Origin of the sequence: Streptomyces spinoverrucosus (assembly GCF_015712165.1) — a bacterium.
Lineage (GTDB): Bacteria > Actinomycetota > Actinomycetes > Streptomycetales > Streptomycetaceae > Streptomyces > Streptomyces spinoverrucosus_A.
This window is the reverse complement of record NZ_JADPZX010000001.1, coordinates 3,202,335-3,661,607: the sequence shown is the minus strand read 5'-3', so window position 1 is coordinate 3,661,607 and position 459,273 is coordinate 3,202,335. Positions and strand designations below refer to the sequence as shown.

409 protein-coding genes, 5 tRNA genes, 7 pseudogenes and 3 riboswitches (1 of these 424 cut by a window edge) are annotated in these 459,273 nt (G+C 70.3%); of the genes and pseudogenes, 274 read left to right on the top strand and 147 right to left on the bottom strand.

Translation table 11 applies throughout. The features are described from left to right. The 3 genes from I2W78_RS16420 to I2W78_RS16410 all read right to left on the bottom strand — a co-directional run. Positions 1–977, bottom strand: the 5' portion of a protein-coding gene (locus I2W78_RS16420) for a DUF5667 domain-containing protein (RefSeq protein WP_196460700.1). It extends 265 nt beyond the left edge of the window; the window shows 977 of its 1,242 coding nt (coding positions 1–977); the start codon lies at positions 975–977; its stop codon lies beyond the left edge, outside the window. A gap of 236 nt (positions 978–1,213) precedes the next feature. Next, positions 1,214–1,984, bottom strand: a complete 771-nt coding sequence (locus tag I2W78_RS16415) for an ECF subfamily RNA polymerase sigma factor, BldN family (RefSeq protein ID WP_196460699.1) — start codon at positions 1,982–1,984, stop codon at positions 1,214–1,216. A gap of 625 nt (positions 1,985–2,609) precedes the next feature. Next, a complete protein-coding gene (locus I2W78_RS16410; RefSeq protein WP_196460698.1) occupies positions 2,610–3,530 on the bottom strand; it encodes an HAD family hydrolase in 921 nt (306 codons plus the stop codon). A 106-nt stretch (positions 3,531–3,636) separates the two neighbouring features. Between I2W78_RS16410 and I2W78_RS16405 the strand changes: the two genes are divergently transcribed. The 5 genes from I2W78_RS16405 (at position 3,637) to I2W78_RS16385 (ending at position 9,333) form a co-directional block, all read left to right on the top strand. Beyond that, a complete protein-coding gene (locus I2W78_RS16405) occupies positions 3,637–3,924 on the top strand; it encodes a glutaredoxin family protein (protein ID WP_196460697.1) in 288 nt (95 codons plus the stop codon). A gap of 279 nt (positions 3,925–4,203) precedes the next feature. Next, positions 4,204–4,968, top strand: coding sequence for a redox-sensing transcriptional repressor Rex (locus I2W78_RS16400; RefSeq protein ID WP_196460696.1), 765 nt, complete (start codon positions 4,204–4,206; stop codon positions 4,966–4,968). After that, positions 4,965–6,674: a glutamyl-tRNA reductase gene (locus tag I2W78_RS16395; protein ID WP_196460695.1), complete on the top strand. Its 1,710-nt coding sequence runs from the start codon at positions 4,965–4,967 to the stop codon at positions 6,672–6,674. The genes I2W78_RS16400 and I2W78_RS16395 overlap by 4 nt, the downstream gene beginning before the upstream one ends. After that, positions 6,671–7,630 (top strand): hydroxymethylbilane synthase, encoded by a 960-nt coding sequence (gene hemC / locus I2W78_RS16390; protein ID WP_196460693.1) that lies wholly within the window; start codon positions 6,671–6,673, stop codon positions 7,628–7,630. Before I2W78_RS16395 ends, hemC begins: the two co-directional genes overlap by 4 nt. Next, a complete protein-coding gene (locus tag I2W78_RS16385; protein WP_196460691.1) occupies positions 7,627–9,333 on the top strand; it encodes a bifunctional uroporphyrinogen-III C-methyltransferase/uroporphyrinogen-III synthase in 1,707 nt (568 codons plus the stop codon). Before hemC ends, I2W78_RS16385 begins: the two co-directional genes overlap by 4 nt. A 5-nt stretch (positions 9,334–9,338) precedes the next feature. Here I2W78_RS16385 and I2W78_RS16380 read toward each other — a convergent pair whose 3' ends face one another. Continuing rightward, positions 9,339–10,736, bottom strand: coding sequence for an FAD-binding oxidoreductase (locus tag I2W78_RS16380; RefSeq protein ID WP_196460689.1), 1,398 nt, complete (start codon positions 10,734–10,736; stop codon positions 9,339–9,341). Between the two features lie 254 nt (positions 10,737–10,990). On the opposite strand from I2W78_RS16380, the gene hemB reads away from it, so the two are divergent. Further along, positions 10,991–11,983 carry a porphobilinogen synthase gene (gene hemB / locus I2W78_RS16375; RefSeq protein ID WP_196460687.1) on the top strand — a complete coding sequence of 331 codons (993 nt, stop codon included), beginning with the start codon at positions 10,991–10,993 and terminating at the stop codon, positions 11,981–11,983. Positions 11,984–12,224: 241 nt separating this feature from the next. Here hemB and I2W78_RS16370 read toward each other — a convergent pair whose 3' ends face one another. Beyond that, positions 12,225–15,359, bottom strand: a complete 3,135-nt coding sequence (locus tag I2W78_RS16370) for a DNRLRE domain-containing protein (protein WP_307783702.1) — start codon at positions 15,357–15,359, stop codon at positions 12,225–12,227. A 553-nt stretch (positions 15,360–15,912) separates the two neighbouring features. Here I2W78_RS16370 and I2W78_RS16365 point away from each other — a divergent pair. The 6 genes and pseudogenes from I2W78_RS16365 (at position 15,913) to I2W78_RS41670 (ending at position 25,791) form a co-directional block, all read left to right on the top strand. After that, positions 15,913–23,709 (top strand): ricin-type beta-trefoil lectin domain protein, encoded by a 7,797-nt coding sequence (locus I2W78_RS16365; RefSeq protein WP_230886268.1) that lies wholly within the window; start codon positions 15,913–15,915, stop codon positions 23,707–23,709. An 80-nt stretch (positions 23,710–23,789) separates the two neighbouring features. Next, complete coding sequence (locus I2W78_RS16360) at positions 23,790–24,353, top strand: hypothetical protein (RefSeq protein ID WP_196460684.1); 564 nt, start codon at positions 23,790–23,792, stop codon at positions 24,351–24,353. A 69-nt stretch (positions 24,354–24,422) separates the two neighbouring features. Then, positions 24,423–24,680: a hypothetical protein gene (locus tag I2W78_RS16355; protein WP_196460683.1), complete on the top strand. Its 258-nt coding sequence runs from the start codon at positions 24,423–24,425 to the stop codon at positions 24,678–24,680. A 72-nt stretch (positions 24,681–24,752) separates the two neighbouring features. Then, positions 24,753–24,945: pseudogene (locus I2W78_RS41850) on the top strand (polymorphic toxin-type HINT domain-containing protein); the annotation flags it as partial. A gap of 335 nt (positions 24,946–25,280) precedes the next feature. After that, positions 25,281–25,661, top strand: a complete 381-nt coding sequence (locus I2W78_RS40470) for a hypothetical protein (RefSeq protein WP_230885471.1) — start codon at positions 25,281–25,283, stop codon at positions 25,659–25,661. Further along, positions 25,588–25,791, top strand: coding sequence for a hypothetical protein (locus I2W78_RS41670; protein WP_374222673.1), 204 nt, complete (start codon positions 25,588–25,590; stop codon positions 25,789–25,791). The genes I2W78_RS40470 and I2W78_RS41670 overlap by 74 nt, the downstream gene beginning before the upstream one ends. A 149-nt stretch (positions 25,792–25,940) precedes the next feature. On the opposite strand, the gene I2W78_RS16340 is transcribed toward I2W78_RS41670, so the two are convergent. The 5 genes from I2W78_RS16340 to I2W78_RS16320 form a co-directional block, all read right to left on the bottom strand. Continuing rightward, the gene (locus I2W78_RS16340) at positions 25,941–27,416 is read right to left on the bottom strand and encodes a glutamate--cysteine ligase (RefSeq protein WP_196460680.1); all 1,476 of its coding nucleotides are present in this window, start codon (positions 27,414–27,416) and stop codon (positions 25,941–25,943) included. 65 nt (positions 27,417–27,481) lie between these two features. Then, on the bottom strand, positions 27,482–27,736 hold the full coding sequence (locus I2W78_RS16335; protein WP_196460679.1) for an EF-hand domain-containing protein: 255 nt from the start codon (positions 27,734–27,736) through the stop codon (positions 27,482–27,484). A gap of 27 nt (positions 27,737–27,763) precedes the next feature. Beyond that, a complete protein-coding gene (locus tag I2W78_RS16330) occupies positions 27,764–28,522 on the bottom strand; it encodes a DUF4253 domain-containing protein (RefSeq protein WP_196460677.1) in 759 nt (252 codons plus the stop codon). 3 nt (positions 28,523–28,525) lie between these two features. After that, positions 28,526–28,774 (bottom strand): DUF397 domain-containing protein, encoded by a 249-nt coding sequence (locus I2W78_RS16325; RefSeq protein ID WP_196460675.1) that lies wholly within the window; start codon positions 28,772–28,774, stop codon positions 28,526–28,528. Continuing rightward, complete coding sequence (locus I2W78_RS16320) at positions 28,771–29,556, bottom strand: DUF5753 domain-containing protein (RefSeq protein ID WP_230885470.1); 786 nt, start codon at positions 29,554–29,556, stop codon at positions 28,771–28,773. Before I2W78_RS16320 ends, I2W78_RS16325 begins: the two co-directional genes overlap by 4 nt. Before the next feature lie 152 nt (positions 29,557–29,708). Here I2W78_RS16320 and I2W78_RS16315 point away from each other — a divergent pair, with 152 nt between their 5' ends. After that, positions 29,709–30,113, top strand: coding sequence for an ATP-binding protein (locus I2W78_RS16315; RefSeq protein ID WP_196460671.1), 405 nt, complete (start codon positions 29,709–29,711; stop codon positions 30,111–30,113). Between the two features lie 62 nt (positions 30,114–30,175). Here I2W78_RS16315 and argS read toward each other — a convergent pair whose 3' ends face one another. Further along, positions 30,176–31,945 carry an arginine--tRNA ligase gene (gene argS / locus I2W78_RS16310; protein WP_196460669.1) on the bottom strand — a complete coding sequence of 590 codons (1,770 nt, stop codon included), beginning with the start codon at positions 31,943–31,945 and terminating at the stop codon, positions 30,176–30,178. Positions 31,946–32,220: 275 nt separating this feature from the next. Between argS and lysS the strand changes: the two genes are divergently transcribed. Then, entirely contained in the window at positions 32,221–33,963 is a 1,743-nt protein-coding gene (gene lysS, locus I2W78_RS16305; RefSeq protein ID WP_196460667.1) for a lysine--tRNA ligase, read from the top strand. Positions 33,964–34,012: 49 nt separating this feature from the next. Here the strand turns inward: lysS and I2W78_RS16300 are convergent, their stop codons facing one another. The 3 genes from I2W78_RS16300 to I2W78_RS16290 form a co-directional block, all read right to left on the bottom strand. Next, positions 34,013–35,293 carry a DUF2637 domain-containing protein gene (locus I2W78_RS16300; RefSeq protein ID WP_230885469.1) on the bottom strand — a complete coding sequence of 427 codons (1,281 nt, stop codon included), beginning with the start codon at positions 35,291–35,293 and terminating at the stop codon, positions 34,013–34,015. Positions 35,294–35,460: 167 nt separating this feature from the next. Beyond that, positions 35,461–36,288 (bottom strand): DUF3558 family protein, encoded by an 828-nt coding sequence (locus I2W78_RS16295; RefSeq protein WP_196460663.1) that lies wholly within the window; start codon positions 36,286–36,288, stop codon positions 35,461–35,463. Positions 36,289–36,397: 109 nt separating this feature from the next. Continuing rightward, positions 36,398–37,252 carry a DUF3558 domain-containing protein gene (locus tag I2W78_RS16290; protein WP_196460661.1) on the bottom strand — a complete coding sequence of 285 codons (855 nt, stop codon included), beginning with the start codon at positions 37,250–37,252 and terminating at the stop codon, positions 36,398–36,400. Positions 37,253–37,421: 169 nt separating this feature from the next. On the opposite strand from I2W78_RS16290, the gene I2W78_RS16285 reads away from it, so the two are divergent. Next, a complete protein-coding gene (locus tag I2W78_RS16285) occupies positions 37,422–38,615 on the top strand; it encodes an RtcB family protein (protein WP_196460659.1) in 1,194 nt (397 codons plus the stop codon). Positions 38,616–38,658: 43 nt separating this feature from the next. Here I2W78_RS16285 and I2W78_RS16280 read toward each other — a convergent pair whose 3' ends face one another. The 3 genes from I2W78_RS16280 to I2W78_RS16270 form a co-directional block, all read right to left on the bottom strand. Continuing rightward, positions 38,659–39,459 carry an LAGLIDADG family homing endonuclease gene (locus tag I2W78_RS16280; RefSeq protein ID WP_196460657.1) on the bottom strand — a complete coding sequence of 267 codons (801 nt, stop codon included), beginning with the start codon at positions 39,457–39,459 and terminating at the stop codon, positions 38,659–38,661. A 175-nt stretch (positions 39,460–39,634) separates the two neighbouring features. After that, entirely contained in the window at positions 39,635–40,399 is a 765-nt protein-coding gene (locus I2W78_RS16275) for an SDR family NAD(P)-dependent oxidoreductase (protein WP_196460655.1), read from the bottom strand. A gap of 360 nt (positions 40,400–40,759) precedes the next feature. Beyond that, positions 40,760–41,095, bottom strand: a complete 336-nt coding sequence (locus I2W78_RS16270; protein ID WP_196460653.1) for a YnfA family protein — start codon at positions 41,093–41,095, stop codon at positions 40,760–40,762. A 98-nt stretch (positions 41,096–41,193) separates the two neighbouring features. Here I2W78_RS16270 and I2W78_RS16265 point away from each other — a divergent pair, with 98 nt between their 5' ends. The 4 genes from I2W78_RS16265 (at position 41,194) to I2W78_RS16250 (ending at position 45,098) form a co-directional block, all read left to right on the top strand. Beyond that, positions 41,194–42,279, top strand: a complete 1,086-nt coding sequence (locus I2W78_RS16265) for an LLM class flavin-dependent oxidoreductase (RefSeq protein WP_196460651.1) — start codon at positions 41,194–41,196, stop codon at positions 42,277–42,279. Then, entirely contained in the window at positions 42,276–42,866 is a 591-nt protein-coding gene (locus I2W78_RS16260; protein WP_196460649.1) for an FMN reductase, read from the top strand. Before I2W78_RS16265 ends, I2W78_RS16260 begins: the two co-directional genes overlap by 4 nt. Before the next feature lie 73 nt (positions 42,867–42,939). Continuing rightward, entirely contained in the window at positions 42,940–43,653 is a 714-nt protein-coding gene (locus I2W78_RS16255; RefSeq protein WP_196460647.1) for a response regulator transcription factor, read from the top strand. Continuing rightward, a complete protein-coding gene (locus I2W78_RS16250) occupies positions 43,653–45,098 on the top strand; it encodes a sensor histidine kinase (RefSeq protein WP_374222672.1) in 1,446 nt (481 codons plus the stop codon). The genes I2W78_RS16255 and I2W78_RS16250 overlap by 1 nt, the downstream gene beginning before the upstream one ends. 36 nt (positions 45,099–45,134) lie before the next feature. Here I2W78_RS16250 and I2W78_RS16245 read toward each other — a convergent pair whose 3' ends face one another. Continuing rightward, positions 45,135–45,521, bottom strand: coding sequence for a hypothetical protein (locus I2W78_RS16245; RefSeq protein WP_196460645.1), 387 nt, complete (start codon positions 45,519–45,521; stop codon positions 45,135–45,137). A 174-nt stretch (positions 45,522–45,695) separates the two neighbouring features. Further along, a complete protein-coding gene (locus I2W78_RS16240) occupies positions 45,696–46,292 on the bottom strand; it encodes a response regulator transcription factor (RefSeq protein WP_230885468.1) in 597 nt (198 codons plus the stop codon). 680 nt (positions 46,293–46,972) lie between these two features. On the opposite strand from I2W78_RS16240, the gene I2W78_RS16235 reads away from it, so the two are divergent. From I2W78_RS16235 to I2W78_RS16225, 3 genes are all read left to right on the top strand, one after another. After that, on the top strand, positions 46,973–49,525 hold the full coding sequence (locus tag I2W78_RS16235; protein WP_196460643.1) for a trypsin-like serine protease: 2,553 nt from the start codon (positions 46,973–46,975) through the stop codon (positions 49,523–49,525). Positions 49,526–49,665: 140 nt separating this feature from the next. Beyond that, positions 49,666–50,694 (top strand): permease, encoded by a 1,029-nt coding sequence (locus tag I2W78_RS16230; RefSeq protein WP_196460641.1) that lies wholly within the window; start codon positions 49,666–49,668, stop codon positions 50,692–50,694. Further along, positions 50,691–51,425: a TIGR03943 family putative permease subunit gene (locus I2W78_RS16225; protein WP_196460639.1), complete on the top strand. Its 735-nt coding sequence runs from the start codon at positions 50,691–50,693 to the stop codon at positions 51,423–51,425. Before I2W78_RS16230 ends, I2W78_RS16225 begins: the two co-directional genes overlap by 4 nt. 63 nt (positions 51,426–51,488) lie before the next feature. Here I2W78_RS16225 and I2W78_RS16220 read toward each other — a convergent pair whose 3' ends face one another. Continuing rightward, on the bottom strand, positions 51,489–52,103 hold the full coding sequence (locus I2W78_RS16220; RefSeq protein WP_196460637.1) for a hypothetical protein: 615 nt from the start codon (positions 52,101–52,103) through the stop codon (positions 51,489–51,491). Between the two features lie 327 nt (positions 52,104–52,430). On the opposite strand from I2W78_RS16220, the gene hemL reads away from it, so the two are divergent. The 8 genes from hemL to I2W78_RS16180 all read left to right on the top strand — a co-directional run bounded on the left by hemL (position 52,431) and on the right by I2W78_RS16180 (position 60,570). Next, a complete protein-coding gene (gene hemL / locus I2W78_RS16215; protein WP_196460635.1) occupies positions 52,431–53,747 on the top strand; it encodes a glutamate-1-semialdehyde 2,1-aminomutase in 1,317 nt (438 codons plus the stop codon). Further along, a complete protein-coding gene (locus I2W78_RS16210) occupies positions 53,744–54,424 on the top strand; it encodes a histidine phosphatase family protein (RefSeq protein WP_196460634.1) in 681 nt (226 codons plus the stop codon). The genes hemL and I2W78_RS16210 overlap by 4 nt, the downstream gene beginning before the upstream one ends. A 144-nt stretch (positions 54,425–54,568) precedes the next feature. Then, complete coding sequence (locus tag I2W78_RS16205; RefSeq protein WP_196460632.1) at positions 54,569–55,846, top strand: polysaccharide deacetylase family protein; 1,278 nt, start codon at positions 54,569–54,571, stop codon at positions 55,844–55,846. A 66-nt stretch (positions 55,847–55,912) separates the two neighbouring features. Then, on the top strand, positions 55,913–56,518 hold the full coding sequence (locus I2W78_RS16200; protein ID WP_196460630.1) for a TlpA family protein disulfide reductase: 606 nt from the start codon (positions 55,913–55,915) through the stop codon (positions 56,516–56,518). Position 56,519: 1 nt separating this feature from the next. After that, on the top strand, positions 56,520–57,290 hold the full coding sequence (locus I2W78_RS16195; RefSeq protein WP_196460628.1) for a cytochrome c biogenesis CcdA family protein: 771 nt from the start codon (positions 56,520–56,522) through the stop codon (positions 57,288–57,290). Positions 57,291–57,293: 3 nt separating this feature from the next. Then, a complete protein-coding gene (resB, locus tag I2W78_RS16190) occupies positions 57,294–59,015 on the top strand; it encodes a cytochrome c biogenesis protein ResB (RefSeq protein ID WP_196460626.1) in 1,722 nt (573 codons plus the stop codon). Then, a complete protein-coding gene (gene ccsB / locus I2W78_RS16185) occupies positions 59,012–60,088 on the top strand; it encodes a c-type cytochrome biogenesis protein CcsB (RefSeq protein ID WP_196460624.1) in 1,077 nt (358 codons plus the stop codon). Before resB ends, ccsB begins: the two co-directional genes overlap by 4 nt. A 62-nt stretch (positions 60,089–60,150) precedes the next feature. Further along, positions 60,151–60,570 (top strand): SRPBCC family protein, encoded by a 420-nt coding sequence (locus I2W78_RS16180; RefSeq protein WP_196460622.1) that lies wholly within the window; start codon positions 60,151–60,153, stop codon positions 60,568–60,570. Between the two features lie 71 nt (positions 60,571–60,641). On the opposite strand, the gene I2W78_RS16175 is transcribed toward I2W78_RS16180, so the two are convergent. Genes I2W78_RS16175 through I2W78_RS16165 form a run of 3 tightly spaced genes read right to left on the bottom strand, consistent with a single transcriptional unit; the run spans position 60,642 to position 63,220 of the window. Further along, a complete protein-coding gene (locus tag I2W78_RS16175; protein ID WP_196460620.1) occupies positions 60,642–61,628 on the bottom strand; it encodes an isopenicillin N synthase family dioxygenase in 987 nt (328 codons plus the stop codon). A gap of 56 nt (positions 61,629–61,684) precedes the next feature. After that, the gene (locus tag I2W78_RS16170) at positions 61,685–62,437 is read right to left on the bottom strand and encodes a hypothetical protein (protein ID WP_196460618.1); all 753 of its coding nucleotides are present in this window, start codon (positions 62,435–62,437) and stop codon (positions 61,685–61,687) included. 36 nt (positions 62,438–62,473) lie between these two features. Further along, positions 62,474–63,220 (bottom strand): MerR family transcriptional regulator, encoded by a 747-nt coding sequence (locus I2W78_RS16165; RefSeq protein ID WP_196460616.1) that lies wholly within the window; start codon positions 63,218–63,220, stop codon positions 62,474–62,476. A 92-nt stretch (positions 63,221–63,312) separates the two neighbouring features. Between I2W78_RS16165 and uvrA the strand changes: the two genes are divergently transcribed. After that, positions 63,313–65,760: an excinuclease ABC subunit UvrA gene (gene uvrA / locus I2W78_RS16160; protein WP_196460614.1), complete on the top strand. Its 2,448-nt coding sequence runs from the start codon at positions 63,313–63,315 to the stop codon at positions 65,758–65,760. 4 nt (positions 65,761–65,764) lie between these two features. Here the strand turns inward: uvrA and I2W78_RS16155 are convergent, their stop codons facing one another. After that, positions 65,765–66,067, bottom strand: a complete 303-nt coding sequence (locus tag I2W78_RS16155) for a PLD nuclease N-terminal domain-containing protein (protein WP_196460612.1) — start codon at positions 66,065–66,067, stop codon at positions 65,765–65,767. 89 nt (positions 66,068–66,156) lie between these two features. Here I2W78_RS16155 and I2W78_RS16150 point away from each other — a divergent pair, with 89 nt between their 5' ends. The 11 genes from I2W78_RS16150 to I2W78_RS16100 all read left to right on the top strand — a co-directional run bounded on the left by I2W78_RS16150 (position 66,157) and on the right by I2W78_RS16100 (position 75,448). Continuing rightward, positions 66,157–67,608 carry a menaquinone biosynthesis decarboxylase gene (locus tag I2W78_RS16150; protein ID WP_196460611.1) on the top strand — a complete coding sequence of 484 codons (1,452 nt, stop codon included), beginning with the start codon at positions 66,157–66,159 and terminating at the stop codon, positions 67,606–67,608. Continuing rightward, positions 67,605–68,507 carry a menaquinone biosynthesis prenyltransferase MqnP gene (gene mqnP / locus I2W78_RS16145; protein WP_196460610.1) on the top strand — a complete coding sequence of 301 codons (903 nt, stop codon included), beginning with the start codon at positions 67,605–67,607 and terminating at the stop codon, positions 68,505–68,507. The genes I2W78_RS16150 and mqnP overlap by 4 nt, the downstream gene beginning before the upstream one ends. A gap of 13 nt (positions 68,508–68,520) precedes the next feature. After that, positions 68,521–69,069: a Uma2 family endonuclease gene (locus I2W78_RS16140; RefSeq protein ID WP_196460609.1), complete on the top strand. Its 549-nt coding sequence runs from the start codon at positions 68,521–68,523 to the stop codon at positions 69,067–69,069. A 31-nt stretch (positions 69,070–69,100) separates the two neighbouring features. Further along, entirely contained in the window at positions 69,101–69,775 is a 675-nt protein-coding gene (locus I2W78_RS16135) for a UbiX family flavin prenyltransferase (protein WP_196460608.1), read from the top strand. 58 nt (positions 69,776–69,833) lie between these two features. Further along, a complete protein-coding gene (locus I2W78_RS16130; RefSeq protein WP_059251851.1) occupies positions 69,834–70,289 on the top strand; it encodes an Lrp/AsnC family transcriptional regulator in 456 nt (151 codons plus the stop codon). A gap of 86 nt (positions 70,290–70,375) precedes the next feature. Then, positions 70,376–71,539 (top strand): aminofutalosine synthase MqnE, encoded by a 1,164-nt coding sequence (gene mqnE / locus I2W78_RS16125; protein ID WP_196460607.1) that lies wholly within the window; start codon positions 70,376–70,378, stop codon positions 71,537–71,539. A gap of 91 nt (positions 71,540–71,630) precedes the next feature. Continuing rightward, complete coding sequence (locus I2W78_RS16120) at positions 71,631–72,278, top strand: UdgX family uracil-DNA binding protein (protein ID WP_196460606.1); 648 nt, start codon at positions 71,631–71,633, stop codon at positions 72,276–72,278. 16 nt (positions 72,279–72,294) lie between these two features. Further along, positions 72,295–72,819, top strand: a complete 525-nt coding sequence (locus I2W78_RS16115) for a GNAT family N-acetyltransferase (protein ID WP_196460604.1) — start codon at positions 72,295–72,297, stop codon at positions 72,817–72,819. A 90-nt stretch (positions 72,820–72,909) separates the two neighbouring features. Continuing rightward, positions 72,910–73,209, top strand: coding sequence for a DUF4229 domain-containing protein (locus I2W78_RS16110; RefSeq protein ID WP_196460602.1), 300 nt, complete (start codon positions 72,910–72,912; stop codon positions 73,207–73,209). Positions 73,210–73,446: 237 nt separating this feature from the next. Further along, entirely contained in the window at positions 73,447–74,757 is a 1,311-nt protein-coding gene (locus I2W78_RS16105) for a dicarboxylate/amino acid:cation symporter (RefSeq protein WP_196460600.1), read from the top strand. Positions 74,758–74,803: 46 nt separating this feature from the next. Then, complete coding sequence (locus I2W78_RS16100; protein ID WP_196460598.1) at positions 74,804–75,448, top strand: TetR/AcrR family transcriptional regulator; 645 nt, start codon at positions 74,804–74,806, stop codon at positions 75,446–75,448. Here the strand turns inward: I2W78_RS16100 and I2W78_RS40465 are convergent. Then, complete coding sequence (locus I2W78_RS40465) at positions 75,431–76,543, bottom strand: MaoC/PaaZ C-terminal domain-containing protein (RefSeq protein ID WP_445330155.1); 1,113 nt, start codon at positions 76,541–76,543, stop codon at positions 75,431–75,433. The genes I2W78_RS16100 and I2W78_RS40465 overlap by 18 nt on opposite strands. A gap of 187 nt (positions 76,544–76,730) precedes the next feature. Between I2W78_RS40465 and I2W78_RS16085 the strand changes: the two genes are divergently transcribed. Beyond that, positions 76,731–78,680 carry an AMP-dependent synthetase/ligase gene (locus I2W78_RS16085; protein ID WP_196460596.1) on the top strand — a complete coding sequence of 650 codons (1,950 nt, stop codon included), beginning with the start codon at positions 76,731–76,733 and terminating at the stop codon, positions 78,678–78,680. Positions 78,681–78,951: 271 nt separating this feature from the next. Then, positions 78,952–79,734 (top strand): 23S ribosomal RNA methyltransferase Erm, encoded by a 783-nt coding sequence (gene erm, locus I2W78_RS16080; protein WP_196460594.1) that lies wholly within the window; start codon positions 78,952–78,954, stop codon positions 79,732–79,734. A 12-nt stretch (positions 79,735–79,746) separates the two neighbouring features. Here the strand turns inward: erm and I2W78_RS16075 are convergent, their stop codons facing one another. Beyond that, complete coding sequence (locus I2W78_RS16075) at positions 79,747–80,400, bottom strand: class I SAM-dependent methyltransferase (protein ID WP_196460592.1); 654 nt, start codon at positions 80,398–80,400, stop codon at positions 79,747–79,749. A 212-nt stretch (positions 80,401–80,612) separates the two neighbouring features. Further along, positions 80,613–80,816 (bottom strand): cold-shock protein, encoded by a 204-nt coding sequence (locus I2W78_RS16070; protein WP_004984723.1) that lies wholly within the window; start codon positions 80,814–80,816, stop codon positions 80,613–80,615. Positions 80,817–81,113: 297 nt separating this feature from the next. Between I2W78_RS16070 and I2W78_RS16065 the strand changes: the two genes are divergently transcribed. From I2W78_RS16065 to I2W78_RS16035, 7 genes are all read left to right on the top strand, one after another. After that, positions 81,114–81,962: a menaquinone biosynthetic enzyme MqnA/MqnD family protein gene (locus I2W78_RS16065; RefSeq protein WP_196460590.1), complete on the top strand. Its 849-nt coding sequence runs from the start codon at positions 81,114–81,116 to the stop codon at positions 81,960–81,962. 1,111 nt (positions 81,963–83,073) lie between these two features. Next, positions 83,074–84,858: a serine/threonine-protein kinase gene (locus I2W78_RS16060; RefSeq protein WP_196464583.1), complete on the top strand. Its 1,785-nt coding sequence runs from the start codon at positions 83,074–83,076 to the stop codon at positions 84,856–84,858. A gap of 49 nt (positions 84,859–84,907) precedes the next feature. Beyond that, the gene (locus I2W78_RS16055; protein WP_196464584.1) at positions 84,908–85,612 is read left to right on the top strand and encodes a prepilin peptidase; all 705 of its coding nucleotides are present in this window, start codon (positions 84,908–84,910) and stop codon (positions 85,610–85,612) included. Between the two features lie 59 nt (positions 85,613–85,671). Next, on the top strand, positions 85,672–86,361 hold the full coding sequence (locus I2W78_RS16050; RefSeq protein WP_196460588.1) for a hypothetical protein: 690 nt from the start codon (positions 85,672–85,674) through the stop codon (positions 86,359–86,361). A gap of 562 nt (positions 86,362–86,923) precedes the next feature. Further along, on the top strand, positions 86,924–87,175 hold the full coding sequence (locus I2W78_RS16045; protein WP_196460586.1) for a hypothetical protein: 252 nt from the start codon (positions 86,924–86,926) through the stop codon (positions 87,173–87,175). Positions 87,176–87,275: 100 nt separating this feature from the next. Continuing rightward, positions 87,276–88,475, top strand: a complete 1,200-nt coding sequence (gene mqnC, locus I2W78_RS16040; protein ID WP_196460584.1) for a cyclic dehypoxanthinyl futalosine synthase — start codon at positions 87,276–87,278, stop codon at positions 88,473–88,475. A 1-nt stretch (position 88,476) separates the two neighbouring features. Continuing rightward, positions 88,477–89,079 carry a hypothetical protein gene (locus tag I2W78_RS16035; RefSeq protein WP_196460582.1) on the top strand — a complete coding sequence of 201 codons (603 nt, stop codon included), beginning with the start codon at positions 88,477–88,479 and terminating at the stop codon, positions 89,077–89,079. A 3-nt stretch (positions 89,080–89,082) separates the two neighbouring features. Here the strand turns inward: I2W78_RS16035 and I2W78_RS16030 are convergent, their stop codons facing one another. Continuing rightward, positions 89,083–90,084, bottom strand: coding sequence for a chitinase (locus I2W78_RS16030; RefSeq protein ID WP_196460581.1), 1,002 nt, complete (start codon positions 90,082–90,084; stop codon positions 89,083–89,085). Positions 90,085–90,278: 194 nt separating this feature from the next. Between I2W78_RS16030 and I2W78_RS16025 the strand changes: the two genes are divergently transcribed. The 4 genes from I2W78_RS16025 to I2W78_RS16010 are packed head-to-tail and all read left to right on the top strand — an operon-like array spanning position 90,279 to position 94,723. Continuing rightward, positions 90,279–90,644: a hypothetical protein gene (locus I2W78_RS16025; protein WP_196460580.1), complete on the top strand. Its 366-nt coding sequence runs from the start codon at positions 90,279–90,281 to the stop codon at positions 90,642–90,644. Between the two features lie 16 nt (positions 90,645–90,660). Beyond that, positions 90,661–92,949, top strand: a complete 2,289-nt coding sequence (locus tag I2W78_RS16020) for a bifunctional polysaccharide deacetylase/glycosyltransferase family 2 protein (protein WP_196460579.1) — start codon at positions 90,661–90,663, stop codon at positions 92,947–92,949. Further along, positions 92,949–94,007: an acyltransferase family protein gene (locus tag I2W78_RS16015; protein WP_196460578.1), complete on the top strand. Its 1,059-nt coding sequence runs from the start codon at positions 92,949–92,951 to the stop codon at positions 94,005–94,007. Before I2W78_RS16020 ends, I2W78_RS16015 begins: the two co-directional genes overlap by 1 nt. Positions 94,008–94,030: 23 nt before the next feature. Beyond that, complete coding sequence (locus tag I2W78_RS16010; protein WP_196460577.1) at positions 94,031–94,723, top strand: demethylmenaquinone methyltransferase; 693 nt, start codon at positions 94,031–94,033, stop codon at positions 94,721–94,723. A 48-nt stretch (positions 94,724–94,771) separates the two neighbouring features. On the opposite strand, the gene I2W78_RS16005 is transcribed toward I2W78_RS16010, so the two are convergent. Together I2W78_RS16005 and I2W78_RS16000 are read right to left on the bottom strand one after the other, a co-directional pair. Next, on the bottom strand, positions 94,772–95,083 hold the full coding sequence (locus I2W78_RS16005) for a PASTA domain-containing protein (RefSeq protein ID WP_196464582.1): 312 nt from the start codon (positions 95,081–95,083) through the stop codon (positions 94,772–94,774). 159 nt (positions 95,084–95,242) lie between these two features. Beyond that, on the bottom strand, positions 95,243–95,749 hold the full coding sequence (locus I2W78_RS16000) for a GNAT family N-acetyltransferase (protein WP_196460576.1): 507 nt from the start codon (positions 95,747–95,749) through the stop codon (positions 95,243–95,245). Positions 95,750–95,846: 97 nt separating this feature from the next. Here I2W78_RS16000 and I2W78_RS15995 point away from each other — a divergent pair, with 97 nt between their 5' ends. Both I2W78_RS15995 and I2W78_RS15990 read left to right on the top strand, forming a co-directional pair. Then, positions 95,847–97,133: a geranylgeranyl reductase family protein gene (locus tag I2W78_RS15995; protein ID WP_196460574.1), complete on the top strand. Its 1,287-nt coding sequence runs from the start codon at positions 95,847–95,849 to the stop codon at positions 97,131–97,133. A 177-nt stretch (positions 97,134–97,310) separates the two neighbouring features. Then, the gene (locus I2W78_RS15990) at positions 97,311–98,999 is read left to right on the top strand and encodes a hypothetical protein (RefSeq protein ID WP_196460572.1); all 1,689 of its coding nucleotides are present in this window, start codon (positions 97,311–97,313) and stop codon (positions 98,997–98,999) included. A 130-nt stretch (positions 99,000–99,129) separates the two neighbouring features. On the opposite strand, the gene I2W78_RS15985 is transcribed toward I2W78_RS15990, so the two are convergent. Then, on the bottom strand, positions 99,130–99,972 hold the full coding sequence (locus I2W78_RS15985; protein WP_196460570.1) for a C40 family peptidase: 843 nt from the start codon (positions 99,970–99,972) through the stop codon (positions 99,130–99,132). A gap of 714 nt (positions 99,973–100,686) precedes the next feature. On the opposite strand from I2W78_RS15985, the gene I2W78_RS15980 reads away from it, so the two are divergent. The 15 genes from I2W78_RS15980 to recQ all read left to right on the top strand — a co-directional run bounded on the left by I2W78_RS15980 (position 100,687) and on the right by recQ (position 118,823). Next, complete coding sequence (locus I2W78_RS15980; protein ID WP_196460568.1) at positions 100,687–101,046, top strand: NADH-quinone oxidoreductase subunit A; 360 nt, start codon at positions 100,687–100,689, stop codon at positions 101,044–101,046. Positions 101,047–101,059: 13 nt separating this feature from the next. Next, a complete protein-coding gene (locus tag I2W78_RS15975) occupies positions 101,060–101,614 on the top strand; it encodes a NuoB/complex I 20 kDa subunit family protein (RefSeq protein WP_023547484.1) in 555 nt (184 codons plus the stop codon). Next, positions 101,611–102,366 (top strand): NADH-quinone oxidoreductase subunit C, encoded by a 756-nt coding sequence (locus I2W78_RS15970; protein ID WP_196460566.1) that lies wholly within the window; start codon positions 101,611–101,613, stop codon positions 102,364–102,366. The genes I2W78_RS15975 and I2W78_RS15970 overlap by 4 nt, the downstream gene beginning before the upstream one ends. After that, entirely contained in the window at positions 102,363–103,685 is a 1,323-nt protein-coding gene (locus I2W78_RS15965) for an NADH-quinone oxidoreductase subunit D (protein ID WP_196460564.1), read from the top strand. Before I2W78_RS15970 ends, I2W78_RS15965 begins: the two co-directional genes overlap by 4 nt. Further along, on the top strand, positions 103,682–104,554 hold the full coding sequence (gene nuoE / locus I2W78_RS15960) for an NADH-quinone oxidoreductase subunit NuoE (protein ID WP_196460562.1): 873 nt from the start codon (positions 103,682–103,684) through the stop codon (positions 104,552–104,554). Before I2W78_RS15965 ends, nuoE begins: the two co-directional genes overlap by 4 nt. Further along, positions 104,554–105,903 carry an NADH-quinone oxidoreductase subunit NuoF gene (nuoF, locus tag I2W78_RS15955; protein ID WP_230885465.1) on the top strand — a complete coding sequence of 450 codons (1,350 nt, stop codon included), beginning with the start codon at positions 104,554–104,556 and terminating at the stop codon, positions 105,901–105,903. The genes nuoE and nuoF overlap by 1 nt, the downstream gene beginning before the upstream one ends. Then, complete coding sequence (locus I2W78_RS15950) at positions 105,900–108,404, top strand: NADH-quinone oxidoreductase subunit G (protein ID WP_196460558.1); 2,505 nt, start codon at positions 105,900–105,902, stop codon at positions 108,402–108,404. Before nuoF ends, I2W78_RS15950 begins: the two co-directional genes overlap by 4 nt. Next, positions 108,401–109,777, top strand: a complete 1,377-nt coding sequence (gene nuoH / locus I2W78_RS15945) for an NADH-quinone oxidoreductase subunit NuoH (protein ID WP_196460556.1) — start codon at positions 108,401–108,403, stop codon at positions 109,775–109,777. The genes I2W78_RS15950 and nuoH overlap by 4 nt, the downstream gene beginning before the upstream one ends. Further along, the gene (gene nuoI / locus I2W78_RS15940) at positions 109,770–110,372 is read left to right on the top strand and encodes an NADH-quinone oxidoreductase subunit NuoI (RefSeq protein WP_196460554.1); all 603 of its coding nucleotides are present in this window, start codon (positions 109,770–109,772) and stop codon (positions 110,370–110,372) included. The genes nuoH and nuoI overlap by 8 nt, the downstream gene beginning before the upstream one ends. Continuing rightward, entirely contained in the window at positions 110,369–111,211 is an 843-nt protein-coding gene (locus tag I2W78_RS15935; protein ID WP_196460552.1) for an NADH-quinone oxidoreductase subunit J, read from the top strand. The genes nuoI and I2W78_RS15935 overlap by 4 nt, the downstream gene beginning before the upstream one ends. Continuing rightward, a complete protein-coding gene (gene nuoK / locus I2W78_RS15930; RefSeq protein WP_141309549.1) occupies positions 111,208–111,507 on the top strand; it encodes an NADH-quinone oxidoreductase subunit NuoK in 300 nt (99 codons plus the stop codon). Before I2W78_RS15935 ends, nuoK (I2W78_RS15930) begins: the two co-directional genes overlap by 4 nt. Positions 111,508–111,519: 12 nt before the next feature. Next, a complete protein-coding gene (gene nuoL / locus I2W78_RS15925) occupies positions 111,520–113,433 on the top strand; it encodes an NADH-quinone oxidoreductase subunit L (protein WP_196460551.1) in 1,914 nt (637 codons plus the stop codon). Between the two features lie 5 nt (positions 113,434–113,438). Next, positions 113,439–115,010, top strand: a complete 1,572-nt coding sequence (locus tag I2W78_RS15920; RefSeq protein ID WP_196460550.1) for an NADH-quinone oxidoreductase subunit M — start codon at positions 113,439–113,441, stop codon at positions 115,008–115,010. Then, the gene (gene nuoN, locus I2W78_RS15915) at positions 115,007–116,656 is read left to right on the top strand and encodes an NADH-quinone oxidoreductase subunit NuoN (RefSeq protein WP_196460549.1); all 1,650 of its coding nucleotides are present in this window, start codon (positions 115,007–115,009) and stop codon (positions 116,654–116,656) included. Before I2W78_RS15920 ends, nuoN begins: the two co-directional genes overlap by 4 nt. A gap of 190 nt (positions 116,657–116,846) precedes the next feature. Continuing rightward, complete coding sequence (recQ, locus tag I2W78_RS15910; protein WP_196460548.1) at positions 116,847–118,823, top strand: DNA helicase RecQ; 1,977 nt, start codon at positions 116,847–116,849, stop codon at positions 118,821–118,823. Positions 118,824–118,941: 118 nt separating this feature from the next. On the opposite strand, the gene I2W78_RS15905 is transcribed toward recQ, so the two are convergent. Next, positions 118,942–119,880 carry a M56 family metallopeptidase gene (locus I2W78_RS15905; RefSeq protein WP_196460547.1) on the bottom strand — a complete coding sequence of 313 codons (939 nt, stop codon included), beginning with the start codon at positions 119,878–119,880 and terminating at the stop codon, positions 118,942–118,944. A 245-nt stretch (positions 119,881–120,125) separates the two neighbouring features. Then, complete coding sequence (gene fahA, locus I2W78_RS15900; RefSeq protein ID WP_196460545.1) at positions 120,126–121,337, bottom strand: fumarylacetoacetase; 1,212 nt, start codon at positions 121,335–121,337, stop codon at positions 120,126–120,128. Between the two features lie 162 nt (positions 121,338–121,499). Here fahA and I2W78_RS15895 point away from each other — a divergent pair, with 162 nt between their 5' ends. After that, the gene (locus I2W78_RS15895; protein WP_196460543.1) at positions 121,500–121,961 is read left to right on the top strand and encodes a carboxymuconolactone decarboxylase family protein; all 462 of its coding nucleotides are present in this window, start codon (positions 121,500–121,502) and stop codon (positions 121,959–121,961) included. Positions 121,962–122,026: 65 nt separating this feature from the next. After that, positions 122,027–122,914 carry an HAD family hydrolase gene (locus I2W78_RS15890; protein ID WP_196460541.1) on the top strand — a complete coding sequence of 296 codons (888 nt, stop codon included), beginning with the start codon at positions 122,027–122,029 and terminating at the stop codon, positions 122,912–122,914. Here the strand turns inward: I2W78_RS15890 and I2W78_RS15885 are convergent. The 3 genes from I2W78_RS15885 to I2W78_RS15875 form a co-directional block, all read right to left on the bottom strand. Next, the gene (locus I2W78_RS15885) at positions 122,878–123,366 is read right to left on the bottom strand and encodes a transglycosylase SLT domain-containing protein (RefSeq protein WP_196460539.1); all 489 of its coding nucleotides are present in this window, start codon (positions 123,364–123,366) and stop codon (positions 122,878–122,880) included. The two genes, I2W78_RS15890 and I2W78_RS15885, sit on opposite strands and share 37 nt — an antisense overlap. Before the next feature lie 5 nt (positions 123,367–123,371). Beyond that, positions 123,372–123,552, bottom strand: a riboswitch (cyclic di-AMP (ydaO/yuaA leader). A 277-nt stretch (positions 123,553–123,829) separates the two neighbouring features. Continuing rightward, positions 123,830–125,824, bottom strand: a complete 1,995-nt coding sequence (locus tag I2W78_RS15880; protein WP_196460538.1) for a CocE/NonD family hydrolase — start codon at positions 125,822–125,824, stop codon at positions 123,830–123,832. Between the two features lie 22 nt (positions 125,825–125,846). Continuing rightward, complete coding sequence (locus tag I2W78_RS15875; protein WP_196460536.1) at positions 125,847–127,346, bottom strand: peptide MFS transporter; 1,500 nt, start codon at positions 127,344–127,346, stop codon at positions 125,847–125,849. 207 nt (positions 127,347–127,553) lie between these two features. Here I2W78_RS15875 and I2W78_RS15870 point away from each other — a divergent pair, with 207 nt between their 5' ends. From I2W78_RS15870 to I2W78_RS15855, 4 genes are all read left to right on the top strand, one after another. Continuing rightward, complete coding sequence (locus I2W78_RS15870) at positions 127,554–128,564, top strand: polyprenyl synthetase family protein (protein WP_196460535.1); 1,011 nt, start codon at positions 127,554–127,556, stop codon at positions 128,562–128,564. A gap of 259 nt (positions 128,565–128,823) precedes the next feature. Then, positions 128,824–130,041 carry a LolA family protein gene (locus tag I2W78_RS15865; protein WP_196460534.1) on the top strand — a complete coding sequence of 406 codons (1,218 nt, stop codon included), beginning with the start codon at positions 128,824–128,826 and terminating at the stop codon, positions 130,039–130,041. 58 nt (positions 130,042–130,099) lie between these two features. Then, positions 130,100–131,074, top strand: coding sequence for an ABC transporter ATP-binding protein (locus tag I2W78_RS15860; protein WP_196460533.1), 975 nt, complete (start codon positions 130,100–130,102; stop codon positions 131,072–131,074). Further along, on the top strand, positions 131,061–131,942 hold the full coding sequence (locus I2W78_RS15855; protein ID WP_196460532.1) for an ABC transporter permease: 882 nt from the start codon (positions 131,061–131,063) through the stop codon (positions 131,940–131,942). The genes I2W78_RS15860 and I2W78_RS15855 overlap by 14 nt, the downstream gene beginning before the upstream one ends. A gap of 37 nt (positions 131,943–131,979) precedes the next feature. On the opposite strand, the gene I2W78_RS15850 is transcribed toward I2W78_RS15855, so the two are convergent. After that, positions 131,980–132,564: a flavodoxin family protein gene (locus I2W78_RS15850; protein WP_196460531.1), complete on the bottom strand. Its 585-nt coding sequence runs from the start codon at positions 132,562–132,564 to the stop codon at positions 131,980–131,982. An 82-nt stretch (positions 132,565–132,646) separates the two neighbouring features. Continuing rightward, positions 132,647–133,150, bottom strand: a complete 504-nt coding sequence (locus I2W78_RS15845) for a DUF6668 family protein (RefSeq protein ID WP_196460530.1) — start codon at positions 133,148–133,150, stop codon at positions 132,647–132,649. 192 nt (positions 133,151–133,342) lie between these two features. Here I2W78_RS15845 and I2W78_RS15840 point away from each other — a divergent pair, with 192 nt between their 5' ends. After that, the gene (locus tag I2W78_RS15840) at positions 133,343–134,494 is read left to right on the top strand and encodes a tetratricopeptide repeat protein (protein WP_196460529.1); all 1,152 of its coding nucleotides are present in this window, start codon (positions 133,343–133,345) and stop codon (positions 134,492–134,494) included. Between the two features lie 60 nt (positions 134,495–134,554). Here the strand turns inward: I2W78_RS15840 and I2W78_RS15835 are convergent, their stop codons facing one another. Next, positions 134,555–135,025: a VOC family protein gene (locus I2W78_RS15835; RefSeq protein ID WP_196460528.1), complete on the bottom strand. Its 471-nt coding sequence runs from the start codon at positions 135,023–135,025 to the stop codon at positions 134,555–134,557. A 39-nt stretch (positions 135,026–135,064) separates the two neighbouring features. Continuing rightward, positions 135,065–135,535, bottom strand: coding sequence for a winged helix-turn-helix transcriptional regulator (locus tag I2W78_RS15830; RefSeq protein ID WP_196460526.1), 471 nt, complete (start codon positions 135,533–135,535; stop codon positions 135,065–135,067). Here I2W78_RS15830 and I2W78_RS15825 point away from each other — a divergent pair. Continuing rightward, a pseudogene (locus I2W78_RS15825) lies at positions 135,534–136,802 on the top strand (MFS transporter); the annotation flags it as partial. The gene I2W78_RS15830 and the pseudogene I2W78_RS15825 overlap by 2 nt on opposite strands. A gap of 80 nt (positions 136,803–136,882) precedes the next feature. Here the strand turns inward: I2W78_RS15825 and rarD are convergent. Both rarD and I2W78_RS15815 read right to left on the bottom strand, forming a co-directional pair. After that, positions 136,883–137,899 (bottom strand): EamA family transporter RarD, encoded by a 1,017-nt coding sequence (gene rarD, locus I2W78_RS15820; protein ID WP_196460524.1) that lies wholly within the window; start codon positions 137,897–137,899, stop codon positions 136,883–136,885. 110 nt (positions 137,900–138,009) lie between these two features. After that, the gene (locus tag I2W78_RS15815; protein ID WP_196460522.1) at positions 138,010–138,864 is read right to left on the bottom strand and encodes an SDR family oxidoreductase; all 855 of its coding nucleotides are present in this window, start codon (positions 138,862–138,864) and stop codon (positions 138,010–138,012) included. A 100-nt stretch (positions 138,865–138,964) separates the two neighbouring features. Between I2W78_RS15815 and I2W78_RS15810 the strand changes: the two genes are divergently transcribed. After that, the gene (locus I2W78_RS15810) at positions 138,965–139,345 is read left to right on the top strand and encodes a winged helix-turn-helix transcriptional regulator (protein WP_196460520.1); all 381 of its coding nucleotides are present in this window, start codon (positions 138,965–138,967) and stop codon (positions 139,343–139,345) included. 125 nt (positions 139,346–139,470) lie between these two features. On the opposite strand, the gene I2W78_RS15805 is transcribed toward I2W78_RS15810, so the two are convergent. The 5 genes from I2W78_RS15805 to I2W78_RS15785 all read right to left on the bottom strand — a co-directional run bounded on the left by I2W78_RS15805 (position 139,471) and on the right by I2W78_RS15785 (position 146,460). Beyond that, positions 139,471–140,550, bottom strand: a complete 1,080-nt coding sequence (locus I2W78_RS15805; protein WP_196460518.1) for a 2-oxoacid:ferredoxin oxidoreductase subunit beta — start codon at positions 140,548–140,550, stop codon at positions 139,471–139,473. Next, a complete protein-coding gene (locus tag I2W78_RS15800; protein ID WP_196460516.1) occupies positions 140,543–142,471 on the bottom strand; it encodes a 2-oxoacid:acceptor oxidoreductase subunit alpha in 1,929 nt (642 codons plus the stop codon). The genes I2W78_RS15805 and I2W78_RS15800 overlap by 8 nt, the downstream gene beginning before the upstream one ends. Before the next feature lie 198 nt (positions 142,472–142,669). After that, positions 142,670–143,329, bottom strand: a complete 660-nt coding sequence (locus I2W78_RS15795) for a response regulator transcription factor (protein WP_307783967.1) — start codon at positions 143,327–143,329, stop codon at positions 142,670–142,672. Positions 143,330–143,685: 356 nt separating this feature from the next. After that, positions 143,686–145,050, bottom strand: coding sequence for a sensor histidine kinase (locus I2W78_RS15790; protein ID WP_196460514.1), 1,365 nt, complete (start codon positions 145,048–145,050; stop codon positions 143,686–143,688). Between the two features lie 219 nt (positions 145,051–145,269). Beyond that, positions 145,270–146,460, bottom strand: coding sequence for a sensor histidine kinase (locus I2W78_RS15785; protein ID WP_196460512.1), 1,191 nt, complete (start codon positions 146,458–146,460; stop codon positions 145,270–145,272). A gap of 335 nt (positions 146,461–146,795) precedes the next feature. Here I2W78_RS15785 and I2W78_RS15780 point away from each other — a divergent pair, with 335 nt between their 5' ends. The 14 genes from I2W78_RS15780 to I2W78_RS15715 all read left to right on the top strand — a co-directional run bounded on the left by I2W78_RS15780 (position 146,796) and on the right by I2W78_RS15715 (position 159,936). Beyond that, positions 146,796–147,203: an NADH-quinone oxidoreductase subunit A gene (locus I2W78_RS15780; protein ID WP_196460510.1), complete on the top strand. Its 408-nt coding sequence runs from the start codon at positions 146,796–146,798 to the stop codon at positions 147,201–147,203. After that, positions 147,194–147,862, top strand: a complete 669-nt coding sequence (locus I2W78_RS15775) for an NADH-quinone oxidoreductase subunit B (RefSeq protein WP_230885463.1) — start codon at positions 147,194–147,196, stop codon at positions 147,860–147,862. The genes I2W78_RS15780 and I2W78_RS15775 overlap by 10 nt, the downstream gene beginning before the upstream one ends. Then, on the top strand, positions 147,859–149,340 hold the full coding sequence (locus I2W78_RS15770) for an NADH-quinone oxidoreductase subunit C (RefSeq protein WP_196460508.1): 1,482 nt from the start codon (positions 147,859–147,861) through the stop codon (positions 149,338–149,340). Before I2W78_RS15775 ends, I2W78_RS15770 begins: the two co-directional genes overlap by 4 nt. Further along, positions 149,337–150,305: a complex I subunit 1/NuoH family protein gene (locus tag I2W78_RS15765; RefSeq protein ID WP_196460506.1), complete on the top strand. Its 969-nt coding sequence runs from the start codon at positions 149,337–149,339 to the stop codon at positions 150,303–150,305. The genes I2W78_RS15770 and I2W78_RS15765 overlap by 4 nt, the downstream gene beginning before the upstream one ends. Positions 150,306–150,307: 2 nt before the next feature. Then, positions 150,308–151,069, top strand: a complete 762-nt coding sequence (locus tag I2W78_RS15760) for a NuoI/complex I 23 kDa subunit family protein (protein ID WP_196460504.1) — start codon at positions 150,308–150,310, stop codon at positions 151,067–151,069. After that, complete coding sequence (locus I2W78_RS15755) at positions 151,066–151,677, top strand: NADH-quinone oxidoreductase subunit J family protein (RefSeq protein WP_196460502.1); 612 nt, start codon at positions 151,066–151,068, stop codon at positions 151,675–151,677. The genes I2W78_RS15760 and I2W78_RS15755 overlap by 4 nt, the downstream gene beginning before the upstream one ends. After that, a complete protein-coding gene (nuoK, locus tag I2W78_RS15750; protein ID WP_196460500.1) occupies positions 151,677–152,069 on the top strand; it encodes an NADH-quinone oxidoreductase subunit NuoK in 393 nt (130 codons plus the stop codon). The genes I2W78_RS15755 and nuoK (I2W78_RS15750) overlap by 1 nt, the downstream gene beginning before the upstream one ends. Next, the gene (locus I2W78_RS15745; protein ID WP_196460498.1) at positions 152,066–154,060 is read left to right on the top strand and encodes an NADH-quinone oxidoreductase subunit 5 family protein; all 1,995 of its coding nucleotides are present in this window, start codon (positions 152,066–152,068) and stop codon (positions 154,058–154,060) included. The genes nuoK (I2W78_RS15750) and I2W78_RS15745 overlap by 4 nt, the downstream gene beginning before the upstream one ends. 6 nt (positions 154,061–154,066) lie before the next feature. After that, a complete protein-coding gene (locus tag I2W78_RS15740) occupies positions 154,067–155,641 on the top strand; it encodes a complex I subunit 4 family protein (protein WP_196460496.1) in 1,575 nt (524 codons plus the stop codon). Then, positions 155,638–157,161 (top strand): NADH-quinone oxidoreductase subunit N, encoded by a 1,524-nt coding sequence (locus tag I2W78_RS15735; protein WP_196460494.1) that lies wholly within the window; start codon positions 155,638–155,640, stop codon positions 157,159–157,161. The genes I2W78_RS15740 and I2W78_RS15735 overlap by 4 nt, the downstream gene beginning before the upstream one ends. Before the next feature lie 228 nt (positions 157,162–157,389). Beyond that, entirely contained in the window at positions 157,390–158,253 is an 864-nt protein-coding gene (gene htpX / locus I2W78_RS15730) for a zinc metalloprotease HtpX (RefSeq protein ID WP_196460492.1), read from the top strand. After that, positions 158,250–158,645: a YccF domain-containing protein gene (locus I2W78_RS15725; RefSeq protein ID WP_196460491.1), complete on the top strand. Its 396-nt coding sequence runs from the start codon at positions 158,250–158,252 to the stop codon at positions 158,643–158,645. Before htpX ends, I2W78_RS15725 begins: the two co-directional genes overlap by 4 nt. 86 nt (positions 158,646–158,731) lie before the next feature. Continuing rightward, entirely contained in the window at positions 158,732–159,298 is a 567-nt protein-coding gene (locus tag I2W78_RS15720; protein ID WP_196460489.1) for an SMI1/KNR4 family protein, read from the top strand. A 371-nt stretch (positions 159,299–159,669) separates the two neighbouring features. After that, the gene (locus I2W78_RS15715) at positions 159,670–159,936 is read left to right on the top strand and encodes a GlsB/YeaQ/YmgE family stress response membrane protein (RefSeq protein WP_196460487.1); all 267 of its coding nucleotides are present in this window, start codon (positions 159,670–159,672) and stop codon (positions 159,934–159,936) included. A gap of 124 nt (positions 159,937–160,060) precedes the next feature. On the opposite strand, the gene I2W78_RS15710 is transcribed toward I2W78_RS15715, so the two are convergent. Next, positions 160,061–160,549 carry a YajQ family cyclic di-GMP-binding protein gene (locus I2W78_RS15710; RefSeq protein ID WP_196460485.1) on the bottom strand — a complete coding sequence of 163 codons (489 nt, stop codon included), beginning with the start codon at positions 160,547–160,549 and terminating at the stop codon, positions 160,061–160,063. 224 nt (positions 160,550–160,773) lie between these two features. Here I2W78_RS15710 and I2W78_RS15705 point away from each other — a divergent pair. The 9 genes and pseudogenes from I2W78_RS15705 (at position 160,774) to I2W78_RS15660 (ending at position 168,539) form a co-directional block, all read left to right on the top strand. Then, positions 160,774–160,855, top strand: a tRNA-Tyr gene (locus tag I2W78_RS15705). Between the two features lie 612 nt (positions 160,856–161,467). Then, a pseudogene (locus I2W78_RS15695) lies at positions 161,468–161,584 on the top strand (IS481 family transposase); the annotation flags it as partial. A gap of 375 nt (positions 161,585–161,959) precedes the next feature. After that, complete coding sequence (locus I2W78_RS15690; RefSeq protein WP_196460104.1) at positions 161,960–163,204, top strand: IS110 family transposase; 1,245 nt, start codon at positions 161,960–161,962, stop codon at positions 163,202–163,204. A gap of 493 nt (positions 163,205–163,697) precedes the next feature. After that, positions 163,698–164,546, top strand: a complete 849-nt coding sequence (gene mobF, locus I2W78_RS41665) for a MobF family relaxase (RefSeq protein ID WP_374222671.1) — start codon at positions 163,698–163,700, stop codon at positions 164,544–164,546. Next, positions 164,443–164,829: a hypothetical protein gene (locus tag I2W78_RS15680; protein ID WP_196464843.1), complete on the top strand. Its 387-nt coding sequence runs from the start codon at positions 164,443–164,445 to the stop codon at positions 164,827–164,829. The genes mobF and I2W78_RS15680 overlap by 104 nt, the downstream gene beginning before the upstream one ends. A gap of 435 nt (positions 164,830–165,264) precedes the next feature. Continuing rightward, entirely contained in the window at positions 165,265–165,960 is a 696-nt protein-coding gene (locus tag I2W78_RS15675; protein ID WP_196460479.1) for a hypothetical protein, read from the top strand. A 670-nt stretch (positions 165,961–166,630) separates the two neighbouring features. After that, positions 166,631–166,740, top strand: a tRNA-Arg gene (locus I2W78_RS15670). 270 nt (positions 166,741–167,010) lie between these two features. After that, positions 167,011–168,081 (top strand): hypothetical protein, encoded by a 1,071-nt coding sequence (locus I2W78_RS15665; RefSeq protein ID WP_196460477.1) that lies wholly within the window; start codon positions 167,011–167,013, stop codon positions 168,079–168,081. 236 nt (positions 168,082–168,317) lie between these two features. Next, complete coding sequence (locus tag I2W78_RS15660) at positions 168,318–168,539, top strand: hypothetical protein (RefSeq protein ID WP_196460475.1); 222 nt, start codon at positions 168,318–168,320, stop codon at positions 168,537–168,539. Positions 168,540–168,594: 55 nt separating this feature from the next. On the opposite strand, the gene I2W78_RS15655 is transcribed toward I2W78_RS15660, so the two are convergent. After that, a complete protein-coding gene (locus I2W78_RS15655; protein WP_196460473.1) occupies positions 168,595–169,251 on the bottom strand; it encodes an NAD(P)H-binding protein in 657 nt (218 codons plus the stop codon). A gap of 100 nt (positions 169,252–169,351) precedes the next feature. Further along, complete coding sequence (locus I2W78_RS15650) at positions 169,352–170,647, bottom strand: amidohydrolase family protein (RefSeq protein WP_196460472.1); 1,296 nt, start codon at positions 170,645–170,647, stop codon at positions 169,352–169,354. A 279-nt stretch (positions 170,648–170,926) separates the two neighbouring features. Here I2W78_RS15650 and I2W78_RS15645 point away from each other — a divergent pair. The 6 genes from I2W78_RS15645 to I2W78_RS15620 all read left to right on the top strand — a co-directional run bounded on the left by I2W78_RS15645 (position 170,927) and on the right by I2W78_RS15620 (position 173,622). Further along, positions 170,927–170,999, top strand: a tRNA-Thr gene (locus tag I2W78_RS15645). Between the two features lie 46 nt (positions 171,000–171,045). Then, positions 171,046–171,118, top strand: a tRNA-Met gene (locus I2W78_RS15640). 89 nt (positions 171,119–171,207) lie between these two features. Next, on the top strand, positions 171,208–171,372 hold the full coding sequence (gene rpmG / locus I2W78_RS15635; protein ID WP_003948671.1) for a 50S ribosomal protein L33: 165 nt from the start codon (positions 171,208–171,210) through the stop codon (positions 171,370–171,372). A gap of 188 nt (positions 171,373–171,560) precedes the next feature. Next, a complete protein-coding gene (locus tag I2W78_RS15630) occupies positions 171,561–172,013 on the top strand; it encodes a MaoC family dehydratase N-terminal domain-containing protein (protein WP_196460470.1) in 453 nt (150 codons plus the stop codon). 4 nt (positions 172,014–172,017) lie between these two features. Beyond that, on the top strand, positions 172,018–172,446 hold the full coding sequence (locus I2W78_RS15625) for a MaoC family dehydratase (RefSeq protein ID WP_196460468.1): 429 nt from the start codon (positions 172,018–172,020) through the stop codon (positions 172,444–172,446). Positions 172,447–172,566: 120 nt separating this feature from the next. After that, entirely contained in the window at positions 172,567–173,622 is a 1,056-nt protein-coding gene (locus tag I2W78_RS15620; RefSeq protein WP_196460466.1) for a UDP-N-acetylmuramate dehydrogenase, read from the top strand. Positions 173,623–173,876: 254 nt separating this feature from the next. On the opposite strand, the gene I2W78_RS15615 is transcribed toward I2W78_RS15620, so the two are convergent. Next, complete coding sequence (locus I2W78_RS15615) at positions 173,877–174,932, bottom strand: adenosine deaminase (RefSeq protein WP_196460464.1); 1,056 nt, start codon at positions 174,930–174,932, stop codon at positions 173,877–173,879. 126 nt (positions 174,933–175,058) lie between these two features. Continuing rightward, positions 175,059–176,285 carry a pyridoxal phosphate-dependent aminotransferase gene (locus I2W78_RS15610; RefSeq protein ID WP_196460463.1) on the bottom strand — a complete coding sequence of 409 codons (1,227 nt, stop codon included), beginning with the start codon at positions 176,283–176,285 and terminating at the stop codon, positions 175,059–175,061. A 294-nt stretch (positions 176,286–176,579) separates the two neighbouring features. On the opposite strand from I2W78_RS15610, the gene I2W78_RS15605 reads away from it, so the two are divergent. The 10 genes and pseudogenes from I2W78_RS15605 (at position 176,580) to I2W78_RS15560 (ending at position 189,870) form a co-directional block, all read left to right on the top strand. Continuing rightward, positions 176,580–176,652: transfer RNA gene (locus I2W78_RS15605), tRNA-Trp, on the top strand. A gap of 105 nt (positions 176,653–176,757) precedes the next feature. Further along, positions 176,758–177,045, top strand: a complete 288-nt coding sequence (gene secE, locus I2W78_RS15600) for a preprotein translocase subunit SecE (protein WP_196460462.1) — start codon at positions 176,758–176,760, stop codon at positions 177,043–177,045. Positions 177,046–177,123: 78 nt separating this feature from the next. Further along, positions 177,124–177,933 (top strand): transcription termination/antitermination protein NusG, encoded by an 810-nt coding sequence (nusG, locus tag I2W78_RS15595; RefSeq protein WP_196460461.1) that lies wholly within the window; start codon positions 177,124–177,126, stop codon positions 177,931–177,933. Between the two features lie 168 nt (positions 177,934–178,101). Next, positions 178,102–178,536: a 50S ribosomal protein L11 gene (gene rplK / locus I2W78_RS15590; RefSeq protein WP_006130605.1), complete on the top strand. Its 435-nt coding sequence runs from the start codon at positions 178,102–178,104 to the stop codon at positions 178,534–178,536. Between the two features lie 77 nt (positions 178,537–178,613). Continuing rightward, a complete protein-coding gene (gene rplA, locus I2W78_RS15585) occupies positions 178,614–179,339 on the top strand; it encodes a 50S ribosomal protein L1 (protein ID WP_196460460.1) in 726 nt (241 codons plus the stop codon). Positions 179,340–179,482: 143 nt separating this feature from the next. Continuing rightward, positions 179,483–180,413, top strand: a pseudogene (locus tag I2W78_RS15580) (hypothetical protein). A 312-nt stretch (positions 180,414–180,725) separates the two neighbouring features. Further along, positions 180,726–181,256 carry a 50S ribosomal protein L10 gene (rplJ, locus tag I2W78_RS15575; protein WP_196460459.1) on the top strand — a complete coding sequence of 177 codons (531 nt, stop codon included), beginning with the start codon at positions 180,726–180,728 and terminating at the stop codon, positions 181,254–181,256. A gap of 121 nt (positions 181,257–181,377) precedes the next feature. Then, a complete protein-coding gene (gene rplL / locus I2W78_RS15570; RefSeq protein ID WP_196464579.1) occupies positions 181,378–181,764 on the top strand; it encodes a 50S ribosomal protein L7/L12 in 387 nt (128 codons plus the stop codon). Between the two features lie 622 nt (positions 181,765–182,386). Continuing rightward, on the top strand, positions 182,387–185,872 hold the full coding sequence (rpoB, locus tag I2W78_RS15565) for a DNA-directed RNA polymerase subunit beta (protein WP_196460458.1): 3,486 nt from the start codon (positions 182,387–182,389) through the stop codon (positions 185,870–185,872). A gap of 98 nt (positions 185,873–185,970) precedes the next feature. Continuing rightward, positions 185,971–189,870 (top strand): DNA-directed RNA polymerase subunit beta', encoded by a 3,900-nt coding sequence (locus I2W78_RS15560; RefSeq protein ID WP_196460457.1) that lies wholly within the window; start codon positions 185,971–185,973, stop codon positions 189,868–189,870. A gap of 65 nt (positions 189,871–189,935) precedes the next feature. On the opposite strand, the gene I2W78_RS15555 is transcribed toward I2W78_RS15560, so the two are convergent. The 13 genes from I2W78_RS15555 to I2W78_RS15495 form a co-directional block, all read right to left on the bottom strand. Continuing rightward, the gene (locus I2W78_RS15555; protein WP_196460456.1) at positions 189,936–190,199 is read right to left on the bottom strand and encodes a hypothetical protein; all 264 of its coding nucleotides are present in this window, start codon (positions 190,197–190,199) and stop codon (positions 189,936–189,938) included. After that, a complete protein-coding gene (locus I2W78_RS15550) occupies positions 190,186–190,428 on the bottom strand; it encodes a hypothetical protein (protein ID WP_196460454.1) in 243 nt (80 codons plus the stop codon). Before I2W78_RS15550 ends, I2W78_RS15555 begins: the two co-directional genes overlap by 14 nt. An 11-nt stretch (positions 190,429–190,439) precedes the next feature. Beyond that, positions 190,440–191,300 carry a peptidoglycan-binding protein gene (locus tag I2W78_RS15545; protein ID WP_196460452.1) on the bottom strand — a complete coding sequence of 287 codons (861 nt, stop codon included), beginning with the start codon at positions 191,298–191,300 and terminating at the stop codon, positions 190,440–190,442. A 77-nt stretch (positions 191,301–191,377) separates the two neighbouring features. Beyond that, positions 191,378–191,779 carry an ATP-binding protein gene (locus I2W78_RS15540; RefSeq protein WP_196460450.1) on the bottom strand — a complete coding sequence of 134 codons (402 nt, stop codon included), beginning with the start codon at positions 191,777–191,779 and terminating at the stop codon, positions 191,378–191,380. 22 nt (positions 191,780–191,801) lie between these two features. Further along, a complete protein-coding gene (locus tag I2W78_RS15535; RefSeq protein WP_196460448.1) occupies positions 191,802–192,521 on the bottom strand; it encodes a hypothetical protein in 720 nt (239 codons plus the stop codon). Next, positions 192,521–193,624 (bottom strand): hypothetical protein, encoded by a 1,104-nt coding sequence (locus tag I2W78_RS15530; RefSeq protein WP_196460446.1) that lies wholly within the window; start codon positions 193,622–193,624, stop codon positions 192,521–192,523. The genes I2W78_RS15535 and I2W78_RS15530 overlap by 1 nt, the downstream gene beginning before the upstream one ends. Before the next feature lie 30 nt (positions 193,625–193,654). Then, positions 193,655–194,668 carry a hypothetical protein gene (locus tag I2W78_RS15525; RefSeq protein ID WP_196460444.1) on the bottom strand — a complete coding sequence of 338 codons (1,014 nt, stop codon included), beginning with the start codon at positions 194,666–194,668 and terminating at the stop codon, positions 193,655–193,657. 28 nt (positions 194,669–194,696) lie between these two features. Next, on the bottom strand, positions 194,697–195,764 hold the full coding sequence (locus I2W78_RS15520; protein WP_196460442.1) for a hypothetical protein: 1,068 nt from the start codon (positions 195,762–195,764) through the stop codon (positions 194,697–194,699). Between the two features lie 26 nt (positions 195,765–195,790). After that, a complete protein-coding gene (locus I2W78_RS15515) occupies positions 195,791–197,008 on the bottom strand; it encodes a hypothetical protein (protein ID WP_196460440.1) in 1,218 nt (405 codons plus the stop codon). Positions 197,009–197,048: 40 nt separating this feature from the next. Continuing rightward, positions 197,049–197,969 (bottom strand): phage distal tail protein, encoded by a 921-nt coding sequence (locus tag I2W78_RS15510; protein WP_196460438.1) that lies wholly within the window; start codon positions 197,967–197,969, stop codon positions 197,049–197,051. A gap of 23 nt (positions 197,970–197,992) precedes the next feature. Beyond that, on the bottom strand, positions 197,993–199,237 hold the full coding sequence (locus I2W78_RS15505) for a tape-measure protein (RefSeq protein WP_196460436.1): 1,245 nt from the start codon (positions 199,235–199,237) through the stop codon (positions 197,993–197,995). Further along, positions 199,234–200,439, bottom strand: a complete 1,206-nt coding sequence (locus tag I2W78_RS15500) for a phage tail protein (protein ID WP_196460434.1) — start codon at positions 200,437–200,439, stop codon at positions 199,234–199,236. Before I2W78_RS15500 ends, I2W78_RS15505 begins: the two co-directional genes overlap by 4 nt. Before the next feature lie 59 nt (positions 200,440–200,498). Beyond that, on the bottom strand, positions 200,499–201,209 hold the full coding sequence (locus tag I2W78_RS15495) for a hypothetical protein (protein ID WP_196460432.1): 711 nt from the start codon (positions 201,207–201,209) through the stop codon (positions 200,499–200,501). Between the two features lie 128 nt (positions 201,210–201,337). Here I2W78_RS15495 and I2W78_RS15490 point away from each other — a divergent pair, with 128 nt between their 5' ends. Further along, positions 201,338–202,186, top strand: a complete 849-nt coding sequence (locus tag I2W78_RS15490) for a hypothetical protein (protein ID WP_196460430.1) — start codon at positions 201,338–201,340, stop codon at positions 202,184–202,186. A gap of 109 nt (positions 202,187–202,295) precedes the next feature. On the opposite strand, the gene I2W78_RS15485 is transcribed toward I2W78_RS15490, so the two are convergent. Further along, positions 202,296–202,508, bottom strand: a complete 213-nt coding sequence (locus I2W78_RS15485; RefSeq protein ID WP_196460428.1) for a hypothetical protein — start codon at positions 202,506–202,508, stop codon at positions 202,296–202,298. A 360-nt stretch (positions 202,509–202,868) separates the two neighbouring features. Here I2W78_RS15485 and I2W78_RS15480 point away from each other — a divergent pair, with 360 nt between their 5' ends. Then, on the top strand, positions 202,869–203,711 hold the full coding sequence (locus I2W78_RS15480) for a hypothetical protein (protein ID WP_196460426.1): 843 nt from the start codon (positions 202,869–202,871) through the stop codon (positions 203,709–203,711). 49 nt (positions 203,712–203,760) lie between these two features. On the opposite strand, the gene I2W78_RS15475 is transcribed toward I2W78_RS15480, so the two are convergent. The 5 genes from I2W78_RS15475 to I2W78_RS15455 form a co-directional block, all read right to left on the bottom strand. After that, positions 203,761–204,078, bottom strand: a complete 318-nt coding sequence (locus I2W78_RS15475; protein ID WP_307783701.1) for a hypothetical protein — start codon at positions 204,076–204,078, stop codon at positions 203,761–203,763. 116 nt (positions 204,079–204,194) lie between these two features. Further along, positions 204,195–204,485 carry a hypothetical protein gene (locus tag I2W78_RS15470; RefSeq protein WP_196460424.1) on the bottom strand — a complete coding sequence of 97 codons (291 nt, stop codon included), beginning with the start codon at positions 204,483–204,485 and terminating at the stop codon, positions 204,195–204,197. Between the two features lie 82 nt (positions 204,486–204,567). Then, the gene (locus tag I2W78_RS15465; protein WP_196460422.1) at positions 204,568–205,167 is read right to left on the bottom strand and encodes a phage tail tube protein; all 600 of its coding nucleotides are present in this window, start codon (positions 205,165–205,167) and stop codon (positions 204,568–204,570) included. A 127-nt stretch (positions 205,168–205,294) separates the two neighbouring features. After that, a complete protein-coding gene (locus I2W78_RS15460; RefSeq protein ID WP_196460420.1) occupies positions 205,295–205,711 on the bottom strand; it encodes a hypothetical protein in 417 nt (138 codons plus the stop codon). Positions 205,712–206,038: 327 nt separating this feature from the next. Further along, on the bottom strand, positions 206,039–206,557 hold the full coding sequence (locus I2W78_RS15455) for a helix-turn-helix domain-containing protein (protein ID WP_230885461.1): 519 nt from the start codon (positions 206,555–206,557) through the stop codon (positions 206,039–206,041). A gap of 241 nt (positions 206,558–206,798) precedes the next feature. Here I2W78_RS15455 and I2W78_RS15450 point away from each other — a divergent pair, with 241 nt between their 5' ends. Continuing rightward, on the top strand, positions 206,799–207,419 hold the full coding sequence (locus tag I2W78_RS15450; RefSeq protein ID WP_196464577.1) for a hypothetical protein: 621 nt from the start codon (positions 206,799–206,801) through the stop codon (positions 207,417–207,419). Next, a complete protein-coding gene (locus I2W78_RS15445) occupies positions 207,416–207,685 on the top strand; it encodes a hypothetical protein (protein WP_374222670.1) in 270 nt (89 codons plus the stop codon). Before I2W78_RS15450 ends, I2W78_RS15445 begins: the two co-directional genes overlap by 4 nt. On the opposite strand, the gene I2W78_RS15440 is transcribed toward I2W78_RS15445, so the two are convergent. Then, positions 207,655–208,935, bottom strand: a complete 1,281-nt coding sequence (locus I2W78_RS15440) for a glycosyltransferase family 39 protein (protein ID WP_196460418.1) — start codon at positions 208,933–208,935, stop codon at positions 207,655–207,657. The genes I2W78_RS15445 and I2W78_RS15440 overlap by 31 nt on opposite strands. A gap of 419 nt (positions 208,936–209,354) precedes the next feature. Here I2W78_RS15440 and rpsL point away from each other — a divergent pair, with 419 nt between their 5' ends. From rpsL to I2W78_RS15410, 6 genes are all read left to right on the top strand, one after another. After that, the gene (gene rpsL / locus I2W78_RS15435; protein WP_003948652.1) at positions 209,355–209,726 is read left to right on the top strand and encodes a 30S ribosomal protein S12; all 372 of its coding nucleotides are present in this window, start codon (positions 209,355–209,357) and stop codon (positions 209,724–209,726) included. A gap of 2 nt (positions 209,727–209,728) precedes the next feature. Then, positions 209,729–210,199, top strand: a complete 471-nt coding sequence (gene rpsG / locus I2W78_RS15430; protein WP_009330725.1) for a 30S ribosomal protein S7 — start codon at positions 209,729–209,731, stop codon at positions 210,197–210,199. Positions 210,200–210,238: 39 nt separating this feature from the next. Further along, positions 210,239–212,365 (top strand): elongation factor G, encoded by a 2,127-nt coding sequence (gene fusA, locus I2W78_RS15425; RefSeq protein ID WP_196460416.1) that lies wholly within the window; start codon positions 210,239–210,241, stop codon positions 212,363–212,365. A 156-nt stretch (positions 212,366–212,521) separates the two neighbouring features. Further along, positions 212,522–213,715, top strand: coding sequence for an elongation factor Tu (gene tuf, locus I2W78_RS15420; protein WP_196460414.1), 1,194 nt, complete (start codon positions 212,522–212,524; stop codon positions 213,713–213,715). 334 nt (positions 213,716–214,049) lie between these two features. Continuing rightward, complete coding sequence (locus I2W78_RS15415) at positions 214,050–215,195, top strand: acyltransferase family protein (RefSeq protein WP_196460413.1); 1,146 nt, start codon at positions 214,050–214,052, stop codon at positions 215,193–215,195. A gap of 296 nt (positions 215,196–215,491) precedes the next feature. Continuing rightward, positions 215,492–216,379: a hypothetical protein gene (locus tag I2W78_RS15410; RefSeq protein WP_307783700.1), complete on the top strand. Its 888-nt coding sequence runs from the start codon at positions 215,492–215,494 to the stop codon at positions 216,377–216,379. 168 nt (positions 216,380–216,547) lie between these two features. On the opposite strand, the pseudogene I2W78_RS15405 reads toward I2W78_RS15410, so the two are convergent. Continuing rightward, positions 216,548–216,967 (bottom strand): annotated as a pseudogene (locus I2W78_RS15405) (ATP-binding protein); the annotation flags it as partial. Positions 216,968–217,121: 154 nt separating this feature from the next. On the opposite strand from I2W78_RS15405, the gene I2W78_RS15400 reads away from it, so the two are divergent. After that, positions 217,122–218,000: a helix-turn-helix domain-containing protein gene (locus I2W78_RS15400; protein WP_196460412.1), complete on the top strand. Its 879-nt coding sequence runs from the start codon at positions 217,122–217,124 to the stop codon at positions 217,998–218,000. Continuing rightward, positions 217,997–218,209, top strand: coding sequence for a DUF397 domain-containing protein (locus I2W78_RS15395; RefSeq protein WP_196460411.1), 213 nt, complete (start codon positions 217,997–217,999; stop codon positions 218,207–218,209). Before I2W78_RS15400 ends, I2W78_RS15395 begins: the two co-directional genes overlap by 4 nt. A gap of 8 nt (positions 218,210–218,217) precedes the next feature. Here I2W78_RS15395 and I2W78_RS15390 read toward each other — a convergent pair whose 3' ends face one another. Then, positions 218,218–218,502, bottom strand: coding sequence for an FG-GAP repeat protein (locus I2W78_RS15390; protein ID WP_196460410.1), 285 nt, complete (start codon positions 218,500–218,502; stop codon positions 218,218–218,220). A gap of 46 nt (positions 218,503–218,548) precedes the next feature. Here I2W78_RS15390 and I2W78_RS15385 point away from each other — a divergent pair, with 46 nt between their 5' ends. The 6 genes from I2W78_RS15385 (at position 218,549) to I2W78_RS15360 (ending at position 225,638) form a co-directional block, all read left to right on the top strand. Continuing rightward, on the top strand, positions 218,549–221,113 hold the full coding sequence (locus I2W78_RS15385; RefSeq protein ID WP_196460409.1) for an RHS repeat protein: 2,565 nt from the start codon (positions 218,549–218,551) through the stop codon (positions 221,111–221,113). Further along, positions 221,110–221,247, top strand: a complete 138-nt coding sequence (locus tag I2W78_RS15380) for a hypothetical protein (protein ID WP_196460407.1) — start codon at positions 221,110–221,112, stop codon at positions 221,245–221,247. Before I2W78_RS15385 ends, I2W78_RS15380 begins: the two co-directional genes overlap by 4 nt. Before the next feature lie 8 nt (positions 221,248–221,255). Next, positions 221,256–223,454: an RHS repeat-associated core domain-containing protein gene (locus tag I2W78_RS15375; protein ID WP_196460405.1), complete on the top strand. Its 2,199-nt coding sequence runs from the start codon at positions 221,256–221,258 to the stop codon at positions 223,452–223,454. Beyond that, positions 223,451–224,035 carry an SMI1/KNR4 family protein gene (locus I2W78_RS15370; RefSeq protein ID WP_171114332.1) on the top strand — a complete coding sequence of 195 codons (585 nt, stop codon included), beginning with the start codon at positions 223,451–223,453 and terminating at the stop codon, positions 224,033–224,035. The genes I2W78_RS15375 and I2W78_RS15370 overlap by 4 nt, the downstream gene beginning before the upstream one ends. A 34-nt stretch (positions 224,036–224,069) precedes the next feature. Next, positions 224,070–225,308 (top strand): hypothetical protein, encoded by a 1,239-nt coding sequence (locus tag I2W78_RS15365; RefSeq protein WP_196460403.1) that lies wholly within the window; start codon positions 224,070–224,072, stop codon positions 225,306–225,308. Positions 225,309–225,404: 96 nt separating this feature from the next. After that, positions 225,405–225,638, top strand: a complete 234-nt coding sequence (locus I2W78_RS15360) for a hypothetical protein (protein WP_171114334.1) — start codon at positions 225,405–225,407, stop codon at positions 225,636–225,638. Between the two features lie 80 nt (positions 225,639–225,718). Here the strand turns inward: I2W78_RS15360 and I2W78_RS15355 are convergent. The 3 genes and pseudogenes from I2W78_RS15355 to I2W78_RS15345 all read right to left on the bottom strand — a co-directional run bounded on the left by I2W78_RS15355 (position 225,719) and on the right by I2W78_RS15345 (position 229,745). Then, positions 225,719–227,039 (bottom strand): annotated as a pseudogene (locus tag I2W78_RS15355) (carbohydrate-binding protein). Positions 227,040–227,202: 163 nt separating this feature from the next. Continuing rightward, positions 227,203–227,964 (bottom strand): LysR family transcriptional regulator, encoded by a 762-nt coding sequence (locus tag I2W78_RS15350; protein ID WP_196464576.1) that lies wholly within the window; start codon positions 227,962–227,964, stop codon positions 227,203–227,205. Between the two features lie 44 nt (positions 227,965–228,008). After that, entirely contained in the window at positions 228,009–229,745 is a 1,737-nt protein-coding gene (locus tag I2W78_RS15345; protein ID WP_196460401.1) for an NlpC/P60 family protein, read from the bottom strand. A 206-nt stretch (positions 229,746–229,951) separates the two neighbouring features. Between I2W78_RS15345 and I2W78_RS15340 the strand changes: the two genes are divergently transcribed. Continuing rightward, the gene (locus I2W78_RS15340) at positions 229,952–230,668 is read left to right on the top strand and encodes a YoaK family protein (RefSeq protein WP_196460399.1); all 717 of its coding nucleotides are present in this window, start codon (positions 229,952–229,954) and stop codon (positions 230,666–230,668) included. A gap of 58 nt (positions 230,669–230,726) precedes the next feature. Here the strand turns inward: I2W78_RS15340 and I2W78_RS15335 are convergent, their stop codons facing one another. Then, entirely contained in the window at positions 230,727–231,404 is a 678-nt protein-coding gene (locus tag I2W78_RS15335; protein ID WP_196460397.1) for a response regulator transcription factor, read from the bottom strand. Beyond that, positions 231,401–232,651 carry a sensor histidine kinase gene (locus I2W78_RS41395; protein ID WP_196460395.1) on the bottom strand — a complete coding sequence of 417 codons (1,251 nt, stop codon included), beginning with the start codon at positions 232,649–232,651 and terminating at the stop codon, positions 231,401–231,403. Before I2W78_RS41395 ends, I2W78_RS15335 begins: the two co-directional genes overlap by 4 nt. Before the next feature lie 329 nt (positions 232,652–232,980). On the opposite strand from I2W78_RS41395, the gene I2W78_RS15325 reads away from it, so the two are divergent. The 32 genes from I2W78_RS15325 (at position 232,981) to truA (ending at position 252,931) form a co-directional block, all read left to right on the top strand. Continuing rightward, positions 232,981–235,149, top strand: a complete 2,169-nt coding sequence (locus I2W78_RS15325; protein WP_196460393.1) for an MMPL family transporter — start codon at positions 232,981–232,983, stop codon at positions 235,147–235,149. Between the two features lie 389 nt (positions 235,150–235,538). Continuing rightward, complete coding sequence (gene rpsJ / locus I2W78_RS15320) at positions 235,539–235,847, top strand: 30S ribosomal protein S10 (RefSeq protein ID WP_003948644.1); 309 nt, start codon at positions 235,539–235,541, stop codon at positions 235,845–235,847. Positions 235,848–235,864: 17 nt separating this feature from the next. Beyond that, the gene (rplC, locus tag I2W78_RS15315; RefSeq protein ID WP_014674369.1) at positions 235,865–236,509 is read left to right on the top strand and encodes a 50S ribosomal protein L3; all 645 of its coding nucleotides are present in this window, start codon (positions 235,865–235,867) and stop codon (positions 236,507–236,509) included. 8 nt (positions 236,510–236,517) lie between these two features. Then, positions 236,518–237,174 (top strand): 50S ribosomal protein L4, encoded by a 657-nt coding sequence (gene rplD / locus I2W78_RS15310; protein ID WP_196460391.1) that lies wholly within the window; start codon positions 236,518–236,520, stop codon positions 237,172–237,174. Beyond that, the gene (gene rplW, locus I2W78_RS15305) at positions 237,174–237,593 is read left to right on the top strand and encodes a 50S ribosomal protein L23 (protein ID WP_196460389.1); all 420 of its coding nucleotides are present in this window, start codon (positions 237,174–237,176) and stop codon (positions 237,591–237,593) included. The genes rplD and rplW overlap by 1 nt, the downstream gene beginning before the upstream one ends. A 38-nt stretch (positions 237,594–237,631) precedes the next feature. Beyond that, complete coding sequence (gene rplB, locus I2W78_RS15300; protein ID WP_196460387.1) at positions 237,632–238,468, top strand: 50S ribosomal protein L2; 837 nt, start codon at positions 237,632–237,634, stop codon at positions 238,466–238,468. A 12-nt stretch (positions 238,469–238,480) separates the two neighbouring features. Continuing rightward, a complete protein-coding gene (gene rpsS, locus I2W78_RS15295; RefSeq protein WP_053759516.1) occupies positions 238,481–238,762 on the top strand; it encodes a 30S ribosomal protein S19 in 282 nt (93 codons plus the stop codon). Positions 238,763–238,805: 43 nt separating this feature from the next. After that, complete coding sequence (gene rplV / locus I2W78_RS15290; RefSeq protein WP_019329637.1) at positions 238,806–239,153, top strand: 50S ribosomal protein L22; 348 nt, start codon at positions 238,806–238,808, stop codon at positions 239,151–239,153. Then, entirely contained in the window at positions 239,153–239,980 is an 828-nt protein-coding gene (gene rpsC / locus I2W78_RS15285) for a 30S ribosomal protein S3 (protein ID WP_196460385.1), read from the top strand. Before rplV ends, rpsC begins: the two co-directional genes overlap by 1 nt. Before the next feature lie 5 nt (positions 239,981–239,985). Further along, on the top strand, positions 239,986–240,405 hold the full coding sequence (gene rplP / locus I2W78_RS15280; RefSeq protein ID WP_029380975.1) for a 50S ribosomal protein L16: 420 nt from the start codon (positions 239,986–239,988) through the stop codon (positions 240,403–240,405). Continuing rightward, positions 240,405–240,629, top strand: a complete 225-nt coding sequence (gene rpmC, locus I2W78_RS15275) for a 50S ribosomal protein L29 (RefSeq protein WP_007494763.1) — start codon at positions 240,405–240,407, stop codon at positions 240,627–240,629. Before rplP ends, rpmC begins: the two co-directional genes overlap by 1 nt. Continuing rightward, positions 240,629–240,913, top strand: a complete 285-nt coding sequence (gene rpsQ, locus I2W78_RS15270) for a 30S ribosomal protein S17 (RefSeq protein WP_018543912.1) — start codon at positions 240,629–240,631, stop codon at positions 240,911–240,913. Before rpmC ends, rpsQ begins: the two co-directional genes overlap by 1 nt. A 132-nt stretch (positions 240,914–241,045) precedes the next feature. Further along, positions 241,046–241,414 (top strand): 50S ribosomal protein L14, encoded by a 369-nt coding sequence (rplN, locus tag I2W78_RS15265; protein ID WP_003998823.1) that lies wholly within the window; start codon positions 241,046–241,048, stop codon positions 241,412–241,414. 2 nt (positions 241,415–241,416) lie between these two features. After that, on the top strand, positions 241,417–241,740 hold the full coding sequence (gene rplX, locus I2W78_RS15260; protein ID WP_196460383.1) for a 50S ribosomal protein L24: 324 nt from the start codon (positions 241,417–241,419) through the stop codon (positions 241,738–241,740). Continuing rightward, the gene (gene rplE / locus I2W78_RS15255; protein WP_196460381.1) at positions 241,740–242,297 is read left to right on the top strand and encodes a 50S ribosomal protein L5; all 558 of its coding nucleotides are present in this window, start codon (positions 241,740–241,742) and stop codon (positions 242,295–242,297) included. The genes rplX and rplE overlap by 1 nt, the downstream gene beginning before the upstream one ends. Positions 242,298–242,302: 5 nt before the next feature. Next, positions 242,303–242,488, top strand: coding sequence for a type Z 30S ribosomal protein S14 (locus I2W78_RS15250; protein ID WP_003948630.1), 186 nt, complete (start codon positions 242,303–242,305; stop codon positions 242,486–242,488). Positions 242,489–242,701: 213 nt separating this feature from the next. Next, positions 242,702–243,100 (top strand): 30S ribosomal protein S8, encoded by a 399-nt coding sequence (gene rpsH, locus I2W78_RS15245; protein WP_129799270.1) that lies wholly within the window; start codon positions 242,702–242,704, stop codon positions 243,098–243,100. Between the two features lie 24 nt (positions 243,101–243,124). Beyond that, entirely contained in the window at positions 243,125–243,664 is a 540-nt protein-coding gene (gene rplF, locus I2W78_RS15240; protein ID WP_196460379.1) for a 50S ribosomal protein L6, read from the top strand. Between the two features lie 3 nt (positions 243,665–243,667). Then, positions 243,668–244,051, top strand: a complete 384-nt coding sequence (rplR, locus tag I2W78_RS15235) for a 50S ribosomal protein L18 (RefSeq protein WP_055632352.1) — start codon at positions 243,668–243,670, stop codon at positions 244,049–244,051. Between the two features lie 38 nt (positions 244,052–244,089). Then, on the top strand, positions 244,090–244,695 hold the full coding sequence (gene rpsE, locus I2W78_RS15230) for a 30S ribosomal protein S5 (protein WP_009190144.1): 606 nt from the start codon (positions 244,090–244,092) through the stop codon (positions 244,693–244,695). 2 nt (positions 244,696–244,697) lie between these two features. Then, positions 244,698–244,880 (top strand): 50S ribosomal protein L30, encoded by a 183-nt coding sequence (gene rpmD, locus I2W78_RS15225; protein ID WP_003974250.1) that lies wholly within the window; start codon positions 244,698–244,700, stop codon positions 244,878–244,880. Between the two features lie 2 nt (positions 244,881–244,882). Next, positions 244,883–245,338: a 50S ribosomal protein L15 gene (rplO, locus tag I2W78_RS15220; protein WP_014674382.1), complete on the top strand. Its 456-nt coding sequence runs from the start codon at positions 244,883–244,885 to the stop codon at positions 245,336–245,338. 243 nt (positions 245,339–245,581) lie between these two features. Beyond that, positions 245,582–246,895, top strand: coding sequence for a preprotein translocase subunit SecY (gene secY / locus I2W78_RS15215; RefSeq protein WP_196460377.1), 1,314 nt, complete (start codon positions 245,582–245,584; stop codon positions 246,893–246,895). Then, positions 246,895–247,554, top strand: a complete 660-nt coding sequence (locus I2W78_RS15210; protein ID WP_196460363.1) for an adenylate kinase — start codon at positions 246,895–246,897, stop codon at positions 247,552–247,554. The genes secY and I2W78_RS15210 overlap by 1 nt, the downstream gene beginning before the upstream one ends. Before the next feature lie 133 nt (positions 247,555–247,687). After that, positions 247,688–248,524 carry a type I methionyl aminopeptidase gene (gene map, locus I2W78_RS15205; protein ID WP_196460361.1) on the top strand — a complete coding sequence of 279 codons (837 nt, stop codon included), beginning with the start codon at positions 247,688–247,690 and terminating at the stop codon, positions 248,522–248,524. Positions 248,525–248,666: 142 nt separating this feature from the next. Continuing rightward, positions 248,667–248,888 carry a translation initiation factor IF-1 gene (gene infA / locus I2W78_RS15200; RefSeq protein WP_003948620.1) on the top strand — a complete coding sequence of 74 codons (222 nt, stop codon included), beginning with the start codon at positions 248,667–248,669 and terminating at the stop codon, positions 248,886–248,888. Positions 248,889–248,959: 71 nt separating this feature from the next. Next, entirely contained in the window at positions 248,960–249,073 is a 114-nt protein-coding gene (rpmJ, locus tag I2W78_RS15195) for a 50S ribosomal protein L36 (RefSeq protein WP_003974245.1), read from the top strand. Positions 249,074–249,265: 192 nt separating this feature from the next. Next, the gene (gene rpsM, locus I2W78_RS15190) at positions 249,266–249,646 is read left to right on the top strand and encodes a 30S ribosomal protein S13 (protein ID WP_037858429.1); all 381 of its coding nucleotides are present in this window, start codon (positions 249,266–249,268) and stop codon (positions 249,644–249,646) included. 64 nt (positions 249,647–249,710) lie between these two features. Beyond that, on the top strand, positions 249,711–250,115 hold the full coding sequence (gene rpsK, locus I2W78_RS15185; protein WP_003956432.1) for a 30S ribosomal protein S11: 405 nt from the start codon (positions 249,711–249,713) through the stop codon (positions 250,113–250,115). A gap of 117 nt (positions 250,116–250,232) precedes the next feature. Beyond that, a complete protein-coding gene (locus I2W78_RS15180; protein WP_003966937.1) occupies positions 250,233–251,255 on the top strand; it encodes a DNA-directed RNA polymerase subunit alpha in 1,023 nt (340 codons plus the stop codon). 166 nt (positions 251,256–251,421) lie between these two features. Next, positions 251,422–251,931 (top strand): 50S ribosomal protein L17, encoded by a 510-nt coding sequence (gene rplQ, locus I2W78_RS15175; protein WP_196460359.1) that lies wholly within the window; start codon positions 251,422–251,424, stop codon positions 251,929–251,931. Positions 251,932–252,073: 142 nt separating this feature from the next. Further along, entirely contained in the window at positions 252,074–252,931 is an 858-nt protein-coding gene (gene truA, locus I2W78_RS15170) for a tRNA pseudouridine(38-40) synthase TruA (protein ID WP_196460357.1), read from the top strand. 6 nt (positions 252,932–252,937) lie between these two features. Here truA and I2W78_RS15165 read toward each other — a convergent pair whose 3' ends face one another. Further along, positions 252,938–253,822: a hypothetical protein gene (locus I2W78_RS15165; protein ID WP_196460355.1), complete on the bottom strand. Its 885-nt coding sequence runs from the start codon at positions 253,820–253,822 to the stop codon at positions 252,938–252,940. 74 nt (positions 253,823–253,896) lie between these two features. Between I2W78_RS15165 and I2W78_RS15160 the strand changes: the two genes are divergently transcribed. From I2W78_RS15160 to glmM, 4 genes are all read left to right on the top strand, one after another. Then, positions 253,897–254,145 (top strand): hypothetical protein, encoded by a 249-nt coding sequence (locus I2W78_RS15160; RefSeq protein WP_196460353.1) that lies wholly within the window; start codon positions 253,897–253,899, stop codon positions 254,143–254,145. 311 nt (positions 254,146–254,456) lie between these two features. Beyond that, entirely contained in the window at positions 254,457–254,900 is a 444-nt protein-coding gene (gene rplM, locus I2W78_RS15155) for a 50S ribosomal protein L13 (RefSeq protein ID WP_196460351.1), read from the top strand. Between the two features lie 42 nt (positions 254,901–254,942). Then, positions 254,943–255,455, top strand: coding sequence for a 30S ribosomal protein S9 (gene rpsI / locus I2W78_RS15150; RefSeq protein ID WP_129799256.1), 513 nt, complete (start codon positions 254,943–254,945; stop codon positions 255,453–255,455). 206 nt (positions 255,456–255,661) lie between these two features. Beyond that, complete coding sequence (glmM, locus tag I2W78_RS15145; protein ID WP_196460349.1) at positions 255,662–257,020, top strand: phosphoglucosamine mutase; 1,359 nt, start codon at positions 255,662–255,664, stop codon at positions 257,018–257,020. A 136-nt stretch (positions 257,021–257,156) separates the two neighbouring features. On the opposite strand, the gene I2W78_RS15140 is transcribed toward glmM, so the two are convergent. The 3 genes from I2W78_RS15140 to I2W78_RS15130 form a co-directional block, all read right to left on the bottom strand. Continuing rightward, positions 257,157–258,098, bottom strand: a complete 942-nt coding sequence (locus I2W78_RS15140) for a DUF389 domain-containing protein (protein WP_196460347.1) — start codon at positions 258,096–258,098, stop codon at positions 257,157–257,159. 33 nt (positions 258,099–258,131) lie between these two features. Next, the gene (gene coaA, locus I2W78_RS15135; protein ID WP_196460345.1) at positions 258,132–259,118 is read right to left on the bottom strand and encodes a type I pantothenate kinase; all 987 of its coding nucleotides are present in this window, start codon (positions 259,116–259,118) and stop codon (positions 258,132–258,134) included. A 160-nt stretch (positions 259,119–259,278) separates the two neighbouring features. After that, positions 259,279–259,914: a hypothetical protein gene (locus I2W78_RS15130; protein ID WP_196460343.1), complete on the bottom strand. Its 636-nt coding sequence runs from the start codon at positions 259,912–259,914 to the stop codon at positions 259,279–259,281. Between the two features lie 162 nt (positions 259,915–260,076). Between I2W78_RS15130 and glmS the strand changes: the two genes are divergently transcribed. Then, the gene (glmS, locus tag I2W78_RS15125; protein ID WP_196460341.1) at positions 260,077–261,924 is read left to right on the top strand and encodes a glutamine--fructose-6-phosphate transaminase (isomerizing); all 1,848 of its coding nucleotides are present in this window, start codon (positions 260,077–260,079) and stop codon (positions 261,922–261,924) included. Here the strand turns inward: glmS and I2W78_RS15120 are convergent. Then, positions 261,885–262,109: a DUF397 domain-containing protein gene (locus I2W78_RS15120; protein ID WP_196460339.1), complete on the bottom strand. Its 225-nt coding sequence runs from the start codon at positions 262,107–262,109 to the stop codon at positions 261,885–261,887. The genes glmS and I2W78_RS15120 overlap by 40 nt on opposite strands. Positions 262,110–262,117: 8 nt before the next feature. Continuing rightward, positions 262,118–262,414: pseudogene (locus tag I2W78_RS15115) on the bottom strand (Scr1 family TA system antitoxin-like transcriptional regulator); the annotation flags it as partial. Here I2W78_RS15115 and I2W78_RS15110 point away from each other — a divergent pair. The 3 genes from I2W78_RS15110 to I2W78_RS15100 are packed head-to-tail and all read left to right on the top strand — an operon-like array spanning position 262,364 to position 263,570. Then, on the top strand, positions 262,364–262,660 hold the full coding sequence (locus I2W78_RS15110) for a hypothetical protein (RefSeq protein WP_196460337.1): 297 nt from the start codon (positions 262,364–262,366) through the stop codon (positions 262,658–262,660). The pseudogene I2W78_RS15115 and the gene I2W78_RS15110 overlap by 51 nt on opposite strands. After that, positions 262,657–263,175 carry a hypothetical protein gene (locus I2W78_RS15105; RefSeq protein WP_196460335.1) on the top strand — a complete coding sequence of 173 codons (519 nt, stop codon included), beginning with the start codon at positions 262,657–262,659 and terminating at the stop codon, positions 263,173–263,175. Before I2W78_RS15110 ends, I2W78_RS15105 begins: the two co-directional genes overlap by 4 nt. A 23-nt stretch (positions 263,176–263,198) precedes the next feature. Beyond that, a complete protein-coding gene (locus tag I2W78_RS15100; RefSeq protein ID WP_196460333.1) occupies positions 263,199–263,570 on the top strand; it encodes a holo-ACP synthase in 372 nt (123 codons plus the stop codon). Between the two features lie 23 nt (positions 263,571–263,593). On the opposite strand, the gene I2W78_RS15095 is transcribed toward I2W78_RS15100, so the two are convergent. Continuing rightward, entirely contained in the window at positions 263,594–264,460 is an 867-nt protein-coding gene (locus I2W78_RS15095) for a hypothetical protein (protein ID WP_374222669.1), read from the bottom strand. A gap of 478 nt (positions 264,461–264,938) precedes the next feature. Here I2W78_RS15095 and I2W78_RS15090 point away from each other — a divergent pair, with 478 nt between their 5' ends. The 6 genes from I2W78_RS15090 to I2W78_RS15065 all read left to right on the top strand — a co-directional run bounded on the left by I2W78_RS15090 (position 264,939) and on the right by I2W78_RS15065 (position 271,018). After that, entirely contained in the window at positions 264,939–266,411 is a 1,473-nt protein-coding gene (locus tag I2W78_RS15090) for an NAD(P)H-hydrate dehydratase (protein ID WP_196460329.1), read from the top strand. 226 nt (positions 266,412–266,637) lie between these two features. Next, the gene (locus tag I2W78_RS15085; protein WP_196460327.1) at positions 266,638–267,543 is read left to right on the top strand and encodes a L,D-transpeptidase family protein; all 906 of its coding nucleotides are present in this window, start codon (positions 266,638–266,640) and stop codon (positions 267,541–267,543) included. Positions 267,544–267,612: 69 nt separating this feature from the next. Next, positions 267,613–268,836 carry an alanine racemase gene (alr, locus tag I2W78_RS15080; RefSeq protein WP_196460325.1) on the top strand — a complete coding sequence of 408 codons (1,224 nt, stop codon included), beginning with the start codon at positions 267,613–267,615 and terminating at the stop codon, positions 268,834–268,836. 127 nt (positions 268,837–268,963) lie between these two features. After that, a complete protein-coding gene (locus tag I2W78_RS15075; protein WP_196460323.1) occupies positions 268,964–270,214 on the top strand; it encodes an alpha/beta fold hydrolase in 1,251 nt (416 codons plus the stop codon). Next, positions 270,180–270,692 carry a tRNA (adenosine(37)-N6)-threonylcarbamoyltransferase complex ATPase subunit type 1 TsaE gene (gene tsaE, locus I2W78_RS15070; RefSeq protein ID WP_196460321.1) on the top strand — a complete coding sequence of 171 codons (513 nt, stop codon included), beginning with the start codon at positions 270,180–270,182 and terminating at the stop codon, positions 270,690–270,692. The genes I2W78_RS15075 and tsaE overlap by 35 nt, the downstream gene beginning before the upstream one ends. 158 nt (positions 270,693–270,850) lie before the next feature. Further along, on the top strand, positions 270,851–271,018 hold the full coding sequence (locus tag I2W78_RS15065) for a hypothetical protein (RefSeq protein ID WP_196460319.1): 168 nt from the start codon (positions 270,851–270,853) through the stop codon (positions 271,016–271,018). Between the two features lie 198 nt (positions 271,019–271,216). On the opposite strand, the gene I2W78_RS15060 is transcribed toward I2W78_RS15065, so the two are convergent. After that, on the bottom strand, positions 271,217–271,777 hold the full coding sequence (locus I2W78_RS15060) for a hypothetical protein (RefSeq protein WP_196460317.1): 561 nt from the start codon (positions 271,775–271,777) through the stop codon (positions 271,217–271,219). 176 nt (positions 271,778–271,953) lie between these two features. Here I2W78_RS15060 and tsaB point away from each other — a divergent pair, with 176 nt between their 5' ends. From tsaB to I2W78_RS15040, 4 genes are read left to right on the top strand one after another with little or no spacing between them, the layout of a single operon-like run. After that, entirely contained in the window at positions 271,954–272,607 is a 654-nt protein-coding gene (gene tsaB, locus I2W78_RS15055; RefSeq protein WP_196460315.1) for a tRNA (adenosine(37)-N6)-threonylcarbamoyltransferase complex dimerization subunit type 1 TsaB, read from the top strand. Then, positions 272,604–273,113, top strand: a complete 510-nt coding sequence (gene rimI / locus I2W78_RS15050) for a ribosomal protein S18-alanine N-acetyltransferase (RefSeq protein ID WP_307783699.1) — start codon at positions 272,604–272,606, stop codon at positions 273,111–273,113. Before tsaB ends, rimI begins: the two co-directional genes overlap by 4 nt. Further along, positions 273,106–274,197 carry a tRNA (adenosine(37)-N6)-threonylcarbamoyltransferase complex transferase subunit TsaD gene (gene tsaD, locus I2W78_RS15045; protein ID WP_196460313.1) on the top strand — a complete coding sequence of 364 codons (1,092 nt, stop codon included), beginning with the start codon at positions 273,106–273,108 and terminating at the stop codon, positions 274,195–274,197. Before rimI ends, tsaD begins: the two co-directional genes overlap by 8 nt. Continuing rightward, entirely contained in the window at positions 274,194–274,451 is a 258-nt protein-coding gene (locus I2W78_RS15040; RefSeq protein WP_196460311.1) for a hypothetical protein, read from the top strand. Before tsaD ends, I2W78_RS15040 begins: the two co-directional genes overlap by 4 nt. An 8-nt stretch (positions 274,452–274,459) precedes the next feature. Here the strand turns inward: I2W78_RS15040 and I2W78_RS15035 are convergent, their stop codons facing one another. From I2W78_RS15035 to I2W78_RS15020, 4 genes are read right to left on the bottom strand one after another with little or no spacing between them, the layout of a single operon-like run. Continuing rightward, positions 274,460–276,769 (bottom strand): beta-xylosidase/alpha-l-arabinosidase, encoded by a 2,310-nt coding sequence (locus I2W78_RS15035; RefSeq protein ID WP_196460309.1) that lies wholly within the window; start codon positions 276,767–276,769, stop codon positions 274,460–274,462. Positions 276,770–276,794: 25 nt separating this feature from the next. Then, a complete protein-coding gene (locus I2W78_RS15030) occupies positions 276,795–277,700 on the bottom strand; it encodes a carbohydrate ABC transporter permease (protein ID WP_196460307.1) in 906 nt (301 codons plus the stop codon). A gap of 8 nt (positions 277,701–277,708) precedes the next feature. Beyond that, positions 277,709–278,593 carry a carbohydrate ABC transporter permease gene (locus tag I2W78_RS15025; RefSeq protein ID WP_307783698.1) on the bottom strand — a complete coding sequence of 295 codons (885 nt, stop codon included), beginning with the start codon at positions 278,591–278,593 and terminating at the stop codon, positions 277,709–277,711. Further along, entirely contained in the window at positions 278,590–279,930 is a 1,341-nt protein-coding gene (locus I2W78_RS15020; protein ID WP_196460305.1) for an ABC transporter substrate-binding protein, read from the bottom strand. Before I2W78_RS15020 ends, I2W78_RS15025 begins: the two co-directional genes overlap by 4 nt. Before the next feature lie 163 nt (positions 279,931–280,093). On the opposite strand from I2W78_RS15020, the gene I2W78_RS15015 reads away from it, so the two are divergent. From I2W78_RS15015 to I2W78_RS14990, 6 genes are all read left to right on the top strand, one after another. Then, a complete protein-coding gene (locus I2W78_RS15015) occupies positions 280,094–281,152 on the top strand; it encodes a LacI family DNA-binding transcriptional regulator (protein ID WP_196460303.1) in 1,059 nt (352 codons plus the stop codon). A 107-nt stretch (positions 281,153–281,259) separates the two neighbouring features. Then, entirely contained in the window at positions 281,260–282,621 is a 1,362-nt protein-coding gene (locus I2W78_RS15010; protein ID WP_196460301.1) for an endo-1,4-beta-xylanase, read from the top strand. Positions 282,622–282,694: 73 nt separating this feature from the next. Next, the gene (locus I2W78_RS15005) at positions 282,695–283,753 is read left to right on the top strand and encodes an LCP family protein (RefSeq protein ID WP_307783697.1); all 1,059 of its coding nucleotides are present in this window, start codon (positions 282,695–282,697) and stop codon (positions 283,751–283,753) included. Positions 283,754–283,822: 69 nt separating this feature from the next. Beyond that, positions 283,823–287,140 (top strand): WD40 repeat domain-containing protein, encoded by a 3,318-nt coding sequence (locus I2W78_RS15000; protein WP_196460299.1) that lies wholly within the window; start codon positions 283,823–283,825, stop codon positions 287,138–287,140. A gap of 145 nt (positions 287,141–287,285) precedes the next feature. After that, positions 287,286–287,642, top strand: a complete 357-nt coding sequence (locus I2W78_RS14995; protein WP_196460297.1) for a YciI family protein — start codon at positions 287,286–287,288, stop codon at positions 287,640–287,642. Between the two features lie 55 nt (positions 287,643–287,697). Further along, the gene (locus I2W78_RS14990) at positions 287,698–288,957 is read left to right on the top strand and encodes an RNA polymerase sigma factor (RefSeq protein WP_196460295.1); all 1,260 of its coding nucleotides are present in this window, start codon (positions 287,698–287,700) and stop codon (positions 288,955–288,957) included. A 3-nt stretch (positions 288,958–288,960) separates the two neighbouring features. Here I2W78_RS14990 and I2W78_RS14985 read toward each other — a convergent pair whose 3' ends face one another. Then, positions 288,961–290,124 (bottom strand): THUMP-like domain-containing protein, encoded by a 1,164-nt coding sequence (locus I2W78_RS14985; RefSeq protein WP_307783696.1) that lies wholly within the window; start codon positions 290,122–290,124, stop codon positions 288,961–288,963. Positions 290,125–290,214: 90 nt separating this feature from the next. Between I2W78_RS14985 and I2W78_RS14980 the strand changes: the two genes are divergently transcribed. From I2W78_RS14980 to groL, 4 genes are all read left to right on the top strand, one after another. Continuing rightward, positions 290,215–291,135, top strand: a complete 921-nt coding sequence (locus tag I2W78_RS14980) for a polysaccharide deacetylase family protein (protein ID WP_196460291.1) — start codon at positions 290,215–290,217, stop codon at positions 291,133–291,135. Next, the gene (locus tag I2W78_RS14975; protein WP_196460289.1) at positions 291,132–291,932 is read left to right on the top strand and encodes a polysaccharide deacetylase family protein; all 801 of its coding nucleotides are present in this window, start codon (positions 291,132–291,134) and stop codon (positions 291,930–291,932) included. Before I2W78_RS14980 ends, I2W78_RS14975 begins: the two co-directional genes overlap by 4 nt. 255 nt (positions 291,933–292,187) lie before the next feature. After that, positions 292,188–292,496, top strand: a complete 309-nt coding sequence (gene groES / locus I2W78_RS14970; RefSeq protein ID WP_132856129.1) for a co-chaperone GroES — start codon at positions 292,188–292,190, stop codon at positions 292,494–292,496. A 118-nt stretch (positions 292,497–292,614) separates the two neighbouring features. Beyond that, positions 292,615–294,243, top strand: a complete 1,629-nt coding sequence (gene groL, locus I2W78_RS14965) for a chaperonin GroEL (protein WP_196460287.1) — start codon at positions 292,615–292,617, stop codon at positions 294,241–294,243. Between the two features lie 93 nt (positions 294,244–294,336). On the opposite strand, the gene I2W78_RS14960 is transcribed toward groL, so the two are convergent. Continuing rightward, entirely contained in the window at positions 294,337–295,044 is a 708-nt protein-coding gene (locus I2W78_RS14960) for an ester cyclase (protein WP_196460285.1), read from the bottom strand. Between the two features lie 122 nt (positions 295,045–295,166). Here I2W78_RS14960 and I2W78_RS14955 point away from each other — a divergent pair, with 122 nt between their 5' ends. Continuing rightward, positions 295,167–298,634 (top strand): tetratricopeptide repeat protein, encoded by a 3,468-nt coding sequence (locus I2W78_RS14955; RefSeq protein WP_196460283.1) that lies wholly within the window; start codon positions 295,167–295,169, stop codon positions 298,632–298,634. On the opposite strand, the gene I2W78_RS14950 is transcribed toward I2W78_RS14955, so the two are convergent. The 3 genes from I2W78_RS14950 to I2W78_RS14940 all read right to left on the bottom strand — a co-directional run bounded on the left by I2W78_RS14950 (position 298,628) and on the right by I2W78_RS14940 (position 301,957). Beyond that, positions 298,628–299,401, bottom strand: coding sequence for an SDR family NAD(P)-dependent oxidoreductase (locus I2W78_RS14950; RefSeq protein WP_196460281.1), 774 nt, complete (start codon positions 299,399–299,401; stop codon positions 298,628–298,630). The genes I2W78_RS14955 and I2W78_RS14950 overlap by 7 nt on opposite strands. Positions 299,402–299,560: 159 nt before the next feature. Next, complete coding sequence (locus tag I2W78_RS41390) at positions 299,561–300,898, bottom strand: multicopper oxidase family protein (protein ID WP_307783695.1); 1,338 nt, start codon at positions 300,896–300,898, stop codon at positions 299,561–299,563. Positions 300,899–301,288: 390 nt separating this feature from the next. Then, entirely contained in the window at positions 301,289–301,957 is a 669-nt protein-coding gene (locus I2W78_RS14940) for an MOSC domain-containing protein (RefSeq protein WP_196460279.1), read from the bottom strand. A gap of 79 nt (positions 301,958–302,036) precedes the next feature. On the opposite strand from I2W78_RS14940, the gene I2W78_RS14935 reads away from it, so the two are divergent. Next, complete coding sequence (locus I2W78_RS14935) at positions 302,037–302,933, top strand: LysR family transcriptional regulator (RefSeq protein WP_196460277.1); 897 nt, start codon at positions 302,037–302,039, stop codon at positions 302,931–302,933. A 120-nt stretch (positions 302,934–303,053) separates the two neighbouring features. Here the strand turns inward: I2W78_RS14935 and I2W78_RS14930 are convergent, their stop codons facing one another. After that, complete coding sequence (locus I2W78_RS14930; protein ID WP_196460275.1) at positions 303,054–303,383, bottom strand: WhiB family transcriptional regulator; 330 nt, start codon at positions 303,381–303,383, stop codon at positions 303,054–303,056. A 381-nt stretch (positions 303,384–303,764) separates the two neighbouring features. Between I2W78_RS14930 and I2W78_RS14925 the strand changes: the two genes are divergently transcribed. From I2W78_RS14925 to I2W78_RS14905, 5 genes are all read left to right on the top strand, one after another. Next, entirely contained in the window at positions 303,765–304,376 is a 612-nt protein-coding gene (locus I2W78_RS14925; RefSeq protein WP_003948568.1) for a response regulator transcription factor, read from the top strand. 972 nt (positions 304,377–305,348) lie between these two features. Further along, complete coding sequence (locus I2W78_RS14920; RefSeq protein ID WP_196460273.1) at positions 305,349–305,936, top strand: sigma-70 family RNA polymerase sigma factor; 588 nt, start codon at positions 305,349–305,351, stop codon at positions 305,934–305,936. A 145-nt stretch (positions 305,937–306,081) separates the two neighbouring features. Beyond that, positions 306,082–307,584: an IMP dehydrogenase gene (gene guaB / locus I2W78_RS14915; protein ID WP_196460271.1), complete on the top strand. Its 1,503-nt coding sequence runs from the start codon at positions 306,082–306,084 to the stop codon at positions 307,582–307,584. A 115-nt stretch (positions 307,585–307,699) separates the two neighbouring features. Continuing rightward, positions 307,700–308,824: a GuaB3 family IMP dehydrogenase-related protein gene (locus I2W78_RS14910; RefSeq protein WP_196460269.1), complete on the top strand. Its 1,125-nt coding sequence runs from the start codon at positions 307,700–307,702 to the stop codon at positions 308,822–308,824. Positions 308,825–308,900: 76 nt separating this feature from the next. Further along, positions 308,901–310,115: an IS30 family transposase gene (locus tag I2W78_RS14905; protein WP_230885458.1), complete on the top strand. Its 1,215-nt coding sequence runs from the start codon at positions 308,901–308,903 to the stop codon at positions 310,113–310,115. Positions 310,116–310,186: 71 nt separating this feature from the next. Here the strand turns inward: I2W78_RS14905 and I2W78_RS14900 are convergent, their stop codons facing one another. Both I2W78_RS14900 and I2W78_RS14895 read right to left on the bottom strand, forming a co-directional pair. Continuing rightward, positions 310,187–310,678, bottom strand: a complete 492-nt coding sequence (locus tag I2W78_RS14900; RefSeq protein ID WP_196460267.1) for a hypothetical protein — start codon at positions 310,676–310,678, stop codon at positions 310,187–310,189. Between the two features lie 124 nt (positions 310,679–310,802). Then, positions 310,803–312,011: a nucleotide sugar dehydrogenase gene (locus I2W78_RS14895; protein WP_196460265.1), complete on the bottom strand. Its 1,209-nt coding sequence runs from the start codon at positions 312,009–312,011 to the stop codon at positions 310,803–310,805. Between the two features lie 296 nt (positions 312,012–312,307). On the opposite strand from I2W78_RS14895, the gene I2W78_RS14890 reads away from it, so the two are divergent. From I2W78_RS14890 to I2W78_RS14850, 9 genes are all read left to right on the top strand, one after another. After that, on the top strand, positions 312,308–314,014 hold the full coding sequence (locus I2W78_RS14890; protein ID WP_196460263.1) for a glycerol-3-phosphate dehydrogenase/oxidase: 1,707 nt from the start codon (positions 312,308–312,310) through the stop codon (positions 314,012–314,014). An 85-nt stretch (positions 314,015–314,099) separates the two neighbouring features. After that, positions 314,100–316,091: a serine/threonine-protein kinase gene (locus I2W78_RS14885; protein WP_196464571.1), complete on the top strand. Its 1,992-nt coding sequence runs from the start codon at positions 314,100–314,102 to the stop codon at positions 316,089–316,091. Between the two features lie 183 nt (positions 316,092–316,274). Beyond that, entirely contained in the window at positions 316,275–319,106 is a 2,832-nt protein-coding gene (locus tag I2W78_RS14880) for a protein kinase (RefSeq protein WP_196460261.1), read from the top strand. Between the two features lie 153 nt (positions 319,107–319,259). After that, entirely contained in the window at positions 319,260–320,852 is a 1,593-nt protein-coding gene (locus tag I2W78_RS14875) for a serine/threonine-protein kinase (protein ID WP_196464570.1), read from the top strand. A 78-nt stretch (positions 320,853–320,930) separates the two neighbouring features. Next, entirely contained in the window at positions 320,931–321,983 is a 1,053-nt protein-coding gene (locus I2W78_RS14870) for a serine/threonine-protein kinase (protein WP_196460258.1), read from the top strand. A gap of 88 nt (positions 321,984–322,071) precedes the next feature. Continuing rightward, positions 322,072–323,859: a protein kinase domain-containing protein gene (locus tag I2W78_RS14865; protein WP_196460256.1), complete on the top strand. Its 1,788-nt coding sequence runs from the start codon at positions 322,072–322,074 to the stop codon at positions 323,857–323,859. A gap of 43 nt (positions 323,860–323,902) precedes the next feature. Beyond that, entirely contained in the window at positions 323,903–326,278 is a 2,376-nt protein-coding gene (locus tag I2W78_RS40440; RefSeq protein WP_230885457.1) for a serine/threonine-protein kinase, read from the top strand. A gap of 104 nt (positions 326,279–326,382) precedes the next feature. Beyond that, positions 326,383–328,008 carry a succinic semialdehyde dehydrogenase gene (locus tag I2W78_RS14855; RefSeq protein WP_196460255.1) on the top strand — a complete coding sequence of 542 codons (1,626 nt, stop codon included), beginning with the start codon at positions 326,383–326,385 and terminating at the stop codon, positions 328,006–328,008. 80 nt (positions 328,009–328,088) lie between these two features. Beyond that, positions 328,089–329,867 (top strand): GMC oxidoreductase, encoded by a 1,779-nt coding sequence (locus I2W78_RS14850; protein ID WP_196460253.1) that lies wholly within the window; start codon positions 328,089–328,091, stop codon positions 329,865–329,867. An 87-nt stretch (positions 329,868–329,954) separates the two neighbouring features. Here I2W78_RS14850 and I2W78_RS14845 read toward each other — a convergent pair whose 3' ends face one another. From I2W78_RS14845 to I2W78_RS14825, 5 genes are all read right to left on the bottom strand, one after another. Beyond that, a complete protein-coding gene (locus I2W78_RS14845; protein ID WP_230885456.1) occupies positions 329,955–330,953 on the bottom strand; it encodes an LAETG motif-containing sortase-dependent surface protein in 999 nt (332 codons plus the stop codon). Between the two features lie 216 nt (positions 330,954–331,169). After that, positions 331,170–332,189, bottom strand: coding sequence for a hypothetical protein (locus I2W78_RS14840; RefSeq protein ID WP_230885455.1), 1,020 nt, complete (start codon positions 332,187–332,189; stop codon positions 331,170–331,172). A 163-nt stretch (positions 332,190–332,352) separates the two neighbouring features. Beyond that, positions 332,353–333,396 carry a hypothetical protein gene (locus I2W78_RS14835; RefSeq protein ID WP_196460248.1) on the bottom strand — a complete coding sequence of 348 codons (1,044 nt, stop codon included), beginning with the start codon at positions 333,394–333,396 and terminating at the stop codon, positions 332,353–332,355. A 27-nt stretch (positions 333,397–333,423) separates the two neighbouring features. Next, the gene (locus tag I2W78_RS14830) at positions 333,424–334,041 is read right to left on the bottom strand and encodes a hypothetical protein (RefSeq protein WP_230885454.1); all 618 of its coding nucleotides are present in this window, start codon (positions 334,039–334,041) and stop codon (positions 333,424–333,426) included. 695 nt (positions 334,042–334,736) lie between these two features. Continuing rightward, entirely contained in the window at positions 334,737–335,081 is a 345-nt protein-coding gene (locus I2W78_RS14825) for a chorismate mutase (protein WP_307783965.1), read from the bottom strand. A gap of 387 nt (positions 335,082–335,468) precedes the next feature. On the opposite strand from I2W78_RS14825, the gene guaA reads away from it, so the two are divergent. Then, on the top strand, positions 335,469–337,043 hold the full coding sequence (guaA, locus tag I2W78_RS14820) for a glutamine-hydrolyzing GMP synthase (RefSeq protein WP_196460244.1): 1,575 nt from the start codon (positions 335,469–335,471) through the stop codon (positions 337,041–337,043). A 16-nt stretch (positions 337,044–337,059) separates the two neighbouring features. On the opposite strand, the gene I2W78_RS14815 is transcribed toward guaA, so the two are convergent. Further along, positions 337,060–337,533 (bottom strand): pyridoxamine 5'-phosphate oxidase family protein, encoded by a 474-nt coding sequence (locus tag I2W78_RS14815; RefSeq protein ID WP_196460242.1) that lies wholly within the window; start codon positions 337,531–337,533, stop codon positions 337,060–337,062. Positions 337,534–337,676: 143 nt separating this feature from the next. On the opposite strand from I2W78_RS14815, the gene I2W78_RS14810 reads away from it, so the two are divergent. Further along, positions 337,677–338,471 (top strand): class II aldolase/adducin family protein, encoded by a 795-nt coding sequence (locus I2W78_RS14810; RefSeq protein WP_196460240.1) that lies wholly within the window; start codon positions 337,677–337,679, stop codon positions 338,469–338,471. Between the two features lie 50 nt (positions 338,472–338,521). Here the strand turns inward: I2W78_RS14810 and I2W78_RS14805 are convergent, their stop codons facing one another. Then, entirely contained in the window at positions 338,522–339,418 is an 897-nt protein-coding gene (locus I2W78_RS14805) for a DUF4429 domain-containing protein (protein WP_196460238.1), read from the bottom strand. Between the two features lie 216 nt (positions 339,419–339,634). Between I2W78_RS14805 and I2W78_RS14800 the strand changes: the two genes are divergently transcribed. Then, positions 339,635–340,930: a hypothetical protein gene (locus I2W78_RS14800; protein ID WP_196460236.1), complete on the top strand. Its 1,296-nt coding sequence runs from the start codon at positions 339,635–339,637 to the stop codon at positions 340,928–340,930. Between the two features lie 217 nt (positions 340,931–341,147). After that, entirely contained in the window at positions 341,148–341,681 is a 534-nt protein-coding gene (locus tag I2W78_RS14795; protein WP_196460234.1) for a DoxX family membrane protein, read from the top strand. A gap of 602 nt (positions 341,682–342,283) precedes the next feature. Here the strand turns inward: I2W78_RS14795 and I2W78_RS14790 are convergent. Together I2W78_RS14790 and I2W78_RS14785 are read right to left on the bottom strand one after the other, a co-directional pair. Beyond that, the gene (locus I2W78_RS14790; protein ID WP_196460232.1) at positions 342,284–342,508 is read right to left on the bottom strand and encodes a hypothetical protein; all 225 of its coding nucleotides are present in this window, start codon (positions 342,506–342,508) and stop codon (positions 342,284–342,286) included. Continuing rightward, on the bottom strand, positions 342,495–344,021 hold the full coding sequence (locus I2W78_RS14785) for a PspC domain-containing protein (RefSeq protein ID WP_230885453.1): 1,527 nt from the start codon (positions 344,019–344,021) through the stop codon (positions 342,495–342,497). The genes I2W78_RS14790 and I2W78_RS14785 overlap by 14 nt, the downstream gene beginning before the upstream one ends. A 179-nt stretch (positions 344,022–344,200) precedes the next feature. On the opposite strand from I2W78_RS14785, the gene I2W78_RS14780 reads away from it, so the two are divergent. The 6 genes from I2W78_RS14780 (at position 344,201) to I2W78_RS14755 (ending at position 352,347) form a co-directional block, all read left to right on the top strand. Then, positions 344,201–345,499 (top strand): ATP-binding protein, encoded by a 1,299-nt coding sequence (locus I2W78_RS14780; RefSeq protein ID WP_196460230.1) that lies wholly within the window; start codon positions 344,201–344,203, stop codon positions 345,497–345,499. Further along, positions 345,496–346,242, top strand: coding sequence for a LuxR C-terminal-related transcriptional regulator (locus I2W78_RS14775; RefSeq protein WP_196460228.1), 747 nt, complete (start codon positions 345,496–345,498; stop codon positions 346,240–346,242). The genes I2W78_RS14780 and I2W78_RS14775 overlap by 4 nt, the downstream gene beginning before the upstream one ends. A 61-nt stretch (positions 346,243–346,303) precedes the next feature. After that, positions 346,304–347,563 (top strand): AAA family ATPase, encoded by a 1,260-nt coding sequence (locus I2W78_RS14770; RefSeq protein ID WP_196460226.1) that lies wholly within the window; start codon positions 346,304–346,306, stop codon positions 347,561–347,563. Then, positions 347,563–348,276, top strand: coding sequence for an RloB family protein (locus I2W78_RS14765; protein WP_196460224.1), 714 nt, complete (start codon positions 347,563–347,565; stop codon positions 348,274–348,276). The genes I2W78_RS14770 and I2W78_RS14765 overlap by 1 nt, the downstream gene beginning before the upstream one ends. Before the next feature lie 143 nt (positions 348,277–348,419). Beyond that, positions 348,420–351,191: a type I restriction-modification system subunit M gene (locus I2W78_RS14760; RefSeq protein WP_196460222.1), complete on the top strand. Its 2,772-nt coding sequence runs from the start codon at positions 348,420–348,422 to the stop codon at positions 351,189–351,191. A 118-nt stretch (positions 351,192–351,309) separates the two neighbouring features. Next, positions 351,310–352,347 (top strand): restriction endonuclease subunit S, encoded by a 1,038-nt coding sequence (locus tag I2W78_RS14755; RefSeq protein WP_196460220.1) that lies wholly within the window; start codon positions 351,310–351,312, stop codon positions 352,345–352,347. Here I2W78_RS14755 and I2W78_RS14750 read toward each other — a convergent pair. Then, positions 352,333–352,776, bottom strand: a complete 444-nt coding sequence (locus I2W78_RS14750) for an ATP-binding protein (RefSeq protein WP_196460218.1) — start codon at positions 352,774–352,776, stop codon at positions 352,333–352,335. The genes I2W78_RS14755 and I2W78_RS14750 overlap by 15 nt on opposite strands. A 130-nt stretch (positions 352,777–352,906) precedes the next feature. On the opposite strand from I2W78_RS14750, the gene I2W78_RS14745 reads away from it, so the two are divergent. The 5 genes from I2W78_RS14745 to I2W78_RS14725 all read left to right on the top strand — a co-directional run bounded on the left by I2W78_RS14745 (position 352,907) and on the right by I2W78_RS14725 (position 359,785). Continuing rightward, on the top strand, positions 352,907–353,725 hold the full coding sequence (locus tag I2W78_RS14745) for a helix-turn-helix domain-containing protein (protein ID WP_307783694.1): 819 nt from the start codon (positions 352,907–352,909) through the stop codon (positions 353,723–353,725). Continuing rightward, on the top strand, positions 353,722–353,970 hold the full coding sequence (locus I2W78_RS14740; RefSeq protein WP_196460216.1) for a DUF397 domain-containing protein: 249 nt from the start codon (positions 353,722–353,724) through the stop codon (positions 353,968–353,970). Before I2W78_RS14745 ends, I2W78_RS14740 begins: the two co-directional genes overlap by 4 nt. Positions 353,971–354,254: 284 nt before the next feature. Continuing rightward, a complete protein-coding gene (locus I2W78_RS14735) occupies positions 354,255–355,220 on the top strand; it encodes a MarR family transcriptional regulator (RefSeq protein ID WP_196460214.1) in 966 nt (321 codons plus the stop codon). Positions 355,221–355,337: 117 nt separating this feature from the next. Beyond that, a complete protein-coding gene (locus I2W78_RS14730) occupies positions 355,338–359,003 on the top strand; it encodes a type I restriction endonuclease subunit R (RefSeq protein ID WP_196460212.1) in 3,666 nt (1,221 codons plus the stop codon). Positions 359,004–359,008: 5 nt separating this feature from the next. Further along, complete coding sequence (locus tag I2W78_RS14725) at positions 359,009–359,785, top strand: M48 family metallopeptidase (RefSeq protein WP_307783693.1); 777 nt, start codon at positions 359,009–359,011, stop codon at positions 359,783–359,785. Positions 359,786–359,839: 54 nt separating this feature from the next. Here I2W78_RS14725 and I2W78_RS14720 read toward each other — a convergent pair whose 3' ends face one another. Continuing rightward, entirely contained in the window at positions 359,840–360,904 is a 1,065-nt protein-coding gene (locus I2W78_RS14720; RefSeq protein WP_196460210.1) for a C40 family peptidase, read from the bottom strand. 453 nt (positions 360,905–361,357) lie between these two features. On the opposite strand from I2W78_RS14720, the gene I2W78_RS14715 reads away from it, so the two are divergent. After that, on the top strand, positions 361,358–361,711 hold the full coding sequence (locus tag I2W78_RS14715) for a hypothetical protein (protein WP_196460208.1): 354 nt from the start codon (positions 361,358–361,360) through the stop codon (positions 361,709–361,711). A 78-nt stretch (positions 361,712–361,789) separates the two neighbouring features. Here the strand turns inward: I2W78_RS14715 and I2W78_RS14710 are convergent, their stop codons facing one another. Continuing rightward, positions 361,790–362,971 (bottom strand): C40 family peptidase, encoded by a 1,182-nt coding sequence (locus I2W78_RS14710; protein WP_196460206.1) that lies wholly within the window; start codon positions 362,969–362,971, stop codon positions 361,790–361,792. A gap of 8 nt (positions 362,972–362,979) precedes the next feature. After that, positions 362,980–363,150, bottom strand: a riboswitch (cyclic di-AMP (ydaO/yuaA leader). 475 nt (positions 363,151–363,625) lie between these two features. Between I2W78_RS14710 and pcrA the strand changes: the two genes are divergently transcribed. Then, positions 363,626–366,100: a DNA helicase PcrA gene (gene pcrA, locus I2W78_RS14705; protein ID WP_196460204.1), complete on the top strand. Its 2,475-nt coding sequence runs from the start codon at positions 363,626–363,628 to the stop codon at positions 366,098–366,100. A 66-nt stretch (positions 366,101–366,166) separates the two neighbouring features. On the opposite strand, the gene I2W78_RS14700 is transcribed toward pcrA, so the two are convergent. Together I2W78_RS14700 and I2W78_RS14695 are read right to left on the bottom strand one after the other, a co-directional pair. Then, the gene (locus I2W78_RS14700; protein ID WP_196460202.1) at positions 366,167–367,897 is read right to left on the bottom strand and encodes a M23 family metallopeptidase; all 1,731 of its coding nucleotides are present in this window, start codon (positions 367,895–367,897) and stop codon (positions 366,167–366,169) included. Between the two features lie 186 nt (positions 367,898–368,083). After that, entirely contained in the window at positions 368,084–368,977 is an 894-nt protein-coding gene (locus I2W78_RS14695) for an esterase/lipase family protein (RefSeq protein WP_196460200.1), read from the bottom strand. Positions 368,978–369,685: 708 nt separating this feature from the next. Between I2W78_RS14695 and I2W78_RS14690 the strand changes: the two genes are divergently transcribed. Continuing rightward, complete coding sequence (locus I2W78_RS14690; protein ID WP_196460198.1) at positions 369,686–370,102, top strand: cobalamin B12-binding domain-containing protein; 417 nt, start codon at positions 369,686–369,688, stop codon at positions 370,100–370,102. Positions 370,103–370,231: 129 nt separating this feature from the next. On the opposite strand, the gene I2W78_RS14685 is transcribed toward I2W78_RS14690, so the two are convergent. Then, on the bottom strand, positions 370,232–371,890 hold the full coding sequence (locus tag I2W78_RS14685) for a DUF5691 domain-containing protein (RefSeq protein WP_374222668.1): 1,659 nt from the start codon (positions 371,888–371,890) through the stop codon (positions 370,232–370,234). Positions 371,891–372,127: 237 nt separating this feature from the next. On the opposite strand from I2W78_RS14685, the gene I2W78_RS14680 reads away from it, so the two are divergent. Then, positions 372,128–373,318: an IS110 family transposase gene (locus I2W78_RS14680; RefSeq protein ID WP_307783691.1), complete on the top strand. Its 1,191-nt coding sequence runs from the start codon at positions 372,128–372,130 to the stop codon at positions 373,316–373,318. A 233-nt stretch (positions 373,319–373,551) separates the two neighbouring features. Here I2W78_RS14680 and I2W78_RS14675 read toward each other — a convergent pair whose 3' ends face one another. Continuing rightward, positions 373,552–374,907, bottom strand: a complete 1,356-nt coding sequence (locus I2W78_RS14675) for an SWIM zinc finger family protein (protein WP_196460196.1) — start codon at positions 374,905–374,907, stop codon at positions 373,552–373,554. 353 nt (positions 374,908–375,260) lie between these two features. On the opposite strand from I2W78_RS14675, the gene I2W78_RS14670 reads away from it, so the two are divergent. From I2W78_RS14670 to sucD, 8 genes are all read left to right on the top strand, one after another. Further along, a complete protein-coding gene (locus I2W78_RS14670; protein ID WP_196460194.1) occupies positions 375,261–376,505 on the top strand; it encodes an IS110 family transposase in 1,245 nt (414 codons plus the stop codon). A 170-nt stretch (positions 376,506–376,675) separates the two neighbouring features. Then, on the top strand, positions 376,676–377,818 hold the full coding sequence (locus I2W78_RS14665) for an ATP-binding protein (protein ID WP_196460192.1): 1,143 nt from the start codon (positions 376,676–376,678) through the stop codon (positions 377,816–377,818). Positions 377,819–377,866: 48 nt separating this feature from the next. After that, positions 377,867–380,584, top strand: a complete 2,718-nt coding sequence (locus I2W78_RS14660; protein WP_445330150.1) for a DUF5682 family protein — start codon at positions 377,867–377,869, stop codon at positions 380,582–380,584. 43 nt (positions 380,585–380,627) lie between these two features. After that, complete coding sequence (locus tag I2W78_RS14655; RefSeq protein ID WP_196460190.1) at positions 380,628–381,809, top strand: VWA domain-containing protein; 1,182 nt, start codon at positions 380,628–380,630, stop codon at positions 381,807–381,809. A gap of 1,708 nt (positions 381,810–383,517) precedes the next feature. Continuing rightward, positions 383,518–385,275 (top strand): hypothetical protein, encoded by a 1,758-nt coding sequence (locus I2W78_RS14645; protein ID WP_196460186.1) that lies wholly within the window; start codon positions 383,518–383,520, stop codon positions 385,273–385,275. Next, entirely contained in the window at positions 385,239–385,706 is a 468-nt protein-coding gene (locus I2W78_RS14640; protein ID WP_230885452.1) for a hypothetical protein, read from the top strand. Before I2W78_RS14645 ends, I2W78_RS14640 begins: the two co-directional genes overlap by 37 nt. Positions 385,707–386,599: 893 nt before the next feature. Next, positions 386,600–387,778 carry an ADP-forming succinate--CoA ligase subunit beta gene (gene sucC, locus I2W78_RS14635; RefSeq protein WP_196460184.1) on the top strand — a complete coding sequence of 393 codons (1,179 nt, stop codon included), beginning with the start codon at positions 386,600–386,602 and terminating at the stop codon, positions 387,776–387,778. A gap of 28 nt (positions 387,779–387,806) precedes the next feature. Further along, positions 387,807–388,691 carry a succinate--CoA ligase subunit alpha gene (sucD, locus tag I2W78_RS14630; RefSeq protein WP_196460182.1) on the top strand — a complete coding sequence of 295 codons (885 nt, stop codon included), beginning with the start codon at positions 387,807–387,809 and terminating at the stop codon, positions 388,689–388,691. 95 nt (positions 388,692–388,786) lie between these two features. On the opposite strand, the gene I2W78_RS14625 is transcribed toward sucD, so the two are convergent. Further along, a complete protein-coding gene (locus I2W78_RS14625) occupies positions 388,787–389,902 on the bottom strand; it encodes a helix-turn-helix domain-containing protein (protein ID WP_196460181.1) in 1,116 nt (371 codons plus the stop codon). 96 nt (positions 389,903–389,998) lie between these two features. Here I2W78_RS14625 and I2W78_RS14620 point away from each other — a divergent pair, with 96 nt between their 5' ends. Beyond that, complete coding sequence (locus tag I2W78_RS14620; protein ID WP_230885450.1) at positions 389,999–391,885, top strand: cell division protein PerM; 1,887 nt, start codon at positions 389,999–390,001, stop codon at positions 391,883–391,885. A gap of 14 nt (positions 391,886–391,899) precedes the next feature. On the opposite strand, the gene I2W78_RS14615 is transcribed toward I2W78_RS14620, so the two are convergent. Further along, positions 391,900–392,676, bottom strand: coding sequence for a hypothetical protein (locus I2W78_RS14615; protein ID WP_196460180.1), 777 nt, complete (start codon positions 392,674–392,676; stop codon positions 391,900–391,902). A gap of 314 nt (positions 392,677–392,990) precedes the next feature. On the opposite strand from I2W78_RS14615, the gene purN reads away from it, so the two are divergent. Together purN and purH are read left to right on the top strand one after the other, a co-directional pair. Further along, a complete protein-coding gene (gene purN, locus I2W78_RS14610; RefSeq protein WP_196460179.1) occupies positions 392,991–393,629 on the top strand; it encodes a phosphoribosylglycinamide formyltransferase in 639 nt (212 codons plus the stop codon). Continuing rightward, a complete protein-coding gene (purH, locus tag I2W78_RS14605) occupies positions 393,626–395,188 on the top strand; it encodes a bifunctional phosphoribosylaminoimidazolecarboxamide formyltransferase/IMP cyclohydrolase (protein WP_196460178.1) in 1,563 nt (520 codons plus the stop codon). Before purN ends, purH begins: the two co-directional genes overlap by 4 nt. Positions 395,189–395,256: 68 nt before the next feature. Here the strand turns inward: purH and I2W78_RS14600 are convergent, their stop codons facing one another. The 4 genes from I2W78_RS14600 to I2W78_RS14585 form a co-directional block, all read right to left on the bottom strand. Further along, positions 395,257–395,667: a hypothetical protein gene (locus I2W78_RS14600; protein ID WP_196460177.1), complete on the bottom strand. Its 411-nt coding sequence runs from the start codon at positions 395,665–395,667 to the stop codon at positions 395,257–395,259. Positions 395,668–395,759: 92 nt separating this feature from the next. Beyond that, entirely contained in the window at positions 395,760–397,313 is a 1,554-nt protein-coding gene (locus I2W78_RS14595) for a protein kinase domain-containing protein (RefSeq protein ID WP_196460176.1), read from the bottom strand. Continuing rightward, positions 397,310–398,059 carry an FHA domain-containing protein gene (locus tag I2W78_RS14590; protein ID WP_196460175.1) on the bottom strand — a complete coding sequence of 250 codons (750 nt, stop codon included), beginning with the start codon at positions 398,057–398,059 and terminating at the stop codon, positions 397,310–397,312. Before I2W78_RS14590 ends, I2W78_RS14595 begins: the two co-directional genes overlap by 4 nt. Positions 398,060–398,200: 141 nt before the next feature. After that, the gene (locus I2W78_RS14585; protein WP_196460173.1) at positions 398,201–398,806 is read right to left on the bottom strand and encodes a hypothetical protein; all 606 of its coding nucleotides are present in this window, start codon (positions 398,804–398,806) and stop codon (positions 398,201–398,203) included. Between the two features lie 258 nt (positions 398,807–399,064). On the opposite strand from I2W78_RS14585, the gene I2W78_RS14580 reads away from it, so the two are divergent. From I2W78_RS14580 to I2W78_RS14565, 4 genes are all read left to right on the top strand, one after another. Continuing rightward, entirely contained in the window at positions 399,065–399,919 is an 855-nt protein-coding gene (locus I2W78_RS14580; RefSeq protein WP_196460171.1) for a bifunctional methylenetetrahydrofolate dehydrogenase/methenyltetrahydrofolate cyclohydrolase, read from the top strand. A gap of 322 nt (positions 399,920–400,241) precedes the next feature. Continuing rightward, the gene (locus I2W78_RS14575) at positions 400,242–400,676 is read left to right on the top strand and encodes a DUF3017 domain-containing protein (RefSeq protein ID WP_307783963.1); all 435 of its coding nucleotides are present in this window, start codon (positions 400,242–400,244) and stop codon (positions 400,674–400,676) included. A gap of 393 nt (positions 400,677–401,069) precedes the next feature. Next, positions 401,070–402,209 (top strand): helix-turn-helix domain-containing protein, encoded by a 1,140-nt coding sequence (locus I2W78_RS14570; RefSeq protein WP_196460169.1) that lies wholly within the window; start codon positions 401,070–401,072, stop codon positions 402,207–402,209. Positions 402,210–402,496: 287 nt separating this feature from the next. Further along, a complete protein-coding gene (locus I2W78_RS14565) occupies positions 402,497–403,486 on the top strand; it encodes a malate dehydrogenase (protein WP_196460167.1) in 990 nt (329 codons plus the stop codon). 131 nt (positions 403,487–403,617) lie between these two features. Here I2W78_RS14565 and I2W78_RS14560 read toward each other — a convergent pair whose 3' ends face one another. Then, positions 403,618–404,493 (bottom strand): GNAT family N-acetyltransferase, encoded by an 876-nt coding sequence (locus I2W78_RS14560; protein WP_374222667.1) that lies wholly within the window; start codon positions 404,491–404,493, stop codon positions 403,618–403,620. Positions 404,494–404,691: 198 nt separating this feature from the next. Between I2W78_RS14560 and I2W78_RS14555 the strand changes: the two genes are divergently transcribed. From I2W78_RS14555 to I2W78_RS14535, 5 genes are read left to right on the top strand one after another with little or no spacing between them, the layout of a single operon-like run. Beyond that, positions 404,692–406,227, top strand: a complete 1,536-nt coding sequence (locus I2W78_RS14555; RefSeq protein ID WP_196460163.1) for an aldehyde dehydrogenase family protein — start codon at positions 404,692–404,694, stop codon at positions 406,225–406,227. 48 nt (positions 406,228–406,275) lie between these two features. After that, the gene (locus I2W78_RS14550) at positions 406,276–407,805 is read left to right on the top strand and encodes a GMC family oxidoreductase (protein WP_196460162.1); all 1,530 of its coding nucleotides are present in this window, start codon (positions 406,276–406,278) and stop codon (positions 407,803–407,805) included. Next, positions 407,805–408,878 carry a quaternary amine ABC transporter ATP-binding protein gene (locus I2W78_RS14545; RefSeq protein ID WP_196460161.1) on the top strand — a complete coding sequence of 358 codons (1,074 nt, stop codon included), beginning with the start codon at positions 407,805–407,807 and terminating at the stop codon, positions 408,876–408,878. The genes I2W78_RS14550 and I2W78_RS14545 overlap by 1 nt, the downstream gene beginning before the upstream one ends. Continuing rightward, positions 408,878–410,812, top strand: a complete 1,935-nt coding sequence (locus I2W78_RS14540; protein WP_196460160.1) for an ABC transporter permease — start codon at positions 408,878–408,880, stop codon at positions 410,810–410,812. Before I2W78_RS14545 ends, I2W78_RS14540 begins: the two co-directional genes overlap by 1 nt. Position 410,813: 1 nt before the next feature. Then, positions 410,814–411,767 (top strand): ABC transporter substrate-binding protein, encoded by a 954-nt coding sequence (locus I2W78_RS14535; protein WP_196460159.1) that lies wholly within the window; start codon positions 410,814–410,816, stop codon positions 411,765–411,767. Positions 411,768–411,770: 3 nt separating this feature from the next. Here I2W78_RS14535 and I2W78_RS14530 read toward each other — a convergent pair whose 3' ends face one another. From I2W78_RS14530 to I2W78_RS14520, 3 genes are read right to left on the bottom strand one after another with little or no spacing between them, the layout of a single operon-like run. Further along, positions 411,771–412,493 (bottom strand): isocitrate lyase/PEP mutase family protein, encoded by a 723-nt coding sequence (locus I2W78_RS14530; protein WP_230886203.1) that lies wholly within the window; start codon positions 412,491–412,493, stop codon positions 411,771–411,773. Positions 412,494–412,504: 11 nt separating this feature from the next. Beyond that, entirely contained in the window at positions 412,505–412,981 is a 477-nt protein-coding gene (locus I2W78_RS14525; RefSeq protein ID WP_196460157.1) for a carboxymuconolactone decarboxylase family protein, read from the bottom strand. Beyond that, a complete protein-coding gene (locus I2W78_RS14520) occupies positions 412,978–413,481 on the bottom strand; it encodes a carboxymuconolactone decarboxylase family protein (RefSeq protein WP_196460156.1) in 504 nt (167 codons plus the stop codon). The genes I2W78_RS14525 and I2W78_RS14520 overlap by 4 nt, the downstream gene beginning before the upstream one ends. 47 nt (positions 413,482–413,528) lie before the next feature. On the opposite strand from I2W78_RS14520, the gene pdxR reads away from it, so the two are divergent. Then, positions 413,529–414,938: a MocR-like pyridoxine biosynthesis transcription factor PdxR gene (gene pdxR / locus I2W78_RS14515; RefSeq protein WP_196460155.1), complete on the top strand. Its 1,410-nt coding sequence runs from the start codon at positions 413,529–413,531 to the stop codon at positions 414,936–414,938. Between the two features lie 25 nt (positions 414,939–414,963). Here the strand turns inward: pdxR and rocD are convergent, their stop codons facing one another. After that, positions 414,964–416,181 (bottom strand): ornithine--oxo-acid transaminase, encoded by a 1,218-nt coding sequence (gene rocD, locus I2W78_RS14510; protein WP_196460154.1) that lies wholly within the window; start codon positions 416,179–416,181, stop codon positions 414,964–414,966. 92 nt (positions 416,182–416,273) lie between these two features. Continuing rightward, a riboswitch (ZMP/ZTP riboswitch) is annotated at positions 416,274–416,364 on the top strand. A 41-nt stretch (positions 416,365–416,405) separates the two neighbouring features. Here rocD and I2W78_RS14505 point away from each other — a divergent pair. After that, entirely contained in the window at positions 416,406–417,854 is a 1,449-nt protein-coding gene (locus I2W78_RS14505; RefSeq protein WP_196460153.1) for a glycine hydroxymethyltransferase, read from the top strand. Between the two features lie 19 nt (positions 417,855–417,873). Here the strand turns inward: I2W78_RS14505 and I2W78_RS14500 are convergent, their stop codons facing one another. The 4 genes from I2W78_RS14500 to I2W78_RS14485 all read right to left on the bottom strand — a co-directional run bounded on the left by I2W78_RS14500 (position 417,874) and on the right by I2W78_RS14485 (position 421,078). Then, a complete protein-coding gene (locus tag I2W78_RS14500; RefSeq protein WP_374222666.1) occupies positions 417,874–418,599 on the bottom strand; it encodes a hypothetical protein in 726 nt (241 codons plus the stop codon). A 35-nt stretch (positions 418,600–418,634) separates the two neighbouring features. Further along, positions 418,635–419,402, bottom strand: coding sequence for a hypothetical protein (locus I2W78_RS14495; protein ID WP_230885449.1), 768 nt, complete (start codon positions 419,400–419,402; stop codon positions 418,635–418,637). Between the two features lie 199 nt (positions 419,403–419,601). Then, on the bottom strand, positions 419,602–420,516 hold the full coding sequence (locus I2W78_RS14490) for a hypothetical protein (RefSeq protein ID WP_196464559.1): 915 nt from the start codon (positions 420,514–420,516) through the stop codon (positions 419,602–419,604). A gap of 1 nt (position 420,517) precedes the next feature. Then, a complete protein-coding gene (locus tag I2W78_RS14485; protein WP_307783690.1) occupies positions 420,518–421,078 on the bottom strand; it encodes an RNA polymerase sigma factor in 561 nt (186 codons plus the stop codon). 131 nt (positions 421,079–421,209) lie between these two features. Between I2W78_RS14485 and trpS the strand changes: the two genes are divergently transcribed. Together trpS and I2W78_RS14475 are read left to right on the top strand one after the other, a co-directional pair. After that, the gene (gene trpS / locus I2W78_RS14480; protein WP_196460151.1) at positions 421,210–422,223 is read left to right on the top strand and encodes a tryptophan--tRNA ligase; all 1,014 of its coding nucleotides are present in this window, start codon (positions 421,210–421,212) and stop codon (positions 422,221–422,223) included. A 198-nt stretch (positions 422,224–422,421) separates the two neighbouring features. After that, positions 422,422–423,000, top strand: coding sequence for a 2'-5' RNA ligase family protein (locus I2W78_RS14475; protein ID WP_196460150.1), 579 nt, complete (start codon positions 422,422–422,424; stop codon positions 422,998–423,000). A gap of 9 nt (positions 423,001–423,009) precedes the next feature. Here the strand turns inward: I2W78_RS14475 and I2W78_RS14470 are convergent, their stop codons facing one another. Next, the gene (locus I2W78_RS14470) at positions 423,010–423,765 is read right to left on the bottom strand and encodes a decaprenylphospho-beta-D-erythro-pentofuranosid-2-ulose 2-reductase (RefSeq protein ID WP_196460149.1); all 756 of its coding nucleotides are present in this window, start codon (positions 423,763–423,765) and stop codon (positions 423,010–423,012) included. A 25-nt stretch (positions 423,766–423,790) separates the two neighbouring features. Further along, positions 423,791–425,179, bottom strand: a complete 1,389-nt coding sequence (locus I2W78_RS14465) for an FAD-binding oxidoreductase (RefSeq protein WP_196460148.1) — start codon at positions 425,177–425,179, stop codon at positions 423,791–423,793. Positions 425,180–425,311: 132 nt separating this feature from the next. Here I2W78_RS14465 and I2W78_RS14460 point away from each other — a divergent pair, with 132 nt between their 5' ends. Together I2W78_RS14460 and I2W78_RS14455 are read left to right on the top strand one after the other, a co-directional pair. Beyond that, positions 425,312–426,244, top strand: a complete 933-nt coding sequence (locus I2W78_RS14460; RefSeq protein WP_196460147.1) for a decaprenyl-phosphate phosphoribosyltransferase — start codon at positions 425,312–425,314, stop codon at positions 426,242–426,244. 118 nt (positions 426,245–426,362) lie between these two features. After that, positions 426,363–427,277: a YihY/virulence factor BrkB family protein gene (locus I2W78_RS14455; protein WP_196460146.1), complete on the top strand. Its 915-nt coding sequence runs from the start codon at positions 426,363–426,365 to the stop codon at positions 427,275–427,277. A 79-nt stretch (positions 427,278–427,356) separates the two neighbouring features. On the opposite strand, the gene I2W78_RS14450 is transcribed toward I2W78_RS14455, so the two are convergent. After that, positions 427,357–428,649: a D-alanyl-D-alanine carboxypeptidase family protein gene (locus I2W78_RS14450; protein ID WP_374222665.1), complete on the bottom strand. Its 1,293-nt coding sequence runs from the start codon at positions 428,647–428,649 to the stop codon at positions 427,357–427,359. A 91-nt stretch (positions 428,650–428,740) separates the two neighbouring features. Between I2W78_RS14450 and I2W78_RS14445 the strand changes: the two genes are divergently transcribed. From I2W78_RS14445 to I2W78_RS14430, 4 genes are all read left to right on the top strand, one after another. Next, on the top strand, positions 428,741–428,980 hold the full coding sequence (locus tag I2W78_RS14445) for an SCO4848 family membrane protein (RefSeq protein ID WP_196460144.1): 240 nt from the start codon (positions 428,741–428,743) through the stop codon (positions 428,978–428,980). Between the two features lie 34 nt (positions 428,981–429,014). Beyond that, positions 429,015–430,328: a metallophosphoesterase gene (locus tag I2W78_RS14440; protein ID WP_196460143.1), complete on the top strand. Its 1,314-nt coding sequence runs from the start codon at positions 429,015–429,017 to the stop codon at positions 430,326–430,328. A 263-nt stretch (positions 430,329–430,591) separates the two neighbouring features. Then, positions 430,592–432,148: an ABC transporter substrate-binding protein gene (locus tag I2W78_RS14435; protein WP_196460142.1), complete on the top strand. Its 1,557-nt coding sequence runs from the start codon at positions 430,592–430,594 to the stop codon at positions 432,146–432,148. 135 nt (positions 432,149–432,283) lie between these two features. Then, the gene (locus I2W78_RS14430) at positions 432,284–432,685 is read left to right on the top strand and encodes an ATP-binding protein (RefSeq protein ID WP_196460140.1); all 402 of its coding nucleotides are present in this window, start codon (positions 432,284–432,286) and stop codon (positions 432,683–432,685) included. 11 nt (positions 432,686–432,696) lie between these two features. Here I2W78_RS14430 and I2W78_RS14425 read toward each other — a convergent pair whose 3' ends face one another. Together I2W78_RS14425 and I2W78_RS14420 are read right to left on the bottom strand one after the other, a co-directional pair. Beyond that, positions 432,697–434,163 carry a sensor histidine kinase gene (locus I2W78_RS14425; RefSeq protein ID WP_196460138.1) on the bottom strand — a complete coding sequence of 489 codons (1,467 nt, stop codon included), beginning with the start codon at positions 434,161–434,163 and terminating at the stop codon, positions 432,697–432,699. Continuing rightward, the gene (locus tag I2W78_RS14420) at positions 434,160–434,849 is read right to left on the bottom strand and encodes a response regulator transcription factor (protein WP_196460136.1); all 690 of its coding nucleotides are present in this window, start codon (positions 434,847–434,849) and stop codon (positions 434,160–434,162) included. The genes I2W78_RS14425 and I2W78_RS14420 overlap by 4 nt, the downstream gene beginning before the upstream one ends. A 167-nt stretch (positions 434,850–435,016) precedes the next feature. Here I2W78_RS14420 and I2W78_RS14415 point away from each other — a divergent pair, with 167 nt between their 5' ends. Continuing rightward, complete coding sequence (locus tag I2W78_RS14415; RefSeq protein ID WP_196464558.1) at positions 435,017–437,428, top strand: MMPL family transporter; 2,412 nt, start codon at positions 435,017–435,019, stop codon at positions 437,426–437,428. Here the strand turns inward: I2W78_RS14415 and I2W78_RS14410 are convergent. The 9 genes from I2W78_RS14410 to I2W78_RS14370 form a co-directional block, all read right to left on the bottom strand. Further along, positions 437,421–438,005 carry a Uma2 family endonuclease gene (locus I2W78_RS14410; protein WP_196460134.1) on the bottom strand — a complete coding sequence of 195 codons (585 nt, stop codon included), beginning with the start codon at positions 438,003–438,005 and terminating at the stop codon, positions 437,421–437,423. The genes I2W78_RS14415 and I2W78_RS14410 overlap by 8 nt on opposite strands. A gap of 89 nt (positions 438,006–438,094) precedes the next feature. Further along, positions 438,095–438,580, bottom strand: coding sequence for a hypothetical protein (locus I2W78_RS14405; protein WP_196460132.1), 486 nt, complete (start codon positions 438,578–438,580; stop codon positions 438,095–438,097). Continuing rightward, positions 438,573–441,323: a CHAT domain-containing protein gene (locus I2W78_RS14400; RefSeq protein ID WP_196460130.1), complete on the bottom strand. Its 2,751-nt coding sequence runs from the start codon at positions 441,321–441,323 to the stop codon at positions 438,573–438,575. The genes I2W78_RS14405 and I2W78_RS14400 overlap by 8 nt, the downstream gene beginning before the upstream one ends. Before the next feature lie 98 nt (positions 441,324–441,421). Next, positions 441,422–441,841 (bottom strand): VOC family protein, encoded by a 420-nt coding sequence (locus I2W78_RS14395; protein ID WP_196460128.1) that lies wholly within the window; start codon positions 441,839–441,841, stop codon positions 441,422–441,424. Positions 441,842–442,021: 180 nt separating this feature from the next. Then, complete coding sequence (locus I2W78_RS14390) at positions 442,022–442,783, bottom strand: succinate dehydrogenase iron-sulfur subunit (RefSeq protein ID WP_196460126.1); 762 nt, start codon at positions 442,781–442,783, stop codon at positions 442,022–442,024. Continuing rightward, entirely contained in the window at positions 442,783–444,537 is a 1,755-nt protein-coding gene (gene sdhA / locus I2W78_RS14385) for a succinate dehydrogenase flavoprotein subunit (protein ID WP_196460124.1), read from the bottom strand. The genes I2W78_RS14390 and sdhA overlap by 1 nt, the downstream gene beginning before the upstream one ends. A 23-nt stretch (positions 444,538–444,560) precedes the next feature. Then, positions 444,561–445,043 (bottom strand): succinate dehydrogenase hydrophobic membrane anchor subunit, encoded by a 483-nt coding sequence (locus tag I2W78_RS14380; protein ID WP_196460122.1) that lies wholly within the window; start codon positions 445,041–445,043, stop codon positions 444,561–444,563. Positions 445,044–445,048: 5 nt separating this feature from the next. Beyond that, on the bottom strand, positions 445,049–445,429 hold the full coding sequence (gene sdhC, locus I2W78_RS14375) for a succinate dehydrogenase, cytochrome b556 subunit (protein ID WP_196460120.1): 381 nt from the start codon (positions 445,427–445,429) through the stop codon (positions 445,049–445,051). A gap of 239 nt (positions 445,430–445,668) precedes the next feature. After that, complete coding sequence (locus tag I2W78_RS14370; RefSeq protein WP_196460118.1) at positions 445,669–446,127, bottom strand: 2-oxo-4-hydroxy-4-carboxy-5-ureidoimidazoline decarboxylase; 459 nt, start codon at positions 446,125–446,127, stop codon at positions 445,669–445,671. Positions 446,128–446,339: 212 nt separating this feature from the next. Here I2W78_RS14370 and I2W78_RS14365 point away from each other — a divergent pair, with 212 nt between their 5' ends. The 7 genes from I2W78_RS14365 (at position 446,340) to I2W78_RS14335 (ending at position 452,652) form a co-directional block, all read left to right on the top strand. Beyond that, positions 446,340–447,965, top strand: coding sequence for a beta-N-acetylhexosaminidase (locus I2W78_RS14365; protein WP_196460116.1), 1,626 nt, complete (start codon positions 446,340–446,342; stop codon positions 447,963–447,965). 153 nt (positions 447,966–448,118) lie between these two features. Further along, complete coding sequence (locus I2W78_RS14360; RefSeq protein ID WP_196460114.1) at positions 448,119–448,688, top strand: hypothetical protein; 570 nt, start codon at positions 448,119–448,121, stop codon at positions 448,686–448,688. Between the two features lie 142 nt (positions 448,689–448,830). Next, positions 448,831–449,253, top strand: coding sequence for a hypothetical protein (locus I2W78_RS14355; protein ID WP_196460112.1), 423 nt, complete (start codon positions 448,831–448,833; stop codon positions 449,251–449,253). Between the two features lie 183 nt (positions 449,254–449,436). After that, complete coding sequence (locus I2W78_RS14350) at positions 449,437–450,054, top strand: RNA polymerase sigma factor (RefSeq protein WP_196460110.1); 618 nt, start codon at positions 449,437–449,439, stop codon at positions 450,052–450,054. 86 nt (positions 450,055–450,140) lie between these two features. Continuing rightward, positions 450,141–450,563 (top strand): hypothetical protein, encoded by a 423-nt coding sequence (locus I2W78_RS14345; protein ID WP_196460108.1) that lies wholly within the window; start codon positions 450,141–450,143, stop codon positions 450,561–450,563. Positions 450,564–450,901: 338 nt separating this feature from the next. Further along, a complete protein-coding gene (locus tag I2W78_RS14340) occupies positions 450,902–451,570 on the top strand; it encodes an RNA polymerase sigma factor (RefSeq protein WP_196460106.1) in 669 nt (222 codons plus the stop codon). After that, complete coding sequence (locus I2W78_RS14335) at positions 451,570–452,652, top strand: hypothetical protein (RefSeq protein WP_196460105.1); 1,083 nt, start codon at positions 451,570–451,572, stop codon at positions 452,650–452,652. The genes I2W78_RS14340 and I2W78_RS14335 overlap by 1 nt, the downstream gene beginning before the upstream one ends. Positions 452,653–452,746: 94 nt before the next feature. Here the strand turns inward: I2W78_RS14335 and I2W78_RS14330 are convergent, their stop codons facing one another. Both I2W78_RS14330 and I2W78_RS14325 read right to left on the bottom strand, forming a co-directional pair. Continuing rightward, a complete protein-coding gene (locus I2W78_RS14330; protein WP_196460104.1) occupies positions 452,747–453,991 on the bottom strand; it encodes an IS110 family transposase in 1,245 nt (414 codons plus the stop codon). A gap of 486 nt (positions 453,992–454,477) precedes the next feature. Next, positions 454,478–455,356 (bottom strand): L,D-transpeptidase family protein, encoded by an 879-nt coding sequence (locus I2W78_RS14325; RefSeq protein ID WP_196460103.1) that lies wholly within the window; start codon positions 455,354–455,356, stop codon positions 454,478–454,480. 131 nt (positions 455,357–455,487) lie between these two features. Here I2W78_RS14325 and I2W78_RS14320 point away from each other — a divergent pair, with 131 nt between their 5' ends. Together I2W78_RS14320 and leuE are read left to right on the top strand one after the other, a co-directional pair. Next, entirely contained in the window at positions 455,488–457,068 is a 1,581-nt protein-coding gene (locus I2W78_RS14320; protein ID WP_196460102.1) for an acyl-CoA mutase large subunit family protein, read from the top strand. A 39-nt stretch (positions 457,069–457,107) separates the two neighbouring features. Next, positions 457,108–457,755: a leucine efflux protein LeuE gene (leuE, locus tag I2W78_RS14315; protein ID WP_196460101.1), complete on the top strand. Its 648-nt coding sequence runs from the start codon at positions 457,108–457,110 to the stop codon at positions 457,753–457,755. Between the two features lie 48 nt (positions 457,756–457,803). On the opposite strand, the gene I2W78_RS14310 is transcribed toward leuE, so the two are convergent. Next, positions 457,804–458,748 (bottom strand): class I SAM-dependent methyltransferase, encoded by a 945-nt coding sequence (locus I2W78_RS14310; protein WP_196460100.1) that lies wholly within the window; start codon positions 458,746–458,748, stop codon positions 457,804–457,806. Positions 458,749–459,273: the final 525 nt, after the last annotated feature.

Below are 459,273 nucleotides of genomic sequence, written 5' to 3'. Positions count from 1 at the left end.
CCGCGCCCGGACTCGGTGGCGCCGGTGGCCGGCCCGCTGTCGGAGCCGCGCCCGCTGCTGTCACCCTGGCTGCCGCCCTGGGCGGGGGGCTGCGGAAGCAGGGACTGCAGCGGGGCGACTTCCTGGTCTATGGCGTCGAACACCGACGACACCTGCTCACTGACGTCTCCGAGCTGCACCGGAAGCCGCTCGCGCAGGGCGCCCCAGGCCTCGCGGTGCGAGCGGGAGAAGGCGGAGAGGGCCTGGATGGGGTCCAGCGACTCGGGGTCGCGTTCGTAGGCCGCAGTCAGCAGCCGGTGTCCCTCGGAGGCGTCGTGCGTCATGCCGGACAGGGCACGGCGGATCTCGCCGAGCGACTCGTGGTCGAGGTGGCCGCCGCGGCCGCGCTCCATCAGCCGACGAGCCTCGCTCAACCGGGTGGACGCCTGGTCGAGGAATACCTGCCCGCGCTCGTCGTCCCCATCCGCCAGGCCGCGTTTGAAGTCCTCGATGCCGCGCTTGAGCCCGTACAGCGAGTCGCCGGGCAGGGCGTCCCCGCTGGCGGCGGCGACTCCGCCGAAGGCACTGGCGGCGACACCCACGCTGAGCCCGCCCGCGGTGAGGCCCTTGGCCAGTCGCGTACGCGGACGCAACTTGCCCAGCGGCGTGGCCCGGTGGGCGCCACGGCCCCGCGCGGAACGCTGCTCGGGCACCGCGGAATCGGACGTTGTCGCCCCGCCGCCCTCCTGCAGCATGGCCTCGAACTGGGCCACCAGCTGCGCCCTCTGGACGACCTTGACCTCGGGATCCAGCTCCGGCTTGGGCAACGCGCCAAGACCGGCCGTCAGGGCCAACAGGCGGCCCTGCTCGGTCGGTTGTTCCGCAGCAGCCGGGGCCGACTCCTCGGACTGCTCGGCCGCCGTGCCCCGCTCGGACTGCTCCTCCAGGGCCTGGGCGAAGGCGTTCGCCCGCCGGTGCGCCGATACGTTCGCGATCACTGGCGGCACCTCCTCTCGTCATGACGGTCGACTCCCCAGGGGGTCCTGAGGGTTGCACGCCCCGGCCACAACCACACGATCGAGGGATCGGAGTCGGCCAGGGAGTGACCACAGGGAGCCTGCATCCCGCACAACGAGCGGCGCGGCACTTGGGTTACGGACGGAGGAGGAACGGACGGCGAAGTCAACGGTCTTTCACCGATGGTGAGTTGGGGATAGCGGAGTGTGTACGGCGCTCAGCGTGCGTCGTCGGGAAGGAGACGGGCGAGGGTGCGCACGGCGCGGTACTGGAGGGTCTTGATGGCGCCCTCGTTCTTGCCCATCACGCGGGCGGTCTCGGCGACGGAGAGGCCCTGGAGGAAGCGGAGCGTCACGCACTCCTGCTGCTGTGGGTTGAGCCGCCGGACCGCGTCCAGCAGGGCGGCGTTGGAGAGGGACTCCAGCACGGAGTCCTCGGGCGAGCGCTCGACCTCGTTGGCGTCGAGCATTTCGCCGGTGGTCACTTCCAGCCGGAACCGACTGGACTTGAAATGGTCGGCGACCAGATTCCGCGCGATGGTGACCAGCCATGCCCCGAAGTCGCGGCCCTGCCAGGTGAACGTGCCGATCCTTCTGAGCGCCCGCAGAAAGGTCTCGCTGGTCAGATCCTCGGCGGTCGCCTTTCCTCCCACCCGGTAGTAGATGTACCGGTACACGGTGTCGCTGTACTGGTCGTAGAGCCGGCCGAAGGCATCGGCCTCACCGGCCTGGGCGCGCTCCACGAGGTCCATCATCCGGGCGCTGTCGCTGTCGGCGGCCGGACGGCGTGCGGTGGCCGCTCCGGCCGAGCGGCCTCGTCTGCCGACCGCGGCGCTGCCGTCGGCCAGTGCGTAGCACGGGCCGACCGGCGCGGCGGTGGTGAATGCGGGGACGGCGTACGCGGTGGGGACGAAGCCGCGCAACAGGTCTTGGACCGTTGCGCGCAGCGTAGCCAGGCCCGAGGCGTCAACCCCGACGTGTGGGTACACGGGACTCCCAGAGGCAGAGCTTCCATCACGTGCAGTACGGGACCTTTCACCCGTCGTAGCGACGAGAGGGGTACCGGTTTGCGTCTGAGGAGAATAACGCTTCGTGCAGGCGCTGCTACGCCCAGTTGCTCAAATCATCGATTACGTCGCTTCTGTAACCGATTGACGGCCGATCAAGTGCCGCATAGTGACAGCTTGTTGATCGATTGGGCTCGACTTCGGGGTCGGTAAGGGGCGTGTTGTGGCCGGGTGCGGATGAGGGGACTGCGAGGTGCGCGCCGTGGGTACAGGGTCTGGATTGGCCCCCGTTTCGAATGTGCCCCACGTTGCACCAGACCCCGGGCGTGGCGGCCCCGCGCGCTGCGGCTGAAGCGGAGGGCACTGCCGCGGCTTACGGGTACCGGCTGCCCGCACCCAGATGTAAGCCGCACTCGCCCACGCACGGAAGGGGCCGTGTCGGGGGGTGTCCGCCCGCAGCGGTTGGCGCGTCAACACGGGGGCGTTGGTAAGTGACCGATTCCGCGCCGTTCCGAGGACGGACACCCCCCGACACGGCCCCGCCCCACCACCCGGCGTCAGGCGCTACAGCAACCCCCACCAAACCCGAGCAGGCCCGCCGCAGGCGCTACCGCCGGCGGCGATGGAGTGCGATGGCCGCCGCGGTACCACCCGCCACCGCCCCCACCCCAGCCGCAGCCGGAATCCCGACCTTCGCCGCCTTGCGCCCGGTCCGGTAGTCCCGCAGGCGCCAGTCCTTCTCCCGGGCGTGCTTGCGCAGCTTGCTGTCGGGATTGATGGCGTACGGATGCCCCACCAGAGACAGCATCGGAATGTCGTTGTGCGAGTCGCTGTACGCGGCGCAGCGCGAGAGGTCCAGCCCCTCCGCCGCCGCCAGCGCACGCACCGCCTCCGCCTTCGCCGGCCCGTGCAACGGCTCGCCCACGAGCTTGCCCGTGTACACGCCGTTCACCGACTCCGCCACGGTCCCGAGCGCACCCGTCAGCCCCAGCCGCCGCGCGATCACCTGTGCGATCTCCACCGGCGCGGCCGTCACCAGCCACACCTTCTGCCCGGCGTCCAGGTGAGCCTGCGCCAGCGCCCGAGTCCCCGGCCAGATCCGCTCGGCCATGTACTCGTCGTAGATCTCCTCGCCGATCGACTGGAGCTCGGCCACCCGATGCCCCTTGACGATCGACAGCGCCGACTCCCGCACGTCCTGCATGTGGTCCGGATCCTCGAACCCGGCCAGCCGGAACCACGCCTGCTGCCACGCGAACTTCGCGAGATCACGGGTCTCGAAGAACTTCCGCTTGTACAGCCCCCGCCCGTAGTGGAACAGCGCGGCACCCTGCATCACGGTGTTGTCGAGGTCGAAGAACGCGGCGGCCTTCTCGTCGCCGCGCACGGGAAACTCCGGCTCCTCGCCGACTGCGGCGACGGAGGTGTCCTGTGTCTTGCGCGCGGCCTCCGCCGCGGCCTCGCCTGCCAACACGCTCCGCGCCGTGGCGGAGCGCCTACGGGGAGTGAGCCATCCGAGAGCGGCCATGGCGTGAGCATAGCCATTTTGTTCGGAGCTTCCGGAGTCGAGAGGTTGGAACGCCGTGAACTCTCCGCGACCGGGCCGTTAAACAACCGCGTGTCGCGGCGCGAGAATGGCCGGCATGAGCCCGATTTTCCGCCGCAGGAAGCCCGCCGCGCCGCACGACCGCCTCGTCACCCTCATCGGCAAGCCCGACTGCCACCTGTGTGAGGACGCCCAGCAGGTGATCGAGAAGGTCTGCGCCGACCTCGGCGTGCCGTGGGAGCGGAAGGACATCACCCAGGACAAGGAACTCCACGACAAGTACTGGGAACAGATTCCGGTCGTCCTGGTGGACGGCGCGCAGCACACGTTCTGGCGGGTGAACGAGGCCCGCCTCCGCAAGGCACTCACCGAGTAGCTCGCCGAGCGCCTCACCGGGTAACAGGGCGCTCACCTTGGCTTAGGATCGACGAGATCTGGTCTCGGGGGCGGGAACTTTTCAGGAGAGTGTTCGATTGTGGCCCCCCTGTCGCCACCTGCGCCGTCGCCCGGCGGACCGCGCGTGACCCCGGTCACGTTGGCCGGGCAAATCGGACACCATCTTTGTGCACGCGTTCACAAAGACATAGCCTGCATTCGACGGGGCGGTCCGGGGACGTATGACCGCCTGCAGCCCCGCTCTACCCGCAGGAGCACCGTGGCAACTGGCCGAACTCACCGACCGGCGACCCGTAGCCGAGGGATTCCCGAGGCCACCGTCGCCCGTCTTCCGCTGTATCTCCGAGCCCTGACGGCGCTGTCGGAGCGCTCGGTACCCACGGTCTCGTCCGAGGAACTGGCGGCCGCGGCCGGGGTCAACTCCGCGAAGCTCCGCAAGGACTTCTCCTACCTCGGCTCCTACGGCACTCGTGGTGTCGGTTACGACGTCGAGTATCTCGTCTACCAGATCTCCCGCGAACTCGGCCTCACCCAGGACTGGCCGGTTGTGATCGTCGGTATCGGTAACCTCGGCGCCGCGCTCGCCAACTACGGCGGTTTCGCCTCCCGCGGCTTCCGGGTCGCCGCGCTCATCGACGCCGACCCCGCGCTCACCGGCCGCGCGGTCGCCGGGATCCCCGTGCGGCACACCGACGACCTGGAGAAGATCATCCAGGACAACGGCGTGTCGATCGGCGTGATCGCGACCCCCGCGGGCGCCGCCCAGCAGGTGTGCGACCGTCTCGTCGCCGCCGGTGTCACCTCCATCCTGAACTTCGCGCCGACCGTGCTGTCCGTGCCGGACGGCGTCGACGTGCGCAAGGTCGACCTCTCCATCGAGCTGCAGATCCTCGCCTTCCACGAGCAGCGCAAGGCCGGCGAGGAGGCCGCGACCCCCGACGGCGGCGGCCCGGCCGCCGTCACGCGCAAGGAGTCCGCCGACAAGGGGCCAGACGGGGACGTACCCGCCGTGATGCCGGCATGAGTCTGCTCGTCGTCGGACTGAGTCACCGCAGCGCACCGGTCAGTGTGCTGGAGCGGGCCGCGCTGAGCGCGGACGCCCAGGTCAAGCTGGTGCAGGACACGGTCGCCGCCGAACCGGCCGCCGAGGCCGCGGTGCTCGCCACCTGCAACCGCATCGAGCTGTACGCCGACGTGGACAAGTTCCACGCCGGTGTCGCCGAGCTGTCCACGCTCCTCGCCCAGCACAGCGGGGTCGGTCTGGACGAGCTCACGCCGTACCTCTACGTGCACTACGAGGACCGCGCCGTCCACCACCTGTTCTCGGTGGCGTGCGGGCTGGACTCGATGGTCGTCGGCGAGGGGCAGATCCTCGGCCAGATAAAGGATTCGCTGGCCCGCGCGCAGGAGCTGCACACCGCCGGGCGGCTGCTGAACGACCTGTTCCAGCAGGCGCTGCGGGTCGGCAAGCGCGCCCACACCGAGACCGGCATCGACCGCGCCGGGCAGTCCCTGGTCACCTTCGGTCTGGAGCAGCTGGCCTCCGGCGGGGCCGTGGAGAAGTGGGCGCGGGGCAAGAAGGCGCTGGTCATCGGCGCCGGGTCGATGTCGTCGCTGGCGGCCGCGACGCTGGCGCGGGCCGGGGTCGGCGAGGTCGTCATCGCCAACCGCACCTTCGACCGCGCCGAGCGCCTCGCGCAGATCCTGAACCAGGCCGACGACACGGACGTGTCGGCCCGGGCGGTACCGATGGAGTCGGTACGGGCCGAGCTGACACGTGCCGACATCGCCGTCTCCTGCACCGGCGCCACCGGCCTGGTCCTGTGCGCCGAGGAGATCGCCGGCGCGGTCGAGGGCCGTACCGGCCGACCCGCGCGGGTGGAGGAGGCCGCCGGGGAAGCCCGTACGGCGCCGATGACGGACGTACGGCAGACGCCGCTGCCGCCCACCTCGGTGGGTGCCGACGAGAACTGCCCGCTGGACCTGACCACTCCCGGCTTCTCCGTGATGGGCGAGGCCGCCGTGGCCGGGATGGACGCGGCGACGCTGGAGCAGCACGCCGCGTGGGCCGCCGGCAGCGCGGTCGAGCGGCGGGAGGCGGCGCGCCGGGCGCCCGAGGTGGAGCCCGAGCTGATCAGTGCGCTGGCCGCGACGGCGGCCACCGTCGGCCGGGTCCCAGAGCTCCGCAAGCCCGAGCCGGTCGCCGAGGTGCCGCGCCCCGAGCCGGTGCTGTTCCTGCTCGACCTCGCGATGCCGCGGGACATCGACGCGGCCGTGCACCGGCTGGCCGGGGTGCGGCTGGTGGACATCGAGTCGCTGGCGGAGGCGTCCGCGGACGCTCCGATGGCGGCCGACGTCGACGAGGTCCGGCGTATCGTTTCGGACGAGGTGGCGGCGTTCGGGGCCGCCCTGCGGGCCGCGCACATCACGCCGACCGTGGTCGCGCTGCGGACGATGGCCGCCGATGTCATGGCGAGCGAGATCGCCCGGCTGGACGGGCGGCTGCCCGGTCTGGACGACAAGCAGCGCGGCGAGATCCGGCAGGCCGTGCACCGGGTCGTCGACAAGCTGCTGCACGCGCCGACCGTACGGGTCAAGCAGCTCGCGGCCGAGCCCGGCGGCGCCGGGTACGCGGACGCGCTGCGGACCCTGTTCGACCTCGACCCCGAGACGGTGGCCTCCGTCTCCCGGGCCGAGGACAGCACCGAGAAGAACCGAGGGTCACGATGAGTGAGAAGGCGCTCAGGCTGGGGACCAGGCGGAGCAAGCTCGCCATGGCCCAGTCCGGGCAGGTGGCGGAAGCCGTGAGCCAGGTGACCGGACGGCGTGTCGAGCTCGTCGAGATCACCACGTACGGCGATGTCTCGCGCGAGCACCTCGCGCAGATCGGCGGCACCGGTGTGTTCGTGACCGCGCTGCGGGACGCGCTGCTGCGCGGTGACGTCGACTTCGCGGTGCACTCGCTGAAGGACCTGCCGACCACGCAGCCCGAGGACCTGGTCCTGGCCGCCGTACCGCTGCGCGAGGACCCGCGGGACGTGATCGTCGCCCGGGACGCGCTGAAGTTCACCGACCTGCCGCGCGGGGCGCGCATCGGCACGGGTTCGCCGCGCCGGATGGCGCAGCTGAACGCGTACGCGCGCGGGCACGGGCTGGACATCGAGACGGTGCCGATCCGCGGCAACGTCGACACCCGGATCGGGTACGTCCACAAGGGCGAGCTCGACGCCGTCGTGCTGGCCGCCGCCGGACTGCACCGGATCGGCCGGATCGACGAGGTGACCGACTTCCTGTCGGTCGACACGGTTTTGCCCGCCCCCGGCCAGGGGGCACTGGCGATCGAGTGCGCCGCGGACAACGCGGACCTGATCGCCGCGCTCGGAGAGCTCGACGACCCGTTCACGCGGGCCGCCGTGACTGCCGAGCGCTCACTGCTCGCCGCCCTGGAGGCCGGCTGCTCCGCCCCTGTGGGGGCGCTGGCCGACCTGTTGGCCGACGGGCAGATTGTCAAGGAAATGCGCCTGCGGGGCGTCGTCGGCACGACCGACGGCACCCGGACGGTGCAGCTGTCCACCACCGGTCCCGTACCCGAGACGCACGAGGGGGCTGTGGCATTCGGCCGCGAACTCGCCGCCGAGATGCTCGCCCAGGGCGCGGCCGGTCTGATGGGGGAGCGAGCACATTGAGCCCCACCACCCTTCCCGCCGCCGGTCCGGAACACGGGCACGTCACCTTCCTCGGTGCCGGACCCGGGGATCCGGGACTGCTGACTCTGCGCGCCGTCGAGGCGCTGGCGAACGCGGATGTACTCGTCGCCGAGCACGAGGTGCTCGACGTGGTACGTACGCACGCCAGGCCGGGCGTCGCCGTCGTGAACACGGAGCCGGGTCCTTCTTCGGACCTCGGTCCGGGCACGGGCACGCCTCAGCTGACGGTTGTTGACGGCGCGTCAACAACCGTTGGTGCCCCCGCTGTGAGGGATGCCGCACATCTTGTCATGGAGGCCGCGCGGGGCGGCAGGCGGGTCGTCCGTGCGGTGTCCGGGGACCCGGGACTAGATACGTACGCCGCCGAGGAAATGCTCGCCTGCGCCGCGGCGGGTGTTCCGTTCGAGGTCGTGCCCGGTGTCGCGGCCGCGGTCGGGGTGCCGGCGTATGCCGGTGTGCCGTTGCGGGACGCGCAGGGTGCGGATGTGCGGTTCGTGGACGCGCGGACGGCTTCCGATCGGTGCTGGACGGAGGTCGGGGCGTCGGACGGGACGGTGGTCGTGTCGACGACGCTCGATGCGGTGGCCGCGGCTGCGGGTGAGCTGGTGTCGGCGGGGCGTAAGCCGGATACGCCGATGACCGTGACTGTCGCGGGTACGACGACGCGGCAGCGGACGTGGACGGCGACGCTGGGGACGATCGCGCAGACGTTGAAGCAGGCGAAGGTGCTGCCGTCGCCCGAGGGTGGGCGGCCTGTGATAGCCGTGGTCGGGGAGCGATCCGCCGCGGCTCAGCGGGAGCAGTTGTCGTGGTTCGAGTCCAAGCCGTTGTTCGGCTGGAAGGTGCTCGTGCCGCGGACCAAGGAGCAGGCGGCTTCGCTTTCCGACCAGTTGCGGTCGTACGGGGCCGTGCCGCATGAGGTGCCGACGATCGCTGTCGAGCCGCCGCGGACGCCTCAGCAGATGGAGCGGGCGGTCAAGGGGCTGGTGACGGGCCGTTATGAGTGGATCGCGTTCACCTCGGTGAACGCGGTGAAGGCGGTTCGGGAGAAGTTCGAGGAGTACGGGCTGGATGCTCGGGCCTTCGCGGGGATCAAGGTCGCGGCGGTGGGGGAGCAGACGGCCAAGGCGCTGGTTGCTTTTGGTGTGAAGCCGGATCTGGTGCCGAGTGGGGAGCAGTCGGCGGCTGGGTTGTTGGAGGACTGGCCGCCGTACGACCCGGTGTTTGATCCGATTGACCGGGTTTTCCTGCCTCGGGCTGATATCGCTACTGAGACGTTGGTGGCGGGGTTGATCGAGCTGGGGTGGGAGGTCGATGACGTCACGGCCTACCGCACGGTCCGTGCCTCGCCGCCTCCGGCGGAGACCCGCGAGGCCATCAAGGGTGGCGGCTTCGACGCGGTCCTCTTCACGTCCTCGTCGACGGTCCGGAACCTGGTCGGCATCGCGGGCAAGCCGCACAACGTGACTGTGATCGCCTGTATTGGTCCTGCTACGGCGAAGACTGCCGAGGAGCATGGGCTCCGGGTGGATGTGATGGCTCCGGAGCCGAGCGTGCACAAGCTGGCGGAGGCGCTCGCCGACTTCGGGATGCGGCGGCGGGCGGCGGCTGTGGAGGCCGGGGATCCGGTTACTCGGCCCAGTGAGCGGCGGCCGGGGGCTCGGCGGAGGCGGACGACGTAGGGAGGTTACGCCGCCGGCGGCACCGCGTGGCCGAAGCGGAGCAGGTTCTGTGGGTCGTACGTCGCCTTCGTGTGGCGCAGGCGGTCGTAGATCTCCGGGGTCCAGGCTCGGGCCCGGTCGAGTGCGTCGCCCGGCCTGCCGTGGACGTTGACCATGGTGAGGCCGGTGCCGTACGGGGCCATCGCGGTGTGGAGGGCCCGGGTGGCCGTCTCCACCGCCCCGGCGGCCTCGGGGTCGGCCGGGACTCCGATCGTCTCCATGAAGTAGGCGGCGTCCCGGGCGCAGACCGCGTCCTCGGTGTGGGCCGGGCGGGACAGGGCGGCGCCCAGGTGGCGGAGTTCGACCATGCGGAGCGGGTAGTCCGACCGTGCCGTCGGGCCGCAGGCGTGGAGGAACGCGGAGAGCGCCTTTGGGGGCAGGGCCTGCAGCAGGGCGCAGGACTCCCTCACGGGGAGGGGGTCCTGCGGCTCTATGTAGACGTGGTCCATGTCCGTGCAGGGGATGTCCGCCACCGTGTCCAGGAGCACCGGTGCCGCGGTTCGGAGCGGGGCCAGGAGCCTCTCGCCCTCGTCCGGGTCGCCGGGCCAGGCGATCGCGACGCGGGCGAGGAAGCCGCCGCCCAGCGGATCGGGCTCAGGGGTGTCCGGCATCGGCGGCAGGCGCAGGATGTCGTAGGTGCTGCACATCTCGTCGGGGACCGTGGTGGTCCACTCCCTCCAGGTACGCAGCAGCGGCTCCGCCTGCTCGCCGGGGCAGTGGATGCCGCCGCCCAGGAGGCGGGTGAGGGGGACCAGATCGGTGACGAGTTCGGTGACCACGCCCACGTTGCCCTGGCCGCCGCGCAGGGCCCAGAACAGGTCCGGTTCCTCGGTGGGGGCGGCCAGGCGCTGGATTCCGTCGGGGGTGACCACGTTGAAGGAGCGGACCAGGTCGGAGGCGTATCCGTAGGCCCGGCCGAGGATCGGGAGGCCGCCGCCGAGGGTGAAGCCGACCACGCCGACGTCGGTGGACGTGCCGGTGAGGATGGTGAGGCCGTGCGGGGCGGCCGCGTCCAGGGCGTGCCGTGCCTTTGCGCCCGCGGCGATGGTGGCGGTGCGCTGTCGTGCGTCGACGTGTACGTCGGTCATCCGTGAGGTGTTGATCAGCAGGCCGTGGTCGACGGGGAAGTTCGCGCCGTGGCCGGTCGCCTGGACGGCGACGGGGGTGTGGGTGGCTGCCGCCCAGCGCATGGCGGCCACGATGTCGTCAGCGCCGGTCGCCCCGACGACGAGGTCGGGAGTGTGGGGTGCGGCCAGGTTGAAGCCGGCCAGTTCGGTGGTGTAGCCGGGGTCGGTGGGGCGCAGGACCGGGCCGTGGATGTCGGACAGGGCGAACAGGTCGGGGATGGCGTGGGGCGAACTCATCGCGTTCTCCCGGTACTCCGCGTTCTCCGGCTGCGAAGGAAGGGCGGCGGCCGCACTCGGGCGGCGTCGCCGGTCGGGGCGTGGGGTACGTCGGACCGGTGGGTCGCGGCGGGAGAGCGGCCGTCGGGTCCTGTGATCCTCTGTCCCTTTCAGGATGGACCTGGGGTGCGGTGGGCGCACGGCGGGGAAGGAAGGGGCGGACCCCGACTACGCGTCGGCAAAGGCGGGGGCCGGGCGGGCGTAGCGTAGGGCGTATGACGAAGTACGGATCCTTTCCCGGTACGCGTCCTCGGCGGCTGCGCACCACTCCCGCCATGCGGCGCATGGTCGCCGAGACCCGGCTGCATCCGGCCGACTTCATCCTGCCCGCCTTCGTGCGTGAGGGCGTGAGTGAGCCGGTGCCGATCGCGGCGATGCCGGGGGTCGTGCAGCACACACGGGACAGTCTGAAGAAAGCGGCTGTGGAGGCGGTGGAGGCCGGGGTCTCCGGGATCATGCTCTTCGGGGTGCCGGAGGAGTCGAAGAAGGACGCGGTCGGGACACCGGGGACCGATCCGGACGGCATCCTGCAGGTGGCCATCCGGGATGTGCGCGGCGAGGTCGGGGACGATCTGCTCGTGATGTCCGATCTGTGCCTCGACGAGACGACCGACCATGGTCACTGCGGCGTGCTGGACGAGCGGGGGCGGGTCGACAACGACGCCACCCTGGAGCGGTACGCCGAGATGGCGCAGGTGCAGGCCGATGCGGGGGCTCATGTGGTGGGTCCCAGCGGGATGATGGACGGACAGATCGGGGTCGTCCGGGACGCGCTCGACCAGATCGGGCGGGAGGATGTGGCGATCCTCGCCTACACCGCCAAGTACTCGTCCGCCTTCTACGGGCCCTTCCGGGAGGCGGTGGCGTCCTCGCTGAAGGGTGACCGGAAGACCTACCAGCAGGATCCGGCCAACTGGCGTGAGTCCCTGCGGGAGTTGGCGCTCGACCTGGAAGAGGGCGCCGACATGGTGATGGTCAAGCCCGCCGGACCCTACCTCGACGTTCTGGCCCGCGTCGCGGACGCCGCGGATGTACCGGTGGCCGCGTACCAGATCTCCGGCGAGTACTCGATGATCGAGGCCGCCGCGGAGAAGGGCTGGGTCGACCGGGACCGGGCGATCCTGGAGACGCTGACCGGGATCAAGCGGGCCGGGGCGCAGAACATCCTCACCTACTGGGCCACCGAGGCGGCACAGAAGCTGCGCTGAGCCGTCCCCTCTGGTGCCGCCGCCTCCGTCAGAGCCGTGGGCGGGGCCCGCGACGGGCACCGGCAGCGGGGCGAAGGTGAGGTCTTGAACCGGGGATCGCCGGTCTTCGGGTCGGTCACGGCTGTCGTGCGTCGCGCGCTTCTCTGCAGAGTGAGCGTGGAGGGGGCCGAGAGCGGAGACGGCCGGGCCCCGGCCGCCCCGCAGGGGGACCGGGGCCCGGTGGAACCGGTACCGCGCGATGTCAGCCGAAGGACTTGACCACACTCCAGTCCGACGTCATGACGACCTTCACGGGGGCGTTCGTGTTGGTCCTGGAGGGGTGGTAGATCCGTATCTGGCCGTCGGAGCCGGATCGGGCCCAGATGTCGGGGATGTTGTCGCCGTTGACGTCGGGGATGCCGAGGGCCGTCGACACGTTGGCCTCGGTCCAGTTGGTTCCGTAGGACACGTCTCCGTTGAGGGAGTTGCTCGCCAGCTTGAGCGAGGTGAGGTCGACGCTGCCGCTGACGGCGCCGGGCTTGCCGTGGCGGACGTACATGTTGCCGTTGTCCAGGTTGCGCCACAGCAGGTCTGGGGTGTTGTCCCCGTTGATGTCGGCGACGTTGACGATGTCCCGTCGGTCCCAGGAGCTGTTGTGCATCTGCGTGGCCGTCTGGAAGGTCGCACCGGTGTAGCCGGACAGCGTCCAGAACGAGGCGCCGGTCCGCAGGAGCAGGTCGGGCAACTTGTCGCCCGTGATGTCGCCGACGGCCTTCATCTGCGTCCAGGTCGAGGGCGCCGGGGTGCCCTGGGGGAGGCGGACCCTGAGCCGCTTGTCGACGTCGAAGCTGCCGTAGCCGTCACCGGGGTACATCCAGAAGGTGCCGTCGGGGGTGACGGCGAACAGGTCGGTCATGCCGTCGCCGGGGTAGGTGTCCGCGTAGTGGGTGATCAGCGCGGCCTTGCCGGTGTCCGGGTCGTACCAGTGGCCCGACGGGTGCAGCTTCTTGTCCGAGGTGTACGAGGCGCCCAGGCAACTGTTCAGCTCGCCGTCGGTGCTTCCGGGGCAGCTGTACAGGTTGCCGCTGGACCACACCATCAGCAGGTCGGCGATGCCGTCGCCGCCGGTGTCGCCAGGGGCGTCGGCCTTGTCGCGCGGCGGGACGTAGAAGGTGTGGCTCGAGTGGGCGCTCCGGTTGCCGTACTGGTCGTAGGCGTACACGCTCACCGTGGTGGGGCCCGCGTGCAGTGGTCTGAGGTCGGCGATGGTGGCGCTGCCGTTGGTGGCGTTCACGTATGTCCAGTTCAGGCCCTCGATGGAGTACTGGAACTTCGTCGCGCCCTCGGAGGTGAAGGTGATGGCGCCGGTCTCACCGAACTTGACCTTCGCCCAGGTCTGGCCGTCGGAGGTGGCGCTGGGGAAGTCGTCGCTCTCGATCGTGGGCTGCGGCGGGGCGCTGGCGTCGATGGTGATCCGGCAGGGATCGGTGCCCGGCGGGAAGTATGACGAGACCAGGCCGCCGGAGTCCTCCGCGCGCACGTCCCACGAGTAGGTGGCCTTGTCCTCCAGCGGGAACGTGGAGGGAATGGGCAGCGTGGCGGTTCCGCCGGAGTTCGGGGTGACCAGGGTGCCGGACGGGACGGTGCCGCCGGTCTTCCAGAAGCGGAAGCGCAGCTTGCTGAGGTTGCCGTCGGGGTCCTTGGCGTTCGCCGACAGCACGATGTTGGTCTTGCCGACGGTCACGCCCGCGCTCCCGACCTCGCAGGGGCCGCCGGGCGTGGACTTGCCGCCCGTGGGCTCGTACGGCTTGCGGTTGTAGTCCACCTCCAGCGTCGCCGAGGTCGCCCGGAACTTCCGCCAGGTCTGGGTGTCGGACTCGCTGGTCGCGCGCATGCCGAAGGTGATGGTCGACCAGCCGCTGTCCGCGCCCTGCTGGGCGGCGGTCTTCACGTTGAACGACTCGTACTCGTCCGGGCAGGAGCTGGAGGACCAGCCGTGCGCGAACGACTTCTTCTGCAGCTGCGTCGACCAGCTCGGCTGCTTGTTCCAGGTCGTGCCGGACGAGATCGACCCGGTCAGCCAGAACTGGAACTCGCGACTGGTGCAGGACCAGGAGTGGTTGTTGAGCACCTTGAAGGTCGCGGAGGAGATCGTCGCGCCCTTCAGGCTGCTGCTGTAGCCCATCCGCCAGAAGGAGCGGGCGGTGCCGTTCGTGTCGTCCTCGTGGCCGACGCGGGCGTCGGAGGTGCCGGAGCTGAAGTTGGTGCCGTTCCAGAAGCTGGTGTTCGGGTACGGCTTGTACGCCGTCGTCCACGCCTTCCAGCCACTGTTGAGCGTCGGGTCGACGAACACCGGGAAGCGGACGTCCTCGTCGGTGAGCAGGCCGGTCTCGGCGACCCGCAGATCGAGCCGGGCCGTCCCCGTCCTGTCGCCCTCCAGGTGGATCGGCATCGGGGCCTGGTGCGCGCCCGGCTCGATGCCACTCAGGCCGGACAGCTTCAGCACGTCGGCCGGTGTGGCGACCGAGGTGCGCGGCGCGGACCGGCCCTCGGGCAGTTCCGGGTCACGGCCGCTGGAGTCCCAGGCGAAGGGGGTCGGCACGGAACCGATCTCCTTGCCGTCCCGGTCGAGCACCAGGACCCGCCCGGCGGTCTCGTCGTGCTGGAACACGGCCGTCTTCGAGCGCAGTCCGTACGACACCGTCGCGAGCGCCGCGTTCTGTGCGGCCTCCTCGGTCTTGACGACGAGCAGCTGCGCGAAGCCGCCCTCCTCGCGGGCGACCAGCAGCAGGTCGATGCCCGGCAGTACCTCGGAGTACAGGGCGCGCGGGCCGTCCAGCACCGGCTCGGGCAGCGTTCCCGGCCAGGTGTAGGCGACGGTGTGACCGTCGATGTCCGTCTCGGCCAGCACGGTTTCCTGAACGGCCTGACCGTCCGTCAGCGGCCTGCGCTGGTACGACCGGTCGGCGCGGGCTTCCGTGCCGGGTGTGCCGCTGGAGAACCGAACCGGCGTCGCGGGGTTGGCCGGCCGGATGCCGAGGCCGTTGGCGTCCTCCGTCCGCTTCAGTCGGTTGTCGATCGGCGCCCATTTGCCCTCGGCGTTCTTCGCCCGCTGGGGAAGGGCGCTGATCCGGGTGCGCAGCCGGCCGTTCGGCTGGGCCCAGGTCAGCGAGGTGGCGGTGGTCGCCGTGTCGACGAGCACCTGCTTCTTGGTGCGCCGGGCCTCGGCCGCGGCGGCGGCCTCGTCACGAGGCGCGGTCCCCGCCTGTTTCGCGTCGGTCGCCTTGCGCGCCTGTGATTCCGATGGTTCGTCAGGCTGCAGCCAGGGCAGCAGGGCGGTGGTCAGGGCGGCCAGAACCAGGCCGAGCGTGAGTGTCAGCCGGGTGCGCGTGCGCACGAAGGGGCTGAGAAAACGAGGCGGCGCGAACACGGCGGGGTCTACTCCCGTGTGGACCAGGCGGATTGGGACAGCACAGACAGCCCCGGACGGCAGGCCGCGGGGCATGGGCGCGCACACGATCACACGATCCGTACAGCTCGTCCATGTGTGAAGGTTTTATAAATCTGTGATGAGCCGTCGAGGATTCCGTGACGATCGTTCATGGAAGTCGCGTCTGTGCCCTTTTGGTCACCTGCCGTGTGTCGATAGCAACGGAATTTCGGCACATTTCTGATCAGTTGCTCGATGTGACTGTCTGGTGTGTCATGCACTGTGACGCAGCCCACAAGGATCCTTTCTCGCCCCGATTCACGGATCTTGATGTGTGTGGCGCTCATGACAGAGGGTGCGGGCACGTTTGCATCGCCTGGGGTGGGAGTCGACGACGCGTATGCGTGCTCAAGGTCCACTGTCATGGCTGGGGCGGGGACGCCTGGCCAGGACGGAGTCTCAGCGACGGCGTCGGCGGCAGGGCCGCGTGGCGACCGTCCTTTTGTTGTCCTCGACGCTGATGGTGACCAGCCTGGGCGCGGACGCATGGGCGGTCCCCGGCCCCGGCATGACCCGCGAGGAACCGATCGACCTGCCCGACCTGCCGGAGAGCACCTCGCTCGACGGCGACGAGGAGGCCGAGAAGAACCTGACGACCGCGCCCGAGGTCCCCGTCGACCCGTACGCGCCGGTCGCCGTCACCCCCTGGACGGAGAACACCGGCACCGCGACGCTGACCTCGGACGCCGAGCCCGGCACCACGGTTCCGGTCTCCAACGGCCTGCCCGTAGCGCTCGGCGTGCCCGTCGGCACCGACCCGGCCGCGATCGACGGTGAGTGGCAGGTCGATCTGGCCGCGCCGACCGCGTCCCAGGACGCGGGCGTCTCCGGCATGATCATGCAGGTCACCCCGCCGGCCGACGCCGACCCGGCCGCGCAGGTCGCGCTCGCCGTCGACACCACCGGCTTCGCCGACCTCTACGGCCCCCAGGCCGCCGACCGCTTCGGCCTCGTCCTGCTGCCCGAATGCGTCCTCACCTCCCCCGACAGCGGCGACTGCGCCGCCGAGGGCGGCGTGCAGACCATGTCGGGCAAGGCGGACGACGACAAGGCCGAGCGGTTGCGCAGCACCGTGGAGGTGGTGCCGGCGAAGGATGCGCCCACCAAGGCCAAGGCTCCCAAGAACGCCCCCACCCGCAAGATCCTGTCCGGCTCGGTTCCGGTCGCCGACCTGCTGGGCGACGAAGCGGCTTCGACGACGTCCGGTGCCTCGGTCCGCACCGCGTCCTTCTCCCGGAGCGACGCACTCCAGGCCGTCGACGCCTCCGGCCCGCAGGTCATCGGCGCCATGGACACCGGCGCCTCCGCCGCCGGTGACTTCACCGCGACCCCGCTGCTGTCCTCGGGTGCCTGGTCGGCCGGCGCGTCCTCGGGCGCCTTCACCTACGCCTACCAGGTGCAGGTCCCGGAGAGCGCAGGCGGCCTGATGCCCAAGGTGGCGCTGAGCTACTCCTCGCAGTCGGTCGACGGCCGCACCTCCGCCACCAACAACCAGGCCTCCTGGGTCGGCGACGGCTGGGACTACAACCCGGGCTCCATCACCCGCACGTACGCCAACTGCCGCGAGGACTCGAAGAAGCCCGGGTCGAACAACGCCACGCACCGCACGGCGGACCTGTGCTGGGGCTCGAACAACGCCACCCTGTCGCTCGGCGGCATGACCACCGAGCTGGTGTGGGACGAGGACAAGGGCACGTGGTTCACCGCCAACGGCGACGGCGCCAAGGTCGAGCGGATCAAGGACTCCACGACCGGCAACGGCGCCAAGGACGGCGAGTACTGGGTCGTCACCACCCGTGACGGCACCCGCTACCACTTCGGCAAGCACAAGCTGCCCGGCTGGACCGACGGGCAGCCCGTCACCGACTCCGTGCTGACCGTGCCGGTCTACGGCAACCACTCGGAAGAGGACTGCTACAAGGCGGGCGACTGGGCCGGCTCGTGGTGCACCCAGGCCTGGCGCTGGAACCTCGACTACGTCGAGGACGTCCACGGCAACGCCATGTCCCTGTGGTGGAAGACCGAGCAGAACCACTACGCCCGCAACTTCAACTTCAAGGCGCCGGTCGTCTACGACCGCGGCGGCTACCTGTCCCACATCTACTACGGGCAGCGCAAGGACAACATCTTCACCGAGACCGCCCCGGCCCGCGTCGGTTTCACGGTCGCCGAGCGCTGCTTCGACGAGGGCTCACTGACCTGCTCCGACGCGAACTTCGCCGACAAGGACCCGGGCAAGTACCGCATCTGGTACGACACCCCCGCCGACCTGCGGTGCGAGTCCGGCAAGAAGTGCTGGAACGCCGGACCGACGTTCTGGACCCGTAAGCGCCTGACGGAGATCCAGACCTCGGCGCAGCGCCGTACCGACACCACCGCCCGCCAGGTGGTGGACCGGTACACCCTCACACAGAGCTTCCCGGTCCTGAAGACCGGTCCGAACACCGCCCTGTGGCTGGAGTCGGTCCAGCGCACCGGCTACGCCCGGCTCGGCTCCACGGACGACAGCGTGACGCTCAACGCGGTGCGCTTCGAGTCCAACGCGGAGGACATGCCCAACCGGGTCAAGCGCCCGAACGACCCGCGGCCCGGCTTCTCCCGGCTGCGCATCGCGCGCGTCATCAACGAGTACGGCGGCGAGACCGTCGTCACCTACAAGCAGCCCGCCGGTGACTGCGCCACGGGCACGGGCCTGCCCGGCAAGGACGACACCGCGGCGCTGAAGTCCAACACCCGGCTGTGCTACCCGTCGTTCTGGCACCCCGACCCCGAGGCCCAGGACATCGACTGGTTCCACAAGTACGTCGTGGAGTCCATCGAGGAACTCCCCAACGTCGACGGCGCCTTCGCCACCCAGACCGCCTACGCGTACAAGAACGCCGGCTGGAAGCTCGCCGAGGCGGAGTTCACCAAGAAGTCCAAGCGCACCTATTCGCAGTTCGCCGGGTTCGAGCAGACCACGGTGATCACGGGTGCGGACGAGTCGGCCATCGGCAGCAAGAAATCCAAGTCCGTCACCCGCTACTTCCGCGGCATGGGCGACACCGTGCCGGTGACGGACATCACCGGCACCGAGATCGCCAAGGACCTGGAGCCGTTCGCCGGCCGCATCGCCGAAGAGCTCACCTACACCAGCGCGTCCGACGCCGACACCGACTGGCTGTCCCGCAGCGTCACCGTCCCGGCCGCCACCGAGCTGGGCAAGCGCGACCGCGACGACGGACTGAGCCCGCTGCGCGCCTGGCGTGTCACGGAGCCCGAGGAGATCGCGTACACCAAGTCCTCCGGCACCGGCGACGACACCCGCGCCCAGCGGACCGTCAAGAGCAGCACGACGTACGAGTCGACCCACGGCCTGCCCACCCAGGTGGAGTCGCTCGGCGACACCGGCAGGACCGGCGACGAGTCCTGCACCAAGCTGGAGTACGTCCACCACACCGGCAAGAACCTCATCGGCCTGTCCAAGCAGGTCCTGGTCTCGCCGACCACCTGCGCGAACGCGGACTTCGCCGACCTGACGACGCTCAGCGGCGCCGCCCGCACCGCGTACGACGGCCAGGACTACGGCACCGCGCTCGCCTCCACCACGCGTGGCCTGGCCACCCAGACCTGGTCGCTGAAGGGCGACGGCAGCGGCTTCCAGACCAACGGCACCAGCGAGTTCGACACCGTCGGCCGCGTGGTCGAGCAGACCGACCCGGACGGCAAGTCCGGCACGATCACCTACAGCTCGAACCGCAGCGGCCAGGTCTTCGAGGTCACCGAGACCAACGCCCTCGGCCACACCCAGAAGCAGGAACTGGAGCCGGGCCGTTCGACCACCCTGAAGACGACCGACGCCAACGGCCGTGTCAGCGAGGCGAAGTACGACCCGCTGGGCCGTCTCGTCGAGGCGTGGGCGCCCGGCCGTACCCCGTCGAGCTCGTCCGTACCGGACTTCCGGGCCGTCTACACGATCCCGGCGTACGACCCGGAGAACCCGGACCGCAAGCCGCCGTACGTCACCACCCACACGCGCGGCCACGAGAACCGCGTCGAGAGCTCCGTCACCCTCTACGACGGCCTCGGCCGAGAGCGGCAGACGCAGGAGGAGGCCGACGGCGGCGGTCACCTGATCACCGACACGCTGTACAACAGCTCCGGCGAGGTCTGGCAGACCAACAACGCCTACCTCACCCACGAGGCCAAGCCGGGTGAGCTGTTCACCCCGCTCGCCGACACGGCCGTCCCCAACATCACCCGCTACACCTACGACGGTCTCGGCCGCGTCGTGGCGGAGACGCCGGTCCTCAAGGTCGTGGACCCGCTGACGACGGAGGCCACATCGCAGCCGGTCCCGGCGAAGGCCACCCGCTACGAGTACGGCGAGGACTGGTCGAAGGTGATCAACCCGGACGGAGCCTCCTCCTACCGGGTCTACACGGACGCCCTCGGCCGCACCTCCCGGGTCGACACGTTCAACTCGGAGGCACCCGACGGCTTCACGTCGATGCGGTACACGTACGACGCGCACGGCCGGCTCGCGAAGGCGACCAGCTCCGCCGACACGACGCACCCGTGGACCTGGACGTACGACCACCGCGGCCGGCAGATCACGGCCACCGACCCGGACGCGGGCACCACGGAAACCGCGTACGACCACCGTGACCGCCCGCTGACCACGACCAACGCCCGCGGCATCACCGTCTGGAACGGCTACGACGAACTGTCGCGGCCGACCCAGCAGCGCCTGAACAACGCCACCGGCACCCCGCTGGCCGAGTTCACCTACGACACCGTCACCGGCGGCAAGGGCATGCCCGCCACCGCCACCCGCTACACCGACGGCCAGGCGTACACCCAGAGGATCAACGGCTACACCAAGGACTACCAGCCGACCTCGACCACCCAGACCCTGCCGTCGCCCGTGGCGACCGCCTGGGGCCTTCAGACGTCGTACACGTACGGCTACACGTACAACGACCAGGGCATGCTTGAGGAGGCTTCCCTCCCGGCGGTCGGCCGGTTCGACGCCGAGAAGCTCGTCGTCCGCTACAACGAGGACGGCAAGCCGCTCTCCATCTCCGGCAAGGACTGGTACGGCGCCGAGACGGTCTACGACTCCTACGGCCAGGTGTTGCGCTCCACCCTGGGCGCGCAGCCGTACCGGGTGTGGACGCAGGCGTCGTACGACGAGTCCAGCGGTGAGCTGAAGGAGCAGTCGGTCTACCGCGAGCAGACCGGGGACAAGTCCGTGGTCGGCGGAAACCTGGTCTCCCAGCGGTCGTACACCTACGACCCCGCCGGCAACGTCACCTCGATCCGGGAGCACTCGGACGGCATCGCGGAGCGGCAGTGCTTCGGCTACGACCCGCTGGGTCAGCTGAAGACGGCCTGGACCGCCAAGGACCAGACCGCCTGCACCGGCCCGAAGAACAGCGACGGCACGCTCAACGTGGCAGTCGGCCCGGACAACTCCGGCTACTGGCAGGAGTACGAGTACGACCTGGTCGGCAACCGCACGAAGCTGACCGAGAAGAACCTCACCGGCGACACCGCCAAGGACGCCACGACCACCTACTCCTACGGCAAGGCCGACGGCACCCAGCCGCACACGCTGACCAAGGTGTCGAAGACCTACACCACCCCGCAGGGCGCGCAGGTCAGTGCGGAGGCGGAGCGCCTGTACGAGCTGACGGGCGAGACCAAGTCCGTCACCTCGCTGGACAACGGTGACAAGCAGGAGCTGACCTGGACCTACGACGGCAAGGTCGACCGGATCAAGGGTCAGGGTGCGGGTGGCAAGACGCCGTACGTGGGTCTGGCGGACAAGTGCCTGGACCTGAACAGTGGTCTGACGGCCGCCGACCAGCCGATCCAGCTGTACTCCTGCAACGCCTCGGTGGCGCAGAGCTGGCGTTTCACCCCCACTCCGGGAGCGACGCAGACCGACCCCGACCGGGGCACGCTGCGCGTCTACGACGAGTGGTGTGTGCAGCCGGCCGCGAACACGGCCGGATCGGCGGTCGAGCTGCAGAAGTGCGACGGTTCGGCCGGCCAGGAGCTGAAGCGCAACGCCTCCGGTCAGTTCACCCACATCGCCTCGAACCTGTGCCTGGCGGTCAAGGACGCCAACTCGGCGAACGCGACCCCGCTCGTGCTGGCCGGCTGTGACAGCACCAAGGCCGAGCAGCAGTGGGCGGCGCAGAACGACACCCGTCACATCTACGGGCCCGACGGCTCGCGCCTGCTGACGATCAAGGGCAAGCAGGCCACCCTGTACCTGGGCGAGGCGGAGGTCACCGTCCAGGCGGGCGGCGTCCTGGTCAACACCCAGCGCACCTACGCGGCCCCGGGCGGCGCGGTCATGCGCTACGCCTACGGCAACGGCACCGAACAGCTCGTCGCCCTCGCCGGCGACCACCAGGGCAGCACCTACGCCGAGGTCGCACTCAACAGCTCGAACTCGGTCCGCATCCGCAAGCAGGACCCGTTCGGCAACCAGCGTGGCGCGGACACGGTGGGCAAGAACCTGCAGACCCACACCGGCTTCCTGGGCGCGACCCGTGACGACGCCTCCGGCTATGTGCCGCTGGGCGCCCGTCTGTACGACCCGGTGGTCGGACGCTTCCTGTCCGCGGACCCGGTGCTCGACCTCAACGACGTACTGCAGTCCAACGGGTACGCGTACGCGCACAACAACCCGGTCACGCACTCGGACCCGACAGGTCTGGCCATCACGCTGACCGCCTCCGAGCGGGCGGCGGCTCTGGCGGGCGCGGGTCTGTCGGCGGCGCAGGTGGCGCAGGCGCAGGCCACGATGGGCAAGTCGTTGACCTCGGTCATCCTCGGGGCGGCCTGGAGTGTCCTGAGCGACTTCATCGGTCTCACCGACGCCATGGCCTGCTTCGGCGGTGACATGTGGTCCTGCGGCAGCCTGATCATCGGGGCGATCCCGTGGACCAAGCTGGGCAAGATCCCGTCCGTGCTGAAGGCGGTCAACCGCACGATCGACGCGATCCAGGCCTTCCGTGCGGCGAAGCGGGCGGCCGAGGCGGTGCTGAAGGCGGCGAAGGCGGCCGAGGCGGCGGCGCTGCGGGCGAAGAAGGCGGCGATCGAGAAGGCGAAGCGGGAGGCCGCGCAGAGAGCGAAGAAGAAGGCCGCCGAACAGGCCAAGAGAACGGCGGACAAGGCGGTCGCCCAGACCAAGAAGACCGGCAACGCCGTCCAGAAACAGGCCCAGGCCAAGTCCGCCCCGAAGGTGTCCACCAGCAAGGGCTCCTCGGGCGGGGGAGGCAAGGGCGGCGGCTCCAAGCCGGGCGGCGACTCCGGCGGCTCCTCGCGCAACAAGGGCGGGTCCAGTGGGAGCGGGGGGTCCGGGAAGGCCGACGGCGGGGGCGGCGGTTCCTGCCCGATCAACAACAGCTTCACCCCGGGCACCAGGGTGCTGATGGCTGACGGCTCCACCAAGCCGATCGAGAAGGTCGAGGCCGGCGACAAGGTCGTCGCGACCAACCCGAAGACCGGCGAGCGGCACATCGAGACGGTCACGGCCGAGATCAAGGGCGAGGGCCTGAAGCACCTGGTCAAGGTCACCATCGACACCGACGGCGAGGCCGGCACGAAGACGGCCGAGGTCACCGCGACCGACGGCCACCCCTTCTGGGTCCCCGAACTCGGCAGGTGGACCGATGCCACCGACCTGAAGTCGGGCGAGTGGCTTCAGACCAGCACTGGTACCTATGTACAGGTCACCGCCGTCCAGCGGTGGACCGGTCAGGGCGCCACCGTTCACAACCTGACCGTCTCCGACGTCCACACGTACTATGTGCTGGCGGGGGCTACGCCGGTACTCGTTCACAACTGCGGAACCGGTGGAGCCGATCCTGACCACCTCCAGGACATCGTCGACGACATGACCGACCTCGCCGGAGGAGGCGCGAACTGGCGCACCATGGGTGCGCTGCACGCCGACACCCCCAGCGGTGGGTTGGACCTCGTCGCGGTGGGAGCCCGTGCGGACCTGACGCAGAGGCAGTGGACGGCACTCCCCTCGCTCGGGTCGGGCACCCTTGCCATCCGTGTCCCGCAGCCGGCTAGGACTGTGGGCAGGGACGACCTGTGGCATGCCGAGGTGAAGTTGTGGACCGAGGCGGCGGGTATCCTCCAGATCCAGCCGCGCCTGCTCGTGGTCAGCAGGCCGATCTGCCCCGCGTGTGAGAACTTCCTGACACGCCGAGGCGCGACCATTACGTCAGCTACTACGGCTGAGTGGTAGCCGACCGATGACAGTTGGGGGGAGCCGGTGTGTCCGATCCCCCCAACGGCCATAGTGATTGTCCAGGATGGAGCACACACATGCAGGACTTGGCCCGCGGCGCTGACCTGGCCTACAACGCGTCCGTGGTCCTCCGGATCGGGAGCGCGGTTTTCGTCGCGTGCCCGGATGACCGTCTCCAGTCCCTGTACTACCGCGTGGACGGGGGAGTCAGATCCGTGTGGCGCCATCTGCGCGGTTCCGAGATCCACCCAAGGCTCGTCCAAGAGGCTGAGGAGGCGAACCGCCAGCTGTGGGAGCAGGCTCCGGCGCTCCCTTTGCCCGAGGAGTTCCTCGCCGGTTACCGAGACCTTGCCGCTGCCGCCCTCGCGTACCTGGACCGGGACGAGGCCGTGTCTCGCGACGAGATGTCTGCGCGTGCCATCGAAACGGTCGGCTTCCTGGAAGCCGGGCTGGACAGTGCCGCGGGCGCCGTGGACTTCGAACGGTCGTGTCAGGCGGCCACTGAGTTGCTACTGGAGAGCTGGGCTGAGGACCCGTTGTCCACGATGAGGCGGGTACGCCGCGAGACCGACGTGTGGGCCCTGGCATACCAGCGGTTCGTGAGGCCGGAGTTGGGTCTCGGTCACGGCATCTCAGACTGACCGCCCCAAGGGAGGTCGGCGCTCCACCTGCGGGAGCGTCAGTCCCACCAGAACGACCACACCTGGGCGATGTTCGACGTGTCCCTGTGGATGAGGGCGGGGTTCGACCAGGCCGCCTACGACGCTCTGACGGAAGCTCCTCGCGAATGCGAGAACGGGTGGGCGGAGTTGGACGTGATTTCGCGGCTGGGAACGAACGTCCTCGTCGACGTCTTCGCCGCGACGGAAGCGAGCGCGGGCCTTTATAAGGCCGAAACCGCGGATCGGGTGATGGAGGCCGCCTACGAGCTCCATGACCTGGTGGGGGAGTGCGTAGCGCTTCACTGACGGAAGAGACCGGTCCGCCGGCTCGGGCAGGATTGGCCTCCCGAGTCGGCGCACCGGCGTATTGCGGCCCCTGAATGGATCGACGCGCCACTGACCTCAAGTCAGGCCAGTGGCTCCAGACCAGGGCGGGCGCACCTACGTCCAGATCACCGCGATCGAGCGGCGAACGGCGCAGGACGCCACCGTCCACAACCTCACTGTCAGCGACGTCCACACCTACTATGCGCTGGCGGGGACCACACCGGTTCTGGTCCACAACACCAACGGATGCGGTCCGGTTGCCTACGGCTCGACGGATCTGAGCCAGATCGCAATTCAGCACAGGCGGCAGGCGGGTGTCTCGTCGGGACAGAACGTCGCCGTGCACAGTGTGGAACTGCCAAATGGCCAGACAGCTGATCTGACTTTCACCAACACGGTGCGAGGCCGGCATTCCGAGGCGCATGCTGATGATTTCCTCGACGAACTGGGTATTGATGCGCGTATGTCTAGATATACAAACGCGACGCTCTCGTGGAGCTTCGAGCGAGGGGACAATGCGTTGTCGGCCATTCGTAGAGCAGTGTTCGGTCGATAGAGGAAACGGCTGAAGGAGATCTCATGGATGCAAACGAAGCGCGAGTCGCTGTGGATCGCATCCTTGAGCAGAGCCTTGAAAGTCTGACCAGGGGAAGCTCGTTCTGTTTCTCCTACGGTCTGCCACCAGCAAGGACTGACGACCTGCTCGGCATTGAGGCCGGCTTTCAAGAGTCGATGCAACCCGAGTCCGGCCCGGATGGTTCGCAGTTCTACATCCTTGGGCGCTATGGCCCAATTGAGGTCGCGCTATCCATCCGGAATTCCCTCGACGCGTGTCAACTCCTCGATTACTTACTTGGTCGAGTGCGCATGGCGATGGAACTTGATCGTGCCGCTGCTTGCCGAGGAGCAGAGGCGTGCAGGAGAAGCAGAGATCTCTGCTTGGCGGGCCGGCACAATTGATGATGTGAGTGACCCGTATGTCGCGTATCAAGAGCTATGCGATTACGTCCTGGGGCGGTTTCGTGCCGTTGATCCCCAGATGCGGGACGATTCCGATTTCTGGTCGGACGTGATCATCGATGTGTCATAGCACCGGCGCCGGGGCACCTTACGCTTCCGGCGGACGCCGACAAGTCCGCGGTGTGTCCGCTCCTCCTCCGCAGCAACAGCTTTGAGCCGCTTGACGCAGCGCACGACGATGTTGCGCCGGTGACAGGTCTCTGGGTTCACGTGCGCTCGTCAGTCGACCGGCCAGGTGTGGGCCGGGGCGTTGAGGTGCATGTAGTCGATGTACTGGTGCGTCATGCGGCGTAGGGCCTCGTGGCGGCCGGGGGCCGAGGCGGCCGCGTGGTGGAACATCTCCTTCTGCCAGATCGCCCCGTTGCGGGCGGTGACGCAGCGCTGCTCGATGACGCCCAGCAGGGGTTCGCGCCACGCCTCGTCCATGCCGGAGTGCTCCAGGCCCCGGTGGGCGAGGGGGAGGAGGCGGCGCAGGACGAGTTCGGGGGTGGGCACCTCGCCCATGCCGGGCCAGTAGAGGCGGGCGTCGATGCCCTCCCGGGCCGCCGTGTGCAGGTTGTCCTCGGCGGCCGCGAAGGACATCCGGGACCACACCGGGCGTTCCTCTTCCACCAGGGCGCGCGTGAGGCCGTAGTAGAAGGCGCCGTTGGCGAGGGTGTCGGCGACGGTCGGGCCGGCGGGCAGCACCCGGTTCTCGACTCTGACGTGCGGCTTGTCGTGGGCGATGGCGTAGACCGGGCGGTTCCAGCGGTAGATCGTGCCGTTGTGGAGGGTCAGCTCACCGAGTTCCGGGATGTCGCCCTGCTCCAGCGTCTCCAAGGGGTCCTGCTCGTCGCAGAGGGGCAGGAGGGCCGGGAAGTAGCGCAGGTTCTCCTCGAAGAGGTCGAAGACGCTGTTGATCCAGCGTTCGCCGAACCACACCCGGGGCCGCACCCCCTGCACCTTGATCTCCTGCGGGCGGGTGTCGGTTGCCTGTTCGAAGAGGGGGATACGGGTCTCGTGCCACAGTTCCTTGCCGAAGAGGAAGGGTGCGTTGGCCGCCAGTGCGATCTGGATGCCGGCGATGGCCTGCGCCGCGTTCCAGTAGCCGGAGAACTCCTCCGGGGAGACCTGGAGGTGGAACTGCGTGCTGGTGCACGCCGCTTCCGGCGTGATCGTGTCGGCGTAGGTGCGCAACCGGTCCACGCCGTCCACCTCGATGCGCAGATCCTCGCCCCGGGCCGCGAAGACCTGGTCGTTGAGCAGCCGGTAGCGCGGGTTCTCGGAGAGGGCGCGCTCACCGACGTCCCGCTGCTGGAGGGTGGGGAGAATACCGATCATGATCAGGTGCGCGCCGACCGACCTGGCTCGTTCCTCGGCGTGATTGAGCGCGGCGCGGATCTCGGACTCCCACGCGTCGGGGCCGCCCTCGGTCAGCCGGCGGGGCGGCACGTTGATCTCCAGGTTGAACCGGCCCAGCTCCGTGGACCACGCCGGGTCGGCGATCGCCTCCAGTACGTCGCTGTTGCGCATCGCCGGCTCGGCGCGGTCGTCGACCAGGTTCAGCTCGATCTCCAGCCCCACCTGTGGTCGCTCGGACTCGAACCGCGCCTCGCGCAGCATCAGCGCGAACGCCTCCAGGCACCTCTGCACCTTGATCCGGTACCGGCGGCGGTCCTCCCGGGTGAAGACCACCTCCGGGACATCGCGTCCCATCGGGCCTCCCGAGCAGCTGCCTCGGACTGCTCCTCACTCCAGCGTCGCACCAGGTGGGCGAGATGTCAGCGCCAGCCGAAACGGCGGTCCACCACCGCGGAGAACTCCTCCAGCGTCAGTACGGCGTCCCCGTTCTGGTCGGCCGCGTCGAACAGCGCGGAGGCGGCGTCGGCGTCTCCCACGGCCCAGAACGGCAGAACGCCTGAGGCGGCGAGGGTCGGGCCCTTCGTGCGGAGAGCGATGATCACTTCTTCGCGGGTCAGGATCCCGTTCTCGTCGAGGTCAAGTGCCTCGAACAGCTTTCGGGCTTTGTCGCTCATGGTGTCGTCCTCATTCCGGAGTCTGGCTCAGTCCCACCAGAAGGACCAGATTTCCTGGTTGATGAGTTGCTCGGCGTAAGAGTGGAGCGACGGGGTGCTGCTCTGTTCGATGGTGTCGGGGCAGAACGCGTAGTGCTCGACCGCCACCGCCTGCGCTTCGGCGGGGATGGTGGGTGGTGCCGCGACGGAGAGGATCAGCTGGTCGAAGGTGAGGGCGACCACGCGTACGCCGAAGCGGTCCTCCCAGGAGCGGAGTACCGCGCAGAGGCGGGCGACGTCGTTCTCGTGGTTCACGGGGCCCGACCAGCCGATCGCCGCCGGGATGTCCGCGCTGCGGCGGGCGGGGACGAGGGCGACGCGGGGTTCCTTGAGCCAGGTTCCGTCCGTGAGGAGGTGGTCGGCTATTTCCGTGGCCAGGGCGTCGGGGTCGGGGGTGGCGGTGTCGGGCCGGGGTTCGGGGGCCAGGCCCGGCCAGTCGTCGTCCTCCGTGTCCTCCCAGTACTCGGCCAGTACCTCTTCGGGGTCGTGATCTCCGGGGTACGAGGTCTCGCCGGGCATCAGTTCCCAGGCCTCGGGGCCCTGCTGGCTGCCGCCGACGTCTATGAGCAGCGGGAGCATGCCTGCGGTGCGGGCCCCTTTCAACGCCGTCCAGTCACCGGGGGTCGCGGGGACGTCCGCGTGCCAGAGGAGGGTGTCGATCAGTTGCCCTTGCGGGAGGTCCAGACCGAGGGTGCGGCCGGTGGGGTCGGCGGCGAGCTTCGGGAGCGGGTTGGGGAGGGTGGCCATGGTTCAGCGAGCGGCGAACTTCGTGAACGCCGTCCAGGTGGAGGGCTTGATGTGGAGGGTGGGGCTGTCGTCCGCCGGGTTTTTGGAGTCGCGGATGTGGATGGTGTGGGGGCAGGCGGCGACTTCCAGGCATTGGCCGCCTTCTTCGCTGCTGTAGCTGGACTTGCGCCAGGTGTAGGAGGCTTCGAGGCAGGCGCCGCCCTCGTTGTCGCTGTAGCTGGACTTGAACCACTGGGGTGCCGTGCCGCTCATTGCTCTCCTAGCAGACGATCGAGCAAGCTCTTGGAGTCGTGCGGGGGCAAGGCCTGCGAGCGCAGCATCGCATACTTGTGCGCCCTGTTGAACACCTCATCTGGGTCGGAGAACCACTGGCTGCCGTGCTGACTTTCGGCGTACGCGAGGCGCTGGTGGTCGGGGGTCTCCAGGATGATGAACGGGCCCGCGAGACCGGCGTGCGAAGGCGTGTCCATAGGCAGGACCTGGAACGCGAGTCCCCGGAGATCGGCGACCTCGCGCAGGTGGCGGAGTTGGGCGCGGCGCACCTCGTCCCCGCCGACGCGGAGGTGCAGCACCGGCTCCCAGACGACGAAGCTGAGGGTCGGGGGATTCTTACGGTGCAGGATCTCCTGACGGTCCATACGGGCCGCCGTCTTGGCCTCGATCTCGTCCTCGTCGAACGCGGGTACGCGGTCCTGGAAAACGGCGCGGGCGTACTCCCGGGTCTGGAGAAGTCCGGGCAGGACCACGCACTCGTACCAGGAGATGGCGATGGCCTCGCGCTCGTGCAGCATGAACTGCTCGGCGTACAGCGGGAACTGGTCGACCTCTGGCATGTTGTCGACCCCGGCGACCAACATGCCCTTGGCGTCGAGGAACTGGTCCAGCTTCGAGGCGACGTCCGGGAGCAGCGGTCGTCTGCCTTGCTCGATGGAGGCGATGGTCTCCTCGTTGGCCTGGATCGCGTCCCCGAGTGAGCGTTGGGTGTGGCCCGCCGCCCTGCGGGCCGCCTGCACCTGTGCGCCGACCATCCGCATGGCTGATCCGTTCCTCCGTGTCACCTTCTTGGCGTTCACGCCTGTCCAACTCCCCACCCCGCGCCGTACGGGACCCCGTGCCGACCCGTACATCGCATCTGTACGGGCTCACGCACTGCTCCACCGTAGTGACGCTGCGCGACATTCGTCCCGTGAATGCCGAAGTTGAACTCCCCTACCAGCGCGACCAGTTCTACGCCCGCCTCCGTCGGTCCGTGCCCGCCGCCCGGCGTTTCACCTCGTGGTCCCTCGAGTGCTGGGGGCTCGGGCGGTGGGAGCGGGCCGAGGACGTGGCCGTGTGTGTCAGCGAGTTGGCGACCAACGCCCTGCTGCACGGCGTACCGCCCGGCCGTGGGTTCCTGCTGCGCGTGCGGTACGACGGTGACGTGCTGCGCGTGGAAGTGCACGACAGCGGGTCCGGTGTTCCACGCGTCGCCGACGAGCCCGACGAGGGCGGGCGGGGGCTGCTGCTCGTCGCCGCGCTCAGTGACAAGTGGGGCGTGGGGGAGCGGCCGCTGGGCAAGCTGGTGTGGTGCGAGTTCGCGTGCCCCGCCTGAGGACGGAACGCGTCGACATCGCGCTGAGGGCGGTGCTCAGCCTCTGATGCCGACGCGTTCGCTCAGAGCCGCTCGGGCGTCCGGATGCCCAGCAGGGCCATGCCCTGGTGCAGGGTGCGGGCTGTGATGTCGCAGAGGAACAGACGGTTCTCGACCTGCTCCGGCGTCTCGGCCTTCAGCACCGGGCACTTGTCGTAGAACGACGTGTACAGCGACGCCAGCTGGTAGAGGTACGCCGCCAGCTTGTGCGGGGCGTACTCCGTCGCCGCCTCCGCCACCGTCTCCGCGAACGCGTCCACGTGCAGGCCCAGCGCGCGCTCCGCCTCGTGCAGGTCCAGCTCCGGGTGGGCCTGCGGGCGGGCCTCGCCGGCCTTGCGGAGGATCGACTGGATACGGGCGTACGCGTACTGGAGGTAGACCGAGGTGTCGCCGTTCAGCGAGACCATCTGGTCCAGGTCGAACTTGTAGTCCCGGTTCGCCGACGTGGACAGGTCGGCGTACTTCACCGCGCCGATGCCCACCTGCGCGCCGCGCTCGGCGATCTCCTCCTCGGAGAGGTCCTGGGCCTTCTCCCGTACGACGGTGGAGGCGCGGTCGATCGCCTCGTCGAGGAGGTCGACCAGCCGGACCGTCTCGCCCTCACGCGTCTTGAACGGCTTGCCGTCCTTGCCGAGGACCGTGCCGAAGGCCAGCTGGTACGCCTTCACGTCGCCGTTGAGCCAGCCGGCCTTGCGGGCCGTCTCGAAGACCATCTTGAAGTGCAGGGACTGGCGGGCGTCGACGACGTAGATCAGGCTGTTCGCCTTCAGGTTGAAGACGCGGTCGCGGATCGCGGAGAGGTCCGTCGCCGCGTAGCCGTAGCCGCCGTCCGACTTCTGCACGATCAGCGGGACCGGCTTGCCGTCCGGGCCCTTGATGTCGTCGAAGAAGACACACAGCGCGCCTTCCGAGCGGACGGCCACCCCTGATTCCTCCAGGAGGCGGCAGGTCTCGGCGAGCATGTCGTTGTAGCCGGACTCGCCGACGATGTCGGGGTCGCGGACCTCCATGTCCAGCTTCTCGAAGACCGAGAAGAAGTAGATCTTCGACTCGTCGACGAACTTCTGCCACATGGCGAGCGTGTGCGGGTCGCCGGCCTGGAGGTCGACCACCCGGCGCCGGGCCCGCGTCTTGAACTCCTCGTCCGCGTCGAACTTCTTCCGGGCCGCCTTGTAGAGCCGGTCCAGGTTCGACATCGCAGCCTGGCCGGACTCCTGGAGGTCCACGCCCTCCCTGTGGTCCAGCTCGTGCGGGTGCTCGTCGAGGTACTGGATGAGCATGCCGAACTGGGTGCCCCAGTCGCCGATGTGGTGCCGGCGGACGACGTTCTCGCCGGTGAACTCCAAGAGCTGGACGACCGAGTCGCCGATCACCGCGGAGCGGAGGTGGCCGACGTGCATCTCCTTCGCCACGTTCGGCTGGGCGTAGTCGATGACCGTCGTGCCGGGCGCGTCCGCGTGGGGGACGCCGAGGCGCTCGGGGTCCGCGTACCGCGCCGCCAGGTTCTCCGTGATCGCCTTGTCGGTGAGGGTGATGTTGAGGAAGCCGGGGCCCGAGACCTCGACGTCCTTGATCACGTCGCCGGTGGTGATGTTGGCGACGACCTGGGTCGCCAGGTCCCGGGGGTTCGCCTTCGCCTTCTTGGCCAGCGCGAGGATGCCGTTGGCCTGGAAGTCGGCCCGGTCGCTTCGTCGCAGCAGCGGGTCGACCGCGTCGGCTTCCGGGAGGGCGGAAGCGAGGGCGTCGGCGAGGCGCTGGTTGACGGAGGCGGTGAGGGACGTGACCGGGGCCATAGGAATGGGTGCCGTTCTCCTCGTGGGGATGGATAGACACGGTCAGTATCCCATGGGGGGTAAAGCGGTTTTTGCGGAGAGCTCGGGGGTGAGGTGCGTCGGCGGGCGCGGGCCGTGCGTGGCTGGTCGCGCCCGCGCGGCGGAGCCGCATATCGGCACAGCCCCGCGCCCCTGGTTGGCTGCTTGAAAAGGCGTTTTCGTCGTTCGGGGCGTTGCTGGGAGAATGGATGCGCCAGCCGTTGACCGTACCGGCTGCCTGATGCGGAAAGAAGGACGTGCCGATCGTGGCTCTGAGCACCGAGACCACCGACTGGGTCTCCCGTTTCGCGGATGAGGTCATCGAGGAGTCGGAGCGTCGGGCCCCGGGCAAACCCGTTGTCGTCGCGTCCGGGCTCTCGCCCTCCGGGCCCATTCACCTGGGCAACCTGCGTGAGGTCATGACCCCGCACCTCGTCGCCGACGAGATCCGGCGGCGGGGGTACGAGGTGCGGCATCTGATCTCGTGGGACGACTACGACCGGTACCGCAAGGTGCCCGCCGGAATCGCCGGGGTCGACGAGTCCTGGAGCGAGCACATCGGCAAGCCGCTGACCTCCGTGCCGGCGCCGGCGGGGTCGTCGTACCCGAACTGGGCCGAGCACTTCAAGGCGGCCATGGTCGAGGCGCTGGGCGAGCTGGGCGTCGAGTTCGACGGGATCAGCCAGACCGCGCAGTACACCTCCGGGGCGTACCGCGAGCAGATCCTGCACGCGATGCGGCAGCGCGGCGAGATCGACGCCGTGCTCGCGCAGTACCGGACCAAGCCCAAGGCCGCTCCCAAGAAGCAGCAGAAGCCCGTCGACGAGGCCGAACTGGAGGCCGCCGAGGGGTCGGGGGCGGCGAGTGAGGACGACGGCAGCCTCGGTTCCGCCGGGTACTTCCCGTACAAGCCCTACTGCGGCAATTGCGAGAAGGACCTCACCACCGTCACCTCGTACATCGACGACACCACCGAGCTGTCGTACACCTGCAACGAGTGCGGCTTCGCCGAGACCGTGCGGCTGAACGAGTTCAACCGCGGCAAGCTGGTCTGGAAGGTCGACTGGCCGATGCGGTGGGCGTACGAGGGTGTCGTCTTCGAGCCGAGCGGGGTCGACCACTCGTCGCCGGGGTCCAGCTTCCAGGTCGGTGGGCAGATCGTCGGGATCTTCGGCGGGAAGCAGCCGATCGGGCCCATGTACGCGTTCGTCGGGATCTCCGGGATGGCGAAGATGTCGTCCTCCCGCGGCGGGGTGCCCACCCCGGGCGACGCGCTGAAGATCATGGAGCCGCAGCTCCTGCGCTGGCTGTACGCCCGGCGCAAGCCCAACCAGTCGTTCAAGATCGCCTTCGATCAGGAGATCCAGCGGCTGTACGACGAGTGGGACAAGCTCGACGCCAAGGTGGCCGACGGCTCCGCGCTGCCCGCGGACGTGGCCGCGCACTCGCGCGCGGTGCGCACGGCCGCCGGTGAGCTGCCGACGACGCCGCGGCCGATGCCGTACCGCACCCTCGCGTCCGTCGCCGACATCACCGCCGGGCACGAGGACCAGGCGCTGCGAATCCTCAGCGAGCTCGACCCCGACAAGCCGCTCGGCTCGCTCGACGAGGTGCGGCCCCGGTACGCGAAGGCCGAGGCGTGGATCAACACGCACGTGCCCGCCGACCAGCGGACCATCGTGCGCGAGGAGCCCGACGTCGAGCTGCTGAAGTCGCTCGACGAGGCGTCCCAGCAGTCGCTGCGGCTGCTGCTCGACGGACTGGAGTCGCACTGGTCACTGGACGGGCTCACCCACCTCGTCTACGGCGTGCCCAAGGTACAGGCCGGGTTCTCCGCCGACGCCACGCCCAAGGAGCTCCCGCCGGAGATCAAGACCGCCCAGCGGACGTTCTTCGCGCTGCTGTACCACCTGCTGGTGGGCCGGGACACCGGCCCCCGGCTGCCCACGCTGCTGCTGGCGGTGGGGCAGGAGCGGGTACGGGCCCTGCTCGGGGAGTGACGCCGGTTCGACGGTGACGGGGGCGCCCGGTGTTCGCCGGGCGCCCCCCTCACGCGATGTGCTCGTCCTCCAGCTCCGCCGTGTGGCGCTTCTGGAAACGCAGGACCATGCGCTTGGCGTCGGCGTCCACGACGGGCACGCCGTAGGTCGCCTCGACGTTGTCGCTGAACTCGCGGGGGGTCGGGTAGCCGCTGCCGCTGATCGACTGCTTGAAGACCGAGTAGTAGTCCTCTTCGGACGGTTCGGGCGCCGGCGGCGTACCGCCACCATCACCCAGTTCGCGGGTACGGCCGGGGCCCACCGGGATGGGGAAGGTACCGGTGTCCTCCGGGGAGGGCTCGGGGGACGGCGGGGGCTCCTCGTACTGCTGCTGGTACTGCTCCGCCTGGCGCTGTTCCTGGTACCAGTCGGCGTAGGCGGCTTCCGGGTCGTAGTCGGGGTCGTAGCCGCCGTGGTACTCGATCGTCTGCGGGTCCCGGGCCTGCAGCCAGGGGTTCTGGGGCTCGGAATAGTCGAGCTGCTCCGCGTCCGGCGTGCCGTCGCCCTGGGGGCGCTGCCCGCTGCGGGGCGCGGCCACGGCGTCGGCTGCGCCCGCTGCCGCGGCCGGGGCGTCAGCCGCATGCGCCGCCGTCAGCTCCGGCTTCGGCGCCGGGGGTATCAGTGCCGGCTCGATGCCCGCCGCCGCCAGGCCCGCCGGGGCCGTGTCCGCCAACGGGACGCCGTACTTGGCCAGGCGCAGGGGCATCAGGGCCTCCACCGGGGCCTTGCGGCGCCAGGCCCGGCCGTAGCGGGAGCGGAGACGGGCCTGGTAGACGAGACGTTCCTGCTCCAGCTTGATGACCTGGTCGTAGGAGCGGAGCTCCCAGAGCTTCATCCGGCGCCACAGGAGGAACGTGGGGACCGGGGAGAGCAGCCAGCGGGTGATGCGGACGCCCTCCATGTGCTTGTCGGCCGTAATGTCCGCGATACGGCCGATCGCGTGCCGCGCCGCCTCCACCGCGACCACGAACAGGATCGGGATGACGCCGTGCATGCCGACGCCCAGCGGGTCCGGCCAGGCCGCCGCGCCGTTGAAGGCGATCGTCGCCGCCGTCAGCAGCCACGCCGTCTGGCGAAGCAGCGGAAAGGGGATGCGGATCCAGGTCAGAAGCAGGTCCAGGGCGAGCAGAACGCAGATGCCCGCGTCGATGCCGATCGGGAAGACATAACTGAAATCCCCGAAGCCCTTCTTGAGGGCGAGCTCGCGTACGGCTGCGTACGAACCCGCGAAGCCGATGCCCGCGATGATCACGGCACCGAAGACGACCACGCCGATGAGAACGCGGTGCATCCGTGTCAGCTGTAGTGGCGCGGCCACCCGTATTCCCCTCCCACTGCGTGTTGTTGCGCGCCCAACAGGGTGGCACATGCGTACCGGGAACGGGTGGCCGGACCGTGTACGTCAGCCCATCCGTGACTCTTCCGGTGGCTGCCGGTGATCCGCCCCAGTCCCCGGGGTCAGCTCCGCTGCGACGGAGACTTGGACGAAGTGGCGGATTTCGAAGGGGAGTCGGTGCCGCCAGGGGTCGCCGAGGCGTTCGTCCCGTTCGCCTTCGTGACCGCCGTCACGGCCTCCTTGGCCGCCTTCTGGGCGTCCTTCATCAGGTCGTCGGCGTCCGGCGTCTTGTCACCGGCCAGGCCCGCGCCGTTGTAGTCGAGGGTGACGACGACGTTCTCGACGCGCGTCACGATCGTCTGCTGCTTGAACGCGCCTTCCTTCTTCTTCAGGTCGTAACGCACGGCCGTCGCCTGGTCGCCGGTGCCGGTGAGCGGCTCGGCCTTGGTGTTCTTGGCGCCCTCGGCCGACCGGACGTCGCCGACCTGCTTCTCGTAGTACTCCTGCGCCCGCTGCTCGCCCGAGCCGCGGGCGACGTCGGACTCGAAGCGCAGCAGGGAGACGTTCAGCCAGCGGAACTGGGAGCCCTTGACGCCGTTGTTGTCGAGGCTGTCCCAGGAGCAGCCGGCCCGGGTTGACACATCGTCCGAGCTGCTCTCCTTGCCCGACTTGCCCGCCTCCGGGACCAGTTCCTCCAGCGTCTTCTTCGACAGCACCGAGCACGGCTCGGGCAACTTCGCGTACGCCGCCGCCTCGACGGTGGGCGAGGGACTCGCGGACGCGCCCGCCGGGCTCTCGGACGCCTGCTTGGCGTCGGCACCGGAGCCGGAGTCCGAGGAGCAGCCGGCGGCTATCAGCATCACGGGGACGGCGGCCGCGCCGACAAGGACGCGGCTGAGACGCCTGGCTCGCTGATCGCTCTGTTCGGCTCGCTGTGCTCGTCGCTGCATGGTTCCTTCACTCGTGACGCTCGGGTTACAGGTCCGAGGGGTCACGGTACGCGGTGAAGGAAGTGTGCGGACTCGGATCGGCCGCTTTGCGCGGGGGCGCGAAGGGGCGCTACTCCGCGAGCGAGTCGGCCAGCTGCGCGGCCAGTTTCCGGGCCCTGTCCTGCATTTCCTTGCTGTCCGGGACGACTCCGACGGTCGCCGGCTGCTCCTCGTACTCGATGGTCACGATGACGTTGGACGTGCGGAACGCCACAGTCACCGTGCGCTGCCTGGCCGTCGAACCGGAACTGCTCAGCTCGTCGTCGAGGAAGGCCTCGTCGGCGAGGTCGTCGAGGACGCGGGGCTGGAGCGCGGTGGGGGTGGTGCTGGAGGAGGGGCTGGATGTGCCGCTGGGGGTGCCGGAGGGGGTGCCGGAGGAACTGGGGGAGCTCGGGGAGTTGGTGGAGCCCGGGGAGTTGGTGGTGGCGGGCGGTGAGCTCGTGCCGCTCGGGAACTGGGTCTCCGTCGCCGTCGGCTCGGGCAGGTCCGCCGCCTCCTGCCTGCCCGCGAACAGCACCTGCGCCTGGTCGTCGTCGCTGACCGTGCTGTCGTACGACACCACTCGCTCGAAGTCGACGAACAGGTAGTCCGTGGCGGAGGCGGACTCGACCTTCCAACGGCAGCCGACCTTGCGGTCGTTGTCGTAGGTGAGGGTGGCCTCGCCCTGGTAGGCCTGCTCGCGCTGTTCCCCGTCGACGATCTGCTGGATGCCGGGGAGCAGGGAGTCGAGGGTGTCCTGACGGACCGCGCCGCAGGGTTCGGGGAGGGTGCGGTAGCGGCCGGGCTCGGCGGCCGCCGTCGACGTACCGGCGTTGTCGGAGTTGGCGCTGTCCGTGGCGTCGCCGCCGTCCGAGCCGCCGGTGCAGCCGGCCAGCAGGGCCGCGAGGAGCGCGGCGACGCCCGTTACGTACGCCTTCCGCTGCACGGTCAGGCTCCTCTCGCTGGTTAATCGCTTGCCGTCCCAGGGCTCGCCCTGAAGACAATGTGTATCGCACGCACTGCCGTGAACGCCGGTCCGTTGTCCGTTACGTCGACCTTGGCGCCGGTTTTGCGTTTCGAGGCTTTCATTATTTATTCGGGGGAATGAGGACGATATGTCGTATGTCGAGATGCCGGGCGCGAAGGTGCCGATCCGTATGTGGACCGACCCGGCCACGGTCGAGGAGGGCGCGCTCCAGCAGCTGCGGAACGTGGCGACCCTGCCGTGGATCAAGGGGCTGGCCGTGATGCCGGACGTGCATTACGGGAAGGGGGCGACGGTCGGCTCGGTGATCGCGATGCGGGGCGCTGTCTGCCCGGCGGCGGTCGGGGTCGACATCGGGTGCGGGATGTCGGCGGTGCGGACGTCGCTGACGGAGAACGACCTTCCCGGGGATCTGTCGCGGCTGCGGTCGAAGATCGAGCAGGCGATTCCGGTGGGGCGGGGGATGCACGACGACCCCGTGGACCCGGGGCGCTTCCATGGGCTGGCGACGGCCGGGTGGGAGGACTTCTGGGGGCGGTTCGGTGGGGTGGCGGAGGCGGTGAGGTTCCGTGAGGAGCGGGCCGTCAAGCAGATGGGGAGCTTGGGTCGGGGGAATCACTTCTGCGAAGTGTGCGTGGACACTTCCGGCTCTGTGTGGCTGATGTTGCACTCGGGGTCCCGCAACATCGGCAAGGAGCTCGCCGAGCACCACATCGGTGTCGCCCAGAAGCTGCCGCACAACCAGGGCCTGGTCGACCGTGACCTCGCCGTCTTCATCGCGGACACCCCGCAGATGGCGGCGTACCGCAACGACCTTTTCTGGGCGCAGGAGTACGCCAAGTACAACCGCACGATCATGATGGCGCTCCTGAAGGACGTGATCCGCAAGGAGTTCAAGAAGGCCAAGCCGGTCTTCGAGCAGGAGATCTCCTGCCACCACAACTATGTGGCGGAGGAGCGGTACGAGGGGATGGACCTGCTCGTCACCCGCAAGGGCGCGATCCGGGCCGGTTCCGGGGAGTACGGGATCATTCCGGGGTCCATGGGTACGGGTTCGTACATCGTGAAGGGCCTCGGGAACGAGATGTCCTTCAACTCCGCCTCGCACGGCGCCGGTAGGCGCATGAGCCGGAACGCTGCCAAGCGGCGCTTCTCGACGAAGGACCTGGAGGAGCAGACGCGGGGCGTGGAGTGCCGTAAGGACTCTGGCGTGGTGGACGAGATCCCCGGCGCCTACAAGCCGATCGAGCAGGTCATCGACCAGCAGCGGGACTTGGTGGAGGTCGTCGCCAAGCTGAGGCAGGTCGTCTGTGTGAAGGGGTGATCCGAGAGGCCCCCGGTTGGTACCAGGGGCCTCGTTCATCTGGTCACCGGCTGCTGGGCATCGGCACTTGTCCGGTGCGCAGGCGCCACAGGCGGAGGTTGCAGCTTTGCGGACTCCTGTCGAGCACGTCCGCAGCCGCTGTTGGGCTGTGCAGCTTCAGTAGAATTCGGTCCTCGGTCTCGTTCCAGCGGCGTGCCGTGTACGCGGACCTCATTCCTGCGGGGCGCGCCCAGGCGCTGAGTGAATCGGCGGCGGTGCGCTTGCGTGCGAGGGACAGGCAGGCGGGGTAGTACAGGTCACTCGCCAGGCGCTGGGCCGCCTCCATGGTGTAGAGGATGTTGTAGATGCCGTCTCGTGTATTGCGTTTGATCGTGCGTTCGACTCCGGCCACCTCCATCGCATACTTGCTGAAGTAGGTGCCGATGGCAGTGCTGGCCGTGGTGAGGGAGATGAAGGGAAAGCCCCTGCTGGTGTAGCCCACTGATCCGTCGGCGTCGATGACGCCTCGGAGGTAGTCGCGGACCGAGAAGTCGCCGTGGGGCGGAGTGATTGTCCTCGACTTACGTCCGTAGGGCAGGCCGAGATTGTTCAGTACGGTCCTGGCTTCGAACGAGCACAGGGCCCAGGTGACCGAATTGTGGGTTGCGGCGAAGTTGGTGGACCGAGTGCGTTCGGTGATGCTGCTGTTGTACGGCGTCAGCCTCTGGAATTCGCGGAGGAGCTCAGCATCTCGGGCGTTGACCTCGAGGGTCAGCTTGCCTTTCTTCCCGGCGCCTTGCTGAAGATGCCCATCCGCCTGCAAGAAGCCGAACATGTACGCGTACCCGGGGACCGTCAGGTCCATGAACTGGTGAGCGCTAGCCTCGCAGTCAGCCACAGGGAAGCCCTACTCCCTTGTTGGTCAGGCCCTCGGTCGGGACCGGCATCCCGCCGAGGGCCGTCGCGTTGATGGTGTGGCGCGAGCCTAGATCGTCAGTTCTCCTGCCGTTCGTCTGATCGATGAGGTTCACCCCTGTGGGTTATTCCGACAGCTCCCGGATCACCTTGGTGTTGGACGCCTGGGCGCGGGGGCGGACCACCAGGAGGTCGATGTTGACGTGGCTGGGGCGGGTGACCGCCCAGGTGATGGTGTCGGCCACGTCGTCGGCGGTCAGGGGGTCGGGGACGCCCTCGTAGACCTTGGCCGCGCGTGCCTCGTCGCCGCCGAAGCGGGTCAGGGCGAACTCGTCGGTCTTGACCAGGCCGGGGGCGACCTCGATGACCCGGACCGGCTCGCCGAGGATCTCCAGGCGCAGGGTTTCGGCTAGGACGTGGGCGCCGTGCTTGGCGGCGACGTAGCCGGCGCCGCCCTCGTAGGTGCCGTGGCCTGCGGTGGAGGAGACCACGACCACCGTGCCGTCGCCGCTCGCGATCAGCTTGGGGAGGAGGGCCTGGGTGAGGTTGAGGGTGCCGATGACGTTCGTCTCGTACATCTGGCGCCAGTCGGCCGGGTCGCCGGTGGCCACCGGGTCCAGGCCCAGTGCGCCGCCCGCGTTGTTGACCAGGACGCCGATCGTCTTGAAGGCGGTGGCGAACTCGTCCACGGCCGTGCGGTCGGTGACGTCCAGGGGGTATGCCGTGGCCTGGCCGCCGGTCGCGTTGATCTCCTCGGCGAGGGCCTCGATGCGGTCCTTGCGGCGGGCGGTGAGGACGACGCGGTAGCCCGCGGTGGCCAGTTGCCGGGCCGTGGCGGCGCCGATGCCGCTGCTGGCGCCGGTGACTACCGCTATGCGGGACTGGGGCATGGGGTGCTCCTCGGCGGGGGCGGGCGGGGTGCGGGCCTGTGTGGTCTTGTGCGGCAAGGATATGTGGGGTGGGGGTTGGGTGATCGGTTGGGTGCGGGTGGGTGGGGGTTGATCGCGCAGTTCCCCGCGCCCCTGGGGGGTGGGGGTTTGCGTGGTTGGTTGGGTGCGGGGTGGTGGGGGCTGGTCGCGCAGTTCCCCGCGCCCCTGAGGTTCGTTGCCCTGAGGCCTGTAGACCCTGAGGTTCGTTGCCCTGAGGTCCGTAGCTCCTGAGGGCTGTAGTCCCCTGGGCCCCCGGCCGTCTGTAGCCTCTGGGCCCGGCCGTCTGTAGCCCCTGGGCCCCCGCCGTCCGTAACCCCTGGGTCAGTTTTGTCTTGGGGTGTACATGATGACTGCCATGCCTGCCAGGCAGATCAGGGCGCCTGTGATGTCCCAGCGGTCCGGGCGGTAGCCGTCTGCGATCATGCCCCAGCCGATGGAGCCGGCGACGAAGATGCCGCCGTACGCGGCGAGGATGCGGCCGAAGTGGGCGTCCGGCTGGAAGGTGGCGATGAAGCCGTAGGCGCCGAGGGCGAGGACGCCGCCGGCGATCCAGAGCCAGCCGCGCTGTTCCCGCCAGCCCTGCCAGACCAGCCAGGCGCCGCCGATCTCGAAGAGGGCGGCGATGACGAAGAGGGCGGCGGAGCGGAGGATGAGCATGGTCGTCAGCTTGGCATGGCGGGTTCCTGGAATACGTGGGGCGGGGGACTCGTTTCCCGGTATAGTTGAATGGTCAACCAACTGGAGGATGAGCGACCATGCAGTTCGGGATCTTCAGCGTCGGCGATGTCACGCCGGACCCGACCACGGGCCGTACGCCGACCGAGCGCGAGCGGATCAAGGCCATGGTCGCCATCGCGCTGAAGGCCGAGGAGGTGGGCCTCGACGTGTTCGCGACCGGTGAGCACCACAACCCGCCCTTCGTGCCGTCCTCGCCGACGACCATGCTCGGCTATGTCGCGGCGCGCACCGAGCGGCTGATTCTGTCCACGTCCACCACCCTGATCACCACCAACGACCCGGTGAAGATCGCCGAGGACTTCGCGATGCTCCAGCACCTGGCCGACGGCCGGGTGGACCTGATGATGGGGCGCGGGAACACCGGGCCGGTCTACCCCTGGTTCGGGCAGGACATCCGGCAGGGCATCAACCTCGCCGTCGAGAACTACGCCCTGCTCCACCAGCTGTGGCGCGAGGACGTCGTGAACTGGGAAGGGAAGTTCCGTACGCCGTTGCAGGGCTTCACCTCCACGCCCCGGCCGCTGGACGACGTACCGCCGTTCGTCTGGCACGGGTCGATCCGCTCGCCGGAGATAGCCGAGCAGGCCGCGTACTACGGCGACGGCTTCTTCCACAACAACATCTTCTGGCCGGCCGACCACACCAAGCGGATGGTCGAGCTGTACCGGGCCCGGTACGCCCACTACGGGCACGGCACGCCCGAGCAGGCGATCGTCGGGCTGGGGGGTCACGTCTTCATGCGCCGCAATTCACAAGACGCGGTGCGCGAGTTCCGGCCCTACTTCGACGTCGCGCCGGTGTACGGGCACGGGCCGTCGCTGGAGGACTTCATGGAGCAGACGCCGCTGACCGTGGGCTCGCCGCAGCAGGTGATCGAGAAGACGCTGAGCTTCCGTGAGTACGCCGGTGACTACCAGCGCCAGCTGTTCCTGATGGACCACGCCGGGCTGCCGCTGAAGACCGTGCTGGAGCAGATCGACATGCTGGGCGAGGAAGTCGTGCCGGTGCTGCGCAAGGAGTTCGCGGTCGGGCGGCCGGCGGGTGTGCCGGAGGCGCCGACCCACGAGTCCCTGCTCGCCGCCAAGGAGGTGACCACCGTATGAAGCTCGTCGTCGTCTCGGCGGGGCTTAGCGTGCCGTCGTCCACACGGCTGCTGGGCGATCGGCTGGCCAAGGCCACCGCCGGTCGGGTCCCGGCGGACGTGGAGGTCGTCGAGCTGCGTGAGCTCGCCGTCGAGATCGCGCACAACTTCACGAACGGGTTCCCGGGGAGGGCCCTGTCCGCCGCGATCGACGCGGTGACCGGGGCGGACGGGTTGATCGTCGTGACGCCGGTGTTCTCGGCGTCGTACAGCGGGCTGTTCAAGTCCTTCTTCGACGTGATCGATCCCGAGGCGCTGGTGGGCAAGCCGGTGCTGATCGCCGCGACCGGGGGCAGCGCCCGGCACTCCCTGGTGCTGGAGCACGCGCTGCGTCCGCTCTTCTCGTATCTGCGGGCCGTGGTGGTCCCGACCGCCGTGTACGCGGCCTCGGAGGACTGGGGTGCGCAGGGCCTGGACGGGCGGATCGAGCGGGCTGCGGGGGAGTTGGCGGGGCTGATGACGGGGCTGTCGGTGACCAGGCCGGCCTCCCCGGACCTGGCCGTGGTCCCGTTCGAGGAGCGGCTCGCCGCCCTGCGTTCCGCCGGGTGAGAGGCCAGTAAGAGGATCGGGGGCGGCTCGCTCATCCGGTCGTACGATCGCGGCGCTTTGCCACACTGGTCGGGTGCCCCAGACTGTTCTGCTCGCCGAGGACGACCGCGCGATCCGTCACGCCCTGGAACGGGCCCTGACCCTGGAGGGCTACCGGGTCACCGCGGTCGCCGACGGTGTGGAGGCGCTGGCGCAGGCCCATCGCACGCCGCCGGACGTGCTGGTGCTCGATGTGATGATGCCGGGGATAGACGGTCTCCAGGTGTGCCGGGTGCTGCGGGCCGAGGGGGACCGGACGCCGATCCTGATGCTGACGGCGCTCGTGGAGACGGCGGACCGGATCGCGGGGCTGGACGCGGGCGCCGACGACTATGTCGTGAAGCCGTTCGACGTGGAGGAGGTCTTCGCGCGGTTGCGGGCCCTGCTGCGGCGCACGGCGAACGGGGGCGCCGCCGTCGACGTGCCGGAGAAGGCGCCGGTGCCCGAGCGGTGGATCGACGCGGCCGGGCTGCGGATGGATCCGCAGGCGCGGCGGGCGTGGCGCGGGAAGCGGGAGCTGGAGCTGACGCGCACCGAGTTCGAGCTGCTGGAGCTGCTGGTGCGCAACGAGGGGATCGTGCTCGACCACTCCACGATCTACGACCGGATCTGGGGGTACGACTTCGGGCCGGGGTCGAAGAATCTGGCCGTGTACGTCGGCTATCTGCGCCGGAAGCTGGACGAGCCGGGGGCGCCGCAGCTGATTCACACCGTGCGTGGGGTGGGTTACGTGCTGCGGGAGGACTAGTGGGGCTCCTGCGCAGGGCCGGGGCCGGGGCGGGGTCCGGTGGGTGGTGGCGGCCGCGACTGGTGTCGTTGCGGACGACGTTCGCCGTGTCCTTCGCGGCGGTGACCGCCGCCGTCACGGTGCTCGTCGGGATCCTGTCGTACGGGGCCGCCGCCCGGCTGGTGCGGGTCGACCAGCAGTCGGTGTTCGACGAGGTCGTGCAGGATCTGCGGGGCGAGGTGAGCGAGCGCCGGATGGTCCCGGAGGACTTCTCCTCCGCGCCGGGGCACGACTTCGTCCGGCCCGCCCGTACGGATGTGCAGGTGCTGGGGCCGGACGGCGGTGTCGTCGATCCGGGCAGCCCGGGGCTGCCGGTCACCGGCGCCGACCGGGAGGTCGCGGGAGCGGCGCGGGCCGGGGAGCTGGCCCAGCACGAGGACGTCGATGTCGGGAACGACGTCTACCGGGTCGCGACCGTCGCGCTGGGCGGGGGCCGGGGTGCGGTGCAGGTGGCGCAGGAGTTCAGCGACACCGAGGATCTGCTGCGGGCGCTGCAGCAGCGGACGTTGCTGCTGATGGCGGCGGTGGTGGTCGGGGCGGGGCTGTTCGGCTGGTGGCTGGCGCGGCGGATCACCCGCCGGCTGGTGATCCTGACGTCGGCTGCGGAGGCGGTGGCGCGGACCCGGCGGCTGGGCATCGACGTACCCGTGACCGGGAGCGACGAGGTGGGGCGGCTCGGGCGCGCCTTCGACCGGATGCTGGGGCGGCTGGCGCAGTCGGAGGAGGACCAGCGGCGGCTGGTGCAGGACGCTGGGCACGAGCTGCGTACGCCGCTGACCTCGCTGCGTACGAACATCTCCCTGCTGCGCCGGATCGACGAGCTGCCGCCCGGGACGCGGGACGAGCTGGTCGCCGATCTGGGGCAGGAAGCGCGTGAACTGACGGATCTGGTCAACGAGTTGGTGGATCTGGCGGCCGGGCAGTCGGACGCCGAGCCGCCGCAGCGGGTCGATGTCGCCGACCTCGCGGAGGATGTCGCGGGTCTGGCGCGACGGCGTACCGGGCGGCGGATCGAGATGCGCGCGAGCGGCGACACGACGACGGAGGGGCGGCCGGGGATGCTGACCCGGGCGATCTCCAACCTGGTGGAGAACGCGGCGAAGTTCGACGCCGACGGCGCCGCGCCGATCGAGATCGTGGTGTCGGGACCGGCGCGGCCGGGGGCGATCCGGGTGGAGGTCCACGACCGGGGGCCGGGGATCGCAGACGCCGACCTGGTCCGCGTCTTCGACCGCTTCTACCGCGCGGCGGACGCTCGGTCCTTGCCGGGGTCGGGGCTGGGGTTGTCGATCGTGCGGGAGGTGGCGTTGGCGCATGGGGGTGCGCCGTTTGCTTATGGGCGGGAGGGGGGTGGGGTGGTTATTGGGTTCACGGTGGGGGTGTCGGACGCGGGCGGTGGGGTCTGACCGGCCCGCGGTGGCGGGTGTGCTCCGCCGACGGCGCTACGGCGCCTCCAGGTCCCTCTCCTGAACCAGGACGCCCGCCTGCTTCGGACGCTTGATCGTGAACTCGTCCGTGTAGGTGCCGCCGCCCTTGCACGTGACGGTTGCCTGCGCCCCGTCCCCCTTCTTGGAAATCTTGGTGAACTTGACCGAATATTCGTTCGTCTCGGCTACGCCGGACTTGTCTGTGCGGGTTTCGTCACCGTCGTTCGTCTCGATCGTCACCCTGTTCGGGGAGTTCCCGTTGGCGCAGTCTTCGACCTCTCCCGTGACCGTGACGGTCGCTTTGGTGGGGTCGGCCGCTGCCGATCCCGCCCCCGCGAGAGCGCCGGCGGCTGTCAGCGGGAGTACGGCTGCGATGGCGACAATGGTGGCGCGCTTGCGCATGATTTCTCCTGGCTTTTCGACCCGCGCGCCGCACGGCCGCGAGCGGAATGCGGATGAACGCGGTGATGTGACTTACGTCACCAACCTGTGGCTTTGACGTGCGTAGGTCAAGGGGAACCCCTACCCACGCCAGGAGGGGCAGGACTACCCACGAAGCGGCACGTCGGTGCAGGTCTACGCCTCCTCGGTGAGGCCCTGCTCGACCGCGAGGCGGGTGAGGTCGGGCCGGCGTCGCGTCCCCGTCTTCTCGCCGATTCGGTCGAGATGCGAATGCACCGTGTGCTTGCTGATACGGAGTTCCGCGGCGATTTCCTGATCGGTCGCGCCATTCGCGAGAAGCCGCAGGATTTCCTGCTCGCGGCCCGTGAAGTGGGGAGTCCTTTTCAGCAGTGCGTCGATCGGCGCGGACACGTAACTGCGGCCGGAGCCCACGACCCGGATCGCCGTCAGCAGTTCCTCCCCCTCGGCCTGCCGGTCCAGGCATCCGCCGGCACCGGCCCGGATGATCTCCATCGCGTCGATCTCCGTGGCGGACGAGGCGACGATGACCGCATGCCCGCGCTTGCGCAGCTCCGCGACGGTCGCGGCAAGTCTCTGGGGCGGCTGGCGCAGGTCCATGAGGACCACGTCGACGCCCCGGAGATTGCCGTCCGCGCCCTGGAGTGAGGACACGCTGACGACCAGCTGGAGGTCGGCGGCGGTGCTGATCAGCTGTGAGACGCCGTGCCGGAAGACGGGACAGTCCCCGATCACCGCGACCCGCATGCTCATGGGCGTCTCCGATCTCATACGGGGCAGCGCCTTGCCCTCAGCCTCGGCGGGATCGTCGGCTCCAGCGCGCCGGGTTAGGCCGTCCGAAGACGTCGCCCCGGAAAATGCCGGTGCCTCCCCACGGGAGCCCTCATGCGGTTCCGTCCCTCGGGAAACGCGTTCCGGAAGCTGTGCGGCTGCTCGGTGTCTCCGCTTCAGGGCGACGTTGGCATTCAACGCGCTGCTCCTTTACCGAGGCCTTACAGCTTTCAGAATCGATGCCATGGCCAACTTCGGCCCACTTCCAGGTGGCCGAATGGTGCGTTCCGTTTAATCGGGCGTTCACTTTGTGCGCCTAACGGCCCACCGCGTCGAAATCGTGTGGTCCGAGTCACTGTTGTGTATGGGGTGTGAGGGTGTCAGGATGCGGATTCGGCCCGGCTCACTGATCATCAACTCCCGCCCGACTTATGGGGAGTTGGTGGCTCTGTCTGTTGGGTCGTCTGTTTTGCCCATTTGTGTTGCTCATTTCCCGAACTCAAAACAAGGGAAATTTATGAGATTGCTTTCCCGGACGGCGGCCGCCGGTGCCGTGCTCGTGGAGATCGTCACCTCCAAGTAGCCCCTCGACCCGACCGCTTCACCAAACCGGCGCTCCCCGAGCCGCCCGGTCCATGCGAACCCGCCTCAAGGAAACGGACATGCCCAGACCCCGTAACGCCCGCCTCTCAGCGCTGGCCGCGTTCAGCGCGGCCCTCACGGCCGCCCCGATGATGGTGTTCGCCGCCCCCGCCCAGGCCGTGTCCGGCGCGCCCGCGTCCGACAACGCCCACGCCTTCACCGCACGCCTGGACATTGGTGGCGGCCAACGCGCCTGCTCCGGTGCGCTGGTGTACTCGCAGTGGCTGCTCACCGCCGCCAGCTGCTTCGCCGACAACCCGGCCGCGAGCCTGGACGTGCCGGCGGGCGCGCCCGCGCTGCCGACGACCGCCACCATCGGCCGCACCGACCTGACCACCACGACCGGGCAGGTGCGCGACGTCGTCCAGCTCGTCCCCCACCCGGACCAGGACGTCGTACTGGCGAAGCTCGCCAGCCCGGTCACCGGCATCACTCCCGTCGACCTCAGCGCCACCGCACCCGCAGCCGGGGAGGAGCTGCGGGTCGCCGGATACGGTCGCACCAAGGACGAGTGGGCCCCGCTGCGCCTGCACACCGGCACCTTCACCGTGGACTCGGTCAGCGCCACCGAGGTCGGCATCACCGGCAAGGACGGCGCCGCCGTCTGCAAGGGCGACACCGGCGGCCCCGCCTTCCGTGAGGCCGGCGGCACCGTGCAGCTCGTCGGCATCAACAGCCGCTCCTGGCAGGGCGGTTGTTTCGGCACTGACGAGACCGAGACGCGCACCGGCGCGATCGGCACCCGCATCGACAAGCTGCGCACCTGGATCAACGCCAACGTCGGCCCGTGGTGCTCGTCCACCGGCGCGCTCTACTCCGTGACCCCGGCCGGCAGCCTCCTGCGCCGAAACGTCGGCGACCCCGCCAACGGCACCGCCACCGTCCCGGCGTCCAGCACCATCGACTCCGGCTGGGACCAGTACCCCCGCGTCCTGGCCGGCCCCTTCGCCAGCTTCTACGGCATCAAGTCCGACGGGCTCTACTTCAGCCACCGCGTCGGCTCCACCGGCGTGTGGGACATCCACCACCGGAAGATCAGCACCGGCTTCACGACGTACGCCCTGCCCGAGAACCGCAACGAGATCAGCATCGACCGCGGCGGCCACATCTGGCACGTCGACGGCGGCGGCGACCTGCGGTGGGTCCAGTACACCAGCTCCACGAACAGCTGGAACCCGGCCGGCAACAAGAAGATCGACTCCGGCTGGGGCCGCTACAGCCACATCGTCGCCACCGACGACGGAGTGCTGTACGGGATCGACTCGGCGACCGGTCATCTGCTGCGCTCGCGCTACGACTTCGAGAGCGAGCGCTGGCTCCAGCGCCACGTCACGGTCAGCTGGGCCGACTGGCGGGACTCGAAGAACATCACGTCCTTCGGCGGCGACGTGATCGTGCGGGTCAAGGCCAACGGCGACGTGCGCCACTACCGCTACCACGAGCCGTCCGGGAACTTCGACGGCGTCTACAACCTCCTCATCGGCTCCGGCACCCACTGGGCCGGCTACACCAGCGTCACCGGTGCCCCGGACTCCTGCGGCCTGCGGGCCGACTACACGCCGGAGTCCCCCGCGATCGACGTCGACCGCACCGGCCCCGCCGGTGTCCTGCAGACGTCCACCGGTGCGATCGAGTACGCCTACACCGACGGCGAGGGCCGTATCGTCCACGGCCGGCAGGCCGACCCGGCCGACCTCGGCTCCGTCCAGTGGACGACCGGCCCGGACACCGAGACGTTCTCCGGCACGCCGCAGCTCGCCGAGCAGCCCGACGGGGCGGTGGCGCTGACCGCCCAGAACGTCAACAGCCAGACCTGGTGGCGCCGTCACAGCGCGGGCAGCTCGTCCTGGGGGAACTGGGTCAACCTGGCCGGCGCGATGAAGGCGGCCCCGGTCACCGCCAAGCGGCCCGACGGCGTGCTGGTGCAGTTCGCGGTCGACGCCGACGGCAAGCCCTGGTACCGCGCCCAGCAGCGGCCCAACGTGGACTTCATGGGCTGGATCAGGCTCGCCGGCGAGGGCTTCGCCGGACCGCTGACGGCCGTCACCGTCCGCGACGGCGTCCAGCTCTTCGGCACCGACACCACCGGGCAGCTGCGCACCGCGACCTTCAAGGACGGCGTGGTCGGTTCCTGGACCAACCTCGGTGACCAGAAGATCAGCCACGCTCCCTCGGCGGTGGTCTACCCCGGCTACCGGCTCGGTGTCTTCGCCCGCACCACCGGCGGGAAGATCGTCAGCATGGTCCAGGCGAGCGAGGGCGCGGCCTTCCCCGCCACCTGGACCCAGGTGGGCGACCTCACCGCGGCCGGTGCCCCGTCCGCCGTCATCAACCCCGTCTCCGGCTTCACCGAGATCGTCGCACGGGGAACGGACGGCACGATCCACAACACCCGCGAAACCGTCCAGGGCGCCTTCGGCACGTGGCGCGCCTGGCAGCAGGCCGGCACCGGGCAGTCGGCCACCGACCCGACCGCCTTCACCTACACCACCGGCACGGGCTCCGCGTGGGCCTACGTCTTCCGCACCGACGCGGGCGAGGCCCGCATCCAACAGGGCCAGTCCGGCAGCTAGGACGGCTAGTACAGCCAGTACAGCGACGGGCCGCACGACCGGACCACTCCGGTCGCGCGGCCCGCACGTACGACACCAGGCGGCGGGAGTCGTACGGCGCCCGCTATCGTCGCTGCGATCAGCCGACGCGCGGAGCCCGCATGCAGAAGACGGAACAACTCGCCACGGAAGAAGTGGACGTGGAGGGCGATGCCGTCACCGCGCGCCCTCAGACCTGGCCGCGTTCCTGGCCGTTCCTGCTGCTCGCGGCCGCCGTCCTGCCCGGCGCGCTGCTCTTCGCCGTCGGCCGGTGGGCGGACGAACCGGCCGTGCAGGCGTGGCGGACGGTGTGGCTGGCCGTGACCGTGCAGGCACTGCCGTTCCTGCTGCTCGGCACGGCTCTGTCGGGCGCGATCAACGCCTTCGTGCCGGCGCGGGTGTTCAACCGGCTGCTGCCGAAGCGGCCGGCGCTCGCCGTGCCGGTGGCCGGTGCCGCCGGGGTCGTCCTGCCCGGCTGCGAGTGCGCGTCGGTGCCGGTCGCGAACAGCCTGATCGGACGGGGCGTCACCCCCGCCGCCGCGTTCGCGTTCCTGCTGTCGGCGCCCGCCGTCAACCCGATCGTCCTGACCGCCACGGCGGTCGCGTTCCCCGGCAGCCCGGAAATGGTGCTGGCCCGTCTGCTCGCCTCGCTCGTCACGGCCGTGGCGATGGGCTGGCTGTGGCTGGCACTGGGCCGGACGGAATGGCTGAAACCGGCCGCCCGGCACACCGGTCACCACCCGGGCCACAGCCGCTGGAGCGAGTTCCGGCGGGGCTTCCGGCACGACTTCCTGCACGCGGGCGGCTTCCTCGTGGTCGGCGCGCTGGCGGCGGCCACCTTCAACGTGGCGGTCCCGCGCTCCGTACTGGAGACGTTCTCCGGCTCGCCGTGGCTGTCCGTGCTCTTCCTGGCCGCCCTCGCCATCCTGCTCGCGGTGTGCTCGGAGGCAGACGCGTTCGTCGCGGCCTCGCTCACCGGCTTCTCGCCGGTCGCCCGGCTGACCTTCATGGTCGTCGGGCCGATGGTCGACGTGAAGCTGATCGCGTTGCAGGCGGGCACGTTCGGCCGGGCGTTCGCGATCCGCTTCTCGGCCGCCACGACGGTCGTGGCGATCCTGGCCAGCGCACTGATCGGAGCGGTACTCCTGTGAAGCGCCCCCTCCAGATCGGCCTGCTCGCCCTCAGCGGCCTCGGCGTGCTGCACGCCACCCTCCTCAGCGACCTCTACCTCCGCTACGTCAAGGAGGGCATGCGCCCGCTGCTGATCGCATCCGGGGTCCTGCTGCTCGCCCTGGCGGCCGCGGAGACCTGGTGGGGGAGGAAGGACGGGGACGCCCACGACCAGCACGACCAGCACGGCCACACGCCCAAGGTCGCCTGGCTGCTGTTCCTGCCCGCCCTGAGCCTGCTCTTCTACGCCCCACCGGCCCTCGGCGCCTTCACCGCGGCCCGCGAGGCCCCCAAGCCCATCGCGGAGGAGGACCACTTCGACCCGCTGCCGGCGACCTCGCCGCTGCCGATGACTCTCACCGACTTCACACAGCGCGTGCAGCAGGACCGCGAGCAGGCGATCAAGGGCCGCACGATCCAGCTGACGGGCTTCGTCACCCCGGCCGGGGACGGCGGCGACGGCTGGGATCTGACCCGCCTCATGCTCAGCTGCTGCGCGGCGGACGCCCAGTCGGTGAAGGTCCGCGTCCACGGCATCCAGGCCCCGCCGGCCGACACCTGGGTGACCCTGACCGGGACCTGGCATCCGTCCGGCACCCTGGGCACGAAGTCGGCCTCGGCGGCCCTGGACGCCCACACCCTCCAGAAGATCCCCAAGCCGACGAACGGCTACACGGACGCACTACCGCTGACGGCCGTCCCTCGCCGGTGACGGGCGGCCGTGCACGACGAGGGCGGAACCCGAAGGCCCCGCCCGAAACTCACAAACCCCAGCTCAGGGCCACACCAGGCAATACGGCTGATGCCCCGCCTCATGCAACCGCTTCGAGAAGTCCTGCCACTCGTGCAGCAGCTGATACACGTTGAACGCGTCCCGCGGCCCGCCCCGGTCCGGGACCGTCGACCAGATGAACGCCGCCGCGCCCACCGCCTCCTCGCCGATGCCGCGGAGGGGGTCGACGACCGTCATGGGGAGTTTGACGACGGCGTAGTCGGGGTGCAGGACGACCAGTTCCAGGGGCGGGACCTTGTGGAGGGGGACCCCTTCGATGCCGGTCAGCACCATCGCGGCCATCGTCTCCGGCTTGATCTTGGTGAACATGCCGTTCATGCCGAGCTCGTCGCCGCCGAGTTCCTCGGGGCGCATCGAAATCGGGACGCGGGCCGCCGTCGCACCGTCCGGCGCGCCGAAGTACTTGTACGTCACCCCCACCCGACCACCATTCCTGCTCCCCGCCCGGAGTCGGTCGACCCGCTCGGGCTCACTCGGCACACCCTGTGTATGACGTGCTTCGGTCGTTTCCTCCGCGTCGCGCCGGTGCCTTCCCCGCCGGGCGCGTCGAGGACCCAGGTCGTCAGTCCCCTCGCCCAGTCCGCCACCGCGATGCATATCTCCACCCGACTGCTTTTCTAGGACGCGTGGCCCCCGCCGCGCAACCCGATCATCGTGTCAGTGACCTCCCCCACGGCCGCGCGCCGAAACGTGCGGTGAAACACCTGTCCGCGGGATCTTCAGGATCTTCGCAGCACAGGACCCATCTTCGCAGCACAGGATCTTCGCAGCACCCGAACACCATGCCGCGTAAGAGCTGTGTGTATCAGGTCTCAGTTTCGCAGACGGAGGGGGGTGGAGGAGGATCGATCACGGGGTGCCGCGGCCTACCCTGAGGAGGTCACTGGCAACCGGAAGTCCGAGAAGTCGGAGAAGTCGCAGGTCATGAGCGAACTGCCCTATTCATACGAAGCGCCTGTCTCGCAGGTCCTGTTCGACCGTGCGGCCGCCGTCACGCCCGGCGGCGTCAACTCCCCGGTGCGCGCCTTCCGCGCCGTGGGCGGTACGCCCCGGTTCATGGTGTCCGGCAGCGGGCCGTATCTGACGGACGCGGACGGGCGGGAGTACGTCGACCTGGTGTGTTCCTGGGGGCCGATGATTCTCGGGCACTCCCACCCGGAGGTGATCGCCGCCGTGCAGGAGGCGGTCGCGCGCGGTACGTCCTTCGGGACGCCCGGCGAGGGTGAGGTCGCGCTCGCCGAGGAGATCGTCGAGCGGGTCGGGCCGGTCCAGCAGGTGCGGCTGGTGTCCAGCGGCACCGAGGCGACCATGTCCGCCATCCGGCTCGCCCGCGGGTTCACCGGGCGGGCCAAGGTGATCAAGTTCGCCGGGTGCTACCACGGGCACGTCGACGCCCTGCTCGCCGCCGCGGGCAGCGGCGTGGCGACCTTCGCGCTGCCGGACACGCCGGGCGTCACCGGTGCCCAGGCCGGCGACACCATCGTCCTGCCGTACAACGACCTCGAAGCCGTGCACGCCGCCTTCCACGCCCACCCCGGCGAGATCGCCTGCGTGATCACCGAGGCGTCCCCCGGCAACATGGGCGTCGTACCGCCGATGCCCGGCTTCAACCAGGGGCTCAAGGACGCCTGCGCCCAGAACGGCGCCCTGTTCATCTCCGACGAGGTCATGACCGGCTTCCGCACCAGCCGCTCCGGGTGGTACGGCGTCGACGGCGTCGTGCCCGACCTGATGACCTTCGGCAAGGTCATGGGCGGTGGCTTCCCGGCCGCCGCCTTCGGTGGGCGCGCGGACGTCATGGCGCACCTCGCCCCGGCCGGCCCCGTCTACCAGGCCGGCACCCTCTCCGGGAACCCGATCGCCACCGCCGCCGGCCTCGCCCAGCTGCGGCTCCTCGACGACGCGGCGTACACCAAGGTCAACGAGGTCTCGCAGCAGATCCAGGCGCTGGTCGGCGAGGCGCTCGGCAAGGAGGGCGTGGCGCACACCCTGCAGAACGCCTCCAACATGTTCTCGGTGTTCTTCACCGACCGTGCCGTGCGCGACTACGAGGGCGCCAAGGCGCAGGCGTCGTACCGCTTCACCGCCTTCTTCCACGCCATGCTCGCGAACGGCGTCTATCTGCCGCCGTCGGCGTTCGAGTCCTGGTTCGTGTCCGCCGCGCACGACGAGCGCGCGGTGCAGCGGATCGCCGACGCCCTCCCGGCGGCGGCCCGCGCGGCGGCGGAGGCCACGGCATGAGCGCGCGGGACATCACCGTCGTCCACCTGATGCGGCACGGCGAGGTCGCCAACCCGGACGGGATCCTGTACGGGCGGCTGCCCGGGTACCACCTGTCCGAGCTGGGGCGGCAGATGGCCGACCGGGTCGCCGAGCACCTCGCCTCCCGGGACGTCACCCATGTCGTCGCGTCCCCGCTGGAGCGGGCGCAGGAGACGGCGACGCCGATCGCCAAGGCGCACGGGCTGGACCTGGCCACCGACGCGCGGCTGATCGAGGCCGACAACGTCTTCCAGGGCAAGACCTTCGGCGTGGGCGACGGGGCGCTGCGCCGGCCCGGCAACTGGAGGCATCTGACCAACCCGTTCCGGCCGTCGTGGGGCGAGCCGTACGTCGAGCAGGTCATCCGCATGATGGGCGCGCTGGGCGCGGCGAAGGACGCGGCGCGTGGGCACGAGGCGGTGCTGGTGAGCCATCAGCTGCCGATCTGGATCGTGCGGTCGTACGTCGAGAAGCGGCGGCTGTGGCACGACCCGCGCCGCCGGCAGTGCACGCTCGCGTCGCTGACGTCCTTCACGTACGAGGGCGACCGGATCGTCTCCGTCGGCTACAGCGAGCCCGCCCGTGACCTCGTCCCGCCCCATCTCCTCGCGGGCGCCAAGCCGGTGAAGGGGAAGAACAAGGCCTTCGGGGCGTGAAGAAAAAGGCCTTCGAGGCGTAAGGCGTCCTCAGTGACAGGTTTGTTGCAGTTGTTCCGAATTGCTGACTAACGGGCGGAACCTCCCCGTTCGTCGTGCCCTCTGACTGGGTGACCACCAGAGAGCGCAACGGACGGGGATGCCATGCCTCACATCAGTCGACGGGGAGCGATGGGACTCGGCGCGGGGGCCGCGGCCGCCCTGGGGCTCGCCGGATGCGGAACCCTCACGTCCTCAGACGGGCCGACCCACGCCGGAGGTTCCGGACGGAACCCGGAAAGCAGCCCGAAGCCCACCGCCCGTCCGATCGGCGACGGATCGACCGCCTTCACCGGCAAGCAGCCGAACCAGCCCGGCAAGCCCGAGCCGCTGGAGCCCGGGCAGACCCCGCCGCAGTTCGTGGTCTTCTCCTGGGACGGGGCCGGAGAGGTCGGCAACGGCCTCTTCCCGCGCTTCCTCGACCTCGCCAAGGAGTACGAGGCGCACATGACGTTCTTCCTCTCGGGGCTGTATCTGCTGCCCGAGTCGAAGAAGCGGCTCTACGACCCGCCGAACAACCCGCGCGGCGCCTCGGACATCGGCTACCTCACCGACGCGCACATCAAGGACACGCTGGCCAATGTCCGCCGCGCCTGGCTGGAGGGCCACGAGATAGGCACCCACTTCAACGGCCACTTCTGCGCCGGTGGCGGCTCGGTCGGCAACTGGACGCCGCAGCAGTGGCGCAGCGAGATCGACCAGGCCAAGTCGTTCGTGAAGGAGTGGCGGACCAACACCGGCTGGACCGAGCTGCCGTCGCTGCCCTTCGACTACGACAAGGAACTCGTCGGCGGCCGTACGCCCTGTCTGCTCGGCCAGGACAGCCTGCTGCCCACCGCCCGCGCGCTCGGCTGGCGCTATGACGCCTCATCGCCGGGTGGCCGTCAGGTCTGGCCGCAGAAGAAGCAGGGCATATGGGACCTTCCGCTCCAGCAGATACCTTTCCCCGGCCGCTCGTTCGAGGTCCTCTCGATGGACTACAACATGCTCGCCAACCAGTCGGTGAACTCCACCAACGCCCCCGCCCACAACTACCCGGGCTGGCGCGAGCAGTCCGCACAGGCCTACATCCAGGGCTTCAAGCGGGTATACGAGACAAATCGCGCTCCCTTCTTCGTCGGCAACCACTTCGAGCAGTGGAACGGCGGCATCTACATGGACGCCGTGGAGGAAGCCCTCAAGCACATCGCGCGGGAGAAGGAGAAGGGCGAGGACGTCCGGCTGGTCTCCTTCCGGCAGTTCGTGGACTGGCTGGACGTGCAGCAGCCCGAGGTCCTCGACCAGCTGCGCACCCTGGACGTGGGCCAGGCTCCCGCCGGTGGCTGGAAGGGCTTCGTCACGGCACCCGCGACCAGCACCGCGGGGTCTCAGAACGCCGCCTGAAATGCGGGTTTCCGCCCGCGCGGGGGGTGCGCAAGATCCCCAGAACGGGCATGCGAAACTTTTCACATGAGTGCCGCCCGCCGCGCCCGCAGCCGTACCGCCCTGCTCGCCACCTCCGGCGCCGCCGTCGCCGCGCTGCTGCTGTCCGCGTGCGGTTCCGGCGGTACGTCCGGCGGAGGCGGCGACACCAACTTCGTCGCCGGCGCCGACGGCATCGACACCGTCGACCAGGGCGAGCGGACCGCCGCGCCCGACCTGTCCGGCAAGACCATCGACGGCAGACAGCTCGACGTCGCCGACTACAAGGGCAAGGTCGTCGTCCTCAACGTGTGGGGCTCCTGGTGCGGGCCGTGCCGGGCCGAGGCCAAGAACCTCGAAACGGTCTACCAGGACACCAAGGACCAGGGCGTCCAGTTCGTCGGCATCAACACCCGGGACACCAGCACCGGTCCGGCGCTCGCCTTCGAGAAGGAGTTCGGCGTCACCTACCCGAGCCTGTACGACCCGACGGGCAAGCTGATGCTCCGCTTCGAGAAGGGCACGCTCAACCCCCAGGCCATCCCCTCCACGCTCGTCATCGACCGGGACGGCAAGGTCGCCGCGCGCACGCTCCAGCCGCTGAGCGAGGAGAAGGTGCGCGAGATGCTCGACCCGGTTCTCGCGGAGAAGTGACGTGACGGCAGTGACCGAGCTCGCCGCCACCGGGCTCAACGACACCGTGCGCAACGGGGCGCTGCTGCTCGCCCTGCCCGTCGCGCTGCTCGGCGGCCTCGTCTCCTTCTTCTCCCCGTGCGTCCTGCCGCTGGTCCCCGGATATCTGTCCTACGTCACCGGGGTCACCGGCACCGACCTGGCCGAGGCCCGGCGCGGGCGGATGGTCACCGGCGCCTCGCTCTTCGTCCTCGGCTTCACCGCCGTGTTCGTCTCCGGCGGGGCGCTGTTCGGCTATTTCGGCTCGACGCTGCTGGAGCACCAGAGCACGCTGACGAAAGTGCTCGGTGTGCTCATGGTCCTCATGGGTGTCTTCTTCATGGGGCTGATGCCCTGGCTCACCCAGCGGGAGTTCCGCTTCCACACCCGGCCGACGACCGGGCTCGTCGGCGCCCCGCTGCTGGGCGCGCTGTTCGGCATCGGCTGGACGCCCTGCATCGGCCCGACCCTCGCCTCCGTGCTGGCGCTCTCCTCCAACCAGGCCAGCGCGGGACGCGGCGCCATACTCACCGTCGCCTACTGCCTCGGTCTCGGCGTCCCCTTCGTGCTCGCCGCGGTCGCCTTCCGCAAGGCCCTCGGTGCCTTCGGCTGGGTCAAGCGTCACTATGTCTGGGTGATGCGCATCGGCGGGATCATGATGATCGCGACCGGTGTGCTGCTGCTGACCGGCGCGTGGGACCGCCTGGTGCAGGAGATGCAGACCTGGTCCAACGGCTTCACTGTGGGGATCTGATCGATGAGCAAGACGACTACAAGCGCTCCTGAGGACCAGGCCCCGGACCAGGACCTCGGCGCGGCCGCCTCCCAGCTGTCCACCGCGCCCGCCGAGGAGGCACCCAATCTCCCCGCCCTCGGCTTCGTCGGCTGGGCCCGCTGGTTCTGGCGGCAGCTCACCTCCATGCGGGTCGCGCTGCTGCTGCTCCTGCTGCTGTCGCTGGCCGCGATCCCCGGCTCGCTGATCCCGCAGAGCGGCGTCGACGCCACCCAGGTCGCCGACTTCCGTCAGCGGCACGAGACCCTCGCGCCGATCTACGACAAGCTCGGCCTGTTCCACGTCTACAGCTCGGTGTGGTTCTCCGCGATCTACATCCTGCTGTTCATCTCCCTCATCGGCTGTATCGTCCCGCGCACCTGGCAGTTCGTCGGCCAGCTGCGCGGCCGTCCCCCGGCGGCGCCCAAGCGCCTCACCCGGCTCCCGGCCTACACGACCTGGCGCACCGAGGCCGAGCCCGAGCAGGTCCGCGAGGCCGCGCTGGCCCTGCTGAAGAAACGCCGCTTCCGCGCGCACGTCTCCGGTGACGCGGTCGCCGCCGAGAAGGGCTATCTGCGGGAGGTCGGCAACCTCGCCTTCCACATCGCCCTGATCGTGATGCTGATCGCCTTCGCCTGGGGCCAGTTGTTCAAGTCCGAGGGCAACAAGCTGATCCTGGAGGGCGACGGTTTCGCCAACACCCTCACGCAGTACGACGACTTCAAGTCCGGCAACCTTTTCACCCAGGACGACCTGGACCCGTTCAGCTTCTCCCTGAACGACTTCCACGGCACCTACGAGGCCACCGGCCCCAACCGCGGCACCCCGCGCACCTTCCAGGCGAACGTCACCTACAGCGTCGGCGCCTACGGCAAGGAGCAGAACGCCACCATCAAGGTCAACGAGCCGCTGGAGATCGACGGCTCGAAGGTCTACCTGGTGAGCCACGGCTACGCCCCGATCGTCACCGTCCGGGACGCCAAGGGCAACGTCGTGATGAACAGGGAGGCCGTGGCCCTGCTGCCGCTGGACGCCAACGTCACCTCCTCCGGCGCGATCAAGGTGATGGACGGCTACCGCAACGCCAAGGGCGAGCGGGAACAGCTCGGTTTCAACGCCTTCTTCGTGCCGTCCTTCGCCGGTGAGGGCCACGGCACGATGCTCTCCCAGTTCCCGGCGCTGCTGAACCCGCGGCTCGCGCTGTCGGCGTACCACGGCGATCTGGGGGTCGACTCCGGTATCCCGCAGAGCGTGTACCAGCTGAACAAGAAGAACCTGAAGGAGTTCAAGGACTCCCAGGGCGAGCTGTTCAAGAAGCGGCTGGCGATCGGCGAGACCATGACGCTGCCGAACGGGGCCGGCTCGGTCACCTTCGACGGCGTCAAGGAGTGGGCCGGCTTCCAGATCACCCAGCAGCCCGGCAGCGGCTGGGCGCTGACCGGCGCCGTCGCAGCGATCCTGGGCCTGGCCGCCTCCCTGTTCGTCCAGCGCCGCCGCGTGTGGGTGCGGGCGGTGCGGGGCGCCGACGGTGTCACCGTCGTCGAGATGGCCGGCCTCGGCCGCAGCGAGTCCGCGAAGGTGCCGGAAGAGCTGGGCGACCTTGCCGGGACGCTGTACGAGAAGGCGCCGGGCGCGCCTGATCCGGACGACGAACACGCAGATTCCCCCGATCCCCACGTCGTACCTGCCGAAGGGGCTGAGAAGTGACTCTCGCCGCCGCGACCAATGAGAACCTCGCGGACCTCAGCAACACGCTGATCTACTCCGCGATGGCCGTTTACACCCTGGCCTTCTTCGCCTACATCGCCGAATGGATCTTCGGCAGCCGCAGCAAGGTCGGCCGTACCGCCGCCGCGCTGACCGCGACGAAAAAGGCCGACGCACCCGCCGTGACGGTGCGGAACGCCGGCGGGACCGCCGTACTGGAGCGGCCGAAGGTCGTCGTCCGGGCCGCGACCGGCAGCCGGGACGTGCCCGACGGGCCCGGGGCGCACGGTGGGGACGAGAAGGGCGACCTCTACGGGCGTATCGCCGTGTCCCTCACCGTGCTCGCGTTCCTCGTCGAGTTCGGCGGTGTGCTCGCTCGGGCCCTGTCGGTGCAGCGGGCGCCGTGGGGCAACATGTACGAGTTCAACATCACCTTCTCCACCGTCGCCGTCGGTGTGTATCTCACGCTGCTCGCGCTGAAGAAGAACGTCCGCTGGCTCGGCCTCCCCCTGGTCACCACGGTCCTCCTCGATCTCGGTGTGGCCGTCACTGTCTTGTACACCGCCAGCGACCAGTTGGTTCCCGCCCTGCACTCGTACTGGCTGTACATCCACGTCTCCACCGCGATCCTGTGCGGTGCCGTGTTCTACGTCGGCGCGGTCTCCACGCTGCTCTACCTCTTCCGCGACTCCTACGAGAACAAGCTCGCGGGCGGCGGCACGCCGGGCCGGTTCGCCGGCTCCGTGCTGGAGCGGCTGCCCGCGGCGGCCTCCCTCGACAAGTTCTCCTACCGCGTCAACGCCGCCGTCTTCCCGCTGTGGACGTTCACGATCATCGCGGGCGCGATCTGGGCGGGCGACGCCTGGGGCCGCTACTGGGGCTGGGACCCCAAGGAGACCTGGTCGTTCATCACCTGGGTCGCCTACGCCGGCTACCTGCACGCCCGCGCAACGGCTGGCTGGAAGGGCCGCAAGGCCGCGTACCTGGCGCTGATCGCGTTCGGCTGCTGGCTGTTCAACTACTACGGCGTCAACATCTTCGTCTCCGGCAAGCACTCGTACGCGGGCGTCTGACGCCCCCGCGGCCGGGCTTCCCAACGCGTGCGCGACCCGGCGTGACGGGTCAGGCTGGTGTCATGACCGGTTCCATCGAGCAGGGCATCAGCCAGACCCACGGGAACACGCACATCCTGCACTTCCTGGTGCGGCTCCCGCGCCCCATGGAGCAGGTCTGGCCCTCGGTGGCCAGCGCCGACGGGCTCGCGGCCTGGTTCACCCCGGCCGACGTGCTCGAACCCCACCTCGGCGGCGCGGTCACCCTGCGTGACATCGGCTCCGGGCGGGTCACCGCCTGGGACGTCGACCGGGTCGCCGAGTACACAGTGGAGGGCGGCGGCCGCATCCGGTTCCATCTGGAGCGGGACGGGGAGGAGGGCAGCGCGCTGCGGTTCACGCACGAGTTCGAGGGGGAGCGGGAGTCGGAGCACCGCTGGCGGCTGCGCTTCGAGCGGTTGATCCAGAGGCTGGAGGCGGGCTCCCAGGGGTCCTCGGTGTGAAGGCGGGCTCCCAGGGGCCCTCGCTCTGAAGGCGGGCTCCTAAAGGCCCTCGGCGTCGTGGGCCTCGTCCGTCAGTCCACGGTGATCGAGTCGAGCTTCTCCCTCAAGTACACGTGCGAGTCCACCGGCTCGTACGCCACCCGCCCCACCGGCGCCGGCACCGACTCGACCGTCGTCCCCGGGGTGCACTCGCCGAAGTAGACGAGGGACATCAGCTCCTCCGTGGGGGCGTCCGCGGACGGGGGCAGGACGCGGTGGCGGCCGGAGCGCCAGCGGTCGCCGGTCCAACGGGCCATCAGGTCGCCGATGTTGATGGTGAAGGCCTCCGGGTCGTAGGGGGCGTCCTCCCAGCCGCCCTCGTCCGTGTACACCTGGAGTCCGCCCTTGCCGGCCTGCCGGTCGAGGATGGTGACCGTGCCGAAGTCGGTGTGCGGGCCGATCCGGAACTGGCCCGGTTCTGGGGCGCCCATGACGTCCGAGCCCGGATACCAGTTGATGTTGAAGCCGTACGTCGGGTGGTCCATGTGCCGGGTGAAGAAGTCCGGTTCGAGACCGAGAGCCTGGCCGAGCAGCGAGAGGAGCTCGTTCTCCAGCTCGGCCATCCGCGCCAGGTACTCCTCACAGAGCGGCCTCAGCTCGGGCACCTCCGCCGGGAAGACGTTCGGCGCGTACCACTCCGCGTTGACCTCCGGGTCGTCGAACGGCTCGTGCGTCGCGAAGGTCAGCGACTCCTTCAGGTCCGGCGGCGTCTCGGTGCCCTCCGCGTAGCCGTTGGCCTCCGCGCCGGGCCCGAGCCAGCCGCGTCCGCCGACCTTCGCGGCGTACCGCTGCTTCACGGACTCGGGGAGGACGAAGAAGGCGCGGGCGGTCGCCCGGATACGGGCCCGCAGCGCCGGGTCCACGCCGTGCCCGGTGACCAGCAGGAAGCCGGCGGTCCGGAGGGCCTCGTCGACGGTACGGGCGATACGGGCGCGGGCCTCGGGGTCGCCGGACAGCCAGGGCCGTAGATCGATGGTCGGGATACGGGTGCTGCGGGGATCACTCACCGATGTCCTCATTCCGTCCACTCTCCCGGCACGGCCACACCTGGGCAACGCCCGGCCGGGCCGACGCGTCACGAGCCCTCCCAGACGGTCACCGCCAGCTGTATGTGATCGGCGTCGGGGATGTCCGTCACCTCGAAGGAGCCGATGCGCCGGTTCTCCGTCGCGAAGCAGGCCCGGTCGCCGACCTGGACGTCCAGCGCGGGGTCGCCCAGGTGGGTGTTGAGCAGCGCGACGCACTCAGCCCGGTCCGGCGGTCCGGCGCTCCGCCACGCGGCGATCGCCCAGGTGCCGTACACCTCGTTGACTCCACGGATCCAGAGGTCGCCCGCCGGTGCCCGGCCCGGCGGTACCGGGTCGAAGAACCAGCCCCTGACTCCCGCCGTGCCGTCCAGGATCACCGTGCCCTGCCAGCGGACGCGCGGCTCGGCGGGGACGGGCGGTGCGGCCGCCGTTTCGGATGCGCGCCCCGGCTCCGGGCTGGGAGACGAGGGCCGGGGTGTCGGCGAGGGCGAGTCCGTGGTGGGTGGCGGCGATTCGGGGGGCGTGGTCCCGTCCGACGGGCGCGTCTCGGCGGGGGCCGAGGTGACCCACGACGGCGGAGTGGTCTCTTCCTCTCCGCCCGCGTCGTTCGCCTGACCGATCACCACGACGAGCACGGTCGCGCCCGCCCCGATCAGCGCGGCGAGCACGGCACCGGCGAATCCGATGACCGCCGCCTTGACCCCGGAATCCTGCTGCCCGTACCAGGCGGCGAACCGTGCGCGTCGGCCGGGCGGTGCGGGGGACGGCGGCTGGGGAGTCCGGGTGCCTGGGTTCGTCATCGGTCGCGTGCCCCCTGTTCCTCGCCCGCCGGGGCGTCAACTGTACGGCTGGCGGGGCGGGTTGGATGCCCGGTTCCCGATGATGCTGTCGAGGTATCCGTGCAGGGCCCCGGCCCCCGCGAGCATCGCGCGCGTACGGGCGTTCAGGGCCTCGCCCCGCCCGGTGATCGCCGCCCGCAGTGCTTCCGTACCGCCTTCGCGGCGCAGGTCGTCCAGGACCGGCCGGATCTGGTCGAGGAGGTAGTGGCTGCGGCGCAGGGTGTGGATCAGGCGGGCGTCCCGCACGTCCTCGGGGCTGTAGACGCGGTACGCCGTCCCGCGCTCCCGGCGCGGCGACAGCAGGCCCGCCGCCTCCCACACCCGCAGCGCCGAGGGCCGTACGCCGAGCAGTGCGGCCGTCTCGCCGACGCGCAGCCCGGCGTGGGGCAGCGGCGCCGCGGGCCGCCCGGCGAGAGTCTCCAGGGCCTCGCTCGTCGCCCGCAGCCTCTCCCGCTCCTCGTGCAGCGCGGCGTGCGCGGCGTCCACCACGGCCAGCGCGCCCGGTACGTCACCGTCGTGCACGGTTCGCATGATCCGGGCCGCCGTCGTGGGGCCGTAGCCCGGGACCAGGGCGCGGAAGGCGAGCAGGGCCTGGCGGTGGGCGCCGGTGAAGGTCCGGTAGCCGGACGCCGTGCGGTCGGCCGGCGGAAGGACGCCGGCGTCCTCGTAGTTGCGGATCTGCTGCGTCGAGACGCCGACGAGGCGGGCGAGGTCCACCGGGCGCAGCCGGTCGTCATTCGTCACGGGTTTGAAGGTTACGGGACCTGGAAGGCGTACATACTGGGCGACTGGCCGCGAAAAGTCCCAACAAGGACTTCAATGACAGACTTGAAGGCATGGCCGACCGCATTCACATCAAGGGCGCCCGACTCCACAACCTCAAGAACGTCTCCCTCTCCCTTCCCAAGAACAAGCTGGTCGTTCTGACCGGACTGTCCGGCTCCGGCAAGTCCACGCTCGCACTCGACACCCTCCACCGGGAGGGCCAGCGGCAGTACATGGAGTCGCTGGGCATGGTCACCGGCCTCGTCAGCCGGCCCTCGGTCGACTCGATCACGGGACTGTCCCCGTCGATCAGCGTCGACCAGCACCTCACCAACCGCAGCCCCCGCTCCACCGTCGGCACGGTCACCGAGGTCTTCACCTATCTGCGGCTGCTGTGGTCCCGGATCGGCGTGCGGCCGTGTCCCTCCTGCGCGGAGCTGATTCCACCCTCGCACTCGTACGCCTACGACGAGGACGCCGAGCCCGAGTCGGTCCCCTGCCCGCACTGCGGCGCCGCCGTCCCCGAGCTGGTCATGGGCTCGTTCTCCTTCAACAAGCCGGCCGGGGCCTGCCCCGAGTGCACCGGGCTGGGGGAGGTGATCCGGGCGGACGTCCGGCAACTGGTCGACGAGGAGCGGTCGGTCGCGGCCGGGGCGGTCGTCGGTTGGCACCCCAAGGTGACCGAGCGGAGCACGGACCTGTTGCGGGCGGCGGCCCGGCACTACGCCCTCACCTTCGACCCGGACACCCCCGTACGTGAATTCGAACCGCCTGTCCGTCAGTTGCTGCTGTACGGCGTCGAATCGGCCGAGTTCAAGCGGTACTTCCCGGACACCCCGCCGCCCGCCACCGTCACCGCCGGACGCTTCGAAGGCGTGGTCACGGCGCTGATGCGGCGCTACGCCGAGCGGATCGACGACGTCGACTACCGGGAGAGGACCGAACGCCTGATGGTGAAGGAGCCGTGCGGGGCGTGCGCGGGGGCGCGGCTGCGGGCGGAGAGCCGGGCGGTGACCGTGCGGGGCCTCGGCATCGTGGAGGCGGCCCGCCTGTCACTGACCGAACTCGCCGCCTGGCTGGGCGGGTTGCGGGAACGGGTCACCCCGGACGAATGGCTGTTCGTGGAACCCGTCGTCGCGGACCTCACCGAGCGGGTGCGCCGCCTGGTCGACGTCGGCGTCGGCTACCTCACCCTGGAGCAGCCCACCCCCAGCCTGTCCGCGGGCGAGACGCAGCGGCTGCGGCTGGCCGCGCTGCTGGGCTCGGGACTGACGGGCGTGCTGTACGTCCTGGACGAGCCGACGATCGGCCTGCACCCGGCGGACACCGCCCGCCTGATCGACGTCCTGCGGCGGCTGCGCGACCTCGGCAACACGGTGCTGGTGATCGAGCACGACCTGGAGGTGCTGCGCGCCGCCGACCACGTCGTGGACATCGGTCCCGGCGCGGGACGGGACGGCGGCCGGGTGGTCGCCGAGGGCACACCGGAGCAGGTCGGCCGGACCGAGGGCTCCCTGACCGGGGCGTATCTGTCCGGGCGGCTGCCGGCGCCGGTGTCCAAGGGGCGCGGGGACGCGGACCGGGCGCTGGTCGTGCTCGGTGCCCGCGAGCACAACCTCAAGGACGTCACCGTACGGATCCCGCTGGGCCGTCTGGTCACGTTCACCGGGCCCTCCGGCTCGGGCAAGTCGACCCTGCTGCTGGACATCGTGGGGCGCGCGGCCCGCCGTCACTTCCACGGGGGCGGCGACCGGCCCGGCGAGCACGACGGCATCGACGGCTGGGAGCACCTCGGAAAGGTCGTCGCCATCGACCAGGAGCCGATCAGCCGGGTGCCGCGCTCGAACGCGGCGACGTATTCGGAGGCGTTCACCCCTATCCGGGAGGTGTTCGCGGCCGCCTCGGGCGGGCGGCTGACCGCCGGTCACTTCTCCTTCAACGTCGCGGGCGGCCGCTGCGAGCGCTGCGAGGGGGCGGGCGTGCTGACCGTCCACATGCACTTCCTGCCCGCCGTGGAGGTGCGCTGCCCCGCCTGCCAGGGCCGCCGGTTCCGGGACGAGGTGCTGTCCGTCCGCCATGCCGGGCACGACATCTCCGAGGTGCTTCAGGCGACGGTCGACGAGGCGCTGGGCGTCTTCGCCGACGTCCCGGCGGTCGCCACCCGGCTGCGCCGCCTGTCGGACGTGGGCCTCGGCTATCTGCCGCTCGGCCAGCCCGCGACGACGCTCTCCGGCGGCGAGGCCCAGCGCATCAAGCTCGCGAAGGAACTGGGCCGCCGGGCCGCCGCCCGCACCCTCTACCTCCTCGACGAACCGACGACCGGCCTGCACGCCGCCGACACGGCCCGCCTGCTGGACGTCCTCCAACGCCTCGTCGACGCGGGCCACTCCGTGGTCACCATCGAGCACAACGAGGACGTCATGCGGGCCTCCGACTGGGTGGTCGAACTGGGCCCGGCCGGCGGGGCGGCGGGCGGCACGCTGATCGCGGAGGGGGTACCGGAGGGCGGGCGAGGCTGATCGGTCAGCTGTCGTCGCCGTCCTTCTTCTTGTCCTTGTCCTGGTCCTCCTCGGAGAGCGACTTCAGGAACTCGGGGTTGTCGTCCGGCGCGACCCACTCCCGGCGGCGCCCGATGTGGCCGGCCGGGCGGCGCTGCTTGCCCGCGATCAGCCAGGAGATCGAGCCGACGAGGGGGAACAGGAGCACCAGGATCGCCCACAGGGGCTTCGGCATGTGCCGGATGTCCTTCTCGTCCGTGCTGATGCAGTCGATGAAGGCGTACACGCTCAACGCCAGCGGTACGACGAACATCAGGATCCGGAGCATCGGCGGTCACCTCGTGGAACGGCGGTCGGGGGCCGCACACACGGCCCCCGTGACGGGGCCAGGGTAGCCCCTCGGGGATACTTGACCCCATGGCTTACGACGATCTTCGCTCCCTGCTCAGGGCACTGGAGCGCGAGGGGGACCTGAAGCGCATCAAGGTGGAGGTCGACCCGTATCTGGAGGTCGGGGAGATCGTCGACCGGGTGCAGAAGGCGGGCGGGCCCGCACTGCTCTTCGAGAAGGTGAAGGGGTCGTCGATGCCCCTCGCCATGAACGTGTTCGGCACCGACCGGCGGCTGCTGAAGGCGCTGGATCTGAAGTCGTACGGCGAGATCAGCGACAAGATCGGCGGGCTGCTGAAGCCCGAACTGCCGCACGGGTTCGTCGGGGTGCGCGAGGCCTTCGGGAAGCTCGGCGCGATGACGCACGTACCGCCGAAGAAGGTGAAGGACGCCCCGGTGCACGAGGTCGTCCTGCACGGCGACGACGTCGACCTGGAGCAGCTGCCCGCGCTGTTCACCTGGCCGAAGGACGGCGGCTCCTTCTTCAACCTGGGCCTGACCCACACCAAGCACCCGGAGACGGGCGTCCGCAACCTCGGCCTGTACCGCCTCCAGCGCCACGACAAGCGCACCATCGGCATGCACTGGCAGATCCACAAGGACAGCCGGAATCACTACCAGGTCGCGGCCAGGCGAGGGGAGCGACTGCCGGTCGCCATCGCCTTCGGCTGCCCGCCCGCCGTGACGTACGCCTCCACCGCCCCGCTCCCCGGCGACATCGACGAATACCTGTTCGCCGGGTTCATCGCGGGCAGGCGGATCGAGATGGTCGACTGCAAGACGGTGCCGCTGCAGGTGCCGGCGCAGGCGGAGGTCGTCATTGAGGGCTGGCTGGAGCCCGGCGAGATGCTGCCCGAGGGGCCGTTCGGCGACCACACCGGGTTCTACACCCCGCAGGAGCCCTTCCCCGCGCTGAAGATCGACTGCGTGACGATGCGGAAGCGGCCGCTCCTGCAGTCGATCGTCGTAGGCCGCCCCCCGACGGAGGACGGACCCCTCGGCCGTGCGACGGAGCGTTTCTTCCTCCCCCTGCTGAAGATCATCGTGCCGGACATCGTGGACTACCACCTGCCCGAGGCAGGCGGTTTCCACAACTGCGCGATCGTCTCGATCGACAAGAAGTACCCCAAGCACGCGCAGAAGGTGATGCACGCCATCTGGGGCGCGCACATGATGTCCCTGACCAAGCTGATCGTGGTGGTCGACTCCGACTGCGATGTGCACGACCTGCACGAGGTCGCCTGGCGGGCCCTCGGCAACACGGACTACGCCCGCGACCTCACCGTCGTCGAAGGCCCGGTCGACCACCTGGACCACGCGTCCTACCAGCAGTTCTGGGGCGGCAAGGCGGGCATCGACGCGACGAAGAAGTGGCCCGAGGAGGGGTACACGCGCGACGGGGGCTGGCCCGACATGGTGGAGTCCGATCCGCAGACGGCGGCGAAGGTGGACCGCCGCTGGAAGGAGTACGGCCTGTGAGTTCCGCTTCCGCCGCGATCCCGCAGCCGGGCCGCACCAAGGCCTTCCTCCGTCTGGTGATGATCGAGCACTCGGTCTTCGCCCTGCCCTTCGCCTACATCGCCTCCCTCACGGCGATGTTCCAGTGGGACCGGAACATCCACTGGGGCCGACTGCTGCTGGTCACGATCTGCATGGTCGGCCTGCGCACCTTCGCCATGGCCGTCAACCGGATCATCGACCGCGAGATCGACGCGAGGAACCCGCGCACGGCCCACCGCGAGCTGGTCACGGGCGCGATGTCGGTACGACACGCCTGGACCGGCGCCCTGGTCGCCCTGGTCGTCTTCCTCGGCTCGGCGGCCCTGCTGAACCCCCTGTGCCTGGCCCTCGCCCCGGTCGCCGTCATCCCGATGGTGGTCTACCCCTACGGCAAGCGGTTCACGAACTTCCCCCAGGCCATCCTCGGCCTCGCCCAGGCCATGGGCCCGGTCGGCGGCTGGCTCGCGATCAGCGGGGAGTGGTCGTGGACGGCGGTGATCCTGGGTCTGGCGGTCGGCATCTGGATCGGCGGCTTCGACCTGATCTACGCCTGCCAGGACGTCGAGACCGACCGCGAGATCGGCGTCATGTCGGTCCCGGCCCGCTTCGGCATCCCGGCGGCGATCCGGGCCGCGCGGGTCTGCCACGCCGCCACGACGGCCCTGTTCGCCTGGTACGCGGTGGTCACCGACGCGGGCGCCTTCTTCTGGCTGGGCCTGCTGATCGTCGCGGCGGCATTCGTCTACGAGCACACCATCGTCCGCCCGCACGACCTGTCCCGACTGAACCGGGCGTTCTTCAGTGTCAACGGCTTCATCGGGATTGCCCTGTTCGTGTGTGCGCTGCTTGATCTTCTGGTTCGGGGTCTGACGGTGTGAGACCGTCCGCCCCGTGGACCGCCTGCACGCACAACTCACCCGGTTCGAGGACGCCTTCCCCGGCTTCCGTACGGAGATCGTCGAGGGCAACGTCGTGGCGAGCCCGGTCACGCCGTTCCACAACAAGACCATCCAGATGCTCTGGACGCTGCTCGAAGCCCAACTGGGCCAGGAGTGGGGCTTCATCAGCGATGTGGCGATCCCGTTCAGCGGCGACTTCGAGCTCTGCCCCGATCTGGCGCTCATTCCGGCCGCCGAGCAGAACCGCAACCTGACCTGCTACCCGCCCGAGCTCATCGAGCTGGCCGTCGAGGTCGTCTCCCCGAGCAGCGTCCGCACCGACTACGAGGTGAAGTACCGGCAGTACGCGGCCCGGGGTATCCCGAACTACCTGATCTTCGACCCGCAGGAGGCTCATCTCGTCACCCTGTGGAACCCCGGCGCCGACGGCTACCTCGGCCGCGACATGATTCCGTACGGCGGCAAGATCACCGTGGACACCACGGTACGGCGCCTCACCATCGACACCGACCGGCTGCCCGTGGATCCCGACCCGTCCTGAACACCTTTCCGCTCACCGGTACGCTCAAGATGTGAACGCAGGGGAATCGCAGCGCGCGCCTTGGATCGTGGGGGTGTCCGGAGCGTCCGGTACGCCGTATGCGGCTGCTGTGCTGCGCGCGTTGCTGGACGCCGGTGAGAGCGTCGACCTCGTCGTCAGCCGCGCCTCCCGGCTCACCCTGCTGGATGAGACCGGGCTGTCCTTCCGGGACGCGCACTGGCGGGACGACCTGCGGGAGTGGCTGTCCAGGGGCGCCGACGGGAAGCCCGACACCTTCGCCGTGCGTCTGGACGGCGTACGGCACTGGAGCGCGGGCGACCTCGCCGCCGGGCCGTCCTCGGGGTCGTACCCCGCGAAGGGGATGCTGATCGTGCCCGCGTCGACCGCCTGCGTCGCCGGAGTCGCCCTCGGCCTCTCCAAGGACCTGCTGCAACGCGCCGCGAGCGTGACCCTCAAGGAGGGGCGTCCGCTGGTCGTCGCCGTGCGGGAAGCGCCGCTCAACGGACAGACACTGCGGCACCTCGTCTCCCTGGACGACGCCGGCGCGACCGTCGTACCCGCCTCGCCCGCCTTCTACGCGGGCGCCACCCACATCCAGGACCTCGTCGACTTCGTCGCCGGACGGGTCCTCGACGCGGTCGGCGTCCCCCACACGCTCTACCGCCGCTGGGCGGGCGAACTCGGCGGCGGGTCGCGCACCACCTGAGCCTCACCCTCACGTACCAGGAACTCGTCAGACCTCTTCAGTGGAAGGCTTCGATCGCATGGACGCCGTGGACAGGCAGCTCATCCAGGCCCTGAGGGAGAACGGCCGGGCCTCCTACGCGGAGCTGGGGCGCCTCGTCGGCCTGTCGGGACCCAGCGTCACCGACCGCATCAACCGGCTGGAGGCGGCCGGCGTCATCACCGGCTACCGCGCCACCGTGAACGCCGCCTCGCTCGGCCTCGGCGTCACCGCCCTGATCGGCATCTCGCTCTCCGACGCCGCCGACCACGAGGACGTGGCGCAGCGGCTGAGGGACCTGCCGGAGATCGAGGACTGCTGGTTCATCGCCGGTGACGACTCCTACATGCTCAAGGTGCGGGCGACCGACGTGGACGGGCTGGAGAGGATCATCCGGCGGCTCTCCGGCACCAAGGGCGTGTCCCGGACCCGTACCACCATCGTGTTGTCCACGAAGTGGGAGAACCGGGTGGGTGAATTGCCGGAAGAGGTGTAGGCCCGTTTCAGGGCCGTATGGGGGTACCGCCCGCCCGAAGGGTGGGGGAGTACGGTTGGCGGAGTCTGTCTGAGAGAGGTGTGCGCATGGATGTCGGGCTCAAGCGCGAGCTGGAGGAGAAGGTCCGCTCCGGTGAGCGGCTGACCCGCGAGGACGGCATCGCGCTGTACGAGTCGGACGACCTGGCCTGGCTCGGCGGCCTCGCCCACGAGGTGCGCACCCGCAAGAACGGCGACGTGGTCCACTTCAACGTCAACCGCCACCTCAACATGACCAACGTCTGTACGGCCTCCTGCGCGTACTGCTCCTTCCAGCGCAAGCCCGGCGAGAAGGACGCGTACACCATGCGCATCGAGGAGGCCGTCAAGCTCGCCAAGGCGATGGAGGCGGACAACCTCACCGAGCTGCACATCGTCAACGGCCTGCACCCCAACCTGCCCTGGCGGTACTACCCGCGGTCTCTGCGCGAGCTGAAGGCCGCCCTGCCGAACGTCTCGCTGAAGGCCTTCACGGCGACGGAGATCCACCACTTCGAGACCATCAGCGGCCTGTCGGCGTCCGAGATCCTCGACGAGCTCATCGACGCCGGGCTGGAGTCCCTGACCGGCGGCGGCGCGGAGATCTTCGACTGGGAGGTCCGGCAGCACATCGTGGACCACCGCACCCACTGGGAGGACTGGTCGCGCATCCACCGGCTGGCGCACGAGAAGGGCCTCAAGACCCCGTGCACCATGCTGTACGGCCACATCGAGGAGCCGAGGCATCGGGTGGACCATGTGCTCAGGCTCCGTGAGCTGCAGGACGAGACCGGCGGCTTCCAGGTCTTCATCCCGCTGCGCTACCAGCACGACTTCGTCGACATGAAGGACGGCAAGGTACGCAACCGCCTCCAGGCCCGGACCACCATGGCGACCCCGCTGGAGGCCCTGAAGACGTTCGCCGTCTCCCGGCTGCTCTTCGACAACGTCCCGCACGTCAAGGTCTTCTGGGTGATGCACGGCCTCCAGACGGCCCAGCTCGCACTCCAGCACGGCGCCGACGACATGGACGGCTCGGTCGTCGAGTACAAGATCACCCACGACGCCGACAACTACGGCACGCCGAACAAGCTCACCCGGGACGACCTGCTGGAACTCATCCGGGACGCGGGGTTCCGGCCGGTGGAGCGGAACACCCGGTACGAGATCATCAGGGAGTACGACGGGGCCGACCCGGCGCGGCGGGAGGCGCCGCAGCCCATGCGGCTGTGAGGGTCCGGTTCGTCGTACGCCGTTCGTCCGCGGGTGCGTGGGGGCTGGTCGCGCAGTTCCCCGCGCCCCTTGGGCGGGTACTCGGGTCGCCGTGAGCAAGGCACCCCCCGAGGAGCAGTACACCGCCGAGCCCTTCGTTCCGGAGAGCGCCGGGCTCGCGGAGCTGCGTGAAGCCGCCGCCGGCTGCCGGGGCTGCCCCCTTCACCGTGACGCCACACAGACGGTGTTCGGCGCCGGGAACGAGGACGCCCGCGTCATGCTCGTCGGCGAACAACCCGGCGACCAGGAGGACCGCCAGGGGCAGCCCTTCGTCGGCCCCGCCGGGAAGCTGCTCGACCGGGCGCTCGCCGAGGCCGGGATCGACCCCGGCGAGACCTATGTCACCAACGCCGTCAAGCACTTCAAGTTCACGCAGGCGGAACCCCGCAAGCGGCGGATCCACAAGGCGCCGAGCCTCCGCGAGATGACCGCCTGCGGCCCATGGCTCGCCGCCGAGCTGGCCCTCGTCGAACCCGAGCTGATCGTGGTGCTGGGCGCCACCGCGGGCAAGGCGCTGCTGGGCTCGTCGTTCCGGGTGACGCAGGTGCGGGGGACCGTACTGGAGGAGGAGATCCACGGCCGGCGGGAGCGGTTGGTGCCGACCGTGCACCCGTCGTCGGTGCTGCGCGCGGACGACCGGGAGGCGGCGTACCAGGGGCTGGTCTCGGATCTGAAGGTGGCGGCACGCGTGCTGGCGTAATAGGTACCATGCGCGCATGTCCCTTACCTTCACGCTCGATCCCGCCGTGGACCGACCCCTGCGCGACGGCCTGCTCGACCTCTGGTCGGACGTCTCCAACGCCGGCGGGGCCGTCGGCTTCGTGCCGCCCGTGACGCCGGAAACCGTCCGCCCCGAACTGGTGAAGCACTTCGTGGCGATGGCCGAGGGGCGCAGCCGCCTGCTCGCCGGATTCGACGAGGACGGCCGGGTCGCCGCGACGGCGTTCCTCACCTTCAACACGCACCGGCTGATGACCCACTGGGTGTGGCTCTACACGGTGATGGTGCATCCACGGCACCAGGGCAAGGGATACGGCCGGGACCTGCTGGCGGCCGCGGCGGACGCGGCCCGCACGTTCGACGGGGTGGACGCGATACGGCTCACCTGCCGAGGCGGACTGGGCCTGGAGCGCTTCTACGGCTCCTGCGGTTACAAGGAGGTCGGCCGCATCCCGGGCGCGATCCGGGTCGAGCCGGGCGACGACCGCGACGACGTGATCATGCTGCTGCCGTTGACCTGAGCCCCCGTTGCAAGATCGGCTGTCGGACGTGCTTCACTGGACGGTGCCCTTTGGGTAGTTCTGGCCGTTCGATACGGAAGAGTGGATGAGATGCTCCGCTACACACTGATGCGCCTCGGAATCTTCGTGGGCTGCTTCGTGGTCGTCTGGGGCCTCGTCTACTCCGGTGTCGCCCCGCGCGGCCTCGGTGCCTCCAACGGCATCTGGGTCGTGCTGCTCGCCCTCGTCATCTCGGCGCCGATCAGCTTCGTCGTGCTGCGCAAGGAGCGGGACCGGGCGTCCGCGCAGATCGTGCAGAAGGTGGACCGCGCCAAGGCCAACTTCGAGGCCAACCGCAGCCAGGAGGACTCCGCGGACGACGCGGCACGCGCACAAGGGCAGGCTTCGTAAGGTCTTGTCCCGGTTTCACCTCTCAAAGTGAGGCTTTGGGCTTCTCAAACTTCAAGTGTTACGGTTCTGGCATGAAGCCAGCAGTCGTGTCCGTCGACGCGCCGCGCAGCGTTCCGCTCGTGGCGCGTCTGCATGTGGACCTCTGCCGGTGCGCGTCCGCGAACTGTCGCCTCTGACGACGTCTCCGCCGCCCTGCGTCCCTGTCGCCCGCGCACCCACTTCCTTCCCTTACGGAGCATGTCCGTGTCCGCGAACACGAAGTCCCTGTCTTTCAAGCTGCCCTTCAAGGCGCCCTTCTGGGCCCAGATACTTCTCGGCCTCGTCCTCGGCGTCCTGCTCGGCTGGATAGCCAGGAGCCAGGACGTGTCCTGGCTCGTCACCACGCTGGAGAAGGTCGGCGACACCTTCATAGGCCTGCTCAAGCTCGCCGTCGCCCCGCTCGTCTTCTTCGCGATCCTGGTCTCGATCACCAACCTGCGGAAGGTCAACAACGCGGCCCGCCTGGCGTCCCGCACCCTCCTCTGGTTCATGATCACCTCGCTGATCGCGGTGGCCATCGGCCTCGTCATCGGCCTGGTCACCAACCCCGGCGCCGGCACCGGCCTCACCCCCAGGGACGGTGAGCTGCCCGAGAAGACCGGCTCCTGGATCGACTTCCTGACCGGCATCGTGCCGACCGACGTCATCACGCCGTTCACCGAGCTGAACGTGCTGCAGATCGTCTTCATGGCCGCCGTCGCCGGTATCGCCGCCCTCCAGCTCGGCGAGAAGGCCCAGCCCATCCTCACCCTGAGCGAGTCCGTCCTCGAACTCCTCCAGAAGGCCCTGTGGTGGGTCATCCGGCTCGCCCCGCTCGGCACCGTCGGCCTCATCGGCACCGCCATCGCCACCTACGGCTGGGACCTGATCGGCAAGTACGCCACCTTCACCGCCGACATCTACGTCGGCTGCGCGATCGTGCTGTTCGTGGTCTACCCGGTGCTGCTCGCCACCGTCGCCAAGGCCAACCCGCTGCAGTTCTTCAAGGGCGCCTGGCCGGCCATCCAGCTGGCCTTCGTCTCCCGGTCGTCCGTGGGCACCATGCCGCTGACCCAGAAGGTCACCGAGCGGCTCGGCGTGCCGCGCGAGTACGCGTCCTTCGCGGTGCCGTTCGGCGCGACGACGAAGATGGACGGCTGCGCGGCCATCTACCCGGCGATCGCCGCGATCTTCGTCGCGCAGATCTTCGACATCCAGCTCGGGATCGGCGACTACCTGCTGATCGCGTTCGTCTCGGTGGTCGGCTCCGCCGCCACTGCCGGTCTCACCGGCGCGACGGTCATGCTGACCCTGACCCTGTCCACGCTCGGCCTGCCGATGGAGGGCGTCGGTCTGCTCCTCGCCATCGACCCGATCCTGGACATGATCCGCACCGCCACGAACGTGGCCGGGCAGGCGCTGGTGCCGGTCATCGTCTCGGCCCGCGAGAGGCTGCTCGACCGCGAGGCCTACGACAACGCGGGCAGCTCGCCCGTGGAGGAGCGGGAGCGGGTGGCCGTCGCCGCCTGACCGGTACTGTCCTGACGCCTGCCGCGCGGACCGTACGCTAAGCCGCATGGGTGCCGTGAAGACCAAGCGGATGCCGCGTGCGGTCCGTGAGCAGCAGATGCTGGACGCCGCCGTGCGGATCTTCGGGCAACGGGGGTACATCGCGGCGTCAATGGACGACATCGCCGAACTGGCCGGCGTGTCCAAGCCGTTGGTGTACCTCTATCTCAACTCCAAGGACGACCTCTTCACGGCCTGCATCCGCCGTGAGGCCCAGGCGCTGTTCGCCGCCGTCCGGGCCGGCGCCCGGCCCGGACAGTCCGCAGACCGTCAACTCTGGGACGGCCTGCTGGCGTTCTTCACGCACACCGCCCAGCACCCCGACGGCTGGTCCGTGCTGCACCTCCAGGCCCGCACCCACGGAGAGGTGTTCGCCGCCGAGGTCACGGCGATGCGCGCGGACATCGTCGCCTTCGTCACCCAGCTGATCGCCGAGGCCGCCCGCGACGCCCACCGTGACCCCGACCTGCCCGAGCGCGAGGTCGCCGGGCTCGCCGAGGCCCTGGTCGGCGCCGCCGAGTCGCTCGCCGACTGGGCCAACGCCACCCCGGGAGTGACGGCCCGGCAGGCGGCGGCCACCCTGATGAACTTCGCCTGGGCCGGGCTCGGCGAGCTCATGGCCGGGCGGCGCTGGTCACCGCCGACCGTGTGAAGCGAGCGGGTGCACGGCTCCGCTGACGTGCAGCCGCTCTCCCCGGCGCAGTTCGAAACGCTCGCCCTCGGCGGCGTACTCCACCGTCCCCGGCAGGTGCACCGGCGCCCGGAACTCGGCCCGGACCAGCACCGCTTCGGGCGTGCCGTACGCGGCGAGACAGCGGGCCACCGTCCACATGCCGTGCGCGATCGGGCGCGGGAAGCCGAACAGGCGGGCGGTGAGCGGGTGCAGGTGGATGGGGTTGCGGTCGCCGGAGACGGCGGCGTAGCGGCGGCCGATGTCGCCGCCGAGCCGCCATTCGGCGCAGACGGGCAGCGGCTTGCGGCCCTGGGGTCCGGGGGGTGTCTGGGCGTCGGTGGGGAGCGGCTTGTGGTTGTGGGGTCCGGGGGGTGTCTCGTCGTCAGGGGGGAGCGGCTTGTGGTTCTGGGATCCGGGCGGCGTCTCGTCGTCGGTGGGGAGTGGGGTGTGGTTGTGGGGTCCGGGGGGTGTCTGGGCGTCGGTGGGGAGCGGTTTGTGGTTGTGGGGTCCGGGCGGCGTCTCGTCGTCAGGGGGTAGCGGCTTGTGGTTCTGGGGCGCGGGCGGTGTTGCGGCGTCGGTGCCCTGCGGCCCGCGGCCCCGGGTCCCGGCCGCCGGTATGTCGTCGGTGCGGTGGCGGGCCAGATATGTGCTGCGCGACTCCCAGACGACCTCCCCGTCAGCCAGCGCCTCCGTCACCAACGTCGCCTCCGTCCCGCGCCGGTGCGGGGCCAGTTCGGCGATGTGCACGGCGAGTTCGTACTCGCCGGTGGCCGACAGGGCGGTATGGCGGGTGAGGTCGATCGAGGTGTGGACCAGGCCGAGCAGCGGCAGCGGGAAGTCCCGGCCGCTCATCAGCCGCATGGCCAGCGGGAAGGCCAGGACGTGCGGATAGGTGAGGGGGAGGGCGTCCTCGCCGGTGGGGAAGCCGCAGACCCGTTCGTAGGCGGTGAGCCGGGGCAGGTCGACGCGGACGCCGGACCGGACCAGCCGGGTGCGGGGGAAGTCGGCGTCCGGGCGGGGGCGTTTGAAGGGGGAGCGGAGGGCGCCGGTGACGAGTGGGAGGTGGTCAGCCATGGTCATACCGGTTTCCTCACCCCGTCCTCCCCGTTTACTCCAGAGTAATGTTACCGCAGGTAAGTCCAAGCGCCGCAAGCCTTCGGGACTGCACAGGCCCGGCCCCGGAACATCTTGAAATCCGCACAACCTCCCCATGTCCGCGCCGTAGGATCCCCTCTCGCGCCGCAGGCACCAGGAGTTGCCCATGCCCATCTCGTACTCGTCCTCGCCTCTGCCGCATCAGTCGTCGGCGTCGTCGCTCGAATACGATCCGGACGGCGGGCCGGTCCTCGTCGAGCCCGAGATACGGCGGCTGGACGGGGAGGTGCGGGAGGCGGCCGTACCGCCGCTGGTGCCACCGGTGTCGCACGGCTCGCTGGCCGATCTGCCCTTCGAGAACGCGGCCGTGGCGCCCGGGCACCCGGTGCTCAGCCGGCGTGACGACGAGGGGCGTTGGGCGGATGTGACGGCGGCGGAGTTCGCCGCACAGGTGCTGGCCGTGGCGAAGGGGATGATCGCCGAGGGGCTGATGCCGGGCGACCGGATCGCGATCATGGCGCGGACGTCGTACGAGTGGACCCTGCTCGACTTCGCGGCCTGGGCGGCCGGTCTGGTGAGCGTCCCGGTGTACCCGACGTCGTCGGTCTTCCAGACCCGCTGGATCCTCCAGGACTCCGGCGCGGTCGCCCTGGTGACGGAGACGGCCGGCCAGGCGGCGGCGATCGGGCCCGAACTCCCGCACCTGCCCGACCTGCGGCACCTGTGGGTCATCGAGAAGGGCCACGTGGACCGGCTCGCGGAGCTGGGGCAGCCGGTGCCGGACGCGGAGATCGACGTACGGCGTGGGATGTCGGGCCCGGACACCCTGGCGACCCTCGTCTACACCTCGGGCACCACCGGTCGCCCCAAGGGCTGCGCGCTGACCCACGGCAACTTCCTGGCGGAGGTCGACAACGCGATCGAGCTCCTCTACCCGGTGTTCAAGGCGCGGACCAGCGAGGAGGCCGCCACGCTCCTCTTCCTGCCGCTGTCCCATGTGTTCGGCCGGATGGTGGCGGTGGCCTGCGTGCGGGCCCGCGTGCGGCTGGGGCACGCGCCCAGCCTGAAGTCGGAGGACCTGCTGGCCGACCTGGCGGCCTTCCGGCCGACCTTCCTGCTGGCCATCCCGTACATGCTGGAGAAGGTCTACAACAACGCCCGCGCCACCGCCGAACGCGGCGGCCGGGCACCCGCGTTCGACCGCGCGGCGAAGATCGCCCGCCGGTACGGCGAGGCGGTGGTGGCCCGGGCGAGCGGCACCGGCCCCGGCCCGAGCGCCTCGCTGAAGGCGTCCCGTGCCTTCTACGACCCTCTGGTCTTCCGCCGGATCCGCAACGCCCTCGGCGGCCGGATCCGTTACGTCGTCTGCGGCGGCTCCCCACTCGGCCGCGACCTGGCCGCGTTCTACGCGGGCGCGGGCATCGACGTGTACGAGGGCTACGGGCTGTCCGAGACGACCGGCGCCGCGACCGTGACGCCACCGCTGAAACCCCGGCTCGGCACGGTCGGCTGGCCGCTGCCCGGCACGCGCGTGCGGATCGCGGCGGACGGCGAGATCCTGCTCGCCGGGGGCCAGGTCCTGCGCGGCTACTGGGACCCGCACCAGGGCGGGGTGGTCCCGGCGTCGCCGGACGGCTGGTTCCCGACGGGCGACATCGGCCGGCTGGACGACGAGGGCTACCTCACCATCACCGGCCGAAAGAAGGAGATCCTGATCACCGCGGGCGGCAAGAACGTGGCGCCGGCGCCCCTGGAGAACTGGCTGCGCTCGCACCCCCTGATCTCCCACTGCCTCGTCCTCGGCGACCGGCGCCCCTACATCACCGCCCTGATCACCCTCGACGTCGACGGCATCACCCACTGGCGTCAGATGAACGGCAAGCACCCGGTGCCGCCCGAACTCCTCGTCGACGACGAGGACTTGCGGGAAGTCCTCCAGCGGGCGGTGGACGACGCCAACAAACTCGTCTCCCGCCCGGAGTCCATCCGCCGCTTCACCGTCCTGCCCACCGACTTCACGGAGACCGCCGGCCATCTGACGCCGTCGATGAAGCTGCGCCGGGAGGTGATCCTGCGCGACTTCGCGCAGGAGGTGGAGGCCATGTACGAGCGGTGAGCCAGGCCACCTCGGCTCTCCCGTCACATGTGCTCCGGAAAATCCGTTTGCGCAGGCCCGGGTGAGGGCTTGTAGCGTGGCCCGCATGTGTGCATTCGGGATCGCAGTGACCGACCGCGGGCGCGACTAGCCGGCGGATTCTCGGCCCGGGGAGCGCGCCTCAGTGCCGCCTCCGGGGCCACTCCTCGAAAGGATCCGCCGCCTCAGCGAGTCAGCGCCGGGCGGTGCCTCTTCGTGCTGCCCGGCTTCCCTCGAAGCCGCGGAGATCCTGTTGCGCACGCAGCGTCCTGGCCGCCATGAACTCGGTCAGAACTTCCTCGTCGACCCCACCACCATCGACACCTTCGTCCACCTGGTCGCCGACACCGACGGCCCGATCATCGAGATCGGCACGGGCGACGGCGCCCTCACCCTGCCCCTGCAACGCCTGGGCCGCCCCCTGACCGGCGTGGAGATCGACGGCCGGCGGGCCGCGAGGCTCGCGCGCCGGGTGCAGCCGCCGACCACGATCGTGCACGCGGACTTCCTGCGGTTCAGGCTGCCCACCGCACCGCACGTCCTGGTCGGCAACCTGCCCTTCCACCAGACCACCGGCATGCTCCGCCGCATCCTGCACGCCCCCGGCTGGACCGAGGCGGTCCTGCTCGTGCAGTGGGAGGTGGCACGCCGCCGGGCCGGGGTCGGCGGCGCGACCATGATGACGGCCCAGTGGTGGCCGTGGTTCGCGTTCGGGCTGGCCGGCCGGGTCCCGGCGACCGCGTTCCGGCCCCGGCCGGGGGTCGACGGTGGTCTGCTGACCGTGTCGCGCAGGGAGCGGCCGCTGCTCCCGGCCCACGACCTGAAGCGCTATCAGGCGTTCGTGCAGCGGGCCTTCACGGGCCGGGGCCGGGGGCTGGCGGAGATCCTCGCGGCGTCGCTGCCCCACTCGTCCCGGCGCGACGTACAGAACTGGCTGCGCCGGCAGCGGCTGCCCGCGGGCGCCCTGCCCAAGAACCTCACCGCCGAGCAGTGGGCCGAGCTGTACCGACTCGGCGAGGGGGCCGGTGCTCGTTGAGATTCGGGGCGTTCAGGTGTTCCTGCGGGCGATCAGGAAAGCCTGCGGGGTCGTCTCGTTGTGCTCCGGGTCGGGTTCCCGGATCGTCCGGGAGTGGAGTGTGAACCCGGCCTCCGTCAGGAGCTCCGTCATGTGCTCCGGGCGGCGGCGCAGGAAGTCCAGGGACACCGGGTGGCCGAAGGGCCGGTCGAGGTGGCGGGGGAGGTCGCCGGCCTGGAAGGCGAGGAGGAGGTGGCCGCCGGGGGCGAGGACGCGGGCGTACTCCTTGAAGAGGGCCGGGAGCTCGTCGGTGGGGGTGTGGACGGTGGAGTAGTGGGACACCACGCCCGCCAGGTGGCCGTCGGGGATGCCCAGGTCCAGCATCGAGCCCTGTTCGAAGCGCAGGGCCGGGTTCTCGCGGCGGGCGACGGCGAGCATCGCCGCGGAGAGGTCCAGGCCGAAGACCTTCAGGCCCAGCGAGGCGAGGTACCCCGTGACCAGGCCCGGGCCGCAGCCCAGGTCGGCCACCTCGCCGTCGCCGCCGACCAGCTCGGCGTAGGCCGCGAGCAGCGCGCGCTCCAGCGGCTTTGCGTCGAGATCGGCGCGGGCGAGGTTGACGTAGTCCTCGGCTATCGCGTCGTAGAAGTGCCGGACGGTTTCCGTGGGGGTGAGCGCGTCGTCGGTCATGGGGGGTGACCGTACTGGCCGGCACTGACAGCCGGGCGGTTTTCGGTCACGCCCCGGCCGCCGGGATGACGACGACCCGTCGCCGGATTCCTCGGAATTCCCGGTGAATTCATCTTTCCGATGTACGGGGGGATGCGCGGGAAAGGCAGGAGCCCCGTCGCCGAATGGCGCGGGGCTCCTTGGGTACTGCGCTCGATCCTGGATCCGAGGGATCAGACCGGGGTGACGTTCTCCGCCTGCGGGCCCTTCGGGCCCTGGGTGACGTCGAAGGACACCTGCTGGTTCTCCTCAAGGGACCGGAAGCCGGTCGCGTTGATCGCGGAGTAGTGGACGAAGACGTCGGGGCCGCCGCCTTCCTGGGCGATGAAACCAAAGCCCTTTTCGGCGTTGAACCACTTCACGGTTCCGGTAGCCATAAGCCCTCCTTGGGCCCAAAGGGTTGCCCTGCTCCAGAACCAGCAAGTGTGAAGATAAAGTTCTGCACAACTGCATACGTCCAAGAACGTCGAGAGCCCGCGGTCACATGCTCCGCAGGCTCTGTACTGCAAGGGAAACCAAAACTGCAACTTGCGGCGAGCCTAGCACGCGGGCAGCCGAAAGCAATAGGGGCCAAGATCACGTCACCCGGATGTTTGAACGTCGTGTCGACGTTGACGCGAGTGAGGGGCACCCCAGAAGCCTGCACCCTACCCCACGGGGTCTAGCCTCTCGATGTGGACATTTCTCGCACGCGGCCGCGCGTCGGCCACATCCAGTTCCTGAACTGCCTGCCCCTCTACTGGGGGCTCGCCCGAACGGGAACGCTGCTGGACTTCGAGCTGACGAAGGACACCCCGGAGAAGCTCAGCGAGCAGCTGGTGCGGGGTGATCTCGACATCGGGCCGATCACCCTCGTGGAGTTCCTCAAGAACGCCGACGATCTCGTCGCCTTCCCGGACATCGCCGTCGGCTGCGACGGACCGGTGATGTCCTGTGTGATCGTCTCGCAGGTCCCGCTGGACCGGCTGGACGGCGCCCGGGTGGCCCTCGGCTCCACCTCGCGCACCTCCGTACGCCTCGCCCAGCTGCTGCTGGCGGACCGTTTCGGCGTACAGCCCGACTACTACACCTGCCCGCCCGACCTCAGCCTGATGATGCAGGAGGCCGAGGCGGCCGTCCTCATCGGCGACGCGGCGCTGCGGGCGAACCTGCACGACGGGCCGAGGTACGGCCTGGCCGTGCACGACCTCGGCGCGCTGTGGAAGGAGTGGACCGGGCTGCCGTTCGTCTTCGCCGTGTGGGCGGCCCGCCGGGACTACCTGGAGCGCGAGCCCGACATCACCCGCAAGGTGCACGAGGCCTTCCTCGCCTCCCGCAACCTCTCCCTGGAGGAGGTCACCAAGGTCGCCGAGCAGGCGGCCCGCTGGGAGGCCTTCGACGAGCGGGTCCTGGAGCGGTACTTCACCACCCTCGACTTCCGCTTCGGCGGCCCCCAGCTCAAGGCCGTGGCGGAGTTCGCCCGCCGCGTCGGCCCGACGACCGGCTTCCCGGCGGATGTGGAGGTGGATCTGCTGCGGCCGTAGGCCACCCTTTCGGGTGGCTACTCCATATACGGGCGCCCGCCGCGGCCGATCCGGTGCCGACGGTGTTCATCGGTGACTCGTTCACGGCGAACTTCGGTATCGCGCCGGTGCACGAGTCGTCGATCGAGGAGCTGGCCTGTCTGAGGGCCCGGGAGAACTACCCGGCCGTGACCGGGCGTCAGCTCGCGGACGTCGGGATCGCGCTCGACGTCCGGGCGGACCGCTCCCGCGGAGCCGCGGCGGTCAAGGACTTCTGGGACGAGCAGCAGGTCGACTTCTTCGGCATCCCCGTCACCGAACCGCCCCAGCAGGACGCCCTGACCGAGGACACCCGGCTCGTGATCGGCGGCACGGGCGCGAACACGCTGGACATGATCGGGATCCTCAAGCAGTGCTCCGACCGGCTGCGCGGCGAGGAGGGGCAGCTGATGCCGGGCGAGCCGGTGGACGCCTCCTCGCCCGCCTCCGACTGCCGCCGCTTCTTCGAGACCGGGGACGGCGCCGAGTGGCTGGAGGACGGTCTGCAGTCGGTCGAGTGGGACCTGGAGGAGATGTTCGACCGGATCGAGCACTTCGCGCCCGACGCGAAGACGGTCCTTGTGGGCTACTCCCGGATCGTGCCCGCCGACACCTCCAAGTGCCTGGAGAACATCCCCGGCGGGCAGGAACGCCCCTTCGCCGACATCAACCAGGACGCCCTCGGGTTCCTCGACCAGAAGATCCAGAAGTCGCCCGTCGACGTCATGAACAAGGCCGACGCCGACGCGGGCGCGACCTTCGTCGACCTGTACGCCGCGACCGGCGCCAACACCGCGTGCGACGGCGTGAACCGGGGCGTCGGCGGCCTGCTGGAGCCCTCGCCGCTCCGCCTCGGCGACGTCCGCTTCCCGTGGTACGGCCACCCCAACACCCGAGGCCGGGACATCCAGGCAGCGGAGGTGGCCAAGGCCGTCGCCGGCGTCCTCGGCCAGGGCCTGTCCGAGCGGTCGGGCCCAACGGCCCCCGCCGCAGCGCCCGTCGGCCGTCCGTACGCGCGGGCCTTCCCGTGTGCGGACGGCCGGATACGCTTCCGGGCAGCAACGCCTTGGCGTACGGGGGAGAGGGAGTCGTCATGCAGGCGCTCGGAGGCGACGAACCGACTGCCGTGGGGCCCTACCGGCTGCTCGGCAGGCTCGGTTCGGGCGGGATGGGCCGGGTCTACCTCGGGCGCAGCGCGGGCGGCCGTACGGTCGCCGTCAAGATCGTGCACCCGCACCTCGCGCTCGACGAGGAGTTCCGCGCCCGCTTCCGCCGCGAGGTCGAGGCCGCCCGGCGGGTCGGCGGCGCCTGGACCGCGCCGGTACTGGACGCCGATCCAGAGGCGCCCGTGCCGTGGGTGGCCACGGCGTACGCGGCCGGCCCGTCGCTCACGAGCGCGGTCGCGGACGGCGGGCCGCTGCCCGCGCATTCCGTACGAGCACTGGGCGCGGGCCTGGCCGAGGCGCTGACGGCCGTGCACGAACTGGGCCTGGTGCACCGGGACGTCAAGCCGTCCAACGTGCTGCTGACCCTCGACGGCCCGCTCCTGATCGACTTCGGCATCGCACGCGCCACCGACGGCACCGCGTCCCTCACCTCCACGGGCGTCTCCGTGGGCTCCCCCGGTTACATGGCGCCCGAGCAGATCCTCGGCAAGGGGGTCACGGGAGCGGCCGACGTGTTCTCGCTGGGTGCGGTGCTGGCGTACGCCGCGACCGGCGAGCCGCCGTTCAGCGGGGACTCCTCGGCGGCGCTGCTCTACAAGGTCGTGCACGAGGAGCCGGAACTCGACGGTCTGGGCGGTGAGTTGCGGGAGCTGGTGGTTGCCTGCCTGGGCAAGGAGCCGTCGGGGCGTCCGGCGCCGGGCGACATCGCCGGTCGGCTGGCGCCTGAGGGTGCGGCACGGTTGGTCGCGGGCGGGTGGCTGCCGGGGCCGCTCGTGGAGCGGGTGAGCCGGAGTGCCGTGCAGTTGCTGAACCTGGAGGCGGGGGAGGATGCCGCCCCTTCGGGGCCAGTGGGGTTCAGCAGCCCGGCGGTGGGGGCGACTTCGGGGGCGGTGCGTGGGGAGTTCGGGCCGCCGCCGGTGATGCGGGCGACGGATGCGCCTGGTGCGCAAGGGGTGCCTGGTGCGCAGAGGGTGTCTGCTGCGTCGGGGGCGTCGGCGGCGCCCAGTGCCGCAGGGGTGGCCGACGAGCCTGGTGCGTCGGCGGCGCCGCATGCGCCGACGGTCGTGCCCGGCCCGCGTGATGCCACGCCGGCACCGCAGGACAAGGGCCCCGGCAAGCTCTCCGTGTCGGTGGCGGCGAGCTCCACGCCGGGGGACGGCGGAGGCGGGCGGCGGCTCAGCTGCACGGTCGCGCTCGCGGTGGCCGGGGCGCTGGCGGCGGTGACCGTCGGGTCGGTGTTCGTGTTCGACCTGCTGCCGGACCAACGGCGGAGCAGCTCGGGCGGCGATGCCAACGAGTACTCACCGGGGCCGAGCGCGAGCGAGCCCGCCGACGGGAGCGGCGCGGGCAGTGGCGCGGGGCGGGTGCCCGAGCGGTACCTCGGCACGTGGGAGGGGCAGGGGTCGGGCCTGAACGGGGCTGTCCCCATGGGCAGGTTCACGGTCACCGTGCGTCAGACGGGCGTCGGCGGAAAGCTCGGCCAGGTGCGCAACACCGACCCGATCGGCGGCGTGTGCGTCGACGAACTGACCTTGGAGAAGGTGACGAAGACGCAGCTGGTCGCCAAGTCCCGGGGAGCGAAGGACAACCCCGGGCACTGCGTGCAGACGCTCCACACCGTCTGGCTCACACCCGTCGGCGACGACCTCACCTACAAGTCGGACAGCGAGGGCTCCGGAGAGCCGACGGCGCGGCTGACGAAGGTCGGTTGAGCCAGTGGGGGACTGAAGCGTGACCGTACTCGTCGTCACCGGCGTGTCGATGGTGTGGGGCGCGGCAGCCGGCGCGCTGCTGCCACGCGCCGCCCACCGGCTCTCGGTCCCGCCGGAGGAGCCGTGGCCCGCGGAGTGCCCCGGCGGTCATGCCCTCCGCAGCTGGCTGGGACGGGCCCGGTGCCCGGAATGTACGGCTACCCGGGCGTCGTACGGCCCGCGAGCCTGGCCACTCGCCGTCGTCACCGCACTGCTCTGCGCGGCCGTCGGTGCCGTGACCGGTCCCCGGCCCGAGCTGGTCGTGTGGCTGACGGCGGTGCCCGTCGGGGTGCTGCTGACGGTCGTGGACGTGCGGGTGCGGCGGCTGCCCGATGTGGTGACCCTGCCCCTCGGGGCCGCCGTCCCCGCCCTCCTCGGCCTGGCCGCGCTCCTGCCGGGTCACGCGGGCGACTGGACGACGGCCCTGCTCGGCGCCCTCGTCCTCGGCTCCGGATACCTCGTCCTGCACCTCCTCAACCCCGACGGCATGGGCTTCGGCGATGTGAAGCTGGCGCTCGCGGCGGGGGCGCTGCTCGGGTGGTACGGGTGGCCGACGGTGCTGCTCGGGACCTGCGCGGGGTTCCTGTTCGGGGCGCTGTACGGCGGCGCACTCGTCGTCGTACGGAAGGCCGGGCGCAAGACGGCCATCGCGTTCGGGCCGTTTCTGCTCGCGGGGGCGTACGTGGGGGTGCTGACGGGGGCGGGCACGGCGTAGGCGTACGACCGTTTGGTCATTCGTCCGGCGAGGTGCAGTTCGTTTCCCGATACCACCCCGTGTTCGACGTCCCGAGGCTGCACATGGGTCTGGGCCGGGACGGGCAGGTCTACCTGGTCATCGACGGCAAGCCCGAGAGCCGCGCGCTCCGGCTCCGGCGGGACGGTTCGCGGCAGCGCTTCGGCCGGGTCGGAAGCTCGCCGCTGGCCATCACGGCCAACGCGGCGGGCGTGATCGCGACCGCGGAGACCCACTTCCAGCACCGGGTCGACTTCTGGGACCGCGACTTCAACCCACTCGGCTCCGTCGACGACTTCACCACCAGCGACGCGGACGGCTTTTCCGCGCCGGGAGCCGTCGAGGCGGGCGAGTCCGGTGAGTTCTACGCCGTCGACCAGTACCGGCGGCGGGTGTTGCGGGTGAACCCGGGCGGTGACAGGCACGTCATCGACCTCACGGGGCCGCCGGCCGAGGCCCAGCCGCGCAGAGGCGCGGTCGGCCTGAGGGTGGCGGAGAGCGCCGACCGGCTGTACACCGCCGGGCCGTCCGGTGTGCTCTGCCTTGCCACGCTCGACGGGACACACCGCCACACCATCCGGGGTCAGGTCGCGGGCGCCACCTTCGCCGGCTTCGACGCGTCGGACGACGGCTACCTGCATGTGTGCTTCGCCGGTACCCGGAGGGTGGAGGTCTACGACCGGGAAGGGCGCAAGCTGGACGAGCGTACGGTCACGCTGGGGATGCCGTGAAGCGGAACGACCCGCGGTATCTGTTCGAGGTGTACGACAGCACCACCGGGGAGTTCGTCGAGGCGGAGACGGTGCGCGCGCGGCAGGTGGGCGCACGAGCCCCGCTTCAAGGTGTGGCTGCGGCCGCTCGGCGTCCCGGAGTTCACCGAACTCCCGCTGTCCGGCGGCGCGGTGACCCCGCCCGCCGAGGCGCGGGGGCTGTACCAGGTGCGCGTGTCGCCGGATGTCGCCGGGCGACGAAGCGAGTACGTCCTGGACGGCATCGTCGAGGTCCGCCCCGCCGGTGAGGTGAAGGGCTCGCTGTCCCTGCTGACCGACCTGAACCGCTTCCACTACGGCCGGGGTGAGGAGATCACCGTCAAGGTCCTGGCGCGGGCGGGCACGGGCACGCCGCTGCCGGGCGCCGTGCACGTCGCCGTGTTTCACGAGGGGGAGCGGGTCGGAGAACCCGAGCGCCCCGGGCCGGTTCCGGTGGCTGCAGTTCCACTGGAAGGCCCTCGGCGCCGAGACCACGGGGATCGGGCTGCGGATCGGGGCCGCGCAAAGTCTCCCGGTCGTCGGCGTGTCCATCGGGGCCTTCCGCTGGGAGGTCAACTCACTCACCATCGAGCACCGGATCGAGGAGCCGGTGCCCTCCGAGTGGACGAGGGTGCGCGTGGACCTGTGGCAGCTCGGCGTCGGCAGGCAGAACCCGATGCGCTGGATCGACGCCCTCGTCCTGGGCGCCACCGGCGGCGGTGCCCTGTACGACCAGATCGCCCTCGGCCGCACCGAGGCCGACCTGCCGCAGGGGCCGCTGCCCGCGCGGGGCTGATCAGGCCGGGCACCTTGTCGTCCACAGCCTGACGTCGGGTGATCCAGGGGGCTGGCGTACGCTGACAGAGTCCGTCCGCCCCCTTCCGAAAGGGACACCGGTGACCGAGAAGGCCGACCTTCAGCCCGTCCTCGACCGCGCCGCCGCCGGTGGGCGGATCACCCCCGAAGAAGCGCTCGACCTGTACCGGCACGCCCCGCTGCACGCCCTCGGCGCCGCCGCCGACGCCGCACGGCGCCGCCGGTACGCGGGCACCGAGCGCATCGCGACGTACATCATCGAGCGGAACATCAACTACACGAACGTGTGCGTCACGGCGTGCAAGTTCTGCGCCTTCTACGCCCCGCCGAAGGACACGGCGAAGGGCTGGACCCGCGATCTGGACGACATCCTGCGCCGGTGCGCGGAGACCGTCGAGCTGGGCGGGACGCAGATCATGTTCCAGGGCGGTCACCACCCGGACTACGGCGTCGAGTACTACGAGAAGCACTTCGCGGCGATCAAGAAGGAGTTCCCGCAGCTCGTCATCCACAGCCTGGGGGCGAGCGAGGTCGAGCACATGGCCCGCATCTCCAAGGTGACGGTCGACGAGGCCATCCGGCGGATCAACGCCGCCGGGCTGGACTCCTTCGCCGGGGCCGGCGCCGAGCTGCTGCCCGAGCGGCCGCGCAAGGCCATCGCCCCGCTCAAGGAGAGCGGCGAGCGGTGGCTGGAGATCATGGAGACGGCCCACAACCTGGGCGTCGAGTCCACGTCCACCATGCTGATGGGGACCGGCGAGACCAACGCCGAGCGGATCGAGCACATCCGGATGATCCGCGACGTACAGGACCGCACGGGCGGCTTCCGGGCCTTCATCCCGTACCTCTACCAGCCGCAGAACAACCACCTGAAGGGCCGCACCCAGGCCACCATCTTCGAGTACCTGCGGATGATCGCGATCGCCCGGCTCTTCCTCGACAACATCGCCCACATCCAGGGCTCCTGGCTCACCACCGGCAAGGACGCCGGGCAGCTGACCCTGCACTACGGGGCGGACGACCTCGGCTCGGTGATGCTGGAGGAGAACGTCGTCTCGGCGGCCGGTGCCAAGCACCGCTCCAACCTGATGGAGATGATCGAGATGATCCGGGGCGCGGACCGGGTCCCGGCCCAGCGGAACACGACGTACCAGCACCTCGTCGTGCACGACGACCCGGCGAACGACCCCGTCGACGAGCGCGTGATGTCCCACATCTCGTCCACCGCGATCGAGGGCGGCACGGCTCATCCCGAGCTGAAGCTGCTGACCTCCAACTGACTTGCTGACGATTCACGCGGACTCCCGGGGGCATGCCCTCGCCGTGCGCGGTGAGTGGGTGATCGCCGCCGGCCCCCTGGACGAGCTGGCCGCCGCCCATCCGCCCGCGCGCGTGCGGCAGTGGCCCGGCATCCTCACCCCGGGCCTGGTCAACCCGCACGGGCCCGAACTGCTGGAGCAGGCCTACCATCCCGACCCGCGCGAGGCCGACGAACTCGGCACCGAGCCGCTGACCGGCGACGCCCTGGCCGCGCTCGCCATGGACGAGGCGCGGTGGGGCGCCAGCGCGCGGCGCGGGGTGCAGCGAATGCTGGCGCGCGGGACCGTGGCCGTGGCGGGGACGTTCGGCAACCGGGCCGTGGTGACAGCCGTACAGCGGTCCGGGATCGGCGTGGTGGGGCGGCTCGGAGTGCCCGGTGGGGTGCCCTCGCTCGACCCGTTCGAGGCCGGGCTGCCGGTGGAGTTCCCGCCGCCGCGCGAGAGCGGGTCCGCCGCGCGGTTCGCCGTGTTCGACGTCCCCGACGAGGCAACGCTCGCCGAACGCGGAGCGGTCACCTGCGTGGCGACGGTGGTCGCGGGGCGACTGGTGTACCGGCGTCGATAGAGGTCAGCCCGAGAACGCCTCGGCGAACGCACCCGAACTCTGCTCCACCCCGCTGCAGTTGGTCGACGCGTCGTCCTGCGCTGCGTCCGCGCACTGCTGGTCCCGGAACGTCGACCACATCGACACCCAGGCGATCTGCTGCTCCTCCGCGAACTCCCGCACCTGCGCCGCGTCGTCGAGCGTGAACGTCTCGTTGTCGACGTCGTTCACGCCGATCATCGACGTCAGCGCCATGCCTCGCCAGGCGGCCGCGTCGGACAGGCCGAAGATGTCGGCCAGTTGGTCGTGCGCGGCGGTGGCGGCCTGCTCGGCGTAGTCGCCCATGTCGCCGGTGTACGAGCTGCCGTAGTTCATGGTCATGAGGTTGACCGTGGAGACCTGGACGTGGTGGTCGTTGGCCGATTCGAGCAGCGCGACACCGTCGTCGTCCAGGCCGGACGGCATCACCGGCAGCGTGAACGACACCTCCAGGTCCGGCCGTTCCTCCTGCAACGCCGCGATCGCCGCCGACCGCAGGGCGACGGAGTCCGAGTCGGTCAGCTCGTCGCCCTCGATGTCGAAGTCGGCCCGCGAGGCACCAGCCGCGTCCAGCGCGTCGGCATACGCCCGCGCCAGTTCCTCCGCACTGTCACAGCTCGCCGCCAGCTCCTTGCCGGAGGCGCCGCCGAAGGAGACGCGGACGTCGGCGCCGGACCCGGCCAGTTGCGAGATCCGGGACGTCACCGCGGAGTCGTCGATGGCGTAGGTGCCGTTCCACTTCGGGGTGCAGTCGCTGCCGTCCGAGATCACGAAGGCCAGGTTGTACGTCGTCGGGGAGCCGGCCGAGTCGTTGTCGGAGGCGGTGACGGCGCTGACGTAGGGCGCGTACGACGTCGTACTGGAAGCGGTGGACGGGGACGGTGAGGGGGCCGCGTCGGACGTGGCGTCCGTATCGGCGGAGCATCCCGCCGTGGCCAGGGCAAACAGGCAAACCAGCCCGGCCGCCGGTTTCAGGAGACTCCTCATTGCGCACGCACCCGCTTCCGTGACGTCTGTCCTTGGTCGAAGGAAAGGTGTGTCACGCGAAGCTGGGAACCGGCCGTGAATATCAGCGCGGACCCCGGCATCTCTCAGCGCACTCACAGGTAAAGGGGTTTCTCACGGGGCTCTCATATGAAGTCGGGAACGGCGGCACATAAAGGCTCCCTAGCGTCCGGGGAATGCATTCAGAGCCTGCCATCGAAAGCCGCGCGGCGACACGCGGTCGCCGCCGCAAACGCGGCAACGGGTCCGCCTCCGGCTCGGCCGAGGGTCCCGTGTTCGTTGACAACTCCGGACGCCGGGCCAAGCTGCTGCGCCGCGTCGGCCTGCTGCTCGGCGTGGCCTGCCTCGGCTACGCGGTCGTACTGGGCGCCGCCTTCATGGGCTGGGGCACCTCGCTCACCCCGTCCTCGCTGCTGCCCTTCGCGGGCGGCGGCCCCGGACCGCAGGGCGGCCCGGGCGGTGGCCCGGCAGGGACCGTCCCGCCCAGCGGCGCCCCGTCCCCGATCCCGACCGGCGCCACCGCCCCAGCGGTCGCCGACTGAGCCGAACGCCACCCACATGACGACGACATCCTCAGGCCCCGTCCGTTCCGCCCGCGGGCGCCGACGCGCCCCCACCCGCATCGAACGGGCGGCGGGCCGGGCCGCGGCACTGCAGAAACCGCGGGTCATCCTCGCCCTGCTGCTCCTGCTGGCGCTGACCAGCATCATGCTGCTCGACGGCTATCTGCGCGCCGAGGTCGGCGGCGACCAGCGGGTGCGCAGCGGCGCCAGCTCCAGCGAGGTCCCCGACGACATCCTCGACGGCGGCCCGATCCTGACCTTCCGCGGCGGGCAGGCGACCACCCTCTCCGTCCCGGACAAGACGATCGCGCTCACCTTCGACGACGGCCCGAACCCCACCTGGACACCCCAGGTCCTCGAGATCCTGGAGAAGTACGACGTACCGGCCACGTTCTTCGTGGTCGGGTCGATGGTGACGCGCTACCCGGACATCGTCGAGGAGATGGTCGAACAGGGCAACGAGGTGGGCATCCACACCTTCACCCACGTCGACCTGTCGTACCAGAGCGACGCCCGGATGCGGCGCGAGATGACGCAGACGCAGCTCGCGCTGGCGGGCGCGGCCGGCATCACGACGACGCTGTTCCGGGCGCCGTACTCCTCCGAGACGGACGCCATCGACAACTACAGCTGGCCCGTCTACCAGAAGCTCGGCGAGGACGGTTACACCAGCGTCTTCATCGACACCGACAGCGACGACTGGAAGCGGCCCGGTGTCTCGCAGATCATCAAGGGGGCCACGCCGAAGAGCGGCGAGGGCGCGTCGGTCCTCTTCCACGACGCGGGCGGCGAGCGGTCGCAGACGATCGAGGCGCTGCCCAAGTACATCGAGAAGATGCGGGCCAAGGGCTACACCTTCACCACGATCAGCGGGGTGATGCAGGAGCAGCAGGAGCAGCAGGAGCAGCAGGGTCAGGGGACCGCCGGGGCTCCCGGTATGGCGGGCGCCCCCGGCGGCGCCACGGGCGCGAACTCGCTCCAGGCCGCCCACCGCACCGCCACCGGCACCACCCTCTACGAGGGCAAGGCCCTGGTCGCGGCCGTCGCCGTCGCCGAGTGGACGGTCCCGGGCCTGGCGACCGGCCTCGCCGTCGTCGGTGTCGCCGTCATGGGCCGTTTCGGCATGATGCTGATCCTCGCCCGCCGCCACTACCGGCAGCGCAACAGACGCCGCTTCAGCTGGGGGCCGCCGGTCACCCAGCCGGTGAGCGTGATCGTCCCGGCGTACAACGAGAAGGAGTGCATCGCCAACACCCTGGAGTCACTGGCGCGGAGCACCCACCCGATCGAGATCATCGTCGTGGACGACGGTTCGACGGACGGTACGTCACAGATCGCGCGCGACGCGGCCGAGGCGCTCGGCATGACGAACGTCCGCGTCATCCGCCAGGAGAACGCGGGCAAGCCGGCCGCCCTCAACAACGGGGTGCGCAGCGCCAGTCACGACATCGTCGTGATGATGGACGGCGACACGGTCTTCGAGCCGGAGACCGTACGGCACCTGGTGCAGCCCTTCGCCGACCGGGGCGTCGGCGCGGTCGCGGGCAACGCCAAGGTCGGCAACCGCAACACGGTCATCGGGGCCTGGCAGCACATCGAGTACGTGATGGGCTTCAACCTCGACCGGCGGATGTACGACCTGCTGCGCTGCATGCCGACCATCCCCGGCGCGATCGGCGCGTTCCGCCGGGACGCGGTCCTTCAGGTCGGCGGGATGAGCGAGGACACCCTCGCCGAGGACACCGACATCACCATCGCCATGCACCGCGCGGGCTGGCGGGTCGTGTACGAGGAGCACGCGCGCGCGTGGACGGAGGCGCCAGGTTCGCTGAAGCAGCTCTGGTCCCAGCGGTACCGGTGGTCGTACGGCACCATGCAGGCGCTGTGGAAGCACCGCAAGTCCCTCGTCGACAAGGGACCTTCGGGGCGTTTCGGGCGGGTCGGGATGCCGCTGGTCGTCGTCTTCCAGATCATCACGCCGGTCTTCGCCCCGCTGATCGACGTCTTCACCGCCTACTCGATGATCTTCATCGACTTCAAGGCGGCCCTGCTGGCGTGGCTGGCGGTGCTGGGTGTCCAGCTGTTCTGTGCGGCGTACGCCTTCCGGCTGGACCGCGAGAAGTACCGGTATCTGCTGATGATGCCGCTGCAGCAGCTGGCGTACCGGCAGATGATGTACCTCGTCCTCATCCACTCCTGCGTCACCGCCCTGACCGGCGGCCGCCTGCGCTGGCAGAAGCTGAAGCGGACCGGTGAGGTGGGGACGCCCGCCGGGGCGAGCTGATGGGGACGCATCGCAGAGGCGGCCCGGCCGGGCGGGACCGCTACTTCGACACCCTGCGCGCGGTCGCGCTCGTCCGCGTGGTCACGTACCACACCTTCGGCTGGGCCTGGGCGGGCATGGTGTTCCCCTCGATGGGCATCATGTTCGCCCTGGCCGGCACGCTGATGGCGAAGTCGCTGGAGCGCCCGGCTGTGAAGGTGATCAGGAGCCGCATACGCAGACTGCTCCCGCCTTTCTGGTTCTGGGGTTTCTTCGTGGTCGTGGCCATGCTGGTCCACGACTGGATGCCCGGCTGGCAGATCGTCTTCTGGATCGTGCCGCTGGGTGATCCGCCGGGGAACGCCTGGGGTGAGCAGGCGTGGGAGATCCTGTGGTACCTGCGGACGTATCTGTGGTTCGTGCTGCTCTCCCCGGTGCTGCTGCGGGTGTTCCGGCTCGCGCCGATCCCGGTACTGCTGTCGTCCCTGGCCCCGATCGTGGTCTTCCAGTTCGTGTGGCAGCCGCCGGACAACCGCTTCGGCACCGGACTGCTGGACCTGGCCACGTACCTCTTCTGCTGGGTCCTGGGCTTCGCGCACCGCGACGGCGTGCTGCGCCGCCTGAAGCCGTTCGCGGTCGTGCTGTTCTCGCTGGGCGCGCTCGCGTACGGCGGCTGGTACGCGCTCGCGCACCAGGCGGAGTACGGCACGTACGACCTGGACGAGAACCCGCTCGCGCAGGCCTTCTGGTCGGCGGGCTTCGTGACGCTGCTGATGTGGACCAAGGCACACTTCGGCGTCGACTTCGCCGGGCTCGCGCGGCTTCGGCGACTGGACCGGATCGTCACCGTCTTCAACGCGCGTGCCGTCACGATCTACCTCTGGCACGAGATCGCGCTGATCCTGGCCGTGCCGCTGATCGACCAGTTCTGGAAGGTGCCGGCGTTCGAGGCGTATCTGCCGCTGGAGAGTCAGTGGTTCATGTTCGGGGTCGGGTGGATGCTGATCGGGGGATTCGTGCTGTTGTGCGGGTGGGTGGAGGATGCGGCCGCCAGGAGGAAGCCGCGGCTTCTGCCGTGAACGCGGGCTGCAAGAATGGGCCCGTGACCCGCGCTTCCCTGAACAAGCAGCCGCACGAAGTCGCCTCGATGTTCGACGACGTGGCGGAACGGTACGACCTGACGAACGATGTGCTGTCGCTCGGCCAGGACCGGGTGTGGCGCCGGGAGGTCGCGAAGGCGGTCGACGCGCGCCCCGCGCAGAAGGTGCTGGACCTGGCCGCCGGTACGGCCACCTCCTCGCTGCCCTTCACGCGGGCCGGCGCCTATGTCGTGCCCTGCGACTTCTCCCTCGGCATGCTCCAGGTCGGCAAGCAGCGCCACCCCTGGCTGCCGCTGACGGCGGGCGACGCGACCCGGCTGCCCTTCAAGGACGACGTGTTCGACGCCGTCACCATCTCCTTCGGGCTGCGCAACGTACAGGACACGGACGCGGCGCTGCGCGAGATGTACCGGGTGACCCGGCCCGGCGGGCGGGTCGTGATCTGCGAGTTCTCGCATCCGACGTGGGAGCCGTTCCGCAAGGTCTACACCGAGTACCTGATGCGGGCGCTGCCGCCGGTGGCCCGCGCGGTGTCCTCGAACCCGGACGCGTACGTCTATCTCGCCGAGTCCATCCGCGCCTGGCCCGACCAGCCCGCGCTGGCCGAGCGGCTGGGCAAGGCCGGGTGGTCGAAGGTGGCGTGGCGGAATCTGACGGGCGGGGTGGTGGCCCTGCACCGGGGGTTCAAGGTCTGACCGTGCCCCCGCGGGCTCAGCCGATCGCCGGCTCACCTGGTCGCCGGCTCACCTGATCGCCTCGAACGCGTCGCCGGGCTGGTCGAGCTCGCGTTCCATGCCGCCCCTCGGTGGCCTCGGCAGCCGCGGTTCCCGTACGCCCGCGCCTCCGCCGCCCTCGCCCTCCCCGAGGTCGAACCACACGGTGACCACCGCACCGCGCGGCACCTCGACGCCGGGCGGCGGGTACTGCCGTACGACATAGTCCACGACGGTGAGATGGAAGTCGGGCCGGTCGGGTGCGGTGAGCAGCACTCCCTGGGCCTCGGCTGTCTCACGGGCGTCCACGGCCATCAGTCCGACAAGCTTCGGCACGCGCACTTCGGGCGTCTTGCGTGTTATGCGCACAGATGTCACCCCCAGAGGTACTGGCAGCGTAACCGCCCGGGGGTGCCGTCCGGAAGCATCAAGTGTCTTTCCGTAGTCGACTGTTACTCTCCGTTACGGATTCAGGTTGTAGATCCAGGTCATAGGTCCCGGTCATAGATCCAGTCGGTAGCAGTGCGCCAGCATGTTGGTCGTGGGGGTGGTGAACGTCTCGGCGAGGTGCATACCGAGTCGCTCGGTGACCGCGATCGACCGGGTGTTGCGCGCGTTGACCATGGCCACCACGCTGCCGACGCCCGCCGCGCGTACCCGCTCCAGGGTCGTCCGCGCGGCCGCCGTGACGTACCCCTTGCCCCAGTGCTCCCGGCCCAGCCGCCAGCCGATCTCGATCTCGCCCGCCGGTCCCCACTCCCACGGCCACGGCTGCGCTCCGGTGAAGCCGATGACCCGGTCGTCGGCGTCCAGCATCGTCCACAGGCAGAAGCCGAGTTCGGCGTCGTGCTTGCGCTGGCGGGCGGTGAGCTCCTCGTAGACGGACAGCTCCGCGGGCCTGCCGCCGTGGAACTCCATGACGTCCGGGTGGTCGAACACCCGGTGCCAGGCGACGGCGTCCTCGTCGGTGGGGACACGCAGCCGTACCACGGGGAGAGCTCGGTTCACTGGGTATCCCTTCGGCAGGTTGATCAATTCTGCTGAATAGACTGCCCATGTCCAGTGCCGGTCGGCACACAGATTTCGAACTTGGGGAGATCCCGCCGTGGCCGAGTCTCTGACGGACAACACCGCCGATGTGATCGTCGTGGGCGCGGGCCCGGCCGGTTCCACGACGGCGTACCACCTCGCCAAGGCCGGACTGGACGTACTCCTCCTGGAGAAGACCGAGTTCCCGCGCGAGAAGGTCTGCGGCGACGGCCTTACCCCGCGGGCCACCAAACAGCTCGTGGCGATGGGCATCGACATCTCCGAGGAGGCCGGCTGGCTGCGCAACAAGGGGCTCAGGATCATCGGCGGGGGTGTGCGACTCCAGCTGGACTGGCCGGATCTCGCCTCCTTCCCCGACTACGGACTGGTCCGCAAGCGCGACGACTTCGACGAGCAGCTCGCCCGGCAGGCGCAGAAGGCGGGCGCGCGGCTGTACGAGCGCTGCAACGTGGGCGCGCCGATCGTGGACGACCGCACGGGCCGCATCACGGGCGTGCACGCCAAGCTGGGTGAGGAGAAGCGGGAGGTCACCTTCCACGCGCCGCTGGTCGTGGCCGCCGACGGCAACTCCACCCGCCTCTCCCTGGCGATGGGCCTGCACCGCCGCGAGGACCGCCCGATGGGTGTCGCGGTCCGGACGTACTTCGAGAGCCCCCGCCATGACGACGACTACCTGGAGTCCTGGCTGGAGCTGTGGGACCGGCGGGGGCCCGGTGAGGACCGGCTGCTGCCGGGCTACGGCTGGATCTTCGGCATGGGCGACGGCACCTCGAACGTCGGCCTCGGCGTACTCAACACCTCCGAGTCCTTCAAGGAACTGGACTGGCGCGAGGTCCTGAAGGCCTGGTGCGCCTCGATGCCCGAGGACTGGGGCTACACCCCGGACAACATGACCGGCCCGATCCGCGGCGCCGCCCTGCCCATGGCCTTCAACCGCCAGCCGCACTACACGCGGGGCCTGCTGCTCGTCGGCGACGCCGGCGGCCTGGTGAACCCCTTCAACGGCGAGGGCATCGCCTACGCCATGGAATCAGGCCAGATCGCCGCCGACGTCATCGTCCAGGCGCACGCCCGCCCGACTCCCGCGGGACGGGAGATGGCGCTCCAGCGCTACCCGCGTGTCCTGAAGGACACCTACGGCGGCTACTACACCCTGGGCCGCGCCTTCGTGAAGCTCATCGGCAACCCGAAGGTCATGAAGATCGCGACCCAGCGCGGGCTGACCCACCCCCTGCTGATGAAGTTCACCCTGAAGCTGCTCGCCAACCTCACCGACCCGACGGGCGGCGACGCGATGGACCGCATCATCAACGGGCTGTCGAAGGTGGCCCCGAAGGCGTGATCAGCGGGCCCAATGTGGCCCGTTGAGGACATTTGGGTCCATGGTGCGTTCGATGTTGGCGGAGTATGCGGGAATGTGATCCCGCTGTGATGTCTCTGTGGACAACGGACCGGCTGCGGCTCAGGTCGAAGGGGGTGTGCCCGCCCGGGCACACCCCGATCGACGAGAGAGCACCCGATGACACTCAAGTCAGCGTGGCGGACCGGGCTGTTCAGATCCGTGGGCCTGCTGGCCGCCACGGGTCTGGCCGCGGCCGGCCTCGTGGGAACCGCCCGGGCAGCGCCCGCGCCGCTGCCCGTGACGATCACCGGCGAGGACCGGGTCGACCTGTCGCTGGGCTCCGGCAACGAAGACGACACGGAACCGCAGGTCGACCTGCGGCTGAACGTCCCGGGTGAGGAGTTCGACGGCGACGGCGTCATCCCGCCCGTGTTCACCGGCGACCACACGATCCGTATCGACGCCTCCGAACTCGCGGGCGTCGCCTCGGTGAAGCTGCCCTGTGACGCCGACGGCCTCGTCGCGGTCTGCAGCGGCTACGAGCTGTACGCCGGCGAGACGTACAACCGCGTCGGCGGCATCCGGATCGACGTCAACGGCGACAGCCAGGCCGGCGACTTCGGCACCATCAAGGTCACCGGCGAGGGCGAGGGGCTTCAGTTCACGCCGCTCGACATCGACGTACTGGTGGGCGGCCCCGAGTTCGTCAACCACCAGCTGGCGCTGCCCGCCGGCCTCAAGGCGGGCGACACCTATGCGGCACCCGTGGGCCTGCGCAACAAGGGCGCCATGGACTCCGAAGGCGCGGTGCTGCGCTTCCACGGCTCCCGCGGCCTGTCCTTCCCCGACTCCTACGGCAACTGCGCCTACGCCGAGGTGACCACCGGGCCCCTGCTGGAGCAGGGCACGGAGGCGATCTGCACCTTCCCCGACACCATCGAGGCGGGCACCGCTTACGCGCTGACCGAGCCGCTGAAGGTGAAGACCGCCGACTTCGCCCTCTACGACGTCTTCAACTACGGCTTCACCGCGGTCACCCCGGCCGAGGCGAAGAGCCTGCGCGAGGCCAAGGACTACCGGCCCGGCAGCGGCCCGGACCTGAAGCTGAAGGAGGTCCCCGGCGCCGACCCGGCGGACTACTCCCGCTACGCCGAGCTGGACCTGCCCACGACGAACACCCACGACCTGGAGCTGACCGGCGCGTCGCTCAAGGGCGCCGCGGGTGACACCGTCACGGCGAAGCTCGGGTTCCGCAACAACGGCCCGGCCTGGATCAGCGCCCTGCGCTCGGGCGGTGAGCCGATCGGCTTCACGGTGGAGGTCCCCGAGGGGGCCACGGTCACCAAGGCCCCGGAGTCCTGCGGTGAGACCGACATCGCCGAGGACACCAAGGGCTACCTCTGCTGGGTGGACACCCCGCTGCTGGAGGACGCGGAGCTGAGCTTCCCGTTCGAGCTGCGCATCGACCGGGTGGTGGCGGACGCCAAGGCGAAGGTGGCGCTGCCCGACTGGGAGAACCCGTCCGAATCCGACAAGTCCAACGACACCGCCTGGATCGTCCTCAACGCCTCCGGCGACGAGGGCTCGACGGACGGCGGCACCGGCTCCGACGGCGGCACGTCGAACGGCGGCACGTCGGGCGGCGGTTCCACGTCATCCGGCACGGAGGGCGGCTCCGGCGGCAGCGCGGGAGGTGACACCACCGGTGGCGACTCGGGTGCCGACACCGACGGCGGTCTGGCACTCACCGGCGCCGGCGGTGTGACGCTGATCGCCGGGGGCGCGATCCTCGCACTCGGCCTGGGCACGGGCCTGGTCCTGTTCCTGCGCCGCCGCGCCGCGCACAACGGCGGCACGACCGCCTGACAGCTCTTCAACCCTGCGCCGACGGGTGCCGCTCCTCCCCGGAGCGGCACCCGTCACGTGTTTCGGCGGCGCCGACGGACAAGGGCCGCGGCCCCCGAGCGGCTGCGGCCCTATCCGTACCTTTTGTGCGTCAGAGCACCCGCACCGCGCCCGATGCCGGGTAGCCCGACAGGTCCTGGATGACGACACCCTTGGAGGGGTTGGCCGCGTCCAGGTACTGGCCGTTTCCGATGTACACACCCGTGTGGTACGCCGAGCCCTTGCCGCCCCAGTACAGGATGTCGCCCACCTGGAGGTTGGACAGGGAGACGTCCGTGCCGACCATCGACTGGTCCTGCGACACGCGCGGAAGGTCCACGCCGACCTGTCGGAACGCCGCCTGGACCAGGCTGGAGCAGTCCCAGGCGTTGGGGCCGGTGGCGCCCATGACGTAGGCGTCGCCCAGCTGTGCCTTGAGGAAGGAGATGACCGTCCCGACACTGCCGCCGACCGGTACGTCCACGCTCGTGTCGGTGCCCACGGACGCGGACGCGGAGAGGGTCTCTCGCTCGGCGTCGCGAGCGGCACGCTCGGCGGCGGCCTTGCGCGCCTCCTCGGCGGCCTTCTTCCGGGCCTCCGCCTTCTTCTTGGCCTCGGCCAGGTCGGCCTTGGCCTCCTTGGCGGCCTGGGCGGCGGCCGCGTCACGCTCGGCCTGCAGCTCGTAGTTCGCGGCGGCCAGCTGCGTGGCGTCCGCCGACCGGGCGACCTGAGCGGACAGGTCGGCCGTGAGGGTGGGCAGTTCGAGCGTCTGCGTCACCGGCTCGGCAGCGGTCGCCGAGGCCGAGGCGCCGGCCACTGCCACGGTGCTGAGGATGCCACCGGCAACTCCGGCCCGCATCGCCATCTTCGACGTGCTGGGCTGGCGGGGTTTCCGGTGGCTACGTATGTGAGCGGTGTGGGACATGGGAATAACCGGTATCAGGGGCTCCTCCATACCTTCAAGAAACGTGTGGTCCGCCACAGTTGTTCAATCCGGGGCCCGAATCCCTGGCGTGTCGCCCTTTATTGACGCCGTAACGGACATTGCGGACGCTCGCCATCAAGCCTGTGATCATGGGCTTTCTTCGTTACGCCCGAATTGCCCCGCACCTACCACTGGTTGGGACAGTTGGCCAACCCCGCTTCTCAGGGCCCTCTCATGAATGTGGCCGAGGTCACGGAACGGTTACCGGAGTCGGCGCGTCCGGTGCCCGGAATGGCCGTCGCCGGGCTCGTGAACGCGTGCACGCGTCCACACCTCGCGCCCGACTCCCTCTGATGTGTGAACGCGTCCCACTATCAGGCCCCGGCGTCCAACTCCAATTTGCATGCAGAGGAAGTCTCTTGATATTGAGACGCCCCTCGCCAGCTGCGCCGACGAGCGAAAATGTCACCTCTGGTGATCACTTGGACGCTTCATGTGTGAAGATCGCCGATCATCCGACTTCATGATCGTTCATCAGGTGGTGGAGATCACAAAGCTTGTGCAATACCCCGTGTCGCAGATCACAGAGCGGCGGGCATAAGATGCGAGGCAGTTGGGCTTGTGACCTGCTTCACATGTTCTCGATCTTCGCCGGGGCGAGCGGGGCTTGTGGGACTGGTGAGCAGGAAGTGAGCCCAGTGCAACCCGCCAGCAGTCAGTGCCGACTGAGAGGAGCGAGGAGCGGTGAACGCTTATGTGCCCATCCTCGTACTGGGAGCCCTCGGGGCAGGCTTTGCGATCTTCTCCGTGGTCATGGCCACGCTGATCGGTCCGAAGCGGTACAACCGCGCCAAGCTCGAGGCCTACGAGTGCGGTATCGAGCCGACCCCCACGCCGGCCGGCGGCGGGCGCTTCCCCATCAAGTACTACCTGACGGCGATGCTCTTCATCGTCTTCGACATCGAGATCGTCTTCCTCTACCCGTGGGCCGTCACCTTCGACGCCCTGGGTGTGTTCGGGCTCGTGGAGATGCTGCTCTTCGTGCTCACCGTCTTCGTCGCCTACGCGTATGTGTGGCGGCGCGGCGGCCTGGAATGGGACTGAGGGGCCTTTAGTCATGGGACTCGAAGAAAAGCTGCCGAGCGGATTCCTGCTGACCACCGTCGAGCAGGCCGCGGGCTGGGTGCGCAAGGCGTCCGTCTTCCCCGCCACGTTCGGCCTTGCCTGCTGTGCCATCGAGATGATGACCACCGGCGCCGGCCGCTACGACCTGGCCCGGTTCGGGATGGAGGTCTTCCGCGGGTCACCCCGCCAGGCGGACCTGATGATCGTGGCCGGCCGGGTCAGCCAGAAGATGGCGCCGGTGCTGCGGCAGGTCTACGACCAGATGCCGAACCCCAAGTGGGTGATCTCCATGGGGGTGTGCGCGTCCTCCGGCGGCATGTTCAACAACTACGCCATCGTCCAGGGCGTCGACCACATCGTCCCGGTCGACATCTATCTCCCCGGCTGCCCGCCCCGGCCGGAGATGCTGATGGACGCCATCCTCAAGCTCCACCACAAGATCCAGACCTCCAAGCTCGGCGTGAACGCCGAGGAGGCGGCCCGGGAGGCGGAGGAAGCGGCGCTCAAGGCCCTGCCGACGATCGAGATGAAGGGGCTGCTGCGATGAGCGACGCGAACGGCACCGGCGGAGCCTCGAACGGGGTCAACCCGGAGAAGGACCTCTCCGCCGAGAACCTCCCCGGCCAGCGCGGCCAGGGCGGTGAGGAGATCCGCGTCCAGCGCGGCATGTTCGGCGCCAACAACGGCGGCGACACCTCCGGCTACGGCGGCCTGGTCCGCTCGGTCCGCCTCCCGGGTCCGGCCACCCGTCCCTACGGCGGCTGGTTCGACGAGGTCGCCGACGAGTTGGAGGGCGCCCTGGAGGAACAGGGCCTGCTCCCCGACAACGCCATCGACAGGACGGTCGTCGACCGCGGCGAACTCACCTTCCACATCGAGCGCGAACACCTGGTCCGCGTCGCCCGCACCCTGCGCGACGACCCGGCCCTGCGCTTCGAGCTGTGCACCGGCGTCAGTGCCGTCCACTACCCCAGCGACAAGGGTCGCGAGCTGCACGCCGTCTACCACCTGCGCTCGATCACCCACAACCGGCTGATCCGCCTCGAAGTCAGCGCCCCCGACAGCGACCCGCACATCCCGTCGCTGGTCGCCGTCTATCCGACCAACGACTGGCACGAGCGCGAGACCTACGACTTCTTCGGCATCGTCTTCGACGGTCACCCGGCCCTGACGCGGATCATGATGCCGGACGACTGGCAGGGCCACCCGCAGCGCAAGGACTACCCCCTCGGCGGCATCCCCGTCGAGTACAAGGGCGCCCAGATCCCGGCTCCGGACCAGCGGAGGTCGTACTCATGAGCACGCAGCACGCAACTCCGCGCGAGACCACCGAAGGCACCGTCTACACGGTCACCGGTGGCGACTGGGACGAGGTCGTCCAGTCCGCGGCCCGCGCCGACGACGAGCGCATCGTCGTCAACATGGGTCCCCAGCACCCCTCCACCCACGGAGTGCTCCGGCTGATCCTGGAGATCGAGGGCGAGACGGTCACCGAGGCCCGGTGCGGCATCGGCTATCTGCACACCGGCATCGAGAAGAACCTGGAATTCCGCACGTGGACGCAGGGCACCACCTTCGTCACGCGCATGGATTACCTGACGTCCTTCTTCAACGAGACCGGCTACTGCCTCGCCGTCGAAAAACTCCTCGGCATCGAGGACGAGATCCCCGACCGCGCCACGATCATCCGGGTGCTCCTCATGGAGCTGAACCGGCTGTCGTCGCATCTGGTGTGCATCGCCACCGGCGGTATGGAACTGGGCGCCACCACGATCATGATCTACGGATTCCGTGATCGTGAAATGATTCTCGACATCTACGAGCTCATCACGGGCCTCAGGATGAACCACGCGTACATCCGCCCCGGCGGACTCGCCCAGGACCTGCCACCCGGCGCGGTGGACCAGATCCGCGAGTTCGTGAAGAAGATGAAGAAGAACCTCCCGGAGTACGACAAGCTCGCCACCGGGAACCCCATCTTCAAGGCCCGGATGCAGGACATCGGCTATCTCGACCTGGCCGGCTGCATGGCCCTCGGCGCCACCGGCCCGATCCTGCGCTCCGCCGGCCTGCCGCACGACCTGCGCAAGGCCCAGCCGTACTGCGGCTACGAGACCTACGACTTCGACATCCCGACCGCCGACACCTGCGACGCCTACGGCCGCTTCCTGATCCGCCTGGAGGAGATGCGCCAGTCGCTCAGGATCGTCGAGCAGTGCCTGGACCGGCTGCAGCCCGGTCCGGTCATGGTCGCCGACAAGAAGATCGCCTGGCCCGCCCAGCTCGCCCTGGGACCGGACGGACTGGGCAACTCCCTGGACCACATCAAGAAGATCATGGGCACCTCCATGGAGGCCCTGATCCACCACTTCAAGCTGGTGACCGAAGGCTTCCGCGTCCCGCCGGGACAGGCGTACACGGCGGTCGAGTCACCCAAGGGCGAACTCGGAGTGCACGCCGTCTCCGACGGCGGCACCCGTCCCTACCGGGTCCACTTCCGTGACCCGTCCTTCACCAACCTGCAAGCCATGGCGGCGATGTGCGAGGGCGGCCAGGTCGCCGACGTCATCGTCGCCGTCGCGTCCATCGACCCCGTGATGGGAGGCGTCGACCGGTGACCACCTCTTCTTCGGAGCGGGGCGTCAGCCTGGGCATGCCCGATCTGCCCGCGCCCGACTACCCGGACGACGTTCGAGCCCGGCTGGAGCGGGACGCGCGCGAGATCATCGCCCGCTACCCCGACTCCCGGTCCGCCCTCCTGCCGTTGCTGCATCTCGTGCAGTCGGAGGAAGGCCATGTCACGCGCACCGGGATGCGGTTCTGCGCCGAGATGCTCGACCTGACCACGGCCGAGGTCACCGCCGTCGCCACCTTCTACACCATGTACCGGCGCAAGCCGAGCGGCGACTACCAGGTGGGGGTGTGCACCAACACCCTGTGCGCGGTGATGGGCGGTGACGCGATCTTCGAGGCGCTTCAGGAGCACCTCGGCGTCGGCAACGGCGAGACCACCGACGACGGCAAGGTCACCCTGGAGCACATCGAGTGCAACGCGGCCTGCGACTTCGCGCCGGTCGTGATGGTCAACTGGGAGTTCTTCGACAACCAGACCGTTCAGAGCGCGAAGCGTCTGGTGGACGACCTGCGCGCGGGCGCGCGGGTCGAGCCGACCCGTGGGGCGCCGCTGTGCACGTTCAAGGAGACCGCCCGGATCCTGGCGGGCTTCCCCGACGGGCGTGCCGGGGCCGTCGAGGCCACGGGCAGCGCGGGACCGGCGTCGCTGGTGGGTCTCCGCCTGGCCAGGGGAGAGACCGCACCCGCGCGCGTGGTCCACCCACGGGAGGGCGGCCCGGACGACGAGCCGCAGGACGGCGCCGTCCACGAGCCGTCACCGGCGGAGCACCTCAGCTCGCACGACGCGCCGCAGAAGACATCGGCATCCGACCCAGCCCACCCGGCAGGGCCTACCGCCGAGGAGGGGGAGTGATGACGTTGGCACCCGAGCTGAAGGACCCGAGCCCCGAGAAGCTGCTCGCACCTGTGCTGTCGTCCTTCTGGGACGAGGACGGGTCCTGGACGCTGGACGTCTACCGAAGGCACGAGGGGTACGAGGGACTCCGCAAGGCGCTCGCCATGTCGCCCGACGACCTGATCGCCTACGTGAAGGACTCCGGGCTGCGTGGCCGCGGCGGGGCCGGATTCCCGACGGGAATGAAATGGCAGTTCATTCCCCAGGGGGATGGAAAACCGCACTATCTAGTTGTCAACGCCGACGAATCGGAGCCCGGAACCTGTAAGGACATCCCGCTCCTCTTCGCGAACCCGCACAGCCTCATCGAGGGCATGATCATCGCGTGTTACGCCATCAGGTCGTCGCATGCCTTCATCTATCTGCGTGGTGAAGTCGTCCCCGTACTGCGGCGGTTGCACTCAGCCGTCGCTGAGGCGTACGCGGCGGGCTACCTCGGCAAGAACATCCTGGGCAGTGGGCTCGACCTCGACATTACGGTGCACGCCGGCGCGGGCGCGTACATCTGCGGTGAGGAAACTGCACTGCTCGACTCGCTCGAAGGCCGCCGGGGTCAACCGCGGCTTCGTCCCCCCTTCCCTGCTGTCGCGGGCCTCTATGCGTGCCCGACTGTTGTGAACAACGTCGAGTCGATCGCCTCGGTTCCCGCCATTCTGAAAAACGGCAAGGAATGGTTCAGGTCCATGGGCAGCGAGAAGTCGCCCGGCTTCACGCTCTACTCGCTCAGCGGCCACGTCGCGAGCCCCGGCCAGTACGAGGCGCCGCTCGGCATCACCCTGCGCCAACTCCTCGACATGAGCGGCGGGATGCGGCCCGGCCACCGGCTGAAGTTCTGGACGCCGGGCGGCTCCTCGACGCCGTTGCTCACCGACGAGCACCTCGACGTCCCTCTTGATTACGAAGGAGTGGGTGCCGCGGGTTCCATGCTCGGCACCAAAGCCCTGCAGTGCTTCGACGAGACGACCTGCGTCGTCCGCGCCGTCACCCGCTGGACCGAGTTCTACGCCCACGAGTCCTGCGGCAAGTGCACGCCCTGCCGTGAAGGAACGTACTGGCTGGTGCAGTTGCTGCGGGACATCGAGGCCGGCAAGGGCGCGATGAGCGATCTCGACAAGCTGAACGACATTGCCGACAACATCAACGGCAAGTCCTTCTGCGCCCTCGGCGACGGTGCCGCCTCGCCGATCTTCTCCTCACTGAAGTACTTCCGCGAGGAGTACGAGGAGCACATCACGGGCCGTGGCTGCCCGTTCGACCCGGCCAAGTCGACGGCCTGGGCCGACCACCGTACGGAGGTGAACGCATGACTGTGACCACGAGCGCTCCCTCCGGTGGGGGAGAGGCGGCGGTTCCGCCGCAAGACCTCGTCACGCTGACGATCGACGGCATCGAGATCAGTGTGCCCAAGGGCACCCTGGTCATCCGGGCCGCCGAGCAACTCGGCATCGAGATCCCGCGGTTCTGCGACCATCCCCTCCTCGAACCGGCCGGTGCCTGCCGCCAGTGCATCGTCGAGGTCGAGGGCCAGCGCAAGCCGATGGCGTCCTGCACCATCACCTGCACCGACGGGATGGTGGTGAAGACCCACCTGACCTCGCCGGTCGCCGAGAAGGCGCAGCACGGCGTGATGGAGCTGCTGCTCATCAACCACCCGCTGGACTGCCCGGTCTGCGACAAGGGCGGCGAGTGCCCGCTGCAGAACCAGGCGATGTCCCACGGCAACGCCGAGTCCCGCTTCGAGGGCCGGAAGCGGACCTTCGAGAAGCCGGTACCGATCTCCACGCAGGTGCTGCTGGACCGTGAGCGGTGCGTGCTGTGCGCGCGCTGCACCCGCTTCTCCAACCAGATCGCGGGCGACCCGATGATCGAGCTGCTGGAGCGGGGCGCGCTGCAGCAGGTGGGCACCGGTGAGGGCGACCCCTTCGAGTCGTACTTCTCCGGGAACACCATCCAGATCTGCCCGGTCGGCGCGCTCACCTCGGCGGCGTACCGCTTCCGCTCCCGCCCGTTCGACCTGGTCTCCTCGCCGAGCGTCTGCGAGCACTGCTCCGGCGGCTGCGCGACGCGCACCGACCACCGGCGCGGCAAGGTCATGCGGCGGCTCGCGGCGAACGACCCCGAGGTCAACGAGGAGTGGATCTGCGACAAGGGGCGATTCGGGTTCCGGTACGCGCAGCTGAAGGACCGCCTGGAGACACCGCTGCTGCGCAACGCCGAGGGTGAGCTGGAGCCCGCGTCCTGGCCGGAGGCGCTGCAGATCGCCGCCCAGGGGCTGCTCGCCTCGCGCGGCCGCACCGGTGTCCTGACCGGCGGTCGGCTGACCATCGAGGACGCGTACGCGTACAGCAAGTTCGCGCGCGTGGCGCTCGACACCAACGACATCGACTTCCGCGCGCGCGTGCACAGCGGCGAGGAGACCGACTTCCTCGCCGCACGGGTCGCCGGACGCGGCCGCGACCTCGACGGTACGGGTGTCACATACACCTCCCTGGAGAAGGCGCCCGCGGTCCTGCTGGTCGGGTTCGAGTCGGAGGAGGAGGCGCCCGGCGTCTTCCTGCGGCTGCGCAAGGCCTGGCGCGGGCACGGACAGAAGGTGTTCTCGCTGGCCACGCACAGCACGCGCGGCCTGGAGAAGGCCGGCGGCACGCTGCTGCCGGCCGCTCCCGGCACCGAGACCGAATGGCTGGACGCGCTCGCGAGCGGCGTCGGCCTGGAGGGCGACGGTGCGCTGGCCGCCGAGGCGCTGCGCGCCGAGGGCGCGGTGATCGTCGTGGGGGAGCGGCTGGCCGGGGTGTCCGGTGGCCTCACCGCCGCCGTGCGGGCCTCGTCCGCGACCGGCGCGCACCTGGTGTGGATCCCGCGGCGGGCCGGGGAGCGCGGCGCGATCGAGGCGGGCGCGCTGCCGTCGCTGCTGCCGGGCGGGCGTCCGGCGATCGACCCGCGCGCGCGGGAGGAGGTCGCGGTCGCCTGGGGCGTCGCCGAACTCCCCATGCGGTACGGCCGTGACACCGGCCAGATCGTCGAGGCCGCCGCGACCGGTGAACTCCAGGCCCTGCTGGTGGCCGGTGTGGAGGTCGCCGACCTGCCCGACCCGGCACGCGCGCGTGAGGCGCTCGGCGAGGTCGGCTTCCTGGTGTCGCTCGAACAGCGGCCCAGCGAGGTCACGGAACTCGCGGACGTGGTCCTGCCGGTCGCCGCCGTCGCCGAGAAGGCGGGCGCCTTCCTCAACTGGGAGGGCCGGGTCCGTTTCTTCGAGGCCGCGCTCAAGCCCGACCAGGTGACCCGCCGGCTGGCGCCCGCCGACGCGCGCGTACTGCAGATGCTGGCCGACGCCATGGACGTACACCTGGGCCTGCCGGATCTGCGGACCGCGCGCGCGGAGCTGGACCGGCTCGGCGCCTGGGACGGGCCGCGGGCAACCGAGCCGCTGGAGAGCGCGGGCGCGCTGCCGCGGCCGGCCGCCGGGGAGGCCGTCCTCGCCGGGCACCGGCTGCTGCTCGACCAGGGCCTGCTCCAGGAGGGCGACGAGGCGCTCGCCGGGACACGGCACGCCGCACGCGCGCGTGTGTCGCCCGCCACGGCCGCCGAGGCGGGGGTCGAGGAGGGCGATGTGCTCGCCGTGACCGGGCCCGCCGGAAGCGTCCAACTGCCGCTTCGGATCACCGAGATGCCCGACCGCGTGGTCTGGCTGCCGCTGAACTCCGTCGGCGGGGGCGTCGCCTCCGACACCGGGGCGCTGCCCGGCTCCCTCGTCCGCATCGGCCCGGCGACGCTCGCCGCTCAGGCCCCCGAGGAGGTGGAGGCATGAGCCCGTACCTCGCCGCTGAAGACCTCTCCATGTTCGGCCGCGACCCGTGGTGGCTGGTCGCCATCAAGGCGGTCTTCTGCTTCGCCTTCCTGATGGTGACCGTGCTGTTCTCCATCGTCTGGGAGCGCAAGGTCGTCGCCTGGATGCAGCTGCGCATCGGCCCCAACCGGCACGGCCCCTGGGGCATGCTCCAGTCGCTCGCCGACGGCATCAAGCTGATGCTCAAGGAAGACGTCATCGTCAAACGCGCGGACAAGGTGGTCTACGTCCTCGCGCCGATCGTCGCGGCCATCCCGGCCTTCATGGCGATCGCGGTGATCCCGTTCGGGCCCGCCGGCAACGAGATCTCGATCTTCGGCCAGCGCACCACGATGCAGCTGACCGACCTGCCGATCGCGATGCTGTACATCCTCGCGGTCGCCTCGGTCGGCATCTACGGCATCGTACTGGCGGGTTGGAGTTCTGGATCCACCTATCCGCTGCTCGGCGGTCTGCGCGCCTGCGCGCAGATGATCTCGTACGAGATCGCCATGGGCGCCGCGTTCGCCTCGGTGTTCCTCTACTCGGGCTCGATGTCGACGTCGGCGATCGTCGACGCGCAGGCGGACCGCTGGTTCGTGATCCTGCTGCCGGTCTCGTTCCTGGTCTACATCGTGACGATGGTCGGCGAGGTCAACCGTGCCCCGTTGGACATGCCGGAGTCCGAGGGCGACCTGGTCGGCGGCTTCAACACCGAGTACTCGTCGATCAAGTTCGCGATGTTCATGCTCGCCGAGTACATCAACATGGTGACCGTCTCGGCCGTGTCCGTGACGCTCTTCCTGGGCGGCTGGCGGGCGCCCTGGCCGGTCAGCACCTTCTGGGAGGGCGCGAACCACGGCTGGTGGCCGATGCTCTGGTTCGTCGTCAAGGTGCAGCTGCTGCTGTTCTTCTTCATCTGGCTGCGCGGCACGCTCCCGCGGGTCCGCTACGACCAGCTGATGAAGCTCGGCTGGAAGGTCCTCATCCCGGTCGCCGTGGTCTGGCTGATGCTCGTCGCGACTGTGCGGGTCCTGCGGAACGAGGGCTACGCCTTCAGCGATATCGCGCTCTATGTCGCCGGTGGTGTCCTCACCCTGCTTCTGCTCTCGTTCGTCGTGGACTTCTTCCGCGAGCGGGCCAAGGCCGCACCCGAACCGCCTGCCCAACAGCCCGCCTTCGACCCGATGGCCGGTGGATTCCCCGTGCCCCCGCTGCCCGGACAGGAGCTGCCGCCGGTACCGCGGCGCCGCTCGCGCCGGGAGCGGGACCTGATTGTCAGTGGTGGGCCCGATACTCAGAGTGATGGATCTCTGGGTGGATCTACGGATGGAAAGGAGGCGTCCGATGGCTGAGGAGCCCAAGGAGACCAAGCCCGGTTTCCAGAACCCCGTGGCCGGCTTCGGCGTGACCTTCAAGGCCATGTTCAAGAAGCGGCTGACCGAGCAGTACCCGGAGCAGCAGAAGACCACGGCCCCCCGGTTCCACGGACGGCACCAGCTCAACCGCCATCCGGACGGCCTGGAGAAGTGCGTCGGCTGCGAGCTGTGCGCCTGGGCCTGCCCCGCCGACGCGATCTACGTGGAGGGCGCGGACAACACCGACGAGGAGCGCTACTCGCCGGGCGAGCGGTACGGGCGCGTGTACCAGATCAACTACGCCCGCTGCATCCTGTGCGGCCTGTGCATCGAGGCGTGCCCCACGCGCGCGTTGACCATGACGAACGACTTCGAGCTCGCCGACTCCAGCCGCGCCAACCTCATCTACACCAAGGAGCAGCTGCTGGCCGGCCTCGAAGAGGGCATGGTCGACTCGCCGCACGCCATCTACCCGGGGATGGACGAACAGGACTACTACCGGGGCCTGGTGACGGAGGCCGCGCCCGGCACGGAGCGGCAGGTCGCCCACTCCAAGGGCGAGAAGCCCACGGACCAGGGGGTGGACGCATGAGCGCACAGCTCGCCGCCTACACCACCTCCACGGGAGAGGCCGTCCAGTTCTGGATCCTCGGCACGGTCGCGGTGATCGGCGCCCTGTGCACCGTCTTCATGAAGAAGGCCGTGCACAGTGCGCTCTGCCTGGCCGGCACCATGATCGTCCTGGCGGTGTTCTACCTCGCCAACGGCGCGTACTTCCTCGGCATCGTGCAGATCGTCGTCTACACCGGCGCGATCATGATGCTGTTCCTGTTCGTCGTGATGCTGGTCGGTGTCACCGCGGCGGACTCACTGAAAGAGACCATCAAGGGCCAGCGCTGGCTGGCCCTGCTCTGTGGCCTCGGCTTCGGCATCCTGCTCGTCGGGGGCATCGGCAACGCGTCCCTGACGGAGTTCAACGGCCTCGGCCAGGCCAACGCGAGCGGCAACGTGGAGGGCCTCGCGGCCCTCATCTTCACCAAGTACGTCTTCGCCTTCGAACTCACCGGCGCCCTGCTGATCACGGCCGCCGTCGGCGCCATGGTGCTGACCCACCGCGAGCGCACCGAGCGCGCCAGGACCCAGCGCGAGCTGGCCGAGCAGCGCGTCCGCGAGGGGAAGCACCTCCCGCCGCTGCCGGCGCCCGGCGTGTACGCGCGGCACAACGCCGTGGACATCGCGGGCCTGCTGCCCGACGGCACCCCGTCCGACCTGACGGTCAGCAAGACGCTGCGCGAGCGCGGCCAGATCCGGGACGTGTCCACCGAGGCGCTCAACGACCTGCGGGCCCTTGAACAGCGCGCGGAGGAGCGGCTGGAGCGGAACGCGATCGAGCCGCCCACGTTCAAGCGGACCGAGGAGGCGTCGAAGTGAACCCCGTCTACTACCTCTATCTCGCCGCCCTGTTGTTCACGATCGGCGCGACGGGTGTGCTGATCCGGCGGAACGCGATCGTGCTGTTCATGTGCATCGAGCTGATGCTCAACGCCTGCAACCTCGCGTTCGTCGCCTTTTCCCGGATGCACGGCAATCTCGACGGCCAGATCATCGCGTTCTTCACGATGGTCGTCGCCGCGGCGGAGGTCGTGGTCGGGCTCGCGATCATCGTGTCGCTGTTCCGTTCCCGCCACTCGGCCTCGGTCGACGACGCCAGCCTGATGAAGCTCTAAGGGGTCGCTGAAGTGGAGAACCTGATTGCGCTGCTGATCGCGGCGCCCCTGCTCGGAGCGGCCGTCCTGCTGTGCGGCGGCCGGCGGCTCGATGCCGTCGGCCACTGGATCGGCACGGTCCTCGCGTTCGTCTCCTTCGCCCTCGGCGCGGTCCTCTTCGCCGACCTGCTGGGCAAGGACGCGGAGCACCGGACGCTGAGCCAGCACCTGTTCAGCTGGATCCCCGTCGAAGGCTTCCAGGCCGACGTCGCCTTCCAGCTCGACCAGCTGTCGATGACATTCGTCCTGCTGATCACCGGTGTCGGCTCGCTGATCCACCTGTACTCGGTCGGGTACATGGAGCACGACGAGCGGCGCCGCCGCTTCTTCGGCTACCTGAACCTGTTCCTCGCGGCGATGCTGCTGCTCGTCCTCGCCGACAACTACCTGCTGCTGTACGTCGGCTGGGAAGGCGTCGGTCTCGCCTCCTACCTGCTGATCGGCTTCTGGCAGCACAAGCCCAGCGCGGCCACGGCCGCGAAGAAGGCCTTCCTGGTCAACCGGGTCGGCGACATGGGCCTGTCGATCGCGATCATGCTGATGTTCACGACGTTCGGCACCTTCGCCTTCGGGCCGGTGCTCGGCACCCACGAGGAGCCGGGCCTCGTCGGCGACACCTCCGAGGGGATGCTCACCGCGATCGGCCTGATGCTGCTGCTCGCCGCCTGCGGCAAGTCCGCCCAGGTGCCGCTGCAGTCCTGGCTCGGGGACGCGATGGAGGGCCCGACCCCGGTCTCGGCCCTCATCCACGCCGCGACGATGGTGACGGCGGGCGTGTACCTGATCGTCCGTTCCGGGGCGATCTTCAACGCCGCACCCGACGCACAACTGGTCGTCACGATCGTCGGAGCGGTCACGCTCCTGTTCGGTGCGATCGTCGGTTGCGCCAAGGACGACATCAAGAAGGCGCTGGCCGGTTCGACCATGTCGCAGATCGGCTACATGACCCTCGCCGCCGGCCTCGGCCCCATCGGCTACGTCTTCGCGATCATGCACCTGGTGACGCACGGTTTCTTCAAGGCCGGGCTGTTCCTCGGCGCCGGTTCGGTGATGCACGGCATGAACGACGAGGTCGACATGCGCCGCTACGGCGGCCTGCGCAAGTACATGCCGATCACCTTCGTCACCTTCGGCCTCGGCTACCTCGCGATCATCGGTTTCCCGGGCCTGTCCGGCTTCTTCTCGAAGGACAAGATCATCGAGGCGGCGTTCGCCAAGGGCGGCACCGAGGGCTGGATCCTCGGCGGCTGTGCCCTGCTGGGCGCGGCCATCACGGCGTACTACATGACGCGTGTGATGCTGCTGACGTTCTTCGGTGAGAAGCGCTGGCAGCCGGATGAGAACGGCAACGAGCCGCACCCGCACGAGTCGCCCAAGGTCATGACGATCCCGATGATCCTGCTGGCCGTCGGATCGGTCTTCGGCGGCGCGTTCTTCAGCATCGGCGACCGGTTCGTGCACTGGCTGGAACCGGTCACCGGCCATGACCACGGGCACCCGCCGGTCAGCGCCCTGACGGTCACGTTGTCCACGGTGGCCGTGATGGTGATCGGCGTCGCCGTCGCGTACGGGCAGTACGGCCGCCGCCCGGTGCCGGTCGTCGCCCCGCGCGGGTCGCTGCTCACCCGGGCCGCCCGCCGCGATCTGCTTCAGGACGACTTCAACCACGTGGTCCTGGTCCGTGGCGGCGAGCACCTCACGCGGTCCCTGATGTACGTCGACCACACCCTGGTCGACGGAGTCGTCAACGGCACGGCGGCCTCGGTCGGCGGCCTGTCCGGACGGATGCGCAGGCTGCAGAGCGGCTTCGCGCGGTCGTACGCGGTCTCGATGTTCGGCGGCGCGGCGATCCTCGTCGCCGCGACCCTGCTGATGAGGGCGGTCTGATACCGATGTCGTTTCCTCTGCTGACAGCGACGGCGGCGCTCCCGGCGCTCGGGGCGATCGCCACGGCCGCCGTCCCGGCCGCGCGGCGCACCGCCGCCAAGTGGCTGGCGCTGCTCGTCTCGCTCGCCACGCTCGCCCTCGCCATCACGATCCTGATCCGCTTCGACCCGGACGGCGCCCGCTACCAGCTCACCGAATCGCACGCCTGGATCGCCGACTTCGGCGTCCGGTACGAGCTGGGCGTGGACGGCATCGCGGTGGCGCTGATCGCGCTGACCGCCCTGCTGATCCCGTTCATCATCCTCGCGGGCTGGCACGACGCCGACCCGCTGGAGACCGGAAGCCGGCGGTGGCGGCCGACGCAGGGCTTCTTCGCCCTGATCCTGGCCGTCGAGGCGATGGTGATCCTCTCCTTCGAGGCCACCGACGTCTTCCTCTTCTACATCTTCTTCGAGGCCATGCTCATCCCGATGTACTTCCTCATCGGAGGCTTCGGGGACCGTGCCCACGAGCACGGCGAGCAGGTGGCGTCGACGCAACGGTCGTACGCGGCCGTGAAGTTCCTGCTCTACAACCTGGTCGGCGGTCTGATCATGCTGGCCGCGGTGATCGGCCTGTACGTGGTCGCCGGGAACTTCTCGCTCACGGAGATCGCCGAGGCCCGGGCCAACGGCTCGTTGGAGATGGCGACCAGCACCGAGCGCTGGCTGTTCCTGGGCTTCTTCTTCGCCTTCGCGGTGAAGGCGCCGCTGTGGCCGCTGCACACCTGGCTGCCCAACGCCATGCAGGAGTCCACCGCCCCGGTCGCCGTGCTCATCACGGCGGTCGTGGACAAGGTGGGCACCTTCGCGATGCTCCGCTTCTGTCTCCAGCTGTTCCCGGAGGCGAGCAAGTGGGCGACGCCCGCCATCCTCGTACTGGCGCTGATCAGCATCGTGTACGGCGCGCTGCTCGCGGTCGGCCAGCGCGACATGAAGCGCCTGATCGCGTACGCGTCGATCTCGCACTTCGGCTTCATCATCATGGGCATCTTCGCGATGACCAGCCAGGGCCAGTCCGGTGCGACGCTGTACATGGTCAACCACGGGATCTCGACGGCCGCGCTGATGCTGGTGGCCGGCTTCCTGATCTCGCGGCGCGGCTCGCGGCTCATCGCCGACTACGGCGGTGTCCAGAAGGTCGCTCCAGTGCTCGCCGGCACCTTCCTGATCGGCGGTCTTGCGACCCTGTCGCTGCCCGGCCTCGCGCCCTTCGTCAGTGAATTCCTGGTCCTGGTCGGCACGTTCGCGCGCTATCCGGTGATCGGCATCATCGCCACCTTCGGCATCGTGCTCGCCGCGCTCTACACCCTCGTCCTCTACCAGCGGACGATGACGGGCCCGGTGAAGCCGGAGGTGTCCGCGATGCCCGACCTCAGGGTGCGTGAACTGGTGGTCGTCGCCCCGCTGGTCGCGTTGCTGATCTTCCTGGGCGTCTACCCGAAGCCCGTCACGGACATCGTCAACCCGGCGGTGAAGCAGACCATGTCCGACGTACAGAAGCAGGACCCCCGGCCCGAGGTGGAGGCGGCCAAGTGAGCGCAACAGCCGTCCACAGCCTGTGGACAACCGCGGCCGATCCCATCGGCAAGATCGACGCGCCGAAGATCGAGTACGCCCAGCTCTCGCCCATCCTGATCGTGATCGGCGCGGCGATCATCGGAGTGCTGGTCGAGGCGTTCGTACCGCGCAAGTCCCGTTACTACGCACAGATGTTCCTGTCCGCCGTGGGGCTGACCGCCGGTTTCGCGGCGGTCGTCGCCCTCGCGGCGGACGGATACGGCACCACGAAGGCGCAGATCGCGGCGATGGGCGCGATCGCGGTCGACGGACCGGCCCTGTTCCTGCAGGGCACGATCCTGCTGTCCGGCCTGGTCGCCCTCTTCACCTTCGCCGAGCGGCGCCTCGACCCGGCCGCGCACGGCAACCGGGTCGACTCCTTCGCCGCGCAGGCGGCGTCGGTGCCCGGCAGCGACAGTGAGAAGGCCGCGGTCAAGGCCGGTTTCGCCACGACCGAGGTCTTCCCGCTGCTGCTCTTCGCGGTCTCCGGCATGCTGCTCTTCCCCGCGGCCAACGACCTGCTGACGCTGTTCGTGGCCCTGGAGGTCTTCTCGCTGCCGCTGTACCTGATGTGCGCGCTGGCCCGCCGCAAGCGGCTGATGTCGCAGGAGGCCGCGGTCAAGTACTTCCTGCTCGGCGCGTTCGCCTCCGCGTTCACGCTGTTCGGGATCGCGATGCTGTACGGCTACTCCGGCTCGATGGCGTACGGCACGATCGCGCAGGTCGTCGACGGCACCATCACCGACATCACCCCGGCCCTGGCGAACACCATGGGCAACGACGTGCTGCTGCTCCTCGGCACCGCGTTGATCGTGATGGGGCTGCTGTTCAAGGTGGGCGCGGTGCCGTTCCACATGTGGACGCCGGACGTGTACCAGGGCGCGCCGACGCCGGTGACCGGCTTCATGGCGGCGGCGACGAAGGTGGCCGCGTTCGGCGCGCTGCTGCGGATCCTGTACGTCGTGCTGCCGGGCCTGCGCTGGGACTGGCGGCCGGTGATGTGGGGCGTCGCGATCGTCACCATGCTGGGCGGAGCGATCGTCGCGATCACCCAGACCGACATCAAGCGCCTGCTGGCGTACTCGTCGATCGCACACGCGGGATTCATCCTCGCGGGCGTCATCGCGACGACGCCGGACGGTGTCTCGTCGGTGCTCTTCTACCTGCTGGCGTACTCGTTCGTGACGATCGGGGCGTTCGCGGTGGTGACGCTGGTACGGGACGCCGGCGGCGAGGCGACGCACCTGTCCAAGTGGGCCGGCCTCGGGCGCAGGTCGCCGCTGGTGGCGGCGGTGTTCGCGGTCTTCCTGCTGGCGTTCGCCGGCATCCCGCTGACCTCCGGGTTCGCCGGGAAGTTCGCCGTGTTCAAGGCGGCGGCGGAAGGCGGGGCAGTGCCGCTGGTGGTGATCGGTGTGATCTCGTCGGCGATCGCCGCGTTCTTCTACATCCGGGTGATCGTGCTGATGTTCTTCAGCGACCCGAAGCCGGAGGGGCCGACGGTGGCGGTGCCGTCGCCGCTGACGGTGACGGCGATCGGGGTGGGCGTGGCGGTCACGCTGGTGTTGGGTGTGGCGCCGCAGTACTTCCTGGATCTGGCCGGGAATGCCGGAGTGTTCGTGCGCTGACGCACCCCATGGGCGGCCCTCCCCGGTTGATCGGGGAGGGCCGTTTCGCTGTCCGGGGCCGATTGTTGTGGTCGTACGTTTGACCGGTTGCGGAGGGAGCCGCGGAAAGCCTGTGGATAACTCCGAGGCTGTCAGTGCGGGCGCCTATCGTGGACGCAGTGGTCGAGATACGACGTACGGGGGCACTGCGATGGGTGGGACAGGCGGGGTAGGTGGCATGGCGGCGGTAGCCGAGAGTGAGGCGTTGGCCGCGCTCCAGAGGGTCTTCGGGTACGAGGCCTTTCGTGGGGAGCAGGAAGCGGTCATCGAGCATGTGGTGGCCGGTGGCGACGCCGTCGTCCTCATGCCGACCGGTGGCGGCAAGTCGCTCTGCTACCAGATTCCGGCCCTGGTCAGACCCGGTACGGGCATCGTCGTCTCGCCGCTCATCGCGCTGATGCAGGACCAGGTGGACGCGTTGCGGGCGCTGGGTGTGCGGGCCGGCTTCATGAACTCCACGCAGGACTTCGACGAGCGGCGGGTGGTGGAGGCAGAGTTCCTCGCCGGTGAGCTGGATCTGCTGTATCTGGCGCCGGAGCGCCTGCGGCTCGACGCCACGCTCGATCTGCTGTCGCGCGGCAAGATCTCCGTCTTCGCGATCGACGAGGCGCACTGCGTGTCCCAGTGGGGGCACGACTTCCGCCCCGACTATCTGACCCTGTCGATCCTCGGCGAACGCTGGCCCGACGTGCCGCGGATCGCCCTCACGGCGACGGCCACGCGGGCCACGCACCAGGAGATCACCCAGCGGCTGAACATGCCGACGGCCCGGCACTTCGTGGCGAGCTTCGACCGGCCCAACATCCAGTACCGGATCGTGCCGAAGGCCGACCCCAAGAAGCAGCTGCTGAGCTTCCTGCGCGAGGAGCACGCGGGTGACGCGGGGATCGTGTACTGCCTGTCGCGCAAGTCGGTGGAGTCGACGGCCGAGTTCCTGAGCAGGAACGGGATCGAGGCGGTGCCCTACCACGCGGGCCTGGACGCGGGGACGCGTGCGGCGCACCAGTCCCGGTTCCTGCGGGAGGACGGGCTGGTCGTCGTGGCGACCATCGCCTTCGGGATGGGCATCGACAAGCCGGACGTGCGGTTCGTGGCCCATCTGGATCTGCCGAAGTCGGTGGAGGGGTACTACCAGGAGACCGGTCGCGCCGGGCGTGACGGGCTGCCCTCCACGGCCTGGATGGCGTACGGCCTCAACGACGTCATACAGCAGCGCAAGCTGATCCAGTCCGGCGAGGGTGGCGAGGCGTTCCAGCGGCGGGCCGCCGCACACCTCGACGCGATGCTCGCGCTGTGCGAGACCGCCCAGTGCCGCCGGGGCCAGCTGCTCGCCTACTTCGGCCAGGACCCGGACCCGGCCGGCTGCGGCAACTGCGACACCTGTCTCACGCCGCCCGAGACGTGGGACGGCACGATCGCGGCGCAGAAGGTGCTGTCGACGGTGGTGCGGTTGCAGCGGGAGCGGGGCCAGAAGTTCGGGGCGGTGCAGATCGTCGACATCCTGCTGGGCAAGCGCACCGGCAAGGTGATCCAGTTCGATCACGACCAGCTGTCCGTGTTCGGCATCGGCGAGGAGCTCGCCGAGGGTGAATGGCGGGGCGTGGTCCGCCAGTTGCTGGCGCAGGGACTGCTCGCGGTCGAGGGGGAGTACGGGACGCTGGTGCTGACCGAGGCCAGCGGCGCGGTGCTGCGGCGGGAGCGCGAGGTGCCGCTGCGCAAGGAGCCGAAGAAGCCGGTGGGCTCGCGGCCCGGTTCGTCTTCCTCCGGCCGGGGTGAGCGCAAGCCGAAGGCTGCCGCCGTCGAACTGCCCCAGGAGCTGCTGCCCGCCTTCGAGGCGTTGCGCGCCTGGCGCGCCGAGCAGGCCCGTGAGCAGGGTGTTCCGGCGTACGTCATCTTCCACGACGCCACGCTGCGGGAGATCGCCATGGTGTGGCCCACGTCGGTGGCCCAGCTCGGCGGCATTGGCGGCGTCGGAGAGAAGAAGCTGGCGACGTACGGGGAGGGCGTGCTGGCGGTGCTGTCCTCCCTGGGCGGCCCGCCCGGCTCGGCGCAGGCATCCGGCGGGGACGCGGGGGCGGACGACTGGCCCGAGCCGGATGCGGAGCCGGAGCCGGACGACTGGATATAGGCGACGGGGTGCGGGTCGGGGCGGACAGCGGCCGTCACGGTCCGCGGCTACGCCCTGTACCCGCTCGCAGGTACGGCAGCGCGGTCAGCCCGGGTTACGACAGTGCGGTGAGCCCGGTTTACGACAGCGCCGTCAGCCCGGGGGCGAACGTGATCAGCAGGGGCAGCAACGGCACCAGTGTCGCCGCCGCCGTCGTCAACGCCCGCTGTCTGCGGTCCAGCCGAGCGGGAGGCTCCAGAAGGCGGTCCACGCGTTCGCCCAGGAGGCGGTGGCTGGAGGCGCAGGAGAGGACGCCCCGGTGCTGGTTGAGTTCGATCAGGGCCAGCGCCGTGGTCAGGTGGCCGCAGCGGCGGGAGGCCGTGTCGTCGGCGGCGAGTTCGACCAGGCGGTGGGTCTGGTCGCAGAAGTGGGCGAAGAGGGGAACACGCGGGAAGCCGGTGGCCAGGGCTGTGGACAGGTGCAGCAGCCAGTCGTGGCGGGCGCGGGCGTGGCCGCGCTCGTGGGTGAGGACGGCGTCGAGCTGGTGGTCGGTGAGGCGGTGCAGCGCGCCGGTGGTGACGATCAGCTGGGGCGGGCTGCCCGGCATCCACCAGGCGTCGGGATACTCGTCCTCCAGGACCAGCAGTGGGCCGCGCGCCGCCCCGAGGCCCGCGGGCAGGTCGGGGGCGCGTTCGCGCAGGTGGGCGCGGGCCTGGCCACGGCGGCGCCGGGCCTCGAACAGCTCGCGCACGAGCATCGCGGTGGTCCACGCGGCACCGCAGGCCAGCAGCAGGGTCAGCGCGGCGGACCAGGGAGGCGCCGCCGACAGGTCGTAGGCGGCGGCCACGTGCGGCGGGGCGGGGGCGAAGACCTGGTCGCGCACGGTCTGGAAGACGGCCGCCGCGCCCAGGACCAGCGCGGTCAGACAGCACAGCAGAACGGTGGCGACCAGGCACTGCCACACCCACAGCCCGACGACGGGCTCCCTTTCGGGCCAGGCCGCCCGGACCAGCGCGCGAGGAACCGGTACGGCGGCCGTCAGAGCGACGGCGCTGAGCAGGAGCAGGCAGACGGTCATGCCACGGGCTCCGGATCCTGGTCGGGAGTGGGGCGGCTTCGGGTCGGTGCGGTGCGGGCGGAGGTCACGCGCCGTACGCCACGCGCCGTACGCATCGCACGTCCGTGCCACACGCCGTACGCATCACGTCCGTGCCATACGCCGCATCGCACCTCCACGCCACGCGTGGCGCGCACCGCCCGCCGCCAGTATGACGGTGACGGGCGGCTGTAGTCAGTGCCCGGACCATCGCTGTCGCGGAAACCTCACCCCGCGACGACCCGCCCAGTCACCTCCCCCAGCCCGACCCGTGCTCCGCCCGCCCCCGGAGCCCAGGCCGTCATCGTCACGACGTCGCCGTCCTCCAGGAACGTCCGCTTGCCTTCGGGGAGTTCGAGGGGGTCGCGGCCGTTCCAGGTCAGCTCGAGAAGAGAGCCGCGTTCGTGCTCGCTCGGGCCGCTGACCGTGCCCGAGCCGTACAGGTCGCCGGTGCGCAGGGAGGCGCCGTTGACGGTCATGTGGGCGAGTTGCTGGGCGGCGGTCCAGTACATGGTGGAGAAGGGAGGCTCCGAGATGACGTGACCGTTGACGGCGACGGAGATACGGAGGTCGTAGGCGCCGGGTTCCTCGTCGGTGTCGTCCAGGTAGGGCAGCAGGGGGTGCGTCCGCTCGGGCGGGGCCACCCGCGCCTCGTCCAGCGCGTCCAGCGGGGTGATCCACGCCGACACCGAGGTGGCGAAGGACTTGCCGAGGAACGGGCCGAGGGGGACGTACTCCCAGGCCTGGATGTCGCGGGCGGACCAGTCGTTGAGGAGGCACAGGCCGAAGACGTGGTCGCGGAAGCCGGACAGCGGTACGGGCGTGCCCATCGCCGACGGGACGCCGACCACGAAGCCGACCTCGGCCTCGATGTCCAGGCGGACGGACTGGCCGAAGACCGGGGTGGCGTCGGCCGGGGCCTTGCGCTGGCCGGAGGGGCGGACGACGTCCGTGCCGGAGACGACGACCGTGCCGGAGCGGCCGTGGTAACCGATCGGCAGATGCTTCCAGTTGGGGGTGAGGGAGTCGGCCGCGTCGGGGCGGAAGATCTGCCCGACGTTCCGGGCGTGGTTCTCGGACGCGTAGAAGTCGACGTAGTCCGCGACCTCGAAGGGGAGGTGCAGGGTCACCGAGGAGAGCGGGTGCAACAGGGGCGCGAGGGTCTCGCGGTGGGAGGGCACGGTGACCCAGGCGGTCAGGGCGCGCCGGACGTCCGACCAGGCGGTGCGGCCCGCCGCGAGCAGCGGGTTCAGGGTCGGGCGGGCCAGCAGGTCGGCGTACGGGGAGCCGAGCGCCAGTGCGGCCGCGCCGGCGTCGAGGACGTGGTCACCGAGGCGGACACCGACCGTCCGCTCGGTGGAGCCGACGGGTGAGAACACACCGTACGGAAGGTTGTGCGGACCGAAGGGGTCATCCTCGGGGACATCGAAGGGGGGCATGGGGTGCTGCCTCACTTTCGTACGCGCGGTCCATGCGGTCGCGGATCACGTTACGGCGGTGGCCCCTGTTCGTCTCGCTGCCCCGTCACAACGACCGCCTCCGATCCGTCAGTGCAGTGAAAGCAAGCATCGCATCGGCCACTGACAACAGGAGGCGGCACCATGCAGGCACGGATGACGAACCCGGCGTACGTTCTCCCGAACGCGATGAAGGGCATCGGCGCCCTTTCGCAAGCCATCGGGGAGGGCGGCCTGTCCCAGGAGCTCGCGGAGCTCGTGGGGCTGCGGGCCAGCCAGATCAACGGGTGCGGCGCGTGTGTGTACGGGCACGTGCACAATCTGCGCAAGGCGGGCGTGAGCGAGGAGCGCATCGACTCGGTCGCCGCCTGGCGGCACGCGCCCTACTACAGCGACGCCGAGCGCGCCGCGCTGACGCTCGCGGAGCGGATGACACGGCTCGCCGACCGCTCGGACGAGTCGGTTCCGGACGCGTTGTGGGACGAGGTCGCCGACCACTTCGACGAGAAGGAACTGTCGGCGCTCATCCTGACCATCTCGCTGACGAACATGTTCAACCGGATCAACACCACGATCGGGGAGCCGGCGGGCACCACGTGGGGGTGAAAAGCAGACAGGTAGAAGATAGTTGGGGATGAACGGTGTGGGTGCGGTGTCCGTATTCTCTGATCATGGCCGCACCCACCGCATATGCCGCGCGCATCGAATACGCCCTCATCGCCACTGACCTGGACGGAACCCTGCTCCGTGGCGACGACACGGTCTCCGACCGTTCGCTCGCCGCGCTCGCGCGGGTCTCGGCGGCCGGTGCCCGGCATCTGGTGGTGACCGGACGGCCGGCACCGAGAGTGCGGCCGCTGCTGGAGTTCCTGGGCGGCGGGGGGCTCGCGGTGTGCGGGCAGGGCGCGCAGTTGTACGACGCCGGCGCGGACCGTCTGCTGTGGTCCGTCACGTTGGACCGGGAACTCGCCGAGACCGCCCTCGGCAAGATCGAGGCCGAGGTCGGCCAGGTGTACGCGGCCGTCGACCAGGACGGCGTCGACGGGCTCACGCTCATCGAGCCCGGCTATCTGATGCCGCACCCCACGCTGCCCGCGGTGCGGGTCGAACATCGCGACGACCTGTGGTGCGCGCCGATCAGCAAGGTGCTGCTGCGCCATCCGACCCTGTCCGACGACGAGTTGGCGGCGGTGGCCCGCACCGCGGTCGGCTCGCTCGCGACCGTCACCATGTCGGGGCCGGGGACGGTCGAGCTCCAGCCGTGCGGTATCACCAAGGCGACCGGGCTGGCGCTGGCGGCCCGGCATCTGGGCCTTGGCCCGCAACAGACCATCGCCTTCGGGGACATGCCCAACGACATCCCCATGTTCGACTGGGCGGCCCACGGCGTCGCCATGGCCAACGCCCACCCCGAACTCAAGGCGGTGGCCGACGAGATCACCCTGTCGAACGAGGACGACGGCATCGCCGTCGTCCTCGAACGACTCCTCGCCCGGGCTCAGTACGCGCCCAGGCTCCCGGCTCAGTACGGGCCGAAGACGTTGTCGATGGAGCCGTAGCGGTCGGCCGCGTAGTTGCAGGCGGCGGTGATGTTGGCGACCGGGTCGTACGGGTCGTACGCCGTGCCGGGCACGTGGTAGGCCGCGAAGGTCGGGTCGATGACCTGGAGCAGGCCCTTCGACGGGGTGCCCTTGGCGGCGTTGGAGTCCCAGTTGTTGATGGCGGCCGGGTTGCCGGACGACTCACGCATGATGTTGCGGTGGATGCCCGCGTACGAGCCCGGAATGCCGTGCTGCGCCATGACGGCGAGCGACTCGCGGATCCAGCCGTCGAGGTTGTCCGGGTACGTCGTGGCGGTGCTCACGGCGGTGGCGGCCGTGGGGGTGGCGGCGGAGGCGCTGGTGGCCCCGATCAGCGGGAGGGCGAGCACGGCCGCGCCGGTACCGACGACGGCGAGCTTGCGGGCGATACGTGCAGAGCGGGAGCGGGCGTTCTGACCGTTTGCAGACATGGGGGTTGTCCTCTCCGACGCCTGCGAGGTGAGCTGTCGGGTTCGGGCGGGGAGGTGCCCGGTCGCGCCCTTGCGGTTGCGACTTCACCCCAAGCCGTTCCGGTGCGTCGGGAATACGACGTCCGGCCCGGCGGCTTACCTGGGTTCCCCCGCTCCTGCCGTGCGGTGAATGAGTCCGTCATGGGTGGTGCGGGCGGCGGCAGGATTCGGCGTTCCGCCCGACTGGCCAGGAACGTATGCGGGAGCACATGTCCGAAACAAGTAGCGGATTCGCTTATTGCGGGATTTGATCTTCGAATGGGGGTTTTGCAGTGCTTGATCCTTTGCAGTTCGCAAGCGTCAACTCGGCGGTCCGTAAAGGCGGATCGAGGGATGCGTGTGGGGGATCTGTGAAGGTGCTGGCGTGAGCCAACTCACGCCCGTTCAGAAGCGCGGCAAATCGGGCAATGAGCCCAAGTCCCTCTCAACCGGCGGTCCGTGGAATTCGCTGCTCCCAGGTGCGATGGAAGACCACCTCTTCACCGGAGGTGCAAATCACCTCATTCGAGGACAGAAAGTCCTCCGCGGTGCAGGCAATCTCCGACCGCGTCCGGATCGTCGTGTCCCAGGCGAGCTCCGGGCGGTGCAGCCGGATCGACCAGTCCGAGCGGGTGCGGGCGGACAACGGATCGTCGTCGCGGATGGTGTACGTCTCCAGCGCGTCCTCGGTGAACTCCAGCCCGTCGGGATACATCCGCGTGCCGCCGTAGCGCGGGTCGACCTCCAACCGCCACTCGCCCTTGGCCACGTCCCGCACGACCAGCCGCTCGGGGCGCGGTTCGTCGAGGGTGGCCGGATAGGCGACGCCGAGCGGCTCGGACTGCTCCGGCTCCTCGAAGGTGTGGGGCGAGACCACCGCACGCGCGCGTACCGGGAGTTCGAGCGCGCTGCCGGACGGGTCCAGGGTGAAGCCGGCGGCCGTGTCCGGCTGGGGCCAGATCCAGGGCCAGTACGCGGAGGAGACGGCGAGGCGGATGCGGTGGCCGGGCGGGAAGGCGTACCCGACGCCGTTGAGCTCGAAGGTGACGTCCTCGGTGGCCCCCGGGATCCACGGCACGGTCCGGTCGCGCCCCTCGCGCGCGGAGAGGTTCATCACACCCCGCGTCACCAGGGTCGAGGATCCATCCGGCGCCACATCGCACACACGCGCGATCACCTGCCCGCGCGGCACCTCCGACGTCAGCCGCAGCCGCACCCGCGGCCGCCCCAGCACCCACGTCTCCTCCGGCACGGCGAAGTCGAAGCACGCCCCGCGCGCGTCCTCCTCCCGCTGGTCCGGCGGCAGGTCGGCCTCGTTGCCGAACGGGAAGAAACGCCCCGCGTCGAGGCCGGTGTGCTGCGGGGACCGGACGAGGACGGGCTCACCCCGGAGGGCGTGCGTGACCGTCGTCACGTTGGGCGAGGGCCATGCGGGCTCGCCGACCCAGCGGCCGGGCAGCGTGTCGTACACCGTCGCCGGGGGATGCGCCTCCATGACGTAGGAACGCAGCAGTGGCTCGGACATCGCCCCCGTGTCCTTGCCCTTCAGCCAGTGGTCCCACCAGCGCAGGGTCTCCTGGAGGAAGCCGATCGCCGGGCCGGGCGGCAGGCCGCGGTCGGGGTACTGGTGGGGCCAGGGGCCGATCAGGCCGCGGACGCGGTCGGGCGGGAGGTGTTCGACCAGGCGGAGCACGGTGTCGCGGTACGGGTCGTGCCAGCCGCCCACCGCGAGGACGGCCGCCCGGACGGCGCCGTAGTCCTCACAGACGCTGCCGTGGCGCCAGTAGTCGTCGCGTTTCTGGTGGTCGAGCCAGGTGTGCAGGAACGGTTCGACCTCGTCCAGGCGCCGCAGCCACATCTCCCGCCAGGCGTCGCCGACGTACCGCGGATCGGGTGGGCGGCAGACGAAGGCCAGCATGGTCGCCGCCCACGCGTGCATGTCGACGCCGAGGACGGAACCTCCCATGTAGTGCACGTCGTTGTCGTAGCGATCGTCCGTGGAGCAGACGGTGACGATCGCCTTGAGCGGCTCGGGCGCGAGGGCCGCGATCTGGAGGGAGTTGAAGCCGCCCCAGGAGATGCCGAACATGCCGACCTTGCCGTCGCACCAGGGCTGCGCGGCCAGCCAGTTCACCACCTCGACCCCGTCGGCCAGCTCCGTCGCCGAGTACTCGTCCGTGGGCATGCCCTCGCTGTTGCCGTGCCCGCGCACGTCGACACGGACGGAGGCGTAGCCGTGGCCGGCGTACCAGGGGTGACGCTGGTGGTCGCGGGGCGCGGTCCAGTCGGTCAGGCGGTACGGGAGGTACTCCAGGAGCGCGGGAACGGGTTCGTCGGTGATCGGGCGCCATACGCGCGCGTACAACCGTGTTCCGTCGGGCAGCGGGATACGGAGGTCCTCGTGAGTCGTCTCGTAGGGGAAGGACGTACGGATGTGCATGAGCGTGACCCCAGGGATGGCTTCAGTGGACCGGGTGCATCGTGCGGCGCAGCCAGGGCGCGGCGGCCAGCACCGCCAGGCCGGCGGCGACCGCGATCGCGCCGTTGACGCCGAAGTAGGCGGGATGGGAGACGTCGTCGTAGAGCTTCACCGTCTGCGCCTGGATGCCGTTGGCCAGGGCCAGGGACAGGAACCACAGGGACATCGTCTGGCTGGAGAAGGCGGCTGGGGCGAGCTTGGTGGTGGCCGACATGCCGGAGGTCTCCAGGAGGACGTCGCCGAGGCCGAGCAGCAGGTACGAGCCGACGATCCACCAGGCGGACATCAGGTACTGGCCGGAGGCGTGGCCGGAGGTCGGCAGGGCCATCAGGAGGAAGGACAGGCCGCCGAGGACCACACCGAGGGCGATCTTGTTGGAGGCGTGCGGCTGGCTGTGGCCCATCCGCACCCACAGGGCGGCCACCAGTGGCGCGAGGGCGACCTCGAAGGCGCCCAGGGCGGAGACGTACCAACTGGCGGGGAAGTCGAAGCCGAGGATCGTCGTCTCTGCGTTCGACGCGGCCAGCAGCATCATCGTGGAGTACGCCTGGAAGAGCACGAAGTTGAAGACCACCGAGGCGAGGAACAGGACGACGTACGGGCGCAGTCGGCCGCGTTGCCCGGGGGTGACGCGCGGGCTCCTGAACATGATCAGGAAGTAGACGACCGGGGCGATCACCGAGACCAGCGTGAGCAGGTCGACGAAGAGCCCCAGGGTCAGCCATCCGGCCGCCGCGAGCAGCACGGCGAGGGTGGCGGCGATCACGAGCCCGGTGGCGATCAGGTGGACGGCGCGGCGCATCGCCTCCGGTGCGAGCGCGAACTCCGCGGCGTGCCTGCGTCCGGCCAGGTGACGGCGGCCGGTGACGTACTGGATCAGGCCGAGCGTCATGCCGATCGCGGCCGCCGAGAAGCCCCAGTGCCAGCCCTGGCGGTCGCCGAGCCAGCCGGTGACCAGGGGTCCCGCGAAGGCGCCGATGTTGATCGCCATGTAGTAGAGGGCGAAGCCGGCGTCGCGGCGGTCGTCGTCCGTGCGGTAGAGCTTGCCGACCATGGTGGCCACATTGGGCTTCAGCAGACCGGTGCCCGCGCTGATCAGGCCGAGGCCCACCCAGGTCATGGTCGCGGTGGGCACGGCCATCGCGTAGTGGCCGCAGGCGATCAGGATGCCGCCCCAGAGCACGGCGCGGTACGAGCCGAGGACGCGGTCGGCGAGCCAGCCGCCGACGACGGAGACCAGGTAGACGAGGGTGCCGTACGCGGCGGAGACGGAGGCGGCCGTCCCCGCGGACATGCCCATGCCGCCGTTCACGACCGTGTCGGCGAAGTACAGGACGAGGATGGCCTGCATGCCGAGGAACGAGAAGCGCTCCCAGACCTCCAGACCGGAGAGGGTGAGCAGGCCCCTGGGCTGGCCGAGGAACGCGCGGTCGTCTCCGGGCGGCAGGCTGTCGGGCTCGGTATCGACGGCGGTGCGGGGCAAAGGTCACCTCTTCCGGCTGAGTCGATAAATACCTGCTCATATCAACTGATCAAAAACATACCCGGCGTGATCCGATACCGCCCGAGGTGTAACGGTGGGCGGCCTCGGTGATCGAAACGTGACCGGATACGCTGACTTGAGTGAAGGCAGCGACCTATCGACATTCCGCGTAATCGCCAGTAGACACCAGCAGACAGGAGACCCCTCGTGACCGTCGTCGGGCCGTTCGGGCTGAGCGTGCGGGACCAGGCTCTGGAAGCCGATGTCCAGGCCGGATTGGCGGCTGTCGAGGAAGGGTTGCTCGAAGCCACCAAGAGCGAGGTCCCGTTCATCACGGAGGCAGCGCAGCATCTGGTGCGGGCCGGCGGGAAGCGGTTCCGGCCGCTGCTCGTGATGCTCACGGCCCAGTTCGGTGACCCGTACGCGCCCGGTGTCGTGCCCTCCGCCGTGGTCGTGGAGCTGACCCATCTGGCGACGCTGTACCACGACGACGTGATGGACGAGGCGGCGGTACGCCGCGGGGTGCCGAGCGCGAACGTCCGCTGGGGCAACTCCGTCGCCGTCCTCACGGGTGACTTCCTGTTCGCCCGCGCCTCGCACATCCTGGCCGACCTCGGACCCGAGGCCGTACGCGTGCAGGCCGAGGCGTTCGAACGGCTGGTGACCGGCCAGATCCTGGAGACCGCGGGCCCCTCCGACGGGCGGGACCCGGTCGAGCACTACCTCGATGTGCTCGCCGGCAAGACCGGATCGCTGGTGGCGGTGTCGTGCCGGTTCGGCTCGATGATGTCCGGGGCCGACGAGTCGGTGGTGGACGTGCTCACCCAGTACGGGGAGCGGCTGGGCGTCGCCTTCCAGCTCGCGGACGACGTCCTGGACATCGCCTCCGACTCCCACGAGTCCGGCAAGACGCCGGGGACAGACCTCCGGGAGGGCATCCCGACGATGCCCGTGCTGCGGTTGCGGGAGCGAGTGGCCCGGCTGGGGCTGGCGGAGGACGTCGCGCTGTGCGAGCTGCTGGACTCCGACCTGACGGATGACACGCGGCACGCTCAGGCGCTGGCCGCGCTGCGGGTGCACCCGGCGCTGGAGCAGGCCCGGCGGGACACCGTGCGGTTCGCCGAGGAGGCACGGGCAGCGCTCGCGCCGCTGCCCGAGTGCGACGCGAAGGCGGCGCTGATCGAGCTGTGCGACGCCGTGGTGCACCGGGCCGGATAGCCGTCGTCCGGCTCTCGCGGCCCCTGAACCTGACCCCTTGACCCCTACGGGTCGGGGGAGATGCCGTCCTGTCGTGTCATACCGCAGCAGTACGCGGAGTTGGCTCCCCGGTCTGACGCTTCTCGCCGTCCGATTTGGTCAGATGGAGACCACGGAACACACCACTCCTCACCGATCCGGGTGAGAATGGCGGCTCAGGGTGGGACCCATGCGGGGACGTGACGACACAGCCGCCGCCGACGACGGAGGTAAGGCACACATGGCACCGTACGAATCCGACGACACCACGGCCGTGGCGGACGCGGACGAACTGCGCGCGGCACGGCGGCGCAAGGCCGCGCGGTACGTCGTCCCGGCGGCGGTCCTGGGGGTGGCGGCGGGGACCATCGGGCTCGTCCCCGCGATCGCCGACTCCGGCAGCCCCGACCTGCCCGACATCACCGCGCAGCAACTCATCGAGAAGATCGCCGCGTCGGACGTGCAGCAGCTGTCCGGCACGGTGAAGATCACCACTGATCTGGGCCTGCCCGACCTGGGTGGCCTGGAGAGCGACCTGATGTCCGGCGCGACCCCGTCCGGCGGCGAGGGCTCCTCCGCCGACCCGTCGACCAAGCTCACCGAGCTCGCCACCGGCACGCACACCCTGCGCGTAGCCGCCGACGGCCCCGACAAGCAGAAGCTGTCGCTGCTTCAGGACGCCGCCGAGTACAGCCTGATCCACAACGGCAAGGACATCTGGGGCTACGACAGCAAGTCCAACGAGGTCTACCACGGCACCGCGACCGAGGGCGCCGAGCAGCGCGAGGAAGAGGTCCCGGCCACGCCCAAGGAGCTCACCGAGGAGGCGCTGAAGGCGGTCGACGACACCACGTCCGTGACCGTCGACGGCACCGCGCAGGTCGCCGGCCGCGATGCCTACAAGCTGCTCATCGAGCCCAAGCAGTCCGGTTCCACGGTGGGCGCGATCAGCGTGGCGGTGGACGCCGAGACCGGGATGCCGCTGAAGTTCACCCTGACCCCGGCGAGCGGCGGTGCCGCCGTGGTGGACGCGGGCTTCACGCAGGTCAGCTTCGCCAAGCCGGCCGCGTCGACCTTCGACTTCACCCCGCCCAAGGGCGCCGAGGTGACCGAGGAGGGCAGCCTTGAGGCGCCGGAGCACTCGCAGCAGCCCAAGGAGGAGGACTTCGCCGAGGGCCTCGACGGGCTGAACGTCATCGGTGAGGGCTGGACCTCCATAGCCGTCCTCGACTCCGGCGCCGAGGGCGTGCCCTCCGACGCCGGGCGCGGCGAGACGGGTGACATGGGCGGCATGGGCAGCTTCCTGGGCTCCCTGGGCGACGAGGTGACCGGCAAGTTCGGCTCGGGCACGGTCTTCAAGACCCGCCTGGTCAACGCGCTGATCACGGACGACGGCAAGGTCTACGTCGGCGCCGTCACGAAGGACGCGCTGGTGAAGGCGGCCGACTCCGGGAAGTGAGCCCCGGGTTCGGTGCCGGGGCCTGAGTTCGGTACGAGTAGACGCATCGGGGGGACGCATGGACGAGCCGTCCGTCACGGGACCGCTGAGGGACGCCGCGGGTGAGGGCGTCATCCACACCCGCGCGCTCACCAAGCGCTACCGCGGCGGACAGCTCGCCGTCGACGGCCTCGACCTGACCGTCCCGGCGGGCAGCGTCTTCGGCTTCCTCGGTCCGAACGGCTCCGGCAAGACCACCACCATCCGCATGCTGATGGGCCTGATCGAGCCCACGTCGGGCACGGCCCACGTGCTGGGGCGCCCGATGCCCCGCGCCGCGCGCGCCGTGCTCCCGCACGTGGGCGCCCTCATCGAGGGCCCGGCCCTCTACGGCTTCCTCTCCGGCCGCGACAACCTCCTGCGGTACGACTCCGCCGACCCGTCCGCCGACCCGCGCACCCGGCGTGCCCGCGTCGCGGCGGCGCTGGACCGGGTGGGGCTGGCCGCGGCCGCGGGCAAGAAGGCGAAGGCCTACTCGCTCGGCATGAAACAGCGGCTCGGGCTCGCTGCCGCCCTGCTCCAGCCGCGCCGTCTGCTCGTCCTCGACGAGCCGACCAACGGGCTCGACCCGCAGGGCATGCGGGAAATCCGCGCGCTCATTCGCGAGTTGGCCTCCGACGGCACGACCGTGTTCCTCTCCTCCCACCTCCTGGACGAGATCGAGCAGGTCTGCACGCACGCGGCGGTGATGGCGCGAGGCCGGCTGATCACCCAGGGCGCGGTGGCCGACCTGGCGGTGGGGCTGCGGGGTCGGCTGGTGGTGACGACTCCGGACACCGCGGACGCGGCCCGGGTGCTGAAGGAACACGGCGTCGGCGACGTGGCCGTCATTGAGAACCGGGTGACCGGGGAGCCGCCGGATGGGGAACTGGCCGAGCTGAACGCCGCTTTGGTGGTGGCGGGCGTGCGGGTCCGTGGCTTCGGGGTGGAACGGGCGTCTCTGGAGGACGCGTTCGTGGCGCTGACGGGAGAGGGCTTCGATGTCGCAGGCTGAGGTCATCGACTCCCGCCGCGGCCCGCTGTGGACCTTCGGTCTGCTGCGCAGCGAGGTCGCCACCACCTTCCGGCGCTGGCGCACCCTCGCGCTGCTCGGTGTGCTGGCCGCCGTCCCCGTCCTGGTCGGCATCGCCGTGAAGATCGAGACCAGCGACGGCTCGTCCCTGGGCGGCGGTGGTGGCGGTGGCGGCGGGGGACCGGCGTTCATCACGCAGATCACCAACAACGGCCTGTTCCTGGTCTTCACCGCCCTCGCCGCGACCCTGCCGTTCTTCCTGCCGATGGCCGTCGGCGTCGTCGCGGGCGACGCGATAGCCGGCGAGGCGAACGCCGGGACCCTGCGCTACCTCCTGGTCGCCCCGGCCGGCCGTACGCGCCTGCTGCTCACCAAGTACGCGACCACCATGGCCTTCTGCGTGGTCGCCGCCCTGGTCGTCGCGGTCTCGGCGCTGACCGTCGGGGCACTGCTGTTCCCGCTGGGCGACCTCACGACCATCTCAGGTACGCGGATCAGCTTCGCGGAGGGGCTGGCCAGGGCCCTGCTGATCGCCCTGGTCGTCGCCGCCTCACTGATCGGCGTGGCGGCGCTCGGCCTGTTCGTCTCGACGCTGACCAGCAGCGGTATCGCGGCGATGGCGACGACCGTCGGGCTGCTGATCACCGTGCAGATCCTCGACCAGATTCCCCAACTGCACGCGATACAGCCGTACTTCTTCTCCCACTACTGGCTGTCCTTCGCCGACCTGATGCGCGAGCCGGTCTACTGGGACGACCTGATACGCAACCTCGGCCTGCAGGCCCTCTACGCGACCGTGTTCGGCTCGGCGGCGTGGGCGCGGTTCACGACGAAGGACATCACCGCATAGTCGAGACGAACGGACATCACCGCATAGTGGACGGGGGCTACGCGGCCTCGTACGGGAAGCGGGCGAGCGGTGCCTCCTGCGCGAAGAACGTCTTCGCGCGGGTGAGGGCCTCGGTGTCCTTCAGTACGTCGCCGGGTTTGCTGCCGTTGCCCAGCAGGACACCGCCGAAGCGCATCCCCATGTAGGCGGCCGAGTTGTTGAGGGTGCCGACCAGCGGGTCCGCGACCTCGGTCTCCCGGTGCGCGAGCGCGGTGACGCCCCAGAGCGTGCGGTCGGCCAGCGTCGCCTGGAAGTCGAGGCCGGGGGTGCGCAGCCAGCCCGACCAGTAGTCCAGGTAGCGCTTGACGTGGGCGGACACCGAGTACCAGTAGAGCGGGGAGGCGATCACGATGTCCGTCGCGGCGAGCGTGGCGTCGAGCAGCAGCGCGACATTGCCCTCGGTGGGGCGGACGTGATCGCTGTCGTGCCGGAGGTCCTCGAAGTCGGGAACGGGGTGCGTGGCGAGGTCGATCCACTGCTGCTCGACGTCGGAGGGGAGTTGTTCGGCGGCCGTGCGGGCCAGCAGTTCGGTGTTGCCGTCGCTGCGGCTGCTGCCCAGCACGAACAGGAAGCGTCGGGTCATGGTGTCCCCCAGGGGGTTCCGAAATGAACGACGTGCGCTGGTTAACTGCTCATGCATTATATGCACACACATGAGGTTGGCGTCAGTGAACCGCCGTCGTCAGCCGGAGCAGCGCCTCCGTCTCGCGAGGCGGGCGCCCGCTCAGGTCGCCCAGCCGCCAGGCGGACACCCACGGCACCCGGTACACGTCGATGACCGACTCGATGAGCCTGACCTGCTGGGCGAGCGGGCGCGGCAGCCGACCAGGCGCGTCCGCGACCAGGACGACGGCGTCCAGGTCGAGCCCGGGCGGGGCCTCGCCACGCCGGAACACCTCCAGGGCATGGACGACGCAGGCGAGCCCGGTCGCGTGCGTGCGCGCGACGAGCAGCACCGACGGCGGATCGGCGGCGCCGGGCCAGTCCCGTCCGCAGTCCTGACCGCCGTACACCGTGGCGAGCGTGGACACCCCCGACCCGCCGTGCGTGCCGACCCAGGAGAAACGCCGGACCGTGCCGGTGGGGGCGGGGGCGGGCTCCGGTGCGGGTGGCGCGGCCACCGGTCCGCGGATCCAGATCTCCGGTCCCTGTCGCGTGCCCGTCCGCATGCCCGCTCCCCTCTGCCGTAGGCCGGCGATCGTCATCCATCGATCTTCGCGCGACGGCGGAGACCTCCGTGACGGGGGTGCCGGTTCTTGGGACGAGCCTGTGACGCCCCGGTGACGCGTGCATCGTGCGCAAGCGGTGAGACTCGACGGTAGGGTCCGCCGAGGCGTGGACGCCGGCGAGTGAGGGAACCGATGTCTCTACCAGGCCGCGAGAAGAAGCGGGAACAGCAGTACCAGACCGCGGGTGCGGTGATCGACGTCCGCGTCCCCGGCGCCGGACAGGGCGCCGGCGGCACCAGCAGCGCCTCGATCGGCGGCGTCCCGGTCGTCCCGGTGCCCGGCGAGGAACTCCAGCAGACGATTCTGAACCACCTCCACCGCATCGCCCTCGCCACCGGCCGGCCCGTCCGTGCCACGGTTCACGACGAACGGATCGGGTACGTCGTACCGCTTCAGGTTCACCCGGACGGGTCCAGTTGTTTCTCGGCGGAACCCGTGCGGACGAGTGCGGCGCAGGAAGCCGTACCCGCACCACCGCGCCCGCCTCAGGAGCCCGTACAGCCCCCACAGCCCCCACAGCCCCCACAGCCCCCACAGCCCCCACAGCCACCACAGTCCGCACCGGACCGGGCGACGCAGTTGTTGCGCGCGCCGTCGGAGTCGCGCGCGGAGTCCGTGCCGACCTTCCGGCTGCGGGCGGTCCAGGAGCCGCGACCGTTGGGCGAGTTCGGGCCGCCGCCGGTCATGGACGCGAGGCCGCATCCGGAACCGCTCATCGCGCCGGAGCCCGACCTGGACCCGGACCCGAAGCCCACCCCGCTCCGCGGCTTCGACGCCGTCGCCGAAGCCATCCTCGAGCCCGCGGATGCCGCGAGCGCCGGCTCCAGCCTCCTCGCCGAACCCACGGCCCGTATCGGCGAAGCCGTGAAGGCGGGGCGGATAGACACCGCGGCGGCCCTCGCGGAGCAGACCTTGGCCGAGGCGTCGGCCGCCCTCCCGCCGGAGCACCCCGAACTTCTCGGGCTGCTCGAACTCGCCGCGTACATCGCCTACTTGGCGGCCGACCCGGTCCGCGCCTTCCGCCTCTCCCTGGATGTGGCCCGCGTCCACCGCCGTACCGGGGACGCGGAGGGCGCCTACGGAAACGTGCAGAGCGCGGCCACGGCCTGGCGGGCCGTGCGCGACCCCGCGCTCGGCCTGGGCCTGGGGCGCGAACTGATCGACCTGTGGACGGAGTTGGCCGCCGAGGCCGGTCCGGCCGCCGACGACGTCGAGGAACTCGAATCGGCCCACGCCCGCATGGTCCGCCTCGCCGAACGCGCGGGTAGGGCACCGGGCGCCTGAACACCTCCACCCGACGCCTGCGGCCCCGTCAGGCCACCGAGCCCCCGCCGCGTACGCCCCCTAGTGCACGCAGAACTCGTTCCCCTCGGGGTCAGTCATGAGCACCCACTCCCCACCGGCCTCCTTGACCTCCCGCAGCACACTCGCCCCCAGCTCCCGCAAGCGCTCCACCTCGCTCGCCCGTCGCCCCTCGGCGGGATGCAGGTCCAGGTGGATCCGGTTCTTGAAACCGGGCTTGGGTTCCGGTACGCGCTGGAACAGCACCCGCCGCCCCAGCCCGGTGCCGCTCTCCTCCTCGTACGGATCGTCCGGATGCCGTACGGCGACCAGGTCCCGGAAGGCCGGGCGGCCGTGGAAGTCCACGGTGGCGGCCACCGGGAGCGCGCCGAGCTGGAGCAGCCGTTCGATCAGAGCGCTGTTGTCCTCGACCTCGTAACCCAGCGCGGCGGCCCAGAAGTCGGCCTGCGCATGGGGGTCGTTGGCGTCGACGACGAGCTTCCAGTGCACGGGTGAGGATGCCTTCGCAGTCATGTGACCAGTTATACGGAGAGTCGGCGCCGCCGCCACTCCCTAGCCGACTCCGGCCTCCTGGACCTCCTGGGCCTCCTGGGCCTGCTGTGCCTCCCGCGCGTCGTACGCCGCCCGCGCCTCCGCGATCTCCCGCTGGTGGTCCTCGGTCCACTTCACCAGTGACTGGATCGTGGCGTGCAGGGTGCCGCCCAGGGGCGTGAGCTCGTAGTCGACGCGTGGGGGGACGACGGGGTGGACCGTGCGCCTGACCAGGCCGTCCCGCTCCAGCTGGCGCAGGGTGACCGTCAGCATGCGTTGACTGACGCCGTCGATCTCCCGGCGCAGTTCGGTGAAGCGGAGCTTCCTGTTCTCCAGGAGGGCGATGACGAGCAGCGACCACTTGTCGGCGACCCGGTCCAGGATCTGCCGTACCTCGCAGTCCTCGCGGGTGTCCCACTGGAAGGGGTCGGCGTCGCCGTAGTCCACAGTGCTCGCGCAGTTACTCGGTGACTTAGAAGTGCCTACTTCCATGTCTGTCGATACTGCCGCACGCTGGCTGTGGTTACAAGAGGGAACCGACCTACAAGAGGGAACCGACCCTCAGTCCCGTAACCGACATCTGTCTATCTCCGGGAGTGTTGCCATGGGCGCCCGTGCCTGGGCTCTGTTGCTCGTGCTGTGCGGAACGATCTTTCTGGAGGGCATCGACGTCGCGATGATGGCCGTCGCGATCCCGTCGATCCGGGCCGATCTGGCGCTGTCGACCGGTACCGCGGCCTGGGTGATGAGCGCGTACGTCCTCGGTTACGCCGGTTTCACCCTGCTCGGCGGACGGGCCGCCGACCTGCTCGGCCGTCGTCGGATGTTCCTGACCTGGCTGACCGTCTTCCTGCTCTTCTCGGGGCTGGGTGGCTTCGCCACCGACGGCTGGATGCTGGTCGTGGCCCGGTTCGTCACCGGTGTCGCGGCGGCCTTCATGACCCCGGCCGCGCTGTCGCTGATCACCACCTCCTACGAGGAGGGCCCGCAGCGCAACAAGGCCCTGCTGGTCTTCGCGGGCACCGCGGCCGGCGGCTTCTCGCTGGGCCTGGTCATCGGCGGGCTGCTCACCGCGATCGGCTGGCGGTGGGTGTTCTTCGCGCCCGTACTGCTGGCGGGGGCGCTGCTGGTCGCGGCGGTGCGGCTGGTGCCCGTGGCGGGGCCGGTGGCCCGTGACGGGCGCGGCTTCGACCTGCTCGGCGCGGTCACCGCCGCCGGCGCCATGCTGCTGGCCGCCTACACCGTCGTACGCCTGGAGCATGGTCTGCACGGCTGGCCGCTCACCGCTGTCGCCGCCCTCGCCGCGCTGGCGCTCGCGACCGTCTTCGTCGCCGTCGAACGGCGGGCCGCGGCTCCGCTGGTCCGGCTGGGCATCCTGCGCATGGGCTCGGTGGTGCGGGCGGATCTCGGAGCACTGCTCTTCGTGGGGGCCTTCTTCGGCTTCCAGTTCGTGGTGACGCTGTACTTGCAGGAGCTGCGCGGCTGGTCGTCGCTGCAGACCGCGATCGCGCTGGTCGTCATGGGCTGCGACGCCGTCCTGGCCCCGACGCTCACCCCGAAGCTGGTCGCCCGCTTCGGCAACGCCCGCGTGATCCTCGGCGGCTTCGTGCTGGCGGTCGTCGCCTACGGGCTGTTCCTGCCGGTAGGGATGGACTGGTCGTACGCCGCCATGTTCCCGACGCTGATCCTCGCGGGTACGGCGTTCGCGCTGGCGTACGGGCCGCTCACCATCGCGGCGACGGACGGGGTCGCGGAGGAGGAGCAGGGCCTGGCGAGCGGGCTGCTGAACACCGCGACCCAGTTCGGGTCGGCGATCGGGATCTCGGCGGTGACCGCCGTCTACGGCCTGGCGTCGACGACCGGATCGGGCCCGGAGGACACGCTGTCCGCGTTCCGTACGGCGCTGACCGTGCCGGTCGTGATGGTGGTGGCCGGCACCCTCCTGTCGGCCCTCAGTGCACGGGCCGCCCGGCGCGCGGTGCGCAGCGCGTCCCAGGTGAGCAGCGTCAACGCCAGCCAGACCAGCGCGAACCCGGCCCAGCGCTCGGGCGGCATGGCCTCGCGGAAGTAGAGGACGCCGAGCAGGAACTGGAACACCGGGGCCAGGTACTGCAGCAGCCCCAGCGTCGACAGGGGCACGCGGATCGCGGCCGCGCCGAAGCAGACCAGCGGAAGCGCGGTCACGATGCCGGTCGCGGCGAGCAGCGCCGCGTGCCCGACGCCCTCGGTGTGGAAGGTCGACCCGCCCTGGGCGGTCAGCCACAGCAGGTAGCCGAGCGCGGGCAGGAACTGGATCGCGGTCTCGGCGGTCAGCGACTCCAGGCCGCTGAGGTTGACCTTCTTCTTCACCAGGCCGTAGGTGGCGAAGGAGAACGCGAGGACGAGCGAGACCCACGGCGGGCGGCCGTAACCGACGGTGAGGACGAGTACGGCCGCGAAGCCGATCCCGACCGCCGCCCACTGCACGGGCCGCAGCCGCTCCTTCAGCAGCAGCACGCCCATCGCGATGGTGACCAGCGGGTTGATGAAGTAGCCGAGCGAGGCCTCGACGACCTGCCCGTTGTTCACGGCCCAGATGTAGACGCCCCAGTTGACGGTGATGACGGCCGCGGCGACGGTGATGAGCCCGAGGCGGCGCGGCTGCCGCAGCAGTTCGCCGGCCCAGCTCCAGCGCCGTACGAAGAGCAGTGCGACGGCGACGAACGCGAGCGACCACACCATCCGGTGGGCGAGGATCTCGACCGAGCCGGCGGGCTTCAGCAGGGGCCAGAACAGGGGGACGAGTCCCCACATTCCGTAGGCCGCGAAGCCGTTCAGCAGTCCTATGTGGCGCTCGCCCCTCGACTTTCCGGTCACCGGCTCCTCCTTCGTACGTCAGCCCGCCCGCACGAAGGTAACGCCGAGCACCCCCGCCTGTCATGGCCGTATCGGCATACGGTCATGACAGGGGGGCGGGGTGGACGAAGTCAGCCCTTGAGCGCGGCGGTGACGGCCTCGGAGAGCGGGGTGGTCGGACGTCCGGCCAGGCGCGAGAGGTCGCCGGTGCGCACGGCCAACTCGCCCTTCTCGATGGACGCGTCGACGCCCGCCATGATCGCGGCGAGCGGCTCGGGCAGGCCGGCGCCGGTCAGGATCCCCTGGTAGGCCTCGACGGAGACCGGGTTGTACGCGATCTCCTTGCCGGTCTGCCGGCTGAGCTCGGCCGCGTACTCCGCGAGGCTCCACACCTCGTCACCGCTCAGCTCGTACGTCCGGTTCTCGTGCCCCTCGCCGGTCAGCACCGCTACGGCGGCGGCCGCGTAGTCGGCGCGCGAAGCGGAGGCGATCCGGCCCTCACCGGCGGCGGCGACGACCGCGTTGTGTTCCAGGACCGGGGCGAGGTTCTCGGTGTAGTTCTCGTGGTACCAGCCGTTGCGCAGCAGTACGTACGGCAGGCCCGACGCGAGCAGCGCCTCCTCGGTGGCGCGGTGGTCGTCGACGAGCGCGGCCGTGAGGCTGCCGGGGGCGCTGGTGTAGGCGAGGAGCGCGACGCCGGCCGCCTTCGCGGCGTCGATCACGACCTTGTGCTGGGCGACCCGGCCCTTGTCGAACTCGTTGCCGGAGATGAGCAGCACCTTGTCGCCGGCGGAGAACAGGGCGTCGAACGTCGCGGGCTCGTTGTAGTCGGCGAGCGCGATCTTCACACCGCGGTCCGCGAAGTCGGCGGCCTTCTCGGCGTTGCGGACGACGGCCGTGATCCGGTCGGCCGGGACCTTCTCCAGCAGTTGCTCGATGACATGGCGGCCGAGGTGTCCGGTGGCTCCGGTGACGACGATGCTCATGGGGGCTCCTGTGTGCGAGTGCGTGATTCAGGGCTATTGCACTCACCCTAGGAGGGGTACTAACTCTTAGAAAGTACCTACTTTGAAGTAAGGTACTGGCATGGCAGTAAGCGCAGGGAATCCTGAGGTCGAGGGGATGTGCCCGTACCGGCTGGTCCTGGAACACGTCACCAGCCGCTGGGGCGTACTGGTGTTGATCAGGCTCATGGAGCGGCCGTACCGGTTCAGCGAGCTGCGCCGGGCGATCGGCGAGGTCCGGCCGGTCAGCGAGAAGATGCTCACCCAGACGCTGCAGACCCTGGAGCGGGACGGGTTCGTCCATCGCGACGCGAAACCCGTGATCCCGCCCCGCGTCGACTACTCCCTCACCGACCTCGGTCGCGAGGCCGCGGAGCAGGTGCGGGCGCTGGCGCTGTGGACGGAGCGGCGGATGGGGGATGTGGAACGGGCGCGGAAGGCGTACGACAAGGCCCGGGCCTGAGCCCGGGCCTGTGACGTGTTCTCAAGGGTGTTGCTCAGCTGTGCTGCTCAGCTGTGCTGCTCAGCTGTGCTGCTCAGCTGTGCTGCTCAGCTGTGCTGCTCAGCTGTGCTGCTCAACGGTGTTGCTCAGCCGACGACCGTCCAGGTGTCGCCGCCCGCGAGCAGTGTGGCGAGGTCGCCCTTGCCGTTGTGTTCGATGGCGGTGTCGAGCTGGTCGGCCATCTGGGTGTCGTAGACCGGGCGGTCCACGGAGCGGAAGACGCCGATCGGGGTGTGGTGCAGGGTGTCGGGATCGGCGAGCCTGCTGAGCGCGAAGGCGGTGGTCGGGGAGTCGGCGGCGGCGTCGTGGACGAGCACCTGCCCCTCGTTGTCCGGGGTGACCGTGATGACCTTGAGGTCGCCGGTCTGCGGATCGCGGATCACGCCGCGGGTGTCGTCCGGCCCGAACCGGATGGGCTTGCCGTGCTCCAGGCGGATCACCGCTTCCTGGGCCTGCTGCTTGTCCTTGAGGGCGTCGAAGGCGCCGTCGTTGAAGATGTTGCAGTTCTGGTAGATCTCGATCAGTGCCGTGCCGGGGTGGGCGGCGGCCGCTCGCAGGACCTCGGTGAGGTGTTTGCGGTCGGAGTCGATGGTGCGGGCGACGAAGGATGCCTCCGCGCCGAGGGCCAGGGACACCGGGTTGAACGGGGCGTCCAGCGAGCCCATCGGGGTCGATTTGGTGATCTTGCCGACTTCGGAGGTGGGGGAGTACTGGCCTTTGGTCAGGCCGTAGATCCGGTTGTTGAACAGCAGGATCTTGAGGTTGACGTTGCGGCGCAGGGCGTGGATGAGGTGGTTGCCGCCGATGGACAGAGCGTCGCCGTCGCCGGTGACGACCCAGACGCTGAGGTCGCGGCGGGAGGTGGCCAGGCCGGTGGCGATGGCGGGGGCACGGCCGTGAATGGAGTGCATCCCGTAGGTGTTCATGTAGTACGGGAAGCGGGAGGAGCAGCCGATGCCGGAGACGAAGACGATGTTCTCCCTGGCCAGGCCGAGTTCGGGCATGAAGCCCTGGACCGCGGCGAGGATCGCGTAGTCACCGCAGCCGGGGCACCAGCGCACTTCCTGATCGGACTTGAAGTCCTTCATCGACTGTTTGCCCTCGGCCCTGGGCACCAGGGAGAGCGCTTCGATCGTGCCGGTGCCTTCCATGGACGTCTCAGCCATCGATGGCCTCCTTCAGCGCCGCGGCCAGCTGCTCGGCCTTGAACGGCATACCGTTGACCTGGTTGTACGAGTGGGCGTCCACCAGGTACTTCGCCCGGATCAGCGTGGCGAGCTGACCGAGGTTCATCTCGGGGATCACCACCTTGTCGTAACGCGCGAGCACCGCTCCGAGATTCCGCGGGAACGGGTTGAGGTGGCGCAGATGTGCCTGTGCGATGGGCTGTCCGGCCGCGCGCAGGCGGCGTACCGCCGCGGTGATCGGCCCGTACGTCGATCCCCAGCCCAGCACCAGGAGCTTTGCCCCGGCCGGGTCGTCGACCTCGATGTCGGGGACGTCGATGCCGTCGATCTTGGCCTGGCGGGTGCGGACCATCAGGTCGTGGTTGGCGGGGTCGTAGGAGATGTTGCCCGTGCCGTCCTGCTTCTCGATGCCGCCGATGCGGTGCTCCAGGCCGGGCGTGCCGGGGATCGCCCAGGGGCGGGCGAGGGTCTGCGGGTCGCGCTTGTACGGCCAGAAGGTCTCCGTGCCGTCCTCGAGGGTGTGGTTCGGGCCCTGCGCGAACTGCACGGTCAGCTCAGGCAGCTCGTCCAGCTCCGGGATCCGCCATGGTTCGGAGCCGTTGGCGAGGTAGCCGTCGGAGAGCAGGAACACCGGCGTGCGGTACGTGAGCGAGATACGGGCGGCTTCGAGGGCGGCGTCGAAGCAGTCGGCCGGGGTGTGCGGCGCGATGACCGGCACCGGTGCTTCGCCGTTGCGGCCGTACATGGCCTGGAGCAGGTCCGCCTGCTCGGTCTTGGTCGGCAGGCCGGTGGAGGGGCCGCCGCGCTGGATGTCGACGACGAGCAGCGGCAGTTCGAGGGAGACCGCGAGGCCGATGGTCTCGCTCTTGAGCGCCACGCCCGGGCCGGAGGTGGTGGTCACGGCGAGCGAGCCGCCGAAGGCCGCGCCCAGTGCCGCGCCGATGCCCGCGATCTCGTCCTCGGCCTGGAAGGTGCGCACGCCGAAGTTCTTGTGCTTGCTCAGCTCGTGCAGGATGTCCGAGGCCGGGGTGATCGGGTACGAGCCCAGGAACAGCGGCAGGTCCGCCTGCTTGCTCGCGGCGATCAGGCCGTACGCCAGGGCCAGGTTCCCGGAGATGTTGCGGTACGTGCCGACCGGGAACGCCTTCGCCGCCGGCGCCACCTCGTAGGAGACGGCGAAGTCCTCCGTCGTCTCGCCGAAGTTCCAGCCCGCGCGGAACGCGGCGATGTTCGCCGCCGCGATGTCGGGCTTCTTGGCGAACTTCGACTGCAGGAACTTCTCCGTACCCTCGGTCGGCCGGTGGTACATCCACGACAGCAGGCCCAGCGCGAACATGTTCTTGCTGCGCTCGGCCTCCTTACGGGTGAGCTCGAAGTCCTTCAGCGCCTCCACGGTGAGCGTGGTGAGCGGCACCGGGTGCAGCTGGTAGCCGTCGAGCGAACCGTCCTCCAGCGGGTTCGTCTCATAGCCGACCTTCTGCATCGCCCGTTTGGTGAACTCGTCCGTGTTGACGATGATCTCCGCACCGCGCGGCAGATCGCCCACGTTCGCCTTCAGCGCCGCCGGGTTCATGGCGACGAGGACGTTGGGTGCGTCGCCCGGGGTGAGGATGTCGTGGTCGGCGAAGTGCAGCTGGAACGACGAGACACCCGGCAGCGTCCCGGCGGGGGCCCGGATCTCGGCCGGGAAGTTCGGCAACGTCGACAGGTCGTTGCCGAACGACGCGGTCTCCGAGGTGAACCGGTCACCGGTGAGCTGCATACCGTCACCCGAGTCCCCCGCGAACCTGATGATCACCCGGTCGAGACGGCGGACGTCCTTGACGCCGGCCGCTTTGCGCTGCTCTCCCACGACGGCTCCGTCGGCCTGCTCCGCTGGGCTACTGACCTGGCTCGTCACTGAACTGGTCCTCCTTCGAGGCGGCTGTGGGGATCGACCCCACAGGGTCTTCCCAGGATCAACCCTACGTCTGTGCGGCTTGCCTTCCCTCGGCCATTCGCATGATGAGTACCTGCCCAAGACGCTCACCGCATCCCGTTCGGATGCGCGGGCCGGCCGTCGCCCTTGGCTCATAGCGCCCAGGAACTGGGGTGCCCCTCAGGAATTCAGGTACGTCAGGACTGCGAGGACCCGACGGTGGTCTCCTTCGCTCGGGGACAGGCCCAGCTTGAGGAAGATGTTGCTGACGTGCTTCTCCACCGCGCCGTCGCTCACCACCAGCTGCTTGGCGATGGCGGAATTGGTCCGCCCCTCGGCCATCAGCCCCAGAACCTCCCGCTCCCTGGGCGTCAGCCCCGCGAGCACGTCCTGCTTACGGCTGCGGCCGAGCAACTGCGCCACGACCTCCGGGTCGAGCGCCGTGCCCCCCTCGGCCACCCGCACCACCGCGTCCACGAACTCCCGCACCTCTGCCACGCGGTCCTTCAGCAGATACCCGACCCCACGGCTGGAGCCGGCCAGCAGCTCGGTGGCGTAGCGCTCCTCCACGTACTGTGACAGCACCAGCACGCCGAGCCCCGGGTGCGTCTTCCGCAGCTGCACCGCCGCCCTGACGCCCTCGTCCGTGTGCGTGGGCGGCATGCGCACGTCGGCGACCACGACGTCCGGCAGAACGCCCTCGGCGTCCAGCTCCGTGATGGTCTTGATCAACGCCTCCGCGTCACCCACCCCGGCGACGACATCGTGCCCGCGGTCGGTGAGGAGCCGGGTCAGGCCCTCCCGCAGCAGCACCGAGTCCTCGGCGATCACCACCCGCACTCTGTCCTCCACGATCTCCGGCCCCCGTTGCTCGAATTGCTCGACTCCGTCGACCCGTCAAGCATTTCAGGTTTTTGGGGTGGGGTGGGGTGGGTTGGGGCTTGGGTGGGCGAGAGGGGACATGTGGTGGGGTGCTGGGTTGGGGAGATGGGCATGCGGTGGGTGCTGGGTGGGTGAGTGGGGCTCGTGCGGTGGGGGTTGAGTGGGTGAGTGGGTTCGGTCGGCGGTGTGGTGGGTGGGGCAGCGGGGTTCGTGCGGTGGGGGTTGAGTGGGTGAGTGGGTTCGGTCGGTTGTCTGTGGGGGCACGCGGCGGGTGTCGGGTGAGGTGGGGGGAGCGAGTGACGGGCGCTGGGTGGTTACCCGCGCCAGGGCAGTTCCGCCGTGATGCGGGTGGGGCCGCCCGCCGGTGAGTCGACCACCAATATGCCGTCCACCGCGTCCAGCCGGTCCGCGAGCCCGGCCAGACCGGAACTCCCGCTCACGCCGGCCTCGGCCCCGCCCACACCGTCGTCCATGACCTGCAACATCAGCCGGTCGTCCGACCTCCAGACGTCCACCGTCGCCGAGGTCGCCCGCGCGTGCTTGCTGATGTTCTGCAGGAGCTCGGACACCGTGAAGTACGCGATGCCCTCGATCGCGGGTGCCGGCCGCGACGCCAGGTCCACGTCCACCTGCACCGGCACCGTGCACCGTGAGGCGACCGCGGAGAGGGCGGCGTCCAGGCCGCGGTCGGTGAGGACCGCCGGATGGATGCCGCGCGCGAGATCCCGCAGCTCCTGCAGCGCCGTTTTCACCTCGCCGTGCGCCTCGTCCACCATTCGAGCCGCCGTCCGCGGATCCTCGGCCAGCTTCTCCTTCGCCAGCCCCAGATCCATCGCCAGCGCCACCAGGCGGGCCTGCGCCCCGTCGTGCAGGTCGCGCTCGATGCGCCGCAGATCCGCGGCCGCCGTGTCGACCACGACACCCCGGTCCGACTCCAGCTCCACCACCCGCGTCGCCAGTCGCGACGGCCCCAGCAGCCCGTGCACCAGTAGCCGGTCCACCAGGGTGAGCGCCCGCACGATCCAGGGTGTGGCCAGCGTGAACAGCAGCCCCACCAGTGCCGTCACCGTGATCTCGAACGGGTTGTCGAGGTAGATCTGGTGGGTCTCGTCGCCGTACAGCTGCAGCCCGTCCTGCCCGCCGTACATCGGGAAGAGCCAGTACCACACCGGGTACGTCAGCAGCGCCCAGCCGTACGTCCAGAAGCTCACCGCGACGACGAAGGAGAACACGGCCCACGGGAAGTGCAGCACCGCGTACAGCAGGTGCCGCCAGGACGTGCCGCTCTTGAGAACCGCGCCCATCCACGCCATCAGGCCGCTCTTGCGCACCCGCAGCGGCTCGGGGTCGGCCACGTCGAGCCCGAGCAGTCCGCGCGCCCGCGCTCGCTCCAGCGTGCCCAGGCCCCGGCAGCCGGCCAGTCCCGCCGCCAGCACCGGTATGCCGAGGAACGTCACCAGCAGGCCCGCACCGAGCGCGAGCATCGTCACGGCGTACGTGAACATCAGCACGCTGATCGGCAGGCTGAGCAGTACGTACGCGAGCTCGCGCCACGTGCGGCCCTCGAACGGCGCGCGCAGTCCGGCGGGCAGCCGGAACCGCCGCCCGACGTTCCCTTCCGCACCCCAGTCGGACGGTCCGCCCGGGCGTCCATAGCCGTGCCCGTACTCCGTGGCCATTGGTTTGGTCCCCGTTCTCCTCGGTCTGCTGTGTTTGTGTGCTGCGTGCTTCTTGCTGCGTGGCGCGTGTGGCTTGCTTTCGCGCGGTTGTCGGTTGTCGCTTGCTTGACTTGGCGTTGTGTCCGGCCGGCGCGCGGCCGTAGCTTCAACCCTGCTGCGTCCGGAGGCTGCGGACCATGGAGGCCGTCGGCGTCTTGATCGGGGGGTTTTCCCTACCTCTCAGCCCCGGCGGTCCCGCCACGGCAGTTCCGCCGTGATGACCGTCGGGCCGCCCGGTGGGGAGTCGAAGACGAACAGTCCGTCGACGGCGTCGAGGCGTTCCGCCAGGCCGCGCATTCCCGTGCCGCCGTCGAGGTGGGCACCGCCCCGGCCGTCGTCGGCGACCTGTATGAGGAGGCGCTCCTCGGTGCGCCAGACGTCGACGGACGCGGACTTCGCGCCGCTGTGCTTGCTGACGTTCTGCAGCAGCTCCGACACGGTGAAGTAGGCGATGCCCTCGATGGCCTCGGCCGGCCTGGACTCCAGGTCGACCGTCACCTTCACCGGCACCGTGCAGCGCGAGGCGACCGCGGAGAGGGCGGCGTCCAGGCCGCGGTCGGTGAGGACCGCCGGATGGATGCCGCGCGCCAGGTCCCGCAGCTCCTGGAGCGCCAGTTTCACCTCGCCGTGCGCCTCCTCGACCATCGCCGCCGCGTAGTCGGGGTCCTCCAGCAGCTTCTCCTTGGCCAGGCCGAGGCCCATGGCCAGGTTGACCAGACGGGCCTGCGCACCGTCGTGCAGGTCGCGCTCGATTCGTCGTAGGTCCGCTGCGGCCGTGTCGACCACGACCCCCCGGTCGGACTCCAGCTCGGCGATCCGCCGCTCCAACTCGTCGGAGGGCGACAGCAGCCCGCGCACCATGGCCCGGTCAACGTTGGCCAGGCCGCGCGCGATGAACGGCAGTACCGGCCACAGCACGAACAGCGAGGTCAGCGTCAGGACGAAGGTGAAGATGCCCCACGGCAGCCGTATGAAGTCGTACAGGGCGGTCCGCCAGCCCACCGGGTCCTTCAGCGCCATCCACAGCCGAGGGAAGAACCCGCCCGCGCCCCGCAGGGGCAGTCGGCTCGGCTCGTCCACGCGCACCCCGAGCAGCTTTCTGGCCCGCGCCCGCTCCAGCCTGCCGAGCCGCCGGGCGCCCATGAGGCCGACGGCGAGCAGCGGGAAGCCGATCACCGTGACGGTCAGGAAGGCGCCTGTGGTCAGGACCGTGACGACGTAGACGAAGCCCAGCAGGGCCATCGGCAGGTTTGCCAGGAGATGCGCGATCTCCTTCCAGGTGTGCGCGTCGTAGGCGAGGCGGGCCGGCGGCGGGCGGTCGATGTCTCGGTCGGCCACCGCCGCGCTCGCGGACGGGAATTTCTCGGTCACATGGGCTAGCGTGCCCGGCGGCAAGCGCCCACGCCATGAGGTGCACCGCCACGTTCTGCTGGGGAAAACCCCACCCCTGTCTCTCCTGGCGTGATGGGCTGCTTACTGCCCCTTTAACAGGCCCTAGACTCACGTTGCGTACAGGTCGTCGAACAGCGGCGTTCACGATCGGCAAGATCGCGAGACCGGCAGGGCATCGCATGACCGGCAGGGCAACGCATGACCGGCAGGGCATTGCATGACTGGCACGGCATCGCGAGACCGGCACGGCATCGCGGGACCGCCGGGCCGCTCGATAAGTCATAGGGTCGAGGTCAGGGGAGCGAGGGACGGACGTGCGGGAATCGACCGTCGAACCGACCGCCGTCATCGCGGCGGACTACTTCCAGTCCTATTCGGTTGTCGGGCTGCTCGCCGCCATCGGCGTGCTGTTCGTCGCCATCGCCTTCGGCGCGGGCCGGCTGCTGCGCCCGGTCGCGCCCACACCCGAGAAGCTCCTTACCTACGAGTGCGGCGTCGACCCCGTCGGCGAGGGCTGGGCACACACCCAGGTCCGCTACTACGTCTACGCCTTCCTCTACGTGATCTTCGCGATCGACTCGATCTTCCTCTTCCCGTGGGCCACGGTCTTCGCCGCCCCCGGTTACGGAGCGACGACCCTGGTGGAGATGTTCATCTTCCTCGGCTTCCTGGCCGTGGGCCTCCTCTACGCGTACAAGAAGGGTGTCCTGGCATGGACGTGACGCCAGAAGCGACCCCCTCGGTGACGTCCTCCGACGGTGCCGTTCAGCCCGTACCGGCCCCGGAGCCCGTACTGCTCCCGGAGCCGAAGCGCCTCGGCGCCCTCGCGCGCCTCGCCCCCGAGCCGATGAAGGTCGTCCTGAACTGGGGCCGCCGCTACTCGCTGTGGGTCTTCAACTTCGGCCTGGCCTGCTGCGCCATCGAGTTCATCGCCGCGTCGATGGCCCGCCACGACTTCATCCGCCTCGGCGTCATCCCGTTCGCGCCGGGCCCCCGCCAGGCGGACCTGATGGTCGTGTCCGGCACGGTCACGGACAAGATGGCACCCGCCATCAAGCGCCTGTACGAACAGATGCCCGAGCCGAAGTACGTCATCTCCTTCGGTGCCTGCTCCAACTGCGGCGGCCCGTACTGGGACTCGTACTCCGTCACCAAGGGCGTCGACCAGATCATCCCCGTCGACGTCTACGTCCCCGGTTGCCCGCCCCGCCCCGAGGCGCTGCTCCAGGGCATCCTCAAGCTCCAGGAGAAGATCGCCCGCGAGTCGCTGGGGGAGCGGTACGGTTCCGCACGTCCGTCGGCGGCGGCCCTGCAGAGCGGCCTGGTCCAACCGCCGGCCACCGGCGGCACCGGCGGCACCGGCGCGGGGGAGGCCCGATGAACGGCACGGTCGGCTGGCTTCCCGCCCCCGCCGAGGACCTCTTCGGTACGGAGGCCACGGCCGAGGAGTCGTACGAGCTCCTGACCGTGGACGTACCGCCCACGTCCTGGACGTCGGCCCTGCGCACCGCCCGCGACCAGCTCGGCTGCACCTACTTCGACTGGCTGAGCGCGGTCGACGAACCGGGCTCGGGCTTCCGCGTCTCGGCGCACCTGGTCGCCCTCGCGCCGGTACGCCGCCTGCTGCTGCGCACCACGGTCCCGCACGAGGCCCCCGTCCTCGCCTCCGCCGTCGATGTCTACGCGGGCGCGGCCTGGCACGAACGCGAGACCCACGAGATGTTCGGCGTCACCTTTGAGGGCCACCCCGCGCTGGACCACCTCCTGCTGCCGGACACCTTCGAAGGCCACCCCCTCCGCAAGGACTTCGTCCTCGCCGCCCGCGTCGCCAAGGCCTGGCCCGGCGCGAAGGAGCCCGGCGAGTCCGAACACGGCGGCCCCAAGCGCCGCCAGATGCTCCCACCGGGCGTCCCCGACCCGAACGAATGGGGCCCTCTCAAGGGCCAACTCCCCCCGGCCCCGACCCGCCCGGCCCGCGGCACGGCCCGCCCTGCGGGCGACCGCCCCGTACGCCGCTCCCGCACCGCGGCGGAGGGCTCCGCAAGCCAGCCGTCGACGGCCGCCGCCGGCACGCCCACGGAAGCCCCGCCCACGACCGGCCCACGCCGCGCCCGGAGCGCGAGCGAAGGCTCGGCGTCGCAGCGTGCGGGAGGTGGCGCTGCGGAGGCTTCGGCTGCTTCGGCGGCTCCTCGTCGTGCGCGGAGTGCGGGTGAGGGGTCGGCGTCGCAGCGTGCGGGGGGTGGCGCTGCGGAGGCTTCGGTTGCTCCGGCGGCTCCTCGTCGTGCGCGGAGTGTGGGTGAGGGGTCGGCGTCGCAGCGTGCGGATGCTGCGGAGGGTGCCGAGCAGGCTGGACCTTCCGCTACGGCGGCTCCCGCCGGGCCGCGCCGGGCCCGTAGCGCGTCTGAGGGCTCCGCCTCGCAGCGCGGCGCCCAGGCACCGGCGGCGGAGAAGCCCACCCGCCCGACTACCCCGACTACCCCGACCACCCCGCGCAGCCCCGACGCCCCGTGGCACCACGCCCGCCCGGCCTTCGAGGACCCCGGGGCGAAGGACGCGCAGGTGCAGGAGACCGAGGGCGCGGGGCCGGAGACCGAGGGGGCGAAGGAGAGGGAGGCCTCCCCGGAAGCCAACGCGCACGAGGCTGAGCCACCGCAGCGGCCCGTGCCCGAGCGCGCGGAGCCGAAGACCGGCCCGGAAGCCGAGCCGGGGCGCGCGGAGCCGAAGACCGGCCCGGCAGCCGAGCCGGAGCGCGACTCCCAGGAGCCCCAGTCCTCGCCCGAGCCCCCCGCTCCCGACGGCTCGGCGCCCGACGCACCCACACCCCCAACCCCCGAAGACCCCCCAGGAGGCCGGCAGTGAACGACGCGCTCGACGTCGCCCTGCGACTCCTGATCGTCTTCGGCGTCTTCCTCACCTTCCCCTTGATCATCGGCCAGACCGAGCACAAGGTGATGGCCCACATGCAGGGCCGCCTCGGTCCCATGTACGCCGGTGGCTTCCACGGCTGGGCCCAGCTGGTCGCTGACGGCGTGAAGTTCGCGCAGAAGGAGGACGTGGTACCGGCCGGCGCGGACCGCCGTATCTTCCAGCTCGCCCCCGCCGTAGCCCTCCTCCCGTACCTCCTGGTCCTGCTGGCCATCCCGATCGGCCCCGGCGAGGGCGCGGTGGGCGTGCTGATCGACGCCGGCATTTTCTTCGTACTCGCTGTCATGGGCGTCGGCGTCCTCGGCTCCCTCATGGCCGGCTGGGCCAGCGCCAACAAGTTCTCCCTCCTCGGCGGTCTGCGCACCGCCGCCCAGCTACTTGCCTACGAGCTTCCGATGCTCCTCGCCGCCGCCTCCGTCGCCATGGCGGCCGGCACGGTCTCCCTCCCCGGCATCCTCGACGCCTTCGAGTGGTGGTGGCTGCCCTGGCAGATCGTCGGTGCGATCGTCTTCTTCGTGGCGGGGCTGGCCGAACTGCAACGCCCGCCGTTCGACATGCCCGTCGCCGACTCGGAGATCATCTTCGGTGCGTACACCGAGTACACCGGTCTGCGTTTCGCCCTGTTCCTCCTCGCCGAGTACGCCGGGATCGTCGTCCTGTGCGGCCTGACCACCGTCCTCTTCCTGGGCGGCTGGCACGGCCCCTGGGGCGCCGAAGGCCTGGTCTGGGTCTGGACCCTGCTGAAGACGGCCGTGCTCGCGTTCATCGTGATCTGGTTGCGCGTCACCTACCCCCGCCTGCGCGAGGACCAGCTCCAGAAGCTCTCCTGGACCCTCCTCGTCCCCCTCTCCCTCGCCCAGATCGCCCTCACCGGCATCGTCAAGGTGGTGATCCAGTAGCCATGGCCGAGTCTGTTCCGCCCACCCGGCCCCGCATTCCCGGCAGCGGTCTCGCCAAGGGCTTGGCCGTCACCCTCCGCACGATGACGAAGAAGACCGTCACCGAGCAGTACCCGGACGTCCAGCCCGACCTCCCGCCCCGTACCCGTGGCGTGATCGGCCTGTTCGAGGAGAACTGCACGGTCTGCATGCTGTGCGCCCGGGAGTGCCCGGACTGGTGCATCTACATCGACTCCCACAAGGAGACGGTCCCGGCCGCCGCGCCCGGCGGTCGCGAGCGCAGCCGCAACGTGCTCGACCGGTTCGCGATCGACTTCTCCCTGTGCATGTACTGCGGTATCTGCATCGAGGTCTGTCCTTTCGACGCCCTGTTCTGGTCCCCGGAGTTCGAGTACGCCGAGACCGACATCCGCGACCTCACCCACGAGCGCGACAAGCTCCGCGAGTGGATGTGGACGGTGCCCGCCCCGCCGGCCCTCGACCCCGGCGCGGAGGAACCGAAGGAGATCGCCGCCGCCCGCAAGACTGCCGAGAAGCTGGCCGCAGCCCAGGCCGAGCCCAGCGAACCGACCCGCCCGCAGAGCGCCGAGCCGAGCAACCCTCCGGGCTCCGAGCCGGCCGGTCCGCAAGGCACCAAGCCGAGCGACCCCCCGGGCTCCGAGCCCGCCGGTCCGCAAGGCACCAAGCCGAGCGCCCCCCCGGGCTCCGAGCCCGCCGGTCCGCAGGACGCCGAGCCGACCGATCCCCAGGGAGGAGCCTCGTGACCGTCGCCGCGAGCCAGCACGGATTCCTCTCCCCGACCGGCGTCGAAATCGCCTTCCTCCTCGTCGGCGTGGTCACGTTCGGCGCCGCCATCGTCACTGTCACCACCCGGCAGCTCGTGCACGCCGCCCTGTGGCTGGTGGTGACCCTCGGCGGTCTCGCCGTCGAGTACCTCCTGCTGACCGCCGAGTTCATCGCCTGGGTGCAGGTGCTGATCTACGTCGGTTCCGTCGTCGTCCTCCTCCTGTTCGGTCTGATGCTCACCAAGGCCCCCATCGGCCGTTCCCCGGACGCCGACTCCGGCAACCGCTGGGCCGCCCTCACCGTGGCCGTCGCCACGGCCGCCGCCCTGGTCTGGGTGGTCGTCGACGCCTTCCGCACGACCTGGATCGACCTGGACGGTGCCCCCGCCGGCTCCACCGAGGTCACCGGCAAGGCCCTCTTCCAGAACTGGGTCCTCCCCTTCGAGGCACTCTCCGTCCTCCTCCTCGCAGCCCTGGTCGGCGCGATCGTCCTGTCCCGCAAGGCGAAGGCCGACGCGGCGACGACCACCACTCCGGGCGCCCCGACGGTCCCCGGCACCCGAACCGACAAGGGCGGTGCCCGCTGATGCACCTCGCCTATCCCGCCGTCCTCTCCGCCCTCCTGTTCTGCACCGGCCTGTACGGCGTCCTCGCCCGCCGCAACGCGATCCTGGTCCTGATGTCGGTCGAGCTGATGCTCAACGCCGTCAACCTCAACCTGGTCGCCTTCGACGTCTGGCTCAGCCGGGCCGCCGAGGAGACCCTGCACTCCGGCCAGGCCCTGACCCTGTTCACCATCGCCATCGCGGCCGCCGAGATCGGCATCGGCCTCGCGATCGTCCTCGCCGTCCACCGCAACCGCGGCACCTCGGACATCGACAAACTCCGCGACACCGCCGAGGGCCACGAGACCGACGGACGCGACGGCGAGGCCTCCGCGGCCGAGCCGGCCGCCGAGAAGGCTGAGGCCACCGCGTGACCACGACCACCCTCGCTTACCTCGTTCCTCTCCTTCCGTTCCTGGGCGCGGCCGCCGGGCTGCTCCTGGGCCGCTCGGCCCCCGGCTTCGTCCGCCCGATCGCCGTCCTGCCGACGCTCGCCTCGCTCGTCCTCGCCGTACTGGTCGCCGTCCGCCAGGGCGGCGACGCGGCCATCGACGCCGCCACCGAACTCACGCCCACCGGCTCGATCCCGATCGAGCTCGCCCTGCACATCGACGGCTTCGCCGCCCTCGTCGCCGTCCTCGTGGCGTTCGTCGCGCTCTGCGTGCAGATCTACTCGACCGGCTATCTCCAGGACGACCCGCGCTACCCCTCGTACGCGGCGCTCGTCTCCTTGTTCACCTCCGCGATGCTCCTCGTCGTCTACTCGGGCGACCTGATGGTGCTGCTGGTCGGCTGGGAAGTCATGGGCATCTGCTCCTACTTCCTGGTCGGCCACTACTGGGAGACCCCGGAGGCCCGCGCAGCCTCCCTGAAGGCCTTCCTGGTCACCAAGCTCGGTGACGTCCCCTTCCTGATCGGCCTGTTCGCGCTCGCCGTCGACGCCGGGTCGTTCCGCATCACGCGGGTGCTCGGCGCGGTCGCGAGCGGCGGACTGGACCACCCCACGCTGATCGCCCTGCTGCTTCTGGCCGGTGTGGCGGGCAAGTCGGCGCAGTTCCCGCTGCACTCCTGGCTGCCCGACGCGATGGCGGGCCCCACGCCCGTCTCCGCGCTGATCCACGCCGCGACGATGGTTGCCGCCGGTGTCTACTTCATCGCCCGTCTCCTCCCCGTCTTCCAGGCGTCCTCGGCCGCGATGGTGGTCCTCGCCGTCATGGCCGCCGTCACCATGGCCGGCTCGGGCCTCGCAGCCCTCGCCCAGGACGACATCAAGCGCGTCCTCGCCTACTCGACGATCGGCCAGCTCGGCTACATGACCGGCGCCCTGGCCGTCGGTGACCGTGGCGCCGCCGTCTTCCACCTCCTGTCCCACGGCGCCTTCAAGGCGCTGCTGTTCCTCGCGGCGGGCGTGATCATCCACGCCGCCGGTACCAACTCGCTGGCCGCCATGTCCCGCATGGGCGGCCTGCGCGACCGCGTCCCCGACGCCTACTGGACGATGACCGTGGCGCTCCTCGCGCTCGCCGCGATCCCGCCCTTCAGCGGCTTCTTCTCCAAGGAGTCCGTCCTCGGCGCCGCCGAACACGTCACCACCGGCCACACCGAGCACGTCCCCGGTGCCGCGGGCTGGATCGTGCTGGTCTCCGGCTTGCTCACGGCCCTGCTCACCGCCGCGTACGCGATGCGCCTGTGGCTGCTCGCCTTCCGGGGCCACGGCACCGAGGCCCCGGACCACGGCAGGCAGCCGCTGACGATGACCGTGGTGCTATGGGTGCTCGCCGCCCCGTCCCTCGCCCTGGGGGGACTGGCCTACCAGTCGTTGCCCGGCTGGTTCGACGGCGGTTCGCTGACCCCGACCCTCACCACGTCCGTGCTGGGCACGGGCCTGGCCCTGGTCGGCGGCCTCGTCACCTACGCCGCCTGGCGACACACCAGCGCGCTCGCGGCCCGCGTCCCGCTGGGTGCGGTCGCGGCCCACCCGGAGGGCGACGCCGCGCAGGTCGAGGCCGAGGCCATCGCCACCCACGAACCCGCCTACGGCGACGTGGCCCACGCGCCCGACCCGGCGGATCCCGGACGGCTGCTGCTCGGCCCGCTGCACCGGCACGCGGCCGTCGGCTTCCACCTGGACGCCGTGTACTCGGCCCTGTTCGTCCGCCCGGTCCAGGGCGGAGCCAGTCTGGTGCGGTTCCTCGACCGCGAGGTCGTCGACACCTACGTACGCGGGGCGGGCGCCCTGCCCCGCTGGCTGGGAGCCGCCGTCCGGCGTGCCCAGACCGGCAATGTGCAGACCTATGTGAGCGCGCTGCTCGCCGGCACCGTCGTCCTGGTGGTCGCCGCCGTCCTCGTCGCCACGGGAGCGTGAGCAGGCGTGATCGATATCAACGAGTCCGTGATGCAGTTCCTTCTCGCGTTCGTAGTCGTCGGCCCGCTTCTCGGCGCCGCCGCCGCTCTCCTGCCCGCCCCACCCGGACTGAAGGGGAAGTCGCCCGAGCAGGCCGTGCTGCGGCACGGTGTGACCGTGACCGGCGCGGTTCTCATCGCCGCGATCGTCCTGGCGCTCGGCTTCGACCACGACCAGCCGTCGAAGATGCAGGCCAGCACGGACATCAGCTGGATCCCCGCACTCGACGTGCGGATCCACCTCGGCGTCGACGGCATTTCCCTCCCCCTTGTCGTCCTGACCGCGCTGCTGACCTTCCTCTGCGCGCTCTACTCCTACTTCAAGATGCCCGCGGGCCCGACCCCGAAGGCCTTCGTCGCACTGCTGCTCGTCCTGGAGTCCGGCACCCTCGCCACCTTCGCCGTCCTCGACCTGCTGCTGTTCTTCCTCGCCTTCGAGATGGTCCTGATTCCGATGTACTTCCTCATCGCCCGCTGGGGCGGCGAGGGGCGGACGCAGGCCGCCTGGAAGTTCATCCTCTTCACGCTGCTCGGTTCCGTGGTCATGCTGCTCGGCCTGCTCCTGATCGGAATCACGGCGGGCACATTCGACATGGTGGCACTCGCCACTGACAACGGCCGGTCGCTGACCACATCCGTGCAGGTCATCGCCGTTTTGGCGGTCGGGATCGGACTCGCGGTCAAGACGCCGATGTGGCCGCTGCACAGCTGGCTGCCGGACGCCCACACCGCCGCGCCGACCGTCGGCTCGGTCCTGCTGGCCGGCGTACTGCTGAAGATGGGTACGTACGGATTCGTCCGCATTCTGCTGCCGATTACGCCGGACGGATTCCGCACCTTCGCCCCGTATCTCGCCGCCTTCGCCGTCGTCGGGATCATCTACGGATCGCTGGCCTGCCTCGCCCTCGCCAAGCAGGGCGCGAAGGGCGACCTGAAGCGCCTCATCGCCTACTCCTCCGTCGGCCACATGGGCTTCGTCCTGCTCGGCATCGCCACCATGACCCCGACCGGCGTGAACGGCGCCCTGTTCGCCAACATCGCCCACGGCCTCATCACCGGCCTGCTGTTCTTCCTGGTCGGCGCGTTGAAGGACCGTACCGGCACCACCGACCTCGACGCCCTGGCGGACAAGACCGGCGCCGCGCTGTACGGCAAGGCCCCGCGCTTCGGCGGGCTGCTCGCCTTCGGCGCCGTCGCCTCCCTCGGCCTGCCGGGCCTCGCCGGTTTCTGGGGCGAGATGCTGGCGCTGTTCGGCGCCTTCCAGCCCGCCGCCGGCCTCAGCCGCCCGGCTTTCCTCACCTTCATGTCGATCGGCGCGTTCGGCACCCTGCTCACCGCCGCCTACCTGCTCGTCGTGGTCCGCCGGGTCTGCATGGGTGTCGTGCCGCAGGAGGCACCCAAGCTCGCCGACGTACACACGTACGAGTACGCGGCGTGGGCCCCGCTGGTCGCCCTCACCGTCGTCGCCGGACTCTGGCCGAAGGCCCTCCTCGGCCTGACCGACCCGGCCGTGCAGCAGCTCCTCGCAGGAGGCACCCGATGAGCTCCCTGGCCCAGTCGCCGGTCGACTCCCTGGTCCAGTCCGTCGACTGGCTCGCCATCGCGCCGCCCACCATCGCGGCCGTGGTCGCCCTCGCCGTCCTGGTCGCCGACCTGTTCGTCGGCGACGCCAAGAAGGCGCTCCTCGGCTGGGTGTCCGTGGCCGGACTAGCCGTGTCCACGCTGATGCTGCTTCCGATCCTGGACGGCGACCGCTCCACCTTCTGCCTCACCGGCGACGCCGACGTGTGCAGCTATACGGCCGACCGGTTCACGCTCGTCATCCAGTTCCTGGTCCTCGCTGGGGCCCTCCTGGCCGCCCTGCTGTCCGTCACGGCCCTCAAGGACGCGCGCAGAGGACTCCCCGAAGGGGAGTTCTGGTTCCTGCTGCTCTCCTCCGCGGCCGGCGCCGCCCTCCTGCCGGCCTCCCGCGACCTCGCGACCCTGATCGTCGCCCTGGAGGTCGCCTCCCTGCCCGCGTTCGCCCTGGTCGGCCTCCGGCACGGCGACAAGAGGTCCTCCGAGGCGGCCCTGAAGTTCTTCCTGTCGTCGGTCACCGCGACCGCGGTCAGCCTCATGGGCATCAGCTTCGTGTACGCCGCCACCGGCAGCCTTTACCTGACCCAGATCGCCGAACGCATCCAGGACGTCGACGGACAGCTGCACACCCTGGCCCAGACCGGCGTCGTCCTCACCCTCGTCGGCTTTGCCTTCAAGACCGCGGCCGTGCCCTTCCATTTCTGGGTTCCCGACACCTATGTGGGCGCGCCGCTGCCGGTCGCGGCCTATCTGTCGGTGGTCGGCAAGGCGGTCGGCTTCTCCGGGCTGATTCTCGTCACGGTCATCGCCTTCCCGTCGTACGCCGACGTCTGGGGCCCGGCACTCGCCGCCCTGGCCGCCCTCACGATGACCGTCGGCAACGTCGGTGCCCTCCGACAGCAGGGCACGCGCGCGTACAGCGCGGTGCGCCTGCTCGCCTGGTCGTCCGTCGGCCAGGCCGGCTACCTGCTGGTGCCGATCGCCGCCGCCGCGTACTCCGACGACCCCGAGCACTCGATCGGCTCCACGGTCGCCTACGCGCTCATGTACGCCGCCGTGAACCTGGGTGCCTTCGCGGTCGCCGCACTGGTGGGCCGTACGAAGGGCCTCAACCGCGTCAGTGACTACCGCGGCCTGTACGCCACGAACCCGGTGACCGCGCTACTGCTGGCCTTCTTCCTGCTCTGCCTGGCCGGACTGCCGCCGGGCATCATCGGCCTCTTCGCCAAGGTCACCGTCTTCTCAGCAGCGGTCGACGCGGGCCTCGGCTGGCTCGCCGTGGTGATGGCCGTCAACGTGGTGATCGCGCTGTTCTACTACCTCCAATGGACGGCCCTGCTGTTCCGCGCCCCCGAGGGAGAGCCCGCCAAGCACCTCGTCCCGGCCCCCCTCACGGCCGCGCTCGCGCTCACCGCAGTCCTCGGCATCGGCCTGTCCGGAGCGCCCCAGCTGGTCCTGCGCTTCACGGACACCGGGCTCTTCTAGCGGACACCAGGCTCTTCCAGAGGCAGTCACCCGGACGGCTGCGGGCACTCACCCGGCCGGTCGGGGGTGCCCTCACCTGGGCGGCCGCCGCACGCACAAGGGAACTAGTGGCCCTCGCCTCGCGTTGTCCAAATCGGGAGGGTCCACTGGACGTGTCACCACGGCACCAGCGGGACCGTAGATCAACAAGCAAAGGGTTCCCCTGCTGCACCACTTGGAGGGCGTACCGTGCACCGCCGGCACAACGGGCTCAGGACCGCAGTACTCCTCGGGGGACTGTCCGCACTCATCATCCTCATCGGCAGCTTCTTCGGGCGTGCCGGGCTCATCGTCGCCGTCCTGGTCGCGCTCGGAACCAACGCGTACGCCTACTGGAACAGCGACAAGCTGGCGCTTCGCGCCATGCGGGCCCGCCCGGTGAGCGAGTTCGAGGCCCCCGCGCTGTACCGCATGGTCCGCGACCTCTCCACACAGGCCCGCCAGCCCATGCCCCGCCTGTACATCTCCCCGACGGAGGCGCCGAACGCCTTCGCGACCGGCCGCAACCCGCGCAACGCCGCAGTGTGCTGCACCGAGGGCATCCTGCGCATCCTGGACGAGCGCGAGCTGCGCGGCGTCATCGGCCACGAGCTGAGCCACGTCTACAACCGCGACATCCTCATCTCGTCGGTCGCCGGCGCCCTCGCCTCCGTGATCATGTTCCTGGTCAACTTCGCCTGGCTGATCCCGATCGGCCGCTCCGATGACGACGACGGCCCCGGCATCCTCGGCATGCTGCTGATCATGATCCTGGGGCCCCTCGCCGCCACCGTCATCCAGCTGGCCATCAGCCGCTCCCGCGAGTACGAGGCCGACGCATCCGGCGCCCAGCTCACCGGCGACCCGCTCGCCCTCGCCAGCGCGCTGCGCAAGCTGGAGGCCGGGACCAAGCAACTTCCGCTGCCCCCCGAGCCCCGGATCGAGACCGCGAGCCACATGATGATCGCCAACCCGTTCCGCCCGGGCCAGGGACTGTCCAAGATGTTCTCCACGCACCCGCCCATGGCCGAGCGCATCGCTCGCCTCGAACAGATGGCAGGTCGTCGCCCGTGAAGACAATCCTGAACGTCGTATGGCTCGTCCTGAGCGGCTTCTGGCTGTTCCTCGGCTATCTGCTGGCGGGCGTGCTGCTGTGCATCACCATCATCGGCATCCCGTTCGGCATCGCCGCGTTCCGGATCGGCGTCTACGCCCTGTGGCCCTTCGGGTACACGACGGTCGAGCGCCGCGACGCCGGAGCCCCCTCCTGCGTCGGCAACGTCCTGTGGCTGATCCTCGCGGGCTGGTGGCTGGCCCTCGCCCACATCGTCACCGGCATCGCGCTGTGCGTCACGATCATCGGCATCCCGCTCGGCATCGCCAACTTCAAGCTCATCCCGGTCTCGCTGCTGCCCTTCGGCCGCGAAATCGTCTCCACGGACAGGCCCTTCGCGGCGGGTTGGTGACGCACACCCGAGTGCCACGTTTTCCACAGGCGCACGGTTGTCCACAGGTCCGCCCGATTGTCAGTGCCGCCTTGCATCATGAACCCATGACCGAGATCGAGCAGTTGCTGGCACGGGTGGAGGACAAGGCCCGTAACACCCGCCCGTGGGGCTGGACTTCGCTTCCCGAGCCCGTGGACGCCGCCGCGGTGGCCCGCGCCGAGGCCGCGCTCGGCTTCCGTCTGCCGCCGCTGCTCGCCGAGCTCTATGTGCGGATAGGGGACGGCGGATTCGGCCCGGAGTACGGTCTGCTGCCCCTGCTCGACAGCCCGCCCGCCGACGAGCCCGCCGCCGTCGTGCAGTACCTCGCCAACCGCGAGAGCGGCCGCAAGGACCCCGAGTGGCCCTGGCCCGAAGGGGTGTTGCCGATATCCCACTGGGGCTGTGCGATGTACGCCTGCGTGGACTGCCTCGACCCGCAGGCCCCCGTCCTGCTCTTCGAACCGAACGCCGACGACGCCGACCACGCCTGGTACGTGGACGCCCCCAGCCTCACGGCCTGGTTGCGCACCTGGTTGGACGGCACGGGCTGGTACGAGGAGACAAACGAGGGGGTGGACCTGGCGCCCTGGTCCGACTTTCGCATACGCACGACCCCGACGCCGGCCGCGTAGCAGAATCGGCCCGCCCACCGGCGTGTGTCATGCGCCCCACGCCGCTCGACGGTGCAACCGCCAGGCGCCGCCGTGCCGTCCTCGGCAGTGAAAGAGCAAGGAATCGCGCCAGACCTGGCACGTGCGGCGAGGCAAGCCGCGGCACGAGGTGCGGGCAAGCCGCGAACCGCAACGCAAGACGCAGACCGCAACCGAAAGAGCAAGACGCACCAGACCACAACAGCACCACAGCACCACAGCACCACAGCACCAGAGCACCGCATCACCCCAGCACCACGCACGAGCACCATCTGCATCCGTCCTGGCCGGACATCGCCAAGATCACAGTCCAGGGACAGTGCAGACCCAGCGCGGAAGGGCAGGTTCACGGCATGAGCATCATCGCTTGGATCATCCTGGGACTGTTGGCCGGAGCCATCGCCAAGTTTCTGCTGCCGGGCCGCGACCCGGGCGGACTCATCGGCACCACATTGATCGGCATCGCGGGCGCGTTCATCGGCGGCTGGATATCGGCCCGCTGGCTGGACCACCCGATCAGCAAGGACTTCTACGACGGCACCACCTGGGCGGCTGCCATCGGCGGCTCGCTGGTCCTGCTGATCGCGTACCGCATCCTCTTCGGCCACTCGCGCGACTGAGCGCGGGGCGTCGCGCGCAGGCACTGCCCAGTCAGGCAGGCACTTTCCGAGTCAGGGGCGAGAAAGGGAGGGCCACCGGGCAAGCGGGTGCCCACCCCTCCTCGGACGTGCGCGTGCGTCGGGGTTACCGGTAGTTCACGAACTGCAGCGCGAAGTCGAAGTCCTTGCCCTTCAGAAGGGCGATCACGGCCTGGAGGTCGTCCCGGCTCTTGGAGGTGACGCGCAGCTCCTCGCCCTGGACCTGGGCCTTGACGCCCTTCGGACCCTCGTCGCGAATGATCTTCGCCACCTTCTTCGCGTTCTCCTGGGAGATCCCCTCCTCGATCGACGCGAAGATCTTGTACTCCTTGCCCGAGAGCTGGGGCTCGCCCGCGTCCAGGGCCTTCAGCGAGATGCCACGCTTGATCAGCTTGGACTGGAAGACGTCGAGGACGGCCTTCACGCGGTCCTCCGAGTTCGCCTCCATCAGGATCTTGTCACCGGACCACGAGATCGAGGCACCCACGCCCTTGAAGTCGTAGCGCTGCGAGATCTCCTTGGCGGCCTGGTTGAGGGCGTTGTCGACCTCCTGCCGCTCGACCTTCGAGACGATGTCGAAACTGGAGTCGGCCATGTGCTGTGGCTCCTTGTATCGGGGTGCGAATCGGGTGCGTAGCGGCGTACGCGGGCGGCGGCCGGGCCCGGATCGGACCCGGGGCCGCATCCGGACAAGCCTAGCCACCCCCTGTCCCCCGAGCGCCGATCAATCGGGTGGCGAAGCACCCCTCCGTATCGGGTATTGTTTACGTCGTTGCCAGCGAGCACCACCGAAAGGCGGTTCGAGCGGCAGCAAACCCCGGCGGTGTGCCCGAGCGGCCAAAGGGAGCAGACTGTAAATCTGCCGGCTCAGCCTTCCCAGGTTCGAATCCTGGCGCCGCCACACGGAAACGAAGGGCCCGTGACCTGCGATGTCAGCAGGTCACGGGCCTTTCGTCATGTACCCCTGTGACCTACGGACTGTCTCACGCTATCTCGCGTTCGAACGCCCTGTCTCGGGGTACGTGCACGGGGTGTGGACGGGACTTTGAGCCCGTCGCGCGCTCTGCCCCAGACGCGCGGAGATCTTGGCGTTTGCCGCCTCGCCTCCGTCCTTGAGCAATTTGGCGTACACACGGAACAGCACCGCCACGCTGTGGCCCGCGCATTCCGCCACGAGCTGAGGTTCGACTCCAGAGCTAAGCCACGTGGACACCGCAGCGTGGCGAAGATCATACGGAAGCTTGGCCAGCGCCGATTCGAATTCCGTCGGGGTCAGGGCTCGCGAGCGAGCCTCAGCCCAGACTTCTCCGTACCCGGTGTCCTGGACCAGTCCGCCGCGCATCGTCTGGAACACCTGACCGTCGGGGCCGTGCCGTATGCGGTGAGATGCCGTACCTTCACCCTTCGTCTGCGGCTGCTCGTACAACCCTGCCCACGCCCTGTCGGGTCTCCACTCGGCCGACCGCCTCAAGCGCTGAGAGTGCGCGTCGCACGGTCCCACGGGAGACCCCATCGCACCGCAGCTCTGGACGACTTCCTCCACGCCTACGAATACCATCGCTGCCACACCGCACTCGGAGGCCAGCCGCCCATCACCCGAGTCAACAACCCTGCGAGTCAATGCACCTAGCCGGTCGCATGTGCACGATGCGTGGAAGGCTGGGGTCGAGTCTCCTCTCGACTCGCTCATCTGCACAGGTCACCGCAGGTCAGCGAACCAGCGCACCTTTGGTGCGCGCCGGGGGCGTGGTAAATCCCGTGGCGTGCGCCGAAGGTGCTTCCGTCTGCCCTGACGTGGGGTGATGCCGGTCCGGGACGCTGGAGGGGTTCGTTCCGGCCGAAGCCGATGTCTCTGTGATGCCGGTGAGCTCGCAGGTCAGCGTGGCACTGAGGGCCGTCCACGGGAACCGTGGAGTGTTGCTGTGAGCACGTGCGTCAGAATTCCTGTTTCGCCCTGGCCCTCCCGGAACGGTGTACCGGTTGCCGGCTGGGAGGGAGCAGAGCTGTGGACGTGCTGCACGAACGCTGCGCTGGTGTGGACATCAGCAAGAAGGACGCCAAGGTGTGCGTTCGCACGCCGACTGCGAAACGGCGGGGGTCGTTCACCACCGAGACCACGACGTGGGGTTCGACGACGAACGCGGTCCTTGCGCTGCGGGATCACCTGCTCGCCGCCGAGGTCACCCTGGTGGTGATCGAGGCAACCAGCGACTACTGGAAACCGTTCTACTACCTGCTGTCCGAGGACTTGGCCGTGATCCTGGTCAACGCCCGGCAGGTCAAGAACCTGCCCGGCCGCAAGACCGACGTCTCCGATGCGGCCTGGCTGGCCCAGCTCGGCGCCCACGGCCTGGTCAGGCCGTCGTTCGTGCCCGACCAGCCCGTGCGTGAACTGCGGGACCTGACCCGCGCCCGCACCCAGCTCACCCGCGAGCGCGGCCAGATCGTCCAGCGCCTGGAGAAGCTGCTGGAGGACACCGGGATCAAACTTGCCGCGGTTGCCTCCGACATCATGGGCGTCTCCGGCCGGGCCATGCTGGAGGCTCTCGTCTCGGGCGAACGCGAACCACAGACCCTCGCGGAGCTGGCCAAACGCAAGCTCCGCAACAAGATTCCCGAACTCACCGAGGCCCTGACCGGCCGCTTCCGCGACCATCATGCCTTCCTGGTCCGGCTGCACCTGGACCACTACGACCAGCTCACGGATGCGGTCGGGCAGCTGGATGCGCGGATCGAGGAGGCGATGGCCCCCTTTCGAGGCGCCCTCGACCTGCTCGACACCATCCCCGGGATCAACCGCGCGGTCGCCGAGGTGATCGTCGCGGAGACCGGCGGCGACATGGCCCGCTTCGCCTCCGCCCGGCACCTCGCCTCCTGGGCCGGGGTCTGCCCCGGCCACCACGAGTCCGCCGGCCGCACCAAGAACACCAAGGTCCGCCCCGGCAATCCCTACCTGAAGGGAGCACTCGGGCTCGCGGCGTTCGGCGCGGTGAGAACCAAAGACACCTACCTGCAAGCCCGTTACAAGCGGCTCACCGCCCGCCGCGGCCCGCTCAGGGCCCTGGTCGCCGTCGAGCACTCGATCATCACCGCGATCTGGCACATGCTCACCGACCACGTCACCTACCGCGAGCTCGGCGGCGCCTACTTCACCCAGCGCGACCCCGAACGCGCCACCCGCCGCGCGATCAACGCCCTCAACCAGCTCGGCTACACCGTCACCCTCAACCCGCTGGGAACCACAGCCTGACCACCCCACGACCGCCCGGCAGCCCCGGCAGCCCCGGCAGCCCCTGCGGCCACCGGACGCTCAGCCCTGCCCAAACAACCCCTGACCTGGACCTATTTACGCGTCAGAGAGACTGCCCTTGGGCGGACTGTCCGGCTTCCCACGATGCCTCGGACGCGAGGCGCCTGGCGTATGGCACCGGTGCTCTGCCTCTCTTTCCGCCGGCCTCCTGCCAGTCCGTCTCACGGGACGGTTGCGAGATTCTTCCCTTTTCTCTCCCGCCCCACGGGATGCCGCACCTTGACGCTGTTTTCGCCCGTGAGAGGCGTGTTGGGCTGATTCGCATGATGACGATCAAACGAATCAGTGCAGGCTCGGTGTACCGCTACTACGTACGTCAGGTGGTCATCGGCGACGGCCAGCGACCGGGGGCGGAACACGCTCCTGACCGAGGACCAGGCCGAAGCCGGGGTGCCCGCAGGCGAGTGGATGGGGCGAGCGGCGCCCGCCCCCGGTGTTGCTGGGGTGGTCACCGAAGCGCAGATGCGCAGCCTCTTCGGGTGAGGGTCTTCATCCCGAGGCGGACAGGATCACGGCCGAGCTGACAGCCGCCGACGCGAACCCCGCCGAGGTACGGCGGGCGGTGAAGCTCGGCTACGCGCTGCGGGCGAGGACGAGCAAGGGCGGGTCAGTGGCGGCGTGGGACTGCGCGTTCCGTCCGTCGGCCACAGTGACGTTGCTGTGGGCGTTCGGCACCGGACCGGTGCCGGGCATCGTGGAGCGGTCCCAGGTCGTGGCCATCAGCAAGGTGGTGGCGTGGTTGGAGGACAACGCGCTCATCGTGCGCTCCGGGGCGGGCTGCAAGGACCGCATGCCCGCCAGGTTCCGGCACTTCGACAACAGGGATCAGAAGCCGTTGCTGCATGACCACGTCGTGATCTCGGTCAAGGTGCAGCGTGAGGACGGCACTTGGGCGCATCTGCACGGGCGAGTGCTGTTGGAGGACGCGGTCGCTGCCGGGGCGCTGTACAACCAACTCGTACTCGAAGAGGTCTGTGCCGCGCTCGGCCTGGCCACGCGCCCGCGCATCGCCACCCTGGGAAAGCGGCCCGTAATGGAGATAGCCGGAATCCCGAGCGCACTCATCGACCGGACCTCCACTCGCAACGCGGCCACGATGAGCCGCCTCGAAAGAACTCACGGAGGAACACCGGTCCAGGACCTGCCGCGAGCCGGGTCCGGGCCTGCGCTCCCGCTTCATGGCGCGCGCCGCACGGGAGGAGCACCCGCCGAAGGAGGAGATCCTGCCCCTGCCGGTCCTCCGGGCACGGTGGCGCGAAGCCGTCGCCCTCTTCGGCGCTGACATCATCGACCGCCTCTTGGAGCTGGCCCGCCGCGCCGCCGAGATGATCCGAGCTCGGGTCCGGCGCGTGCTCGACATCGCCGTCGCGGTGCTCGATGTCGCCAAGACCGTCTACGTGCACCACGGGGTGTTCCGCTACCGGCACTTGCTCGCCGAGGCTCGTCGGCACGTGACTCAGACGTCGCTCGGCAAGCGAGCCGAACCGGGGCTCCCTGAGCAGACCGCCCATCAGGCCGCCCGAGCACACTGCCGAAATCTCGGCGGACAGAGCAGCGAGGGGTGACACCACGCGTCACCGATCACGTGACCCACACAGGGAGGTGGGATCCAACCCTGATCGGCACGGCAGGTGACCGCGCGCCGCAGCTCACCGAGGAACAGCGAGCCCGCCTCGCAGGGCTCCAAAGGCACACCGAACATCAGCGCCCGTGTGCTCAGGGGTTGCGCGGACAGAATCAAACATCTCGCCCCGACGTGCCCGATATCAGCTACCTGGAGGCGATGGGATATGTTCTGTGATGCGAAAAATGAAGCGGAACCCACCGCTTAACTTGGCGAAGAAGGTCCGTTCGGGAATTTAAATTGGAATCGAGAATTCCGGGTGGGTCTCAAGTTAACCTCAAATACCTTCGCCGCCATTGGCAAGGTGATCATCTGTGGTCTAGCCTCTGATCACTCGGTCACCCCAGGGGGGAGGCCTACGGTTGAGAGGTGTCTGATGGGCATCGTTTTGAACCGAACCACCGTCGCGTCAGTGGCAGCACTTCTTCTGTGCCTCGGCGTTTCCGGGTCGGCCGTTGCCGTCTCTGAAACCCCAGAATCGACCCCCACGGCCACCGAAACGCCAATACCCGATGGTGAGATCAACCAGGACCCGCCTGCGGAGCCCGAGGAGGTAGTGTCCGATATCCCGGACGAAGGTAATGGGATGCCGGACGAGCCCACCTTCATGCCGCCGCCACCGAAGGACTGGCCTAACGCAGAATACTGCGGTCCGCCACATGGCGTCTATGTCGCGCAGTCGCAAGGAAAGCAGTATCACAAGGGCGTCGGCCCGACGAACTCGAACTACAACGGAACGTCCCGGACGGCAAAGTCGACGTTCACATCCGAAGTGACGGGCGAGATCGGGATTTCGGTTTCGGCTGGCCTCACGGTGAGTCGAGAGGCTCTGATCGCCAAGGTTGAAGGCAAGTTTGATGTGGAGTTGTCGGCCAAGCTCACCGCGAAGCTCGGCAACAAGATATCGGTGAATACTCCACCAAAGACGACGACGAACGCCAAGTATGGAGTGTTTCGACTGAAGCACACCGGTCAAAGCTATACGATCTACAGCAACTGCAAGACATCAGCAAAGACGACCATCACGAGCTACACGCCGTTCCGGGTGGGTTGGTACATATGGGAGGACTGATGGTTGGCAGCCGTCGCAAGAAGGCTGTAGTGGCCGCGATGGTGGGCGGGCTTCTCCTGGCTGCGTGCTCTGGCAGCAGTGAGTCGAACCAGCCGTCGGCACTGGATTCCCCGTCGACGCCAAGAACTTCACCCTCTCAGCGATACGAGGAAGTTGAGGGGGAATCGGTTGCTCGTGCACCGAAACTCCCTATTGGAAAACCTCTGATTGAGGTTGCTTCCGCTCGCGGGAACAGAGTGGTGGAGCTCCCGAATGGCGTGGCGCGAGGGCCGCTGTCAATTCTGGTGAACTGTGAAGGGAAGGGCACTCTGTCCATCACGGTGGCTCCGGTCGGTCTGGGATTCCCCCTCGAATGCGTCGATGGAAATGTCAGTAGCACATACAACGAGATAGCGCTAAAGCGCGCTAGGTCGGAAGGCTCCGTGCAGGTGCAGGCGCCCTCCGGCGTTAGATGGTCGCTCACTGTTGGTCAGTAAGCGTCCATCTGCCGGAGTTCCATGAAGTGGGTCCTCTGTGGGCGTAATCGAGGATCCACTTACGGAGAGGAGCTCAACGGTTGTGGACGGGGCTACTCGCGATGTGCCTGGCAGGGGGCGGGGCCAGGGATCACGAGGCTCCAGGCCGTACAGCCTGACGTACGGCTTACGGTCGGGAGCGGCTGAGGTCTGCGGGCGGCTGTGGGCTGCCTGTGGACGGCATGCGGACGGCCGAGGCGTCGATGGAGTGCCTGCGATGCTTCGCCGCAGGTCAGAACCCCAGGTTCGAATCCTGGCGCCGCCACGCTGAGAAAGACCCCCTCTGATCTTCGTCTTCGCAGATCAGAGGGGTCTTTCTGTCTGTGGAGGCGATTGTTGGAGCGGCTGTGAGGCAGGGCCGCGCCGACTGGTCGTGGTCGAGACCGGGGGCCGGTGTTTTGCCGGACCAGTGCCCAGCTGGGCGTCCCGTTTGTGTTACATACGGGACATGTCGCATGTGTGGGTTCGCGTGCCCCGTCGGTGGGGCGTGGAGTTTCCGGCGGGACGCCGTTCCGGCCCCGGGGCGGTCTGAGCCGTGCCGGGTCTGCCTCCCGACGACGCGGACGCGGACGCGGAGACGTTGCAGGATTCCGCCCTCGCGCAGTCCGTGCTGCGGGCGGCGGCCGCGAACCCGCAGTATTTGCCGGAACTCCTCGCATCCTACGCCGTCCGGCACATGGGCCCGGTCGCCGCACGCTCGGTGGCCCGGATGCGTGCGGCGCAGCCTGACGCCGCCATGGCCGAACTGCGGGCCTCGTTGCTCGACCGTGGCAAGCGCCGGGTCGTTTCGCAGGGGGCCTTCGTCGGCGGCCCCATGATGATCATGGCGCCGTTCGCATTCTGCGCGGCACTGCTCAGTCAGGCGCGCACCTGCCTGGAGCTGGCCGCCCTCGAAGGACGGGACCCCACCAGTCCCGTCCGCAGTGCCGAGCTGCTGGTGCTCCAAGGGGTCTACCCGGACGTCGACCGGGCACGGGCCGCGCTCGCGGCGGCCTCACTCGCGGAACAGGAGAAGGCGAAGGAGAGACAGGCCGGGAAGAAGGCCTCGAGGAAGGGGCGAACCGGGCGGGAAGCGGCACGGCGGGACCGGGCCGGGGTGGCGAAGGCGGGGCGGGACTGGAGGCGCGTAGCGGTCCTGTGGGAGCTGACCATGCGCATGGCGCGTGTCCTGGGGTTGATCGCGCCGCAAGGTGAGGCGAGGACGGGAGGCCTGGCGCGATGGCCGGCCGCGGTGGGGCACTACGCCGTGCTCGGTGTCGTGTTTCTGATCGCGGTGGTCGCTCCTTTGGTCTGGGTCCCCTACCTGGGCCGGTCGTACAGCCGGTCCACCGACCGTTTCCTGGACAGGGCAACGGCCTTCTACTCGGGCGGGCCGGTGGCCCGGCCACGGCGGACCACGAGAGCCGGCCCCGGGATGCCGGTGGCCACCGTCAGGGCTCTTCTGTCGCTGCTCATCCCTGTGGGCCTGATCGTCGTGGTCGTCCTCGCCGACCTGCGGGTCGCGGACGGGCTTTGGCCCGTGCTGGCTGCCACCCTGATCACGGCTTCCTTCGGGATGGCGGCGGCATGGCAGTGGCGGCGCCGCCGCCGGCGCCGGAACGGCTGACGGAGGTTCAGGCGAGCAGGTGGGCCCCGGTCGGCCCGGCTGCCGCGCGTGGGGGCCCGGCCTGGAGACAGTTGCGCGCCGCCGGAGACATTTTGCGCGCCGCCGGAGACATTTGCGCGCCGCCGGTCGCTCCTGAGGGCGACCGGCGGCAACGAGCCCTGGTGGCTGAGCCCCGTTTCGGAGAGCGGACCGCCGGACTTGCTGGGACCGAAGGGGTGTTCGGGCACACTGACCCCATGAGCTCCCGCTCCTCCCGCCGCAGAACCTGCCCCGAGTGCCGTCGTGAGATCGCCGTCGTCGCGGGACGGTTCGCCCGGCACGACCCGCCCGGTGCGCGAGAGACCGGTCGGCTCGTCTCCTGCCCCGGGTCGCTTCGGCAGGCGCAACTGGGAGCGGTTCAGCCGTCGTTGGACGGGCATGTCGTGCCGGAGTACCCCGGACAGCTGCCGCTGTTCTAGGGGCGGAGGCCGTCCGAGGGGCCTGCCGACGCGGGAACCGCCGCCGCGGTCGGCCTCAGTTTCCGGCCACCGACTTCACGGCCACCGAGACCGGTGTCGACCCGCCGATCAGTTCCAGGGTCAGACCGGCCGTCGCCGGGGTGTCGAGCAGTTCGGCAAGGACGGTGGCCACGTCGTTGCGCGGGATCGGGCCCCGGCCGGTGTGCGCCTCCAGGCGGACGAGGCCGGTGCCGGCGTCGTCCGTCAGCGTGCCGGGGCGCAGGATCGTCCAGTCAAGCGCGTCCTGGCGGCTGATGTGGGCGTCGGCCTCGCCCTTGGCGCGCAGGTAGACGTCGAAGACCTCGTCGCCCTGGTGGTTCGGGTCGGCGCCCATCGAGGAGACGATCAGGAAGCGGCGTACGCCCGCCCGGGCCGCCGCGTCCGCGAACAGCACGGCCGCGCCCTTGTCCACCGTGTCCTTGCGTGCCGCCCCGCTGCCCGGGCCTGCACCGGCCGCGAACACCGCCGCGTCGGCACCCTGCAGATGCGCCGCGACCTGCTCGACCGTGGCCGACTCCAGGTCCAGCAGGACGGGTTCGGCGCCGGCCTCCCGCAGATCGTCGCCCTGTTCGGCGCGGCGGATGATGCCCGCCACCTCGTAGCCGCGCGCGGAGAGCAGGCGCTCCAGCCGCAACGCGATCTGTCCATGACCTCCAGCGATGACAATGCGCATGCTTCCGACCGTACGCCCGAACGGCCGCATCCGCCGCATGAGATGGGTGGTGTCTCAGCCTCACGAGATGGGCGGGGTTGAAAGGGTTCAGGGTGGGTGCCTACGACAACTCGCCCCGCCCCTGCCGCGGCAGTCCCAGCTCCGCCGACGCGGCCGAGTTGCAGTACTCGCGTACCGCGCTCGTCCGAGCCACCACGCGCCCCCGGTGCACCACGATCCGGCTGTACGCCAGTGACAGGGCACCCGCCAGCCGTTCTCCGCGCACCGCCAGCAGCTCGGCCGGGAAGCCCGCCTCCACGCGTACCTCGGGCAGGCCCATGGCGGCGCGGGCAGAGGTGCTCACGGCCTCGTAGGCGTCCTCGGGGCGCAGGCCGTGGTGGGAGGCCAGGAGGTAGGCGGCCTCCAGGGGGTCGCCGCGCCCCACCGGGTTCGAGGTGTCCCGCAGGGCGCCGCTGCCGGCGGCGAGGCGTACGCCGGCGGCGCGCAGCAGCCGTACGGGCGTCGTACCGTGCCGGTCGGCGCCCGCGCAGCCGCCCTGCGGCAGGCACACCACGGTCACGCCCGCCGCCGCCAGCTGGTCGGCGGTGCGGGACGCCACGTCGGTGGGCAGGTGGCCGAGGCCGCCGCACGGGCCGATCGTCACGCCGGGGCGCAGGCCGCCGGCCATCGCGGCAAGGCGGGCGAGACGGGCCGGGTCGGTGGCGTCGGTGTGCAGGTCGACGGGGCAGCCGTGTTCGGAGGCGACCGTCAGGACGGACTCCACATAGCCCGTCGGATCGGGGTCGAGATCCGGACAGCCGCCCACCACGGAGGCGCCCATCTTCATCGCGTCGCGCAGCATGGCGAGCCCGTCCGCCCCGGCCACCCCGGTCAGCACCCGCGGCATCGCCACCGCCGTCAGCTCCGCGAGCCCGCGCAACGACCGCCGCGCCCGCAGTACGGCGGTCAGCGCGCCCAGCCCCTGAACATCACCCACGCGCACGTGGGCCCGCAGCGCGGTCGCCCCGTGCCCGAGTTGCAGCAGCGTGGCCTCGGTGGCCCGGCGCTGGACGTCCTGGGGGTCGTACGAGACCGGGCCGTCGGCGTCGGCGGACAGGGCCGTGTCGGCGTGGGCGTGCGGTTCGGCCGGGGCCGGCAGGAGGAGGTAGCCGCTGAGATCCACCCGGCCGCCACCGCCGCCGCTGCCACCGCCACCGCCACCGCCACCGCCACCGCGAGAGCCGCCCAGGCTGCCCGCCGTACCCACCGCCTCGATACGCCCGCCGCCCAGCCGGACGTCCACGGTCCGGCCGTCCGTGAGGCGCGCGCCGCACAGCAGCAGACTGGCCGCGTCGCCCTGTCCCGAGCCCGGCAGGGGCGACGACGAGTGAGGCGGCTGCGGCTGGCTGTCGGGCATCGTGCTCCAGGACGTTTCGAGTTCGGCTGGGATCGGAGTCGGGTCTCATGACGTACCGCCGCGTCATGGACGCAAGATCACGCAGAGTGAGTCGAGCCTAGGACGGCGTTCGGTCTGTGGCGCGCAGGAGCGCAATAGTCGTACCGGTGTGGTCCGCCGACCGAGTCCGGTGTCCGAGCGGCCCGCGGGGCTGCTGAGAGGTGCGCGACGGGGGCGGGATGGAGACGGGGAAACGGATTTGGGTGAACGGCGGCCGAGCGTGTAATGTCTTCATCGCTCGCCCCAATAGCTCAGTCGGCAGAGCGTCTCCATGGTAAGGAGAAGGTCAACGGTTCGATTCCGTTTTGGGGCTCTGGTGTGAGAGGTTTCCGCCGTCAGGCGGGGCCCGATCGCACCGCAGCGGTGTAGCTCAGTCGGTAGAGCAAGCGGCTCATAATCGCTGTGTCACCGGTTCAAGTCCGGTCACCGCTACTGACAGTAGCCGATTGCGGGGTCGGTCCTTCGATCGGCTACTCTTTCTTGCGTTGAATTAACCTACCCGTTCGTCAAGGAGCACTCACGTGGCTGCCACCGACGTCCGCCCGAAGATCACGCTGGCCTGCGTGGAGTGCAAGGAGCGGAACTACATCACCAAGAAGAACCGGCGTAACAACCCGGACCGTCTTGAGATGAAGAAGCACTGTCCGCGTTGCAACGCGCACACCGCGCACCGCGAAACGCGCTGACGCAGGCTCGTACTTCTTCGTACGGCTCGTACACGAGGCCGCCCCCGCAGTTCAGGGGGCGGCCTCGTGGCTTTTCGGTCACCCTTTTGGCCGGGCGTGGCCACTGAGCGCAATCGGCCACAGCGGCTTTTATACGGTTGACCCGGCACGGTGGGTCGACCAGAGCAGAAACCAGGAGGTACCGAGCCATGGCGCTCGACCAGTCCTTCGTGGGGCGGAGCTACCCGCCCACCGACCCCTACGAGGTGGGCCGGGAGAAGATCCGTGAGTTCGCGGAGGCGGTGGGAGACGCCAACCCGGCCTACGTGGACCCGGAAGCCGCCAAGGCCCTCGGCCACCCCGACGTGATCGCCCCGCCCACCTTCGTGTTCGCGATCACTTTCAGGGCGGCGCGGCAGGTCATCGACGACCCGCAGCTAGGGCTGGACTACAGCCGCGTCGTGCACGGCGACCAGAAGTTCGCCTACAGCCGGCCGGTGCGCGCCGGTGACCGGCTCACGGTCACCTCGACCATCGAGGCCATCAAGTCGCTGGCCGGCAACGACATCCTGGACGTCCGCGGCGAGGTGCACGACGAGGCCGGGGAGCACGTCGTGACCGCCTGGACCAAGCTGGTGGCCCGCGGGCCCGAGGAGGCGTGAGCAGATGACGGCCAAGATCGCGTACGCCGACATCGAGGTCGGCACCGAACTGCCCGCGCAGACCTTCCCCGTGACCCGCGCCACGCTCGTCCAGTACGCGGGCGCCTCCGGGGACTTCAACCCGATCCACTGGAACGAGAAGTTCGCCAAGGAGGTGGGCCTGCCGGACGTCATCGCGCACGGCATGTTCACCATGGCCGAGGCGATCCGCGTGGTCACCGACTGGGCCGGGGACCCTGGTGCGGTCGTCGAGTACGGCGTCCGTTTCACCAAGCCCGTCGTCGTCCCGAACGACGACCAGGGGGCGACGATCGAGGTCAGCGGCAAGGTGGCCGCCAAGCTCGACGACAACACCGTCCGCGTGGACCTCACGGCGACCAGCGCCGGACAGAAGGTCCTGGGCATGTCCCGGGCGGTCGTCCGGCTGGCCTGAGCTGTGCACTTGAGTAAGGGGCGTTCGCAATGGCGGGCGCCCCTTACCGCTGTCTGCCGCGACAGGGGCACGTGCGCGTGCGCCACGGAGCCTGTCAGTGCCGTCTCGTAGTCTTGGCGCGTGCAGGTACTCCACGACGCCCCCCTCGCCCCGTTGACCACGTTCCGGCTGGGCGGTCCCGCGACCCGGCTGGTGACCGCGACGACCGACGCCGAGGTCGTCGACGTCGTCCGGGAGGCCGACGCCAACGGGACGCCGTTGCTGGTCATCGGCGGTGGTTCGAATCTGGTCGTCGGCGACAAGGGGTTCGACGGAACGGCCCTGCGCATCGCCACCCGCGGCTTCGAGCTGGTCGGCACGCGGCTGGAGCTGGCCGCCGGTGAGGTGTGGACGGACGCCGTCGCGCGCACCGTGGAGGCCGGGCTCGCCGGTGTCGAGTGCCTGGCCGGGATCCCGGGGTCGGCGGGCGCGACGCCGATCCAGAACGTCGGGGCGTACGGCCAGGAGGTCTCCTCCACCATCACCGAGGTGATCGCCTACGACCGCGAGGCGGGCGAGACGGTCACCCTGACGAACGCCGAGTGCGGGTTCTCGTACCGCCACAGCCGCTTCAAGGCCGACCCCGAGCGGTATGTCGTCCTGCGCGTCCGCTTCGAGCTTCAGGACGCGGGCGGGCTGTCGGGGCCCATCCGGTACGCCGAGACCGCCCGCGCGCTCGGGGTCGAACCGGGCAACCGGGTTCCGCTCGGCGACGCCCGCGACACCGTGCTGAAGCTGCGCGCCGGGAAGGGCATGGTGCTCGACTCCGAGGACCACGACACCTGGTCCGCCGGCTCCTTCTTCACCAACCCGATCCTCACGGCCACCCAGTTCGCCGCGTTCCACGCGCGCGTGCGGGAGCGGCTCGGCGAGGGCGTGGAGCCGCCGGCGTACCCGGCCGGGGACGGGCACACCAAGACCTCCGCCGCCTGGCTGATCGACAAGGCCGGATTCAGCAAGGGCTACGGCACCGGGCCCGCCCGGATCTCCTCGAAGCACACCCTCGCCCTCACCAACCGCGGCGAGGCGACCACGGAGGACCTGCTGGCGCTGGCCCGCGAGGTCGTCGCCGGGGTGCGTGAGGCCTTCGGGATCACCCTGGTCAACGAGCCGGTGACGGTCGGGGTCAGCCTCTAGGCGCAGCCTCTGGGCCGGGGCGCAGCCTCCAGGCGGAGGCCAGCCTTTGTGCCGGGGCAGCCTCCAGGCGGAGGCCAGCCTTTGTGCCGGGGCAGCCTCCAGGCGGAGGCCAGCCTTTGTGCCGGCGCAGCCTCCAGGGAGAGGCCAGCCTCTGGGCCGGGGCAGCCTCCGGGCAGAGGCCAGCCTTTGTGCCGGGGCGCAGCCTCCAGGCAGAGGCTGCCTTTTGGGCCGGGGCAGCCCCCAGGCGGCGAGGCTCAGCCGTCGTCGGCGGCGGGCTCGGCGGCGGTCAGCCAGGCGTCCACCCCTGCCAGCAGCCTCGTTTTCGTCTCCTCCGGCGCCGCCGAGGCCCGTACCGACTGGCGGGCCAGTTCGGCAAGTTCCGCGTCGGTGAAGGCGTGGTGCTCGCGGGCGATCTCGTACTGGGCCGCCAGGCGGGAGCCGAACAGAAGCGGGTCGTCGGCGCCCAGGGCCATCGGGACACCGGCCTCGAAGAGGGTGCGCAGGGGGACGTCCTCGGGCTTCTCGTAGACGCCGAGGGCCACGTTCGAGGCCGGGCACACCTCGCAGGTGACGCCCCGGTCGGCCAGGCGCTTCAGCAGGCGCGGGTCCTCTGCCGCGCGCACGCCGTGGCCCACCCGGTCGGCGTCCAGGTCGTCCAGGCAGTCGCGGACCGAGGCGGGGCCGGTCAGTTCGCCGCCGTGCGGGGCGGACAGGAGGCCGCCGTCGCGGGCGATGGCGAAGGCGCGGTCGAAGTCGCGGGCCATGCCGCGCCGCTCGTCGTTGGAGAGGCCGAAGCCGACCACGCCCCGGTCGGCGTAACGGACGGCCAGTCGGGCCAGCGTACGGGCGTCCAGCGGGTGCTTCATACGGTTGGCCGCGACCAGCAGGCGCATCCCGAGCCCGGTCTCCCGCGACGCCGTCTCCACCGCGTCCAGGATGATCTCCAGCGCCGGGATCAGGCCGCCCAGGCGCGGGGCGTACGACGTCGGGTCGACCTGGATCTCCAGCCAGCCCGAGCCGTCCCTCAGGTCCTCCTCGGCCGCCTCCCGAACCAGCCGCTGAATGTCCTCCGGCTGCCTCAGGCACGAGCGCGCGGCGTCGTACAGGCGCTGGAAGCGGAACCAGCCCCGCTCGTCCGTCGCCCGCAGCCGCGGCGGCTCACCGCTGAACAAGGCCTCGGTCAGCGCCTCGGGCAGCCGTACGCCGTACTTGTCGGCCAGCTCCAGCAGGGTGCCCGGCCGCATCGAGCCGGTGAAGTGCAGGTGCAGATGGGCCTTCGGGAGGTCGGAGACATCACGTACACGTTCCATCCCAGGATCCTGCCGTACGCCCCGCTCGCCCCGGTAGCGCTTTCCCCGTTAGTGGTCTTGCTCGCACGAAGAAACGGAATTGGCCGCCCCCCTTTGCAGGGAGACGGCCAACGACGTCGTGGAACGTCAGTCGCGTGCCTCCGCCAGCAGCTTCTGGATGCGGCTGACGCCCTCGACGAGGTCCTCGTCGCCCAGGGCGTACGACAGGCGCAGATAGCCCGGCGTGCCGAAGGCCTCGCCCGGGACGACCGCGACCTCGACCTCCTCCAGGATCAGCGCGGCCAGTTCGACGGTGTTCTGCGGGCGCTTGCCGCGGATCTCCTTGCCGATCAGTGCCTTCACCGACGGGTAGGCGTAGAAGGCGCCCTCGGGCTCCGGGCAGACGACGCCGTCGATCTCGTTGAGCATCCGGACGACGGTCCTGCGGCGCCGGTCGAACGCCTCGCGCATTGTGGCGACGGCGTCCAGGTCGCCGGACACCGCGGCCAGCGCGGCGGCCTGCGCCACGTTCGAGACGTTCGACGTGGCGTGCGACTGGAGGTTCGTCGCGGCCTTCACGACGTCCTTCGGGCCGATGATCCAGCCCACTCGCCAGCCGGTCATGGCGTACGTCTTCGCGACACCGTTGACCACGATGCACTTGTCGCGCAGCTCGGGCAGGACGGCCGGCATCGACACGGCGGACGCGTCGCCGTAGACCAGGTGCTCGTAGATCTCGTCGGTGAGCACCCACAGGCCGTGCTCGACGGCCCAGCGGCCGATGGCCTCGGTCTCGGCCTCGGAGTAGACCGCGCCGGTCGGGTTGGACGGGGAGACGAAGAGGACGACCTTCGTCTTCTCCGTGCGGGCCGCCTCCAGCTGCTCCACGCTGACGCGGTAACCGGTCGTCTCGTCGGCGACGACCTCGACCGGGACACCGCCGGCCAGCCGGATCGACTCCGGGTACGTCGTCCAGTACGGAGCCGGGACGATGACCTCGTCGCCCGGGTCGAGGATCGCGGCGAACGCCTCGTAGATGGCCTGCTTGCCGCCGTTGGTGACCAGGATCTGGGACGCGTCGACCTCGTAACCGGAGTCGCGCAGCGTCTTCACGGCGATCGCGGCCTTGAGTTCGGGCAGGCCGCCGGCCGGGGTGTAGCGGTGGTACTTGGGGTTCTTGCAGGCCTCGATCGCGGCCTCGACGATGTAGTCAGGAGTCGGGAAGTCGGGCTCGCCGGCGCCGAATCCGATCACCGGACGCCCGGCGGCCTTGAGGGCCTTGGCCTTGGCGTCCACGGCGAGGGTGGCGGACTCGGAGATCGCGCCGATGCGGGCCGAGACCCGGCGCTCGGTGGGTGGGGTTGCAGCGCTCATGAGGCCATCGTTTCAGACCGGAAACCGGCCCGGCACACTGGTTTCACGGACTGAGCAGCTCAGGGCAAACCGTGGAACAACAGTCCGGACACATCGGGTGGCCTGGGTGATCTTCGGCCGGATCCCGGCCGAAAGGGCGGCGATCTTCCGGGGGCGCAGGTCCCAGGGCCCATTTCTGTTCGACGCCCGGCCCAGGACCACGTACACTCTCACCTCGTTGGCCTTCATCGAGCCCGCACTCGGCCGGTGCACACCGTGCACCCGGTTGGATGCGGTACGTTGGGGGACACACAAAGGGTCGTAGCTCAATTGGTAGAGCACCGGTCTCCAAAACCGGCGGTTGGGGGTTCAAGTCCCTCCGGCCCTGCTACACACACCGCCAGGATGTGTGCGCAGGTACGTACAGCAACGCACCGCCGTGCGGCTCAGACCGGGCGCGGCACGGCCACGACCCGGGATCAGGTGAGGACGAATGACGGACGCCGTGGGCTCCATCGACACGCCTGACGCTCAGGACGAGGCACCGGAGTCCCAGAAGAAGTCCCGCAAGGGCGGCAAGCGTGCCAAGAAGGGCCCGCTGAAGCGCCTTGCCCTCTTCTACCGGCAGATCGTCGCCGAGCTCCGCAAGGTCGTCTGGCCCACGCGCACCCAGCTGACGCGATACACGACCGTCGTGATCATCTTCGTCGTCGTCATGATCGGACTGGTCACCGTGATTGACTATGGGCTCGACCACGCCGCCAAGTACGTCTTCGGCTGAGCCAAGAGCGAAGGGCGCCGTGACCCGGCGCCCCTTTCGCGTGTTCCACCCCTATGTATCCAGGAAGAAGCAGCCACCGTGTCTGACCCGAACGTGAACGACGCCATCGAGCCGGTCGAGTCCGTGGAAGACGAGCTCGACATCGTCGAGGGTGCGGACGAGGACCTGGACGAGGCCGAGGCTGCCGACGCCGCCGCGGGTGAGCCCGCGGAGGAAGCCGCCGTGCACGTCGATGAGGAGCCCGCGGAGGAGGCCGAGCCCGAGCCCGAGCTCGACCCCGTCGAGGCGCTCCGCCAGGAGCTGCGCACTCTGCCCGGCGAGTGGTACGTGATCCACACCTACGCCGGTTACGAGAACCGCGTGAAGACCAACCTGGAGCAGCGCGCCGTCTCGCTCAACGTCGAGGACTACATCTTCCAGGCCGAGGTGCCGCAGGAAGAGGTCGTCCAGATCAAGAACGGCGACCGCAAGACCATCAAGCAGAACAAGCTCCCGGGCTACGTCCTGGTCCGCATGGACCTGACGAACGAGTCCTGGGGCGTCGTCCGCAACACCCCCGGTGTCACCGGCTTCGTCGGCAACGCCTACGACCCGTACCCGCTGACCCTGGACGAGATCGTCAAGATGCTCGCCCCGGAGGCGGAGGAGAAGGCCGCCCGCGAGGCCGCCGAGGCCGAGGGCAAGCCGGCGCCGCAGCGCAAGGTCGAGGTCCAGGTGCTGGACTTCGAGGTCGGCGACTCGGTCACCGTCACCGACGGCCCGTTCGCCACGCTGCAGGCGACGATCAACGAGATCAACCCCGACTCCAAGAAGGTCAAGGGCCTGGTGGAGATCTTCGGCCGGGAGACGCCGGTCGAGCTCTCGTTCGACCAGATCCAGAAGAACTGACGCCTTCTGGGCACAGTACTTCCGCGCAGGTCAGGTGGGCTCTCGGAGCCTGTCTGACCTGCACGGTTTTTGGCCGCGCATCTATACCCGTTATCGTTGTGCGGTATGCCTTCTGCCGAGACGCGACTCGGTGGAGGGTAGACCCGAATCGAAAGGACCCGGAGAGCTATGCCTCCCAAGAAGAAGAAGGTCACGGGGCTCATCAAGCTCCAGATCCAGGCCGGTGCCGCCAACCCGGCCCCGCCGGTCGGCCCCGCGCTGGGTCAGCACGGCGTCAACATCATGGAGTTCTGCAAGGCCTACAACGCCGCGACCGAGTCGCAGCGTGGCTGGGTCATCCCGGTGGAGATCACGGTCTACGAGGACCGCTCCTTCACCTTCATCACCAAGACCCCGCCGGCCGCCAAGATGATCCTCAAGGCCGCGGGCGTGGAGAAGGGCTCCGGCGAGCCGCACAAGACCAAGGTCGCCAAGATCACCCGCGACCAGGTCCGCGAGATCGCCACCACCAAGATGCCCGACCTCAACGCCAACGACCTGGACGCCGCCGAGAAGATCATCGCCGGCACCGCCCGTTCCATGGGCGTCACGGTCGAGGGCTGAGCCCCAACCTCCCAGAGCAGTAGTGGCAGGGCCTGCTCGGCCCGGACCACGACTCCTAAGAATCCCCAGGAGCAGTAGTGAGCAAGCGCAGCAAGTCTCTCCGCGCTGCGGACGCCAAGGTCGACCGGGACAAGCTCTACGCCCCGCTCGAGGCCGTCCGTCTCGCCAAGGAGACCTCCACGACCAAGTTCGACGGCACCGTCGAGGTCGCCTTCCGTCTGGGTGTCGACCCGCGCAAGGCCGACCAGATGGTCCGTGGCACCGTGAACCTCCCGCACGGCACCGGTAAGACCGCCCGGGTCCTGGTCTTCGCGACCGGCGACCGTGCCGAGGCCGCGCGTGCCGCGGGCGCCGACATCGTCGGCGCCGACGAGCTGATCGACGAGGTGTCGAAGGGGCGTCTGGACTTCGACGCCGTCGTCGCCACCCCGGACCTCATGGGCAAGGTCGGCCGCCTCGGCCGCGTGCTCGGTCCCCGTGGTCTGATGCCGAACCCCAAGACCGGCACCGTGACCCCCGACGTCGCCAAGGCTGTCAACGACATCAAGGGCGGCAAGATCGAGTTCCGCGTCGACAAGCACTCGAACCTGCACTTCATCATCGGCAAGACGTCGTTCGACGACAGCAAGCTGGTGGAGAACTACGGCGCCGCGCTGGAGGAGATCCTCCGTCTGAAGCCGTCCGCCGCCAAGGGTCGCTACATCAAGAAGGCCGCCATCACCACCACGATGGGCCCCGGCATCCCGGTCGACCCGAACCGCACCCGCAACCTCCTCGTCGAGGAGGACCCGGCCGCGGTCTGAGCCCTCATGGCTCGCTGAAGTCGGATCACGGGCCCCGCACCTCTCTCAGGTGCGGGGCCCGTTTCGTTGTCCGCGGGGGACGGTTGTCAGTGGGCTGCGTTAGCGTGCTTGCACGGGACTCGCATCTCGCAGTGGGGGGACGAATGACGAGCACCATCCTGTGCCGGGGCGTACGCCGCGTGGCCGTCGCGCTCGCGGCGGTGGTCGCGCTGACCGGCGGCCTGGCCGGCTGCACCGCCGCCGATTCGCCCGGCCGCCCGGCCGGGGACGACCGTCCGTCCGGCGTGAGCCCGTCGCGCGTCGCCCCGATCGCCGCGCTGCGCTCCGCCGAGCGGTCCACCGACCTGGCCGACTCCGCGCGTGTGGAGTCCACGACGACGATGGGCACGCTGATGTCCATGACGGCCGACGGCGTCCTCGGCTGGAGCGACGGCGTCACCGGCACGCTGACCATCACCTACACCGGCGGCACCATGGCCGACACCATGAGCCGACTGGGCAGTACGTCGATGGAGGCCCGCTATCTGCCGGACGCCTACTACGCCCGCATGGGCGACACTTTCGCCGAGCAGGCGGGCGGGCGGCACTGGGTGCGGTACGCGTACGACGACCTGGCGAAGCTCACCGGGGGCTCCGGCGCGTATCTCCAGGAGCAGATGCGCAACACCACTCCGAAGCAGTCCGTGGAGCTGCTGCTGGCCTCCGGGGACGTGAAGGAGGTCGGCACGGAGGAGGTGCGCGGTGAGCGGACCACGCACTACTCGGGCACCGTCGACGCGGCCGACCTCGCCACCCGCGACTCCCACCTCTCCGAGAGCCGCCTCGCCGACCTCAGGGAACAGCTCGAACGGGCGGGCGTGACCACCCAGACGGTCGACATATGGGTCAACGAGCGGGACCTGCTGGTCAAGAAGGTCGAGAGGGGCCGGATGGGGACCGGGGGAGCTGACCCAGACCGCGTACTACAGCGACTACGGAGCGGAGGTCTCGGCCGAGCGGCCGCCGGCCGGCGACACCCAGGACTTCGAGGAGCTGCTCCGACAGCAGCAGGGCGGCAGCGGCGGCGGCTCCTGACCCCCGCGGGTCGGCGGGCCGAGGACCGTACGGGCGGATTTGCTTGACAGGGATGCGGTCCCGTACGCTTCTGCGGAAGCCAAAGACCGCTGGTCGTTGCCGTGCACTCGTACGAGGGCGCGGTGGCCGAAGGATCCGCTGAACTGCGGACGACCCGCGCAGGTGACAGTGGAAGTGCTCCCGGAGTACGTGCGTCCACGCATGTACAGCCGGTCGAGTCCGCCCCGTGCGCCTGCGCCGGGGCGTTTCGTTTTCCCCAGTCCTCCTTCGGGTCCGCGCGGTCCGAATCACCCGGAAGGAGGCCGAGGCTCTATGGCGAGGCCCGACAAGGCTGCCGCGGTTGCCGAGCTGACGGACAAGTTCCGCAGCTCCAACGCCGCCGTGCTGACCGAGTACCGCGGTCTCACCGTGGCGCAGCTCAAGACGCTGCGTCGTTCGCTCGGTGAGAACGCCCAGTACGCCGTGGTGAAGAACACGCTGACCAAGATTGCGGCCAACGAGGCCGGGATCACGCTGGACGACCAGCTCTTCGCTGGTCCGACGGCCGTCGCCTTCGTCACCGGTGACCCGGTGGAGTCGGCGAAGGGTCTTCGTGACTTCGCCAAGGACAACCCGAATCTCGTCATCAAGGGCGGTGTCCTTGACGGCAAGGCGCTGAGCGCCGACGAGATCAAGAAGCTTGCGGACCTCGAGTCCCGCGAGGTTCTGCTCGCCAAGCTGGCGGGCGCCCTGAAGGGCAAGCAGACGCAGGCTGCTCAGGTCTTCCAGGCGCTCCCGTCGAAGCTCGTCCGCACCGTGGACGCGCTTCGCGCCAAGCAGGCCGAGCAGGGCGGTGCCGAGTAATTCGGCTCGCATCATGACCGCCGCCTGAGGCGTCCCGTCGCAGGCAACGGTCGTAGCGGGCCGAACGTACGCCCGCCAGTCATGTACATCCGGCACCAGCCGAATTAGTGGAAGGAAAGCCATCGTGGCTCTCACCCAGGAAGAACTGCTCGCCGAGTTCGAGGGCATGACCCTCATCCAGCTCTCCGAGTTCGTGAAGGCGTTCGAGGAGAAGTTCGACGTCACCGCTGCCGCCGCCGCGGTCGCCGTCGCCGCTCCGGGTGCCCCGGGCGCCGCGGCCCCGCAGGAGGAGGAGAAGGACGAGTTCGACGTCATCCTCACCGGCGCCGGCGACAAGAAGATCCAGGTCATCAAGGTCGTGCGTGAGCTGACCTCCCTCGGCCTGAAGGAGGCCAAGGACCTGGTGGACGGCGCCCCGAAGCCCGTCCTCGAGAAGGTTGCCAAGGACGCCGCGGACAAGGCCAAGGAGGCCCTCGAGGGCGCCGGTGCCTCCGTCGAGGTCAAGTAAGACCTCACGGGTCCGCACGGACTCTCGCGCGCGCAGTGCGGCCCGTAGGGCCGTGAACAGTCCCCTGGGGCTGTAACGCGAACGCACCGAAGAGCGATCATCCATCCGGGTGGTCGCTCTTCGGCGTTCTGGGGGTCCGGCGGCGGCTGCCTTGCACCCGCGGTCGTGAGGAGTAAGGTGATCTTCGTCGTGCCTCTCGGCGCCCCCGGTGGCAGGCTGCACGTGACGAGCGCAGCACCTCGGCTTGGGCAAGGGGGCCTTGACGAACCGCACGCAGCGCGCAATTCTCAGGACGCGTCGTCACAAGGATCCGAATCCGAGGCATGGATCGACGACGAAGAGGGCAGTATCAACGTGGCGTTGAGGGCGTGGCCTTGTCGCAGGGGTTGAGAACAACGAGGGCATCGAGGTTCTTCGAAAACCCGCACTGGACATCAGTGTGCCAAGTGGCTACACTGACCCTTTGCGCTGCCTGTTAGCTGTCCCCTGCCCGTCACCAGGGGCATGCCCTCGCTTGAGCACCGACGATCGGACCGTCCCTGACCTGGGACTATCTGTCTCTGTGTATCGGTGAGGGGCCGGTACGCGCGTAGTGAGTCCGAGCCCTCGGAAGGACCCCCTCTTGGCCGCCTCGCGCAACGCCTCGACCGCGAATACGAACAACGGCGCCAGCACCGCCCCGCTGCGCATCTCTTTTGCAAAGATCAAGGAGCCTCTCGAGGTTCCCAACCTGCTCGCGCTGCAGACCGAGAGCTTCGACTGGCTGCTCGGCAACACGGCCTGGCAGAGTCGGGTCGAGGAGGCTCTCGAGAACGGTCAGGACGTCCCCACCAAGTCCGGGCTCGAGGAGATCTTCGAGGAGATCTCCCCGATCGAGGACTTCAGCGGGTCGATGTCGCTGACCTTCCGCGACCACCGCTTCGAGCCGCCGAAGAACTCCATCGACGAGTGCAAGGAGCGTGACTTCACCTACGCGGCTCCGCTCTTCGTCACCGCCGAGTTCACCAACAACGAGACCGGCGAGATCAAGTCCCAGACGGTCTTCATGGGCGACTTCCCGCTCATGACGAACAAGGGCACCTTCGTCATCAACGGCACCGAGCGTGTCGTGGTGTCGCAGCTGGTCCGTTCGCCCGGTGTCTACTTCGACTCCAGCATCGACAAGACGTCCGACAAGGACATCTTCTCCGCCAAGATCATCCCGTCCCGGGGTGCCTGGCTGGAGATGGAGATCGACAAGCGCGACATGGTCGGTGTCCGTATCGACCGCAAGCGCAAGCAGTCCGTCACCGTCCTCCTGAAGGCGCTCGGCTGGACCACCGAGCAGATCCTCGAGGAGTTCGGCGAGTACGAGTCGATGCGCGCCACCCTGGAGAAGGACCACACCCAGGGCCAGGACGACGCGCTGCTCGACATCTACCGCAAGCTGCGTCCGGGCGAGCCCCCCACGCGTGAGGCCGCGCAGACGCTGCTGGAGAACTTGTACTTCAACCCCAAGCGCTACGACCTCGCCAAGGTCGGCCGCTACAAGGTCAACAAGAAGCTGGGTACGGACACGCCGCTGGACGCGGGCGTCCTGACCGTCGAGGACATCATCGCGACGATCAAGTACCTGGTGAAGCTGCACGCCGGTGAGACCGAGACGGTCGGCGACTCCGGTCGCTCGATCATGGTCGAGACCGACGACATCGACCACTTCGGCAACCGCCGTATCCGCAGCGTCGGCGAGCTGATCCAGAACCAGGTCCGTACGGGTCTCGCCCGTATGGAGCGCGTCGTGCGCGAGCGCATGACCACCCAGGACGTCGAGGCGATCACGCCGCAGACCCTGATCAACATCCGGCCGGTCGTCGCCTCCATCAAGGAGTTCTTCGGCACCAGCCAGCTGTCCCAGTTCATGGACCAGAACAACCCGCTGTCGGGGCTGACGCACAAGCGTCGTCTGAACGCCCTCGGCCCGGGTGGTCTGTCCCGTGAGCGGGCCGGCTTCGAGGTCCGTGACGTGCACCCGTCGCACTACGGCCGCATGTGCCCGATCGAGACGCCGGAAGGCCCGAACATCGGTCTGATCGGCTCGCTCGCCACCTACGGCCGGGTCAACGCGTTCGGTTTCGTCGAGACCCCGTACCGCAAGGTGAACGACGGCCAGGTCACCGACGAGGTGAACTACCTGACCGCCGACGAGGAGGACCGCTTCGTCATCGCGCAGGCCAACGCGCCGCTGACGGACGAGCTCCGCTTCGCCGAGGCCCGCGTCCTGGTCCGCCGCCGTGGCGGTGAGGTCGACTACGTCGCCCCCGAGGACGTGGACTACATGGACGTCTCGCCGCGCCAGATGGTGTCGGTCGCGACCGCCATGATCCCGTTCCTGGAGCACGACGACGCCAACCGTGCCCTCATGGGCGCGAACATGATGCGCCAGGCCGTTCCGCTGATCCAGGCGGAGTCCCCGCTCGTCGGCACCGGCATGGAGTACCGCTCCGCGGTCGACGCCGGCGACGTGGTCAAGGCCGAGAAGGCCGGTGTGGTCCAGGAGGTCTCCGCGGACTACATCACCACCGCCAACGACGACGGCACGTACATCACGTACCGGCTGGCCAAGTTCGCCCGCTCCAACCAGGGCACCTCGGTCAACCAGAAGGTCATCGTCGCCGAGGGCGACCGGGTCATCGAGGGCCAGGTCCTCGCCGACGGTCCGGCCACCCAGCAGGGTGAGATGGCGCTCGGCAAGAACCTGCTGGTCGCGTTCATGCCGTGGGAGGGTCACAACTACGAGGACGCGATCATCCTGTCGCAGCGCCTCGTGCAGGACGACGTCCTCTCCTCGATCCACATCGAGGAGCACGAGGTCGACGCCCGTGACACCAAGCTCGGCCCCGAGGAGATCACCCGGGACATCCCGAACGTCTCCGAGGAGGTCCTCGCCGACCTCGACGAGCGCGGCATCATCCGTATCGGTGCCGAGGTCATCGCCGGTGACATCCTCGTCGGCAAGGTCACGCCCAAGGGTGAGACCGAGCTGACGCCCGAGGAGCGCCTGCTGCGCGCGATCTTCGGTGAGAAGGCCCGCGAGGTCCGTGACACCTCGCTGAAGGTGCCGCACGGCGAGACCGGCAAGGTCATCGGTGTGCGCGTCTTCGACCGCGAGGAGGGCGACGAGCTGCCGCCGGGCGTGAACCAGCTGGTCCGCGTCTACGTCGCGCAGAAGCGCAAGATCACCGACGGTGACAAGCTCGCCGGCCGGCACGGCAACAAGGGCGTCATCTCGAAGATCCTGCCGATCGAGGACATGCCGTTCCTGGAGGACGGCACCCCGGTCGACATCATCCTCAACCCGCTGGCTGTGCCGTCCCGAATGAACCCGGGACAGGTCCTGGAGATCCACCTCGGCTGGCTCGCCAGCCGCGGCTGGGACGTCTCCGGCCTCGCCGACGAGTGGGCGCAGCGCCTGCAGGTCATCGGCGCCGACCAGGTCGAGCCCGGCACCAACGTCGCCACCCCGGTCTTCGACGGTGCGCGTGAGGACGAGCTCGCGGGTCTGCTGCAGCACACCATTCCGAACCGCGACGGCGAGCGCATGGTGCTCCCGTCCGGCAAGGCGCGGCTGTTCGACGGCCGTAGCGGTGAGCCGTTCCCGGACCCGATCTCGGTCGGCTACATGTACATCCTGAAGCTGCACCACCTGGTCGACGACAAGCTGCACGCCCGTTCGACCGGTCCGTACTCGATGATCACCCAGCAGCCGCTGGGTGGTAAGGCCCAGTTCGGTGGCCAGCGGTTCGGCGAGATGGAGGTGTGGGCACTCGAGGCGTACGGCGCCGCCTACGCCCTCCAGGAGCTGCTGACCATCAAGTCCGACGACGTCACCGGCCGCGTGAAGGTCTACGAGGCCATCGTCAAGGGCGAGAACATCCCCGAACCCGGCATCCCCGAGTCCTTCAAGGTGCTCATCAAGGAGATGCAGTCCCTGTGCCTGAACGTGGAGGTGCTGTCCAGCGACGGTATGTCCATCGAGATGCGTGACACCGACGAGGACGTCTTCCGCGCTGCGGAGGAGCTCGGCATCGACCTGTCCCGGCGCGAGCCGAGCAGCGTCGAAGAGGTCTGACGGAGTCCGGCGGGCCTTCTGAACAGCAGAAGGCCCGCCGACCCCGGGACCCCGTTTCAGACCCCAAGACTTACGACCCTGAGAGGGATTGACGCATAGTGCTCGACGTCAACTTCTTCGACGAGCTCCGGATCGGCCTGGCCACCGCTGACGACATCCGTCAGTGGAGCCACGGCGAGGTCAAGAAGCCCGAGACCATCAACTACCGCACCCTCAAGCCCGAGAAGGACGGACTCTTCTGCGAGAAGATCTTCGGTCCGACCCGGGACTGGGAGTGCTACTGCGGCAAGTACAAGCGTGTCCGCTTCAAGGGCATCATCTGTGAGCGCTGTGGCGTCGAGGTCACGCGCGCCAAGGTGCGCCGTGAGCGGATGGGCCACATCGAGCTGGCCGCTCCCGTCACGCACATCTGGTACTTCAAGGGCGTTCCGTCGCGGCTGGGCTACCTGCTCGACCTCGCCCCGAAGGACCTGGAGAAGGTCATCTACTTCGCCGCGTACATGATCACGTACGTGGACGAGGAGCGCCGTACCCGCGACCTGCCCTCGCTGGAGGCCCACGTCTCCGTCGAGCGCCAGCAGATCGAGCAGCGCCGGGACGCCGACCTGGAGGCCCGCGCCAAGAAGCTCGAGGCCGACCTGGCCGAGCTGGAGGCCGAGGGCGCCAAGTCGGACGTGCGCCGCAAGGTGCGCGAGGGTGCCGAGCGCGAGATGAAGCAGCTGCGCGACCGTGCGCAGCGCGAGATCGACCGGCTCGACGAGGTGTGGAACCGGTTCAAGAACCTCAAGGTCCAGGACCTGGAGGGCGACGAGCTGCTCTACCGCGAGCTGCGTGACCGCTTCGGCACGTACTTCGACGGTTCGATGGGTGCCGCGGCGCTGCAGAAGCGCCTGGAGTCCTTCGACCTGGACGAGGAGGCCGAGCGCCTCCGCGAGATCATCCGCACCGGCAAGGGTCAGAAGAAGACCCGCGCCCTGAAGCGGCTGAAGGTCGTGTCCGCGTTCCTGCAGACCTCCAACAGCCCCAAGGGCATGGTTCTGGACTGCGTCCCGGTCATCCCGCCGGACCTTCGCCCGATGGTGCAGCTGGACGGTGGCCGCTTCGCGACCTCCGACCTGAACGACCTGTACCGCCGTGTGATCAACCGGAACAACCGACTGAAGCGGCTTCTCGACCTCGGCGCGCCCGAGATCATCGTGAACAACGAGAAGCGCATGCTCCAGGAGGCCGTCGACGCGCTGTTCGACAACGGTCGTCGTGGCCGTCCGGTCACCGGTCCGGGTAACCGCCCGCTGAAGTCCCTCAGCGACATGCTGAAGGGTAAGCAGGGTCGATTCCGTCAGAACCTGCTCGGTAAGCGTGTGGACTACTCCGCGCGTTCCGTGATCGTCGTCGGTCCGCAGCTGAAGCTGCACCAGTGCGGTCTGCCGAAGGCGATGGCGCTGGAGCTCTTCAAGCCGTTCGTGATGAAGCGCCTGGTCGACCTGAACCACGCGCAGAACATCAAGAGCGCCAAGCGCATGGTGGAGCGCGGCCGCACCGTCGTGTACGACGTCCTCGAAGAGGTCATCGCCGAGCACCCGGTGCTGCTGAACCGTGCTCCCACCCTGCACCGCCTCGGCATCCAGGCCTTCGAGCCGCAGCTGGTCGAGGGCAAGGCCATCCAGATCCACCCGCTCGTCTGCACCGCGTTCAACGCGGACTTCGACGGCGACCAGATGGCCGTGCACCTGCCGCTGTCCGCGGAGGCGCAGGCCGAGGCCCGCATCCTGATGCTGTCCTCGAACAACATCCTCAAGCCGGCCGACGGCCGTCCGGTGACGATGCCGACCCAGGACATGGTGCTGGGCCTGTACTTCCTCACCACGGACGACGAGGGCCGCGACATCAAGGGCGCCGACCGTCCGTTCTCCTCGGTCGCCGAGGCGATCATGGCGTTCGACGCCGGCGAGCTGTCGCTGCAGGCCCGGGTCGACATCCGCTTCCCGGTGGGCACCATCCCGCCGCGTGGCTGGGTGCCGCCGGTCCGCGAGGAGGGCGAGCCGGAGTGGCAGCAGGGTGACAGCTTCACGCTGAAGACCACGCTGGGCCGTGCGCTCTTCAACGAGCTGCTGCCCGAGGACTACCCGTTCGTCGACTACGAGGTCGGCAAGAAGCAGCTCTCCCAGATCGTCAACGACCTGGCCGAGCGCTACCCGAAGGTCATCGTGGCGGCCACGCTCGACAACCTGAAGGCGGCCGGCTTCTTCTGGGCCACCCGTTCCGGTGTCACCGTGGCCATCTCCGACGTCGTCGTTCCCGAGGCGAAGAAGGAGATCGTCAAGGGCTACGAGGCGCAGGACGAGAAGGTCCAGAAGCAGTACGAGCGCGGTCTGATCACCAAGGACGAGCGCACCCAGGAACTCATCGCGATCTGGACCAAGGCGACCAACGAGGTCGCCGAGGCCATGAACGAGAACTTCCCGAAGACCAACCCGATCTTCATGATGGTGAACTCGGGTGCACGAGGCAACATGATGCAGATGCGTCAGATCGCCGGTATGCGTGGTCTGGTGTCGAACGCCAAGAACGAGACGATCCCGCGTCCGATCAAGGCCTCGTTCCGTGAGGGTCTGTCCGTGCTGGAGTACTTCATCTCCACGCACGGTGCCCGTAAGGGTCTGGCGGACACCGCCCTGCGTACCGCCGACTCGGGTTACCTCACCCGTCGTCTGGTCGACGTCTCGCAGGACGTCATCATCCGCGAGGAGGACTGCGGCACCGACCGTGGTCTGCGACTGTCGATCGCCGAGCGCGGCGCCGACGGTGCGCTGCTCAAGGCGGAGGACGTCGAGACGTCCGTGTACGCGCGCTGCCTCGCCGAGGACATCGTCGTGGACGGCAAGGTGCTGGCCCCGGCCGGTACCGACCTGGGCGACGTGCTCATCGACGAGCTGATCCTGCACGGCGTCTCCGAGGTCAAGACCCGCTCGGTCCTGACCTGCGAGTCCGCCGTCGGCACCTGCGCCATGTGCTACGGCCGCTCGCTGGCCACCGGCAAGCTGGTCGACATCGGTGAGGCGGTCGGCATCATCGCCGCCCAGTCCATCGGTGAGCCCGGTACCCAGCTGACGATGCGTACCTTCCACACCGGTGGTGTGGCCGGTGACGACATCACCCAGGGTCTGCCGCGTGTCGTCGAGCTCTTCGAGGCCCGTACCCCGAAGGGTGTCGCCCCGATCTCCGAGGCCACCGGCCGCGTCCGGATCGAGGAGACCGAGAAGACCAAGAAGATCGTCGTCACCCCGGACGACGGCAGCGACGAGACGGCGTACCCGATCTCGAAGCGTGCCCGACTCCTGGTCAGCGAGGGCGAGCATGTCGAGGTGGGCCAGAAGCTCACCGTGGGTGCCACCAACCCGCACGACGTGCTGCGCATCCTGGGCCAGCGTGCCGTCCAGGTCCACCTGGTCGGCGAGGTCCAGAAGGTGTACAACTCGCAGGGTGTGTCGATCCACGACAAGCACATCGAGATCATCATCCGGCAGATGCTGCGCCGTGTGACGATCATCGAGTCCGGCGACGCCGAGCTGCTGCCCGGCGAGCTGGTCGAGCGCTCGCGCTTCGAGCACGAGAACCGTCGTGTGGTCCAGGAGGGCGGTCACCCGGCCTCCGGTCGTCCGCAGCTCATGGGTATCACCAAGGCCTCGCTGGCGACCGAGTCCTGGCTGTCGGCGGCGTCCTTCCAGGAGACGACCAGGGTCCTCACGGACGCGGCGATCAACGCCAAGTCCGACTCCCTGATCGGCCTCAAGGAGAACGTCATCATCGGTAAGCTCATCCCGGCCGGTACGGGTCTGTCCCGCTACCGCAACATCCGGGTCGAGCCGACCGAGGAGGCCAAGGCCGCGATGTACTCGGCCGTCGGCTACGACGACATCGACTACTCGCCGTTCGGCACGGGCTCCGGCCAGGCCGTTCCGCTGGAGGACTACGACTACGGTCCGTACAACCAGTAAGCGAGTCGCTTGAGTTGAAGGGCGGTCACCCCGTTTCGTACGGGGTGGCCGCCCTTCGGCGTTTCTCAGCGCAGCGCCAGCTCCCAGGCGCCGACCACGACGGCCGCGACGGCGGCCAGCGCGGCGATGCTGGCCAGCGGCCAGCGGGAGCGCTCCAGGGCGTCCAACCGCTGTTCGTGGTCGGCGAGTTGCTTGTCGGTCTGGTCGCTGCGCTGCACCAGCAGGGCGAGCGAGCCGTCGACGCGGGCGAAGCCGGCCTCCAGGGAGCCGCGGAGGCGTTCGAGTTCGAGGGCGACGGCGATCGGGTCGTTCGGATCAGGGTCGGTCATCGGCGCCTCCCGGGGTGGTTTCGGTGGTGCGCAGCCAGGAAGGCAGCAGGTCCTGTACGGCGGGCAGGGCCATGGCCCGGGTGACCACGCCTGCGGCGGCCAACGCCCCGGCGACCCCGGGCAGGGTCTCGGGGAGGTCGGCCGCGTCGACGAGGGTAGGCAGGAGCACGCACAGGCCGACGGAGGTTTGGAGGATGGTGCGGAGGGTTCGCTTGGCAGCCTCTGACATGGTCGATCCCTTCAGGAGCTGTACGGCACCTTCAGCGCCGTCCAGGACTTCTCGCCCGGCCAGCCGTCGGCGTCGGCGCCGGTGTAGCCGAGCCTGCGCTGCCACTTGGCGTAGCTGCGGCGGTCGGCCTCGGTCCACTGGGGGCCGGGGCCGGAGGCGTAGGCGGAGCAGCCGACGGCGACCAGGCGCTTGCCCATGGCGGTGACGATGGGCGACTTCGGGCTCTTTCTGAACCAGGCCGTGCCGGGGAAGGGCTGGTAGCGGGGGGTTGTGGGTTTGCTGTCGAGCCGGTCGGCGATACGGTCCCGCAGCGAGGCCATGGTGAACCCGCGCGGGTCGATCTTGGCGCTGGTCCACTCCTTGTGCCCGATGACCGAGGCCGCGCTCCAGCCGTGCGCCCGGCACAGTGCGGCGGACGCCCGGACGATGGCGTCGAGCTGGGCCTGCGGCCAAGGGTCCCTGCCGTCACCGAGGTTGACGCACTCGAAGCCGTAGAAGCGGGCGTTGCCGTCGGTGGTGCGCTGGTTGGGGGCGGGCAGCCCGGCACGTTCGGCGGCGACGGCGGCGAGGACGTCCGGGTCGCCGGCGCCCGCGTGGTTGGCGCGGCCGTGGCCGACCAGGTGGACGGTGCCGTCCTTGGCGATGACGGCGTGGCAGAGCGGGCCGGGCAGGTCGGAGTGGCCCTTGAAACAGAGGTTGACGGTGGCGGTGGTGCCGGTCGTGACGGTGTGGTGGATCATCACGCCGTTCACCGGGCCCCAAGCGCCCTTGTGGTTGCGGTTGTTGGTGCGCCAGCCGGCGTGTTCGACGACGGCGACGCCCTCGGCCCGCAGGGCGGACACGAGGGCGTCGGGGGTGAGGGGGTTGGACATGGGTGGTGCCTTTCGGGGCATCAGAAAACCCCGGCCGGTGGGGTGGCGCGGGGTGCGTGTGCGGGGCGGGTCGAGGTTCAGGCGGTGGCCGGCTCCTCGCCGGGGTCGGTCGGGGGCGTCGGTGTCGTCCAGGCCGCGCACAGGGCGGCGTACGCCGCCGTGTTCGCCCGGAAGTCGGCGATCGCCGCGGCCACCGCCCGCTGGATGGCGGTCGGGTCCGGCGTGACCGGTTCCGTGCCGGTGGGCTGGACGCTGATCTGCCCGTAGCCGCGCAGGGCGACGTTGTTCCCGCCGGTCTCGGTGAACTGGGCGGTGACGTAGACGGTCGGGTAGCGGCCGGTGACCGAGTCGGGCTCGATGACGGAGCTCAGGCCGGTGTCGGTGACGTTGACGTGGATGGTGTGGCCGTCCTCGACGACGGTGGCCCGGCCCGCGTAGTCGATCGCGGTGCCCCAGGGCTGGGCGGGGTCGATGTCCATGGGTGCCTTCTCTCCTGCTTCCTCAGGTCTGACGGCCGTACATCAGAACGGGGTTCGCGTAGACGGTGCCGGAGGCGCTGGTGACCATGGCCTGGAGCTCGAACCTGACCGTGCTGCCCTGGATCGCCGCGAAGTCGTCGCTGAGCAGGGCCGTGTGGTCCCAGTCCGAGCCGGCGGTGATGGTGCTGCCCCACTGGGCTCCGTTGACAAGGACCCGGACCTGGCCGGCCGCCCCGGAGCTGACGCGGGTGTTCAGCATGAGCCGCATCTTCGGCTGCCAGACCGGGTTGTGCGACACCGCGATCGTCGTCCACGAGGTCGCCGTGGTCTGCGGCCAGCGGGCCGTGCCGGTGTCCTGCGGGGGCAGCATGACCAGCCAGGGCCGGGCCAGGCCGCCGGTGACGATGTCGTCGGAGAAGATTTCGCGGGCCTGGCTGTCGTAGATCCGCAGCGGCTGCTGCGAGGTGCTGGTGCCGTCGCCGTTGTGCAGGCTCATGGCCAGGGTGCCGGTCTGTCGGCGGATCGCCAGGCCGTACTCCGTGCCCTGCCAGGCGCCGACCGCGAATACCGCGGGCCCGCCGCCCGGCGGCCGGACGGCGAGATAGCCGCCGTCGGTGATCTCGACCCCGCCTCCGGACACCTTGTTGAGCGCGGGCCGGGAGTTGACGGCGGTGGACAGCTGCTGGATCCGGCGTTCCATGGCGGTCAGCCGGTCGATGATGTCCTCGGGGAGCTGGGGCATCAGGAAGCCTCCTCCAGATAGAGCTCGGCGGTGTCGGGGCGGCCGCGCTGCGCCGGGCTGACCTTGACGCCGATGATCCGGTAGCGGGCGTCCAGGCCCTCGGTCCACCACTCGTCGGTGATGCGCAGGCGGACCGTGCGGCCGAGGAGCGCGGGTGGTACCAGGTCGTCGATGCGGATGCTGATCTCGGGGATCACCACCGCTCCGGTCGCCGCGGCGAGTTCGGCGGCGGCCAGGGAGTCCAGCGTGGCCTTGTCGGTGATCGAGTTGTGGTCCGAGGACAGGTCGATGCGCGGATAGCCGTCGGCGATCAGCTGGGTGGCCACCTGCACGTCGCTGCACTCCGGGCGGGACTCCGCCGCCTGGTTGTCGTTGGCCGACGCCCCCCGTGCCCGGGCGGTGGTGCCGCCGCGGGTGGCGTCGCGGGGAAAGGAGTACGACAGGATGCTGCCCGGGCGGTCCAGCACCAGGTCGGTGGTGCCGGTGAGGATTCTCGGGCTGCCGAGACGGAGCTGCCGGACGCGGGCGCCGGTGGCCGGGTCGCGGTAGACGGAGATGTGGTGCTCGAAGCCGTTGTCCATGGCGGCGAGGGTTTCGATCGCCTCGGAGTAGAGGGTCTCGTCACGGTCGCGGTAGGCGATGGTGCGGGTCTGCTGGGAGCTCTCGGTCCCCTCGCCGACCCGGATGCTGCCGCCGGGGAGCTTCTGCATGTCGCGCCACAGGTCCCGCGCGACCTCCAGCTGGTCCTTGTTCGTGTAGCTCAGATCCGCCCGGATCCGGCGCCGGCCCGCGTACGAGTCGAAGGTCGCCGCCTGGATGCCGAGCGTGAGTACGCCGCGGTCGCTGCTCTGCAGGGTGCTGGTCCAGATGATGCCGCCCCACCACAGGTCGCCGCCGCGCTCCAGATACACGGCGGTGCGGCCCTCCTCGATGCGGCGGGCGCGAGCCGCCATCGCGGCGTCGGGAACGGGGATGGTGCCGGAGAGGGAGCCGGCCTTGCCTATGTAGTCGTCGACGGTGACGTCTCGCAGGGGCAGGATGTCGATGGTGCTGTCGGTGCGCAGATCGCAGAAGATCGCGCGGTACGGGGTGGTCGTGGTCATACGGCGGTCAGCTCCTTGTCGGGACGGGCGTCACAGCACGTAGGTGCCGCTGACCCGCAGCTGGCTGCCGGTCGCGATCACTCCGCCGGGAGTCCAGCTGCGCAACTGGACCGAGCCGTCGGAAAAGAGCCGGGCACTGCCGTCGGCCGTGCCGTTGGCGGCGAGGGCGTCCATGTCGGCCGCCGGACGCCAGCCGGAGGGCAGGGTGCAGAGCACCTCGTCGGTGATGTTGCCCGCCGTGGAGGTCCCGCCGGTGAGATCGGCGCCGGTGCGCGAGACGGTCACCAGGAAGGTGCAGACACCGCGGGTGCGCCGGGCGCTGTAGGACACCAGCGACCAGTTGGTGGCCGCGGTGGCACCGGTGGTCGTGGTCTCGACGGCGACCGGCGGCTGGTAGTTGGCCCAGGCGGTGCCGCTCCAGCGCTGCAGTGTGCCGTTGAGGTCGCGGTACTGGCCGGGGTAGGCGCCGCCCGAGGTGTCGGTGGTGACCGGAAGGATGCCGCCGACGGCGACCGTGGCGGTACGGCGGCCGGTGAGGGCGGCGTCCCAGTCGATGCCGCCGGAGCCCGCGCCGGCGCCGGACACGACGCGGACCTCGTACAGCGGGGTGGCCAGGGCGGGGGTCGCGGGTACTGCCGGGGTCGCGGCCGGGGTGCCCCGGACGATCTCCAGCGCGGCCTCGGTACGGCCGGAGCCGTCGTAGGCGTCGTCGTAGACGCGCAGGACGACCAGGTCGATCCGGTCGTACTGGGCGTCGCCGTCGGCGAAGGTGATGGCGACGAGGTCCGACAGCGCGACCGGGTAGGCGCCCTGGGCATCCGCGCCCTGGATGATCGCCCGGCCCGGATACACGGTCGCGGTCATGGAACCCGGCGAGCCGGTCACCGTGAACCCGGAGATGCGCCACTGGCCGTCGTAGGAGCCGGGCAGGATGCCGGAGCGGGTGGCGACGGGGGAGGTGGGGGTGAGCGCGCCGAGTGCGGTGAGGCGGGTGTCGGCGCGGGTCTGACCGTCCGGGGACAGCCAACCGAAGTGCAGGGGCATCGGCAACTCCTCTCAGGAGCAGGTCGGTTCAGGCGCTCGCTTCGACGCGCAGGAAGAGGTTGTCGAACCAGCAGGTCACCGCGGCGTCGCTGGAGCGGTGCAGGGCGGTGAGCGTGTAGCTCGCGCCCGCGGTCAGGCCGTACAGCCGCAGCTGGGTCGACACGGATCCGGGCACGGCACCGCCGTAGACGACGGCGGTGTCGTCGCTCGCGGGCAGGATCACGGTGCTGCCCTGGGTGATCTGCGGGGACATGAACGCGGTGGCGGTGCTGCTGTTCTCGGTCTGCATGCGCGCGCCCATGCTGAGCAGGACGGCGCCCGTGGGCGGGGCGGTGAAGGTCAGGGCCAGCGCGGTGACGGCGGTGTCCGAGAGGGTGGCCGTGTACGTCGTCGACGTGGTCTTCCCGGAGTCGACGGAGCCGGTGAACGCCGGTGGTGTCATCGCCGTCAGCCAGGCCGCGCCGTTCCAGCGCTGGAGGATGCCGTTGAGGTCGCGGTACTGGCCCGGGTACGCGCCGGCCGTGGTGTCGCCGGCCAGCGCCGGCAGGATGCCGCCGACCGCGACGGTGGTGGGGCGCAGGTCGGTGCGGGCCGAGCCCCAGGGGACACCGCCGGTGCCGGCGGAGGTGGTCGCGGCGACGGCCACCCGGAACAGCGGGAGGGACACCTCCGGTACGGCCGGCGCGGCCGGGCTCGCGGCCGGGGTGCCCTGGATGATCTCGACGACGGCCTCGGTGCGGCCGGAGCCGTCGTAGGCGTGGTCGTAGACGCGCAGGACGACCAGGTCGATCCGCCCGTACTGGGGGTCGCCGTCCGCGAAGGTGAGCGGTACCCCCTCGGTCAGGGCGACCGGGTAGGCGCCGCGGGACTCGCCGGCCTGGACGACGGCGCGGCCGGAGCTGACCGTCGCCGTCATGGTGCCGTCGACGCCGGCCAGCCAGAAACCGGAGACGCGGTGCCGGCCGTCGTACGAACCGGGCAGGATGCCCGAGCGGGTGGCGACGGGGGAGGTGGGGGTGAGGGCGCCGAGCGGGGCGACCCGGGTGTCCTCCAGGGTCTGGCCGTCGGCGGAGAGCCAGGCGGAGCGTGCGTTCATGATGGTCGGTCACGGTCCTTTCGGGCTCAGGAGGCGGATTCGTAGGTGCCGTGGAGGGACAGGACGTCGCCGGCGGCCCAGGCGAAGGGGTACGACTTGTCCCAGATATCAATGTTGATCTTCAGTGAGTCCCGCAGGGCCCGGGCCACGCCCCCGTTGCTCGTCGCAAGCTGCGCGTTGCCCTGGTAGGAGAGGTTGGCGGAGCTGTCGTAGCCAATGACGCTCAGCACCCGGCAGTCCAGCTTCCAGGCGGTGGAGACCGGCGGCGCCGGCAGCGAGAAGTACCAGTTGCCGTTGGGGTCCAGGGCGGACAGGTTCGTGGTCGTGCCGATCTTCAGATAGATCCGCACATGGACGACGGTGCCCGTCTTCACGTACGACCCGGCCAGCGTGCCGTTGCCGATCACCGGCGCGGCACCGGCCTCCGCGCCCCACACCGGCGTGTAGTCGGTCCAGGTGGGGACCTGCTGGTACGACACCCAGGCCGAGCCGTTCCAGCGCTGCAGGACACCGGCGGAACTGTCCCGGTACTGGCCGGTGTAGCTGGCCGTCGTCACCGCGCCCGCCGGGGCGATGCCGCCCAGCGCGCTCGGATAGGCGACCCACGCGGAGCCGTCCCACCGCTGGAGGGAGCCTCCGGAGTCCCGGTACTGGCCGGGGTAGGCGCCGTTGCCGGTGTCGCCGTACGCCGGGAGGATGCCGCCGAGCGCGACGACGGACGTGCGCAGGTCCTCGACGTCGTCGTTCCAGTTGATGCCGCCGCTGCCGGCGCTGGCGCCGGCCCGCACGGTGACCCGGTAGATCGGCAGGGCGATGTCCGGGAGTGCGGGGTCGACGGGGGTGGCGGCCGGGGTGCCCTGGATGATCTCGACGGCGGCCTTGGTGAAGCCGGAGTCGTCGTACAGGTCGTCGTAGACGCGCAGGACGACGAGGTCGATGCGACTGTTGGAGGCGTCGCCGTCGGTGAAGGTCAGGGGGAGCGTCTCCGGGAGGGTGACCGGGTAGGCGCCCTGGTTGCTGTCGGCCTGGATGACCGCCCGGCCCTCGTGGACGGTGGCCTGCATGGTGCCGCCGGAGCCCTCCAGCCAGAAGCCGGAGACGCGGTACTGGCCGTCGTAGGAGCCGGGCAGGATGCCGGAGCGGACCTCGATCGGGTTGCTCGGGGTGGTCGCGCCCAGCTGGGTGAGGCGGGTGTCCTCGCGGGTCTGGCCGGTCTCGGCCACCCAGGAGCTGCGCAGGTTCACTGGTGTTCTCCTCTTTCTGGTCTTTCTGGCTCGGGCGTCGTCACCACTCGGCGTCACGCCAGCGGACGGTCATCCGGGCGCCTGCCTCGTGGGTGTCCGGGCGGAACGCCAGCTGGGCGCGGCCCGGTTCGAAGGCGAACAGTTCCTCGGGGCTGGAGTCGGCGGCCGCGGTGTGGCGGCGGGAGGCGGTGCCGTTGAGGGTGACCGTGCCGGCCGCGGTGTCGACGACCAGCTCGTCACCCGCGGCGAGGGTGATCTGGTAGCGCAGCCGGCGGGCGGTCGTGCGGTCGGTGACGGTCGGGCCCGCGCACGGGCCGGTGAAGGTGAGCACCGGGTGGGTGGGCGCCGAGCCGCCGTTGGCGGCGGTGACGTCGCCGGTGGAGGCCGCCTCGCCCCAGTACAGCGGCCAGGTCAGCGGCCAGGTGAGGCCGCTCTCGGGCTGTGGGGCGCCGGTGACCGCGGTGTGCTCGGTGACGGAGTAGCGGCGCGGGTCGGTGGCGTACCACTGCACGGAGGCGCGCGAGACGCCCTGAGTGGCGTAGGTCCGGTCGGCGGCCAGCACGCGCTGGCTGATCCGCGCCCGGACGGCGAGTGTCTCGCCGTGCAGCCGGACCGCGAGCCAGCGCTCCTCGTCACCGAGCAGCAGGGCCTGGCGCAGGATCCGGGTCGCGGTGAGGGAGGCTTCGGCGCTGTTCGCCGACGGGACGGTGTGCACGGTGCCGCCGACCTTGCGGGGCTTGGCGTAGCGGGCGCCCGGCCAGGCGCCGTGCGCCGTCGGGTGGTCGGCGTCGCCGGTGTCGTACTCCGGCAGGTCCTCCCATCCCGTCAGGCCGCCGCGGTCGATCTCGTACGGCGTACCGGGGCCCAGCAGCAGTCCGGCCCACTGCATCTGCCCGTCGCGGGTGATGAGTGAGCCGGGGGGTACGTCGTCGGTGTATGCGGTTGTGGTCAGTTCGGCCATGGGGCCGTCACCTCACTCTCGGGTTAGGTGCGTGCGTGTGCCGACGCGAGGAAGAGCAGGTCCTCGGCGGTGCTCCTCGCGCCCGAGGTCTCGTGGAACTCACGTATGCGGTACGGGTGCCGGGGGCGTTCGGCGGCCAGGGTGCGCTGCCGTTCCAGGGCGGTGAGCGGGAGCACCTTGCCCGCGCGCCGGGCCGCACCGGGGACGGCGACGCCGCCCTCCGCGAGCATCGGGATCTTGTCCAGGTCGACGCCGAACTTCTTGCCGAGGATGGAGAAGCTGAGGCTGTTGAGTCCGTCGATGACCCAGTTGGCGAAGGCGATGAGGCCGTTGATGGGGCCCTTGATCACACCGGCGACGGTCTGGGCGCCGGTGGTGACGAACCGGCCGATGGCGCCCAGGGTGCCGGCGGTCGCCTCCTTGACCCGGCTGAACATCCGTGGGACGTCCCGGGTGATCCACTGCACGGCGGGCCGGACCGCGTCCTTGAACCCCCGCCACACCGCGGAGACCTTGCCGCTCAGCGCCCGGGTGTCGCCGGTGGTGAGCGCCTTCAGGACGGCGAAGCCGGTACCGACGACCGCGCCGATGCCGGTGATCACCCCCTTGATGAGGGCGAGCCAGCCCTTGACGTACGTCGACACCACCGACCCCACGGTCTTCATCACCGGCCCGATGACCGCCAGGTAGCCCTCGACGTACTTCAGGACGAGGGTGGCGAGCTGCCGCATGAGGCGCTGCCCCGTCTCGGAGTTGAGCGCGAGGTCGATCAGCCAGCCGGCGACGGGGAGGAGCAGGCCGAGGACGAAGCCGAGAGGGTTGGCGCGGGTGAGGGCGTTGACGGCCGCGAGCACGACGGCCCCGATGGTCATCGCCGTGCCGAAGGCGCTGAGGAGAGCGCCGACGACACCGGCGGCCGCGACGAATCCGCCGATCAGGGTGAGCAGGCCGGTGCCCTTCAGCTTGGCGAGGGCGCGGGACGCGGCTTTCGCCTTGGCGCCGACGGACTTCACGCCGGTGGCGGTGCCCTGTCCCAGCCTTCCCACCGAGCGGGCGGCGGCTTCGGCGTTCGTCTTCATCTGCCGCAGGGCCGTGCCGCCCTGGGCGGCGGCGGTGCGGACGCGGTCGGTGGCGGTGACGGTGCTCTTGACGCGGGAGGTGAGGGAAGCCAGCGTGCCGGCGCCCTGGTCGAGGCCGGTGCGGAAGGTACGCAGGGCGGGGGCGACGCCGGCGAGCGGGTTGAGGGGTATCGCCGCTGCCGCACTCATCCGCGCCACCCGCGTGCCTTGGCCAGGTACATCAGGGCGTCGGCGGTGCGCTGCGGGCTGCTGGACTCGGTGGCGTAGTAGTTCTCGATGTGCAGGGCGCCGCCGGCGAGGGCCGGAGTCGGCCCGTACGCCGATCCACGCGCCGCCGCGCTGCGCAGCAGCCGGTCCAGCTTGCTGAGCGGCAGTACGGCCTCTGCCTCACCGGCCTCGGCGAGGATCGCGGGGACACCGCCGGAGCGGGGCATCACGACACCGCCGGCCGCGAGGGCGGGAATGCGTGGCAGGTTGACGCCGAAGGTCTTGCCGCCGACGCCGGGGACCCAGCCCGGGATGGACACCTTGATGCCGTTCAGGGCGCCGATCGCGCGGTTGATGATGCCGATGACGGCGTTGATCGGGCCCTTCACCGCGCTCTTGATGCCGTTGAAGGCGCGGCCGGCGATGCCCTTGAGGCCGCCCCAGATGCTGGACAGCTTGTCCTTCACGGCGCGGAAGGCGCCCGGGATCGCGGACTTGACCCAGTTGACGACCGGCGAGATGACGGCCTTGATGCCCCGCCACACACTGCTGACGACGCTCTTGATGGCGTTCAGCGCGGTGGTGATGACCTTTTTCCAGAGGTTGAAGTAGGTCCGGATGACGGTGGCCACGGCCTTCACCACGGCTGAGATCGCGCTCTTGATGCCGTTCCAGACCGACTTGATAAGCTTGGCCGCGTTCTTCATGATCGGCCCGATGGCCTTCATGACCTTGCTGATCACGGACTTGATCGCGTCGAAGGCCGTCTTCAGAACCTTCTGCATGGTCTTCGACCTGGTCGCCATCTCGACGACCTTCTCGATCAGTGGCGCCAGCAGGTCCATGAGCATGCCGAAGAAGTTGCCCTTCATCGACTTGTTCATCTTGTCCTGGCCCTTGGCGGCCTTCTCGGCACCCTGCTGGTACTTGCCGAGGTTCTTACCGGCGGTGGATCCGGTTCTACCCGTCTTGCCGAGGGACTTCTCGGCCTGGTCGGAGGCGGACTTGAGGTCTTTCAGTTCCTTTTCGGCGTCCTGGGCGGCGCTCTTGAGGCGCTTGACTTCACCCGCGCCGGAACCGGCTTTGCCGCGCAGGGCGTCGACCCCGCGACCGGCTCCGTCCGCCTGGTCCTTGAATCTCTTGAGTGCCGAGGACGTGTTCTGCAGTGAACGAGAGAGGGACATGAATACGGAACTCCCTGATGTCGGCGGTCAGATGGTGGAGAGCGGAGGAATGACGGGAGCTATCCGAGGGTGCGTACCAAGGCCTGGACGCGGAGTTCGAGCCGGCGCACATCGGCCTCGGCGCCGGAGAGGTTGCCGAGGGAGGTCGAGCGGGCCGAACGGTCGTTGGCCCGCAGCGCGCGACGCGCCTCGGCCGCCTTCCGCTGGAGTTCGTCGACCCGCTTGTTGGTGTTGCTGATCCGGACGTGCGCGTCGTTGGCCCGGTTCTGCAGATGACCCGCGGCGGTGTCGAGCCGGTCGAGCCGGGCCAGGATGCCGAGGATCCGACGCTCGGCGTCGCCCTCGGGGTTGTGCCATCCGCGTCGGTCCTGGAGCCTGCCGATGGCCTCGTTGACCCGGTCGACCCACCGCGGGGTGAACAGCGGCTTGAACTCGATCTTGAACAGGCTCCAGGAAATCTCCAGCACGACCAGTGAGGCGGCGATGGCGTTGACGGCCGCGTTGAGGCCGTTGATTTCCTCCTTGGCGATGTTCCATTCCGACTTCTGACCGGACCCCGCCGTCGGGGAGTACCAGTCGGGTTCGTCGAATATCTTTCCGTTCTTCTCCGCCTCCTCCTTGTCCTGAGCCGCCTTCAACTGCGTTTCGAAGTCGCTCGTCGACAGCTTTTTCCGGATGTCCGCGGTCAGCTTGTCGATCTGCTTCTGCTGCTCTGTCTGCGTGCCTTTCATCTGGGCGATCTGGGCGATCTGATCGGTCGGTGTGCTCACGGAGTTCTCCTCGCTTCGATTCCGGAGACCGAGCCCGGGGGTCCGATGAACTCGGTGTTCTCCCAAGGGCGTTGTGGAATGCTGTGGGGTGAGCGCCGTAACCCCCAGACGTCCGGAAAGAGGTAGTCATGCCCCGTGGGTCCGAGTCGTCCCCGCTTCCGTCGGTCACGCTCTCGGGATACGGCGACACCATCTGGCTGGAAGGCAGGGCCCTCCTGCTGGAGCAGAAGGGATCACGTCGGCGGATACCGATCACGGCGGTCGAGGAGGCCCGGGTCACGGGTCGCGGCGGCCGGTCGGTCGAAGTGGTGCTGTGGGGCGGTGAAGGTGGGCCGGGGCCGGTGTTCGTGGTGGAGGGGCGGGACGCGGCAGCGGCCCTCCGCCTTGTCGAGGTGGTGAACCGGGCGCGGCCGCAGACGGGGCCGCCGCAGGGCGGGGGGCCTCTGGTCGAGGTGCTGACGGTCGGGCCGGCGGAGGCCAGGCGCGGGAACCGGCGCAGGCGTGCCGCTGAATTCGCCGTCCTCGCGGTCTACCTCGGCGGTATCGCCGGGCTGGCCGTGGCGGGGGAACCGTTCCGCGCCCTGTTGTGGGCGACCGGGGTGCTGCCGCTCGCTCTCGGCCTCGTCCTCGTCGGACCGGCGGTCGCCGCGGCGCGAAAGCGGCGGGCGCTGGGGAAGCGGGGGGTCACGGTCGTGGCGTTGTTCGCCCATGGCAGCGGTCAGCGGAAGTACTTCCGGTACACCGACCTGGAAGGCGGCGAGCACGAGATCCGGGCCGACTACGCGGCGCGGGGGATCGGCGGCGATTCCGGGCGCATCGAGGTCGTCTACGACCCGGAGGACCCGGGCAGGGCGGTCTGCTCGCTGGCTGTCGCGACCCTGGTCTTCAGGGCGGCCGGGGTGGTCCTCCTGGGAGTACCGCTGATGCTGCTCGGGATCGCCATGACCGTGGTCCAGGCCGGCGGCCTGCTCTTCTGACGGGACCTCGCCTGCGCCCTCTCTTCTGACGGGACCTCGCCTGCGCCCCTCTTCTGACGGATCCCGCCCGCGTCCGCCGGAAGGCCGCGGGGCCGCGCCCGGCCGGGCCCTACAGCCGTCGTGGGCGCCCGGTGACCCGCCCGGCCTCCGTCAGTGCGTCGGCCCAGCCCGCGGCGTAGGCGCGGGACTCGCGGTTGAGGAGTTCCTCGTACAGCCGGTCCAGCAGGGCCTCGCGGTTGGGGGCGGGGGAGTGCAGGAGGTGAGCGAGGCGGGTGTAGGAATCGGTCGGCTGCTGCGGGGAGTCACTCGTGCGAGTCGCCATGTCGGCCTGCTTTCCGGGGTCCATCGGGCTGGTGGTACAGGTGGCGCCTGCGGGGGTGTTCGGTACCTCTGTTCGAACTAGTGTACGAGTAATCCTGTGGAGCCCGTCGGCGTTTGTCGAGAGGTTTCGGTCGGGTACAGGTCCGGACCTGCGGTGACGTGAGCGAGTGGTGGAGGGCGGGTGAAGGTGTCGACAGGTGGCTCGACTAAGATCCGGCTTCGTTCTGCCGTCGTGACACAGAGGTGAACAGGCGGGCGCCCGAAGTGACCACGGGCCCCGACGGGCGACGGTGGACGGCTCCGGCAGCCGTCCTCGCGCGGGGGGCGCGGAAGGGCAGGGGACGAGAGCAAGGCCAACGGGGTGGAAGCGGACGCTGGTAATGCGCGGCATGAACATGAACGTGATCGTGATCGGCTGATCGACTGGCTCGAACACTCACCCGACCTGCCCCATCTGATCGCCCGCGTCTCCGAGATCGTCCACCGGCTCGGCTACGCGCCGGAGGACCTGATCGTCCTGCCCCGGCGCGAACTCGACCGGCGTGAGCTCGCCGCCTACAGCGCCGGCTGGGCCGACGTCGTCGCCGAGCAACTCCCGGCGATACGGAAGGCGTACGAGGAGCGGATCACCGCCGCCTACCTCCAGGGACAGGAGGACGCCCGGACCGGCCGCCGGCCTCGACGCGCCGAGGGTGCGGCCGGTGGCGGGGACGGTGACGTCATCCCGCTCCCTTACGTGCCGCTTCTCGATCCTCCTCGCGCGATGACGCGGGTGGAGGAACGGGGGGAGCGGGAGCGGACCTTGGCTGAAAGCGGGGGTCGAGGCGAGGGCGGGGGACGGGCCGAGGGTGGGCGTGACACCGACCGCGGCGACGCCCGCGCCGAGGGGGGCGGCCCCGACAAGGGGGCCGGCATCCTGGTCTCCGCTCGTGACGTACGGGACCGGCAGCAGCCGGCCACGCCCGATCGGCGCAGGGTCGTACGCAGGAACGGGCGGCCGAGCGTGCCGCCGCTCACCAGACCCGGCGAGTCGAACACTGGTCCGCGTGAGCGGGTGCGGACCGACGGGCCGGAGTCACGGGATCCCGACCGGCCCCGGCTGTCCGAGAAGGCCCGTGCCCTCGCCGACGAACTCGAGGGCAGGGCCGCGGCGACGGCACGGGGCAAGGACGAGAGCCCGGACCCACCGCCCGGCCCTCACTGAGTCCGGTCCGACGAGTCCGGTCCGACGAGTCCGAGCAGGCGCGCGCCGCTCAGCCGAAGAACCGGGCCAGCTGGGCCGGTGACGGCGCCGCCGTCGGACCCCCGTCCCGATCCGCACCGGACTCCTGCTCGCGCGGCGATACCGCGTACTCCTCGGTGCGCGCGTCGTCGCCCGGGCGTGGCACCGGAACCGGAGGATCCGGCTGGTCGCCCTCCTCCGCCGAGTTGACGCAGGCGAACATCCAGTTGGCGGCGGCCAGATGGTCCACGGCGGCGGCGAGGAGATGGTCGGTCACCGTCCACTCCGCGGCCTCGCCGTGCAGCTCCCGGTTGAGCGCGCTGTCGCGCGGCAGATGCTTGATCAGCACCGCGAGTCGCCGGGAGGAGAGGCGCTCACGGTGCCAGTCGAGCAGGTCGGTGCCGTAGTAGCGGAGCAGGTCCGCTTCGAGTGCCTCGGCGTGTTCGTCGACGAACCCGACGAGGCTCAGCCTTCCCCCAGGCCGAGCCCGGTCTCCTTGCCGTAGGCCTCCAGGATGGCGGCGATGTCCTGCATGGTGACATCGTGCTGCTCGAAACGGGCGAACTGCTGCTCGCCCATGAGCAGCCGGAGCAGCCCGTCCACGTCGTTGTCGTCCAGGGCCCGCAGGGCGCGGGCGGTGGTGCGGGTCAGCTCGGTGGGCAGGGTGAAGGTCTCGTCGTCCAGGTCGAAGGACCAGGTGCGGCCGAGGGCTTCGAGGCGCTGGGCGCGGGCGGCGTTGACGTCGAAACGGGACATGTGCGGCGTACTCCTTGCAGGTCGGGGTGGAAGGGAAGGGGCGGGGGCGGGGCGGCAGGTCGCCGCCCCGCCCCCTGGTGGGTCAGCTCGCCGCGTAGGAGCTGTCCTTCATGACGAAGGTCGCCAGCGGGGAGCCGTCCGGGGTGGCCATGGCCGTGAAGGTGATGCCGAGCTGGGCCGGCGCCTTGCGGGCCAGCTTGATGTCGTCGGCAGCGGTGACCTGGCCGCGCGGGATGCCGAAGCGGTACGTCACGGCGGAGCCGCCGGCCTGGAGGTCGGTGAACTCCAGACCCAGCGCACGGACGTTGGCGTACGGGCGGTCCGCGATGTCGTACCTGTAGATGTCGCCGGTCGTGCCGACCTGGCTGACCGAGCCGCCGCCCATGAAGAACGGCAGCGTGTCCTCGTTGAACTGGAGCAGCGAGAACTTCAGGGTCAGGTCCCGGTCGGAGTAGACGAAGTGCACCGGGCTCACCGCCTGCCAGACGTCGACCGGCTCCAGCTTGTCCTTCTTGCTGAAGGTGACGCCGTCGCCGGAGGTGTAGCCGAGGTCCGTCCAACCGCTCCAGTCGGTGGCCGGATTGGCCTCGGTGAACGCCGTCGGTACGTCCGTGTCGGCGGCGGCGACGTAGAGCCGGCCGACGCCGGCGATGCGGATCTCGGAGGTGTTGGTACCTGCCATGGTTCGTGCTCCTTATCGAGAGGGTGATGAACTGCCGTGCGCGGGGGCTTGGTTCGCTCCGGGCACGACGAAGGCCCCGCCGGGTGACGGGGCCTTCGGTCTGTGGGGTGGTGCGGTGCGGTCGCGGTCAGTAGACGGTGACCGCGACCTTGAGGACGCACACGTATCGGTTGGCCGCTGCGTAGAGGTAGTCGGGCAGCCAGCGCGGGCCGTCCTGCTCGACGACGTCGGTGATGAGGTTCGTGCCGTACGTGCGGCCGGCCGCGGCGAGCAGCGCGCGTCGGCCGGCGTTGGCCAGGGTGTGCGCGGTGGCCTTGTCGGGGCCGTACACCTCCAGCTCGATCAGCGGCTCGTCGACGTGCAGATCACCGATCCAGGCACCGCCACGCCGGTTGACGAGGACGGCGGCTGCCGTGCCGTCGAAGTCGGCGGGGGGTTCCACGGCGACGAGCGTGGTGGACAGGGCCGGGTCGGCCTCCAGGATGTCGACGACCAGCCTCTCGACTTCGAGGAAGGCGCTCGGTGGAGGTACGGGTGTGGTCATGCCGGTTCACCTCGGGGCGACGGGCGCACGGGGCGCCGGGATGCAGACGTCGACGGAACCGCGCCCGCCCTGCGGGCACAGCTCCGCCGCTGCACCAACTGTGACAGGTATCGTGCGCGCACGCAACTAGTGAGGTGGACGGTGCCTGAGTTCTCATGGCGGAGGGTGCCTGTTCTCAGGCGGAGGGTGCCTGAGTTCTCATGGCGGAGAGGGCTGGGCGCTCATGCAGAAGGGGCGCCCCGCGATGTCGCTGGCGCCCTGGTGATGCCGGCGGCCGGCCCGCCGCCGCATCTGCTGGTCGTCCGGTCGGCCGAAGAGCGGGTCCGGTCAGCCGGAGATGAGTGACGGCGCCTCGGTGGCGGCGCTCTCCGTCGAAGGCGTCCGGCGTCGCCGCCCGCCACCCTGCCCGGCTTCCGGCGACCCCTCGTCCCCCTCCGCCGCCGGCAGGAACTGCTCCACCACCCGCACGAACATCTCCCGTCGGTCCGCCGGCACCCCCAGCAGATCGGCGACCTCCGTCAGGGTGGGTCGGCGCCCGGGTGCGGGCCGGACCGGGTCGGAGCCGAGATGGGTGTGCGGATCCGCCAGCTCCTCAGCGGTCAGCCGACCGGAGCGGATCAGCATGTCGCGGACGGGCACGCCGAGCACGCGGGCGAGCCGGCGGGTGGTCTCCAGGTCGGGCATGCTCTGCCGTTGCAGTAGCCGGGTGACGGCGGCGCGGTGCACGCCCGCCTCGTCCGCGATGCGCGACTTGCCGCCGCCGCGCGGGCTGTCGATGTCGTAACCGCGGCTGCGCATCAGGTCCTCGACCCACGCTGCGAACGCATCCAGTTCGGGGGTGGTCATGTCTGCTCTCGCTCTCTCTGGGTGGCGAAGAGTTTAGCGTGCTTGCGCACGCGGAATTACGTGCTTTCGTGCAAGCAATGAGGGGGTTTGGTAAGGGCGGGTGGCCAGGGGCGGTGCAGTGATCGAACTTTGTTGCGGGCGCGCACGCAATCTGTCAGGGTGTGAGGCCCACGTTCGCTGAACGACCTTGGAGGCTCCCTTGCCCGACCGGCCGACCGCACAAGCGGCCCTGTGGATCGGCATGCTGGCCCAGCAGTTCCCGGAACTGTCCGAGGAACTGGCCCCCGCCCGTACCTCCGCGACTCACGCCCCGGCCCCGCCCCCCACCGACCTCGCCACCCGCCTCCGCGAAGAGCGCGAAGAGGCGCTGCTCCTGGAGCAGCGCCACGGACTCACCGCTCCCGGTCACAGCGCGGCCCCCCTCCGCCTGCACATCTCCGACACCATCCGCGACATCACGGACGGCGTGGTGGAACTGGAGGAGGCGGTACGGGCCCGGCTCGGCCTGTCCCGGGCCCGGCGCGCCCCGGTGCCGGAACGGCTGCGGCGTATCGCGGCCCTGCTCGACGACATCGCCGGGGACGCCGTACTCGCCGCGCACGTACGGGACGAGAGTCGCCGTATGGCCCGGCGGTGCGCCCGCGCGCTGGGGGACACCGAGACGGTCGTACGGGTCTCCGGCCGCTGCCCCTGGTGCGACTCGGTCTCGCTGCGCGCCTTCCCCGACCGCCGCGCGGTGCTGTGCGTCAACCCGGCCTGCCGCTGCACGGACCCCGACTGCGGCTGCTGCGACGACCCCGCCTACCGGCACACCTGGGACGAGACGGAGTGGACGCGCGCACAGCAGGAGACGGTCCGATGAGCACTGGGGAACGCCCTACCCTGATCCCCGGCCCACTGGCCGCGCGCGAGGCCGGTGTCGCCCCGGCGACCATCCGCAAGTGGGTCCAGCTCGGGCACCTCAGCCCGGCGGGCAAGGCCGGGCGCGCCCAGCTCTTCCGCCTGGAGGACGTCTTCGCGGCGGAACGCGCGGCACGCGGCGCGACGCAGGACGGCAGGGCCCGGCATACGACGCGCCGGCCGGCGCGGACCGACGCCTACGGAACCCCCAGCTCGAACAGCACGTAGTGCGCGTACCACCCCGACGCCGGCGCCGCGGTCGCGAAGAAGACGGTCAGGGCCGGCCACCCGAGCCTGGTCATCGCGGCGGCCGGGGCGAGCAGGAGGGGGAAGCAGGGGAGGAGGTAGCGCGAGGTGTTGCCGAAGATCTGCTGGGTGCCCAGGACGCTGACGATGCTCGCCAGCGTGTAGGCGACCAGCACCAGCGGCGGCCGCTTGCGCAGCATCAGCGCGATCAGGAACGGCAGCGCCAGCACCAGCTGGAAGGCGAGGAGGTCGGGGACGGAGAACGCGAAGATGTAGTCGTGCTTCCCGACGGCCGTGTTGGCCAGCACGTCCAGGGTGTACGAGCCGAAGTCGAAGAAGTGCGCCCACCCCTCGCGCTGGAGCGTGAAGTACGCGGTCAGCTCGCCCATGCTGAGCCCGACCCATACGACATAGGTGAGCAGGCCGAGCGGCGCGGCGCACATGGCGTACACCGGCCCCGCCACCCCGTGCTTGCGTCGGCCCTCCCGCCGGGCCAGCGTCACCAGCGCGGCGAGCCCCACGGCTCCGATGAGCGCGGCGGACGTGGGCCGGTTGAGGCCGGCCACGAAGGCCAGCAGCCCGGCGGCCGCCCAGCGGCCCTTCATCACGCAGTAGCAGCACCAGGCGGCGATCGCCACGAACACGGACTCGGAGTACACCGCCCACTCGACGCCCGCGCCGGGCGCCACCGCCCACAGCCCGGCGGCTATGGTGCCGGCGCGGGCGCCCGCGAGCAGCGAGATCACGGCGTATATACCGGCGGCCGCGACGAAGGACGCGATCACCGAGACGAGGATCCCGGACCCGTACAGCCCGAGCCCGGTCACCTCGGACGTGCCTCGTATCAGGCCCGGATAGAGCGGGAAGAACGCCACGGAGTTCTGCTCGACCGTGAACATGCCGCCGGGATCGAGCCGCCGCAGCGGCCCGGGCTCGTACCCCTTCTCGGCGACCTGGAGGTACCACCAGCCGTCCCAGGTGGCGAGTACGTCCCACCAGTGCGCGCCGCCGCCGAAGCGCGGGTTCTTCTCCCGGAAGTCCCCGGAGGCCATCAGCAGGATGGCGAAGACGACGGTCCCGACGAGCTTGGCGGCGCCGTAGAGCAGCAGGGGAGCGCCGTACGGTCGCAGGCCGGGCGGCACCCTGAGGCGCCGGACTGTCCGGGGCCGCTGCGTGGCCTCGTCGTCGGACACGGCGGAATCCGTCGTCGCGGAGTCGGCAGCCGTACTCATGACCTGTGGTCCCCCCTCGGCCCGATCACCGGGCCCTGGGTGGGGCATCACAGTCCGGCTGATCGTGAACATCTGTCATAAGATCCCCACAGGGTCGCACATGCGTGCAAGGCGGTGGGGGCGGGGTTCGGCCGGGGGTCGGCCGAACAGGAGATTTGCCGTGGTCAGCGTGGCCCGGTCGGCGCCGGGCATTTGTTTTGACCGCAGCGTATGCGGTAGGTACGCTCAGACCTTGTGCCTGGGGTGTGCCCTGGCTCTTGTGCGTGCCTTCAACCGCATAGCGAGCCGTGAGCGGCCACCGTAATCTGTGCTCTTTTCGCCTTGCGGCGGGAGTCCGCCGGATTCGACACACCCGACCGCGTGGGTCGGCGACGTTCCAGGTTAGCTGTACCCATCGGCACACAGAAACCGGAGAAGTAGTGCCTACGATCCAGCAGCTGGTCCGCAAGGGCCGGCAGGACAAGGTCGAGAAGAACAAGACGCCCGCACTCGAGGGTTCCCCTCAGCGTCGCGGCGTCTGCACGCGTGTGTTCACGACCACCCCGAAGAAGCCGAACTCGGCCCTGCGTAAGGTCGCGCGTGTGCGTCTGACCAGCGGGATCGAGGTCACGGCCTACATTCCGGGTGAGGGACACAACCTGCAGGAGCACTCCATCGTGCTCGTGCGTGGTGGCCGTGTGAAGGACCTGCCGGGTGTTCGCTACAAGATCATCCGCGGCTCCCTCGACACCCAGGGTGTCAAGAACCGCAAGCAGGCCCGCAGCCGCTACGGCGCCAAGAAGGAGAAGTAAGAATGCCTCGTAAGGGCCCCGCCCCGAAGCGCCCGGTCATCATCGACCCGGTTTACGGCTCCCCCTTGGTGACCTCCCTGATCAACAAGGTGCTGCTGAACGGCAAGCGCTCCACCGCCGAGCGCATCGTCTACGGCGCCATGGAGGGCCTGCGTGACAAGACCGGCAACGACCCGGTCATCACGCTCAAGCGCGCTCTCGAGAACATCAAGCCGACCCTCGAGGTCAAGTCCCGCCGTGTCGGTGGCGCCACCTACCAGGTCCCGGTCGAGGTCAAGCCCGGCCGTGCCAACACCCTGGCGCTGCGCTGGCTGGTCGGTTACTCCCGCGCCCGTCGCGAGAAGACCATGACCGAGCGTCTGCTCAACGAACTCCTCGACGCGTCCAACGGCCTCGGTGCCGCTGTGAAGAAGCGCGAGGACACGCACAAGATGGCCGAGTCCAACAAGGCCTTCGCGCACTACCGCTGGTAGTCGCTACCCCATCGAGAACCGAGAGAAGACTGAAGCCTTATGGCTACCACTTCGCTTGACCTGGCCAGGGTGCGCAACATCGGCATCATGGCCCACATCGACGCGGGCAAGACGACCACCACCGAGCGGATCCTGTTCTACACCGGTGTGTCCTACAAGATCGGTGAGGTCCACGACGGCGCTGCCACCATGGACTGGATGGAGCAGGAGCAGGAGCGTGGCATCACGATCACCTCGGCTGCCACCACCTGCCACTGGCCGCTGGAGAACGTCGACCACACCATCAACATCATCGACACCCCGGGGCACGTCGACTTCACCGTTGAGGTGGAGCGCTCCCTGCGTGTGCTCGACGGTGCCGTGACGGTGTTCGACGGCGTTGCCGGTGTCGAGCCCCAGTCCGAGACGGTGTGGCGTCAGGCGGACCGCTACGGCGTTCCGCGTATCTGCTTCGTCAACAAGCTGGACCGGACCGGTGCCGAGTTCCACCGCTGCGTCGACATGATCTCCGACCGTCTGGGCGCGCAGCCGCTGGTCATGCAGCTGCCGATCGGCGCGGAGGCCGACTTCAAGGGCGTCATCGACCTCGTGACGATGAAGGCCCTGGTCTGGTCCGCCGAGGCGACCAAGGGCGAGATGTACGACACCGTCGACATCCCGGACACCCACGCCGAGGCCGCCGAGGAGTACCGCGGCAAGCTGCTGGAGGCCGTGGCCGAGAACGACGAGGAGCTGATGGAGCTGTACCTGGAGGGCACCGAGCCCTCCGTGGAGCAGCTCTACGCCGCGATCCGTCGCATCACCATCGCGTCCGGCAAGGGCGGCGGCACCACCGTCACCCCCGTCTTCTGCGGCACCGCGTTCAAGAACAAGGGCGTTCAGCCCCTGCTCGACGCGGTCGTGCGCTACCTGCCCTCCCCGCTCGACGTCGAGGCCATCGAGGGCCACGACGTCAAGGACCCGGAGCAGGTCATCGCCCGCAAGCCGTCGGACGAGGAGCCGCTCGCCGCGCTGGCGTTCAAGATCATGAGCGACCCGCACCTCGGCAAGCTCACCTTCGTCCGTGTGTACTCCGGCCGCCTGGAGTCCGGCACTCAGGTGCTGAACTCCGTCAAGGGCAAGAAGGAGCGCATCGGCAAGATCTACCGCATGCACGCCAACAAGCGTGAGGAGATCGAGTCGGTGGGCGCCGGTGACATCGTCGCCGTCATGGGTCTGAAGCAGACCACCACCGGTGAGACGCTGTCCGACGACAAGAACCCGGTCATCCTGGAGTCCATGGACTTCCCGGCGCCGGTGATCCAGGTCGCCATCGAGCCCAAGTCGAAGGGCGACCAGGAGAAGCTCGGCGTCGCGATCCAGCGCCTGGCCGAGGAGGACCCGTCCTTCCAGGTCCACTCGGACGAGGAGACCGGCCAGACCATCATCGGTGGTATGGGCGAGCTGCACCTCGAGGTGCTGGTCGACCGTATGCGCCGTGAGTTCAAGGTCGAGGCCAACGTCGGCAAGCCGCAGGTCGCGTACCGCGAGACCATCCGCAAGGCGGTCGAGAAGGTCGAGTTCACCCACAAGAAGCAGACGGGTGGTACCGGCCAGTTCGCTCGCGTGATCATCGCGATCGAGCCGATCGAGAGCGGCGACGCCTCGTACGAGTTCGTCAACAAGGTCACCGGTGGTCGTATCCCGAAGGAGTACATCCCCTCGGTCGACGCCGGCTCCCAGGAGGCCATGCAGTTCGGCATCCTCGCCGGTTACGAGATGACCGGTGTGCGCGTGACGCTGCTCGACGGTGCCTACCACGAGGTCGACTCCTCCGAGCTCGCGTTCAAGATCGCCGGTTCGCAGGCCTTCAAGGAGGCCGCGCGCAAGGCCAGCCCCGTTCTCCTTGAGCCGATGATGGCCGTCGAGGTCACCACGCCCGAGGACTACATGGGTGAGGTCATCGGCGACATCAACTCCCGCCGTGGCCAGATTCAGGCCATGGAGGAGCGGGCGGGTGCCCGCGTCGTGAAGGGCCTCGTGCCCCTCTCGGAGATGTTCGGTTACGTCGGCGACCTGCGCAGCAAGACGTCCGGCCGCGCCAGCTACTCCATGCAGTTCGACTCCTACGCCGAGGTTCCGCGGAACGTCGCCGAGGAGATCATCGCGAAGGCCAAGGGCGAGTAACGCACCGCGTTCACACGCCGTAGGCTTGACTCCGGTGCCTCACGGGGCATTCCCCCGCATTCCCGGGTGAATGTCCCGGGGCCCGGGACCTAACAGCAAAGATCACCTGGCGCCGTTGAAGTAAGGCGTACAGAACCACTCCACAGGAGGACCCCAGTGGCGAAGGCGAAGTTCGAGCGGACTAAGCCGCACGTCAACATCGGCACCATCGGTCACATCGACCACGGTAAGACGACCCTCACGGCCGCCATTACCAAGGTGCTGCACGACGCGTACCCGGACCTGAACGAGGCCACCCCGTTCGACAACATCGACAAGGCGCCGGAAGAGCGTCAGCGCGGCATCACCATCTCCATCGCGCACGTCGAGTACCAGACCGAGGCGCGTCACTACGCCCACGTCGACTGCCCGGGTCACGCGGACTACATCAAGAACATGATCACCGGTGCCGCCCAGATGGACGGCGCGATCCTGGTGGTCGCCGCCACCGACGGCCCGATGCCGCAGACCAAGGAGCACGTGCTCCTGGCCCGCCAGGTCGGCGTTCCGTACATCGTCGTCGCCCTGAACAAGGCCGACATGGTGGACGACGAGGAGATCATGGAGCTCGTCGAGCTCGAGGTCCGTGAGCTCCTCTCCGAGTACGAGTTCCCGGGCGACGACCTGCCGGTCGTCCGCGTCTCCGCGCTCAAGGCCCTCGAGGGCGAGCAGGAGTGGGTCGACTCCGTTCTCAACCTGATGAACGCCGTCGACACCGCCATCCCGCAGCCCGAGCGTGACGTCGACAAGCCGTTCCTCATGCCGATCGAGGACGTCTTCACGATCACCGGTCGCGGTACGGTCGTCACCGGCCGTATCGAGCGTGGTGTCCTGAAGGTCAACGAGACCGTCGACATCATCGGCATCAAGACCGAGAAGACCACCACCACGGTCACCGGTATCGAGATGTTCCGCAAGCTGCTCGACGAGGGCCAGGCCGGTGAGAACGTCGGTCTGCTGCTCCGCGGCATCAAGCGCGAGGACGTCGAGCGCGGCCAGTGCATCATCAAGCCGGGCTCTGTCACCCCGCACACCGAGTTCGAGGCCCAGGCCTACATCCTGTCGAAGGACGAGGGTGGTCGCCACACCCCGTTCTTCAACAACTACCGCCCGCAGTTCTACTTCCGTACGACTGACGTGACCGGTGTCGTGCACCTCCCCGAGGGCACCGAGATGGTCATGCCGGGCGACAACACCGAGATGCGCGTCGAGCTGATCCAGCCCGTCGCCATGGAGGAGGGCCTGAAGTTCGCCATCCGTGAGGGTGGCCGGACCGTGGGCGCCGGCCAGGTCACCAAGATCGTCAAGTAAGTTCCGCTTGCTTGAGGGTCACCTGACCTGACAAGGCCTGAAGGGGCCCGTACGACCGACTTCCGGTCGTACGGGCCCCTTTGCCGTGCCCGGCCGCACTCGAACATTTCGCTGGTTGCCCCCAGCCTGAGTGAAACCTGGTCGAACGTTGTGCGGCGGATTGGCGAGGTTTACGGCAACTCCCCGTGCGCGCGGGGGGATTGTTCTTTTCTGTCCCTGTGGGGCGGAAGGCGCCGACGTAGCGTGAACCGTCTGTCAGTGGCCGTCGGCCCGAGTCTCCCGAGGATGGCTAGGACTCCTGATGCAGGGTGTGCGCAGCGGATTGTCGATACCCATGCCGGTCGAGGTGGCCGAGCGCCCGCCACAGCCGCTGGACGCACCGAAGGCCGCCGCCTCGGCACGCGCCTCCCGGCAGCGGCCGCGGCTGTACATCGTCGACGGCATCCGCCTCGTCGCCGCCCTGATGGTCGTCCTGCACCACTTCGTCGGCACCCGACGGGCCAATGAGCCGGGCAACATCATCTGGGACCGTCCGATCTCGGAGATCATGCCGACGGTGTTCCGCGTCGCCTCCTTCGGCTGGATAGGCGTCGAGATCTTCTTCGTGATCAGCGGCTTCGTGATCTGCATGTCGTGCTGGGGCCGCACGCCGAAGGACTTCTTCGTCTCGCGTGTGATTCGCCTGTACCCCGCGTACTGGTTCGCCGTCTTCTTCACCACGGCCGTGCTGGTGCTGCTGCCGGGTGTGCAGGAGCGGCTGCGGCTGCGGGAGATCCTGTTCAACCTGACGATGCTCCAGGCCGGCTCCGACATCCCGAACGTCGACCCCGTGTACTGGACGCTCTGGTCGGAGCTGCGGTTCTATCTGCTGTTCCTGGTGGTCGTCGCCATGGGGCTGACGTACCGTCGGGTCGTCGTCTTCTGCTGCGTCTGGGGCGCGGCGGCGATGCTGGCCCCGATCTCCAAGTTCCCGCTGCTGACACTGGTCGCCGACCCGAGCGCCGCCTGGTACTTCATCGCCGGTCTCGCCCTCTACCTCATGCACCGCTTCGGCCAGGACCTGCTGCTGTGGGGCATCCTCGCGATGGCCTGGCTCATGGGCCAGCTGGAACTGGGGGAGCGGGTCGAGTACGAGCAGGTCAGCAGCTGGCGCGGCGCGGTGGTCATCTTCACCGCCTTCATGCTGCTGATGGTGGCCATCGCGCTCGGCTACACCGACCGCATCCGCTGGAAGTGGCTGGTGACGGCGGGCTGCCTGACGTACCCGCTCTACCTCATGCACTACCTCGCCGGCATCGTCTTCATCCACCACCTCCGCGACACCATGGACCCCCGCCTTCTGGTCGCGTCCCTGATCGCCGGGTTCCTGGTACTGAGCTGGCTGGTGCACCGGTTCGTGGAGCGGCCGGTGGCTCGGGCGTTGAAGCGGGGGCTGGAGTCGTCGTTCGTGCGGTTGCGGAGTTTTCAGCGGGCGGCGTGATCCGGGCGGGGCGCGTGCGGGCGTGTCCATATCCGACGCGGAGTTGGCGGAGTTCCTGCGTGAGGTCGAGCGGGGCGGCGGTGCCGCTCCGCCGAAGGAGCCGTCGGCGCGGGCGGATGGTGGTCTGGCGACTCCGGGAGCAGGACGAGGCGGCGCGCGGCGGTCGTAGGGGCCGTAAGTGGGGGCGTCGTCGGCCGCCGCAGCCCGCCAAGCCGCCCGGCTGGCGCACCGGGCCCGCGTAGCAGGAGATCAACGGCCGTGGACGGCGTCGGCGTCAGGCGGGTTCGGTTCTCGGTGTGCTGCTGGCCGTGGCACTCGCCGTGGTCGCGATCCGCCCGTCACTGCTGCTGGACCGGCTCCCCGGCGGTGACGCGTCGGTCTCCGCCCCCTCGCCGTTGCCCGCCGAGACGGCCCTGCCGTCGAGCGCGCCCGGAGACACGGCGCAGGCCGGGCTGCCCACGCTCGACGAACCGTTCCGCGGCTCACCGGCCCGGGCGTGGGCCGAGGGCGCGGACGCCATCGAACTCCCGGCCGCCAAGGCGGTGGGCGACATGAGCAAGGCCGAGGTGGCGCTCGCGCTGCGTCTCACCAAGGAGTTCCTGGTCGCCGGCAACCTCGACCCGGCCGTCCTGCGTGGCGGGCAGCCCACCGAGGCGATGGCGCTGCTCGACCCGAAGCAACCGGGCATGCTGGCCGACGCGCGGCGGTCGCTGCGCTCGCCGGACCGCGAGCACGACCCCGTGAACCTCTTCTCCCGCTTCGACCCGGACGAGGTACAGCCGGCGGGCGACGTGGTGAAGGTGCGGGGGCACATGACCTTCGAGGCGGGGAAGCCCGGTCAGGTGCGGGTGCACGCCGACTACACCTTCGTCTATCCGCTGGTGCGGGCCGAGGGTGGGGACGAGCAGGTGGAGCGCACCATCGTCCAGCGGGATCTGACGGTGCTGCTGTCCGATCCGGGCCGGTGGCAGGTCACGGAGGGGAGGCTTCAGGTGGAGGGGTACGTAGGGGAGTACTACAACGTCGAGTGCGAGGTCCACGACGGTTACCTCCACCCCTCCTTCCCCACCACCGGGCCCACGGGTGCACCGCCCGCCGGCCCCGCCATCGATCCCTACGACCGGAGCCGGTCCGTGTCCAAGACGCCGGGCGAGGCCGAATGCGGGAAGGTCACACGGACCTAGGTGTGCTGTCCGGTGACGTTACCGCCGTCGAGGTGCACGCCGAGACCAGTTGGTCATGTTCCCTCGGGTGAGGGAGTTGCGCTGGGGGCGGGAGGGGTGGGGCTTGGTGGGGGTTCTTTCTCCCTCAGGTTCCTTGGGGAAAGGCGCCGGGGCACCGGAGCACGAGGGGGCGGGCTCCGGTGGGAGGTGGTGTACCTCGGCCCAGACCGTCTTGCGCGGGGGCGGGCCCTCGGTCACTCCCCAGCGGTCGGCGAGCGCGTCCACGAGGAGGAGGCCGCGGCCGGACTCGTCACGCGGGGTGGTTCGTTGGAGCAGGCGGTCACCTCGGGTGTCGGTGACCTCGATGCGGAGGGTGTCGCCTACGACGTAGAGCAGGAGCTGGAAGTCGCGGCTGGGGGTGCGTCCGTGGGCCGCCACGTTGGCGGCCAGCTCGGCGACGATCTGCCGTGCCGGGTCCAACGGTAGTCCCCATGAGCACAGTTGCTCGGTAGCGAGGAGGCGGGCGAGGCGGGCGCCGCGTGGTGTGGGGGAGAGTTGAGCGTCGAAGTGGCGGACGGGCATCGCGAGTTCGGCGGATTTCTGGTTCACGTCACTCAGCGTGGCGGTGTGCGCTTACCGTGAGAAGTGACTCGATGCTTACGTGTAGTGACTGTCCGGAGGTTGTCCGGTGTGTCCGGGCTGGCGGGGCGGGGCGTACGGGTAGGGCGCTGCTGCACGTAGCGGTACGACGGAGGGGTGCGTGATGACGACGGTCGAGGCGGAGACGGGCCGGCTCAAGAGCGAGGCGGACGAGCCGGGTTGGGAGGTTGATCCGGACGACGAGTGGGGAGTCGCGGTCATCGCGACCGTCGGGCGGCAGTTGAAGCTGCGGCGAGAGGCGGTGGGGATGCGGGCCGCCGAGTTCGGGAGGGCGATCGGGTACGGGGAGGACCTGGTCTACAAGGTCGAGGGTGGGAAGCGGATTCCTCGGCAGGAGTATCTGGACAGGGCGGACGAGGTGCTGGGGGCCGGTGGGCTCGTCGCGGCTACTTGGGAGGACGTGAAGAAGGTCCGGTACCCGAAGAAGGTGCGGGAGCTGGGGCAGTTGGAGGGCAAGGCGGTTGAGATCGGCGTATACGAGTGCAACAGCGTCCATGGGCTGTTGCAGACGCCAGGTCACGCCCGCGCTCTGATGGAGGCGGCGCAGCCCCCGTACTCCCCGGACGACGTGGAGCGCATGGTGGCCGCTCGTCTGGCCCGGCAGACGGTCTTCGATCGCGACCCGGCCCCGTCCCTTCACTTCGTGCTGGAAGAGGCACCGGTGCGCCGACAGGTTGGGGGCACAATGGTGTGGCGGCAGCAACTCGAACATCTGCTGGAGGTGGGGCGGTTGAACAACGTCACGCTTCAGGTCATGCCGACGAACACCGACGCCCACCCGGGAGTGGACGGCAAGATCGAGTTGCTGAAGTTCCCGGACGGTACGGCAGTGGGCCGCTCCGATGGTGCGTTCAACGGGCGGGCGATCGCCGATCCGAGGCAGTTGCGCATCCTTGAGCTGCGGTATGGCACCATCCGGGCGCAGGCTCTCCCCCCGAGGGAGTCGCTGGCCTTCATCGAGAATCTGCTGGGAGAAACATGATCCGCAATGCCTCTGCCGGGGACGCCTCCGAACTGGCGTGGTTCAAGAGCAGCTACAGCAGCGGCACGGACGGAAACTCCTGCGTCGAGATCGCCATAGCCTCCCACACCATTCACGTCCGCGACTCCAAGCACCGTGACAACGGCCCCCGCCTCGCCCTCACCCCCGCCGCCTGGGCGGAGTTTGTGGCGTACGCCTCGGACAGCTGACGCGTCACTCAGTGCGGCAGCGCGATGCCGAAGGCGTCGCCGCTACCCCCGGTTCCTCCGCCCAGGCTGCTCTGCGAGACGGCCGTCGCCGACTCGAGCGTTGCGGGTTTGACCTTGAGGATGGTGACCGTTCCGGCGCCGTAGCCGGGCGCGCCCACCAGAGGTTCCACGCGGCCGTCGCCGTTGGTGTCGAGAGCGCCGACGGTCCAGCCGAAGTGGTTGCCGATGGCCACGGCGCCCGGCACTGCGCCCTTGGCGCGCCGCTGCACCCGCCCGCTCGGCGCTCGAACCATTGCCGAGCACCACGCCGCCGGCACGATCGCCCAGCAACTGACGAAGGTGACGCTGCCCAGCGGCCGGGTGCACGCCGAGGTCACCTACGACACCGTGCACGACCGTGTTTCGTCGTACACCGACGCCAACGGCGGCACCTACCAGCTCTCCGACCTCGCTGTGACCGGCACCGCGGACCAGCCCGCCGGTGACAATGAACCGGCCGTCGCCGGCACAACCACCCTCACGGTCACGGTCACCGACCCCGACCAGCGCAAGTCGAGCTACACCTACGACCCGCTGCAGGGCAACCGGCTCATCAGCCAGACCGACGCGGCGGGCCACACCGGCACCTTCGACTACGACACCGGCGGCTACCTGGCGGCCACAACCGGCCCCGACGGCACGGTCACCCGCTTCGGCAACGACGCACGTGGCAACAAGATCTCCCAGACCACGTGCCGCGACACGGCGAACAGCGCCACCTGCCACACGGCGTACTACAGCTACTACCTGAACGCAGCGGACCCGCTCGACCCGCGCAACGACCAGCTCACCGCCGTACGCGACGCCCGCTCGGCGAGCGCGACCGACAACACGTACAAGACGAGCTACGGCTACAACACCTACGGCGACCGGACTTCCACCACCTCCCCGGCCACCCCGGACTTCCCGTCCGGCCGCACCGAGTCCTTCACCTTCACCGACGGCACGGAAGCCGCGGTCGGCGGCGGCACCACCCCGGCGGGCCTCCTCGCCACCAGCACCGACACACGCGGCGCCGTGACCACACGGCAGTACACCGCGACCGGGGACCTGGCGAAGGTCACCGACCCGGCGGGCGTCGTCACGGAGTACACCTACGACGCGCTCGGCCGCGAGACCGGCAGCAAGGTCGTCTCCGACGCGCACCCCGACGGCGTCACGACCACCACCACCTACGACGGCGAGTCCCGCCCGCTGACGGTCACCGGCCCGGTCACCACCAACGAGGTCACCGGCACCGACCACCAGGCGCGCACCACGTACACCTACGACGCCGACGGCAAGGTCCTGACGGAGTCCGTTGCCGACCTCCTCGGTGGCGATTCCACCCGCACCACCCGGCGCACCTTCGACACACACGGCCGGTTGGCCACGCTCACCGATCCCGAGGGCGGGCAGGAGACGTACACCCACGACGTCCACGGCCACCAGACCAGTCGCACCCTGCCCGGCCGGGGAACCTTCCGATACGCCTACACGGCGCTCGGCCAACTCGCGACGGTGACGCTCACCGGCTACACCGGCGACCCGAACAACCCGTCCACCGCCGAGGACGTGGTGCTGGACTCCTATGCGTACGACCCGGCCGGCCGCCTGGGAGAGCACACCGACGCGATGGGCCGCACGACGCGAAACACCTACTACGACGACGGCCTGAAGGCCCAGGAGATCCTCGTCGGCTTCCGTGACCCGGACGGCTCCACCCGCGACCTAATGCTGAGCGATCGCACGTACGACGCCGCGGGACACCTCGTGCGGGAGACCACCGGCAACGGCAAGGTCACCACCGCCTACGAGGTGGACGCCGCCGGCCGCACCACCGCCGACGTCCTGGACCCGACGGGCCTGGCCCGCCGTACCGCCTACACCTACGACGCGGGCGGCGCCGTCCTCGCCGTGACCGCCACGGGGGCGGGCGGAACCCGTACCGAGAAGGTCAGCTACCACCGCAACGCCACCGGTGACATCACCCGCGAGACGGTGGAGAACGGCACCGACGACCTCGTCACCACCTACGAGGTCGACGACCGCGGCCTGGTCGTCGCCGTGACATCCCCGCGCGGCAACGCCACCGGCGCCGACCCGGCCGCCCACACCACCGACCACCGCTACGACGCGCTCGGCCGCCTGGTCGAGACCCGCCAGGCCCCGGTGACGGCCCAGACCCGGCAGTCCCCGGCGGCCACCGTCCGCCCGACCGTCACCGTCGGCTACAACACCTTCGGCGAGGCGACCGACGTCCGCGACCCCAACGGCCACGTCACGCGCACCGCGTACGACCGCCTGGGCCGGGCGACGAGCACGACGCTGCCCGACTACACCCCGCCCGGCGCCACGGCCCCGCTGACGTCGAAGGCCACCCGGACCTACGACGCGGCCGGCAACCTGGCGAGCGAGACCGACGCTCTGGGCAAGGTCACCACCTACACCTACGACCAGCTCGGCAACCTGGCCAAGGTGGAGGAACCGGCCCCCGAGGACGGCGCCACCGCCCCGGTGTCCACCTTCACCTACGACCTGCTGGGCGAGCAGCTGTCGGCCACCGACCCGACGGGTGCCCGCACGGAGGCGACGTACGACGACCTCGGCCGCCAGGTCACAGCCACGGTGTTCGAACGCCGCCCCGTGCAGGGTGCGTTCACCACAACGCTCACTTACGACGACGCCGGAAACCTGCTGTCGACGAAGAGCCCTACCGGCCTGACCACGTCCGGCACCTACAATGCGGCGGGCGACCTGCTCACCGCCAGGGACACCGCGGGCGGCGTGACCGCCTACACCTACGGCCCCACCGGCCTGCCCGCGTCGGTGACGACCCCGCAGGGCGCACCAGCCGCACGACGTACGACCTGGCGGGCCGGGTGACCGGGATAAGCGACGAGGACGGGGCGGGCACGGCGACCTTCTCCTACGACGAGGAGGGCAGGCTCACCGGACGCACGGACGCACGGACGCGGCGGGCCAGGCCACCTTTGGCTACGACACCGCAGGCCGCCTGAGGACGACGGTGGATGCGCTGACCCAGGCGACGCATACGTACGGCTACGACACGGCATCCCGCCTGACGTCGGTGGCGTACGGCGCCGCGGGCGTGACGCGCTCGCTGGGCTATGACGTCCTGGACCGTCCGACGTCGGACACTTTGAAATCCCCGTCCGGCACGACGACGGCATCGGCGGCATACCGCTACGACGAGGCGTCCCACCTGACCGAGAAGACGACGACCGGCACCGCGGGCGCGGGCACCCAGTCCTACGGCTACGACTGGGCCGGCCGCCTGACCAGTTGGACCGGCGCAGACGACACGGTCACGTCGTACACCTGGGACGCGGCGGGCAACCGCACGAGCGCGGGCGATGTGACGGCGACGTACGACGAGCGCAATCGCCTGCTGTCGGCCGGGGACACGACGTACACGTACTCGGCACGCGGTGCCCGCACCGGCAGTAGTGACGGGAGCGGCAGCCACACGGCGGCCTTCGACGCGCTCGGCCGGATGGTGTCGGCGGACGGCACGGCGTACGCGTACGACGCGCTGGGCCGACTGGTGAGCCGGGGCAGCCAGTCCCTGGAATACGCCGACCTGTCCAACAACCCGGTCGCCGTGGCCGGCGGGCTGGTCTTCCGCGATCCGGCCGGTGACCCCCTGTCCTCGGCCGACGCGGACGGCACGAACGCCGCCGTGCTGCTGTCGGGCCTGCACGACGACGTCACCGGTGCCTTCGATCCGGCCACGGGCGCGCTGACCGGCTCGACCGGCTACTCACCGTTCGGCGAGGTGACCGCCCGGTCGGGCGCCACCAGCGCGCTGGGCTACCAGGGTGAGTACACCGACCCGGCCACAGGCCAGGTGAACATGCATGCCCGCTGGTACGACCCGGCGACTGGGGGCTTCTCCGCCCGGGACTCCTGGACGCTGAACCCGGTGCCGTCGATCAACGCGAACCGGTACGGGTACGGCAACGGTAACCCGCTGGTGAACACCGACCCGAGCGGACACGACGTGTGCCTGTTCGGCGGCTGCATCGACACCGACTGGGTGGACCGGGGGATCCGGGAAGCCGAAAGGTACGCCAACAAGGGGTACCAGGCGGCCAAGTCGGGTGCCCGCTGGGTGGTTAGGAACCCCGGAAAGGTGCTGCGTTTCGTCGGCAAGCGGGCGCTCGGCCCGATCGGCTGGGCCTGGGATGCCTACGACCTGTACCGGAGCCTGACGCGCGAACCCACGACCCACTGGGGCCCCGTCACGAGGCCCGACTCCAGTCCTGGAGTCCAGCCGTCAGGCCCGAACAACTACCGCACCGGCCCGTACCGCGGCCGTGTGATCAGCACTTACTACGGGGGTTCCGGCGGTGGTCCCGGCGGCGGGCCCGACGTGTGCGTCTATTCCTGCGTCGATCCCGGCCCGCCTCCGCCTCCGCCCCCGCCGCCGTGGCAGGAGCTGATCAAGGATGCGCTGTTCACCGAGACGGCGCGTCCGACCACCGCGGCCACCACGGACGACGAGCACGACCGGTTCGTGGACGAGTCGTTCACCCGGTCACTGAAGGACCTGGGGCTGAGCGAGAAGGAACTGCGCAGGTTCTTCAAACACTTCCCGGGCTTCGACCAGCAGGGTGAGCTGAGCGAGGAGTTCAAGGGTCTCCTCGCCGAGTGGAACAACCAGCCGGGCAACTGCATGAAGGGCGGCGGCAAGTCCTGGGTGTACTACCATCCGCTGGACTCCCGGGATCGGGCCACCGGTGTAACCGCCTGCCTCCGGGCGGACGCGGTCGACTACCGCGGTCGCGGCAGGAAGGCCGACCCGGGCAAGGACACGGACATCATGGGCGGCGACACCACCCGGGGCCGCGGTACCGACCGCAGCAACCCGGCGGGGTGGCAGCACCTCGACGGACAGCGGGGCTGGGCCCGCGGGCATCTGCTCGGACGCCAGCTGGGCGGCAACGGCCGGAACCGGCGCAACCTGGTGAAGATGTACAACGCGGCCAACTCCGACGTCATGGAAGGATACGAGTCGGCCGTGCGCGCGAGACTCGACGCCGGGGAGCGGATCTTCTACGCCTCCGTCCCCCGGTACGAGGGCAGCAACCCCGTGCCCGTCACCGTCGAGCTGTACGCGCTGGGCAGCAGTGGCCGCCTCCAGCACTGGACCGTCCACAACACCCCCGACGGACTCCCGCCGACCTCTGGAGGAACGCCGTGAGCATCGAGCAACTCGCCCGTGACGCGGGCCTGACCGTCCCGCGGCGCTACCAGGTCGACTGGGACCGGGCCGAGGCTGCCGTGGGAACCCGGCTGCCGGCGGACTACAAGGAGTACGTGTACTGGTTCGGGCCGGGCAGTTTCGACGAGTATCTGATCGTCTGCGTCCCCGGCGTGGAGAACAGCAACACCGAGTTGGCCGCGCGCCTGGACCAGGAGCGCCGGAGCGCCCGAACCCGTGCCGAGCTCACCGGGCAGGCGCCTCGCGTGCCGCTCTTCCCCGAGCCCGGCGGCTGGCTGCCCTGGGGGTTCACCACGGGCGGCGACGGACTGTACTGGGTGACCGCCGGCGACGACCCGGACCGCTGGACCGTTGCGGGCCGACCGGGTCGGGGAGCGGACACCGCCCGGTTCGACGGCGGCTTCGCCGCCTTCCTACGGACGTTTGTGTGGGACACGGTGGACATGCCCTTCATCCCCGAGGCCGAGGGCGGGGTACCGGTCCCCTTCGAGCCGGACACCGGGGAGTGGCTGGAGGGCGGCGCCGGTGAGCGTCTGGCGGCCTACGGCCGCTTCGCGTAGCAAGCACAACCTGACGAACAGAGAGTGCAAGAGCGTGAGTACCGTCCCGCCGCCCGAGCGTCCCGACGGCGAGCCGTCCGGTGAATCGTCCTCTGTCATATCCGACGAGCAGCTGGAGTCGTTCCTGCGCGAGGCCGCCGAAGGCGGTGGCGCACCGGCGCCCAAGGAGCCGTCGGCGCGGGCGCGGATGGTGGCGGCGCGGCTGCGGGAGCAGGACGAGGCGGCTCGGCGCGCCCAGGGCGGCGGAAGGTGGCCGCGCCGGAAGCGGAAGGTGCAGGGCCTGCCGCCCGGCACCCCGCCGGGTTGGCGTACGGGCCCGGCGTGGCAGGAGATGAACGGCACCCGCACCCGCACCCGTCGCCGCCAGATCGGGTCCGTCATCGGCGTGACTCTGGCCGTGGCGTTGGCCGTGGTCGCCGTACGGCCCTCGCTGGTGCTGGACCGGATACCCGGGCGGGAAGCCGAAGCAGCCGCATCCCCGACCCCGCTGCCCGCCGAGACCGCGCTGCCCACCAGCGCCCCCGGCCAGGTCGACGCCGCGCTGCCCACCCGCGAGCATCCGTTCCGCGGCTCGCCCGCCGAGCGTTGGGCCGACGGCGCCGACGCCATCGAGTTGCCGGAGGCGAAGGCCGTCGCCGGGCTGACCGAGGCGGACGTGGAGCTGGCGCTGCGGAACACCAAGGAGTTCCTGGTGGCCGGCAACATGAACCCGGCCGTGCTGCGCGGCGAGCAGCCCGAACGGGCACTGGACCTGCTGGAGCCCAAGCAGTCGGCCCTGCTGTCCGAGCTGCGCCGGGCGCTGCGCGAGCCGACCCGGAAGAACGATCCCCTCAGGCTCTTCACCCGCTTCGACCCGGACGAGGTGCGCCTGGCCGGTGACGTGATCAAGGTGCGCGGCCACATGACCTTCGCCGCCTCGCGGCCGGGCGAGCTGAAGGTGCACGCGGACTACACGTTCGTCTACCCGCTGGTCCGCGCGCACGGGGGCGGGGACCAGGTGGCGCGCACGATCGTCCGCCGCGACCTGACGCTGACGATGGCCGACCCGGGCCGGTGGGCGGCCACCAAGGGCAAACTCCTGCCCGAGAGCTACACGGCGGACTACTCCAACTCCGACTGCGACGCCCACGACGGCTACCTGCACCCGGCCTTCCCGGACGACCTTCTCGGACCTGTGCCCACCGGTCCCGCCGAGGACCCCTACGACCGGAGCAGGCCGCTGACCGACGAGGCACGCGACGTGGCCGCCTGCGGGGTGGCCACCCGTACGTGACCGGGCCCGGTGAGCTACCGGCTGTTGGCAGGAATTCGATGTCGTCCGTCGGTCCTGCCACTCCCGTGCGGGTCGGCCCCCGGCGACGCTGGGTCCATGAACAGTGCCTTCGACACGGCCCTCCAGGCCGTCATCGCCCTCGCCGTGCTCGCTGTCGCGGTGGTCCCCGCGGTCATTGGAACGCTCCGGGACCGGCGAGTCGACGTCCAGTTGAGGGACGCAGCCGAGGGGCGGGACCGCCGTACCGGGGTTCTGGTCGTCTTCGACCTCGCCTACGGGCCGCACGAGGAGCGGGTGTTCCGCGCCCATGCGAGCCGTGAGCACGGCTGACCGGGGCAGGACCCGACCGGGCCGGGGTGCCGGTCGGCGCACACCCGGGCCCGGTCCCACCTCCCGTGGGTGTCAGTGGGTCACACCCGCTGCCACAGCGCCGGTACGTTCGGCGGCTCCCAGCCCGGCTGGGCCTGGTGGCTCTGGAGGCAGCGGTAGCCGGCGCCGCCGTACGTCACCGTGTCGCCCGCCTGGTAGACGGTGCCGGGCGCCCAGGTGCCGCCCGGGTCACCGGGGTCGCCCGGGTCGCCGGGGTCCATGGTCGTCTTCAGGGTGAGGCCGTAGTTCTGGAGCAGCGGGTTGATCGGCTAGTGGAACGTCGTACCGCCGCTGCTGCAGTTGCCCGAGCCGCCCGAGGTGACGCCCTGCGCCTGGCTGCCGGAGATGTACGAGCCGCCGGAGTCGCCGGGCTCGGCGCACACCGTGGTGCGGGTGACGCCGGTGATGGTGCCCTCGGGGTAGGTGACGCTGGTGTTGTGCTGCTGGATGGTGCCGCAGTGCCAGCCGGTGGTCGAGCCGGAGCGGCACACGGATGCGCCGACGGGCGCCCGCGTCGACCCGGTGACCTGGACGTTCTGGCCGCCGGCGCCCCGGACGTACGGCGTCGCCGTCCACTGCGAGTTGGTCGCCACCCACGCCATGTCGCGGCCAGGGAAGATCGCGCCCTGGAAGGTGCCCTGCGTGACGCGGTTGTAGCCGCTGGTGCTCGCCCCGGTCCGGCCGCAGTGTCCGGCCGTGGCGTAGCCCTGCCGGCCGCCCCGGGTGACCGGGAAGCCGATCGAGCAGCGCCCGCTGTTGTTGATGTAGTACGCCTCGCCGCCGCGCAGGTCGTACAGCGCGCGGGGCCTCTCGGTGGTCCTCTCGACCCGGGCGAGGGAGGCGTCGACATCGGCCGCATCCAGCAGGGCGCGGGCGGCGGACGGGCGTACGGCCTGCACCACGACGCGGTTCGTGGTGACGTCGACGTACCAGACCGGCGCGTCGGTGGTGTCCTCGTGCGCCGCCGCCCGGTCCAGGCGGGCCTTGGCGGCGTCCAGGTCGGCGAGGGAGTGGCGTACGACGGTCGCGTCGGCGCCTCGCGCCTCGATCGCGGGTACGTCGGCGGCGTCCGTGGTCGCCACGGTGAGGGTGCCGGAGTCGGCGCCGCGCACCCAGGCGCCGCTCCGCCTGCCGCCGGTCCAGGCCGAGGTCGCGCTCCATGGCGCGGAGCAGGGCGGGGGAAGCGGCGTCGGTGCGGAGGGTCTCGGCGGCCGAGGGGGCGGTGGGGGCGGTGGGGGAGGCGGGCACGTCGGAGGCGGCCGCACGCGCGCTCGTGGCGCCGCTGAGCCCGGCCACGAGCAGGGCGGCCGTCGCCGCCACCGCGGCACCCGCGGCTCTGGCTCGGGTGTGTCGCTGGAGCATGGGGATCTCCTCGGTCTCGGTCTCGCTCGGTGGGGAGTGCCGAAACCGTAGGGAGGCACAACAGGCGTACATAAGACGTCGGTTGACCCTCTCCCCGGCGTTATGGAAGGCGTTGGGAAGGCACGTGTGGAGGGCGGTGTGGAAGACGTTGTGGGAAACAACGTCAGGGCACGCGCCGCGCCGCCAGCCACTGGGTGTAGCTGTCGCTGCGCGCCGCCACGCCCGCGTGCGCCCTGCGGGCCTGCGCGAGAACGGTGGCGGCGGTGGCGGCGTTGTCCGTCTTATCGGTGTACTGCGCCACCGCATGCCGGCCGAGCAGATGCCGCCAGGTCAGCGGCGTGCCGCGCAGCGGCCGGGTGACGATCCCCGGCGTGGTCGGGAACGTCGCCCGGCACAACCCCACCGCCCGTCCCACCTGCACAAGGTGGACGACGGACGAGGTGTCCGTCTCGTACATCCGGCGCGGTGTGTAACCGGCGCGGGCGCAGGAGGCGGTGAAGCAGTTCCCGAAGCACCCGTCTCCGGGTACGCACGCCCACTCCTCCGCCGCCAGCTCGGCCAGCGCGACCTCGTGCGCGGCGGCGAGGGCATGCCCCTCGGGGACCATGACGAACACCGGGTCCAGCCGGTCCACCAGCGCGCCGAGCAGCGGACCGTGGGTGCCGCCCAGCCGTAAGCAGGCCGTGGCGCGCGGGGTGCGGGCGAACCGCGCCGCCTCCTGCTGCAGTTCGGTCACCGCGGGCAGCACGACACGGGTCCGCTCCAGCACCAGCTCGCCGAGCGCCGTGGCCCGCACTCCATGCCGGCCACGCTCGAACAACGCGCCTCCCAAGGCCCGTTCGATGCGCTTGAGCTGTGCGCTCAACGCAGGCTGTGCGAGCCCGAGCGCCGTCGCCGCCCTGGTGAGACTCCCGGCGTCGGCGATGGCCCGGACAGATCAGCTGGGTGGTCTCTTATGGTCCGGCAGGGTCAGAGGCGGTGGACCGTGTGCAGCGTGGTGGCGTAGAGGCCCGTGCCGTCCAGAAGTGACGCGCCGCCCAGGTCGGACATCGTGGGGCCGTTGACTGTCTTGCGGCTGGAGAGGAAGCGGCGCTTGCCGGCCGTGTCCTTGCCGAGGTAGATGCCGACATGGTCGACCGTGACCGTCGTGGTGTCGTCGCCCGAGTCGGCGTTGAAGAGGACCAGGTCGCCGGGCTGGAGCAGGGGCGCCGCGGGCGGGTTGGTGCCGTCGGTGCGGGCGATGCGTACGCCGGGCGCGTACTCGGCCATGTCGCGGGACTTGCGCGGTATCCGGGTGCCGGACGTGTCCTGGCCGGCGGCCATCGGTACGCCCATGTGGTAGCCGTACACCATCCGCGTGTAGCCCGAGCAGTCCAGGTTGCCGACCTGCTTGCTGGACGGGCCCGTATAGGCGCCGTCGGGGAAGGTCCAGCCGACGTTCATGTACTCGTGGAAGTCGGCGCCCTCGTAGCGGTTGCCCTGCGGGTCCAGGTAGCCGTACCCGGACTCGCCCAGGACCTGCTTGTCCTTGGCCGGTCCGGAGCCGGCGACGACCGCGGGGGCGCCGGCGAGGAACATCGCCGCGTGGGCCAGGACATCGGGCGCGGTGGAGCCGGCCCAGCCGCGGATGATCTTTTCGAGCTCGGGCGTCCAGGTGCCGTCGAAGGGCTCCGGCAGTACGCGTACCCAGTCGCCGTGGGTGACGGTCGGCGGCGTCGCCCAGTTCGCGGCGCTCACCTCGAAGTGGCTGACGAGCAGCCTGACCGGCAGGTTGCTGCAGCCGTCGTTGGCGAGCGCGCGCAGGCCCACGCGTCCCTGGGCGAAGGTGGCGTCGGGGTCGGTGGTGTCGACGGTCCAGGCGGACGGTTCCGCGGTGGCCGAGCGCCAGGCCTTGACCCGGATGCGAGTGCCCTCGCGGCGGACCCGGATCGTCCAGTCGGTGCCCGCGGGGACACCGGTGGCTAGGGAGACGGCGGACGTCAGCTGGCTGACCGCGTCGTCGACCTCCTTCTCGACCCGCAGTTCGACGGCGCCGGTGGTGAGGAAGGACAGCCGGGCCCGGTAGTTGTTGTGGGTGTCCTGGTAGCCGAAGGACAGGGCGTAGGAGCAGGCCTGGCCGGTGGGCACCTTGTCGAACCGGGCCACGGACCGGACGTCCACGTCCGTGATCTCCGCGTCCCGCACGCTGGCGTGACGGCTGGCGTAGTCGGTGGTGAGGGCGATGACGCCGGTGCCCGGCTGCACCGAGTAGTCCGTGTCGGCGGGCCCGAGGGTGGACCAGCTTCCGCCGCCGGGAGAACTGCCCCAGGAGTCCTGCCGGGTGCGCTGGAAGTCGTCGACGAAGGGCTTCTTGTTCTCCGTGAACGTCCGCTCCGGGCCGGGCAGTACGACGGTCCGGGCCCCGTGGGTCAGCAGCGCGACGCGCCGACCGCCCGAGGTGACCTCGGTCCGGGCCGGGGTGCCCGGCAGCACGGTCGCGGTCAGCGGCGTGTTCAGGGTGACCTGCGTGAAGTAGGAGGCGTTCAGCGGCGGCAGCGTCACCGAGGAGCGGGCCGAGGTGAGGCCGGCGGGAGCGGCCAGCGGCTCGACGGTGTGGACCGATTCGGCGGCTGCGCGCGCAGGAGCGGCGGCCAGGCCGCTGAACGGGACGGAGGCGGCCGAGGCCGCGAAAACGGCGAGCAGGCTGCGCCGGGAGGTGATCGACATGCCGACCATGATCCATGCAGGTGGGCGGCGGAAGATACCCGTCCGCGTGTTCGATGCGGCAGGCGGCGATACGTGGGGGACCTGCGCGGGCGCCGTACCTGATCGGCGTAGCGGCGGGGGGCGGTGGCGGGCGGGCGGATCGGCCGCGGCTTAGGGTCCCCGTATGAAGTCGCGGCTCGGGGTCCCCGTATGAGGCGGGTCCCCGCATGAAGCCCAGAGCGGGCCTCGGGCTCACCTCGGTCATGGTGGCGCTCACGCTGACGACCGGCATGATCGAGGCCGTCAGCTTTCTCGTACTGGGCCCGGTGTTCACTGCCGTACAGACCGGGAACCTCCTCTTCCTCGCCTTCGCGCTCACCGGAGCGGCGGGCCTGTCCCCGGCCGCGGCCGGCATCTCGTGCGCCGCCTTCGCGGTCGGCGTGGTGCTGGGCTCCCGGTTCGAGTCGATCGTGGACCGCCACGGCCGCCGCTGGTTCGTACCCGGCCTGATCGTCGAAGCGCTGCTGCTGGGGCTCGCCGCTCTGCTCGCGTGGCGCATCGCCGCCCACGAGCCGGGCGCACCCGTCACCGGTCACCACTTCGGCGTCATCGCCCTGGTGGCCGCGGCCATGGGCGTACGCAACGTCACCACCCTGCGGGTCTCGGTCCCGGACGTGCCCACCACCGTGTCCACCCGCGCGCTGACCGCGCTCCTCGGCGGTCTGTCCCCGGTCGCCGACCCCCGCATCGGCACGGGCCTGCGCCACGAGGGCCGCCGCTTCGCCTCGGTCGCCGCGATGTTCGCGGGTGGCCTGCTGGGGGCCTGGCTGCTCCATGAGGCGGTGCGTCCGGCGGTGGTCCTGCTGGTGCCTGCCGCGCTGGTCCTGCTGCTGGGCCTGGTGTTCTGGGCGATGCCGCGGGAGCGGACGTCGGAGCCGGGGTGAGGTGCTCCGTCCGTTGACGCGGGGTGTGGCTGTGTCGCCGAGTTCGTGGCGTACCGGGTCAGTGACCGACGTCGTGGTCGCCCGCTTCGACGAGGCCGCTCTCGTAGGCGAAGATCACGATCTGGATGCGGTCGCGCAGCCCGAGTTTGGTGAGGATGCTCGACACATGTGACTTGACCGTGGCGGCGCCGATGACGAGCTGCTCGGCGATCTCCGCGTTGCTCGCGCCCCGGGCGACGGCGGTCATGATCTCGCGTTCGCGGCCCGTGAGCCGTTCCAGCCGGGCCGCGACCGCGGTGCCCGCGACCCGGCGCGGGGCGAAGCGGTCAATGAAGCGCCGGGTGATCGACGGGGCCAGCAGCGTCCCGCCCTCGGCCACGGTGCGTACGGCGGTGGCCAGTTGCTCGGGCGGAATGTCCTTCAGGACGAACGCGCTGGCGCCGGAGCGCAGCGCCTTGTAGACGTACTCGTCCGGGTCGAATGTGGTGAGGATCAGCACTCGGGGGCCCCAGTCGGCCTCCTGAAGGATGCGCGACGTCGCTTCGAGGCCGTCCATCTCGGGCATGCGGATGTCCATGAGGATCACGTCCGGGCGGTGCCGGCGTGCCGCGTCGACCGCCTCCACGCCGGTGCCCGCCTCGGCCACCACCTCGATGTCCGGATGGACCCGGAGGATCATCGCGAAGCCCCGCCGTACCAGCGCCTGGTCGTCGGCCACGACGACACGGATGCTCACCGGGGCTCTCCCTCGAGTTCTCCCGTGACGGGCTTCCCCGTGACGGGCTCCCCGGTGATGGGCAGCCGAGCGGTGAGCCGGAATCCGCCGCCGGGACGGGGCCCGGCGTCGAGGCCGCCGCCGAGCAGGACGGCTCTCTCCCGCATACCGACGATGCCATGGCCGGGCAGGCCCTCGTGGGCGGCCGGCATCGACCGGACCGCGGCGCCGCGGCCGTCGTCGACGACCTCGATGGTGAGGCCGTCACCCTCGCTGCGCAGGCGCACCTCGGTGCGGGTGCCCGGTCCGCTGTGCTTGAGCACGTTGGTCAGCGCCTCCTGGACGATGCGGTACGCCGAGAGATCCACCCGGGCCGGCAGCGGCGCCCGGACGCCGCCCGTGACCGTGACCTCCAGACCCGCCTCGCGGACCTCGGCCACGAGCCGGGGCAGATCGGCCAGGCCCGGCTGGGGGCCCAGACCCTCGCCCTCCGCCTCCGGCCGCAGCACTCCCAGCAGGTGCCGCAGCTCGTCCAGTGCCTGGCGTCCCGCCTCCTCCACCGCCGCCATCGCTTCCAGGGCGCCCCGCGGGTCCTCGGCGGCCACCATCCGGGCCGCACCGGCCTGCACGGTCATCATGCTCACCCGGTGAGCCACCACATCGTGCAGTTCCCGGGCGATGTGGGAGCGCTCCTCGGTCACGATCCGCCGTGCCTCGGCGACCTGTTCCTGCCGCCGCCGGGCGGCACGTTCCGCGCGCAGCCGCAGCCGTCGGCCGAGGTACCAGGCCCCGGACATGACGACGGCGCCGAAGCCGATGTCCCCCCACGGGTAGGAGTGCAGCAGGCCGTCGACGGCGACCGCGGCGACGGCGGCGGCGACGCCGAGGGGACTCCACCGGGTGTCGTCGGTGTGCCGCCCGACGCTGTACAGCGCGACGATCACGATCCCGCCCATCGTGGAGTAACTGCTGCCCAGCGTCGGGGCCCAGGCGGCGAGCGTCACCCACAGGACCGCGACGGGCCTGCGCCGACGCCGGTAGAGCGCCGTGCCCGCCACCACGAAGAGCAGCAGGGCGGGGGAGAGGACGCGGGTGAGCGGGCGGACGGCCATCGCGTCCCCGGGCGCGTCCTCCAGCACCAACGCCGCCAGGAACAGCGTGGCCGCGAGGACGGCGTCCGCGGTGCGCGGCCAACGGGTGAACGGGCCGCGGAACCGGCCCGGCACACGGCGGCCCGGGGGCTCGGCATGCGGCACCGTGCGGTTCATCGTCGCTCCCCCAGAGGCGTCCGGTGCCCGGGCGCGGGCCGTCGGGACGCACCGGGCACGTCATCGTAAGTCCGGCTCGCGGGCACCGTCACCCGCCTGTGGACGGATGCCTCTCTCCGCCCCCGGGCGGAGAGAAGGCCCTGTTCCTCCCGTCGCACGGGGGAGGTCCGAACCCGCCGGGCGGCGGGAGACCGCGCCGGTCCCGGTGCCCACGATGGAACCGCTCAAGCCTCTTGCCGACGGGCGCCGACAAGCGCAGCCGATCGGCGCCCACCCGCGCCGGGCCGGCCGCGTCGCCGGTCGGCACCCGTCCCACAGGAGTCTCAGCCATGAAGCGACTCACACGCCGTATCGGCGATGCGAGCGCCCGCCGACCGTGGGTGACCATCGCCGCCTGGGTGGCCGCCCTGGCCCTCGTACTGCCGCTCGCCGGGTTGGCCGGCGGCGCGTTCGCCGACGATCTCGTCGCCCCCGGCAGTCAGAGCGAGGAGGCGATGGAACTCCTGGAGGAGCGCTTCCCCGAAGCGTCCGGCGGCACCGCCATGGTCGTTTTCGCGGCCCCGGAGGGGGACCGGATAGAGCGCCACCGGCCCGCCGTCGAGGCGTCGGTGGCCCGGATCGCCGACGTAGAGCACGTCGCCACGGTCACCGACCCCTTCCACGCGGGCACGGTCTCGCCGGACGGGCGGATCGGCTTCGCCCAAGTCGCCTTCGACCTACCGCCGATGGACGTGAACCCCGAGCAGATCGACGCCCTGGACGGCGCGATCGAGCCCGCGCGCGACGCCGGTCTCGTCGCCGAACTCGGCGGCGACACCGTCTTCATCAACGCCGAGTCACCGACCTCGGGCGCCGAGGCGGCGGGCCTGCTGGCCGCGCTGGTCGTCCTCGTGGTCGCGTTCGGCACGATCGTCGCCGCGCTGGTCCCGATCGCGCTCGCGCTGGTCGCCGTCGCCGCCGGCCTGGGCAGCATCACGCTGCTGGCCCACGCCATGGACGTCTCCACCGCCGCCCCCACGATCGGCGCGATGATCGGCCTCGGCGTCGGCATCGACTACGCCCTGTTCATCGTCGCCCGCTGCCGGGAGAACCGTACGGCCGGACAGGACGCCGCCACCGCGCTGTCGAACGCCATGGCGTCGTCCGGCGCGGCCGTCCTGTTCGCCGGCAGCACCGTCGTCGTGGCGATGGCCGCGCTGGCACTGACCGGCCTGGGCTTTCTGACCTCGATCGGCCTGAGCACCTCGCTGGTCGTGCTGTTCGCCGTCGCGACCGCCCTGACGCTGCTGCCCGCGCTGCTGTCCCTGCTGGGCGACCGCATCCACCACAGGCGCCGCAGGGTCTCCCGGACCCGTCGCACGAAGAACCCCGAGAACACGGCGTGGTGGCGGTTCGCGCACCGCGTCTCCGCCCGGCCGTGGCGCCACCTGATCGCCGCGTCCGCGGTGCTGCTCGCCCTGGCCGCCCCCGCGCTGCGCATGGAGACCGGATTCCCCGACGCGGGCGACGACGCGACCACCACCACGCACCGCCGCGCCTACGACCTGCTGGCCGAGGGCTTCGGGCCCGGTTTCAACGCCCCGCTGCTGATCGTCGCCGACCTGCGCGCCCCCGGCGTGGACGCCGAAGGCATCCCCGAGCTGTCCCGGAGCCTCGCCGCCGACCCCGGCATCGCGTCGGTCGGCGAGCCCCGGATCTCCGCGGCGGGGGACACCGTCGTCCTGCCCGCCCTCCCCACCACGGCCCCTGCGGACGCCGCGACCTCCGCCACCCTCGAACGCGTCCGCGACGCGGTCCCCGACAACGTCGCCGTGTCCGGCCTCACCGCCATGACCGACGACCTCACCAGCCAGCTCACCGACACCCTGCCGCTGTTCATCGCCGCGATCATCCTGGTGTCGTGCCTGCTGCTGATGCTGGTGTTCCGCTCCGTCGCGGTGCCGCTGAAGGCGGCCGTGATGAACCTGCTGTCCATCGGCGGCGCGTACGGCGTCGTGGTGGCCGTCTTCCAGTGGGGCTGGCTGGGGGGCCTGTTCAACCTCGACGAGACCCTGCCGATCGCCTCACCCCTGCCGACGATCTTCTTCGCGGTCCTCTTCGGCCTGTCCATGGACTACGAGGTGTTCCTGCTGTCCCGAGTACGGGAGGAGTACGACGCCACGGGCGACCCCGCCGAGTCGGTGGCGCGCGGCATGGCGGTCACCGGCCGTGTGATCACCTCCGCCGCGCTGATCATGACGGTGGTCTTCCTCAGCTTCGTCGCCAACCCGTCGCCACTCGTCAAGATGATGGGCCTGGGCCTGGCGACCGCGATCGTGCTCGACGCCACCGTCGTGCGCATGGTGCTGGTCCCCGCGGCCATGTCCCTGCTGGGCCACGCCGCCTGGTGGCTCCCCCGCGCCCTCGACCGGCGACTTCCCCGCGTCGACACGGAGAACACCACCACCCCACGCCGCCCCGCCCCCGCACCCGCGCCCTCGGCACCGCCCCGTGTTTGACCGGGCTCACCACCCGGGTAATCTCTTCGGCCCGATTGGCGCCCCCGCTGCCCCATATGGCAGACTGTCCGAGTTGCTCGGTCGAGTGTTGATGCTGCGCGCCTCCCGCCGGGAGGACCGGAAGCGAGTCCCACAGTACTCGTCGTCCCTGATCAGGGGCGGACGTACGGGAATCTTCCGGGAAGCGTGGGCGCGGCACCGGCCAGGCGCCCGGTGGGCCTCTCGCCCCCGGTTCACGGTTCCGGCAGGGCCGTGTCAATCCCGCAGGGATGTTCGAGCAAGGGACATCTGTGTCAGCGGGAGTGCGACACGCCCGACCGCGTGGGTCGGAGAAGAGGACTGGAACACCGGGTTCCAGAGCTGTAGAGAGACAGGACTACGAAGTAGCCATGGCGGGACAGAAGATCCGCATCCGGCTCAAGGCCTACGACCACGAGGTCATCGACTCCTCGGCGAAGAAGATCGTCGAGACGGTGACCCGCACTGGTGCGTCGGTCGCGGGCCCGGTGCCGCTGCCCACTGAGAAGAACGTGTACTGCGTCATCAAGTCGCCGCACAAGTACAAGGACTCGCGCGAGCACTTCGAGATGCGCACGCACAAGCGCCTGATCGACATCCTCGACCCGACCCCCAAGACCGTTGACTCTCTGATGCGACTCGACCTCCCGGCCGGTGTCGACATCGAGATCAAGCTCTGAGGCCGGTGATCTGAGAGATGGCTAAGCAGATCAAGGGCATCCTGGGCGAGAAGCTCGGTATGACGCAGGTCTGGGACGAGAACAACCGTGTCGTCCCGGTGACCGTCGTCAAGGCCGGACCCAACGTCGTCACCCAGGTCCGTACGAACGACGTCGACGGCTACGAGTCCGTCCAGATCGCCTTCGGCGAGATCGACCCGCGCAAGGTGAACAAGCCCCTCAAGGGTCACTTCGCCAAGGCCGACGTCACCCCCCGTCGTCACCTCGTCGAGATCCGCACCGCGGACGCCTCCGAGTACACGCTCGGCCAGGAGATCACCGCCGAGGTGTTCGAGGCCGGCGTCAAGGTCGACGTGACCGGCAAGAGCAAGGGCAAGGGCTTCGCCGGTGTCATGAAGCGCCACAACTTCCGTGGCCTCGGCGCCGGGCACGGCACCCAGCGCAAGCACCGCTCTCCCGGTTCCATCGGTGGCTGCGCCACCCCGGGCCGTGTGTTCAAGGGCCTCCGCATGGCGGGTCGCATGGGCAACGAGCGGGTCACCACCCAGAACCTGACCGTCCACGCCGTTGACGCGGAGAAGGGTCTGCTGCTCATCAAGGGCGCGGTTCCCGGTCCGAACGGCGGCCTCGTCCTGGTCCGCACCGCGGCCAAGGGGGCCTGAGGTAACCGATGAGCACTGTTGACATCCTTTCGCCGGCGGGCGACAAGGCCGGTTCCGTCGAGCTCCCCGCGGAGATCTTCGGCGTTGAGAAGGTCAGCATCCCGCTGATCCACCAGGTCGTCGTCGCGCAGCTGGCCGCCGCCCGTCAGGGCACGCACAAGACCAAGACCCGTGGCGAGGTCCGCGGCGGTGGCAAGAAGCCGTACCGCCAGAAGGGCACCGGTCGCGCCCGTCAGGGTTCGACCCGCGCGCCGCAGTTCGCCGGTGGTGGCGTCGTGCACGGTCCCGTGCCGCGCGACTACTCGCAGCGGACCCCGAAGAAGATGAAGGCTGCCGCGCTGCGTCACGCCCTCACCGACCGGGCCCGCCACAACCGCATCCACGTCGTCTCCGGCGTCGTCGAGGGCGAGACCCCGTCGACGAAGTCCGCCAAGACGCTGTTCGGCAAGATCTCGGAGCGCAAGAACCTGCTCCTGGTCGTCGACCGCGCCGACGAGGCCGCGTGGCTGTCCGCCCGCAACCTGCCCCAGGTCCACATCCTGGAGCCGGGCCAGCTGAACACGTACGACGTTCTCGTCTCGGACGACGTGGTCTTCACCAAGGCCGCTTTCGAGTCCTTCGTGTCGGGCCCGAAGGCCAATGACACCGAAGGGAGCGAGGCCTGATGGCTATCCGTCACCCCGCCATTGCCTCGAAGGCCGCCAAGGCCGCCAAGGCCGCGCGCGTCGCCAAGGCGCGTCGCCACGCCACCGAGGGCAAGAACACCGTCGAGACGCCGCTGAGCAAGTCGTATACGGACCCCCGTGACGTCCTGATCAAGCCGGTCGTCTCCGAGAAGAGCTACGCGCTGCTCGACGAGAACAAGTACACGTTCGTCGTCGCGCCGGGCTCCAACAAGACCCAGATCAAGGAGGCCGTGCAGGCGGTCTTCCAGGTCAAGGTCACCGGGGTCAACACGATCAACCGCCAGGGCAAGCGCAAGCGGACCCGCACGGGCTTCGGCCAGCGTGCCGCCACCAAGCGCGCGATCGTGACCCTCGCCGAGGGCGACCGTATCGACATCTTCGGCGGTCCGACCGCGTAAGCGGGTCGGATCGTCCGATATCGGACGAGGACTGAGAAATGGGAATCCGCAAGTACAAGCCGACTACGCCGGGCCGTCGTGGTTCCAGCGTCGCCGACTTCGTCGAGGTCACGCGGTCCACGCCGGAGAAGTCGTTGGTCCGCCCCCTGCACAGCAAGGGTGGCCGTAACAACTCCGGTCGTGTGACCGTCCGCCACCAGGGCGGTGGCCACAAGCGCGCCTACCGTGTGATCGACTTCCGTCGTCACGACAAGGACGGCGTGCCGGCGAAGGTCGCGCACATCGAGTACGACCCCAACCGCACCGCGCGTATCGCGCTGCTGCACTACGCCGACGGCGAGAAGCGCTACATCCTCGCCCCGCGCAACCTGCAGCAGGGTGACCGCGTCGAGAACGGTCCCGGGGCCGACATCAAGCCGGGCAACAACCTGGCCCTCCGCAACATCCCGGTCGGTACCACGATCCACGCGATCGAGCTCCGTCCCGGTGGCGGTGCCAAGTTCGCCCGCTCCGCCGGTGCCTCCGTGCAGCTGCTCGCGAAGGAGGGCTCGATGGCCCACCTGCGCATGCCGTCCGGAGAGATCCGCCTGGTCGACGTGCGCTGCCGCGCCACCGTCGGCGAGGTCGGCAACGCCGAGCAGTCGAACATCAACTGGGGCAAGGCCGGCCGTAAGCGCTGGCTGGGCGTTCGCCCGACCGTGCGTGGTGTGGTCATGAACCCGGTCGACCACCCGCACGGTGGTGGTGAGGGCCGTACCTCCGGTGGCCGCCACCCGGTGTCCCCGTGGGGCCAGAAGGAAGGTCGTACGCGTTCTCCCAAGAAGGCGAGCAACAAGTACATCGTCCGCCGCCGCAAGACGAACAAGAAGCGCTAAGGACGGGTTGAGATGCCTCGTAGCTTGAAGAAGGGGCCCTTCGTCGACGACCACCTGATGAAGAAGGTGGACGCCCAGAACGAAGCCGGCACCAAGAACGTCATCAAGACCTGGTCCCGTCGCTCCATGATCGTGCCGGCCATGCTCGGCCACACGCTCGCGGTGCACAACGGCAAGACCCACATCCCGGTGTTCGTCACCGAGTCGATGGTCGGCCACAAGCTCGGCGAGTTCTCGCCGACGCGCACCTTCCGGGGCCACGTCAAGGACGACCGGAAGTCGAAGCGCCGCTAGCAGCGGATCGCATTCAGACACGTAAGTAACTGAAGGGACAACCATGGAAGCCAGGGCCCAGGCGCGGTACATCCGCGTCACGCCCATGAAGGCCCGCCGCGTGGTGGACCTCATCCGTGGCATGGACGCCACGGAGGCCCAGGCTGTTCTGCGATTCGCTCCGCAGGCAGCCTCCGTGCCGGTCGGCAAGGTGCTCGACAGCGCCATCGCCAACGCCGCGCACAACTACGACCACACCGACGCCGACAGCCTCTACATCTCCGAGGCGTACGTCGACGAGGGCCCGACCCTGAAGCGGTTCCGGCCGCGCGCCCAGGGCCGTGCCTACCGGATCCGCAAGCGGACCAGCCACATCACCGTGGTCGTCAGCAGCAAGGAAGGAACCCGGTAATGGGCCAGAAGGTAAACCCGCACGGGTTCCGGCTCGGTGTCACCACGGACTTCAAGTCCCGGTGGTACGCCGACAAGCTGTACAAGGACTACGTCAAGGAAGACGTCGCCATCCGTCGGATGATGACGTCCGGCATGGAGCGCGCCGGTATCTCGAAGGTTGAGATCGAGCGCACCCGTGACCGTGTCCGCGTGGACATCCACACCGCTCGCCCGGGCATCGTCATCGGCCGCCGCGGCGCCGAGGCCGACCGCATCCGCGGTGACCTGGAGAAGCTGACCGGCAAGCAGGTCCAGCTGAACATCCTCGAGGTCAAGAACCCGGAGACGGACGCTCAGCTGGTGGCCCAGGCCGTCGCCGAGCAGCTGTCCTCCCGCGTCTCCTTCCGCCGCGCCATGCGCAAGAGCATGCAGTCGGCGATGAAGGCGGGCGCCAAGGGCATCAAGATCCAGTGCGGTGGCCGCCTCGGCGGCGCCGAGATGTCCCGCTCGGAGTTCTACCGCGAGGGCCGTGTGCCCCTGCACACGCTCCGCGCGAACGTGGACTACGGCTTCTTCGAGGCCAAGACGACCTTCGGCCGCATCGGTGTGAAGGTCTGGATCTACAAGGGCGACGTCAAGAACATCGCCGAGGTCCGCGCCGAGAACGCTGCCGCCCGTGCGGGCAACCGCCCGGCTCGCGGTGGCGGCTCCGACCGCCCGGCCCGTGGTGGCCGCGGTGGCGAGCGGCGCGGTCGCAAGCCGCAGCAGGCTGCCGGCGCCGAGGCCCCCAAGGCCGAGGCTCCCGCGGCTGCCGCTCCGGCTGAGAGCACCGGAACGGAGGCCTGACCGACATGCTGATCCCCCGTAGGGTCAAGCACCGCAAGCAGCACCACCCGAAGCGCAACGGTATGTCCAAGGGTGGGACGCAGGTTGCGTTCGGCGAGTACGGCATCCAGGCGCTGACCCCGGCGTACGTGACGAACCGCCAGATCGAGGCGGCTCGTATCGCCATGACCCGTCACATCAAGCGTGGCGGCAAGGTCTGGATCAACATCTACCCGGACCGCCCGCTGACGAAGAAGCCCGCCGAGACCCGCATGGGTTCCGGTAAGGGTTCCCCGGAGTGGTGGGTCGCCAACGTCAAGCCCGGACGCGTGATGTTCGAGCTGTCGTACCCCAACGAGAAGATCGCCCGTGAGGCGCTGACCCGTGCGGCCCACAAGCTGCCGATGAAGTGCCGGATCGTCAAGCGCGAGGCAGGTGAAGCGTGATGTCGGCCGGTACCAAGGCGTCCGAGCTGCGCGAGCTGGGCAACGAGGAGCTTCTGGCGAAGCTCCGCGAGGCCAAGGAAGAGCTGTTCAACCTCCGCTTCCAGGCGGCGACGGGCCAGCTCGAGAACCACGGCCGTCTGAAGGCGGTCCGCAAGGACATCGCGCGGATCTACACCCTGATGCGCGAGCGTGAGCTGGGCATCGAAACGGTGGAGAACGCCTGATGAGCGAGAAGAACGTGACTGAGAACGCAGAGGCGCGCGGTTTCCGCAAGACCCGTGAGGGTCTCGTCGTCAGCGACAAGATGGACAAGACCGTCGTCGTCGCCGTCGAGGACCGCGTGAAGCACGCGCTGTACGGCAAGGTCATCCGCCGTACGAACAAGCTCAAGGCGCACGACGAGCAGAACGCCGCGGGTGTCGGCGACCGCGTCCTCCTGATGGAGACCCGGCCGCTGTCCGCGACGAAGCGCTGGCGCGTCGTCGAGATCCTCGAGAAGGCCAAGTAGGTAATTCCCGCAAGGGAATTCCAATAAGTACGCCTGCGGGGCAAACCCCGCAGGACAGTTCCGCCAGGCTCCGATACGGGGTTGCTCAGACAACCCCGTATCGGGGAACCGGCAGACACACAGGAGATAGACGTGATCCAGCAGGAGTCGCGACTGCGCGTCGCCGACAACACTGGTGCGAAGGAAATCCTTTGCATCCGTGTGCTCGGTGGCTCCGGTCGCCGCTACGCGGGTATCGGTGACGTCATCGTCGCCACCGTCAAGGACGCGATCCCCGGTGGCAACGTGAAGAAGGGTGACGTCGTCAAGGCGGTCATCGTTCGCACCGTCAAGGAGCGCCGCCGTCCGGACGGCTCGTACATCCGCTTCGACGAGAACGCCGCCGTCATTCTGAAGAACGACGGCGACCCTCGCGGCACCCGTATCTTCGGCCCCGTGGGCCGTGAGCTGCGCGAGAAGAAGTTCATGAAGATCATCTCGCTCGCGCCGGAGGTGCTGTAAGCATGAAGATCAAGAAGGGCGACCTGGTTCAGGTCATCACCGGCAAGGACAAGGGCAAGCAGGGCAAGGTCATTGCCGCTTACCCGCGCGAGGAGCGCGTCCTGGTCGAGGGTGTCAACCGGGTCAAGAAGCACACCAAGGCCGGTCCCACGGCTCGCGGTTCGCAGGCCGGTGGCATCGTCACGACCGAGGCGCCGATCCACGTCTCCAACGTCCAGCTGGTCGTTGAGAAGGACGGCAAGAAGGTCGTGACCCGCGTCGGCTACCGCTTCGACGAAGAGGGCAACAAGATCCGCGTTGCCAAGCGGACGGGTGAGGACATCTGATGACGACCACCACCACTCCGCGCCTGAAGACGAAGTACCGCGAGGAAATCGTCGGCAAGCTGCGTGACGAGTTCAAGTACGAGAACGTCATGCAGGTTCCGGGCCTCGTCAAGATCGTGGTCAACATGGGTGTGGGCGACGCCGCCCGCGACTCCAAGCTGATCGAGGGCGCCATCCGCGACCTCACCACGATCACCGGTCAGAAGCCGGCCGTCACCAAGGCCCGCAAGTCCATCGCGCAGTTCAAGCTGCGTGAGGGTCAGCCGATCGGTGCCCACGTCACGCTCCGTGGCGACCGCATGTGGGAGTTCCTGGACCGCACCCTGTCGCTCGCGCTCCCGCGCATCCGCGACTTCCGTGGTCTGTCCCCCAAGCAGTTCGACGGCCGTGGCAACTACACCTTCGGTCTCACGGAGCAGGTCATGTTCCACGAGATCGACCAGGACAAGATCGACCGTACCCGGGGTATGGACATCACCGTGGTCACCACGGCGACCAACGACGCTGAGGGCCGCGCGCTCCTTCGTCACCTCGGCTTCCCGTTCAAGGAGGCGTGAGCGAGATGGCGAAGAAGGCTCTGATTGCCAAGGCTGCTCGCAAGCCCAAGTTCGGTGTGCGTGGCTACACCCGCTGCCAGCGCTGCGGCCGTCCGCACTCCGTGTACCGCAAGTTCGGCCTGTGCCGCGTGTGCCTTCGTGAGATGGCTCACCGTGGCGAGCTGCCGGGCGTGACCAAGAGCTCCTGGTAATCCCCGTAATCAGGGATTGCTGAAGCTCTCGGTAAGCAACTGGGGCGGCCAGACGCCCAACTCACATGCCGTAGGCTTGTGGGGTTGGGCGTCTGCCGCCGCCCTTACGACTTACTACGCCGTAGGTCCACCGCGCCGCACCCGTCCCGTCTCGGATCGGGGAGAGGGATGGCGCACCAGGAAACCCCGGCGAGAGAGGCCGAAGGCCAATTCATGACCATGACTGATCCGATCGCAGACATGCTTACGCGTCTGCGGAACGCGAACTCGGCGTACCACGACACCGTGGCGATGCCGCACTCGAAGATCAAGTCGCACATCGCGGAGATCCTCCAGCAGGAGGGCTTCATCACGGGCTGGCGCGTCGAGGACGCCGAGGTCGGCAAGAACCTCGTCCTGGAGCTGAAGTTCGGCCCCAACCGTGAGCGCTCCATCGCGGGCATCAAGCGGATCTCCAAGCCCGGTCTCCGGGTGTACGCGAAGTCCACCAACCTGCCGAAGGTGCTCGGCGGCCTCGGCGTGGCGATCATCTCCACGTCCCACGGGCTCCTCACCGACAAGCAGGCCGGCAAGAAGGGCGTAGGCGGAGAAGTTCTCGCCTACGTCTGGTAACGGAAGGGAACGGAGGAAACAGCTATGTCGCGCATCGGCAAGCTCCCCATCGCGGTTCCCGCCGGCGTGGACGTCACCATCGACGGCCGTACGGTCAAGGTCAAGGGCCCCAAGGGCGAGCTGACCCACACCGTCTCGGCGCCGATCGAGGTCGTCAAGGGCGAGGACGGCACCCTGCAGGTGACCCGCCCGAACGACGAGCGTCAGAACAAGGCCCTGCACGGCCTGTCCCGCACGCTGGTGGCGAACATGATCACCGGCGTGACCCAGGGTTACGTGAAGAAGCTCGAGATCAGCGGTGTCGGTTACCGCGTGACCGCCAAGGGCTCGAACCTCGAGTTCGCGCTCGGTTACAGCCACCCGATTCTGGTCGAGGCCCCCGAGGGCATCTCCTTCAAGGTCGAGAACCCCACCCGGTTCTCGGTCGAGGGCATCGACAAGCAGAAGGTCGGCGAGGTCGCGGCCAACATCCGCAAGCTGCGCAAGCCCGACCCGTACAAGGCCAAGGGCGTCAAGTACGAGGGCGAAGTCATCCGCCGCAAGGTCGGAAAGGCGGGTAAGTAAGCCATGGCATACGGGCAGAAGATCCTGAAGGGCGACGCCTACAAGCGCGCCGCGATCAAGCGCCGTCACATCCGGATCCGCAAGCGGATCTCCGGTACGGCGGAGCGTCCCCGTCTGGTCGTTACCCGCTCGAACCGCCACATCGTGGCCCAGGTGATCGACGACATCAAGGGTCACACCCTGGCGTCGGCGTCCACCCTGGACACCTCGGTCCGCGGTGGCGAGGGCGACAAGTCCGCGCAGGCCAAGCAGGTCGGCGCCCTGGTCGCCGAGCGTGCCAAGGCCGCCGGTGTCGAGGCCGTCGTGTTCGACCGTGGTGGCAACCAGTACGCCGGGCGCATCGCCGCCCTGGCGGACGCCGCCCGCGAAGCCGGCTTGAAGTTCTGAGCCGTTCGTAGCTAGCGGAAAAGAGAGAGGTAAATCCAATGGCTGGACCCCAGCGCCGCGGTGGCGGTGCCGGTGGCGGCGAGCGGCGGGACCGGAAGGGCCGTGACGGCGGCGCAGCTGCCGCCGAGAAGACCGCGTACGTTGAGCGCGTTGTCGCGATCAACCGCGTCGCCAAGGTTGTGAAGGGTGGTCGTCGCTTCAGCTTCACCGCGCTGGTCGTGGTGGGCGACGGTGACGGCACCGTGGGTGTCGGATACGGCAAGGCCAAGGAGGTGCCGGCCGCCATCGCCAAGGGCGTTGAGGAGGCCAAGAAGCACTTCTTCAAGGTCCCCCGGATCCAGGGCACCATCCCTCACCCCATCCAGGGTGAGAAGGCCGCCGGTGTGGTTCTCCTCAAGCCGGCTTCGCCGGGTACCGGTGTTATCGCCGGTGGTCCCGTGCGTGCCGTGCTGGAGTGCGCCGGTATCCACGACGTGCTGTCGAAGTCGCTCGGCTCCGACAACGCGATCAACATCGTGCACGCGACCGTGGAGGCCCTGAAGGGCCTGCAGCGTCCCGAGGAGATCGCGGCCCGCCGTGGTCTGCCGCTCGAGGACGTCGCCCCCGCGGCTCTTCTCCGTGCGCGTGCCGGGGCGGGTGCGTAATCATGGCGCAGCTCAAGATCACGCAGGTCAAGTCCTACATCGGCAGCAAGCAGAACCACCGTGACACCCTGCGCTCCCTTGGTCTCAAGGGCATCAACACGCAGGTCGTCAAGGAGGACCGCCCCGAGTTCCGCGGCATGGTGCACACCGTCCGCCACCTCGTGACGGTCGAGGAGGTCGACTGATCATGGCGGAGCAGAACCCGCTGAAGATCCACAACCTCCGTCCCGCCCCGGGCGCCAAGACCGCCAAGACCCGTGTCGGTCGTGGTGAGGCGTCGAAGGGTAAGACGGCCGGTCGTGGTACCAAGGGCACCAAGGCCCGCTACCAGGTTCCGGAGCGCTTCGAGGGTGGCCAGATGCCGCTGCACATGCGCCTCCCGAAGCTGAAGGGCTTCAAGAACCCGTTCAAGACCGAGTACCAGGTCGTGAACCTCGACAAGCTGGCCGCGCTCTACCCCGAGGGTGGCGAGGTCACCGTCGAGGGCCTCGTGGCCAAGGGTGCCGTTCGCAAGAACAGCCTCGTCAAGGTCCTCGGCCAGGGCGAGATCTCCGTGGCGCTGCAGGTGACGGTCGACGCCGTCTCCGGCTCCGCCAAGGAGAAGATCACCGCCGCCGGCGGTACCGTCACCGAGCTCGTCTGAACGCAACAGGCGTCTCGATGACTTGAGCGATCCCGACCGGGGATACCCCACAATTGGGGTATCCCCGGTTGGTCGTTCCAAGGGGGGCAGTCCCGCGGGTAAGGTGGCCTGCACTGCCAACTTTCACAGCTGCCGCACCTCGGGCACTTTGAGCGGCAGTTGACCGTTACCCATGTCGTTGTTCTATTGGAACCTCAAGACCGTCACCCTTGACGCAGATGCGCGGGGGTCGCAGGAGGCACCGTGCTCACCGCGTTCGCCCGGGCGTTCAAGACGCCCGACCTGCGCAAGAAGCTGCTCTTCACGCTCGGCATCATCGTGGTGTACCGGCTCGGCACGCACATCCCGATTCCGGGCGTCGACTACCAGAACGTCCAGACCTGTATCGACGTGGCCAAGGGCAACCAGGGTCTGTTCGGTCTGGTCAACATGTTCAGCGGCGGCGCCCTGCTCCAGATCACGATCTTCGCGCTCGGCATCATGCCGTACATCACCGCGAGCATCATTCTGCAACTGCTGACGGTGGTGATCCCGCGCCTCGAAGCCCTCAAGAAGGAGGGCCAGGCCGGTACGGCGAAGATCACGCAGTACACCCGCTACCTGACCGTGGCGCTCGCCATCCTCCAGGGCACCGGCCTCGTCGCCACCGCCCGCAGCGGCGCCCTCTTCTCCGGCTGCCCGGTGGCCAACCAGATCGTCCCCGACCAGTCGATCTTCGTCACCATCACCATGGTCATCGTGATGACCGCCGGTACGGCCGTCGTGATGTGGCTCGGCGAGCTCATCACCGACCGCGGCATCGGCAACGGCATGTCGATCCTGATGTTCATCTCGATCGCCGCCACCTTCCCGTCCGCCCTGTGGGCCATCAAGCAGCAGGGCACCCTGGCCGACGGCTGGATCGAGTTCGGCACGGTCGTCCTCGTCGGCCTGTTCATGGTCGGCCTGGTGGTCTTCGTCGAGCAGGCGCAGCGCCGGATCCCCGTCCAGTACGCCAAGCGCATGATCGGCCGCCGGGCCTACGGCGGTACGTCCACGTACATCCCGCTCAAGGTGAACCAGGCGGGTGTGATTCCCGTCATCTTCGCCTCGTCGCTGCTCTACATCCCGGCACTGATCGCACAGTTCTCCAGCGGAAACTCGAGCTGGAAGACCTGGATCGAGGCCCACCTGGTCCGTGGCGATCACCCGATTTACATCACTCTGTACTTCTTGCTCATTGTTTTCTTCGCGTTCTTCTACGTGGCGATCTCCTTCAACCCCGAAGAAGTCGCCGACAACATGAAGAAGTATGGTGGCTTCATCCCGGGCATCCGGGCTGGCCGACCGACCGCTGAGTATCTGAGTTACGTACTCAACCGGATCACCTGGCCGGGTTCGCTGTATCTGGGTCTGATCGCTCTCGTTCCGACAATGGCGTTGGTTGGTTTCGGGGCAAACCAGAACTTCCCGTTCGGCGGTACCAGCATCCTGATCATCGTGGGTGTCGGTCTCGAGACGGTGAAGCAGATCGAGAGCCAGCTCCAGCAGCGCAATTACGAAGGGTTCCTCCGCTGATGCGAATCGTCCTCGTCGGGCCGCCGGGTGCCGGTAAGGGTACGCAGGCCACGCGCCTTGCCGAGAAGCTGTCGATCCCGCACATCTCCACGGGCGACCTGTTCCGCGCCAACATCAGTCGGCAGACGGAGCTCGGCAAGCTGGCGAAGTCGTACATGGACGCCGGCAACCTGGTGCCGGACGAGGTCACCATCGCCATGGCGAAGGACCGCATGGAGCAGCCGGACGCCGAGAACGGCTTCCTGCTGGACGGCTTCCCGCGCAATGTCTCGCAGGCCGAGGCGCTGGACGAACTGCTTCAGACCGAGAGCATCGAGCTGGACGCGGTGCTGGACCTGGAGGCCCCCGAGGACGAGGTCGTCAAGCGGATCGCCGGGCGGCGGATCTGCCGCAAGGACTCCGCGCACGTGTTCCACGTGACGTACAGCGCGCCGAAGAAGGAGGGCGTCTGCGACGTCTGCGGCGGCGAGCTGTACCAGCGGGACGACGACTCCGAGGAGACCGTGCGCACGCGGCTGGAGGTCTACCACACGCAGACCGAGCCGATCATCGACTACTACAAGGCGCAGGGCCTGGTCGTGACCATCTCCGCGATGGGCGCGGTCGACGAGGTCACGGGCCGGGCGCTGGAGGCGCTCAAGCGCGAAGACGCCCAGTAGTCGTTCGTACGTAGTCGGCGGCCGCGGTCCCTTGCGAAGGGGCCGCGGCCGCTGCGTGGGGTGGGGCGGTGCTCCGGCCCCGTATCGTGGAAGCCGTCCGTCCCTTCCCGGTCCAAGAAAGGCCGTCGTCCTCATGGTGCAGATCAAGAGTCCCGAGCAGATCGCCAAGATGCGTGAGGCCGGGTTGGTCGTCGCCGCCATCCACGCGGCCACGCGTGAGGCCGCGGTGCCCGGGGCCAGCACGAAGGATCTGGACGAGGTCGCCCGCAAGGTGCTCGCGGAGCACGGGGCGAAGTCGAACTTCCTGGGGTACGGCGGCTTCCCCGCGACCATCTGCACCTCGGTGAACGAGGTCGTCGTCCACGGCATCCCGTCCGACGACGTCGTGCTCAAGGACGGGGACGTCATCTCCATCGACGCCGGCGCGATCGTCGACGGGTGGCACGGCGACGCCGCCTACACGGCGTTCGTGGGGTCCGGTCACGCTCCGGAGCTCGTCGAGCTCTCGCGGGTGACCGAGGAGTCGATGTGGGCCGGTATCGCGGCCGTGAAGCAGGGCAACCGGCTCGTCGACATCTCCCGGGCCATCGAGACGTACATCCGCCGCCAGCCGAAGCCGGGCGGCGGGCGGTACGGGATCATCGAGGACTACGGCGGTCATGGCATCGGCAGCGAGATGCACATGGACCCGCACCTGCTGAACTACGTCGACCGGCGCCGGGGCAAGGGTCCGAAGCTGGTCCCCGGCTTCTGCCTCGCCATCGAGCCGATGGTGTCCCTGGGCACCCCGAAGACCGAGGTCCTCCAGGACGACTGGACGGTCATCACCACGGACGGCACCTGGTCCTCCCACTGGGAGCACTCCGTCGCCCTCACCGAACAGGGACCGCTGGTCCTGACCGCCCCTGACGGTGGCAAGGCGAAGCTGGCGGAGCACGGGATCACGGCCGCACCCGATCCCCTCGCATAATGATCTTCAGCGTGGGGCAGGCTGCCTCGATTCGTGTTTCCGGGTGCGCTGACGTAGACTGACTCGTCGGCTCTTGTGTACCCGCATGTCTGCATGCGCTCGCACTGAGTCGATCAAGGTAGTCGATTCCGAAGGGCGAAGCGTGGCCAAGAAGCAAGGTGCCATCGAGATCGAGGGCACTGTCGTCGAGTCTCTGCCGAACGCCATGTTCAAGGTCGAGCTCCAGAACGGCCACCAGGTCCTGGCACACATCAGCGGCAAGATGCGTATGCACTACATCCGCATCCTCCCTGACGACCGGGTCGTGGTGGAGCTGTCTCCGTACGACCTGACGCGTGGCCGGATCGTCTACCGGTACAAGTAGATCTTGCCCACGTCCCGCGCCCTCCCTGTGCGCGGGTCCGCCGGCAACTGACCCGGAGAACCTCACATCCCATGAAGGTCAAGCCGAGCGTCAAGAAGATCTGCGACAAGTGCAGGGTGATCCGCCGTCACGGCCGGGTCATGGTCATCTGCGACAACCCGCGCCACAAGCAGCGCCAGGGCTGACCGCAGAACCTTCCCTCTGCACCGCTATCGCAGAGATTCGCGCGACGCGAGCTGAATATGTTCATACGCAGGGCCCGAGCCGCGCGACGGCTTGACACCCCCGGTCGGAGGCCGGGGACCCAGTTCGTACCTGATACGGCGGCTGGGAACCGGTCCTGTGGAAGACCTCCGAAGATCACCAGGAGCCATTGAATGGCACGCGTTTCCGGTGTCGACATCCCGCGCGAAAAGCGCGTGGAGGTCGCCCTCACCTACGTGTTCGGCATCGGCCGGACCCTCTCGCAGCAGACGCTGGCTGCCACGGGGGTCGACCCGAACACCCGCGTCCGCGACCTGAGCGAAGAGCAGCTCGTCGCGATCCGCGAGTACGTCGACAACAACATCAAGACCGAGGGTGACCTCCGTCGCGAGATCCAGGCCGACATCCGCCGCAAGGTCGAGATCGGCTGCTACCAGGGTCTCCGTCACCGTCGCGGTCTGCCTGTCCGCGGTCAGCGCACCAGCACCAACGCCCGCACCCGCAAGGGCCCGCGTCGCGCCATCGCCGGCAAGAAGAAGCCGGGCAAGAAGTAGTCCGCAGCGGACCACCGTCCACGGTCTTCGCTGTAGGACCGACCACCTCCGTAGGAGTTAAGAGATGCCCCCCAAGGGACGTCAGGGCGCTGCCAAGAAGGTGCGCCGCAAGGAAAAGAAGAACGTCGCTCACGGCCACGCGCACATCAAGAGCACGTTCAACAACACGATCGTTTCCATCACGGACCCGTCCGGCAACGTGATCTCCTGGGCCTCCGCCGGCCACGTCGGCTTCAAGGGCTCCCGGAAGTCCACGCCGTTCGCCGCGCAGATGGCCGCCGAGTCGGCCGCCCGCCGCGCCCAGGAGCACGGCATGCGCAAGGTCGACGTGTTCGTCAAGGGCCCGGGCTCCGGTCGTGAGACCGCGATCCGTTCGCTCCAGGCGACCGGCCTCGAGGTCGGCTCCATCCAGGACGTCACCCCGACCCCGCACAACGGCTGCCGTCCGCCGAAGCGTCGTCGCGTCTGACCTCGCTTCGTCAGGGTTTTCCGGGCGGTACGGCTCCTTCGGGTCGTGCCGCCCGTACCCTTGCAGTACCCAGTCGGGCGTCATATAGCGGGCGCCCCTGACTAAAGGAACGCAAACATGCTGATCGCTCAGCGTCCCTCGTTGACCGAAGAGGTCGTCGACGAGTTCCGCTCCCGGTTCGTGATCGAGCCGCTGGAGCCGGGCTTCGGCTACACCCTCGGCAACTCCCTGCGTCGGACCCTCCTGTCCTCGATCCCGGGTGCGGCGGTCACGTCCATCCGTATCGACGGCGTGCTGCACGAGTTCACCACCGTGCCGGGCGTCAAGGAGGACGTCACCGACCTGATCCTCAACATCAAGCAGCTGGTCGTCTCCTCGGAGCACGACGAGCCGGTCGTGATGTACCTGCGCAAGCAGGGCCCGGGTCTGGTCACCGCCGCCGACATCGCGCCCCCGGCCGGTGTCGAGGTGCACAACCCCGACCTCGTCCTCGCCACGCTCAACGGCAAGGGCAAGCTGGAGATGGAGCTCACGGTCGAGCGTGGCCGTGGTTACGTCTCCGCCGTGCAGAACAAGCAGGTGGGTCAGGAGATCGGCCGTATCCCGGTCGACTCCATCTACTCGCCGGTGCTCAAGGTCACGTACAAGGTCGAGGCGACCCGTGTCGAGCAGCGCACCGACTTCGACAAGCTGATCGTCGACGTCGAGACCAAGCAGGCGATGCGACCGCGTGACGCCATGGCCTCCGCCGGTAAGACCCTGGTCGAGCTGTTCGGTCTCGCGCGTGAGCTGAACATCGACGCCGAGGGCATCGACATGGGCCCGTCCCCGACGGACGCCGCCCTTGCCGCCGATCTGGCGCTGCCGATCGAGGAGCTGGAGCTCACCGTTCGGTCGTACAACTGCCTCAAGCGTGAGGGCATCCACTCCGTGGGTGAGCTCGTCGCTCGTTCCGAGGCCGACCTCCTGGACATCCGTAACTTCGGTGCGAAGTCCATCGACGAGGTCAAGGCGAAGCTGGCCGGCATGGGCCTGGCCCTGAAGGACAGCCCGCCCGGATTCGACCCGACCGCTGCCGCGGACGCGTTCGGTGCCGACGACGATGCTGACGCCGGTTTCGTGGAGACCGAGCAGTACTGATTCGGCTGCCGGTCCGTTGTGGCTGGTCGCGCAGTTCCCCGCGCCCCTAGGGGCGCGACCCTTCCGGGCGTCTGAAAAGGCGCCCGGATCTCCGACGGGCAACCGCCCGCTCGGATACTGACCCCGGTACCTGATACGGCCGGGGCAGACACACAGGAGAAGAAAAATGCCGAAGCCCACCAAGGGTGCCCGTCTGGGCGGCAGCGCCGCGCACGAGAAGCTGCTCCTCGCGAACCTCGCGAAGTCGCTCTTCGAGCACGGCAAGATCACCACGACCGAGGCGAAGGCCCGCCGCCTGCGCCCGTACGCCGAGCGTCTGATCACCAAGGCGAAGAAGGGCGACCTTCACAACCGCCGTCAGGTGCTCCAGGTCATCACGGACAAGGGCATCGTCCACACGCTCTTCACCGAGATCGGCCCGCGCTACGAGAACCGTCCGGGTGGCTACACCCGCATCACCAAGATCGGTAACCGCCGTGGCGACAACGCGCCCATGGCTGTCATCGAGCTGGTCGAGGCGCTGACGGTCGCGCAGCAGGCCACGGGTGAGGCCGAGGCCGCGACGAAGCGTGCCGCCAAGGACGCCGAGGCTGCCGAGGCTGCTGAGGCCAAGGTCGACACGACCAAGGCCGAGGAGGCCGCTGAGGCTCCCGCCGAGGAGTCGAAGGACGCGTAAGCGTTCTGCCGGGGGCTGTTCGTTGGCGGCTGCTGCGCCGTCGTGGCTTGTCGCGCAGTTCCCCGCGCCCCTTTTAGGGCGTTGGCGGGCCCGTTCCTTTTCAGGAGCGGGCCCGCTCTTGTGTTGCTGAGAGGATCTGTACGTGAGTGATGAAGTAGCACCCGGTTACGTGCGTGTTCGCCTCGATCTGTCGTACGACGGTGCCGGTTTCCACGGGTGGGCCAAGCAGGCCGGTGGGAAGCGGACCGTGCAGGGGGAGATCGAGGACGCGCTGCGGACGGTGACCCGGTCCCCGGAGACCTATGAACTGACGGTCGCCGGGCGGACCGACGCCGGGGTGCACGCGCGCGGGCAGGTCGCGCATGTCGATCTGCCGCGGGAGGTGTGGGCCGAGCACAACCCGAAGCTGCTCAAGCGGCTCGCCGGGCGGCTGCCGAAGGATGTGCGGGTGTGGGCCCTGCGGGAGGCTCCGGCCGGCTTCAACGCCCGTTTCTCGGCGATCTGGCGCCGTTACGCCTACCGCGTCACCGACAACCCCGGCGGTGTCGACCCGCTGCTGCGCAGCCACGTCCTCTGGCACGACTGGCCGCTCGACGTCGACGCCATGAACGAGGCGGCTCGGGGGCTGCTGGGGGAGCACGACTTCGCCGCCTACTGCAAGAAGCGGGAGGGCGCCACGACCATCCGGACGTTGCAGGAGTTGAGCCTCGTGCGCGGTGGCGACGGGATCATCACCGCGACCGTGCGGGCCGACGCCTTCTGCCACAACATGGTGCGCTCACTGATCGGCGCGCTGCTGTTCGTGGGGGACGGGCACCGCCCGCCGGACTGGCCGGGGAAGGTGCTCGGGGCGGGCGTACGGGACTCGGCCGTGCATGTCGTACGCCCGCACGGCCTGACCCTGGAGGAGGTCGGCTACCCGGCGGACGACCAGCTGGCCGCGCGCAACAAGGCGGCGCGCAACAAGCGGTCGTTGCCGGGTACGGCGGGGTGCTGCTGACCCGTCCTACTCGTTCGCCGCCGCCGACGCCTGGGCCTCGCCGCGCCTGCGGATCTGGCGGAAGGTGAACTCGGCCAGGTCGTCGCCGGTGGAGAAGACCGCCGTGTCCTTGGGGGTCACGTCGTTGCCGTTGGTGAAGCCGGCGATGGTGAAGTAGGCGTAGCGGCCGTAGGAGTTGGTCGTGGAGCGGCACACGGCGGCGTTGCAGAACGCCTTGACGCCGCCGCCGGACAGGGACTCCACGATGCTCTTGCTGTCGGCCTGCTTCTTGGCCTTGGCGGCCTGGGCCTCGGTGTCGAAGACGGCCACGCCGACCGTCACCGCCATGCCGTCCTTGGTGTAGGTGACGCGCAGCAGGCGGGTGCAGTCGTTGGCGTCGAGGACCTTGGGGAGGCTGCCCGCGGCGGCCGTGGCGCAGTTCTTGGTGTCGGCCGTCGGGCCCTTCTTGTAGACCGTCTCACCCATGGTCAGCTGGGTGCCGGGGAAGAGCTCGGTCACGCTGAGCGGGGCGGTGTCCTTGGTCTTGCTGGAGACGAAGTCCTTCGGGTCCAGCGGCGGCGGCGCGCTGGTCGGCGCGAACGACGGGTCCGGGGCGCCGGACTCGCTCGGGATGTCGGCGGTCGCGGGCAGCTGGGAGGTCGGGTTGTTCGACGCCTGGCTGTCGCCGTTCGCGGAGACGACGGCCACAGCGACGGCGGTGCCGACCGCGACGGCGGCCAGCGCGCCGCCGCCGATGAACAGCAGCCGGCGCCGCTTGTGGCGCGCCTCGGAGGCCTCGGCGAGCGCGGCCCAGTCCGGCGTCTGGTCGCTGCTGCCGCTGTTCCAGGGCTGCTGCGAATGCGGTTTCCAGGGATCCCACTGGGACTGGGGTCCCCCCTGCCCATAGTTCATGGGGCGCAGTTTAGACGGGCCGAGGGGTGTGCTGGTCCGTCTCAACGAGCCCTGGAACCCCTAGCGTTCGCTCCATGAGCACGGGCAAATACGGCATCTGTGGGTGGTTGGTACGAAGGGTCGCGGGCGGCCTGTGGGGGGTGCTCGTCGAGATCGCGGTGGGCGTGCTGCTCTCGGGGACACGGGTCGCGGGTCCGTCGTACGACCTTCTGCTGCTGGTGGTGCCGCGTTGCTGCTCGGTGCGGGTGCGTCGGCGGGCGCGGCGGGCGCTCACGTTCTGTGTGGTGGCCGTGACCGTGCGGGGTGAGCGGATGCGGCTATGAAAACGAAGCGGGCGGGGCTCTGAAAAGTGAGCCGTAGAACATGCTCTGGAGGCGGGCCGTAAAGTGGGGTGCGCGGCGGGTTTCCCGGTCGTCGTCCACCCGTTTTGACCGTGTGGACACGCCACGGGTATCCTGCTTCTTCGTTGTGTATTGGCTTGCTCATTCTCACGGGACGGGCCCTTACACCGGTCCACCGGGCCGATGACCAGCGATCAGCACGCGGTTTGCGTCACCGCTGTGCGGTCAGGGCTGTCGTGATCGTTTCGGTGACCTTGTCTAGGACCATTCACTCGAAGCGAAGGCTACGAACCGTGCGTACGTACAGCCCCAAGCCCGGCGATGTGACGCGCCAGTGGCACGTCATTGACGCTCAGGACGTCGTCCTGGGCCGTCTCGCCACCACTGCCGCCACCCTCCTCCGGGGCAAGCACAAGCCGATCTACGCGCCGCACGTCGACGCTGGTGACTTCGTCGTCATCATCAACGCCGACAAGGTGCACCTCTCCGGCAACAAGCGGACCCAGAAGATGGCGTACCGCCACTCGGGCTACCCGGGTGGTCTGCGCTCCGTCCGTTACGACGAGCTGCTCGACAAGAACCCCGAGAAGGCCATCGAGAAGGCCGTCAAGGGCATGCTCCCCAAGAACTCCCTGGGCCGTCAGATGCTCTCCAAGCTGAAGGTCTACCGCGGCGAGAACCACCCCCACGCTGCCCAGCAGCCGGTTCCGTTCGAGATCACCCAGGTCGCGCAGTAAGTCCGGCCACCCCCTAAGACTGAAGAGAATCTGAGGAGAATCGTGGCCGAGACCACTGCCGAGCAGCCGCTCGAAGAGCTTGACATCGACAGCTACACCACCGAGTCCGAGGTCCCCGTCGAGGGCGAGTACACCTCGGAGTCCATGGCCTCCCGCTTCGGCGAGCCGCAGCCGGCCGCCGGCCTGGGCCGTCGCAAGAACGCCATTGCCCGCGTCCGGATCGTTCCGGGCTCCGGCAAGTGGAAGATCAACGGTCGCACCCTTGAGGACTACTTCCCGAACAAGGTGCACCAGCAGGAGGTCAACGAGCCCTTCAAGGTGCTCGAGCTCGAGGGCCGCTACGACGTCATCGCCCGTATCGCCGGTGGCGGTGTCTCCGGTCAGGCCGGTGCGCTCCGTCTCGGTGTCGCCCGTGCGCTGAACGAGGCCGACGTCGACAACAACCGCGGTCCGCTGAAGAAGGCGGGCTTCCTGCGCCGCGACGACCGTGCGGTCGAGCGCAAGAAGGCCGGTCTGAAGAAGGCCCGCAAGGCTCCGCAGTACAGCAAGCGCTAAGCGCGGGCCGTACTCCGAACGCCCCGACGGCACGCCATGGTGCCGCCGGGGCGTTCGTTTATCACAGACACAGGCGTATAACGACACAAGACGCTCAAAGTCTTGTGTGATCGGATGGTCAGGCAGCATATGCCTGGGACACGGGAGCCGCATGGGCGGGCCGCGCCCGTACGGCAACCGGAACTGATGTTTCCTCAGGAGGACAAGTGGGACGACTCTTCGGTACGGACGGCGTGCGCGGTGTCGCCAACGCGGATCTGACGGCCGAGATGGCGCTCGGTCTGTCCGTAGCAGCGGCCCACGTACTGGCCGAGGCGGGCACCTTCGCGGGCCACCGGCCGACGGCGGTGGTCGGCCGTGACCCGCGCGCGTCCGGGGAGTTCCTGGAGGCCGCGGTGGTCGCCGGCCTCGCCAGCGCGGGCGTGGACGTACTGCGGGTCGGCGTGCTGCCGACGCCTGCGGTGGCGCATCTCACCGGCGCGCTCGGAGCCGACCTCGGTGTCATGCTCTCCGCCAGCCACAACGCCATGCCGGACAACGGCATCAAGTTCTTCGCGCGCGGTGGGCACAAGCTGCCCGACGACATCGAGGACCGGATCGAGTCCGTCTACGAGGAGCACCGGCGCGGTGAGCCCTGGGAGCGGCCGACCGGGGCCGGGGTCGGGCGGGTGCGGGACTACGAGGAGGGCTTCGACCAGTACGTCTCCCATTTGCTGGGCGTTCTCCCGAACCGGCTGGACGGGCTGAAGATCGTCCTCGACGAGGCGCACGGAGCCGCGGCCCGGGTGTCGCCGGAGGCCTTCGCGCGGGCCGGGGCCGAGGTCGTCACGCTCGGGGCCGAGCCGGACGGGCTGAACATCAACGACGGGTGCGGGTCGACGCACCTGGACCAGCTGAAGGCCGCGGTGGTCGAGCACGGGGCGGACTTCGGTGTCGCGCACGACGGTGACGCGGACCGGTGCCTCGCCGTGGACCACACCGGTGAGGAGGTGGACGGCGACCAGATTCTGGCCGTGCTCGCGCTGGCGATGCGGGAGCGTTCCGCACTGCGCTCCGGCACCGTTGTCGCGACCGTGATGTCGAATCTGGGCTTCAAGCTGGCCATGGAGCGCGAGGGGATCCGGCTGGTCCAGACCGCCGTCGGGGACCGGTACGTGCTGGAGGAGATGAAGGAGCACGGTTACGCGCTCGGCGGTGAGCAGTCCGGGCACGTGATCATCCTCGACCACGCGACGACCGGCGACGGCACGCTCACCGGGCTGCTGCTGGCGGCGCGGGTCGCCGAGAGCGGGAAGTCGCTGCGCGAGCTGGCCGGTGTGATGGAGCGGCTGCCGCAGGTGCTGATCAATGTGCCGGATGTGGACAGGTCCCGCGTCGGGACCTCGGCCGAGCTCTCTGTGGCCGTTGCCGAGGCGGAGCGGGAGTTGGGGGCCACGGGGCGCGTGCTGCTTCGGCCTTCCGGGACCGAGCCGTTGGTGCGGGTGATGGTCGAGGCGGCGGATATTGATCAGGCTCGGTCTGTGGCGGGGCGGTTGGCTGATGCGGTGAAGTCCGCGTTGGGGTAAGTCTGTTTTTGCCGGTTTGCCGGTTTGCCGGTTTGCCGGTTTGTGGTGGGGGTTCTGTTGTCGGTGGGCTGCGGGCTCGTTGTGGCTCGTCGCGCATACGCGGCGGAGCCGCATGTCAGCAGAGCCCCGCGCCCCTTCAACCGGCGCTGCTCCTGCGACGCCGTTGGGTTGACCACAGCCACTTCTGGGCCAGGAGGGTCAGGGTGCCTGCCAGGAGGATGCCGAGCAGGTTGAGCAGGAGTTGCTCGATGGAGCCCACCGTCTGTTTCGTGTCGCCGTAGCTCAGGGCCACGGCCGCGTTCGCGGCGGCCGGGATCGTGGTCACGGAGATCGCGACACCGACCAGGGCGCCCGACTTCGAGGACGTCAGGGAGAGGGTGCCCGCGATGCCGGCCAGGACCGCGACGACGAAGGAGAAGGCGTCGGGGGCGTAGACGAAGGCGGTCTGCGGCCGGGCGCCCTCCAACCGGTCCTCGGTGAACAGCCCGACGGCGTCCATGAAGAGGCTGAAGCCCACGGTCACCGCGATCGCCACCGCGAAACCCACCAGCAGGGCGATCAGCGAGCGCAGGGCGAGGCGGGGGTGGCGCTGGACCAGGGCCGTGCTGATGCCCGTCAGCGGGCCGAACTCCGGGCCCACCGCCATCGCGCCCACGATCAGGATCGCGTTGTCGAGGACCACACCGCAGGCCGCGATCATGGTGGCCAGCGTGATGAAGGCCACGTACGTGACGGAGAGCGTCGACTCCTCGTGCGTGGCGTCGGTGAGGTGCTCCCACAGGACCGCGTCGGCGGCCTCGCCCGGGGCCTCCTCCGCGGCCATGCGGGCCCGCTCGGACAGTGACAGGTCGATGTTCTCGACGGCGATCGAGCCGCTCTGGTCGAGGTCCAGCTCCCTGAGCGCGCCGATGAGTTCGTCACCCGCCTCGCGCGCCACGTCGCACATCACGACGTCCCCCGAGGGATCGCGGGCGGCGCCCGGCATGACGACGAGGTGCGTGGTGCCGACCGTCTTCTCGATCAGTCGCACCACGGCGTCCGTCCTGTCGGCCGGGGTGATCAGGCGCAGATGCAGCATGACGCCTTTCTAACAGCCGCCCACAGCCCCGCGTTACAGCTTGCGCAGGCTCAGGCGTTGCACCTTGTGGTCCGGGCCCTTGCGGAGGATGAGGGTGGCGCGGCCGCGGGTGGGGGCGATGTTCTCCACGAGGTTGGGCCTGTTGATGGTGCGCCAGAGGGTGCGGGCGTAGTCGAGGGCTTCTTCCTCGGAGACCTGGGTGTACTTGCGGAAGTAGGAGTCCGACTTCTGGAAGGCCGTCTGGCGGAGCTTCTTGAAGCGACTGAGGTACCAGCGCTCGATGTCCTCGGCGCTCGCGTCGACGTACACGCTGAAGTCGAAGTAGTCGGCGAGACCGACGCGGGTGCGGCCGTCCTTGCCGGGGAGGGCGGGCTGGAGGACGTTCAGGCCCTCGACGATCAGGATGTCGGGGCGGCGTACGACGAGGCGCTCGCCGGGGACGATGTCGTAGATGAGGTGGGAGTAGACGGGGGCGGTGACCTCGTCCTTGCCCGCCTTGATGTCGGCGACGAAACGGGTCAGGGCGCGGCGGTCGTACGACTCGGGGAAACCTTTCCGCGACATCAGGCCGCGGGCCTGGAGCTCCTTGGTGGGCAGCAGGAAGCCGTCCGTCGTCACCAGCTCGACGCGGGGGTGTTCGGGCCAGCGGGAGAGCAGGGCCTGCAGGAGGCGGGCGACGGTGGACTTGCCGACCGCCACCGAGCCGGCGACGCCTATGACGAAGGGGGTGCCGGACTGGGAGCCCTGTTCGCCGAGGAAGGTGTTGAGCGCGCCTCTGAGGCCGTCGGTGGCGGCGACGTAGAGGTTGAGCAGGCGGGAGAGCGGGAGGTAGATGTCCCGCACCTCGTCGAGGTCGATGACGTCACCGAGGCCGCGCAGCTTCTCGACTTCCTCCGCCGTCAGCGGCAGCGGGGTCTTGTCGCGCAGCGCGCTCCACTCGGCGCGGGTGAGGTCGACGTAGGGAGTCGCCTCCGGCCGGGGCCGGTGGGCGCTCCGGGGCGGGGAGACCGGAGAGATCACAGTCCATTGTTAACGGAGTTTGAACGGGGCGGGGGGTGGGGTGGGTCACGTCACGGGGTTGGCTGGAGGAGGTGCGGGTCGTCACGGAGCCCGTACGCCGAAGGCCCGCACTCCTGGCGACAGGGGTGCGGGCCTTCGGGGGACCGGCGTGGCGCGTCCGTCAGTCCGTGTCGGAAGCCGACTGCAGCGTCCCGTCGTCGACCACGAGTTCGTGGTGGCCGAAGCGCTCACCGAGCTCGTGATACCGCAGGTACCGCGACTCCGTGACCGGAACCAGGTGTGCCTTGAGGACCCGCAGGAAGAGCCGGAACCCGAGGTCGGGGTCGACCTGGACGACCACCTGCTCCAGGCCGGCCACCACCTCGGCCCCGCCCGGTCCAACGGCGCGCTCCACGGCCGGCGCGGCCTTGCGGATCTCCTCCAGGACCGCCTCCCTCAGGGACCCGTCCACCGGGGGATCCGGCGGTACGGGAGTAAACGACGGCTCGTTGCGGCGTATCCGCTCGGCGCAGATCCGGACGATTTCGCCCAGCCATGCGCGCTCGTCGCCCCGCATGTCGTGGTCGTGTGGGAGCCCGGTGGCCGCACGCCACAGGAGGGCGATCACCCGGGTGGACACCGGCGACTCCAGCAGACGCAGGGCGTCCTCAAGGAGCGTGGCCGCATAGGCCCCGTCCCCCCAGTCCGCCGCACCGGCGACGATCTCCTCCGGCGTGGCCTCGCCGACCCAAGGGCCGGCGAACCACTTGGTGAGTCCGCTGAGTCCGAAGTCGACCCAGATGTCCTGCCGTCTCATCGTCACCTCACGGCCTCGGAAGTTTGGCCGATTCTCACCACTGGCTCGCGGAGTCTGTGGCCCTGGAAGTCGCCGCCGATACGTTCGTACCCTAGTGGGAATTTCCGATTTCGGGCACGCGGAGGCCTTTTTCGGTGGCTGTTGGACCGTAGGCTGCCGGTCATGTGCGGAATCGTGGGATACGTGGGGTCGCAGTCGGCGCTTGAGGTCGTGACGGCCGGGCTGAAGCGGCTGGAGTACCGGGGTTACGACTCGGCTGGCGTCGCCGTGCTCGCGGACGGTGGGCTGGCGGCGGCGAAGCGGGCCGGGAAGCTGGTCAACCTGGAGAAGGAGCTGGCCGAGCGGCCGCTGCCGACCGGATCCACGGGAATCGGGCACACGCGGTGGGCCACGCACGGCGGCCCGACGGATGCGAACGCGCATCCGCATCTGGACAACGCCGGGCGGGTCGCCGTCGTCCACAACGGGATCATCGAGAACTTCGCGTGCCTGCGCGCCGAGTTGGCGGAGCGGGGCCACGATCTGGCGTCCGAGACCGACACCGAGGTCGTCGCTCATCTGCTCGCCGAGGAGTTCTCGTCGTGCGCCGACCTCGCGGAGGCGATGCGGCTTGTGTGCCGGCGGCTGGAGGGGGCGTTCACGCTGGTCGCGGTGCACGCGGACGAGCCGGACGTGGTCGTGGGGGCACGACGGAACTCGCCGCTCGTGGTGGGCGTTGGAGAGGGCGAGGCCTTTCTCGCCTCGGACGTCGCCGCGTTCATCGCCCACACGCGGTCGGCGATCGAGCTGGGTCAGGACCAGGTGGTGGAGCTGCGCCGGGACGGCGTGACGGTGACCGGCTTCGACGGCCGGCCGGCGGACGTGCGTTCGTACCACATCGACTGGGACGCGTCGGCCGCGGAAAAGGGGGGTTATGACTACTTCATGCTCAAGGAGATCGCCGAGCAGCCCAAGGCGGTCGCCGATACGTTGCTGGGGCGCATCGACGCGTCCGGCTCGCTGACGCTCGACGAGGTGCGGATCCCTGCGGCGGTGCTGCGGGAGGTCGACAAGGTCGTCATCGTCGCGTGCGGTACGGCCTTCCACGCGGGGTTGATCGCGAAGTACGCCATCGAGCACTGGACCCGGATCCCGTGCGAGGTGGAGCTGGCGAGCGAGTTCCGGTACCGGGATCCGATCCTGGATCAGCAGACGCTCGTCATCGCCATCTCCCAGTCCGGCGAGACCATGGACACCCTGATGGCGCTGCGGCATGCCCGCGAGCAGGGCTCCAGGGTGCTGGCGATCTGCAACACCAACGGCTCGACGATCCCGCGCGAGTCGGACGCGGTGCTGTACACGCACGCCGGGCCGGAGGTCGCGGTGGCGTCCACGAAGGCGTTCCTGACGCAGCTGGTGGCGTGCTACTTGGTGGCGCTGTATCTGGGGCAGGTGCGGGGCACCAAGTGGGGTGACGAGATCCGGGACGTCGTCAGGGACCTGTCGGAAATCTCCGGTTCGGTGGAGCGTGTCCTGCGGACCATGGAGCCGGTACGGGAGTTGGCGCGCACGCTCGCCGACAAGAGGACGGTGCTCTTCCTGGGGCGGCACGTCGGGTATCCGGTCGCGCTGGAGGGGGCCCTGAAGCTGAAGGAGCTCGCCTATATGCACGCCGAGGGGTTCGCGGCGGGTGAGCTCAAGCACGGGCCGATCGCGCTGATCGAGGAGGACGTGCCGGTGGTGATCGTGGTGCCGTCGCCGCGGGGGCGGTCCGTGATCCACGACAAGATCGTGTCCAACATCCAGGAGATCCGGGCCCGGGGTGCGCGGACGATCGTGATCGCGGAGGAGGGGGACGAGGCGGTGGCGCCGTATGCGGATCACTTGATCTGGATTCCGGCTACGCCGACCTTGCTTCAGCCGCTGGTGGCGACGGTGCCGTTGCAGGTGTTCGCGTGTGAGCTGGCCACCGCGCGGGGGAATGAGGTGGATCAGCCTCGGAATCTGGCGAAGTCGGTGACGGTGGAGTAGGGCTCGTTCTTCAGGGCCTCAAGGAAGGGTCTGAAGGCTCCGGCCGGGAAACATAGCAACGACTTGGTCGGGGCCTTTGAGTCGCGGACGGCTATGTGCGTGCGGCGGTCGGCTATCTCGACGCAGTTGTTGCCGTCGCCGCCTCCGGAGTAGGACGACTTCCGCCAGTTGTCGGGGGTGGTCACTGTGGGCCTCACAGCTCCTTGGCCAGCCTGTGGATGACGTCACGCGACTGTGCGGGGTCGAGTGACACGCCTTCCACTCTACGGAAGAGCGTTCGAAAGACGTCGAGTTGGGCTTCGGAGTCGATGAAGCCGGTGCCGTGAGGCGCGTCGCGAACGGCAGTGTCCAGTTTCGGTACGGCTCCGCCCGCGAGCATCATGGCGCTCCAGGCCCCGCCGAAGCCGTCCAGGTCGAAGGGAATGACCCGCACTGTGATGTGGTCGGCTTCGGAGAGTTCCAGGACGCGGGCGAGTTGGGCGGAGTAGGCCCCGCCGACGGGGAGTCCTTCCTGCTGGCCATCGAGTCCCAGAAGAAGCGCAACCGCAAGAAGGAGTTGACCTGGCCGTACTACGTCGCGTACCTCCAGTCCAAGTACGGACTGCCGGTACTCCTGACCGTGGTGTGCGGCCGGGCCACGGCCAGTGGGCCGCCGGCCCGTTCGACTGCACAGCGCGTGGCTGGACCGTGCAGCGGACGTATCCGTTGGTCGTGGGTCCGGACAATGTTCCGGTGATCACTGACGCGCGAACGGCCGCCGAGAAGCCTGCGATGGCGGTGTTCTCAGCCCTGACACATGCCAACAGCCCTCACATCGAGGCCATACTGGAGGCGCTGGCCCGTGGCTCCAAGGGGCTGTCTGCTGAGGACTCGGACTTCATCGTCCAGTTCATGGACGCTGCCCTCGCTGGTACTCCCGCCGGAGAGACATGGAGGAAAATCATCATGACGTTCGTCAACTACTTTCCTGGCCGGGGCACCGTCATGGAGCGGGCCTACCTCGAAGGCAAGGCCGAGGGTGTGGCTGAGGGCGAGGCCAAGGGCGTAGCCAGGGGCGAGGCCAGGGGCGTCCTGCGCGTGCTGGAAGTGCGCGGACTTCAAGTCTCCGACGAAGTTCGCGAACGCATCACCAGCTGCACCGACCTCGACCGCCTCAACGACTGGCTCGACCGGGCCGGGACGGTCGAGAAAGTGGAGGACCTGTTCGACGCGGACCCGGAGGGTTCCCCGTGCGCTCCTGAACAGGTCTGACCATGGACGGTTAGGGTGCCCGAGTGAGCATTATCGGGGTCGGTATCGATGTTGCCGAGATTGACCGGTTCCAGGAGGCGTTGGAGCGTACGCCCGGGCTGGTCGATCGGCTGTTTCTGGAGAGCGAGGTGCTGCTGCCCAGCGGGGATCGGCGCGGTATCGCCTCCCTCGCTGTGCGTTTCGCGGCCAAAGAGGCGCTCGCCAAGGCGCTCGGGGCGCCGGCCGGGCTGCACTGGACCGATGCCGAGGTGTATGTGGAGGACACCGGGCAGCCTCGGTTGCGGGTGAAGGGGACCGTGGCCGCCAGGGCCGCGGAGCTCGGGGTGCGGTCCTGGCATGTTTCGCTCAGTCATGATGCCGGTGTGGCCTCGGCGGTTGTCATCGCCGAAGGGTGACGTCCACCGAGGCCCTGGCCACGTCAGCAGATCGACTGCGTGCTGTTCACCAGCGTGTTGTTGCGGAACGTGGTGTTCGTGCCGCACGGGCTTTCTCGGATGGCCGAATTGGTGACCCTCAGGTTCTGGATCGTGATGTCCGCGTTGTTCGGGAATTCCGAGCGGGCCGCCAGGCGGATTTCGCCGCCACCGGTGACTGTGCCGCTCTGGGCGGCGATGTTCACGTTGTAGCAGTTCTCGATGAGGATTGCGTTGTTGCCTGTGTTCGAGATATTCACGCGGTCGATTACCGCGCCGCCGCTCTCAGAGACGCAGAACACGCCCCGGCCGCCGCCTCGGGCCACGACTTCGCCCACGCGGATGTTCGTGGGGTAGCCGCTGCCCACCCGCCCGTTGCGGTTGGCCATGCGGAAGGCGGCGTAGCCGGTGCCGGTGCCCGCTCCGTCCGCGTCGACCTTCGTGACGTTGGCGTTGATCGTCTGGTTGAGGAGGAGGCCCGACTCGCCCACGTTGCGGGCCGTCACCGTGCCGATCGTGATGCCGTCCACGCCGTACGTTTCGACCGCGTGGCTCGATGCGCCGGAGACGTAGGCGTTGTCTATGCGGACGTTGCGCGTCCATTGGGACGTGTCGCCGCGGTTGTCTATGCGGATGCCCAGGCCTGAGGACAGGCGCATGTCCATGTGGCCGAGAATCACGTTCTGTACGTTGCGCATGAAGACGCCGTACAGGGGGCTGCCGGTGACGTTGAGGTGCTGGACCTCCACGTCCCTGGTGCCTCGGGAGTAGATCGGGGCCTGGTCGCCGCTGCCGCTGCCGGTGACGTTGATCGTGCCGCAGACGTCGAGGGTGGTGTAGCTCGGGAGCGAGATGCGGGAACCGGCCGACATCGGTCCTGAGCCCCGTACTACTACTCGCTCCTTGCTCGTGCGGCCGGCCGTGAGGCTGTTGACCGCCGCCTGGACAGCGGAGCGGAGGTCCGTGCCGGTGTGGACCGTCGTGCTGCCTCGGCGGGCGGTCCAGGTGCTGCCGTTCAGGACGGCCTCCGCCTGGTACGAGCCCTCGCCGCAGGCTGCTGCTGGGGCGGCTGGGGCGGCCTTGGCCGGAACGGCCGTCAGGGCGCCCGCAGTGGTGAGGAGGGCGATTGCGGCCGCTGCTGTGGCTGTCGCCGCGGGCCTGCGTGCGGGGAGTGCGGCTCTGCGTCCCATGGGGGGTCCTCCGCTCGTCTTGGTTTCGGTGAAGCGATTCGGGTGCGTCGAAGGCGTTCGACTGAATCGATTCACCGTGTGGGGGTGGGGAGTTTGGCAACGGGGTGGCAAAGCGTCAATGGGTGCGCCGGTGTCAGTGGTGTGCGGGACACTCGGGCGTATGCGTACTGCGTACAACGTGGAGACGGTCCGGGCGGCTGAGCGGGAGTTGATGGCGCGGCTTCCGGAGGGGGCGTTGATGCAGCGGGCGGCGGGCGGGCTGGCCGCCGCCTGCGCGGAGTTGCTGGGGCGGGTCTACGGCAGCCGGGTGGTGTTGCTGGTCGGGAGTGGGGACAACGGGGGCGACGCGCTCTATGCCGGGGCGCGGTTGGCTCGGCGGGGGGCGGGGGTGACGGCTGTGCTGCTGTCGCCGGAGCGGGCTCATGGGGGTGGGCTTGCGGCGCTGCGGCGGGCGGGGGGTTCCGTTGCGGGGGTGGCGGGTGCCGAGGGGTTGATCGAGCGGGCTGATCTGGTCGTTGACGGGATCGTGGGGATCGGCGGGAAGGGCGGACTGCGGGCCGAGGCCGCGCCGTTGGCGGAGGCTGCCGCTCGGGCGCGGGCGGCTGTGGTCGCCGTTGATCTGCCGAGTGGTGTGGACGCCGATACCGGGGAGGTGCGGGGGGCCGCCGTGCGGGCGGACCTGACCGTGACGTTCGGGACGCACAAGCCGGGGCTGCTGGTGGATCCCGCGCGGGAGTACGCCGGGTCGGTGCGGCTTGTCGACATCGGGCTGGAGTTGCCGGGTGGGGGCGCCGAGTTGGAGGCCTTGCAGCATGCGGATGTGGCCGCGCTGTTGCCGGTGCCGGCGCCGGAGAGTGACAAGTACCGGCGGGGGGTGGTCGGGATCGCCGCCGGGTCGGCTCGGTATCCGGGGGCCGCGGTGCTGGCCGTTGCGGGGGCGTTGCGGGGTGGGGCGGGGGCCGTGCGGTACGTGGGGCCCGCCGCGGATGCGGTGATCGCTCGGTTCCCCGAGACGCTGGTGTCGGATCAGGGGCCTCGGCGGGCGGGGCGAGTGCAGGCGTGGGTCGTGGGGCCGGGGGCCGGGGACGACGCGGGCACGGTGGGTGAGGTGTTGCGGGCGGATGTGCCGGTGCTTGTGGATGCGGACGGGTTGCGGTTGGCGGAGGTCGGGGCTGTGCGGGGGCGGAGCGCGCCGACGCTGATGACTCCGCATGCGGGGGAGGCCGCGGCGTTGTTGGGGGTGAGCCGGGAGGAGGTCGAGGGGGCTCGGCTTGCGGCCGTGCGGGAGTTGGCGGGGCGGTATGGGGCGACCGTGTTGCTGAAGGGGTCTACGACGTTGGTGGCCGAGGCGGGGGGTGGGACGGCCGTGCGGGTGAATGCGACCGGGACGGGGTGGCTGGCCACGGCCGGGAGTGGGGACGTGTTGTCGGGGCTTGCGGGGTCGTTGTTGGCGGCGGGGCTTTCGGCTCGGGATGCGGGGAGTGTGGGGGCGTATCTGCATGGGCTGGCGGGGCGGTTCGCGGCGGATGGGGCGCCGGTGGGGGCGTTGGATGTGGCGGGGGCGGTTCCGGGGGCCTGGCGGGATGTTGTGAGTGTGCGTGTGGGGGGCGGGGTGGTGGGGGTGCGGGGGTGAGGGTTTCGCCCCCGCCGCCCCTACCCGTCCCGTCCCTGGGGGCTGCCGCCCCCAGACCCCCGCTTCGGCCCTGAACGGGCCTCGTCCTCAAACGCCGGACGGGCTGATGGTGCTGGCCGGGCTGATGGTGCCGGGCGGGCTGATTGTGTGAGCGGCGCGGGCCAATTGTGCGAGCGGTGCTGCGCGGCACCCCGCGTTCGCCTCGCCGCCACGCTTTTCTGATCGCATGATCAGCCGACCCGCCGCCCGTCGAACAACCCCCCGCACCCTCGCCGTACTCCTCGCCCTCGGCGCCACCCTCCTCCCCACCGCCCCCGCCCCGGCCATCGCCGTACCGCCCCCAGCCCCCGCCTCCGAACGCGAGCTGGTGCCCGGTGTCGCCCCCGGGCACGGTCAGCCCTGGCAGGTCGACACGCCCGATCAACAGCTCGCGCCCACGGTCTACCAACCCACCCCAGGAGAGGACGCCGTCGAGCCCCGCCACGCGCCCGCCGGGGCCTACGCGCCCATCGAGTACGTGCCGTTGGGGGAGGCCGCGGCGCGCGTGGCGTGCAGTAGGCAGGCCGGGCCCTATCAGCGGCAGGTCGAGCGGTGGTTGAAGCTGAGGGTGGACGGGAGGCAGTCGGCGGCGGACTGCGGGGCCATTCGGGCGTTTCAGAAGAAGCATGGGATCAAGCCGGCGATCGGGTTCGCCGGGCCCGTGACCTGGGCGCACATGCAGCTCATCTCCGCCAGGAAGAACCCGAACGCGGCCGGGAAATGCCCCGTCCGGACGCACAAGGTCGCCTGTGTCGATCTCGGCCGGCAGCTGACCTGGGTGCAGCAGGGGAGAAAGGTCGTCTTCGGGCCCGTGCCGGTGCGCAGCGGGCGGGCCGGGTACCGGACGCGGAGCGGGTGGCACCGGATCTACTGGCGGCACAAGAACCACGTGTCGACGCTGTACGGCACGCCCATGCCGTACTCCCAGTTCTTCAGCGGCGGGCAGGCCTTTCACGCCTCCTACGGGTCCGTCTTCAGCACGGTCGGCTCGCACGGATGCGTCAATCTGCGGCTGGGGGACGCCCGGAGGCTGTGGGGTGTGCTGAAGAAGCGGGACTGGGTGTACGTGTGGGGGCGGAGGCCGGGGTCGTAGGGCGCCTCCCTTGGGGTCGGTGGGGCAGGTGTCGAAGGGATGTCCGACCCCTCTGAGACACTGGGCGCGATGAGTACCACTGCACAGCTGCCGAGCACCGCCCCGCTGCGCGGTCGCGCCGAGATCGATCTTGCCGCGCTGCGCGCCAATGTGCGGACCCTGCGTGCCCATGCGCCCGGCGCGGCCCTGATGGCCGTGGTGAAGTCCGAGGCGTACGGCCACGGGGCGCTGCCGTGCGCGCGTGCCGCCGTGGCGGCGGGAGCCGACTGGCTGGGCACCGCCACGCCCGAGGAGGCCCTGGCGCTGCGGCGGGCCGAAGGCATTCCGGCGGACGTCCGGATCATGTGCTGGCTGTGGACGCCGGGCGGGCCCTGGCGCGAGGCCATCGAGGCCGATCTCGATGTCTCCGTGAGCGGTATGTGGGCCCTGCGCGAGGTCACCGAGGCCGCCCGGCAGGCGGGACGGCCCGCCCGCGTGCAGCTCAAGGCCGACACGGGACTCGGGCGGAACGGCTGCCAGCCCGGCGCCGACTGGACCGAGCTCGTCGCGGCGGCCGCCCGGGCGGAGGGCGAGGGGCTCGTCCGGGTCACGGGACTGTGGTCGCACTTCGCCTGCGCCGACGAGCCGGGGCATCCGTCCATCGCCCTCCAGCTCGGCCGCTTCCGGGAGATGGTGTCGTACGCCGAGGGCGAGGGCATCAGCCCCGAGGTGCGGCACATCGCCAACTCGCCCGCCACCCTCACCCTCCCCGAGGCCCACTTCGACCTCGTACGCACGGGAATCGCGCTCTACGGGATCTCGCCCAGCCCCGAGATCGGCACCCCGGCCGACTTCGGGCTGCGGCCGGTGATGACGTTGTCGGCGTCGCTGGCGCTGGTCAAGCATGTGCCCGGGGGGCACGGCGTCAGTTACGGCCATCGGTACACGACCGCCGGGGAGACCACCCTCGGCCTCGTCCCGCTCGGTTACGCCGACGGCATCCCGCGCCACGCCTCGGGGACCGGGCCGGTGCTGATCGGCGGGAAGTGGCGGACCGTCGCGGGGCGGATCGCGATGGACCAGTTCGTCGTCGACCTGGGGGGAGACGAGCCGCCGCCGGGATCGGAGGCCGTGCTCTTCGGGCCCGGTGACCGGGGGGAGCCCACCGCCGAGGACTGGGCGCAGGCGGCGGGGACGATCGCATACGAAATCGTGACCCGCATCGGAACGCGCGTTCCGCGCGTCTATGTCGATGAGGAGCAGGCCGACGGCCGGGGGACGCAGGTCGGCCGGGAACAGCCCCTCGGGGGATAGGTGAACGGGGAACAAGACGGGTAACCCGCCCCGGGACCGGTCCACACGGGGGCCCAGCACCGACAGACGCAGCAGCACCACCTGACCCACCGACCAACGACAACGATCCGGCGAAGAGGAGCGGTACGTGAGCGAGAGCAGTGCGGAGGGTGTCGTCGACGCCGCCGCCGCGGCCGTCGCTTCCGCCACGGGGGTGGCCGGAAACTGGCGCAAGGTGACCGGTATCGCCGGCGCCGCCATAGGAGTGATCGCCGCGGGCGCGGCCGCCGGCGTCGCGATAGAGCGGATGACCGTCGGCCGGGGCATGCGGCGAAAGGCCCGGCTCGCCCTCGACTCGGCGGGGCCGTACGGCGCGTTGCGCGGCACGCCCGGGCGGGCGCACGCCGATGACGGCACTGAGCTGTACTACGAGGTCGACGAGGTCGAGGCCGACGCGGGCGTGTCACCGCGGCGGCGTCGGTTGTTCGGCCGCAAGGCACCCGCGCCGGTCACCGTCGTCTTCAGCCACGGCTACTGCCTCAGCCAGGACTCCTGGCACTTCCAGCGGGCGGCACTGCGGGGCGTCGTACGGACCGTGCACTGGGACCAGCGCAGCCACGGCCGGTCCGAGCGCGGGGCGGCGCAGCTCCAGGAGGGTGCGCCGATCACCATCGACCAGCTCGGCCGGGACCTGAAGGCCGTGATCGACGCGGCCGTGCCCGAGGGGCCGATCGTGCTGGTCGGTCACTCGATGGGCGGCATGACGATGATGGCGCTGGCCGCGCAGTACCCGGAGCTGATCCGGGAGCGGGTGGTCGCGGTCGCGCTGGTGGGTACGTCGTCGGGGAAGCTCGGCGAGGTCAACTTCGGGCTGCCGGTCGCGGGCGTCAACGCGGTGCGGCGGGTGCTGCCCGGTGTGCTGCGGGCCCTGGGGCAGCAGGCGGAGCTGGTGGAGAAGGGGCGGCGGGCGGTCGCCGACCTGTTCGCCGGGATCATCAAGCGCTACTCGTTCGCCTCCCGGGACGTCGACCCGGCCGTCGCCCGGTTCGCCGAGCGGATGATCGAGGGCACGCCGATCGACGTGGTCGCCGAGTTCTATCCGGCGTTCACCGACCACGACAAGACCGAGGCGCTGGCCCACTTCGTGGAGCTGCCGGTGCTGGTGCTGGCCGGGCTCAAGGACCTGGTCACGCCGAGCGAGCACAGTGAGGCCATCGCCGATCTGCTGCCGGACGCGGAACTGGTCCTCGTACCGGACGCGGGGCATCTGGTGATGCTGGAACACCCGGAAGTGGTCACCGACCGGCTCGCCGACCTGCTCACCCGCGCGGGTGCCGTGCCGGCAGGGGCTACCGTGGGTGGCTATGGAAGCACCAGCGGCACCGCACAACCCGGCTGAGTCCGAGCTGATCGTCCACTCGCCCGAGCAGATGCGTGACCTCGGCCGTCGGCTCGCGAAACTGCTGCGCGCCGGCGACCTGGTCATGCTCAGCGGGGAACTCGGCGCGGGCAAGACCACGTTGACCCGTGGGCTCGGCGAAGGGCTCGGCGTGCGCGGGGCGGTCACCTCGCCGACGTTCGTGATCGCCCGCGTGCATCCGTCCCTCGGGGACGGGCCGCCGCTCGTCCATGCCGACGCCTACCGCCTCAGTGGCGGGCTGGACGAGATGGAGGACCTCGACCTCGATGTCTCGCTGCCCGAGTCGGTGGTCGTCGTGGAGTGGGGCGAGGGCAAGGTCGAGGAGCTGACCGAGGACCGGCTGCACGTGATGATCCACCGGGCCGTGGGGGACACGACGGACGAGGTACGGCACGTGACGCTGACGGGTGTCGGCGAGCGCTGGGCTGTGGTGGATCTGGGGTCGCTGTCGGCGTGACGCCTGTGCCCGGCCCCGGCTTCCGGTGAACGTTCCGACAAGACGTCGGCAAGATGTTGCGTCCGGTGTCTCGGACGTGGTCACATGGTATCCAGCCACTGGTTAGGTGTGCCTAAGTTACGCCGACCAGCTCCGCCCCCGGCCCTCAGGAGGCGTCCATGTCGACCACGGACCGCTCGCCGCAGTCGCGGCCCGTCCAGCCCGCCGGGGTGTCCATGCGCGAACTGCTGGCGTCCTGCGCCGCCGCGAACGCGATCTCCACGCCGCCGCGGACGCCGGAGCCGGTGGCTCGCGAAGAACGGGTCGAGCATCGCGACGCCGCGTAGGCGCTCCGCTGGTTGTGCGGGGGTGCGTGGTCGGTTGGGTGCGGGGTCGTTGTGGCGGGGTGCGTGGTCGGTCGGGTGCGGCGTCGTTGTGGCGGGGTGCGTGGTTGGTCGGGTGCGGCGTCGTTGTGGCTGGGCGCGCAGTTCCCCGCGCCCCTGTTCGGCGCGCCCCTTCGGGGCGCTGCCGAACCGTCGCACGTGCTAGCGGATGACTACGACCTTCTGGCCGATCGTTGCGAACTGCCACATCGCGTCTCCGTCCTCCCGTGTCTGACGGACGCCCCCCGTCCGCACCGCCGGGTCGGGTGGCGCCGCTGCGCCGTCCACCGCCGCGCTGAAGCCGATGACCACGCCGTCCACGCTGGTGAAGCGGACGACGTGCTCGACGGGGGTGCCGTCGGAGCCGGTGGTGGTGCCCGAGCGTGACGTCACCGCGTAGGTACCGGGCGCCGGGTCGACCGGGCTGGGCATGACCTTGTACGTGCGCTGGACCCGGTTCCGTGGGCCGACCAGCCACACCCGGTCGTCGTCGAGCGAGTACACCACCCGTTCGCCGGTGCCGGAGTCGCCGGGCAGGGCGGTGGGGTGCCGTTTGTCGCGGGGGGCCTTGGACGCGGTCACCGCGGGTGAGGCGCCGGGACTGTTCGACGAGGCGCTCAGCTCGGCCGGCACCGTCGCGGCCGCCTGGTAGGCGAGGAACCCGACCGCCGTGAGGGCGACCGCCGTCAGCCCGGTCACGATTCCGGCGCTGGTGCTGGCCACGGGCGCCCACCTCCGCGTCGTAAGTCCTGGCATGTGGTTACGTTAGGTGACGGTAGCAGCACTGAAGCGGTGGGTCCCGGCGGCCGTGCCCGAGGTCGGGCACCGTGTCGGAGCCTGCACGGCCCGCGCGCGCCACTGCGTCCGCCACCGGCCACCAGGAGCCGTACGCTGTTTGCGTGCTCTTGCTCGCTCTGGATACCGCCACCCCCGCCGTGACCGTCGCCCTGCACGACGGCACGGACGTCATCGCCTCGTCCAGCCAGGTGGACGCCCGCCGACACGGTGAGCTGCTGCTTCCGGCCGTCGACCGTGTCCTGTCGGAGGCCGGGCTGAAACTCGACGCCGTCACCGGCATCGTCGTAGGGATCGGCCCGGGGCCGTACACCGGGCTGCGCGTCGGGCTGATGACCGCCGACACCTTCGGGCTCGCGCTCGGTGTGCCCGTGCACGGCGTGTGCACCCTGGACGGCCTCGCCTACGCGGCCGACATGGAAGGCCCCTTCGTCGTGGCGACCGACGCCCGGCGCAAGGAGGTCTACTGGGCGCGGTACGCCGACTCCCGCACCCGCGTCACCGATCCGGCCGTCGACCGGCCCGCCGACATCGCCGAGCAGGTCAAGGACCTGCCCGCGATCGGCGCGGGCGCGCTGCTGTACCCGGACACCTTCCCGGTCGCGCACGAGCCGGAGCACGTGTCCGCCGCCGCGCTCGCCCGGCTGGCCGCCGAACGGCTGGAAAGAGGCGAGGAGCTGCCGCCCGCCCGGCCCCTGTATCTGCGCCGCCCGGACGCCCAGGTGCCCAAGAACTACAAGGTGGTCACACCGAAGTGACCGAACCCGTGACGCCCGTGCTGCGCGAGATGCGCTGGTGGGACATCGATCCCGTACTGGCGCTGGAGCGGGACCTGTTCCCCGACGACGCCTGGTCCCGGGGCATGTTCTGGTCCGAGCTCGCCCATGCGCGCGGCCCCGGGGCGACCCGGCGGTACGTCGTCGCGGAGGACCGCGACCGGATCGCCGGGTACGCCGGGCTCGCCTCCGCCGGTGACATCGCCGACGTCCAGACGATCGCCGTCGCCCGCGACTACTGGGGCACCGGCCTCGGCGGGCGGCTGCTGACCGAACTGCTGCGGGCGGCGACCGCGTTCGAGTGCACCGAGGTGATGCTCGAATGCCGGGTCGACAACGTCCGCGCCCAGAAGCTCTACGAGCGCTTCGGCTTCGAGGCGATCGGTTTCCGGCGCGGCTACTACCAGCCCGGCAACGTGGACGCCCTGGTGATGCGCCTGACCGACCCAGCAACCTCTGTACAAGGAACCGAGATCCAACATGGCTGACGAACCCCTGGTCCTGGGGATCGAGACCTCCTGCGACGAGACCGGCGTCGGCGTCGTCCGCGGCACCACCCTGCTGGCGGACGCCGTCGCCTCCAGCGTCGACGAGCACGCCCGCTTCGGCGGTGTGGTGCCGGAGGTCGCGTCCCGCGCGCACCTGGAGGCGATGATCCCGACCATCGACCGGGCGCTGAAGGAGGCCGGGGTCAGCGCGAAGGACCTCGACGGCATCGCCGTGACGGCCGGCCCGGGTCTGGCGGGCGCGCTCCTGGTCGGCGTGTCGGCGGCGAAGGCGTACGCCTACGCGCTCGGCAAGCCGCTGTACGGCGTCAATCACCTCGCCTCGCACATCTGCGTCGACCAACTGGAGCACGGGGCGCTGCCCGAGCCGACGATGGCGCTGCTGGTGTCCGGCGGCCACTCGTCGCTGCTGCTCTCCTCCGACATCACCTCGGACGTCCGCCCCATGGGCGCGACGATCGACGACGCGGCGGGCGAGGCCTTCGACAAGATCGCCCGGGTGCTGAACCTGGGCTTCCCCGGCGGGCCGGTCATCGACCGCTACGCGCGCGAGGGCGACCCGGAGGCGATCGCGTTCCCACGCGGCCTGACCGGGCCGCGCGACCCTGCGTACGACTTCTCCTTCTCCGGCCTGAAGACGGCCGTGGCCCGCTGGATCGAGGCCAAGCGGGCGGCCGGGGAGGAGGTGCCGGTGCGCGATGTGGCGGCGTCCTTCCAGGAGGCGGTCGTGGACGTGCTGACGAGGAAGGCCGTACGGGCCTGCCGCGACGAGGGCGTCGACCACCTGATGATCGGCGGCGGTGTCGCCGCCAACTCCCGGCTGCGCGCCCTCGCCCAGGAGCGCTGCGAGGCGGCCGGCATCCGGCTGCGGGTGCCCCGGCCCAAGCTGTGCACCGACAACGGGGCCATGGTCGCGGCGCTGGGCGCGGAGATGGTGGCCCGGAACCGGGCGGCGTCCAGCTGGGACCTGTCGGCGGACTCGTCGCTGCCGGTGACGGACCCGCACGTGCCCGGGCACTCCCACGACCATGTGCACGAGGTCAGCAAGGAGAACCTGTACTCGTGACAGTCGCGTTGATGTGGGAGGCGCGGGCGGTACCCGGCCGGGGGGAGCAACTGCTGGCGTGGGCGCGAGCCCAGCGTCTGGAACCCGGCCCACTGCGCCGGGAGACCTTCCGCGCGCCGCAGGACCGGGTGCTGGTCATCACGTGGTGGGACGCCGCGTACGACGCCGCCCTCCCTGAACTTCCGGAACCTGACGGGGAGTTGGTGACGCGGGCGGTGCATCGGTGGCGGTTCGAGTCGGTGGACGAGGCCTGACCGGGCCTTCACCCGGCGCTGATCTCCGTTTCGCAGCGCAGGTGCCGGTCCGGGCCGAGGGCGCGTACGGGTCCCGTCAGGGTCAGTCGTGCCGTGTGGCGTACGTCCGTACTGGACGCCGCCAGCCGTAGTTCCAACTCGCCCGGTTCTACGACTCGGCGGCCCGAACGGTCCGTGAACGACGACAGGTCCGGGTGGAAGTGGAAGGTGACCCGGCGAGAGTCCCCCGGCTCCAGCTCCACCCGCTCGTAGCCGATCAGGCGGACGTCCGGGCGGGTCACCGACGCCACCGGGTCGTGCAGGTACAGCTGGACCACCTCCGCGCCCGCGCGGTCGCCCGTGTTGCGGACGGTGACCGAGAGGTCGTACGTGCCGTCCGTCCCGATCGTCGTCTGCGGGTCGCCTTCGGCGTCGGTCCATTCGAACGTCGTGTACGAGCGGCCGTGGCCGAAGGGATACAGCGGCGTCGGATCCAGGTTGCTGACCTCGCCCGCCAGGCCCAGGGGTGGCTGGAGGTACGTCCACGGCTGGCCGCCCGGCAGGCGCGGCACGCTCACCGGGAGGCGGCCCGAGGGGTTGACGCGGCCGGAGAGGACGCCGGCCACCGCCGGGCCGCCCTCCTCGCCGGGGAAGAAGGCCTGCACCACCGCTCCCAGGCGGCCGTGCCAGCGGCCCAGCGCGTATGGGCGGCCGGTGAGCAGGACCAGGACCACCGGGACGCCCGTCGCCACCAGGGCGTCCAGCAAGTCCGCCTGGATGCCGGGGAGTCGGAGGTCGGTCGCGTCGCAGCCCTCGCCCGATGTACCGCGGCCGAAGAGGCCCGCCCGGTCGCCCAGGACCGCCACGCAGACGTCCGCCTCCGCCGCCCGCGCCACCGCCTCCTCGATGCCGGACGGGTCGGGGTCCGCGACCCCGCAGCCTGACGCGAACGTCACCTTCGCGTCGGGGAGTTCCGCGCGGAGTGCTTCGAGGAGCGAGGGGATCTCGATGCCGGTCGGGGTCTCGGGGTGGCGGGGGAGGACGTGGGAGGGGAAGGAGTAGCAGCCGAGCATCGCCAGGGGGTCGGCCGCGCGGGGGCCGACGATCGCGATGCGGGTGTCCGGGGGCAGGGGGAGTACGTCGTCCGGGTTGTCCAGGAGGATCACCGACTCCTCGGCCAGACGGCGGGCCAGGGTCCGGTTCGCCGCCGAGTCCAGGTCGATCCGGTCCTTCGGCTGCTCCGGTTGCCAATCCTCGTCCAGCAGGCCCAGTTCGCACTTCTGGAGCAGGACCCGGCGGGCCGCCCGGTCCACCAGTGACTCGGGTACGTCCCCGGCCCCGACCGCATCGACCAGCGGCCGCCCGTAGCACTTCAGGGTCGGCAGCTCCACGTCGATCCCGGCCGTCAGCGCCGCGTGCGCGGCCTCGGCGGGGGTGCCCGCCACGCGGTGCAGGGTCTGGAGGAAGCCGACGCCGAAGTAGTCCGAGACGACCGTGCCGGTGAAGCCCCAGTCCGTGCGCAGCAGCTCGGTCAGCAGGCCCGGGTCCGCCGACGCCGGGACCCCGTCCGTCTCCGTGTACGCCGCCATCACCGAGCGGGCGCCGCCCTCGCGCAACGCCAGCTCGAAGGGCGGCAGGGTGACGTCCGCGAACTCGCGGGTCCCGGCCCGGACGGGCGCCAGATTGCGGGCGCCGGCGGAGGCGGCGTACCCGGCGAAGTGCTTCAGCGTCGCCACGATCCCGGCCGACTCCAGGCCCCGTACGTACGCCGCGCCGACCGTGCCCACCAGGTACGGGTCCTCGCCGATCGTCTCCTCGACCCGTCCCCACCGCGGGTCGCGGACCACGTCCAGCACCGGCGCCAGGCCCTGGTGCACGCCGACCGAGCGCAGGTCGGCGCCGATCCGCCCGGCCATCTCCTCGACCAGCGCCGGGTCGAAGGTGGCACCCCAGGCGAGCGGGACCGGATACGCCGTCGCGCGCCACGCCGTGAAGCCGGCGAGGCACTCCTCGTGGGCGATCGCCGGGATGCCGAAGCGGTTCGCCGACGCGATGTGACGCTGGGCGCGGGCCAGGGAGCGGGCCCCGGTGGCAGGGTCCACGGGGGCCGTGCCGAAAGGGCGGGTGAGCTGGCCCAGGCCGTGCGTGATCAGGTCGTCGAAGTCGTGGTCGGCGGTCATGTCGTGCTGGTGGGGGGCCACTCCGTCGCCGTCCGCGGTGGCGCCCACCCACACGCCGTAGAGCTGGGCGGTCTTCTCCTCAAGGGTCATCCGGGAGAGCAGGTCCGCGACACGGACGTCTGCGGGGAGGCTGCGGTCACGCCAAGGGGCGGTGGTCATGAAACTCCTGACATAAGGGGCGAGTTCACTTGCCGCCGACGCCCATCAGGCCGCCCACCAGTGCCCGCCGCGCCACCAGGTAGACGGCGAAGATCGGGATGCCGGACAGGACGACCGAGGCGAGGAGCGCCGGGATGTTCACGCCGAACTGGCTGACGTAGTTGAACAGGCCGAGGGTGAGGACGCGCGGGCCGTCGGACTGGGTGAAGATCAGCGGGAAGAGGAAGCCGTTCCAGGCCTGCAGCGCGGCGTAGATGACGACCGTGCTGATGCCGCCCTTGGCCAGCGGGATCGTCAGCTGGAACAGCGTCCGCAGCGGGGATGCGCCGTCCAGCGCCATCGCCTCGTACAGGTCCTCCGAGACGTCCCGCAGGGTGCCGACCAGCACCAGTACCGAGACCGGCATCGTGAACGCGGCCGTGGGGAGGATGACGGCGAGCAGGGTGTCGTAGAGATCGAGCTGGGCGATCAGCAGGTAGAGCGGTACGACGACCGCCTGGGCGGGGATCGCCACGCCGAGGAGGAACAGCTGGAAGGCGGCGTTCGACCAGCGGTCGCGGGTGCGGACGGTGACGTAGGCGAGGGGGATCGAGAGGACCAGGACGATGGCGACGACCGCCACCGCCACGATCGCCGTGTTGCTGAGGAGGTGGCCGAATCCGCTGTTCAGGACGGTGTTGTAGTTGTCGGGGGTGGGATCGGTCGGCGGGCTCAGGGGGTTGCCGGTGAGGGCGCGGTCCTGCGGGGTGAGGGAGGCCGACAGCATCGCGTAGACGGGGATGATGACGATCGCCAGCCAGAGGACGGAGCCGAGGCCCGCCAGCGGGTTGGCGCGTTTCGTCCAGTGCCGCCGGCGGCGTTTCGGGGGTGGGGGCGCGGTCGCGTGGTTCTTCGTCGTCTTCGCCGGGCGCGGCAGGGTGTCGTACGTCATGAACGGCGTCACATCCCTTCGCGCGTGCTGCGCATCGCGCCGAAGCCGGACAGCCGGACGAGCAGGAGGGACAGGCCCGTCGCCGCCAGGACCAGGAAGGACGCGATGGCGCTGGCGTAGCCGAAGTCGTAGCTCTTGAAGCCTGCCTCGTACATCAGGTACGGCAGGATCGCCGTGTCCGTGCCGGGGCCGCCCTTGGTGAGGATCAGGACCGTCTCGAAGTACGTCAGCGAACCGACGACGATCAGCACGGTGGACGTGATGACGGTGTTGCGCAGCTGCGGCAGGGTGATCGAGAAGAACTGGCGGTAGCGGCCGGCGCCGTCGATGGCGGCCGCCTGGTAGAGGACCTGTGGGATCTGGCGGGCTCCGCCCTGGTAGATGAGGGTGTGGAAGGGGATGAACTGCCAGCCGCCGACGAAGACGATCGCGAGGAACGCGCCGCTGGAGGAGCCCAGGATGTCCTTCTGGACGATGCCGAAGTTCGGGTCCAGGAGGGCGTAGAAGAGCAGGGCGACGGCGGTGGAGGAGAGCAGGAGCGGGACGAAGAAGATCGCGGAGAGGACGGCGCGGTTGCGTTGCGGGCCCGCCGCCCAGACGCCGAGGAGCAGCGCCACGACCGTCTGGAAGGCCCAGCTCGCGGCCGTCAGCAGGACCGTCAGCCACAGGGACTGGGTCATGCGCGGGTCGTCGAGGAGCCTGTGCCAGTTGGCCAGGCCCACGGGCCGCGGGTCGCCCAGGCCGTCCCAGGTGGTGAAGGAGAGGTAGAAGGCCAGGGCCATCGGGACGACCGCGAAGAAGGCGAAGAACAGGACGCCGGGCAGGGCCCAGACGACGTGCGGGCGGCCCACCCTGGTGTCCGAGGTACGCCGCCGGGTGGCCGCCGTGCTCACTTCAGCTCCTTGCAGGCCGCCACGAACTCGGCCGGCGAGGACTTCCCCGCGAACAGCTTCCCGATCTCCGTGTGCATCGGTGTGCCCAGCTCGCCGAGCGCCTGGTCCCAGGAGAGCGTGAAGGCGGGGGCCTTCTCGACCATGTCGTACTGGAACCTGGCGTACTCGGGGTTGGGGGCGGAATCGAGGAGCTGGGCCGCGTTGGAGGTCGTCGGGACGTCTCCGAGGTCGATCAGGTCCCTCGCGTACGCCTCGGAGGCGGCCTCCTTGAGGAAGGCGATCGCCAGATCCTTGTTGCGGGTACGGGAGTTGACGGACCAGTAGTTGGTCGGGTTGCCGACGACGTTGCGCACGTCGCCGGTGCCGCCCTCGATCTCGGGGAACGCCGCCCAGCCGAGGTGCTGTTCGGCGAAGTCGGGGAACTTGCCGAGCTGCGTCGAGTACTCCCAGGAGCCCATCAGGTGCATCGCCGCCCTGCCCTTGGCGAAGACCGCGGGTGCGCCGCCGTTGACGTACGACACGGACGTGAACTTGTCACCGAAGGCGCCGTCGTCGACCAGCTCCTTCACCATCTCGGCGGCCCTGAGGACCGCCGGATCGCCCCAGCCCTGCGCGTCGCCGTCCTGGATCCGCCGGAAGACCTCGGGGCCGCCGATACGGTCGACCAGGTACTCCAGCCACATCAGCTCGGGCCAGATGTCGGAGCCGCCGAGCGCGAACGGCGTGATGTTCGCCTTCTTCAGCTTGGCGTTGAGGTCGAGGAGCTGGTCCCAGGTGGTGGGCGGGCGCAGCTTGTGCTCGGCGAAGACGGACTTGTTGTAGAAGAGGATCACCGGCTGCATGCCGCGCATCGGTATGCCGTAGTGGCGGCCCTTGAGGTCGCCGGCCGCGAGGACGGAGGGCAGGAAGCCGTCCTTGAGTACGGGGTCGTTCTCGATCGTGTCGGTGAGGTCGACGAGCTTGCCCGCCTCCTCGTACGCCCGGATCGAGCCGCCGCCCCAGTTGAAGAAGACGTCCGGGGCGCTGGGCGAGCCCATGGCCGTACGCAGCTTGGGGGAGTAGTCGGAGCCGGGTACCTTCTCCAGCTTCACCGTGCCGCCGGCCTCCTTGGCGGCCGCCGACTTGTTGAAGCGTTCCACGGCCGCCTGCTGGACCTTCACCGCGTCGTCGCCGTACACGAAGGCGGTGATCGTGCCGCCGTCGCCGCCCGCACCGCCGCCGGAGCCGCAGGCGGTGAGGCCGGGGAGGCCGGTGGTGAGCAGGGTGGTGGCGCCGGCGCCGAGCAGCCGGCGCCTGCTGAACGTGCGCCCGCCGGCGGACGACGTGGTGGACCCCATGAGACAGCACCTCTCGGGAGGGACGTGCGTGTGGACGGTCATGAATGCTTCGAGTCGCGAATGCTTTGAGAGCGAATGTTTCGAAGAAGAACTCGAATGTTCCGGGAACGTAAGGCGCCACAAGGGGACCGTCAAGAGGTCGCGCAGAGATACGATCGCTGCCATGACAGCCCCGGAATCCGCTGAAACGCAGACGGCGCGGCGGTCCGCGCAGACCGCGACCCTCGCCGAGATCGCCCGCGAGGCCGGGGTCTCCGCGCCGACTGTTTCGAAGGTGCTCAACGGCCGGGCCGATGTCGCCCCGGCCACCCGCAACCGCGTCGAGGAGCTGCTGCGCACCCACGGCTACCGGCGGCGCCGGGCCGAGGCGACCCGCTCACCGCTGATCGACCTGGTCTTCCACGAGCTGGAGAGCGCCTGGGCGCTGGAGGTCATCCGGGGCGTGGAGAACGTGGCACGGGAGGCCGGGCTGAGCGTCGTGCTCTCCGAGAGCGCGGGGCGGCTGACGCCCGGGCGGACCTGGGCCGACCAGGTCGCCGCCCGCCGTCCGCACGGTGTGATCCTGGTGCTGAGCGAGCTCGACGAGTCCCAGCGGGCACTGCTGACCAGCCGTTCCATACCGTTCGTGGTGATGGACCCGGCCGGCGACCCGGGCACCGACGTGCCCTCGATCGGCGCCACCAACTGGCAGGGGGGCCTTGCCGCCACCCGGCATCTGGTCGACCTGGGCCACACCCGCGTCGGCGCGATCACCGGGCCGTCGCGGATGCTGTGCAGCCGGGCCAGGGTGGACGGCTACCGGGCGGCGCTGGAGACCGCCGGGCTGCCGGTCGACCCCTCGCTCATCGTGACCGGCGACTTCCATCACGACGCCGGCTACCGGCTCGGCCTTCAGCTGCTGCGCCGCCCGGACCGGCCGACCGCCGTCTTCGCCGGCAACGACCTCCAGGCGCTCGGGCTGTACGAGGCGGCGCGTGAGCTGGGGCTGCGGGTGCCTCAGGACGTGAGCGTGGTGGGGTTCGACGATCTGCCGGTGGCGCGCTGGGTGGGGCCGCCGCTGACGACCGTACGGCAGCCGCTGACGGAGATGGCCGAGGCCGCGGCCCGGCTGGTGCTGGAGCTGGGGCGCGGGGACGGGGCCGCCGCCGCGACGCGGGTGGAGCTGGCGACGAGCCTGGTGGTGCGCAGCAGTACGGCGGCGCCGGGGGTGGCCGAAAGCTGACGTATTGACGGGTGGGGCCGGCGCCTCAACACTCCTCCGAAGTCAATCGGATGCACCACCGAAACTTTCGGAGGCACCCGCACATGATCCCGCACATGATCCCGCACATGAGATCCACGCGCTGGGCGTCGCTGTTCACCGGTGTCGTCGCCCTCGGCGCCTTACTGGTCGCCGCCCCAGCCGCCCCAGCCGCGCACGCCGCCGACCCGCCCCTGCGCGACCTCGCCGCCGCCAAGAGCAAGATCATCGGCACGGCGGTCACCGGCGGCAAGCTCACCGGTACCTACGCCGACATCGCGGGCCGGGAGTTCAACTCCCTCACGCCCGGCAACGCCATGAAGTGGGAGTCGGTCGAGCCGAGCCGGGGCACGTACAACTGGGCCGAGGCCGACCGGATCGTCGACTTCGCCGAGGCCCACGGTCAGCAGGTACGCGGCCACACCCTGGTCTGGCACAGCCAGAACCCGAGCTGGCTGACGGGCGGATCCTGGACACCGGCCCAGTTCAGCGCCCTCGTCCAGGACCACATCACCACCGAGGTCGGCCGCTACCGGGGCCGCGTCGACGCCTGGGACGTGGTCAACGAGCCCTTCAACGAGGACGGCACCTACTGTCAGAGCTTCTTCTACAACCACCTCGGCCAGGACTACATCGCCCAGGCCCTGACCTGGGCCCGGGCCGCCGACCCGGCCGCCAAGCTGTACATCAACGACTACAACGTCGAGGGCGTCAACGCGAAGAGCACCGCTCTCTACAACCTGGTCAAGTCCCTGAAGGAACGCGGGATCCCGATCGACGGCGTCGGTCTGCAGGCCCACTTCATCCTCGGCCAGGTCCCGTCGACGCTCCAGCAGAACATCCAGCGTTTCGCCGACCTGGGGGTCGACGTGGCCATCACCGAGCTGGACATCCGGATGCAGGTTCCGGCCACCGACGCCAAGCTCGCCCAGCAGGCCGCCGACTACCAGGCCACGATGAACGCCTGCCTGGCGGTCACGCGCTGCACCGGCGTCACCGTATGGGGCTTCACCGACTCCGACTCCTGGATCCCGGACTTCTTCGAGGGGTACGGGGCGGCGACACCGTACGACGAGAACTTCGCGCCGAAACCGGCGTACTACGCGATCGCGCAGTCGCTGGGCGGCACCGGTGGGGGCGGCGGTGGTGACCCCACGGACGGCTGTACGGCGGCCTATCGCGTAGTGAACCAGTGGAGCACCGGTTTCACCGGCGAGGTGAAGGTCTCCTGCGCGGGCGCCTCGCTCTCGTCCTGGAAGGTGAGCTGGACGTACGGCGCGGGCCAGCGGATCACCCAGGCCTGGAACGCGAACTGCGCGCAGACCGGTACAACCGTCAACTGCTCCAACGCGTCCTACAACGGGGCGGTCCCGAGCGGAGGTTCGGTGACCTTCGGCTTCAACGGCTCCTGGAGCGGCAGCAATCCGGTACCGACGGTGACGCTGGGTTGAGAAGTCTTAGATTTTCCCAAGAAAGCGGGGTTCGCGTCCCCGCCCGCAACAATTCGGACGTACGTTCCTGTCCGTGACGGGACACATAACGGAGCACGACGGGGACGGGGACGAGGGCCGAAGAGGGGGAGGCCGGCGGTCGGGCGGGTGGAAGTCCGCCGGTCTCGCCCTCGCCGCCGTCCTGGCGCTCGGCGGCGCCGGGGCGGGCTGGGTCTACTGGCAGCTGAACGACAACATCCAAAGCGTCGACATCAACAGCGCCCTCGGCGACGACCGCCCGGCGAAGCCGACGCCCTCCGCCGCCGCGTCCGCCTCGACGCCGCCCGGAGAGGCGCTGAACATCCTGGTGCTGGGCTCGGACTCGCGCAGCGGCGCCGAGAACCAGGCCCTCGGGGGCGGCGACAGCTCCGGCGCCCGGTCCGACACGGCGATGGTCGTGCACCTCGACGCCGGGCGCACCGAGGGCACCGTCGTCAGCATCCCGCGCGACACCCTGGTCACCCGCCCGTCCTGCCCGCTGGAGTCGGGGGGTGAGTCGGCCGAGGCCTCCAACGTCATGTTCAACAGCGCCTACTCGGTGGGCGGTCCGGTGTGCGCGGTGAAGACCGTCGAGTCGATGACGAACGTCCGGATGGATCACTACATCGAGATCGACTTCGCCGGTTTCGCCAAGCTGGTGGACGCGCTCGGCGGGGTCACCGTCACCACCGAGGAGGACATCGACGACGAGGACAGCCACCTGACCCTGCCCGCCGGCACCCATCACCTCGACGGCGAACAGGCCCTGGGCCTCGCCCGCACCCGGCACGGCATCGGCGACGGCAGCGACTTGGGGCGCATAGGACTCCAGCACCAGCTGGTGAAGGCGCTGCTGGAGCAGATCGCGTCGGCCGGCCTGCTGTCGGACCCGACCCGCCTTTACGGGGTCGCGGACGCGGTCACCGGGAGCCTGACGACCGACACCGGCCTCGACTCGCTGACGGAGCTGGTCGAGCTCGGGCAGAGCCTGCGGGGCCTGTCGCCGGACGCCATGGAGACGGTGACGATGCCGGTGGTGACGTCGGCCTGGGACCGGAACCGGGTGGTGGCCCAGGAGCCGGAGGCGGAGCAGCTGTGGGAGTCGCTGCGCTGACGTGAATGTGTAATCGGGCGGACACGGAGAGTTTCGCTCCGCCATAATGGATCTGTGCTTCGGGGGCCGTTGAGACGGGCGCGTACGCGCCGGCGCCTTGTCCGCGACGGCCTCTTCGCCGCCGTCGGGGTGGGGGCGACCGGCCTGGCCACATCCATGCTGGCGGGCGAGGACGCCAATGCAATCGCCACGGTGGCCAGTCTGTTCGTGGGCATCGCGTCACTGCTCCTCGCCCTCGCGGACTTCTTCCGGCCGGCACCCACCTCACCCGACCCGGCCGAGTACGCCGACGACCTCGCGCGCACGCTGAAGGGGCAGTGGCTGGAGGAGGCGGAGGCGCGGCGGCTGCGCGACCCCCGGGTCCTGCCGCTGGCCTGGGCGGCGACGGCCCGGGGGGTCGCCGACGAGCCGCGCGTCGGCGGGGTCAGGGTGGTGCGCCACCGCCTCGACGGCCGCCTCACCGGGCGCTTCGAGCAGGTCACCTCCCAACTGGCCGAAGGGTACGATCAGTTGGCGCAGGGCAGGCTGGTCGTCATCGGCGAGCCCGGAGCGGGCAAGACCGTGCTGGCGTTGCTGCTGACCCTGGGGCTGCTCGACGCCCGTGCGCCGGGCACGCCGGTCCCCGTCCTGCTCCCGGTCTCCTCCTGGGACCCCCTGCGCGAGCGCCTCGACGACTGGATCGTGAACTCCCTCGCCGTCCCGCACTACAGCGGCCGCCCGGAGATCCCGCGCACCCTGCTGGCCCACGGACTGCTGCTCCCCGTACTGGACGGCCTCGACGAGATCCCCGAGTCGGCCCGGCGCGGCGCGATCCGCGGCATCAACCACGCCGTCGGCGGCGAACGGCCCGTCGTGGTCACCTGCCGGTCCGTGGAGTACGAGGAGCTGATCCGCGGCGGCGCGCCACGACTGCGCCAGGCGCCCGTCGTGGAGGTGCTGCCGGTACCGCCCGCGGACGTCGTGGCGTATCTGCGGGACACGGAGTGGCCGGAAGGCGTGGTGTGGGACGAGGTCTTCGCCCGCCTGAGCGCCGAGCCGGACGGCCCGCCGGCGGAGGCCCTCTCCACGCCGATGATGGTGACCACGGCCCGCCTGGTGTACCAGCGCGGCGGCGCGGATCCGCGGGAACTCCTCGACCGGGACCGCTTCGACTGCCGGTACGCCGTCGAGGACCACCTCACCCACGAAGTGGTCGACGCGGCGTATACACCGGATCCGCGGTCGCCCGAGGAGGCGGGGGTGCGGCAGCGGTGGCGGCCCGAGCAGGCGCGGCGCTGGCTGACGTTCCTGGCCGGGTATCTGCACGATCACCGGGAGCGTGATCTGGCCTGGTGGTCGATGAGCGGGCGGTTGCTGCCGAGGTGGGTGGGGTCGGTGGCCGCGTTGCTGCTGGGGTTGGTGGTCGCCTTCGGGGCGTCGGTGTGGGTGGCGGTGACCGAGGAAATCCACGGGGCCAAGGCGTTCAGCCCGGTGGTGGCCCTGACGCTGGCGATCGGAGCGGGCTTCGCGCTGATCGGTTCCATCGTCTGGTACATGGTGGGCGATCCGCTGCCCGGGCGGCTGGTGTGGTCGCCGCAGGGGTCGGCGGCGCGGCTGCGGCGGGGCTTCCGCAGCGGCGTCGTGCTGTGCGTGGCCTTCGTCGTCCCGGTGGCCGGGTCCGTCACCCTGATCCTCGTCCTGGACTCCACCCTGGGACCGGGGACGCTGCAGGGCGCCGAAGCGGTCGCCACCCTGCTCGCCGTCTGCGTCGCCATCGGGACCGTCATGGGCCTCTCCCTCGCCGCGCACAGCTGGCTCAACGCCCCGCCGTCCCGCGCGACTCAGGTCAATCCCGCGAACTCCCTCGCGCAGGACCGGCGTTCGGCGTTGTGCGGGGCGCTGGTCGCCGGTGCGGTCTTCGGCGCGACCGGGCTGCTCGGGCTGCAACTGGGGCTGCTGGGCGGTGGCCTGCTGTTCCGGCTGGTCAACGACTGGCCGGGTTGGCCGGGGGACGGTGAGACCGGGGACTACGCCGAGCAGGCATGGCGGGAGTCGAGCCGGGGGTACGGCATGGAGCACTTCGGCTTCGGCGTGCCGTACCTGCTACCAGCGACGCTCTTCGCCCTCCTCGTGCTGCTGTCCCGGGCCTGGCCCCGCTTCGTCCTGACCCGGCTGTGGCTCGCCGCCCGCGGCAGGCTGCCCTGGCGGCTGATGGAGTTCCTCGCGGACGCCCGCCGCCGGGAGATCCTGAGGCAGTCGGGCGGGGCCTACCAGTTCCGCCACATCCGCCTCCAGGAGGCCCTCGCCGGCCGGCCGACCTACGACGAACCCGGGCCTTCGGCGGGCCGGTGGGAGTCGGCGGTCGTACGGCGGCGGGTGGTGCTGGCGGCGGGGGTGGCGGCGGCGCTGAGCGGGACGGGGGCGGTGATCGCGAACCATCGGGACGAGAGCGAGGTGACGTTCTGGACGCCTGCGGGGACCTGGGTTACCACGCTGGCGTTCCGGCCGGGGACCGGTGAGGTGTTCTGGGGGGACTACTACGGGAGGATCTGGTCGGGCAGCCGTTACGGGCGACAACACCGGGTGGCCGGGGCACCTCCTCCGTACAAGGAACCCGAAGGGTACGACGGGGACGTGGCCGCTTACGCGATGGCCTTCCACCCGGACGGTGGCATCCTCGCGCTGCAGCGCGGGGGGCGGCTGCAGGTATGGGATGTGCGGGAACGGCAGCCGGAACGTGTCTATTCCGGGCCGCTGAGCGAGCCGGTCGCCTCCCTCGCGTTCGCGCCGGACGGCGACTACCTGATTGGTGTGCCGGACGGTGACTTCGGAGTCTTTCGACGGCAGGTTGACGCCGACGGCCAGTTCCACGAGACCAAGCACTTCTTGACCTCGGTCTCGGTCGGCGCGGTCTGCTTCCTCCCCAAGGGTGGTCTGGCCGTCCTTCACGAGGCGGCGCGCGTCCGGATGCACACCATGCCGGAGCTGGACTCAGGACAGAGTCTCAACCCCAACACGAAGGTCGTCGGAGACGGTGGCACGTACTCCATGACCGCCAGTCCGCGCGGCGACTTCCTGCTGGTGAGGGGTGACGAGGGGAGCCAGCTGTGGCAGCTCCTGGACAGCACCTGGGAACCCGCCGGGACGCTCCCCGCCATGACCAGCGCCGCCTTCCATCCAACGGCACCGGTGCTGGCCTTCGGCCGGGCGACGGACGATGAAAGCTCGATGGTGCCCGACGGCACCATCGAGCTGAGGACGGTGCCGGCGTGGGCCCCTGTACCCACCCTCCACGGACACATGTCCGAAGTCACCTGCATGACGTTCGACGCGAACGGCGACTGGCTGGCAACGGGCAGCAACGACGGCACGGTCCGCCTGTGGGACACCAGCCGCCTGAAGCCCTGAAGCCCTGAAGCCCTGAAGCCCTGAAGCCCTGAAGCCCTGAAGCCCTGAAGCCCGGAAGAAAGAAATCCGGCACGAGTGTCGATCCACACGTCCCCCGTTCGACGCATGGATGAGAGCACCACAACCGATGACTCAGGGAGACACCATGCCCCGCTACCTCTCACTCGTGCGGATCGACGAGAAGAACGCCCCCGCCGAAGGCCCCAGCGCCGAGCTGATGCAGCGGATGGGTGAGCTGATCGAGGAGATGACCAAGGCCGGCGTGCTGCTCGACACCGCCGGGCTGACCCCGACCGAGCAGGGCACTCGCGTGCACTACGAAGGCGGGCGGATCTCCGTCACCGACGGGCCGTTCACCGAGACCAAGGAGGTCGTCGGCGGATACGCCCTGATCCAGGCCAAGGACAAGGCCGAGGCGGTCGAGTGGACCAAGCGGTTCCTGAAGGTGCACGAGCCGCACTGGACGGTGACCTGTGAGGTGCGCGAGGTCGCCGAGGGCTGAGCCCCGCCTCGGCCTTGCTTGGCTCACGGCCACGCGGGGTGTTCGATGGTGGGCTGTGGAAGCACAGCCCACCGCCGACCCGCGCGGCACCGTCGAAACCGTCTTCCGTATCGAGTCGCCCCGGATCATCGCCGCCGTCACCCGGATCGTCCGGGACGTCGGCATCGCCGAGGAACTCGCGCAGGACGCGCTGGTGGCCGCCCTGGAGCAGTGGCCGCGCGACGGCGTGCCCGACAACCCGGGCGCCTGGCTCATGACCACCGCCCGGCACCGCGCCGTCGACCTGGTCCGGCGCCGGGAGAACTACGCCCGCAAGCTCCAGGAGATCGGCCGGGACCTGTCGGACGTGGCCCCGCCGGAGCAGCCCACCGACCCCGACGACATCGACGACGACCTGCTGAGGCTGGTCTTCACGGCCTGCCACCCGGTGCTGTCCCCCGAGGCCCGCATCGCCCTCACCCTGCGCCTGCTCGGCGGCCTGACCACGGCCGAGATCGCCCGCGCGTTCCTGGTCCCGGAGCCGACGGTCGCCCAGCGCATCGTCCGCGCCAAGCGCACGCTGGCCGCGCGGAACGTCGCCTTCGAGGTGCCGTACGGCCCCGACCGCGAGGCCCGCCTGGGCTCCGTACTGGACGTCATCTACCTGATCTTCAACGAGGGTTACGCCGCCACGGCCGGCGACGATCTGCTCCGCCCGGGCCTCTGCGAGGACGCCCTGCGCCTGGCGCGCGTCCTGTCCGCCCTGATGCCCAAGGAACCCGAGGTGCACGGCCTGACCGCGCTCCTGGAGTTCCAGGCGTCCCGCACGGCCGCCCGCACCGGCCCGCACGGCGAGCCCGTCCTGCTCAAGGACCAGGACCGCAGCCGCTGGAACCGTCTCCTCATCGCCCGCGGCATCACGTCCCTGACCCGCGCCGACGCCACGGCCACCGGCGTCCCGGGCCCGTACGCCCTCCAGGCCGCCATCGCCGCCTGCCACGCCCACGCGTACACCTACGAGGAGACCGACTGGCGGCGCATCGCCACCCTGTACGGCCTGCTCGCCGCCCGCGCCCCGTCCCCGGTCGTCGAACTCAACCGCGCGGTGGCCGTCTCCATGGCCGAAGGCCCGGCCCCGGCACTGGACATCGTCGACGCCCTGTCCGCCGTACCCGCCCTGCGCGACTACCACCTGCTGCCGAGCGTCCGCGGCGACCTGCTGACCCGCCTCGGCCGTACGGCGGAGGCGCGCGCGGAGTTCGAGCGGGCGGCGGCGCTGGCCCGCAACGAACGGGAGCGGGAGATGCTGGAGGAACGGGCGCGGGAGTGCGGCTGACGGTCAGCCCGCCGGGTGTCCGATCAGCATCGTCGGCGCCCCCGCCACCCGTGTCAGGAACACCGTCGTGGAGTTCGGCCCCTGTGGCTTCACCTTCTTGCGCAACTCCTCAGGTTCCACCGCCGACCCTCGCTTCTTCACGGTCAGGATCCCCACCTCCCGCTCCCGCAGCAGGGCCTTCAACTTCTTGACGCTGAAGGGGAGTCGGTCGGTGATCTCGTAGGCGGTGGCGTACGCGGTGGGGCGGAGCTCGTCGGAGGTGACGTACGCGATCGTCTCGTCGATCAGACCGCCGTCCAGCTCGGCGGCCACCTCGGCGACCAGGTGGGCGCGGATGACGGCGCCGTCCGGCTCGTAGAGGAAGCGCCCGACGGGGCGTACCGCCGGATTCGGCAGGCCGCGGGAGCGCAGGGTGCGGGGGCCCGGGAGGAGGGTGGCGCGCACCAGGCCGGGCTCGGTGCCGAACCAGAGCACCGCCTCCTTCACATCCCCGCCGTCCGAGATCCACTCCGCCTCGGCGGCGTCGGGCACGGCCTCGTGCGGGATGCCGGGCGCGACCTTGAGGGCGGCGTGCCGGGCGGTCGTAGCCACCTGGACGGCCCAGGAGAGCGGGGGCGAGTAGGCCTCCGGGTCGAAGATCCGGCCCCGGCCGCCCCGGCGCGCCGGGTCCACGAAGACCGCGTCGTACGCCCACACGTCCACCTCCGTGACGTCGGCCTCCCGCACCTCGATCAGGTCGTCCAGCCCCAGCGCCTCGGCGTTCGCCCGCGCGGCGGCCGCCGTCAGCGGGTCGCGGTCCACGGCGAGGACGCGGATCCCGGCGCGCGCGAGGGCGATGGCGTCACCGCCGATCCCGCAGCACAGGTCGGCCACGGACGTCACGCCCAGCTCGCCGAACCGCCGCGCGCGGTACGCCGCCACGCTCGCCCGCGTCGACTGTTCGACCCCGTTGGGCGTGAAGTACATCCGCTCCGCGTCCGCCGCCCCGAACTTGGCCACCGCCCGCTGCCGCAGCCGCGCCTGGCCGAGCGCCGCCGACACCAGTTCGGCCGGGTGGTCGCGGCGCAGCCGGGTGGCGACGGCGAGTTCCTGGGCGGGGTCGGTGCCGCGTACCTCGTCGAGGAGGGCCCGGCCTTCGGGGGTGAGGAGAGGGGCGAGGTCGTTCACCGGGTCATTGTCGGCCAGTCGGTGGATGGTGTGCCTCCGGCGGCGGTGTCGGCGCGGGTTCGGGGGTGGGGCCTGGGAGGATCCGGCTCCATGCGAGTAGTAGTACAAAATGACAAAAATAGGACGCGAGGGCGGAGCGGGAAGACGACGATCAGAGTCGGAATCGCCGTACTGACCGCCGCCGCCATCGCCTCGGGATGCGCACGGGGCGACGACGAACCGCCCCCGCCCCTCAAGGCACCCCCGGCCCGCGCACTGGACGGCTACGCCGGCAAACTCCGCGCCGACCACGCCGCTCTGGCCGCCGCCGCACAACGCTGGGGCCTGAAGCAGACCCCGCTGCGGCCGCCGCCCCCGCCCGCGAAGAAGCCGACGATCACCACCCGCGCCGGCTTCGAGGTGGACGAACACGAGGAGCAGGGCCTCCCGCCGGTCTTCACCACGATCCCGACCAAGCAGAAGGTCGTCTTCCTCACCATCGACGACGGCGCCGAGAAGGACCCGGCGTTCCTGCGGATGATGACCGAGCTGCGGATCCCGTACACCGCGTTCCTCAGCGACTACCTGATCAAGGACGACTACCGCTACTTCAGCCACATGCAGTCCAGGGGAGTGGTTCTGAACAACCACACCCTCCACCACCCCTACCTGCCCGACCTCTCCTACGCCGACCAGAAGTACGAGATCTGCGGCATGCAGGACGTCATCGAGAAGCGCTACGGCGCACGCCCCCTGCTGTTCCGCCCGCCCTTCGGCAACTACAACTCCGACACCCTGCTGGCCGCCAAGGACTGCGGCATCGACTACGTCCCGCTGTGGAACGAGGAGGTCTTCGTCGACCACTGGGACTACCGCGAGTGGGACCGCGACATCCACCCCGGCGACATCGTCCTCAGCCACTTCCGGGGCAAGGACGACTGGGACGGCGGGATGCCCGACATGATCCGCGCCTTCCTCGACAAGATCACGGCGAAGGGCTACGCGGTGGGCCGCCTGGAGGACTACCTGTGACTCGGCGTGGGCGGACGGCCGCGGCCGGGGTGTTCCTGGTCCTGCTAGCCGGCTGCGCCCTGCCCGACGCCCCGCCCGAACGGGCCGCCGTCGAGGCGGGGGCGGCACCCGGCTCGGCCGCCTCCCAGCCCCCGCCCCACCGGCGCTGGGGCCTGGCCTCGCCGCTCTCCCCACGCCCCTCGCCCCTGCGCCACCCCAGGCAACCGGCGGACGGGCTCCCGCCGGTCCTGGACCACGTACCGACCGCTCACAAGGTCGTCTTCCTCACCTACGACGACGGCGCCGAGAAGGACCCGCGCTTCGTCGACATGGTCCGCGAGCTGCGGCTCCCGGTCAGCATGTTCCTCACCGACAGCGTCGCAGGGCCCGGCTACGGCCACTTCGCGCGGCTTCGCTCGGTCGGCGCGAGCGTCCAGAACCACACCCTCGACCACGCCGCCCTGCGCGGACTGCCGTACGCCGGCCAGCGCGCCGAGATCTGTGGGCAGCAGCGCAAACTCCACGCCCGCTTCGGCGTCCGCCCGCATCTGTTCCGGCCGCCCTACGGCACGTACGACACGACGACCCGCCGGGCGGCAGGGGACTGCGGCATCGCGGCGATCGTGCTCTGGCGCGCCACGATGAACGCGGACGACCTCACCTTCACGAAGGGCCCCGCGCGCCTGCGCCCCGGCGACATCGTCTCGGTCCCCTCGACCGAGACCACGACCCCGACGCTCCGCGAACGCACGACCCGACTCCTGCGCCGGGTCCAGGAGGCGGGCCTGACGGTGGGCCGCCTGGAGGACTACGTCTGAGCTCCTCGCCCGCCCGCAGCAACGCCGGGCGGCTGCGGAAACGTACACAAGCACGCACCGTACGCCGACGCGCCGCAGGCAATTGGCACTCCGCTTGACCGAGTGCTAATCCCAGTCATAGTCTCGGCTCTGGCACTCCCCCCTGGAGAGTGCCAAACAAGCGACGGGCAGGTCCGGCACCCGCGACGACGGATCGACCTGGTCGCCACCTCAGACAGTTAACCCCGTGAGATCTCCGAAGGGGGAGGTCGGATCGTGACGACCGCCAGCTCCAAGGTTGCCATCAAGCCGCTCGAGGACCGCATCGTGGTCCAGCCGCTGGACGCCGAGCAGACCACGGCCTCTGGCCTGGTCATCCCGGACACTGCCAAGGAGAAGCCCCAGGAGGGCGTCGTCCTGGCCGTGGGCCCGGGCCGCTTCGAGGACGGCAACCGCCTTCCGCTCGACGTCAGCGTCGGCGACGTCGTTCTCTACAGCAAGTACGGCGGCACCGAGGTGAAGTACAACAACGAGGAGTACCTCGTCCTCTCGGCTCGCGACGTCCTCGCGATCATCGAGAAGTAATCACCTCACGCAACACACCGTTCTGAGCTGCGCCCCTGGCCCCCGCGACCGATAACGAAGCCGGGCGCCCGGGGCGCAGTTTCTTTACCGCAGACTTTCCGAGAGGGCTCCCGCTGCCATGGCGAAGATCCTGAAGTTCGACGAGGACGCCCGTCGCGCCCTCGAGCGCGGCGTCAACAAGCTCGCCGACACGGTCAAGGTGACGATCGGCCCCAAGGGCCGCAACGTCGTGATCGACAAGAAGTTCGGCGCCCCCACCATCACCAACGACGGCGTCACCATCGCCCGCGAGGTCGAGGTCGAGGACCCGTACGAGAACCTCGGCGCCCAGCTGGTCAAGGAGGTGGCGACCAAGACCAACGACATCGCGGGTGACGGTACGACCACCGCGACCGTGCTGGCCCAGGCGCTGGTCCGCGAGGGCCTGAAGAACGTCGCCGCCGGCGCCTCCCCGGCCGCCCTGAAGAAGGGCATCGACGCCGCCGTCGCCGCCGTCTCCGAGGACCTGCTGGCCTCGGCCCGGCCGATCGACGAGAAGTCCGACATCGCCGCCGTCGCCGCGCTGTCCGCCCAGGACCAGCAGGTCGGCGAGCTGATCGCCGAGGCGATGGACAAGGTCGGCAAGGACGGTGTCATCACCGTCGAGGAGTCCAACACCTTCGGTCTGGAGCTGGACTTCACCGAGGGCATGGCCTTCGACAAGGGCTACCTGTCGCCGTACTTCGTGACGGACCAGGAGCGTATGGAGGCCGTCCTCGACGACCCGTACATCCTCATCCACCAGGGCAAGATCTCCGCCATCGCGGACATGCTGCCGCTGCTGGAGAAGATCATCCAGTCCAACGCCTCGAAGCCGCTGCTGATCATCGCCGAGGACGTCGAGGGCGAGGCCCTCTCCACCCTCGTCGTGAACAAGATCCGCGGCACCTTCAACGCCACCGCGGTGAAGGCCCCCGGCTTCGGCGACCGCCGCAAGGCGATGCTCCAGGACATGGCGACCCTCACCGGCGCCACGGTCATCTCCGAGGAGGTCGGCCTCAAGCTCGACCAGGTCGGTCTGGACGTCCTCGGCACCGCCCGCCGCGTCACCGTCACCAAGGACGACACCACGATCGTCGACGGCGCCGGCAAGTCCGAGGACGTGCAGGGCCGCGTCGCGCAGATCAAGGCCGAGATCGAGGCCACGGACTCCGACTGGGACCGCGAGAAGCTCCAGGAGCGCCTCGCGAAGCTGGCCGGCGGCGTGTGCGTGATCAAGGTCGGCGCCGCCACCGAGGTGGAGCTGAAGGAGAAGAAGCACCGTCTGGAGGACGCCATCTCCGCGACCCGCGCCGCGGTCGAGGAGGGCATCGTCTCCGGTGGTGGCTCCGCGCTGGTCCACGCCGTGAAGGTCCTGGAGGACAACCTCGGCAAGGAGGGCGACGAGGCCACCGGTGTCGCCGTCGTCCGCAAGGCCGCCGTCGAGCCGCTGCGCTGGATCGCCGAGAACGCCGGCCTCGAGGGCTACGTCATCGTCTCCAAGGTGGCCGAGCTCGAGAAGGGCAGCGGCTACAACGCCGCCACCGGCGAGTACGGCGACCTGATCAAGTCCGGCGTCATCGACCCGGTCAAGGTCACCCGCTCCGCCCTGGAGAACGCCGCCTCCATCGCCTCCCTGCTGCTGACGACCGAGACCCTGGTCGTCGAGAAGAAGGAAGAGGAGCCGGAGCCGGCGGGTCACGGCCACGGTCACGGCCACGCGCACTGACACCCAGCCGCTGTAGCTGCAGGAGAGGCCCGGCACCCGATGGTGCCGGGCCTCCCCGTTTCCCCTTCGCGGGCCTTCCGGTGACCCCCTGCCCTATTTCTCCAGCTCCTCGAACATCCCCAGCTGCTCCATCAGCCCCAGCCGGTCGTACTCCCACCAGCCCTCGACGAGCTTTCCGTCCCCACCGCACCGGAACACGGTCGTCCCCGTCATGGAGACGTCCTTCCCGGTGGCCGGAATCCCCAGGAACTCGCCCTTGTGCGTGCCCTTCCAGAACCACCGCGCACACACCCGGTCACCCTCGGCGATCAGATCCTCGATGCTGAACTCGAAGTCGAAGCCGTCCCGCCACACCCGCAACTCGCGCCGGACATGATCCATCCCGATCACGTCCTCCACACTCGCCGGGTCGTGATCGTGATAGTGCTCGCCCATCACCTCGTCGAGCGGCGGCAGCTCCCCGGGCGTCGCCATCAGCTCGAAGTACCGCCGCACCGTGGCACTGAACAACTGCTGGTCGCGCACCACGTCCAGGTCCGTGAAGGTCGGCATCTCGTCGCACAGCGCGACCATCTCGTGAAAGATCCGATCCGTCTCCGGAAGATTCGAATTCCGCATCGCCTCTTCGTACGACGGGAACTCGACGATCTCGATGAAGTGCGAGGCGTCGGACCGGTCCTTCCCGATCACACTGTGCGTCGCCGTCCGCTTCCCCTTGGTCTTCTCGACCCATGCGTCCATCAACCGGTCCAACTCCTCGAACCGGCTGGTCTTGCAGTCGATGACCTGCACAAACGTCATGGCGCCACCTCCGGCCCCCCGGTCGGGTGATATGCCAATTTTAGTGGGGTATGGGCCCCTGGTTCTCCTCCGCGCCGGAGCAATCCGGAGTGCCGCAGACGATCGTTTGGGACCATGTCGGCATGCAGGCGCGGGGGAAACAGTCTGTCTCGGCGGGCGGCGACATCGGTGTGGCGGTCACCGGCGACCACAACCAGATCCACATCGCCTCTCCGGTGCGCTCGGCGTACTGGGAGCACGTACGCCGTATCGCGCCGCGTGAACTCGTCGGTCGCGACGAAGAGCTACATGACCTCGCACACTTCTGCACCACGAAGTCCGGCCCGGCATACGCCTGGTGGCGGGCGGGGGCATGGGCGGGCAAGACCGCGCTGATGGCGTGGTTCGCGCTGCATCCTCCGCCGGGCGTACGCATCGTGCCGTTCTTCGTCACAGCACGGCAGCGCGCACAGAACGATGTGGTCGCGTACGGCGACGTCGTCCTGGAGCAGCTCGCCGAGCTGGCGGAAGACCGCCTCCCGGCTCATCTCACGGAAGCCACGCGAGACGCACACCTGTTGCGCCTGTACGACCAGGCGGCACGGGTGTGCAGGGAACGCGGGGAACGGCTGGTTCTGCTGGTCGACGGTCTGGACGAGGACCGTGGCGTGACCACGGGGCCCGACGCGCACAGCATCGCGGGCATTCTGCCGACGCGCCTGGAGTCGGGGATGCGGGTCATCGTGACCGGACGGCTCAATCCACCGCTGCCGAGTGATGTGCCGGACGATCACCCGCTACGGGACCCGCAGTACATGCGAACCCTCACGCCATCGCCGTACGCCCAGGCGATCCGGGCCGAGGCCGAACGGGAGTTGAAGGGACTCCTGGCCGAGAGCCGAATGTGCCGGGATCTCCTGGGGTTCGTCGTGGCCGCCGGGGCCGGCCTGACGGCCACCGACCTCGCTCACCTCTCCGCAGAGACCCCGTACGGAGTCCGGGACGTCCTGACGACCAGGGCGGGGCGGACGTTCATGGTGCGCAAGACCCCTTTCGCCGGTCGTTCCGTGCCCGAGGTGTACCTGCTCGCGCATGACGAACTGCAGGAGCAGGCGGCGGACATGCTGGGCTCCTCGGAGGTCGGCCGGTACCGAAGCCGACTGCACGCCTGGTACGACGAGTACCGAGAGAAGTCCTGGCCGTCCGAAACCCCGGACTACCTGCTCCACGGGTACGTTCACATGCTGCGCGAGCACCAGGATGTCGATCGGTTGGTCCAGTGCGCGACGGACCCTGATCGGCAGGAGCGCCTTCTGCACGCCTCGGGCAGCGACGGCCTCGCTCTGGCCGAAATCCAGGTGGCGAGCGAGCTGATCATCGAGCAGGGCGGTGAACGCCTCCACGACATGCTGACACTGGCGATCCGCCGGAACGCGCTCGAGGAGCGCATTTCGAAGATGACATCCGCGATTCCGGCGGCCTGGGTGTCCGTCGGAGAGCAGAGCCGGGGCGAGGCCCTGGCCCGCGGATTACCGGACAAGGGCGAGCGAGCCCTCGCGTTGGCCGCCGTGGGGGAGCGGCTCGCCGGGGAAGAGGCCGCCCGAGTGCTGGCCGAAGCCGAAGCAGTGGCCCGTGACGAGGCGGACGACGCGGCGCGTGATCGACTCCTCGTGCGGATCGTGCCGGCGCTGCTGCGGGCGGGCCACTACGCGCGTGCCGAGGAACTGGCGACGACTCTCGAGCGACCACGGATTGACCCGGACCTCGCCCACCAGGTCGTCACGACACTCGTGGAGGCAGGGCAAGTCGGTCGGATCGCAGCGATGGTCGAGGCCCTGGGAATGTCCGCGCAGGCGCCGATCCATCTGGCCCCCGCTCTCGCCGAGTGCGGACACGTGGCCGACGCCGAGTCCGTCGCCAGAAGCGCCGTGGCGCCGACAGTCCGGAAAGTGGCGCTGCTGCGGCTCGCGGCCGTCCTGAGCCGACGGAAGGACGATGACCGGGCGCGGATTCTGATCGAAGACGCGCTCGCTGCCCACGGCCAGGTGCGGCTGGAGGACTTGCTTCCGGGGCTTGCCGCGGCCAACGCGCTGGAGCACGCCTTGGACATGGTGAAGGAGGTGACTCTTGACGAGCGGCGGTACGCGCTGATTTCGAGAATGGCGGGCGAGAGCGCCCGATACGGACACACCGACGACGCCAGGTCACTGCTGCGCCTCCTGCCCGTCGGGCCCGACCTTTCCGAGGGCGCGGCAGACATCGTCGTGGCCCTGTGCGGCCAAGGCGATCTGGACGGGGCCTTTGTTGTCGCTCGGCTGATCACGGAGGACCGCGGTCTCTCCCGCGCCCTCCTGGCTCTGGCTCTGGCCATGATCCGTGCGGGGCAGGTCGACGAGGCTCTGCAGATCGGCCGCATTCTGGCGAAGGACGACGGTCCCATCGACCCCCTGGTCCGTATTTCCGTGGAACTGGCTGCGAACGGTTTGCGCGACCGGGCCCGCGAGGTTCTCAGCGACGCGGAGGACCTGGCCCGGCGCTCGGTGAGCACCCCGGCCAAACTGCGTGTCGTCGCCGCCGTGTCGCGGGCGCTGTCCGGCGCGGGATGCGTCGAGGAGGCGCGGTCGCTGCTGGAAGGTGTTGAGGAGGACTTCAAGGCGGTACTGAACCGCTGGGCACTCGGCGAACCGGGGCGGGAGCAACTGAACGCCGCGTTTGCCCGAGCGCTGGCCGACGCAGGCCTTTTTCCCCGTGCCGAACTGCTGGCAGAGGGAGCCGGGAACGGCCGAAGCCAGGAGCGGATCTGGGCGGAGACAGCACAGTCGATGATCGCGGTCGGCAGGTTCGAGGACGCGGAACGGGCGGCCCGCACCCCACTGAAGCTCAACCGAAGCCGGCTTCCCGCTCTTGTGGCCGTATCCCTGACAGCCGCAGGAGAGTTCGAACGGGCTGTCGACCTGGCCCGATACGCAGAGCCGCAGTACGAGGCATGGGCCTTGGCGGAGATCGCGTATGCACTGCACGAGGTCGGGCACTCCGCCAGGGCACAGGAGTGCACGGCGCGGGCACAGGCACTCGCTCGGTACAGACCGTCGGCGCGGGCCGCCGCCGCCCTGGCCCGGGCCATGGCTCGCGGCGGTGACGTCTCGGCGGCCCGGGCTCAGCTCGGAGACGCGGAAGTCCTCGGCGAAACGGCCACGGTCACTCGCGAGAAGGTGGGCGCTCTCGTCCGTGCCATGGTCGCGCTCGGCGACTTCGCCCGTGCCGAGGCGCTCGTGGACAGGGTCCTGCGGCCCTCGGCTCAGGCCACGGCACGGGCCGACCTCGTCGAGGCCTATGTGGAGCACCGGGAACTGGCGCGGGCGGAAGCCCTGGCCGGGCGGATCACGGGACGAGAGGCCGCCCGCGCGCACCTGGCCATCGCTCGTACCGTGCCCCCCACCAGGTCCGGTCTCCATCTGTCCCTGGCTCTGCATTACGGGTGGTGGCCGCAGTGCCTCGCCGAACTGCTCGCCATCGACCCGACCATGGCCGGCTTGGTGATCGACGCAGTCGACCGGTCCGATCAGGGCTGGTCGGAGGCGGTGCCGGAGAGCAGCGAGGCGCTTTACTGAGGCCCGTACTTCCGCCCCGCCCGGGAGCTGACCCCGCCCAGCAGGCCCCGTGGCGCCACCTTCACCACGCCCATGATGGCCTTGTACCGCGGGTCCGGAATGGACAGCGTCTTGCCCCGTGCCAGATCCGAGAGCGCCGCCGCGACCAGCTTGTCCGCGTCGAGCCACATCCAGCTCGGGATGTTGTCCGTGCCCATGCCGGCCCGCTGGTGGAACTCGGTGCGGACGAAACCGGGGCACAGCGCCATCAGCCGCACGCCGGTGCCCGCCAGGTCGCGGGCCGCGCCCTGGGTGAACTGGACGACCCAGGCCTTGGACGCGCCGTACGTGCCACGGGGGAGGAAAGCCGCGACCGAGGCGACGTTCACGACACCCCCGCGTCCCCGCTCCCGCATCGCCTCGGTCGCCGCCGACGTCAGCTTCAGCACCGCCTCGCAGTGCACCTTGAGCATCTTCAGCTCGTCGGCCATGGGCACGTCGAGATAGCGGCCCTTGTTGCCGAAGCCGGCGTTGTTGATCAGCAGGTCGACGGGGTTCTTGCGGTCGCCCAGCCGGTCGGCCACCGCCTCGATGCCGTCGTCCGTCGCCAGGTCCGCCGTCAGCACCTCAGCCTCGATGCCGTGCCGGTCGTGCAGCTCGGTCGCCTGCTCCCGAAGCCGCTTGGTGTCCCGGGCCACCAACACCAGGTTGTGCCCGTCAGCCGCCAGCCGCCGCGCGAACGCGGCGCCGATTCCCGCGGTCGATCCCGTAATCAGAGCCGTTGTCATGGGCCAAGGGTAGTGACCCGGACTGTGCGCGGCTGATCTCCGTATGGGGGATTGTCGGGGGATTGCCGTGGGTTTGCGGGGGGCTTGGGGTGGGGCTTGTAGAGGGGGGCCGACGGGGGACTCGCACGGAGCGTTCGAGTGGGGCTCGGACACGCGCGCTCAACCGTGCTCATGGGCGCCGCCCACGCCCGTCCGCGCATGGTCGTTGCCGGGCCCCGCGTGCCGCGACGGCGTACCCGCCCGTTGTCCCCTGTCCACCACCACGAACTGACCCATCATCCCTTCGTCCTCGTGGTACAGCAGATGGCAGTGGTACATGTACGGCGTGTCCGGATCGGCCGGCCCGGTGAAGCGCAACGCCAGCTTCACGGTCGTCCCGTGCGGCACGAACACCGTGTCCTTCGGACCGCGCAGGGCGGGCGGCGGTGCCGCGCCGTTCACCTCCAGCACCCTGAACTGGACGTCGTGCACGTGGAAGTTGTGCGGCATCCCGTTGTCGTTGCGGACCGTCCACACCTCCGTCGTCCCGCGCGTGACCGTCTCGTCGACCCGCCCCATGTCCATCGCCCGCCCGTTGATCCCGGACCGCTTCAAATCGAAGAACCGGCCCCGCACCGCGTCCGCGCCGTCGGGTATCTCCAATCGGCCCAGCCTCGAGGGCAGTTCCGCAGAGGGCCGAAGCCGCCCGGCCGCCCGCAGCTCCAGCACGTCGAAGGAGTCGTCACCCCCGCCGAACCGCCGCTGCCAGCCGTCCCCGTAGTTGTCCTGCGGAAAGCTGCGCAGCATCACCCGCTCACCCGCCCGCATCCGCACGACGATCTCGGCCCGCTCGCCCGGCGACAGCTGCACCCGCTCCAGGGACACCGGCCGCTGAAGCAGTCCCCCGTCCGTGCCGACCAGTGAGAAGGAACGGTCGTCCGGGAAGCCGAAGGCGTAGGTGCGGGCCGTGGAGGCGTTCAGCAGCCGCAGCCGTATCAGCTCGTCGGTGACCTCACGGTGGGGACGCAGTGTGCCGTTGACCATCGTCCGGTCGCCGAGGAAGCCCACGTTCTGCAGGAAGCCGCGTCCGCCGTCGAGCCGGGCGCCGTCGAAGCGCACGTCCTGCACGACGACGGGCAGGTCGTCCACGCCGTACCGCTTCGGCAGCGCCAGGCGCGCCGACTTCTCGTCGTCGAGGATGAACATGCCTGCCAGGCCCCGCCGTACGTGGTCCTCGGTCGCGCCGTGCGGATGCGGGTGGTACCAGAGCGTGGCGGCCGGCTGGTCCACCGTCCACCGCGGGCTCCAGGTGCCGCCGGCGGGGATCTCCTGGTGCGGGCCGCCGTCCATCTCCGCGGGCAGGTGCATGCCGTGCCAGTGCACGCTCGACGCCTCGTCAAGTCCGTTCCGTATGCGCACGCGGACCTTCTCGCCGCGCTCGGCGCGCAGGGTCGGGCCGAGGTAGGAGCCGTTGAAGCCCCACGTCGGGGTCTTCCGCCCCGCCTCGAACTCGGTCACGCCCCGCCTGCATACGCAGGTCGAAGACGCGCGTGCCGTCCTTGTCGACGCGCGACTTGGCGAGCGGCGGTATCGCGAGCGCGTTGTCGAACGACGCCTTGCCGACCGTACTGACCGGGGCGTCGGCCCACAGCCATGCGAACAACCCGCCGATCGTCACGGCGACTACGGTCACGACCGTGCCGAGGACGATGAGCACCCGCCTGAGACGGGACGCACGCCGAGGCGTGCCACCGGACCTGCGAAGATTCATGCTTCGAGCGTCCTCGCCGCGACCCCGTGGAACATCCGGGACGCCCCCCGCCCCACCCCGACCCGACCCTGGCCCGTCCTCCGGGAGTTTCCCCTAGGAGGCGTGCGGCGCCTGGGCCACAGGTGATTGACGGGTCGTCAGGAGCCGTACTTCTCCGCGTACTTCCGCGCCGCGTCCCACGCCTCCGGATGCAGGGCCTCGCCCGCCGCCAGCAGCCGTGGCAGCAACGCCCGCTCCGTCGTGACCGCGCGGAACTGCAGGGCCACCGTCACGTCGTGGTCCGGACGGTGAACGATCTCGATCGGGTCGCTCGCCCGGACCTCCCCCGACGCGATCACCCGCAGATACGCCCCCGGCGCGCCCCGCTCCGTGAACCGCTTGACCCAGCCCCGCTCTCCCAGATGACCCTGGAAGGTCCGGCACGGTATCCGCCCGGAGGTGACTTCCAGCACGACGTCCCGGCCGATCCGCCAGCGCTCGCCGATCAGCGCGCCGGAGACGTCGACGCCCGACGTCGTGAGGTTCTCGCCGAAGCAGCCGTTGGTCAGCGGACGCCCCAGCTCGCGTTCCCAGGCGTCGAGGTCCTCGCGCGCCATCGCGTACACGGCCTGGTCGTTCCCGCCGTGGTGCCGGGTGCTGCACACCGCGTCCCCGGCCAGCCCGCTCGCCCCGATCCCCTTCGGGCCGGGCGCCGTCACCCGAACGGCCCCTTCCGCGGGCCGCTTGTCGATCCCGGTCACGCCGTCGGGGTGGTCGGTGTAGGGAACGGCCTGGGCGCGGCCCAGGTTCACCGTCAGAAGCTTCATGGCGGCACGGTAGGCGACAAAAATCAAAGCGTCGACGCATTATTCGCCGCCGTATCCAAGGCTCGCTTATGCTTGGAGGGTGATCGAGGCCCGTCATCTGCGCGTCCTGCGTGCCGTCGCCGCCACCGGCTCCTTCTCCGCGGCGGGGCGCGAGCTGGGCTGCACCCAGCCCGCCGTCAGTCAGCAGATGAAGGCGCTGGAGGCGTCCGTGGGGACGCCCCTCCTGGTGCGCACCGGACGCGAGATGCGGCTGACGCAGGCCGGCGAGGCGCTCGTCCGGCATGCCTCAGGCATCCTCGCCGGGCTCACGGCCGCCGAGGAGGAGGTCGCCGCGATCGCCGGACTGCGCGCCGGACGGGTCCGGCTCGTGTCCTTCCCCAGCGGCAGCTCCACACTCGTACCGACCGCCCTCGCGGCCCTGCGCGCCGCGCACCCCGGCACCCGCGTCTCCCTGGAGGAGTCCGAGCCGCCCCACTCCGTCGACAAGCTGCGGGCCGGAGACTGCGATGTCGCGCTCGCCTTCCGCTACGAGGGAGCGGCGGGCGCCGAGGAGTGGGACGACCTCGTCGTACGGCCGCTGCTGACCGACCGGCTGGTGGGGCTCGTGCCCGAACGGCACCGGCTCGCGCGGTCCCAGTCCGTGGCCATCGGTGAACTCGCCGACGAACCGTGGATCGCGGGCTGCCCGCGCTGCCGGGGTCAGTTGATCGAGGTGTGCGCGGGAGCCGGTTTCACGCCCCGCATCGACTTCGCCACCGACGACTATCCGGCCGTGGTCGGCCTGGTGGGTGCCGGACTCGGCGTGGCGGTCCTGCCGCAGCTGGCGATCGAGTCCGTACGGCCCCGGGGGGTGCGGGCGGTGACCTTGGAACCGGCGGTGCGAAGGGAGATCGTCGCGCTGACGCTGCCCGATCTGGCGCAGGTGCCGGCGGTGCGGGCGACGCTGGATCAGCTGGCGTGGGCGGCGGCCAGGTAGTCACGCTCGGTAGTCCTGGGTGGTACCCCGTAGCCAAAGGCTGTAGTACCCCGTAGTTCGAAGACACCCGTGGTCAAAGACAAGGGCACGCGTGCGCATGCCCGTTGGAGAAACGTTCCTTCACGTGTTCGAGGCGGCGTTTCCGCCCGTCGTCGACGCTGACACCAGGCGGTGGCGTGCCCGCCCCATGAGCTCCTCGCGCTCGTCCTCGGTCAACCCGCCCCACACGCCGTACGGTTCGCGCACCGCCAGCGCGTGTGCCGCGCACTGTGCGCGGACCGGGCACCTCATACAGACCTCTTTGGCCGAGTTCTCGCGAGCGCTCCGGGCCGCCCCTCGCTCGCCCTCCGGATGGAAGAACAGCGAGCTGTCCACCCCGCGACAGGCAGCCAGGAGCTGCCAGTCCCACAAGTCCGCGTTCGGTCCGGGAAGGCGGGAGAAATCTGCCATTGTGTGACCCCTTGTAGCCGTTCTGAGCGGATACGGTGCCCACGACCGTACATCTACGATCTAAGGAGATGAAAATATGACTCATTGCGAATCTAGCCTCAGACACCACTAGATGGGAAGAAATGGGTCTAAATGGGGCATAGGTTGTGATGAAAGGTTGAGGGTCTGCTGTGCATGTCTGCACCGTGTGCGCACCCTCACGTAGAGTGCCGAAGACGGCACACAGCCCCGTAACTCTTTCGAGTGACCGTCGTTGAGAGTGCGGAGGCGGTTGAAAACACAAGCGCTCGGGCAGGCGTCCGAGACGGTCGACCGCACAGGTGACGATTTCGTACCAGCCTGGAGGCTCAAGGTGACGCGCATCAGCTGCGGAGGGCGGCCATGACTTCCGTCCTCGTCTGCGACGACTCCCCGCTTGCCCGAGAGGCGCTCCGCCGCGCGGTCGCGACCGTGCCCGGTGTCGAGCGCGTGACGACGGCGGCCAACGGCGAGGAAGTCCTCCGCCGCTGGGGTGCCGACCGCTCGGACCTCATTCTGATGGACGTACGCATGCCCGGACTGGGCGGCGTCGAGACGGTGCGGCGGCTGCTGTCCGCCGACCCCGGTGCGCGCATCATCATGCTCACCGTCGCCGAGGACCTCGACGGTGTGGCCCTCGCGGTCGCCGCCGGCGCCCGCGGCTACCTGCACAAGGACGCCTCCCGCGCGGAGCTGCGGGCCACCGTCACGCAGGCGCTCGCCGACCCGACCTGGCGGCTCGCCCCGCGTCGGCTGCGCTCCGCCGAGATGGGGGCCGCGCCGACGCTCACCGCGCGTGAGATCCAGGTTCTGGAGGGCATGAGCCACGGCCGCTCCAACGCCGAGATCGGTCGCGAGCTGTTCCTCTCCGAGGACACCGTCAAGACCCACGCTCGCCGCCTGTTCAAGAAGCTCGGCGCCTCGGACCGGGCGCACGCGGTGGCGCTCGGCTTCCGCTGGGGCCTGGTGCGCTGACGCTGCCGTGGTGCTGCCGCGTGTCCCGGTGAGCGGGGGCGGCGATGAGCCCCCGCTCGGGTGGGGGAGGAGGCGACACGATGGGGGTACCCCCTCCCTGCCGGGCCCGCGCCTGGCCCGGGTGCGTGGGCGGGCCGACGGGCGGCGGTGTTCCGTCCGGAGGCGTTCAGGGGCCGACGGTGGGTGATGGCGGCGCCGGGCGCGCGTGCAAGCGCAAGCCCACGTGGCGTGGCGTCTGTGTCGGGCGCGGGGATGCGCCGGTGGCCTGTTCGGTCCGTGCAGGGCGGGCGGGCGTGCTTGGGGGCTGTCCAGTCTGCGTCGGGCGTGTGGGAGGGCCCGGGGTCTGTCGGGTCTGCGTCGGGTGTGTGGGTGGGGCGGTGGCCCGTCGGGTCTGCGTCGGGCGTGTGGGTGGGGCGGCGGCCCGTCGGGTCTGCGTCGGGCGTGTGGGTGGGGCGGCGGCTCCTCGGGTCTGCGTCGGGCGTGTGGGTGGGGCGGCGGCTCCTCGGGTCTGCGTCGGGCGTGTGGGTGGGGCGGCGGCTCCTCGGGTCTGCGTCGGGTGTTTCGGTCGGGCGGTGGCTCCTCGGGTCTGCGTCGGGTGTTTCGGTGGGGCGGTTGTCCGGGTTCAGGGCCGCGTGTGCGGAGATTCCGGGGCGTGTGAGCCGGGTTACGGGCGTTTGTGCGGGCGCGGTCCCTGGAGTGCCGTCGTGCGTGGTCACAGGGGGCGTACGAGGGGCCCGGACCCGGCGGCGTACCCCGCCGTGGGGCGGGCCGGTGACGGGGGCCGGCGGATGGTCGCTGCTCGTTTCGGCGCGGATGCCGCATCCTTGAGGTGTGGAGTTCCTCGGGGACGAGTCGGTCGAGCGGAAGGGGAGGGCGCAGGGGATGACTTCCGGCGCACCTGCTCATAACGCTTCGGTGCACAACAACGGAGGCAGTGCCGCGGAGCATCCGGCCGCAGGGCACCATGGACCGATGCGTGACGACGAGGCGGCCACTGCCCAAGGGGCGATCGGTGCGCTCGTCCATCGCGCGGTCGACGGAGACGAGCAGGCCACGCACGACCTGCTCGCCCATGTCCACCCACTGGCGCTGCGCTACTGCCGCACCCGGCTGTCCCGCCTCCCGGGGGACGCGCGCCACTTCGTCGAGGACCTGGCCCAGGAGGTCTGCGTCGCCGTCCTGCTCGCGCTGCCGCGCTACCGGGACACCGGGCGCCCCTTCGAGGCCTTCGTCTTCGCCATCGCCGCCCACAAGGTCGCCGACCTCCAGCGGGCGGCCATGCGACACCCCGGCTCGACGGCGGTCCCGTCCGACGAGATGCCCGAGCGGCCGGACGACTCGCTCGGCCCCGAGGAGCGAGCGCTGCTCAGCAGTGACGCCGAGTGGGCCAAGAAACTGCTGGCCAACCTGCCCGAGAACCAGCGCGAGCTGCTCCTGCTGCGCATCGCGGTGGGCCTCACGGCGGAAGAGACCGGCCAGATGTTGGGAATGTCACCCGGCGCGGTCCGGGTGGCCCAGCACCGCGCGCTGAGCAGACTGCGGGCGCTGGCCGAACAGTAGGCGGGGTCCGGCGGATGAACAGGAACGCGCGGTGTTCCGTACGAACATACGAAGCCCTCGGCCGTTCACAACCGTGGAATGTGAGAGCCGTGCTTCCCGTTAGCATGGACATCCGCACCGAGCAAGGCCATTTGGGGAAGGTGTCATGACTGCCAACGTCGACGGAGTGCCCGGAAAATTCGCGACACTCGGGCTGACCTACGACGACGTGCTGCTGCTGCCGGGCGCATCCGAGGTGCTCCCCAACGCGGTCGACACCTCGTCCCGGATCTCCCGCAATGTCCGGGTCAACATTCCGCTCCTGTCCGCCGCCATGGACAAGGTCACCGAGTCGCGCATGGCGATCGCGATGGCCCGTCTGGGCGGCGTCGGTGTACTGCACCGCAACCTGTCCATCGAGGACCAGGTCAACCAGGTCGACCTGGTGAAGCGCTCGGAGTCGGGCATGGTCACCGACCCGATCACGGTGCACCCGGACGCCACGCTCGCCGAGGCCGACGCGCTGTGCGCCAAGTTCCGCATCAGCGGCGTCCCGGTCACCGACCCGGCCGGCAAGCTGCTCGGCATCGTCACCAACCGTGACATGGCCTTCGAGACCGACCGCGCCCGCCGGGTGCGCGAGGTCATGACGCCGATGCCGCTGGTCACCGGCAAGGTCGGCATCTCCGGCGTGGACGCCATGGAGCTGCTGCGCAAGCACAAGATCGAGAAGCTGCCGCTGGTCGACGACGAGGGCGTGCTCAAGGGCCTGATCACGGTCAAGGACTTCGTCAAGGCGGAGAAGTACCCGAACGCCGCCAAGGACGCCGAGGGCCGCCTGCTCGTCGGTGCCGCCGTGGGCGCCAGCCCCGAGGCGCTGGAGCGTGCCCAGGCGCTCGCCGCCGCCGGTGTGGACTTCCTCGTCGTCGACACCTCGCACGGCCACAACAGCAACGCCCTCAGCTGGATGTCGAAGATCAAGTCGAGCGTGAACATCGACGTGATCGGCGGCAACGTCGCCACCCGCGACGGCGCCCAGGCCCTCATCGACGCCGGTGTCGACGGCATCAAGGTCGGTGTCGGCCCCGGCTCGATCTGCACCACCCGCGTCGTGGCCGGTATCGGTGTCCCGCAGGTCACCGCCATCTACGAGGCCTCCCTCGCGGCCCGCCCCGCGGGCATCCCGCTGATCGGTGACGGCGGCCTGCAGTACTCCGGCGACATCGGCAAGGCGCTGGCCGCCGGCGCCGACACGGTGATGCTGGGCAGCCTCCTCGCCGGCTGTGAGGAGTCGCCGGGCGAGCTGCTCTTCATCAACGGCAAGCAGTTCAAGTCGTACCGCGGCATGGGCTCGCTGGGCGCCATGCAGTCCCGCGGCCAGGGCAGGTCGTACTCGAAGGACCGCTACTTCCAGGCGGAGGTCTCCTCCGACGACAAGCTCGTGCCCGAGGGCGTCGAGGGCCAGGTGCCCTACCGCGGTCCGCTGGCCAACGTGCTGCACCAGCTCGTCGGCGGTCTGCGCCAGACCATGGGGTACGTGGGTGCGGCCACCGTCGCGGAGATGGAGTCCAAGGGCCGCTTCGTCCGCATCACCTCGGCGGGCCTGAAGGAGAGCCACCCGCACGACATCCAGATGACGGTCGAGGCGCCGAACTACAGCAGCAAGTGACGCACGCGCGCGCGTGAGGCCTGCTCAGGGGCGGTCCCGGGTTCCGGGGCCGCCCTTGTCGTACCCGTCGGGGATACTGGAAGGCGCTGAAACGCATCAGGGAAAGGCCACACACGTGACTGAGATCGAGATCGGGCGCGGCAAGCGCGGCCGCCGGGCGTACGCCTTCGACGACATCGCCGTCGTCCCCAGCCGCCGTACGCGGGACCCGAAGGAGGTCTCGATCGCCTGGCAGATCGACGCCTACCGCTTCGAGCTGCCCTTCTTGGCCGCCCCCATGGACTCGGTCGTCTCGCCGGCCACGGCGATCCGCATCGGCGAGCTCGGCGGCCTGGGCGTGCTGAACCTCGAGGGGCTGTGGACGCGGTACGAGGACCCGCAGCCGCTGCTCGACGAGATCGCCGAGCTGCCGGCCGAGTCCGCCACGCGCCGGCTGCAGGAGATCTACGCGGCCCCCATCAAGGAGGAGCTGATCGGCGCGCGCATCAAGGAGGTGCGCGACTCGGGCGTGGTCACCGCGGCGGCGCTCTCGCCGCAGCGCACGGCGCAGTTCTCCAAGGCGGTGGTGGACGCGGGCGTGGACATCTTCGTCATCCGCGGTACGACGGTCTCGGCGGAGCACGTCTCGTCCTCGCACGAGCCGCTGAACCTGAAGCAGTTCATCTACGAGCTCGACGTCCCGGTGATCGTCGGCGGCTGCGCCACCTACACCGCCGCCCTGCACCTGATGCGCACCGGCGCGGCGGGCGTCCTGGTCGGCTTCGGCGGCGGCGCCGCGCACACCACGCGCAACGTACTGGGCATCCAGGTGCCGATGGCCACGGCGGTGGCGGACGTGGCGGCGGCCCGCCGGGACTACATGGACGAGTCCGGCGGCCGGTATGTGCATGTGATCGCGGACGGCGGTGTCGGCTGGTCCGGCGACCTGCCCAAGGCGATCGCCTGCGGCGCCGACGCGGTGATGATGGGCTCCCCGCTCGCGCGCGCGACGGACGGCCCCGGCAAGGGCAACCACTGGGGCATGGAGGCCGTCAACGAGGAGCTGCCGCGGGGCAAGAAGGTCGACCTCGGCACGGTCGGCACCATCGAGGAGATCCTCACCGGCCCGTCCCACACCCCGGACGGCTCGATGAACCTCTTCGGCGCCCTGCGCCGCGCCATGGCCACCACCGGCTACAGCGAGCTCAAGGAGTTCCAGCGGGTCGAGGTGACGGTGGCGGACTCGCAGCACCGCCGATAGCCGTACGACACGAAAGGGCCCGTCCACCGAGCTTCAGTTCTAGTGGTCGTTGCAACACCCCAGTTCAGGGGTGGCAATGGACTTCGAGATTCGTGGGGACCGGACGGCTCAGGGGCCTGTGAAGCTGAGCCGGGAGCGGACGGAATACTCCCGGCTCGTGCAACAGGGCTACAGCAACAAGGAAGCTTGCCGGCTGGTCGGTATCGACGAGCGGACCGGCAGAAAGTGGCGTAACGGCCGCAGCGCCGACCGTAGGCAGAAGGCGGCACCACCGATCAACGCGGTGGTGCCGCCTTCTGGTCCGTCCCGGTATCTGCGTGAGGCCGACCGGATCTACATCGCTGACCGGCTGCGGGAGAAGGCCACGCTCCGGGCGATCGCGGCCGAGCTGGGCCGTAGCCCGTCCACCGTCAGCCGCGAGATCCGCCGTAACCGGCATCCGGGCAACGGCCAGTACCGGCCGCACGCCGCCCAGGCCCGCGCCGATGCCCGCCGGCCCCGCCCCAAGCCGGGAAAGATCAGCCGGAACCGTGAGCTGCGGGACTTCATCCAGGACCACCTGCATCTACGGTGGAGTCCGGAGCAGATCTGCCAGGCTCTGCGGGCACAGTTGCCCGAGCGGCCGGAGATGCATGTGGTCCACGAGACGGTTTACCAGGCTCTCTACGTCCAAGGACGCGGAGAGTTGCGCCGTGAGCTGGCCCGCGCCCTGCGGACCGGTCGCGCCCGGCGCAAGCCGCGTCGCCAGGCCCAGCAGCGCCAGCCACGGTTTTCCACCCCCATGGTGATGATCAGCGAACGGCCCGCCGAAGCGGAAGACCGGGCCGTGCCCGGCCACTGGGAAGGCGACCTCATCATCGGCAAGGACGGTAAGTCGGCCATCGGCACCCTGGTCGAGCGCGCCACCCGCTACGTCATGCTCCTGCACCTGCCCGGCGACCACGGCGCCGAGAGCGTCCGGGACGTGCTGGTCACCACGGTCCAGACCCTGCCCTCGCACCTCACACGGTCCCTGACCTGGGACCAGGGAAGCGAGATGGGCGCCCACGGCGCGTTCACCGTCGCCACCGGCATCCCGGTCTACTTCTGCGACCCGGCCAGCCCCTGGCAGCGAGGCTCCAACGAGAACACCAACGGCCTGCTGCGGCAGTACTTCCCCAAGGGCACCGACCTCTCGGTCCACACCCGCAAGCACCTGGACGCCGTGGCCGCCGAACTCAACGGTCGCCCACGCAAAACGCTCGGCTGGGAAACCCCAGCCGAGCGCCTGCATAAACTGCTCGCGGCCTGATCAACACGACCACGTGTTGCGACGACCCCTAGAAAGCACCGAGCGGTGGACGGGCCCTTCGGCCTGCCTGCCTACGCGGCCGCCTTCTTGGCGCCGGAGAACGCGGCGAACGCGCCGATGGCGAGGAACAGGAACGTCATCGCGTCGGCGGTCTCCTGCCAGGCCTCCATCAGCAGGTCCAGGTGCTCGGTGAACATCGTGGTCGCGGAGACGCCGACGATGTCGGCGCTGAGGATCGCGGTGCCGATGAGCTGACCGAGGTAGACGGCGCCCAGGGACAGCAGGGCGCTCAGCACGGGGAGCACCGGGTTGGCCCCGCCGACCTTGCCGGCGCCGAAACCGATGAGGAAACCGACGCCGATGGCCGCGTAGCCGATCTCGTACTCGGTGGCGCCGACGACGGCGCCGTAGACACCGGCGGTGACCAGGGCCACGACGACGGCGGTGACCACACCGAGGGCGAGGTTGCCCCGCGCGGGCGCGGGGGGCGCCGGCGGGACGGGGGCCGGCTGCTGGGCGAACGGGTTGCCGTCGGCAGACTGCGGCGGAACTGACTGGGTCATGACAGGAATCCCCCCACGGGACTGATGAATGAGCGGTGTCCCCGTACGGGCGTGCGATGGGGACGCCGAAGAGTAACAGGCGCGCCGGCCCGCTCCACCAGCGAATTCCCCGCGCACCGGCGGGTCAGAGCCGGTGCGCCGCCCCGGTCGGAGTCGTGCCCCGGGTGTCGAGCAGAAGCTGCGCCTTCACCGACAGGCCTTGCAGGTCGTAGGTGCGGTGGTTCTGGAGCAGGATCGTGAGGTCGGCCTCGGCCGCCGTCTCGTACAGGGAGTCCGCGCGGGGGACCGGGCGGTCGAGGATGCTCCAGGACGGGATGTGCGGGTCGTGGTAGCTGACGGCGGCGCCGAGCTCCATCAGGCGGAACGCGATCTCCTGCGCCGGGGTGGCCTGCTGGTCGGCGAGGTCGGGCTTGTAGGTGACGCCGAGGAGCAGCACGCGCGCGCCGCGGGCCGACTTGCCGTGCTCGTTGAGGAGGGTGGCGGCGCGCTGGACGACGTACCGGGGCATGCGGCTGTTGACCTGCTGGGCAAGTTCCACCATGCGCAGGCCGCGGCCCGCGCGGCCGGTCAGGTCCTGCGGGACGGTGTGGCCGCCGACGCCGGGGCCGGGGCGGAAGGCCTGGAAGCCGAACGGCTTGGTCTCCGCGCAGCGGATGACGTCCCACACGTCGACGCCCAAGTCGTTGCACAGGACGGCCATTTCGTTGACCAGGGCGATGTTGACGTGCCGGTAGTTGGTTTCGAGGAGCTGCACGGTCTCGGCCTCACGGGTGCCACGCGCGCGTACGACCTTGTCGGAGAGGCGGCCGTAGAAGGCGGCGGCCGACTCGGTGCAGGCGGGGGTGAGGCCGCCGATCACCTTGGGCGTGTTGGCCGGGGTGAAGTCGCGGTTGCCGGGGTCGACGCGGCTGGGGGAGTAGGCGAGGTGGAAGTCGCGGCCGGCGCGCAGCCGTGAGCCCTCTTCGAGCAGCGGGCGGAGGAATTCCTCGGTCGTGCCCGGGTACACGGGGGATTCCAGGATGACCGTGGTGTGCGGGCGCAGCCGCGCGGCCAGGGTGCGGGCGGCCGCCTCCACCTGGCTCAGGTCCAGCCCGCCGTCCGCGCTTCTGGGGGTCGGGGCGCAGATGACCGCGGTGCGCACCCGGCCGAGCTCGCTCGGGCCCGCGGCGTGCCGGAAGCCCCCTGAGAGCATCCGGCGCAGTTCGGCGGGGCTGAGCGAGCCGGGCTCGGGACCGGTCTTGTAGCCGACGGTGGGGATCCCGGCGGCGACTGCGGCCTGGGCCAGCGGCAGGCCGAGCGGGCCGAGTCCGATGACGGCGAGATCTGCGGGCATGGCGTGGGCCGTCCTTCCCAGTAACCGAAGCGCGACAGGTGCGCAAGCCCTGTGGACAGGATGAGCGCGCGCAATGTCAGACTAGGGGTAAATATGACCGATTTGTGGTATCGCCCATGCTCGTGTCCGCGCCCGTGTCCGGCCGTGGCCGTCCGTGTCCGTGCAGGTTGTCCACAGGCTCGGGGGTGTGTGGTGGCTGAAGTCGGACGACACGGTCAGACTTTGAGCGTGGGGGATGTGGACCGGGCCTCGCCCGACGGGTGCGGCCGACGCGAGGCGATGACCGGGAGGCAGCGGTGAGGACAGGGACACTGGGGCCGGCGCAGCGCGCCGAGTCGCTCGCGGCGATGGCCGAGCGGGAACTGGACCTGCTGGTCGTGGGCGCCGGAGTGGTCGGCGCGGGCACCGCGCTGGACGCCGTGACCCGCGGCCTGTCGACAGGCCTGGTCGAGGCGCGTGACTGGGCGTCGGGCACATCGAGCCGGTCCAGCAAACTCATACACGGCGGCCTGCGCTACCTGGAGATGCTCGACTTCGGCCTCGTCCGCGAGGCGCTGAAGGAGCGCGGCCTGCTACTGGAGCGGCTGGCGCCGCATCTGGTGAAGCCGGTGCCCTTCCTCTACCCCTTGCAGCACAAGGGCTGGGAACGGCTGTACGCCGGTTCGGGCGTCGCGCTCTACGACGCCATGTCGATGGCCCGCGGACACGGACGAGGCCTGCCCGTACATCGGCACCTGAGCCGCCATCAGGCCCTGCGCGTGGCACCCGCACTGAAGAAGCACGCGCTGGTCGGCGCTTTGCAGTACTACGACGCCCAGATGGACGACGCCCGGTTCGTCGCCACGCTGGTGCGTACGGCGGTGTCGTACGGGGCGAAGGCGGCCAACCGGGCGCGGGTGACCGGTTTCCTGCGCGAGGGCGAGCGCGTGGTCGGGGCCCGGGTGCAGGACGTCGAGGGCGGCGGGCAGTACGAGATCCACGCCAAGCAGATCGTCAACGCCACCGGCGTGTGGACCGACGACACCCAGGCGATGGTGGGGGAGCGGGGGCAGTTCCACGTCCGGGCGTCCAAGGGCATCCACCTCGTCGTGCCCAAGGACCGCATCCACTCCACCACCGGGCTGATCCTGCGCACCGAGAAGTCCGTGCTGTTCGTCATCCCCTGGGGCCGGCACTGGATCATCGGCACCACCGACACCGACTGGGACCTCGACAAGGCGCACCCCGCCGCGTCCAGCGCCGACATCGACTATCTGCTGGAGCATGTGAACTCGGTGCTCGCGGTGCCGCTGACACGGGACGACGTCGAGGGTGTGTACGCCGGTCTGCGGCCGCTGCTCGCCGGCGAGTCGGACGCCACCAGCAAGCTGTCCCGCGAGCACACCGTCGCGCACCCGGTGCCGGGGCTGGTCGTGGTGGCGGGCGGCAAGTACACGACGTACCGGGTGATGGCCAAGGACGCGGTCGACGAGGCGGTGCACGGGCTGGATCTGCGGGTCGCCGAGTGCGTCACCGAGGACGTACCGCTGCTCGGTGCGGAGGGGTACCGGGCGCTGTGGAACGCGCGGGCGCGGATCGCCGCGCGCACCGGCCTCCATGTGGTGCGCGTCGAACACCTGCTGAACCGGTACGGGTCCATGGCCGAGGAACTGTTCGACCTCATCGCCGCGGACTCCTCGCTGGGCGAGCCGCTCACGGGCGCCGACGACTATCTGCGCGCCGAGGTCGTGTACGCGGCCTCGCACGAAGGCGCGCGGCACCTGGACGACGTCCTGACGCGGCGCACCCGGATCTCCATAGAGACCTTCGACCGGGGCACCCGCTGTGCCCGCGAGGCCGCCGAGTTGATGGCGCCCGTGCTGGGCTGGGACAAGGACCAGATCGAGCGCGAGGTCCAGCACTACGAGAAGCGGGTCGAGGCCGAGCGGGAGTCGCAGCGCCAGCCGGACGACCTCACGGCGGACGCGGCGAGGCTGGGGGCGCCGGACATCGTGCCGTTGTAGGAGCGTGGGGGCACCCTGGGCGTGAGCCACTTGTCGGGTGAGGGACAATGGAGGCTCTGTCAGGGCGGGTTGCATGAGGGGACGCATGTCGGAGGCGGAGCGGGCGGGGACATCCCGTCAGGACACTCGTCAGGACAAGAACGAGCAGCGTCTTCTCGCCGGGCGGTACCGGCTGGGAGACGTGCTGGGCCGCGGCGGCATGGGCACGGTGTGGCGCGCCGAGGACGAGACCCTCGGCCGGACGGTCGCCGTCAAGGAGCTGCGGTTCCCGACCAACATCGACGAGGACGAGAAGCGCCGGCTCATCACGCGCACCCTGCGCGAGGCCAAGGCCATCGCGCGGATCCGCAACACCAGCGCGGTGACGGTCTTCGACGTGGTCGACGAGGACGACCGGCCATGGATCGTGATGGAACTCGTCGAGGGCAAGTCCCTCGCCGAAGTCATCCGCGAGGACGGCCTGCTTCAGCCCCGGCGCGCCGCCGAGGTCGGCCTCGCCGTCCTCGACGTACTGCGCTCGGCGCACCGCGAGGGCATCCTGCACCGCGACGTGAAGCCGTCGAACGTGCTGATCGCCGACGACGGCCGGGTCGTGCTCACCGACTTCGGCATCGCCCAGGTCGAGGGCGACCCGTCCATCACCTCCACCGGCATGCTCGTCGGCGCGCCCTCCTACATCTCCCCCGAGCGCGCCCGCGGCCACAAGCCCGGCCCGGCCGCCGACCTGTGGTCGCTCGGCGGTCTGCTGTACGCGGCGGTCGAGGGTGTCCCGCCGTACGACAAGGGCTCCGCGATCGCCACGCTCACCGCGGTGATGACCGAGCCGCTGGAGGAGCCGAAGAACGCCGGCCCGCTCAAGGACGTCATCTACGGGCTGCTCACCAAGGACCCCGAGAAGCGCCTCGACGACGCCGGCGCCCGGGCCCTGCTCAACGGCGTGATCAACGCGCCCGACCCGAAGACGGCCGAGCCGGCGGACGCGACCAAGGTCGTGCCGCTGCCCCCACAGCCGGACGCGCCCGCGAAGAAGAGGAGTTCGGCGGGCGGCGAGAGCCGCGAAGGGGGTGACCGGCTGCGCGGGGCGTTGCCGTCGGCCCGCAAGGCCGCGGTGGCCACGGGCGCGGCGGCGGCAGCTCGTACGACGTCCGGGAGCGGGGATACATCGGGCGGGGACGCGGGGCGTACGACCGCTGTGTCCGCGCCGGAGTCCGGTACGAAGAGCGCGTCTGGCGGCCGGAGTTCCGGATGGCCCGTGATGACGCCGCCGGACCTGCCGCCGCGGCCGGTGCCGAGGGCGCCGCTCACCGACGTGGTGCCCCGGCGGACGCTGGTGGTCATCGCGGTGGTCGTGGTGCTCGCCGTGCTCGGTGTCGTGCTGGCCGTGGCGCTCAACTCGGGCGACGACGGGTCCAACCAGTCCCGGGGCGGCGACAAGACGGCCGCCGGGGCGAGCGAGAGCGCCGACACCAGGTCCGACGACGGCGGCGCCCACACCGACGGTGCGGCGTCGGCGTCGGCATCGGCGGGGTCCACGCCGGGCAACACGCCCAGCGCCAGTGGCGGGGCGGCGGCCGGGGACGGCGACCAGGAGTCGGACGGCTCGTCGGACAACTCCTCGGACGCCGGGGACTCCTCGGACGGCTCCGCCGCGGAGAAGACGTACCAGGGCGGCCAGGGCTACTCCATAGGACTGCCCAAGGGCTGGAAGTACGGTTCGTCGGACGCGGCAGGTGACCGGTTCACCGGGCCCAACGGGCAGAAACTGCTCATCGCCTGGACCGCCACGCCCAAGGACGACCCCGTGCAGGACTGGAAGAACCAGGAGCGCTACATGACGCGCTCGCAGTACGACCGGATCCGAATAGAGGAGGTGGACTACCGCGGTTGGAACACGGCCGACTGGGAGTTCACCTATGTCGACGGAGGTACGAAGTACCGGACGATCGACCGGGGGTTCGTCGTCAACGACCATCAGGGCTATGCGTTGATGTACACGGCGAAGGCCGCGGCGTGGGACGGCGAACTGCGCAAGTCCACGTGGCGGACGCTGACCAGCACCTTCAAACCGAAGGCGTGACCGGGCCGGGGCGCTGGCCCCGCGCAGGGCGTCCCATGGGATCTCGTGAGATCTCCCCATCCCTCCGTGCGGGTTGCCTCCGGCACGTATCGTGAGTGGTTGCGAACCGTACGCATCGGGAACGCATCCGGAACGGGGCGCCACACGAACGGAATTGACCACCGGGCGGCCGGGGGAGGCAACGTGGACGACTATGCGGGGCGGGTACTCGCCGACCGCTACCGCCTGCCGCTGCCGCCCTCCGACGAGTACGAACTCACGGAGACCCGGGCCTTCGACACCTACAGCGGGCAGGAAGTCCTGGTCCGGCAGGTGCCGTTGCCGGAGGTCGTCGAGGCGGAGGTGCTCGACGCGGAGGGGCTGCCCGAGGGGTTCACGGCGCGTGAGCGTGCGGCGCGGCGGCCGTCGACCGGGCGCGCGGGGGCGGTTCGGCGGCCCACGGATCCGGCGGTACGGCGTGCGGTGGAGGCCGCCCAGGCCGCTGCCGCGATCCCTGACCATCCGCGGCTCGACCAGGTCTTCGACGTGTTCGCCGAGGGCGGGTCGCTGTGGGTGGTGAGCGAGTTGGTGGCGGCGCGACCGCTGGCCGCGCTGCTCGCCGAGCAGCCGCTGACGCCGTATCGGGCGGCCGAGGTCGCCTCCGACGTGCTGACGGCGCTGCGGGTGCTGCACGCGCACGGCTGGGTGCACCGGAACATCACCGCGCGGACAGTGCTGGTCTGCGACGACGGGCGGGTCATGCTGACCGGCCTGGCGGTGGGGGCGGCGGAGGAAGCGTTGTGCGGGTACGACCCGGTGCCGGCGCCGCTGTACGACGACGGTGGCGGCGACGACGGCGGGGCTGCCGGGGGCCTGGGAGCGGCCAGGGGGACGTTCGGAGCGGGCGGCTCTGCCGAGGGTCATGGTCCGAACGGGCTCAGTGGCGGCGATCCCGAGGCTGCCCGGCGGGCGGCCATCGAGGCGCGGGCGGCCGGAGGGCTGGCGGTGCCGGGTGCGGACGCGACGGGCGGCGTGGGAGGTTCGGCCGCGCTGGCGCGCCGGGCGCAGGAGTCCGGCGGGGACATCCGGGCGGCACGGGCCGGGGCGATCGCCGCGTACCGGGCAGGGGCGCGGGCCGCGGCCCGGGTCCAGGAGGCCCAGCAGAGCGGCGGCGCTGCCCTGCCCGGCGCCCGCCCCGCATCCGAGGGCGGCAGGGAGCAGCCGTCGTACACGGGCGGGCCCCAGGGCGGCCCGCCGGGCCAGATAGCCGACCCGTACGGCGTACGCGCCACGCCCTGGCATGGCGCGGAGCCGCGCAACACCGGGGTCGGGAACAACGGGCAGTCCCAGAGCGGCGGCCCGGCGCGGCAGGGCGTACCGCACCAGGGCAACGGCCTCACGCAGCCTGCGCTGCCGCCCCACGGCGACGGCCTGGTCCAGCCGAGTGGACGGCTCCAGACCAACGGCCTGGCCCAGCCTGGCGTGCCGCCCCACGGCGACAGTCTCAGGCAGCACGGCCTGCCACCCCACGGCGACAGTCTCAGGCAGCACGGCCTGCCGCCCCACGGCGACAGTCTCAGGCAGCACGGCCTGCCACCCCACGGCGACGGCCTCACCCAGCAGCCTGGCGTGCCGCCCCACAGCAACGGCCTCGCCCGGCCGGGCATCGAGCCCGCCGCCCGCAATAACGGCCTCGTTCACCCCGCCGTACCCGCCCCTGCTCAGGAAGCGGCACTCCAAGGCCGTAGCGGCACCCGCTGGGACGACCTCGTAGCCGGAACCCCCGCGGCCCCCCGCGGCCCCGCCACCGCGCTGGCGGCGGAGCGGGCGCGGCAGGCGCGGATGGCTGTGGTGGGACCCGTGACCGAGCGGTGGGCGCCGGAGCAGGCCGGGCCGGTGCACGAGAACTGGCAGCTCGCGCCGCCCATCGGTCCCGCCACCGACCTGTGGGCGCTGGGGGCGCTGCTCTTCAGGGCCGTACAGGGGCATGCGCCCTACCCGGAGGAGTCGACGGCCGAGCTGGTGCAGCTGGTGTGCGCCGAGCCGCCCGCCTTCGCCGAGGAGTGCGGGCCGCTGCGGCCGGTCGTGGAGTCGCTGCTGCGCCAGGACCCCACCGAGCGGCTGGACTTCGAGGAACTGCGCGGCTGGCTGCGTTCGCTGGTGCGGTCCGCGCCCGAGCCGGAGGCCGGCGTGCATGTCGTCGCCGCGCCGCCGCCCGACGCGAGCCGGCTGCCGATCGTGCGCCGCAAGGGCGAGCTGGTGCGCAGGCGGCGCGCCGGTCTGCCCGCCCGGCACGGGCGGCACAAGCGGGGGAAGGAGAAGACGCGTTCCCCCCGCAGCCTCGGCCGCACCCTGCTCCTGCTGATACTGCTCGCGCTGGCCGGCGCGATCGCGTACGCCGTGCTGTTCATGCCGAAGGCCGACGAGAGCGGCGACAGCGGCGACAGCGGCGCGGCCCCCGACCGGACCGGGGCCGCCGGTCAGGTCAGCCAGGCGCCCGACCCGACGCCGGAGGCGAGCAGCGAGCCGCGCCCCGACCAGAACTCGCCGGACGACGAGCCGACCGGAACGCGGGCCGAGGTCGCCGAGGGCTTCACCCTGCACGACGACCCGGAGGGCTTCCGTGTCGCCGTTGCCGAGGGCTGGCAGCGCGCGCCGAAGAACGGCAGCGGGCAGGTCGTCTACTCCCAGGGCGACTTCGAGCTGATCGTCGTACCGGGACGGGACGGCGCGGACGAGTACGGCAGCGATCCGATGGCGTACCAGCGGGAGCGGGAGCCCGAACTGCGGCCGTACCGGGAGTCGAGCTGGGCGACCTCCACCGGTCTGAAGACCATAGAGGTGGGCGGGCGGACCATGGCCGAGGGGCAGTTCACGTGGAGTGACGACAGCGGCCGCGACCTGTTCGTGCGCAATCTCGCGATGCTCCTCGACGGGCGCTACCACGTGCTCCAGGTGCGCGGACCGGAGGCCGAGCGGGACCAGGTGACCCGGCTGTACGAGCAGGCGGCGGCGACCTACCGGGCCACCGGCTGACCCCGTCGGGGGCAGTTGGCCCCATGGTTGCTTCCGGTCACCGAAAGCGACAACCGTCACAGTGCGGTCTCCTTGGCGCCCCCGTGGTTCCCCGTTCGAGGACGGGTCCCTACCCTGACTCTGTCAAGAGCATTGCGGGGAAACGTGAATCAGATGCAGGGCGCGCTCATCGGGGGCCGCTACCGGCTCACCGACGCCATCGGCAGCGGTGGCATGGGTCGGGTATGGCGTGCCCATGACGAGGTGTTGCACCGGGCCGTCGCGATCAAGGAGTTGACCGCCGCGCTCTACGTCTCCGAGAGCGACCAGGCCGTCCTGCTGGCCCGCACCCGTGCGGAGGCGCGCGCTGCCGCGCGGATCAACCACTCGGCCGTGGTCACCGTCCACGACGTACTCGAACACGACGGCCGGCCGTGGATCGTGATGGAGCTGGTCGAGGGCCGTTCGCTCGCCGACGCGGTCAAGCAGCGGGGCCGGGTCGAGTCCGCCGAGGCCGCCCGGATCGGCATGTGGGTGCTGCGCGCCCTGCGGGCCGCGCACACCGCCGGCGTGCTGCACCGGGACGTCAAGCCCGGCAACGTGCTGCTCGCCGACGACGGCCGCGTCCTGCTCACCGACTTCGGCATCGCGCAGATCGACGGCGACACGACGATCACCCGCACCGGAGAGGTCGTCGGCTCGGTGGACTACCTCGCCCCCGAGCGGATCCGCGGGCACGACCCGGGACCGGCGTCCGACCTGTGGGCGCTCGGCGCGACGCTGTACACGGCGGTGGAGGGCACCTCGCCGTTCCGCCGCACCTCGCCGCTGTCCACCATGCAGGCCGTCGTCGAGGAGCATCCCACCGAGCCCCGGAACGCCGGCCCGCTCGGACCCGTGATCAACGCGCTGCTCCGCAAGGAACCGGCCGCGCGGCCCGCCTCCGACGAGGCGGAGCGGCTGCTCGCCGAGGTGGCGGACGGGGGCCGGCCGCAGGTGACCGAGGTGTACGTGCCGCCCGCACGGCAGCCGGAGCCGGGCCCGGCGCGGCAGGAGACGCGGGAGCACTCCCGGCCGCACCACGTCGCTCCCGCCCCGGTGGCCGTGCCGGCCCCACGGCGGCGTCGGCTGCGCACCCTGGCCCTCGTCGTGGCCATGGCGGCGGTCGTCGGCGGGGCCGGTGCGGTGCTGGTGCAGCAGTGGGACGAGAGCCGCTCCCGGGACGGCGGGTCGGCCACGTCGTCCGTCACCCCCTCCGCCTCGACCTCACCGAGCCCGCAGGAGTCAGTCCCGGCCACCTGGGTGCGCAAGGACGACCCGGCCGGTTTCAGCCTCTCGCTGCCCAGCGATCGCTGGAAGCGGTCGGTGTACGGCGTCCAGGGCGACCTCACGCAGATCGACTACTCGCCCGACGGCGGTATCCACCTCGTCCGCATCGCCGTCGACACCTCACCGGACTTCGACGACCCCTACGAGCACCAGCTGGACCTGGAGGAGCAGCTCCAGCGGCTGGCGCAGTACCAGCGCGTGACCATGGAGAAGAACAACTACCGGGACCGCGAGGGTTCCCTGTGGGAGTACACATGGGTCGCGCTGGAGAGTGACCCGGGCGTCTACGCGGGGCCGCGCCGGGCGATCGAGGAGATGTACATCGCCCGGGACGGCGTCGAGTACGCGATCTACATGTCGGCTCCCGCGGCGGACTGGGAGACGACGCGGAAGCAGTTCGACACCCTGCTGCAAGGGTGGCGGCCCAAGTCGTCCTGACCGTGGGCATGGGCGTTTGTCGGCCACGCCACCCGTTCGGCCCGGAGGGTCCCGCTCCGGCTGGGGCATGATGTGCTCATGGGGAGCGAGGGGTCCGACGAGCGGGTCATCGCGGGCCGTTACCGGCTTCAGGCGGCGCTCGGGCGGGGCGGCATGGGCGTCGTCTGGCGGGCCACCGACGAGCTGCTCGGCCGCCAGGTGGCCGTCAAGGAACTGGTCCCGGACGACTCGCCGTCGGCGGCCCGCGTCCGTTCCTCACGCGATCGCACGCTGCGTGAGGCCCGTGCGCTGGCCCAGTTGCGGCACCCGCACATCAGCGTCGTCCACGACGTCGTCGAGCACGACGAACGCCTCTACATCGTCATGGAGTTGATCGACGGCGGCTCCCTCGCCGACCGGATCGCCGCGCACGGCCCGGTCGACGTCCGCGAGGCCGCCCGGATCGGCATCGCCCTGCTCGGCGCGCTGCGCGCGGCGCACGAGGACGGCGTCCTGCACCGCGACCTCAAGCCGGCGAACGTGCTCATCGAGTCGGGCACCGGCCGTGTCGTCCTCACCGACTTCGGCGTCGCCCAGGTCGAGGGCGCCACCACGCTCACCGAGTCGGGGACGTTCGTCGGCTCGCCCGAGTACACCGCGCCCGAGCGGATGTCGGGGTCCGGCACCGGCCCGGCCTCCGACCTGTGGTCGCTCGGCGTGCTGCTGTGCACGGCGGTCAGCGGCGAATCGCCGTTCCACCGCGACTCGTTGGGCGGTCTCCTGCACGCCGTGGTGGCCGCGCCGATCCGGCCGCCCGCGCAGGTCGGGCCGCTGCTGCCCGTCGTACTCGGGCTGCTGGAGCGCGACCCGGAGCGGCGGTTGGACGCGGCGCAGGCGGAGCGGATGCTGGGGGAGTTCCTGGAGACGGGCCGTACGCCGGAGCCGACCCGCCCGCAACGCATCCCGCGGGACCGGCTGGTGATCGCCCTGCTGGTCGCCGCGATGGTGGCGGCCGGGGTGTCGGCGGCGGCGCTGTTCATGAACGGCGGTGCCGGGGAGGGCGGGGGTACGCCGGTGAGTCCGACGCCGAGCACGTCCTTGAGCACGTCCGCGTCGCCGTCCGCCGACGCCTCCAACAGCCCACCTAAATAGGAGATAAGCGACGGCCCGAGTCACGGGTCTGTGACCGGTGAGCCTTCGCGGTGGATGCCGAAGCGCCTGCCGCGATATGCATGGACGCATGAGCAACAACGGGGGAGCCCGCTACGGGTCCGACGAGCCAACGAGTTTTGGTCTGCAACCGCCGGTTCAGCCCGCCGCAGTACCGCATCCGAACAACCCGTACGCATCGCCCACCCAGGTCGTGCCGGAGCAGCAGCCCGCGCACCACGCCCAACCGACGCCGCAGCAGCAACCGTCCCACCACAATCCGCAGCAACAACCCGCGCACCCGGCGCCTCAGCAGCCCGCGCCCCACACCCCGCAGCAGCCCGCGCCCCACACCCCGCAGCAGCCCGCCCACCAGCCTCCGCAGGACCCCGGTGCCGGTCGGCTCGTCGCGGGCCGCTACCGGCTGCTCGCCAAGCTCGGGCACGGCGGCATGGGCACGGTGTGGCGCGCCAAGGACGAGACGGTGGACCGGGAGGTCGCGGTCAAGGAACCCCGCGTCCCGGATCACCTTCCCGAGCGCGAACGCGACAACGCCTTCGAGCGGATGCGCCGCGAGGCCCGCGCCGCGGCCCGGCTCGACCACCCGGCGGTGGTGAACGTCCATGACGTCGCCGTGGTGGACGGCCGGCCGTGGATCGTGATGGAGCTCGTGCAGGGACGTTCCCTCGGCGACGCGCTCCAGGAGGGCACCCTCTCCGCCCGCGACGCGGCCAGGATCGGCCTGGAGGTGCTCGGCGCGCTGGAGGCCGCGCACGCGGCCGGCATCCTGCACCGGGACGTCAAACCGGACAACGTCCTGCTGGGCCGTCACGACCGCGTCGTCCTCACCGACTTCGGCATCGCCCAGATCGAGGGCGAGACGAACCTGACCGACACCGGCGGCTTCGTCGGCTCGCCCGAGTACATCGCCCCGGAGCGGGTCCTCGGCCAGCGCCCCGGCCCGGCGTCGGACCTGTGGTCGCTGGGCGTCGTGCTCTACGCGGCCACCGAGGGAGTCTCGCCGTTCCGCCGCAGCAACACCCCGGCCACCCTCCAGTCCGTCCTCAACGCCACGCCCGCGCCGCCCGCCTCGGCGTCCGGTCCACTCGCCGAGGTCATCAACGGCCTGCTCCAGAAGGACCCGGCGCGCCGTCCCAACGCCGCCCAGGTCCGCTCCCTGCTGGAAGCGGCCGCCAATCCGCCGACGCCCGCGCCGGCGCCCACGCAGGTCGTGACCGTCGCCGGAACCAACGGGGGCGGGATCCGGCTGGGCCGCAAGACGCTGCTCGGGCTGGGCGCGGCGGTCGTCGCTGCGGCGGTGGCGGCGTACCTGGTCGTCGCCGACCCGTTCGCGGGCCCGCTGCCCGAGGGCTGGAAGACGAAGGCCGAGAGGGACGTCGCCGCGACCGTCGCGTTTCCCGACGGCTACACGCGGGCCGTGCCCGAGGACACCGACGACGACCACTGGGTGACGTACACCGACCTGAGCGGCAGCATCTGGGTCGGCCTGCGCCTGGACAAGAAGGCCGAGGACACGGGCAACTCCATCAAGGAGTCCGCGGCCGCCGAGATGTACGAGGACAACGGCGTCTTCGAGCAGAGCGGCAGCTACGACTTCGCGATGCCGGAGAACCCGGCGACCAAGCCGGACGACGAGACCAAGTACAAGGGCAAGGACGCCGCGCGGAACACCATCGCGTACAAGACGACCGACAGCCAGAATCCGCTCCCCCGCGAAGTGCAGATCTTCTACTACCGGACCTCCGGCGGGGACATGTACAAGCTCACCGTCAGCTACCCCGGCGCGGGCGACTTCACGGAACGGGGCCGAGAGGTGGCCCGGATCGCGATCGCGAACCTGGACATCGACAAGCTCTGACCCCGCGTCGACAAAGACGTGTCCCGCAGGGTAGGGATGGGACATGAGTGACGGCGGCGAACACCAGCGCGACGGTCGTCTGGTCGGCGGGCGCTACCGGTTGATCGAACGTATCGGCTCCGGTGGCATGGGCACGGTCTGGCGGGCGCGTGACGAACTCGTCGCGCGGGAAGTCGCCGTCAAGCAGCCCCGGTTGCCGGGTCATCCGGAGGACGAGTCCCACCGCCGGGCCGGCCACCGCCTGTACCGCGAGGCCCGGGCCGCCGCCCGCGTCGACCATTCGTCCGCCGTCACCATCCACGACGTCGTCGAGGAGGACGGAATCCCCTGGATCGTCATGGAGTTGATCCGGGGAGAATCCCTTCACGAGCTGCTGCGGCGCGGCCCGCTCCCACCCGCCGAGTCCGCCCGTATCGGCCTCGCCGTCCTCGGCGCGCTGCGTGCCGCGCACGCGGTCGGCATCGTGCACCGGGACGTCAAACCCGCCAATGTGCTGCTCGGCCCCCACGGCCGCGTCGTCCTCACCGACTTCGGCATCGCCCACGTCCAAGGCGAGGAATCCCTCACCGCCAGTGGGGAGTTCGTCGGCTCCCTGGAGTTCATCGCCCCCGAACGCATGTCCGGCCGCAGCGCGGGCCCCGCCTCCGACCTGTGGTCACTGGGGGTTCTCCTGTACGCCGCCGTCGAGGGCTGGTCCCCGTTCCGCCGTACGACGCTGGAGTCGACGCTCGCCGCGATCCTCGCCGCGGATCTGCCCGAGCCGAAGCAGGCCGGCCCGCTGGGGCCGCTGCTCGTCCAGCTCCTGGCGAAGGATCCGGAGCAGCGGCCGGGGCCGGAGGAGGTCGCCGCGGGGTTGGGGGCGGTGGCGGAGGACTGGCCGAAGGTGCCGGACGATGCGGCGGCGGTCGCTCAGGAGGCGTCGGACCTGGAGGGCTTCGCGGACGACGCCGGGACGGTACGGCTGCGGGGGGAGGCCGCGGCGGTACCGCAGCCGCGGACGACCCCACCGGACGCCCCTGAACAGCGCACGGCGCCGGACGCCTCCGAGCAGGGCACGGCGCCGAACGCCTCCGGGCAGCCGTCGGCCCCGTATCCCGCCGAGCAGCCGTCGGCGCCGAATGCCACCGGGCAGCCGTCGGAGCCGGACCCCTCCGGGCGGCGCACGGCGCCGGACGCCTCCGGGCAGCCGTCGGAGTCGGACGTCACCGAGCAGTCCACGGCCCGGGCCGCCCCCGAGCAGGGCACGGCGCCGAATGCCACCGGGCAGCCGTCGGAGCCGGACCCCTCCGGGCGGCGCACGGCGCCGGACGCCTCCGGGCGGCCGTCGGAGTCGGACGTCACCGAGCAGCCCACGGCCCGGGCCGCCCCCGAGCAGGGCACGGCCCCGGACGCCCCCGAGCAGCCGTCGGAGCCGGACGCCGCCGAACAGCGCACGGCACTGGACCCCTCCGGGCGGCGCACGGCACCGGACCCCTCCGGGCGGCCGTCGGAGTCGGACGTCACCGAGCAGCCCACGGCCCGGGCCGCCCCCGAGCAGGGCACGGCCCCGGACGCCCCCGAGCAGCCGTCGGAGCCGGACGCCGCCGAACAGCGCACGGCACCGGACCCCTCCGGGCGGCGCACGGCACCGAACGCCACCGGGCAGCCGTCGGCCCCGGATCCCGCCGAGCAGCCGTCGGAGCCGGACGCCCCCGAGCGGCGCACGGCGCCGGACCCCTCCGAGCAGCCCACGGCCCCGGATCCCACCCAACGGCCCACGAAAGCCGCCGCACGTCACCCCCTCCGCCACCCCGTCCCCGCCGTCCTGCTCGGCATCCTCCTCACCGGCGGCGTCTGGTTCGCCACGTCCTCCTTCCGCCCCGACCCCGACCCCGACGAGGCGTCCGTCACGGAGCGCACCGCCACCCACAGTTCGGCCCCCGGCGTCGTCGAGTCCGCCCGCCCCACCTGGATCGAGCACCGCGAGAAGGACCTGGCCGCCGTCCTCGCCCTCCCCGGCGACTACGCGGAAGCCGCCCGCGAGGGCAGTGCCGAGGATCCGCCCCGCCTGGTCGTCTACGCCCTCGGCAACACCATCCAGGTCCGCCTCACCCAGTGGGACAAGGCACCCGGCTCCCCGATGACCCGGGCCCGCGAGGCGCACGCCACCTGGGACAGCTACAACGGCGACGCCCGCACGCAGTACACCCGCACCAGCTTCGACGGCCAGGAAGCCGTCCTCGCCGACACCACCTACAACACGGCGGAGGACCCGACCCGCGTCATGCAACTGGTGATCCTCACCGACGACAGCCGTATGTACGAGTTGCGCGTAGACATGCCCAAGGGCACGCCCGACGAGAAGAAGGGCACCGCCGTGTTCAAGGGCGCCCGCGACCGACTCCAGATCGAAGCCGACCGGGCCTCACCAACGCCCTGATCAGCAGGTTCGTTGCCAGTGATCACTGGCGGGATGTGTGCACTCGGTGAATCCCGATTACCGACGGGTACACAAAGCCTTCGGCGCGGCATACCCTGCGGCTCATGACGGACTCGCAGGCCCTGGAGCAGGCCACGCACAGCACCGGCACCAACCCCCTCGCCCCCGCCCCCGAGGGCGCCCGCACCGCCGCGGACGTGGTCACCCCCGAGCTGATCGCCCAGCTCACCCGGGGCGTGGCCGGTTCCGGCCGGACCGCCAACCACACGCCGTTCACCGGCGAGAAGCTGGCCGACCTGCCCGAGTCCACGCCGGAGGACGTACAGAAGGCGTTCGCGGCGGCCCGCAGCGCACAGGCCGTGTGGGCGCAGACGCCGATCCGGCAGCGCGCAGCCGTGCTGCTCCGCTTCCACGACCTGGTCCTCGAGCGCCAGGCCGAGGTCCTCGACCTGATCCAGCTGGAGACCGGCAAGGCCCGGCTGCACGCCCACGAGGAGGTGCAGGCCGTCTCCGTCGCGGCCCGGCACTACGGCCGTAGGGCCGCCGCCTATCTGAAGCCCAAGCGGCACACCGGCGCCATCCCGACCCTCACCAAGGTCACCGAACTGCGCCACCCCCGTGGCGTGGTCGGCCAGATCGCCCCCTGGAACTACCCGCTGGAGCTGTCGGTGGGCGACGCGCTCCCGGCCTTCGTCGCGGGCAACGCCGTCGTGATGAAGCCGGACACGGAGACTTGCCTCACCGCGCTGTGGGCGCGCGACCTGCTGATCGAGGCCGGGCTGCCCGCGGAGGTCTTCCAGGTCGTCCTCGGCGAGGGCCCGGTCGTCGGCCCCGAGGTCGTCAAGCACGCCGACTACGTCTCCTTCACCGGCTCCACCCGCACCGGCCGCGAGGTCGCGCAGGGCGCCGCCGCCCGACTCGTCGGCGTCTCCCTCGAACTGGGCGGCAAGAACGCCATGCTGGTCCTGGCGGACGCCGACGTCGAGAAGGCCGCCGCCGGCGCCGTCCGCGCCTGCTTCTCCTCCGCGGGCCAACTCTGCATCTCCATCGAGCGGTTGTACGTCCACGAGTCGATCGCCGACGCCTTCGTGGACCGCTTCGCCGCCCGCACGAAGGCCATGCGACTCGGCAAGTCCCTCGCGTACGGCGCCGACATGGGCTCACTGGTGGGCGAACGCCAGCTGGAGACCGTGAAGCGGCATGTGGAGGAGGCGGTGGCCAAGGGCGCGACGCTCGTCGCGGGCGGGGTCGCCCGCCCGGACATCGGCCCGTACTTCTACGAGCCGACCATCCTCGACGGCGTCGAGACCCCCATGGCCGTCTGCACGGAGGAGACCTTCGGCCCGGTCGTCTCCGTCTACCGCTTCAAGACCGACGACGAGGCGATCGAGCACGCCAACTCCACGCCGTACGGCCTGAACTCCTCGGTCTGGACGAAGGACGCCCGCCGCGGCCGCGAGGTCGCCGCCCGCCTGCGCACCGGCACCGTCAACATCAACGAGGGCTACGCGCCGGCGTACGGCAGCGTCCAGTCCCCCATGGGCGGCATGAAGGACTCCGGCCTGGGCCGCCGCCACGGCTCCGAGGGCATCCTCAAGTACACGGAGGCCCAGACGATCGCCCACCAGCGCCTGCTGCCGATGGCGCCCTCGCTGGGCATGGACGACGAGAAGTACGCGCAATTCATGAGCAGGAGCCTGCGGCTCATGAAGGCCTTCCGGTTCCGCTGACGCCCTGTCTTCAAGGGGCGCGGGGAACTGCGCGCGACCAGCCACTCACAACCCGCACGGACACTCAACGAGGAGCACACGTGCCCCAGGACACCTACGACTACGACGTCATAGTTGTCGGCTCCGGCTTCGGCGGCTCGGTCACCGCCCTGCGCCTCACCGAAAAGGGATACAAAGTCGGCGTTCTGGAGGCGGGCCGCCGCTTCACCCGAACCACCCTCCCCAAGAACTCCTGGGACCTCAAGAACTACCTCTGGGCCCCCAAGCTCGGCATGTACGGCCTCCAGCGCATCCACCTGCTCGGCAACGTCATGGTCCTGGCCGGCGCAGGCGTCGGCGGCGGCTCGCTCAACTACGCCAACACCCTCTACGTACCGCCGAAGCCCTTCTTCGAGGACCCCCAGTGGGGCCACATCACCGACTGGCAGGAGGAGCTGGCGCCGTACTACGACCAGGCCCAGCGCATGCTCGGCGTGCGGCTGAACCCGACGATGACCCCCTCCGACGTCCACCTGAAGGCCGCCGCGCAGCGGATGGGCGTCGGCGACACCTTCCACATGGCGCCGGTCGGGGTCTTCTTCGGCGACGGCGAGGACGCCGACGGCAAGGTCAGGGCGCGCCCCGGCGAGGAGGCGGCCGACCCCTACTTCGGCGGCGCCGGCCCGGCCCGGCGGGCCTGTGCCGAGTGCGGCGAGTGCATGACCGGCTGCCGGCACGGGGCCAAGAACACCCTCAACGAGAACTACCTCTATCTCGCCGAGAAGGCCGGCGCGGTCGTCCACCCCATGACCACGGTCGTCGCCGTCACCGACGACTCACAGGGCGGGTACGCCGTCACCACCCTGCCCACCGACAAGGGCAAGAAGGGCGGCGGCCGAACCTTCCGCGCCCAGCGTGTCGTCCTGGCGGCCGGCACCTACGGCACCCAGACCCTGCTGCACCGCATGAAGGCCACCGGCCGGCTGCCGTACCTCTCCGACCGCCTCGGTGAACTCACCCGTACCAACTCCGAGGCCCTGGTCGGCGCCCAGACCACCAACCGCCGCTACCGCAAGGTCACCGGCGAGCAGAAGGTCGACTTCACACGCGGCGTCGCCATCACGTCCTCCATCCACCCGGACGCCAACACCCACATCGAGCCGGTCCGGTACGGCAAGGGCTCCAACTCGATGGGCGGTCTGGCGATCATGCAGATCCCGTACGCGGAGGGCTCCTCCCGCCTGCTGGCCTTCCTGCGCAACGCCGCCCGGCACCCCCTCATCATGCTCCGCTCCCTCAACAACCACCGCTGGTCGGAGCGGACCATCATCGGCCTGGTGATGCAGTCGCTGGACAACTCACTGACGACGTATCTGAAGCCGGACGGCGTCGGCAAGGGTCTGCTGACCGCCAGGCAGGGCCACGGCGCCCCCAACCCCAAGCAGATCAAGGCCGCTTCGGAGGGCGCGTCGGCGATCGCCGAGGAGATCAACGGCTTCCCCGGCAGCAACATCGGCGAACTGATGGGCACCCCGCTCACCGCGCACTTCCTCGGCGGCTGCCCGATCGGTGACTCCCGGGAGACCGGCGTGATCGACCCGTACCACCGGCTGTACGGCCACCCGGGCATCTCCGTCGTCGACGGCGCGGCCGTCACCGCCAACCTGGGCGTCAACCCGTCCCTCACCATCACGGCACAGGCCGAGCGGGCGATGTCGTACTGGCCGAACAAGGGCGAGGCCGACCCGCGCCCGCAGCAGGGCGTGGCGTACGAACGCCTGAAGCCGGTCGAGCCGACGTCCCCGGCGGTCCCGGCGGACGCGTTCGGCGCGCTGAGGCTGCCGTTCCTGGGGATGCCGACGGTGCCGCCCAAGAAGTAACCGCAGGAACAGGAAAATCAAGAGAGAGGGACCTGCGCCCCCCTCCGAGCGCAGCTCCCTCTCTCTTTGTCTCTGGCTCAGGCGTGCTTACGCCTCCGCACCGGCCTTCTTGCGCCGGACGACGAACACCGCACCCGCACCGGCGACGACGGCGACACCGCCGACCAGGCCGATCATGGGCAGCGCGGAGCTGGAACCGGTGTCGGCGAGGTTGCCGGTGGGCAGGGCGGAGACGTCACCCTGCGGCTTCTTCACCGAGTCCTTGTCGTCGTTGTCGCTCGGCTCGGCGGTACCCGGCGCGGGGTTCTCGGAGCCGGCCTTCAGGACCTCGAAGTCGTACTGGGCCCAGCCCTCGGCGATGCAGTCCTGGCCGTCGATGTTGTCGAGGTAGGCGCCGGAGCCGAAGGAGTAGGCGTCGCCGGCCGGGGCCTTGGCGTCGATGCTGACGCGCAGGTCGATCGTCTCGCTCGCCTTGGACTTCAGCTTCTCCACGTAGAAGAAGTAGTCACCGGCGTAGCCGAACTCGTCCCGGATCTCGTCCCAGGACCCCGTCTGGGGGTTCTTGAACTCCAGCTCGACGTACGGGCTGAGGAACTTCGACTCGTCGAGCTCGTAGTTCTCCACCTCGGCGTAGAAGGCGACACCCTCGACGTCGGTGTCCGACTCGTTGGTCACGACCAGCTGGAAGGCGTGGAAGCCGTCACCCGCGACAACCTTGCCCGGCAGGCCCTTGATGTCGGCGGACACCTTGGCGTTGGCGAAGTTCTCGTCCAGGTCCTCGCAGTACGGGACCTCCGGGTCCGTCGGCTCCGAGGTCGGCTCGGACGTCTGGGTCGGCTCGGACGTCTGCGGCGGCGTCGAGCTCGGCGCCTGGCTCGTCGGCGTGTTGGTGGGCGTGCCCGTTTCGGTCGGCGTGGCGGTGGCCGTGCCGGTCGGGGTCCCCGTCTCCGTGCTGGTCGGGCTGGCGGTCGTCGACGAGCTGGCCGTGCCGGTCGGCGTCGCCGTCTGTGTGTCATCCGCGAACGCGGCGGGCGCCGACAGCAGCGCGAGCGGCGCTATGACCGCGGTCGCGGCCGCGGTTGCCATGGCACGGCGAATCTTCATGAAGACCTCGAGGAGTCTGGTGCGCTGCGGCAGCGAAGGCCGCGGCGCGGGTGGGCGAGGCCTTTCTCGGAGATACGAGAGTGGCCTGTTGATTCGGTAGGTGTGACCGGTGAGGCCCACAAGGAGTTGCCCTCAACTCACATAGACTTTATGTGGGCTGCATCACATCTCTGGTCGCGTGGAACTCGGCCGCCCGCGTCACTCCGCGGCGTCCGTGTCGCTCGGCAGCAGGTCTCCGACCTCGATGCCGCACTCCTTCTCGATCACGTCGATCGAGGACTTGCGGGCGGTGTCGTCCACCGGGGCGGAGCCGCCGGAACGGAGCGACGTCGCGTACGTGCGCAGCGGCGCGCCGTCGTCCGAGGCCATGTCGGCGAGGTCCGTGAGGATGGGGGCGAGTTCGTCCGGTGTGTGACGGCTCCCCTCGGAAACCGCGAGCGGTGACGCCACGGAGCAGAAGGTGTCCGCCGGCTCGGCCACGCCCGCGACCTTCTGGTACCGGGCGATCGGATCGAGGTCGAAGTGCTGTGCCGCCGTGGGGTCCGGAGTCGCCTTGCGCAGAATGCCCCGGACCGCGGAGGCGGGCTTCCCGGCGGCACGGTACGCCAGCGGCTCCTCGCTGCCTGGGACCAGCTGCCGCCGCAGCGCCGAACGGTAGGCGTCGACGGTGACGGAGTCCCCTTCGAATTCCCCTTCGCCGACCCGGCCGTCGTCATAGGGCAGAACGCCGCCCGACCCCAGCGGTGCCCAGGCGCCGTCGGTGAAGCGGGCGAACGAGATCACGTAGTCGTGCCCGATCTCCAGCCGTGAAGCGTCAGGAGTCCCCACGCGGACCCGGCTGTCGCCCTTGACCTGCCAGCCGTCGACGGTGACCGACAGGCTGTCGGGGAGGGCCGGTGCGCCGGACCGTGACCAGACGCGCTCATCCACCCGCAGGTCTACCGTCCTCGGCAGATACTCCTCGCCTCCCTCGGCGGCCCCGCCCGTGTCGCGCCGCTCCTGCTCGGCCGTGACCCGCACGACGGCGACCTGATCCCCGTAGGAGACCCAGTCGGTCGCGGTGCTGGAAGGCAGCGCCTCCTTCGAGTCGGTGGCGATGACGTCCTGGCCGCCGGCGCGTTCCTGGCTGCCGTTCCCGCACGAGACGAGAGCGAGCGAACCGGCGAGCGCCGCGCCCAGCACAGCGGTCTTGACCTTCGTGCGCATGGTGATGGCCAACGGGACTTCCCTTGGTCGAGTGCCGTAGGCGGGACTCATCTGCGGTCCGCCGCCACTACGACGCGGCAGGGGCCGTGATCGTTCATGAGTGGCGGCGGGGTCCGGAGACAAGGCCGTGGCCCGATCGCTCGGGCCACGGCTCAGGGAGGACCGAGTGGTCGGATCACTCCGCGTCGGCGGTGTCGTTCGGCAGCAGTGACCCCACCTCGATGCCGCACTCACTCTCGATCCGGGCGATCGAGGTCAGGCGGACCTTGCTCTCGTTCCAGGTGGTGGTGTCCGTGCTGGAGCGGAGCTGCGCGGAGTAGGCCCGCAGGATCGCGGCGTTCAGCGGGGTGTCCGCCATTCCGGCGAGGTCTCCGACGATGTCCGAGAGCTCGTCGGAGGTGTACTTGCTGCCCTCGTCGGTCGCGAGCGGCGCCGCCACCCGGCAGAAGGTGTCCGCCGCTGCCGCGGCCGCCTGCGCGGCCTTGGCCACCAGTCGTGCCCGGGCCACGGCGTCCAGGTTGTAGTTCTGCGCCGCGGTGGCGTTCGGGGTCGCGCTCGTCAGGAAGGTCTTGACGTCGGCCGCGGACTTGCCGACGGACCGGTACGCCAGCGGCTGCTCATTGCCGGTGACCAGCCGCGCCTGCAGCGTCGAGCGGTACGCGGTGGCGGTGACCGTCTCGCCCTCGAACTCACCCTGGCCCACCTGACTGTCGTCGTAGGGGAGGATGCCGCCGGTGCCCAGCGTCGACCACTCGCCGTCGGAGAAGCCGGCGAGCGAGACGAGGTAGTCGTGCCCGACCTCAAGGCGCGAAGCGTCGTGCGACCCGACGCGGGATTTGGTGTCCCCCTTGAACTCCCAGCCGTCGGCGACGATCGTCAGCGTGGTCGGCAGCGCCGCGGCCCCGGACCGCGACCACACGCGCTCCTTGACCTGCAGATCGACCGTCCGCGACAGATAGCCTTCGCCGGCTGCGACCTCCTCGCTGTCCGCGGAACCTTCGTGCTCGGCCGTCACACGGACGACCGCGGCATGGTCGCCGTACGAGATCCAGTCGGTCGCGGTGGTGGACGGGACGGCGTCCTTCGACTCGGCCAGGACGACCTCGCCGGGCCGGCCGGCGTTGTCCGCCCCCGTGTCGGCCGTGAACGGGACGAGCGCGGCCGAACCCGCCAGAGCCGCGCCCAGCGCGACCCCGGTGATCTTTGTTCTGGTGGTCATTGCCACGAGATTCCCCCTGGTCAGCTCTCAGTACGTGGAGTTGATGTTCTCTTTGTTGTTCGCGCCCAGGCCGTAGATGTCGTCGTAGGACATGCAGCCGAGCCGGTTGTCGTGCAGGCCCTTGGCGGGGCTGGCGTTGGGGCCGTGCGTCAGGCCGACCGCGTGCCCGGTCTCGTGGCAGGCGTCCGCCTTGTTGATGGGGCCGATCGCGCTGTGGTTCTTGTTGAAGGCGATGTAGTGCTGGTCGCACTTCCGGGACGTGACGGCGTCGTCGCACCAGGCGATGCCGATCTTGGTCCTGGCCAGCGTCTTCGACTTGTAGATGATGTCCGTCTCGGCTCCGCCGCTGTAGACACCCGAGGACTGGATCTTCACGACGAGGTCGGTCGGCCCGAAGTAGTCCTTCAGCGCGCGCGAGACGGTGCTCTTCTCCGCCGAGCTCAGGCTGCCTTCCCGGTAGGCCGTCAGCGTCCGGTTGTCGGTCTGGCAGAACGTGTCGCCCATCTCGCCGTCCCGGCACGTCGGGCTGTAGTTCGCGGTCGGGTACATGTTGTCCGTGTAAGCCGCGTGGACGACGGTGGTGGCTGCGCCCAGGGCCGCGGCCGCCACGCCCACGACGAAGGTCGTCCTCCGTCTGATCGCCATTCGTCGAGCTCCCCTCTGTCCGTCACCTGCGCATTCATCGGAGGCCCCGGTGATCGCGGACGGACGAGGTGATCTAAATCGATCAAGCACTGCCCAACGGTTGAGCGGATCAAGTTTGGCTTGAAATGGCCATGATGAGGCTGAATGTGGTCATTTGGTGAAGGTTTTGAAAATCAGTGGATGAGAGGTGGGGGTTTGGTGTAGCGGCCTGTCGGCCGGTCGACGTCGGGGCATGAAGAAGGGCCCCGCGGGGCGGAGCCGCGGGGCCCTTCTTTCGTCAGCACCGGCGTCAGGGCAGCGCCGGTGCCTGGGAAGCGGCGCCGGGGGGTTGCGCCGCTTGTCTCCGGATGGTCTCGGCCTCTGGCGGTGCGTCGTCGCGCCACCGGGTTGCGCCGTACCGCACCACAATGCGGTTGTCTGCGGCGGGACTTGGGCTGCCTTGGACATTCCCGCCGGTCGGCCCCGGGCGTCCCCGGAGCCGACCGTTCTCTTGGGTGACCGGGCTGCTGTCCCCTGCCGTCCGGTCACTTCCCCGGAGCGAGGTCCCACGACGCACGGCACGATCCGTACGTCTCATCGCTCCAGCGAGCCACGCGTGGTTCTTTCGGGCCCGCCCCTGGCTGGCACGGACATCGGGACCAACGAAGAGCGGCGGGCGGCGGTCACGGGCCGTACGGGTGAGAGGGGGTGCGAACTCAGATGCGACCCCTGCACAGTTCGAGAAGCGTCATGGCGAGGGCGGTGCCCGGCTTGCCGAGCTCCTGCCGGTAGCGGCCGAGCACCTCCATCTCCCGGGAGAGGTTCACACGCCGCCCGCCGGAGGTGATGCGGGCCTCCTGGATCACGGCCGACACGGCCATCCGTTCCTGGATCAGGCCGATGATCCGGTCGTCGAGCGCGTCGATGCGGTCACGCGCACCGGCGATCAGCTCGGCGGCCTCGTCGGTGCGGGCGCCGGTCTTGTCGGTGGAGGGGGAGGGGGAGGGGGCGGTGGCCGCGGTTGCGGTGGTCGCGGCGGCGGTGGTCGCGGCGGCGGCCACGGCTGCGCTCGGGGTCTGCGCGTGCTCGGCTGCGATGGCGGCCGGAGCGGCCGTCCGCGTGTTCTCGGCTGTGGTGGTCATGATCGGGGGCTCCTCGTCGGACGCGGCCCCGGAGCGACAAGAGCCGGAGAACGCCAGACGCCCCGGACCTTGTCGGCCCGGGGCGCCTGGGAAGTCGCTTGTCAGTTGCTCAAGCAGCACGACCATGGCAGCCGGCGGGCCGGTTGCCATAGGTAAAGACGAAGGTCGGGTGCGTGAGCATGTGGTCAGTATGCCGTGGCTTTCGGTGACGGCCAATCCGGTTCGCATCCTGAGACGGCGGTCACCCGCGCCAGCCCCGTTAGAATTGGTGGTACAGCCCCTCATCAAGCCGCCGGAAGGCAACCCGTGTCATCAGCGACCCCCGCCGCCCCCGACACCGTCCTGGTCGTCGACTTCGGTGCGCAGTACGCCCAGCTCATCGCCCGACGCGTCCGCGAGGCCCGGGTCTACAGCGAGATCGTGCCGAGCACGATGCCGGTCCAGGAGATGCTCGCCAAGAATCCGGCGGCGATCATCCTGTCCGGCGGCCCCTCGTCGGTGTACGAGGAGGGCGCGCCCCGTCTGGACCGCGAGATCTTCGAGGCCGGCGTCCCCGTCTTCGGCATGTGCTACGGCTTCCAGCTGATGGCGCAGGCCCTCGGCGGCACGGTGGACAACACGGGCGCCCGCGAGTACGGCCGTACGGACCTGCATGTGTCCAAGTCGTCCTCCACCCTCTTCGAGGGCACCCCGGAGGAGCAGGCCGTGTGGATGTCGCACGGCGACGCGTGCTCCGCCGCCCCCGAGGGCTTCCGCGTCACGGCCTCCACGGACGTCGTCCCGGTCGCCGCGTTCGAGAACGACGACAAGAAGCTGTACGGCGTCCAGTACCACCCCGAGGTCATGCACTCCACGCACGGCCAGCAGGTGCTGGAGCACTTCCTGTACCGGGGCGCGGGCCTCAGCCCGTCCTGGACCACCGGCAACGTCATCGAGGAGCAGGTCGAGGCGATCCGCGCCCAGGTCGGCGACAAGCGCGCGATCTGCGGTCTGTCCGGCGGCGTGGACTCCGCCGTCGCCGCCGCCCTCGTCCAGAAGGCCATCGGCCCCCAGCTGACCTGCGTGTACGTCGACCACGGCCTGATGCGCAAGGGCGAGACCGAGCAGGTCGAGAAGGACTTCGTGGCCGCCACCGGCGTGCAGCTGAAGGTCGTCGACGCCGAGGAGCGGTTCCTCAAGGCGCTGGCCGGGGTCTCCGACCCCGAGGAGAAGCGGAAGATCATCGGCCGCGAGTTCATCCGGGTCTTCGAGCAGGCGCAGGCCGAGATCATCGCGGACGAGGGTCCGGCCGTGGAGTTCCTGGTCCAGGGCACGCTGTACCCGGACGTGGTGGAGTCCGGCGGCGGCACCGGCACCGCCAACATCAAGTCCCACCACAACGTCGGCGGCCTCCCCGAGGACCTCGAGTTCAAGCTGATCGAGCCGCTGCGCAAGCTGTTCAAGGACGAGGTCCGGATGGTCGGCCAGGAGCTCGGCCTGCCCGAGGAGATCGTCCAGCGCCAGCCGTTCCCGGGACCGGGACTGGGCATCCGTATCGTCGGCGAGGTCACCAAGGAGCGGCTCGACCTGCTTCGCGAGGCCGATGCCATCGCCCGCGAGGAGCTGACGGCGGCCGGCCTCGACCGTGACATCTGGCAGTGCCCGGTGGTGCTGCTCGCGGACGTCCGGTCCGTCGGTGTCCAGGGCGACGGCCGGACCTACGGCCACCCGATCGTGCTCCGCCCGGTGTCCTCCGAGGACGCCATGACGGCCGACTGGTCGCGACTGCCGTACGACGTCCTCGCCCGGATCTCCACCCGGATCACCAACGAGGTGCGGGACGTCAACCGGGTCGTCCTCGACGTGACGTCGAAGCCGCCGGGGACGATCGAGTGGGAGTGAGCCCTGCGGCGTTCGATCAGGTGCGCTTGATCGTGCGCAGGGGCTCGCCGGGCTTCCAGACCTGCAGGACGAGGTAGGTGTCGTCCTCGACGTAGGTCCGTACGACCTCGGTCAGCTCGGTGCGGAAGAGGTGGAACGGCTCCGGCGGTTCCACCTCTTCGCCGTACCTGGCCTTGGTCTCCGCGTCCTCGACCTCGATCGCCCGCCCGGCGATCCGTACGTCACCGCCGCCCATCGACGTACCCTCCCCGGGGTTCGCCTGGAGCGCGAAGCGCGGGTCGCGGCGCAGGTCCAGCGCCTTGCGCGAGTCCGGCATCATGCCGAGCCACAGCTCGCCGTTGAGGAACCGCACCTCGATCCCCGTGGTGCGCGGCGAGCCGTCCTTGCGCAGGGTCGCGAGGATGTGGTGAGTGTGGGCGCCGAAGCGTTCCTCGACGGTCTTCGCGAGATCGGGTTCGGCGGTGACGAAGGATGCCCAGTTCGCTGCCATACGACGAGTGTGCCGCCGAAACCGGACATCCTCCGTCGGGTATGTGCTGCGGCGGAGTGTCGCGCATGTCACCGAAGCCCTGTTCTCCTGCGCTGACCGGGGGTAACTTCCGCTCCGTACCGGAACCCAGCGCTGGAGGACCCATGCCCGCGCCCACCCCGCCCCAGCCCCTGCCCACCGACCGGCTGCAGTTCGCGATGCCGCCGATGTACGAATCGGTCGACGACGAGCGCCGGCACCGCAAGGAACGGCTCGCGGGCGCGCTGCGGGTCTTCGGGCGGTACGGCTTCGAGGACGGCGTCTCCGGGCACATCACCGCCCGCGACCCCGAGTACACGAACTGCTTCTGGGTCAATCCGTTCGGCATGCCGTTCCGGCACGTCACCGTCAGCGACCTCGTCCTGACCAACCAGGACGGGCAGGTCGTCGAGGGCCGCTACCACGTCAACCAGGCCGCCTTCACCGTGCACGCCCAGGTGCACGCCGCCCGCCCCGACGTCGTCGCCGTCGCCCACTGCCACTCCGTGCACGGCCGCGCCCTGTCCGCGCTCGGTGACCTGCTCGACCCGATCACCCAGGAGAGCTGCGCCTTCTACGAGGACCACGCGCTGTACGACGCCTACACCGGCGTCTCCGTCAACGCCGAGGAGGGCCGCCGTATCGCCGCCGCGCTCGGCTCCCACAAGGCACTCGTGCTGCGCAACCACGGCCTGCTGACCGTCGGCGACTCGGTGGACGCGGCGGCCTGGTGGTTCATGTCCATGGAGCGTTCCTGCCAGGTGCAGCTGACCGCGAAGGCGGCGGGCCGCCCGATCCTGATCGACCACAAGCAAGCGGTCGCGACGCGGGAACAGCTGGGCGGCGATCTGGTCGCGTGGATCAACTACCAGCCGCTGTGGCAGGACATCACACGCAGGGAGCCGGATCTGCTGTCGTAGCGAGCAGGATCTGCTGTCGTACAGAGGGATCCGGTGTCCAGCGGGCGTCCTCAGAACCCCCGCAGCACCGCCGCCTTCGTCATCGCGAACTCCTCGTCCGTGAGTACCCCGTCCCGGTGAAGTTCGCCCAACTCCCGCAGGCGGCGCAGGAGTACGTCGTGATGGTCGGCCGGCGGCGCAACGGTGGGACTCGGGCGCGGTGGGCGGTCGGTGGGTTCGCCGGGGCTGGTGTGCGAGTGGGTGGACGGGTGCGGCAGCCGGGCGGTGACGGCGGTGGCGAGCAGGGCGGTGAGCAGATCGCGGCGGGTGCTGCCCCACAGGTCCAGGGCGTACGGGTCCTTCTCGGGCGGCAGTTTGGAGTGTGCCGTCTCGTGGGTGACGAAGCGCAGGAAGCCGTCCTCGGAGCCTGAGTTGGGCAGCCACTCGACCCTGACGAGGTCGCCGAGGGCGATGATCCGCGGGCCGGTCGCGCGTTTGACGCGGTCCGAGATGTCGCTCCAGTCGATCCTGACCTGCGTACCGTCGAAGGAGACCGTCCCGTCGGAGGACCGCACCGAGACCGGGACCGGCGGCCCGGGCAGCAGATACGCGTGGGTCGGCTCCTTGGGGATCTGCTCCAGCATCAGGGCCTGCCGGATCTCCTCGGCCACGTACTCGGCGACCCCGGAACGGTCCAGGTCCACCGTGAGCTGGTAGGGATCGGCCGCGTCGGGCAGCCGGCCGGCGGTCGCCTGGAGCAGCGGATCCGCGCCCTCGCGCAGCCGCAGCCGGAGCCGCCCGCGCTTGCGGTCGGGCTCGTACACCACACCCGCGACGGCCTCAAGCGGCACGACGACCTGCCCGTACGTCTGCCGGAACAGCGGCACGGAGCGGTGCAGCCCCGGCGTGATGCGCACCGTGCTGCCGTCGAAGGCCCAGGTCCCGTCCCGCTGGATGATCTCGGCCATACGGAAATTCTCGCAGCCAGGTCAACACGGCGACCGTGCGTTCACCCACGCCGACAGAGCTGCCCGGACCTGCCGGACGCGTACCGGGTGTCGTAGGGCACAATTCGCTGACATCGCGGGGGAGTTGTACGGCGTTGCGGCGGCTCCCGGACAAGTGGGCGGCCGAATGGGGGCAGCCGAATGGGCACGGGGATGCGCGGAAGGCGGGCGTCGGGCGTGGCGGTGCAGGAGGCGAGGCAGAGCCTGGAGGCGCGCACGGGCGCGTTCGGGAGCGCTCATGGCGGTGGCTGCACCTGCGGGGACTGTCCGCACGGGGCGCGCGCGGGGCATCGGCGGGCGGTGGCCGAATTCCTGCTGATGCGGGACGAGTTCGCGGCCGGGCAGGGCCTTCCCGCGGCCGTGGCCCACTCCGCGTCGGCCTCTCGCCAGTGGGTCTCCGACGAACTGACCCAGTCCGCGGCGGCGGTCGCCGAACGCGCCCGCGCCGAGGGCGAGGCCTGGCTGTCCCGCCTGTGGCGCCGCACGGCGATCGCGGTGTGGGCGCTGGTCCTGCTGTTGCTGCTGGTGCAGTCGCTGACGGCGATCGGCACCGGCTGGACGACGGCCCGTACCGCCGGGCTGCTCGCGGCGCTGCTGGTGGCGGTGGCCCTGACGGCGGCCTCCTTCTTCCACCGAGCGCGCGGTGGCGTGCTGGCCCCCGTCATCGGCGAGGACAACCGCCTGTCGACGTCCCGTGCCGTCGCGGCGATGTGGGTGCTGTTCGTCGCCTACTCCGTGCTGGTGCTGGCGGGGCAGCTGGCCGCCGCCTCCTCGCCCGGCGCCCGCGACGAGCTGATCGCCGGCCTCGAACTCGCCCGTGGCGCCGGGGTGGTGACCGTCCTCGCCGTGGCCTGCGGGATCGCCGTGCTGGTACGGCGGGTGGTCGGGCTGCGCGTCCTCGGGCAACGGCTGCAGAAGGTCCGCGCGGACCGGCCGAGGGCGGCCGATCTGCTGACGGACGATTCGGGGCGGGGCACCTTCGCCGACATCCAGTACGTCGTGATCAGCGCCGTCGCCCTGGTGTTCGCGGCGGTGCGGCTGGCGCGCCGACCCGAACAACTGCCCGACCTGCCGTGGGGGCTGGCGGTGGTGGTCCTGGTGTCGGCGGCCACCTACCTCGCCGGCAAGTACGCCGAGGGCGGCCGCCCCGTCGTCCTCTCCGTCGTCCGCGCCCGCGAGGCCGGTGACCTGGACGCGCCCATCCGCACCGGCGAGGACATCGAGATCCGCGGCGCGGGCTTCGTCCCGCCGGGTGCCGGTACCGCCGACCGCCTCTCCCGCATGGTCGTCCAGATCGGCCCCGTCCATGTCCACGTCCCCCTCGTCCCGATCACCGGCGGCTTCAGCAACCCGACGGACACCCTGCTGACCGTGCCCGTACCGGCCGAGGTGGAACCCGGGCGGGTGGCGGTGCGGGTGGTCACGACGGCTGGGGTGGAGACCAACGCGTATGTGATCGAGGTGACGGAGTGAGGGCCTGCTGGGCTGATTGGGTGTCATCGGCCAGACGGGTTGGGTGTCGTCGACCAGTCCGGCTGGGCTTGGCCTGACCTCGACTTGTGCAGGCGGACTCGGGCGGACTGCCGACCTTTGCCAAATCCGGCCGGTATGTGAATGAGCGGGTCCTTCCTTTCGTACGTATGGTCTTGTAAGGGCGACGGCACGGCGTGCGAGAGGCGGCTATGCAGCGATGACTCACGGTGTTCGTACAGAGACGCACAGCTCCCACTACGACGGCGGCCACGCCGACTGGCGTGACACCGCCACCCGCTACGCCCTCCTTCCCCTCCGGATCTTCCTCGGCGTCACGTTCATCTACGCCGGTCTCGACAAACTCACCGACAGCGCGTTCATGCAGGAAGCCGGTTCCGGCTCCATCGGCGACACGATGCGCACCGTCCGGGACTCCTCGGCCATCCCCGCCCTCGTCGACCTGGCCCTGGAGAACCCGGTCGCCTTCGGCTACGCCATGGCCTTCGGTGAACTCGCCGTCGGCATCGGCATCCTCCTCGGCCTCCTCGCCCGCCTCGCCGCCCTCGGCGGCGCGCTGATCTCCCTGAGCCTCTGGCTCACCGTCAGCTGGGCCTCCGACCCGTACTACTACGGCAACGACCTCGCCTATCTGATGGCCTGGCTCCCCCTCGTCCTCGCCGGCGCCCCCATGCTCTCCCTGGACGCGGCCCTTCGCTCACGACGGCGACGGCGGGCGGGCGGGTATCGCTAGCGTGGGGTGAGGGGCTGCTTCCTATTTGGCTGGCTGGCATCGGCGGGTCGGCATCGGTTGGCTGGCATTGGCTGGTCGGAATCGGCTGGTCGGAATCGGCTGGCTGGCGTCGGCGGGTTGGCGTTGGCGGGCTGGCTGGCATCGGCGGGTTGGCTGGCACTGGCGGGTTGGTGTTGGCTGGTTGGCACGGGTGGGTTGGCATGGATTGGATGGCCTTGCTGGGGCCTTGGCCAGCTGGCCTTGCTGGTCGGCCGACTTGCTGACTGGGCGGCGGCGTTTGGGCCATCCGCGGGGTTGGCGGGCCTTGGGCGGCTGGGTGCCGGCCTACCCGGGCGGCTGGATGCTGGCTTCCCCGGGCGGTCAGCCAGTTGGGCAGCTGGAACCCAATGGCGGTAGCTGCTGGAGCCTGGGCAAATGCGCGGGGCGATTGTGTGGCGGGCCACTTGGGTGGCCGACGTTCGCCGGTCAGGGCGTGTAGGCGGCTGGCGGCTGAGCCACGCAGGTGGGGCGGCAGTCGAGCCGCGCGGGTGGGCGGGGCGCGGTCGAGTCGTGCGGTCCCCGATTCGGTGCCCACCCGCGAGACGTCGGCGTCGCGCGTTTCCCTAGCCCTCGCCCCGGGCGGCCTCGCGGCGTGCCCCACGGCGGCGTATGCCCCGGCTCAGTATCCCGGCCACGGCGGCCAGACACAGTCCGCCCACCATCATGGGGAACGCCGCGAACCACGGTGTCTCCCATGCGCCACCCGCGTCCCCGGCGTACAGGACACCAGCCGCGGTGACGACGGCCCCGGCCACCAGCCTTCCCGGCTGGAACTCATGACGCAGCACGGCTCACCTCCACCTGACCGACGCCCACCCTGAGGTCGAGATCGACCGTGCCGGCGCCCTTCACACCCGACGCCGGAGTCAGCGTCACCTCCCGGTACTTGCCCGGCTCCACATCCACGTCCTGCTTCTGCTCGCCCGGCAGCTGGATGTCACCCACCCCCACGTCGATGTTCGCCTTCACGGTCACGTCCGGCGGCACGATCACCCGCAGCCGGCCCACGCCCACCTCGGCGTCCGTGGACACCGTCTGGCCCTTCGCCGGGTTCAGCCGGGTCAGATCCAGCGTGCCGACGCCGGTGCCGAGGTCGTACTTCCGCTCCACGTCGGCCACCGCGGCGGGACGCCACGTCGTGCGTATCCACTCCGTGCCGATGTTCTTGGGCATCGCCGCCGCCCCGGCGAGCAACCCCGCCGTGATGATCGCCAGGAAGATCGACCCCGCTCCCGTGCGGCCCAGGAACGCGCTGACCGCGATGCCCAGCCCGATGACGGCGAGCGCGCAGGCCAGGCCGGTCTGCAGGCTGGTGCCCAGCGGCTGCTCCTGCCACGTCACGCGTGTGCCGACCGCACCCGCCAGGAGTGCGAGCAGGAAGACCCAGCCGCCGATCCAGCGCGGGCCGCGCGGCTTGGGCGGCGCGGTGCGCTGGGTGAGGGAGGCCTGAGGGCCGGTTTCCGCACCGAGGCTGACGTTGACGGCCGCCGCGATGTCCCGGTCGCGGGAATCGCGCGGACCCCACAGATAGCCGGTACCGCCGACATGCGTGCCGTCCTTGACGATCGGGTCCCGCCACCAGGAGGGGTACGCGGCGGGGACCGGCGGCGCCTGGGCCTCCGGTGGGGCGTCGGCGACCGCCTGCGCCGCCAGCGGGTCGGGGTCCGGGGCGCCCCGGCGATGCGACCAGTAACCGGCGCCCGCGAGGAGGAGGGAGAGGACGACGGCGAAGGTCAGCACCCCGCCGTTGTTCAGCAATGTCAGGAAGACACCGCAGCCGACCAGCGCGAACAGCACGGCGGTGAGGGCCTGTCCGTCGACCCGGCCGGTCAGGAGCTTGCGGACCTCGTTCTCGTCCTCGTCGTCGTACGGGACGAAGAGCCAGGCGAAGCCGTAGAAGATGAGTCCGATACCGCCGGTCGCGGAGAGCACGGCGAGGGTGATCCGGAAGATCACCGGATCCATGTCGCATTGCCGCCCCAGCCCGGCACACACCCCGGCGAACATCTTGTGCCGCCGATCCCGCCGGAACTTGTGCGGAGGCTCCAGCGTCCTGGGCCCCCCGGGATCACCCTGCTCGCCGGGATCACCGGGCCCGCCGAAATCACTGGGCACGCCGGGGTCACCGGTCCCGCGGGCCGCGCTCCCGGCGCTCGTGTTGCTCTTGCCGCCGCTCGTGTTGCTCTTGCCGCGCGCGCCCTCGTGCGCGCGCGGTTCCTCACCTGCGGTGGTCGCGGCCGCAGCGTCGGACGCGGTGCCCGCGTCGGGCACGGCATCCGCGGCGTGCTGGTGATCAGTCATGAGTCCATGGTGACGGGCGAGCCGCCGCCGCGGGAGTCGGAATGACCCTGGTCGGACCCTGATATCGCCCCTGAGCCGGGGCGGGGGAGGCGTTCGACGGACGGGCCCGGCGAAGATCAGGGTGGTCTAAGGGGTCGACCCTGATGCTCCGGCCCGCCGAGCGTGTGACCATCAATGGCATGCCGGAAGCCGCAACCGCAGCAGCGCCACTCGACGAACCGCGGCCGCCGCGCAAGCTCTACCGCAGCAGTGACGGACGCTGGCTCGGTGGCGTCGCGCGGGGGCTCGCCGGGCATCTCGGCCTGCCCGTGATCTGGGTGCGCCTGGTGTTCGTCGGCCTGTTCATGGCCGACGGCCTCGGAGCGCTGCTCTACGCCGCCTTCTGGTTCTTCGTGCCGCTCGGCGTCGGCGGCGTCGAGGCACAGAAGCCGCCGTCCCTGGTCACCACCGAGACCTCGTCCGACGGCCGCAAGAGACTCGTGGCCCGCAAGCCGGACAAGGGCCAGATCGTCGCCCTGCTGCTCATGGTCGTCGTGGCCATGGTCTTCGTGGGCAATGTGAACCTGGGCGGCGGCGCCCAGGCCTACCTCCTGCCGACCGTGCTGGTCGGCGCCGGTGTCGCCCTGGTCTGGCGCCAGGCGGACAACGCCCGCCGGGCCCGCTGGGTCGAGGTCGGCCGCCGCAAGCGCACCCTCACCCTGCTGCGCGCGGTGGCCGGGGTCCTGCTGGTCACGGCCGGCGTCACCGGCGTCTTCGTGCTCCAGGGCTCCGCCGCCCACCTCGGCTCGGTCCTGCAGGCGGCCCTCGCGGTGCTCGTCGGCATAACGCTCCTCGCCGGTCCGTACCTGGTCCGTATGACCCAGGACCTGTCCGAGGAGCGGCTGATGCGTATCCGCGCCCAGGAGCGCGCGGAGGTCGCCGCCCACGTCCACGACTCGGTGCTGCACACCCTGACGCTGATACAGCGCAACGCGGACAACGCGGGCGAGGTGCGCCGCCTCGCCCGCGCCCAGGAGCGCGACCTGCGCACCTGGCTCTACAAGCCGGAGGGCACCGGCAAGGACGAGGCCGACGAGCCGACCACCCTCGCCGACGCGGTACGGCGCAACGCCGCGGAGGTGGAGGACAAGCACGGCGTCCCCATAGAGGTCGTCGTGGTCGGCGACTGCCCGCTCGACGAGAGGATCGGCGCACAGATGCAGGCCGCGCGCGAGGCGATGGTGAACGCCGCCAAGTACGGTGGCGAAGGCGGCGCCGTGCAGGTCTACGCCGAGGTCGAGGGAAAGACGGTCTTCGTGTCCGTCCGGGACCGTGGTCCCGGCTTCGACCTCGACTCGATACCGGCCGACCGCATGGGCGTCAGAGAATCGATCATCGGCCGCATGGAGCGCAACGGCGGCACGGCCCGGCTGCGGGCGGTGCCCGACGGCGGCACGGAGGTCGAGCTGGAGATGGAGAGGGCGGAGAAGACGTCATGAGCGACCCGACCGAGGCGAACGGGACGGCGGGAGCGGAAGAGGCGGCCGAGCCCGCACCGACAGCGGGCGGCGGCGCGGGACAGCGGCACGTGCGCGTGGTGCTCGTCGACGACCACCGCATGTTCCGTACGGGCGTACAGGCCGAGATCGGACAGACCGAGCAGACCGGCGTCGAGGTCGTCGGCGAGGCCGCGGACGTCGACCAGGCGGTCACGGTCATCACCGCGACCCGGCCCGAGGTGGTCCTGCTCGATGTGCACCTCCCGGGTGGCGGCGGGGTCGAAGTGCTGCGCCGCTGCGCCGCGTTGATGGCCGACGCCGAGCAGCCGGTCCGTTTCCTCGCCCTGTCCGTCTCGGACGCGGCGGAGGACGTGATCGGCGTGATCCGCGGCGGCGCGCGGGGCTACGTCACGAAGACGATCACCGGCACGGACCTGGTCGACTCGATATTCCGGGTCCAGGAGGGCGACGCGGTCTTCTCACCGCGTCTGGCCGGCTTCGTCCTCGACGCCTTCGCCTCCACCGACGCCCCGCCGGTCGACGAGGACCTGGATCGTCTCACCCAGCGCGAGCGGGAGGTCCTGCGGCTCATCGCCCGCGGCTACGCGTACAAGGAGATCGCCAAGCAGCTGTACATCTCGGTGAAGACGGTCGAGTCCCATGTCTCGGCGGTCCTGAGGAAGCTCCAGCTCTCCAACCGGCACGAGCTGACGCGGTGGGCGACGGCTCGACGGCTGGTGTGACCGTCCGGTAGGCACGCCTACGATCACACGGATACGCTGTGGCCGACGGAAGGAGGGCCTTATGCTGCTGCGTTTCCGTACGGCGAACGTGCGGTCACTGCGTGACGAGCAGGAGCTGTCCTTCGTCGTTGCGCCCGAGGAGGAGTCCGACGCGGCGCGAACGGTCCGGCTCTCCGACGGCAAGGAGCTGGCGGTCTATCCGGTCGTCGGAGTCTTCGGCGCCAACGCCTCGGGCAAGTCCAACGTCATCACCGCGCTCAAGAAGATGAGAAGCGCGGTCCTGGACTCCTACGGTTTGTGGACCTCTTACATCGGTGTCCCTGAACGCGAGCCTTTCGCCCTTGACGCCGAGTCGCCGGAGGCGAGCACTTTCTACGAGGTCGACTTCGTCCTGGAGGACGGAGTGCGCTGGACCTACGGCTTCGAGCTGGGCGACCGGCGGGTGGAGTCCGAGTGGCTCCACGCCTATCCGAAGGGCCGCCGACAGGTCTGGCTCGACCGGGACGCCTCGCGTGAGAATGTCTACGACTTTCCGGGCGACCGTGTCCAAGATCGGGCGCGCCTGGCACGCTCCACGCGTCCCAACGCACTGCTCCTCAGCCGCGCCGCGAGTGACAACCACCCCCAACTGTCTCGGATCTACGACTGGTTCCGGTCGAACCTGTGGGACATCACCCCCGAGACGGAGTTGAGGGACCGCGAGACCTACACCGCCCAGCAGCTCCTCGACGACAGGCACCGGGAACGCGTCCGGGACCTGCTGAGAGTGGCCGATCTGGGTATCCAGGGCGCCGAAGTGGAACGCCAACCAGGAGGCAGTGCCCCTACGGTCAGGCTGCTGCACGGCAGTGACCCTGACACCGCGGTGGCCCTGGACTGGGCGAAGGAATCGTTCGGCACCCGCTCCTGGTTCGCTCTCATCGGCCCGCTTCTGCTGGCTCTCGACAGCGGCGCCGTGCTGCTCATCGACGAGCTGGACGCGAGTTTGCATCCAAGGTTCGCATCCGAAGTAGTCAGACTGTTCCAGGCAACCTGGTCCAACAAGACGGCTGCTCAGCTGCTCTTCACCTCGCACGACGCGTCCCTGCTGAAGAGCCCCAGAGGCGGCCGGCCGCTTGAGCCGGGGCAGATCTGGCTGACGGAGAAGGACAAGCGCGGTGCCACGGAGCTGTATCCGCTGAGCGACTTCGACCCCAAGCCCGAAGAGGATCTTGAGGACTCGTACCTGGCAGGTGCTTACGGCGGCGTGCCGAACGTCGACCAGGGCCAGATCGGACGCACGGTGCTCACGGCACTGGCAGGGGAGGCAGAGCGTTCCTGATGGCGAGGGACAAGGGGCGGGACAATCCGGCACGCGTCAAGAAGCGGAAGAAGCTGCGCCGGGAGGTGTACGTCTTCACCGAGGGCGCGGTCACGGAACCGGGTTTCGTCACTTTCGTGACGGAGCACGGCACCCGCAAGGACCCCCGTCACGAGATCGTCTGCAAGGTCGAGAACCGCAGCGCGCCCAGCAAGCGCCGCAAGCCGCTCCCGCTGGTGGAAGACGCCATCACCAAGTGGCACGAGGTTCGCCGCGCCGCCAAGAAGGCAGGGATCAGTCCCGACGACTGGAACTGGCCGCAGGTGTGGTGCCTGTTCGACCGCGACCAGCACGAGGACATCCCCACAGCCTTCGCCAAGGCCAAGCGGGAGGAACTTCACATCGCCTACTCCCACCCGTGCTTCGAACTGTGGCGGCTGCTGCACTACCAGAACTACACGAGCACCTTCGGCGGAGTCTGCGACAGCGCGGCGAATCGGCTCAAGCAACAGTCCGGCTTCGCGCAGACCTACGGCCCCGCCATCCGATCGGTTTCCGAGGAGCAGGCCAAGCACGTCATGCGGGGGCAGTTCAGCGGCCGGTACAAGACGGCACAGCGCTATGCGGAAGACCTCGTCAGCCGTCACGCCGGCCGTGCGGACCAGAACGGCTGGGACCCGTACACGGACGTGTGGAAGTTCGTCGAAGAAGGCCTGGACGTATCCGACTACTGAGCGGGCACTTAAAGGCACTCACAGTCACTGTCGCGCGCGGTGGCGATGGCCCTCTCGGAAGACCGTAGGCTTCCGGTTGCACGCTCGCATTGCAATGCCATGTTGCAACCGGAAGCCGAACAGTCACCAGGGGAGTGCCGTACGTGGCCAAGCTCACGCTCGCGCAGTTGGAACGCCATCTCTTCGCGGCGGCCGACATCCTGCGCGGCACGATGGACGCCGCCGAGTACCGCGACTTCATCTTCGTCCTGCTCTTCCTCAAGCGGGTCAACGACGAGTTCGAGGCCGCGCGCGAAGCGATCATCAAGGAACGCCTGGCTGAGGGTGACACTCAGGAGGAGGCCGAGGACGAGGCGGAGTCGTACGAGTGGTACGACGCCCACGGCGCGATCTTCGTCCCGAAGGCCGCTCGCTGGGACCGGCTGGCCGGGGCGGTAGACAACGTCGCATCCGACTATCTCCAGCCCGCCCTGGACGAACTCGAACGACAGCCGGGCAACAGCGAGCTGCGCGGCCTGTTCGCCCACGTCAACTTCAACCGCATCGGAGGCGGCGGCAACGCGCGCAAGTCGGCCGCCGAACTCGCCGACAAGCGCCTCGCCTCTCTCATCGACCACTTCGGCGGCATCCGGCTGCGCGGTGAGGACTTCGAGTTCCCCGACATGATCGGTGCTGCCTACGAGTACCTGATCAAGGACTTCGCAGACACGGCCGGCAGCAAGGGCGGTGAGTTCTACACCCCGCGTGCCGTCGTCCGCATGATGGTGGAACTGGCCCGTCCGCACGGCGACATGAGGGTGTACGACCCCTGTGTGGGCTCGGGCGGCATGCTCATCCACGCCATGGAGTACGTCGACGAGCACGGCGGCGACTCCCGCAACCTCGGCCTCGCAGGCCAGGACGCCAACAGCGGCTCCTGGGTGATGGCCACGATGAACATGCTCTTCCACGGGGCCAAGAAGTTCTCCCTGCGCACGGGCGACACCCTCACCAACCCGCTCCACCCCGAAGCCGACTTCGACCTCGTCCTCAGCAACCCGCCCTTCTCGATGGACTACAAGAAGGACGAGGTTCCGCGCCTGAAGCAGCGCATGCCACACGGCGAGACGTCCGAGCGCGGCAAGGCGGACCTGATGTTCCTCCAGCACATGCTGGACATGGTGAAGCGCCGGTCGGGCGCGGTGTTCACGGTCATGCCGCACGGCGTGCTCTTCCGCGGCGGCGAGGAACAGAAGATCCGCGCGAAGCTCCTCATGGAGCATGACCTGATCGAGGCCGTGATCGGCCTCGCCCCCAACCTCTTCTACGGCACGGGAATCCCGGCCTGTGTCCTGGTCCTGCGCCCGCCGAGCCGCCGCCGCCCCGACCGCCGGGGCAAGGTCCTCTTCATCAACGCGGACCGCGAGTTCCACGCCGAGCGGGCGCAGAACATCCTGCTCCCCGAGCACATCGAGAAGATCGTCTCGACGTTCCACGCCTGGCAGGACGACGAGGTCTTCGAGGACGTACCCGGCTTCGCACGCGCGGTGACGCGGGAGGAACTGGCGGACAACGACTTCAACTTCAACATCCGTCGCTACGTCGACAACACGCCGCCGCCGGAGCCGCAGGATGTGCGGGCGCACCTGGTCGGCGGCGTACCGGTGACGGAGGTCGAGGCGAAGAAGGACCTCTTGGACGCCTACGACATCAAGGTGTCCGACCTGTTCGACGTACGCGCCGACGACCCGGACTACGTCGACTTCCCCGAGCCGGAACGCCGCCCGGACGCGGCGCGTCTGGCGGAGCTGGCGAGCGGACGGGAGCAGATGCTCTGGGACGCCTTCGCGGAGTGGTGGACGGCGGAAGCGGACCAGATCGCGGCCCTGGAGCCCGTGGCCGGGGACGACCGCACCGACCAGGAGCGCAAGGCCCAGCTCGCGCGACTGCGGAAGGACCTGATCGGTTCCTTCCAGAACCGGCTCCTGTCGGTCGGTCTCCTCGACCGGTACGCGCTCGCGGGCGCGGTGGCAGGCTGGTGGCACGATGCGAAGAACGAGCTGAAGGCGTTGTCGGTGACCGGTTTTGCGGGAGTCGTCGACGGCTGGGGGGAGACGGTCCACACCATGCTCGCCCCCGAGCCGGACCCGCGCACGGGCGGCCGGCGGGAGCGTACGGCGGCGGAGCGGAGGCAGGCGTACGACCACAAGGTGGTCGCGGCGATCGCCCCGAAGTTCCTGGAGGACCTGGCATCGGCGGAGCGTACCCACGCCGAACTGGACGCCAAGGCGAAGGCGGCGCAGGAGGCAGAGGCGGCGTTGGCGGAGGCGCGGCAGGCGGCGCTGGACGGTGACGACGACGCGGATGCCGAGTCGGGCGCCGGGAGTGGCATCGACCCGGCATTGGCAGAGGCCGTCCTGAGCAAGGCCGAGATGCGGGACCTGACGAAGCGGCGGGCGGAGGCCAAGCGGGCGATCGAGGACCTGGAGGACGCGTTCTGGCCGGTGGCCTCGATCCGCACCAAGCGGGAGGCGGAGCGCGAGAGGGCTGCGAAGAAGGGGGCTTCGGTTTCCGGCAAGGGCAAGCGCAAGGCGGTTCCGGCGGCGGAGGAGGCGGCTGGGCAGGGTGCGTTGTTGGAGCTGCCGGTGGCCGCGAGGCCCGAGGCTGCGGCAGAGCCGCCCGAGGCGGGCCTGACCAAGGCTCGCCGCGAGCTGGCCGAGAGGGCGGGTGAACGGGAGGTGGTCCTCAGCATCCTCCGCGCCGACCTCGAGACGAAGCTCGAAGGGCACGTGGTGCGACGTCGGCGGGAGTTGGCGGAGACGTATCGGGTGTGGGAGCAGAAGTACGGGGTTTCGCTGCGGGAGATCGAGGGGCGGCGGGAAGCGGCTGCGGAGGCGTTGGAGGGGTTCTTGAAGGAGCTTAGGTATGAGGGCTGAAGCGTGGCCAACTACTGAGCTCCGTGAGGTCCTAGCGGAGCCCATTCAGAACGGATATTCCCCGCGGGAAAGTCAAGCGTGGACAGGCATGCAAATGCTAGGGCTAGGCTGTCTTTCTGTGGACGGCTTCAAGCCGCTTCAGCTCAAGAATGCGCCATGGGGGATCTCTCCTGGGCATAAAGCGTTGTTGGCTGATGGTGACCTGCTTGTCAGTCGTGCTAATACGCGCCAACTGGTCGGGCTGGCTGGCGTTTATCGAGACATTGGCGTTCCTTGTCTTTTTCCAGACCTTATGATGAGGATCCGGGTTAAGAAGTCCTACTCGACTTCATTTTTGGAACTTGTGCTTCGTCATCATGACACGCGCCGTCGTATCATGGCGATGGCTCAAGGTACGTCGGAAAGCATGGTCAAACTATCCAAGCGTGAGTTTGAAACGCTAAGGATTCCGGACATACCGCTGGCGAGGCAGCTAAGTATCCTGGAAGTTATTCAAGCCGTAGATGATCAGGTGCAGGGCATCGAGGCAGCCGTCGTCAAGTTGGAGTCTTTTGAGGAAGGGCTGCTGCAGGACACTTTCGGATCAAAGGACCCCGCAGGCGTCGTATCGGAACTCGGTACGGTCGTAACCGGCGCTACCCCTCCACCTGATTGGGATTCCAGCACCCTAGAGGGTGGAATCCCGCTCTTCACGCCGTCTCAAGTGCGTGATGCTGAAGGTGCGCTCTCTGACCCTGAAAGAAGCATTGCCAGCTCTCGCGCAAGAGATCTCCGGATCATTCCCGCTGGATCTACGCTGGCGGTCTGTATCGGATTTGGTGCTGGAAAAGTTGCCCTGTCCGGCGTTGAAAGCTGTACCAATCAGCAGATCAATGCTGTGATCCCACATCAAGGATTTGATCACCGCTTTGTTTACCTGGCGGTGCGGTCTGCGATGCGTCGGGCTAAGTCCCTGCTCAACCTTCAAGTCACGCCGATCATTAACAAGAGCGATTTCTCGCAACTGCCCGTCTGCGTTCCCTCAGAGGGGGATCGCAAGCAATTGGTTGAGCAGATCTGGGCAGTGCGCATGAAGAGGGCTTCGCTAATCGCCGAGAAGGCGAAGTTGGGAAACTTGAAAGCAGCTCTCTCCAGTGATCTTCTAACTGTGGCTTGACGGCTTCGTGACGAGTTCGAACCACACCTCCTTGCCGATGCCGCACTCTCTTCTCTGCGTATCCCAGTTGTCCGCCAGTGCAGCCACCAGCGCGAGGCCCCGGCCTGACTCGTCGTCCAAACAAGCCGTGGCCAGCGTCGGGAGCGTGTCGCTGGCGTCCGTCACCGTGATGCGGAGGCGGTCGTCCGTGAGGGCGCAGCGGGCCCAGATCTCGCGGCCGGCTGGGACCCGGGCGTGGCGGTATGCGTTCGTCATCAGTTCGCTCAGGAGGAGTTCCGCCGTGTCTGTCACGTCCTGCGGCAGCTCCCAGGATGCCGCCTGTTCGCGGAACAGGGTGCGCGCCCGGCCGACGCTGCGTGCGTGACGCGGTAGCCGCCACTCGATGTCCTTCGGAGTCGTCGTCGGCAGCGGCGGCCACGGGGTCTGCATGCGCTGTTCATCCCTTGCGTCGATGTTTCGCGGTTGGCGAGATCACCGTCCCGGCTCGCGCGTAGCCTCACGAGTAACGGCGCGGGTACGGCGGGTGGTTGTACCCGGTGTGGACCCGGCGGAGGTGTGTGTGGCGACCGAGGTGAACTCGCAGCCGCCGATCGCGTGGCGGTACTGCGGCAGCCAGATCAAGATGTGGCGTGCGGAGGCCGGTATCGGCCGTGAGGCGCTGGCCAAAGAGGCCGGTTACGACTACGAGTACGTCAAGTCGATGGAGAACGGCCGCCGTCGGCCTACGCTGCGGTTGTTGCAGGTCGCGGATCAGGTGTGCGGGGCGGGCGGGAAGCTTGTCGCGGCTCAGGAGTATCTGAAGCCGGAACCTTTCCCGGCACGGTCGCAGGAGTACATGACCCTTGAGGCCGAGGCGATCGCCGTCTCGTGGTATGAGCCGCTACTCATCCCTGGACTGCTGCAAACAGAGGCCTACGCCCGAGCGCTGATTGGCGCCAGCTCGCCTCCCCTGGATGATGAGACGGTCAACGAGCGCGTGGCGGCTCGTCTCCGGAGGGCTGATGCGCTGCGGCGCAGGGCGGGCGTGATGTACGGCTTCGTCGTCTACGAAGCCGCGCTCCGTACCCGTGTCGGAGGGAGGCATGTGATGGGAGAGCAGCTTCAGCACCTGATGGAGGTCGGTGCCCTGCGTAACGTGTCGGTTCAGGTGCTTCCTTTCGGCCGCTGTAGCGGTGTTGCCCTAAACGGCAGCATCGTTCTCTTGGAGACGCCGGAGCATGACCACTACGGATACGTCGAAGCGCCGGAGGTCAGCGTCCTGCATGCCAGTCCGGACAAGGTGAGTGCACTCACACAGACCCATGCGATGATCCGCATGCACTGCCTCGGCGTGGAGGAGTCGGCCACGTTCATCAGAAAGGTGGCAGAGGAGAGATGAGCGAACGCCTTACCTGGTACAAGTCCAGCTATAGCGACAGCCAGGGCGGCGCCTGCCTAGAAGCCGCCCTCGACTGGCGCAAGTCCACCCACAGCGACTTCGAGGACGCCGCCTGCGTGGAAGTCGCCCCCTGCCCCCACACCATCCACGTCCGAGACTCGAAGCTCGGCCCCCAAAGCCCCCGGTTCGCAGTCGCCGGAGCCGCTTGGGCCGCCTTCGTCGCGTACGCCCGTACCGGCGCTTGAGCTTCGAGGGGCGAGGTCCGGGACCCGAGCGCCGTTTGCAAGGAATGGGTGGTGGGGTTCAACCCGCCACCCACCCTCCCAGCAACTCGCCTTCCTGCCAGTCGACATGACTTTTCGTGATCGGCTTGCGACGCGCCGTCGTCGCCCTCTAGCGTTCGCAGCAACAAACAACCCCGGTCGGGTGCTACCAACACCCGCCGGGGTCTCACCTCAAGATCGGAAAAGGCGATCTCGTGGCTTACGAAGACTCTAACGCTGCCCTGCCTGCACCCGCAGCTCATCCCATGGCCAATCCCGGCTACGGCAAGCGCACCGCCCCGGGCGAGCCCGGCGTCGCTTCCCGCCCCGCTGACTTCACGCACCTCCCCGTCCGCGAGGCCTACATCGCGGCCTACGTGGACCGGCTCCCCGAGGGCGCTGCTATGGACGTGAAGAGCCTCGCCAAGACGCTTCCCCTCTACGGGCAGCAGGCCGTCCGTAGCGCGCTCAACTTCCTCTCCCGCGCCGGGCATCTCCACCGCGTCCGCGGCCTCGCCACCACCAGCGACTCCGGCACGCGCTGGGTCTTCCGTACGTTCTGGTCCAGCACCGCACGCGACAGCGCCTGGTGGGCTCGCTTCCTGGACGGCGACGAAGCCGTGCACATCGCGGGGCCGGTCGGCGATTCGGACGAGGTCACCCCATCCAGTGACCCCGCCCCGGAACCTGCACCCACCACCCCCGAATCCCACCGCGCCACCGCCTACCGAACCCTCGCCCGGCTCGGCCGCATCGACTCCCGCCTCGCCCTCTCCGACGCCGACTGCAGCGCCCTCACCGACCTGGTCGTCCCCTGGCTGGAACGGGGCGCAACTCCCGTTTCCCTCTTGCAGGCCGTCACCTCGGGCCTGCCCGACGCCGTCCACGCACCGAGGGGGTTCGTCGCTCGCCGACTGCGGGACAAACTGCCGCCCAGCCCCACACCCTCGACCGCCCCAGAACCGGCGCCCGAAGCCGGCGAACCGCGCCCCCTCCGCCGTCTCATGCCGGAGTGCACGGAGTGCGGCGTGCCCGGGCGTCCCGCCGCCTTCGTCGGCGGCCTGTGCCGGGGCTGTCGTAGCACCGCACCCGCCGAGAGCGGCGCCCCCTCAGCCACCACACTCTGCTCCACCCGACAGGACACCGCCGCCCTCGTCCGCCAAGCCGCCCTGACCGCCCGTGACCGGCGACAATCGGCCAAATCCCGTCCGGTCGCAGCCCTGCGGCCATAACGACCACCCATACGTGTGTCACCCACGCCACATCCGTCGCAGAATAGGCGGACGGTCGACGACGGCGAGGACGGTCACCGACCGGCAGCAGGGGCGGGGCGGAGGGGCGCACAGTTCATGGCACGGGGCACGGCCGAACGGGACGAGACCGAACAGCCGATCATCGACCAGTTGAAGGCGATGGGGTGGCGGCACGTGCACGGGCCCGACCTCAGCCGGCCGGAACCCGAGGGCGACGAGCGGGCGTACAGCGAACTGCTCCTGCTGAAGCGGCTGCGCGCCGCCGTGCGGCGGGTCAACCGGCTGCCCGACGGGGGCGGTTCCTGGATGACGGAGGCCGATGCCGATGCCGCGATCGATGATCTGCGGCGCACCGCCCGGAACGTCGCGACCAACTCGCTCGTCACCGTCAACGGTGAACTGACCAGCCGGTTGATCAAGGGCACACAGGTCACCGGTGACGAGGAGCACCATCACGGCGGGACGGTCAACGCGCAGTTCATCGACTGGGATCTGGAAGGGCTGGACGACGGCGAGATCCTCAAGAGGAACGATTTCCTCGTCGCCGACCAGCTGCGTGTCAGGACGTTCGACGGAGCCGAGATCATCCTCGACCTCGTGCTCTTCGTGAACGGCATTCCGCTTGTCGTCGTCGAATGCAAGAGCCCGGACGTCAAGGACGCGATCGGTGAGGCCATCCGCGACCTGCGCGGCTACGCGGGCGTACCGCTCGACGAAGACCACGGACGCGACCGACGCGACGCCCGCTCGCAGGTGCCGGAGTTCTTCGCGCCCGTGCAACTGCTCGTCGCCGCAGCCGGTGAGCACGCGGCCCTCGGCACCATCACGTCCGACGAGAACCACTTCGCGCCCTGGCGCAGCGTGACCCCGGACTACAAGGACGACAAAGAGCTGGGGCGCGCATTGCAGGAGGTGCGGCGGGACGACAAGGCGCGGTTGCTGGAGCCGGGGGCGACGCCCACCGACCTGCACCGCCTCGTCGCCATCGTGCTCAAGCCCCGCAACCTGCTGAACATCGTGCGGCACTACGTCTTCGAGATGCCCGTGAAGGGCAAGCCGGGAGAACCCTCGGTCACGGTCAAGGCCGTCTGCCGTCACCAGCAGTACCGTGCCGTCGAGAAGATCGTCCGGAAACTGCGTACCGGGCGGACCGTGGACGATCCGGCCGCCGGTCAGGACGAACGCGGCGGCGTCATCTGGCACACCCAGGGCTCCGGCAAGAGCCTCACCATGGCCTTTCTCGCCCGTAGGCTGCACACCAGTCGCGACCCTCAGCTCAACCGCTTCACGCTGCTCGTCGTCACCGACCGCAGGCAGCTGGAGCAGCAGCTGGCTGCCGCGGTCCGGGTCAGTGGGTCCGACGTCCGAGTCGCGGGGTCCCGCTCGGATGTGGAGGGCATGCTGGAGCGCGCGGGGAAGCGCGGCGGACGTGCCGTCATCTTCACGATGATCCAGAAGTATCTGGGACGCATTCCCGGTGTCCTCGGCACCGGCGAGGGCGAGACCGCCGACGACCGTGACCCCGTGGCCGAGTTCGAGGCCGCGCAGGAACGCCTCGCCCAGGGGGCATCGGCCGAGGAGGCGTCCGATCCGACGCCCGGAGAGGCGGCTGTCGAGGAGGTCCGCCGGCGGTTCACCGAGTGCAGCGACGAACCGTACGTCCTCGTACTCGTCGACGAGGCGCACCGGTCGCACACCTCCGTCCTGCACGCCTGTCTGCGCGACTCCGTCCCGAAGGCCGCCCGGGTCGGCTTCACCGGTACACCGATCATGAAGGGACGGCTGACGGACACCGGACGCATCTTCGGGCTGGAGCCGGACGGAGCGTTCCTCGACTCGTACCTCATGGACGAGGCCGAGCGGGACAAGGTCGTCGTGCCCGTGCGTTACGAGGGGCGAACGGGGCCGGCCGGGGTCCGGGACAGCGACGAACTGAACGCGAAGTTCGAGAACCTGATCGCCGGGTTGCGGGCCGGTCAGCAGAGGAAGATGCGCGAGCGGCTCAAACCGACGAGTCGCACCGTCGCCGAGTCGCTGCCGGTGATCCGGGCCAAGGCCGTCGACATGCTGGAGCACTACGTCACCGGGCCGCTGACCGGTGGCTTCAAGGCACAGGTCGCCGCGGTGAGCCGCAGCGCCGCCGTGCTGTACCGGCACATGCTGAACGACGCCCGGGCCGAACTCCTCGCCAGGGTGAGGGACTTCGAGCCGGAGTCCCTGCGGCACAAGGATCTCGCGGACTACACCTGGGACGACCTGGTGCTGCTGCGTGCCTGGCAGTACCAGGAGATCCTGCGTCGGATGGACTTCGTGCCCGTCATCTCCGCCGGGAGTGAGAAGAAGCGCGGGCAGTGGCGCGAGTGGACCGACCCGGTGGCCCAGCAGGAGTACGTCGAGCGCTTCCTGGAGCCGTTTCCGCAGCTTCCGCCGGACAATCCGTGGGTCACGCACCATATCCCCGAGAACGATCCTGCACCGGCCGGCAGCGTTGCCCGGAACCCCTGGAGCGGGCTGGCCACCCCGCACGTCGAGGAGCCCCGGCCCGTCGCGTTCCTCATCGTGAAGTCCATGCTGCTGACCGGGTTCGACGCGCCCATCGAGCAGGCGCTGTACCTGGACCGTCCCATCCAGGACGCCGAACTGCTCCAGGCCATCGCCCGCGTGAACCGGCCACGCCGTGGCAAGTACGAGGGCCGCGTCGTGGACTACTACGGCGTGCTCAGCGACCTGGCAGTCACCCTTCCGGCGTACAAGGGCGACGGGTCCACGCTCCGGACGGTCCGCAGCCTCGACAAGGTCGAGGTTCCGGAAATGCAGGAGGCCGCGGACGAGCTGCGGGACTTCCTCACGGACCTGGGTATCACCGGCCTCGACACCCCCGGCGGCATCGCCCACGGCACGCTCACGCTCGGTGACGAGAACGCGCGATCCGAGTTCGACGCCCGTATGAGCCGCTTCACCTCCGCGCTGGAGCGCGTCCTTCCACACGGGGCGGCTCTGAAGCTGGTCCCCGAGGCGCGGAAATGGACGCTGTTGCAGAAGCGGGTACGGCGGCACTACCGGGACGCCGAGGGCGGGACCTTCTCCGTCAGGGCGTACGGGCGCAAGGTGCGTGCCATGGTCGCGGACCACCTTGAACTTCCCGAGATCCAACAGGTCATCGCGCCGGTCTCCATCCTCGCCCCCGACTTCGACGAGGTGGTGGACCGCATTCCCGACGTGCGGGAATCGGCGGCCGAGCAGGTGCAGGCACTGCGCTACCACCTGGAGGAACGGCGTAAGGCGGACGACCGGCCCGTGCTGCGCACGCTGTCCCAGGAGCTGGAGGCGATCCTGGAGGAGTTCGCGGGGCGCTGGGAAGAGATCAAGGTGCGCATCGGCCCCTTGATCGACCGGGCGCGGCAGGCCGAGGAGGTCGACCCCGAGGTCGCCGACCTCACCCCGGCCGAGCAGCAGCTGTACACAAAGCTCTCCGACCGGATGACCGAGGACCCGGCCTTTGACCTGCCCGACACAGCCGTCCTGAGGAGCGTCACCGTCGACCTGGCTGCCGTCATCGAGCGGCATGTGTCGAGTGCTGCCTGGTCGGACAACGAGGCCAGCCTCGACTCTCTGCAGAGCGAGCTCTGGCGCGAACTACGCAGGGCCGGTGTCAAGCCGCGAGACCGTGCCAAGGAGCCTCTGCGCAACCTCTCCCAAGCTTTGACCGGGCACGCTCAGCGGCACGCCGCGGCGTTCCGGGCCGCTGCCCGGGGACAATAGGCGGCGTGCAAGAGACCGCCAAGCCGCAAGACCCGTGCCGAACCGTGCTGGAGGACGGCCAGGTGATCATTGTGGGGGACAGGGAGTTCCGTGTGGTGGTCAGCGCCCGCCGCCGACGCCTGGCACTCACGGTGGAACGCGACGGTGCTCTTCTCCTGCGGGTTCCGCAGGGGTGCGATGCAGAACGAGCGGAGGACTTTCTGCGCGAGGGGGAGGCGTGGCTGGCTGACAAACTGCGCCTGCGGGCCGAGCACCCGCCCGCCCACCCCGTGCGTGCCTTCCGGGACGGTGAGACGTTCAGCTACCTCGGGCGTGCGTACCGCCTCCGAGTTACGGACGACGGGAATCCCGGCGTTCGGCTGGTTGCCGGGCGGCTGGTGATAGCCGAGCGCGTCGCGCGGGAGCCCGCGGCTGCCAGGCGTGCGCTTATCAGCTGGTACCGGACGAGGGGGCAACTCTGGGCGAAAGGGAGGCTTCAGCCATGGGCCGCTCGCATGGAGGTCCGGGAGCCGGAAATCGCCGTACGTGATGTTGGCAGCCGGTGGGGCACCTACCGGCCGGGCGACGGCGCCCAGGGGACCATGGCGCTGCACTGGGCGCTGTTCCAGCTGCCCGCTCACCTTGTCGACTACGTCATCGCCCACGAACTCGCCCACATCAGGGTCTCCGGACACGGAGCGGACTACTGGGCCTTGCTCCGGCAGGCCATCCCCGAGTGCGAGGAACGCAAGGAGGAGCTGGACGACCTCGGGCGCCGACTGTGGCTCGGAACGATCCGCTGAAACGTCCTGACGCCAGCCGGACGCAGCGGCTCCCGCGCCGACCTCAATGAACTCTCACACCACCCGCGTAGCCCCCGCGAACGGCATCTCGTCGATCGGGGCCACGCGGACCGGAGCCGAGGGGTTGGGGGCGTGGATCATCTGGCCGTTGCCGACGTAGAGGCCGACGTGGCTGATGCCGGAGTAGAAGAAGACCAGGTCCCCGGGGAGCAGTTCGGAGCGTGAGACGCGGCGGCCGGCGTCGATCTGGGCGTAGGTCGTGCGGGGCAGGGAGACCCCGGCGGAGCGGTACGCGGCCTGGATCAGGCCCGAGCAGTCGAAGGCGTTGGGACCCGTGGCGCCCCAGACGTAGGGGCTGCCGAGCTTCTGGTAGGCGTACGAGACGGCCGCCGCGGCACGGGAGTTGGGTGCCGTCGTCGTGGCGGAGCCGGGGGCCTGGAGGGCGTCGCGGCCGGTCGTCGAGGCGCGCGAGGCGCGGTCGGTGCCGCCCTGGGCGAGCCGCGCCCGCTCCTCGGCCGTCAGCCGGGACAGCAACTGCCGCGCCTCGCCCAGCTTGCCGGTGACGGTCTTCTTGTGCCGGTTCAGTTCGGCCTGTCGTGACTGCAGGGAGGCCAGTTCGACGCGGGCGGCGCCGCGCAGTTGCTCGATCTCCCGCAGCTGTCGGCGTACGCGTGCGACAGCGGCCGTCTGCCGGTCGCCGACGCGTTCGGCGAACGCGGCGCCGTCGAGGTACTGGTCGGGGTCGTCGGAGAGGGCGAGTCGCAGCGCGGGGTCGAGGCCGCCCTCCCGGTACTGGGCAGCGGCGTACGAACCGAGCGCGTCCCGGGCGGAGTTGAGCCGGTCCTCCTTGCGGGCCGCCTCGTCCTGCAGCGTGCCCAGCCGTTGCTGCGCCGCTCTCGCCTGCTCCTTCGCGCCGTTGTACTTCTCGGTGGCGACCTCCGCCTCCTGGTACAGCTGGTCCACCTTGGCCTTGACCTGCCCCGGCGTCAGCTGAGGCTCGGCGTGGCCGGTCCCGTCGAGGCCCGTGGCGGTTGCCGCGCCCGCGAGGGCGATCGTCGCCGCCGTGCGGGCCTTGGTGCCGTGGGCCGAGCGTTGTCGGGGCTTGCGGTGCGCTGCCACGTGGACTGCACGTCCTTTCGTACGACTCGGGCGACCGCCGTGTCCGTACGGCCACCGGGCGGACGTACGACCGCCCGGGGCGGCTTACGCGTCCGGCGGCGTCCCGCACAGGGGATGCGGGGCGCCGCCGGACCTTCTCGGCGGTGGTGCTCGGCTGCCGCCCCGGGCCGGAGCGGCGGTGGGGAGCCGGTCACCTGGTGGAGGACGCTAAACCCGGGCGTGTCGGCGTGGTGACGCCTTGTGCGGAAGTGACGACAGGGGAACGCTGGGTGACCGTATGTGATCGTGATCCCGGTTCGGGGCCGTCGTCTTCACGCAGTGCGATGACCGATGCGGCGATTCCGGGGCGGGTGTGAGGGCAGAGGTGCTATGGCGCATATATGCAGTCGCCGTGCGCTCAGGGGCAGGCCCGGTGTCAGGCAGCCCGGAACCCCCTGATTAGGCTCCGGCCCCATGGACGCACTCATCCACCTCTTCGTCGGCCTGCACATCATCGGCATCGCTTCCCTGCTGGGCGGTTTCCTCACCCAGATGAAGGCGATGGGCCAGGGCACCGCACGATTCGTCCCCGCGATGCTGCACGGCGCGCTGACCATGCTGGTCACCGGCGTCATCCTGGTCGGCCTGAACCAGGCCGACGATCAGCCCGTCAACAACATCAAGATCGGCGTGAAGCTGGCCCTGCTGATCGTCATCCTCGGCCTCGTCTATGTGAAACGGGACGACGAGAAGGTGGACAAGGGCATGTTCGGGCTGGTGGGCCTGCTGACCACGGCCAACATCTTCGTCGCCGTGCTCTGGACCTGACGTCCCGCCCCACGCGCGCGTGCCGCTCGAAACAGCCGCACGCGCGCGTGCCCATCGGTCGCCTCGCGGCGCCGGGTGTCAGGCCGGGCGGACGACGCTGTGGATGGAGGACTCGCCGTCGTAGTAGACCGACTCCTCGCGGACGTAGGTGCCCGGCTTCGGCGCGTGGATCATCATGCCGTTGCCGATGTAGAGGCCGACGTGGGTGACGTCGTCGTAGAAGAAGATCAGGTCGCCCGGCCGGGCGGCGGCGATGGAGACCGTCGTGCCGGCGTTGACCTGGTCGTAGGTGGTGCGGGGCAGGCTGACGCCGGCGGCCTTCCACGCGGCCTGGGTCAGGCCCGAGCAGTCGTAGGATTCGGGGCCGGTGGCGCCCCAGACGTACGGCTTGCCGATCTGCGCGCGGGCGAAGGCGAGCGCCTTCTCGGCCTTCGGGGCGTACGAGGAGTCCGACACGGAGGTGTCGGAGCCGGACTCGTTGCCCGCGCCGGCTGAGGATCCGCCGCCGGCCGACTCCTGCTCCTGCTGGGCCGCCTCCTGGCGTCGCTGCTCCTCCGCCTGCTGCTGGGCGAGCTCGGCGGCCTTGCGCTCGGCCTCCTCCTGCTTCTTCTTCTCGATCGCCGCGAGGCGGGCCTTCTCCTCGGCGGTCAGCTCCGACAGCAGTTCACGCGCGTCGGCGAGCTTCTTCTGGACGGTGGTCTTGGCCGTCTGCAGGTCGCTCTGCGACTCGGTGAGCGTCGCCAGGCTCTCGGTGGCCTCCTGGCGCTTCTGCATCGTCGCAGACTGCTCGGTGAAGTACTCGTCGACCGCGTCCTTCTGACGGTTGGTCAGACGACCCATCAGCTGGGTCTGGTCGAAGTAGTCCTGCGGGGAGTCGGCGAGCAGGAAGGTGGCGGTGTCGGGGACGGACGCGCCCGTGCGGTACTGGGCGGCGGCGTAGGTCCCCAGCTCCTCACGGGCCTCGTTGAGCTTCTGCGTGCGCTGGGCGACGTCGTCCAGGAGGGTGTCGACGCGCTTGCGCTGCTTCGCGGTCTTCTCCTTGGCCGCGTTGTACTTCTCGGTCGCGGACTCCGCCTGGCGGTAGAGGTCGTCGACCTTCTTCTCGACCTCTTCGAGACTGGGCTTGTCGTCGGTCGAGGGGGCGGCGTTGGCCGTCTGGGAGAGCAGGGCCACGGAGGTCAGGGCAGCGGTGGCGAGGGCGGGGGTCCGTATGCCTGCTACCCGCGCGCCCGTGGGGCGCGACTTGCGGTGCGACGCCAAAGGAGGCGACTCCTTCCATGTGCCGCCTACCGGGTTAGCTGTCGGGTTCGGGCGGGTGGTTCGGAAGGTTTGCCCTACGATCCGCTCCCGGGAAGGGAGTTGGACCGATTCACCCCAAGTTCGGTTGGGTCCCCGGCTCCGGCTGCCTCAAGGCGCACCGGACTCGGCGGAGGCCGCGCGGCCCGGCGAGGTTCGCCGGTTAGGGTCGTGCGGCCTGATCGGCACGGTAGCCAACTCGTGTGGCCCGTGTGAAGGTTGGTGGGTGATATGCCCGATACATTTTCGTGACCTTTAGTCAGCCATTACGGCACGCGTGAGATCGTGTTCGGACGGTGAGCGCCCGACCGGTGCGGCTGCGGGGTGTCTTGGTCCGTGCGGTCGAGGCCGGGGACGCGCGGGGTTGCCTCGGCCCGCGCGGTCGGGGGCGCCTCGGCCCGGGCGGTCGGGGGCTCTCGGTCCGGGCGGTCGGGGGCGTCTCGGTTCGGGCGGGCTGGTGGTCCGCCGGGGGGCGCGATGTGGGCAGTGGGCCAGTGGATTCCGTAGATTGTCCGCACGTGACTCCCGCCTCTCTCCGCAAGATCGTCGGCCTCCCGGGCGGCGATGTTCTCGGGGTGGCCGCGGGTTGTCAGTGGGGCGCCCTAGACTCGGAGAGCGATGAGCAGCCTCTTTGACGACAGCTTCCTGGCGGACCTCCAGGCCCCGCGGGCCCACGAGGAACCTCCGCCGCCGCCCGAGGACGATCACGCTCCGGAGTCGATTCCGGACGATCTGTTCGGCGGGAAGTTCGACGTGCCCCCGGACCGGGACGCCTACTACCGCGACGGCGCCCCGCGCCCCGCCATGGACTCGGCCGCGCTCCTGGAAGGGCTGAACGAAAACCAGCGCGCCGCCGTCGTCCACTCCGGCTCCCCCCTGCTCATCGTGGCCGGTGCCGGCTCCGGCAAGACGCGCGTCCTCACCCACCGCATCGCCCACCTCCTCGCCGAGCGCGGGGTGCATCCGGGCCAGATCCTCGCGATCACCTTCACCAACAAGGCAGCGGGCGAGATGAAGGAGCGCGTCGAGCAGCTCGTCGGCCCGCGCGCGAACGCGATGTGGGTGATGACCTTCCACAGCGCCTGCGTACGCATCCTGCGCCGGGAGTCCAAGAAGCTCGGCTTCACCTCGTCCTTCTCGATCTACGACGCCGCCGACAGCAAGCGCCTGATGTCCCTGGTCTGCCGCGATCTGGACCTCGACCCCAAGCGCTTCCCGCCCAAGTCCTTCAGCGCCAAGATCAGCAACCTCAAGAACGAGCTGATCGACGAGGAGGACTTCGCCACCCAGGCCGCCGACGGCTTCGAGAAGACCCTCGCCCAGGCATACGCGCTGTACCAGTCACGCCTGCGCGAGGCGAACGCCCTCGACTTCGACGACCTGATCATGACGACGGTCAACCTGCTCCGCGCCTTCCCGGACGTCGCCGAGCACTACCGCCGCCGCTTCCGGCACGTCCTGGTCGACGAGTACCAGGACACCAACCACGCCCAGTACGCCCTCGTCCGCGAGCTCGTCGGCACCGGCGAGCACGACGAAGATGTACCGCCCAGCGAGGGCGACCTCAAGCCCGCCGAGCTGTGCGTGGTGGGTGACGCCGACCAGTCGATCTACGCCTTCCGCGGCGCGACCATCCGCAACATCCTCCAGTTCGAGGAGGACTACCCGGACGCGACGACGATCCTGCTGGAGCAGAACTACCGCTCCACCCAGACGATCCTCACCGCGGCCAACGCGGTCATCGAGCGCAACGAGTCCCGCCGCCCCAAGAACCTGTGGACCAACGCGGGCGCGGGCGCGCGCATCACCGGCTATGTCGCCGACACCGAGCACGACGAGGCGCAGTTCGTCGCCGACGAGATAGACCGCCTCACGGACGCGGGCGAGGCGAAGGCCGGCGACGTCGCCGTCTTCTACCGCACGAACGCCCAGTCCCGCGTCTTCGAAGAGATCTTCATCCGGGTCGGCCTGCCCTACAAGGTCGTCGGCGGCGTCCGCTTCTACGAGCGCAAGGAGGTCCGGGACGTCCTGGCCTACCTGCGGGTGCTGGCCAACCCGGAGGACTCGGTCCCGCTGCGCCGGATCCTCAATGTCCCCAAGCGGGGCATCGGCGACCGCGCGGAGGCGATGATCGACGCGCTCTCCCAGCGCGAGAAGATCAGCTTCCCGCAGGCGCTGAAGCGGGTCGACGAGGCGTACGGCATGGCCGCGCGGTCGACGAACGCCGTCAAGCGGTTCAACACGCTGATGGAGGACCTCCGTACGATCGTCGAGTCCGGGGCCGGCCCGGCGACGATCCTGGAGGCCGTGCTCGAACGCACCGGCTACCTGGCCGAGTTGCAGGCCTCCACCGACCCGCAGGACGAGACCCGGATCGAGAACCTTCAGGAACTCGCCGCCGTCGCCCTGGAGTTCGAACAGGAGCGCGGCGAAGGGGAGGCGGGCACGCTGGCCGACTTCCTGGAGCAGGTCGCGCTGGTCGCCGACTCCGACCAAATCCCCGACGAGGAGGAGGGCGACGGCGTCATCACGCTGATGACCCTGCACACCGCCAAGGGCCTCGAATTCCCGGTCGTCTTCCTCACCGGCATGGAGGACGGCGTCTTCCCGCACATGCGTGCTCTCGGCCAGACCAAGGAGCTGGAGGAGGAGCGCCGCCTGGCGTACGTCGGCATCACACGCGCGCGGGAGCGGCTGTACCTCACGCGGTCGGTGATGCGCAGCGCCTGGGGGCAGCCGCAGTACAATCCGCCGTCCCGTTTCCTGGAGGAGATCCCCGCGGCGCACGTGGACTGGAAGCGGACGGGCGCCTCCGCGGCCCCCGCGGGCCCGGTCTCGGGCGTGGCGGCTTCCCTGTCCTCGTCCCGCTCGCGTTCCTCGGCGTCGGGAGCGTCCGGGTTCGCCACTCGGCGGACGGCCGAGCAGCCGGTGGTCGGGCTGGCGGTGGGGGACCGGGTGACGCACGACCAGTTCGGGCTCGGCACCGTCGTCGGGGTGAAGGGCACGGGCGCCAACGCCGAGGCGACGATCGACTTCGGGGACGCGAAGCCGAAGCGGCTGCTGCTGCGGTATGCGCCGGTGGAGAAGCTGTAGCGGTACGGAAGGGTCCGGGGGCTTCGGGGGTTTCGCGGGTGGGCCCCCGACTGCCGTGTGGGCGGGTTACGACGGGTCGAGCCCGTGGCTGCGCAGCCAGGACAGCGGGTCGACCGCCGCACCGCCGCCGGGGCGCACCTCGAAGTGCAGGTGCGGGCCGGTCGAGTTGCCGGAGTTGCCGGAGTACGCGATCGGGTCGCCGGCCTTGACGGTCGTACCGGAGGCCACCTGGTAGCTGGAGAGGTGGCAGTACCAGGTCTCCGTGCCGTCCATCGCCGTTACGATCATCATGTTGCCGTACGCGCTGTTCCACTCCGTGCGGACCGTGCCGTCGGTCGCGGCCATCACCGTCGTGCCGTACGAGACGGGGAAGTCGATGCCGGTGTGCACGGACATCCAGTTGATGCCGGCCTGGCCGTAGTAGGCGCTGAGTCCGTGCTGCGCGACTGGAAGCGCGAACTTCGGCCGCAGCCGCTCCTTGCGGGCCGCCTCCTCCGCCGCCCGCTTCTTCTCGGCCGCCTGCTGCGCCTTGAGGTCGATGCGCTCCTGCGTACGGCTGACCCGGTCGCCGAAGTCCTGGGCCTCCGCGGTGAGGCTTTCGAGCTGGGTGTTCAGCTGCTGGTTGGCGGCGGATGGTTTCACCGCCGGCGCGTCCGCGGCCGTCGTCGAGGTGTCCTGGTCGTCTCCGGACAAGGTGCCGACGGAGGCGGCCGCGATACCGGCCACGCCCATCACGCACGCCGAGGGCACGGCGACGGTCAGCAGCGCGGAGCGCTTGGCGGGCGTACGGCGACGGGAGCGGGCGGCGCTGCGGGTGGCCGCGCGGCCGGTCGGGGCGGGGGTGACCTCCTCCTGGTCGTCGAGGAGGAAGGGGGCCGCGGCGGCAGTCTCGCCAGTGGTGTCCGGCTCGCCGTCGCCGTGAGTGGCTTCGCCGAGGTCGACCTGCTCGAACGTCGCGGTCGCCTGCTGGTCGAAGGGCTCGGCGTGCTGCGCGAAGTCGCCGGTGTGCGGGTCGAATTCTCCGGTGTGCTGGTCGAACGCCCCGGCCTGCTGGGGGAAGGACTCGGCCTGCTGGTGGAAGGCTTCGGTGTGCTGCTTGTACTCGTCGGGGCTCTGGGCGGTGCCCTGGCCGCCGTCGGAGTTCCACTGCGTGGCGTCGTACGCGCCGGTGTCGAAGGCCTGCGTGCCCCATTCCCACTGCTGGGTCTGGTCGGCCGGGCCGCCCTGCTCGGGCTGGAGCCAGGCACTGGCGTCCCACTGGCCGGTCGCGTCCACCGCGCCGGCCTGCGGCGGGATGAGAGGCAGCTGCTGGTGGTCGGCGGTCCAGGTGGTCGTGTCGTAGGCGCCGGTGTCGTAGGCGGTGTGGGGCTGGGCCGCGTACGGGTCGTAGTTGACGGTTTGATGGCTGCCGGTGGACCACTGGGAGGCGTCGTACGCGCCCGTGCCGTGACCGGTCTGCGAGAGGTCGCCGAAGAGGGGATCGATCTCGAAGGTCGTGGTGGCGCTCGGGGCGGTCGTCGTGGCGTGGCCGCCGGTGTCAAAACCGTTGGCGGGGTAGCCGGCGTATGTGGTGAAGTCGCCGTACGGGGCTTCCTGGGTGCCGTACGACGCATAATGCGCCGAGGCGGCTTCGGAAGCCGGAGCCGGGGTGGTCATGGCCCCCGACGGGTGACGGTCGTTCACCAACTTCTCTTTCGCCTCGACAACAGGGGCTGGCAGAGCAGTGCGGCGACTGTACCCGGCGGTACGCGGGCACGACAATCTTCTGCAGGTTTCGCGCGCGCAGGAAACGGGCATTCGGCCGTGTTTCGGGGGACTGCGGGCACGGGTTTGGGTTTGTGTTCGAAGTTTGTTCGATGTCTACGGCTGCTCCAGGGCGGTGAGTTGGCTGTGTGGCCCCGGTGTGGGCAGGTGGCCAGGGGGTGGCCGGCCGGGGTTGTTGGGTGACGCCCAGGTGGCTGGATGGGGGCCGACGGGGAATGGTCAGGCCACGGTGAGGCCGCCGTTGTGCGTGGCGGACTGGGCACCCTCCGTGGTGCTGTGGTAAGCGCCCTCGAGGGCCTGGTGTATGCCGGACGCCACGGCGGGGTGCACCGGGAGGGCGAGGTGGCCGATGCCGCTGACCCGGACGTTCTGCGCCAGCAGGTCGGGGTGCTCCAGACAGGCTGTCTCCAGCGGGTCCATCAGGTGGTCGAGATCGCTCCAGAAGCTCACGAACCGCGTACGGCAGCCGGGCGCGGGCAGCGCCAGCTCCTCGATGACGGCGGAGCCGGGGCGCATCTGGCGCACTATGGGGTGCGCGTTGGCCAGCGGCGCGACCCGGGTGCCGGAATGGGGCGTACCGAGCGTGACGAGCGTCCGTACGCGGGTGTCGCCGGCGAGTCGCTGCACGTAGTAGCGCGCGATGAGGCCGCCGAGGCTGTGGCCCACGATGTCGACCTGATCGCTGTCCGTGCGTTCGCAGATCTCCTCTATGTGCCGTCCGAGTAGCTTGGCGGCCGTACGGATGTCGCAGGTCAGCGGGGAGTAGTTCAGTGACACGACCTGGTGCCTGCCGTGCTGGGCCAGGGAGCGGCGCAGGAGCAGGAAGACCGAGCGGTTGTCGATGAAGCCGTGCAGCAGGACGACTGGGGGCTTGGTCTCCGTGGGGAGCTGGGCGGCGCCCTCCTGGGCGGGAATCCGGGGCGCCGGCGCACGGCGCTCCTGGATGATGCCGGACGGGTAAAGGATCAGGTGGCCGGCCAGGATCGCGATCTCCAGGGCGGTGGCTTTCAGGAGGGCCAGCGAGAGTCCCGCGAGGTTGCCCGGGATGGGGAGCAGATGCCGGTAGAGCGGGTGAAAGGGCAGTAGCGCCCTGGTGACCTGCGTGACCTTCATGGCCGACCTCCCGTCGGCACACGGTGGACGGCTCTGTCCCGTGTGCGCCCGTGGGAGTCGCGGTGGAGGGTTTACGGGGCGCGAAGGGTGGGGCGTGGCGCTTGGGTGGTGCGGGACGTGCGCTGTGTTTCGAGTGCTTGCGTTTCTTGGTGCTGTGGGGTGCTGCGGGGTGCTGGCAGCGCGCTGCTTATTGGTGCTGAGTGGTGCCGAGTGGTGCGTGGGGTGCAGTTTGTGGCGCGGGTCGCGCGGTGTGGGGGCTCGGTCGCCTGTCTGGTGTTGTGCGGGGTTGCGCCAACGTGTGACGTCTCATGCGCGCTGTGAGGCTGATGTGGTGTTGGTGACGGAATGTGTGTCCTGCGCTACGTGCCGTTGATGCCCTTCGTGCCTGCGTCGATGCGCCTCACCACCCACGGCGCGCGGCCTGCGGCGCGGGGGTGGGGCCACCTCGTTGCGGCTCCCGTTGCGCGGGTTCCATGGAACTCCGCGCGTTCGAATGTGTCCCACTATGTGATTTCCCCCTCGGTCCACAGCGTAAAACTGCCGGTTGCGGCCTGCTGGCGATAACGTTCGTTCACTTCCCCGGTGGGGGTGCGGCCCGGCGAGTGCGCGGTGGCCGTGGGTGCGGGTGGCGCGCCGCGCGTACGGGCATGAGGGATCTGTGCGGTACTTGTCGGTACGGATGGATGAAATCGCTTCATGGAGGCAGTGATGGGTGTGGCAGCCGGTCCGATCCGCGTGGTGGTGGCCAAGCCGGGGCTCGACGGCCACGATCGCGGGGCCAAGGTGATCGCACGGGCGCTGCGGGATGCCGGTATGGAGGTCATCTACACGGGGCTCCACCAGACGCCCGAGCAGATCGTCGACACCGCGATCCAGGAGGACGCCGACGCCATCGGGCTGTCGATCCTTTCCGGGGCGCACAACACGCTCTTCGCCGCCGTGATCGACCTCCTCAAGGAGCGTGACGCGGAGGACATCCTGGTCTTCGGCGGCGGCATCATTCCCGAGGGGGACATCGCGCCGCTGAAGGAGAAGGGTGTCGCCGAGATCTTCACGCCCGGGGCGACGACCGCGTCGATCGTGGAGTGGGTACGGGCGAACGTGCGGCAGCCGGCGGAGGCGTGAGCCTCTGAGGCGGCGCTGCGTTTTCGAGGCGGGGCCACGCGTCGTGGGGTGGTGCTCTGCTGCCGTGACGGGGTGTGGCGCCTGTTTCCGCGGTGGGACAGGCGAGGCCGGGTGTCGTGGTCCACTTCGTCAAGGGTTCAGCTCCTCGGCCATCGCCGCTCGTAGGCGCAAGGTCGTGACCAGGCGCTGGAAGGCCTCGGCCCAGTAGCCGCCAGCTCCTGGTGATGCGTTCTCCGGTTCCTCGGGTACCGCCAGCAGGCCGTCGAGGCGGTTGGCCTCGGACGGGTCTAGGCAGCGTTCGGCCAGGCCCATCACTCCACTGAAACTCCATGGATAACTTCCCGCGTCCCGCGCGATGTTGAGCGCGTCGACGACCGCTCGTCCGAGGGGCGGGGACCACGGCACCGCACACACCCCCAGCAGCTGGAACGCCTCGGACAGGCCGTGCGTGGCGATGAATCCGGCGACCCACTCGGCTCGCTCCTCGGCGCCGAGGGTGTCCAGCAGCTTGGCCCGCTCGGCCAGCGACACCGCGCCGGGGCCGCCGGCCTCCGGGGCCGAGGGCGTGCCGAGCAGGGCGCGGGCCCAGTCGGCGTTCCGCTGTCTGACGGCCGCCCGGCACCACGCGGCGTGCAGTTCGGCCTGCCAGTCGTCGGCCACCGGGAGTGCCACGATCTCCTGCGGCGTACGCCCGCCCAGTCGCGCCTGCCAGGTCGTGAGGGGCGCCGCCTCCACCAACTGGCCGAACCACCAGGAGCGTTCGCCGCGCCCGGCGGGGGCCTTGGCGACCACGCCGTCCCGCTCCATGCTCGCGTCGCATTCATGGGGCGCCTCGACGGAGAGTGTGGGCGTGTCCCCGGTGTGGTCCACGGCCACGCACGCTCCGGCCCGGACCGCCATCCGGGCGGCCAGTGCCGAGCCGGGCAGTGCCGAGAGCAGCTCGGCCGCCGTGGCCCGTACGTTGCGGCTTCGGTCGGCCAGGGCCTGTTCCAGGAACGGCTCGTCGTCGGCGGTGAGGTTCGTACGGAGGGAGTCGAGGAACATCAGGCGGTCCTCGGCCCGTTCAGTGCTCCAGGTCGATGCGAGCAGGTCGCGTGCGCCGATGGGTGCCTGGGCGCGGAATGCGGCCAGGAGGGACACCCGCTCGGCGAACAGGCCCTCGTCCCAGAGCTGCCGCACCTTCTCCGTGTCTTCGAGATGCGGCAGCGTCGTGCCTCCGCCCGGCGTCGCACGCAGGGCGAAGCGCCAGTCCGGGTTGAGGCGGGCCAGCCACAGAGCGCGCGGGCCTGCGAAGGTCAGGACGGCGGGGCGGAGGTCCGTACGACCGCGGGCCGCGTCGAGGAGGGCGGGCAGCGCCTCCGGGGGCGCCGCGTAGTGGTGGGCGTTGGCCAGGGCGAGCCACTGCGGGAGCAGCTCCATGAGGTCGGGTGCCGTGCCTCTGCGGCCGCCGCCGGACGCGCCTGGGCGGTCGGCCAGCAGCAGGGCGAGTCTGCGGGCCGCGGCGGCGGGCAGGGGCGGGCGCGCGTCCTCGGGGGCCGGGTCCGGGCGGGGCGCCGGGCGTGCGGGGCGGAGGCCGGCCCGGCGTCGTACGGTCTCCGCGGCCGCTGCGTCCAGCAGGGCCATCGGTGCTTCCCTGCCCGGTGCGGCGGGCGAGGGCGGCGGCGTGCGCCGGTCCGTGCCGAGCAGGGCGGTGGTGACCAGGTCCTCCCACGCGGTGGCGCCCGCGTGACCGTGGGCGGCGAGGGCGCCCGGTGCGGGCGGGCCCACAGGAGTCGCTGTCCTGTTCACGAGAGTCCTACCTTTCAAGTCGTGGGTCTGATCTGGTCATTCGTAAGATCGGAGGGCCCAGGGGTTCTGGGTATGGCTGTCACGGGAGAGACCGCTCGATGGCTCAAAGGACTTGGCCGCCCGGAGCCCCGCGACGACTCGACCGCCAATTGGGAGACGCGACTTGATCGCTGCTGTAGGACAACGTCGGCGAGGTCGTCTGCGGGATGGACGTGACGGCGAGCTGGCGGAGGGAACGTGCCCGAGATCTGGGCCGGGGTGGACATCGGCAAGGAACACCACCACTGCGTGGTGATCGACGCGGACGGTCAGCGGCTGCTGTCCCGCCGGGTCCTGAACGACGAGACCGAGCTGCTCCAGCTCATCGGCGACGTGTTGGAGATATCCACCGACGTGCTGTGGGCCGTCGACCTCAACCACGGTGGCGCCGCCCTGCTCATCGGCCTGTTGCTCAGCCATGGCCAGCCCATGGCCTACCTCACCGGCCTGGCGGTCCACCGCGCCTCGGCGACCTACAAGGGCGAAGGCAAGACGGATGCCAGGGACGCGTTCGTCATCGCCGACCAGGCCCGTGTCCGCCGCGACCTCGGCCTCCTGCGGCCGGGCGACGAGATCGCCGTCGACCTGCGCACCCTGACCACCCGCCGCTTGGACGTGGTGTTCGACCGCACCCGGCAGATCAACCGCCTGCGGGCTCAGCTGCTGGAGATCTTCCCCGCGTTGGAGCGGTCGCTGGACCTGGTCAACAAGGGCCCGGTGATGCTGCTGACCGGCTACCAGACCCCGGCCGCGATCCGCCGCGCGGGCGCCAAGAGGATCGAGAGCTGGCTGAAGAACCGCAAGGTGCGCGGCGCCGCCACACTCGCGAGGACGGCCGTGGAGGCCGCCCAGGCCCAGCAGACCGCGCTGCCGGGCGAGAAGCTGGCTGCCGCCATGGTGGCCCGCCTGGCGAAGGGGGTGATGGCCCTCGATGAGGAAATCGCCGAGCTCGACGCTCTGATCGAGGCCAAGTTTCGCGAGCACCCGCACGCCGAGGTGATCCGCAGTATGCCCGGCATGGGCACCAAGCTCGGCGCCGAGTTCATCGCCGCGACCGGCGGTGACATGGACGCCTTCGGCAGTGCGGACCGGCTGGCCGGCTTCGCCGGCCTGGCCCCCAGACCCCGTGACTCCGGCCGCGTGAGCGGCAACCTGCGCAGGCCCAGGCGCTATCACCGCGGCCTGCTGCGGAGCATGTACCTCTCGGCGATGGTCAGCATCACAACCTGCCCCGCCTCCAAGGCGTACTACCAGCGCAAGAGGAGTGAGGGGAAGGGGCACAAGCAGGCTCTGCTCGCGCTCGCCCGCCGCAGGCTCAACGTGCTGTGGGCGATGATCCGTGACGGACAGTGCTATCAAGGTTCACCTCCCATCACGGCTGCGGCTTGACATCACGATTGGGAAGTCCTTTCGGCGCGCTGGTCCGCGGTCGGCCGCGATGTAATGGCGGTGACGGCCGAGGCTTGCAGCGGTGGCGGTGATGGCCGGGGCGAATCGCGGTGACGGCCGGGGTTTGCGGCTCTGACGGGCCGGGACGAATCGCATGACGGCCGGGGTTCGCGGCGGTGACGTCTGGGACGAACCGCGGTGATGTCCGGGATGTACGTCGGTCATGGGCGGGGTCAGCACAGCGGTACCGCTGGGGCCGCTCCCTGCGGCCAGGCCGTCAGCGGGGTGAAGCCCTGGTGGCCGCACTCGCCGAAGACCTTGACGGGCGTGCCGCCCGAGAGGGCGACGAGGCGCCAGAGGCCGGGGCGGGAGCGGGCGGCCGGGGTGAGGGGCAGCGCCGCGTCCTCGTCGGCGTCCGCCAGCTGCCAGGAGTCGCCGTCCGGGGTCGGTATGACCCGGTCCAGGGTCACCGGGACCGAGTCGAGCCACGGGTCGGCGCGGAGCGCCTCGCCGTAGTGGGCGGCGGCTTGGGTCGTCGTCATGCCCGGAGGCCGTATCGGCGTCGGTGCGGGCGGCGCGAACTGTTCGCCGAGGGCCGCGCGCGCCTGGCCCGCGCCCGGGTAGGCCGACACCTCTGCCTCCAGGGTCAGGCCGACCGGCAGGGCGAGCTCGGGGGCTCGGCCGGCCGCGCCATAGGAAAGAAGGAGAGCGGTGCGGTCGGAGTCGGCGCCGTACAGCCAGATGCGGCGCGTCGTCAGTCGGGTGTCCGCCGTGTCGTACTGGGCCATGACCAGCCAGCGGTCGCGCACCGGCGGGCCGTCCGCCGAGGCGGGCAGGCCGATACGGGAGCGGACCGTCGCCGCCAGGCTCTCCGGCAGCCGGTCACGGTGCAGCCAGCCCTGGTCGAGGAGGTGGAGCAGAGCGCACTCCTCCAGCAGCCGCACTGGCCACCCCGGACCGGACGCCGGGATCGCACCCAACTCCCTTACCCGCGCTGCCAGTCCGGGCGCCTGGGCGTCGACCATGCGGGCCGCCGTCTCCTCCCACAGCCCGTACCCCGCCTGCTCGGCCGCGGCCAGGCCGCCCCGCAGCAGGTCCGCCAGGCGCTGCTCCAACTCGGTCGCGCCCGCAGTGACCCGCTCGGCGCGGCGCTCTGCCCTGCGCCGCGCCGCCTCCGGATCAGCGGCGGCGGCCGGCGAACCCGCCGTGCCCGGCGTCCGTTTCTCCGCGGCGCGCTGCCGTCGGCCCGCAGTCCACTGCTCGGCCCAGTCCGGCGCCTGACCCGGCGGCACCGCCGCGTCGTCACCCGACCAGAGCAGCAGCAGCCCGAGCGCGTGTTTGCACGGGAACTTGCGGCTCGGACAACTGCATTTGTACGCGGGGCCGGACGCGTCCGCGATGTCGATGACCGTCTGATACGGCTTGCTGCCACTGCCCTTGCACAGTCCCCATACCGTCCCCTCGTCGGAACTCCCCGTCTCGGACCACGGCCCGGCCGCTCCGAGTTTGCTTCCCGCCTTGCGTGACGCGGCGTCAGGCGCCAGTGCCAGCACCTGTTCCGCAGTCCAGCGCACCCCCTGCTGAGTCATGCCATCGAAGGTAGATCCCACCACTGACAATCGCCTCCGCGAGAGTGTTTTCGCAGGTCAGCGAACCAGCGCACCTTTGGTGCGCGCCGGGGGCGTGGTAAATCCCGTGGCGTGCGCCGAAGGTGCTTCCGTCTGCCCTGACGTGGGGTGATGCCGGTCCGGGACGCTGGAGGGGTTCGTTCCGGCCGAAGCCGATGTCTCTGTGATGCCGGTGAGCTCGCAGGTCAGCGTGGCACTGAGGGCCGTCCACGGGAACCGTGGAGTGTTGCTGTGAGCACGTGCGTCAGAATTCCTGTTTCGCCCTGGCCCTCCCGGAACGGTGTACCGGTTGCCGGCTGGGAGGGAGCAGAGCTGTGGACGTGCTGCACGAACGCTGCGCTGGTGTGGACATCAGCAAGAAGGACGCCAAGGTGTGCGTTCGCACGCCGACTGCGAAACGGCGGGGGTCGTTCACCACCGAGACCACGACGTGGGGTTCGACGACGAACGCGGTCCTTGCGCTGCGGGATCACCTGCTCGCCGCCGAGGTCACCCTGGTGGTGATCGAGGCAACCAGCGACTACTGGAAGCCGTTCTACTACCTGCTGTCCGAGGACTTGGCCGTGATCCTGGTCAACGCCCGGCAGGTCAAGAACCTGCCCGGCCGCAAGACCGACGTCTCCGATGCGGCCTGGCTGGCCCAGCTCGGCGCCCACGGCCTGGTCAGGCCGTCGTTCGTGCCCGACCAGCCCGTGCGTGAACTGCGGGACCTGACCCGCGCCCGCACCCAGCTCACCCGCGAGCGCGGCCAGATCGTCCAGCGCCTGGAGAAGCTGCTGGAGGACACCGGGATCAAACTTGCCGCGGTTGCCTCCGACATCATGGGCGTCTCCGGCCGGGCCATGCTGGAGGCTCTCGTCTCGGGCGAACGCGAACCACAGACCCTCGCGGAGCTGGCCAAACGCAAGCTCCGCAACAAGATTCCCGAACTCACCGAGGCCCTGACCGGCCGCTCCCGCGACCATCATGCCTTCCTGGTCCGGCTGCACCTGGACCACTACGACCAGCTCACGGATGCGGTCGGGCAGCTGGATGCGCGGATCGAGGAGGCGATGGCCCCCTTTCGAGGCGCCCTCGACCTGCTCGACACCATCCCCGGGATCAACCGCGCGGTCGCCGAGGTGATCATCGCGGAGACCGGCGGCGACATGGCCCGCTTCGCCTCCGCCCGGCACCTCGCCTCCTGGGCCGGGGTCTGCCCCGGCCACCACGAGTCCGCCGGCCGCACCAAGAACACCAAGGTCCGCCCCGGCAATCCCTACCTGAAGGGAGCACTCGGGCTCGCGGCGTTCGGCGCGGTGAGAACCAAAGACACCTACCTGCAAGCCCGTTACAAGCGGCTCACCGCCCGCCGCGGCCCGCTCAGGGCCCTGGTCGCCGTCGAGCACTCGATCATCACCGCGATCTGGCACATGCTCACCGACCACGTCACCTACCGCGAGCTCGGCGGCGCCTACTTCACCCAGCGCGACCCCGAACGCGCCACCCGCCGCGCGATCAACGCCCTCAACCAGCTCGGCTACACCGTCACCCTCAACCCGCTGGGAACCACAGCCTGACCACCCCACGACCGCCCGGCAGCCCCGGCAGCCCCTGCGGCCACCGGACGCTCAGCCCTGCCCAAACAACCCCTGACCTGGACCTATTTACGCGTCAGAGCGCATTGTCAGTGGCGTGGTGCAACGTGGATGCCAGATCCGAACCGGCCGAGCTGGAGGGGGACTCAGCCATGCCTGTGTCCGTGGAACCGACGTCCGTCGATCAGACCGAGAACACGTCCGCGCAAGAAGAAGCGGAGGCGCTGCGGCCGCACGCCGAGGACGCCTTCGCGGATGAACTCGCCGCGCTGGCGGTGCAGGACGACCGGCCGCGCCCGGCCCGCTGGAAGCTGTCGCCGTGGGCCGTGACCACCTACCTGCTCGGTGGGACGCTGCCCGACGGCACAGTGATCACACCTAAGTACGTGGGCCCGCGCCGCATCATCGAGGTCGCCGTCACCACGCTGGCCACCGACCGCGCCCTGCTCCTGCTCGGTGTGCCCGGCACCGCGAAGACATGGGTGTCCGAGCACCTGGCCGCGGCGGTCAGCGGCGACTCGACGCTGCTGGTGCAGGGCACCGCCGGCACACCGGAGGAGGCGATCCGGTACGGGTGGAACTACGCACAGCTGCTCGCCCACGGTCCCAGCCGGGACGCACTCGTGCCCAGTCCCGTGATGCGGGCCATGGCAGAGGGGATGACCGCGCGGGTCGAGGAACTGACCCGGATCCCGGCCGATGTACAGGACACCCTCATCACGATCCTGTCGGAGAAGACCCTGCCGATACCGGAGTTGGGGCAGGAGGTGCAGGCCGTCCGCGGCTTCAATCTGATCGCCACGGCCAACGACCGTGACCGCGGGGTCAACGACCTGTCCAGCGCGCTGCGCCGCCGCTTCAACACGGTGGTGCTGCCGCTGCCGGACAGCGTGGAGGCCGAGGTCGACATCGTCTCGCGCCGCGTCGACCAGATCGGCCGCTCTCTCGACCTGCCGGCCGTGCCCGACGGCGTCGACGAGATCCGGCGCGTGGTGACCGTCTTCCGCGAGCTGCGGGACGGGATCACGGCCGACGGCCGTACAAAGGTCAAGTCGCCCAGCGGCACGCTGTCCACCGCCGAGGCGATCTCCGTTGTCACCAACGGCCTCGCGCTGGCCGCCCATTTCGGCGACGGGGTGCTGCGGCCGAGCGATGTCGCCGCGGGCATTCTCGGCGCGGTCGTACGGGATCCGGCGGCGGACCGGGTCGTCTGGCAGGAGTACCTGGAGGCGGTCGTGCGGGAGCGGGACGGCTGGAAGGACTTCTACCGGGCCTGCCGGGAGGTGAGCGCATGAGCGTCAACGGGTGGGAGGCAGCGGTCGTGGTGTGCGTCGGCGCGAAGGATGACGACGATCTGGGGTGGCCTCGTAGGCGAGGGGGACGGTGTGACGGGCGTTGAGAACGCCGGGAGCAGCGGATGGACCGGCACCGAGCCGCTGCTGCTCGGCGTACGGCATCACGGGCCGGGGTCGGCTCGGGCCGTGCGGGCCGCGTTGGACGCGGCCCGGCCGCGGGTGGTGTTGATCGAGGGCCCGTCCGAGGCCGACGCGCTGATTCCGCTGGCCGGGGACGAGGACATGCGGCCGCCGGTCGCCCTGCTCGCGCATGCCGTGGACGAGCCCGGGCGTTCGGCGTTCTGGCCGCTGGCCGAGTTCTCGCCGGAGTGGGTGGCGATCCGATGGGCCCTGGAGCAGGGGGTCCCGGCCCGCTTCATCGACCTGCCGGCCACGCACACGCTGGTGTGGGGGAGCGGGCCGGAGGAGAAGTCGGCTGTGGATGGCGGGGCTGGCGGGGATGGCGGGGATGGTGGGGTCGGTGAAGCCGGTCCCGACGCCCACACCAGCACCGATGCCCAGGTCGACGCCGACACCGATGTCCCGGTCGATGCCGACACCGAGGGCCCGGCCGACGCCGACGCCGATGCCGACACCGGCGCTGATGCCGACGTCACCGCCGACCGCGACGCCGGCGCAACCGCCACCGCCGACCGTGACGCCGATGCCACCGCCAGGGCCGACACCGAAGGCCCGGCCGACGCCGACGCCAATGCCGACACTGGCGCTGATGCCGACGCGACCGCCGACCGGGACACCGGTGCTGGCGGCGTCCCGCAGCCCGATGTGCGAGTCGATCCGCTCGGTGTGCTCGCCGAGGCCGCCGGTTATGACGACGCCGAGCGCTGGTGGGAGGACGTCGTCGAGCATCGAGGGCTCGGTGAGGGGGACGTGTTCGCTCCGTTCGCCGTGGTCGAGGAGGCGATGGGCGCGCTGCGGGAGGTGTACGGGAGCGGGGGACATGACCGGGACCTCGTGCGGGAGGCGTATATGCGGCTCCAAGTCAGGGCGGCGCAGCGGGAGTTCGGTGGCGGCGTGGCCGTGGTGTGCGGGGCGTGGCATGTGCCGGCGCTGCGGCAGAAGGTAACGGTCGCGGCGGACCGCGCGCTGGTGAAGGGGCTGCCCAAGGTCAAGATCGACATGACATGGGTGCCGTGGACGAATCGCCGCCTGGCGCGGGCGAGCGGGTACGGCGCGGGGATCGACTCGCCAGGGTGGTACGGGCACCTTTTCTCGGCGCCGGACCGGCCCGTCGAGCGATGGATGACCAAGGTGGCGGGGCTGCTGCGGGCCGAGGACCGGACCGTCTCCTCCGCGCACGTCATCGAGGCGGTGCGGCTGGCGGAGACACTCGCCGCGATGCGCGGGCGTCCACTGGCCGGGCTCGGTGAGACGACCGACGCCGTGCGGGCGGTGATGTGCGAGGGGTCGGACGTGCCGCTGGCGCTGGTCCACGACCGGCTGGTGGTGGGGGACGTCCTGGGGGAGGTGCCGGAAGCGGCGCCGGCGGTGCCGTTGCAGCGGGACCTCGCCCGGCTGCAGCGGCGGCTGCGGCTGAAGCCGGAGGCGCTGGAGCGGGAGCTGGAGCTCGATCTGCGCAAGGAGACCGATGCCGGGCGCAGCAGGTTGCTGCATCGGCTGCGGTTGCTGGGCGTGGCGTGGGGCGAGCCGATGATGTCGCGAGGCAGCACGGGGACGTTTCGGGAGACCTGGCGGCTGCGCTGGGAGCCGGAGCTTTCGGTGCGGGTCGCCGAGGCGGGGGTGTGGGGCACGACCGTGCTCGCCGCCGCGACATCCAGGGCGGAGGCCGACGCCACGGCGGCGCAGGGCCTCGCCGAGGTCACCGGACTCGCCGAGCGCTGCCTGCTGGCCGAACTGCCGGACGCGCTTCCGGCGGTGATGCGGATCCTCGCCGACCGGGCGGCCCTCGACGCCGACGTCGGCCACCTCGCCCAGGCGCTCCCGGCCCTGGTCCGCTCGCTGCGCTACGGGGACGTGCGGGGCACGGACACCGGCGCCCTCGCGGAGGTCGCCGCAGGTCTGGCCGAGCGGATCTTCGTCGGACTGCCGCCCGCGTGTGCCGCGCTCGACACGGACGCGGCCGAGGAGATGCGGCGTCATGTGGACGCGGTGCACACGGCGGTGGGGCTCCTCGGTGAGGCGCCGGCAGCGGGACACGGTGACTTGCGGGGCCGATGGCACGCGGTGCTCCGGGTGCTCTGCGCGCGGGACACTGTGCCGGGCGTGATCCGCGGCCGTGCGGTGCGGCTGCTGTTGGACGACGGGGAGATGGCGCGGGACGAGGCGGCGCGGTTGATGGGGCTGGTGCTCTCGCCCGGGACGCCCCCGGGGGACGCGGCCGCGTGGATCGAGGGGTTCGTCGGCGGGGGCGGCGGCGGGATGCTGCTCGTGCACGACGAACGGCTGCTGGGGCTGGTCGACGGTTGGCTGACCGGGGTGCCGGCGGAGGCGTTCACGGACGTGCTGCCGCTGCTGCGGCGCACCTTCTCGGCGTTCGAGCCGGGGGTCCGCAGGACGCTGGGGGAGCTGGTGCGGCGGGGGCCCGGGCAGCGGGGTAGCGCGGAGGCCGTGGGCTCGGGGATACCGGGCTTCGGGGCGGGGCTCGACGTCGAGCGCGCCGATGCCGTGCTGCCGGTGGTGCGGATGCTGCTGGGGCTGGACGGGGCGGAGAAAGAGGGCAGCGCAGAGCTGGTGGGGGTGGCGTGACGAGCGGGAGCGGGACTCATCGGCTGCGTGGGGAGGAGGACGTATGACTGCGGAAGCCATGGGCGTGGCTGAGCTGGATGACGCCGGGCGGGAGCGGCTGCGGCGGTGGCGGCTGGTGCTGGGGGGTGAGGCGGCGGACGGCACCGGGTGTGCGCTCGGTGGACGGGACGCCGCGATGGACGGGGCGCTGTCCGCGCTCTACGGGAAGGGGGACAAGCCGCAGGCGGGTAGGGAGCGTTCGGCGGGGCTGGGGGCTTCGGCGCCGTCCGTGGCGCGCTGGCTCGGGGACATCCGGACATACTTCCCGTCGTCCGTAGTGCAGGTCATGCAGCGGGACGCCATCGACCGGCTCGGGCTGTCCGCGCTGTTGCTGGAGCCGGAGATGCTCCAGGCCGTGGAGGCCGACGTGCATCTCGTCGGCACGCTGCTGTCGCTGAACAAGGCGATGCCGGAAACGACGAAGGAGACGGCACGGGCCGTCGTACGCAAGGTCGTCGAGGACCTCGAGAAGCGGCTCGCCACCCGTACCCGGGCCACCCTCAGCGGGGCCCTCGACCGCAGCGCGCGCATCAACCGGCCGCGCCACCACGACATCGACTGGAACCGCACGATCGCGGCCAACCTCAAGCACTACCTGCCGGAGTACCGAACAGTCGTACCGGAGCGGCTGATCGGTTACGGGCGGGCGTCCCAGTCAGTGAAGAAGGAGGTCATCCTCTGTATCGACCAGTCGGGATCCATGGCGGCGTCGGTGGTGTACGCGTCGGTGTTCGGGGCGGTGCTGGCCTCCATGCGGACGATATCCACGCGACTCGTCGTGTTCGACACCGCGGTCGTCGACCTCACCGAGCAGCTTGACGACCCGGTCGATGTGCTCTTCGGCACGCAACTCGGCGGCGGTACGGACATCAACAGGGCGCTGGCGTACTGCCAGTCGCAGATCACCCGGCCCGCGGAGACGGTGGTCGTGCTGATCAGCGACCTCTACGAAGGGGGGATACGGAACGAGATGCTGAAGCGGGTGGCGGCGATGAAGGGGTCGGGGGTGCAGTTCGTGACGCTGCTGGCGTTGTCGGACGAGGGAGCGCCCGCCTACGACCGGGAGCACGCGGCCGCGCTGGCGGCGCTCGGGGCGCCGGCGTTCGCCTGTACGCCGGACCTGTTCCCGGAGGTGATGGCGGCGGCGATCGAGAAGCGTCCGCTGCCGATACCGGACACCGTGTGACGACCGGGGGAGGAACGGGTGAGTCCCGTTCGAAAGGGGATATGACTACCCATCGGTAACGGGGGACTTGCGCAACCTCGGGAGTCACGTGCAAGGATCGACGCCTCATCGGCGGGGCGGTGCGCTCCGCTTGCCCGTCCCGCGTAGTCGTCGATACGTGACTTGTTCCGCCGCACGGGAGGATCCGCCCCCTCTTGATCTGGTCAGCCGCTCTGTCCGGCGCCGCCGCGCGTGCGTTGCGCGTGGCGGCGGGGCGGCGTGCGCTGCACCTGGTCCTGCTGGTGGGTGGGCTGTTCGTGCTGGGGGTGCTGTGCGGGGAGCGGGCGGACGCGGCTGAAGGCGCGCCGGGCTCGGGGGCCTTGACCCGAGTGGATGCGCCGGTGGCCGTGCTGACGGGTGAGCGCGCGGGCGGCGAGGGCCGCTTCGACGGTTCACGGGGCGGTGTGGTCGGCTCGGGTCGGTCGGATGAATCGGCCGTTGGGCAGCCGGTGGTTCAGGGCGTCGGACGGTCCGTGGGTGAGCGGGTTGGGCGGCCGGTCGAGGATGCCGTGGAGACGGTGACCGGTCCGCCGGCGGAGGTTGAGGGCCGGGGGTCGGCGCCCGGGTTGCCTGTGCGGCCGGAGCCGCCCTCGCTGTCCGGGGCCACTGCTGGTTTGCCTGACATCTCTGACCTGCCTGCCCAACCGGGACTGTCGGGACGGTCGGAGCGGCCCGGAGGACTGCCGGAGGTGCCCGGTCTGCCTGGGCTTCCCGAGGCCACCGCGCTGCCCGGAGTGCCCGCGCTGCCCGGGGTCTCCGCGCTGCCCGGCGACCCCGCCGTGCCCGACGTCCCGGCGCTGCCCGGAGGCACCGGGCTGCCCGGCGACCCCGCGATTCCCGGTGTCCCCGCATTTCCCGGCATCCCCGCGTCTCCCGGCGTGCCGGCGTTTCCCGAGGTCCCCGTAGGGCCTGGGGTGCCTGGGGTTCCCCAGATTCCCGCGCTTCCCGGGGTTTCCGAGCTTCCGGGGCGGACTCTGCCGCTGCCCGACACGGTGGCGCCGGTGCCGAGTGGGGTGGGGGGTTCGGCTTCTCATGATGGTGGTTGTGAGGAGCGGGGCCGTTCGGCGGGGGCGAGTGGCGTTCATGGGCCGGGCCTTGGCGTGTCCTCCGGTGGTGTGGTTGCCGCGGTGGACCGAGACGGTGTTCGGCAGCGTGGTGACGTCGGTGGGGAGTACGTGCCCACGGATCACGCGCCCGCCGGTCGTGGTGATGGCGCGCTGGGCAGTCTGTCGGCGGCGGACAGTGGTTCGTCGCGGCATGGTGACGCGCACGCGGTGACGGTGAGTCAGCGGGCGCCGTTGTGGCTGATGCCGGGCGCGGCCGTTCGCGTCGAGGCGGACGGGACGCGGGACCGGCACCGGGACATTCCCGTTTTCCCCGGCTAGGGCAGGCCTTTCCCCCGCCGTAGACCTGTCGCGCGGGGGCGGAACAGGTCTGCCCGACCGTCCGGACCATTACTGGTCGACGGACGGAAGCCGTCGGCGTCGTATCCGAAGTTCTCGCTGGTCCCGAGTGCCGGGATCGCGGTCGGAGACGGTGCCGGAAGGTCCCCAAGTCCCTTGGCAAGAGCCCCGGTCGGAGGTCGCCGTTGCCCGGCGATCCGGCTGGTGGGCTCGTGCCTCGGACGTCCGGTCGCGGACGTCCATTCCCGAAGGATCAGACGCACGCAATGAACAAGAACATCCGTCGTTCCATCGTTATAGCCGCCGGGGTCACCGGCGCGTGGGCGCTCGGTTCCGCAGTCGCGAGCGCCGATGAACTGCCCGCTTCTTCCCTGTCTGTGTCGGACACGACCGCTGATGCCGAGGGTTCGCTCGGCGAGGTCGAGGTCGCCGATGCGGTTGACGGGGTTGTCTCCGAGGTGACGGAGACGGTTTCCGAGACGGCCACCGCGAACACCGACGCGAAGGCCACCGACGCGAAGACCAGCGACCTGAAGACCAGCGCGACGATCGACAAGGCGGTCGGTGCGGAGCAGGCGCGTCGGTATGTCGATGCCGACGTGACGGTTCCGGAGGCGGTGAGGGTCCGGGGTGCGCAGGCCATTCAGGGGGCACAGGCCGCTCGGGCGGCCGCGCCGGTCGAGGCCGGGGTCACGGCCGAGGCTGCGGTGTCGGACGCAGGCGCGGCTACGTCGCAGGACGCGGTCGACTACCTGTTCGGCCCCCTCTCCGCGTTCGCGCCTGAGCTGGAGCAGGCGTTGTCGCAGGCGCAGGGAGCCGAGGGCGTCGTACGGACGAAGGCGCAGTACGCGGTCGCGGGTGCGGGGCGTACGGCGGCGGGTGCGAACGTCGTGGCGCAGGGTGCGGTTGCCGGGGTCGACGGGCGGGCCGGGGGGCTGGTCGGCACCGCCGAGGGTGAGGCCGGTGCGGTGGCCGGGGCCGCCGAGGCGAGCGTTGCCGGTGTGCCGGGGCGTGTGACGGGCACCGTTGACGGGGTGTCGGGGCGTGTGACGGGCACCGTCAACGGCGTCTCGGGCCATGTCACCGGCACGGTTGCCGGTGTACCGGGGACGGTCGCGTCGGTTGTCGCGGAGACGGGGGCCGCTGTGGTGCCGCCCGTGGTCGGGTCTGCCGTCGGCGGGGTGCGGCCGGTTGCCGAGGGGGCCGTGGCCGGGGTGGTGCCCGTCGCCGGTGAGGCGGTGGCCGGGGTGGCGCCGGTCGCGGGTGACGCGGTGGCCGGGGTGGCGCCGGTCGCGGGTGACGCGGTGGCCGGGGTGACGTCGGTCGCGGGTGACGCGGTGTGGGGTGTGACGCCGGCCGTCGCCGGGATCGGGGCCGGAGTGACGCCGGTTGCGGAGGGTGTCGTGCACGGGGTGGAGCCCGCGGTCACCGACGCGGTGACCGGCGTGACGCCGGTCGCCGGTGCGGCGGTGGCGGACGTGCGGGCTGTCGCGGGTGGTGTGGTCGCCGGTGTTGGGCCGGTTGCCGGGCAGGCCGTGACGGATGTGCGGGGCGTGGCCGGAGGCGCGGTCGGTGACGTGCGGACGGTGGCCGAGGGTGTGGTCGCGGACGTGCCGCCGTATGCGCAGGGTGCGGTCGCCGACGTCTCGCCGTATGCGCAGGGTGTCGTCGCGAACGTGTCGCCGTATGCGCAGGGTGTCGTCGCGGACGTGTCGCCGTATGCGCAGGGTGTCGTCGCGGACGTACCCCCGTACGCGCAGGGTGTCGTCGCCGACCTGTCGCCTTACGCCACCGGGCTTGTCGGGGTGGTCGCCGAGGACACCGCGGGTGCCGTGCTGCCGCCGGTCGCGCATGCCGCCGTGCAAGGCGTCGTGCCTGTCGCCGGGCAGGCCGTCGTGGACGGGGCGGGCTGGCGTACGGCGTCGGCGGGGACGTCGAGTCCTTCGCGGGCGGGGTCGCCGGGGGCGTACCGCCGCTGGCGTACGGCGTGGCCGGGCAGGCCGGTGGGTTCGCCGAGGGCGTGACGGGTGAGGTGCCGGCGTTCGTGGACGGCGTCACCGGCGCGGTCCAGCCGCTCGTGGACACCGTCACCGAGACCGTGCGGCCGGTGGTCGACGGCGTCGGCGGCAGCGCGACGGCGCTGGCGTACGGCGTGACGGACGAGGTCGCTTCCTTCGCGGGCGGCGTGGTCGGCGAGGCCGCTCCCCACGTGCACGGCATCGCGCCCTTCGCGCAGGACCTGACCGGCACCGTCCAGTCCACCGGCGGTTCGCTGACCGGCCACGCCGTCACCGGCGCGGTGGGCGTCGCCGAGTCGCTCACACCGGGATACGCCCATGGCCACACCCAGGGCCACGTCCATGGCCACCCCCAGGGCCACGTCCAGAACATCCAGGACCTTCACACCGTCCAGGACGTCCACAACACGCGTCAGGGCGGCACGTACCGCATCTGACCCGGCGCTCGCGCCGCGCGCACCCAGAAACCCGCACGCCACCCCAGGCGTGCTCCCGACCCCGCAGGCACCCGGCACGGGCGGCCGAAAACCGTCGGCTCGTCCGGACGGAACCCTGCGGACGGGGTCCGGCGGTCCCCATTGAGGTGGGGATCGCCGGACCGAAGCCCTGCGGGACGCACCGTTCGTACCCCGTCGGGGCAGCTCAACGGGCCTCACCGGGTCAACCCCAGCCCGGTGAGGCCCTGCGCCGTCACCGGCGTGTTCCCCGACCTGTTCGCCGCCGCCGTCACTGGCGTGTCCCCTGGCCTGTTCGCCGCCGCCGTCACTGGCGTGTCCCCTGGCCTGTTTGCCGCCGCCGTCACTGGCGTGTCCCCTGGCCTGTTTGCCGCCGCCGTCACTGGCGTGTCCCCTGGCCTGTTCGCCGCCGCCGTCACTGACGTGTCCCCTGGCCTGTTCGCCGCCGCCGTCACTGACGTGTTCCCCGACCTGTTTGCCGCAGCCGTCACTGGCGTGTTCCCCGACCTGTTCGCCGCCGCCGTCACCAGCGTTCCCCCGACCTGTTCGCCGCGCTGGCACCGGCGTGTTCCCCCACCTCTTCGCCGCGCCACCCTCACTCGCCTCGCACCCCGTTCCCCACCCGATCACCCCCCGTTCCCTCACCACCGGCACTCCGTGCCAGTGAGTCCGGCATCATGTGACAGGTATCACCGCTCAGGTGTGACCCGCGATTTAGAGGCCCCCCGCAAGCAGAGATAACCTGCGAGACGGACATGCCGCGCGCTCGGACACCGTGTGCGCCTCCCTTGTGACACATGCGGACGTCACGTTGCCCTTCGCGGCACGCCCACGCATCCAACGAACCGCGAGATCACTGATAGGGACGGAAGCGCGTGGACCTGTTCGAGTACCAGGCGAGGGACCTCTTCGCCAAGCACGATGTACCGGTGCTGGCCGGTGAAGTCATCGACACGCCTGAGGCGGCGCGCGAGATCACCGAGCGGCTGGGCGGCAAGTCCGTCGTCAAGGCGCAGGTGAAGGTCGGTGGCCGCGGCAAGGCCGGTGGCGTGAAGCTGGCCGCCACCGCGGACGAGGCCGTGGCCCGTGCGACGGACATCCTCGGCATGGACATCAAGGGCCACACGGTCCACAAGGTCATGATCGCCGAGACGGCCCCGGAGATCCTCGAGGAGTACTACGTCTCCTTCCTCCTCGACCGCGCCAACCGCACCTTCCTCTCCATCGCCTCCGTCGAGGGCGGCATGGAGATCGAGGAGGTGGCGGCCACCCGTCCGGAGGCCGTCGCCAAGACCGCGATCGACCCCATCGACGGTGTGGACGAGGCCAAGGCCCGCGAGATCGTCGAGGCCGCCAAGTTCCCGGCCGAGGTCGCCGACAAGGTCGTGAACGTCCTCGTCAAGCTGTGGGACACGTTCATCAAGTCGGACGCCCTCCTCGTCGAGGTGAACCCGCTGGCCAAGGTCGCCTCCGGTGACGTTCTCGCGCTCGACGGCAAGGTGTCGCTGGACGACAACGCCGAGTTCCGCCACGACTGGGACGAGCTCCACGACAAGGCCGCCGCCAACCCGCTCGAGGCGGCCGCCAAGGAGAAGAACCTCAACTACGTCAAGCTCGACGGCGAGGTCGGCATCATCGGCAACGGCGCGGGTCTCGTGATGAGCACCCTGGACGTCGTCGCGTACGCCGGTGAGAAGCACGGCAACGTCAAGCCCGCCAACTTCCTGGACATCGGCGGTGGCGCCTCCGCCCAGGTGATGGCGAACGGCCTGGAGATCATCCTCGGCGACCCGGACGTCAAGTCCGTCTTCGTCAACGTCTTCGGTGGCATCACCGCCTGCGACGAGGTCGCCAACGGCATCGTCCAGGCCCTGAAGCTCCTCGAGGACCGCGGCGAGAACGTCACCAAGCCGCTGGTCGTCCGTCTCGACGGCAACAACGCCGAGCTCGGCCGGCAGATCCTCACCGACGCCAACCACCCGCTGGTCCAGCGCGTCGACACCATGGACGGTGCGGCCGACAAGGCCGCCGAGCTCGCCGCAGCCGCCAAGTAAGCACCTAGGACGAGGACATCCACACACCATGGCTATCTGGCTCAACAAGGACAGCAAGGTCATCGTCCAGGGCATGACCGGCGCCACCGGCATGAAGCACACCAAGCTCATGCTCGGCGACGGCACGCACGTCGTGGGCGGCGTGAACCCGCGCAAGGCGGGTCAGTCCGTGGACTTCGACGGCACCGAGGTACCCGTCTTCGGCACCGTCAAGGAGGCCATCGAGGCCACCGGCGCCAACGTCTCCGTCATCTTCGTGCCGGAGAAGTTCACCAAGGACGCTGTCGTCGAGGCCATCGACGCCGAGATCCCGCTGGCCGTCGTGATCACCGAGGGCATCGCCGTGCACGACTCGGCGTCGTTCTGGGCGTACGCCGGCAAGAAGGGCAACAAGACCCGCATCATCGGCCCGAACTGCCCCGGCATCATCACCCCGGGCCAGTCGAACGTCGGCATCATCCCGGGCGACATCACCAAGCCGGGCCGCATCGGCCTGGTCTCGAAGTCCGGCACGCTGACGTACCAGATGATGTACGAGCTCCGCGACATCGGCTTCTCGACGGCCGTCGGCATCGGTGGCGACCCGATCATCGGCACCACGCACATCGACGCCCTGGCCGCCTTCCAGGCCGACCCCGACACCGACCTGATCGTCATGATCGGTGAGATCGGCGGCGACGCCGAGGAGCGGGCCGCGGCCTTCATCAAGGAGAACGTGACCAAGCCGGTCGTCGGCTACGTCGCGGGCTTCACCGCCCCCGAGGGCAAGACCATGGGCCACGCGGGCGCCATCGTCTCCGGTTCGTCGGGCACCGCCCAGGCGAAGAAGGAGGCCCTGGAGGCCGCGGGCGTCAAGGTCGGCAAGACCCCGACCGAGACCGCCAAGCTGGCCCGCGAGATCCTCGCCGGCTGACGCGGCGCACAGCCCACAGCCCATAGAGGCGCACAGCCCACAGAAGGGCCCGCACCCGGCCACCACTCGGCCGCGGGGCGGGCCCTTCGGCATCCTCATCTCGCCTCCGGCACCAACCGCTCCGGCCCGCTCACCATCACCTGCCGCAGCTTCTCCCGCAGCTCCAGCTGCTCGTACGACAGCGGGCCCGGCGCCGCCTTCGGGGGCACCCCCCGCACGGTCTCACCGGGGGGCACCGGCGGCTCGTACTGCGTCGGAGCCGTCCGCAGGGTCAGTGCCGTCGCGCCGATCAGGGTGACGGTGAAGGCGATGGCGGCGCGGGTCCAGAACCGGGCCCGGCGTTCGCCGCCCCGGCGGACCGCGGTGGGTCTGGCCGCGCGCAGCCGCTCCGTGGACGCCAGGTCGCGGAGCTGCCGCCGCAGCTCCGCCGGATCGCCGAGATCGGGCAGACAGGAGGCGACGGCCTGGCGCGCGTGCATCAGACGGTTCGCCGTCGCGGGGGTGCTCGCCTCCGTCTCCGCCGCGGTCTCCGGCAGGTCCAGGCCCACACCGTCGTAGAGGAGGAGGGTGCGGCGATGCGGCGGCGGGAGTGTCAGGAGGGCGCTGAGCAGCGCGCGGTCGCGCTCGTCGGCCGGTGGGGGTTCCGGGTGGCGGAAGCTGGGACGGAAGCGGTGCCAGGGGGAGAGCGCGTGCTCGTACGCCGCCGCCCGCACCCAGCCCGCCGGGTCCCGGTCGACGGCCACCTCGGGCCAGCGCTGCCAGGCGAGTTGGAACGCCCGCTCGACCGACTCGCGCGCCAGCTCACGCCGCCCGGTGAGCAGATAGGCCTGCCGGACGAGGGCGGGTGCGCAGAACGCGTACAGCGCGTCGAAGGCTTGGGCGGGGGTCAGGGGCTCTAGAGCCGGTTCGGGTCGGGGTGACGAACCGGCGGACGAATCAGCGGACGAATCGGCAGACGCCCGCCCCGCCGACTCCGCCGACTCCGCCGACTCCGCCGACTCCTCCGGCCCGTCCGCGAGGGAGGCCAGCAGTTGCGCGTACGCCTCCGCGTTCCGGCCGTGGGGTGTCGTGCGACCGGACTCCCACGCCCGCACCGTCGCCTTGGAGACGCCCAGCCGGGCCGCCGCCTGAGCCTGCGTCAGGGAACCGGCCTTGCGCAGGCGTCGGCGCTCCTCGGGCGGAGGAAGCGGGGTTGCAGAGCTCTGTGTCACCGGGCGCCCCTTCGAGCGAAAAAACACATAAGCACATATTGAGCGACACATCGGCGATTTGCCCGTTACGACGGGAAAGCGCGTGTCGTTGGGAGCATGGCCGTCGTGATCCTGATGACCGACCGCCGATCGCCGTTGCCTCCCCCGCTCACTCGGGCACGCCGCCGATCGCCCGGACTGGCCACCAGCCTCCTGGGCGGCGTGGTGGCGGCCGGGCTGGGGCTGGGCTCGTTCACCGTGCTGGTGATGGTGCTGTGGATCAGCTCGCCCTATCCCGACAGCGGGCCCGGCGGCGCGCTGCACGTGGCCGCGGCGCTGTGGCTGTTGGCGCACGGCGCGGAACTCGTCCGCACCGACACCCTCACCGGTGCGCCCGCCCCCATGGGGCTCACGCCCATGCTGCTGCTCGCCCTGCCGGTGTGGCTGCTGCACCGGGCCGCACGGGACGCGGTGGACGGCGCCTACGACGGGGACGGATCGGCGCCTCTCGTGGCCGGGCGTACGGCGTGGGCCGGGGTGGTGCTCGGCTATCTCACCGTCGGCGCCGGGGTCGCGGCGTACGCGGCGGGGGGCATGCTGCGGCCGGACTGGGAGTGGACGGCGGTGTGCCTGCCGCTCGTCGCCGTGGGCGCGGCGGGGGCGGGCGTGTGGACGGCGTACGGGCGTCCGCGCCGACCGGTGGACAGCGTGCTGAACCTGCTGGGACCGCTACGGCGGGCCTTCCTCGGCGTGGAGACCCGGGAGCGGCTCGGCGCCTCGGCGCGGGCGGCGACAGCCGGGGCCACGGTTCTGGTCGGGGGCGGGGCCTTGCTGGTCGCGGTGTCACTCGTGTGGCACGGTCCGGCCGCTCGCGATGCGTTCGCGCAGCTTACGGAGGGGTGGTCGGGGCGGTTCGCGGTGCTGCTGCTGTGCGTGGCGCTGGTGCCGAACGCGGCGGTGTGGGGCGCGGCGTACGCCCTCGGGCCCGGTTTCGCGCTGAGCGCCGGGCATGTCGCGGGGCCGCTGTCCTCCGACCCCGCCCCTGTCCTGCCGCCGTTTCCGCTGCTGGCGGCGGTGCCGGGGGCGGGGGCCGGTACGCCGCTGCAGTGGGCGGCCGGGGCGGTGCCCGTGGTGGCCGGGGTGACGGTGGGGTGGTTCACGGCTCGGGCGGCGGTGCGGGTGGGGGGTGCGGCGGGGCCCTGGTCGTGGGGGCGGACCGCGGGGTACGCCGGGGTGGCGGCGGTGCTGTGCGGGGCCTGGCTCGCGTTGCCGGCGTGGTTGGCGGGCGGGCCGCTGGGGGTGGACGCGCTGGCCCGGTTCGGGCCGGTGTGGTGGCAGGTGGCGGGGGCGACGGTGGTGTGGATGGCGGTGGTGGGGGTGCCGGTGGCCCTGGTCGTGCGGTGGTGGGAGTGCCGGGAGACGGCGGGCGAGGGCGAGGCGGACGCGTCGGCCACGGGGGAGCAGGTCGCGCCGGGCAAGGTGGGAGCCGCGGCGGACGGCGAGGCGCCGGAGGCGAAGACGGACGCGAAGGCGGACGCGAAGACGGAGGTGAAGGCGGACGCCAAAACGGACGCGAAGACGGACGCCGACACGGAACCGCAGGACACCAAGGCGGAACCGGCAGCGGACCCCGCATCACCCGAGCCGCCCGCCGCCCCGAAAACCACTGACCTCGCGGACGACACTCACGCCACCCACGCCACCCAGGACGAGCGGGACGCATCCGACACGCAGGACACCCTCAACGCGCAGGACACGCAGGACACGCAGGACGCGTACGACACGCAGGACACGTACGGCACATACGACACGTACGACACGTACGACACGCAGGACCCGTACGACAGCTACGAGCCCTATGAACCCCTCCCCCTCAGCCCCCCACCCCCCTGGCCACACGACGACGCCGCCCGCGAGGCCCGCTGGGCGGCGTTGCGCGAAGCCTCCCAGAAGGCGGAGGAGGCGGAGTCGAGAGAGCGAGGGGAGCCGACGGAGCTGACCTGATCCGCCGGACAGGCCTAGGCGTTGGCCCCCAGAACATCCCGCAGCTGCTCCGGCAGCAGCGTGCTGCATGCCTGTCGGGCCTCGTTCGTGAGGGCGTCATTGGTGCACGTGTAGTAGTCGCGGTACACGAGCTGTGCCGCGAACGACGCGCCGACCAGCGCGATCGCCAGCGACGCCGTGACCAGACCGCTCACCGCCGCCGCGGCCTGCGGGCGGGCCGGCGTCGCGCCGGCCGGTGTGTCCGGCGACGGCGTGCGCGGCTTGGTGCGCAGGGCGCTGATGCCCCAGTACAGCGCCAGCGCCCCCAGCAGCAGCGCCACGTACGTCCAGCTGAACAGCGCGAAGAAGAAGGCCCACATGCCCGCCAGCAGCGCATAGCGTGCCCGGCGCTGTGCCGGATCCGTGGGGTCCCAGCGCATGCCCGGAGCCGGACCGCCCGGCCCCTGGGGGCCGCCGCCGGGCCGGTCGCCGAAGCCGCCGCCGGAGGAGCGGCCGGGCTGCCGGTCGCTCCACTGACTGCCCCAGGCCGGGCGCCCGCTGTCCCCCTGAGAGCCGTCCGAGCCCTCGGAGCCCTCGCCGCCACCCGCGGGCCGCCGCGGCTGCCACGGGCGGTCCGGCGTGCCCTCCGGCGGGGGTGCGAACGGGTTGTCGTCCTGCCGGTCACCGTTGGTGTTGCCCGACGGTGCGTCGGCCGGTGAGGCGGGGCGCTCCCGCAGCAGCACGCCACTGCGCTCCCTCCCCTGTACCGACTGCGGGGGGAACGTGAGGAGTCGCAGACTGCGGTCCGGCATCAAGAGAGCGTCTTCCCCTTATGGATCTGGATGGACCATGGATCTGGATGGACCCTTGTGGATCCGGCTGGATCGGTCCTGCTGGCCCATGCTCGTGCATCTCGCTGGTTACTGGTGAACGCACGGTGCCCGGACGGCGTTCCCGAACCGGCTCCTCCCAGACGCTACCTCCCGGCCACGCCCCCGTCCCGTGGGGGCCGCCTCGTGTGCCGGTATCGTTGCTGGCGGTCGGCTGCTTCGTAGGCTTCCCCGTATCCGGGGGCGCGAAGCATTCGTACGACCCTACAAATGCTCTCCCGAGAAAGGGCCCCACCGTGGCCGCCAAGCCCGTGGCCAAGCGCGCCAAGCGCCTCGTCGTGCTGGTCTCCGGATCCGGCACCAACCTGCAGGCGCTGCTGGACGCCATCGAGACCACCGGGCCCGAGGCCTACGGCGCCGAGATCGTGGCCGTCGGCGCCGACCGCGGCGGCATCGAGGGGCTCGCGCGTGCCGAGCGGGCCGGGCTGCCCACGTTCGTCTGCCGGGTCAAGGACCACGCCACCCGCGAGGCGTGGGACGCGGCGCTCGCCGACGCCGTCGCCGCGTACGAACCCGATCTCGTCGTCTCCGCCGGGTTCATGAAGATCGTGGGCAAGGAGTTCCTGGCCCGTTACGGCGGGCGGTTCGTCAACACCCACCCCGCCCTGCTCCCCAGTTTTCCCGGCGCCCACGGCGTCCGTGACGCGCTCGCGTACGGCGCCAAGGTCACCGGCTGCACCGTCCACTTCGTCGACGACGGCGTCGACACCGGGCCGATCATCGCTCAGGGCGTGGTGGAGGTCCGGGACGAGGACGACGAGAGGGCGCTGCACGAGCGCATCAAGGAAGTCGAGCGAAGGCTGCTCGTCGAGGTCGTGGGGCGGCTCGCCCGCAACGGCTATCGCATTGAGGGACGAAAGGTAGTTATCCAGTGACCGCCGAGAGCAACGCCAAGCGGGCCATCCGCCGTGCGCTTGTCAGCGTCTACGACAAGACCGGGCTCGAAGAACTCGCCCGCGGGCTGCACGAGGCCGGCGTCGAACTCGTCTCCACCGGCTCCACCGCCGCCCGTATCGCCGCCGCCGGCGTCCCCGTCACCAAGGTCGAGGAGCTCACCGGCTTCCCCGAGTGCCTGGACGGCCGGGTCAAGACCCTGCACCCCAAGGTGCACGCGGGCATCCTCGCCGACCTGCGTCTCGACACCCACCGGCAGCAGCTCGACGAGCTGGGCGTGGCGCCCTTCGACCTCGTCGTCGTCAACCTGTACCCGTTCCAGGAGACCGTCGCCTCCGGCGCCTCGCCGGACGAGTGCGTCGAGCAGATCGACATCGGCGGGCCGTCGATGGTCCGCGCCGCCGCCAAGAACCACCCGTCGGTGGCCGTCGTCACCAGCCCGGAGCGGTACGCCGACGTGCTCGCCGCGGTCCGCGACGGCGGCTTCGACCTCGCCGCGCGCAAGCGGCTCGCCGCCGAGGCGTTCCGGCACACCGCCGAGTACGACGTGGCGGTCGCGGGCTGGTTCTCGGGCGAGTACGTCGGTGACGGCGAGGAGTTCCCGGGCTTCATTGGCGTGACGTACGAGCGCAAGCAGGTGCTGCGCTACGGCGAGAACCCGCACCAGCCTGCCGCCCTCTACACGGGAGGCTGCGGCGGTCTGGCCGAGGCCGAGCAGCTGCACGGCAAGGAGATGTCGTACAACAACTACGTCGACACGGACGCCGCCCGCCGTGCCGCGTACGACCACGGCGAGCCCTGCGTCGCGATCATCAAGCACGCCAACCCGTGCGGTATCGCGATCGGTACGGACGTCGCCGAGGCGCACCGCAAGGCGCACGCCTGCGACCCGCTGTCGGCGTTCGGCGGTGTGATCGCCGTCAACCGGCCGGTCAGCAAGGAGATGGCCGAGCAGGTCGCCGAGATCTTCACCGAGGTCATCGTCGCGCCCGACTACGAGGAGGGCGCCCTCGAAGCCCTCGCCAAGAAGAAGAACATCCGCGTGCTGCGCTGCCCCGAGGCTCCGCAGCCGCCCGCCGAGTTCCGCCCGATCGACGGCGGTGGCCTCGCCCAGGTGAAGGACGTCTTCCAGGCCGAGGGCGACGACCCCGCCAACTGGACGCTGGCGACGGGTGAGGCGCTGAGCCCCGAGGAGCTGAAGGACCTCGCCTTCGCCTGGAAGGCGTGCCGGGCCGTGAAGTCCAACGCCATCCTGCTCGCCAAGGACGGTGCCTCGGTCGGCGTCGGCATGGGGCAGGTCAACCGGGTCGACTCCGCGAAGCTGGCGGTGGAGCGGGCCGGCACCGAGCGGGCGCAGGGCTCCTACGCCGCCTCCGACGCCTTCTTCCCCTTCCCCGACGGGCTGGAGATCCTCACCGACGCGGGCGTCAAGGCCGTGGTGCAGCCGGGCGGTTCGGTCCGTGACGAGCAGGTCGTGGAAGCCGCGCGGAAGGCGGGCGTGACGATGTACTTCACGGGCACGCGCCACTTCTTCCACTGACAACGACGGGCAGTACCGCGGCCTCCGGCCCTCCCCCGAGGAGGCCGGAGGCCGCGGTCGTGCGGGCGTCAGCAGTTCTGCAGCCCCGGGATGGGCTGGTAGTTGCCGCCGCCCGACACCTTCGTCGCCGGGAACCAGCCCCAGCCGTTGTTGGAGTAGGCGTCGTCGCCCTGGGTCCACAGCCACCAGTTGTTGCGGGCGTCGCCGACCGGCGGGTTCTCCACGTCGGTGAACTGCTGCTGGCAGACGAACCAGTTGTCGCCGGCGTAGAGGTAGCCGGTGGCGGTGTCGCCGATGCCGACCTCGCTGCCCTGGTAGTTGTGGCAGTACCGCGCGGTGTACGTGGCCCCGCCCGGGCCCTGCTTCTGCCCGGCGTTCCCCCAGCAGCCCGCGGCCGCCGACGCACTCGCCGGCGTCAGGGCCACCGCCCCCGCCGCCAGTACCGCCGTCGCCCCCAGTGAAGCCAGAATGCGCTTCATGTCCGTGTCCCTCCGTTGCTGCCACCCCCGTTGGTGGACACCACCCACGGTGCGATCGCGCGCGCCGGAGGGGTACCTCGGAAGTCTCAGGGTCACCTCTTGCCCGGCGGGGTGTACTCCTTGAGGTAGTGAGCGACGCGGTCGGCGTAGTCGCGGTACTTCGGGGGAACCCCGCCCGCGTCGTTCACTTTCCGGTACGACGTCCGGTACGCGGATGCGATCAGCACCCGGCGGTCGCCCGGCAGGCCGGCGTCCAGGCGCGGCGCGATCCAGCACAGATACCGGCCCATCGCCGGAATGGACTCGGCGGGAGGGAAGGGCGGCTCGGGGACGGTCTCCGCGGGCGTACCGTCGTCATGCATCCACCAGCGCAGCACGCTCGGCGTCCAACGGGCGATGCCGTACTCGTCCTTGGCGGGGTCGGAGAGGTCGGGGTCGAAGTCGCTCTCCACCTTCAGCATGGCCGCGATCAGCGACGGTGTGACGTCCCGCTGCGAGCAGTCGTGCGCGGACTCGACGATGAGCAGCCGGTAGGCGGCCGGGACGCCCTTGTCGGTACGGAGTTCGGCGGCGCCGTAAACCGCCGGGCTCACCTCCGGGCTCACCTCGGCGGTCTGTGCGCCTTTGGCGCCCCCGTCGGTGCTCGTGCCGGAGGCCGCCCAGGTGCTGATGCCGTACCCGAGGGCCGCCACGGCACAGGTGGCGGCCACCGCGGTCACGACGGCGGTACGGCGGGACGGGCGGCGCCTCCTCAGGCGCGTGCCGGTGGCCTGCGCCACCCTCCGCAGCAGCGCGCCGGTGGTGATGCGCTCCGCGTGCGTGCGGGTCAGGCAGGCCCGCACGATCTCCCGCCAGGCGTCCGGCAGCCGGTCGGACAGCCGCAGTTCGTCGGTGCCGCGGGCGTAGGCGGCGGCCGCGTCGCGGCGGGCCGTCGGGGTACCGCCGGGCAGGGGGAAGGTGCCGGTGAGAACCAGGTGGGCGAGGACTCCGAAGGCCCACACGTCGGCGGAGGGCCGGATCCGGCGGCCGCGCTCGCCGATCTCGGACCACAGCAGCTCGGGCGGGGTGTAGTCCGGGGTGGAGAAGGCCGGCGTGTACGCGTGCGTGCCCTCCAGTTCGCCCGCCATGTTGAAGTCCGCCAGCCGGGCCGAACCGTCCCGCATCAGCAGCACATTGGCCGGTTTCAGATCCCCGTGCACCCAGCCCGCCTCGTGCAGCTGGTGCAGCCCCTCACAGATCTGCCCGAGCAGCGCCGCCCCGTTCGCGGGACGCGGCGTGCGCGACAGCAGGGCGGCCAGGGAGCCTTCCGCCTTCTCCAGTACGAGGACGGTGGCGCCGTCGAGTTCGGGGCGGGCGGGATCGTCGACGGTGAGCGTCTCGTACATCCGGATCAGTCGCGGCCTGCTCAGCCGGCGGTGCAACTCGATCTCGCGGTTGACCAGTTCGCGCAGGTGGGACAGGTGGCGGGGCGTGCGGGTGCCGGTGGGCAGGAACTTCAGGGCGGCCGTGCGGGGCATCCCCTCGCGGCCGTCGGTGCGCCGGGCCTCGTACACACTGCCGAAGGCGCCCGTGGCGATCGGCGCCCGCACCTCCCAGGCGCCCACCCGGTAGCCCTTGGGCACCGGGACGGCGTACGGCTCGGTCATCGTGCGGCTGCCCGGGGCGGTGACGGTTCCGCGAGGGCGGCGAGGTCGTCCTCGCGCACCAGGTCGAAGCGCAGCGCCAGGGAGACCAGGGACTCCTTCTTGCCGTTCAGGCGGGGGCCGGTGTCCGCGGTGTCGGGGCCCGGTTTCAGGCGGAGTTTGACGGCCAGGTAGTCGATGTTCCACTGCACCGAGGTGCGGGACGCGGCGGGCCAGCCGGGGCGCAGCCGGTCGACGACCTGGTCGACGGTGGGCAGCGGGGCGTGCGGCTCGCCGCGCAGACGGGGCTCGCACAGGGCGGCGAGCACCGCGAAGTACCGCTTGGTGCGGTCCAGGGAGAAGGCGGGCGCCGTGGTCGCGCCGTCGAGTCCGCCCTCGGTGCGCAGATAGTCGTGCCGGGGCGCCCACACGTCGAACGACAGCAGATCGCCCGCCGCGGGCAGCACGATCCGGGAGAACTCGAAGGGCACGGGCGCGTCCAGCCGCCCCGGGCCCACCTTGATGTGCTCGCCCGCGCCTTCCGGGTTCTCGACGACGTACGTCTGCTCCCGGCTGAGGTTGCTCAGTATCCAGAAGGCGCCCTGCGCGGCGATCGACCCGGCCCGGCGCGAGACGCCCTCGTGGGCGATCTCCACGTCGTTGCCGGCGCCGCGCCCGAACGTGAGCCGTTCGCCGGGGGCGAGGCGGATCTGGGCGCGGTCACGCTCCTCCTCCGCGCGCGGCGGAGGTACCACGATGATGCTGTACAAGGTGCGTCTCCCCGTGCCTGGCGGCTACCGCTTCAGGGTAGGGCGACGCACCAGGGCCGTGTCTCCCCTTGCACGGGTGAGACACGGCCCTCGGGTGTGAATGGCGCGAACCGTTCTGTCGCGCTCGGATCCTCCCGTCGCTCAGTAGCGCGGGCGGCGGAACCATTCCGCGGTGGCCCGCTTCGCGGAGAAGACGATCAGCAGGATGGAGATCGCGATGATGATCAGCCCGATGCCGTACGCCGCGATCATCACGATGCCGGTGACGATCGCGAACGAGCCGTAGACGATCGAGCAGACGCGGACGCCGTTGCCGCCCTTGGCGTACTGCAGAAGCAGCACCACGCCGAGGATCGCGAAGACGGTGGCCAGACCGAGCAGGAAGACCACGACGCCCTTGCCCAGGTCCGCGATCGCCTCCGCGTCCTCGTTGCCGGTGACGCCGGCCTCGGCCATGGTCTGGTCCCACTGGCCGAGCGCGACGCCGTACAGCACCGCGATGATCGCGTGGGCCAGCGCGATCACACCGAGCATGATCTGCGCGGCGCGGGTGATGCCGGGCATCTGCGCCGGGGCGCCGGGGGCGTAACCACCGCCGTACGGCTGCTGGACCGGCGGGGCGGGCGGGAAGCCGTAGCCCTGCTGCGGGGGGACACCGGGCTGCCCCTGCTGGGGGTAGCCGTAACCGGGGGACTGGGGCTGCTGCTGGGGCGCCCCGTAAGGGTTGTTCGGCTCGCCGAAACTCATGGCGATTTCCTCCGTCGTTATGCCTGTGTGCGGGGACGACGCGGCGCGATCGGAGGAAGGCTGCTACAGATGCGGTTCGTCCCCCCGGTACACCCGCGGCACTGTACGTCAATCGTTCTTCAGCCACGGGTGGCTTGTCCAGCCGCATTCCCTATGCGTTGTGCAAGTGCAACATCGTCGATCATGAGGGGATACGCCGGGCGGGCCCCTGGCGACCCGGATTGGAACCGGGAGGCGGTCATCCGGGAGGATGGGGCCATGACCGCCCAGATTCTCGATGGCAAGGCCACCGCAGCCGCGATCAAGTCCGATCTGACCGCCCGCGTGGCGGCGCTGAAGGAGAAGGGCGTCACGCCCGGCCTCGGCACGATCCTGGTCGGGGACGACCCCGGCAGCCAGAAGTACGTCGCCGGCAAGCACCGTGACTGCGCGCAGGTCGGCATCGCCTCGATCCAGCGCGAACTGCCGGCGACGGCGACGCAGCAGGAGATCGAGGCGGTCGTACGGGAACTCAACGACGACCCGGCGTGCACCGGTTACATCGTGCAACTGCCGCTCCCCAAGGGCATCGACGAGAACCGCATTCTGGAACTCATGGACCCCGACAAGGACGCGGACGGGCTGCACCCGATGAACCTGGGCCGCCTGGTCCTGAACGAGCCCGCGCCGCTGCCCTGCACCCCCAACGGCGTGCTGACGCTGCTGCGCCGCTACGGCGTGGAGATCAAGGGCGCCGAGGTCGTGGTCGTCGGCCGGGGCGTGACCATCGGCCGGCCGATGCCGCTGCTGCTGACGCGGCGCAGCGAGAACGCGACGGTGACGCAGTGCCACACGGGTACGCGTGACCTGTCCGCCCACCTGAGGCGCGCCGACATCATCGTCGCCGCCGCCGGGTCCGCCCACCTCGTCCGGCCCGAGGACGTCAAGCCGGGCGCGGCCGTCCTCGACGTCGGCGTCTCGCGCAGCGCCGAGGGCAAGATCGTGGGCGATGTCCACCCGGACGTCGCGAAGGTCGCCGGCTGGATCTCGCCGAACCCCGGCGGTGTCGGCCCCATGACCCGGGCCCAGCTGCTCGTCAACGTGGTCGAGACGGCGGAGCGCAGTGTCGGCTGACCCGGCTGGGGAGAGGGACGCCGCCGCGCGGAACGGTGACGCCGGGCGGAACGGCTCCGCGCGTACCTCGGAGGGCGTGTCGCTCAACGGTTCCGCGCAGGCGTCCAACGGCTCCGGGCGGACGTCGGACGGTGTATCGCTCAACGGTTCCGCGCAGGCGTCCAACGGCTCCGGGCGGACGTCGGACGGTGTATCGCTCAACGGTTCCGCGCAGGCGTCCAACGGCTCCGGGCGGACGTCGGAGGGCGTGTCGCTCAACGGTTCCGCGTCGTCGGTCGGCGGTGAGGCCTCGAACGGGGTCGTCGACGACGCCGAGCTCGTCGTGCGGGACGCGATCAGTGTCGTGGACGAGGACGGGACGCCCCGGCGGGCCACCCGCCGCTTCCCCTTGTTCACGAAGGACACCGCGCGACCCGAGGGCGGCGGCCGGGCCGCGTCGGGCGACGCGCCCGCGCCCGCGCGGCAGTGGCCGATGCTCGCCGTGCTGGCCCTGGTCGGTCTCGGCCTGCTGGTGACCGCGTTCGACGCGTTCCGGATCGGCACCATACTGGTCGGCTCGGCGCTGGTCGGCGGTGCCGTGATGCGCTGGCTGCTGCCCAGCGTCGGCATGCTCGCCGTGCGCTCGCGCTTCACGGACATCGCCACCTACGGCGTCCTCGGTCTGGCGATCGTCCTGCTGGCGCTGATGGCCCAGCCGAACCCCTGGCTGGTGATCCCGTTCCTGAAGGACACGCTGCACTTCACCGTCAGCAGTTAGGCACAGCCGGTCACCCTCAAGGAACGGCGGCCCGTCCCCTCCCCCGAGCAAGGACGGGCCGCCGCCGCACCCAAACTCCCGTACGGCGAACCCCCTGTTCAACGGCTGTCTGTGCGCTGTGGCACGGAAGTGACCGTTCCGCTACGGTGTCCGCGCCCCGCCACAGTCGAGGGGGTTGCCTCTGGGTGCGATGCGCACGGCTGAGACGTCCGAGGTCATCGGTGTGTGCCCGTTGTGTCGATGTATTGACAGCTTCGGGAATGCTGGAGTTGGGCACCGCACAGCGGGGCTAATCTGCCCAATCGGGGACGTCCTGGGAACTGAGACCTGACAGGGCGCATCCCAGTCGGCGGGGGAACAACCGGCACGTGCAGGGGGAAAAGGGGGGAAGCAATGCCTCGTTGGAAGGCCTTGCCGGATGAACTCGATCCGCAGATCAAGGAGTTCGTCGGCCAGCTGCGGCGGCTCGTGGACCGCAGCGGCATAGGCATCTCGGCGCTGTCCGACCGCACGGGTTACAGCAAGACGTCCTGGGAGCGTTACCTGAACGGCCGGCTGCTCGCGCCCAAGGGTGCGATCGTCGCGCTGGCCGAGGTCACCGGCACCAACCCCATCCATCTGACCACCATGTGGGAGCTCGCCGAACGCGCCTGGAGCCGCTCGGAGATGCGCCACGACCGGACCATGGAGGCGATCCGGATCTCGCAGGCGCGCGCCGCGCTCGGCGAGTTCGGCGCGCCCCCCGCCAACGCCAAGAGCAAGACGGTCCCCAGAGGCGGCAGCGCGACGGCGACGCCGGGCATCGCGGGCCCGGCGGGGGTGGCCCCGACGGTGCCGCCCCAGCCGACGGCACCGGACGCGAACGCCCGGGAGGCCGAGGCGCGTTCGGCGGTCAACTCGTGGGGCCTCGCGGGCTACACCGGACCGTCCCAGGCAAGCGGCCGTCGAGGCGCCGGTGCGGGAGCGAACCCGGCGTCGGCCGGCCGGGCGCCCGGTGCCGGCGGGACGACGCCGACCCCGCCGGGCACCTCTTCCGGCGGCGGGTCCGGCAAGAAGCGGCTCGCGCTGTTCATCGCCGGTGCCGTCGCCGTGGTCGTCGCGGCCGGCGCCGCGTTCTACCTCACCGGCGGCGGCGACCGGAAGGACACCGCGAGCGCCTCCCCGTCCCCGTCCGTCAGCACCGCCGCCAACCTGCCGCCCGGCGTGAAGTGCGGCGGCGACACCTGCACCGGCAAGGACGCGGAGACCATGGGGTGCACCGGCAACCTCGTCACCACGGCCCGCACGGCGACCGTCGGCACGACCGTCGTCGAGGTCCGCTACAGCGAGACCTGCGGCGCGGCGTGGGGGCGTATCACCGGGGCCAACCAGGGCGACGAGGTCGAGGTGGCCGTGGGCACCACCAAGGAGAACGGCGCCATCACGACCGTCGGCGACACCATCGCGTACACCCCGATGGTCGCCGTGAAGGACGCGGGCGAGGCCACGGCGTGCGCGACGCTGGCGTCGGGGGAGCGGGGCTGCACGTCGTAAAAAGACGCCGGAGTCTCGCATGCCGCCCGGGATCGCGGGCACGCGCACAGTACCCCCACGGGAGTCCGGCAACGGTACCCCCACTCGGCGGTCGTCCCGTCTCGCCTCTCCCGGACGGGCGGCCGCCGCCTTTCGTGGGCTCTGTGGGGTGGGCCACACCCACCCGGACGTCCGGCATCCTGGATGCGCGATAGCCTGACCGCTGGATCTCTCTTGACGCCAAGAGATCGATCAAAAAAAGCCGGGGCAGGGACGCCCCAACCGCCAGCTGTCATACGGAGAACGCCATGACCCGCACTCCCGTGAACGTCACCGTCACCGGCGCGGCCGGCCAGATCGGTTACGCCCTGCTCTTCCGCATCGCCTCCGGCCAGCTGCTCGGCGCGGACGTGCCGGTCAAGCTCCGCCTCCTCGAGATCACCCCGGCGCTGAAGGCCGCCGAGGGCACCGCGATGGAGCTGGACGACTGCGCGTTCCCGCTGCTCCAGGGCATCGACATCACCGACGACCCGAACGTCGCCTTCGACGGCGCCAACGTCGCCCTCCTCGTCGGCGCCCGCCCGCGCACCAAGGGCATGGAGCGCGGCGACCTGCTGGAGGCCAACGGCGGCATCTTCAAGCCGCAGGGCCAGGCCATCAACGCGCACGCCGCGGACGACATCAAGGTCCTGGTCGTCGGCAACCCGGCCAACACCAACGCGCTGATCGCGCAGGCCGCCGCCCCGGACGTACCGGCGGAGCGCTTCACCGCGATGACGCGCCTGGACCACAACCGCGCGCTGACCCAGCTGTCGAAGAAGACGGGCACGCCGGTCTCCGAGATCAGGAAGCTGACGATCTGGGGCAACCACTCCGCCACCCAGTACCCGGACATCTTCCACGCCACGGTCGCCGGCAAGAACGCCGCCGAGGTCGTGAACGACGAGAAGTGGCTGGCCGAGGACTTCATCCCGACCGTCGCCAAGCGCGGCGCCGCGATCATCGAGGCCCGTGGCGCGTCCTCCGCGGCCTCCGCCGCCAACGCCGCCATCGACCACGTCTACTCCTGGGTCAACGGCACCGCCGAGGGCGACTGGGTCTCCATGGGCATCCCGTCCGACGGCTCCTACGGCGTCCCGGAGGGCCTGATCTCCTCCTTCCCGGTCACCACCAAGGACGGCAAGTACGAGATCGTCCAGGGCCTGGAGATCAACGACTTCTCCCGCGCCCGTATCGACGCCTCCGTCAAGGAGCTGGAGGAGGAGCGCGAGGCGGTCCGCGGCCTCGGCCTCATCTGACACCCGCCACACCAGCCGCACGACCCCCGGTCCGCCACCACGGGCCGGGGGTCGTCGCATTTCCCGGTGCGTACGAGGCTTTCCGGTGCGTACGACGCTTTCCCTGTGCCTCGCCTACGACGCTTTCCCGGTCAGGCGTCCAGCCGTTTCTCGAACCAGTGGCCCGCGTAGGCGTGGTCGCTGTACCGGTCGATTCCCCTGTAGCCGGTTGCCCGGTACATCGCCTGCGCTTCCGTGAGGACCGCGTGGGTGTCCAGGCGGACCACGGTCCAGTCCCGTCCCAGGGCCTCGGCTTCCAGTTCGCCGAGGATCCGGCGGGCGAGGCCGAGGCGACGGGCGTCCGGGTGCACCCAGACGTGCTTGATCTCGCCCACGCCGGGTTCGAGCCGCCTCAGTCCGCCGCAGCCGACCGGCGCCCCTTCCTCGTACGCGACGAAGAAGGCGCCCCTCTCGCCGGACACCTCCTGCGGTCGTACGAGGTCGGACCGGTCGAAGCCTTCCGGGAAGCGTTCGTCGATGTCGGCGGCGTAGGCGTCGAGCATGGCGCGGGCGTCGGGTGAGGCGCCGTCGACGCGTTCGACGGTGATGCCGGCCAGGCGCAGCAGGCGCTCGGTGGTGGCCAGGGCCTCGGTGAGCCGGTCGCGCTGGTCCGTGGTGAGGCCGTCGAGCAGGCCGGCGACCAGGGCGTCGGCACGGCGGTTCTGCTCCCTGACCTCCTCGCGCCCGGCCGGGGTGAGTTCGATCATGCGCAGCCGGTTGTCGGCGGGGTGGACGCTCAGCCGGATCATGCCCTGGGCTTCCAGCGCCTTGGCCATCCGGCTCAGATAGCCGGCGTCCAGGCCGAGCCGGGCGCGCAGCTCGCGCAGCGAGGCACCGTCGCCGATCTCGAAGAGCAGGCGGGCCTCGCCGAGGGGGCGGTTCTGGCCCAGGTAGTGGTCGTCGAGGGCGCCGATGCGGCGGGTGAAGTAGCGGTTGAAGCGGCGGAAGGCCGCGACACGCTCTGACACTGCCTCCATATTTCTTTGACTTTAGTCAAAGGATGCTGATTGGTCCATGGAAGCCGGGCGCCCTTTTCAGGCTATTTGCCCGAATTTTCAGTGATGCAGCCCACTTTCGGCCATCGATTGCGCATGTCTGAAAGGGGTACGGGCAGGCGCTCACGGTCCTGAGCAGGACCTGAACAGGAATGGAAGGCAAGACCGAGCATGGCGGACAGAGCGGAAAACCAGGTGCCTCAGGCGCGCGACACGATCCACGTGGCGGGGGAGTGGCGGCCCGCCGTCTCCGGTGCCACGCGCGAGATCCTCGACCCCGCGGAGGCCCTGCCGTTCGCTGTGGTCGCCGAGGGGGACGAGAAGGACACGGACCTGGCCGTCGCGGCCGCCCACCGCGCCTTCGACGGCGGGCAGGGCGAGTGGCCCCGCACCCCCGTCGCCGAACGCGCCGCCCTGCTGCGCCGCGTCGCCGACCTGCTGGTCCGCGACCGCGAGGAACTCGGCCTGCTGGAGAGCCGGGACGCCGGCAAGACCGTCGAAGAGGGCCGCGTCGACATCGACTGCGTGGCCGACGCCTTCCGCTACTTCGCCGACCTGGTCGCGGCGGAAGGGGCCGGCCGGGTCGTCGACGCGGGCTCGCCCGACATCCACAGCGTCGTCGTCCACGAACCCGTCGGCGTCTGCGCGCTGATCACCCCCTGGAACTACCCCCTGCTCCAGGCCAGCTGGAAGATCGCGCCCGCGCTCGCGGCCGGCAACACCTTCGTGATCAAGCCGAGCGAGATCACGCCGATGACCACCATCGCCCTGATCGACCTGCTCGCCGAGGCCGGACTGCCCGCCGGAGTCGCGAACATCGTCACCGGCCCCGGCCACACCGTCGGCGCCCGCCTCTCCGAACACCCCGACGTCGACCTGGTCTCCTTCACCGGCGGCCTGGTCAGCGGCACCAAGGTGGCCGCGGCCGCCGCCCCCACCGTCAAGAAGGTCGCCCTCGAACTCGGCGGCAAGAACCCCAACGTCGTCTTCGCCGACGCCTGCGCCACCGACGAGGCCTTCGACACCGCCGTCGACCAGGCCCTCAACGCCGCCTTCATCCACAGCGGCCAGGTCTGCTCCGCGGGCGCGCGCCTCATCGTCGAGGAGTCGGTCAGGGAGCGGTTCGTCGCCGAACTCGCCCGCCGGGCCGGTCGTGTCCGCCTCGGTCGCGGCACGGCGGACGGCGTCGAGTGCGGTCCCCTCGTCTCAGAGCAGCAGCGCGCCAAGGTGGAGTCGTACGTCGCCTCCGCGCTGGCGGAAGGCGCGGTGCTGCGCAGCGGCGGCAAGCGTCCGGAGCCCGCCCCGGAGCGCCCCGCGAACGGCTACTTCTACGAGCCGACGGTGCTCGACCAGTGCCACCGCGAGATGAAGGTCGTACGCGAAGAGGTCTTCGGACCCGTACTGACGGTGGAGACCTTCCGCACCGAGGACGAGGCCGTCGCGCTCGCCAACGACACCGAGTACGGGCTGGCCGGCGCCGTGTGGACCGCCGACGCGGGGCGGGCCCGCCGGGTCGCGGGACGGCTGCGGCACGGCACCGTCTGGATCAACGACTTCCACCCCTACCTCCCGCAGGCGGAGTGGGGCGGCTTCGGCAAGAGCGGAGTCGGCCGCGAACTCGGCCCGGCCGGGCTCGCCGAGTACCGCGAGACCAAGCACGTCTACCAGAACCTCGCGCCGAAGCCGGTGCGCTGGTTCGCGGGCTGAGGCCCCGACAGCCCGTAGGAACCACCCTTCACCCTGGAGTAACCCCCCATGCCCGACACCACCCATACCTACGACTACGTCGTCGTCGGCGGTGGCACCGCCGGCTCGGTCATCGCCTCCCGCCTCACCGAGAACCCCGACGTCACCGTCGCCGTCATCGAGGGCGGCCCCAGCGACGTGGACCGCGAGGACGTCCTCACCCTGCGCCGCTGGATGGGCCTGCTCGGCGGCGAACTCGACTACGACTACCCGACGGTGGAACAGCCCCGCGGCAACTCCCACATCCGGCACAGCCGCGCCCGCGTCCTCGGCGGCTGCTCGTCCCACAACACCCTCATCGCCTTCAAGCCGCTGCCGTCCGACTGGGACGAGTGGGAGGCGGCGGGCGCCAAGGGCTGGGGGGCGGTGCAGATGGAGGCGTACTACGCCCGGCTGCTGAACAACATCGTCCCGGTCGACGAGAAGGACCGGAACGCCATCGCCCGCGACTTCGTCGACGCCGCCCAGGCCGCGCTGGGCGTGCCCCGCGTGGAGGGCTTCAACAGGAAGCCCTTCACCGAGGGCGTCGGCTTCTTCGACCTCGCCTACCACCCCGAGAACAACAAGCGGTCCTCGGCCTCCGTGGCGTACCTCCACCCGGTGATGGACGAGCGGCCCAACCTGACGCTCCTGCTGGAGACCTGGGCGTACCGGCTGGAGCTGAACGGCACCCGCGCCGAGGGCGTCCACGTGCGCACCAAGGACGGCGAGGAGATCCTCGTCCGCGCCCGGAACGAGGTCGTGCTGTGCGCGGGCGCCGTCGACTCCCCGCGCCTGCTGCTGCACTCCGGCATCGGTCCGAAGGAGGATCTCGCCAAGCTCGGCATACCGGTGGTCCACGACCTGCCGGGCGTCGGTGAGAACCTGCTCGACCACCCCGAGTCGGTGATCGTCTGGGAGACCCACGGCCCCATCCCGGAGAACTCCGCGATGGACTCCGACGCCGGGCTGTTCGTGCGCCGCGACCCCGAACACGCGGGCCCCGACCTGATGTTCCACTTCTACCAGATCCCGTTCACGGACAACCCGGAGCGCCTGGGCTACGAGCGGCCCTCGTACGGCGTCTCGATGACCCCGAACATCCCCAAGCCGAAGAGCCGGGGGCGGCTCTACCTGAAGAGCGCCGACCCGAACGAGAAGCCCGCCCTGGACTTCCGCTACTTCACCGACGAGGACGACTACGACGGCCGCACCCTCGTCGACGGCATCCGCATCGCCCGTGAGATCGCCAAGTCCGAGCCGCTGGCGGGCTGGTTGAAGCGGGAGGTGTGCCCCGGCCCGGACATCACCGACGACGAGGCGCTCGGCGAGTACGCCCGCAAGGTCGCGCACACCGTGTACCACCCGGCGGGGACGTGCCGGATGGGCGCCGCCACCGACGGCATGGCCGTGGTCGACCCCGAGTTGCGGATCCGTGGCCTGGACGGCATCCGGATCGCCGACGCGTCCGTGTTCCCGACGATGACCGCCGTGAACCCGATGATCGGGGTGCTGATGGTCGGGGAACGGGCCGTTGAGCTGATCGGGGGTGGTGCGTGATGAGTACCACCCTTGAGACCGCCGCCCTTGAGACCGCCCCCGTGTTCTCCGTCGACGGGCTGTGGAAGGTGTTCGGTCCGAAGGCCGACCGCGTCCCCGCCGACCCGGAGCTGGCCGCCCTGCCCGCCGCCGAGCTGCGGGCCCGGACCGGCTGTACCGCCGCCGTCCGGGACGTCTCCTTCGACGTGCGCAAGGGTGAGGTCTTCGTCGTCATGGGCCTGTCCGGCTCCGGCAAGTCCACGCTGGTGCGCTGTCTGACCCGGCTGATCGAGCCGACGGCCGGGACCATCGCCATCGACGGCGAGGACGTCCGCGCCATGGACAAGGCACGGCTGCGCGAACTGCGCCGGCACCGTGCCGCGATGGTCTTCCAGCACTTCGGCCTGCTCCCGCACCGCACGGTCCTCGACAACGTGGCCTACGGCCTGGAGATCCAGGGCGTGAGCAAGGCGGAACGGCGCGAGAAGGCGGCGGAGGTCGTCGCCAAGGTGGGCCTCGCCGGGATGGAGCAGCGCAGGCCGGCACAGCTGTCGGGCGGCCAGCAGCAACGGGTCGGCCTCGCGCGTGCGCTGGCCGTCGACCCGGAGGTGCTGCTGTTCGACGAACCGTTCAGCGCCCTCGACCCGCTGATCCGGCGCGAGATGCAGGAGGAGGTCGTCCGGCTGCATCGCGACGAGGGCCGCACGATGGTCTTCATCACCCATGACCTGAGCGAGGCGCTGAAGCTCGGTGACCGGATCGCCCTGATGCGCGACGGCCGGATCGTCCAGCTCGGCACGCCGGAGGAGATCGTCGGTTCGCCGGCCGACGACTACGTCCGCGAGTTCGTCCGCGACGTCCCCCGCGAGCAGGTCATGACCGTGCGCACCGCCATGCGGCCCGCGTCCGCGGAGGAGGCGGGGGCCGGCCCGGCGGTGGCCCCGGCGGCGACGGTGTCGGAGGCCATCGAGGCGGTGGCGCGCAGCGGAGGGCCGGTGCGGGTGGTGGACGAGGGCCGGTGCCTGGGCGTTGTCGACCACGAGCGACTGCTGGGCGTGGTGGCCGGTACGGAGCCGCGTAAGGAGGTGGCTTGATGGCCACCGTCACCGCGTCGGCTCCCCGTGCCCTGCCCGCCGTACTGAAGAACCGGGTCATCGCCAAGCTCGCCCTCCTGGCTCTGGCCGCCGCGATCCTCGTGCCGCTGGCCAACGCCCGGTGGGCGAGCGGGAGCTGGCCCGAGGCGCTCACGGTCGACCTGACCCAGCCCCTCACCGGCGCCAGCGACTGGATCATCGACAACCGGGACAGCCACCCCCTGTTCCTCTACTTCTTCGGCCACATCAGCAACGCGGTCGTGCTGTCCGTGCGGGCCGTCTACCTCGCCCTGCTCACCATCGGCTGGGCCGGCGTCACCGCGCTCGGCGCCTTCGTGGCCTGGCGGGTGGCGGGGGTGCGGCTCGCGCTCGGTACGGCCGCCGCGTTCCTCGCCTGCGGGCTGCTCGGCATGTGGGTGCCGACCATGCAGACCCTGGCCCTGATGGTCGTGGCGGTGCTGGCGTCCGTCGTCGTCGGCGCCCTGCTCGGCCTCGCCGCCGGGCTGTCCGACCGTATGGACCGCGTCCTGCGCCCGGTCCTGGACACCATGCAGGTGCTCCCGGCGTTCGCCTACCTGCTGCCCGTCGTCCTGGTCTTCGGCATCGGCGTCCCCGCCGCCGTCCTCGCCACCGTCGTCTACGCCGCCCCGCCCATGGCCCGCCTCACCGCGCTCGGCCTGCGCGGCGCCGACAAGGGCGTCCTGGAGGCCGTCGAGTCGCTCGGCGCCACCGCACGCCAACGCCTGTTGACCGCCCGTATCCCGCTGGCCCGCAAGGAACTCCTGCTCGGCCTCAACCAGACGATCATGATGGCGCTGTCCATGGCGGTCATCGCCTCCGTGATCGGCGCCGGCGGCCTCGGTGACCGCGTCTACCAGGCGCTGGCCTCGGTCGACGTCGGCGCGGCCCTCGCCGCGGGCATCCCGATCGTACTTCTGGCGGTCGTACTGGACCGCGTCACCGCCGCCGCGGGCGCCGGCACCGGACAGCGCCCCCGCGCCGGATGGCCGTACGCCCTGGCCGCCGCCGTGGCCGTCGCCGTCGCCGGACGCCTGCTGGGCCGTGCCGACTGGCCCGACACCTGGACCGTGAACATCGCCGAGCCGGTCAACCGCGCCGTCGACTGGATGACCGCCCACCTCTACTCGGGCGTCCCGGTCGTCGGCGGCACCGCCGACTGGGCCGGCCACTTCACCACCTGGGTCCTGGACCCGCTGCGCGACGGCCTGCAGTGGCTGCCCTGGTGGTCGGTGCTGCTCATCGTCGCCGCGCTGGCCTGGCTGATCGGCACCTGGCGCACCGCGCTGACCGCCGTCCTCGCCATGGCCGCGATCGGCGTACTCGGCGTCTGGGAGCCGTCCCTGGACACCCTCTCCCAGGTCCTCGCCGCCGTCGCCGTCACCCTCGTCCTGGGCTTCGCCACCGGCATCGCGGCCGCCCGCAGCGAACGCTTCGAGCGTGCGCTGCGGCCCGTCCTGGACGTCTTCCAGACGATGCCGCAGTTCGTGTACCTGATCCCGGTCGTCGCCCTGTTCGGCGTCGGCCGCGCCCCGGCGGTGGCCGCCGCCGTCGTCTACGCGCTGCCCGCCGTCGTCCGCATCACCGCCCAGGGCCTGCGGCAGGTCGACCCGGCCGCGCTGGAATCGGCCCGTTCGCTCGGCGCGACCAGCGGACAGCAGCTGCGCCAGGTCCAGCTGCCGCTCGCCCGCCGGTCGTTGCTGCTCGCCGTCAACCAGGGTGTGGTCCTCGTCCTCGCCGTCGTCATCATCGGCGGTCTGGTCGGCGGCGGCGCTCTCGGCTACGACGTCGTCTTCGGCCTCGCGCAGGGCGACCTGGCGACCGGTCTGGTGGCCGGCGCCGCGATCGTCTGCCTCGGCCTGATGCTCGACCGGGTGACCCAGCCGACCGAACGCCGCGCGAAGAAGGGAGCCTGACATGCGTACGCGTACGAGCGTCCTGGCGGCGGTGGCGCTGCTCGCCGTGACCACCGGCTGCGGTGCCGCCGACATGACCAAGCAGGCCTCGCCCTTCGCGAACGCGCAGGGCTCCAAGAGCGTGACCCTGTCCGTGCAGTCCTGGGTGGGTGCGCAGGCCAACGTCGCCGTCGCCCAGTACCTGCTCGAACACGAACTCGGCTACCGCGTCGACACCGTCCAGATCGACGAGGTGCCCGCCTGGGACGCCCTCAGCCAGGGCCGCGTCGACGCGCTCCTGGAGGACTGGGGACACCCCGAGGAGGAGCAGCGGTACGTCAAGGACAAGAAGACGATCGTGAACGGCGGCGACCTCGGGGTCACCGGGCACATCGGCTGGTTCGTCCCGACGTACTTCGCCGAGCAGCACCCCGACGTCACCGACTGGAAGAACCTCAACAAGTACGCCGACCAGTTCCGCACCCCGGAGAGCGGCGGCAAGGGCCAGCTGATGGACGGCTCGCCGTCCTACGTCACCAACGACAAGGCGCTGGTGCAGAACCTGGACCTGAACTACCAGGTGGTGTTCGCCGGTTCGGAGGCCGCGCAGATCACCCAGATCAAGCAGTTCGCGAAGGAGAAGAAGCCCTTCCTGACGTACTGGTACTCGCCGCAGTGGCTCTTCAAGAAGGTCCCCATGACCGAGGTGAAGCTGCCCGCCTACAAGGAGGGCTGCGACGCGGACCCGGCGAAGGTCGCCTGCGCCTATCCGCACACGCCGCTGCAGAAGTATCTGAACGCCGACTTCGCGAAGTCCGGCGGCGAGGCGGCGGCCTTCCTGCGGAAGTTCAAGTGGACGACCGAGGACCAGAACGAGGTGTCCCTGATGATCGCCGAGCAGAAGCTGACTCCGCAGGAGGCGGCGAAGAAGTGGGTGGACAGCCACGAGTCCACGTGGAAGCAGTGGCTGTCCTGACGCTCACCGCTGTTCGGGGATCCTGGCCGCGATGTCGCGCAGCGCCCGAGTGGCTCTGCGCTGCAGGCCCGGCCCGAAGGTGACGCGGGTGGCCCCTCGGCTGCCGAGTTCGGTGAGCTCGGTTGCGGAGGGGCCCTCGCCGTCCAGCAGTGCGAACGCGTTGATCGGCCCCTCGATCCCGGCCCGCAGCAGCGGCAGTACGTCGAGTGGGGCGGCGATCGGGTACACGCAGTCGGCACCCGCGGCGACGTACAACGCGGCCCGTTCGATGGCCCGTTCGGGGTCCTGCACGCCCCGGATGAACGTGTCGACGCGCGCGTTGACGAACAGCCGGTCACCCGCCGCCGCCCGCACCTCGGCCAGCCACTCGGCGTGCGCGTGCGGATCCTTGAGGACGCCGCCGCTGGAGTCCTCCAGATTGCAGCCGACGGCGCCGGTCTCCAGCAGCCGCTCGACCAGCTCCTCCGGCGCGAGCCCGTACCCGTCCTCGACATCCGCCGACACCGGCACGTCCACCGCCCGCACGATCCGGGCGACCGCCGCGAACATCTCCTCCGCCGGCGTCGCCCCGTCCTCGTACCCCAGCGAGGCGGCGACTCCCGCACTGGGCGTCGCCAGCGCCGGGAAACCGGCGTCCACGAAGACGCGGGCGCTCGCCGCGTCCCAGGGCCCGGGCAGGATCAGCGGGTCGGCCGGGTCGGGCCGGCGGTGCAGCGCGCGGAACATCTCTACGGTGGTCACCACTCCACACTTCCCGCCGGGATCCGCCGACTCACCATCAACCGGTTCCAGCTGTTGATCACGGTGATCAGGGCGATGAGGTAAGCGAGTCGGCCGGCGTCGAAGTGCCGCGCCGCCCGCTCGTACACCTCGTCCGGCACGAACCCTCCCCCAGAGCCGCAAGCCTGGGACGTGCCCCCGGTCAGCAGGGTCACCGCCTCGGTCAGCGCCAGCGCGGCCCGCTCACGCTCGTCGAAGACCTCCTCCGCCTCCTCCCACGCGTCCAGCAGATCGAGCTGCCGCTCACTCACGCCGTGCTTGCGGGCGAGTGCGAGATGCATGTCGAGGCAGAACGCGCAGTGGTTGAGCTGGGAGGCACGGATCTGCACCAGCTCGGCGAGAGCCGGATCACCGAGGCCCTGCTTCGCGGCGGCGCTCAGCGCCCGCATCGCCTCGCGAACCCCGGCGTCCAGGTGCGTGGTCCGTGCCGTCACTTGTACTGGCCCGGCTGGTAGTGGCCCGGCGTCATACGGCAGGTCACACCGAACCGGTTCCAGGCGTTGATCACCGTGATCGCGGCGATCACCTGGGCCAGCTCGGCCTCCTCGAAGTGCCGCGCCGCCCGCTCGTACACCTCGTCCGGCACGAACCCGTCGGTCAGGACGGTGACCGCCTCGGTCAGCTCCAGCGCGGCGAGCTCCCTCTCGGTGTAGAAGTGCCGCGACTCCTCCCACGCGCTCAACTGCACGATCCGCTCGACACTCTCGCCCGCGGCGAGGGCGTCCTTGGTGTGCATGTCCAGGCAGAAGGCGCAGTGGTTGATCTGGGAGGCGCGGATCTTCACCAGCTCGTACAGCGTCGGGTCGAGGCCCTGCCGGGCGGCCGTCTCCAACCGGATCATCGCCTTGTACACGTCGGGAACGAGCTTGGCCCACTCCAGACGCGGGGTGAGCTCGGGGGCGTACTGCACAGCTGCCGTGTCTTCAGTCGTCATGCCCTCGACCCTACGAATGAGGCAGCCCAGGAGTATGGTCCATTTCCATGGCGAAACCTCGGGCCACTTTGGGCATCGACCTGCACCTCGAACCCTCCGGACCCGGCCTGCGCCGCGGTCTGACCGACACCCTGCGCGAGGCCGTCCGCACCGGCCGCCTCGCCCCCGACACCCGGCTGCCCTCCTCCCGCTCGCTCGCCGCCGACCTCGGCATCGCCCGCAACACCGTCGCCGAGTCCTACGCCGACCTCGTCGCCGAGGGCTGGCTCACCGCCCGCCAGGGCTCCGGCACCCGGGTCGCCGACCGCGCCGTCCCGCCACAGCCTGACCGCCCGGCCCCCCACCACCGCGAACCCGGCCGCGCCGCCTACAACCTCGTCCCCGGCACCCCCGACCTCGCTTCCTTCCCCCGCGCCGAATGGCTCAAGGCCGCCCGCCGCGCCCTCACCGCCGCCCCGAACGACGCCCTCGGCTACGGCGATGCCCGCGGCCGCATCGAACTGCGCACCGCCCTCGCCGACTACCTCTCCCGCGCCCGCGGCGTACGCGCCGATCCCGACCGCATCCTCGTCTGCTCCGGCTTCGCCCACGGCCTGAAACTCCTCGCCGAGGTCCTCCACACCCGCGGCCTGCGCACCCTCGCCGTGGAGTCCTACGGCCTCGACCTGCACTGGGACCTCGTCGAACGGGCCGGCCTGCGCACCCTTCCCCTCCCCTTCGACACACACGGCACCCTGCCGGAGGCCCTCGATGGGGCGGGCTCCGACGACCTCCCCGCCACGCGGGCCGTGCTGCTGACGCCCGCGCACCAGTTCCCTATGGGCGTCGCCCTGCGCCCCTCGCGCCGGGCCGCCGTCGTGGACTGGGCCCGTCGCACGGGCGGGCTGATCCTGGAGGACGACTACGACGGCGAGTTCCGCTACGACCGCCAGCCCGTCGGCGCCCTTCAGGACCTCGACCCCGACCACGTCGTCTACCTCGGCACCGCCAGCAAGTCCCTCGCCCCCGGTCTGCGGCTGGCCTGGATGGTGCTGCCGCCCTCGCTGGTACCGGACGTCATGCGGCACGCCGGCGGCTCGGCCACGGGCGTCCTCGAACAGCTGACCCTCGCCGAGTTCCTCACCTCCGGCGCCTACGACCGCCATGTCCGCGCCGCCCGCCTGCGCTACCGGCGCCGCCGCGACGACCTGGTCGCCGCCCTCGCCGAGCGCGCGCCCGACGTCCGCGCCACCGGCATCGCGGCCGGCCTGCACGCCGTCCTGCGGCTCCCGCCCGGCACCGAACAACCGGTCGTCCGCGCGGCCACCTGGCAGGGCGTCGCCGTCCACGGCCTCTCCCGCTACCGCCACCCCGCAGCCCGCGCCCAGCACCTCGACGCCATGGTCGTCGGCTACGGCACCCCACCCGACCACGCCTGGACGGGCACCCTGGACGCCCTGTGCAGGGCGCTGCCCTGAGCCTGCCGCCCAGGCACCTGATCGGCTATTCGGAGCCCTGCACCCCGAGCACACCGCGCAGTTGGGCCAGCCCCCAGTCCAGGTCCTCCTTCCCGATGACCAGCGGCGGTGCGATCCGGATCGTCGAACCGTGCGTGTCCTTCACCAGCACACCCCGGTCCATCAGCTTCTCCGACATCTCCCGCCCGGTGCCGAACCTCGGATGGATGTCCACACCCGCCCACAGCCCACGGCCCCGCACCTGCGTCACCCGCCCGGTGCCCGTCAGCGCCGTCAGCTCGCGGTGCAGATGCTCGCCCAGCTCCGCCGCCCGCGCCTGGTACTCGCCCGACCGCAGCATCGCGATCACCTCCAGCGCCACCGCGCAGGCCAGCGGATTCCCGCCGAACGTCGACCCGTGCTCGCCGGGCCGGAACACGCCGAGCACCTCCGCCGACGACACCACCGCCGACACCGGCACGATCCCACCGCCCAGCGCCTTGCCCAACACGTACATGTCCGGCACCACGCCCTCGTGCTCGCACGCGAACGTCCGCCCCGTCCGCCCCAGCCCCGACTGGATCTCGTCCGCGACGAACAGCACGTTCCGCTCCCGGGTCAGCTCCCGCACCGCCGGCAGATAGCCGGCCGGCGGCACGATCACCCCCGACTCGCCCTGGATCGGCTCCAGCAGCACGGCGACCGTGTTCTCCGTCATCGCCGCCCGCATCGCCGTCAGATCCCCGTACCGCACGATCTCGAAGCCCGGCGTGTACGGCCCGTAGTCCGCCCGCGCCTCCGGGTCGGTGGAGAAGCTGATGATCGTCGTCGTACGGCCGTGGAAGTTGCCCGACGCCACCACGATCTTCGCCATCTCCGCGGGCACGCCCTTGACCCGGTACCCCCACTTCCGGGCCGTCTTCACCGCCGACTCCACCGCCTCCGCGCCCGTGTTCATCGGCAGCACCATCTCCATCCCGCACAGCTCCGCCAGCTGGGTGCAGAACGCCGCGAACCGGTCGTGATGGAAAGCGCGCGACGTCAGCGTCACCCGCTCCAGCTGCGCCTTCGCCGCCTCGATCAAACGCCGGTTGCCGTGCCCGAAGTTGAGCGCCGAGTAACCGGCCAGCAGATCCAGATAGCGCCGGCCCTCCACATCCGTCATCCACGCTCCGTCGGCCGAGGCGACGACCACCGGCAGCGGGTGATAGTTGTGCGCGCTGTGCGCTTCGGCTTCGGCGATGAGGCTTTCCGTAGCGGTCACGGCAACTCCCGAACATGAGGCTGGACCACCTTCTTATCGTCGCTCGCATGGTGGACTCGGGAACTGGACCTTCCGGCGCGCCCGGTAGGCTGATCGCGGGCCGTGACTGGCGCGCTGGGATGGGACCGACCATCGGGGAGCGGCCTGTGCAGTGAGCGAGTGCCGTGCGCCTGGGCCGAACCGTGAACCGTGACCGTCGTAAGCCACGCCGCCCGGAGGCCGAGATGTCAAAGCAGCACCTCTCCACCGAGTCCACCGCCTTTCGTTCCGCTATCGATGTGATCCGCGCCGTCGAGCCGCGCGTCGCCGACGCCATCGGCCAGGAGGTCGCCGACCAGCGCGAGATGCTCAAGCTGATCGCCTCCGAGAACTACGCCTCCCCGGCCACCCTCCTCGCGATGGGCAACTGGTTCAGCGACAAGTACGCCGAGGGCACCGTCGGCCGCCGCTTCTACGCCGGCTGCCGCAACGTCGACACCGTCGAGTCGCTGGCGGCGGAGCACGCGCGCGAGCTCTTCGGCGCCCGCCACGCCTACGTCCAGCCGCACTCCGGCATCGACGCCAACCTCGTCGCCTTCTGGGCCGTCCTCGCCGACCGCGTCGAGGCCCCCTTCCTGGAGAAGACGGGCGTCCGCCAGGTCAACGACCTCTCCGAGGCCGACTGGGCCGAACTCCGCCGGGCCTTCGGCAACCAGCGCATGCTCGGCATGTCCCTGGACGCCGGCGGCCACCTCACCCACGGCTTCCGCCCGAACATCTCCGGCAAGATGTTCGACCAGCGCTCCTACGGCACGGACCCGGCCACTGGCCTGATCGACTACGACGCCCTGCGTGCCCAGGCCCGCGAGTTCAAGCCGCTGATCATCGTCGCCGGCTACTCCGCCTACCCCCGGCTCGTGAACTTCCGGATCATGCGCGAGATCGCCGACGAGGTCGGTGCCACGCTCATGGTCGACATGGCCCACTTCGCGGGCCTCGTCGCCGGCAAGGTCCTCACCGGTGACTTCGACCCGGTCCCGCACGCCCAGATCGTCACCACCACCACCCACAAGTCACTGCGCGGCCCGCGGGGCGGCATGGTCCTGTGCGACGACTCCCTCAAGGACCAGGTCGACCGCGGCTGCCCGATGGTCCTCGGCGGCCCGCTCCCGCACGTCATGGCCGCCAAGGCCGTCGCGCTCGCCGAGGCCCGTCAGCCCTCCTTCCGGGACTACGCCCAGCGCATCGTCGACAACTCCCGTGCCCTCGCCGAGGGCCTGATGCGGCGCGGCGCCACCCTGGTCACCGGTGGCACCGACAACCACCTCAACCTGATCGACGTCGCCACCTCCTACGGCCTCACCGGCCGCCAGGCCGAGGCCGCCCTCCTCGAGTCCGGCATCGTCACCAACCGCAACGCCATCCCGGCCGACCCCAACGGTGCCTGGTACACCTCCGGCATCCGCGTCGGCACGCCCGCCCTGACCACCCGTGGCCTGGGCACCGCCGAGATGGACGAGGTCGCCGGCCTCATCGACCGCGTCCTGACCACCACGGAGGCCGGCACCACCAGCAAGGGCACCCCCTCCAAGGCCCAGCACATCCTGGACCCGAAGGTCGCGGACGAGATCTCCCACCGCGCCACCGACCTCGTGGCCGGTTTCCCGCTGTACCCGGAGGTCGACCTCGGCTGACGCCCCCGGCGATCACCGCTCAGAGGTCGATCAGCTCCTGACGTGGTTCCGCTCGCGGCGGTCCGGCTCGCGGCGGTCCGGCTCCCGGCTGGGCCGCCGCGCGGCGTATCAGGCGCGTGCCGCCCGCCCCGAGGGCCAGGCCCACCGCGAGGCCGGGTATCGCCCACCAGGCGCCCGGCATCGTGCCCGCCCTCGCTGCGGGTGACTCCTCCGCCCCGTCCGTGGCCTCGCCCAGCAGCCCCGCACCGTCCAGCCGCTCGAACACCGGCCGCGGTGCCCGGTGCCAGCGGATGTCGTCGTCGTCCACGTCCGGCGCCGGGTCCGTACGCACCCACGGCGTGCCGTCCTCGGCGAGGAACAGCTGGTCCTGGCGCTCGATGGCCACATCGCCGCCGGGCGGGCTGCTGGTCTGCGGGTATCCGCCGATGCCCGTCAGGCCCCACACCACGGTGATCCGCGCCGGCGGATGCCGGCCCTCCGTCCATGCCTCCGACACCCGCTCCGTCCCCGGATACAGCGGCTGCAGCAACTGCCAGAAGCGGGCGAAGCGGGGCTCGCCCGAGCGCAGCACCGTCGTCCGGCCCGAGTCGCCCGCCATGACCAGCGCCAGATCGGGCACGTCCCGCGCCCCCGGCGACCGCGCCGCCGCGTCGGTTGCCGACAGCCCCGACAGCGCCACCGCCAGTGCGGCGGCCGACGCGAGGCCGAGCCCGGTCGTCGTACGTCGTCCTCTCCGAAGTGCCATCGAACTTTCTTGCCCCCCTCGCTCGCATCGTCTTCTCACAGGTCGCGCAGTTCCTGCCTCGGTCCCGGTTCCCGGCGCAGCCGGGCTGACGGGATGCGCGCCGCGACAGGACGCAGGACCAGCGCCAGCACCGCTCCGGCGGCCACGCCCGGTATCGCCCACCACCAGTCGGTGCCCTGGCCCGCCGCCGAGGCGGTGGTCCGCGAATCGGCGGCCCCCTCGTCCGCGGTGCCCTCGTCCGCGGCGCCCGTGTCCGTGTCGCCCGCCGTGCCCGCCGCGGGTTCCTCCGACTGCTCGGCCTGCGGGTAGATGCCGGGATACCCCTGGTCCGACGTCGGGCCCATGACGCCCAGCTCCTTGAGCAGGGCACGCAGCAGGGTGGGGCGCTCGGCGCGGTGCCAGTGGCCGTTCAGCGACTCGGGCAGGTTGGTCGCCGTATGGATCCAGACGTCCTGGTCCTCCGAGGACGCGTAGACCCGGTCGTGCCGCCAGGGCGTGACGTCGTGCAGCAGCCAGGTGACGTTGATCTGCCGCGCACGGGTCAGATCGGCCTCGGGCGGCTTGGTCACCGCGCCGGCGCCCGGCTGGTCGAGCAGCTGCTGGAGCTTTCCGTACTCCTCGGCGGAGTAGTACAGCGCCTCCGCCTCCGTACTCTGCGGTGAGGTCACGAGCACGCTCGTCGGCCCGCCCGCCGACGCCGACGGCGCGACCGCTGTCAGCAGGGCGAGCGCCGCCGTCAACGCCGCCGCCACTCCTGCCAGTTCGCGACGCCTGGCCTTCCACCACATCACGTGCCTACGCATTCCGACCCCCAACCGGCGATCCCCGTGCGGCCCGCCCGCGGGCCGCGTGTCACTTCTGGTACACCGCCCGGCCCGAGCCGGTTCCCACCCCGCGCCACCGATTCGGAAGATTCTTCGTCGGCGGATTCTTCGGACGATGCTCAGCGGGCCGTACGGGCAGGTGCCGACGAGGGGTTACGGGGAAGGTGCCGACGAGGGGTCACGGCGCTTCAGATGCCGCCCCAGCCCCTCGTCCCCCGCCGGACAGGTCCTGGCCCTCCTTGAGCGACCGCGCCACCTGAAGCGCCCGCTCCCTCGCCGCCACGCCCTCCAGCCGGAGCGTCACATCCCCGCCGGACGTCTCCTGGGCCCACAGCAGGGTGGGGCCGGCCGTGCGCTCCTCGCGGGTGAAGCGGACCCCGTGCGCGTCCACCAGCCAGAAACTCAGCAGGTGGGGGCGTGGAAACCACAGGGCCGGCTCCGATATGCCCCCGCTCGGGGTGTCGGCGTCCAGGGACAGCCACTGCGGCTGCTCGCGCACCCGCTTCACAAAGGTCGTGTCGAGGCTTGCCGCGTACTGGTCCAGCCGTATCGTGCGCCCGCGCTCGCTCCAGCACAGGCTCACCAGCATCCGCCCCTGCGGCATACCGGCCACCGCCACCGCGTCGGGTGTGCCCAGCGCGTCCGGCACCAAGGGCTCGAAGCCCGCACGCCGCGCGGCCTGGGCGAGGGACAGTGACCGGTCGCAGCTCGGCACCCCGGCGCCGGGGGAGGGCGCCGCCGACGGGTCGTACCGCACCTCGACGCCGCCGAAGTCGAACCAGTCGAAGACCGCGGCCCGCACGGGCGGCGTCAGCGCGAGCACCGTCAGCAGCCCGCACAGCGCCGCCGTCAGGGCGCGCCAGCGCGCCCGCGTCCAGTTCCGCACGGCCCGCAGCCGCTCGCCCCGGCCCGGCGGCTCGGCCACCGGGACCGGCACCTGCTCGGCCAGTATCTGCCCCAGCACCCGCTCGACCATCGACTCGGAGCCGCCCTCGGGGGGGTCCAGGGACCGCCCGAGCGCCCGCAGCTCCTCCGGCAGCCGGTCGGCGCCGTCGCGGCCGCGGCCGGCGCCGCCCTGACCGTCGTACGACATGTCACCCACGCTCGTCACCCCCTTCCCGAGGTCGGAAATCCGGCAGCAACCGGCCCAGTTTCCGCAGTGCTCGATTGAGCCGGGACTTCACCGTCCCCCGGGGCCAGCCCAGGGCCTGGGCGGTCTCGGACTCGTCCATCTCCAGCAGATAGCGGTAGGTGACGACCAGGCGGTGCTCCTCGCTCAGCTTCTCCAGGGCGGCCGTCAGGGCCGCGCGACGCTCCGTCTCCAGCGTCGCGACCGCCGGGTCGGCCGATTCCGGTATCAGCGGCTCCGCCTCGGCGTACGCCGCCTCGCGGCCGGCGAGCGTGCGCTGGCGCGCCGCCGTCCGCACTGTGTTCCTCGTCTCATTGGCGACGATCGACAGCAGCCACGGTCTGAACGACGAGCCGTCCTTGAACCGGCCCAGCGCGCAGTAGGCCTTGACGAAGGCCTGCTGCACCACGTCCTCCGCGTCCGCACCGGCCCCGAGCGCGGCGGCCGCCCTGAGCGCGATGCCCGTATGGGCCCGCACCAGCTCCGCGTACGCCTCCGGCTCTCCGGTGCGTACGCGTGCGATCACCGCGGCCTCATCGACGATGCGGCCCCCCTCCCGCGTCCTCACACTCTTGTTACACCGCGCGAGGCGATTCGGTTCCCACCTGTCTCGGATCAGTTCCGGAGCGGTCCCCGAGCTCTGAGAGAATGGTGAGCATGGCCATTGACCGACCCCGCGTGCTCTCCGGAATCCAGCCCACCGCAGGCTCGTTCCACCTCGGCAACTACCTCGGCGCCGTCCGCCAGTGGGTGGCCCTGCAGGAGACCCACGACGCGTTCTACATGGTCGTCGACCTGCACGCGATCACGGTCCCGCAGGACCCGAAGGAGCTGCGCGCCAACACGCGCCTGGCCGCCGCCCAGCTCCTCGCGGCCGGACTCGACCCCGAGCGCTGCACGCTGTTCGTCCAGAGCCACGTCCCCGAGCACGCCCAGCTCGCCTGGGTCATGAACTGCCTCACCGGCTTCGGCGAGGCGTCCCGCATGACCCAGTTCAAGGACAAGTCCGCCAAACAGGGCGCGGACCGGGCCTCCGTCGGCCTGTTCACGTACCCGATCCTCCAGGTCGCGGACATCCTCCTGTACCAGGCCAACGAGGTCCCGGTCGGCGAGGACCAGCGCCAGCACATCGAGCTGACGCGCGACCTCGCCGAGCGCTTCAACGGCCGATTCGGCCAGACGTTCACGGTCCCGAAGCCGTACATCCTCAAGGAGACGGCCAAGATCTACGACCTTCAGGACCCGTCGATCAAGATGAGCAAGTCGGCGTCCACGCCGAAGGGCCTGATCAACCTGCTCGACGAGCCCAAGGCCACGGCGAAGAAGGTCAAGAGCGCCGTCACCGACACGGACACCGTGATCCGCTTCGACCCCGATGCCAAGCCGGGCGTCAGCAACCTCCTCTCCATCTACTCGACCCTCACCGGGGAGGGCGTCGCGGAACTGGAGGAGAAGTACGCCGGCAAGGGCTACGGCGCGCTCAAGACGGACCTCGCCGACGTCATGGTCGAGTTCGTGACCCCGTTCCGGGAGCGGACCAACCAGTACCTGGACGACCCGGAGACGCTGGACTCGGTCCTCGCCAAGGGCGCGGAGAAGGCGCGCGCCGTCGCCGCGGAGACCCTGGCACAGGCCTACGAGCGGGTGGGCTTCCTGCCGGCCAAGCACTGAGCCGGGCCGTACGCCCGTACCCCCGGGCCGTACACCCGTGACCCGGGGTCGTCCATCCGTACCCCCGCACAGCGCTGCACATCACTCCGGCTGCGCCTGCCCAGGGCACAGCCGGAGCCGTACAGTCGATAGCCGACGGCCGCATGCGCGGCCACTCGTGCCTTGAGACCCGTATCCGACACGACGACAGGAGACGACGTGGGGACCGTAACGATCGGTGTGTCGATCGCGGTCCCGGAGCCGCACGGCAGCCTGCTCCAGCAGCGGCGCGCGGGCTTCGGCGACGCTGCGGCTCACGGCATCCCCACGCATGTCACCCTGCTGCCGCCGACGGAGGTCGACGACTCGGAGCTGCCCGCGATCGAGGCGCACCTCGCCGACGTCGCCGCCAGCGGGCGCCCCTTCGTGATGCGGCTGTCCGGCACCGGGACCTTCCGGCCCCTGTCGCCGGTCGTGTACGTCCAGGTCGTCGAGGGCGCCGAGGCGTGCGCGTGGCTGCAGAAGCAGGTCCGGGACAGCTCCGGCCCCGTGGCACGCGAACTGCAGTTCCCGTACCACCCGCACGTCACCGTCGCGCACGGCATCGACGAGGCGGCCATGGACCGCGCGTTCGAGGAACTCGCCGACTACCGGGCCGACTGGGCCTGCACCGGCTTCGCCCTCTACGAACAGGGCACCGACGGGGTGTGGCGCAAGCTCCGGGAGTTCGCGTTCGCCGGCGCGGTGGTGCCCCCGCAGGCGGGGCGTGTCGAGCGGGGCACCATCCCCAGTCGTTAGGCCGTGGCCCTAGACAGGCAGCCGCCGGAACACCGCGCGCGGGAGGTGTCGTAGCGCCGTCGTCACCAGGCGGAGGGTTCCGGGTACCCATACCGTCTCCGAGCGGCGGCGCAGGCCCAGTTCGATGGCTGTCGCGACCGCTTCGGGGGTGGTGGCGAGAGGGGCTTGCTCCAGGCCGGTGGTCATCTTCGAACGGACGAATCCGGGGCGTACGACCATGACGTGTACGCCCGTTCCGTGCAGCGCGTCGCCCAGGCCCTGGGCGAACGTGTCGAGGCCGGCCTTGCTGGAGGCGTAGATGAAGTTCGCGCGGCGGGGGCGTTCGGCGGCGACCGAGGAGAGGACGACCAGGGAGCCATGGCCCTGGGCCTGCAAGGCGCGGGCGCTGACCAGGCCCGCCGAGACCGCTCCCGTGTAGTTCGTCCGCGCGACGCGCACGGCGCTCACCGGCTCGCGTTCGTCGTGCGCCTGGTTGCCGAGGATCCCGAACGCGAGCAGCACCATGTCGATGTCGCCCTCCGCGAAGACCTTGCCGAGCACTGTCTCGTGGGACTCGGGGTCGAGCGCGTCGAAGGCGACGGTGTGCACCTCGGCGCCCCGGGCGCGCAGGCCGTCGGCGGCCTCCTCCAGGGCGGGCGAGGGGCGCCCGGCCAGCCACACCGCGCGCGTACGGCGGACGATCAGGCGGCGGGCGGCGGCCAGCGCGATCTCGGACGTGCCGCCGAGGACGAGGAGGGACTGGGGGAGACCGAAGGCATCCTTCATGGCAGCTCCTAAGACGCTGGACGGGCTACAGGCCGAGGCGGCGGGAGAGGTCGGAGGTGAAGACTCCGCGCGGGTCCAGTTCCGCGCGCAGGGCGCGGAAGTCGGCGAGTCTCGGGTACATCGCGGCGAGCAGGTCGGGCCGGAGCCGGGAGTCCTTGGCCAGGTGGACGCGCCCGCCCGCGGCCGCCACCTCCTCGTCCAGTTCGTCGAGGAAGGCGGCGAGGCCGGGCAGGCCGACGGGGATGTCCAGGGCCGGCGTCCAGCCGGGCACGGGAAAGGAGAGCCGGCCCGGGTCGGCGTCCCCGAAACGCTTGAGGACGGCCAGGAAGGACGGGCAGCGGCGGGCGGCGACGCGCCGCACGATCCGGCGCAGGGTCTCCTCCTGGCCGTGTCCGACGACGAACTGGTACTGCACGAAGCCGCCGCGGCCGTAGATGCGGTTCCAGTGGGGGACGCCGTCGAGGGGGTGGAAGAAGGCGGAGAGCCTCTGGAGTCGGCCGGTACGCGCGCGTGGTGCTCTGCGGAACCAGAGTTCGTTGAACAACCCGACCGTGCGGCGGCTCAGCAGGCCGTCCGGGACAAGGTCGGGGGCGGGGGGCAGGCGGGTGGTGGGGCGGACGCCGAGAGGGTCTCTACGCGCGCGCGTGCCCTCGCCCAGTGCATCCAGGGGCGCGTGGTCGCCGCGGGTCAGTACCGCGCGGCCTGTCGCCGCGCCGCGGGCCAGCAGGTCGATCCAGGCGACCGAGTAGCGGTGGCGGTGGTCGGCGGCCGTCAGACGGGCCATCAGGTCGTCCAGGTCGTCGGCGCGCTCGGTGTCGACCAGCATCCAGGACGTCTCGACCGGCCGGAGCCGGAGGGTCGCCGTCAGGATGACGCCGGTGAGGCCCATGCCGCCCGCGGTCGCGTCGAAGAGGGGGGTGCCCTGCCCGACGGTGTGGATCCCGCCGTCGGCGGTGAGGAGTTCCAGGGACGGCACGTGGCGCGCGAAGGCGCCCGCCACGTGGTGGTTCTTGCCGTGGATGTCCGCGCCGATCGCCCCGCCGACCGTGACATGCCGCGTGCCGGGCGTGACGGGCACGAACCAGCCGAGCGGCAGCAGCACTTCCATCAGGCGGCGCAGGGAGACGCCCGCGTCGCACAGGACGGTCCCACCGGCGACGTCGATGGCGTGGACACGGTCCAGGCCCGTCATGTCGAACACCGCCCCACCGGCGTTCTGCGCCGCGTCCCCGTACGCCCGCCCCAGGCCCCTCGCGATGCCGCCGCGCGCCCCGCAGTCCCGGACGGCGGCCACGGCCTCCCGGTACGTCCGGGGGCGGATCACCCGGGCGGTGGTGGGAGCGGTGCGGCCCCAACCGGTGAGGGAGGCGGTGATGGTGCGGGGCGCGGTGTCGGGGGCGGCGTCGGCAGGCATGGTGGTGACCGTAACGCCCTATGTGTCGCATTGATTGAGAAACATCCGCTATCTACCCGAAATGGGTGATTAATGGGATATCGCCCAATATTGCCGTAATTCCCGGGGTGTTGACGTGAACAGTGAGCCCACATGGACCACCGGCCCGTCGAGGCGACCCGCGCTCCGCACCAGGCGGTGGACGCCGGCCTCCCCGCCGCCCTGATCAGAACCGCCCGCCCCAGGCAGTGGGTCAAGAACGTCCTGGTCGTCGCCGCCCCGGCCGCCGCCGGTCAGCTCTTCTCCCGGCACGCCCTCACCCAACTCGTCGTGATCTTCGCACTGTTCACGGCCTGCTCCGCCGCCGTCTACCTGATCAACGACGCCCGGGACGCGGAGGCCGACCGTGCGCACCCCACCAAACGCCACCGACCGGTCGCCGCGGGCGAGGTCCCGGTGCCCGTGGCGTACGCCGTCGGCGGCGGCCTCGTCGTCCTCGCGCCCGCCGTGGCGGCCTGGCTCTGCCCGCTCGCCGTGGCGGCCCTGCTCGTGGCCTACCTGGGGATGCAACTGGCGTACTGCGTCAGCCTCAAGCACGTCCTGGTGGTCGATCTCGTGGTCGTCACGACCGGGTTCCTGATGCGCGCGATGGCCGGCGGCCTCGCCCTCGGCATCCCGCTGTCGCGCTGGTTCCTGATCACGACCGGGTTCGGCGCGCTGTTCATGGTGGCGGCCAAGCGCTACTCCGAAGCCGTGCGGATGACGGGAGAACCAGGCGCCACGCGCGCGTTGCTGACCGAGTACTCCACCGGATACCTGCGTTTCGTCTGGCAGCTGGCGGCCGGTGTCGCCGTGCTCGGCTACTGCCTGTGGGCGCTGGAGGGCGGCGCCGCCCCGCACAGCGGCCTGCTGCCCTGGCGTCAGCTGTCGATGGCCGCCTTCATCGTCGCGATCCCGCGGTACGCCGTCTTCGCCGAACGGGGCACGGCGGGCGAACCCGAGGAGGTGATCCTGCGCGACCGCGTCCTCGCCCTCATCGGCGTGGTCTGGCTGGCGATGTACGGCCTGGCGGTGGCCCGTTGGTGAGCCTGCCGGCGGACATGCGGGGCACAAGGACAGTGGTGTTCGGCATCGACCGCGCGGCCGACGGCCGTGTCAGTCGTGTCGGCCGTGCCGACGGCGCAGCGGAGGGCAGGCTCGGATCATGGACTGGCTGAAAAAGCTCCCCGGCGTCGGCCCCCTGGCCACCCGTCTGATGGCCACGCACGCGTGGCGGTCGTACGAGCGGCTGGACCGCGTGAAGTGGACACGGCTGGCCGCCGCGATGACCTTCACCAGCTTCGTCGCGCTGTTCCCCCTGCTCACCGTGGGCGCCGCGATCACCGCCGCCACCCTCAGCGCCGAACAGCAGAAGGAGATCCAGGACAAGATCGCCGAGCAGATCCCCGGCATCTCCGACCAGCTGAACATCGGCTCCCTGGTCGAGAACGCCGGCACCGTCGGGATCATCGCCGGTGCCCTGCTGCTGTTCACCGGCATCGGCTGGGTCGGCTCGATGCGCGACTGTCTGCGCGCGGTGTGGGAGCTGCCGGACGACGAGGAGAACCCCGTCCTGCTCAAGGCCAAGGACGCGGGCGTCCTGCTGGGGCTCGGCGGCGCGCTGCTCGTCACCCTCGCCGCGTCCACCGTCGCCTCGACCGCGGTCGGCCGGATCGCCCGCCAACTGGGCCTCGACGAACACGGCTGGGGCAGCCTGCTGCTGCGCGTCGCCGCGTTCGCCGTCGCCGTACTCGCCGCCTTCCTGCTCCTGCTGTACGTCCTCACGCTGCTGCCCGGCGTCGAGCCGACCCGGCGGCGGCTGGTCGTCGGCGCGCTGATCGGCGCGGTCGGCTTCGAACTGCTGAAGCTGCTGCTGAGCGGCTATATGCAGGGTGTGGCCGCGAAGAGCATGTACGGCGCGTTCGGCGTCCCCGTCGCCCTGCTGCTGTGGATCAACTTCACCTCGAAGCTGGTCCTGTTCTGTGCGGCCTGGACGGCGACGCCGAGCAAGGAGACCGAGCGGGCGGAGGCCGACGGGGACGACGGCGTACCGGATACGGCGGCGGCGAACGGGGGCTGAGCGACCGGCCCCGCCGCGCGTGTGGTGCGCGGGGCAGCGGGGCGGCGTGCCCCACCGCCCCCGGCGACATGTCAGGCGGTCACCGCCGACGCAGCGGCCACCGCCGGTTCACCAGGAACGCCCCGCCCGCGAGCAGCGCCAGCAGCCCGCCCGTGATGGCGAAGGCGATGCCGATGCCGCTGGAGCCGTTCTCGGTCGTCGCGCTCGCCACGGGCTTGGCCGACTCCCCGCCGGTCCCGGAGCCGCCGCCCGCCTCACCGGAGCCGGCGTCGTTCGCCTCGCCGGAGGCGGTGGCGCCGGGCTGGGCGCCGGCCGCGCCCTTCGGCGGCACCAGCTCACCCACCGGCTGCACCTTCCCGGCCGCCTTGAAGCCCCAGTCGAACAGCCGCGCGGTCTCCTTGTAGACCTCGTTGTGCTCGTCCTTCTCCGGGTTCATCACGGTGACCAGCAGCACCTTGCCGCCCCGCTCGGCGACCCCGGTGAAGGTGGCGCCCGCGTTGGTGGTGTTGCCGTTCTTGACGCCCGCGATGCCCGGGTACTGGGAGACGTCGGAGTCGCCGGTCAGCAGCCGGTTGGTGTTCTGGATCTCGAACGTCTCGCGGACCGACTTGCCCTTCTTGTTCTTCGTCGTCCGGCCGGGGAACTTCGCGGTCACCGTCGAGGAGTACTCGCGGAAGTCCTTCTTCTGCAGCCCGGAGCGGGCGATCAGCGTCAGGTCGTACGCGGAGGAGACCTGGCCGGCGGCGTCGTAGCCGTCGGGGCTGACCACGTGCGTGTCGAGGGCCTGGAGCTCCTCGGCGTGCTGGTTCATCTCCTTGACGGTGTTCGCGACACCCTTGTTCATCGCGGACAGCACGTGCACGGCGTCGTTGCCGGAGCGCAGGAACACACCGAGCCACAGGTCGTGGACGGTGTACGTCTCGTTCTCCTTTATGCCGACCATGCTGGATCCGGAGCCGATGCCGGCCAGGTCGGCGGGGGCGACCCTGTGCTTCGTCGTCTTGGGGAACTTCGGCAGCAGCGTGTCGGCGAACAGCATCTTCAGGGTGCTCGCCGGGGCCAGTCGCCAGTGCGCGTTGTGCGCGGCGAGCACCTCGCCGGACTCGGCGTCGGCGATGATCCACGACCGTGCGGTGACGTCCTTGGGCAGCACCGGGACGCCGCTCGCCAGGTTCACCTGCGTCCCCGGACGGCCGAGCCGCGCGCCGCCCACGATCGACATGTTCGCGGGGGGAGTGGCCGACGGGCTCGGCGAGGAACTCGGCGACGGGCGGGGCGCCGCGAAGGCGGCGGGCGCGGTCAGCGAAACGGACAACAGGGTCGCCGAAGCGAGCAACAAGGATCGCCGGGCGGTCTTCTTGGGTGCGGGCACGAGCGAGAACGTACATGCCCGGTCGCGGGAAGTCCCGCTCCACTGCCCACCCCTGCGCACGAACCGGACAACCGGCGGCGATACTGAACGCATGAAACTCAGCCGCCCGATCTCCTGGTTCCTGCTCGCCTTCGGGGTGTGGAGCTGGGTCATCTGGGTCACTTTCGTCAACAACCTGATCAAGGACAGCAGCGGGCTGGCGTTCGAGGACGATCAGCCGACGGCGTACTTCTGGGTGCATCTGCTGCTCGCCGTCGTCTCCCTCGTATTGGGGACGGTCATCGGGGTCATTGGGTTGCGCGGACTGCGCGCACTGCGCCGCAAGTCATAGCAATCCGCACCCCGGCCAAGGAGAAAGCAACGGCATGGTGATCGTCTTCCTGCTCGTCGTCGTGAGCGTCCTCGTGGTGGCGAACTGGTATCTGTGGCGCCGCCTCTTCCGCGACACGACCCGGCGCGCGGGCGCGCTGCGGCGTGCCGGCGCGCTACTGATCGGTGGCGGCTGGGTGCTCACGATCGGCGCCCTGGTGGCCGAACGCGCGGGCGCCCCCTTCTGGCTCCAGCGCACCCTGGCCTGGCCCGGCTTCCTGTGGCTCGCGCTGTCGATCTACCTGCTGCTCGCCGTGGTCGCGGGTGAGGTGGTACGACCGCTGCTCCGGCGTTTCCTCGAACGCCGGGACGCGCGGACGCGGGCGCCGGCCGCCGTCGACGTACCGCGGCCGGAGCCGATACCCGCGGGAGCGCCGCCCAAGGACGCCGTCTCCACCGAGGCGCCCGAGGAGCCCCCGTCCCCGTCCCCGGAGGCCGAGGCACCCACCCCCGAGGCACCCACCCCTGCCGAGGAACCGCAGTCCCCCTCCCGCCGCCTCTTCGTCTCCCGCGTCATCGCCGGTGCCGCCGCCGCGGCGGCCGTCGGCACGGTCGGCGTCGGCACGTACGGCGTCCTGAACGGCCCCGGCGTGAAGCGCGTCACCGTCCCGCTGGCCAAGCTCCCGCGCGCGGGGCACGGTTTCCGGATCGCGGTGGTCAGCGACGTCCACCTGGGCCCGGTCCTCGGCCGGGGCTTCGCCCAGAAGGTCGTCGACACCATCAATTCCACGCAGCCCGACCTGATCGCCGTCGTCGGCGACCTGGTCGACGGCAGCGTGCAGGACCTGGGCCCCGCGGCCGCGCCCCTGGCCCAGCTGCGCGCCCGGCACGGCGCGTACTTCGTCACCGGCAACCACGAGTACTTCTCCGGCGCCGAGCAGTGGATCGAGCAGGTACGGCGGCTGGGCCTGCGCCCGCTGGAGAACGCGCGGACCGAGCTTCCCTGGTTCGACCTGGCGGGCGTCAACGACGTCGCGGGCGAGAGCGAGGGACAGGGCCCGGACTTCACCAGGGCGCTTGGCGACCGGGACACCACGCGCGCGTGCGTGCTCCTCGCCCACCAGCCGGTCCAGATCCACGAGGCCGTCCGGTACGACGTGGACCTCCAGCTCTCCGGCCACACCCACGGCGGTCAGCTGTGGCCCGGCAACCTCCTCGCACAGGCCGCGAACCCGACGCTGGCGGGCCTGGAACGCTACGGCGACACCCAGCTGTACGTCAGCCGCGGTGCGGGCGCCTGGGGGCCGCCCACGCGCGTGGGTGCCCCCTCCGACATCACGGTGATCGAGCTGGCGTCGATCCAGGCATAGCGATTTCTCCCCGGCACGGAATTCGAAAACAGATATATCTGCGTGGCAATACGGTGTCGCCGCTCTCCCGTCGGAAAGGTGGCGTCGCCGAATTCCCGCGCAGCCGATTCCTCGTGAACAGCGCGTGAAACCCGCCGGAGGCAACAGCCCGACAAGTTCGCCCCCCTCTCAACAAAGTCGCCTTCCCCCGATGAAACGGCCCGTGATGGAGTGAACCCGCGCCATTGGGAAGTGGCACGGGTAGGGCCTTGGGGAGGGCGCCTATGCGATCGGTTCGCTTGCGGATTGTCGCGGCATCACTGGTACTCGCGGCGACGGGAGCAGTCGCCTGGCAGTTGTTACCGACGCATGGGGACGCGGGCCGCACCGTCACCGTCGGCACGACGGACGCCGTCACCTCGCTCGACCCCGCCGGCGCCTACGACGCCGGCTCCTGGGGGCTGTACAGCAATGTCTTCCAGTCGCTGCTCACCTTCGAGCCGGGCGGCGCCACGCCCGAGCCCGACGCGGCGAGCAACTGCGATTTCACAGGCCCAGACCTGCGCACGTACCGCTGTCAGCTGCGCGCGGGTCTCACCTTTCCCGACGGGCGGGAAATGACCGCCGAGGACGTGAAGTTCTCCTTCGACCGGGTGAAAAGGATCAATTCCAAGGTCGGCCCCGCATCCCTGTTCGACACCTTGAAGTCGGTAGAGGCGGGCGACCGTACCGTCACCTTCAACCTGTCGGCTTCCGACGCGACCTTCCCGTTCAAGGTCGCCACCGGAGCCGGTTCGATCGTCGACCGCACCAAATACCCGGCGGACGCCCTGCGTGAGGACAATGCCGTGGACGGCACCGGCCCGTACACCCTCACCGCGTACACGGCGAACAAACAGGCGATCCTCGCCCCCAACCCCGCCTACCAGGGCGCCGCCGACGGCACCGGACAGCCCGTCGAACTCCGCTACTACACCGACTCCGAGGCGTTGGCCCGGGCCTGGCGGTCCCGCACGGTCGACGTGGCGGCCCGCCGGCTGCCCCCGGACCTGCTCGCCGACCTGTCCCCGAGCGACCCCGACATGCGCGTCTTCGAGTCCGACAGCTCCGAGACCCGCAACCTCCACCTCAACGTCCGCGCCGGCTCACCGCTGCACGACGCCCGCGTCCGGCAGGCCATGAGCTGGCTGATCGACCGCGACCGGCTCGCCGCCACCGTGTACAAGGGCACCGTCGACCCGCTCTACTCACTGATCCCGGCCGGTATCACGGGCCACACCACGTCCTTCTTCGACAACTACCCGACCCGCGACGCGCGCCGGGCCCGCGCCCTGCTCACCCGGGCCGGCGTCACCCTCCCGGTTCACCTCACCTTCGGCTACGGCAAGGGCCGCGGTGCCGCCGCCGAGGAGGCCGCGGAACTCAGGCGACAACTGGAGGAGAGCGGCCTGTTCAAGGTGACCGTCGAGGGCTACGAGTGGACCGACTTCCAGCGGCGCTGGGCGTCCGGCCGGCTCGACCTGTACGCCGTCGGCTGGGTCGCCGACTACCCCGACCCGGACACCTTCGGCGCCCCGCTCGTCGGCAGCGGCTCCACCATGAACACCGGCTACACCAACGGGAACGTCGACCGGCTGATCCTGGCCAGCCGCCAGCACGCCGACCGCGGCCGCGCCACCGACGAACTGCGCACCCTGCAGGAGACCGTCGCACGCGAAGTGCCGGTCATCCCGCTGTGGCAGCGCAAGGAGTACGTCGTCACCGGTGAGGCCGTCGGCGGCGGACCGTATCTCACGGACGGCACCGGCGTGTTGCGCCTCTGGCGACTCACCTGGATCTGACGGCCCGACCGCCGCACGGTGGCGAACCGACGTGATCCCGTGGCCTCGACAGCCGCCGAATCCGCCCAAGTGACGCCGGACAGCCCTCGAACACAGCACCATGTGTCGGAGGTGTGCGTGCGGTGAGGAGCAAACGTGGTGAGACGCTACGCCTTCCGGCTGCCCCGGCACCCGGCCTCCGTCGGTCTCGCCCGACGCCGGGTGCGGGACCATCTGACCGACTGGGGGCACGGACCCGACGCCCCGTCGCTGGCGGACGCGGTGCTGCTGGTGTCCGAGCTCGCCACCAACGCCGTACGCCACGGGCCGCGGACGGAAGCCGAGTTCGAGGTCGCGGTGACCGCGCTCGCCGACGGTTCCTGCCTCATCGAGGTCTCCGACGAGGGCCGCCGGACACCCCGCCTCCGGACGGTCGCCGACACCGAGGAGGCGGGCCGGGGCCTGCACCTGGTGGAGCACATCGCCGCCGCGTGGGGCGTGTGGAGCCGGGGCAGCCACGGCAAGACGGTGTGGGCACTGATACACGCCCAGGCATGACCACCTGTGCCCTACACCGGCACCGGCGCCCGCACCGGCAACGTCACCGTCACCGCAAGCCCTTCACCCGGCGCCGTACGCACCCCCACCTCGCCTCCGTGCGCCTGGACCACCCCCTGCACGATCGCCATCCCCAGCCCGCTGCCCGCGCCGCCTCCCGCGCGGAAGAAACGGTCGAAGACGCGAGCCGCGTCCTCCGCGTCCAACCCGGGCCCGTCGTCGGCGACACACAGCCGCACCGCCCCGTCGTCCTCCCGCTCCACCCCGAGCCGCACCGGCACGTCGGCGGGCGTGTGAATGCGCACGTTGGCCAGCAGGTTGCCGAGGATCTGGCGCAGCCCCGACTCGTCGGCGTGCACCAGCACCGAGCCGTCGGCGCGGACGGATATCGGCCGCTCCGGCTGCTGCACCCGCAGATCCTCGGCCGCCTCGCGCACCAGACGGCTCACGTCGACATTGCGGAACCGCAGTTCGGGCTGCTGGTCGAGGCGGGCGAGGGTGAGCAGTTCGTCGACGAGCCGGCCCATCCGGTCGGCCTCCGCGAGCACCCGCTCCCAGGCGCGTTTGCGGTCGGCCACCTCGCGCAGCATGCCCTTGTCGTAGAGCTGGAGGTAGCCGCGTATCGCGGACAGCGGGGTGCGCAGTTCGTGCGAGGCGTCGGCGACGAAGCGGCGCAGCTGGGCCGCGCTGTGCTCGCGCGTGCGGTACGCCGACTCCACCTGGTGGAGCATGGAGTTCAGGGCGAGCCGCAGCTGCTCGACCTCCAGGGTGGCCTCCCGGCTGGACGGCACGCGCCGGGTGAGGTCGCCCTCGGCGATGGCTGTCGACGTCTCGACCATGTCCTCCAGGGGCTGGGTCCGGCGGCGCACGCTGAACATCGTCAGCCAGGCCAGCATGGCCAGCAGCAGCGTGCCGGCGGCGAGGTCGAGCTTGACGGCGCGGGCGACGACCTGCTGCAGCGACTCGGTCGAGGTGGCGAGCAGCACCGTCGTGCCGTCGGCGAGCTGTCCGGCGGTGACGCGGTAGTGGTCGCCCCGCACCTTCAGATCGTGTGGCTCGGTGTCGGCGGCGAGGACCGCCGGGTCGTCCACGGCGGCGGCCAGGGCGCGCTGGGTGTCGGTCGGGGCGATGCCGCCGATGGTCCGGGCCTGCCCGCCGCGGTCCACGGCCACGAAGACCGAACCCTGCACCGGTGAGTCCGCCTCCGCGTCGGAGGAGTCGGGGGCCAGTTTTTCGCTGAGGGCGAACAGCGAGGTCAGCGAGTCGACCTGCTCGAAGGTCAGGGGCGCGTCACCGATCGAGTCCCGGGACAGCATCAGCTCCCGGTCGACGGCGTCGAGCAGATAGAGCCGCATGCCCATCACGCTGACGCAGGTCGCCACGACCACGCCGAGGGCCAGCAGCAGCACGTTCGCCAGTGTCAGCTTGCCGCGCAGGGAGCGCGGGCCGCGCCCACCGCGCCACGTCGGCCACCTCATGCCAGCCCGTACCCGACGCCGCGCCGGGTGGTGATCACCGGCGGTCCCAGGGTGTCCAGCTTGCGCCGCAGATAGCTGATGTAGGTCTCCACGACGGTCGACTCGGGCGGCATGTGCTCGTACTGCCAGACGTGCCGCAGGAGTTGCTCCTTGGGCACGATCCGGCCGCCGTTGCGCACCAGGAAGCGCAACAGCGCGTACTCCGTCGGGGTCAGCTCGACCGACTTGCCCGCGCGGTGCACGCAGTACGTCGTCTCGTCGAGCTCCAGGTCGCCGTACCGCAGGGGTGGTCGCTGTGGCAGGACGTCGGCGGGGCGGGTGCGGCGCAGCACGGCGGTGACCCGGGCGACGACCTCGTCTATGTTGAACGGCTTGGTGATGTAGTCGTCGCCGAAGCCGAGCGCGCCGACGATCTCCGCGGGTGAGTCGCGTGCCGTGAGGAAGACCAGCGCCAGGTCGGGGCGTCGCGCGCGCAGTTCACGGCCCAGCGCACGGCCGTCGCCGTCCGGGAGCATGACGTCGAGCAGCGCCGCGTCGGGCCGGGTGCGCTCGGCCAGGGTGAGCGCCTCGCGGACGGTGCCCGCGGTCATGACCTCGAAGCGGTGGTAGCGCAGGGCGATCGCGAGGACGTCGGCGATGCTCACCTCGTCCTCCACGACCAGCACGGTGCCGGGAGCCGTCGTCATGCCCCCAGTATCGGCGCGGGCACTGACAACGGGGCCCGCCTTCGCTTTGGAGTTCCTTGAGAGTCATGGCCGGGTCGTGTCCACGCCCGTGCGGTGCCGCCAATCCTGTTGCGCAGGACCTGGGGGACCAACCGACTTGTGACGAAGGAGCGTTGAGCGTGGCGACATTGGCACGGTGGTGCTATCGGCACCGGCTGGTGGTCCTGGTGCTGTGGGTGGGGGCGCTGTTCGGACTGGGCTTCACGGCGACGACGGCGGGCACGGATTACGCGAACGTCTTCTCCCTGCCGAACACGGACTCCAAGCGCGCGTACGACCTGATGGAGAAGGCCTTCCCGGAGAGCGCCGGCGACACCGACACGGTGGTGTGGAAGGTCGACGAGGGCTCGGTGCGGGACGCGGACGTAAGGTCCCGGATCGAGCCCGCGCTGGCCGAGATCGGCCGGATGGACGGCGTCGGCGAGGTCTCCGGCCCGTACGCCGGGGAGCGGGGCGCGGCGCAGGTCAGCCGGGACGGACGGATCGCGTACGCCCAGATCACCTTCACCGAGCAGGCGAACGCCATCCCGGTGGAGCTGATCGAGGACGTCGTCGACACCGCGCGGGCGGCCGAACGCGACGGACTCCAGGTGGAGTTGGGCGGTCAGGCGATCGCCCGCACCCAGGAGCCGCCCACCGGCACGGCCGAACTCGTCGGCATCGTGGCGGCGGCGGTCGTGCTGTTCCTGGCCTTCGGCTCGCTGTTCGCGATGCTGCTGCCGATCGTCGTGGCGATCTTCGGAGTGGGCACCGGCATGCTCTCGACGATGCTGCTCAGCCATGTCACGAACGTGCCCGACGTGGCCCCGCTGCTGGGCTCGCTGATCGGTCTCGGCGTCGGCATCGACTACGCGCTGTTCATCGTCACCCGGCACCGGCGCGGCATCCTGCGCGGTACGAAACCGGAGGAGGCGGCCGTCACCGCCCTCAACACCTCCGGCCGCGCGGTGCTGTTCGCGGGCGGCACGGTCTGCATCGCGCTGGCCGGCATGCTGGTGATGAACCTGCGCTTCCTGGACGGTGTGGTCATCGCGACCTCCCTCACCGTCGTGTTCAGCATCCTCGCCGCCGTCACCCTGCTGCCCGCGCTGCTGGGGCTGCTCGGCATGCGGGTGCTCAGCCGCCGGCAGCGGCACCGGCTGGCCCATGCGGGACCGGAGCCGGAGGAGGCGAGCGGGCTCGCGGCGCGCTGGTCGTCGTACGTCCAAAGGCGCCCGCGTGCGATCGCGGCACTCGCGCTCGCGGTCATGGTGGTGCTGTCCCTCCCCGTGCTGTCCATCCGGCTGGGCGCCACCGACCAGGGCAACCACCAGGCGACGACGACCACCCGGCAGGCGTACGACCTGCTCGCCGAGGGCTTCGGCCCCGGCTTCAACGGCCCGCTCCAGGTCGTGGTCGACGGCCCGGCGCCCGACTCGCTCGTCTCCCGCATCGAGTCCACCGAGGGCGTCGCCCAGGTGGCCGCCGTACCGCCCGCGAACGACGTCACGGTCATCCAGGTGGTGCCCACGACCTCACCGCAGTCCGAGGAGACGGACCGGCTGATCGACGTACTGCGCGACGAGGTGATCCCGGCGTCCGGCGCCGAGGCCCACGTGGGAGGCGTCACGGCGGTCTTCAAGGACTTCGCGTCGGTGACGGGCGACCGGCTGCCGTACTTCATCGCGACGATCATCGCGCTGGGCTTCCTGCTGCTCCTGGTCGCCTTCCGCTCGCTGGTGGTCCCGTTGACGGCGGCGGTGATGAACCTGATCGCGGCGGCCGCGTCCTTCGGTGTGCTGGTGGCGATCTTCCAATGGGGCTGGGGCACGGAGCTGCTCGGCATTGGCAAGGAGGGCCCGATCACGGCGTTCCTGCCGGTCATCATGCTGTCCCTGCTGTTCGGCCTCTCGATGGACTACCAGGTGTTCCTGGTGAGCCGGATGCACGAGGAGTGGGTGCACACGAAGGACAACGCGCGGGCGGTGCGGGTCGGGCTCGCGGAGACCAGTCGGGTCATCAACTGCGCGGCGCTGATCATGATCTGCGTGTTCAGTGCCTTCGTGCTGAGCGGCGACATGGAGGGCGCGATGGCGGGCATCGGGCTGGCGGCGGCGGTCGCGCTGGACGCGTTCATCCTGCGTACGGCGCTGGTGCCGGCGGCGATGCATCTGCTCGGGCGCGCGAACTGGTGGCTGCCGGCGGGGCTGGAGAAGCGCTTGCCGCATCTGGCGGTGGAGCCGAGGGAGGAGCCGGTGGAGACGGTGCCCGAAGGTCCCTCCTCGGTGATCCACGGCTTCATCCGCACGGCGGACGGCGAGCCGGTGGAGGGCGCGGCGGTGACGCTGCTGTCCCGCGGCGGCCGTCAGCTGGACCGGGTCACGTCCCTGGCGGACGGCTCGTACATCGTGGCGGTGCCCGGGCCGGGGACGTATCTGCTGGCGGCGACAGCGGCGTCGTATGCCTCGCGGGCGGTGCATGTGGTGGTCGCCGAGGGGCCGTTGGTGTACGACGTGGAGTTGACGGAGATGGCCGAGGGGGAGGTGGACGCGGTCAACTGACCGACGGCTGACCGGCCTTGAGGATCCGCTGGACGTCGAGGGAGACGTTGGCGCCGATCGAGTCCGGCAGGGTGACGATCTCGCCGGGGGCGTGGACGCGATGGTGCGCGTAACCGTCCTCGGCGGGGTCGGTGAGGACGTGCAGGGCCTGGTTCTCGCGGTCGACGACGACGTAGACGGGGATTTTCGCCAGGGCGTAGGCATCAGCCTTGGAGTTCAGCTCGTCGGAGACGACATCCGCCACCAGGCGGAAGCAGTCCGAGGCGTAGCAGTTCCCCCGGACCAGGTGTTCTCGGTAGTCGGCGTTCACCACGGAGAGGTCGGGTACCGCGTAGTCCTCCGGTTCTTCCGGCAGACACAGGCCGATGCCCTGTATCACCCTGCTTGCGCCGCCGTGCAGGCCGGCCGTGGCGCACACCAGCATGACCTCGGCCACGGCCTCCAGATGAGGGCCGTCTCTCAGCGGAGACACGATGAGCCCTCCCTGGACGATCTCGGTGCGCCACCCGGGCTTTCTCGCCTCGACGTGCCGCGCGATGGCTGCGAGCGACGCCTTGCCGCTGGTTGCCGACGACATCTCGTACCTCCCGGAATCGGTGCCGGGAGCATCGTCGTCGGTCAGGCGCCCTCCCGGGGCACGCCAGTGACGACATCACCCGAAAGTGATCACCCGGCCCCGTGCTGATCGGCCTCGTCGAGTTCCGAGCGCCAGCGGGTCAGGGTGCGGTCGTAGTGGAGTGGGCCGTGGCGGTAGCGGGTGAGGTCCAGGGTCACCAGCTGCTGGTAGGCCGCCTCGGGCAGGTCGTGTTCCAGGACGATGCGCAGACCGGTGGACGGGTCCTGGAGGACCACCGGACGGGGGCTCACCCCGGCGGAACCTCCCGTGCGGTGGCGCAGGCCGCGAACGGCCTCCCGGAACCTGCCGTAGGCGCCCTCCGCCGCCTTCTGGCCCAGCATGCCGAGGAACGCCTGCAACGGCAGGGCGATCAGGACCAGCCAGGTCAGCTGCTCGGTCGCCCGCCGGACCGGCAGTTCGCGGACGCCGGCCGTGACGCCGAGGGCGGCGAGGGCATCGGTGAGCGGTCGCTCCTGCTCACGGGTGACGTGATGGGCGACGACGATGTCGGCGCGCAGGGACGTGGGTTCAGTCATGGTCGTTCTCCTCCAGTCGCCACAGGTGGACCTGCTTCCCGCTCGCGGTGGCCAGGCGTTCGCCGTCGGGGGCGAAGACGACGTCCCGCACCCGGTCGCCGTGGTTGATGACCAGCAGTTGGTCGCCGGTGTGGGCGTTCCAGACCCGTGCGGTCCTGTCGTGGCTGCCGGTGGCCAGAAGGGCGCCGTCGGGGCTGAAGCTCACGGCGTTCACCTGACCGGCGTGGCCGACCTCCAGCAGCTGTGCTCCGGTCTCCGCGTCCCAGACCCGCGCGGTGTGGGAGTCGCTCGCGGTGGCGAGGCGGCCGCCGTCAGGGCTGAACCTCACCTGGAGCATGCTTCTGGGGTGGGTGACGTTCATGAGCTCGGCACCGGTCTCGGCGTTCCAGATCCGTGCGAGGTCGTTGTTGCCGACGGTGGCGACACGGCCGCCCAGCGGGTCGAACACCGCGCTTCTCGCGCTGCCCTGGTGCTGATCGGAGAGCCGCCACAGCTCCGTGCCGTTGCCGATGTCCAGCATCCGTATGTTGCCGCCCAGATCGCAGCAGGCCAGGCGATGGCCGTCCGGGCTGAACGACACGGCGTGCACGGTGTGACCCGTGTAGTGCGAGGACACCTCGGCGCCGGTTTCCACGTCCCAGGTCCGGGCCGTCAGATCGCCGCTGCCCGTGGCCAGGCGTGTTCCGTCGGAGCTGAAGTCGACGCCCCAGACGCCGGCGACGATGCCGCCGTGCCGCAGGGTGTGCAGCACATTGCCCTGGTCGTCCGCGATCATCGCGACCCGTCGGCCGGTCCCGAGGGCGAGTCGGCTGCCGTCCGGACCGAAGGCCACCGCGAAAACCGTGTGGGGCGCGGTGACGACGGGCAACGGGGCGGCGGCGAGGGGCCGGACGCCAGTGCCGCGCACCTCTTCGCGCACCTTCGCGAGCAGCCGCCCGGTGTCCCGGTACTCGGCGTCCAGCGCGCGAACCGCCCGCAGCGCCCCCAGCGCCTCCCGCCACTGCCCGCCGTCCATGTGGTCCAGCGCCTCGCGATAACGCGCGGCGAGGGTCTGGGCGCGGTCGGCCGCCGCCAGGGCCTCCCGGGCCGCGTCGGCCATGGCCGCCACCTCGGGATCGGGGACGGCCGGGTGCCGCAGGCGTTCGGCGACGGCCAGGACCGCCTGCCAGCGGCCGGAGCGGTGCAGGGTGACGATCTCGGCCCGCAGCCGCGCCCGATCGCGCTCGGCACGGGCCTGTTCCAGCAGCGCGGCGGAGTCGCCGTACCCGGGTTCGACGGCGGCGATCGCTTCGAGGTGGTCGACCGCCTGGTCCCAGTCGCGGGCGGCGGCGGCCGCGGTCGCGGCGGCGTACAGCGAGGCGAGGCGCTGGCCGTGGCGGGCCTGGGCGAGCTTGGCCCGGCAGTCGCGGTAGTCGGAGTCGCGGGCGAGGACGGCGCGGAACGCCTCGACGGCCTCCCGCCACCGATCCGTGTACAGGGCGGCCAGCCCTTCGGCGTACAGCTCCTCCAGGCTGATCTCCTCTCCCTCCTTCGGCTCCGCACCGGCCGGACCGGGCACCGGTCTCGGCTCCGGCGGTGCCGGGTCCGCCGTACCGGCGAAGTCGAAGAGGTGGCCGCCACCGTCGAGGGAACGCAGGTACAGCACCGGCGTGCCCCACTCCAGGGTGCCGGGGCGGGCCAGCGTCATGGCCTGGCGGGCCTCCATGACCGCCACGTCGATGGGGAGTTGCCGGGCCAGGGAGTCGTAGAACGCGTGTGCGCACTCCAGTGCGGCGTCCTCGCTCACCTCGTACTGCATGGCGAGGACGGCCGGCAGGCCCTTGCGCATCAGGGCCCCGGCCACGCTGGAGAACGGGTTGAGCCCGTCCGCGCGCCCGGTCTCACAGGCGTTGAGCACCGCCAGCCGCAGCGAGGGGTGCCCGGCGAGCAGCATCGCCAGCTGACCGGCACCCAGCGGGTACGTCTCGCCGTGCTCGCCGGCCAGCGCCAGCGTGCCCTCCTGGGCGACGGAGTCGTACCCGCCGTGCCCGATGAAGTGCAGGATGTGCCATTCGGTGCGGCTCCCGGCGGAACTCGTGGCGCCGCGCACCGCAGACCGCGCGTCGCGGCGGACCGCGTTGCGCAGGTCGCGCCAGGTCTGTCCGCCCACCCAGCCCAGCTCGACCCGCCCCTCCGCCAGCAGGTCGGACAGGGCGTCGCGCAGCCGCTGCTGCTCCGCCCGTACGGCCAGCGGCTCCTGGTCCTCGGGGCGTGCGACCATGCCGAGGATCCGCAGCGGCGGCGTCACCACCAGCGGCTCGACCGGCCGGGCCACCTGCGGGTGCCGCACCAGCGGCACCTCCAGGCAGACATAGGTGTCCTCGGCGGTGTCGTAGAGGAACTCCCAGGGCAGGCGGGCCAGTTCGGGCGGCTGGACGCGGAGCACCATGCGGACCTGGCCGCCCCGCTGGGCCGCCCGGTTGCGTGCCGCCAGCAGCAACGCCGCACCGGCCCCGCCCAGCAGGGCGTCGAACAGCATCCGGCCCAGCTCCCGGACGGGAGCCTCGCTGCCCACGGCGGCGCGGCGCACGCGGGCCGAGGACGCGACCACCGCGTCGGGTACGCGTTCCGCCAGTGCCTCCAGTTCACGGGGCGGCGGCAGGCGCAGTACGTCCGCCGCCTCCTCGCCGTCCGTCGTCCGGAACGTCACGGGGTAGCCGTCCGCCCCGCCCGGGCCGACCTCTATCCGGAAATCGACGTCCACCGCATCCCCCCAAGGCCGTGCCGGTCGTCAACCGCACAGCGCACTTCCCCGCGTAACGCCCCCACCATGCCGCCTCGACAGCAGCATCCGCACCGCTTTCACGCGAGATCGAGCGATCGCCCCAACTCCGGCCGCTTGCCGTAGTCCGTGAAGCCCAGGACGTTCCCCCACGGATCCGCGACCTCGACCGCCCACCCGGTGGCCACCGGGATCGGCTCGTCCAGCGGCGTGATACCGGCCGCGGCCAGCGCACGGGCCGCCACCCGCGCGTCCGGCACCTCCAGCCAGACCCGCGCGGAGGGCCACGGCGGCGGCCGGTGCCCGAACTCGTCCTCCTGCCGCAGCAGAATCCCGGGCGTCTCGTCCCCGACCTGCAACAACGCGATCCCGGCCTCGTCGAACCGGAACCCCACGACAAACCCGGCCCGCTCATAGAAACCCACGGCCTCACCGAGGTCCCCGACCGGCAGAACCACGTTGTCGAACCCGAGCAGCTCGTACGACTGGTCATCTGGCATACCGTCAGGCTAGGCAGCGACCCGGAGATACGACGGGCACCCGACGGCACCGCGACCACGTCATCACTCGTTGGGGCGAGGACCGTGCCGGCCGTGGCCGGTCGGGACGTTTCGCACGCATGGCCGAGGGCCCCGCTCCGGAACGGAGCGAGGCCCTCGGTGAGGCAGCGGAACGGAACGTCAGAAGCGGCGCGTGATCAGCGCCTTCTTCACCTCGGCGATCGCCTTGGTGACCTCGATGCCGCGCGGGCAGGCGTCCGTGCAGTTGAACGTCGTGCGGCAGCGCCACACGCCGTCACGGTCGTTGAGGATCTCCAGGCGCTGCTCACCGGCCTCGTCACGCGAGTCGAAGATGAACCGGTGGGCGTTGACGATCGCGGCCGGGCCGAAGTACTGGCCGTCGTTCCAGAACACCGGGCACGAGGAGGTGCAGGCCGCGCACAGGATGCACTTCGTCGTGTCGTCGAAGCGCTCGCGGTCCTCGGCGGACTGCAGCCGCTCACGCGTCGGCTCGTTGGTGTCCTTCGTGATCAGGAAGGGCATCACGTCCCGGTACGCCTGGAAGAACGGCTCCATGTCCACGACCAGGTCCTTCAGGACCGTCAGGCCCTTGATGGGCTCGACCGTGATCGGCTTCTCGGGGTTGATGTCCTTGATCAGGGTCTTGCAGGCAAGGCGGTTCTTGCCGTTGATCCGCATGGCGTCCGAGCCGCAGATGCCGTGCGCGCAGGAGCGACGGAACGTCAGGGTGCCGTCCAGATCCCACTTGATCTTGTGCAGACCGTCGAGGACACGCTCCTTGGGGTCGATCTCCAGCTGGAAGTCTTCCCAGGTCGCGTCCGCCGAGACCTCCGGGTTGAACCGGCGGATCCGGAAGGTGACGGTGATGTAAGGCGAGGCGGCGGAGTCCGCTTCGACCTTGTCCAGAACGGGGGTAGCCATCAGTACTTACGCTCCATCGGCTGGTAGCGGGTCTGGACGACCGGCTTGTAGTCGAGACGGACGGTTTCGGACCCGTCGGCACCGACCTCGCGGTACGCCATGGTGTGGCGCATGAAGTTGACGTCGTCGCGGTTGGGGTAGTCCTCGCGGTAGTGACCGCCGCGGGACTCCTTGCGGGCCAGCGCGGAGACCGCCATGACCTCGGCCAGGTCGAGCAGGTTGCCCAGCTCGATGGCCTCCAGCAAGTCCGTGTTGAACCGCTTGCCCTTGTCCTGGATCGCCACGTTCTTGTACCGCTCGCGCAGCTCGGCGATCTTCTCGACGGCCGTCTTGATCGTCTGCTCGGTGCGGAACACCATGACGTTCGCGTCCATGGTCTCCTGCAGCTCACGCCGCAGGGTCGCCACCCGCTCGTTCCCCGTCGACGTGCGCAGCCGCTCGATCTGCTCGACGACGAGGGACTCCGGGTTGTCCGGCAGCTCGACGAAGTCCGCCTTCTGCGAGTACTCCGCCGCCGCGATGCCGGCCCGCTTGCCGAACACGTTGATGTCCAGCAGCGAGTTGGTGCCGAGGCGGTTGGCGCCGTGCACGGACACGCAGGCGACCTCGCCGGCGGCGTACAGACCCGGGACGACGGTGGTGTTGTCCGCCAGGACCTCACCCTCGACGTTGGTCGGGATGCCGCCCATCGCGTAGTGCGCGGTCGGCTGGATCGGGATCGGGTCCGTGTACGGCTCGATGCCCAGGTAGGTGCGCGCGAACTCGGTGATGTCCGGCAGCTTGGCGTCCAGCTGCTCCGGCGGCAGGTGGGTGAGGTCCAGGAAGACGTGGTCACCCTCGGGGCCGCAGCCGCGACCCTCACGGATCTCGGTGTAGATCGAGCGGGACACGACGTCACGGGACGCCAGGTCCTTCATCACCGGCGCGTACTTCTCCATGAAGCGCTCGCCGTCCTTGTTGCGGAGAATGCCGCCCTCACCGCGGGCGCCCTCCGTCAGCAGGATGCCCATGCGCCAGATGCCGGTCGGGTGGAACTGGAAGAACTCCATGTCCTCCAGCGGCAGGCCCCGGCGGTACACGGCGGCCTGGCCGTCACCGGTCAGCGTGTGCGCGTTCGACGTCACCTTGAAGAACTTGCCGGTGCCGCCGGACGCGTAGATCACGGACTTCGCCTGGAAGACGTGGATCTCGCCGGTCGCCAGCTCGTACGCCACGACACCGGCCGAGTGCTTGATGCCGTCGACCTCGGTGATCAGCTGGTCCAGGACGTAGAACTCGTTGAAGAACTCCACGCCCTCCTTGACGCAGTTCTGGTACAGCGTCTGGAGGATCATGTGGCCGGTGCGGTCGGCCGCGTAGCAGGAGCGGCGGACCGGGGCCTCGCCGTGGTTCCTCGAATGCCCACCGAAGCGGCGCTGGTCGATCGTGCCGTTCGGGGTGCGGTTGAACGGCAGGCCCATCTTCTCCAGGTCGAGGACCGAGTCGATGGCCTCCTTCGCCAGGATCTCGGCGGCGTCCTGGTCGACCAGGTAGTCACCGCCCTTGACCGTGTCGAAGGTGTGCCACTCCCAGTTGTCCTCCTCCACGTTGGCCAGCGCGGCGGCCATACCGCCCTGCGCGGCGCCCGTGTGGGAGCGGGTGGGGTAGAGCTTGGTCAGCACGGCGGTGCGGCTGCGCTTCGTCGACTCGATGGCCGCGCGCATGCCCGCGCCACCGGCGCCGACGATGACGGTGTCGTACTTGTGGATCTTCATGGTCGGTTACCTCAGCCCCGTGCCTAGCGGATGTTCGGGTCGAAGGTGAAGATCACCAGCGTGCCCAGCAGGATGGTGAACACCGTGGCGGTGTACAGCAGGCCCTTCAGCCACAGGCGCGTGTTCGCGCGCTCCGCGTAGTCGTTGATGATCGTGCGCAGGCCGTTGGCGCCGTGCAGCATCGCCAGCCACAGCATCAGCAGGTCCCAGACCTGCCAGAACGGGCTCGCCCAGCGGCCCGCCACGAAGGCGAAGCCGATCTTCGACACGCCGCCGTCCAGCACGAGCTGGATCAGCAGGTGGCCGATGACCAGGACGACCAGCACGATGCCGGACAGCCGCATGAACAGCCAGGCGGCCATCTCGAAGTTGCCGCGGGTGGTCCGCGGGGTCTTCTTGGTGCGCTGGCGCGGCGGCTCGATGAGCGGCGCCGGGTTGTCGACCGTGTAGACGGAGGCGCCCTCGACGGGGCCGATACCGGAAGCGGTGGTGTCAGTCGTGGACATGCGCGTCAGCTCCCGAAGACTTCACGAGCGGCGTGGCCGAGGACGGGGTAGATCGCCCCGAGCATCAGCACGACCCAGACGGCCATGACGGTCCAGAGCATCTGCTTCTGGTAGCGCGCGCCCTTCGACCAGAAGTCGACGGCGATGACGCGCAGGCCGTTGAGCGCGTGGAAGAGGATCGCGGCGACGAGGCCGTACTCCAGCACGGCGACGAGCGGCGTCTTGTAGGTGGCAACGACCTCGTCGTAGGCCTCGGGGGAGACACGGACGAGTGCGGTGTCCAGCACGTGTACGAACAGGAAGAAGAAGATGAGGACGCCGGTGACTCGGTGAGCCACCCAGGACCACATTCCTTCCCGGCCGCGGTACAGCGTTCCAGCCGGCACGGAAGAACCCTCCGGGAGCGGGGACTGGGGCCTGCCGGCTTCGGCGTCGGACGGGCCCGGCCGGGTACGGTCCACCGGCCCCCAGCATCGTAGCGACGGTTGCCTGCGGCGCTTACGGGGGGCCTGGGGATGTGATCAAACTGGCAGTCGAACGGGCTATTCGGGGTGGGGTGCGCTGTTATGTGCCGGGTGCGGGTGCATTGTGGCTGGTCGCGCCCACGCGGCGGAGCCGCGAATCGTTACAGCCCCGCGCCCCTCAAGGCGTTCGCCAGCCGCCCCTTTGCCAGTCGGCGGAGTTCTTCTGCCGCTATGGTCCGTTCCTCTTCTGGATCGTTTGTCAATCGTGACCGGATGGCTGCCAGGAGGCAGTCGAGGATCTCGTCCGGGGGTGCGTCGTCCACGCAGATGACGAACGCGTGTCCGAAGCGGGATTCGTACGCCGCCTGTGCCGCGCTCAGTGCCGTATGGGCGGCGGAGTAGGTGTCCGCCGGGAGCGCGGGCAGGGACTCCGCCGCCAGTGCCTCCGCCAGGTCCGCCGTCGTCAGGTCGTACGCCGCCTCGTCCACCGCCGCCATCAGGGCGTCCGCGTCCGGGTACGGGCGGTGGTCGGCGACCCGCCTGGCCCAGCGGAGGCTGTGCAGGCAGCTCAGCAGCAGGTGCCGCACGGCCTCGGCGGGGGCGCTGTTGAAGTGCTCCACCGGTATGGCGACTCGGCCGGGGAGGTCTGGAAGACGGTGCGCAGGCAGCGTGGGTCCTCGTGGGCGTCACGTGTGTCGGCAGGGGATGCTGTGAGAGATGTGCCGTCACGTTATCGAGAGTGGTCACGGCGTGTCCGAGGGATGCCTGAAATTCACCCGGACGGGAGAGTTTAAGGACGCGCGGTGGACGCTTTCGGTCGTACGTTGGCTGGGTGAGCCAGCACAGGCGCCGGTCGTCGGCGCGGAACGACATACGGACGCGGTGGCTGATCGTGCTGGTCACCGCCGCGGTGGTGCTCGTCGGGCTCGGCCTGGGCCTGTCGACCGGCAAGGGCGCCCCGCCCGGCACGTCAGCGCATCCTTCCGACCCCGCGGCGGCGGCCGCGCCGAGCCCGACGCCCACCCGCACCTACCCCCTGTCCACGGCGCCGCGCACCATTCCGGCGGTCCAGGACCACTCCCCGGCGCGCGGCCCCGGCTGGCGGCCCGAGCAGGGCCGGCGGGTCGTGGTGAGCGACGCCGGGCTGGCCGACGAGGGGCGGCTGATCGCCGGTGAGCTGGGGCTGACGTACGCGGGGGAGAAGGGCGACCAGCGGCCGGGGGATCTGCGGCTGGCGCTGAGCGGGGCCGAGGGGGCGAACCGGGAGTCGTACACCATGACCGTCCGCGATGGGCGGGTGAGCATCAGCGCGGCCGGTGAGGCGGGGGTCTTCTACGGGACCCGCACGCTGAAGCAGACCGTGCACGACGGCGGCACGGCGCCCGAAGGGGTCGTGCGGGACGGGCCGGCCAAGGAGCGGCGCGGGCTGATGCTGGACATCGCCCGCAAGCACTTCACGGCCGACTGGATCGAGGACCGGGTGCGGGAGCTGGGCGACCTCAAGTTCAACGAGCTGGGGCTGCACTTCTCCGACGACCAGGGCTTTCGTATCGAGTCCGACTCGCATCCCGAGATCGTGTCGCAGCAGCACCTGACCAAGGCGGAGGTCCGGCGGATCGTCCAGCTGGCCGAGAGCCGGCACATCACCGTCGTACCGGAGATCGACTCGCCGGGGCATCTGGGTGCGGTGATCGCCGCGCATCCCGATCTGCAGTTGCGCAACGCACAGGGGGTTGCGGCGACCGGGGCGGTCGACATCGCGAATCCGGCGGCCGGGAAGATCATCGACGAGCTGCTCGACGAGTACGCCGGTCTCTTCCCCGGCAACCAGTGGCACCTCGGCGGCGACGAGTACCGGGCGCTCATGGCCTCCGACCCGGCGGCCTCGTACCCGCAGCTCGCGGCCGCCGCGCGGGAGAAGTACGGCGCCGGCGGGACCGTCGCCGACCTCGCCACCGGCTGGCTCAACGACCGCGCCGCCACGGTCCGCGCCCACGACCGCACCCCGCGCGCGTGGAACGACGGCTTCTACGCCGGTACGTCCGTGCAGCCCGACAAGGACATCCAGGTCGCGTACTGGACGGGCAAGGAGATCGGGGCGCGGCTACCGGTCGAGTATCTGAGGGCGGGACGGCAGGTCATCAACTACAACGACGAGTTCCTGTACTACGTCCTCGGGCAGCCGCAGACCTTCGTCTATCCGACGGGGGAGCGGATATACGAGCAGTGGACGCCGCGGGTGTTGCGCGGGACGCAACCGGTTGCGGCACGTTACGACGGGCAGATTCTCGGCGGTTCGTTCGCGGTGTGGTGCGATCTCGCGAACTCCCAGACGCAGGAACAGGTCGCGGCGGGTATACGGATGCCGCTGCGGGCGACCGTCCAGAAACTGTGGGACGCGGGCGAACCGGACCTTTCCTGGGCGGAGTTCCGCACCCTGGCGGATCAGCTCGGCTGAGAGTGGCGCCACGCGAACCCGTTGGCCGAAACCTGCTCTTTCCGTTCCTTCACCGACTCGATGCCGTGCCGGTGTGACAGTACGGCAGTATGGCGCGCAGTAAGGGGAAGTGCGGGCTCCGTAAGCGATGGCGCCCCGGGACGGGAGGCGTGGATGAGCCTGGTGGAACTGATCGCGCAGGCCGACGAACGAGGGCTGGCCGTCAGCGCGCTGGCTTGTTTGGACCGGTGTGTGCCTCTGCTGGGCGGCGACGACGAGGTGCTGCGGCCGCTGTGGGCGAACCTGGCGGACAACGGCGACGTCGGCGAGTGGGGTGCGCTGCTGGACAAGGCGCGCGGGCAGCTGGGCGTCGCGGACGTCATGGACGCGGAGGACGTCGAGGACGAGGCCGCGTTGCTGGTCCGACGGATGCTGGCCGCCGCCCCGGCCATGCGGTCCGGCGCCGAGGCGCGGGTGTGGGCCGACGGCTGCTCGGTGGCGTCCCTGCAGATCCACCGCCTTCTCGACCCCGCGGAGGACGGCGCGGCCTCGGTCGACACCCGGCGCGAGGGCGGTACGGAGGGCATGTCCCCGCTGGTCGCCGCCGAACTGCGGCGCCAGATCACCGTCCTGGAGCTCCTCACCGAACACGGCACGGCCGGCCTGCGCCGCGCCCTGGACGTGTCGACGGAGGGCCGCCGTGTCCTCCGCGCGGTGGTGTCCCGCCGGGCCCGGCAGGCCTGAGCCCCGGATTCGGGATCGTAAACCGGCCCGGGCGAGAGGATCCTGTGACTGTCCTGAGAGCGCGTTGGGGCGGTCCTGCGCCGGTTGCGGGCAGTGGTCGAAAACGCGTGACGAAACGTTGCTGCGGGGCGCTTTTCCGAGTGTGACGACCCAGACCGATACGACGACCCAGGCGGGGGCTCCCCCCGAGAACAGGCCCTCAGCTGCGGCGAAGCCGGTGCGGTGGGCGGCGGACGCGGTGGCGACCCTGCGTGAGGGGGCGCGGCTGCGGCTCGACTACTCCGCGCAGTCGCTGTGGCGTGCCGACCGGCTGATCGACGACCTGCGCCGGGAGGGCACGCCGTACGCCGCCGTGGAGACCGTGCTGCGCGGGCTCGGGGCGTACGCGGGTGAGGTGATCGTCCGCCAGGCCGGCGCCGAGTGGTGGGCGAGCGGTGGCGACCACTGGATCCGCACGCCGGACGGCCGCCTCTGGGACCCCATCGACGAGGCCCGCCGCTGCTTCGCGGGCGGCGACGGCTCGCTGCGGCTGCTGTGCAGGGACGCGACGAGCGGCGGGGCCTGATCGTTCCGGGCCGTCACGGCGTCGGCGTCCGGCCCGGTGCGCACGGTCCCGGCGCCGTCTCACCTTGCCGGCTGCTGTGACACTTCTGTGAGGCCCGACGCTGATGACCTCGGGGGGCGTCGGCACGGCCGGAACGTGTCGCACGTGGGGACATCGCTACGACCCGTACGAACGAGGACGGTCTTGGGCCAGGGAGGGGAAACCCGGCGCGTACAGGCGTACGACGGGGAATTGGGCGCGGCGGTCGCGCGCGCCCAGGGCGGGGACGAGGCCGCGTTCGCGGCGGCGTACCGGATCGTGCAGCCGGGGCTGCTCGGCTATCTGCGCGGCCTCGTCGGCGACGACGCCGAGGACGTGGCGTCCGACGCCTGGCTGGAAATAGCCCGGGACCTCGGGCGCTTCAAGGGGGACGGCGCCGGGTTCCGTGGCTGGACCGCGACCATCGCCCGGCACCGGGCGCTGGACCACCTTCGTCGGCGGCGGGTGCGACCCCGGTCGACGGCGCTCGAACAGGACGTACTGGACCTGCCCGCCCGGCACACCACTCACGAGCAGGCCCTGGAGTCCATCTCCACCGAGTACGCCCTGAGCCTGGTCCGCGGGTTGCCGCGGGACCAGGCCGAGGCCGTGCTGCTCAGGGTCGTCGTCGGACTGGACGGCCCCACCGCCGCCCGCGTCCTCGGCAAGCGGCCCGGCGCGGTGCGCACCGCCGCCTACCGCGGGCTGAAGCAACTCGCCCGTCGACTGGGCGGTGAAGGTGTGACGGATGACGGCTCGCCGACGCTGGGTGAGTCGAAGTGAGCGACGTCGGTGGCGGACCCGAAGAGGAGCCGACCCGGCCGACCCGGCGCAGCGACCGGGTGGCTCGTACAGGGACGGAATCGGACATGGGCGAAGGGCGAATCGACGGCGGGGTCCCCGACCGTCGGCGGGCGCGTCCGCACGCCGCCGTGTCCGAGCCCGGCAAGCCCGACGCGGGGCTCGCGGCGCTGCTCGGCACCGCCCTCCGCGACGACGGCGTGGACGCCGAGGCCGAACAGCGGGCCGTGACCGCGTATCTGGCCGCCCGGGACGCGGGAGCGCATCGGGCGCGCACCCGGCGGCAGGACGACTGGCGCCCCCGGCGGCGACGGCGTCCGGCACGCGCGGTGCGGACCACGCTCGGCGTGCTGTTCGCGAGCCTCACCGTGGGCGGCGTCGTGTTCGCGACGAGCGGTTCGCCGGATTCGCCCAGAGGCGGCCGTGAAGATCGTCCGGCGCCCCCGCCCGCGACTACCGCCCCCGCCACACCGAACGCCCCGAACCCGTGAGGAACTTCACCGCCAAGGCAACGGCCGGGGCCGCCACCCCCCACAGGAGAGGCCCCGGCCGTCGCGCGGCACGGGCCGCGCGGCGGCCCGTACTTCTTTCAGCGTCATGACTGCGTTTTCTGTCACACCCCGGGCGCGTCACGAGTTAGTTGCATCGACTACGGACATGGACGTGGAGCGGTTTCAAGACGTAACGTGCCTTTCGCGCCGGAGTGCGGAGGTGGCAGACCACCGCAACCACAGCGGTCCTTGCACCGCAACCACTGATTCAGGAACCACAACGGCGAGAACCCGGTCCGCGAGAGCGGCGCCGGTTAAGGCGCAAAGAGGGGCGCGCGGTGGGGGACGACGCGGAGCTGACGGCCGCGGTGCTCGCGGCACAGGGCGGGGACGAAACCGCGTTCCGGACGGTGTATCGCGCGGTGCACCCGCGGTTGCTGGGCTACGTACGGACGCTGGTCGGCGACCTCGACGCCGAGGACGTGGCGTCGGAGGCCTGGCTGCAGATAGCCCGGGACCTGGAACGGTTCAGCGGCGACGCGGACCGGTTCCGGGGGTGGGCCGCCCGGATAGCCCGCAACCGCGCGCTGGATCACATACGGATGCGCGGCCGGCGACCCGCGATCGGCGGGGACGAGACCGAGCTGACCGGCCGGGCCGCCGAGTCCGACACCGCGGGCGAGGCGATCGAGGCCCTCGCCACCGACCACGCCCTCTCCCTGATCTCCCGGCTGCCGCAGGACCAGGCCGAGGCCGTGGTGCTCCGGGTGGTGGTGGGCCTCGACGCGAAGACCGCCGCCGAGACGCTCGGCAAACGGGCGGGAGCCGTGCGCACGGCGGCACACCGGGGGCTGAAACGACTCGCCGAGCTGCTCGGCGACCTCGGCGGCGATCCGGAATCGGCCGGTGTGCTCGATGCCCTGCCGCCCCAGCGAGAACCGCGCGACCGCGCGGTGACGTCCGCGAGTGTGACGCCTACGCGCACGCGGACGCAGAAGGACATGTGATGGCCGACGAGCAGTACAGGTGGCTGAACCGCGAAACGGCGGAGCGATTGCTGAGCGGAGAGCCACTGGACGCTGCCGACGACGCCACCCGCGAGCAGGCCGCCCGACTCGCCCACACGCTCGGCGCTCTCTCCGCCAGAACCCCGCTGACCAGCGACGAGCTTCCCGGTGAGGCCGCCGCGCTGGCCGCCTTCCGCAAGGCGCGGGCGGACCGCGACAGCGAGCATGCGGCCCTCGACGCGACCGGCCGGGTGCGGCCGTCCGACGCCGGGCTGGTGCGCATCGGCGGCCGGACCGATGGTCGTACGACCGCTGCCCGCCGCCCGTTCCGGGGCCGTCCCGTGCGCCTGGGGCTGGCCGCGGCGCTGGCCGTCGCGATGCTCGGTGGGGTGGCCGTCGCCGCCGGAACCGGAGTGCTGGGCACGCCCTTCCTCGACGACGAACCCGGCCCCGCCGCCTCGGTGTCGGCCGCCGAGCCGCCCGAGCGTCCGCTGGTCTCGCCGTCGCCGACGCGGCCCGAGCAGCCCGGCTCGGCCGCGCCGGACGGCTCCCCGAGCGGGTCCGCCCCCGGCAGCCCCGACCCGTCCGCCGACGACACCCCGTCCACCGGCGGGGACGCCGAGGAGCGCACGGGCGACGCCGGCAGCTGGTGGAAGACGGTCAACTCGGCCTGCCGCGACCTGCGCGAGGGCAGGCGCCTGGACGCCGGGCGCAAGCGGGTCCTGAAGGAGGCGGCGGGCGGTTCCAAGCGGGTGCGCAAGTACTGCGAGGCCGTCCTCGGCGACTTCGACGCCTCGGAGGACAAGCGCTGGGGCAAGGACGACAAGGGCGACGACAAGAAGTCCGGCCGCAAGGGCGACGACGAGAGCCAGGACAGCCGCGGCGACGACGGCGAGGACAGCGGCGACGACGACGGCGACGACGGCGACGACGGGGACGACGGGGACGACGACACGGCTCCCGACCTCACCGGCGGCTCACGCTCCGGCACCTCCTCGTGGCCGCCGGCCCTCGTCCCCGACCTGCCGCGGAAGACGCAGTCGCTGCTGCCGACCCCGAACCCCTCGTACTCAACCCTCTGACGCGTAAATAGGTCCAGGTCAGGGGTTGTTTGGGCAGGGCTGAGCGTCCGGTGGCCGCAGGGGCTGCCGGGGCTGCCGGGCGGTCGTGGGGTGGTCAGGCTGTGGTTCCCAGCGGGTTGAGGGTGACGGTGTAGCCGAGCTGGTTGAGGGCGTTGATCGCGCGGCGGGTGGCGCGTTCGGGGTCGCGCTGGGTGAAGTAGGCGCCGCCGAGCTCGCGGTAGGTGACGTGGTCGGTGAGCATGTGCCAGATCGCGGTGATGATCGAGTGCTCGACGGCGACCAGGGCCCTGAGCGGGCCGCGGCGGGCGGTGAGCCGCTTGTAACGGGCTTGCAGGTAGGTGTCTTTGGTTCTCACCGCGCCGAACGCCGCGAGCCCGAGTGCTCCCTTCAGGTAGGGATTGCCGGGGCGGACCTTGGTGTTCTTGGTGCGGCCGGCGGACTCGTGGTGGCCGGGGCAGACCCCGGCCCAGGAGGCGAGGTGCCGGGCGGAGGCGAAGCGGGCCATGTCGCCGCCGGTCTCCGCGACGATCACCTCGGCGACCGCGCGGTTGATCCCGGGGATGGTGTCGAGCAGGTCGAGGGCGCCTCGAAAGGGGGCCATCGCCTCCTCGATCCGCGCATCCAGCTGCCCGACCGCATCCGTGAGCTGGTCGTAGTGGTCCAGGTGCAGCCGGACCAGGAAGGCATGATGGTCGCGGAAGCGGCCGGTCAGGGCCTCGGTGAGTTCGGGAATCTTGTTGCGGAGCTTGCGTTTGGCCAGCTCCGCGAGGGTCTGTGGTTCGCGTTCGCCCGAGACGAGAGCCTCCAGCATGGCCCGGCCGGAGACGCCCATGATGTCGGAGGCAACCGCGGCAAGTTTGATCCCGGTGTCCTCCAGCAGCTTCTCCAGGCGCTGGACGATCTGGCCGCGCTCGCGGGTGAGCTGGGTGCGGGCGCGGGTCAGGTCCCGCAGTTCACGCACGGGCTGGTCGGGCACGAACGACGGCCTGACCAGGCCGTGGGCGCCGAGCTGGGCCAGCCAGGCCGCATCGGAGACGTCGGTCTTGCGGCCGGGCAGGTTCTTGACCTGCCGGGCGTTGACCAGGATCACGGCCAAGTCCTCGGACAGCAGGTAGTAGAACGGCTTCCAGTAGTCGCTGGTTGCCTCGATCACCACCAGGGTGACCTCGGCGGCGAGCAGGTGATCCCGCAGCGCAAGGACCGCGTTCGTCGTCGAACCCCACGTCGTGGTCTCGGTGGTGAACGACCCCCGCCGTTTCGCAGTCGGCGTGCGAACGCACACCTTGGCGTCCTTCTTGCTGATGTCCACACCAGCGCAGCGTTCGTGCAGCACGTCCACAGCTCTGCTCCCTCCCAGCCGGCAACCGGTACACCGTTCCGGGAGGGCCAGGGCGAAACAGGAATTCTGACGCACGTGCTCACAGCAACACTCCACGGTTCCCGTGGACGGCCCTCAGTGCCACGCTGACCTGCGAGCTCACCGGCATCACAGAGACATCGGCTTCGGCCGGAACGAACCCCTCCAGCGTCCCGGACCGGCATCACCCCACGTCAGGGCAGACGGAAGCACCTTCGGCGCACGCCACGGGATTTACCACGCCCCCGGCGCGCACCAAAGGTGCGCTGGTTCGCTGACCTGCGGTTTCGCAGTTCCGTAGATATTTCTTCGCGAGCGGTGTGACATTTTCGGCCGCGGTGGCGCAGTACTGAGTGAGCCGACTGGTCATCGGCTGTCGCACTGAGCCGGGGTTCCCCCCGTACCTACGGCTCGTGCACCTGAGCGCGGGCGGGACACGTTCCCCCGGTCCCGCCCGCGCCCCGAACCTCACCAGTGGACGACGACCTTGTCGCCGTTCCGCACCTCCCCGAACAGCTGCGCGATCGCTGCCTCGTCCCGGACGTTGACGCAGCCGTGCGAGGACCCGGCATAGCCCCGGGCGGCGAAGTCGGACGAGTAGTGCACGGCCTGTCCGCCGCTGAAGAACATGGCGTACGGCATCGGCGAGTCGTACAGCGTGGAGTGGTGGTGGCGGGACTTCCAGTACACCTTGAACCGGCCCTCCCGGGTGGGCGTGTACTGCGAGCCGAACCGCACCGGCAGCGTCGTGACCGTGCGACCGTCGATCATCCAGCGCAGGGTGCGACTCGACTTGCTGATGCACAGCACGCGGCCGGTCAGACAGCGCGGGTCGGGGGCGTCGGCGGGCTGGCCGCCCATCAGGTACAGGTCCCATTGGCCGGGCTCGCGGGTCATCTTCAGCAGCCGCTGCCAGGTGACGGTGTCCGTGGTGCCGGTCCGCGGCAGTCCGCGCTTGCCCTGGAAGCCCTTCACGGCCTGCTCGGTCAGGTCGTCGTACGTCCCCGTCGGCCCGTCGAACAACCACGCGACCTGCCGCAGTCGGGCCTGGAGTTCACGCACGTCACGGCCGGTGTCGCCGCGTGACCACAGGACCGGGGCCGGGGCGGGCGGCGGCGCGGGGGCCTTGGAGGTGGCGGGCGGCCGCGCGGGAGCCTTGGGGGCGGCGGGTGGCTGCGCCGGAGCCTTGGTGGTGGCGGGCGGTGGGGCGGGCGCGGTGCCGGTGATCTCGATGTGGATCGGCCCGCGTGGCTTTCCCTCCGCGTCCACGCTCTGCGCGGTGCAGCCGCACACCGTCACCAGCGCCGCCAGCGCGGCGATCGCTCTGCCCGTACCAGCACTGCGCATGCCAGTCCCCGCCTTCTCACCCGAGTGCACCGGTGTCCGCTGAGATGGCTTCCCGCGCGTGACGGGTTGCGAACGGCGCGGCATCGTTATGAGGGAAGGAGTGAGCCACTGCTCGGCGGAAGGCACCCACCATGGCGCGCGAGTCGGAGTCCGGACTACCCATCGAACCGGTGTACGGGCCGGAGGTCCTGGAGGGCTGGGACCCGGCCGTGCGGCTGGGTGAGCCCGGCACGTACCCCTTCACGCGTGGCGTGTACCCGTCGATGTACACGGGCCGCCCCTGGACCATGCGCCAGTACGCGGGCTTCGGTACGGCGACGGAGTCCAACGCCCGCTACCGCCAGCTCATCGCACACGGCACCACCGGCCTGTCGGTCGCGTTCGACCTGCCCACCCAGATGGGCCACGACTCCGACGCGCCCCTCGCGCACGGCGAGGTCGGCAAGGTCGGCGTCGCCGTCGACTCGATCGACGACATGCGGGTGCTGTTCGGCGGGATCCCGCTGGACAAGGTCTCCACGTCGATGACGATCAACGCCCCGGCCGCGCTGCTGCTGCTCCTGTACCAGCTGGTCGCGGAGGAACAGGGCGTGCGGCCGGACCAGCTGACGGGGACGATCCAGAACGACGTCCTGAAGGAGTACATCGCGCGCGGGACGTACATCTTCCCGCCGAAGCCCTCCCTGCGCCTGATCGCCGACATCTTCAAGTACTGCCGGGCCGAGATCCCCAGGTGGAACACCATCTCGATCTCCGGCTACCACATGGCCGAGGCGGGCGCGTCCCCCGCGCAGGAGATCGCCTTCACCCTCGCCAACGGCATCGAGTACGTCCGCACGGCCGTCGCCGCCGGCATGGACGTCGACGACTTCGCCCCGCGCCTGTCCTTCTTCTTCGTCGCCCGTACGACGATCCTGGAAGAGGTCGCCAAGTTCCGCGCCGCCCGCCGCATCTGGGCACGGGTGATGCGGGAGGAGTTCGGCGCCGAGAACCCCAAGTCCTTGATGCTGCGCTTCCACACCCAGACGGCGGGAGTGCAACTGACCGCCCAGCAGCCCGAGGTGAACCTGGTCCGCGTCTCCGTCCAGGCCCTCGCCGCGGTGCTCGGCGGCACCCAGTCCCTGCACACCAACTCCTTCGACGAGGCGATCGCCCTCCCGACCGGCAAGAGCGCCCGCCTCGCCCTGCGCACCCAGCAGGTCCTCGCCTACGAGACCGACGTGACCGCGACCGTCGACCCCTTCGCCGGCTCCTACGCCGTCGAGAAGATGACCGACGACGTCGAGGCGGCCACCGTCGAGCTCATGACGAAGGTGGAGGAACTGGGCGGAGCCGTCGCCGCGATCGAACACGGCTTCCAGAAAGGCGAGATCGAACGCAGCGCCTACCGGATCGCCCAGGAGACGGACGCGGGCGCGCGGGTCGTGGTCGGCGTCAACCGCTTCACCATCGACGAGGAGGAGCCCTACGAGCCGCTGCGCGTCGACCCCGCCATCGAGGCCCAGCAGGCGGAACGCCTGGCCAAGCTTCGCGCCGAACGCGACCGGCAGGCGGTGGACTCGGCCCTGGCGGCGCTGAGCAAGGCGGCCGAGGGCGAGGACAACGTGCTCTACCCGATGAAGGAGGCGCTGCGGGCGCGGGCCACCGTGGGGGAGGTGTGCAACGCCCTGCGGGAGGTCTGGGGGACGTACGTACCGAGCGACGCGTTCTGACCGGGATCGTTGTCGGACCGGCGTGCGACACTCGTGTGCATGTTCGGTGTCATCGATCTCCCGACCTATCTGGCAGGACTCGTCCTGATCATTCTGCTGCCCGGCCCCAACTCGCTGTACGTGCTGTCCGTCGCAGCCCGGCGCGGAGTGCGCGCCGGGTACACGGCCGCGGCGGGCGTGTTCTGCGGCGACGCCGTGCTGATGACGTTCTCGGCGGCCGGAGTGGCCTCGCTGCTGCAGGCGAACGCCCTGCTGTTCGGAATCGTGAAGTACGCCGGGGCCGGCTATCTGACCTGGCTCGCGATAGGCATGCTGCGGGCGGCGTGGGGGATGTGGCGGACGCGGCGGGAGAGTGTGACGAATCCCGCCGCGCCGGGCGCCGGTGACGAGCGGCCGTTCCGGCGGGCGCTGGTCATCAGCCTGTTCAACCCCAAGGCGATGCTGTTCTTCGTCGCCTTCTTCGTGCAGTTCGTGGACCCGGGATACGCCTATCCGGCCCTGTCCTTCGTCGTGCTCGGGGCGTTCGCACAGCTCGCCAGCGTCCTGTACCTCAGCGCGCTGATATTCGGCGGTACGAAACTGGCGGCCGCCTTCCGCCGCCGCAGGCGCCTCTCGGCGGGGGTCACCTCGGCGGCGGGGGCGCTGTTCCTCGGGTTCGCGGTGAAGCTGTCACTGACCAGCGCTTGACCCGCTTTCTGTCCGCCGCCCAACCGCGGCGGACCTCTCCCGACCTGTTCAGCCGCGTGCGGCTGCCCGCTGTGTCGCGCGGGCCTTGCGGAGGGCGCGGGTGAGGAGCGGGGGCAGCAGGTCGACCGCCAGGCGGCGGGCGCGACTGCGGGGGCGGCGCTGCGGTGCCGGCTTGGCGGCCGCGGGGGCGGCCGTCCGTCCGGCCGGCTCGGGTACGACGGGCTCCGGCTCCTCCGCATGACGGGACGACGGGAAGTCGGGGGCCTTCATGCCCTTGGACTTCAGGCGGACCAGGCGGTGTCCGGCCGCCTGCTGCACGCTGAGCCCGCAGTCCCCGCGGCCGCGGACCATCGCCAGCAGCTCCTCCTGCACCGGCTCCGGGTCGCCCCAGGTGCCGTACAGCTTCTGCGTGCTCAGGCAGATCGGGCGCAGACCCCGGCTGAGCACGGCCTCCCAGACGGCGACGGAGACACCGGGGGTGTGCTCGGAGCGGAAGTCGTCGAGGACGACGATCCCGTCCGGCAGCAGGACATCACGCGCCGCGCCGATGTCGTCGTACACGTGCTCGTACAGGTGCGAGCCGTCGATGTGCACGAACCGGCAGGAGCCCGGCTCGACCTCGCCGGGCACGAGCGAGCTGGGGCCCTGCACGACACGCGGGAGTTCGTCGTGGAAGGAGAGGTAGTTGGCCTCGAAGACCTGGCGGGTGAGCGCGCTGTACGACTTCGTCGACTCGGCCCGGTTGGCGTCGTCCGGAGCGTCGCCCTCGAAGAGGTCGCACACGGTGTAGCGCTCGCCCTCTCGAAGATGGCGGCCCAGGAAAATCGCGCTCTTGCCCATGTAGACCCCGACCTCCAGCAGGTCGCCGCGGACGCCCGCGGCCTCCTGCCGGTTCAGAAGCCAGTCGAAGAGCACCTGGTCGAGTACGGGGAACCAGCCTGGGACGTCGTCGAGCCGGTGGGGTCGCGGGGGCGCCTCATGTGCAGTGGTCATGGAAGGCGAGCACTTCCTCGTTGCGGTGATCCGGTCAGCAGCTGCCCGGCGCCTGCCCAGGTGGACAACCCGTCCAAACCCCCGAGAAGGTGAATACCGGGTCAATTCCCTACGTACCGTACGCGGTCTTGGCATTGCCCGTGGTGCGAATGGCGCCGCGCCCGGTGAACGATGACCGGCTCGCTTCAGCTACCCCGGCCCGGGCCGAGTATGTCGCGAGTCCCGCGCCCGTCTCACCCGCCCGGCCGACATAACCGTCGGGCCGGATCGGGAAGACGCCGGTGCCGTAGGGCTCGTAGGCCTCAATCCGCAGGGTGGGCACGGGAGCGCGGGGAGTTCCGCCTCGGTGTCGACGGCGAGCAGCGTCCAGTGCGGGCCCCGAAACCGTCGAACGGTCGTACGCCATTCGTCGTACCGTCCGGTGGCCGGAAGCCGTCGGTGCTCGCGAGGGGGCAGATCGCGAGGGGCGACACGCCCGCCAGTTCCCTCAGACGGGTGAAGAGGATCTCCTGCGTGCGCCACGGC

What these genes read in the sequence shown, in the direction of transcription:
- I2W78_RS16410 (WP_196460698.1), bottom strand. Translation starts at nt 3,530, where the DNA reads ATGGCCGCTCTCGGATGGCTCACTCCCCGTAGGCGCTCCGCCACGGCG.
- I2W78_RS16405 (WP_196460697.1), top strand. Translation starts at nt 3,637, where the DNA reads ATGGCCGGCATGAGCCCGATTTTCCGCCGCAGGAAGCCCGCCGCGCCG.
- I2W78_RS16395 (WP_196460695.1), top strand. Translation starts at nt 4,965, where the DNA reads ATGAGTCTGCTCGTCGTCGGACTGAGTCACCGCAGCGCACCGGTCAGT.
- hemC (WP_196460693.1), top strand. Translation starts at nt 6,671, where the DNA reads ATGAGTGAGAAGGCGCTCAGGCTGGGGACCAGGCGGAGCAAGCTCGCC.
- I2W78_RS16380 (WP_196460689.1), bottom strand. Translation starts at nt 10,736, where the DNA reads ATGAGTTCGCCCCACGCCATCCCCGACCTGTTCGCCCTGTCCGACATC.
- hemB (WP_196460687.1), top strand. Translation starts at nt 10,991, where the DNA reads ATGACGAAGTACGGATCCTTTCCCGGTACGCGTCCTCGGCGGCTGCGC.
- I2W78_RS16365 (WP_230886268.1), top strand. Translation starts at nt 15,913, where the DNA reads ATGGTGACCAGCCTGGGCGCGGACGCATGGGCGGTCCCCGGCCCCGGC.
- I2W78_RS16360 (WP_196460684.1), top strand. Translation starts at nt 23,790, where the DNA reads ATGCAGGACTTGGCCCGCGGCGCTGACCTGGCCTACAACGCGTCCGTG.
- I2W78_RS16355 (WP_196460683.1), top strand. Translation starts at nt 24,423, where the DNA reads ATGTTCGACGTGTCCCTGTGGATGAGGGCGGGGTTCGACCAGGCCGCC.
- I2W78_RS40470 (WP_230885471.1), top strand. Translation starts at nt 25,281, where the DNA reads ATGGATGCAAACGAAGCGCGAGTCGCTGTGGATCGCATCCTTGAGCAG.
- I2W78_RS16340 (WP_196460680.1), bottom strand. Translation starts at nt 27,416, where the DNA reads ATGGGACGCGATGTCCCGGAGGTGGTCTTCACCCGGGAGGACCGCCGC.
- I2W78_RS16335 (WP_196460679.1), bottom strand. Translation starts at nt 27,736, where the DNA reads ATGAGCGACAAAGCCCGAAAGCTGTTCGAGGCACTTGACCTCGACGAG.
- I2W78_RS16330 (WP_196460677.1), bottom strand. Translation starts at nt 28,522, where the DNA reads ATGGCCACCCTCCCCAACCCGCTCCCGAAGCTCGCCGCCGACCCCACC.
- I2W78_RS16325 (WP_196460675.1), bottom strand. Translation starts at nt 28,774, where the DNA reads ATGAGCGGCACGGCACCCCAGTGGTTCAAGTCCAGCTACAGCGACAAC.
- I2W78_RS16320 (WP_230885470.1), bottom strand. Translation starts at nt 29,556, where the DNA reads ATGCGGATGGTCGGCGCACAGGTGCAGGCGGCCCGCAGGGCGGCGGGC.
- argS (WP_196460669.1), bottom strand. Translation starts at nt 31,945, where the DNA reads ATGGCCCCGGTCACGTCCCTCACCGCCTCCGTCAACCAGCGCCTCGCC.
- I2W78_RS16300 (WP_230885469.1), bottom strand. Translation starts at nt 35,293, where the DNA reads ATGCACCGCGTTCTCATCGGCGTGGTCGTCTTCGGTGCCGTGATCATC.
- I2W78_RS16295 (WP_196460663.1), bottom strand. Translation starts at nt 36,288, where the DNA reads ATGCAGCGACGAGCACAGCGAGCCGAACAGAGCGATCAGCGAGCCAGG.
- I2W78_RS16285 (WP_196460659.1), top strand. Translation starts at nt 37,422, where the DNA reads ATGTCGTATGTCGAGATGCCGGGCGCGAAGGTGCCGATCCGTATGTGG.
- I2W78_RS16280 (WP_196460657.1), bottom strand. Translation starts at nt 39,459, where the DNA reads ATGGACCTGACGGTCCCCGGGTACGCGTACATGTTCGGCTTCTTGCAG.
- I2W78_RS16275 (WP_196460655.1), bottom strand. Translation starts at nt 40,399, where the DNA reads ATGCCCCAGTCCCGCATAGCGGTAGTCACCGGCGCCAGCAGCGGCATC.
- I2W78_RS16270 (WP_196460653.1), bottom strand. Translation starts at nt 41,095, where the DNA reads ATGCTCATCCTCCGCTCCGCCGCCCTCTTCGTCATCGCCGCCCTCTTC.
- I2W78_RS16265 (WP_196460651.1), top strand. Translation starts at nt 41,194, where the DNA reads ATGCAGTTCGGGATCTTCAGCGTCGGCGATGTCACGCCGGACCCGACC.
- I2W78_RS16260 (WP_196460649.1), top strand. Translation starts at nt 42,276, where the DNA reads ATGAAGCTCGTCGTCGTCTCGGCGGGGCTTAGCGTGCCGTCGTCCACA.
- I2W78_RS16245 (WP_196460645.1), bottom strand. Translation starts at nt 45,521, where the DNA reads ATGCGCAAGCGCGCCACCATTGTCGCCATCGCAGCCGTACTCCCGCTG.
- I2W78_RS16240 (WP_230885468.1), bottom strand. Translation starts at nt 46,292, where the DNA reads ATGAGCATGCGGGTCGCGGTGATCGGGGACTGTCCCGTCTTCCGGCAC.
- I2W78_RS16235 (WP_196460643.1), top strand. Translation starts at nt 46,973, where the DNA reads ATGCCCAGACCCCGTAACGCCCGCCTCTCAGCGCTGGCCGCGTTCAGC.
- I2W78_RS16230 (WP_196460641.1), top strand. Translation starts at nt 49,666, where the DNA reads ATGCAGAAGACGGAACAACTCGCCACGGAAGAAGTGGACGTGGAGGGC.
- I2W78_RS16220 (WP_196460637.1), bottom strand. Translation starts at nt 52,103, where the DNA reads ATGCATCGCGGTGGCGGACTGGGCGAGGGGACTGACGACCTGGGTCCT.
- hemL (WP_196460635.1), top strand. Translation starts at nt 52,431, where the DNA reads ATGAGCGAACTGCCCTATTCATACGAAGCGCCTGTCTCGCAGGTCCTG.
- I2W78_RS16210 (WP_196460634.1), top strand. Translation starts at nt 53,744, where the DNA reads ATGAGCGCGCGGGACATCACCGTCGTCCACCTGATGCGGCACGGCGAG.
- I2W78_RS16205 (WP_196460632.1), top strand. Translation starts at nt 54,569, where the DNA reads ATGCCTCACATCAGTCGACGGGGAGCGATGGGACTCGGCGCGGGGGCC.
- I2W78_RS16200 (WP_196460630.1), top strand. Translation starts at nt 55,913, where the DNA reads ATGAGTGCCGCCCGCCGCGCCCGCAGCCGTACCGCCCTGCTCGCCACC.
- resB (WP_196460626.1), top strand. Translation starts at nt 57,294, where the DNA reads ATGAGCAAGACGACTACAAGCGCTCCTGAGGACCAGGCCCCGGACCAG.
- I2W78_RS16180 (WP_196460622.1), top strand. Translation starts at nt 60,151, where the DNA reads ATGACCGGTTCCATCGAGCAGGGCATCAGCCAGACCCACGGGAACACG.
- I2W78_RS16175 (WP_196460620.1), bottom strand. Translation starts at nt 61,628, where the DNA reads ATGAGGACATCGGTGAGTGATCCCCGCAGCACCCGTATCCCGACCATC.
- I2W78_RS16170 (WP_196460618.1), bottom strand. Translation starts at nt 62,437, where the DNA reads ATGACGAACCCAGGCACCCGGACTCCCCAGCCGCCGTCCCCCGCACCG.
- uvrA (WP_196460614.1), top strand. Translation starts at nt 63,313, where the DNA reads ATGGCCGACCGCATTCACATCAAGGGCGCCCGACTCCACAACCTCAAG.
- I2W78_RS16155 (WP_196460612.1), bottom strand. Translation starts at nt 66,067, where the DNA reads ATGCTCCGGATCCTGATGTTCGTCGTACCGCTGGCGTTGAGCGTGTAC.
- I2W78_RS16150 (WP_196460611.1), top strand. Translation starts at nt 66,157, where the DNA reads ATGGCTTACGACGATCTTCGCTCCCTGCTCAGGGCACTGGAGCGCGAG.
- I2W78_RS16130 (WP_059251851.1), top strand. Translation starts at nt 69,834, where the DNA reads ATGGACGCCGTGGACAGGCAGCTCATCCAGGCCCTGAGGGAGAACGGC.
- mqnE (WP_196460607.1), top strand. Translation starts at nt 70,376, where the DNA reads ATGGATGTCGGGCTCAAGCGCGAGCTGGAGGAGAAGGTCCGCTCCGGT.
- I2W78_RS16115 (WP_196460604.1), top strand. Translation starts at nt 72,295, where the DNA reads ATGTCCCTTACCTTCACGCTCGATCCCGCCGTGGACCGACCCCTGCGC.
- I2W78_RS16110 (WP_196460602.1), top strand. Translation starts at nt 72,910, where the DNA reads ATGCTCCGCTACACACTGATGCGCCTCGGAATCTTCGTGGGCTGCTTC.
- I2W78_RS16105 (WP_196460600.1), top strand. Translation starts at nt 73,447, where the DNA reads ATGTCCGTGTCCGCGAACACGAAGTCCCTGTCTTTCAAGCTGCCCTTC.
- I2W78_RS16100 (WP_196460598.1), top strand. Translation starts at nt 74,804, where the DNA reads ATGGGTGCCGTGAAGACCAAGCGGATGCCGCGTGCGGTCCGTGAGCAG.
- I2W78_RS40465 (WP_445330155.1), bottom strand. Translation starts at nt 76,543, where the DNA reads ATGGCTGACCACCTCCCACTCGTCACCGGCGCCCTCCGCTCCCCCTTC.
- I2W78_RS16085 (WP_196460596.1), top strand. Translation starts at nt 76,731, where the DNA reads ATGCCCATCTCGTACTCGTCCTCGCCTCTGCCGCATCAGTCGTCGGCG.
- I2W78_RS16075 (WP_196460592.1), bottom strand. Translation starts at nt 80,400, where the DNA reads ATGACCGACGACGCGCTCACCCCCACGGAAACCGTCCGGCACTTCTAC.
- I2W78_RS16070 (WP_004984723.1), bottom strand. Translation starts at nt 80,816, where the DNA reads ATGGCTACCGGAACCGTGAAGTGGTTCAACGCCGAAAAGGGCTTTGGT.
- I2W78_RS16060 (WP_196464583.1), top strand. Translation starts at nt 83,074, where the DNA reads ATGCAGGCGCTCGGAGGCGACGAACCGACTGCCGTGGGGCCCTACCGG.
- I2W78_RS16055 (WP_196464584.1), top strand. Translation starts at nt 84,908, where the DNA reads ATGGTGTGGGGCGCGGCAGCCGGCGCGCTGCTGCCACGCGCCGCCCAC.
- I2W78_RS16030 (WP_196460581.1), bottom strand. Translation starts at nt 90,084, where the DNA reads ATGAGGAGTCTCCTGAAACCGGCGGCCGGGCTGGTTTGCCTGTTTGCC.
- I2W78_RS16025 (WP_196460580.1), top strand. Translation starts at nt 90,279, where the DNA reads ATGCATTCAGAGCCTGCCATCGAAAGCCGCGCGGCGACACGCGGTCGC.
- I2W78_RS16020 (WP_196460579.1), top strand. Translation starts at nt 90,661, where the DNA reads ATGACGACGACATCCTCAGGCCCCGTCCGTTCCGCCCGCGGGCGCCGA.
- I2W78_RS16015 (WP_196460578.1), top strand. Translation starts at nt 92,949, where the DNA reads ATGGGGACGCATCGCAGAGGCGGCCCGGCCGGGCGGGACCGCTACTTC.
- I2W78_RS15990 (WP_196460572.1), top strand. Translation starts at nt 97,311, where the DNA reads ATGACACTCAAGTCAGCGTGGCGGACCGGGCTGTTCAGATCCGTGGGC.
- I2W78_RS15985 (WP_196460570.1), bottom strand. Translation starts at nt 99,972, where the DNA reads ATGGAGGAGCCCCTGATACCGGTTATTCCCATGTCCCACACCGCTCAC.
- I2W78_RS15975 (WP_023547484.1), top strand. Translation starts at nt 101,060, where the DNA reads ATGGGACTCGAAGAAAAGCTGCCGAGCGGATTCCTGCTGACCACCGTC.
- I2W78_RS15970 (WP_196460566.1), top strand. Translation starts at nt 101,611, where the DNA reads ATGAGCGACGCGAACGGCACCGGCGGAGCCTCGAACGGGGTCAACCCG.
- I2W78_RS15965 (WP_196460564.1), top strand. Translation starts at nt 102,363, where the DNA reads ATGAGCACGCAGCACGCAACTCCGCGCGAGACCACCGAAGGCACCGTC.
- nuoF (WP_230885465.1), top strand. Translation starts at nt 104,554, where the DNA reads ATGACGTTGGCACCCGAGCTGAAGGACCCGAGCCCCGAGAAGCTGCTC.
- I2W78_RS15950 (WP_196460558.1), top strand. Translation starts at nt 105,900, where the DNA reads ATGACTGTGACCACGAGCGCTCCCTCCGGTGGGGGAGAGGCGGCGGTT.
- nuoH (WP_196460556.1), top strand. Translation starts at nt 108,401, where the DNA reads ATGAGCCCGTACCTCGCCGCTGAAGACCTCTCCATGTTCGGCCGCGAC.
- nuoI (WP_196460554.1), top strand. Translation starts at nt 109,770, where the DNA reads ATGGCTGAGGAGCCCAAGGAGACCAAGCCCGGTTTCCAGAACCCCGTG.
- I2W78_RS15935 (WP_196460552.1), top strand. Translation starts at nt 110,369, where the DNA reads ATGAGCGCACAGCTCGCCGCCTACACCACCTCCACGGGAGAGGCCGTC.
- I2W78_RS15920 (WP_196460550.1), top strand. Translation starts at nt 113,439, where the DNA reads ATGTCGTTTCCTCTGCTGACAGCGACGGCGGCGCTCCCGGCGCTCGGG.
- recQ (WP_196460548.1), top strand. Translation starts at nt 116,847, where the DNA reads ATGGGTGGGACAGGCGGGGTAGGTGGCATGGCGGCGGTAGCCGAGAGT.
- I2W78_RS15905 (WP_196460547.1), bottom strand. Translation starts at nt 119,880, where the DNA reads ATGACCGTCTGCCTGCTCCTGCTCAGCGCCGTCGCTCTGACGGCCGCC.
- fahA (WP_196460545.1), bottom strand. Translation starts at nt 121,337, where the DNA reads ATGCCCCCCTTCGATGTCCCCGAGGATGACCCCTTCGGTCCGCACAAC.
- I2W78_RS15895 (WP_196460543.1), top strand. Translation starts at nt 121,500, where the DNA reads ATGCAGGCACGGATGACGAACCCGGCGTACGTTCTCCCGAACGCGATG.
- I2W78_RS15890 (WP_196460541.1), top strand. Translation starts at nt 122,027, where the DNA reads ATGGCCGCACCCACCGCATATGCCGCGCGCATCGAATACGCCCTCATC.
- I2W78_RS15885 (WP_196460539.1), bottom strand. Translation starts at nt 123,366, where the DNA reads ATGTCTGCAAACGGTCAGAACGCCCGCTCCCGCTCTGCACGTATCGCC.
- I2W78_RS15880 (WP_196460538.1), bottom strand. Translation starts at nt 125,824, where the DNA reads ATGCACATCCGTACGTCCTTCCCCTACGAGACGACTCACGAGGACCTC.
- I2W78_RS15865 (WP_196460534.1), top strand. Translation starts at nt 128,824, where the DNA reads ATGGCACCGTACGAATCCGACGACACCACGGCCGTGGCGGACGCGGAC.
- I2W78_RS15860 (WP_196460533.1), top strand. Translation starts at nt 130,100, where the DNA reads ATGGACGAGCCGTCCGTCACGGGACCGCTGAGGGACGCCGCGGGTGAG.
- I2W78_RS15855 (WP_196460532.1), top strand. Translation starts at nt 131,061, where the DNA reads ATGTCGCAGGCTGAGGTCATCGACTCCCGCCGCGGCCCGCTGTGGACC.
- I2W78_RS15850 (WP_196460531.1), bottom strand. Translation starts at nt 132,564, where the DNA reads ATGACCCGACGCTTCCTGTTCGTGCTGGGCAGCAGCCGCAGCGACGGC.
- I2W78_RS15845 (WP_196460530.1), bottom strand. Translation starts at nt 133,150, where the DNA reads ATGCGGACGGGCACGCGACAGGGACCGGAGATCTGGATCCGCGGACCG.
- I2W78_RS15840 (WP_196460529.1), top strand. Translation starts at nt 133,343, where the DNA reads ATGTCTCTACCAGGCCGCGAGAAGAAGCGGGAACAGCAGTACCAGACC.
- I2W78_RS15835 (WP_196460528.1), bottom strand. Translation starts at nt 135,025, where the DNA reads ATGACTGCGAAGGCATCCTCACCCGTGCACTGGAAGCTCGTCGTCGAC.
- I2W78_RS15830 (WP_196460526.1), bottom strand. Translation starts at nt 135,535, where the DNA reads ATGGAAGTAGGCACTTCTAAGTCACCGAGTAACTGCGCGAGCACTGTG.
- I2W78_RS15815 (WP_196460522.1), bottom strand. Translation starts at nt 138,864, where the DNA reads ATGAGCATCGTCGTCACCGGAGCCACCGGACACCTCGGCCGCCATGTC.
- I2W78_RS15810 (WP_196460520.1), top strand. Translation starts at nt 138,965, where the DNA reads ATGGCAGTAAGCGCAGGGAATCCTGAGGTCGAGGGGATGTGCCCGTAC.
- I2W78_RS15805 (WP_196460518.1), bottom strand. Translation starts at nt 140,550, where the DNA reads ATGGCTGAGACGTCCATGGAAGGCACCGGCACGATCGAAGCGCTCTCC.
- I2W78_RS15790 (WP_196460514.1), bottom strand. Translation starts at nt 145,050, where the DNA reads ATGGCCACGGAGTACGGGCACGGCTATGGACGCCCGGGCGGACCGTCC.
- I2W78_RS15775 (WP_230885463.1), top strand. Translation starts at nt 147,194, where the DNA reads ATGGACGTGACGCCAGAAGCGACCCCCTCGGTGACGTCCTCCGACGGT.
- I2W78_RS15770 (WP_196460508.1), top strand. Translation starts at nt 147,859, where the DNA reads ATGAACGGCACGGTCGGCTGGCTTCCCGCCCCCGCCGAGGACCTCTTC.
- I2W78_RS15760 (WP_196460504.1), top strand. Translation starts at nt 150,308, where the DNA reads ATGGCCGAGTCTGTTCCGCCCACCCGGCCCCGCATTCCCGGCAGCGGT.
- nuoK (WP_196460500.1), top strand. Translation starts at nt 151,677, where the DNA reads ATGCACCTCGCCTATCCCGCCGTCCTCTCCGCCCTCCTGTTCTGCACC.
- I2W78_RS15735 (WP_196460494.1), top strand. Translation starts at nt 155,638, where the DNA reads ATGAGCTCCCTGGCCCAGTCGCCGGTCGACTCCCTGGTCCAGTCCGTC.
- I2W78_RS15720 (WP_196460489.1), top strand. Translation starts at nt 158,732, where the DNA reads ATGACCGAGATCGAGCAGTTGCTGGCACGGGTGGAGGACAAGGCCCGT.
- I2W78_RS15715 (WP_196460487.1), top strand. Translation starts at nt 159,670, where the DNA reads ATGAGCATCATCGCTTGGATCATCCTGGGACTGTTGGCCGGAGCCATC.
- I2W78_RS15710 (WP_196460485.1), bottom strand. Translation starts at nt 160,549, where the DNA reads ATGGCCGACTCCAGTTTCGACATCGTCTCGAAGGTCGAGCGGCAGGAG.
- I2W78_RS15680 (WP_196464843.1), top strand. Translation starts at nt 164,443, where the DNA reads ATGGCGCGCGCCGCACGGGAGGAGCACCCGCCGAAGGAGGAGATCCTG.
- I2W78_RS15675 (WP_196460479.1), top strand. Translation starts at nt 165,265, where the DNA reads ATGGGCATCGTTTTGAACCGAACCACCGTCGCGTCAGTGGCAGCACTT.
- I2W78_RS15660 (WP_196460475.1), top strand. Translation starts at nt 168,318, where the DNA reads ATGAGCTCCCGCTCCTCCCGCCGCAGAACCTGCCCCGAGTGCCGTCGT.
- I2W78_RS15655 (WP_196460473.1), bottom strand. Translation starts at nt 169,251, where the DNA reads ATGCGCATTGTCATCGCTGGAGGTCATGGACAGATCGCGTTGCGGCTG.
- I2W78_RS15650 (WP_196460472.1), bottom strand. Translation starts at nt 170,647, where the DNA reads ATGCCCGACAGCCAGCCGCAGCCGCCTCACTCGTCGTCGCCCCTGCCG.
- I2W78_RS15630 (WP_196460470.1), top strand. Translation starts at nt 171,561, where the DNA reads ATGGCGCTCGACCAGTCCTTCGTGGGGCGGAGCTACCCGCCCACCGAC.
- I2W78_RS15625 (WP_196460468.1), top strand. Translation starts at nt 172,018, where the DNA reads ATGACGGCCAAGATCGCGTACGCCGACATCGAGGTCGGCACCGAACTG.
- I2W78_RS15615 (WP_196460464.1), bottom strand. Translation starts at nt 174,932, where the DNA reads ATGGAACGTGTACGTGATGTCTCCGACCTCCCGAAGGCCCATCTGCAC.
- I2W78_RS15610 (WP_196460463.1), bottom strand. Translation starts at nt 176,285, where the DNA reads ATGAGCGCTGCAACCCCACCCACCGAGCGCCGGGTCTCGGCCCGCATC.
- secE (WP_196460462.1), top strand. Translation starts at nt 176,758, where the DNA reads ATGACGGACGCCGTGGGCTCCATCGACACGCCTGACGCTCAGGACGAG.
- rplK (WP_006130605.1), top strand. Translation starts at nt 178,102, where the DNA reads ATGCCTCCCAAGAAGAAGAAGGTCACGGGGCTCATCAAGCTCCAGATC.
- rplJ (WP_196460459.1), top strand. Translation starts at nt 180,726, where the DNA reads ATGGCGAGGCCCGACAAGGCTGCCGCGGTTGCCGAGCTGACGGACAAG.
- I2W78_RS15555 (WP_196460456.1), bottom strand. Translation starts at nt 190,199, where the DNA reads ATGACCGACCCTGATCCGAACGACCCGATCGCCGTCGCCCTCGAACTC.
- I2W78_RS15550 (WP_196460454.1), bottom strand. Translation starts at nt 190,428, where the DNA reads ATGTCAGAGGCTGCCAAGCGAACCCTCCGCACCATCCTCCAAACCTCC.
- I2W78_RS15545 (WP_196460452.1), bottom strand. Translation starts at nt 191,300, where the DNA reads ATGTCCAACCCCCTCACCCCCGACGCCCTCGTGTCCGCCCTGCGGGCC.
- I2W78_RS15540 (WP_196460450.1), bottom strand. Translation starts at nt 191,779, where the DNA reads ATGGACATCGACCCCGCCCAGCCCTGGGGCACCGCGATCGACTACGCG.
- I2W78_RS15535 (WP_196460448.1), bottom strand. Translation starts at nt 192,521, where the DNA reads ATGCCCCAGCTCCCCGAGGACATCATCGACCGGCTGACCGCCATGGAA.
- I2W78_RS15530 (WP_196460446.1), bottom strand. Translation starts at nt 193,624, where the DNA reads ATGACCACGACCACCCCGTACCGCGCGATCTTCTGCGATCTGCGCACC.
- I2W78_RS15525 (WP_196460444.1), bottom strand. Translation starts at nt 194,668, where the DNA reads ATGCCCCTGCACTTCGGTTGGCTGTCCCCGGACGGTCAGACCCGCGCC.
- I2W78_RS15520 (WP_196460442.1), bottom strand. Translation starts at nt 195,764, where the DNA reads ATGAACGCACGCTCCGCCTGGCTCTCCGCCGACGGCCAGACCCTGGAG.
- I2W78_RS15510 (WP_196460438.1), bottom strand. Translation starts at nt 197,969, where the DNA reads ATGGCCGAACTGACCACAACCGCATACACCGACGACGTACCCCCCGGC.
- I2W78_RS15505 (WP_196460436.1), bottom strand. Translation starts at nt 199,237, where the DNA reads ATGAGTGCGGCAGCGGCGATACCCCTCAACCCGCTCGCCGGCGTCGCC.
- I2W78_RS15500 (WP_196460434.1), bottom strand. Translation starts at nt 200,439, where the DNA reads ATGTCCCTCTCTCGTTCACTGCAGAACACGTCCTCGGCACTCAAGAGA.
- I2W78_RS15490 (WP_196460430.1), top strand. Translation starts at nt 201,338, where the DNA reads ATGCCCCGTGGGTCCGAGTCGTCCCCGCTTCCGTCGGTCACGCTCTCG.
- I2W78_RS15485 (WP_196460428.1), bottom strand. Translation starts at nt 202,508, where the DNA reads ATGGCGACTCGCACGAGTGACTCCCCGCAGCAGCCGACCGATTCCTAC.
- I2W78_RS15470 (WP_196460424.1), bottom strand. Translation starts at nt 204,485, where the DNA reads ATGTCCCGTTTCGACGTCAACGCCGCCCGCGCCCAGCGCCTCGAAGCC.
- I2W78_RS15465 (WP_196460422.1), bottom strand. Translation starts at nt 205,167, where the DNA reads ATGGCAGGTACCAACACCTCCGAGATCCGCATCGCCGGCGTCGGCCGG.
- I2W78_RS15460 (WP_196460420.1), bottom strand. Translation starts at nt 205,711, where the DNA reads ATGACCACACCCGTACCTCCACCGAGCGCCTTCCTCGAAGTCGAGAGG.
- I2W78_RS15455 (WP_230885461.1), bottom strand. Translation starts at nt 206,557, where the DNA reads ATGACCACCCCCGAACTGGATGCGTTCGCAGCGTGGGTCGAGGACCTG.
- I2W78_RS15450 (WP_196464577.1), top strand. Translation starts at nt 206,799, where the DNA reads ATGCTGGCCCAGCAGTTCCCGGAACTGTCCGAGGAACTGGCCCCCGCC.
- I2W78_RS15445 (WP_374222670.1), top strand. Translation starts at nt 207,416, where the DNA reads ATGAGCACTGGGGAACGCCCTACCCTGATCCCCGGCCCACTGGCCGCG.
- I2W78_RS15440 (WP_196460418.1), bottom strand. Translation starts at nt 208,935, where the DNA reads ATGAGTACGGCTGCCGACTCCGCGACGACGGATTCCGCCGTGTCCGAC.
- rpsG (WP_009330725.1), top strand. Translation starts at nt 209,729, where the DNA reads ATGCCTCGTAAGGGCCCCGCCCCGAAGCGCCCGGTCATCATCGACCCG.
- fusA (WP_196460416.1), top strand. Translation starts at nt 210,239, where the DNA reads ATGGCTACCACTTCGCTTGACCTGGCCAGGGTGCGCAACATCGGCATC.
- I2W78_RS15415 (WP_196460413.1), top strand. Translation starts at nt 214,050, where the DNA reads ATGCCGGTCGAGGTGGCCGAGCGCCCGCCACAGCCGCTGGACGCACCG.
- I2W78_RS15400 (WP_196460412.1), top strand. Translation starts at nt 217,122, where the DNA reads ATGACGACGGTCGAGGCGGAGACGGGCCGGCTCAAGAGCGAGGCGGAC.
- I2W78_RS15395 (WP_196460411.1), top strand. Translation starts at nt 217,997, where the DNA reads ATGATCCGCAATGCCTCTGCCGGGGACGCCTCCGAACTGGCGTGGTTC.
- I2W78_RS15390 (WP_196460410.1), bottom strand. Translation starts at nt 218,502, where the DNA reads ATGGTTCGAGCGCCGAGCGGGCGGGTGCAGCGGCGCGCCAAGGGCGCA.
- I2W78_RS15360 (WP_171114334.1), top strand. Translation starts at nt 225,405, where the DNA reads ATGAACAGTGCCTTCGACACGGCCCTCCAGGCCGTCATCGCCCTCGCC.
- I2W78_RS15345 (WP_196460401.1), bottom strand. Translation starts at nt 229,745, where the DNA reads ATGTCGATCACCTCCCGGCGCAGCCTGCTCGCCGTTTTCGCGGCCTCG.
- I2W78_RS15340 (WP_196460399.1), top strand. Translation starts at nt 229,952, where the DNA reads ATGAAGCCCAGAGCGGGCCTCGGGCTCACCTCGGTCATGGTGGCGCTC.
- I2W78_RS41395 (WP_196460395.1), bottom strand. Translation starts at nt 232,651, where the DNA reads ATGAACCGCACGGTGCCGCATGCCGAGCCCCCGGGCCGCCGTGTGCCG.
- I2W78_RS15325 (WP_196460393.1), top strand. Translation starts at nt 232,981, where the DNA reads ATGAAGCGACTCACACGCCGTATCGGCGATGCGAGCGCCCGCCGACCG.
- rpsJ (WP_003948644.1), top strand. Translation starts at nt 235,539, where the DNA reads ATGGCGGGACAGAAGATCCGCATCCGGCTCAAGGCCTACGACCACGAG.
- rplC (WP_014674369.1), top strand. Translation starts at nt 235,865, where the DNA reads ATGGCTAAGCAGATCAAGGGCATCCTGGGCGAGAAGCTCGGTATGACG.
- rplD (WP_196460391.1), top strand. Translation starts at nt 236,518, where the DNA reads ATGAGCACTGTTGACATCCTTTCGCCGGCGGGCGACAAGGCCGGTTCC.
- rplW (WP_196460389.1), top strand. Translation starts at nt 237,174, where the DNA reads ATGGCTATCCGTCACCCCGCCATTGCCTCGAAGGCCGCCAAGGCCGCC.
- rplB (WP_196460387.1), top strand. Translation starts at nt 237,632, where the DNA reads ATGGGAATCCGCAAGTACAAGCCGACTACGCCGGGCCGTCGTGGTTCC.
- rpsS (WP_053759516.1), top strand. Translation starts at nt 238,481, where the DNA reads ATGCCTCGTAGCTTGAAGAAGGGGCCCTTCGTCGACGACCACCTGATG.
- rplV (WP_019329637.1), top strand. Translation starts at nt 238,806, where the DNA reads ATGGAAGCCAGGGCCCAGGCGCGGTACATCCGCGTCACGCCCATGAAG.
- rpsC (WP_196460385.1), top strand. Translation starts at nt 239,153, where the DNA reads ATGGGCCAGAAGGTAAACCCGCACGGGTTCCGGCTCGGTGTCACCACG.
- rplP (WP_029380975.1), top strand. Translation starts at nt 239,986, where the DNA reads ATGCTGATCCCCCGTAGGGTCAAGCACCGCAAGCAGCACCACCCGAAG.
- rpmC (WP_007494763.1), top strand. Translation starts at nt 240,405, where the DNA reads ATGTCGGCCGGTACCAAGGCGTCCGAGCTGCGCGAGCTGGGCAACGAG.
- rpsQ (WP_018543912.1), top strand. Translation starts at nt 240,629, where the DNA reads ATGAGCGAGAAGAACGTGACTGAGAACGCAGAGGCGCGCGGTTTCCGC.
- rplX (WP_196460383.1), top strand. Translation starts at nt 241,417, where the DNA reads ATGAAGATCAAGAAGGGCGACCTGGTTCAGGTCATCACCGGCAAGGAC.
- rplE (WP_196460381.1), top strand. Translation starts at nt 241,740, where the DNA reads ATGACGACCACCACCACTCCGCGCCTGAAGACGAAGTACCGCGAGGAA.
- I2W78_RS15250 (WP_003948630.1), top strand. Translation starts at nt 242,303, where the DNA reads ATGGCGAAGAAGGCTCTGATTGCCAAGGCTGCTCGCAAGCCCAAGTTC.
- rpsH (WP_129799270.1), top strand. Translation starts at nt 242,702, where the DNA reads ATGACCATGACTGATCCGATCGCAGACATGCTTACGCGTCTGCGGAAC.
- rplF (WP_196460379.1), top strand. Translation starts at nt 243,125, where the DNA reads ATGTCGCGCATCGGCAAGCTCCCCATCGCGGTTCCCGCCGGCGTGGAC.
- rplR (WP_055632352.1), top strand. Translation starts at nt 243,668, where the DNA reads ATGGCATACGGGCAGAAGATCCTGAAGGGCGACGCCTACAAGCGCGCC.
- rpsE (WP_009190144.1), top strand. Translation starts at nt 244,090, where the DNA reads ATGGCTGGACCCCAGCGCCGCGGTGGCGGTGCCGGTGGCGGCGAGCGG.
- rpmD (WP_003974250.1), top strand. Translation starts at nt 244,698, where the DNA reads ATGGCGCAGCTCAAGATCACGCAGGTCAAGTCCTACATCGGCAGCAAG.
- rplO (WP_014674382.1), top strand. Translation starts at nt 244,883, where the DNA reads ATGGCGGAGCAGAACCCGCTGAAGATCCACAACCTCCGTCCCGCCCCG.
- I2W78_RS15210 (WP_196460363.1), top strand. Translation starts at nt 246,895, where the DNA reads ATGCGAATCGTCCTCGTCGGGCCGCCGGGTGCCGGTAAGGGTACGCAG.
- map (WP_196460361.1), top strand. Translation starts at nt 247,688, where the DNA reads ATGGTGCAGATCAAGAGTCCCGAGCAGATCGCCAAGATGCGTGAGGCC.
- rpmJ (WP_003974245.1), top strand. Translation starts at nt 248,960, where the DNA reads ATGAAGGTCAAGCCGAGCGTCAAGAAGATCTGCGACAAGTGCAGGGTG.
- rpsM (WP_037858429.1), top strand. Translation starts at nt 249,266, where the DNA reads ATGGCACGCGTTTCCGGTGTCGACATCCCGCGCGAAAAGCGCGTGGAG.
- rpsK (WP_003956432.1), top strand. Translation starts at nt 249,711, where the DNA reads ATGCCCCCCAAGGGACGTCAGGGCGCTGCCAAGAAGGTGCGCCGCAAG.
- I2W78_RS15180 (WP_003966937.1), top strand. Translation starts at nt 250,233, where the DNA reads ATGCTGATCGCTCAGCGTCCCTCGTTGACCGAAGAGGTCGTCGACGAG.
- rplQ (WP_196460359.1), top strand. Translation starts at nt 251,422, where the DNA reads ATGCCGAAGCCCACCAAGGGTGCCCGTCTGGGCGGCAGCGCCGCGCAC.
- I2W78_RS15165 (WP_196460355.1), bottom strand. Translation starts at nt 253,822, where the DNA reads ATGAACTATGGGCAGGGGGGACCCCAGTCCCAGTGGGATCCCTGGAAA.
- I2W78_RS15160 (WP_196460353.1), top strand. Translation starts at nt 253,897, where the DNA reads ATGAGCACGGGCAAATACGGCATCTGTGGGTGGTTGGTACGAAGGGTC.
- I2W78_RS15140 (WP_196460347.1), bottom strand. Translation starts at nt 258,098, where the DNA reads ATGCTGCATCTGCGCCTGATCACCCCGGCCGACAGGACGGACGCCGTG.
- I2W78_RS15130 (WP_196460343.1), bottom strand. Translation starts at nt 259,914, where the DNA reads ATGAGACGGCAGGACATCTGGGTCGACTTCGGACTCAGCGGACTCACC.
- glmS (WP_196460341.1), top strand. Translation starts at nt 260,077, where the DNA reads ATGTGCGGAATCGTGGGATACGTGGGGTCGCAGTCGGCGCTTGAGGTC.
- I2W78_RS15095 (WP_374222669.1), bottom strand. Translation starts at nt 264,460, where the DNA reads ATGTCGGCCGGTTCCCGCATCTCGCTCCCGAGCTACACCACCCTCGAC.
- I2W78_RS15090 (WP_196460329.1), top strand. Translation starts at nt 264,939, where the DNA reads ATGCGTACTGCGTACAACGTGGAGACGGTCCGGGCGGCTGAGCGGGAG.
- I2W78_RS15085 (WP_196460327.1), top strand. Translation starts at nt 266,638, where the DNA reads ATGATCAGCCGACCCGCCGCCCGTCGAACAACCCCCCGCACCCTCGCC.
- alr (WP_196460325.1), top strand. Translation starts at nt 267,613, where the DNA reads ATGAGTACCACTGCACAGCTGCCGAGCACCGCCCCGCTGCGCGGTCGC.
- tsaE (WP_196460321.1), top strand. Translation starts at nt 270,180, where the DNA reads ATGGAAGCACCAGCGGCACCGCACAACCCGGCTGAGTCCGAGCTGATC.
- I2W78_RS15065 (WP_196460319.1), top strand. Translation starts at nt 270,851, where the DNA reads ATGTCGACCACGGACCGCTCGCCGCAGTCGCGGCCCGTCCAGCCCGCC.
- tsaD (WP_196460313.1), top strand. Translation starts at nt 273,106, where the DNA reads ATGGCTGACGAACCCCTGGTCCTGGGGATCGAGACCTCCTGCGACGAG.
- I2W78_RS15035 (WP_196460309.1), bottom strand. Translation starts at nt 276,769, where the DNA reads ATGACCACCGCCCCTTGGCGTGACCGCAGCCTCCCCGCAGACGTCCGT.
- I2W78_RS15030 (WP_196460307.1), bottom strand. Translation starts at nt 277,700, where the DNA reads ATGACGTACGACACCCTGCCGCGCCCGGCGAAGACGACGAAGAACCAC.
- I2W78_RS15020 (WP_196460305.1), bottom strand. Translation starts at nt 279,930, where the DNA reads ATGGGGTCCACCACGTCGTCCGCCGGCGGGCGCACGTTCAGCAGGCGC.
- I2W78_RS15015 (WP_196460303.1), top strand. Translation starts at nt 280,094, where the DNA reads ATGACAGCCCCGGAATCCGCTGAAACGCAGACGGCGCGGCGGTCCGCG.
- I2W78_RS15010 (WP_196460301.1), top strand. Translation starts at nt 281,260, where the DNA reads ATGAGATCCACGCGCTGGGCGTCGCTGTTCACCGGTGTCGTCGCCCTC.
- I2W78_RS14995 (WP_196460297.1), top strand. Translation starts at nt 287,286, where the DNA reads ATGCCCCGCTACCTCTCACTCGTGCGGATCGACGAGAAGAACGCCCCC.
- I2W78_RS14980 (WP_196460291.1), top strand. Translation starts at nt 290,215, where the DNA reads ATGCGAGTAGTAGTACAAAATGACAAAAATAGGACGCGAGGGCGGAGC.
- groL (WP_196460287.1), top strand. Translation starts at nt 292,615, where the DNA reads ATGGCGAAGATCCTGAAGTTCGACGAGGACGCCCGTCGCGCCCTCGAG.
- I2W78_RS14960 (WP_196460285.1), bottom strand. Translation starts at nt 295,044, where the DNA reads ATGACGTTTGTGCAGGTCATCGACTGCAAGACCAGCCGGTTCGAGGAG.
- I2W78_RS14955 (WP_196460283.1), top strand. Translation starts at nt 295,167, where the DNA reads ATGCAGGCGCGGGGGAAACAGTCTGTCTCGGCGGGCGGCGACATCGGT.
- I2W78_RS14950 (WP_196460281.1), bottom strand. Translation starts at nt 299,401, where the DNA reads ATGACAACGGCTCTGATTACGGGATCGACCGCGGGAATCGGCGCCGCG.
- I2W78_RS14940 (WP_196460279.1), bottom strand. Translation starts at nt 301,957, where the DNA reads ATGAAGCTTCTGACGGTGAACCTGGGCCGCGCCCAGGCCGTTCCCTAC.
- I2W78_RS14930 (WP_196460275.1), bottom strand. Translation starts at nt 303,383, where the DNA reads ATGGCAGATTTCTCCCGCCTTCCCGGACCGAACGCGGACTTGTGGGAC.
- I2W78_RS14925 (WP_003948568.1), top strand. Translation starts at nt 303,765, where the DNA reads ATGACTTCCGTCCTCGTCTGCGACGACTCCCCGCTTGCCCGAGAGGCG.
- I2W78_RS14920 (WP_196460273.1), top strand. Translation starts at nt 305,349, where the DNA reads ATGCGTGACGACGAGGCGGCCACTGCCCAAGGGGCGATCGGTGCGCTC.
- guaB (WP_196460271.1), top strand. Translation starts at nt 306,082, where the DNA reads ATGACTGCCAACGTCGACGGAGTGCCCGGAAAATTCGCGACACTCGGG.
- I2W78_RS14905 (WP_230885458.1), top strand. Translation starts at nt 308,901, where the DNA reads ATGGACTTCGAGATTCGTGGGGACCGGACGGCTCAGGGGCCTGTGAAG.
- I2W78_RS14900 (WP_196460267.1), bottom strand. Translation starts at nt 310,678, where the DNA reads ATGACCCAGTCAGTTCCGCCGCAGTCTGCCGACGGCAACCCGTTCGCC.
- I2W78_RS14895 (WP_196460265.1), bottom strand. Translation starts at nt 312,011, where the DNA reads ATGCCCGCAGATCTCGCCGTCATCGGACTCGGCCCGCTCGGCCTGCCG.
- I2W78_RS14885 (WP_196464571.1), top strand. Translation starts at nt 314,100, where the DNA reads ATGTCGGAGGCGGAGCGGGCGGGGACATCCCGTCAGGACACTCGTCAG.
- I2W78_RS14875 (WP_196464570.1), top strand. Translation starts at nt 319,260, where the DNA reads ATGCAGGGCGCGCTCATCGGGGGCCGCTACCGGCTCACCGACGCCATC.
- I2W78_RS14870 (WP_196460258.1), top strand. Translation starts at nt 320,931, where the DNA reads ATGGGGAGCGAGGGGTCCGACGAGCGGGTCATCGCGGGCCGTTACCGG.
- I2W78_RS14865 (WP_196460256.1), top strand. Translation starts at nt 322,072, where the DNA reads ATGAGCAACAACGGGGGAGCCCGCTACGGGTCCGACGAGCCAACGAGT.
- I2W78_RS40440 (WP_230885457.1), top strand. Translation starts at nt 323,903, where the DNA reads ATGAGTGACGGCGGCGAACACCAGCGCGACGGTCGTCTGGTCGGCGGG.
- I2W78_RS14855 (WP_196460255.1), top strand. Translation starts at nt 326,383, where the DNA reads ATGACGGACTCGCAGGCCCTGGAGCAGGCCACGCACAGCACCGGCACC.
- I2W78_RS14845 (WP_230885456.1), bottom strand. Translation starts at nt 330,953, where the DNA reads ATGGCAACCGCGGCCGCGACCGCGGTCATAGCGCCGCTCGCGCTGCTG.
- I2W78_RS14835 (WP_196460248.1), bottom strand. Translation starts at nt 333,396, where the DNA reads ATGACCACCAGAACAAAGATCACCGGGGTCGCGCTGGGCGCGGCTCTG.
- I2W78_RS14830 (WP_230885454.1), bottom strand. Translation starts at nt 334,041, where the DNA reads ATGGCGATCAGACGGAGGACGACCTTCGTCGTGGGCGTGGCGGCCGCG.
- I2W78_RS14815 (WP_196460242.1), bottom strand. Translation starts at nt 337,533, where the DNA reads ATGGCAGCGAACTGGGCATCCTTCGTCACCGCCGAACCCGATCTCGCG.
- I2W78_RS14810 (WP_196460240.1), top strand. Translation starts at nt 337,677, where the DNA reads ATGCCCGCGCCCACCCCGCCCCAGCCCCTGCCCACCGACCGGCTGCAG.
- I2W78_RS14805 (WP_196460238.1), bottom strand. Translation starts at nt 339,418, where the DNA reads ATGGCCGAGATCATCCAGCGGGACGGGACCTGGGCCTTCGACGGCAGC.
- I2W78_RS14795 (WP_196460234.1), top strand. Translation starts at nt 341,148, where the DNA reads ATGACTCACGGTGTTCGTACAGAGACGCACAGCTCCCACTACGACGGC.
- I2W78_RS14785 (WP_230885453.1), bottom strand. Translation starts at nt 344,021, where the DNA reads ATGACTGATCACCAGCACGCCGCGGATGCCGTGCCCGACGCGGGCACC.
- I2W78_RS14780 (WP_196460230.1), top strand. Translation starts at nt 344,201, where the DNA reads ATGCCGGAAGCCGCAACCGCAGCAGCGCCACTCGACGAACCGCGGCCG.
- I2W78_RS14775 (WP_196460228.1), top strand. Translation starts at nt 345,496, where the DNA reads ATGAGCGACCCGACCGAGGCGAACGGGACGGCGGGAGCGGAAGAGGCG.
- I2W78_RS14770 (WP_196460226.1), top strand. Translation starts at nt 346,304, where the DNA reads ATGCTGCTGCGTTTCCGTACGGCGAACGTGCGGTCACTGCGTGACGAG.
- I2W78_RS14765 (WP_196460224.1), top strand. Translation starts at nt 347,563, where the DNA reads ATGGCGAGGGACAAGGGGCGGGACAATCCGGCACGCGTCAAGAAGCGG.
- I2W78_RS14750 (WP_196460218.1), bottom strand. Translation starts at nt 352,776, where the DNA reads ATGCAGACCCCGTGGCCGCCGCTGCCGACGACGACTCCGAAGGACATC.
- I2W78_RS14740 (WP_196460216.1), top strand. Translation starts at nt 353,722, where the DNA reads ATGAGCGAACGCCTTACCTGGTACAAGTCCAGCTATAGCGACAGCCAG.
- I2W78_RS14735 (WP_196460214.1), top strand. Translation starts at nt 354,255, where the DNA reads ATGGCCAATCCCGGCTACGGCAAGCGCACCGCCCCGGGCGAGCCCGGC.
- I2W78_RS14730 (WP_196460212.1), top strand. Translation starts at nt 355,338, where the DNA reads ATGGCACGGGGCACGGCCGAACGGGACGAGACCGAACAGCCGATCATC.
- I2W78_RS14715 (WP_196460208.1), top strand. Translation starts at nt 361,358, where the DNA reads ATGGACGCACTCATCCACCTCTTCGTCGGCCTGCACATCATCGGCATC.
- pcrA (WP_196460204.1), top strand. Translation starts at nt 363,626, where the DNA reads ATGAGCAGCCTCTTTGACGACAGCTTCCTGGCGGACCTCCAGGCCCCG.
- I2W78_RS14700 (WP_196460202.1), bottom strand. Translation starts at nt 367,897, where the DNA reads ATGCCCGTTTCCTGCGCGCGCGAAACCTGCAGAAGATTGTCGTGCCCG.
- I2W78_RS14695 (WP_196460200.1), bottom strand. Translation starts at nt 368,977, where the DNA reads ATGAAGGTCACGCAGGTCACCAGGGCGCTACTGCCCTTTCACCCGCTC.
- I2W78_RS14690 (WP_196460198.1), top strand. Translation starts at nt 369,686, where the DNA reads ATGGGTGTGGCAGCCGGTCCGATCCGCGTGGTGGTGGCCAAGCCGGGG.
- I2W78_RS14675 (WP_196460196.1), bottom strand. Translation starts at nt 374,907, where the DNA reads ATGACTCAGCAGGGGGTGCGCTGGACTGCGGAACAGGTGCTGGCACTG.
- I2W78_RS14665 (WP_196460192.1), top strand. Translation starts at nt 376,676, where the DNA reads ATGCCTGTGTCCGTGGAACCGACGTCCGTCGATCAGACCGAGAACACG.
- I2W78_RS14660 (WP_445330150.1), top strand. Translation starts at nt 377,867, where the DNA reads ATGACGACGATCTGGGGTGGCCTCGTAGGCGAGGGGGACGGTGTGACG.
- I2W78_RS14655 (WP_196460190.1), top strand. Translation starts at nt 380,628, where the DNA reads ATGACTGCGGAAGCCATGGGCGTGGCTGAGCTGGATGACGCCGGGCGG.
- I2W78_RS14645 (WP_196460186.1), top strand. Translation starts at nt 383,518, where the DNA reads ATGAACAAGAACATCCGTCGTTCCATCGTTATAGCCGCCGGGGTCACC.
- sucD (WP_196460182.1), top strand. Translation starts at nt 387,807, where the DNA reads ATGGCTATCTGGCTCAACAAGGACAGCAAGGTCATCGTCCAGGGCATG.
- I2W78_RS14620 (WP_230885450.1), top strand. Translation starts at nt 389,999, where the DNA reads ATGGCCGTCGTGATCCTGATGACCGACCGCCGATCGCCGTTGCCTCCC.
- I2W78_RS14615 (WP_196460180.1), bottom strand. Translation starts at nt 392,676, where the DNA reads ATGCCGGACCGCAGTCTGCGACTCCTCACGTTCCCCCCGCAGTCGGTA.
- I2W78_RS14600 (WP_196460177.1), bottom strand. Translation starts at nt 395,667, where the DNA reads ATGAAGCGCATTCTGGCTTCACTGGGGGCGACGGCGGTACTGGCGGCG.
- I2W78_RS14595 (WP_196460176.1), bottom strand. Translation starts at nt 397,313, where the DNA reads ATGACCGAGCCGTACGCCGTCCCGGTGCCCAAGGGCTACCGGGTGGGC.
- I2W78_RS14585 (WP_196460173.1), bottom strand. Translation starts at nt 398,806, where the DNA reads ATGAGTTTCGGCGAGCCGAACAACCCTTACGGGGCGCCCCAGCAGCAG.
- I2W78_RS14580 (WP_196460171.1), top strand. Translation starts at nt 399,065, where the DNA reads ATGACCGCCCAGATTCTCGATGGCAAGGCCACCGCAGCCGCGATCAAG.
- I2W78_RS14570 (WP_196460169.1), top strand. Translation starts at nt 401,070, where the DNA reads ATGCCTCGTTGGAAGGCCTTGCCGGATGAACTCGATCCGCAGATCAAG.
- I2W78_RS14565 (WP_196460167.1), top strand. Translation starts at nt 402,497, where the DNA reads ATGACCCGCACTCCCGTGAACGTCACCGTCACCGGCGCGGCCGGCCAG.
- I2W78_RS14555 (WP_196460163.1), top strand. Translation starts at nt 404,692, where the DNA reads ATGGCGGACAGAGCGGAAAACCAGGTGCCTCAGGCGCGCGACACGATC.
- I2W78_RS14550 (WP_196460162.1), top strand. Translation starts at nt 406,276, where the DNA reads ATGCCCGACACCACCCATACCTACGACTACGTCGTCGTCGGCGGTGGC.
- I2W78_RS14545 (WP_196460161.1), top strand. Translation starts at nt 407,805, where the DNA reads ATGAGTACCACCCTTGAGACCGCCGCCCTTGAGACCGCCCCCGTGTTC.
- I2W78_RS14540 (WP_196460160.1), top strand. Translation starts at nt 408,878, where the DNA reads ATGGCCACCGTCACCGCGTCGGCTCCCCGTGCCCTGCCCGCCGTACTG.
- I2W78_RS14535 (WP_196460159.1), top strand. Translation starts at nt 410,814, where the DNA reads ATGCGTACGCGTACGAGCGTCCTGGCGGCGGTGGCGCTGCTCGCCGTG.
- I2W78_RS14530 (WP_230886203.1), bottom strand. Translation starts at nt 412,493, where the DNA reads ATGTTCCGCGCGCTGCACCGCCGGCCCGACCCGGCCGACCCGCTGATC.
- I2W78_RS14520 (WP_196460156.1), bottom strand. Translation starts at nt 413,481, where the DNA reads ATGACGACTGAAGACACGGCAGCTGTGCAGTACGCCCCCGAGCTCACC.
- pdxR (WP_196460155.1), top strand. Translation starts at nt 413,529, where the DNA reads ATGGCGAAACCTCGGGCCACTTTGGGCATCGACCTGCACCTCGAACCC.
- I2W78_RS14505 (WP_196460153.1), top strand. Translation starts at nt 416,406, where the DNA reads ATGTCAAAGCAGCACCTCTCCACCGAGTCCACCGCCTTTCGTTCCGCT.
- I2W78_RS14500 (WP_374222666.1), bottom strand. Translation starts at nt 418,599, where the DNA reads ATGGCACTTCGGAGAGGACGACGTACGACGACCGGGCTCGGCCTCGCG.
- I2W78_RS14495 (WP_230885449.1), bottom strand. Translation starts at nt 419,402, where the DNA reads ATGCGTAGGCACGTGATGTGGTGGAAGGCCAGGCGTCGCGAACTGGCA.
- I2W78_RS14490 (WP_196464559.1), bottom strand. Translation starts at nt 420,516, where the DNA reads ATGTCGTACGACGGTCAGGGCGGCGCCGGCCGCGGCCGCGACGGCGCC.
- trpS (WP_196460151.1), top strand. Translation starts at nt 421,210, where the DNA reads ATGGCCATTGACCGACCCCGCGTGCTCTCCGGAATCCAGCCCACCGCA.
- I2W78_RS14470 (WP_196460149.1), bottom strand. Translation starts at nt 423,765, where the DNA reads ATGAAGGATGCCTTCGGTCTCCCCCAGTCCCTCCTCGTCCTCGGCGGC.
- I2W78_RS14465 (WP_196460148.1), bottom strand. Translation starts at nt 425,179, where the DNA reads ATGCCTGCCGACGCCGCCCCCGACACCGCGCCCCGCACCATCACCGCC.
- I2W78_RS14460 (WP_196460147.1), top strand. Translation starts at nt 425,312, where the DNA reads ATGGACCACCGGCCCGTCGAGGCGACCCGCGCTCCGCACCAGGCGGTG.
- I2W78_RS14455 (WP_196460146.1), top strand. Translation starts at nt 426,363, where the DNA reads ATGGACTGGCTGAAAAAGCTCCCCGGCGTCGGCCCCCTGGCCACCCGT.
- I2W78_RS14445 (WP_196460144.1), top strand. Translation starts at nt 428,741, where the DNA reads ATGAAACTCAGCCGCCCGATCTCCTGGTTCCTGCTCGCCTTCGGGGTG.
- I2W78_RS14440 (WP_196460143.1), top strand. Translation starts at nt 429,015, where the DNA reads ATGGTGATCGTCTTCCTGCTCGTCGTCGTGAGCGTCCTCGTGGTGGCG.
- I2W78_RS14435 (WP_196460142.1), top strand. Translation starts at nt 430,592, where the DNA reads ATGCGATCGGTTCGCTTGCGGATTGTCGCGGCATCACTGGTACTCGCG.
- I2W78_RS14425 (WP_196460138.1), bottom strand. Translation starts at nt 434,163, where the DNA reads ATGAGGTGGCCGACGTGGCGCGGTGGGCGCGGCCCGCGCTCCCTGCGC.
- I2W78_RS14420 (WP_196460136.1), bottom strand. Translation starts at nt 434,849, where the DNA reads ATGACGACGGCTCCCGGCACCGTGCTGGTCGTGGAGGACGAGGTGAGC.
- I2W78_RS14410 (WP_196460134.1), bottom strand. Translation starts at nt 438,005, where the DNA reads ATGTCGTCGGCAACCAGCGGCAAGGCGTCGCTCGCAGCCATCGCGCGG.
- I2W78_RS14405 (WP_196460132.1), bottom strand. Translation starts at nt 438,580, where the DNA reads ATGACTGAACCCACGTCCCTGCGCGCCGACATCGTCGTCGCCCATCAC.
- I2W78_RS14395 (WP_196460128.1), bottom strand. Translation starts at nt 441,841, where the DNA reads ATGCCAGATGACCAGTCGTACGAGCTGCTCGGGTTCGACAACGTGGTT.
- I2W78_RS14390 (WP_196460126.1), bottom strand. Translation starts at nt 442,783, where the DNA reads ATGGCTACCCCCGTTCTGGACAAGGTCGAAGCGGACTCCGCCGCCTCG.
- sdhA (WP_196460124.1), bottom strand. Translation starts at nt 444,537, where the DNA reads ATGAAGATCCACAAGTACGACACCGTCATCGTCGGCGCCGGTGGCGCG.
- I2W78_RS14380 (WP_196460122.1), bottom strand. Translation starts at nt 445,043, where the DNA reads ATGTCCACGACTGACACCACCGCTTCCGGTATCGGCCCCGTCGAGGGC.
- I2W78_RS14360 (WP_196460114.1), top strand. Translation starts at nt 448,119, where the DNA reads ATGAGCCTGGTGGAACTGATCGCGCAGGCCGACGAACGAGGGCTGGCC.
- I2W78_RS14345 (WP_196460108.1), top strand. Translation starts at nt 450,141, where the DNA reads ATGGGCGAAGGGCGAATCGACGGCGGGGTCCCCGACCGTCGGCGGGCG.
- I2W78_RS14335 (WP_196460105.1), top strand. Translation starts at nt 451,570, where the DNA reads ATGGCCGACGAGCAGTACAGGTGGCTGAACCGCGAAACGGCGGAGCGA.
- I2W78_RS14325 (WP_196460103.1), bottom strand. Translation starts at nt 455,356, where the DNA reads ATGCGCAGTGCTGGTACGGGCAGAGCGATCGCCGCGCTGGCGGCGCTG.
- I2W78_RS14320 (WP_196460102.1), top strand. Translation starts at nt 455,488, where the DNA reads ATGGCGCGCGAGTCGGAGTCCGGACTACCCATCGAACCGGTGTACGGG.
- leuE (WP_196460101.1), top strand. Translation starts at nt 457,108, where the DNA reads ATGTTCGGTGTCATCGATCTCCCGACCTATCTGGCAGGACTCGTCCTG.
- I2W78_RS14310 (WP_196460100.1), bottom strand. Translation starts at nt 458,748, where the DNA reads ATGACCACTGCACATGAGGCGCCCCCGCGACCCCACCGGCTCGACGAC.